Raw genomic sequence first — 450,436 nt, forward strand, 5'->3', positions numbered from 1 at the left:
GGCGAAGATCGCGTCGGGGCGGATCACCGCCTCGACCTTCTGGATCACCTCGGCCTTCACCTGCGGATCCTCGAACACCGCCTCGATCACGAGGTCGCAATCGGCGAGCGCGCCGTAATCGGCCGTGGCCTGGATGCGGCCGAGAAGCGCGTCGCGATCGGCGGTCTTGGCGCGGCCCTTGTTGATCTGGCCGGTGATGAGGGTGTGGGCGTAGGCCTTGCCCTTCTCGGCGGCCTCGACCGACTGGTCGACGAGCACCACATCGAGGCCCGCCTGCGCGGTGACGTAGGCCACGCCCGCGCCCATGAAGCCGGCCCCGATCACGCCGACCCGGCGCAGGTTGGCGGCCGGCACGTCCTTCGGTCGCCGCGCGCCCTTGTTCAGCTCGCCCATGGAGATGAACAGCGTGCGGATCATCGCCGCCGCCTCGGCGGAGCGCAGGATGTGGGCGAAGTATCGGCTCTCGACCCGCAGGGCGAGGTCCATCGGCAGCTGCAGGCCCTCGTAGACGGAGGCCAGGATCGCCTTGGCGGCCGGGTAATTGTCGTGGGTCTCGCGGCGGTAGATGGCGTTGGCCGGCGGCCAGATCATCATGCCGGCGGGGGAGTAGACCTTTCCGGACGGGGCCTTGAACTTCGGCACATCCCAGGGCGCCACCGCCGAGCCGCCCTCAAGGATCCAGGCCTTGGCGCGCTCGACGATCTCGGCCTGGGGCGCAACCGCGTGGATCAGCCCCATGCCCTTGGCCATGGGCGCGCGGATCTGCTCGCCCTTGAACAGCATCTGGAGGGCGTCGCCGGTCTGCATCAGGCGGGCGACGCGCTGCGTGCCGCCGCCGCCCGGGAACAGGCCGACCTTGATCTCGGGCAGGCCGACCCGGGTCTTCCCGTCGTCGGAGGCGATCCGGTGGTGGCAGGACAAAGCCAGCTCGAAGGCGCCGCCCAGGCACAGGCCCTGGATCGCCGCCGCGAAGGGCTTCCCGCAGGTCTCCAGCCGCCGGAACAGCAGCGACAGGCGCCGGGACGCCTCGAAGAAGTGGCGCATCGCCACCTCTTCGCCCTGCTCGGCCTTGAGCTGCTCGTAGGCCCGGCCGAGGCCCTGGAGCATGGTGAGGTCGGCACCGCCGGAAAAATTGTCCTTGCCGGTGGCGATGACGCAGCCCTTCAGGGCCGGATCGGAGGCAACCCGCTCGATGATCTGCTCGAGCTGGTCCATCACCCCCTCGGTGATCACGTTCATCGAGCGGCCGGGCATATCCCAGGTCGCCAGGGCGATGCCGTCGGCATCGGTCTCGAAGCGGAAATCGGTCAGCGTCACGGTGCCGTCCTCCCTGGGTTGCGCCAATGATCCACCGGCGAGCTTGCATTAAGGTTGTGTTGAGCGCCGACGCTCATGGTGGCGGCGTCGGCGAGAAGAACCGAAAGCTGCACATGACGAAGGACTCCGGCTGCCGCGCCTGTCGCGCCGGCACCACGCTCGACTTCGATTTCACGATGGCGTTCCAGCCGATCCTCGATCTCGCAGACGACTCCGTCTGGGCCTACGAGGCGCTGGTGCGCGGCCCGAACGGGGAATCCGCCTATACGATCCTCGACCAGGTGACCGACGAAACGCGATACCAGTTCGATCAGGCCGCCCGCGTCAAGGCGATCGAGCTCGCCGGGGCGCTGTTTCCCCGCGACAGCACCACGCGTCTCTCGATCAACTTCATGCCGAACGCGGTCTATGAGCCGAATGCCTGCATCCGCGCCTCGCTGGAGGCCGCGCGACGCATCGATTTCGCCCATCAACGCATCATGTTCGAGTTCACCGAGCAGGAACGCTTCCGGGACATCGGGCACGTGAAGGACATCGTCGCCGCCTATCGGAAGCAGGGATTTCTGACGGCCCTCGACGATTTCGGCGCCGGCTTCGCGGGGCTGAGCCTGCTCGCCAACTTCCGTCCCGATCTGATCAAGATCGACATGGACGTTCTGCGCGGCCTCGACGGCGACGCCGGACGGTACGCCATCGTGTCGGGTGTGGTCGGCATCGCCCGCGCCCTCGGCGTGACGGTGCTCGCCGAGGGCGTCGAAACCGCTGCCGAACTCTCCGCCCTGCGCAGTATCGGGATCACGCTCGTGCAAGGCTACCACTTCGCCAAGCCCCTTCTGAAAGCGCTCCCCCCGGTCGCGGGCTTCGCGCCCGTGACAGCCGCGCGCGCCGCCTGAGATCGGCCTCACGCGCGCGGCCTCCCATCGGCTATTTCGGAGCCGGAGCCGGAGCGGGCGCCGCGGCCGGCGGCACGGGCGGCACGGGCGGCATCGGCGCCGCGCCGGGCTTGGGTGTGTTGTCGGTCGCCGCGGCCACCGCCAGCATGTTCAGCAGCTTGGTGACGGAGTTCTGCGAGATCGCAGTCACCGAGGAGTTCGGATCGGCGTTCATTGTCTGGAACTTGAGGTATGTCGGATCCGAGTAGATCTCATCGAGATGCTTCAGTTCGGTGAGGCTGAATTTCTCGGCGTAGTCTTTCGACAGCCCCTCGACCATGAGGGCGCGCTGCTTGTCGAACTCGGTCAGGAGTTCCTTGCGCACGGCCTCGGCGCGCGCCTCCGGCATTGCCGCCACGGTCTTCTCGAGGGCGACGTTGAACCCGGTCTGAAGGTTCTTGATCAGGGTCTTGTTGACGAGGGTGGTGGCCGCGGCCACGCGGTCCGCCGCATCATCGGCGCGCGCAGCGACCGGCAGGCTCAGGGTGACGCCCAGACAGAGCGTCGCAAACAGGCGGTTCAAGGGCTTGTCTCCCGTTGTTTTATCGTCCGGCCCAGAGACGGGCCGAGCGTCGACCGCGCCTCTAGCAGCGTTCCCGGACTTTGGGGAGCGGCGGCACGCCGCTCCCGTGCACGCGATGGCTCACACCCGCTCGATGATGGTGGCGGTTCCCATGCCGGCGCCGATGCACAGGGTGATCAGCGCCCGCTCCTTGCCGGTCCGCTCCAGCTCGTCGAGGGCCGTGCCGAGGATCATCGCGCCGGTGGCGCCCAGAGGGTGGCCGAGGGCGATGGCGCCGCCGTTCACGTTGACGGCCTCCGGATCGAGGTCGAAGGCTTGGCAGAAGCGCAGGACCACCGCCGCGAAAGCCTCGTTGACCTCGAACAGGTCGATATCCGACAGGCTCAGGCCAGTCTTCGCCAGGATCTTGCGGGTGACGTCCACCGGCCCGGTGAGCATCAGGGCCGGGTCCGAGCCGATATTGGCGAAGGCCCGGATCCGGCCGCGCGGGCGCAGGCCCGCGGCCTCGCCGGCCGCCCGGGAGCCGATCAGCACGGCGGCCGCACCGTCGACGATGCCGGAGGAATTGCCGGCATGATGGACGTGATCCACGCTCTCCACGTCCGGATGCGCGTCCGTCGCCACGGCGTCGAAGCCGCCCATCTGGCCCATCTGCACGAACGACGCCTTCAGGGCGGCCAGCGACTGCATGTCGGTGCCCGGGCGCATATGTTCGTCGCGGTCGAGCAGGGTGATGCCGTTCACGTCGCGGACCGGAACGACGGACCGGTCGAACAGGCCGTCTTCCCAGGACTTCGCCGCGCGCGCCTGCGAGCGGACCGCGTAGGCGTCGCACGCGTCGCGGGTGAAGCCGTACTTGGTGGCGATCAGGTCGGCCGAGATTCCCTGCGGCATGAAATAGGACTTGATGGCGATCGCCGGATCCACCGGCCAGGCGCCGCCCGAGGCGCCGATGCCGATGCGGCTCATCGATTCCACGCCGCCGCCCACCGCCATCTCGTGCTGACCGCTCATGACCTGTGCGGCGGCGAAGTTCACCGCGTCGAGGCCCGAGGCGCAGAAACGGTTGATCTGCACACCCGGAACATGCGCGCCGTAATCGGCCACCAGGGCCGCGGCCCGGGCGATGTCGCCGCCCGCCTCCCCGACCGGATCGACGCAGCCCAGGATCACGTCGTCGACGAGGGCCGTGTCGAGCCCGTTGCGGACCTTGAGGGCGCGCAGCGCCGTCTCGGCCAGCCGGAGCGCGGTCACTTCGTGGAGGGCGCCGTCCGCCTTGCCGCGACCGCGCGGCGTGCGAACGTGGTCGTAGATGAAGGCGTCCGTCATCAGCACTCCCCGGGGCGTTGATTGTCGCCGGTCGACGACGCGGCCTTACAGGGCCGTCTCCATTCGCGCCAGTCTGCCACGGGGCGCGCGCCCCCGGCCAGTCCTGGAGGGAGGGACCGGCAGAGGGCGCGTGGCATCGGGGTCTGATGGGGCGCTGCTGGTCCGGACGCCTTCCCGATCAGGCCACCGGGGACCGTCCCGCGGCCGATCCGGAGCGAATCTGCTCGGTCGAGAGCAGGTCCGTCCGGGACGTCATGCAGGTTCGACTAGTCCTGAAGCATCCGCTTCAGGAGCTCGACTTCATCGCCGAGCACCGCGTCTTCGCCGATCTGCTTCTCGATCTTGCGCACGGCGTGCAGCACCGTGGTGTGGTCGCGGCCACCGAAGCGGCGGCCGATCTCCGGCAGGGAGCGCAGGGTCAGGACCTTCGACAGATACATGGCGATCTGACGCGGCTTCACCACCGCGGCGGTGCGCCGTTCCGACAGGATGTCGGACCGTGAGACGTTGTAGCGCGAGGCGACCAGCTTCTGGATGTCCTCGATCTTGATGCGCTTCGGCTCGCGATTCTTCACGAGGTCGCGGATCGCGCTCTCGGCGGTCTCCATCGTCACGGCGGTGCCGGTGAGCGTCGCGTGGGCCAGCAGGCGGTTCACCGCACCTTCGAGGTCGCGGCCGTTGGCGGTGATCGCCCGGGCCACGTAGGTTGCCACCTGGGGCGAGACGTCGAAGCCCGGATGTGCGGCCCGGACCGCGGAAAGCCGCGCCGACAGGATCGAGACCCGCAGGGCTTCGTCGAGGGCGGTGATCTCGACGACGAGGCCGCCGCCCAGGCGCGAGCGCACGCGCTCGTCCAGAGCCTCAAGCTCGGTCGGCGGCCGGTCGGACGCGACCACGACCTGGCGGCCGGCATCGATGAGCGCGTTGATCGTGTGGCCGAACTCGGCCTGGATCGACTTGCCCTGGATGAACTGGACGTCGTCGAGGATCAGAAGGTCGATGCCCCGCAGGCGCTCCTTGTAGGCGAGCGCCGACTGGGTCTTCAGGGCATTGACGAAGCCGTACATGAACCGGTCGGCGGTCAGGTAGATCACCCGGCGGCCGGCCTCGCGGGCGGCGTGGCCGATGCCGTGCAGCAGGTGCGTCTTGCCCAGCCCGACGCCGGCATGGAGATAGAGCGGATTGTAGAGGGCGCCCTCCCCCTGGTGGTTGGCGACCCGCTCGGCGGCGGCATGTGCCAGGGCATTGGAGCGCCCGATCACGAAGCTCGCGAAGGTCAGCCGCGCGTCGAGGGGCGTGCCGCTGAGGTCGCCTCCGGCGTCGGCATTGCGCGCCTCGGCTGCGGGCGCAACGGCGGCGATCGGGATCGGCGCGCTCGTGGCGTGAAGGCGGGCGAGCGGACCGCTGGCCGGGCCCGGCTTGGCGACGCCGGCGGCGACAGGACGGGCCGGGGCCCCGGTGCCGCGGACGCCGACCTCGATCCGCGCGATCTCCTCGACCTCGGCCTTGAACGTGTTCAGGACGCGGTCGAGGTAGTGCGATTCGATCCAGCTCTTGAGGAAGCGGGTCGGTACGGTCAGCCGGGCCGTCCCGCCGGCGACGGCCTCCAGCTCGAGGCGGGCGAACCAGCTCGCGAACACGTCCTCGCCGAGTTCGGCCCGCAGCCGACGCTTCACCCGGGCCCAGGCAGACCCGTAATCCACAGTGCCGCCGCCGCTGCGGCCCCCGTCGTCGTCACTCGCCACCGTTCCGTCGACACGCATCACTGGCTCTCCCGACGCGGCCCGCGGAAGTCCGCAGTCCGCGCGTACGCACGATTTACGCCCTCAGCGTCCCGCAAGAACCGGCGGGACAGAGTCCCCTGGACGGAGTCAACCCCACCGCGAGGAACTTTTGCCGATTGGGAGAGCCTATCAACAATTACCTACGGTTCCTTTAACAGTGGGACTTGTGGGGACGGCGCGGATTCCCATTCGGAAGTGTTCCCGGCACGACTGAACACGGGCGCTAGAGTCTTGGCGAATCAGATTGATTCGCTTGAGTCCCGAAATCGTCGTGTTTTGCTTGCCCGGTGTCAGTTTCTGTTAAGCTACACGCCGTTTCCGGACTCTGCAATCGCGTTGATTCTTGGATAGGGTTAACGCTTTCGGCGGCCGCACGGAGCCGGCATAAAGCGATTGCGCCCGGACAGCGCGCACGAAAAAGCCCGGCGCGAAGGCCGGGCTTGAAACCGTCTCGGTGGTGCGTGGGCGTTAGGCGGCCAGCGCCTTCACGCGGGCGGCGAGGCGCGAGACCTTCCGCGAGGCGTTGTTCTTGTGAACGATGCCGTGCTGGGCGGCGCGCATCATCTCGGGCTCGGCAGCGCGGAGGGCGGCGAGCGCGTCCTGCTGGTTGCCGGTGGCGATGGCCTCCTCGACCTTGCGGACGAAGGTCCGCATGCGCGAGCGGCGCGAGCGGTTGATCGCCGTGCGCTTGGCGATCTTGCGGGTCATCTTCTTGGCCGAAGCGGTGTTGGCCATGTAAGTCCTCGTGTTTCTCGTCGGGCGATGCCGACGGGCCGGCTTGGCCGGAAATCGGTCGTCGCGTCAGGTTGTCTGGCGATGGCCGAGACGCAGCGCGCGCGAAAGCGCGGCCTCTCGGCGAAGCGGCTTCTATAGTGAGGGGGGCGCCGCGCGTCAACGCGCCCGGAGCCAAATCCGGTCGCCGGCTTCAGCCACAGCCGAGGACCCGGACAGCATTCGACCGGCCCGACCGAAGACATCGGAACGAAGAAGCCGGCACTGCTGGCGCAACGATGAGTGCTGGCCGCGTTGCGCAAGAGAGCTTCGGCTATTCCGGCCAACGCAGCGCCGCCGCCGCCGCCAGCGTTCCGACCACGGCAGCGATCAACGTCAGTGCTCCGAGCACGGCCAGCGGCACGAGGAACGGCACCGTTCCCCCGCTCGCCGCCTGCGCGGCCGAGACGCCGAAGATCAGCGTCGGGATCATCAGAGGCAGAACCAGCACGGCGAGGATCAGTCCGCCCCGCCGGATCGAGGCCGTGAGCGCGGCGCCCACCGCGCCGATGAAGCTGAGAGCCGGCGTGCCGGCGAGCAGCGTCAGCGCGGAAGCGCCCATGGCGGTACCGTCGAGGGCCACCAGCAGACCGAACAGCGGCGCGGCGAGCGCGAGCGGCAGGCCGGTGGTCAGCCAATGGGCCGTCACCTTGGCGAGCACCACCAGTTCGAGGGGCACCGGCGCGGCGGTCATCAGGTCGAGCGAACCGTCCTCCTCGTCGGCCTGGAACAGGCGGTCGAGGCCGATCAGGGTCGACAGCACCGCGGCCAGCCACAGGATCGCGGGACCGATCCGCGACAGCAGGTTCAGGTCCGGCCCGAGCGCGAAGGGGACCAGGGCGACGATCATCAGGAAGAAGACCAGCGACAGGGCACCGGAGCCGCCGACCCGGCCGGCGAGGCGCAGGTCGCGGGCGATGAGGGCGAGGACCGCGCGGATCATGCCCAATCCTCGGGGACGTCGGCCAAGGGCGCCGCGGCGGAAGCCTCGATGCGCAGTTCCGCCGCGCCGGCGAGGCCGAGGGATTGGTGGGTGGCGGCGATCACGAGGCCACCGCCGGCCCGATGTCCTTCCATCAGTTCGGCGAGCACCGCCTGCGAGGCCGTATCGAGGGCTGCGGTGGGCTCGTCCAGGAGCCAAAGCGGCCGGGCGCAGACGAGGAGCCGCGCTAGGGCCACACGCCGCCGCTGTCCCGCGGAGAGATAGGCGACCGGCAGATCGTGGGCGTGACCGAGGCCGAGCCGCTCCAGCGCGTCGCGCGGATCCAGGCGCGGCGCACCCAGGAGCCGTTGCGCGAACAGGAGGTTCTCGCCCGCCGTGAGGGCACTCTTCAATCCGTCGCGATGGCCGACGGCATGCAGGCATTCGGGCAGGTTCGCTTCCCCGACCTCGGCGACGGCGATCCGCCCGGCATCGGCCCGCAACCGGCCCGACAGGATGGCGAGCAGGCTCGATTTGCCCGCGCCGTTCCGCCCGGTGATCGCCAGGGCATCGCCGGGTCCGAGGGCGAAGGACAGGTTGGAGAAGATGCGGCGGCCGGAGCGGCGGCAGGCCAGATTGTCCACGCTGAGCCGCACCCGATACCCCGCCCTCGTCCCGCTGCCGCGCAGCCGCTCCGCGAACCGCCGACTCCATGCCCGATTGCGCCGCGGAACGGAACCGCACGGCCCAGCTGAGCTTTTGTTCTGCAACGGAGGATTGCCCATGGCCGAGGCGAGAAACCCGAGCGAGTCCGAGGTGGCCGCGACGCCCGATGCGGTGGCCGGCCGCGCCAAGGTCGAGGCGCGCATGGCGCAATGCACCCCCGAGGAGCAGGCGGCGTTCTAGGAGGCGGTCGGCCGATGCTTCGGCGGCGGCAAGCCCCCGGAGATGAAGTCGGCCTCCGGCTGATCAGGCCCCCTTGCGGGTCAGGGCCCGCAGGGCACCGCGAAACGTCCGCACATCCTGCTCGGTCAGGCTCATGCGATGGAGCATGTCGCGCATGTTGCGGGCGATGATCTCCTTCTTTTCCGGCGGATAGAAACCCGCCGCGTCGAGCGCGGCCTCGAGGCTTCCGAACAGAGCGACCAGCGCCTCGCGGGTCGCCGGCGGCGAGAGGAGCTCGCCCGAGAAGGGCAGTTGGGCCCGGCCGCTCGCCTGCCGCCACGTGTAGCCGACAAGCAGCACCGCCTGCGCGAGGTTGAGCGACGGAAAATCCGGTGAGACCGGGAAGGTGATGATCGCGTCGGCGAGCGACACCTCGTCGTTGGTGAGCCCGACCCGCTCGCGGCCGAACATCACCGCGGTGCGCTGCCCTTCCCGCGCCACGAGTTCGCCCATGGCCTCCTCGGGGGCGAAGACCCGCTTCATCTGCCCGCGCTCCCGCGCCGTGGTCGCCAGCACGTACCGGCAATCGGCGATGGCTTCGGCGACGCTGCCGAAGATCGTCGCCCGGTCCAGGACGTGCGTCGCACCGGAGGCCGCCTCGCGCACCCCCTTCTTGGGCCAGCCGTTCTTCGGATTGACGAGGCGCAGCTCCGACAGGCCGAAATTCGCCATGGCGCGCGCCGTCATGCCGATATTCTCGGCGAGCTGCGGCTCCACCAGGATCACGGCCGGGGCGATCCCCGGCGGGAGTTCGGTGACCTTCCTCGGGGCGTCGCCCGGCACGTCTCGGCTCGTCATGCGGGCCGTCTGACACGGGCAGCCCCGCGCCGTCGAGGGTCGGGTGACGAAGCCGGCCGGATGACAGTGCGCGCCTTCCGTCGCCGGGTGGCCCGCGCTATGTCGCGGGGCGATTCCGGCCTGGGGCGCCCCACAGGGCACTCGGGTCGACGACCGCACGGCCCTTGCATGCCGTGCGCGGGGACAACGCGAGAAGGCATCGGTCCATGGCGAAGATCAAGGTAGCGAACCCCGTCGTCGAGCTCGACGGCGACGAGATGACCCGGATCATCTGGGCCGAGATCAAGAACAAGCTGATCCACCCCTATCTCGATGTCGATCTCGAATACTACGACCTCGGCGTCGAGCACCGCGACGCCACCAACGACAAGGTCACGGTCGACGCCGCCGAGGCGATCAAGCGCCACGGCGTCGGCGTGAAATGCGCCACCATCACGCCGGACGAGGCCCGCGTGAAGGAGTTCAACCTCAAGGAGATGTGGCGGTCGCCCAACGGCACGATCCGCAACATCCTGGGCGGCGTGATCTTCCGCGAGCCGATCATCTGCAAGAACGTGCCGCGCCTCGTCCCCGGCTGGACCCAGCCCTTCGTGATCGGCCGCCACGCCTACGGCGACCAGTACCGTGCCACCGACTTCAAGGTGCCCGGCAAGGGCCGCCTGACCATCAAGTTCGAGGGCGATGACGGCACGGTCATCGAGAAGGAGGTGTTCAAGTTCCCCGACGCCGGCGTCGCCATGTCGATGTACAACCTCGACCAGTCGATCATCGACTTCGCCCGCGCTTCGATGAACTACGGCCTGGCGCGCAAGTACCCGGTCTACCTCTCGACCAAGAACACCATTCTCAAGGTCTATGACGGCCGGTTCAAGGACCTGTTCCAGAAGGTCTACGAGGAGGAGTTCGAGGCAAAGTTCAAGGCGCTCGGCCTCACCTACGAGCACCGCCTGATCGACGACATGGTCGCCTCGTGCCTCAAGTGGTCGGGCGGCTACGTCTGGGCCTGCAAGAACTACGACGGCGACGTGCAGTCCGATACGGCCGCGCAGGGCTTCGGCTCCCTCGGCCTGATGACCTCCGTGCTGATGACGCCGGACGGCCAGACCGTGGAGGCCGAGGCTGCCCACGGCACCGTCACCCGCCACTATCGCGAGCACCAGAAGGGCCGCGAGACCTCGACCAACTCGATCGCGTCGATCTTCGCCTGGACCCGCGGCCTGTCGCACCGGGCCAAGCTCGACAGCAACGACGATCTCGCCAAGTTCTCCGCGACCCTGGAGAAGGTCTGCGTCGACACGGTCGAGGCGGGTCACATGACCAAGGACCTCGCGCTCTTGGTCGGCCCCGATCAGAAGTGGCTCTCGACCACCGGCTTCCTCGACAAGGTCGACCAGAACCTGAAGACGGCGATGGGCGCCTGAACTCCGGACGAAGGGCGGCGGGCGTCCTCAGGGACGCCCGCCGTTTCGTATGGGCGGTCCGCCGGCGACCGCTTCACGCCCCGCCTGCGCGCTCCTGCGGGCTGGTCTCGGCCAGGGCCCGGGCGACCTCGAGAAGCAGGAGGTCGATGACGGCCCGCATCAGCGGGTCTCCGACCGTGTCGACGAGTTCGCGCACCCGCAGGCACTGTGCGGCGAGCGCGTCCAGGGCCACATCCTTGCTGTCGAACATCATCCTCAAGCCACCAGGTAAGCGGGTTCGGAGACCAGGACCGAGTTGCTGTCGCCGCGGACCGCGCGCAGCTTGGCGAGGGTTCGGGCATCGAACCGGGCGGTGGCCGCCATGATCTCCTCGCCGGCGATCTGAACCGGCAGGCCAAGGGGCTGCGGGCGGAAATGCAGCTGGATCACATGGATCATGTAGAGGGTCGGCATCTGCAGCAGCAGGCTGTTGACCCCGTGGGCGAGCCCCCATTCGACGATGCCGGTGAGCAGCGCGATCGAGACCGGGTTGACCACACGGCCCTTCGCGCGGTGCGAGCGCGCCACGCCCTGGCGGGTCCATTCCCAGATCTGCGGGCCGACCGGCCGCTCGACCTCGCAGAGCTGAGGCAGGACATCGGACAGAAGATGCGGGCGCGTCGTCGGCAGCAGCCGGCTGTAGCCGATGACGGCGTCGCCCTCCATGGCGAGGAAGTGGACCGCATGCGGCGTGTCGAACTGGTCGATCTCCCGGCCATCCGGGCGGGCGAGTTCGGTCCAGCCTTTCTCTGCCACGAAGATGTCGTGGCGCAGGCGCCAGGCCTGCTCCATCGCATCGGCGTAGCGATGCGCGTTGGCGGGGGTGACGATATGGATCACGAAGTAACCTCACGTTGGATTGACGTGGGTTTTCTTCGTTTCGCGAAGACCTGGGTACTACGAGAAACCGTAGGGTTTGCGTGCGTGAGGGCCCACCGGTCCAGACCTTGCCGGGCCCGAGCGGGTCGCGCTCGCGCGCGCTCCGGAGCCGACCGTGTCGGCCCTACGTGATCAGGCCGGCACGCAGCGCCTGCGCCACGGTGTGGGCGCGGTTGACGGTATCGAGCTTCGCCCGCGCCGAGCGCAGATGGTAGTCAACCCCGGCTGCCGTGATGCCCATGACCATACCGATCTCGACATCGGTCTTGCCCTCGGCCGCCCATTGGAGGGTCTCGCGCTCCCGCGGCGAGAGACGCGCCGGCGCCTGCGCGGAGGGGCGGCTGTTCATCAGCAGGAGCTGGCCGACCGCGTAGGTCGCCACCAGATTGACCGCGACGCGCTCGGCCGGATCGATCTCGATCCGATCCCCGGACACGCTGATCCCGCCCGGCTCGCCATCGAGGGTCACGAACGGGATCGTGATGCCGGCGCGGATACCGAACTCGCCGGCCTCGTTCATGATGCGGCTCGCCATCGGCGTGTCCGGCGGCACGGTGCTCCATTCGAAGGGCGTCGCGCTGGTGCAGAGCCGCCGGACCGTGGGATCATGGAGCGCGTAGCCCCGCGTCACGTACCGGCGTGCCCACCCCTCCGGCATGGTGCTCGTGAGGACGAATCCGGCATGCCGCCGCGCCGGCAGGCCAGGCGTCGGAACGATCCCGGCCATCACGTACGACACCCCGTAGCGGGTGAAGGCGTCGACCAGCAATCGCGCGATCTCGTCGGGCGCCGCAGCCCGCTCCAGATCGCGCAACACGCTGAAGGTCCTGTCCAGGTGCTTCGAATGCGGCATGCCCGATCTCAACGTTGGTGCACGCATTGCGACAAATGATACATCGAGCGCAACCTGAGGATGGCATCGCCGACGCTGAAAGGCTAGGGTGGCGGTGGAAAGCTCTGCCGTTTGAATCGGTCCAGCGGGCAGAACGCGAGTTTCAACGGGATGACAGACGACGTGACCCCGCCGACGACGCGCTGGCTTCTGGAACGGATCGCAGTCACGCTGAACGTCTGCCCGACCTATTTCCTGCAGAACGACCGGCTCGCAGGGATAGAGCAGGATCAGATTGACGAGCAATCCGCCGAGGCCGCCGCCTTGTTCCGGGCGATCAAGTCACCGGCACGCCGCGACGCGGTCCTGAAGCTCCTGCGCGAGATGACACGCGAGACCTGACGGCGCGCGGCGCTCGTCTCCCGGTCTCCGCGCCGGCCTCATGCCGCCACGAGGAGCGCGGCCCCGGCCACCCCCGAGAGGACGAGGCGCATCCGGCCGAGCCAGAGCGGAACGAGGCCGCGGCGGGGCAGATCCTGATCGATCAGCCCCCAGGCGAGAACCAGGGCGCCGAGGATGCGCAGATCCCAGGGTGCAGGCGCTGCCATTGCCGCCCAGGCCACCAGGGACGGCACGATGGCCACGAGATAGTCGCCGTTGCCGGCATTGCGCGCCGCGGCCGCGCCCCAGCGGATCCCGCCCAGGAACGAGGCGATCACCGCACCGTAGGCCGACAGGATGGTGCGCGGCGACAGGCCGATGCTGCTCAGGCCGCCATCGGTGCCGGAAACCGCGAGGGCCGCAAATCCCAGGAAGGGAATGAGGCCGGCAATGCCGAGGACGATGGCGCTCAGCGGGACAGAGTTCCGGTGCGCCATCCATCCTCCGGGCATCGGCAAGGGTTGGCGACCCGCGCGATCCGACCGCGGTCGATGCCGCCCGCCGGAGCGTTCCCGCATCGCGGCACGGCGGTCAAGGTCGGCGCGGCTGCGGCGCCGGCTTCAGGAGAGCCGTCAGCCCCGGCGGGGCGAGGCCGTGGACGGCACCGCGCTGGGCAAAGGCGCCCCGAGCAGAGACATCGGCGGGCTGGCGGGAGCCTTCGACGCCGGCGGCTCGTTCACCGCCGCGTCAATCTTTCGCGGCTTGAAGTTGGCCGCGAGGCTCTTCGCGCTGGCGAGATCGGCGGAACTCAGCTTGTTGGCCACGTCGTCGCGCTTCTTGCCGGCATCGTCGTCGCCCTGGCTCGCCGCAGCCGAGAACCACGCGTAGGATTGAATCAGGTCCTGCGTCAGGCCGAGGCCGCGGGCATAGAGAACGCCGAGATTGTACTGGCTGTCGCGGACGCCGAATTCGGCTCCCTGGCGGAACCACGAGGCCGCGGACGCGAAGTCCGGCTTCCCGTTGGCGACCGGATTCTCCGCATAGAGCACCGCCAGATTGTGCATGGAGCGGGCATGACCCTGCTCGGCGGCACGGCCGTACCAGAGCTTCGCCTTGTCGAGATCGCGGACGACGCCGGACCCCTTCTCGTAATGGCCGGCGAGCTTGTACTGGGCGGGGGCGTAGCCGGCCGAGGCCAGCTTCTCGTAGAGCTTCGCCGCGACCGACAGATCGCGCGGCATGCCGCGGCCGTCGGCCTCCCGGGTGGCGAGGTCCCAGATGGCCGTGCCGTCGCCCTCGAGGGCGGCGAGCTTCACCTTGGCCAGCGCCGGCGGCAGGTTCCCGAGATCGGCCTGCAGAGCGTTCATGCCGGAGACCTGCGGCACCGCCGGCTTGGCGGTGGAGTGCGTCTCCGCGGGAGCGGGATTCGGCAGCGACTGGGTCGTGGTCGGATCGGCCACGGCCGGCTTCGCGTCCGGCGTCTCCTTGGCAGCGTCCGGAGCCTTCTTCTGGACGTCGGCGGCATCCCCGCGCGACGGCGCGATCTGGCTCGCCGGGGCGGGCGTTTGCGGCTCATCCGCGCTGCGCATGGTGATCGCCTGGAGCGCGCCCAGCGCCAGCACGATGGCGGCGAGCCCGAGCAGGAGCGGGCGGCGGCGGCGATCGATCTCGGCGCGCAGCCGCGCGAGCCGCCCCGTCGTCGCGTTGGGCAGCAGCGCGGCCCGCTCGCCCCGGGTCTCCCGGCGCTCCACGGGCGCTTCCGCGACCAGCTCCGCTTGCGCGGCCTGGGCGGCCCGTCGCGCCGCGGCGATGAAGCTGGTCTTGATGTCGGTCTCGGAGGTGGCGTCGGCCGCGATCCGCGCGGCGGCCGCGTCGCCGATCCGCTCCTGCATCGGCCGGCGGGCCGACGGCTCTCTGGGCGAGCGCGGCTCGCGCGGCGGACGGCCGCTGCCGGGCTCGAGCAGGTCGTCGGCGAGGCGGGAAGCCTCGATGCCGTCCCGCCGGGGCTTCGCGCGCGCCTCGACGGGCGCGAGGGTCGCCTCCGCGCTCGTCGACGACATCAGGCGCTCGTCGAGGGACGGGACCCGCGGCGGGACGGACTCGGCCGGGCCGAGCCGGACGAGAAGGCGCTCAAGGGCCGATTGGACGCCATCGAGGGTGGCGCCGAGCCGCTGATCGGACGCGACCTGCCGGGCCTGCATATCGGCCAAGCTGGCGCGGAGGAGGCCGATCTCCCCGGACTCGGCCGTGCCGAGACCGGAACCCTGGAGAGTCTGAGCCACGGCGTTGCGCGCGGCGCGCTCCACCACGGCCTCGGTCGGGGCGGAGTCCCGGAGAGCCGTCACCTGCCGGAGCAGGTCGCCCATGGTGCGCTCGAGGCCGGCCAGCGCCGGATCGACGCTCAGCGGCGCGTCGAGGCGCCCCGCCAGAGACACGACCTGCCGCTCCAGGGCGTCGAGCCCTTCGTGCTCGGCCCGGGCGCCGACCTGATCGACCTTGTCGGCGAGGCTGCGCAGCATGGCGTGGATCGACGCCATCCCGTCCGGACGGGCGGCGGCTTCGCCGGACCGCTCGGACCAATCGTCCCGGGCGCAGAGGAGGTCGACCTTCTCCGCAAGCGCCTGGATCTGCTCCGCCAGCGCGGCCGGCGCGGCGATCTTCACGTCGCTGCGGATCTCCTCCAGGATCGGGCGCAGGTCCGGACCGGCGCTCAGGCTTTGCAACTGCGCAATCTGCGCGCTCAGCGCCTGAAGGCTCTGCGCGAGACCCTGTATCCGCTCCGGACCCGCCAGGGCACCGATCTGCCGGCGAATCTCCTCAAGCTCGGCAAACAGGCCGGCGAGGGTGCGACCATCCGGATCGGCCGCGCCGGTCGCCGCCGCGGAATCGAGGCGCTCGGCCAGGCGGCGGACATCCTCCGCGACGCGGCTGTGGACGTTCTCGGCCACCTCTTCGGCGAGGCGCTCGACCTGCGCCCGGACCTGCTCGATCGGCACCGCGATGGCGGTGAGATCGGTTCCGGCCTGGGCCCGCTCGATGCCGCTGGCCAGGGTGATGACGGCCTGCTCCAGGGCGCCGATATCCCGGCTCGTCGCCAGCTGGTTGATCGCCTCGCGCAGGCGTGTGGTCTCTTCCTGAAGCTCGATCAGGGCGGTCGACGGGGCGACACCTTCCTCGATCCGGGCTTCCAGCCGGCGCGCGAGGTCCATGCGCATGCTGGCGACGACGCCGCCATCGGTCGCGGACATCGCGGCCCCCGGCCCGGCGGTCTCGGCGAGCTCGCGCTGCCGTTGCCGGATGTCCTGGACCGCATTGCGGATGTCCGCGGCGGCGGGGCGCGCGCGACGGCCGGGCTGGCGCGTGGTGGCGACCTGCTCGCCGAGCTGGGACATGCGCCGCTCGATATCGCCGAGCCGTTCGGTCACCTGCTGGACGGGGGCCGCCTTGAGGGCCCGCTCGATGCGGGCTTCGATCTCCGCGAGGCGCCGCGCCTCCGCTTCCTGGGCGGCACGCCGCTCGTGGTCGAGGGCCCGGTCGAGCCCGTCCAGGCGATCCATCAAGGCGGCGATGCCCTGGCCGTAGGCGTCGGCGCGGGGCTCCGGGTTCTCGCCGTCCGGAGCGGCCGGGGCGGATCGATCCGGCGCCGCATCGGGCCGGACGGCACCGGAACCGACCTGCTCGGCGCGGTGGCGACGCCGGTGCCGCCGGTTTCCCGGCGCGGCCGATTGCTGCTGCGGCACCACCGAGGCGATCCAGGTCTCGAGTGGCACGCCCGCCCGCGCCGCCACGTCGCGCGCCGCGTCGAGCACCTCGGGATCGAAACTGTCGAGCTGCGGCATCGCGTTGCGGGTCATCGGTGGCCTGTCGTCGGCAGCGGTCGGCGTCCGTTTCCTCTGCGCAGGGCGGACCGGAATTCGGTATCCACGAACACACGCGTCGGATCGTTCGAGGCGACCATTAACTTTCTTGGTAAACACGAGGTTAAGGTTCACCGGGCCCCGGTAATCGTCGCGAGCGACCGGCGGCGTGGGACGGGTGCGCCGGTCCGGCGGCGACGGGGTCGAGCCGTTGCTCCGGAGGCGGCGGGGCGGTTACATGCGGCCAAGGCAGCGGGCCGTGTCGAGGGGCCTGCACCAGACGGGGGAAGCCAGAGATGCCGCAGTATCGCGCTCCGGTTGAGGACACGCTGTTCCTGCTCACCGATGTGCTCGGCTTTCATGCCCGGGACAACCTAGCTGGCTTCGCCGATGCCTCACCCGATGTGATCGAGGCCGTCCTGCGCGAGGGCGCGAAGCTCGCCGAGGAGGTCCTGGCCCCGATCAACCGGACAGGCGATCTGGAGGGCTGTCGCCGGGACGCCGACGGCACGGTCCGTACGCCGACGGGCTTCAAGGCCGCTTACGACACCTATGCGAGCGGCGGCTGGATGGGACTTTCGGTGCCCGAAGCCTATGGCGGCCAGGGCCTGCCGCACACGCTGAACACCGCGATCCAGGAATTCGCCTCGGGCGCGAACCTCGCCTTCGGCATGTATCCCGGTCTGACGCAGGGCGCGATGGCGGCGCTGCTGGTCCACGGCACGGAGGAGCAGAAGGCGCTGTATCTGCCCAGGATGGTCGAAGGGGCCTGGACCGGCACCATGAACCTGACCGAGACGCATTGCGGCACGGATCTCGGGCTGCTCAAGACCAAGGCCGTGCCGAACGGCGACGGCGCCTACAGCATCACCGGCACCAAGATCTTCATCTCGGCCGGCGAGCACGACCTCGCCGAGAACATCGTCCACCTCGTCCTCGCCCGGATCGAGGGGGCCCCCGCCGGCACCAAGGGCATCTCGCTCTTCGTGGTGCCGAAGGTTCTGGTGAACGCCGACGGCTCCCTCGGCGCGCGCAACGGCGTGTCCTGCGGCTCCCTCGAGCACAAGATGGGCATCCACGGCAACGCCACCTGCGTGATGAACTACGACGGCGCGACCGGCTGGCTCGTGGGCCAGGAGAACCGCGGCCTCAACGCCATGTTCGTGATGATGAACGAGGCGCGGCTCGCCGTGGGCGTCCAGGGGCTCGGGCAGTCCGAGGTCGCCTACCAGAACGCCGCCGCCTACGCGAAGGATCGCCTCCAGGGCCGGGCGCTGACCGGCGCGAAGGCGCCCGACAAAGCCGCCGACCCGATCATCGTCCATCCGGACGTGCGCCGCACGCTGATGCAGATCCGCGCGTTCAATGAAGCGGCCCGCGCCCTCATGCTCTGGACGGCGCTCCAGGCCGACATCCTGCACCGTTCCGAGGATGCCCGGGAGCGGCAGGCGGCCGACGATTATCTCGGCCTCATGACGCCGGTGGTGAAGGGCGTGTTCACCGATCGCGGCTTCGCCAATGCGGTCGAGGCGCAGCAGCTGCTCGGCGGCCACGGCTACATCGAGGAATGGGGCATGTCGCAGTTCGTGCGCGATGCCCGCATCGCCATGATCTACGAGGGCGCCAACGGCATCCAGGCGATGGACCTGATCGGCCGCAAGCTGCCGAAGGATGGCGGCCGGGCGATGATGACCTTCCTGGGCGAGGTCCAGACCTTTCTGAAGGACCACGGCGAGGATCCCGCGATGGCGCCGTTCACCCAGCCGCTTCAGGCCGGGCTGAACGATCTCCAGGGCGCGGTGATGTGGCTGATGCAGAACGCCTTCGCCAAGCCCGACAATGCCGGGGCCGGCGCAACCGACTTCATGCACCTCTTCGGCCTCGTGGCCCTGGGCTACATGTGGGCGCGGATCGCCAAGGCCGCCCAGGCCAAGCATGCCGAGGCGCCCTCCCCGCGCTGGGAGTCGAAGCTGACGAGCGGCCGGTTTTACATGGAGCGGATGCTGCCGGAGACTGCCCTGCGCCTGACCCGCATCAAGGCCGGTGCGGACAGCACGATGGCGCTGGCGGCGGACGCGTTCTGAGCGTCCCACGGGCCGTCGCGCCGGAGCGCGGCGGCCGGCACCGTGGCGTCCCCGCCTTTGCGAGCGTCGCGGAGCAAACCAGCCGTGCGACGCTGACCCAGTGCCCGCTGCCATCGGTCGCCGCGCCGCGCGCGCGACGACGGCGGAGCCGGCTCGTGGCGCGGGACCGTGTCAGCCCTCGAGCGCGGCGTCGAGATCGTCGATCAGGTCCGCCGGATCTTCCAGGCCGATCGACAGGCGCACCACTTCCGGCCCCGCCCCGGCGGCGGTCTTCTGCGCGTCGGTGAGCTGGCGGTGCGTGGTCGAGGCCGGATGGATGATCAGCGACCGGGTGTCGCCGATATTGGCGAGGTGCGAGAACAGCTGGAGGTTCGAGACCAGCTTCACGCCCGCCTCGTAGCCGCCCTTCAGACCGAAGGTGAACACGGCACCGGCGCCCTTCGGCGTGTAGCGCTTGGCCAGCGCATGGTAACGATCGGTCTCCAGCCCCGGGTAGCTCACCCAGGACACGGCCTCGTGCTTGGACAAATGGGTGGCCACCGTTAGCGCGTTGTCGGAATGGCGCTGCATGCGCAGCGGCAGGGTCTCGATGCCGTTGAGGATCAGGAAGGCGTTGAACGGCGAGAGCGCCGGACCGAGGTCGCGCAGGCCCAGCACCCGGCAGGCGATGGCGAAGCCGAAATTGCCGAAGGTCTCGGCCAGCACCATGCCGGAATATTCCGGCCGCGGCTGGCTCATCATCGGGTAGCGCGCGTCGCCCGCCCATTGGAACGAGCCGCCGTCGACGATCAGGCCGCCGATCGAATTGCCGTGGCCGCCGAGGAACTTCGTCGCCGAATGGACGACGATGTCGGCGCCGTGCTCGAAGGGCCGGATCAGGTACGGCGTCGCCATGGTGTTGTCGACGACGAGCGGGATGTTGTGCTTCTTGGCGATCTGCGACAGCGCCGCGATGTCGGTGATGACGCCGCCGGGATTGGCGATGGATTCGCAGAAGATTGCCTTGGTGCGCGGCGTGATCGCCGCCTCGAAGGAGGCGGGATCGTCGTTGTCGGCCCAGGCCACCGACCAGCCGAAGTTCTTGTATGAGTGATTGAACTGGTTGATCGACCCGCCGTAGAGCTTGTTCGAGGCCACGAACTCGTCGCCCGGCTGCATCAGGGCGTGCATGGTCAGGAACTCGGCCGCGTGGCCGGAGGCGACCGCCAGGGCGGCGGTCCCGCCTTCCAGGGCCGCGATGCGCTCCTCCAGCACCGCGTTCGTCGGGTTGGTGATCCGCGTGTAGATGTTGCCGAAGGCCTGGAGCCCGAACAGCGACGCGGCGTGATCGACATCGTCGAACACGAAGCTGGTGGTCTGGTAGATCGGCGTGGCGCGCGCGCCCGTGGCGGCGTCGGGGGCGGCGCCCGCATGGATCGCCAGCGTGTTGAAGCCGGGCAGGCGGTCGGACATCGTCGGGTCTCCTCAGAGCACCCGAGCCTGTACGCCCGCCCGGGAGTTCGGCGCAAGGCTCCGCGAGGGCTGACGCGCCGGAGTCGGTTAGGCCTCCGGCCTGGGGCCGATGTCCATATGGGGCTGGCCCGCATCGACCAGGGCCCGATCCACGGCTTCGATGGCGAGCAGCGTCCGGGTGAGATCCTCCGCCATGGAGATCGGCGCCACGTCGAGACCGCCCAGGCGCCGGGCGATGGCATTCCGCTGACGCGCCAGCGCGGCGCGGGCCCGGTTCAGCTCCTCGATCTCTTCGATGGTCATCCGCGCGTCCTCTCCTCGACTCAGCGACACCGTCATCAACTCCCCGGCGTCCAGTCGATATTCGGTCGCTGGGCCAGCATGCGCTCGAAGTAGTTGGCGACAGCCTGCGCCCCGTCGGTGTGCATCATTGCCACGGGATGCGCGAGATAGGCGCGGGCGAGATCGAGGGGAATGCGTCCGCCCTGGAGCGCGTTCAGCACCTCGTCGATGAAGGCGTCGTTGGCCTCGTTGAAATCGCTGGACAGCTTCTTGCGGTCATTGATGGCCTTGATCGGCATGCAGACTTCCTGTTGCTCGGTGCCGGTGTAGCATCCGGTCGACGGGTTCGGCCCGGATCGCGGCGCGATATGGTCTGACGCGGCAAGACGGCGCAAATCGCGTGCGGGCCCGCGCGGTTCGGTAACCGTCCGCGATCGTCGCATGGAGCGGATTGCTGCGCTGCGGCGTTACTGCTCTATGTCGATCGAAACAATGCACTCCCATACGGTCGAAATCGTCCCGTGCAGGGACGATCCGCGGTGCTTCCGCTGGATCATCCGCAGCCACGGCGGCACGGTCGTCGAAAAGTCGCCCTACGCCTTCGTAACGCGGAACGGAGCCCGCATTTCCGGCGAGTGCTGGATGCGTGAGCATTTCGGCGACGGGCAGGCCGCCTAGCAGCGCGCCCGACATCCGCGATCGACCGCACCGTCCGATTCTGTACTCTCGGTGAGGTGGCCGGCTTTCAAGCTGCGTCCAATACCCGGAATCCCTGAGACACCGAGATCGCGAAGGGTGGCGGCCGCCCGTACCCCGAGCCGATGCACAGGACGCGCGCAACCTGGGCGATAATACTGAGACAAAAAGCATCGGTTAAGCATTACGCTTTTGCGCGAATTCCTTTGTCAGAACTTTAATGACCACCCTGCAGTATCGTGTCGATTCTGTTTCAGAGCAGGGCGCGGATGATGCTGAGCGGCGACGGGACGTTCCGGGACGACGAGTCCGCGTCGCAGATGGGGTCTGTGACTTCCATCGAGGGGTCGAAGGTTCATCTTGAGCTCGGGCTCCGGAACGGGCGACCGAGCGTGAGGGTCACGGTCGGCAATCTGGTCCGGATCCGTGCGGGTGGGGCCATCCTCGTGGGCATCGTCACGACGTTGGCCTCGGCCCACGAGCGCGGGCGAGAACCCGGGGCCTTTGCGAGCCTCGACCTGCTCGGCCAGATCATTGAGACGAATGGGGTGCCTGGATTCTGCCGGGGCGTGACCTGCTACCCGGCGATCGGCGACACGGTCGAGCTGCTGTCCCCCTCCGAACTGCGAATCGTCCACCAAGTGTCTGTGGCCAACACGGCGGCCGTCGGGGCGCTCTACCAAGACCCCGAAACCCCCGCCTGCATCAAACTCGACGACCTTCTCTCCAAGCACTTCGCCGTTCTCGGCGCCACGGGGGTCGGCAAGTCGAGCGGCGTGACCATCATCTTGGACGAGGTGATGCGCGCCAAGCCGGCAGTGCGCATCTTCCTGCTGGACGTACACAATGAATACGCCGCCAGCTTCGGCGACCGCGCGAGCGTGATCAACCCGCGGACGCTCAAGCTGCCGTTCTGGCTGTTCAACCTCGAAGAGATCGCCGACGTGATCTACGGCGGGCGTCCAGCCGTGGACGAGGAGATCGAGATCCTCGCCGAAGTCATCCCGCTCGCGAAGAGCAAGTACGCCCAGTACAAGGAGGCGAGCGACCGGCAGATCGTGAAGCGGACACTCGGCAAGGCCGGCGGCTACACGATCGACACGCCCGTGCCCTACGTGCTCCAGGACCTGATTGCCCTCATTGACGAGCGGATGGGCCGGCTGGAGAATCGCGTCTCCCGGATGCACTATCACCGTCTGATCACGCGGATCGAGGCGATCCGGAACGATCCGCGGCACGGCTTCATGTTCGACAACGCCAATGTCGGCGGCGACATGATGGGCGAGATCCTGGCGCACCTGTTCCGCCTCGATCCGGATGGGCGGCCGATGACGATCATGCAGCTCGCCGGCCTGCCGAGCGAGGTGGTGGACGCCGTCGTCTGCGTCCTGTCCCGCCTGGCGTTCGAGTTCGGCATCTGGAGCGAGGGCGCGATCCCGCTGCTGTTCGTGTGCGAGGAGGCGCATCGCTTCGCCTCGGCCGATCGCTCCGTCGGCTTCACGCCGACCCGCCGCGCCCTGTCGCGGATCGCCCGCGAGGGCCGGAAACATGGCGTCCATCTGGGCTTGGTCACGCAGCGTCCGGCCGAACTCGACGCGACCATCATGTCGCAATGCAGCACCCTGTTCGCCATGCGGATGACGAACGCGCGCGATCAGGCCTTCCTGGCCGCAGCGGTATCGGACGCCAGCAACCTGCTCACCTTCATCCCGTCGCTCGGGACGGGCGAGGTCATTGCCTTCGGTGAAGGCGTTCCGATCCCGGTCCGGATGACGTTCCGGCGCCTCCCGTCGATCCGCCAGCCGCGCAACGACACGAGCGGCGCCGCGGCGGGGGACGGCGCGGCAGTCGCCGGCGCCGGCTTCATCGGTGCCGTCGTGGAGCGGTGGCGGGGCGCGACCATGAACAAGGTCGGCGGCCAAGACCACGATCCGATCGGCGCCGTGCGCCTCGGACGCGAGACGGGTCCGGAGGGGGCTCAGGGCGCAGCGCTTGATCACGTGCATCGTCGGCTGCTCCGCCGTCCCCTCGAGGCCGGCGACACCGTCTCGCAGGCCGGACCACACGCTGCCACGCCGCTCTGGCAGCAGGGCGGAGTATGAGCGCCCCGACTTCCCCGACGCCTCAGACCCTGCTCGAAGCCGTGATCCAGACGCTCCCCGTGGGCGTCGTGGTCTTCGACGAGCAGGGAGGGTGCACCCTGGCCAATGCCGCCGCGCGCGCTCTCGGCGACAGGGCCGTCCACGCGCTCGCCGCCGCGGCGGGCTCGTCTCGGGAGGCCGCGCATGTCGAGGCCATCGGCGATCGTGTCGTCGAGGTGCACACCCACCCGATCGCGGAGGATCACGGCAGCTTCACGCTCACCACGGTCACCGATGTCACGCGTCATCACAGGATTCAGCGGGAGCTGATCACCAAGGCCTTCATCGACGCCCTGACCGGGCTTCCCAACCGGACGATGTTCGAGCAAAGCATCGCCGAGGTCCTGGCCGGATCACGACCCGGGGACCGTTTTGCCCTGGCCTTCATCGATCTCGATAACTTCAAGCACATCAACGACTATTACAGTCACGCCGCGGGCGACGCCCTGCTGCGCAAGATGTCCGACCGGATCCGCGCGACGTTGCGCCCGAGCGACCTGCTGGCCCGCATCGGCGGCGACGAGTTCGTGCTCTTGCTCGATCCCGTCCTCGATCGGGACGACGCGCTGGCAGCCGTGCGCGCCATCTCGGAGCGGCTCAAGCAGCCGTTCTTCATCGACGGGCACGAGATCTTCGCCTCCGCCTCCATCGGCGTGAGCCTGTTCCCGGACCACGGCGACACCTATGAGGTCCTCGCCCGGCAGGCCGACAACGCCATGTACCGGGTGAAGGGCGAGTTGAAGGGCGGCGTCAGCCTGTTCGACGACGCGATGAGCCAGGCGGCGACGGCCCGGATGGCTGTGGAGCAGCGGCTCCGGCTGGCGATCCGCGACCGCTGCTTCTGCTGCGCGTTTCAGCCGAAGGTCGACATGCGCACCCATGCCGTCACCGGCGTCGAGGTGCTTCTGCGCTGGCGGGACGAACTCGGCATGATCCAGGCGCCGGGCGATTTCATCGCCCTCGCCATCGAGCTCGGCCTGATCAACGAGATCACGCTCCAAGTCCTGGCCGAGACCGTTCGGTCGATGCCCGATATCGATGAGGTGTTTGGCCCGGACGTCACCGTGAGCCTCAACATCGCCGCGAAGCAGGCCTGCGATGTGCCCTTCATGACCGCCTTCTGTGCCTCACTCGGCGAGACCGGGCTCGCGGAGCGCTTCGTCCTGGAGCTGACCGAGGAGGCCTTCTTCACGGCGGGCCGCTTTCAGCGCGACGTGCTCCCGCGGATCCGGGCGATCGGAGCGCGGGTCTCGATCGACGATTTCGGCGTCGGCTACTCGTCGCTGTCGGCCTTGGCGGACATCACCGCTGACGAGTTGAAAATCGATCGCTCCTTCATCACCGACATCGACAAGCGACCGCGCAGCCAGATCGTCCTGAAGGCGATCGAGTCGCTCGGTGCGGCGCTCGGCATGTCGGTGGTGGCCGAAGGCGTCGAGACCTACGAGGAGGTCGCCTATCTTCTCGGGGCGACGCAGATCCGCTGCGCGCAGGGCTATTACTTCGCTCGCCCGCTCCTGCTCGATCAGATCGGTCAGGTGGAGCCGCGCCTGTCCGGATCACGCCATCCTTCACCGCGCAGCCGCGCCTCGGAGTTGCGGATGCCCAGCCTGCTGCGGCGGGCGTAAAGGGCCACAGGCCGCGAAAGCCATCCTCTCCCCATGGCCGAACGCTGCCGGGACAGACCGGGATGACCCGATTCCGCCGCGAGATGGATTCCGGCGCATCGCCACCTGGCCCAGCGGCGATTACGATCGCCTGTCCCCGGCTACCCCCACGGGCCGCGTCGCAGGGCCGTCGCTGAAGCAGGCTGAGGCGGCCTGCGCGCTAGGTTCCGGCGCACTGGCCTCGGCGCCGGCCGAGCCAGGGCCTTTTGTCCTCTGGAGGCATACGAACGGCCCACGCTGCCGCATGCGGTCCCCAAGCGGGCGGCCCAGACACCGGGCGCAGATCCGAATGACCGGTGCCGATCGGGGCGGTCCCGGGGGGAACGCCAACGGCTTGACCCGACCGCCGTCATTCCCCGTTTTGGCCACCTTCAGGTGCTCTACCTCTGACCCAAAGACCATCAGGCCGCTTTGCCGTACGAGCAGTCCCGTGATCCGATTCGAGAACGTCACGAAAATCTACCGCGCCAACGGCGCGCCGCGAATCGTCCTGGACCGGGCATCCTTCACCCTCAAGCAAGGTATCTGTTACGGCATCCTCGGCATCAACGGTGCCGGCAAGTCGACGACGATGCGGATCCTGGCGGGCACCGAGGAACCGACCAAGGGCAAGGTCTATAGAGGCCGGCGTGTGTCGTGGCCGCTCGGCTTCGCGGGCGGATTCCATCCCAAGATGACCGGCCGCGACAACGTCATGTTCGTAGCTCGGATCTACGGCGAGGATCCGCGGAAAGTGCTTGATTTCGTGGAGGATTTCTCGGAACTCGGGAGCTATCTGGAGCAGCCGATCTACACCTACTCATCGGGCATGGGCGCACGGCTCGCCTTCGGCATGAGTATGGCAATTCCGTTCGAGACCTACCTGATCGACGAGCTCACCTCGGTCGGCGACGCGCGCTTCTCCAAGCGGTGTGACGAAGTCTTCTCCGCCCGTCGCAAGAATGCCGACATCATCATGATTTCCCACTCGATGGAGCAGCTCCGCGAGTGGTGTACCCAAGGCATCGTGCTGCTGAACGGGCGGGCAATCGTCTACGAAGACATCAACGACGCGATTGAGGTCTACAGACGTCTCAATGCCTGAGTTTCAGCGCAGACTATGATCGGCCGACGCATAGATTTTTGGATTCAACGGGCTCGGTGCTCGAAATCCGTTTCCCGAGATCATTTTGCTGCTGACAAAAAGCAGCAGCACCAAGCCATCCGATCTGGGCAAGCACACAGGGGTCAAAAGGCCGATCATCGCCCGCCTTTCTGCAGCTTGCCGGCGCGACTCGTCTGGACGTGGTTGAAATCTCGACCCTGCGCGGACGCATCGCCCTCTGTCGCCAGATCGACGCGCGCGGTGCCGCCCCCCCGGAACCAGCGCCTCGATCGGAGACGACCGCATTCCAACCGGAAGCGGCCTTTTCGTACGCCCTCGATCCCGGTCTGCGCCTCGATCCGATGACGGTACCGCCCCTCCCCGGGGAATGCGTTGGCCGCCACAACCGAAACCCGCTGGCGGAAGGGGTGTCTGCCGAAGTTCGATCCACCAGCGTCCAGCGCCGTCGATTTTCCCTTGCGATGATAGGGCGTTGGCGGGAATAAATTCCATCGGTGTCCGCCCCGATCCGCCGCAATCGGTGTCGAATGGTGGGGTGGCTGGTGGGGTAGATGGCGCGCGAAATCAACCGCCTTTCGGCTCGCAAGGTCCAGGCGCTGAGCGAGCCCGGCCGGCACGCCGATGGCGGCGGCCTCTACCTCGTGATCGAGCCCAGCGGATCGAAGCGCTGGGTTATGCTCTACCGCATGCCGGGCCGACGCCGCGAGATGGGGCTCGGCTCGGCGAGCGCGATCTCGCTGGCCCGGGCGCGCGAGCTCGCCGCGGCCGCCCGGACGCTGATCGCCGAGGGCATCGACCCGATCGAAGCCAGGATAGCGGCGGCCGCGCCCCCTCCCCCACCGGCGCCCGTGACGTTCGCCGAAGTGGCCGAGACATACATGGCCGATCGGGAAAGGACCTGGCGGAACGCCACGCACCGCACGCAATGGCGCCAGACCCTGGAGGTCCAGGCCGCGAGCCTGTGGAGCATGCCCGTGGCCGACATCGGCACCGACGACGTGCTCACGGTGCTCCGGCCCATGTGGCATGAGAAGGCCGAGACGGCGCGCCGGATCCGCGGCCGCATCGAGCGTGTGCTGGACGCGGCCCGCGTCGGTGGCCACCGGTCCGGCGAGAATCCGGCCCGCTGGCGCGGCCACCTCGACGTGCTGCTGCCCCGATCGCGCAAGCTGACGCGCGGCCATCACAAGGCCATGCCCTACGCCGAGGTGCCGTCCTTCTACGCGGCGGTCTCGGCCGGGCGGACGAGCTTCTCCTCGCTCGCGCTGCGCTTCACGATTCTGACGGCCGCCCGGTCCGGCGAGACCCGCGGACTGATCTGGGGCGAGGTCGACATGGCCGCGGCGCTCTGGACCGTTCCGGCCGAGCGAATGAAGGCCGGCCGGCTGCACCGCGTGCCGCTGTCTGCACCGGCGCTCGCGATCCTGGCGTCTGTCCGGCCCGACGGCGCTGGGCCTTCGGATCTCGTCTTCCCCTCACGGGCGGGTACGCCGCTCTCGGACATGGCCCTGGCCATGTTCCTGCGCGGGGCCGACCCCAACGGGTTCACCGTACACGGATTCCGATCATCGTTCCGGGACTGGGTGACCGAGGAGACCGACTTCCCCGGCGAGCTGGCCGAGGTCGCACTTGCGCACCTGGTCGGCGACGAGACGGAGCGCGCCTACCGCCGCGGCGACGCACTAGAGAAGCGCCGTCACTTGATGGACGCCTGGGCGGCCTTCGTGGCGGCCGACAAGGCCGCGCCGTCGAGAACGCGCGCCAGCTCGGAATGAGGGATCAGGGTCGCGGCCCCGAGCTTCCGGGCCGCGATCTGGCCGTCGGCGATCATTTGGTAAATCGTCGAACGGCTGACGCCGAGTACGGCGGCGGCATCCTTCGGCCTGTATGCCAGGGGCTGGGTGATCTCACCCATGGCGCACGCCTCCAGACCTCAACTCGCGCAGCGCGGCGGCCAAGCTGCGGTATGTGGCGGTGCGTCGGGTCTGCTCGAAGGCGCGCTCGTTCGACGGGTGCCTGACCGCATCCTTCTCGGTCTGTTCGGCCGCGCATTCGAGGATCCGGGCGATTAGCTCAAGGTCGGGGGCGGACTTGATCGTCTCGAACCGGCCGTCACGGAATTCACCTACCTCGCGAGCCCAGAGCCTGCCATCCTCGCCACGGTATACGACGAGCTTGCTGCCCTCCATGACGGGGGCATAGGCGATCTGGAGCTCGGCCACGCCCAGCACCTCGTACTCGGTGCCGTGCTGCCGGTGGCGGACGCGCTCACACATGGCAGACCTCCGGCGTTTCTGCGAACAGATCTCCGCTCGCCCCTTCGGCATCGGCTTCCGCACGGAGCTTGCGCGCGATCGCCTGCATGAGCGCTGTCTGGCGATCGGCGAAGGCTTGCGTCATGCGCGAGGACCCGACGAGGCGCGGATAGACCTGCTGCCTTTGGCGGACCTCGCGCTCGGCGCAATCGGCGAGTTCGAAAATGGCGAAACCTTCGCCAGTATTGGTGCCAATCACGGCCATGATCATGCCGCCTCCGCACAACCGATGGCTAGGAGCCGTAAGACTCGCGCCTCAACCTCGCCGAGGAAGTTGCGCACGGCCGCCTCATCCTGCGCGATCTCCGCCTCGTCCCGGTGCAGCCGCTTGACCCAGAGCCGCAGAGCCGGCGGCACGCTCGGATGCCAGGTAGCGAAGTCGCACCACGTCCGGCCCGTGCAGGCCATCTGCCAGCGCATCTGCGGCAGATGGTCCTCCGGGATCTCGCCGGACAGCAGCGTCTCCAAGTGCGTGCGCAGTGTCGGGCACTTGAACTCGACGAGGCCGTCCGCGCCGACGAGCCGATCCGGGCTGGCCCCGGCCATGGCGATCGTCGGATGGTCCACGAACCCGACCTTCGCGGTGTCGACGCCGTACAGGAATTCGTAGGCGTCGCAGGCCTGCGGCTCCCGTTCCGAGCCCTCGAGCATCGCGGCGGTGAGGTAGTGCTGCGTCGCGAGGCCCGTCAGCCGCTCGCCGACGAGCTCCATCAGGTAGGACTCGCGCTCGGCCCGCGGCTTGCCGTCCTTGCGCAGCGCCAGCACGTCGCCGACGCGCGAGGCGGTGACCTTGCCGCAGCGGGCGTCCAGCCACTCGGGGCTGCCCTGGATCATCTCGGCCATGTCAGTGGCCCTCCCCCCGGGCGCGCCGGGCGACGGCGCGCTCGATGGCGGCCAGGGCCTCGCCGTAGAGCGCCGCCGGCAGGTCCGGCACGCTCTCGACTTTGAAGACGCGCAGGAACTTGGCCGGGGCGATCCCGTGCTCGGTGAGAAGGTTGCGCAGGGTCTCGGCTTGGGCATCCGAGATTACGTCCTCCGACCCGTCCGCCGCGGGCGCCCCATCGGTGTCGTCCGGATCGTTCGTCAGAGCGATGTTGAAGACCTGCAGGACCAGGTAGCGGCGCCCGTATGTGATGGTCGCACCGATGCCCTGGATCGGCGTCTTGTTGGCCCGGCCCTGGGTGCCGGCCGTGTCGGGAGGCAAATCGAGATAATAGTCCCGCTCGTGCCCGGCGGCATGCGCACAGGTGCATCGGATCCTCAGATGCCCGGCGATCAGGGACGGCTGCGTGTCGAAGGACAGCGAGAAGCCGTGCCGGGCGATGATCGGCTGCGTCGCACGGGCGATCGTTTCCAGGCGCGCGTAGGGAGCACCGGAATGCGTGTTCCGGGCGTCGCGCAGGACGCGGGGCAGCTCGGCCTGACAGGCTGCCATGGCGGCGATGAAGGCCACCCGTGCCCGCTCGGCCCGGTCCTCCCGGGCCATGACGAGGAACCGTTCGACCCGATCAGGATCGATGTTCGGGTCGCGTGCCATCCGCTCGATGATCGAGAGGACCGTGGCGCCCTCGGACGGCACGGTCGCCGTCACGGCCTGGGACGACACCTCCAGGGCGGCGATCTGCATCTGCGGCTGGCTCATCGGCTGCCCTCCCCTCGTTCTCTGCTGGCGGTCATCGGCGCCTCGCGGGCGCCACGGTGCCGAGGTCGGCCAGGATGGCGGCGCGCTCAGCGTCGGATTCGGCGAGCCGGTGCGCATGCAGCTCGGTCACGTCGGCCGGCAAGCCGGCGATCAGGGCGCGGGCCGAAGCGACGGTCCCGATTATCGAGACGCCGCGGATCTCGGCGAGACCGGAGGCGTGCCGACACACTTGGATCACGGCGGCGTCGCAGAGCTCGTCGGCGTCGATCTTCCGGATCGGCAGGACCCGCACGACGTAGCGGCGGCCGGACCGGCCGCGCCAAGCGGACAGGGGCAAGACGGGACTCCCGCGCAAGCCCGCGGTGGAGCGGAGGCGCTCCTCGCGTGGCACGCGTTCGGCGGCCGCCCGGTCGGCCGGCGCGATCTGGAGTGCGAAGCGGTGGGCCGCCTGCTGGTTGGCGAGGACGGCCGCCTGCGCGTCCAGTCGAGTACGCCGTTCCTCGAGGGTCAGGTGATCAAAGGCATGGCCGGTCATGGTCAGGCGGCCTCGCGGATCTGGTCGGCTTCACAATCCGCGATTGCCGCCAGCTCGTCGGCCTCCTCGGCCTCACGCTCCTCGATCCAATGGCGTGCGGCCGCGATGCAGTCGAAGCCCTCGGCCTCAAGCCCGCGGGTGCTGCGGACGGCCCAGGCGCCGTCGAGCGCGGTGACCCAGTAGTCGGACGGATGCCGGAGATTGTCGGTGCAGGGGTGTCGGGTGGGGGAGATGGACATCCGCGGCTCCATCGCTGAGGCGACGAGGCAAGATATCCACGTTTCGTGGACATATCAAGCAACTTGTCCACGAAACGTGGATGAGCTTGCCGCGGTTCAGGTCTTTCCACTGCCCAGACGCTACCCTCTGGTGCCATCAGCGCAGACAAACTAAGATCAAAGGCTACATGGGGGTTGCGTCATGTCGAATAAGAAGGGGCAACTTAGCCACGCTGATCACAACATCAAGGCGCTTGGTTTGCAGATAGCCATCCAATTGCCTCGCGATAAGGAAAAGGCGCTCGCAATTATTGAGCACGCGCGTTGGCTGGTGACCAACTATCTTCATTCCGGCGAGGATGAGGCGTGCGCGGAGCCGACGAAGCGCGAACTTAAGATCGTCAGCTGAGGTCAGGCTGCCCGATCGGAGCTGCGCTGGGCCAGTATTCGCTGCGCGAAGCTGTGCGAGGTCCCAGCCAGGTCGCCGTGATAGATCCAGTTGAAGTCTAGCTTGGCATTCGGAAATGCATTGATCACGAGAACGGCCATGGCCGGCTTCATCAGCCGGCGGCCCGCCTCGTAATTTTCGAGCTGCGTCTTGGAGAAGCCCACCGCCTCGTAAAATTCTCGCGGTGATAGGTCCAGCGCCTCGCGCGTCTCGCGCAGGCGGCGGCCGATCGACTCCTGACTTTCCGGCGCATCGCTTCTCTCGGGCATAGCCACACAATGCGTCCGTCCACGTTCCGTGGCTAGAAACGTTTTGTGGACTTGACCAATCCACGTATTGTGGACAAACTGCGGGCATGCACGAGCCGCCCCCCCTCCTCCGAACCACCGATGCGGTGATCGACCTGCTCGGCGGAAATGGCCCGACAGGCGAGATCGTCGGCGCGAAGCCGAAGACAGTCTCGAACTGGCGGGAGGCCGCACGCGGTCGATTTCCAGCCGATACCTTCCTGGCGCTGAACCGCGCTCTGGCGCGGCGAGGACGAGCAGCCTCGCCAAGCCTCTGGGGCATGGTCGATGACTTTGACGGCGGCCCCTCTGGAGTCGCCGCATGAGCACGCGCTTAGCTCCCTCCGAGATCGTTCACGCCGCGCGCCGGTCAGCGCTGATTTTAGATATCGCATCGCCGCCGCAGCGCGCCGTCGACTGGAACACCTGCTCAATCCGTGAGGCGCCGCAAGACGGTGCTCACTCGGCCTGCAGCCGGACAGCTCGCGACGCCGAGACGCGGACGATCGCGTGACCTTGGCCCCGCTCGCGCCGATGGGGAAACGGCTACTCCGCGGCCATCGCCTCGGCTGTCTCGGCCACCTCGAGCAGTGCGGCGGCCAAGGAACGCGCCTGTTTCGTGCGCATGCCGATAGTATGCATCACAGGTTCGGACGATGGGTTGACGTTCTCGGCGCGACTGCCCGTGATCTCCACGACGTAGGGCCCACCGGGTCCCGGCAGCGGGATGATCTGAAAGCCGGCCAGCGGGTGGATATCCGGCTTGCTGATCATGTCGAGGCCTCCGAAAGCAGCCGCTTTGCAACCGATCGACTCACGGATCCGATCGGACGTGTCGGGATCATCTTGATAGGCCGGCGCGAAATCTGCCAGCCGCCGACCTGCGAAGAGGCTCACCCTGCTGGCAATGATTGCGTGAGCGGTGGCGCCCTGCTCGGCCGCGAGATCTCGCTCAAGATTGTTGGGCCGCCGGCGGGCCTTCGGAGGTCGGACACATGAGCCTCCCAAACGCGATCACCGCGCGCCTTGAGGCGATCCGGCCGGAATACCGGGCACCCCCGCACAACGTCGACGCGGAGCAGGCGCTGCTCGGCGCGATCCTAGTCAACAACGACGCCTATCACCGCGTGGCGGACTTCCTGCTGCCGGAGCACTTCATGGAGGAGGCCCACCGCAAGATCTTCGCGGTCGCCGGTGCCCTGATCTGCGCCGGAACCGTCGCCACGCCGATCACCCTGAAGACCTATCTGGGCGATGCCGATTTCGGCGGTCAGACGGTCATTCAGTACCTCGCGCGGCTCGCCTCCGACGCGACCACGGTGATCAATGCGAGCGCCTACGCCCGCACGATCCACGATCTCGCCGTCCGCCGCCGGCTGATCACCATCGGCGAGGAGTTGGTGAACGGCGCCTACGAGGCCCCGGTCGAGCAGGCACCCCGGGACCTGATCGAGATCACCGAATCCCGCCTGCTCGACCTCGTCAACGCCGAGCCCGGCCTGGGCTCGACGGCACAAAGCGCGGCGCAGTCCGCCGCCTGGATGCGCGAGCGGATCGGCGGCCTACGCTCCGGGCTCCTCCGCTCCACCGCGATCTCAACGGGCCTGCCAGACCTCGACCGCGCAACCAACGGCGGGTTCCAGCGCGGCCAACTCTGGATCCTCGCCGGGCGTCCCGGCATGGGCAAGACCGTGGCGATGACGACGCTCAGCCGCCTCGCCGCCCGCGCGGCCGGCGTCCTCGCCTTCCAGTGCGAGGTGACGCGGGACCAGCAGATGGCCCGCTACCTCGCCGACCTGTCCTACCGGCACAACCGCCCGCTGCCGTTCGGCCGGATCATGGCGGCCGTCGACCTCGACGAGGAAGAGATGGCGCGTCTCGACGACGCCATGGGGCGGTTCGCGCGCCTGCACCTCACCTTGACCTGCGAGCCCACCGTCAGCCTCGCGCAGATCGCCGCGGCGGTGAAGCTCGAGAAGCGGCGCCTCGCCCGGCACGGCATCCCGCTGGGCGTCGTGTTCATCGACTATCTGAAGTTCATCAAGGTCTCGGACCGGTATCAGGGCAACCGGGTGCTGGAGATCGGCGAGATCACCGGCGGGTTGAAGCAGCTCGCCAAGGCCGAGGACATCTGCGTGGTGCTGCTGACGCAGCTCAACCGCGCCGTCGAGGCCAAGGACCGGGCGGACCGCCGCCCGAACCTCGCGGACCTGCGCGATTCCGGCGAGATCGAGCAGGACGCCGACGCGGTGCTGATGCTCTACCGCGAGGCCTACTACCTCGAACGCCAGCTGAAGGCCTCCGGCGGCGATCCCGAGATCGGTGCGCGCCTGATCGAGCGGCAGAACGCCCTCGAGCTCATCCTCGCCAAGAACCGCTCCGGCCCCTGCCCCACGCTCGACCTGTGGTGCGACGTGGCCGCCTCCGCCATCGCCCAGACTGCACGAGGCCCGCTATGAGCCAGCATTCCGCCGCGTCCACGCCCTTGCCCGATCCGCTGGTGCCGGCCGACATCGACGTGGACGGGATCCACGGCTTCCTGCTGCACACGGACCGGCTGTTCCACTCGGAGCTGTGGGCGCTCTCGACCGGCGACGAGTTCAAGGCCGCGGTCGCCTTGTGGTGCCACGCCTGGCGTCAGCGCCCAGCGGGCTCGCTGCCCGACGACGACCGGCTGCTCGCCGCCTTCTCCGGGGCGGGCCCGCGCTGGAAGAAGGTGCGGACGATGGCCCTGCGCGGCTTCGTCCTGTGCGCGGACGGCCGCTACTATCACCGGGTCCTGTGCGAGGACGTGCTGCGCGCCGCGGACGCGAAGGACGCGCGGCGCGAGCGGACCGCCGCGGCCACGCGGGCTCGTCAGCGCAAGAGTGATCCGGAGAAGACCCCGCCCGACGGCGAAAAACTCAATCTTCTCAACGAAACGGCCGACCGTAACGATGGTCGTCACGATCAACGTCACGACCCACGCGACGATCGACGTGACGATACCGTCACGGTCGCCACGCGCGGATTGTTACGTTCACCAAGGGAAGGGGAAGAAGAAGGGAAGAAGAAAGATATACCGGCGGCCGCCTGTGATCCTGTACCCCGCGCGGCCGGCGCGCCGCCCTGGAACAACCGGGCGAACTTCGACCGGGTCGAGCACCGGTGCCGGACCGCCCTGCCACCGGGCTGGTGCCTGGACCCCGTCGTGGGCCCGATGGCGCGGTTGGAGGCGGACGGCCTCGACCTCGAGCGGGAGATCGTCCCGGCGATACTCGACCTCGCGGTCAGTCGCCGCGTGCCGATCCGGACATGGGCGCTGCTGGCCAACGCGGTCGCCGAGTGCGTGGCCGCCCAGCGCCGGAGCCGCGCCGCGCAGGGCCTCTCCGCCGTGCCGCCAGCGCCGGTACCGCCCGACGAGATGATCGACCTGCCCGGCGGCCTGCGCTGGCCCGAGGCCGACCTGCGGACCTGGATCGCCCGATTCCGCGAGAACCCGGCGACGTGGTCGGAATCGCTGTTCGGCCCTGTTCGTCGGGCTCGACAGAGACCGTCACGCCGGACGGTGGACCGAGCCGCTGTTCGACAGCCGCCACGTCATCGACGTGCTCGGTCGGCGCGCGCCGCTGGAGATCCCGGGCTCGGTCCTGCAGGCGCTGTCCGATCGGATCGCGGGCGTCGACGAGACGGACCGGGCGAAGCGGCGCCGGGATGCCGCGTTGCTTCAGGTCGGCGAGCTGCGCCGGATCTTGAACGGGCCGTTCATGTCGTTCTTCGCCGAGGTCCAGGATGTTCTCAGCAACGGGCTCGTGCGCGCGGAGGTCAGCCTCTTCGGCCGCGCGACGCCGGTCGAATTCACACCCGACCAACTTGGCGATCCGGTTGCGGCTTGACTTGGAAAGCCGGATCTGAGTCTATTCCGGCCGTGGACGGCCGGATCGTGAGCTGCGCTCGGTGGAGGGTGCGCCTGCCGGAACTACCGGATCACGTGTCAGCGTCGGGACGACTTGCCCACGCGCGACATGCACAGCCCGGATTGTGCGCTCGATCGGCTGACTCAGCTCCGCAGAGCCATAGTGCCCCGAATCTCGCCGCCGCGACCCCGAATAAAATAACCTGGGAAATTCGATGCCCCGTGGACGACCGAAGGGCGCGCGCAACAAGGCCACGGCGGAGATCAAGACGCTCTGCCAGGAGCACGGCCCGAGGATGGTCGCGCGCCTCGTGGCCATCGCCAGCAACGCGAAGACGCCAGAGGGCGCGGCGGTCGCGGCGATCCGGGAGATCCTCGACCGCGGCTACGGCAAGCCGACCCAGGCGCACGAGCACGGCGGCGTCGGCGGCGGTCCGATCGCGGTCGACCTCACGGGCGCAACCGATGAGCAACTGGCCGCGCTCGCCGCTCTCTTCGGTCCGCTTGCCGCCGCCGGCGCAGCTGCTGACGGCGATCCGGGCGGAGCAGGCGCGGCGTAGCGAGAGGGCCGAGCGCGAGCGGGTTCGGACCCGCAGCGCGTCGCTCGCCGGCTTCGTCCAGGAGGCCTGGCACGTCCTGGAGCCCAACCAGCCCTACGTGCATGGCTGGCACATCGAGGCGCTCTGCGCGCATCTCGAGGCGATCACCCACGGGCGCCTCCTTGCCCTCGGCCTGGAGAACCGGCTGCTGATCAACGTCCCGCCGGGTACGATGAAGTCGCTCATTGTCTCGGTGTTCTGGCCAGCCTGGGAATGGGGGCCATGCGGCCTCGCGGGCCTGCGGTATCTCACCACCTCGTACAAGGAGGACTTCGTCAAGCGCGACGCGCGGCGCATGCGCGACCTCGTGTCGAGCGAATGGTACCGGGCGCTCTGGCCCCACGTCGCGCTGTCCCGCGCCGGCGAGATCTCGTTCGCCAACACGGCGACCGGCTCGCGCGAGGGCATGCCGTTCGCCTCGCTGACCGCGGGTCGCGGCGACCGGGTCATCATCGACGACCCGCACTCGACCGAGACGGCCGAGAGCGAGACCGAGCGCGAGCGGACACTGCGCATCTTCCGCGAATCGGTGACGACGCGCCTCAACGATCCGGCGCGCTCGGCAATCGTGGTGATCATGCAGCGCCTGCACGAGCGCGACGTCTCGGGCGAGATCCTGCGGCTCGGCCTGGGCTACGTCCACCTGATGCTGCCGATGGAGTTCGAGCCGGACCGCGCCTGCCGGACGCCGATCTTCGCCGACCCGCGCACGCTCGACGGCGAATTGCTGTTCCCCGAGCGCTTCCCGCGGTCGGTGGTCGAGCGCGACAAGGTCCCGCTCGGCGCCTACGCGGTGGCGGGCCAGTTCCAGCAGCGGCCTGCCCCGCGCGAGGGCGGGCTGTTCGACCGGGCGGGGTTCGGGATCGTCGACGCGCTCCCGCCGATCGAGAAGTGGGTGCGCGCCTGGGACTTCGCCGGCACGAAGAAGCGGCCCGGCGCCGATCCGGACTGGACCGTCGGCGTGAAGATGGGCCGCGGGGCGGACAAGCGGTTCTACATCGCCGACGTTGTCCGCGTGCGCGAGACGCCAGGCAAGGTGCGCCAGAGGCTGATCAACACCGCCGGCCAGGACGGGGCTTCTGTGGGCATCCGCATCCCAAAGGATGCGGGGCAGGCCGGCATCGCGCAGGCTGAGGACTACGTCACGGCGCTCGCGGGCTTCATCGTCAGCGCGGTGGCGCCGACCGGCGCGAAGGAGGTGCGCGCCAAGCCGCTCTCCAGCCAGGTCGAGGTCGGCAACGTGCTACTGCTGCGCGGTGCTTGGAACGAGGCGTTCCTGGAGGAGCTGGGGATGTTCCCGGCCGGCAGCCACGACGACCAGGTGGACGCAGCCGCAGACGCGTTCAACGAGCTGGCGGGTGTGTTGCCCGGCGAGGGCTTGATAGAGTACTACCGCCGACAGCAAATACAGCTGTTGAAGGTTGGTGGTCAGCAGATTGAGCAGTCCACGCCGGCAAGCACCATTGAGCGCGAGGCTTTGCTTATAATACCGCCGGAGAGTGGCACCGTGATTGGATTATCCGGTGCCACCTACCAGCCCGACCGCAATGGACATATACGAGCGTCAGCGAAAGACGCAAAGTACCTCAGAGCAATCGGATTCCGCGACGTAATTTTATAATGCCGTCACCCGACTAATTCTTTGACGCCTTTGAAATGGGTTGTGTGGAACTCGACACAAGGCTTAAGTGATTCAAATCCTGGCGGCAGCTTATAGAAATGTTGCTCTAAATGGTTTTTGTATCTTATTGATTTCCCTTTCAGCAGTTCTGCCAGTGGATGTATGTGTTGATCTATGTCTAGATCCAAATCTCTACTCTTACGTATCGGTGAGAAAATACGCCAAAGCTTGGTGTACTCGTTATGTATGTGGACATATGATCCGGGAACTAAGGGAATGTTGTATTCATTTCTTGCTCTATCAATATCAATTCCAAGCTTGGTCTTATGATCGACACGGTCGATCATTGTTAGCAAGCTAACATTTCCTATGAATCTGTTTTGGTAGGCTCCGCCGATATCAGAATGCACGCCTGGCATCCATATTTGCTCGAAGTGCCTACTATCGTTAGGATCATCTGACGATTTCAGTCCAGTCCAACATATCGGCTTAAAAAAATTTCTTGCTTCATCAATCGCGAGAATTTGTACAGCGTTCTGGACGCTGCTGTTCACCTTCCGCTCGCGAATGCGTAATCTTTGAGCGATTTCAGTGATGCCATGTCCGCCGGAGACGGAGTCAAAAATGCCTACAAACTCGATTTTTGGGCGTGGTTCAGAGCAAAATTCCAAGTAGGAATTTGATTCGCCCGAAGTATCGATTTTCACCTCCGGCGGAGCTCCCGGCAGTATGACTTCGTTATCGCCGGCGTACGCTCTCCAGACAGATTCAAGTCTATTAATGTATTGAGCATCGAGAATGCCTTTTGAAATCATTCCCGATAGAGCTCTAGCCACGATTGCGCCACGAGAGAAGCCAAAAATATATATCTTGTCGCCTTTTTCGTAATTAGAGCACAAATTCAAATACAAATCCGAGACAAGCTCATCGATTCCATATGAGAAGCCGCCTGCCGTGTATCTTCTAAGTCCGTCGACCCCGCCTAAACCTCTCGCATAAAATACAATCTGCGCCTGTCCATCCTTTCCCTTTTCTTCGATTAGATTATTTAAGTGATACACATTTGAATACACATTAAGTGTGCTATCACTTCCTGGCCAGAGCCAAGTTCCATCAATCAAAAATATCAAATGTCTATAGCCGCCCCTTCTCGCCACAAACAACTCCTCTGCTCCAAAAGAGCTCTGTCATAAATCCGTGTTTGCGGCAGCAGTAGGATACGACAAACCTATGGTTGTCCAGCTAGCTTTTTACGCCTATCACAACCTTTTGGAGTAGTCGGCTTGAAAGCTTGAAGGCATCCGCTTTCTGACGAGTCTGCTCCGAGATCGACGTTATAGAAGCCCATTACAATGCATATGCGCACTCAGGTGCGAAGATCATATCAGACTTAGTCTCATAATTTGTGGTTTTTATGATTTTTATAGCAGTAATAAAACCGATCCTGACCTTCATAGGGCGATTTCACCGGCCATGCCGGCATTGGCGGCGCTCAAGTCTTCCTCCCGCCGCTTCAGCAATCTAATTTTGAAAGGGGCAAGCGCACTTGGCCTCACCGTCTCGCGGCGGAGTGGCGGGCGTCTCGCTCGCGCCGCTGGCCTACACCCTCAATTATGGAAGCTCCGGCTCGACGACCGGCAAGGGCTTGGGCTGGTTCGGTCCGTCCGCGCCGATGCGCCCGTCCGCACCAGCAGAGATAGCCGGCCGCCGCTTCGACTACCCGACCGGCTACAACCTCAACACGACCGCGCGGGCCTACGAGCCGGTCTCGTTCGCGCAGCTGCGCCGGCTCGCCGACGGCTACGACCTGCTGCGGCTCGTGATCGAGACACGGAAGGACCAGGCCGCCCGGATGAAGTGGGCGATCAAGTCGCGCGACAGCGGGAAACCGGCCGCCGCGAAGGCCGCGGCAGTCACGGCCTTTCTCGCCAAACCTGACGGCATCCACCCCTGGACCGATTGGCTGCGCATGGGCTTGGAGGACGTGCTCGTCCTCGATGCCTGGACGACTTTCAAGCAGCGCTCCCGCGCGGGCGATCTCCTCGCCCTGGAGCCGATCGACGGTGCCACCATCAAGCCGATCTTGGCCGAGGACGGCCGCGTGCCGATGCCATGGGTGCAGGGCGGCCAGACCGTCTGGCCCGAGGCCTACCAGCAGATCCTGAAGGGCCTGCCGGCGGTGAACTACACCGCCCGCGAGCTGCTCTACCGCCCGCGCAACCTGCGCACCGACCGCGTCTACGGCTTCTCGCCGGTCGAGCAGGTGATGACCACCGTCAACATCGCCCTGCGCCGGCAGGTGATGACGCTGGAGTACTTCACCAGCGGCACCGTACCGGACGCGCTGATCGGCGTCCCCGAGACCTGGGGCCCGGACCAGATCGCGACCTACCAGACCTACTGGGACTCGCTCTTCACCGACAACCTGGCGGCTCGGCGGCGCGCCCGCTTCGTGCCCGGCAAGGTCGCGCTCCACCAGACCAGCGAGCCCCAGCTGAAGGGCGAGTTCGACGAGTGGCTGTCGCGTGTGGTGTGCTTCGCCTTCTCGATCTCGCCCCAGGCGCTGATCCGGCAGATGAACCGCGCCTCGGCCGACACGCAGAAGGAGCTCGCCGAGGAGGAGGGCCTCGCCCCGCTGCTCGACTGGATCAAGGGCGTCCTCGACGAGGTGATCGCCGACGACCTCGCCGCGCCCGAGCTGGAGTTGCTGACCGCGGACACGGCAAAGCGGACCTGGAAATCTAATCCGCGATGGGATCAACCCAGGGCGCGGGCGACGTCCCGGACTTGGCGCGTAGCGCCGTCGACGCGTTCGCTGGCCCGAGCGATGAGATCCATTCCAGTCGCGATCGATGCTACGCCGTTCGACGCGGTGAGCATGCTGCCCGACATCTCTCGAGTGACGGCAGATTGTTCCTCGACAGCCGCCGAGATCGCTGACGACACCTCATCGAGCCGGCGGATCGTGTTTCCGATTGCGCCAATTGCCTCGACCGCTTCACGCGTCGCGCTTTGGTTCGCGGCGATCTGCTTTCCGATCTGCCCGGTCGCGCGTGCGGTCTGCTCGGCCAGTGTCTTGACCTCCGCTGCGACGACCGCGAACCCGCGGCCAGCTGGACCGGCCCGCGCCGCCTCGATGGTCGCGTTGAGCGCAAGCAAGTTGGTCTGTGATGCGATGCCGGCGATCATACCGACGACATCGCCGATCTGTGAAGCTTGCGTGGTCAACCCCTCGATAATGCTGGTCGTGTGCTCTGCTTGAGAGACGGCCTCACCCGTCAGCCGCGCAGCGTTGGTGACCTGCTGGCTGATCTCGCCCACCGAAGCCGCCAGTTCCTCGGCACCGGAGGCAACCAGTTGAATGTCGCCCGAGATCCGCCCGACGGCGTTTGCGGCCCCGCTCGTCTGCCGAGTGACGTCCTCGACTGCTTGGCCAATCGCGTCGAGATCGTTTCCGATCGCACGCTGTGCCTCAGCCCGGCGCTGGCGACGGCGGACCTGTTCGGTGACGTCGACGGCGAACTTCACGACCTTCACGAGGCGTCCATCGGCGTCGGAAATCGGGTTGTAGGTGCCATGGATGAAAGCCTCGACCCCGCCCTTGGCGAGACGACGGTACTCAGCCGCCTGATACTCGCCCCGGCCGAGAGCCGCCCAGAAAGCGCTGTAAGCCTCGCTTGCCACCTCGGCCTCGTCCATGAACATCGAGTGATGACGTCCGAGGACCTCCTCCAGGCGGTAGCCCATGACGGCAAGGAAGTTGCTGTTGGCCTCGAGGATCGTCCCGTCGAGGGCGAACGCGATGATCGCCTGTGAGCGGTCGAGGGCGGCCAGGCGGCCGTCCGCTTCCAAGCTGCGCAATTTCGCGGCGGTGATGTCGATGGCGAACTTGACCACCTTGGCGACGCGCCCAGTGCGATCCAAGATCGGATTGTAGGTTCCTTGGATCCAGACTTGGCGACCGTCCTTGGTCACCCGACGAAATTCGCCGCTTTGAAATTCGCCACGGCGCAGGCCGTTCCAGAAGCTCTGGTAAGCGGGCGTGTCTCGAAAGATCGGCTCCACGAGCAGCGCGTGGCTGCGGCCCTCGATCTCATCGAGCGTGTAGCCAAGTAAATCGAGGAAATTCTGGTTGGCGGATAGGACCGTGCCATCTGGCTTGAACTCAGCAACCGCTTGAGAGCGATTCAACGCCACGAGCTGTGCGCCATCGTTGGTCCGGAAGCTGATCATGAGCACACCCCGCACAGAGAAAGACTAATAAGTTTATTTGATCTGTTGCGCGCGACTATATTGAATCACAAAAGATAAAATATAGTAAACATACAGTACTTATCCGATTATATCAGAAAATATCGGCTGATCTATTTCTGGTTGAGTGAGCGGCCTGCTCTAGATTCAACTGCGAGCCGTTCCGCGATTTGCGGAATTAATCCGACCGGATAGTGCCATATTGTCCGCTTGGCTGACGGCGCCTTCGCCCGCTAGCGACGCGGCGAACGCTTCGACGAGGGCGAGCTCCAACTTGGCGGGCGCCATGCCCCTCAAGATCTCCAGAGCTTTCGCTTGGCTCATTGCCGCACGGTAAGGCCGGTCCTCGGTCAGGGCCGCGTAGATATCGCAGATCGTCAAGAGCCGGACAGGATCGGAGATCGCGGCGCCGCTCAACCCATCCGGGTAGCCCGAACCGTCCAGCATTTCGTGATGATGACGCGTCACAGCCAGTGCGAACTTGTCTGTCATTCCCGAGGCCAGCAGCATCTCGTGTCCGAGAGCAGCATGAGCCCGCATCACTTTCATTTCTTCGGCGGTGAGAGCGCCCGGCTTAAGCAGGATCTCCAACGGAATTTTCGTTTTGCCGACATCGTGCACCAGGGCTGCACGAACGAATGACCTGCGGTCGCCGATCGACAGTCTGAGACCCCGTTTCATAACGCTCTGGCGAGCCGCCTGACGAGGATCATGGCCGCAGCGAGCACGAAGAAGGCGAGCGCGGAGGACGGGGTCGCTTCGTGGTCGCGCGCGAGCCTGCGGCAGCGGCTGATCCAACTGAATGTTCGCTCGATCACCCATCGCCTGGGCTGAACGGCAAAGCCCTTCTGCCCGGCTTCCGCCTCGACGATCTCGACCACGATGGCCGTGGCCCTGCCGACGCGCTCACCTCTGTAGGCGCGGTCAGCAAAGCAGTGCGTCAGGAAAGGGAATAGCCCGCGCGAAGCCCGCAACAGGGCGATGCCGCCGTGGCTGTCGTGCAGGTCAGCGGATGAAACGCCAGCCACGAGTAGGCGGCCGTCTGTGTCGGTCAGCGCGTGGCGTTTGCGCCCGACGACCCGCCGGGCTGGATCGTAACCGCGCTCACCTGCCACCCCCACGCCGCCCGAGCGCGCCGCTTGCGCATCCATGACACAGCCGGTCGGGCTGGCCTCGCGTCCGACCCGCTCCCGGTCGGCCATCGTGAGAGCGTGGGCGAGGCGCTCGAATACGCCTGTCTGCGACAGGCGCAAGAACCAGCGATGCACCGTGCTCCAGGGCGGGAAGTCCAGTGGCAAGTGCCGCCACGCGCAGCCAGTGCGCAGCACGTACAGGATGCCGTCGAGGATCGCGCGCACGGGCCAGCGCCATGGGCGGCCTGTGCTGGACGGTGCAGGTAGTAGCGGCGCGAGCACCGTCCATTCGGCATCGCTCAGGCAGGTTGCATAGGGCAGGCTCTCGCGCGCAAGCTCGGCGCGGGCGGCGGGCGTCCACATCGGGGTTCCTGGGTGAGCGTCAGATACTCTCCCAACGCCTGCGATGCCCGCCGCTCACCCAACCGCTAAGCTGTTCAGCCCGTTATGAAACGGGGTCTGAGGTGGAGCATGAAATGCGCCGCGAGCCCTGCCACCAGCAGGCAGTGGCGAACGGTCATGTCATCGTGGGCCTGAACGAGGTCGAGCCATCGCCAAAGGCCCCCATCCTCCATAGCGTGGAGAATGGGGTCGATCTCATCATCGGCTGCAGCGAGATCGATGCGGCCGCGCCGGCCCGCCCGGAACATATCGGTGAACAGCAACTCGGCCCGGTCGAAGCTGTGCTCGACCAGCAGTTCCGTCATGGTCTTCTCCGGTGCGATCTGACGGAACAAGCCCGTCACGATGGTCCGAGGCAGAGCATGGGGCGGAAAGCATGCGGTTGCGCCGAGCTTCTCGGCTTGCTTGAGCTCGCCGTCACGCATCGTCCGCATGACGTAGGCCATCGGCAAGGGACGGCCGTCCAGCCGCCGTGATAGAACGCCGAGGCAACGCTGAGCTTCGGTCCCCTCCAGAGATAGATCTGCGATCACGCCGCGGACATGATCGAGTCCGATCCAGTCGTCCGTGGGCCCGGCCATTCGGCAATTGGCGACCGGTCGCGCGGCTTCGGCAAGGGCCCGGCCGCGGTCCGGCCGGTCGGTCAGAACGACGATATTGCGAAGGGGCATCGCTCAGGCCGCCTCGAACCCGTGATAGAGTTGATTGGCAATACGCGCACGAACTGCGGCATAGCCGGGCGACACCATGGGATAGTCATCCGGTAGGCCGTACCGACTCCGATACTCGCTCGGTGTCATCCCGTGGGCGGTCAGATGACGCTTCAGCGTCTTGTACGGCTTGCCGTCGATGAAGCTGACGAGCTGATCGTACCTGATCGATGCCGCAATCTCTGATCTGGTCGGAAGGACGCGCGTCGGGCCGGATGCCCCGCCATTCTGCACGGCCAGCAACGCTGCATGGATGCACCTGATTGCCGTCGGCAAGTCTTCCGAAGCGACGGCGTTTCGCGAAACGTAGGCGGCGGCCAGAGCGGCGGTGAGCTCCACCATAGACGCTGGCCGCGATCCCGGTCGCGCGCAGGCTCGGCCCATTTCGAAATCTCCCGAATTCATAACCTGCTTTCACAATACAGTGATGCCGGATCTAGATCTAATTACCATAATCCTCGATCTCCGCGTATCATCTAGCAGGTTATAAAAGTGATAACGCGCTGATTTTCGCAATCATTATAGGTATTTCGCGATAATTATACTTCTGCCGACTTTAGATGTGCCTGCGACAATCTGGGGGCTTGATCGCGGAGAAATATTTACACATGCGACGCATCATCCTCTCGAACCACGGTCTTGGGCCGCTACCGAAGTTTAGCTGTTGGCATGGATTTCGATCAGTTGCGGCGCGACCCCCAAATCTGGCGCCCTCAAGCACAATTTTCGGCTAGCATAAGATCCAAACGCGAACTGGACTCATTTAATGATATAGGTGCGATTGCCGTATATATAGACATAAATCTATCCGATAGTCCGAATATTGCAATATGTGGCAGCCAAAGCGAGACTTTAAGTTTCTGGGAAACCAATTCGTCAAGTGGGTTTCTCACGAAGCCAAAATTCACAGCCGAACTTTTGACCTTTCGATTTGTCAGATGCGGTCAGATCTTATACCGATATCAAAATTATGAGACGATCGCGTCGAAGATGATTGCTGTCTTGGCAGACTTCGAAAGTCTTCGTGAAGTCCAGGCCCTCGGTACGGTCAGCACGTTGAGCGCGACGATAGCGGCCGCAACTCTTGCGTCTGCTCAAAAGGCCCTCTCCGGTGGCGAGCATCTCGGTCTCCCCACGCTGGAACGGGTTGCCGATATGACGATGCCGGGAATGTGGGGGCTTTTCTGTACTGTTCGCCTTATCCACAGCCGGATCGGGGATCCTGACAAACAATCAGATCTGATGTTCCCCTTATTACAGGAGATGATGGGCTACCAAATTCTCTCTGCTTGGCCAAAATGTTCCAGATCGACGCCTACCATCCCGGTAGATTTCGCATCACAACAGCTTCGGCGCGCGATCGATTACATCGAGGGCCATCTATTTCGCCCCATGACCCTGGCCGATGTTGCGGCCGCGGCCAACACTGGCGTTCGGTCGCTCCAAAGCAAATTCAAATCCGAACTTGGTGTGACGCCACTCCAATACATAATCAGCCGGAGATTGGCTCGGGCGCACGAAGACCTATTATCCCGCAAGGAAATATCTCTTTCGATTAACGAGATAGCTCGAAAATGGGGCTTCGTTCATATGAGCGATTTCGGAAAACGTTATCGCAAGCAATATGGTTGTACCCCCTCGGAAACGCGGCGCGCGGTCCATTGATGGCCAAGAAGCATTTGCACCATACTTTAGATTGATTTTTTGGGTGCGACACAAATGTAGACGGCAGCCGTCTACACGGCTGGCACGGGTCGAAAATAGAACGTCCGCTTGCGGATCAAAGGCCAAGGCCCAGTTGCCAACTCGGCGCAGGCGATCGGGCTCGTTATTAAGCATTAGATCTAAACCGTTCAGCCGTCTCTGATTTCCCGTCGAGGAGGGTCGGCGGGCGGTGACGTTCCATTGGGTGGAGCGCGTCGGGGGACTACCATGCACGCTGAGGTCGAAGGGCGCCGGATCCTCGTAAGCGTGGTCCGGAGCTGGATCGGCACGCCGTACCATCCCGGCGCCGACCTGCGCGGCGTCGGGGTCGATTGCGGCATGCTCCTCGTGCGCGTGTTCGTCGATGCCGGCCTCGTGCCGGCGTTCGACCCGCGCCCCTACCCGCAGGACTGGCACCTCCACCGCGACGACGAGCGCTACCTCGGCTTCGTGTTCGATCGTGCCGCCGAAGTCGCCCGACCTGAGCCCGGCGACGTCGTGGTGTTCCGTTACGGCCGCGCCTACGCCCACGGCGGCATCGTCACGGCGATTGAACCGCTGACGCTGGTGCACGCCTTCTCGCCGGCCCAGGCCGTGATCGAGGAGCCGATCGCCCGCAATCCCGTCCTGGCCGAGCCGGGCCGGCACCCGCGCTTCTTCAGCCTCTGGGCCGCACGCGCGACCGCCGAGGCCGACCAAATCTGAGACCGCCATGAGCCTGTTCGGCGGGAAGAAGCGCACCGTCCGGCCGGACTACACCGGCCTGCAGGTCCAGACCGCCTCGAGCGCGCTGCCGATACCGATCGTCTACGGAACCAACCGCATCGCCCCGAACGTCATCTGGTCCGACGGCTTCCAGACCCACGCGCAGCGCGGCAAGAAGGCGGGCGGCAAGGGCGGCGGCCGCCACGGCGTCACCGGATACACCTACTCGACCTGGATCATGTTCGGCCTGGCCGAGGGGCCGGTCCAGGGCATCGGCGAGGTGTTCAGCGGCCAGTCGGTCACGCCGTTCCCGACCAACTTCCTCAGCCTCATCCCCGGCGACACACCGCAGCGGCCCTGGGGTCCGGCGCTGGCCCGCTACCCGGCCGCCGCGCTGCCCTACAACGGCACTGCCTACCTCGCCTCGCCCTACTTCGACCTGGGCTCCAGCGCGACCATCTCGTCGATCGCCTTCGAGGTCGTCGGGCGGCTGGCCGGCACTGCGGGGCCGCTCGGGCAGGACGCGGACCCGGCCGAGCTGATCTCGGACTTCCTGACCAACGCGCAGTACGGCGTCGGCCTGCCGGCCTCGGCCCTCAGCGGCGCGGCCCTGTTCGGCGCCTCGGGGGACGCGTCCTACCAGACCTACTGCGCCGCCCTCGGCCTCGGGCTGAGCCCGGCGCTCACCGACGCCGAGACCGCCAACGCGATCCTGGCGCGCTGGCTGCGGCTGACAAACAGCGCGGCGGTGTGGTCGGGCGCGCGGCTCAGGATCGTCCCCTACGGCGACCAGGTCGTGACCGGGGTGACCCACTCGGGCGCCAGCGTCACCTACGTGCCCGACGTCGCGCCGGTCTACGACCTCACTGACGACGACGTCCTGGCCGCCGAGGGCGACGATCCGGTGCGGGTCGCGCGCAGCGATCCCTACGGCCTGCCCAACGTCCAGCGCGTCGAGTGCTCCGACCGGAGCCACGGCTACACCGCGACGACGGTCGAGGCGCGCGACCAGGGCGCGATCGAGCGCTACGGCCTGAAGGTCGGGGGGACCATCACCGCCCGCGAGATCTGCGCGCTCTCCATCGGGCGGCTCGTGGCGCAGCTCGCCCTGCAGCGGGCCCTGTACATCCGCAATACCTACACGTTCCGCCTGTCCTGGGAGTTCTGCCTCCTCGAGCCGATGGACGTCGTGACCCTGACCGATCCGGGGCTCGGGCTCGCCCGAACGCCGGTGCGCATCACGGCGATCGAGGAGGACGAGGACGGGCTCCTGACCATCACGGCCGAGGAGTTCCCGCGCGGGACCGCGACCGCGGCGCCCTACCCGGCGGTCGGCGCGACTGGATCGGCGGTCGACCGCGACCGGGCGCCCGCGCCGGTCAACGATCCACTGATCTTCGAGCCGCCCGCCGCGCTGACGGCCGGCGTGCCGCAGGTCTGGATCGCGGCCTCGGGCGTCAACGCCGACCCGTACTGGGGCGGGGCCAACGTCTGGGTCTCGCGCGATGGCGCCAGCTTCGTCGAGATCGGCACGATCACGGGCCCGGCGCGCCAGGGCGTGCTCGCCGTGGATCTGGCCGCGCCGGCCGGGCTCAACCCCGACCGCGCCAACACGCTCGTGGTCGATCTTGGCCGATCCGGCGGCACGCTCGCCTCCGCCGATGAGGCCGACGCGCGGGACGGCGTCACCCTCGCCCTGGTCGGCCAGGAACTTATGTCCTTCGCCAACGCGACGCTCACCGCGCCGCACGTCTACGCCCTGACCTATCTCGAGCGCGGGCTCTCCGGCTCGCCGGCCGGCGCGCACCCGGCCGGGGCGCCCTTCACCCGTCTCGATGAGGCGGTGTTCCGCTACAGCGTGCCGGCGGCCTACATCGGCACGCCGCTCACCGTGAAGCTGCAAGCGTTCAACATCTTCGGCGGCGCGGCTCAGGACCTCGCGACCTGCACGCCCTACACGGTGACGCCGATCGGCTCGGGCCGGTTCGGTCCGGTCGCCGAGACCCTGGCGGTCGGCAGCGGCCCGGATCTGGGGTTCGCCTCGCAGGCCGCCACCCGGAGCGACGATTTCGGCTTCGCCTCCGACCCCTACCCGAACTTCCTCGATCTGGGGCTCGCCTCGTCATGAGCGTGCGCACGCAGTGGCTGCGAGACGCGTGGTCGTTCCTCGCGACCTTCGTCGGCAGGCCGGGTGAGTTCGTCGTCGACACCACGAACTGGCGCCTCGTCGTCCACGACGGCGTCACGCCCGGCGGTCACCCAGCCGTCTCCGCGGGCGACCTGAAGGGCGGCGTGCCGGCCCTGGGCGTCAACACCGCCGCCGACACCACCAACCGCCTGGCGGTGAAGTCCGAGGCGGTGCTGCTCTCGTGGGACGAGGTCACCCCGGGGGCCGGCAACATGCGGCTGACCCTCAACAAGAAGGCCGCGACCAACGACGCCGGCCTCGTGCTCCAGACCGGCTACGCGAGCCGGGTCCTGTTCGGCACGCTCGGCAGCGACGACCTGACCGTGAAGACGAGCCCGGACGGCGCGGCCTTCCGGACGGCCATGACGGTCGCGGCCTCGACGGGCTATCTCGGCCTGTCGGGGGTGACCGATCCGGGCGCGCCGGTGCACGTCCAGGGTCTCGGCGCGAAGCCCGCCGTGCAACTCGACGCCTACGGGGGCGATGCCGCCGGTAATCACGGGCCCGTCGCCAACTGCCGCGCCCGGGCCGCGCGGGGCGCGCCGGGCGCGCCGCTGCCGCTCAAGGCGACCGACACACTCCTCGGCCTGTTCGGAGCCGGCTACCACACGGGAGGCGCCTACACGGCCGACGCCGTCGCGCTGCTCGGTGTTGCGGAGGAGGATCTCACGGCGGCGGCGCAGGGCACCTGCCTGGATGTCCAGACCACTGCGCCGGGCACGACCACCCGCCGGTCGGTGATGAAAGTCCGCGGCAGCGGCGCCTTGGAGCTGCAGCCACTCTCTGCGGAACCCGCGGGCGGCGCGCAGGGCCAGATCTACGCGGATAGCACCCTCACGGCGCTCCGATGGCACGACGGCGCCGCCTGGCGTCGGATCACCAACTTCGCCAAGGCCGCCGCGTCCACGAACTTCGACAACTACATCCCCGCGAATGCCTGGACGAAGGTCCAGTTCAACATCACGGAGAGCAACGACCAGGGCGCGTTCGACGCGGCGAAGAACCGCTTCGTCGCCCTCGAGGCCGGCCTGCACGGCTTCGACGTCGCGCTGACCTACAAGCGCAACGGCTCGAGCGCCCCGACGGCGCTGGAGGTGCAACTCTACCGGAACGGTGCGGCGGCCGGCCGCGGGCGAGCCGCAGAGACCGGCGCGCTGGTCGACGGCGTCAGCGCGGTCAACCTCGCGTCGGTCCTGAAACTGGCGGCGAAGGACATCGTCGAGGTCTTCGTCCGGTTCACCGGCGCCGACGGCTACGTGGCGGCGGCCGATTCCTTCTTCGGCGCACGACAGCTGCCGTGATGGCGTCCAGGCGCCAGTAGGGCAGCGGTTCTCATCCGACGCTGAAGCCCGAACCAAGGCGATGAGCGCGGCTACGCCTGGACAGGAGTCTCTCATGGATCTCTCTCCCCTCGGGCGCGCGGCCCTGGCGGCGCGCGAAGGCTGCCGGTTGCGCGCCTACCGCGACAGCGTCGGCGTCTGGACGATCGGTCGGGGTCACACGAGTACCGCGGGCCCGCCCGTCGTGACCGAGGGGATGACCCTCACCCAGGCCGAGGCTGACGCGCTCTTCGCCGCCGATCTCACGCCCTACGTCGCGGCTGTGCGCGCTGCGCTGGCCAAGCCGGTGCCGCAGCCGTTTTTCGACGCCTGCTGCTCGCTGTGCTTCAACATTGGCCAGCCGAACTTCGCGCAGTCCGGCGTCGTGCGCCTGGCCAATGCCGGCGACCTGCAGCAGGCGGCGGACGCCTTCCTGCTGTGGGACCGGCCAGCCGCGATCCGCGCGCGCCGGCAGGGCGAGCGGGACCAGGCGGCGCTGTCCGCCTACGGCCTCGTCTACGCCCGCCGGGGCGATCCAGCACCGGTGCGCGCGACAGGGGGATCGGCGCCCGCCGCGCCGACGCGTCCTGACCCGCTCGCGCCAGTGACTGGCGCGGCGGAAGCGGCGTCGGAATCCTGGTGGTTGCGCCTGCGCGACGCCATCCGCCACAACATGCAGACGGGTGCCTGACCATGGGATTTCTAGCCCGTCTTATTCATCACGACGGTGGATCTGGGGTGGCGAGCGTAGCGTAAGGCATTGATGTAGCTTAGGGATTGGGTGCTGACGCCAAGCCTTCAACGCGCACCGAGCCTGCCACGCCCGCCATGTCCGATCCTACGTGTCTGCCGTTCGCGTTTCCATCCGTGCGAGGCAAGAAGCTCACAGCTGCCTTCGACGGCGGGCGCCTGACCTCGGACGGCGGCGTCCTGTTGCTCGCCCAGGCCGCCCAGCGATTGGGCATTGCCGAGAAGCTCGCGACCGTGATCACGGATCGACGCGATCCGAGCCGGGTCGTGCACCCGCTGCCCGAGATCCTGCTGGCCCGCATCCTGGCGATTGCCTGCGGGTATGAGGATGCCGACGACCTCGACCATCTGCGCGCCGACCCCGCCTTCAAGCTCGCCTGCGGACGCCTGCCCGAGAGCGGCGCGGACCTGATGAGCCAGCCCACCGTCTCGCGGATGGAGAACACCCCCGGCCTGCGCGACCTGATCCGGCTCGGGCGAGTGCTGGTCGACGTGTACTGCGCCAGCTACGTCGTACCGCCCGCCGCGGTCACCCTGGACATCGACGACACCTGCGACGTGGTGCACGGCCAGCAGCAGCTGTCGCTGTTCAACGCCCACCACGACGCGCGCTGCTTTCTGCCGATCCACGTCTACGATACCGCCACCAGCCGTCCCGTCGCGATGATCCTGCGGTCGGGTAAGACACCCTCGGGTCGCGAGGTCCGGGGCCATCTGCGCCGGCTCGTCCGGGCGATCCGCCGTCACTGGCCGACGACCGCGATTACCATCCGCGGCGACGGCCACTACGGGCGGCCCGAAGCGATGGACTGGTGCGAGGACAACAGCGTCAGCTACGTCTTCGGCTTGACCGGCACAAAGGCGCTCGCGGCCAAGGTCGAGCCGACCGCCGACCACATCCGGGTGGTGCGGGCCCTCGGCGACAAGGATGCGGTGCGCGGCTTTGCCGAGACCACCCACGCCGCCAAGTCCTGGCGGCAGCAGCGCCGCGTCGCCGCCCGCATCGAGGCGACCCGCCTCGGCCTCGACATCCGCTTCGTGGTCACGAACATCGCCACCGGTACGCCGGAATGGCTCTACGCCGAACTCTACTGCGCCCGCGGCCAGGCCGAGAACCTGATCAAGCTGCACAAGGGCCAGCTCGCTTCCGACCGCACCTCCTGCCGGCACCCGGCCGCCAACCAGATGCGACTCGTCCTGCACACCGCGGCCTACTGGCTGATGCTCACCGTGCGAGACGCCATCCCGGCGGCCCATCGCCTCGCCAGGGCCGAGTTCGCGACGATCCGCCTCCGGCTGCTCAAGCTCGGCGCTCGGATCCGCGAGACCGCTGCCCGCGTCCGCCTCGCCTTCGCCGCGGCGTGTCCGGAAGCCGACCTGCTACGCCACCTTGCGACCGCGCTCGTCCCAGCCCCCGCTTGAACGGCGGGGCCGAGACGCCCCGACGAACCCGCTCCTATCCCTCAAGCACCGACGCAACGTTCCGAATCCATACGCGTCACAGTGGACGCGCGATCCCGCGCGCCATCAGCCCAAAACACGGCGTCAGCCAAGCCCCGGTGAATAAGACGGGCTAGCCATTCTCCCGGCCTTGCTCGGCGCCGTCGGTCCGATCCTCCAGAAGGTGCTCCCCGACGAGGGGCAGCGCCTCCAGGTCCAGCTGGAGCTGCAGCGGGCGCTGATCGACCAGCAGGACGATCTCGGCCGGGCCATGGCCGAGGTGATGAAGGCGGATGCGGGGTCCGAGAGCCCGCTCGCCCGCAACGCCCGGCCGATCACCGTGCTCTGGGCGCTGGCGATGATCACCTGGGTGGGCGTAGTGGCGCCGATGCTCGGGCTGCAGGTCGAGGTGGTGGCGGCGCTCAAGGGCGTGCCGGCGGAGCTGTGGTCGCTGCTGACCGTCGGGATCGGCGCCTACATGCTGGCCCGCTCGGTCGACAAGATCGTGCCGCAGGTGGTCGGGCCGAAGGGCTGAGCCTCGCGGCCCCGGGCGCGCCCCGATGACGGACGAGACCCCGCCCCGGGCCCGGACGGCGCGGCCGGGCCGCGGCGAGCGAAGGACCGGACCCATGGCCGACCATCTGCCCGAATGGATCGGGCGCCTGATCGAGCGCGTCGAGGCCACCGGCCGGCAGATGGATGCGCTCGGGGGCAAGCTCGACCGCATGGACGAGAAGCTGGAGGGCGTGGCCTACCGGCGGGACATCGAGCACTTCGTGGCGCGCGACGAGATCGAGCGGCGGATCGACAAGGCGGTGGACGGGGCGAAGGCCGAGGCCGCCAAGGGTCTGGCCGAAATCGCCGGGCAGGTGCGGGATCTGCGCAAGATCGGCTGGGGGCTGGCCTCGGCGGCGCTGCTGGCGTTCGGGGGGATCGTGCTGGCGAAGATCGGTCTGGCGGGGCGGTGAGCTGGATCGGGGACCGAAACCGCCCGCCATCCCCGCATAGGCGAGGCCTCGACATTCCCCCAGCGCGATCACCTCAAACCGCCCGGCTCCGATCGCGGTGGTCTTTTCGTGCCCTCAGTCAGGCTTCGATCGCATCGCAGTAGCCCCAAGCCGCGATTTGCTTCTAGATCGGATCAAAATTTAGACGGTAATGAACATCGTCGATGCTGGCCTGTATTAGTTCGAAATTTTTTCCGTATTTGCTCGCCAATTTTATAATTTCAGATTTGTGATCAGCGCTTATATTTTTACCAAAAATGATATCGACTAGATCGTTCGGGTCGAAATCATGCGACCCCGCTCCCAAAGCCGGGTTTATGACGCGCCACTCATCTTCGTATGCCCAGAAATCAGCTTTAAATAAAATAGATTTACGTTGTATTTCCTCAGATGGGTCACTTATAATATTCATTGTAGGACGATCCGCAGAGTACAAAACCTTTCGAGCACTTGTTATCCATGACTCAGGTCGAAGCCTAAATTTCAAGCAGATGCCAGAGTGCGAAGACGCGTAATGCGACCACATGAGCACGTGATCAAATCGTGATGTTAACGAAAGGACGCCAGCAGAATTTACCGCCTCATCGACCGATTTTTCATGGCACTCTGAATGAAATAACTATCGTGTCTTCGATTGGGATCATTCATTATTTCAGAAATCATTACGCGACGTTCGTTCCTACTCATTGCCGGATTGAATTTTTTGAAAAGGCCATTCACGTAGTCTCGAAATTTGTCGTCGGTAGCTGACGTGGAAACAACAGGAACGCAATCGAACGGGTCATTGAAGTTGAGAGGCTTAGAAAGCCACAGCGAATTTTTACGAAGTATGTCCAAGGTATAATATGCAGATGCGTTGTCGAGCGCACGGAATTTATAAAGAAACTCGGGCTTGCCAGACGATACAGAAGACATATCTAAACCCGCGGCTTTCCACTTCGGCAACTAATTTGTCCTAACGCAGCGGAATGTCAGACTTCCCGCCCGCCGTAGCCTCCTGGCGCGACCAGATCGAGCGCTTTGAGCCCGTCGGCAGCGCATGGCATACGAAGCTATGACCTACCGTGTCGAATTTCGCAGAGACGGCGCTGTCATCGGCGAGGCCGATGGCCTTGAAGATCGATCTGCGGCCAAGCGGCTTGCAGAGGCGGAGATCGCCCAGCGTGAGGCCGAGATCGCACTCGTGATCGACGTGGACGGGACTGGAATGGAGGCCGCATCCATAAGGCTGGATGCCATGAAGTGGGACGACGAGTAAGCGCTATGTACAGCCGCTTCTTCGGCTACCGGACGAAGCCCGGGCAGACCTGGGGGGCGCCGGTCTGGGAGTTCGCAGCCAAGCGGCGCTAATCCACGTCATCGTTCGCCACGACCACAAGCTGTTCGCGACGGTTGATCTCCGCGGCTAAGGCGTAGAGCAGCATGCGTGACGCGGTCTGCATTTCTGGTGAGCCGTGGCGTAGGATTTCCTCGTGGATGGAGATGCAGGCCTCCGCCATCGCCTCGAAGTCGTCCCGTGGCACCATCACGTATCCTCAATCAGCCGAAGTATCCTGGTGCTGGCAGCTTCAGTTTCTAAGGAATTTATGCGTGGCATTTTATCGCACTTAGGTTGAATGTCAGACAGAGTACGGAGTGCCTAGCTTGGTCCCCGCGTCGGTCGGCGCGTCCGTGTCGCAGTCTTCGTCGTTGGTGTTCATGAGTGATGCAGGCAGCATGTCTTCGAGCGATGCTCGAAGCAGAGAGCTTCTTCATCGCATCGCATCCGCAGTTGGCGTGCCGCTGGAGGCAATTCAGCACGGTGGGCTCCTGGAGATCGAAGCCCGTGAGACCTGTGAGTTACTGCGTATTTGGCGCGGGCTAGACGTTCCCGCGGACCGTCAGAAACTGCTTGCGTTTGCCCGCACGCTCTCATCCAGCCGCAACACCGTGTGATCTGCGACGATGTCGGGGGCAACCTCGAGATTAGCCGATACAGGTTTTTGCGCCGGCGAAGCCATTAGCGCGTCAAGCCTTTTTGCTGCGCATGATGCGGGCATGTCTGGTCGCATACCGAGCCCAGCGTGCACTTCAAGAAACGATCCACCGGCCTCTACCTCTGGACCTGGGTCCTGCTCGACACTTCGCACATGACGGTGAGGGAATCGGACCAGACCTTCCCGTCCGAGGCCCAGGCATCCGCAGCCGCGCTCGCCTTCTCGAAACTCGTGACCCGAGCCGGGAGACGCTGACCGCGCCGACGTCGGGTGGCCTGCTCTCGTCGTTGCGCCGACTGTCAGCCGCCCTGCAGGCTCTCGGCGAAGTCGTCCGGCACCTCGCCCCACTGGCCGAGGATCGTGACGCCCTCCAGCTCGCCGGTCTCGTCGTCGGCCAACACCTTCAGCGCCGCCGCGCCCGGCATCCGCCTAGCTAGGTTCTCGGCCTTCGCCACCGTACGCCTGCCAGAGCACAGTTCGGACACGCTGACGCTGATCAAGGCCGCGCGGCACGGGGTGGCGAAGACCTGGCGCGAGCCGGGCGAACGGCCGTGGCTGTACACCAAGGCCGGGCTCGTCACGAACGACCTCGTGCCGCTGTCGCACAGCCCGCGGGCGCTGATCGGCGCCCTGGACCGTGAGCGGTCGGGCCCGCTCATGGCGGCGATGGACGCGTGCAACGCGCGCTGGGGCCGCGGCGCCGTCGTGCCGGCGCGAGCCGGGCTGATGAGCCGGCGCGAATGGAACACCAAGTTCGAGATGCGCACGCCGCGCTACACGACGCAGGTGAGCGAGCTGCCGGTCGCCTACGCCTGAATTGTCACAGGATGCTTGGGTGACCGCTGTGGGTGGGAAACGGCCGGTCCGCTTCTGGGCGGCACATGGGCCGAAGCCGACATGCCGTCCTAACCCTTACTCACATCACAGGCTTGCCGAGTGGATCGAAGAACTGCCTAGGCTTGCCTTCATCATGGCCAAACCGGTGTGCCGTCGAGCCCCGTGGTCTCTGCCAGACCACAGACGAGGTTCGCGTTCTGCACCGCCTGACCGGCCGCGCCCTTGCCGAGGTTGTCGACGGCCCCCATCGCGATCACGAGGTCGCGCTCGGGGTCGGCCGCATAGCTGACGAACGCAAGGTTCGAACCCGTAGCCCACTTGGTCTGTGGTGGCCTGTCGGTCACGCGAACGAATGCCCGCCCAGCGTAGAACCGACGTGCCGCGTCCAGGCACGCGTCCGTGGTGGTGCGACCGCGACAGTAGATGGTGGCGAGGACGCCGCGGGTCATCGGCACCAAGTGCGGCGTGAACACGAGACCTGACGCATTGCCGCCACTCAGCCGTTCGATTGCCTCGGACATCTCGGGCATGTGGACGTGCCGGAGTAGACCGTAGGGCAAGAGGTTCTCGTTGCTCTCGGCGTAGCCGAACTTGCTGTCGCCGCCGCGACCGGCTCCAGAGATGCCGGTCTTGGCATCAATCACGATGTTGCCGGGTTCGATCAGCCCCTCGGCCAGCAACGGTGCGAGCGCGGTCAGCGTAGCGGCGGGAAAGCAGCCGGGGTTGGCGATACGGCGCTGATCCCTGATCTGGTCCGGCCAGACGTCGGCGAGGCCGTACACCCACCCATCGACGAAGCGATGATCGCCACCAATATCGACGACCTTCACGTCCTCCGGCACGCGCGCCAGCGCCTCGGCCGAGGCACCCGTGGGAAGCGAGGCGAACAGCACGTCGAGCTTCGGCAGCGTCGCGGGATCCCACCTCGCGATCACGAGATCAGCGAGCTTGCCCGGCACACCGGGAAACCGTTCCACTAGGCGGCTGCCCGCGCTGGCCTCGCCTGCGGCGTAGACGAGTTCGAACGACGGATGGCTCGCGATCAGGCGCATAGCCTCGCCGCCGCCGAAGCCACTGATCCCGACGATGCCGACGCGGATACTCATGATGGTGTCCTCCAAAGGGTTGGGAGCAGGGGTCTGGGCCAAAAGAAAACCCCCGGAGCCGGGGGGCTGCGGGGGTTCGGGATCGTGTGCCGGGACGGTTCCGGCGGGAGAGGCCTACGGAGAGGCCGTCATTCCGCGGAAGGAAACTGGTCAGCACGCAGCCGAGAAGCCGCCGCAAAAGTGCAGCGGCGTCGGCGTCGGTTGCAGAAGGTCCAGTTCCCGATCATGTCCTGACACCCTGTCGCCCACCGCATCCAACGTCAAGCAGAATGCCTGCCAAGCACCTTGTAAACGCCGTTTGACCGCTTTTGATAAATCCTGGCGTCGCTCCCGTCGCCCGGCGTGGGTCGGGAGCGGGCTGTAGACTGGGGCGGTTCAGAACGATGGGTGGGCCGTGGGTTTCCATATCCGCATTGCAGACGCCGATGATCTCGAACGGCTGAGGGTCATCTCAGCGCAGGCGCGAGAACGATACAGGGCACTTCCCGGGCTCGCTCACATCGCAGACGCACCGCCACTATCCCCAAACCGGTTCGAAGCTTGTCGAGTAGCGGCCGCCATTGACGATGCGAGGAAAGAGATCGTGGGCTTTGCCGCCATGCGAACGCTCGATGGCCCGCTCTATCTCGACAACATCTCGGTTGAACCTGGCTCGTCTGGGCGGGGGATTGGGAAGGCGCTGCTCGATGAGGTCCGCTCGCATGCTGCGAGCCTGAACGCACCGGCAGTGACGCTGACGACGTTCAGGGAGCCGGTCTGGAATGGACCGTGGTTCCGGCGCTATGGCTTCCAAACGATGCCGTTGGAGCGCATCGGGCAGGGGCTACGGGGGGTAATAGATCACCAAGCCCGGACCTTTGATCCAGCCACCCGGGAGACACTGTGGCGGCTGCTATAATGCCGCTTCATGCACCAAGCTGAAGCTGTCGGACGGCCGATGGGTGACCGCTTACGGGAAGACGCCGCGGCTATCTGAATGGCTGGGTTGGGTGGGTTCCTGCCTGTCTGCCTTGAGGCGGCGGATGCACCGAAGCGGACATGGCTATGGCGTCCTCACGCGGCCTACGGCAGGATTGTCTCTGTCTCCCTGCCCTTCAGCGCAAACCCTATCGATGATCAGCGCCACCTTCCAATCGGCGGATAGAGCGGATGCAGCCGCCATTGCCTCGCTTCATGCAAAGAGTTGGCAGGACGCCTATCGCTCCATACTAGATCCGAATTTTCTTGCTGGGCCAATCGAAGCTGATCGTCTCACACTTTGGTCCGACAGACTCGCCGATCCAGCACCGTCTTTGATCGTACAGACCGCCCGAGGCTCAGCCCATCAACTGATTGGTTTCATCGCAGCCTTTCGCGATCACGATCCGCGTTGGGGTAGCTGGGTAGATAATCTGCACGTTGCCCCAGAAATGCGAGGCCAAAAGATTGGGGAACGCCTGCTCCGCTCCATGGCGCAAAATCTTGCCTCTCAGGGCACGGATAATGGACTGTACCTATGGGTGTTTGAGGCCAATCAAGCAGGGCTGCGGTTTTACCAAAGGCTTGGCGGTAAAGTGGTAGAGCACGACACCTCGCGGATCCCCGCGGCGAGCGGGAAGACCATCTTGCGAGTTCATTGGCCTACCCTGTCAGCCTTGGCTTGAAATCAGCGACAGGTAGCATCGTAGCCAACCCATTCGAGCGACCACGAACGGCCGCTATTGAGGGCCCCAAATACCGTTCATTTCGACTGGTTTGGGTCGGTATCGGAAGTGCTGCTTAGGGTGGGGAGCGGAAGTCAGCTACTCGCCTAGGGGCGGACGTTCCGCATCCGACCCAAACCAGACGCCGCGACAATCCCAACTAAGTGCCCATAGCGGACCCGCTGCAATGCGGTCGGGTCTGCTGGAGGGAAGGTACAGATCAGTAGCCGTAGGAATGAACCTCTTACGGCGATGGCTCATCCTTGTTCCGCGCTTTTGCGTGGGCACGCAACGCCGCCAGGACGTCCATTTCGCGACACAGGACCTGCTCGGTTTCGTCAGTATCCTGTCCGTGTAGGATCCTATCCATCAGCAGGGCGGTGTGAGCCCCCGCCCGGGCCTCCGCGGCGATGATGGCGACACGAAGACTCAATCGTTGGGTTTTGGAAATCATTACACGCAATGACGGTCTGGAGGCCGGGTCGGGCCGGCACATAGACGACCGACTGCCAACATCCAAGCCTCGCGTAAAGCCACTGTGTTTGGGGTATGGAACAACCCTCCCGTCAGCGCATTGGCAGGCTCGGCCTTGTGGCGCCTGCCGCAACGCGGCATGCGAGATGCACGATCCCGACGGTTCGTTGGGCCCCGTCCTTTTTGACAACCTCGCTGTGAAGGGTCGTATCAGTGCCGCATACTCGGCAGCCGCTGCAATCTGTTCCCGCCGCCAATACACCTCTCGTGAGTCTCAGGCCCGGCGCCGGCCAACTATTCGAGACCGAGCGGCGCCTCAATGCCGTGCTTAACAACGCCTCGGTCTCTATCTTCCTGATGGATGACCGGCAGCACTGCATCTACATGAACCGCGCCGCCGAGCAGCTGACCGGCTGGACGCTTGACGAGGTTCTGGAGCGCGACTGCCCGCTGCACGACATCGTGCACCACACCTACCCGGACGGCCGGCCGTTCCCGCTGGCGGAATGCGCGATCGATCGCGCCTTCCCGGAGAACAACCAGGAGCGTGGCGAGGAGGTTTTCGTCCACAAGGACGGGCATTTTTATCCGGTCGGCTTCACGGCCAGCCCGATCCGGGACGACGCGGCCAACATCATCGGCACGATCATCGAGGTCCGCGACATCAGCGAGGAAAAGGCCGCGGCCGAGCGCCAACGCCTGCTGATCAACGAGCTGAATCACCGGGTGAAAAACACCCTGGCCACGGTCCAATCGATCGCCGCGCAGACGTTCCGCGGCCAGACCGACCAAGCCGCGCGGGCTGTGTTCGACGCCCGCATGGCTGCGCTGTCGACCGCCCATAACGTGCTCGTCGAGGACAACTGGGAGAGTGCCAGCTTGCGCAGCGTGGTTGAGCGCGCGCTTGCACCGCACCTTCTGGCAGAGGTCGACGTTAACCGCTTCGTGCTAAACGGACCGGATGCACGCCTGCACCCCAAGGTCGCTGTAACTCTGGCCATGGCGCTGCACGAGCTGATGACCAACGCCGCCAAATACGGGGCTCTGTCGGTCCCTGAGGGGCGGGTCGCGGTGACGTGGTCCCTGCAGGCCTTGGACGATGGCCGCGAGCAGCTTGATCTCGCATGGGAAGAGCGCGGCGGCCCGCCGGTCACTCCGCCAACACGCAGAGGCTTCGGCTCCCGGCTTATCGAGCGGCAGCTTCCGATGGAGTTCGACGGCAACGCGGCTATCACATACGCGCCGAGCGGTGTCGTCTGCCGGCTGGAGATCCCATTGACCCAGCTCGGCTGGGTCGGCCAGGAGACACTGGAAGGGCACCCTGCCCGATGAGTTTGCTGGAAGGGCGCCGCGTTCTGCTGGTCGAGGACGAGAGCCTCGTGGCCATGCTCGCGGAGGACATGCTGCTCGACCTTGGCTGTGAGGTCGTGGTGGCCATGCGCCTCGACAAGGCCGTGGATCATGTCCGCACCGGGAAGTTCGACTTGGCCGTGCTGGACGTCAACCTGGGCGACGCCCGCAGCTATCCGGTAGCCGACCTGCTGTTAGAGCGCTGCACGCCGTTCCTGTTCGCGACCGGCTACGGCACGCAGGGATTGGAAGAAGCGTATCGGTCAGCCCCGGTGCTTCAGAAGCCTTATCAAGCGGCGCCGCTGGCGCATCTGCTAACACAGCTCCTCACTTGCGAAGCGCCGATGTGGGGCCGCGACGACGAGAAAGCCGCGGCGTGCGCCTGCCACCGGCCGAAAGGGGAACCCTCCGGAGCGGAGCCTTTCCAGGCCGACCCTGTCCGCTGACGACCCATGCCAGCCACTTCGACCGCCATCGGGGAATTCCAAAAGCAGACGTTCGATGAGCGTCTCATAGGTCTGCATCGCATCGCTTGGCAGATCAGCGAGATGAAAGCGGTGCGAAGTTCTTGAATTTCGCACCGATCGGCTGCCGCCGCCCATACCTGGCGCAGAGAAGGCACCAAGCGCTCGCTTCTCAGCCCCGTAGTTGTAGACCTGTCAGTGGCACACGCAGCGTGCAGCTGACGCCCTCAGTCGGGTAGCTGATGACGACATGGCTGCCGCCCATGCCGCGTTCGATGAGGCGAGAGCCAAACCCCTTACGCTTTGGCGGCACAACCGGCGGCCCGGCCCGTTCCTGCCAATCTATCCGAAACTCAGTGGCCTCGCCCTCACCGACAAGACCCCACCGGACATCGACCTCACCCGTGGCGTTAGAGAGCGCCCCATACTTGGTCGCGTTGGTCGCCAGCTCGTGCAGAACCAGCCCAAGCATCAGCGCCGCGCTCGGCCCGATAAACAAAGTCGGCCCAGACACATGGAAGCGCGTCGCGGTATCCTCGTGCAAAGCGAGTGCGCCTATCACGAGGTCCCGCACGTTAGCGCTTTCAGAGTGTCCGAGCAGCAACACGTCATGGGCTTTGCCAAGCACGATCAGGCGGGCCGCAAGGGCTTCTTGTGCTGCCGACAGGCTCGATGCGTTACGCAGCGTCTGCGTGGCGATCGACTGCACCATGGCGAGGGTGTTTTTGAGCCGGTGGCTCAGCTCGCGGTTGAGCAAGTCCTGTGACGCTTCGGCCGCCTTCCGGTCGGTGATGTCACTGACGGCGACCACCGCGCCGATCGTCGCGCCCGCTTCGTCGTCAATCGCCTCGCCGGAAATCATGATCCAGCACCGCGAGCCATCGGGCCTTTGGTATAGCGCTTCCATGGCGGCTCGCTTGCATTCTCCGCCGGTGATCCGCGCAAGTGGGTACTCGTGTCCGTCAACCTGGCGACCATCCTCATGGAAGGCGACAAACGCGCCATAGGCGTCGCTGGAGGAGGCATAGAGCGTGTCGTGGCCGAGAATTTCGGCGAGGCGCTGATTGCCCATCAGAATGCGACCGGAGGGCGCTTCAGCAAACATGATACCGACCGGCACGGTTTCCATGATCGACTTCAGCCTTGCCTCACCCATGGCGCGGGCGGCATCGACTTGCTTGCGGGCGGTGATATCGATGGCGACACCGGGATAGCGCAGCGGTTTTCCATCGGCATCAAGGAAGCACCGGCCCCGTGCGTGGACCCAAATCAGCGTCCCGTCCGGGCGAAGCAGGCGGTAGTCCTCGCTGAACTCACCTCCGGTATCGAGGGCTTGCTGGATGCGATCGCCGACCCATTCCCGATCGTCCGGGTGGATGCCGTTGACGAAGGCGGCGAGCGGCGCACCCTTGGCGGCCTCCACCGGGTCTACGCCGTACATCTTCGCGAATTGCTCCCCGGCGTAAATCCGGTTGGCCGGGATGTCCCAATCCCACCAACCCAGGCTGCCAGATGCGGCGAACGCAAAGCTCAGCCGTTCCTGTGACGTCCGCAGCGCTTCGCGGGTAGCCCGCATCTCCATGTTGAGCTGGCGCTCGCGCAATACCGTCGTGACCTGCCGGGCCAGGCGTCGCAGCCCGTCCGCCTGCCTAGCGGTCAGCCCCCCGGGCCGGGGCTCATGGTCGATCACGCACAGGCTGCCCAGCACTTGGCCGTTCGGGTGGTGTATCGGCGCTCCGGTATAGAAGCGGATGAACGGCTCACCGGTTACCAACGGGTTGTCCTGTGTGCGCGGATCTGCGGTCAGGTCCGGGATGCTCAGCAGGTCCGGGGCGGACAGCGCATAGGCGCAGACGGAAGCGTTGAGCGCCGTCTCGCAAAGGGGGAAGACCCACCGAAACTGGACTCGCTGGCGAGCGGCGCAGTAAGGCGCGCTCCCCTGTGACTGCAAACGACCCTTTGCCGAAGCGGGGAGCGTCCTCTTACCGGCAGATCAATGAGCCCGAAACTACGACCGGAACGGGTGGGGTGCTGCCAATCCGCGTCCAAATGGCAAATGCATCGAAGCGGACATAGCCGGGGACCGGCCACGACCCGTTGCAGACGGTTGGGCCCCCCTTTGCCGGCAGGACGTCCCGCATGACGGAACACACGAGCATCCACGTGCGTCGCGCTGATCATGTTGGCTTCGCGGTCGCCTTTCTCGACGAGGCCCTTCGTTTCTGGGTCGATGGGCTCGGCGCGCAGCTTGTGCGGACGGGCGAGATGGGGGGCGAATTCCTTGGTCAGGTGACGGGAGCGCACGGAGCGAAGGTGCGCATGGCGATCGTTGCGCTAGCGGATCAGACGATCGAGCTTTTGGAGTATCAAGGTCCGGACCGACCAAGTGTGCCAGCCAAGCCTTTCGACCCGGGCTTCGCGCATCTGGCTCTTGTGGTCGATGACATCGACGCGCTTCTGGTGCGGATCGCCGCCTACGGCTGGAAGGCGCAAGGCATTCCGCAGACGATCGCGAGCGGTGCGCGGGCTGGAACGCGGGTGATCTACGCTGTTGGCCCTGACGGCGCGACGATCGAGTTCATGCAGACGCCAGCCTCCGTTCAGGATCTCTGATGCCGCCGGGCGGGGGACCGCTTGCCATCCCGATCCAAAGTCGACAGGGGCCCGGCGAACGACCGCTTCGGAGAAGCCTTGATGGCACTTCGAACGATTGGGTTGGGTCGCGAGCCGAAGGGCTGCTAGGGGTGGATTTCGGTCGGTTAGCTTCCCGGCGATAATATTGAAAAGCAGACATCGCAGCTGCGCGGTTCAAGGCAGGGGCGATCGTCCGCAACGATTGGTGTTATCGGGGACGGCCCCGGCCCCGAAGCCTGGGCCTGACCATACGGACCGATTCTTTCAGCCGGGGCAGCCATAGTGATACTGGCGGGGATCTCTGTTTTCGAGGTCGGCAGGCACACGATCGGGCTGGGCAAAAACGCCGACGACGACACCTTAAAGATCGTCTATCCGGGTGCCCTTCGATGGAGAGGCGGTCAACGTCTAGCCCGGCCCTATCCATGAGGTGACCACAAGGCAATGGAGCAAGCCGCGCGAAGCTGCCTTGCGGACTCCGGCCATACGCTGCGGCGGCTCGACACCTAGTCCGAACGAAAGTCGGAATGCGAAAGCGCCGCGACGTGCAGCCGCGAGACGATTGCGCACAGCTGAGCTATGAGACGGCAACGATAATCACCTGCGCTGATGCCGAAGCCTCCTTTCTCGCCTCTTCTCGAAGAACCGGCTCGGCTTGACGCCCTCGCTGCCAGCAGCCTCGTCGACACGCCGCCGGAGGCCGAGTTTGACGACATCGCCCAACTGGCCTCGTTGGTCTGCGACACGCCCGTAGCGTTGGTCAGCCTCGTTGCGAGCGACCGGCAATGGTTCAAGGCGCGGGTCGGCTTGCCGATTGCCAAGCCAGCGACCTTCAGGTGCGCTTGCGCGCGAGCGGCGTGCACTACCCACTCCGGGCCAGGAAGCCCGGCGCGCTCGGCGGTCGATGCCTCGGACGTATAAGCGGCCGGAACGCGCGGGCTGATTTCCAGGCGCGGGCGGGCGCCTCGAGGTGATGGGGCCGTCAGCATAGGACTGGGCCATCGTGGCGGCCCGATCAGGGATAGCCTCATCTACCGTTGGACGGGGCACGACAAACCTATCGCCGTCCGGCGATCGGTAGATCATGTATCATGACGAGGGCGATTCGGAGCGCTTGCCGGAAGGACTCGTCGGTCAAGGCCGGGGCCGCTTGTCCGTCGGCGATTGACAGCATCGACGAGCCGATCCGCGCGAAGCGAGCCATCACGGCGTTAACCCGTGCCTCGATTGTCAGGTCGGCGTCAACCTCGTGGTCCAGGGCTCCCAGGCGGTTGAGCGCTGCGTTGACCGTCTCCGCGAGCTCAATGAACTCTTGACCGATATCCTCAAGGACCGTCGCTAACTGGAGTGGCAGGTGGGGCGACGCACACAGCTCGTCCACGAGCGCGGCGTAAAGGGGGAGCGTCGCCTCGCGATAGGTCCGGAAGAACAGGACGCTTCGCGCAGCCGCGGATGGCATTGTCATCTCCTCTGGCTGGAAACTCACTGGAGGACCGGCACCGGCACGTCGGTCGCAGCCGCGCACATAGAGCCGCGCGGGACGTGTAGGCGTGCCCCCGGCCAAGCCGCAAAAGCCGCCTGCGCGATCTGGAGCGTCTGGTCGGTCAGGCGCGCGTAAACCGGCACCAAAGAGCTGCCCTCATATTTCACCGGAAGAGCAAGCGGCTCGGCATCCCAACCCGTCTCCGTGAGGCGTTCAATGAGGGCGGGATGCAACTGAACAAGGAGGCCTTCGAGATCGAGCGCCTCAGCTGCGTAGGCCACGGCGCCGGAAACCACGTTCGAAAAGGCTGTCGCCATGGCCGATTCCCGCATCCGGAGTGCGACCGCGTGGCGTGTCCATTCGTAGATCCGCCGTCCCGTCGGTGCCGGGCGGCCCTGCAGGATTTCGGGATAGAGATGCGAGAGCAGGTGCGGCCGGGTGGTCGGCAGGAGGCGAGCGTAAGCCAAAATCTCCGCGCCCTTCTCGCCGAGGACGTGAAAGCTGTACGGCCCGTCGAATCGGTCGCGCTCGCGGCAATCGGCCTGTCGACAGCCCTCCCATCGGAGATGTTCGACGAAGTACGCATGACGAAAGGCATAGATCCGATTCGCCATCTGCGGATCAGTCGTATCGACATCACCAGATAAAAGCGTGAACATTTTTCGCCTCCTTGAAGATGACCACCGAGATCTTCAAGGGCAGCCGCACGGTCTAGCCGTAAAAATGCGGAGTGCCGCAGGTTACAACATCAGTCTATGATTCCGCGGCGCAGAGCCTCCGCTACGCTCTGAACGCGACTAACCGCGCCCAGCTTGCGCGCGGCACTGATGAGATACTGCTCGACGGTCCGCCTGGAGAGCGACAGGATCACCGAGATCTCCCACGCCGTCTTGCCAACCGCGGACCACTTCAGGCACTCAACCTCGCGACTTGTCAGGTGCGCTGCTGCAGGGGGCTCGTCATCTGCGCTGACCGCCCGGCTCAGGATCGCCCGCGCCGCCGAGAGGGCGTAGATGCCGATTAGGTGCAGCGCGGCGCGCTCGTCGTTTGAGGGCGCGAGCCGTTGCCCGCCGAAGCTGAGGCCCGACTCACCGCCCCCGGCATGATGAAGCGGTACGCAGAAGCCTTCGACCAAGCCGAAGGCCCGCGCCTCCTCAAGCACGATCTGACCGTCGCGACCGCCAGGCGTAACGAGCGCCTCGCGCCAGAGGAAAGGATCGACGCTGCGCCGGATGTGCCGGATGACCGGGTCGACCTGAACGAATCGCTCGGCCTGATAGCGTCGCTCCCACTCAGCGGGCCAACCTGAAAGGGTCGCGCAATCGAGAAGATTCTGTGTCGGCGACCTTGGAAGCCGTCCCATAAAGAAGGTGTCGTAGCCGAAAATGCGCCCACTTAATTTCAGCTCTAGAAGGATATCTTCCAGACAATTGGCGCTACGGAGCTTCGCAACGACCTCGAATGCGGATTGCGGAAAGCATTTCATCGAAGACGATACCCGATCGGGAAAGCCTCCGCTCAGACGATGAAGTATCGCTAAGATTTATTTCTCGACCGCAGCGTCAGCTAGACAACTGCAGGACTGCCTTCCGGTACGCATTTAGTCTACACAAAGACCTGGACCGGCCCGCATTGGAGATGCGGCGGATTCGCAAGACATGGAGTGCAGGCACCCTTTGCCCAGCCAAATACGCCAACAATGAGCGGACCGATGAGTATGCCGACTCTCAACGGACTCGATTTATAAAATTCTGAGACATTCTTGGACGCCGGCGCCCAAACTCCAGAGGATCAGGACCCAGAGCATGAGGCTAACGGCGAGGGCTGCCACGCGAAGCACGAGCGGAGGCCGGGCAGGCTGGAAGCGTTGACGCCGACCAAGACCAGTGGCGTGCTCGGCGAGCCAAGCATCGAACTGCTCCTGAGGAGTGGCTTTCGAATCGCACGCCATGACCTCAGCGCTACGCCGGTCAATTCGATCCGTCCATCTGCTTGATGGACCCAAAGCCACCGCTTTCCGCTCCACTGGTGGGGCAAATGGTGGGGCAACTCATACGTGAAGCTGAAAAAGCCTTACGCTTCAACGAACCCTGGCGGAAGGGGTGGGATTCGAACCCACGGTGGAGTTGCCCCCACGGCGGTTTTCAAGACCGCTGCCTTAAACCACTCGGCCACCCTTCCGGACGGGTCTGCGGCGTTACGGTTACGGCCGCGGCGGAGGCTGCGTCAACAGGAGAACAACCGGTTGACCTTCCGAAGCATTCCGCCTATCTCACCGCCCACGCCCGGCGCCGCTCGATACGGAACGGGTTTCGCCCAGCCCCATCCGGTAGGGATGCGCTCGGCTGAAGGCTTTGGGGGATAGTTTAACGGTAGAACGGTGGACTCTGACTCCTCTAGTCCTGGTTCGAATCCAGGTCCCCCAGCCACCTGTCACCGCTCCGTAGTTTCCGCTAATGGTCAGATCGCCGGTCCCGGCCGCGCAAAAGCCTTGCGCTCTGAGGCGCGGAGGCCCGTTAGAACGAGTAGTTCCGACCAAGTTTCGGCGTGACACCGCGATGCCCCTCGGCCGCAGCCCGCACGGCTGCGAGACCTACGCCGACCCGAAGCGATGCCCTGCATCTACCCCGCACCTCTCCTGTCGGCGCAGAGTGACCCCGTTGCGTTGAGCGGCGGCCCCGGCCGGGAAGATGATCGTCGGCGCTTGGCCTCCGCTTTACGGATTCAGTGGGGCCCACCTGCGAGCGACCAACCCGCGTCGGATCGACGGTCCGCCGCGATACCGCGCGTACTCCCTGACCGCGTCTGCCGTCAGGCGGCCGGGGCCGTGAGCTTGGACCGCACGCCGAGGACTTGGTGCAGGATGCGCCCGAGTTGCTCGGCCGAATAGGGTTTGTGCAGCAACGCGAATCCGTGGTCGCTTTCCTGGGCGAGCACGTGGCTGTACCCCGACGTGAGGACCACCGGCAGATCCGGCCACCGCTGCTGCAGCTCACGCGCCAGCGCGACGCCGCCCATGCCCGGCATGACCACGTCGGAGAAGATCAGATCGAACCCGTCACCGTCGCGACCCAGCCGGTCCAACGCTTCCTCGGCATTGCCGGCCCATGCCGTCCGGTAGCCCAGATCCTCCAGGATCTGGGTCGCGAACTGGCCGACTCCGATATTGTCCTCGACGACCAGGATGCGTTGACCCGAGCCCAGCGGGGCCAGCCCCATTTCCTGGATGCGCTCACCGGACGACAGATCGGACGCAGCCACCTCGGGTAGATAGAGCGTGAATGTGGTGCCCCGGCCGACGACGCTCCGGACATCCACGTCGCCGCCCGACTGCTTGGCGAAACCGAAGACTTGGCTCAACCCGAGACCCGTGCCTCGACCAACCTCCTTCGTGGTGAAGAAGGGCTCGAAGATCCGCTCGATCCGGTCCGGCAAAATGCCGGTCCCCGTGTCGGTCAGGGAGACCGCCACGAACGGCTTCTCGCACCCTGCATGGCCGCGAACAGCCGGCAGCGCCGCCCCCCCGGTGACCCGGAGGATGAGCGTGCCTTCACCGTCCATGGCATCGCGGGCGTTGACGGCCATGTTGACCAGGGCCGTTTCGAACTGGCTCACATCCGCCCGTACATGACAGGCGGTGTCCGGCACCTCGATCAGAACCTGCACGCGTGCGCCGGTCAGCGTGTCGAGCATGTCGGCGATCGCACTCACCCGCTGCCCGGCGCTGAACACCTCCGGCTTCAGCGCTTGACGGCGCGCGAAGGCGAGGAGCTGGCCGGTCAGCTTGGCGGCCCGGTCGACCGTCTCGGAGACCGCGTCGAGGTAGCGGCGCTTGCGGACCTCCGGCAGATCGGGCCGACGCAAAAAATCGACGGATGAGCGGATGATGGTCAGAAGGTTGTTGAAGTCGTGCGCCACTCCGCCCGTAAGCTGGCCGACCGCCTCCAGCTTCTGGGATTGGCGCAGGGCTTCCTGGGCCAGGACCAGCTCGGCCTGATCGCGTAACCGCTTTGTCACGTCCATGACGAACTGATAGCAGCCCGTGCGCTCGCCATCCGCACCGCGCAGGGTGCGGAAACTGATCTCATAGGCGGGGCGGACGCGTCCGGGATCGCCGAACTCCTGGACGAGGGTGATCTCCTCGCCGGCCAGCCCGCGTCCCCAACCCGCTTTGACCTGCGCCTGGTGTTCAGGCTGATCGGCCAGAAGGTCGAGCATGTTGTCGCCGACCTTCGGCCGTACGCCATAGATGCGCTCGAACTCGTCCGCATTCGCCTTGTTGATGGCCAGGATGTTGTAGTTGAGATCCGACGCCATCACCATGATGTCGGTTCTTTCGACGATCGTGGCCAATAGATTGCGCTCGGCCGTGCGCTCCGAGACCTGAAGTTCGAGCGTCTCGTTGAGAAGCTGTAGGCGGCGCTCGCTTTCGGCCAGCCGTTGCTCCGCCTCCCGGCGATGGCTGAGATCCGCCGTGACGACCAGCAGGTTCTTGAACCTGCCCTGCCCATCGTCGAGACGTCTGACGCTGCTGCTCGCCCAGATGGACGTGCCGTCGGGACGACAGTAGAGCTTGTCGAGGGCGGAACTCTGCCCGGTCTCGAACGCCTGCGCGATCGTCGCCAAGCTCTGCGGGATATAGGCCGGATCGGTCACATCCGCGACGCCGATCGAGAGAACCTCGTCTGCAGACCGTCCGAGAATGCGGCACATCTCCGTGTTGACCCGACGATAGCGGCCGCTCGCATCCACCTCGGACAGGCCGACGGACGCAGCCGAGAAGATCGCCGCCAAACGCTCCTCGCTCTCGCGCAGCGCCACTTCGGCACGGGCCCGCTCGGTGGCAGCCTTGACGCGCTCGCCGACCTCCCGGATCAGGTTGCCTTCCGCGGGCGTCCAGGCGCGCGGGGTCGCGCTCTGCACCGCGAGCAGGCCGACCCATTCGTCACCCCGAAACAGAACGACATCGACGAAGGCGCCGACCTGGCGTGACCGTAAGCCCGCCCGGGCTTCGACAGTGAACCGGGGATCCGAGGGCACGTCGTCGACCGCGACGACCACGCCGTCGCGGTAGGCTGCCAGCAGGTCCGGGCCGAACGCCGCCAGCGAGTGCTCGCCGATGATCGAGCCGACGCCGTGGACGTACTCGCGTTCGACCGTCATCAGGCTGCCGGCGATCTCGGCGTAGAATACGCGGCTCGCACCGACCCGCTCGCCCAGACGCCGGGCGGCCACTTCGACGATGTCGGTGGGCGTGTTCAGCGGCCGAAGCGCGTCGCTCAGATCCAGCAGGAACGATTGTCGCTCCTCGTTCTCGCGGAGCGTCGCATCCGCCTCCTGCCGCTCCCCCTCGACGAACCGTTGGTCCGCGATCTCAGTGCAGGTGCCGTACAGGCCATCCACGCGCCCGGCCGGATCGCGGATGGGCACGTAGGACAACGAGAACCGGCCCCCGTCGGGCGACCTCACGACGTGTTCGAACGCGGCCGTGTCAACGGAGCGACCGGAGCAGGCCTCGTCCACGAAGGATCCAAGCTCGGCGCCGAGGTCGTGCCAGACCTGGAGATAGTCGCGACCGAGCGCGGACGGATGCGTGGCACCGAGAAGCCCGACAAAGGAATCGTTGTAGAGGAGCCTGCGCTCGGGCCCCCAGATGACGAAGGTCGGCTGCCTCGAACCGAGCATGACGCCTGTCAGCGTCGTCAAGGATGGCGGCCAGGTCGCGGGATCACCGAGCGGTGAGGCGTCCCAGTCGTGCGCGCGCATGAGCGCGCCCATCGCGCCACCGTCCATCAGGCAGGCTGGGATGCACATCGTCACGTTCGAACTTCTGTGCATCACGGCGTGGCGCTGTTTCACGGGGCCTCAGGGATTGACCGAGCGGACTGCTTCCGCGGTTGAGCCTGAACGATCGCGCGTATGCGCCGCCATGACGGCGCGCCGAACGACCCTTCAGTTGCCGCCCTGAGAGAAGGCAGGCCCGTTCACCGTGTTGGCCGTGACACGCGACAGGCTCGTGCATCCAACACCCTAGAGCGGTCTCATGGCGAGCCGAGGTTGTCAAAGCCATGGACGGCTGACCGGCGGCGCAATCGCCAACCTTTGAGAGTCGTCGCGCGCCGGAGATCTGGCGATGCCGTTCGGCGTGGTGCGCCCGCTCCATCTCCCGATCCTGCCGCCCCCGCCAGGTCGCGGGCGCCAGCGAAGATCGTCCTTCCCGATGCGCCAGCGGAACGCCGCCATGCGTGACCGAGCCGCTCCGACCGGCGATTCCACAATCCTGGGGATCGGCCGAGCTTCAGACCTCTGCGCGAGGACGCGGATGCCGGTTCGGCACGAGGTTCCCGGCGGCATCGGGATGACCCTTCTCATCCCTGCAGGCCACGCCCGCCTGGTCAGGGCGGCCTCGGAGGCCTCATCGGCTGGGTCGAACCAGGCCGCGCCGTCTCGCCTCAGCGCGCCCGGCGCCGCGGCTCGGGGTCGTGACAATGCATCTTCGGCGGTGCCGTCGCACAATCGATGGAACAGGTCTGATCGCGCCGGCAGATCCATTGCAAGGCCCCCGTCTTCATACAGGAGCCGGAGCAATGACGGTGCGGGCCATCCATCGGTTCGACGAAGGTGGCCGGCGCGTCCGGCGACCCCGCACTCGGCTGCACGGAGCCGGCAAAGGCGAATGCCGGAAGGATCAGGAGGGCCGACACGCGACGTCTCATCAGACCGCCCTCCCCGATCGGCAGCCACCCTCGGCTGCCGGAGCCCCACGATAGGGCGACACAGGAGGTTACCGGCGTTCGGAGATCGCGAATGCAGGGATCATCAATGACAAGTCATTTCATCCGGCTCCGCGCAGGGGCAGCCACGATGCATCTCCTGGCCGGCAATGCTTGATTCGTGCTCGCGTCGGCCGGCGAGAGCCGGAACGGCGGGACCCTCCGGCGGTACATGCGTCCGATTCAACACAGCGAGGCGTGGCCGGGCTGCTGGAGCACGGATGTCGTCGTTGGGCAGGCTCCGCATAGCCCTGTGCAGGACACGCCGGCCTTCACGAGGGCGACGCTCGCAGGACGCGACGGTCCAGATTGACGGCATCGCGCCCCGCCCGAAGCGTCAGCCCCCGGAGCGGATCGGTCTCCGCGACCGGGGGTCTCGCGGCGGCCTCAGTGGCTGCCGCCGAGATAGGCCGCCCGGACGGCCGGATCGTTGCGCATTTGCTGCGCCGGGCCCTGGAAGCGGATCCGACCGTTCTCGAGCACATAGGCGTGGTCGGCGACGCCGAGCGCCGCCATGGCGAACTGCTCGACGAGCAACATGGTGACCTGCTCGGCCTTGAGCAGGCGGATGATCCGGAACACCTCCTCCACGAGCTTCGGGGCGAGGCCCATCGAGGGCTCGTCCAAGAGGAGGATCTCGGGCCGCAGCATCAGGGCCCGGCCCATCGCGAGCATCTGCTGCTCGCCGCCCGAGAGGGTGCCGGCAAGCTGCGTGCGCCGCTCCTTCAGACGGGGAAACATCTCGAAGGCGCGCTCGCGGTCGGCCGCGACGTCGCCCTTCGGCCGCGCCCCCGTCAACCGGGGAAACGCGCCCAGGGTCAGGTTGTCCTCCACCGAGAGCGTCGGGAAGACGCGGCGCCCCTCCGGCGAGTGCGCGAGGCCGAACCGGGCGACGTCGTGGCTTTCGAGGCCGCCGATCTCGCGCCCGTTGAGGCGGATCGAACCCGCCCGCGGGCGGATCATGCCCGACAGGGCGCGCATCGTGGTGGTCTTGCCGGCGCCGTTCGAGCCGATCAGCGCCACGACCTGCCCCTTCGGGACCGCGAAATCGAGGCCGTGCAGCACCTCGACCTGGCCGTAGCCGGCCGACAGACCCGTGACCTCAAGCATGGGTCAACTCCTCGTCGGCGACCGGGCTGCCGAGATATGCCTCGATCACCTTCGGGTCCGCCTGGACCTCGCGGGCGCTGCCCTCGGCAATCTTGTGGCCGAAATCGAGGACGCTGACGCGGTCGCACAGGCCCATGACCACGTCCATGTGGTGTTCGATGAGGATCACCGTGATGCCGGCGTCTCGGATCTTGCGGATGATCGCCGTCAGCTCGGCGATGTCGGGGGCGGTGAGGCCGGCGGCGGGCTCGTCGAGGAGGAGCAGGACAGGATCGAGGGCGAGCGCGCGACCGATCTCGAGGAGGCGCTGCTTGCCGTAGGGCAGGTTGCGGGCCTCCACCTGCGCCAGGGCGCCCAGGCCGACGAAGTCGAGGATCGCCATGGCGCGGGCGCGCTGCTCGCGCTCTTCCCGACGGCGGCGCGGCGTGCCGAGGATCGCGTCAAACAGGGTGCCGCGGAACCTGTGGTGGAGCCCGACCAGCACGTTCTCCAGCGCCGTCATCTCCCGGAAGAGCTGCACGTTCTGGAAGGTGCGCGCCACGCCGGCCGCCGCGATCTCGGAGGGCGTGCGCCCGTCGAGGCGCTTCGAGCCTTGGCCGCGGGCCAGGGTCACGCTGCCGCCGGTCGGCCGGTAGATACCGGTCAGCACGTTCATCATCGTGCTCTTGCCGGAACCGTTCGGTCCGATCAGGCCGTGGATCGTGCCGGGCCGGACCGTGAGGTCGACGCCGGCGAGGGCCTTGAGGCCGCCGAACTGCATCAGGGCCTGCTCGACGGTGAGCAGCGGGTCGGCACCCCGGCCGCCGCTCTGGACGCTGAGCGCCGCCCCCTCGGCGTGGAGGCTCTTGCCCTCGGCGGTGTGGGCCGGCCGGAGCGCCGGGATCTTCTCTCGGACGAAGCCGACGATCCCGTCCGGCAGGTAGTACACCACGAACAGGATCATCAGACCGAAGACCGTCAGGCGGAAGTCGGTCACGGATTCGAGCGCCAGGGTCGCCGGGAAGAAGGCGAGGCAGAGCCCGACCGGCACCAGCAGGGCGAAGCGGTCCTCCCGGCGCCGGAGGAAAGCGAGGACGCCCACGATCAAGGCGGCAAGGGCGATGAGCCCCGCCATGATCCGCACCAGCTCGATATCGGCCAGCACGTTGGGCATCATCACGACGATCGCGGCCCCGATGATCGGCCCCGCCCGGGATTTGCGCCCGCCCATCGTGACGGCAAGCAGGAACAGCACGGTCAGCTCGAAGCCGTAGGAGTTCGGAGCCACGTAGCGCTCCGACCACGCGAACAGCGCACCGGCGAGACCGGCAAGGGCTGCCGAGATCACGAAGGCATAGACCTTGTAGCGGTAGACGCTGACGCCCATGCAGTCGCAGGCGATCGGCGAGTCCCGCAGCGCCTCGAAGGCGCGGCCGTAGGGAGAGCGCACCACCCGGTTGACGACCAGGATTGTGGCCAGCAGCGCGACGCAGACGAGGTAGTAGAATTCGAGCTTGCGCCCGGCTGCACCCCACGGGGCCTGGAGGCCGAGGAGCGAGAAGTCGAGGACGCGGGCCGGCGGCAGGGTGATGCCGAGGGGGCCGTTGGTCAGGGGCGTCAGCTCGTTGATGAAGATCTGAATGATGGTGCCGAAGGCCAGCGTCACCATGGCGAGGTAGGGACCGGTGACCCGCAGCGCCGGGACGGCGAGCAGCACGCCGAAGGCCGAGGTCACGCCGATCCCGGCCAGGATGCCCCACCACACGCCGAGCTTGAAGTGCAGGAACAGCACCGCGGCCGCGTAGGCGCCGACCCCGAACAGGCCGGCATGCCCGAGACTGACTTGTCCGGTATAGCCGACCACGATGTCGAGCCCGAGAATCAGGATCGCGTAGATGGCGATCACCACCACGAGGTGGATGTAATACGAACTCGTCACCACGTGCGGGAAGGCGGCGAGACAGACCACCAGCAGCACGGCGCCGAGGGCGCCCACGTGGCGGGACAGGCTCGGCGCGGCGGTCGGGACGGGCGCGTCGGCGGGGGCGAGGGTCTGCGCCATGGCTCAGGCTGCCGGGAGAGATGCGCGGGCGGTCACGGTCAGACCTTCTTGATGACCGCCTTGCCGAACAGGCCGACGGGGCGAATGGAGAGGACGACGAGGAGCAGGATCAGGCCCGGCACATCCTTGTAGCCGGTCGAGATGTAGAAGCCGGTCAGCGTCTCCGCGACACCGAGGATCAGGCCGCCGACGATGACGCCGAGGCCGGATTCGAGGCCGCCGATGATCGCCACCGCGAAGGCCTTCAGCGCCAGCACGGAGCCCATCGTGGCCCCGGTCAGCGTCACGGGCGCCACGAGCACGCCCGCGAAGGCCGCCGTCATGGCGCTGATCGAATAGGACAGGGTGATCACCTTCTGGGTGTTGATGCCCATCAGACCGGCGGCGTCGATGTCGTTGGAGGTGGCGACGACCGCCTTCCCCCAGATCGACTTGCGATTGAAGATCTCGACCGCGAGCATCATCAGCAGCGCCCCCGCGACGATCAGCAGTTCCATCGGCAGGATGCGGACGCCGCCCACTTCGAGGGCAGTCTCGGGGAGTGGCGAGGGAAATTTCAGGTCGTCGCGGCCCCAGACATTCTCGGCGACGTTCTTGAAGATGATGCCGAGGGCGATGGTCGCCATGATCCATCCGTATTCGGACTTGATCTTCACGGCCGGGCGCACGCCCAGGCGCTCGACCACGGCCCCGAGGGCGAAGCCGAAGACGAGGACCAGGGGGATCATCAGCCAGTAGCCGACGAAGGGCACCAGGGTCAGGCCGAACAGGGCCCCGAGCGCCAGCGCCTCGCCCTGGCCGAAATTGAGCGTCTTCGAGGTCGCGAAGGTGAGCTGATAGCCGAACGCGATGGCGGCGTAGATCATGCCGACCGCGACGCCTGAGGCGATGAGCTGAAGCAGGATGGCCATGGATGCGTTGTCACCGGAGGGTCGTCCGGCCGCGCGGCGCGCGCCGCGGGACCGATATGCGACGTGCCGGCAGGCTGGAGTGCCGCCGGACTCTGGGGCACCCGCGCCCGGGTGGGCGCGGGCGTCGGGACCTCAGTTCGAGGACTTCTCCTTGACGCGGACGACACCGGCGTTCTTGGCGTCCTCATCCTTGGCGTAGACGATCTTGCCGTCCTGCACCTTCCCGAACACGACCATGTTGCGCGAGATGGCGTTGTGGTCCTTGGCGGTGAAGGGCTTGTCGTAAGTGGTGACGACGCCCTCGACCTTCTCGTTCAGGTTCTCAAGGGCGGTGCGGATCTTCGCGCCGTCGGTGCTGCCCGCCTGCTTGATCGCCGCGGCGAGGAGGTAGATCGAATCGTAGCCCTGGGCGCCGGCCACGGGGGTCGGGATCTTCGTGACGCCGTAGGTCTTGTAGTAGTTCTCAAGGAAAGCCTTGCGCTTCGGCAGCGTCTGGTCCTCGATGAACGTCTGGGGCATGACCACGCCGTTGCCGTTCGCGCCGGCGATGTCGATGAAGCTCTGCATCGAGGACGGCCAGCTGGTGATCATCGGCACCTTCCAGCCGAGCTTGGCCATGCCGTTGGCGATCTGGGCCAGCTCCGGCCCGATCCCGTAGGCGAGGATCACCTCGGCGCCGGCCTGCTGCGCCTTGAGCAGCTGGGCCGTCATATCGACGTCCTTGATGTTGAACTTCTCGACCGCGACCGGCTTCACGCCCTTCGTGCCGAGATACTTCTCGATATCCTCACGGCCGAGCTGGCCGTAATTGGTCGAGTCTGCGAGGATCGCGATCTTCTTATGGCCCTGCGCGAGGGCCTCATCGACCATCAGGCCCGCCTGCAGCACGTCGTAGGCCGAGTTCCGGAAGACGTAGTTCGAGTCGTAATCCGGCTCTTTGAACTGATTGGTGATGATCGTCCCGGTGGCAACGTTGTTGAACACCGGGATTTCGGCTTCTTGGTAAAAGCGTTGGGCCGCGAGCGCGACGCCGGTGTTGATGAACCCGACCGTCGCGACCACCTTCTCCTTATTGATCAGCTCTTGCGCGACTTGCGCACCGACCTCGTTCTTGGCCTCGTCGTCGCGCTCGACGAGTTGGATCGGCCGACCGAGGACACCGCCGGCCTTGTTGATTTCGGCAGCGGCGAGCTTGGCGCCGTCGCGCATTGAGACGCCCATCGAAGACGATCCCCCGGTATAGGGACCGCTCAGCCCGATCTTGATCGGATCCGCAGCCCATGCGGGGGCCGACAACATCGATAAGAACAGCACCGCAGCTGCTGCGCGACTTGCGAAGACCATCGTTCCCTCTCCAAGCTCCCGCTCGCGCGGCATGCCCTTCACCGTGGCACTCTGCCGACGACGTCTCATTGAGTCAGGTCGGGCCGTCAAGCTGATGCTCTGATGAATCCAGAACGAATAATAAAGATTGTACCGATCTCTCCGCAGGATGAGCAACACAGGAGAAGAATCCAGCCCTGCCGACCGGGCGAGCGGATTAAAGGGCGACCGGACTCGTAGTGCGCCGACATCCGGCACGGCGCGCTCTGCGGCGTCCGCAGGGCCTCGAGCCCAGCGCCGTCAGGGCGGATGCGGCGCGGTCTCATCGGGGCGCGCCCCTCCCGGTCGTCGCCGATGCACAGGGCGTCCAGCGCCGTATGGGACCCGCGCATTGACGCGCCGCAGTCCGGCCGCATAGATCGCCCCATGCGCCGGCGGCAGCCTCGAACGGGTAGAGGGCGCGCGATCATTGGCTTGGTCGCGCTCTACGCGCTGCTGCTTCAAGCCTTTCTGGGGCTCGCCACACCGAGCCGCGCCCTGGACGGTCCGGGCGAGGTGCTCTGCGCCGGGCATTCGTCGGGCGAGCCGGCGAGCAAGAGTGTGCATGTCCATGCGTGCTGCACGGTCGTGCAGGCCGGGACGCTGACGCTGCCCCCCATCGATCCGGAGGCGGCGGCCTGGCCCTCCGCGCCGACCTCGCTGTGTGCGTGGCGCCCGGAAGCCGAGATCCCGACGACGGGACCTCCGGCCTATAACGGAACCGCGCGAGGTCCGCCCGCGGCCTGACGATCCCGATCCCGATCGCTCAGGCCCGGACCTCTCCTCATGTCGATTGTTCTGCACGGCAGCGCCCCCGCGTACGGGGCGACTGCTACTGGACGACTGTCCAGCGACGCCTTCTACCGGGCCGTCTGGCGCTGGCACTTCTACGCGGGCCTTCTGTGCCTGCCCTTCCTGATCAGCCTGTCGGCGACCGGCGCGCTCTACCTGTTCAAGGATGAGATCAACGGCAGCCTGTTCGCGTACCGGACCAAGGTCGCCCCCCAGGCGATGGCGCCGCTCGGCCCGGATCGCCTGATCTTCAATGCGCTGCAGACGGTGCCGGACGGCGCGCCCGTCACCTACGTCGATCCCGCCGCCCCGGACGCCGCCGCGCGCGTAACGGTCGCGGTGGGCGATCGCCGCATCCACGTCTACCTGAACCCCTACACCGGCGACGTGCTCGACCGCGTCGGCTCCGATCGCGAGTTCATGGCGGTGGTTCGGGGGCTGCACAGCCTCGCCCTGCTCGGCTCGCTGGCGAATGCCGTGATCGAGATCGTCGCGGGCTTCGCGGTCATCCTGGTGGTGACGGGCACGTATCTCTGGTGGCCCCGCGGGCGGAGCGGCGGCGTCGTCACCGTTCGCGCCACGCCCCGCCGGCGCGTGTGGTGGCGCGATCTCCACGCCGTCACCGGATTCGTGGCCGGCGGCGGTCTGCTCTTCCTCGCGCTCACCGGGTTGCCTTGGTCGATCTGGTGGGGGCAGCAGCTCCGCGCATGGTCGAATGCCGCCGGCCTCGGCCAACCGGCCGCGCTCTGGGCGAACCGGCCGGTCTCCACGATACCCCTGCGCGACAGGCTCGAGGATGCGGGCTGGACCCTGCAGGACGCGCCCATACCGCGCTCTGCACCGCCTGCCGCAGCGGGCGCGGGCATTGGAATCGACGAGGCCGTCGCAAGTCTCGGACGCATGGGGATGCCCCACGGCTTCGAGCTGGCGCTGCCCGTCGGCGCCGACGGGGTCTACGCCGCCGCCATCTACCCGCGCGACGTCACCCGGCAGCGGGTGATCACCCTCGACCAGTATTCCGGGCGGCCGCTGGTCGACGTCCGCTTCGCCGATCTCGGCCCGGTCGGCCGGGCGATCCAATACGGCATCGGGATCCACAAGGGTGAGCATTGGGGCCGCGCGAACCAGTTCGCGATGCTGGCCTTCTGCCTCGCCACCATCCTGCTCGCCGTGACGGCCGGAACGATGTGGTGGAAGCGGCGCCCGGCCGGCAGCCTCGGGGTGCCGCCGTGGCCGCCTAACCGGCGGGTGCGGGTCACCGTGACCCTGATGATCCTCGGGCTCGGGATCCTCTTCCCGCTGACCGGCCTCGCGATCGCCGGGATGCTCGGTCTCGATCTCGGCGTGGATCGGCTCCGAAGGCGCGGGATGAGCTGATCCGGAGCGGACGGGCGCCATGCCCGTGCGGACCCGTTCTCGTCTGACGCGCCGGCGCCCGGGCCTTCTGGGTGCGGGGCTGATCGTGTGCGCGCTCTGGATCCAGGCGCTGGCACCGGCCGTGGCCATCCGGATGGCGCAGGCGCCGTGGGCGCTGCCCGGCCAGATCCTGTGCGGGCATGGGCCGGATCAGGCGACGGAAGTCGCCATCGGTCCGCATGCGCCGGCACTGACGGGCTGCGGCCTCTGCGGGCTGTGTCGGGCCGGCGCCGTCCCGCCGCTTCTTCCGACGGTGGTCGGCCTCGCCCGTCGCCTGCGCTGGCATGCGGTGACGTGGCCGATCCCGCCCCCAAAGCCCATCGTCTCGGTCCACCGCATCCCCGGCCAACCGCGAGGGCCGCCCCGTTTCGCCTGATCGCCTGCCCATGCCCGCGGCCCCGCCGCTTGCCCCACCGATCAGACGAGTCCTCCGATGCCCCCCGACCAGACCGCCTTGCGCGGCCGCGCCCTCGCGCTTCTGCTTGCCGGTACCCCCCTCCCCGCCCTCGGCCAGACCGCGGTGACGCTGGACGAACTCTCCGTGGAGGGCGAAGCGGCGCGGTCTGCGGGCCGGACCACGGCCCCGCCTTTCGGCGTGGCCGCGCCCCCCGGCGCAGCCCCCTCGGTCATCGAGCATCCGGTGGGCGAGATCGTCACTGGCATCGGCCGGGACGGCACCATCGCGAACCGGCCGGCGACCAGCATCGGATCGGTCCTGGTGAACAGCCCGGGCGTCACGGTCCGGCAGGGCAATGGCGGCCGGGACGTGGTGATCTCGATCCGCGGCAACAACGCCCGCTCCACCGGCGTGATCAAGAACACCGTCGTTCTGGAGGACGGCTTCATCCTGACCCAACCGGACGGGGCGTCGCGCTTCGACCTCACGGACCCGCGGGCCTACAGCCGGATCGACGTGTTCCGCGGGCCGCAATCGCCCCTCTTCGGAAATTACGCCACCGGGGGCGCGCTCGCGTTCCGGACGCGGACCGGGCGGGAGATCGACGGCTACGAGATCGGGGTGGATGCCGGCAGCTTCGGCTACCTCAGCAATTACTTTACCGTCGGAGGCGTCAGCGGTCCGTTCGAGATCAGCCTGTTCGCGAGCGACGTCCGCGCCAACGGCTATCAGGACCATGCGAGCTATGACACGCAGACCATCAATCTGCTCGCGAGCTACACCCCAACCCCGGACAACCGCTTCACCCTCAAGGTGATCAACAACACCCTCGACGCCAACCTTCCCGCCCGCTCGTCCCTGGCCCAGTACCGGATCAACCCGTACCAGCGCGGCTGCGCCGCCGCCGCAAGCGCGGCGGCCGGCTGCACCACCTTCAACCTGTTCCGGAACGGAGCCTTCGGCGCGACCGTGCCGGTGACGGCGGATGAAGGCGGCTTCGGGCGCAACGACCGCCGGACCATCGTGGCGGCCCGCTGGGAGCACGACATCGACGCCTTCACCACGTGGCGCACGCAGCTCGGCTTCGACGAGCGCAACTTCGATCAGCCCTTCTACCAGACATCGTCGCGGGGCTCGTATCCGTCCTGGAATTTCCTGACGGACCTGACCCGGCGGGGGGATCTGTTCGGTCTGCCGGCGACCGGCTACGTCGCGCTGGCCTACAACGCGATCGACAACCACATCACGACGTTCAACCGGGCGCCCTATGACGGCCCGCGCCTGGGGGCGCTGATCGGCGATCAGACGGCGGTGCAGTCGAATCTCGGCGGCCGGGCGCGGCTCGAACTCGCCCTGTCGGACCAATGGACCGGCGTTCTCGGCCTCAGCGCCGAGAGCACCTCCATCACCGGCCGCAACCTGGCCTACAGCTACGCGGCGAGCGGCGCGACGCGGACAGTGGCGGACGCGAACCGCTCCTTTCTCAACGTCGCCCCGGAACTGGCGCTGGTCTACCGGCCGGATCCGGCCTGGGCGCTGCGCGGCCGGGTTGCCACCGGCTATACGACGCCGGCCGCGAGCAACCTGTTCATCACCCCAGCCGGACTTCCGGGCAACAACACCCAGCTCCAGACGCAGGAAAATCTGGGCTTCGATCTCGGCGCAGAGTGGAGTCCGGTGACGGATCTTCGCTTCAGCGTCACCGGCTTCTACGAGTTCTTCCGCAACGAGCTGGTCACGCAATCGCCGGGGGCGGGCCTCCTCGCCTACACGTTCAACGCGCCCGCCTCGGAGCATCGGGGGATCGAGGTCGGCGCCGACTGGGCCTTCGCGCCCGGCTGGCGCGGAACCCTGGCCTACACGTTCGACGACCAGATCTACACCCGCTACACCGAGCAGCTCAGCGCGGGCAGCCTGACCCGTCGGTTCGACCGGGCGGGGAACCGGATCCCCGGCGTTCCGGCCCACCAGCTGCTGGCCCGCCTGGGCTACGACGTGCCGAGCGGGCCGCTCGCCGGTCTCGGAGCCTTCGTGGAGACGGTGGTTCAGGGCGACTTCTACCTCGACAATGCCAATTCGCTGAAGGCGCCGGGCTATGCGATCGTCAACGCCAACCTGCACTACGCCACGGACCTGACCGGCGGATACGCCAAGCGGCTCAGCGTCTACCTCGAAGTGCGCAACCTGTTCGATACGACCTACGTGGCCTCCGCGCAGAATCTCGCCAACGGGATCAGCGCCACGACCGGCCTCCAAAACGGGGCGGCGGTGCTGGCGACGACGACCGGCTCGATCTTCGCGGGGGCTCCACGGAACATCGTCGGCGGGATGCGGCTGGCATTTTGAGCGTTGCCGGCGGGCCGGCGCGTGGTGTCAATGCCGAGCTTGCACTATGCTCCGGCGATCGATCGCGGGGGCCGGGCCGATGCGCGCGGTCCGGGCCGCGCGGCGCGGGCCGTGGGCGGAGACTTGGCGCGATGGTCGGATGAGGCGGCGCACCGTAATCGCTGGATTGGCGCTGGCCGGATGGCCACGCATCGCCGGAGCGCAGACGCAGGCCCACGTGGCGGCGCTCTGGCCGTTCACGGAAAGCGATGACGAAGGTCGCGCGCTCGCGGAGGCGTTCAATGCCGCCCTGCGCGACCAGGGGCATCCGGATCAGCCCGTCGATCACCGCTGGGGCGGTGCCGACCCCGAGCGGACGCGGATCCTGGCGACCGAACTCGTCGCCGCAAGGCCGCCGGTCATCTTCGCTTATCTGAATGCGCAACTCTCGGCCGTCGCGACGGCGACCCGAACGATTCCGATCGTGTTCGTCGGCGCCTCCGATCCGGTCGGGTTCGGTTACGTGGAGAGCCTCCAACGCCCGGGGGGCAACATCACGGGCTTCACCCTCTACGAGGCGCCCCTGGGTGGAAAATGGGTGGCGGCCCTTAAGGAAGCCGTGCCGAGCATCCGACGCGTCACGCTCCTGTCGAATCCGAGCACCGAGATCCGGGGCAAGAACCTCTACGCCGAGCCGTTCCGCAGCACCGCGGCCGCGCTGGGAATCGAACCCACGGTCGTAAAGGTCGAGAAGACTGCCGACATCGATCCTGTCGTCGCAGATCTCGCGCGACTGGGGCACGGGGGGCTGATCGTCGCGCCCGGGACATTCAGCGAGGCCAACGGCGATCGCATCGTCGCGCTGACGACGCGCAACACGATCCCGACGGTCTTCGCCATCCGGCGCTTCGCCTATCGCGGCGGCCTGATGTCGTACGGTCCCGATCCGACCGAGGCGGTCCGTCGGGCGGCGGCCTATGTCGGTCGCATTCTCCGCGGCGAGAACCCGGCAACCCTGCCCGTCCAGGCGCCCACGAAGTTCGACTTCATCGTGAACCTCAAATCCGCGCGCGGCATGGGCGTGGACATCTCGTCGGCGCTCCTCGCCCAAGCCGATGAGATCGTCGAGTGACGGCGCTTCCCCCACCGACCGGAGATACGGTCCCGCGGTGGCTCCGCGTGCCGCTGTCGGTCAAGTTCGCGGTGGCCTTCGTGGGCCTCGTCAGCTTGGTCCTGCTCATCAACGGGGCCGTCGACCTGACCCTGAACTATCAGGACGCCAAGCGGACGGCGATCGAGACGCAGCGCACCAAGGCGCGGGCGGCCGCGGAACGCGTCGATGCCTTCCTGTCCGGAATCGAGAGCCAGATCGGCTGGACGACCCGCGCCGAGTGGCGGCGGATCCCCCCCGAGCAGCAGCGTTACGACTTCATCCGCCTGCTGCGCCAGGCGCCGGCGATCACGGAGGTCGCCTATCTCGATCCGGCCGGAAAGGAACAGCTGCGGGTGTCGCGGCTCGAACCCGACGCCGTAGGCAGCGGCAAGGATTTCTCGACCTCTCCGCGGTTCACCCAGGCCCTCGCCCAGAAGACCTGGTTCGGCCCGGTCTATTTCCGGCGCGGTTCCGAGCCTTACATGACGGTCTCGGTCGCCCATGCCGGCCGCGACCCGGGCGTGACCGTCGCGGAAGTCAATCTGAAGCTGATCTGGGATGTGGTCAGCGCGATCAACGTCGGTGAGCACGGCTACGCCTTCGTGACGACCGCGACCGGACGCCTGATCGCGCACCCGGATCTGAGTCTGGTCCTGCGTGACACCGACCTGTCCGGTCTGTCGGAAGTCGCGGCGGCGCTGCCCGGATCCCGGATGGCGGGACAGGATTACGAGATCACCACCGGCCTCGACGGCGGCTGGGTGCTGGCGGCCCATGCCACCATCCCGCGGGTCGACTGGATCGTGTTCGTGCAGGAATCGCTGCGCGACGCGATGGGGCCGGCTCTGGAATCCGTCATCCAGACCACCTCCCTGATGGGCCTCGGCGTGCTGCTGGCGGCCGTGGCGGGGACCTTCCTGGCGCGGCGCATGGTCGTTCCCATCCGACAGCTGGAGGATGGTGCAGAACGCTTCGGATCCGGAGACCTCTCGGAACGCATCGTGATCCGCACCGGCGACGAGATCGAGACCCTTGCGCACCGGTTCAACACGATGGCAGGCCGCGTCCAGGAATCCTACGAGACCCTGGAAGCCAAGGTCGAGGAGCGAACCCGCGACCTCAATCAATCACTCGATGACCTTCAGAGAGCCCAGAGCCGTCTCGTGCAATCGGAGAAGCTCGCGTCCCTGGGCCAACTCACCGCCGGCATCGCCCACGAGATCAAGAATCCGCTGAACTTCGTCAACAACTTCGCATCGCTCTCGAACGAGCTGGTGGAGGAGTTGCGGGACGTGCTCGAACCCGCCTCGCTCGATCCGAGCACGCGGGAGGAGGTCGAGGAGATCACCGGCCTTCTCAAGGGCAATCTCGAAAAGGTCGTCCAGCACGGCAAGCGTGCCGATTCGATCGTCAAGAATATGCTGCTGCACTCGCGCACTGGGTCCGGGGAGCATCGCCCGGTGGACGTCAACGCTCTGGTCGAGGAGAGCCTGAATCTTGCCTATCACGGAGCCCGTGCGGCGAAACCCAGCTTCAACGTGACCCTCGTGCGCGATTACGATCCGGCCGCCGGCACGGCCGACCTCTTTCCCCAGGAGATCACCCGGGTCCTCCTCAACCTGATGTCGAACGGATTCTACGCCACCGAGAAGAAGGCCGACGGCGCGGAGCCGGGCTACGAACCGACGCTGTCGATCGCCACCCGGGATCGGGGCGACAGCATCGAGATCCGCGTGCGCGACAACGGCACCGGTATCCCCGACAGCGTCAAGGCCAAGATGTTCGATCCGTTCTTCACCACGAAGCCGGCCGGCGAGGGAACGGGGCTCGGGCTCTCGTTGAGCCACGACATCCTCGTCAAGCAACACGGCGGGACGGTGGACGTCGCCACGGAGCCGGGCGCCTTCACCGAGTTCACCATCACCCTGCCGCGCCAGAGCGTCACGACGACCGCGCCCGCTGCGCCTCCACAGCCGGCGACCGAGACCGAGAGCCAGCCATGAACGTCCTGATCCTCGTCGTCGATGACGAACCCGACGTGACCGACCTGTTCCGGCAGCAGTTCCGCCGCGAGCTGCGCGCCGGACGGTTCGCGATGGGCTTCGCGCATTCGGCGGCGGAGGCCCTGGACCGGATCAACGGGTCCAACGATCCGAGCCTGATTCTGATGCTCTCCGACATCAACATGCCCGGGATGACCGGCCTCGAATTGCTGCCGCGGGTGCGCGCCGCCCGGCCCGACGTGCCGGTGATCATGATCACGGCCTACGGCGATGCCGAAACGCGCGAGAAGGTCATCGCCGCCGGCGCGGTGGGCCTGATCACCAAGCCGATCGATTTCCCCGTCCTGAAGGCCGAGATCGACCGCCGCCTCTCCGCGCTCTCGGGGGCCGAATGACCCCCGGCATGCCGAGCGCCAAGATCCTCGTCGTCGATGACGAGCCGGATCTCGAGGCGCTGATCACCCAGAAGTTCCGCCGCCAGATCCGCCAGGGCCTCGTCACGTTCCTGTTCGCCCATGACGGACAGGAGGCCCTGGACCGCCTCTCGGACAACCGCGACGTCGATCTGGTCGTGTCCGACATCAACATGCCGCGCATGGACGGGCTGACGCTGCTCGCCAAGCTGCAGGACCTTGCCGAGCGCCCCTCGACCATCATCGTCTCGGCCTATGGCGACATGGCGAACATCCGCACGGCGATGAACCGGGGTGCCTTCGACTTCCTGACGAAGCCGATCGACTTCGTGGATCTCGAGACGACGATCGAGCGGACGCTGAGGCATGTCGAGGCTCTGCGCGAGGGGCGGCGGCGGCAATCGCTGGCCGAGCGGGCGCATGCCTCTCTGGCCCGGTACTTCTCGCCCAACCTCGCCGAGCGGCTCGCCGGCGACGCATCGGGTCTGGAACTCGGCGGCCACCGGCGCGACGTGGCCTCCCTGTTCACCGACATCGCCGGCTTCACCAGCCTGGTGGAGAGCCTCGACCCGGCGCAGCTCGCCGAGATCCTCAACGGCTACTTCGCCGAGATGACCGACGTGGTCTTCGCCCACGAGGGGACGGTGGCCAAGATCGTCGGCGACGCCCTGCACGTGCTGTTCGGGGCGCCGGGGGACCAACCGGACCACGCGGCCCGGGCGGTGGATTGCGCGCTGGCCCTCGACCAGGTGGCCGAGGGGTTCCGCGCGCGCTGGCGGGAGCGGGGGATCGAGATCGGCGTGACGCGGATCGGCGTCCATGCCGGGCCGGCGATCGTGGGCAATTTCGGCGGCGGCCGATACTTCGACTACACGGCCTACGGCGACACCATCAACACGGCGGCACGCCTGGAGAACGCCAACAAGGCGTTCGGAACGCGGATCTGCGTCAGCGAGGCCGTGGTGATCCGGGCCGGGCAGTTCCGCGGCCGGCCCCTCGGCGACCTCCTCCTGCGCGGCAAGCAGACGGCCCTGCGCGCCTACGAACCCCTGACGGAGGCGGTCTACGGCGACGCGCCGCTCGCCCAGTATCAGGACGCCTACGCGAAGCTTGATGCCGGGGAGGCCGGCGCCCTCGCGGCCTTCGCGGCCCTGGTCGGGCTGCGTCCCGACGACGGGGTCGCGGCCTTCCACCTGAAGCGCCTCCTGAACGGCGGCAGCGGCAGCCGGGTCGAGGTCCGCTGAGTTCCGCGCCCCGCCGGGATCCCCATCGGCAACCGCGATAGCCCCGCCTTAAGGCAGCGCCTATTACCATCCCCGGGCGCGCGATCGGACCCCCTCCCGATCGGCGCGGCTCGGAACGGGTGAAGGCGGGAGACCGGCGCATGAGACGGCGCGACGTCATCGCGGGCCTCGGCGGCGCGGCCGCGTGGCCGGCCCTCGCCGCCGGGCCGGCGAAGGGTCAGCGTCGCCTGGGGATCCTGCTGGTCTACGGCGAAGCGCATCCCGACAGTCCCGTCATCGTCGACACGCTCAAGGAGAGCCTCAATCGGGCCGGCTGGATCTGGGGCCAGAACCTCGCCGTCGACCTGCAGTACGGCAACGGCGAAGCCGAGCGGATGCGCGGTCAGGCCGAGGAGATTCTGGCGCGCAAGCCCGACGTGGTGCTCGCGCAGGGCGTCGTCGGCGCGACGGCGCTCCAGCGGGCGACCACGACGGTTCCGGTCGTCTTCATGATGCTGCAGGATCCGGTCGGCGGCGGCTTCGTATCTAACCTGTCGCGGCCCGGCGGCAACCTGACCGGCTTCACCAATTTCGACTTCATTCTCGTCGGCAAGTGGCTGCAACTCCTGAAGGAACTCAGTCCCGGCGTCACGCGGGCCCTCGCCCTGATTAACCCGGATTACCGGGCGCGCCTCGCAGGCTACACGGCCGAGATGGCCCGGATCGGCCCCGAACTCGGGATCGACGCCCGGATCGCCGGCGTGCACGACGCCGCCGAGATCGAGGCGGCGATCACCGGCTTCGCCGCCCAGCCGAAGGGCGGCCTCATCGCGCTGCCGGACGCGGTGACCGGCGTGTACAGCCAGCGGATCGTCGATCTGGCGGCCGCCTACCGTCTCCCGGCCGTCTACGCCTATGCGGCGCCGGTCCGCCTCGGTGGCCTCGCCGCCTACACGACCAGCGTCGAGCAGGATGTGCAGCGGGCGGCGGGCTACCTCGACCGGATCTTGCGCGGCGCGGTGGTCGGCGACCTGCCGGTGCAGGCGAGCGAGCGCTTCATCACCCTGCTCAACCTGAAGACGGCCGCCACCCTGGGTCTGACCATCTCGCCCTCGCTGATGGCGAAGGTGGACGAGTTGGTCGAGTAGCGGCTGCCGGAATCGTCGGCGGAGGTCCTCGCGGCGTCGCCGCGACGACCTCCGCGAAGCGGATCAGCTGAAGGCCGGCAGTCGTCCGTCGGGCGAGTAGCGATCGATGGCCGAGGGCAGGTCGCGCGAGAGGCGCTCCAACAGTTCGCTCTTGCTCAGGCCCGTACGCTGCTCCAGGGCCGCCAACGTGTCCGGCCCGATGGCGCGCTCCAGATCCGCGGCCGGGATGTCGCGGTTCGGGCCGTGATTGATCCAGGACTGCGCCGTCTCGGCATGGCCGCCCTTGGTGAAATGATCGACCAGCTCGGTCAGGCCGCCGGCGATGAGGCCGCCGACGCCCCCCGCGCTGGCGCCGCCGAGGAGGCGATCCAGGTTCGCCGGAATCGTCGACCCCGTCGCGGGCGGGACCTGCGGTGCCGGCGACCGCGCCGGATCCTTGGCGTGGCCGCCGAGCCACTCGGCGATCCGGTCGCGGTTCTGGTAGCCGGCCACCGCCAGCAGCCCCAGCAGGGCGGTCATCGAGGGATATCCCTTACTCATGGCGTCGTCCTTCCTTGGTGCGGGCCGAAGCCCGGGTGGTACGGCGGTGGGCCGCCGCATCGGGTCATGCCGGCGTCTGGGCCGCGTCTGCCGCGACGGCTCTGCCGGCCAGGCCCAAGCCGTCATCCGCGCTCCGGCCAGCCGTGATGGCGCGCTTCACCGTCGAACGGGCCGCGTCGATGGCGATGGTCGCCGCCGACATCGTCCGGGCCTCGGTCGGGCGCTCCAGGGCATGCTTGGCGATGTCGCCCGCGAGATCGTCGATCTCCCGGGCCAGGATCTCGAGACGTCCGGAATCCGGCGTCTCCTGCGCCTCCTGACGGATCTGCAGCAGGCGGTCGGTCGCCTCCTCGACGCGCTCGCGGCGCAGGCGCGACAGGCGCTGGCCGATCCACGCGAGCGCCGAACCGATGCCGCCGCCCAGGAAGGCAAGCAGGTAGATCCAGGTCTCATAGCGCTCGATGAAGCTCTGCTGCTCGCGCTCGTAATAGTCGACGGCGCCGGGATGGATGGGCAGCCTCGCGCTGGTCGCGCCGACGGTGCCGTCATAGGCGGGGGCCTGAACGTAGTCGGCGGCCGGCGTAACGTTCGCCATCGCGCTGCGCAGCTCGAACAGGTGCTGCGTGACGTCGGCCGCCACGGAGCGTGCGAGGCTCGACCGCGCCATCAGCCGGTACGAAGCGCCGACCGTGTGAACGTCGTCGGCCGGCACCTTGGGGCTGCCGCCGAAGGTCTCGGCCGGCATGGTGACCACCTGCAGACGCGGCAGCCGGGCGACGATCGCCTCGGCATTCTCGACATCCACGAAGGAGATCTTGCGGTTGCGGCTGGCCGCCTGGACGAGGCCGACGATCCGCTGGGCCGTCGGCGCGGTCGGCGCGATGACCGAGATCACTGCGTCGACCCGCTTGCGGGCGAAGGCCGCGCCTAGGTCGCTCTCAGCCATCTCGACCAGGGCGACGTGGCGCGGCGGCAGACCGCCTTCCGGCTCGGTGGTGACCAGCGTCAAACCATAGTGATCCAGCATGGCGCGGATGAGCGCCTCGTCGGCGTCCCGATGGGCCAGGATCGCGAGGCGCTTGCGATCGAGATCGGGGAAGCGGTCGATCCCGGCGGCTTCCGGCGAGGCGATAATCATCGCCTGGTCGCGTAGGATCGCCAACGTCAGGCCGTTGTCAGGGAGTTCGACGTCCGGGCGTACGATCGCCAGATCGACCCGCCCGTCACGCAGCGCCTCGGCACTGTCGCGCACGTCGTCGAAGGGTATGATCTTGAGGCGAATCTCCTTGTGGCGCTTGGCCAGGGCATCCGCGTAGGCCTGGATCAGCGCCGGCTCCGTCCCGTCCTTGGGAGCGACCGCGATGGTCAGGACGGTGGCGCGCGACACCCAGTAGGCCACGCCGGCGCCGACGCTCAGCAGGATGGCGAGCACCAGGAAGACGAATTCCTGACGCAGGAAGAGGCTGGCGAAGTGCCGCATCGGCTCTGCTCCCGCGCGTTGAGCGGTTCGGCCCGGCACCGTACCGGACATGGGCCGAGGGGCGGCGCCGGTGGCCCGGCGCCGCGGGATGAGGATCAGTGCTTGCCGGTGATCTTGTCGGCGAGGGTCTTGGCGCCGTCCTTGACGTCGCCGACGGTCTTCTGGGCCTCGCCCTTCAGCTCCTGCGCCTTGCCCTCGGCCACCAGCTTGTCGTTGCCCGTGGCCTTGCCGGCCGCCTGCTTGACGTTGCCGACCGCCTCGTTGGCCAGGCCCTTGATCTTGTCGGTGGTGCTGCTCATCGCGTGTGCTCCGTGCGGTTGGAGGGGGGTCGGGGATCCCGGCCGGGCGCGTTCCGCCCGCCGGGGATGGGCGGCGCCCGCATGGAGGCGCGGGCGCCGAGGGCGGTCAGACGCGCCGGGTCTCGTAGGCGCCGAGCAGGGTCGCGGGCTTCGGCGCGCCCAGGCGGCCGCCGAGGAAGGCCGCCAGGGCCCCCAGGATCAGCGCCAGCGCCGCGTAGAAGGCGCCCTGCGTGGCCGCCGACTTGGCCGTCACGGCCGCGGCCTCGGCCTTCTGCTTGGCGGTGGCCACCGCCTGGTCGTACTGCGTCTCGTAGTCCTGGATCTGCTGGCGGGCCTGATCGACCGGGATGTTCTGCGCCTTGGCCAGGGCGTCGGCCGCGCGGGCCTCGGCCTGCTGCTTCTGCGACGCGTCACCCGTGAACAGCGCCTTGATCGCCGCCACCGCCGCGTCGCGGGCCGCCTGCGGATCCTGGCCGGCGGTCTGCTGGCGGACCTTCTGCTCGATGCCGTCCAGCGGGTTCGAGATCTTCGCCAGCGACGGCGCCGCCGCCTGGGCCGCCGTCTGCACGGTGCCGCCCACGAGGTTGCCGGCGCCGCCCAGCGCGCCCGAGACGGTGCTCAGCGTGCCGCCGACCAGGCCGCTGGCGGCCGAGGTCAGCAGGTAGAGCACGACCAGCGTCGTCACCGCCCAGGAGACGAGACCGTGCAGGGCGGCGGCGCCCGGCAGGGGCTTGCCCGAGAGCCGGCCCGCGATCAGGCCGCCGGCCAGCGAGGCGACGATGCCCGAGGCCACGAACCAGATGCCGGCGCCCATCGAGGCGGTGGAGGCGGAGGGATTGTCGGCCGCCGTCGTGCCCACCGAGGCCAGGCCCACCCCGACGCCGACGAGGTTCACGATCACCTGGGTGACCAGGGCGGTGACGGCGCCGGCGAAGATCGCCCCCCAGGACACTTGGTTGAGCAGGACGGCACGCGTGTCGGCGTGCGCGTCCGGCGCGAGGGGCGTTGCTACGGTCTGGATGGTGGTCACGCTGTCACTCCGGTGGTGGTGGTCGTCGTGGGTCGTCGCGAGGGGGTAGCGCGACGGGGTATCGCCGGGGGGCGTCGCCAGGGGACCTCGCGGTGGGGCGGCGCCGGCGAGGGGGCTCAGTCGCGGGCGCCTCATCCCGCGCGGAAGAGCCCTGGCCGCGCGGAAGATGAGGGCGGACATCGCCCGATCAATGGTCCGTCTATACCGGTACGGCGGTATTCATCCGTCAGGCCTGCTCAGCGGAAAGCCGTTCTCGCGCCCCCACACCACCGCCTCGCTGCGCTTGTGGATGCCGATCTTGCGGTACAAGGCGGCGCCGTGATTGCGCACCGTGTTGCGCGACAGGCCGAGCTTGCGCGCGATCGCGTCGTCGCCGAGCCCCGAGCAGATCAGGTTGAGGATCTGGCGCTCGCGCACCGTCAGGTTCGGCGCCGCCCCCTCGGCGGCCTCCCGGCCGGGGCGGCGCAGGGTCGCGAGCTTCTCGATCAGCCCGCGGCTGAACCACGACGTGTCGGCCATCACGGTCTCGATCGCGTCGAACAGCTCCCGCTCGGTGTGCTTGCGCTCGGTGATGTCCTGCAGGACCAGCAGGGCGAACTCGGCATCGTTGATGGTCACGCGCTCGGCCGAGACCAGGCAGTCGAGATTCGTCCCGCTCTCGTGGCGCAGGCACACCTCGACCCCGAGGACGTAGCCGTGCCGGTCGAGGGCGGCCTCGACCTGCAGGCGCTGCTTGTCGGCGACCCACAGCCCGGCCTCGTCGAGGCTACGCCCGACGATCCGGTCCTCGCCGTGGCCGAAGACCCGGCTGAACGCCTCGTTGATGCCGGTGACCTGGAACGTGTCCGCCCGCACCAGCACGGTCGGCACCGGCGTCATCCGGAACGCCTTGGCGAAGCGCTCCTCGCTCTGGCGCAGGGCCGTCTCGGCCTTCCGGCGCAGTTCGAGGTCGGCGAAGGTGAACAGCATGCACGGCTCGTCGCCCATCGCGATCGGCTGGCCGGCGACGATCACGAACCGGCTGCCGCCGTCGGGCAGGTCGAGGCAGGCCTCCATCTGGGGGATCGTGCCGCCGGACTCGAGGCGCGCGACGGCGAGGTCGCGGTTGCGGGCGCCGGCCAGGACGTCGACCTCGTAGACGCTGCGGCCGATCACGGCGTCGCGGGTGAAGCCGGTCATCTCCAGGAAGCCGGTGTTCACCTTGACGTGGCGCAGGTCGGACAGCCGGGTGATCACCGCCGGGGCCGGGTTGGCGTTGAAGGTCCGCTCGAACCGCTCCTCGGCCTCGAACTGGTCGGAGACGTCCTTGAGGATCAGCGCGAGGCAGCTCGGCTTGCCGTCGCGGTCCGTGGCCACGAGGCTGCGCAGCGAGTGGACGAAATCCATCTCGGGCTTGTCGGCCCGGCGCACCTCGACCACGACATCGTGGAAGCGCTCGCCGGCGACGACGCGCTCGATCGGATACTGGTTGGGCGCGACGTTGTTGCGGTAGCGCAGGCAGAACCGGTCCCGGTACGCGTCCACGGTCGGCCCGAGCTCGTCGAGGCTCTCGGCGCCGTGCATCGCCAGGGCGGCGGCGTTGGCGTACGCGATGGTCTGGTCGGGCTCGACCAGGATCACGCCCTCGCTCAGGCCGGCGATGATCTGCCGGAGTTCATGCCTGTCGACGCCCGCCGTCACCGCTCTCGCACCCTATGCCGCGCGCGCTGCCCCTCCGGCAGCCGGGCACAAACGGGTTGCGCACAAGCAGGTTCCACTGCGCTCGCGTTTTACACTGGTATACCTGCATCATTGACGCTGTCGTTATCGACCAGAGATAAGTCCGCGCCCTTCCGCCGGACGTGTCGTCCGCTGCGACAATGTTTCCATCCTATCGACACGAGAGCTTCCCGTGCAGCCCGCCGACGAAAAGCGGGATCTGGCCGACGCGTCCGATCCCGTCATCTCGTATGTCCATGCGCAGCTCGGTCATCGGCTGCGGCAATACTACTCAGAGGTCGTGACGGTTGATGTCGGCTCGCGGCTCGCCGCCGTGCTGGATCGATTGTCCGCGGCCCTCGATGCAGCCGAAGCCGGCGGGCAGGTTCCCGATGCATTCAAGGACGACCTGATCGCGCTGGTGCCGCGTCTCCGGCGGTACGCCCTGTCGCTGACCTTCGATGGAGCCGAAGCGGATGATCTCGTACAGTTCACGCTGCTCAAGGCCTGGGAGCATCGCGAGCGATACGAGCCCGGCACCCGATTGGTCGCTTGGTTATTCACGATCCTGCGCAACGGCTTCATCAACGGGCGGCGCAAGAGGCGCCTCGAGATCGCGGATCCTGACGGCCTCCACGCTGCCACCGTTTCCGAACCGGCCGCACAGGATCACGCCCTCGGACTGAAGGAGGTTCAGGCCGCCATCGACCGCCTCGAGCCGGCCTATCGCGAAGCGCTCCTCCTCGTCGCCATCGACGGCCTCCCCTACGAGGCCGCCGCCGCGGTGATCGGGTGCCCCGCAGGCACGGTGAAGAGCCGGGTCAGCCGCGCGCGCGACAGACTCCTGCGGGATCTCGGAGAAGCGTGATCGGGGCGCGCTGCCCTTACCCAGCGACGCGTCGGACCTGGCTCATTCTTCCGGAGCCGGAAACTTGGGCCGCGGGAAAGGCCAACGTTCCGGAACAGCCGTGCCGCATGCAATGCCGCATGCAATGACGCCGCTCGACGATCGCGCGGACGCCTGTCCGCGAGGCGTGGCGATCATTCGAGGACTGCAACAAGCGACAGGAGGCCGCCCGACGATCCGCCGACAGGGGACCGACTGGCCCGGGCGGCGCGCTGAGCTAGGGCCGGCGCGGCGGCGTAAGGCTGAGCCTGCGCAGGGAATGCGGGGCCAAACTCCGCCACCGTCGTCCCGGAACGTCCCCGATATTCCCGCCAATCGCAGACGGAAGACCCGGCGGTGATCGCGGATGCGTGCGCCGTGCGCAATCCGACACCGGCCACCGCGGCGTCAATCCATCTTTTGATGAGGACGCGGGGGTTTGGTTTTGCTGGTAAGGCGCCTTTGTCGCTGACCGCATCCACCGGACATTCCGTCTTCCGCGCGAGGAACCTCGATGCATGCGATCGGTACGAGGCCCGAACACGCCATCCCCATGGACCAGATCGCTCCCGTCGCGTCCTCTCGCACCCGCAAGAAGCCTCATCCGGCTCTCGTCGTCGCGTCGATGGCTCTGGCCGTCGGGCTCTGGTTCGTCATCTACGAGGTATCCGGCCGCCTCATCTGGTTCTGGTAGCGGAGCCGGACGTCCATGGTCGCCCGCCCATTCGGAACAGGCAGCGATAACCGGATCGCCTTCTCCAGCGCCGCAAATTCCGTGATGCCCTTTGAAGACGCGGCGCGGCTGGCTCGGATCGGCCAGTCAATCGGATACCTCGAACGACGCCATCCTTGGATGGCGGCCTGGTGAGCCCCTTGCTGGGTCAGCCCGGGTTCCTCGATCCGGATGATCGCGATCATCGCTTTTCCGAGGCGGTTGATCCGTTGCTGATGCGGGCGTCTCTGACTGAGTTCGAGGCCTTCCGACCAAAGCTGGCGCGCGACAGCGGCCGACGGATCGTAGGACGGCTGGCATTGGCCTGATGGGGGGCTCGGAGGGAACTCTTAGCTCCTCACGACGCCCAACAACGGACACGCCGAGTCCAACAAAGCTGCCACCGTCCTCCTGTTACCCGATGAATCGATCCGTCATGCAGGTCTTCGGAGTATCCGAAAGGCTGCTGAAGCCTGTGGCGCCCACACGATCGATATGAGCCTAACGCAAAATTTTGAAAACCGATCTATAATCCCGAATGACCGGGCGACAGAGGTGCGGCCCTGTATTCTCTGAAACAGCGCCGCCATGCATCCGGCACGTCCTGGAGTCCTCCAATACGACCGCCAAGACATTATGGTCGCCACGAAACCCATCACCGCAGGCAATCGATATTCATACGACTACAAAGTCATTGATTTTACGCCTAAAACGGTTTTGCGACCACGGAGATGGGATTAATCGGCTCTATACTGCGGACGCAAATCGCATGACAGTCCGCAATACGTTCTAGCGATGCTTCGAGATAGGTTACGCGGCCTCTCGTCCTCGTCCTTCCTGTCGCCTTCCCCACACCGGACACCTAGGGCGATCATTGCGCGAGGCTTGTATCTGGGTGGTCCGGTCTCGCGACCGGGAAGCGCCTCGTGTGTCTCCGCGAATGCCGTCAGTTCAACGTCCTCATTAGCGAAAACCGGCCGCTCGGCCCCGCGCGAGTCTGCTCACGAGGCGGAAGAGCGTCCGATCAGAGCCTCGGTCTCCTCAGCCGCGTCCTGGACGAGCAGCAGGAGCCGACGGCGTTCTTCGGGATCTCGGATACGCCTGTAGGCGTACAGCAGCGCCTCGCACTGTGGATCGAGGTCGGCGCCATCCGTGGCGCTGTGAGTTCGCGCATTGGCTGCGTCGGGAGCGTAAAGGACGTCCGGTTGAACCTGAAGCGCCCCCGCGATGCGGGTCACGAGACGCCTTGCGTCATCGCCGGCCGAAGCTGAGGGGCGGCTGTCGCTGCGATTATCCCAGGAACCATCCGACCCGGCCTTCGCTTGAAGCGGCATCTTCTGTCCCATCGCTCGCTCCGCGCTGGCGCGAAAAACGCCACTTCGGCTGCTTCTTACCACAATCCATGCCGTATCCGGCACCAATTACACGCTCCGGTTGATATTGTTCTCGATATCACTTGAAGCCGGAGTGAGTGCTTTTATACATTCGCAACTGAAGGTTGGTCCCGCAGCAATCGTGAGCGTTTCGGTGCCGAAGCTCAAGCACGTTGACATCCAGACTCGCCCCACTGCATTGCAGCAGGCGTTGGACGCCGTCGAGGTAGCCGGCACCTGGGACTGGGACATCGTCTCGGACTCGGTGCGTGCCGACACGTTCGTGGCATTGATGTTCAACGTCGATCCGGACGCCGCAGCCACAGGCGTTCCGCTATCGACGTTTATGGACGGCATGCATCCGGATGATCAGGAGCATGTCCACACTTTGATCCGTCGCAGCATCGACGAAGACACCCCTTTCGTTGCCGAGTACAGGGTGCTTTCGGCTGATGGTGTTACGCGATGGGTTCTCGACCGTGGCTATACCGTTCGCGACGCATCGGGGCGTCCAGTTCGGGGACGGGGCATCATCATCGATCTGACGCGGTCGCGCACCGGCACAAGAACCGCGACAGGCGGTGAGTTGCACCCACTCTGCATGCCACCCTTAGAACGAGCAGCCGAACTCCTTCTGGCCGCGCAGCAGTCTCTCGCGCAGTTGCAGGATCCGATTCTGAAAGCTCGCGCGGATGCGCTGCTGTTGGAGGTCGGACGCAAGCTCGCTCAGCAGGAGGTTCAGGCTCGGCGCCGGCACATGAATTAAGTGCGCGTCTGATGGCTTGCTTGGGTCAGGATACTTGAACCCACAAGCGGTGAGCCGACAGCAACGCGGCTCGGGATGGGATCGCAGGGGGTGGTTACGCCGGGGCGCCGGACTCGGACGCACGGGCGTCCCGAACCGGCAGCACACACGCACACCAGCCTCCGCCGGGTGAGCCTTGAAGCGACCAATGGCCGGCTCACGCGTTGTCTGTGACAACTGTCGTTTCCCGGATTGCCCCATGCTCGCCCGATCCGCACTGCTCTTCATCGTCATGACGACGGGCGCGCAAGCCGCCGCCTTCGACGACCTGAAAGGCTACCTGGCATCCTGCCTGCGGTTCGAGATGAGCGGCGCCGGCGCGCACCGCGGCAGTCCCCTTGCGTCGAAGGTGAGGGATGCGTTGGATCGATGCTCCGACGACGTCGCGCGCCTCGAACGAGCGGATGGGCGTCGTCTGCGTGGCGATGGTGGGATCAGCCCGTCGACCAAGGAGGTGATCCGGAGCGTCGTGGGTGGCGGCGGAAACGGTATCCGCGCCGTTCGGTATTGAGGGAACGGGTCTCGGTGAGAAGACTGCCGACGTGTGTGAAAGGCCCGCGCCGGTGAACCGGGCGGGTCTTTCCAGACCCGAAGCTCAGGTGTCGAGAACGCGCGGATCCGCGATCAGAGCTGTAACGCTTTACCGCAAGAGAATGCCCGGCGCGGCCAAACCTGCGGGGCTTAAGTGGCGAAGGGTAACTGGGCCGGGACAATCGCACGCCCCCGATCATCGGTCGGATCGACCAGCGATCTGGTCGCAGGACAAAAGGAAGCGGGATTGGCCGCCGCTGGCGCGACGTTGATCCAGATAGACTCAACACAGCGAGCGTGGCGACCATGAACCAGACGGTCACAGCGATTGCATCGGCAATCCTCGCCGGCGCCCTCTTGGCGGCACCCACCGGTGCCCGGGCACAGGCCGGCGGCAGTTTCGCCAACCAAGGCTTCGGCAGCCACAACTTCGGGGCCGCAGCCGCCGGTGGCGGCGGCTTCAGCAATCAGGGCTTCGGCAATCACAACTTCGGAGCTGCAGCGGGTGGCGGCGGCTTCGCCAATCGGGGCTTTGGGAACCACAATTTCGGAGCTGCGGCGGGCGGCGGAGGCTTCGTCAACCAGGGCTTCGGCAATCACAATTTCGGAGCTGCGGCGGCCGGTGGTGGTGGGTTTGCCAACCGGGGCTTCGGCAACCCTCATATCGGCAGGCCAGGCGTCGGCCACGAGTTCCCCAATCGCGGGCTCGCCCATGACCTCGGCGCCCACCGCGGTTACGGCCTGCATCGGCATTACGGCGTGAACCGAGGCTTCTACGGACGTCCCTACGGATACGGCTACGGCTACGGACGACGCGGATATGGGCTCGGCGGGCTCGGCCTTGGAGTGGCCGTGGGAGGCCTCTACGGCGGATACGGTTATCCGGGATACGGCTACGGCTATGACGTCGGATATGGCGGCGGCTACGCGCCGGTCACCTATGGATACGACGACGTCGATTCGGATCGCACTATCGGTGATGACCGCTACTGCGCGCGTCGTTTCCGGTCCTACGATCCGCAGACCGGGACCTATCTCGGCCGGGACGGACGGCGCCATCGCTGCCGCTGATCAGGGGATCACGCGCGAGGAACGGAACCGTCTGTGCCGTGCAGACAGGGCACGGTTCCGTTTTCGAGCTTTCATTCGGGGATGACGGGTCGGACGAGCACGTCCGGATCAAGCTCAAGCTGCGACCGAGCGAAAGCCCTGCACAGCCATTCACCGCGGGGTCCAAGGTGGTCTGGCACGGGAGTGTTCACCCGGAAGCGTTTGCACCGCCCAGCCGCATACGCAGCGCCGCCTGTGGACCCGAACGCTTACGCTCGCGCTGGGACGAATGGCCGAAGCCGCTGGCTAAAGCGGCCACGCGCTTGCTGATGCCGCAGGCCACCGGCAGGGAGCCAGCGATCGCGCGGCGAGCGGCGGGCCTTCACCCCTCCCGCTTGCGCACGTCCTGCAACATGGAGCGATCGCGCGTCAGGTCTGCGACCAGCCGCCTGACCCGCCGGATCTCCGGCACATCCCTGACGACGAACTGCGTCTTTCAGCGGTGAAAGGTCGGCACGGCCGCTAGGCCTTAAACAGGCGACCGCGGCCCCCCTCGCCGAGCGAGGCCACACGCGCGAGGCGCAGCGAGCACGGCTTGCTGACAGCGCTTGGAAAGGCTTCGCCGAAGGACAGCGCGGCCCGCTGGAGTTGCGGGCTCGGGCACCCACCATGGGGTGAAATGCTGCCAACATTTATGAAAAATGCGCCGGTGGCGCTCCCAAGGGGAATCGAACCCCTGTTTTCGCCGTGAGAGGGCGACGTCCTAGACCGCTAGACGATGGGAGCTTTCCGGCGGCGCGGGGGTGCTATAGCCACGACCCGGCGGCGGAGCAAGAGCCTTCGTCAGGAAATCCGCCTCGGCGGGTCAGATCGGGTGCGGACAAGGATCGTGGTGGACAACGGTGACGTCGAAAAGGCCGGGATCGTGGCCGAGGGAGGCGTGCGGCTCGATCGAGCGCTGGTCACGCTGTTCCCGGATCTGTCCCGGGCCCGATTGCAGGATCTGATCCGCGCAGGCCATGTGAAGCGGGACGGTCTCCCGGCGCGCGATCCGGCCGCCAAAGTTGCCGCCGGCGCGTCCATCATCCTCACCGTGCCGCCTCCGGCACCGGCCGAGCCGGTGGCCGAAGCCGCAGACCTGCCGATCGTCTACGAGGATGACGATCTGATCGTCATCGACAAGCCGGCCGGCCTGGTGGTCCACCCGGCGCCGGGCCACGAGAGCGGGACGCTGGTCAACGCCCTCATCGCCCATTGCGGGGCCAGCCTGTCCGGGATCGGCGGGGTGCGCCGCCCCGGCATCGTCCATCGCCTCGACAAGGACACGAGCGGCCTGATCGTCGTCGCCAAGAACGACGCGGCGCATCAGGGCCTCACCGCGCAATTCGCCGATCACGGCCGGACCGGGCCGCTGGAACGCGCCTACGCCGCATTGGTCTGGGGCCTGCCCCAGCCGCGGGCGGGCACGATCCGGGCCAGTCTCGCCCGGTCCCGGTTCCATCGGGAAAAGATCGCCGTCGTCTCCGACGACAGCGGCCGCCATGCGGTCACGCATTATGCCGTCGCCGAGACCTATCGCGAGGCCACCCTCGTGCGGTGTCGCCTGGAAACGGGTCGCACGCATCAGATCCGCGTGCATCTCGCCCATCGCGGACATCCCCTGCTCGGGGACACGGTCTACGGGGGTGCCTTCCGCACCAAGGCGGCCCGCCTGAGTCTGGAGGCGCGTGCCGCTCTAACGGCCCTGGGACGGCAGGCGCTCCACGCGGAACTGCTCGGCTTCAGTCACCCGCGCACGGGTGAGACGCTGCGCTTCGAGAGTGCGCTGCCGACCGACATGACTGCCCTGATCCAGGCACTCCGGGCCGACGCAGGCGACCCGGCGCGCCTGTAACCGCCCCTTGCGGCGTGCGAAAGAACACCCCGTACCGCGTCACATCGTGACATGGTACGATCAAAATCGCCGGTGGCGCGTTGTTGGCGACGTGGGTGTCATCGACCGTGACCGGCTCCCCGGCGACCTGCATGAGATGGGTGGCCGGCAGGGTCGGCTCAAGAGCGGCCCGAGTAGACGGCACTGTTGTCCGTCGCGTCCGCCCGGCAGGGGGACACAGGTTCAGGAGAAAGCCATGGCCGGTACGCTTCCCGTGCTCGCCAACGAAGGTGGCCTTTCGCGCTACCTCGACGAGATTCGCAAGTTTCCGATGCTGGAGCCGTCGGAGGAATTCACCCTCGCCAAGGCTTGGCGTGATGCCGGTGACCGCGAAGCGGCGCATCGCCTGGTGACGTCGCACCTGCGCCTCGTCGCCAAGATCGCCATGGGCTATCGCGGCTACGGCCTGCCGATCGGCGAGGTCGTGTCGGAAGGCAATGTCGGCCTGATGCAGGCGGTCAAGCGCTTCGATCCCGACAAGGGGTTTCGTCTCGCCACCTATGCCATGTGGTGGATCAAGGCAGCGATCCAGGAATACATCCTGCGGTCGTGGTCTCTGGTGAAGATGGGCACGACGGCCAACCAGAAGAAGCTGTTCTTCAACCTCCGCAAGGCGAAGGGACGGATCTCCGCCCTCGATGAGGGCGATCTGAAACCCGACCAGGTGTCGCAGATCGCCACGCGCCTCGGCGTGCCCGAGCAGGACGTGATCGACATGAACCGGCGTCTGTCCGGTGACACGTCGCTCAACGCGCCCCTGCGCGAGGAGGGCGAAGGTGAGTGGCAGGACTGGCTCGTGGACAACAGCCCGAGCCAGGAGACCGTGCTCGCGCGCGAACAGGAGGGCCAGAACCGCCTTTCCGCGCTGAAGGATGCCCTCGGTGTCCTCAATGCCCGCGAGCGGCGCATCTTCGAGGCGCGACGTCTCGCCGAGGATCCGATCACGCTGGAAGATCTTTCGGGCGAGTTCGGCGTCTCCCGCGAACGCGTTCGTCAGATCGAGGTGCGGGCCTTCGAAAAGGTGCAGGAAGCGGTCAAGCGCAACATTGCCAGTCGCGAGCTGCCGCGGACCGGCATTGAAGCCCGCTGACAGCAGGTCCCCGGCGTAACTGAGCGCCGGGGACGATCCCGTTCATCACTGCCAGGCGTCGAAGGCGCTCTGCATGACCTGGGCGCCGGCGGTCCCTTTCTCGAAGGTCAGCACCGCCCGGCGACCGGAGGTGTAGCGCAGCGCGATGTCGAACCAGTTCCGATGCAGGAGCAGGTCGGTGTTGCGCTCCACGTCGTTCTGCAGCGACGACAGGCCGATCAGGAACAGGTTGTCGCGGACACGGACCGGCAGGCCCGAGACTGGCGAACCGCGGGCGCTCTGCTCATCCTTCGCTTGCAGCAATCCGACATCCTGGACCGTCCGTGCGGTGCCGCTGCTGCCGGTCTGGCTGAACGCGAGGCTCACCGTGTGGGAGGCCGGCAACGTCGTGTCGAGGTTGCGCTGGATGGTCATCACCAGCGTCAGCCCAGCCTCCGGAACGGTCACGGTCGCGACAACCGCGTTCTGAACCGGCTGCCCCTGCTCCCCGTTCACCGTCTCCAGGCGCCACGTCACCCGCCCCTGCGTGACGGTCGGCTGGCTGCTTTCTGCGCCGGCCCCTTCCTCGACGAGTTCAGCCCTCTGGGCGACCGAGACGCCCGCCTCGGCGGATGGCGCGTTGGTCCGAGACGGTACAGCACCGTCCGCGCGCGCAGGCGCCTTCGGCACCGGCGCCGCATCGCCACCGACCCGATCGCCGAACTTGGACTCGGCCTCGGACTGCTGAGAATCCGCAGTCTCCGCACCGCTGGATGGCAGATTCTGTGGGCGGTCGCGCAGCAGGAAGGCCGCGACGGCGATCAAGCCGATCACGACCGCAAGGACGCTTCCGACAAAGACGTTGCGCAGCACGCGGGAGCGCCCGGCTCGGAGCGGCACCACCTCGATGCGCGGGCGCTGGCGGCCCGATCCGACGTCTGCGGCGGCCTCGCCGGCGTCCTGCTCCTCGACCGAGGGGCGAGCCGAAGCCGCCGCCTCAGGGGGTAGCCCTTCGGGCGCAGCAGCGGCGGAGGCGCCCGGGCGCCTCGAGGTGATCGGGATCGGTGCCTCGCGCGGTCCGGACTCCGATGCGGGATCGCTATCCCGACCCGGAACTGCGAACGGCGCCTTGGCGGCAGGAAGCACCGGATCGGGCTTCGACGCGACGCTCGGCTCAGGGGGAGACGGTTCGGGGATCTCCGGCTCCGGCTGCACCGCCGGCGCGACCGCGATGGGCTCGGAGACGACCGGTGCAGGCGCCTGCACCGGAGAGGCCTGAACCGCATCGTTGGCCGGCGCAGGCAGACCGCCATGGTCGACCTCGAGCCGTTCGATCGCGGCGTCGAGGGCGCGCCGCTCGAGATCGATGTCCGCCTCGGAGAGCGGCGGGTCGAGGGAGCGCAACTGGCTGATCAGCGCGTTGCGCGCACGGTCGTAGACCGCCTTGCGCAGAGCGGGCGTTCGATCCGGTAGCGCATCGAGCGCACGCGCCAGAAGCGGATAGTAATCGGCCATAATACCCTGGTCCGCCCCTTCGGCCGCCGTCCGGCAACGCCGGTCGAAGGCCGGGGACCGATGGCCGCTCCCGCCGGACAGGTCCGGTCGCGGCCGTCGGCCGGTTTGTCGTATTCCGCCGCACGGATCGGTGCCCGCACGCCGGTTGCGCCGCATACGGCGGATCATTCGCGAGAATGAAGGCCCGGCCGCCAGCCCGTTCTAGATCAAGCCTGCGCGGACTGGATACAGGCAGCGCTGCCGGAATCACGCGTCGTCAACGGGATAGCGCGCGACGCGTCAGTCCTCGAACGGATTGTGCATGAGGATCGTGTCGTCCCGCTCGGGGGAGGTGGACAGCAGGGCGACCGGCGCCCCGATCAACTCCTCGATCCGGCGAACATACTTGATCGCCTGCGCCGGCAGGTCCGCCCAGGATCGAGCGCCTGCGGTCGTCTCCGACCAGCCCGGGATCACCTCATAGACCGGTTCGACCCGCGCCTGAGCGGCTTGGCTCGCCGGCAGATGGTCGATCGGCTGCCCATCCAGCATGTAGCCCGTGCAGACGCGGATCTCCTCGAAGCCGTCGAGGATGTCGAGCTTGGTCAGCGCGATCCCGTGAATGCCGGAGGTCCGGACCGTCTGGCGCACCAGCACGGCGTCGAACCAGCCGCAGCGGCGCTTGCGCCCGGTGTTGACGCCGAACTCGCGGCCGCGGCTGCCGATGGTCTCGCCGATCTCGTCGAACAGCTCGGTTGGGAACGGCCCCTCGCCGACCCGGGTCGTGTAGGCCTTGGCGATGCCCAGCACGTAGCCGATCGCACCCGGGCCAAGGCCCGAGCCCGTCGCCGCCTGCGCGGCCACGATGTTGGAGGAGGTGACGAACGGATAGGTGCCGTGATCGACGTCGAGCAGCGCGCCCTGCGCGCCCTCGAACAGGATGCGCTTGCCGGCCCGCCGCTCCTCGTCGAGCAGCGCCCAGACGGTGTCGGCGAAAGGCAGGATCTTCGGCGCAATGGCCTTCAGCTCCGACAGCAGCGCCTCGGCATTGACCTCGTCGATCCCGAGGCCGCGCCGCAGGGCGTTGTGATGGGTCAGCACGCGCTCGATCTTGGCCGGCAAGGCGTCGGGATCGGCAAGATCGACGACCCGGATCGCCCGGCGCCCGACCTTGTCCTCGTAGGCCGGCCCGATACCGCGCTTGGTGGTGCCGATCTTCAGGCCGGCATTGGCGGTCTCGCGGAAATGATCCAGCTCCCGGTGGAGCGGCAGGATCAGCGTGGCGTTGTCGGCGATCCGCAGGGACGCGGGGGAGACCTCCACACCCTGGGCCTTGATCCGGTCGATCTCGTCCACGAGATGCCAGGGATCGACCACGACGCCGTTGCCGATGACCGAGAGCTTGCCGCCGCGGACCACGCCCGAGGGCAGCAGCGCCAGCTTGTAGGTGACGCCGTCGATGACGAGCGTATGGCCGGCATTATGCCCACCCTGAAACCGGACGACGATGTCGGCCTGCTCGGAGAGCCAGTCGACGATCTTGCCCTTGCCTTCGTCGCCCCACTGGGCGCCCACAACGACGACGTTGGCCATGCCTGCCTGCTTACCCGCGACGGAAACCGGGACGGCGCCGCCCACGGGTGCAGGCGGCGCACGTCGTGTGCCGTTTCCGCGATCCAGCCAGCGAAATCAAGCAAGACACCGCACGGGCGACCCGTTCTGCGGTTCGGCGATAGGCCCGGCGCGACTACTTGGCCTCGGTTCCGGGCGTCCGGCCCGGGAGTTCGTGCGGCTTGATGACCGGCATGGTCCCGGACTGATCGGGCTTCACTACGGTCCCGGTCGTCCCGGAATCCGGTGGCTTGATGACCCCGTCGTTCTTCTGAAGTTTGTCGCTGAGCGACTGATCCTGCGGCGGCGCATCCGCGTTCGGGCGCACGCGCTCGGGCGGCGTCGGAGACGGGCTGGGTGTCTGAGCATAGGCGGGCACCGCCGCCAGGGTCGCCGCGAAGGCGGCGATCAGGATCTTCTTCGGCATGAGAGCCTCCCCGGTTCGGGATACGAATTCGGGGAGGAACAGTCGGAGACGGAATCCGTTCCTGCGGGCCTGGAAGGCCGGAGGGTCCACCTGTGGACGGTATCCGGGCAACCGATGGGCTTCAGCCCCGACGCGCGGCCTCGATGTACAGGTCCCGCAGGCGCCGGGTCAGCGGCCCCGGACGCCCCTCGCCGATGGCGCGGCCGTCGATCTCGATGACCGGCATGACGAAGGCCGAGGCGCTGGTGTAGAAGGCCTCCTGTGCCGCGTAGGCCTCCTCGACCGGAATCAGCCGCTCCTCGATCCGCAGATCCGCCTCCTGGGCGAGGCGCAGGACCGACGCCCGGGTGATGCCCGGCAGGAGCGCCGTGGAGAGCGGCCGGGTGACGAGCACGCGGTCGCGGCTGACGATGAACGCGGTCGAGGACGACCCTTCGGTCACCGCGCCATCCTCGACCATCCACGCCTCGGCGACGCCGGCCTCGGCCGCCTGCTGCTTGGCGAGCACCTGCGCCAGCAGGGCCACCGATTTGATGTCCCGCCGCTTCCAGCGCAGATCCTCGACGGTGATCACCCGGGCGCCGCTCTCGACAAGCGGGTTGGCGAGCACGGTCTTGGCCTGCGTGAACATCATCACGGTGGGCTCGGTGCCGGCCTTCGGGAAGGCGAAGTCGCGCTCGGCCACACCCCGGGTCACCTGCATGTAGACCAGCCCCTCGGTGACGCCGTTGCGGGCGACGAGTTCGGTCTGCAGGCGCTCCCAGCTTGCCGCATCGTGCGGATTGCGAATGCCGATCTCACCGAGGGAACGGTCGAGGCGGGCGAGATGCGCGGCGTTGTCGACGAGCTTGCCGTCGATGATCGCCGAGACCTCGTAGATGCCGTCCGCGAACAGGAAGCCGCGATCCATGATCGGCACGCGCGCCTCCTCGTAGGGGAGGAACTGGCCGTTGAGGTAGACGATGCGGGGAGCGGTCACGGAGAGCTGTCCTGTGTTCGTCGCGGGCCCAAGCAGGAATCGTGCGGGATGCTCAGCGGTCGCCGAACACCCGCCCGAAAATCGTGTCCACGTGCTTGAAGTGGTAGTCGAGATCGAAGCACGCCTCGATCTGTTCGGGCGCGAGCGCTGCGGCGACCTCCGGGTCCGCCTTGAGCAGGGCCAGGAAATCGCCCTCGCCGCGCCAGACCGGCATCGCGTTGCGCTGGACCAGCCGGTAGGAATCCTCGCGGGACACGCCGGCCTGGGTGAGCGCGAGAAGCACGCGCTGCGAGTGGATCAGGCCGCCGAGCCGGTCGAGGTTCTTCTGCATGTTGGCCGGGTAGACCAGCAGCTTCTCCATGACCCCGGTCATGCGGGCCAGAGCGAAGTCGAGGGTCACGGTGGCGTCGGGGCCGATCATCCGCTCGACGGAGGAGTGCGAGATGTCGCGCTCATGCCAGAGGGCGACGTTCTCCAGCGCCGGGGTAACGTAGCCGCGCACCATCCGGGCGAGGCCGGTGATGTTCTCGGTGAGGACCGGGTTGCGCTTGTGCGGCATGGCCGAGGAGCCCTTCTGCCCCTCGGAGAAGAACTCTTCCGCCTCCAGAACCTCGGTGCGCTGCAGGTGCCGGATCTCGATCGCCAGGCGCTCCAGGGACGAGGCGACGACGCCGAGGGTGGCAAAGAACATCGCGTGCCGGTCGCGCGGGATCACCTGGGTGGAGACCGGCTCGGCGGTCAGGCCCATCTTCTCGGCAACGTACTGCTCCACCCGCGGGTCGATATTGGCGAAGGTGCCGACCGCCCCGGAGATGGCGCAGGTGGCGACCTCCTCGCGGGCCGCGACGAGGCGGCGGCGGTTGCGCTCGAACTCGGCATAGGCCTGGGCGAGCTTCAACCCGAAGGTGACCGGCTCGGCATGGATGCCGTGCGATCGGCCGATGGTGGGGGTCAGCTTGTGCTCGAAGGCCCGGGCCTTGAGGGCGGCGAGGAGCGAATCGACGTCGGCGATCAGGATGTCGGCGGCGCGCACCAACTGGACGTTGAGGCAGGTGTCGAGCACGTCCGACGAGGTCATGCCCTGGTGGACGAAGCGCGCCTCCGGACCGACGATTTCGGCGAGATGGGTGAGGAAGGCGATGACATCGTGCTTCGTCACCGCCTCGATCGCGTCGATGCGGGCGACGTCGAAGACCGCGTCCTTACCCTTGGCCCAGATCGTCTCGGCCGCCTCCTTTGGGACGACGCCGATCTCGGCGAGCGCCGTGGTGGCGTGAGCCTCGATCTCGAACCAGATCCGGAAGCGGCTCTCGGGCGACCAGATCGCCGTCATCGCGGGGCGGCTGTAGCGGGGGATCATGGGGGCCTCGGCACGGTCCGTATTGCGTGCGAGGCCGGTAGCATGCGCCGGCCCGGCCGCTCAATGCGCATCGGCCATGACGGGACGGCAACGGATGTGGACCGTCGGCAACAGCGGGATCAGTCGATCCGCACCCAGCCCTGGCCCATCAGGCGCTCCTGCGGGCGGAAACGGGACTTGTAGTCCATCTTCCGCGACCCCTCGACCCAATAGCCGAGATAGAGATACGGCAGGCCGAGCCGTTGGGCCCGGCGGATATGGTCGAGGATCATGAAGGTCCCGGGGGAGCGCGCGGCTTCGGCGGGATCGTAGAACGAGTACACCATCGACAGCCCGTCGGAGAGGACGTCCGTCAGGCAGAAGGCGAGCGGCGCCCCGGAGCCGCGGCCGGTGACCGCCGTGTCCGGCCCGTGCCGCCGGTACGACACCAGATGCGTGTCGACGTGGCTGTCCTCGACCATCATGGCGTAGTCGAGCACGGTCATGTCGACCATGCCGCCGTCGCCGTGGCGGGCGTCGAGGTAGCGGCGGAACAGGGCGTACTGCTCCGAGGCGGGCCGGTTCGGCTCCGGCGTGCCGATCCAGTCGGCGCTCCGCGCCAGGATGCGTCTCTGGCTGGCGCTCGGCACGAATTCATCGACCACGACACGCACCGAGATGCACGCGCGGCAGGTCTCGCAGGCGGGACGGTAGGCGATCGTCTGCGAGCGACGGAAGCCGCCCTGGGTCAGGATCTCGTTGAGGTCGCGGGCGCGCCGCCCGACCAAGTGGGTGAAGACCTTCCGCTCCTCCTGTCCCGGCAGGTACGGGCACGGCGAGGGGGCCGTGAGGTAGAATTGCGGTGTGTCGCGCGGATGGCTGGTCACGCTTCTCACAGGCCCTGCGCCGGGTTCGTCCTCTCGGCGCCGGCATGTCAATGTACAGGCGACCGGCCAAGGCTCAATGGCCCGACCGGTCGCACCGTCAGATTTTCATCGCCGGGTTCGACGCTCAGCGGGCGTGGACGACGGCCAGGCCGAGCAGCAGGTCGTGACCGAGACGCCGGTCCGACCGCATCAGGCCGAACGCGATGTCGACGCACCAGAGCAGGAAGGTCGAGATCGCCACGTAAAACAACAGCGCGTGGACCGCGGCCGTGATCACGTCGACCCGCGCGCCGCTCTCGGGTGCGATGGTGCGCAGGCCCATCAACCGCTGGCCGATCGTGCTCTGCTTCGACCCGCCCACCGTGATCGCGCTATAGATGATGCCGCTCGCCGGCAGCACCGCGAACAGGGTCCAGCCGAGGCCGAACGTGACCACGCCGATCACGGTGATCAGCAAAGTCAGCAGGGCCGTGAAGCCGAAGATGAACAGGATATCGAGGAGATAGGCGACCGTCCGGCCGCCGAGACTCGCCCGCACGAACGGAACCGGCAGCGACGCCGCATAGCCGGGTGCCGTGTCGAAGCGCTGCGCGTATCCGGGTTGGGGGTTCTGCATGATGTCGCGTCCTGCCAGCGAGGCTGCGGGCGAGAAGGTGGGTGCGCGCCGCTCAGGCCGCAAGAGGATGCGTTTGCCCGGCCTCGGCTTCGCGCTGCTGCAGGACTGCCTTACCGTCCGGCCGGGTCGCCGGCCGCGGCGTCCGGCGTGTCGAGATAGAATCGCCTCAGCATGTAGAGCGCGGGCCCCGACAGGGTCGTCCCCTCAGTGGCGAGGGCCACGAGGGTCGTCCCGGCATCGAACCGGCAGGTCAGCCAGTGCGGCCGGGTCCCGTCGGAATAATCGACCCGGACCGAATTCGCCGTCGGTCCCGGCGCCGCTCGCAAGAGCCGGATCCCAGGTTGCGGCGCCACGGCCGGCAACGCCCGCCGGCAGGTGGCGACGCGATCCCGGCGCAGGGTGTCCTGACAGGCGGCGAGCCCGCCGAGAAAGCCGGCGACGACCGCGGCCCCGAGGAGCCAGCGGTGCCCGCGTGTCACGGATGGCTGCGCAGGCGCTCCGCGACCCGCGGCGCATGATAGGTGAGGACGCCGTCGGCTCCGGCCCGCTTGAAGGCGAGGAGCGCCTCGACCATCGCGCGGTCGCCGTCGAGCCAGCCGTTCCGGGCGGCCGCCTCGATCATCGCGTACTCGCCGGACACCTGGTAGGCGAAGGTCGGGACCTGGAACTCCTCGCGGACCCGGCGGATGATGTCGAGATAGGGCAGGCCCGGCTTGACCATCACCGAATCGGCGCCCTCGTCGAGGTCGAGGCGGACCTCGCGCAGGGCCTCGGACGAGTTGCCCGGATCCATCTGGTAGGTGCGCTTGTCGCCCACGAGGGCGGCCTTGGTGCCGATCGCGTCGCGGAACGGCCCGTAGAACGCACTGGCATACTTGGCCGCGTAGGCCATGATCTGCACGTCGAGGAACCCCGCCCTGTCGAGGCCGGCGCGGATCGCGCCCACGCGCCCGTCCATCATGTCGGAGGGGGCGATGATGTCGGTGCCGGCCTCGGCCTGGATCAGGCTCTGCTCGACGAGGACCGCGACGGTCTCGTCGTTGAGGACCGCGCCGTCCTTCATCAGGCCGTCATGGCCGTGGCTGGTGTAGGGATCGAGCGCCACGTCGGTCATGATCCCGACCTCGGGCACGGCCCGCTTCACGGCCCGCACCGCCCGGCAGACGAGATTGTTGGCGTTGAGCGCCTCCGAGCCGGTCGGGTCGCGCAGCGCCACATCCGTGTAGGGGAAGAACGAGATGGCCGGAATGCCGAGGCGCGCCGCGCGCTCCGCGTCGCGGACGACCTCGTCCACCGAGAGCCGCTCGACCCCGGGCATGGAGGCGATCGGCTCGCGCCGGCCTTCGCCCTCGATCACGAACATCGGCCAGATCAAATCGTCGACCGTCAGGGTATGCTCGCGGACCAGCCGGCGCGACCATTCCGATTTTCGGTTGCGGCGCGGGCGCTGGGTGATCTTGAGACCCTCCACGCGGGCGCCCTCGCGGGCGGCCTCCACGGCGAGAGGGCGCGGCTCTGGCAGGGTGTCTGACATGCGGCTTCGCTACCGTTCGCGCGGACCACGCCGCGGATCGCGCGGCGCCCCTGCGCCGGAGGCGTTCGACTACCACACCGGACCTGTGCGGCGAAACCCGACCGTTGACGCAGGACGGCGGAACGGCTTCAACCCGGCGCGTTGCGTTCCCGAAGACCAGGATCCTGTTCCCTGTCCATGAGCCGGCCCATCATCTCCGCGAGTCACCGATAGTGCCCGGCTATTTTCCGATCCGGCGCAGGACGCCCCGGCCCGGGGGGATCCCCAGCGACCGGATCGAGCGCGTCCAGGGGCCGGCACCCGGCACGTGGGATACGGTGCTGATCTGGTTCATGCGGCTCACGGCCCTCGTCTGGCTGCTCAAGAGCGTCTTCGCCTGGGCGACCATCCTCGACGTCGTGCCGGGTGTCCGCCCCTTCGAGGCCGAGCCCTTCGGCCGCCAATCCGCCATCGTCTACTTCGCGGTGATCGATGCCGCCGCGGCGATCGGCCTGTGGCTGACGAGCGCCTGGGGCGGCGTCATCTGGCTGCTCGCCGTCACGTCGGCGATGACGCTGGCGGTTCTGACACCGCAACTCTTGCCGTTATCGGTGCCGCTGCTCGTATTCGGGGGCTGCGTCGTGACGTTGTACTTCCTGCTGTCCTGGCTGGCGGCGCAGGAAGCACGGTGAACGAACCGTTCTTATCTTCATTCAGTTTGTCTTTACCGCGAAGAGTAAATCGCGAATTCATCCTGTCGCTTAAATCGCCTTTCATTCCCGAGCCCTAGCTTAGCCATCATCAACGGCGCCGCATCGAACGGGTGCCGGATCATCGGATGGCGAGGCAGAGATGAAGACCCAGAACGCCCGAGTCGCGCAGATCGAAGCTTCCGAGGAAGGCTTGGGCGCGAAGGGCTCCTACCTGGAGGCGCTCCACCTCGTGGAACGGCTGCACCGCCGCCTGCTCGACGTGATCAAGGACGAGTTCGAGCGCCGCGGCCGCGAGGACGTCAACAGCGTCCAGGCGCTGCTGCTGTACAACATCGGCGACAAGGAACTGACCGCGAGCGAGCTGCGGACCAAGGGGTACTATCTCGGCTCCAACGTCTCCTACAACGTGAAGAAGCTGGTCGAGGCGGGCTACCTCCACCATGCCCGCTCGAAGACGGACCGGCGCTCCGTGCGGATCAGCCTGACCGACAAGGGCCGTCAGGTCCACGAGATCATCCAGGGGCTGTACGACAAGCATGCCCGGACGATCACGCCGATCGGTGGGATCTCCGAGGACGATTTCGCCCGCCTGAATCAGGCGCTCGGCCGCCTGGAGCGCTTCTGGACCGACCAGATCCGCTACCGCCTCTGAGGCTCAGAGGTTGAGGAGCCCGGCAACCCCGGCGATCACCGCATAGGCGAAGCCGGCATTGATGGCGACGCCGAACACGCCGATGACGAGGCCGCCCAGCACGACGAGACCGTCGCGCTCGACGAGGCCGAGCCCGACCAGGCAGACGGCGAGACCGAGCGGGATCTGCCCGACGATGGGCGCGGCCACGATCAGCGCCAGCGCCAGGGCCAGCAGGACGATCCCCATGCCGCGCATGCCGAGCGCGGTCTCGAAGACGCTGACGCGGGGGCGCGACCAGCGCTCCAGGCGGCGCAGGATCGGCACCGCGCGGGTCACAGCGCGCCGGACATCCGTCAAGGCGATGGAGCGGCCCAGCAGCATCCGCGGCAGCCACGGTGCCGACATGCCGGCGGCGATCTGGATCGCCACGAGCAGCAGGAGCAGGCCGCAAATCAGTGGGATCGGCGGCGGCATCGGCAGGCAATTCGGCAGCCCCAGCAGGACCACGAGCAGCGCGAAGGCGCGATCCCGTAGGACCGCGACGATGTCGCCCACGGTGAGGCGCTCGCCCTCCTGGCTCGCCAGCACGGTGAGGACGTCCGACGTTCGTGCACCGGAGGTCAAGGATCTGCCAACCTTCGCTAACCCGCGGGGGCTCTAGCCGAGAACATCTGGCACGCCAAGCACGGCGGATTCGCGACAGCGCGATGGCGGCCGGCAGGTGGCCGCGCACCGCGCCGCGCCCGGCAGCCCGGCCAAGCATTCCCAAAGTCTCAGCGCACGCCGGCGGACATGCGGCACGCTTTTGCCGGGCTTCCGGATCATGGCGCCAACAAATCCGGGGATGACATCGCGCCAATCGATGCAAAAAGGTTAATTTTATCTTAAACCGATCCTTCGAGTCCGGAGGATTGATCGTGCAAAGCCATCGCACAGCCTCAAAGATCCATGCGCGAAGGCCAACGACTCTGATTCTTCTGGCAGGCATCGTGGGTTTTGCTTCAACGGCGCACGCCAGCGAGATCGACACGCTGCTGTTCGGCAGCCTCGACGCGGGCGGCGACACGTTCCTGACCCTCGGCGCGAAGGTCGGCCTCACCTCTCTCGCGCAGGAGGGTTTCGTCGCGCTGGCGACCGTCGGCGGCGGACGGCGCACGGAAAGCGGCGCGGACGGTCCCCGCGAACGGTACACCGTCGCCGCCGCCGCACTCGCCGGGCATCAGTGGTTTTTCGACTGGGGCGTGGTCGCGGCCTATGCCGGCCTCGAGACCACGAGTGAGATGCTGATCGCAGGGCCGACACGCGACGCCCTGCCGACCCGCTTCGGCCTGCGCCTGCAGGGCGAGGTCTGGGCACGTCCGACCGCTGCGACGCTGCTTCAGGCGACCGCCGTCGCGGGCTCGGCCCGGGACAGCCTCTGGGCGCGCCTCGCCTGGGGCTATCGCCTCTGGGAGACCTATCTCGGCCCAGAGGCGGCGCTCTACACCGACGCGACCGGCTACGCGAAGTGGAGCCTCGGCCTGCACGGGACCGACTTCGCCCTCGGCCGGTACAGCCTCCGCGCGTCGGTGGGCCTTCAGACCGAGTCGCGCCGGGCCCGGGCTTGTCCCTACGTGACGCTGTCGGTCTGGTCGCCCCTCTGATCGGCGCTCGGCCGGGCCTCGAGGGCATCGAGGAAGGCGGCCGCGTCGCGGCGGATCTCGGCGCGGCGCTTGTCGCCGAATCCGCGCAGGGTCCGGTACGGCATCGCCAAGCGCTGATTGCCGGCCAGCCGCTCCTCGTTCTCGATCAGGAAGTTCCAGTAGAGATAGTTGAACGGACAGGCCTCGGGCCCGGACTTGACCTTCACGTCGTAGGCGCAGGACGCGCAGTAATCGGACATCCGGTCGATATAGGCGCCCGAGGCCGCATAGGGCTTGGAGCCCATCACGCCGCCATCGGCCCACAGAACCATGCCGTGAACGTTGGGCAACTCGACCCATTCGTAGGCGTCGGCGAAGACGATCAGGTACCATTCCTCCACCTGCGCCGGGTCGAGGCCGGCGATGAGGGCGAAGTTGCCGGTCACCATCAGGCGCTGGATGTGGTGGGCGTAGGCGTGGGCGCGCGTCTCGGTGACCACCTGCGCGACGCAGTTCAGCGCCGTTTCCCCCGACCAGTAGAACCACGGCAGGTCGCGGCGCGCGCCGAGGGCATTGGTGTCCCGGTAGGCGGGCATCCGCGCCCAGTAGAGGCCGCGCACGTATTCCCGCCAGCCGAGGATCTGCCGGATGAAGCCCTCGACGCAGTGGAGCGGCGCCGCACCGTCGCGGTAGGCGCGCTCGGCCGCCCAGCAGACCTCCTCGGCGGTAAGCAGGCCGGCGTTGAGGGCGGGCGACAGGAGGGCGTGGTACAGGAAGGGCGCGCCGGTCTTCATTGCGTCCTGATAGTCGCCGAAGGTCGGAAGGGCCTCGGCCAGGAAGTGCCGGAGCGCCGCGAGGGCGTCGGCCCGGGTCACCGGCCAGGAGAAGCCGGAGAGATCGCCGAAATGGTCGCCGAATTCCGCCTCGACGAGGGCGATGGCCTCGCGCGTCACGGAATCGGGCTGGAAGCCGATCCGGTCCGGCGGACGATGCCCCTTGGGCAGGCGCTTGCGGTTCTCGGGATCGTAATTCCAGCGGCCGCCGGCGGGCTCGCCGCCATCCATCAGAAGGCCGGTCCGACGCCGCATGCCCCGGTAGAAGGTCTCCATCCGCAGGTGATGCCGGCCGTCTGCCCATTTCGCGAAATCCTCACGCGGACACAGGAAACGGTTGTCGGCGCGGATCTCGAGCGGCATCGGCAGGCTCTCGCGCCAATCCTGCATCATTTCCCAGACGCGCCACTCGCCCGGTTCGGTGACGACGATCCGCTCCGGCCGATGCCGCGCGACGGCGCGCTCCAGTTCGCCGGTGAAACTACCGGTATTGCCCGCCTCGGTGAGGCGCACGTAGTCGACGGTGATCCCCTCCGCCTCCAACTCGGCCGCGAAGTGGCGCATGGCCGCGAACAGGAAGGCGATCTTCTGCTTGTGATGGCGGACATAGGTCGCCTCGTCCCGGACCTCGACCATCAGCACCACGTCGCATTCGGGGTCGAGGTCGACGAGGCTCGAGACCCGGCGCGTCAGCTGATCGCCGAGGACGAAGCGCAGCGTGCCGCGCGGTGCGGCGGCGCCGCGGCGTTTTCCGGCCATCGTCTCAGCCCTTGGTCCGGAGGGCGGAGCGGCCGCCATCCACGCCGATGACTTGGCCGGTGATCCAGGCCGCCTCCTCGGAGACCAGGAAGGCGGCCAGGGCGCCGACATCCTCCGGACGCCCGAGCCGTTGGAGGGCATGCATGGCCGCAATCCCCTGCGCGAGGGTCTCGTTGCCGGTGATCCCCGCAGCGAGCGGCGTGCGCGTCAGCGAGGGCGCCACGACGTTGATGCGGATCTGGGGCGCGAGTTCGGCCGCCAGGGACAGCGCCAAGCCCTCTACGGCGCCTTTCGCCATGGCGACGGAGGCATGCGCGGCAAAACCCTGCGCCACCGCCACCGTCGAGAACAGGACGATCCCGGCCCCCGCCGCGCCGGCACCGGCCTTCAGCGCGCCCGCGGCGGCCTGCACCGCCGAGAAGGCACCGAGCGCATTGATGGCGAAGTCGCCCTCGACATCCGCCCGCGTCAACCGATTCAGCGGCCGCAGATTGATGGTGCCGACTGCGTAGACCAGCCCCGCGAGGTCCGGGCCCGCCGCCTCGGTCACGGCGGACGCGAAGTCCGGATCGGTGACGTCGCCCGCGGTGATGCGCGTCTCCCCCAGATCCTCGGCGACCTTAGACAGGCGATCCGCGTCCCGGGCCGCGAGATGCAGGGCGTAGCCTCGGGCGCGGAGGGCACGCGCCGTGGCAAGACCGATGCCTCCGGTTCCGCCGTAGATGATCACCCGACGCACGCCGAACCCCTTGCTACCCGCATTGGCACGATCAAGGTAAGGCGAGGGACGCTCCCGGGCAGACGGCGGATCCGCGCCCTCCACGTGCACAAGGTCGCAGGCGGCAAGGATGAAGTTCGCGTTCGCCGGCATCGACTTCCTCGGCGGAGTCTTCGAGGGACTGCTGGATGCCGGCTGGACGCCGGTGAAGCTGTTCACCCGCCCCTGTGACGGGATCTACGACCACAACGAAGTCATCGTCGCCCGCGCCCGGGCGCTGCGGCTGCCGATCCAGCTGTCGCGGATCCGCGAACGGGATATCGAGGCGCTCCAGGCCGAGCACGGCCGGGATTGGGCGCTCGTGGTCGCGGGATATCCCTGGCTCATCAAGGGCTGGAAGGGCCGCGCCGCCTACGGCCTCAACATCCACCCCTCCCCGCTTCCGACGGGCCGCGGCCCCTACCCGCTGTTCCGCGCCGTCCTCGACCGCTACGAGAGCTGGGGCGTCACCGCCCATGTCCTCGCCGACGGCTTCGACACCGGCGACATCCTCGCGCAGGATATCTTCGGCTTAAGTTCGCACGAGAGCCACGAGACCCTGCTGGCCAAGTGCCAGATGGCGGCCCGCCGTCTCGCCGCGGGCCCGCTCGGCCGTGAACTGCCCGCACGATGGCGGAGATCCGAGCCGCAGGGCGACGGCTCCTACTGGCCCCGTGCCACCGATTTCGACCGGACGCTCGATTTCCGGCAGGACGTCGCGACGGTCCTGCGCCGGGTGCGGGCCTTTGGCACGGTCGAGACGATCGCGCGGCTGGGAGATGCCCGGGTGTTCGTGGCGGAGGCCCAGGGCTGGCCGGAACGCCACGCGCACACGCCCGGGACGGTGGTGCACCGCCACCGCCGCCACGTCGTGGTCGCGGCCCTCGACGGCTACGTTCAGCTGACCCGCTGGTCGCCGGTGCCCCTCGCGGAAGCCGGGCAGGTCGGCCGCTGACCGACGCCGACCGGGAACCGAAGCGCCAACCCTGATGTTTCCGGCGGCCCAGGACATTACGGAGTCCGACATGTCGACACGCGCCAGCCTCGCCGCAGCCCTCGGGTTTGCCGCGCTGTTCACCGGCTCCGCCTTCGCGCAGGCGGTGATCGTGACCCCCGACGAGTTCGGCCCCGACGACGACGTGGTGGTGCGCGACTACATCGTGCGCCGACCCGTGGGGCCCGGGCCGATCGTCGGATCGATCCCGCTGCGTCCCGGCAGCATCGTGCCGCCCGACGTGCGTCTGGCCCCCTTCACGGAGGCCCCGAATCCGCGCCTGCGGCGTTTCGGCTACTTCGTGGCGCCGGGCGACAAGATCGTGGTCGTCGACCCCGAGACCCGTGCGGTGGTGCGAATCCTCGATCGCTGACGCCCCGCGGCGCGCGGCTCACCAGTCGCTGAGCGCCGCGCGCTTCCAGCGATCGGGCGCGACGCAGCGGTACTCGTAGGCCTCGTCCCAGGCGTGGTCCCCCGTGATGCAGGGTGCGCGGCTGCTCGCGGGCGGCCGCGGCTGTGTCTCGCGGAAAGAGGCGGCCTCGATCTGCCCGGTGTCGCTGACGCGCAGGACCGGTCCGGCTCCCGTGCCATAGACCAGATCGCGCCCGTCGAAGCCGAGGCTGCGGGAGAAGCCGCCGTCGCGGTTGCCGTCGAGCCCGATCGCCTGTCCGGCCGCGAGCAGCATCGGCACGCCGGTAAACCGCGCCGCGGCAGCGTCGATCCCGATGCCGTAGGTCCCCTCCCCCTGGAACGAGATCGCCCGGTCGGTGATGGATCCGGTGAGATTGCCCATGAGGATGCCGTAGCCGGTATGGGCCCCCGGCACGCCGCCGGTGGAGATCTGCAGACCGACCCGCTGGCGGTTCCGATCCGTCGTCGGCGATTGCGCCGAGACGTCGATCTCGGCGCCGATGCACGAGGCCACGGGGTCGGCCTCGTCGGTCATGTCGACGCAATTGAAGTTGCCGGCCCAGGACGGCCCCACCGGCCCCACCCCGTTCGGTTCCTTGAAGATCGTGCCATTGACGGCGACGTTCTGTGCCCCGGTGCTGGCGAGGGCGCGATTGTGCAGTTCGCCCGTGATCGTCCATTCGTAGCCGGCATTGTGCGGGCCGGTGGAGCCGAGCGCCCAGATCGCCTTGTAGGTGTGGGTGGCCTCACCCGACCCTTCGGGCACGTGCCGGTCGACCCGCAGGGTCGAGACCGGATCGAAGGCCTGCGGCCGGTTCCAGAGGAAGACGTGGCCGCCGTCCAGCCCCGGCACGCCGGTTCCCTGGACGCTCCGGGAAAGGGTCGGCAGCCAAGACTGATCGGGGACGGGCGCGGCTGACGGCGGCCGTCCGGGTGCCTCGGCGGCGCCGGAAAGCGGCAGACCGGCCGCGATGCTGGCCAGCAGGACCAAGCCAGGGCGGATGCGCATGATCGTCTCCGATATCCGTACGGCACGGCCGCGCCCGGAACCGGACGGGCGGCCGCCCCTCGGTGCGAGATAGGCTCTGCCAAGCGTCGCGGCGACATCCGCCCCGATTCGCTGGGCGGGTTGCGGATTCGGTGCCGGGCTCCCGATGTGATCTGATGCAGGCCGGATTTCGCCACCGGTTCGGACCCATGAAAGCCCTTCGTTTCCTGCGAATTTGGCTCCTGATATCGATCCCGCTGGGCCTCTTGGTCGGCAGGTTCATCAAGGTCGGCAAGGGACCGCCGTCGCCCGGAAAGGGCCCGCGGTGATTATGCGAACTCCCGCCGATAGACGCGCCACGTCTTGTCCTTCCGCCAGACGATCGGGGACCATCAATCATCTATTAGTAAATACCGCGCATTTTTACTGATATCGCGCCCATCAACGGATCCAGGCAGGAACCTCGGCCGTGTACCGCACCGCACGCCCTTACAGCGCCCTGGCGGAGCGACGGGCGACTGAGCGGAAGCCCACCGCCCTGCTGGCCTTTGCTCAGCAACGGGACGGCGCGCGTTATCCGTGTCAGGTCAGAAACATCTCCGATCGCGGCGCGATGTTGGAGTTCCTCGGCCAGCAGGCGGCGCTGCTCGAGAACGCGTTCGATCTAATGTTGACGAGTTCAGAAACGCGGCACGCGGTTCGCCTGATCTGGCGGACGGAGCAGACGGTCGGCGTGGCGTTCAGTCCGGATTCCGATTGAGGCACGCGCCGTCCCGGCTCAGGTCGCCAAGGTCGCCATGAGCATCAGTCCGAATGCCGGGAGCGTCAGCGCCAGGATGGCCAGGGCGTCGAGCGGTGCCGGCCGGCTCGCGGCGAGCCAGCGATGCTCGGCGAACTTCTCGGCTGCGAAACCGAAGAGAACCAAGCCGCAACCGATGAACGTGACAAGCGCGGACATGACCCGGCCCCTTTGCGGAACGCCGCACGGAAGCGTGCGCCTGCCCGGCAGTACCCGCCGCGGAGGCGTAAAGTTTCACCGCAGGTCCGCCGATCGCGAAAATCACCACCCGGGCGCCTACGGGTCCCTGCACTCCGGACACGACCGCAGGGCGGCACCGCGCCGGCATCTCCACCGTAGACCCGTGCCGAGCGCGTGCCCTCAGGGTCAGGGGGTTGCAATCCCGCGCAGATCCGTCGAGGCGGAAGCAAGCGGCATCGTTGAGGATTGTCGCAGGCAGCGGGGGGACTTCGACCTGTGAAGGCGAGCGGCAGCGGCGTGGCCGTGGGACATGAGGGCTGGTTGTACTGGGTCGGGCGCGCCGGCGAGGTGGAGGCCTTCTACGGCGACACCGCGACCTCGCGACGGATCCTCAGACGCTGGACCCGGCTGATCGGGCACCGGGCACGCCGCCTGGACGCCCTCGGAATCCGCCACGTGCATACCGTCGTCCCCGACAAGCTGGCGATCTATCCCGACCTGCTCGGCCGCCCCTTTCCGGGGCTCGACGACCCGCCGGGCGTCCGCCTCGCCCGATCGGTCGCCGCCGACAGCGGAGCTCCGATGGCGGATCTGCAGACGCCTCTCGTTGCCGCCCGGGGCGGCGAGCCGGTCTACCTGCGGACGGACACGCATTGGACCTATCGCGGCTATCTCATCGCCTATCGCGCCCTCTGCGAAGCCCTGAACGCACCGGTGGCGGACCATGTCTTTGCCGGCACCAGCACCCGCGAGACCTTCACCTTCGATCTCGGCGAGAAGCTCGTCCCTCCGGTCGACGAAGCGTATGTGGCTTACGATTTCCCGCGCCGTGCCGAACGGATCGACGCGAACGCGCTGGTCGAGGTTCGCGAGTCCGGACGCGCCGTGCGACCGCGCGGTCTGTTCGTCGGGTCGCGGGTCGTGCTGCAGAACAAAACGGCCCCTGATCAGCGGCGCGTGATCCTGTTCGGCGATTCCTACATCTACAGCCCGGGGGCGCGTCTCACCGCCATGCTGGCCGAGACCTTCCACGAGGTGCACGCGATCTGGTCGGCGAATATCGACTGGCGCTATGTCGAGGCGGTTCGGCCGGATGTCGTGATCTTCGAGATCGCGGAGCGTTTCCTGCGTCAGGTCCCCAACGACAGGATCCAGATCGATCGCTTCGCAGAGGCCCGAGCGCGCCGTGCCGTCCGCCCGACCCTCCGCGAACAGATCCGGCGCTGGCTGCGGTGAGACGATCACGCGGACGCCGTCGTCGGTTTCGGCCGCCCCTGACGATGGCGCCAAGCCCCGAAACCTTACATCATCGACTCGGCGAAAAAGGCCGGTCCATCGATGCGGCGGTGAAAAACGGCGAGAGCCCCGTCGCGGGGGCAACGGGGCTCTGCGTCAAAATCCGTGGCTGGGCTCAGTAGCCGGATCCGTAGTAACCCGGACCCCGGCTCAGGGCGCCCGCCGCAACGGCTCCGGCGGCCGCACCGGCGATGCCGAGACCGACCGCAGCCCCGGTCGAGATCCCGCGATGACGACGATAGCCGTAATCCCGGCGCGGGCCGTATCCACGATGATATCCGTGGCCGTATCCGTAGCCGTGATGCCGCCCGTAGCCATAGCCCTGCGCGTCCGCGCTGGTGGCACCGAGAGCTCCGATGGAGAGGCTCAGGGCGGAGATGAGTGCGAGCTTTCGCATCGATGAATCCTTCACGGTTACGTTGGGGGCCCAACCCAATACGCCGCAAAGAGGTTCCACCGCAGGTTCTGCGAGCGCCAGCGCAATCGGCAACGCACCGTCAATCTGAAAGGGAATGCCCGTCAACGACCGCGGGCGGTTCGCCGTTGCCGGTCAGCCGCGTCCGATGGGGATCACCAAGGGTGTGGTGAGCGCGCTGGGACTCGAACCCAGGACCTACAGATTAAAAGTCCGTTGCTCTACCAGCTGAGCTACGCGCTCGCGTCCCGGGCCGATCGCGGTGGCCCGTCGGGGACGGCGCGTCCGCAATAGGTGAGCGGGCCCGGGGGGTCAACATAAGGGACGTGGACAATCCTCAATCCGCCCTCAATCCGCGTCGCCGCGGCTCTGCTCCACGATGCCCCGGGCCTCAGCGAAGGCCGCGTCGGCATCGAGCTCCGTGGTGTCGAGCCGGATCGCGTCGTCGGCCATGCGCAGGGGTGCGGCGCTGCGGGATGCATCCCGGGCGTCGCGGGCCTCGATGTCGGCGAGGATCGTCGCGAAGGTCGCCGACTCGCCGCGGCCGACCAGTTCCCGATGGCGGCGGCGGGCGCGCTCCTCCGAGGACGCCGTGATGAACAGCTTCACCGAGGCCCCGGGGCAGACCACCGTGCCGATGTCGCGCCCGTCGAGCACCGCCCCCTGCGGATCGGCGGCAAAGCGGCGCTGCCAGGCGAGCAGGCCGGCCCGGACTTCCGGCACGGACGAGACGCGCGAGGCCGCCTCGCCCATGGCCCGGTCGCGCAGCCGCGGGTCGTCGAGCTTGCCGGCATCGAGGGCCTGGGCCGCCTGCGCCGCGGCCGCGGCATCCTCCAGCGACAGGCCTGCATCGAGCAGGGCCATAGCCACGGCCCTGTAGAGGAGCCCGGTGTCGAGATGCGACAGGCCGTAATGATCGGCCAGACGCTTGGCGAGCGTGCCCTTGCCGGATGCGGCCGGTCCGTCGATCGCGATGACGAGCGGCATGCCGGTCACGCCTCGATCCGGCCGCCGAGGGCCTGCATGGTCGGAAGGAAGCTCGGGAAGCTCGTGGCGATCATCGCGCCGTCATCCACCGTGACCGGGTTCCGTGCGGCGAGCCCCATGACGAGGAACGCCATGGCGATGCGGTGGTCGAGATGCGTCGCGACCGTTCCGCCGCCCGGCGCGGCGGCGCCGTCGCCCTCCACCACGAGGTCGTCGCCCTCCACCGCGTGGCGGACGCCGTTGGCGGCCAGCCCCGCCGCCACGGCGGCGAGGCGGTCCGATTCCTTGACCCGCAGCTCGTGCAGGCCGTTCATCCGGGTCCGGCCCTCGGCGAAGCTCGCCGCCACCGCCAGCACCGGGTACTCGTCGATCATCGCGGGCGCCCGCTCGGCCGGGACGTCGACGCCGGTCAGGCGGCTCGCGCGCACGCGCAGATCGGCCACGGTCTCGCCGCCCTCCTCCCGCTCCGCCACGCGCTCGATCTGCGCGCCCATCTCCAGGAGCGTCGTGATCAGCCCGATGCGCAGCGGGTTCATCATCACGCCTTCGATGACCACGTCGGAGCCGGGGACGATCAGCGCCGCCACCAGGGGGAAGGCCGCCGAAGACGGGTCGGCCGGCACCACGACATCGGTGCCGCGCAGGGTCGGCTGGCCGGTCAGCGCGACCTTGCGGCCGTGGCCGCCGGGACCATGCGGCTCGACGACGACCGTGGCGCCGAACAGGCGCAGCATCCGCTCGGTGTGGTCGCGGGTCGCGGCCGCCTCGATCACGGTGGTGACGCCGGGCGCGTTGAGGCCGGCGAGCAGCACCGCCGACTTGATCTGCGCCGAGGCCGCCGGGGTCTCGTAGGTGATCGGGATCGCCTCCTTGGGGCCCCGCAGGGTCAGGGGCACGCGGCCGCCCTCGGCTTCGGCTAGGACCTGGGTGCCCATCCGGGTGAGCGGGTCGAGGATGCGGCGCATCGGCCGCGAACGCAGGGAGGCGTCGCCGTCGAAGGTCGCGGTCACCGGCTGCCCACCGACCACGCCCATCATGAGGCGGGAGCCGGTGCCGGCATTGCCGAAATCGAGGACGTCGGCGGGATCGCCGAGGCCCCCGATGCCGACGCCCCGGACCCGCCAGCGTCCGGCCCCGAGGCGCTCGACGCCCGCGCCGAGCGCCTTCGCGGCGGCGGCGGTCCGCAGGACGTCATCGCCCTCCAGCAGCCCTTCGACCCGCGTCTCGCCCTGGCTGAGCAAGCCGAGGATCATCGCCCGATGCGAGATCGACTTGTCGCCGGGCGGCCGAAGGCGTCCGCGCAGCGGGGTGCCCGGCGCGGCGGTGAGGGGCTGTGGAGTCGAATCGTGCGACACGGGACGTCCGTTCGGGCTCTGACGAGTGGGCCTGGATCCGGCGCGTCGCGCGGCTCGGCCGCGGCGCTGCAATCGGACGGTGAAATCGCCGGGCGGTTAACACGGGTACCGGCCGGCGTCATCAATCCGATGTCTTCGTCGATCCTCCGGACGATCCTCCTGCCGATCCTCCCGCCGATCCTCCGTAGGACGCGGCCCGGAACGCCCTGCTCGGGCTCGATTGACAGGGACCGCCACCGCGACTAACGGGGCCCCTCCCCCGAGACAGAACTGACGACGAGGTGTCCGCCCGTGGCCCGACCGGAACTTGGCTTGAAGCGCCAGTGCATGAGCTGCGGCGCGAAGTTCTACGACCTCGCCCGAGATCCCGCCGTCTGCCCGAAATGCGGCGCGGTCTATCAGGCGGTGGCCACCTCGAGCCGTGCAGCGCCTCCGGCGCTGTCGCGGAGCGCGGCCAGCAACGACGATGAGGACGAGACGGACGAGAAGGGTCCGGAGCTGGTTTCCCTCGACGAGGTCGAAGCCGCCGAGGACGATGCGGATCCGACGCCCGAGGACGATTCGGTCGAGGACGGGGATACCGCCGACGACGACACCTTCCTGGAGGAAGAGGACGCCGGCGACGACGATGTCTCCGACCTGATCGACGGCGATATCGAGAACGACGAAGAGGGCTGAGGCGGTCGTCGCCTCCCCGATGAAAAACCCCCGGCGGCAGCGAAAAAGGGGGTTGAGTCCGCGGTGCGAGCCGCCTATAGAACCGGCCTCGCCGGACGCGATTTAGACCGGCGAGACCCCGCGGGACCCAACCCGCGGCGGATGCTAAAAGTGGGGCCTTAGCTCAGCTGGGAGAGCGCTTCCATGGCATGGAAGAGGTCATCGGTTCGATCCCGTTAGGCTCCACCATCCCACTCTCGCGTGACGCGGCCCTCCACGGGACGCGAAATGCAGTGAAAATTATGGGGCCTTAGCTCAGCTGGGAGAGCGCTTCCATGGCATGGAAGAGGTCATCGGTTCGATCCCGTTAGGCTCCACCATTCATCTCGCGCGCGACGCGGCCCATCGCGGCCTGCGTACCCGAGAACGAGACTTTCCAGATTTCGCCGTCGCGAGCGGACCCCGCTGCCACTGATGCACCGTGGGCGGCCGCGTCCGGTCAGCGGGTCAGGTGCCCGAGCGGCAGCGCGGTCGCGTACTTGACCTGCCCCAGGGCGAAGCTCGATCGGATGTTGGCCACCCCGGGGATCCGCGTGAGGTGGTCCAGGACGAGCTTCTGGTACTGGCCGAGATCCTCGACCACGACCCGCAGCATGTAGTCGGCCTCGCCGCTCATCAGATAGCACTCCATCACCTCGGGGCGGTTGCGCACCGCCTCGTCGAAGGCCTGGAGCGCGGCCTGGGTCTGTTTCTCGAGCGACACGTGGACGAACACGTTGACCGCGAGCCCGAGGCTCAGCGGGTCGACCACCGCCACGCAGCCGCGGATCACCCCCGCCTCCTTCAGGTCGTTGACGCGGCGCCAGCACGGCGACGTCGACAGGCCCACCCGCTCGGCGAGATCCGCGATGCTGATCTCGCTGTCCTGCTGCAGACATTCGAGAATGCGCAGGCTCGCGGCGTCGAGGGGGGCCGGTCGTGCGGGCATCGGTTCGGTCTCCAATCTGGCCGCCGCGAAGCGCAGCTTCCGACGACGACGGGCGAGGCGCTCCGGCCTCGCGACAGAGGCATATTTTGCCGCCTATCGCCCAAATCGCGGAATATCAATCCGGACATGGCGCGATGGAAGCAAATCTTCGGCATGTCCCGCCGTCCCGATCCCCGTATGATCGGGGGAATAAGGGAGGCCGCGTCGATGAACGCCATACCGCCGAAAGCCACGATCGCGCGGTCCGCCGAGGTCGATCACGACCCGGCCGAGACCCAGGACTGGCTCGCCGCGCTGGAATCCGTCTTCCGCACCGAGGGCGCGGCCCGGGCGCGGTTCATCCTCGACCGCCTGGAGCGGCGCTCGAAGGAGATCGGCATCCTCGACGAGGCCCTGCCCTACTCGCCCTACCGGAACACGGTTTCGCTGGAGAAGCAGCCGCGCTACCCCGGCGATCTCGACATCGAGGAGCGCCTGACCTCGATCATGCGCTGGAACGCGCTCGCCATGGTGGTGCGCGCCAACATGGCCTACGGCGAGCTCGGCGGCCACGTGGCCAGCTACGCCTCGGCGGCGGAGCTGTTCGAGGTCGGCTTCAACCACTTCTTCAAGGGCGGGACGGACGGCGACCTCGTCTATTTCCAGCCGCACTCGGCCCCCGGCGTCTACGCCCGGGCCTTCCTCGAGGGGCGGCTCTCCGAGGAGCAGCTGAAGCACTACCGCCAGGAGATCGCCGGCGACGGTCTGTGCTCCTATCCGCATCCCTGGCTGATGCCGGATTTCTGGCAGGTCCCCACCGGCTCGATGGGCATCGGGCCGATCCACGCGGTCTATCAGGCGCGGTTCATGCGCTACCTCGCCGACCGGGGCCTGGCCGACACGTCCGGCCGCCACGTCTGGGGCGTGTTCGGCGACGGCGAGATGGACGAGCCGGAGTCGATCGGCGGCCTCGCACTGGCGGCGCGCGAGAACCTCGACAACCTGACCTTCGTCATCAACTGCAACCTGCAGCGGCTCGACGGACCGGTGCGCGGCAACGGCCAGATCATCCAGGAGCTGGAGAGCCTGTTCCGGGGCGCGGGCTGGAACGTCATCAAGGTGCTGTGGGGTTCGGAGTGGGACGGGATCTTCGCCCGCGACACCAACCACGCCCTGCTGCGGCGCTTCGCCGACACGGTGGACGGCAAGTACCAGACGCTGGGCGCCAAGGACGGCGCCTACAACCTCGCCCACTTCTTCGGCGAGGATCCGGAGGTGCGCGAGCTCGTCGCCCACATGTCGGACGCCGATGTCGACCGGCTGAAGCGCGGCGGCCACGACTTCCGCAAGCTCTACGCGGCCTTCGCCGCCGCCAAGGCCACCAAGGGCCGGCCGACGGTGATCCTGGCCAAGACCAAGAAGGGCTACGGCATGGGCGGCGCGGGCGAGTCGCGCATGACCGCCCACCAGGCCAAGAAGCTCAACGTGGACGCGCTGCGCGCCTTCCGCGACCGGTTCGCCCTGCCGCTGTCGGATGCCCAGGTGGAGGGTCTGGCCTTCTACAAGCCGGCCGAGGACGGCGCCGAGATGCGCTACCTGCGCGAGCGCCGCGAGACGCTCGGCGGCGTCCTGCCGGCCCGCCGCCGCACGGCGCCGACCGTCTCGGTGCCGGCCCTCTCGACCTACGCGGGCTTCGCGCTCGAAGCGGGCGGCAAGGAGATGTCGACCACCACGGCGGTGGTGCGCCTATTCGGCAACCTCCTGAAGCACAAGGATCTCGGGCCGCGCATCGTCCCGATCGTCGCCGACGAGGCCCGGACCTTCGGCATGGCCAACCTGTTCCGGCAGGTCGGGATCTACGCGCCGCAGGGCCAGCTCTACGAGCCGGAGGATGCCGGCTCGATGCTCTACTACCGCGAGGCCCGGGACGGTCAGCTCCTGGAGGAAGGCATCACCGAGGCCGGGGCGATCTCGTCCTGGACGGCGGCGGCCACGGCCTACAGCGTCCACGGCCTGTCGATGCTGCCGTTCTACATCTACTACTCGATGTTCGGCTTCCAGCGGGTCGGCGACCTGATCTGGGCGGCGGCCGACCAACGGGCCCGCGGCTTCCTGATCGGCGCCACGGCGGGCCGGACCACGCTGGGCGGCGAGGGCCTTCAGCACCAGGACGGGTCGAGCCACATGCAGGCGGCCGCGATCCCGAACTGTCGGGCCTACGATCCGGCCTTCGCGTACGAGATGGCGGTGATCGTCGACCGGGGCGCCCGGGCGATGATGGAGGAGGGCGAGGACGCCTTCTACTACCTCACCGCGATGAACGAGAACTACGCCCAGCCCTCCATGCCGCAGGGGGCGGAGGCCGGGATCCTGAAGGGCATGTACCGGCTGTCGGGGCCCGAGGCCGGGCAAGGGACGGGCGCCGCCGCCGTGCGGCTTCTCGGCTCCGGGGCGATCCTGCCGGAGGTGATCGCGGCGGCGGAGCTGCTCGCGCAGGATTTCGGCGTCGCCGCCGAGGTGTTCAGCGTGACGAGCTTCAGCGAGCTGGCCCGCGACGCCCGCGAGGCCGAGCGGCAGGCGATGCTCAACCCGGAAGCCGAGGCGCCGGTCAGCCACGTGGCGGCGCTGCTGCCGGGCACGGCGCCCATCGTCGCGGCGAGCGACTACGTCCGGGCCTACCCGCAGCTGATCGCCTCCTATGTCGGCGCGCGCTTCGTCGCCCTCGGCACAGACGGGTTCGGGAGGAGCGACACCCGCAACGCGCTCCGCCGGTTCTTCGAGGTCGACCGGCAGCACGTGGTCATCGCGGCGCTGCACGCCCTGGCGGAAGCCGGGACGGTGCCGCGCGCCACGGTGGCGGACGCGATCCGCCGCTACGGCATCGCGGCGGACGCGCCCGCGCCCTGGACGATCTGAGGCCAACCGGCGAACCCACCCGCGACCTCATCCTGAGGTGCGCGCGCAGCGCGCCTCGAAGGAGCTCTCCAGCCGGCCGTGCGATCCCTGGAGCCCTCCTTCGAGGCCTCCGCTGCGCTCCGGCGCCTCAGGATGAGGGCGTGGCTGGGAGATCCGGCGCGTCGACGACATCGCGCCTCTCTTCCCCTGCCCGCACGCGGACAGGCCGTAACAGCCTTCCAGCAACCGGAATTCCACCCGCATGAGCGCCGCGCTGCAGATCGCCCTTCCGGATATCGGCGACTATCGGGACGTGCCGGTCATCGAGCTTCTGGTGAAGCCCGGCGACCGCCTCGCGGTGGACGACCTGATCCTCAGCATCGAGTCCGACAAGGCCACCATGGAGGTTCCCTCCCCGGTCGCCGGCATCGTCCGCGAGTTGCTGGTCTCCGTGGGGTCGAAGGTGTCGGAAGGAACCCCGATCCTGACGGTGGAGCCCGCGGAGGGCAGCGGGGCCGCACCGGTGCCGGACGCCCCCCCCGCTGCCGCGGCCGCGTCGTCCCCCGAGCGGAGCGCGGGTCCCCTTTCCCGTTCGGGAGAGGGACAGAGTGAGGCATCAGGGTTGTCCGGAGACGGCGCCCCCCTCACCCCAACTCTCTCCCGGACGGGAGAGGGAGCCGGTCGCGCCTCGCCGGAGCCGATACAGGCCGATCCGATCCAGGCGAACCGCGGCGCGGTGCATGCCAGCCCGTCCGTCCGCCAACTCGCCCGCGAGCTCGGCGTGGAGCTGGACCGCGTCGCCGCCACCGGGCCCAAAGGGCGGATCCTGCGCGAGGACGTACACGCCTTCGTCAAGGCGGCGCTCGGCGCGCCGGTCCCGGCGCCCGCCGCCGCGTCCGGCATCGGCGCCGGCCTGCCGCCCTGGCCGGACGTGGACTTCGCCAAATACGGCCCGGTCCGGCGCGAACCGCTGTCGCGCATCCAGAGTCTCTCGGGGGCCAATCTCAGCCGCAACTGGCTCACGATCCCGCACGTGACCAATTTCGACCGGGCCGACGTCACCGAGATCGAGTCGTTCCGGGTCGGCCTGAACACGGAGACCCGCACGCCGCCCGCGAAGGTCACCATGGTGGCCTTCCTGATCAAGGCGGCGGCCTCGGCGCTGCGCGCCTACCCGCGCTTCAATTCCTCCCTGGCGGGCGGCGAGCTGGTCCTGAAGGACTACGTCCATGTCGGCTTCGCGGTGGACACGCCGAAGGGCCTGATGGTGCCGGTGGTGCGCGACTGCGACCGCAAGGGCCTGATCGAGATCGCCACCGAGATGGCCGCGATGGCCGAGAAGGCCCGGGTAGGAACCCTCCCGGGCTCGGACATGCAGGGCGGCTGCTTCTCGGTCTCGTCGCTCGGCGGCATCGGCGGCGACGGCTTCACGCCGATCATCAACGCCCCCGAGGTCGCGATCCTGGGCGCGGCGCGCTCGCGCACCGAGGCGGTGTGGGACGGCAAAGCCTTCCAGCCGCGCCTGATCCTCCCCTTGAGCCTCTCCTGGGACCACCGCGTCGTGGACGGCGTCGCCGCCGCCCGCTTCCTCGGCCATGTGGCGTCGGTCCTCTCGGACCTCCGCCGCGCCCTCCTGTAACCGCCGCCGCCATGCCCGAGACCCTCGACATCCGCGTCCCCGATCTCGGGGATTACGCCGACGTGCCCGTCATCGAGATCCCGGTGGCGCCCGGCCAGCCGGTCGCCAAGGACCAGACCCTGCTGGTGGTCGAATCCGACAAGGCGACGCTGGACATCCCCTCCCCGGCGGCGGGCCGCCTCGTGGAGATGCTGGTCGGCCTCGGAGACACGGTCTCGGCCGGCACTCTCGTCGCCCGCCTCGCGGTGGAGGCGCCCGAGGTGCGCACCGAGCCGGCACCTATGCCGGCCCCCGCCGCGCCGCCACCGAAGCGGCAGGCGGAGGCGGGCTGCGACCTCCTGGTGATCGGCGGCGGACCGGGCGGCTACTCGGCCGCCTTCCGGGCCGCCGATCTCGGGCAGCGGGTGATCCTGGTGGAGCGTGACGCGACCCTCGGCGGCGTCTGCCTCAACGTGGGCTGCATTCCCTCGAAGGCGCTGCTCCACGTGGCTGCGGTGACCGAGGAGGCCGTCCGGCTGGCCGCGCACGGGATCAGCTTCGGCGCACCGACGGTCGACCTGGAAAAGCTCCGGAGCTTCAAGGCCGGCACCGTCCGGCGCCTCACCGACGGGCTCGCCCAGATGGCGCGCCAGCGCAAGGTCGAGGTGATCCGCGGGACCGCACGCTTCACGGGCCCGAGCGCGGTCTCGGTGGCGCTGCATGGCGGCGACACGCGCCACGTCACCTTCGCCAGCGCCATCGTGGCCGCGGGCTCGTCGCCGGTGGCGCTGGCGATGCTGCCGGACGATCCCCGCATCGTGGATTCCACGGGGGCGCTGGAGCTGCCCTTTGTGCCGCGCCGGTTGCTGGTGATCGGCGGTGGCATCATCGGCCTGGAGATGGCGACCGTCTACAGCGCACTGGGCGCCCGGGTCGACGTGGTCGAACGCCTGCCGAACCTGCTGGAGGGCGTCGACCGAGATCTCGTGGCGGTCTGGACGAAGCGGAACGCGCATCGGTTCGACCAGTTTCGCACGGGTACGGAGGTGATGGCGGCAGAGGCGACACCGGAGGGCATCGCCGTATCTATCGCTGGCGAGGCCGAGCCGCAGACCTACGACCTCGTACTCCAGGCCGCGGGGCGTCGTCCGAACGGCGCGAACCTGGGCCTCGACGCCGCCGGCGTGGTGCTGGATGGCGGCTTCGTGCCCGTGGACGCGCAGATGCGGACCAGCGTGCCGCATATTCTCGCCATCGGTGATCTCGTCGGGCAGCCAATGCTCGCCCACAAGGCCGTCCACCAGGGGCACGTGGCCGCCGAGGTGGCCGCCGGCCACAAGGCCGGCTTCGATGCCGCCGTGATCCCCTCGGTGGCCTACACCGATCCCGAGATCGCCTGGGTGGGCTTGACGGAAACGGCGGCCAAGGCCTCGGGGCGGGCCGTGGAGGTCGCCCGCTTCCCCTGGGCGGCCTCGGGCCGGGCCATCGCCAACGGCGCCGATTACGGTCTGACGAAGCTGCTGTTCGATGCGCAGACCAAGCGCGTTGTCGGCGGCGCCATCGTCGGCCCGAGCGCGGGCGACATGATCGGCGAGGTCGCGCTGGGAATCGAGATGGGCGCCGATGCCACCGACATCGCCCGGACCATCCATCCCCATCCGACCCTCGGCGAGACGATCGGCCTCGCGGCCGAAGCCGGCCTCGGGCTCTGCACCGACCTGCCGCCGGTCGGGCGCCGGTAGGATCATCTTCGCCAGGGGACGGGTCCGCTAGGCGGCGGGCAGCTCGACGGATGGACGCGTCTTGTATAGATCTTGGCCCGCGTCGCCGACTCGGCCAGGAAACAGCCCGGTCAGCACGTTCTGCCGGGCCTCGACGCTGCGGCGATCGGCGAAGACCTGGTATTTCGACTGGGAGGACATGGCTCGAGATGCTGTGGCACACCGGAAAGTCTTTCCGCCATGCCCTTTGTATTTCGCCATACTTGGCACGGGATCGATCGACGCGCGACGGCCGTCGAACCCGGCAGCCCGCATTCCGCCGGTGGGCGCTGCGCGTGGCTCTGGCGGCGCTTGTCCCGATGACCGGGTCGCCAAGTTCTGCGCGCGATGGGGCGTCCGTGTCCGGTCCTGCCGCCGCGCCGGCGCCGGCTGAAAGCCCGCAGGCGCTCATCGCCTCGCTGCGGAGCCGCATTCTCGCGGCTCACAGCGCGACCTTCGCCCTCGAAAGCTGGTGTGCCGACCACAAGCTTGCGGGGGATCCTCACCTCGTCGCCGAGCGGATACCGGTGGCGGACAAGCCTCTGACGGCGGTGCAGCGGGCGCGGCTGGCGATCGGGCCGGACGAGCCCGTGCGCTATCGCCGGGTCCGCCTCGCCTGCGGCGACCGCGTCCTGTCGGAAGCGGACAATTGGTATGTGCCCGCACGCCTCACGCCGGAGATGAACGCGACGCTGGACAGCACGCGGACGCCCTTCGGCCGGGTCGTGCGTCCCCTCGCCCCGGTTCGCGACACCGTCGCGGTTCGCGCGCCGGACCAGCGCACGGATCCGGGCCCCGACGATCCGCTCTTCGAGATCGATGCCGTGCTCTCGACTGCCGCCGGCGAGCCGTTCTGCGAGGTGGTCGAGACTTATCTGGGCAGTGCGCTGCCCCGAGCATCGCGCTAAGTACCCATCCGCATTCTGGACAGGAGAGGACCAGGGATGGGTTCGAGGCTTCGTCGCTCGATTCTGACACTGCTCGCGATGGGCACGGCGTGCGGTCCGGTTCTGGCGGCCGACCCGGCTGGCTTCTGGCTCACGGAGACCGGCAGTTCCCGCGTCCGCATCACGCCCTGCGGGAGCGGCTTCTGTGGGACGATCGCCAGCGCACCGGGGAAGGGACTCGACGCGAAGAATCCGGATCCGGCCTTGCGCGGTCGCAGCGTCGTGGGCGTTCAGATCCTCGACGCGCGTCAACCCCAAGGCGGCGGCTACTCGGGTTCCCTCTACAATCCGAACGACGGCAAGACCTATTCCGGTTCGCTGAAGCTCACGGGCCCGGATACGCTCGAAGTCTCCGGTTGCGTGATGAGCGTATTCTGCAAGCAGCAGACCTGGACGCGCGTCAAATGATAGACGCCCCCGCAGGCCGGCGCCGGCGCTGCAACGATTCAGGATCGGGTCTGCGCCGTTGAGGTCGCGTGGGTCAGAAACAGAAACGGGGGCTCATGACCCAGCCCCTCCTCGCCCGCCTCATTGGCCTGCCCGCCTTCGCGCCGGACCCAGTCCAGGCACAGTCGCGCCCGCGCCTCGGGCGTTGTGAGCCAGCAGAGCGACACTACCGGTCACGCCGCGACCGGGACCCACTGCCCCACCGGTCGGCCGGACGACAGGATGGCGACCGATCTGGCCGCAGCGGGCAACGCCAATCCCCCGTCGCGGGCGACACCGCGGGGCAGCGACGGTGGCGGAAACACGTAAGCCGCCGAGGGCGGGACCCCGACCACCCCGCCGCTCGCCTCCACGGCCGCACCGGAGACGGCTTAAGTCCTTGCGGGGGCGTCTCAGGCCGCTTCGGTGAGAGCCTGCGCGATGGCGTCAAGGGCGGCCTCGGCTCCGGCTCCGTTCGGCCCGCCGGCCTGCGCCATGTCGCGCCGGCCTCCGCCTCCCTTGCCGCCGAGCGCGCCCGCTCCAGCCCGCACGAGCCCGACGGCATCGTAGCGCCCGGTCAGGTCGTCCGTGACCCCAACGACCAGACCCGCCTTGCCGTCCGGGGCGACGCCGACCACTGCCACGATGCCGGAGCCCAGACGCTTCTTCTCCTCATCGACGATCGGCTTGAGGTCGCGCATGTCGAGCCCTTCCACCACCGAGCGGCGGAAGGCCACGCCGCCGATCTCAGTTTGCTGAGCGCCGGAGCCCGGACCACCCTCGCCGCCCATGGCGAGCTTCCGGCGGGTCTCGGCCAGTTCACGCTCAAGGCGCCGCCGATCCTCCATCAGTGACGTCAGACGATCGGGCGCCTCGGAGACCGGAGCCTTGAGAATGCCGGCCAGCGCCGCCAGGGTCCGGGCCTCCTCGGCCCGATGATGACGCGCCGCGTCGGCCGTAAGAGCCTCGATCCGGCGCACGCCGGCCCCCACCGCGCTCTCGCCCACGATGGTGATCGCTCCGATGTCGCCGGTGCGCCCGGCGTGGGTGCCGCCGCACAGTTCGACCGAGAAGGTCTTTGGCCGGCCCTGCGCGGCCTCCTCGTCGATGGGCAGCCCCATCGAGACCACCCGCACCTCGTCGCCGTACTTCTCGCCGAACAACGCCCTGGCGCCCGACGCGATGGCGTCGTCCACGGCCATCAGCTTGGTCACGACCGGCGCGTTCTGCAGCAGCACGGCGTTGGCGATGTCCTCCACCCGGGCGAGTTCATCCGCCTCGATGGGCTTCGGGTGGCTGATGTCGAAACGCAGACGATCGGGGCTCACGAGCGAGCCCTTCTGCGCGACGTGATCGCCCAGCACCTGCCGCAGAGCCTCATGCAGCAGATGGGTCGCCGAGTGGTTGGCCCGGATCGCCTTGCGGCGGACATGGTCGACCTTGAGCTCTACCGGCTGGTCGAGGCCCAAGCTTCCCTCCTCCACGGTCACGTGGTGGACGAAGAGGTCGCCGAGCTTCTTCTGGGTGTCGGTCACCCGCACCCGCACGCCCGGCGCCAGGATCAGGCCGGTATCGCCGACCTGGCCGCCCGATTCCCCGTAGAACGGCGTCTGGTTGACGAGGACGAGGCCGGTCTGGCCGGCGTCGAGGCTCTGTACCTCGGCGCCGTCGCGCAGCAGCGCCGTGACGATGCCCTCGGCCGTCTCGGTCTCATAGCCCAGGAACTCGGTGGCACCGACGCGCTCGCGCAGGCCGAACCACACCGTCTCGGTGGCCGCCTCGCCCGAGCCCTTCCAGGCCTCGCGGGCCGCCTGCTTCTGACGCTGCATCGCCGCCGAGAAGGCGTCGGTATCGACGCCGATGCCACGGGCCTTCAGGGCGTCCTGCGTCAGGTCGAGGGGGAAGCCGTAGGTATCGTAAAGGGTGAACGCGGTCTCGCCGGAGAGCTTGTCGCCCTGCTTGAGATCGCGGCTCTCGGCGTCGAGGATCGACAGGCCCCGCTCGAGGGTGCGGCGGAAGCGGGTCTCCTCCAGCTTCAGGGTCTCGGCGATCAGGCTCTCGGCCCGCATCAACTCCGGATAGGCTTGGCCCATCTCGCGCACCAGCGTCGGGACGAGGCGGAACATGGTGGGCTCGCGGGCGCCCAGGATCTCGGCGTGGCGCATGGCGCGGCGCATGATCCGGCGCAGCACGTAGCCGCGCCCTTCGTTACCGGGCAGCACGCCGTCGGCCACCAGGAAGGAGGCCGCCCGCAGGTGGTCGGCGATCACCCGGTAGGATGCGAGCGTCGCCGGCTCCGGCGCCCGCGACACGGCGTGGGCCACGGCGTCGATGAGGGCGCGGAACAGGTCGGTGTCGTAGTTCGAGTGGACGCCCTGGAGGATCGCCGCCATGCGCTCCAGGCCCATGCCGGTGTCGATCGACGGCCGCGGCAGCGGGTTGCGGACGCCCGGCTCCAGCTGCTCGTACTGCATGAACACGAGGTTCCAGAACTCCAGGAACCGGTCGCCGTCCTCGTCCGGAGAGCCGGGCGGCCCGCCCTGCAGCGCCGGCCCCTGGTCGATGAAGATCTCCGAGCAGGGACCGCAGGGGCCGGTATCGCCCATCTGCCAGAAGTTGTCGGAGGTCCCGATCCGGATGATCTTCTCGTCCGGGAAGCCGGCGATCTTCTTCCACAGGCCGGCGGCCTCGTCGTCGTCGGCGTAGACGGTGACGAGGAGCCTGTCGGATTTGAGGCCGAATTCCTTCGTGATCAGGGTCCAGGCCAGCTCGATCGCCCGGTCCTTGAAATAGTCGCCAAACGAGAAGTTGCCGAGCATCTCGAAGAAGGTGTGGTGACGTGCCGTGTACCCGACATTGTCGAGGTCGTTGTGCTTGCCGCCGGCCCGCACGCATTTCTGCGCCGTCGTCGCCCGGTCGTAGGCGCGCTTCTCCATCCCCGTGAAGACGTTCTTGAACTGCACCATGCCGGCGTTCGTGAACATGAGCGTCGGATCGTTCTTCGGCACGAGGCTCGAGGAGGGCACGACCTCGTGTCCCGCCTTGGCGAAGTAGTCGAGGAAGGTCGACCGGATCTCGTTGACGCCGCTCATCGGGGCTGACTCTGGCAGGACGGACGGGAAAGGGCGGCCGCGCGTCATCCGCCCGGCGCCCGCATGGCGCCCTCTTAAGGAGGGATGCCGCGCGAGTCACGGGCGGCCTGCCCCGAAATCTCCCCGGGACGCCGCAACTCGGCCACAAGCACGGCCGTGTTGTCGCCACATCTGTCAAGCGATGGTGAGTCCGTAGCGCCACAACGGCGTGTGGAGAGTCGGGATAACGATGCAGGGCCGCACGGTCGGATCGCCGAGGACCATCACCGGCAAGCAGAGCCATTTCGGCTCGAACCGCGCCGACGTGATCGCCGCACAGCCCATGCTGGGCCGTGCCCATGGCAGCCGCCCCGCGCTGTTCCGCTCGCTGCTCACCGTGTCGATGATCGCCGGCGGCCTCAGCGCCGCGCTGATCGGATCGGGCGTGGATCTCGCCAAGGTCGGCCTGTCGCCGGCCGTGTCCACGGCGGAAGCCGCTACCGAACTCCCGATGCCGCGCCCGCGCATCCACACAGTCGCCCTCAATACCGAGCTCGACCAGACGCCGCTCCGCGCCGCCTCCAGTTTCGCCCCCGTGCACGATCTCGACACCGATCTCGGCTCCAACACGGTCGACCGCGTGTCGTACGACTTCCTTCTCTCCGAGAGCGCCGCCGGCGACCCCAACGACATTCTCGAATTCGGCCCGATGAAGATCCGGCGCCACTTGGTGCAGACGATCGTGCGGGCGGCCCAGGCCGTTCAGACCGATCCGGTGCTGCTGATGGCAGTTGCCGACAAGGAGTCGAGCTTCGTCACGGCCGTTCAGGCCAAGACTTCCTCAGCGACGGGCCTCTTCCAGTTCATTGAGCGGACCTGGCTCGGTGTGGTCCGCGACTTCGGGCCCAAATACGGGCTGGAGAAGGAGGCCGCGTCGATCACGTCCGACGCCAACGACCGGCCGGTGATCGCCGATCAGGCGGAACGCGCCCGTGTGCTGGAGCTGCGCCGCGACCCGTACCTGTCGGCCCTGATGGCCGGCGAGATGCTGAAGCGCGACGCGGCCCGCATCGCCCTGCGCATCGGCCGCGAGCTGACCCTCGGCGAGGTCTACCTCGCCCACTTCCTCGGGCCGGACGATGCCGGGGAGTTCCTCGCCAACGTCGTGAATAAGCCGGCCGCCGCCGCGGCGGCCCTGCTCCCGGGCCCGGCCCGGGCCAACCGCTCGATATTCTTCGCCGCCGGGCGCTTCGTCGGGCGCGGACGTCACCGCAAGCCGATGAGCCTGTCGGTGGCACAGGTCCACGAGAAGTTCGAGGCGATGATGAGCACCCGCGGCACGCGCTATCAGAACGTCCGCGAAGTGTCCGGGATCATGGCTTACGCCGACGCCGACCTGGGCCTCGCCACGCCGTAACGGGCGGCGGGTGCGATGCGGGATTCCCAACGTCGCGCGCAACCAGGGGCGGATTGCCGACTTTCCTCCTCAAGCGCCGCCTCCTTGAGCGGCACGACGTTCGACTTCGGGGGAAGTCCTTGAAAAAGCACGGAACGAGCGCGCCCCTGCCGCTCAATGATACGCTGTCGCCAGGTATTCCTCTCGACCAGATCGGTCAGACACTGGCGTCGTTCTACGATGATCTGGTGTCCGAGGGCATGCCGGAGCACCTCGCCGCCCTGGTGCGCCGCGTCCGGCAGACCGAGGACGACAGGGTCGCCGCAGCCGGGCCGGTCGCCGTGGCGGCCGAGACCGATCCGCGGCGCGTCGCCCTCGTCGTCGAGGACGATCCCGCGATTCGGGCCTTGGCCGAGACCCTGCTCGAAGAGACGGAACTCGACGTGGTCGGCTGCGACAGCGCCGAGGCCGCGCTGTCGGTGCTGCAGGCACGCGGCGGCGACGTCGCCCTGGTCTTCGCCGATGTCCGGCTGGCCGGCCATATGGACGGCCTCCAGCTCGCCCGCGCGGTGGCGACCTTGTGGCCGCGGGCCCGGCTGGTGATCACCTCCGGGCATGGCCTGCCGCGGCCGGAGATGCCGCCCGAAGCCGTGTTCATCGCCAAGCCCTGGCGCCCCCTGGACGTGCTGGTCGAAGCCGAGCGCGCCACTTCCGATCCGGCTCCTCCGGTCGTTTGAGAGCTGGCGGCCTCCCCCGAGCGCGTTCATCCTCGCTCTCGAACCATCCGGCAGAGCCCGGACGCGTCACCCGCGCCTGACGGCAGGACCGGGAATCCGGACGGGTCGTGAGCCCGGATCTGTGCGGGCCGTCGGACCCGTATCGTCGCTGCACGATGCGGACCGGGAAGGCCCGGCCCTTGCATGACCGCCGGTCGTGTCGGCACGAGCCGGGAGACTGTGACGTTGCCGATCCTGTCTGTCCGCCACCGCACGACTTACCGGTATCGACGGCCGGTCGCCTTCGGTGAGCACCGGATCATGTTCCGGCCGCGCGACAGCTACGATCAGCGGTTGATCGCGGCGACCCTCGACATCACGCCCGAACCGGCCTCCCAGCGCTGGCTGTTCGACGTGTTCGGAAATTGTGTGGCCGTCACGACCTTCGACATCCGCGCCGAAGTCCTGACCTTCGATTGCGGCATCACCCTCGACCACACGCCGGAACACGCGCCGGTGTTCCCGCTCGCACCGCACGCGACGCACTATCCGTTCGGCTACGGTGCCGAGGACATGCCGGATCTCGCCCGCTCGATCGAGCGGCAATGGCCCGACCCGCGCCACGAGGTCGATGCCTGGGCGCGAAGCTTCCTGCCGCCTCAGGGACGCATCCCAACGCAGGAATTGCTGGCCGCCATGACGCGCAGCGTACGCGCGAACTTCACCTATCTGGCCCGTGCCGAGAAGGGCGTGCAGGATCCGCTGACGACGCTGCGCACGAAGCTCGGATCCTGCCGGGACTTCGCCGTGCTGATGATGGAGGGCGTGCGCGCGCTGGGCATGGCCGCCCGGTTCGTCTCCGGATATCTCTACAATCCCCGGAACGACCGCGCCCGCCACGTGGGCGGCGGCTCCACCCATGCGTGGCTGCAGGTCTACCTGCCCGGCGCGGGCTGGGTCGAGTTCGACCCGACCAACGGCATCGTCGGCAACCGCGACCTGATCCGCGTGGCGGTGGCCCGAGACCCCGCTCAAGCTGTTCCGCTGCACGGCTCCTTCTTCGGCCTCAGCAGCGACGATCTCGGCATGCGCGTCGATGTCAACGTGGTGGAATTGCCCACCGACGGGGCGACGACCCACAGCCTGCAAGGGCTGCCGCCGCCCCTCGCGCGTTGAGCACGGGTGAGGATCCGGATCCGGGACAGGCATGCGCGGCGAGTGCGCGCGGAAGGCGACAGAGCAAGGTGGCCGCGATGAAGATCAGAACGGGTTTCGAGATTGCATTCACGTTGTCGCAGCCAACACCGATGATTTTGATGCTCAGCGTCCATCCTTCACGGATGCCGGACGTGACGACCCCGCATGGAATCGGCTTCGATCCGCCGCTCCAGGCTCGCGAATACCGCGACGCCTTCGACAACATCTGCCACCGGATCGTCGCGCCGCCCGGACAGCTGACGATCTCGACGGACCTCACCGTTCACGATACGGGGCTGCCCGATCCGGTCGTGCCGGAGGCCCGCCAGATCCCGGTCCAAGATCTGCCCGACGATGTCCTGATCTTCCTGCTGGGCTCACGCTACTGCGACACCGACAGGCTCTCGCAGACGGCGTGGTCGCTGTTCGGCACCACGCCGGAGGGCTGGGCGCGCGTCCAGGCCATCGTCGACTACACGCACGAGCGGATCCGCTTCGACTATCAACGCGCCGATGCCACGAGGAGTGCGCATGACACCTTCATGCAGCGCGAGGGTGTCTGCCGGGACTTCGCGCATCTGGCGATCGCCCTGTGCCGGTGCATGAACATCCCGGCGCGCTATGCCACCGGCTATCTGGGCGACATCGGCGTGCCGAAGGATCCGGCGCCGATGGACTTCTCCGCGTGGTTCGAGGTCTACCTCCACGGGCCCGACGGGCCGCGCTGGTACACGTTCGACGCCCGCCACAACCGGCCCCGGATCGGCCGCATCGTCATGGCCCGCGGCCGCGACGCCACCGACTGCGCGATCTCGACCAATTTCGGCTACGCCCACCTCGCACGGTTCGACATCCACACCGACGAGGTGACCTGAGCAAGCCGCGGGCCCTGGCCCGAGCCGCGGCGCACCGCACGGTCGAGCGGCCCTGCGTATTCCGCCCAACAGCAAATTCATGGCGGATGTGTGGAACTGCCTGCCTATGCTCACGCTTGTAAAGGCAAAGGTTATCGCACAGGCAGGCCACTCATGAAGACCTCGGTCACCGCACTCGGCGCGCTCCTCGGCGTGGCTGTTCTTGCCGCAACGCCAGCCCTCGCCGCTTCGTCGTACGATCCCTTCGGTACGGACGGCTCCGACGAGTACTACTCGGATCAGGGACAGTACGGTTACCAGGGCACTTACGCCCCGGGCTATGGTCAGGGCGTGCAGGCGGCGCCGCAGGCGCAGGTCCAGCCGATCCCCCGTGAGGTCGTGGCGTTCAACGCGAACTACGCGCCCGGCACCATCGTGGTCTCCACCGCCGAGCGCCGCCTGTACTTCGTTCTGGGCGATGGTCAGGCGATCCGCTACGGCGTCGGCGTCGGTCGCCCGGGCTTCAGCTGGAGCGGCACCAACAAGATCACCGCCAAGCGCGAGTGGCCGTCGTGGACGCCCCCGAAGGCCATGATCGCCCGCCGTCCCGACCTGCCGCGCTACATGGCCGGCGGCATCGAGAATCCGCTCGGCGCCCGTGCCATGTATATCGGCAGCACCGAGTATCGCATCCACGGCTCCAACGAGCCGGACACGATCGGTCAGGCGGTGTCGTCGGGCTGCATCCGGATGACCAATGACGACGTCACCGACCTCTACGAGCGTGTGAAGGTCGGCGCCAAGGTTGTCGTTCTGAACTGAGTTCGATCCGGCGGGACCATCCTCGCCGGACCCCGATCCACGTTACCAGCCGCGCCACCCATCCGGGTGCGCGGCCCTTTGCGTTACGGGACGACGCGCCCGACAGCGGTCTGCGGCGGGCTGAACGAGGCGATCGGCATGTCGCAGAAGCAGCGCACGCCGAGGGGCCGCGGGCCGGGCAGAGGACACGAGAACGGCTTCGGTCCGGTGATGCCCTGCTGGACCGCATCGCAGTTGTAACCGACGGGGGCGCGCTGCGCCCGGCGGGGGACAGGCCGGTATTCGCCGTCGTAACCCGGATCGTCGTAATATTGGGCCCGCGCCGCGCCGGCCGGCAACGCGGCCGCGAGCGCCAGCGCGGCGATCGCGAGCCGGAACGGACCACGCAGGCCGGATCGGCCCGAAACAGTAAGGCGCATCCCTGATTCCTTCGCTCGGCGCGGACTCAACGCGTCCGCCCGGCGGCTCTCGGCGGCAATACCGGCGAAAACGAGACGACCCGCCCCCGGAGCCCGGGAACGGGTCGCAGCCCCGTTAATCGGTGCAGGCCTCAGTGCGTCGCGCGCTCGGCGGCGTCCTGGGCGTCCTGGGCCGTCTGCTTGGCGGCGTCCTGGCCCTGCTCCATGGCCTTGCGGGCCTCGTCGGCCCCCTGCTGCATCGCCGACTTGGCACGCTCGGCGCCCTGCTGCATCGCGCTCTGCGCGAGACCGCTGAACTCCTTGGCCTGCGCCTGAATGGCGGCGAACTGGCTGCGCACGAACTCAGCCTGGTGCTGCATGGCCTCCTGAACGTCCTTGGCGCGAACCAGCTTCTGGGCGAGATCGAAGGCCGCGTTCACGTTCTGCTCGGCATACTCGAAGCCGCGCGAGGAGACGTCCAGCGCGTTGGATCGGGCCATTTCGGCCGAACCCTGCACGGTATCGGCCGTGCGGCGGGCCGCGCCGATGAAGCTGTCGAAGGCCTTGCGGGCCTGCTCGACGCTCTTCTCGGCAAAGTCACGCATCTCAGCCGGGACTTCGTAATTCGGGGGGGTGCTCATCCTACGTCTCCTCTCTTGATTGCTCTGTGGATGGCGCTTTGTGCGGTGCACAATATCTGATTCGCCGCCTTATGCCACCCACGCCCATGGCGTTAAGGTTGCCATGACGTAAACGTGTGACGGTTGCGCCCAGAGTCCAGCGTCGCGGCGCAAGGGAGTTTACAATAGGGCTACGGTCACGGGCGTTTCTCGGGCAAAGCGAGCCCTTGGAACGTGACGGATCGCGTTTGGGTTCGAGGTCGCGGGCTTTGGAGACGACAGTGACACCGATGGCCGGTGCAGCCCAGCCCGGGCTGGCGACTGCCTTCGCGGCCTGGGCGCGCGTGCCGGCCCTGGCCGCCACGCTCGGCGCTCGGGACACCGTGCATTTCGTGATCGACCCGTCGGCGGGGCAGATCCTCTACGCGTCCGATGCGGCGGTGCCCTTGGCCGAAACCCTGACCGGCTCCGCGCTCATCGGTTTGATCCGTCAGATTGTGGCCGCGACCGCAGGGGACGCCGCGCCCCGCCTCGCGCGCCTGCGCCTGGATGTCCGCCGCATCGCCCCCCCGGCACTGTGCTGGCTGGCGCGTGGAACTCAGGCGGACGGTCGTCCCGCCATCCTCGTGGTACCGACCACGCCCGTGACCGCCGCCCGCGCCCGGCCGGTCCGCCCCGTCGCGCCCCCGGCGAGCGCAAGCGCGCCGCCGGCGCATCCGCAGGCGACGCCATCCGCGATGGGGCGGGACAACCGCTTCTTGTGGCGCATCGATGCCGCGGGTGTCCTGACCACCCTCACCGGGCCGGAGGCCCTCGCGGGCCTCGTGGGGCAGCGGTGGCAGGACATGGCGGCGACAGGCCTCCTGTCCGAAGCCGACTCCGTGCTGGCGGCCCTGCGCGACCGGCGAACCTTCCGCGGCGAATCGGCGGTGCTCGATGCCGGCACCGGGCCGTTCCGGGTCGATCTCTCCGGCGCCCCTCTGGGGCGGGGTGATGCTGCGTTCTCCGGCTTCGGCGGGTTCGGCCTGATCCGGAGCGCGCCGAACGCGATCAAGGTCGTCGCCGAGCCCGCGGCGCCGCCGCCGGAATCGTCGGTTTCGGCGCCCGCGTCGCCTCTCCCCGAGCCCGTCGAAGCCGAAAGCCCGGTCGCGCCTGCGCCGGATCTCATCGCGACACCGCTCTCGACTGATGAGCATGCCGCCTTCCGGGAAATCGCCCGGGCGCTGGGCGCACGCTATGCCGGCGACGAGGTCGATCCTGAATCAGGGGCGCCGAAGGCCGAGAGCGGCGCGGTGATGCCGTTCCCCGCGCCGCAGACCAATCCAGTGGATCTGCCCGTGGCCTCCGAGCAGGCCAGCACGGAAACCGACGGGGCCAATGTCGAGCCGCCCGTCGACGTGGCCGCTCCTCCGCAGGCAGACCTTCTCGCGGGTCTGCCGCTGCCGACGCTGATCCACCACAACGGCACCATCGTCGCCGCCAATCGCGGCTTTCTGGATCTGACAGGCCATCCCGACCTGCCGAGCCTCGCCCGCACCGGGCTCTCCGGACTTCTCCCGGGTCTGCCGCCTTCGGACGCCCTTGGCGATGCGCTTGGCGACGCGCTTGGCGACGCGGCACGCCGGACCACGGTGAAGACGGTCGAGGGCCATACGCGTCCGGTGGAACTGCTGAGCGGCGCCTTCAGCTGGGCAGGCGCCGCTGCGACGTGCCTGATCGCGCGCCCGGTCGATGAGGCCGATGTCGCGGATGCGCTCACCGCCGAGCGCCTCGCCCGCGCCGCCCAGACGGAACGGACGGCCCGTGCCGAGGCGGCCCTGGACGCACTGGAGATTGGGGTCGTCACCGTCGACGGGGCCGGCCGCATCGTCGCGTTGAACCACGCCGCGGCCGGCCTGTTCGGATGCGATCCGCGCGAGGTCGTCGGCGGCAGTTTCGTCAGCCTGTTCGACCGTCAGAGCGTCCTGACGATCGCCGATGCCCTGCGCGGCGCGGCCCCGGAGCGGCGCTCCATTGTCCTCGCCGGCAAGCCGATGTCGCTCGCCGTCGCGGGGCCTCTTGGACGACGGGTGGTCACGCTCGACCATGCCGGTCGCGCGGCGCCCGGAGAGGCGGGCGCAGCCAGTCGCCCGGAAACCGTGCCGGGCGGCGGAGAGGCCTTGAGCCGGCTCGACGGCGCCGTGCGCGGCCCCGTCACCGGGATGATCGATCTGGCAAACGCGATGCTGAAGGAGCCCTTCGGGCCCCTCGGCGACACGCGCTACAGGGAGTGCCTGGCGGAGATCAAAGCGTCGGGCGAGACGATCCTGGAACGGGTCGGCAAGCTTCTGGATCTTGCCGCAGTCGAGGCCGGTTCGCTGCGCCTCGAACCCCGCGCTCTCGACCTCAACGACGTCGTGGCGGGTTGCGTCGCCCGCCTTCAGGGCGAGGCAGCGCGGGGCCGGGTCGTCATGCGGACGAGCTTCTCCACCGATCTCGGCGACTTGGAAGCCGACGAGCGCTCGGTCAGCCGCGCGGCCAGCCTCGTGATCGAGAACGCGATCCGACGCTCCGCCGCCGGAAGCCAGATCATCGTTTCCACCGGGTCGGCGGAACGGGCGGCCGTTGCCCTGCGGGTGCGCGGTACCGGCGCCGGGCCTGCTCCGCGGGTGGAAGACCCGAAGGAATCCGTCGAGGACGGGCTGGCACTGCCGCGTGCCCTGGTGGAGGCCAACGGCGGCCGCCTCCAGCTCTCCGCACGCCCGGAAGACGGCACGCTCGTGGAAATCATCATGCCGACGCGACGGGTGGCGAACGGATAGGTCCCTGGCCGATCGCGCGCCGACGCGTCCCCGAAAGCGCGCCCTGTACCGGCCATCGTCCGGGGGCGGAAACAGAGGACGGCGGGTGATCGTTCGCCAGGCTCCCCGCGCTTGACAGCGCAGCATCGAAGCCTCAATCAGCTCTTACATTGTGCCCAATTTATTTACGGGACTTGATCTGAGCGCGCGCGAAACCGCGATCATATCGTCATCGTAAATTGTAGGCTACATTACTTTGGAAGTCCTGGCTGCGCGGCCGCCACCGCGATACGATCGGGCACCAATCAGGGATGGAACGCCATGCAAGGCAAGGTCATCGAGGTGAAGGACGCGTGGCGTGAGGGCGCTCACGTCGACGATTCCAAGTATCAAGAGATGTATGCGGCGTCCGTCGCCGATCCGAATGCGTTCTGGGCCGAGCACGGCAAGCGCATCGACTGGATGACGCCGTTCTCCACCGTGAAGAACACCAGCTTCGAGCCCGGCAAGGTCTCGATCAAGTGGTTCGAAGACGGCAAGACCAACGTCGCCCATAACTGCATCGACCGTCATCTGGAGACCCGCGGCGACCAGACCGCGATCATCTGGGAAGGCGACAATCCCGACGAGTCGAAGCACATCACTTACCGGGAGCTGCACGCGCAGGTCTGCCGGATGGCCAACGTCCTGCGCAATCGCGGCGTCGGCAAGGGCGATCGGGTCACGCTCTACATGCCGATGATCCCGGAGGCCGCCTACGCGATGCTCGCCTGCGCGCGGCTCGGGGCGATCCACGCCATCGTGTTCGGCGGCTTCTCCCCCGACTCGCTGGCGTCGCGCATCCAGGGCTGCGGCTCCAAGCTGGTGATCACCGCCGACGAGGGCCTGCGCGGCGGCCGCAAGGTGCCGCTGAAGGCCAATGTCGACGAAGCGATCAAGCGGCTCGACGCGGATCTCGTCGACCACGTGATCGTCGTGCGCCGCACAGGCGGCAGCGTCGCCATGGAGGCGGGCCGGGACGTCTATTACGACGAGGCCGCCGAGCAGGTGACCGACGAGTGCCCCGCCGTGGCGGTGGACGCCGAGCATCCGCTCTTCATCCTGTATACCTCGGGCTCGACCGGTCAGCCGAAGGGCGTGGTGCACACCACGGGCGGCTACCTCGTCTACGCGTCGATGACGCATGAGTACGTCTTCGATTACCGCGAGGGCGACGTGTACTGGTGCACCGCCGATGTCGGCTGGGTCACCGGCCACAGCTACATCGTGTACGGACCGCTCGCCAACGGCGCGACGACGCTGATGTTCGAGGGCATCCCGACCTATCCGTCGACGTCCCGCTTCTGGGAAGTGATCGACAAGCACAAGGTCAACATCTTCTACACGGCGCCCACCGCCATCCGCTCGCTGATGGGCGGCGGCGAGGGGCCGGTGAAGAAGACTTCGCGGGCTTCGCTGCGCGTGCTCGGCTCCGTCGGCGAGCCGATCAACCCGGAAGCCTGGGAATGGTACTACAACGTCGTCGGCGACAAGCGCTGTTCGATTGTCGACACGTGGTGGCAGACCGAGACCGGCGGCATCCTGATCACCCCGCTGCCGGGCGCCACCGCACTCAAGCCCGGCTCGGCAACCCGGCCGTTCTTCGGCGTGACGCCCGAGATGGTCGATGCCGAGGGCAAGGTTCTGGAAGGGGCCTGCGAGGGCAATCTCTGCATCGCCGATTCCTGGCCGGGCCAGATGCGCACGGTCTACGGCGACCACGAGCGGTTCGAGCAGACCTACTTCTCGACCTATCCGGGCAAGTACTTCACCGGCGACGGCGCCCGGCGCGATGCGGATGGCTATTACTGGATCACCGGACGCGTTGACGACGTCATCAACGTCTCCGGCCATCGCATGGGCACCGCAGAGGTCGAATCCTCGCTGGTCGCCCATCCGAAGGTCGCCGAGGCGGCGGTCGTGGGCTACCCGCACAACGTGAAGGGCCAGGGCATCTACGCCTACGTGACCCTCAACGACGGCGAGGAGGGCGACGACGCCCTGCGCAAGGAGCTGGTGACCTGGGTCCGCAAGGATATCGGGCCGATCGCCTCTCCAGACCTGATCCAGTTCGCGCCGGGTTTGCCGAAGACCCGCTCGGGCAAGATCATGCGCCGGATCCTGCGCAAGATCGCCGAGGACGATTTCAGCTCGCTCGGTGACACCTCGACGCTGGCCGAGCCGGCCGTGGTCGACGACCTGATCGAGAACCGGCAGAACCGGGCCTGATCGCATCCGCGCCGCGGCCATAGCGGCGCGGGTTCGGACCGGGACGGGTGCCGGGGCGGCGCCCGTCTCCAACAAGAACCACGAACTTCAACGCGATGAACCGGGGGGCCAGAGTGCCCTCGCGGGAGGAAAAGCCATGAGCGGCACGACACTCGGCCTTCGAGGGCGCACGGCGCCCCCGGGAACACGCGCACTCGGAACGGAGGTCGATCCGCAGGTCGAGCGGATTGTCCGGACACCCGAATTCCAGCAACTCGTCCATGAGCGCACCCGCTTCGCCTGGACGCTGACCATCCTGATGCTGGTGGTCTATTTCGGCTTCATCGGGCTCATCGCCTTCGACAAGTCGCTGCTCGCCGTGAAGGTTGGCGGCACCGCCTCCCTCGGGCTGTTCGCGGGCGTCTTCGTGATCCTGTTCGCTTTCGCGCTGACCGGCGTCTACGTGGCCCGGGCCAACACGCGCTTCGACGCTCTGAGCGCCGCCCTCAAGCGGAGCGTCGCCCGATGAACCGGCTCCTCCTCGGCCTGACGCTCGGCACGATCGCCGCCAGCGCGGCCTATGCCGCCGGCCCGGATCTCGGGGCCGTGCAGCAATCGGTCACGAACTGGCCGGCCATCCTGATGTTCCTGTTCTTCGTGCTGCTGACGCTCGGCATCACCTACAAGGCCGCGAAGGGCACGAAGTCCGCCGCCGATTTCTACGCGGCGGGCGGCGGCATCTCGGCGGGGACCAACTCCCTGGCGATTGCCGGCGACTACATGTCGGCCGCCTCGTTCCTCGGCATCTCCGGCCTCGTCTACACCTCGGGCTTCGACGGGCTGATCTATTCCACGGGCTTCCTGGTCGGCTGGCCGATCGTGCTGTTCCTGATCGCGGAGCGCCTGCGCAACCTCGGCAAGTTCACCTTCGCGGACGTGGCGAGCTTCCGCCTCGACCAGACGTCGATCCGCATCATCTCGGCGGTGGGCACCCTCGTGGTGGTGGCGTTCTACCTGATCGCCCAGATGGTCGGCGCCGGGAAGCTGATCCAGCTCCTGTTCGGCCTGCCCTATCTCTACGCGGTGATCATCGTCGGCGTCCTGATGATCGTCTACGTCGCCTTCGGCGGCATGAAGGCGACCACCTGGGTGCAGGTGATCAAGGCCTGCCTGCTCCTCGGCGGCGCGACCTTCATGGCGGGCGCAGTGCTGTTGAAGTACGGCTTCAACCCCGAGATGCTGTTCGCGAACGCCGTGCAGGTTCACCCGAAGGGCGACGCCATCATGGCGCCGGGCGGACTCGTGTCGAACCCGGTGGAAGCGATCTCCCTCGGCGTCGGCCTGATGTTCGGCACCGCCGGCCTGCCGCACATCCTGATGCGGTTCTTCACGGTCTCGGACGCGCAGGCCGCGCGCAAGTCGGTGTTCTACGCCACCGGCCTGATCGGCTACTTCTACATTCTCACCTTCATCATCGGCTTCGGCGGCATCGCCCTGCTGATGTCCGATCCGGTCTACTTCAAGCTCGGCGCGGCCGGGACCTTCGACAAGCTGAAGGACATGATCGGCGGCACCAACATGGTGGCGGTGAACCTCGCCAACGCCGTGGGCGGCCCGTACTTCCTCGGCTTCATCTCCGCCGTGGCCTTCGCGACCATCCTGGCCGTGGTGGCGGGCCTGACGCTCGCCGGCGCCTCGGCGATCAGCCACGACCTCTACGCTCAGGTGATCGCCCGCGGGCGCACCACCGAGAAGCACGAGGTCAACCTGTCGAAGATCTCGGCGGTGGTGATCGGCATCGTGGCGATCTACCTCGGCTACGTGTTCGAGAACCAGAACGTCGCCTTCATGGTGGGCCTGGCCTTCGCGGTGGCGGCGAGCTGCAACTTCCCGGTGCTGGCCATGTCGATCCTGTGGCGCGGCACCACCACCTGGGGTGCGCTGGCCGGCGGCCTCGTCGGCCTGCTCGCCGCGGTGATCATGGTGGTGCTGTCGAAAGCCGTGTGGGTGACGACGCTGGGCAACCCGGCCCCGCTCTTCCCCTACGACAACCCGGCTTTGTTCTCGATGCCGTTGGCCTTCGCGACGATCTGGGTCGTGTCGCTCATGGACAAGTCCCGCCGGGCCCAGCGCGAGCGGGCCGCCTTCGAGGCGCAGTATGTGCGCTCCGAGACGGGCATTGGGGCGTCCGGCGCCCACGCGCACTGACCTCAACCAGACGCGTCGGACAGGCGGAGGGCGCGGCGCGAGCCGCGCCCTTCGTCGTTCCGGTGACAACTCGGTGCGCACCTGTGTTGATGAGGCTCTTTACAATCGCTTTACCGGTTGACCCGCAACGCCCTTGAGATAACGCATAGGTGATCTGCGCTTTGCGCAGGGCCGCCCGGGAGCGGGCCGGGAAAGGGCGATCCCATCGTCGGGCCGCCCATATGCGTTTGGGAGGACGTGTCTTATGGCTGTGGCAACCGCGATCCCGCGGGCCGGAGACGCCGCGAGGCCGATGACTTCGGCCGAGAAGCGGGTGATCTTCGCGTCCTCGCTCGGTACTGTGTTCGAGTGGTACGATTTCTATCTGTACGGCTCTCTGGCGGCGATCATCGGCGCGCAGTTCTTTTCTGCCTATCCGCCCGCCACGCGCGACATCTTCGCGTTGCTCGCCTTCGCGGCCGGCTTCATCGTCCGTCCGTTCGGCGCCCTGGTCTTCGGCCGCATCGGTGATCTCGTCGGACGCAAATACACGTTCCTGATCACGATCCTGATCATGGGCCTGTCGACCTTCATCGTCGGCATCCTGCCCAACGCGGCCACCATCGGCATCGCGGCTCCGATCATCCTGATCGTCCTGCGCCTCGCCCAGGGCCTCGCCCTCGGCGGCGAGTATGGCGGCGCCGCCACCTACGTCGCCGAGCACGCCCCTAACGGCCGGCGCGGGTTCTATACGAGCTGGATCCAGACGACCGCGACCCTGGGCCTGTTCCTGTCGCTCCTCGTGATCCTCGCGACCCGGACCTTCACCGGCGAGGCCGCCTTCGCCGAGTGGGGCTGGCGCATCCCGTTCCTGGTCTCGGTGCTGCTGCTCGGCATCTCGGTCTGGATCCGCCTCCAGCTGTCGGAATCTCCGGCCTTCCAGCGGATGAAGGACGAGGGCAAGACCTCGAAGGCACCGCTCACCGAGGCCTTCGGCCAGTGGCGCAATGCGAAGTTCGCGATCATCGCCCTGTTCGGCCTCGTCGCCGGTCAGGGTGTGGTCTGGTACACGGGCCAGTTCTACGCGCTGTTCTTCCTGCAATCGATTCTCAAGGTCGACGGCTATACCGCCAACCTGCTGATCGCGTGGTCGCTGCTTCTCGGCACCGGCTTCTTCGTGGTCTTCGGCTGGCTGTCCGACAAGATCGGCCGCAAGGTCATCATCCTGGCGGGCTGCGCCATCGCGGCGGCGACGTTCTTCCCGATCTTCAAGGGCATCACCTCCACGGCCAACCCGAAGCTCGAGGCGGCGATCGAGAACGTGAAGGTGACGGTGACGGCCGATCCGGCCGCCTGCGGAAACCTGTTCAACCCGGTCGGAACCCGGGTGTTCACCGCGCCCTGTGACCTCGCCCGCGACTTCCTGTCGAAGTCGTCGGTGCGCTACACCACCGCTGCCGGGGCGGCCGGACAGCCCACGACCATCCGGGTCAACGATACGGAGATCCCCTATCCGCAGGGGGGCAACGTCGAGGCCAACAAGGCCACGACCGCGGCACTCCAGGCCGCCGGCTACCCGAAGGCGGGTGACCCTGAGATCGTCAAGATGTCGAATCCGTTCGACATCTTCCGGCCGCAGGTCGCGCAGGTGATCGGCCTGCTGTTCATCCTCGTGCTCTTCGTCACGATGGTCTACGGCCCGATCGCCGCCATGCTGGTGGAGTTGTTCCCGACCCGGATCCGGTACACCTCGATGTCGCTGCCCTACCATATCGGCAACGGCTGGTTCGGCGGCCTGCTGCCGGCGACCGCCTTCGCCATGGTGGCCCAGACCGGCGACATCTATTTCGGCCTCTGGTACCCGATCGTCATCGCGGTCGCGACCGTGATCATCGGTATCCTCTTCGTGCCGGAGACCAAGGATCGCGACATCTTCGCGGATACCTGAGCGGCGCAAACCGGCCAAACCAACCTCGCGTCGACGACGCCCAGGCAGTTCCCACTGCCTGGGCGTTTCCATTTCCACAGAGATGTCCGCGCCCCTTCGGGCAGAGGGCCGCCGGTCACGGACCCGTGCCGGGTCGTGGCCGCAAGGCGGGCCGGCCCGTCTCGGCTTGTGTCGAACCCGCAACGCGACGGCGGAATCGCAATCCGTGCGGTCTGTCACGGATTGCGTTGCGGCGGATCCTATACAGAGGTCTCAAGTATCGACGGCAGACGGAACCATCACCGTCGAAACGGCGAGCCGACACGGAATGTCCTGATTTCCGACCACCACGTTGCAAGCAGTCAATGACTGCAACTTTCAGTCCGTTTCTCGGCCAATGCCGGTCGTCCAACAACTCCGCCGGCCGCCGGAAACTGTCCGAAATTTAATCTTTCGCCGATCGCCCCGGCGGAACCTTAGCGGCACAAGGCCGTATAAGGTTCCCCTACGATCCAGTGCCCCTGGGAATTCCATCGTGAACGATGTCGTGCCACATTTGCGCCGTCAGCCTCATCGGAAGCTGCATCTTCTACTTCTAATTATCTGGATGGCCGTGGCTCTGGGCTTGTGGGCGCTGATCAACACCCTCGCCGGGCGGCTGGTTTGGTGGTGGTGACGCTGGTTACAGCCCGCGATTGTTCTCGGGATAGTCGGTGAGATAGGCGCCGAGCAGATATCCCGCCTGATGGGCCGTCAGGTATCCCAGCATGATCAGAACGTGCAGCAGGTCGAGGCCGTAAACGGACATGAAAATGGTCATCGCAGTGAACATGACCACCGATGAGGTCATGGCGATGATCATCACCGAATAGGAGCGGCCGATCAGCGCTCCCACGAGAAACAACAGCGCTGCGACCACCATCTCGTCACCCAACCCGGATTCGTTCCAGGAAGTTCTTCTCACGAGCTTCCGGCGCACATCTGGGCAATGATGGCGTGCAGCCGAGAAAATATCAACCCGCTCCGCAGATGCCACCCATATTCGCAAAGGTGGGGGTATTTGTTCGGCAATAATGCTCAAAAAATAGCATTCGGCGTTACGGGACATCCATTGCTGAGCTTCGGCACAGGCCACGCTTGTTCACGGCAATGCTGAGAGACATCGCAGCCCGAACAAAAATCGCCGCGACCGGCTCCAATCCGTGCGGATCGTTAACGGAAGCGCGGCGGCGCCGCGCGACGGACAGGCCTCTCGGCGGTGCTGGGGCACGGAGGCACGGGAGCGTCACGTCGTGACCCTCCCGACCCCGCCAGATCAATGCCGGAAGTGACGGTGGCCGGTGAGGACCATGGCCAGGCCGGCCGCATCGGCGGCCGCGATGACGTCCGCATCGCGCATCGAACCGCCGGGCTGGATCACCGCCGTCGCGCCCGCTTCGGCGGCCGCCATCAGCCCGTCCGCGAACGGGAAGAACGCGTCCGACGCCACCACCGAGCCGACCGCCAGGCTCTGGGACAGCCCGAGGCGCTTCGCGCCCTCGGCGGCCTTCCAGGCGGCGATGCGCGAGGAATCGACCCGGGACATCTGACCCGCGCCGATTCCCACCGTCGCGCCGGCCTTGGCGTACACGATGGCGTTCGACTTCACGTGCTTGGCAACCCGATAGGCAAACCGGAGATCGGCCAGTTCGGCCTCGCTCGGCGCCCGCTTGGTGACGACCTTGAGCGGCATGTCGTCGACGACCACCGCATCCCGGCTCTGGACCAGCAGACCGCCGGCGAGCGTCCGCACGGTCTCGCCGGGGGCCCGCGGGTCAGGCAGTCCGCCGGCCAGAAGCAGGCGCAGGTTCTTCTTGCCCGCGACGATGGCCGCGGCCTCGGGCGTGGCATCCGGGGCGATGATCACCTCGGTGAAAATCTCGACGATCCTGCTGGCCGCCTCGGCGTCGAGCGTCCGGTTGAGGGCGACGATGCCGCCGAAGGCCGAGGTCGGGTCACAGCTCAGAGCCCGCTCGTAGGCTTCGAGCAGGCTGATGCCTTCCGCGACGCCGCACGGATTGGCATGCTTGATGATCGCCACGGCGGCGGTCCGGGCCGGATCGAACTCGGCCACGCACTCGTAGGCGGCGTCCGTGTCGTTGAAGTTGTTGTAGGACAGCTCCTTGCCCTGGAGCTGCCGGGCGGTGGCCACACCCGAGCGGACCTTGCCGGGCGCGCGGTAGAAGGCGGCCGCCTGATGAGGGTTCTCGCCGTAGCGCAGCGCCTGACCGAGGGTGCCGCCGAAGGCGCGGAACTGCGCCGGCGCATCCGTGCCGAAGCGGCCGGCCATCCAGTTGGCGATGGCGGCATCGTAGGCCGCGGTGCGGGCAAAGGCCTTCTGCGCCAGGCTCCGGCGCAGTTCCGCGCCCAGGGCGCCGTCATGCGCCTCCAGTGCGGCCAGCACGCCGGCATAATCCGACACGTCGGTGACCACGGCCACATCCGCGTGGTTCTTGGCCGCTGCGCGGATCATGGCCGGGCCGCCGACATCGATGTTCTCGATGCAGTCGGCATCCGACCGGTCGGCCGCAATGGTGGCCTCGAACGGGTACAGGTTGACCACCAGCAGATCGATGGCGCCGATCCCATGGGCGGCGAGCGCGGCCTGATGCTCCGGGTTGTCGCGGATGGCGAGCAATCCACCGTGAACCGCCGGGTGCAGCGTCTTGACCCGGCCGTCCATCATCTCCGGAAAGCCCGTGAGATCGGCCACCTCGGTGACAGGCAGGCCGGCCTCCTGCAGGGCACGATGCGTGCCCCCGGTGGAGACCAGCGCGATGCCGCGGGCGTGGAGCGCCCGGGCAAAGTCGACGAGGCCGGTCTTGTCCGAGACCGAGAGGAGCGCGCGGGAGACCCGCACCTGATCGTGCGCCATAGCTTCGTGCCGAAAGTTCGAGATTTCCCGGCGCGGTAGCATGGAAACGGTGAGCCCGGCCAGCCGGCTCCCTCAGGGTGCCACACCGCGCAGCGGTGCGGACGCCTGACGCTCGAAGCTCCAGCGGACCTCCACGTCCTCGGAGACGCGCAGGTGCAGCACGATCTGGTCGGTGCGGCGCGGCCCCGTCAGGCCCGAGAAGTAGACGCTCTCCTCGATGGCGATCTCGGCGTTCTCGGCGCGGAACACCCAGACCTCGCCGAGCGCCGAGGCGAGTTCGAGCCCGTCCGGGATGCCGCGCACCGCGATGCCGGGATGGAGATGGAAGCGGATCGCCACATCCTGCGGGCGCAACCGCCGCCCCCGGCTTTGCGCCTTGCCCTGGCGCAGGAAGGCGTCGCGGCCCTCCAGCCGCACCGACGCGTGGAACAGCTGCCAGCGGCGCTCGTGCACGATACCGAAATCGGGCGCGTAGCCGTTGTGCCGGGCCGCGAGGACGACGCTGTCGGCCTCCTCGGCGCGCTCGGCGGCCACCGCCGAGGGCCCGCTCAGCACCACGGGCCCGCGCCGGCGAATCAGCCAATCGGCCAGGAGCCGCTCGCCCCACCACCCGGTACGGGTGAGGAACCGGCACGACGAGCTGTGGGCGACCGAGGCCGTGGAGTGGGCCGGCGTCGAACGGGCGAGGAGGCGCAGATCCGCCCCGCTGGCCGGCAGGCCGCAATTGACCACGATGCGCTGGGGGCCGCTCGACATCTCGAAGGCGAGGCAGCCGGCACCGGCATTCACCGAGTAGGGCAGCGGCGGGCACGCGCCGACATCGGCCACGATGACGACCCGGCCGCCTTCCAGGCGCTCGTAGCCCGAGTTCGGCGCGTGCATCAGCGGCCGGGCGAGCGCGCCGTCGTAGACCAGCAGGGTCGCGAGGTGGTCCGCATCCGTGGCGCCCATGCCGTTGAAGTGGCTCAGCGAGGCGTCCGGGTGGCGCAGGAGTCGCAGCAGCGGCAACATCCGGTCGACGGCCCGCAGCAGCGCCATCGGCGGCTCGACGCTGCGGCTGAGGTAGCTCTGGCGCAGGGGCAGGAGGTCGAGGAGCAGATCCATGGCGAAGCGCGGGTCGCGGGACCGGTGGCCACCATCGGTCAGGATCTGGCGGTCGAGCTCCCGCGTCAGAATCCGGGTCGCTCGACGCAGGATCGGCTGAATGCCGTCGCAGCACAGGCCGGCGTAACAGAGCGCCACGGCGGCGTTCAGGCGCCATTGCGGTGGCACGCCCCGCCGCAGGTCGCGCTCGAGTTGCTGCGCGTTGCGTCCGATCGCCTTGAGGAAGTTCTGGTAGAAGCCGTGATCGGCCCCCTCCAGCACGAGGGGCGACTGGCACAGGAACGAGATCAACCGGCGGGCCGCCACGGGCGTCTGCCGGGCGAGCGCCGCGTCGCCCCGGCCCGCGATGAAATCGGCCACGAAGGCGCGGGCATTGGCCCGGGCGAGGGCGGTGTCGGCGGCGCGCAGGTGGCGCAGCCAGCCGAAGCCGTAGAGTTCGTCAGCCCATTCCGGCGACGGCGCCGCGTAGTCGAAGGGTGAGCCGCCGCTCGCCGCGAGCGACCGGCCCGCGAAGACGAACAGCCCGGCATAGATGTCGTCCGCAAAGGTCGCGTCCGAGGTCCGCAGGTCCTGCGGGGCGATCACCAGTCCGGTCACCCGCATCCGGGCGAGGATGTCGGGCGGTGCTGTGACGCTGGCTCCGGCCGCGCGGCCCGCGCGTGCAGCCTCGCGCGCGACGAGCCGATAGAAGCGCCAGCGGTCAGGCCCCCAAGCCACGCGATCTCCGAGCTGCGCGTTTTCACAAGGCCCCAAGGCCTTGAGCCCTCGCGTACGAGGATCGGCTGGCACCCGTTTCGTAAGGCTAGTGGGGGCCTCTTAACCGGCGGTTTACGCTATGTCATGCCCGACGCCGTGAAGGCGACTGAGGACGGTACCGTCAGTCGTGACGGCTCGTGACCTGGGCCGGATCGGCACAGCCGCGGAGCACGTCGTCAGGATGGAAGCTCGATCCCGTCCTGTCGGAGCCGGCATCCGGCCATGACACGGGCCAGCCCTCGGCGGAGCGGCTGCAGCGCAATCGATCCCGCGCCGGTCGGATCGGGTCACTTCGGCATGAGCGCGGCGTCGAACGCCGCCAGGTTCGACCGCATCAGGTCGAGATAGGTCGCTGCCGGACCGTCCGCCCCGGAGAGCGCGTCGGAATAGACCTTCCCGCCGATGCGGGCGCCGCTCTCGCGGGCGATCTGCTCCATCTGGCGCGGGTCGCTGATGTTCTCCAGAAACACCGCGGGTACGCGCTCGCGGCGAATCTGGCGGATAATCGACGCCACGTCCCGCGGGCTCGCCTCGCTGTCGGTGGAGACGCCCTGCGGCGCGATGAAGCGCAGGCCGTAGGCCGCCGCAAAATAGCCGAAGGCATCGTGGGTCGTGATGATCTGCCGCCGCTCCGGCGGGATTTGGAGGATCGCTGCCCGGACGTCCCGCTCCAGGGCATCGAGCTTGGCGAGGTAGCCGGCCGCGGCCTCCTGATAGGCGGCGGCATGGGCCGGATCGACCTTCACGAGGCCGTCCCGGATGTTCGCCACGTAGATCCGAACGTTGGCGATGCTCTGCCAGGCATGTGGATCGAAGGCGTGCTCACCGTGTCCGTGACCGCCCTCCCCGTGGACATGCTCGTCCTGCGCCGGGATCGGCGACACGCCCGTCGAGACGGTCACCACTGGGGCGCGCGTGCCGGAGGCGCGGATCAGCCGGTCGAGCCAGCCCTCCAGCCCGAGGCCGTTGACGAACACGATATCGGCCTCGGCGAGCTTGCGCGCGTCGGCTGGCGACGGGCTGAAGCCGTGAACGTCGGAATCGGGTCCGACCAGGGTGGTCACCGTCACGGACGCACCGCCGATCTGCCGGACGAGGTCGCCCAGGATCGAGAAGCTCGCAACCGCCCGGATCGGGACGGTCTGCGTGGTGGCCACCGCCGGCACCCCAAGTCCGAGCCAGACGGACAGGACCGCGAGCGCCGCGATCCGGAATGTTGTTGCCACGCCCCGCACCGTTCCACCTTCCCGCGCCTTCGGTCGCACCTGCCACTAATGTAACATTGTTACATACACAAGCGGGATACATGCCCGGTCCCCAATGCGCGGCGTCGGACGCGTCGCGCCCCGTGGGTTCCGACGCTGTCCGGAGCGTCAAGATGGAGGATTCCATGTCCCGCCGTTTGAGAGCGAGCATCCTGGTGACAGGGGCCCTCGGCCTGGGTGTCGCCAGCGCGGCCGTTGCGCACGACCATGGACCCGACGGCTTCCGCGGTCACGGGCGCTGGAGTGCGCTCACGCCCGAGGATCGGGCGGCCTTCACGGATGCCCGCATCGCCGCCCTGCATGCCGGCCTGAAGCTCAACCCCGACCAGGAGAAGCTGTGGCCGCCCGTGGAGGCTGCAATCCGTGACATGGCCAAGATGCGCCAGCAGCGCCGCGAGGCGATGCGCGACCGCCCCAAGTTCAGCGACGATGCCCCAGCGGCCCTTCGGGCAATGGCAGATGCCGCGACGGCACGCGGAGAGGCCCTGCGCAAGCTGGCCGACGCGTCCCAGCCGCTCTACGCCAGCCTCGATCAAGACCAGAAGCGGCGCGCAACGATCCTCGCCCGGCCTATGGGCGGGCATGGTCACGGCGGCTGGCATCGCGGCCGGGAGGGCGGCCGGGAGGGCGGCCGCGGTCCGGACGGCGACGACCGTTGAGCCAAAGGCCTTGATCCGCGGCGATGGCGGCGGCACACCGCTGCCGCCGCGCATCCTGCCCGAGGCCGGCGCTGATCCGACCTGGTAGGTTTCATGGCGCGCCTCCGCGGCGACACGGCTCCCCTTCTCGCGCGCCTCTGGCGCACCTGGCTGTACCCGCACCGGGCCACCCTTGCCGTGGTGCTGGTGCTGATCGCGCTGGTGGGCGCCTCGACCGGCCTCTACCCGGCGCTGATCAAGGCCGCCTTCGACGCCTTCGACCGCAAGGATGCGGCGGCCATCGCCTATGGGCCGCTGGTGGTGATCGTCGTCACCGCCACGCGCGGCTTCGCGCTCTATGGCCAGACCGTTCTGACGAACAGGGTGGTCACCCGGGTCGAGGCCGACATGCAGGCGGCGCTCTACGGGCACCTGATCGAGTCCGATCTCGCCCAGCTCGGCCGCGAGAGCCCGGCGGCGCTGACCCAGCGCTTCACCACCGATTTCGCCTTCATCAAGGAAGCGCTGACCCGCATCTCGACGGTGCTCCTGCGCGACATCGCCATGCTGATCGGCCTCGTGGGGGCGCTGATCTGGATGGATCCGGTGCTGACTCTGGTGGCCGGCGTCACGGTGCCGTTCGTGGCCGGACCGATCGGGCGGATCGGGAAGAAGCTCAGGCGGGTGTCGACCTCGACGCAGGAGCAGATGGGCGCCACCGCCAGCCTCATTTCCGAAAGCCTCCAGGGGGTCCGGGTCGCCAAGACCTACGCCATGGAGGCCTACCTCAAGGGCCGCGCCGCGCAGGCCCTCGACGAGGTGCGCCGCCTCAAGATGAAAGCCGCCAATGCCCGCGGGCGTCTCGACCCGCTGCTGGAGATCGGGGGCGGCATCGCGGTGGCGGGGGTGCTCGTACTGGTCGGGCAACGGGTGCTGGCGGGGGAGAAGACGGTGGGCGACTTCACCGGCTACGTGGCGGCGCTGCTGCTCGCCGCGCAGCCGGCCCGGGCGCTGGGGAACCTCAACGCCATCCTGCAGGAGGCGGCCGCCGCCCTCAGGCGCTACTTCGACGTCATGGACGAGGCGCCCGAGATACGCGAGGCGCCCGACGCGCGGCCGCTCACCGTGTCCGCCGGGACGATCCGCTTCGACGGCGTGCGGTTCCGCTACCGGCCGGATGCGCCGGCCCTGGAGGGGATCGATCTGACGGTCCCGGCGGGCTCGGTCACGGCCCTGGTCGGACGCTCAGGCTCCGGGAAATCCTCGCTGCTCAACCTCGTCCCGCGGCTCTACGACGTGACCGAAGGCCGCGTGACCATCGACGGACAGGACGTCCGCGCGGTGACCCTCGCGTCCCTGCGCGCGGCGGTGGCGGTGGTGTCGCAGGAGGTGGTCCTGTTCGACGACACGATCGCGCGGAATATCGGCTTCGGCCGGCCCGGGGCGTCGCCTGCGGAGATCGAGGCGGCCGCCCGCGCCGCCGCGGCCCACGACTTCGTCGCGGCCCTCCCGGAGGGCTACGACTTCCGTGTCGGGCCCGGCGGCGGCCGACTGTCCGGCGGCGAGCGGCAGCGGGTGGCGCTGGCGCGCGCCTTCCTGAAGGACGCGCCGATCCTGCTCCTCGACGAGGCGACCTCGGCCCTCGATTCCGAATCGGAGCGTCTGGTCCAGGAGGCGCTGACCCGGCTGATGCGGGGCCGCACCACCCTGGTGATCGCCCATCGCCTCTCGACGGTGCGCGACGCCGATCAGATCGCCGTGATGGAATCGGGCCGCGTGATCGAGACCGGACGGCACGACGCCCTGCTCGCGGCCAGCGGCGCCTATGCACGCTTGCACCGGCTCCAGCTGTCGGAGCCCGCGACCGCCGAATAACGCGCGTGTGCGGTGACACCGTCATGCGCCGGCTCCGTAGATTCGCGCGCCGGAGCGCGCCATAAGGGCCTCAGTCGATAAGGACCAGACCGTGAGCGACCTGACGTTCGAGATCCAAAGTCATCCCGCCCCGCGGACCGCCGAGGAGCGGGCCGCGCTTATGGCGAATCCTGGCTTCGGCAAGGTGTTCACCGACCACATGGTGGTGGCGCGCTACACGGCCGGTCGCGGCTGGCACGATGCGCGGATCCAGGCCCGCGAGGCGATTCCCCTCGATCCCGCCTCCGCGGTGCTGCACTACGCGCAGGAGATTTTCGAGGGCCTCAAGGCCTACCGCACTGCCGATGGCGGCGCCGCCCTGTTCCGGCCCGACGCCAATGCGCGTCGCTTCCGGCACTCGGCCGAGCGCCTGGCGATCCCACCGTTTCCGGAGGATGCCTTCGTCGACGCGGTGCGCAAGCTCGTCGAGATCGACCGCGCCTGGATCCCCGACACGCCCGACGGTAGCCTCTATCTCCGGCCATTCATGATCGCCACCGAGGCGTTCCTGGGCGTCCGGCCGGCCTCCGAATACCTGTTCATCACCATCGCGTCGGCGGTGGGCTCGTACTTCAAGGACCCGAACAGCACCGTCACGGTCTGGGTTTCGGAGCATTACACGCGGGCCGCCCCGGGCGGCACCGGCGCGGCCAAGTGCGGGGGCAACTACGCGGCGAGCCTCGCCCCGCAATCCGAGGCCGCGGCCCAGGGCTGCGAGCAGGTCGTCTTCCTCGACGCGGTTGAGCGCCGCTACATCGAGGAACTCGGCGGCATGAACGTGTTCTTCGTCTTCGAGGACGGCACGCTGGTGACGCCGCCGCTCTCGGACAGCATCCTGCACGGCATCACCCGCGACTCGGTCATAACCCTGGCGCGGGAAGCCGGCCTGACCGTGAAGGAGGAGCCCTACACGATCGACGCGTGGCGCACCGACGTGCGGGAGGGCCGCCTGACCGAGGCCTTCGCCTGCGGGACCGCCGCGGTGATCACGCCGATCGGCACCGTGAAGGGCCGCGAGGAGAGCTTCACAATCGGGAACGGCAAGGCCGGGCCCGTGGCCCAGCGGCTGCGGAGCCTTCTGGTGGACATCCAGCGGGGCAACACCAATGACGCCCATGGCTGGTTCCAGAAGATCTTTTAAGGCGTCTCGCCAGTTCGAACTCATGGCACGGGGGTCGAGCAGGCTTGGCTCGCACCCTCGGCGCGGCACCCGCACGTGCAACCCATCCCCGCATCGTGAAATGGCGCAGCGCAACGGAGGCCTCGCAGGAGGCCTCCGGACGGCCGCGCGATCCCTGGACCGCGCCTGCGAGGCTGCTGCCCAGCACCTCAGGATAAGAGGGATCGATCGGACAGGCCGCGTCACGCCACGGCGGTTGCGCCCGTGACCGTCGCGGCGGGGCAGGTTCCCGATGCGGCCATCATCGGCCCGTGGAACCCCGGCGTCCGATCCGATCTGCCGTCCGCCTTCCTGCCGCTGGTGACGGTCTACCGGTCCGAGCACGTCGAGACGCCGCTGCGCGACGCCCTGGATCTGAGCGACCTCTGCGGGCTGCCGGCCCGCCAGCTCAGCCGGTTCCGGGCCCGCCGCCTCGTCGTCCATGAGGTGCTGATCCGCGTGATGTCGGACCTGTCCGTGCCGGTCGGTGCGGTCTATGCCGATCTCGGCGTGAACTTCCGGGCCATCGTGTCCACGATCCTGCGCGAGGGCATCGAGCCCCGCCTCAGTGAGATCGAAGCAGCCCTCGCCCAAATCCGCGCCGAGGCCGACGCGCTACTCGATCGTGAAGTCGCCGCCATCCTCGACGAGACGCCGGCCCCGCAGCCGCCCGAGCCGCGCTGGCTCGATAGGCTCCTCGGACGCCGCCCCCCGGCGGTCGTGGCCCCGCGCGAGGATCTCGCGACCCGGTCCCTGCGTCATCTCGAGACTTGGCAGCGGCGCGCCGCCGAATCCGGCGACGGCCTGGAGATCGCCGCCTGCGAGGCCCTGCGCAGCGTGGTGTCCGGCCTTATCGCGCGGCAGAACACCTTGATCCGCGACGGATCCCTGATGCGGACCATCGCCGGTACGCTGGTCTCGAACGGCTACGGCAGCCGCCGCATCGGCGAGCTGATCGAGCCCTGGATCGCCGCAGTGGTGGAGGCGCATGGCTATCGCCGGCTGGCGCCGCAGGACTTCCCGGTGGTGATGAACGTGAAAGGGGCCTCGGCCTCCGGCAAGAGCACGATCCGTCCCTACCAGCTCGGCCTCGCCAGACGTCTCGGCATGGCGTGGTCGGACTTCGCGGTGATCACACCCGACGTCTGGCGCAAGTACCTCCTCGACTACGACAGCCTGGGCGAGGCCTCCCGCTATGCCGGGACGCTGACGGGCTACGAGGTCGAGATCATCGACATGAAGCTCGACCGCTACGTCACCCGCAAGGCGGCCGAGCGGCGGATCTCGAACCTGCTCATCGACCGGTTTCGGTTCGACAGCTTCCAGGCCGAGGCCGGCTCTGACGGCGGCGGGCAATTGCTCACCCGGTTCGGCGACCGGGTCTACATGCAGTTCATGGTCACGCCCCCGGCCGACACCGTCGAGCGGGCATGGAAGCGGGGTGAGATGTTCGGCCGCTACAAGGCGGTGGAGGACCTGCTGGCGCACAACGTCGAGGCCTATACCGGCATGCCGCGCCTGTTCTTCAACTGGGCGCTCTCGCGCGACAAGCAGGTGGTCTGCGAGTTCCTCGACAACAGCGTGCCGCTGGGCGAGCGGCCGCGCACCATCGCGTTCTGGGCCGACGGGATCCTCAACATCCTCGACGTGAAAGGGCTGATCGACATCGACCGGTTTCGGAAGGTCGACATCTTCGCCCGCAGTCCCGAGGCGGTGTTCAAGGGCGCCGACCTTTCGGCATCCGCCAACACCACCTTCCTGCGCGAATGCCTGCGCCGGATGGCGATCGTCCGCTTCGTTCAGGCCGAGACCGGCCGTGCCATCCTGCGCCTCGATCGCGGACGGATCACCGCGCTGGATCCGGCCACCCTGGCGGCGGTGAAGGCGGGTCCGGACTGGGAGGCGGCCTGCGCGGTCATCGGATTCCCGGCCGATCCGACCGCGATTCCCACGCTCGATGAAACGCTGCACCCGACCGACGCGCCGACGCTCGGTGCCTGGGGCCCGATTTCTCCGTCGGGGCAAACGGAATAATATCGCCGCCCTGACAGTTCATCCCGTCCGTATCAGGCTGGTATATTGCATACCTAGAACGGATGTGCATGATCGTCGGTGCACGAGAGACGCCGCCACAGCAAGGCCGCGCCGCCCAAGAGAGAGGCTCAGGGATGGAACGCCAGGATTCGCCGTCGGCGAAATGGTGGCAGCTCGCCTTCGGCGTGATCTGCATGGCCATGATCGCCAACCTCCAATACGGTTGGACGTTGTTCGTGGACCCGATCGACCAGCGCTACCACTGGGGACGCGCGGCGATCCAGCTCGCCTTCACGCTGTTCGTCGCCACCGAGACCTGGCTGGTCCCGGTCGAGGCGTGGTTCGTCGACCGCTACGGCCCGAAGATCGTGGTCGCGTTCGGCGGCGTGATGATCGCCCTCGCCTGGACGATCAACGCCTACGCCGACAGCCTGGCGATGCTCTATCTCGGCGCCGTCATCGCCGGCATCGGTGCGGGCTCGGTCTACGGCACCTGCGTGGGCAACGCGCTCAAGTGGTTCCCGCATCGCCGCGGCCTCGCCGCCGGTGCCACCGCGGCCGGCTTCGGCGCGGGTGCCGCCATCACGGTGGTGCCGATCGCCCGCATGATCGCGTCGAGCGGTTACCAGGACGCCTTCCTGTATTTCGGCATCGGTCAGGGCGCCGTGGTCCTCGCGCTCGCCTTCCTGCTGCGCAAGCCGTCGACCAACTCGCCGGTCCAGCGCAAGAGCACCCGCCTGCCGCAGACCAAGGTCGACCGCAGCCCCCGCGAGGCGGTGCGCACCCCGGTCTTCTGGGTGATGTACGCCATGTTCGTGATGGTCGCCTCCGGCGGCCTGATGGCGGCGGCGCAGATCGCCCCGATCGCCCACGACTTCCAGGTGGCGGGCGTGCCGGTGAGCCTGTTCGGCCTCCAGATGGCGGCGCTGACGCTTGCGATCTCGCTCGACCGGATCTTCGACGGGTTCGGGCGGCCGTTCTTCGGCTACGTCTCCGACAACATCGGCCGCGAGAACACGATGTTCATCGCCTTCTCGACGGCGGCGCTGGCGGTGATCGTGCTGCTGACCTACGGTCACATCCCGATGGTCTTCGTGCTGGCCACCGCGGTGTATTTCGGGGTGTTCGGCGAGATCTACTCGCTGTTCCCGGCGACCTGCGGCGACACGTTCGGCTCCAAGTACGCCGCCAGCAATGCCGGCCTGCTCTACACCGCCAAGGGCACCGCGGCGTTCCTCGTGCCCTTCGCCAGCCTCCTGTCGGCGGCCTACGGCTGGTCGGCGGTGTTCACGCTGATCATCGTGCTCAACGTGACGGCGGCGGCGATGGCGATGTTCGTCCTGCGCCCGATGCGAGCTCGCTACCTCGCCGCAGAGGAGCATCCCGCGGCGCTCGGCGCCCACCCGATCCGGGCGGCCTGAGCAGCCCCCGCTCCACGACGTCGCCCGAGCGACGCCCAGCCTTCACGGATCTCCCGCCCTCCCCTCCTCCGGGAGCGTGGGGGATCCCCCGCCAGCCGGCGCCCAGAGCCGCCCGTACCGATACCGATCCTCCGGGAGAAACCGTGATGACCGCACTCGCCAAGATCGTCCACACTGCCCCCGAGGTCGAGGCAGAGCCCGAGCTGACCGACGGCTTCCACCTCGTCATCGACGCGCTCAAGCTCAACGGCATCGAGACGATCTACGGTGTCCCGGGCATCCCGATCACCGATCTCGGCCGCATGGCCCAGGCCGAGGGGATGCGGGTGATCTCGTTCCGCCACGAGCAGCACGCCGGCAACGCCGCGGCGATCGCGGGCTTCCTTACCCAGAAGCCGGGCATCTGCCTCACGGTCTCGGCCCCGGGCTTCCTGAACGGCCTGACCGCCCTCGCCAACGCCACCACCAATTGCTTTCCGATGATCCTGATCTCGGGTTCCTCCGAGCGCGAGATCGTCGACCTGCAGCAGGGCGACTACGAGGAGATGGACCAGCTCGCCATCGCCAAGCCCCTGTGCAAGGCGGCCTTCCGGGTTCTGCATGCGGCCGATATCGGCATCGGCGTCGCCCGCGCCATCCGCGCCGCCTGCTCGGGCCGGCCGGGCGGCGTCTACCTGGACCTGCCCGCCAAGCTGTTCTCCCAGGTGATGGACGCCAAGGCCGGCGAGAAGTCGCTGGTCAAGGTGATCGATCCGGCCCCGGCCCAGCACCCCGCCCCCGAGGCAATCGCCCGGGCGCTCGACGTCCTGAAATCCGCCAAGCGGCCGCTGATCGTGCTCGGCAAGGGCGCCGCCTACGCCCAGGCCGACGCGGCGATCCGCAGCCTCGTGGAGACCAGCGGCATCCCCTACGTGCCGATGAGCATGGCCAAGGGCCTCCTGCCCGACACCCACCCGCTCTCGGCCGGCGCGGCGCGCTCGACGGCGCTGAAGGACTCGGACGTGGTGCTGCTGATCGGCGCCCGGCTGAACTGGCTGCTGTCGCACGGCAAGGGCAAGAGCTGGGGCGAGCCCGGTTCGACCAAGTTCATCCAGATCGACATCGAACCCCGCGAGATGGATTCGAACGTCGAGATCGTCGCGCCGGTGGTCGGCGACATCGCGTCCTGCGTGCAGGCGCTGCTCGACGGCATGGGCCAGGGCTGGCAGCAGCCTCCCTCCGACTGGATCGAGACGCTCAAGACCAAGCGCGAGGCCAACGTCGCCAAGATGGCGCCGAAGCTCATGAGCAACGCCTCGCCGATGAACTTCCACGCGGCGCTCGGTGCGCTCCGCACCATCGTCAAGGAGCGGCCGGACGCGATCCTGGTCAACGAGGGCGCCAACACCCTCGACCTCGCCCGGGGCATCATCGACATGTACCAGCCGCGCAAGCGCCTGGATGTCGGCACCTGGGGCATCATGGGCATCGGCATGGGCTTCGCGGTCGCGGCGGCGGTCGAAACCGGCAAGCCGGTCCTGTGCGTCGAAGGCGACAGCGCCTTCGGCTTCTCCGGCATGGAGGTCGAGACCATCTGCCGGTACGGGCTCCCGGTCTGCATCGTCGTGTTCAACAACAACGGCATCTACCGCGGCACCGACACGGATCCGACCGGCCGCGATCCCGCCACGACGGTGTTCGTGCCGGATTCCCGCTACGACAAGATGATGGAAGCCTTCGGTGGCGTCGGCTACCACGTCACCACGCCGGACGAGCTGACCCGCGCGGTCAACGAGGCGATGAACTCGGGCCGCCCGGCTCTGGTCAACGCCGTCATCGACCCGGCGGCCGGAAGCGAGAGCGGCAACATCGGCAGCCTCAACCCGCAGAGCGGCATCAAGAAGAAGAAGTGAGGGCGGCGGGCCCCTGAAGCCCGCAACTGGGATGTCTGCACGCCGGCCGGATCGCTCAGCGGTCCGGCCGTTCATGACTGCGCGGCACGCTTCGAGGCCGAGCCGCGGGCCCCCTCTCCCGTGCGGGAGAGGGACAGGGTGAGCGAACAGGTCCGTCCGGAAAGGGCGCGACCGGGACGCGCCTCAATGACGTGCTCGTCCTGGGAGTTCTCGCCCCTCACCCCAGCCCACTCCCGCACGGGAGAGGGAGTCTGGCGCCGCTGGCAAGCCACACAACGCGAATCCAACACCGATCCGACGAGTTCCTGCGATGATCGATCCCGACCTCGCCGGCCGCCTGCACTTTCGCCACCGACTGCCCGGCCGCGAACCCCTTCCGCCGGGCAGGCACGCCCTCGGCCTCTTCGCCGAGCGCGACGCGGTGCTGGTGGTTCCCGAGGGCCTCGATCCGCGCCGGCCCTGCCCGCTCGTGGTTCTGTTCCACGGCGGCGGCGGCAGTGCCGAGCGCATCCTGCCGATGCTGGAGGCGCATGCCCGCGCAGCGCGCTTCCTGCTCCTCGTGCCGCAATCCCTCTTCCCGACCTGGGACATCGTCATCGCCGGCCATGGGCCTGACCGCGAGAGGGTCGCGGCGGCACTGGCGCACGTGGCGGACCGGTTCCTCCTCGATCCGGGGCGGCTCTGCTTCGCCGGCCATTCCGACGGTGGAAGCTACACCCTCTCGCTGGGGCTCGCGAACGGCGATGTGGCGAGTCACCTGATCGTCTCGTCGGCCGGGTTCCTGTCGGTCCATCTGCAGGTCGGCGCACCGCGCATCTTCCTGTCGCACGGGACGCAGGATGAGCAGATCCCGATCGACCGGAGCGCCCGGATCCACGTGCCGACGCTGCGCGAGGCCGGTTATCCGGTCACCTATGTCGAGTATGACGGGCCGCACGCCCATCAGCCGGCCGTGGTGGCCCAGGCAGTGGACTTCTTCTTGAGCGATCCGCCCGACGGCGTGTGAGCGTCAGGCCAGAGCGGTACGGGCCGAGGCGCGGGCGCGGATCGGCGCCTCGGGCGCGTCGGCTTCGGACAACAGCGCCGGGATGAGGTCCGTCTGCGAGACGATCCCGACCAGACGGCCGTCGGCGTCGACCACCGGCAGGTGGTGCAGCCCCGCCTCCGACATCCGCGGCACCAGCACGGCGATGGGTGTGTCGGGGCCGACGGGCTCGACCGCGCTCATGATGTCGGCGGCGCAGCCATGGGGTGCGCGGCCCCGCTCGGCCGTGAGCCGCAGGCGGCGGCCGAGGCCGAGGCGCGGCCCGGACCGGTCCCAGGCGGCCTTGTCGAGGAGATCCGTCTGCGTGACGATGCCGAGGACGCGTGCCCCCTCGTCGGTCACCGGAAGCGCCTTGATCCGGTGCCTGCGCAGCAGCCGCAACGCCTCGGCCAGCGGCGCGTCCGGCGCCACCGCGATCACGTCGCGCGACATGATCGCCGCGCAGGTGATCGGACTCGAGAGGCGGCCGTAGACCCGCATCTGCACGCGCCGCAGGATCTGCTCCAGGTCGCTGCGGTCGACGTCGAGGAGCTGGTCGAAATCCTCCAGCGCGGCGTCGAGGTCCGAGGCCCGGAAGCCCACCCGGGCGCCGGAGGGCGGATCGGCCGTTCTCGGACCCGCCGGGCGCAGATGCGGGTAGGCGCGCCCCGTCAGGTTGTTGAACAGCAGGGCGGTCGTCAGCAGCAGCAGCGAATTGGCCGCGACCGGCCAGAGCACGAAGCCGTAGCCCAGCTCGCGGATCGCCGGGCCGCCGAGAACGGCCGTTAGCGCTACGGCTCCGCTCGGCGGGTGCAGGCAGCGCAGGGCCATCATCAGGGCGATCGCAACCCCGATGGCGCAGGATGCCGCCACGAACGGATCGGCGATCCACGCCCCCGCCGTGACGCCCACGAGTGCCGCCACGATGTTGCCGCCGAGGATCGACCACGGCTGCGCCAGGGGGCTCGCGGGCACGGCGAAGAGCAGCACCGCCGAGGCGCCCATCGGGGCGATCAGGACAGGCAGCGCCTCGGAGCCCAGGGCGGCGCGGCAGACGAGGCCGGTCGCCAGGATGCCCGCCAGGGCACCGGCGGCGGAGCGCAGGCGCTCACGCTTGCTGATCGGGGTCAGCTCCGGCAGGAAACGGCTCAGGAATGCGCGCATCGGATCCGGGGCTCGCACATGAAAAGGACGGCGCTGGGGGAGCGCCGTCCTGTCTCAGGAACGCTGAGGTCGGGCGCTGTCTATCAGACCGCGCGAGCCTCGTGCATCGCCCGGATCTGCTCCGGCGAGTAACCGAGGTCTGCGAGCACCTCATCGGTGTGCTCGCCGAGCAGCGGCGACGCCTTCACCTCGACCTTCATGTCGGAGAACTTGATCGGGCTACCGACGGTCAGGTACTTGCCGAGCTTCGGGTGCGCCACCTCGACGACGGTGCCGCTCTCGCGCAGGGACTTGTCCTCGGCGATCTCCTTCATCGACAGCACCGGCGCGCAGGGGATGTCGTAGGTGCGCAGGATGTCCACCGCCTCGAACTTGGTCTTGTCGGCGAGCCACTCCTCGATCGTCTTGAAGATGTCGAAGATCTTGTCCTGGCGCGCCCGGGCGGTGTTGTAGCCCGGATCGGTGATCCACTCCTCCTTGCCGAGCGCCTTGCAGATCGGCGCCCAGGCATGACCTTGGATCGTGAAGTAGATGTAGGCGTTCGGGTCGGTCTCCCAGCCCTTGCACTTCAGCACCCAGCCCGGCTGGCCGCCGCCGCCGGCGTTGCCGCCCCGCGGCACCACGTCGGAGAACTCGCCGTGGGGGTACTGCGGGTACTCCTCGAGGTAGCCGAGGGCGTCGAGGCGCTGCTGGTCGCGCAGCTTCACGCGGCAGAGGTTGATCACCGAGTCCTGCATCGACACGGCGACCTTCTGGCCCTTGCCGGTCTTGTTCTTCTGGTGAAGCGCCGTGAGGATGCCGATGGCGAGGTGCATGCCGGTGTTGGAGTCACCCAGTGCGGCTGCGCTGACGGTGGGCGGCCCGTCCCAGAAGCCCGTGGTCGAGGCGGCACCGCCCGCGCACTGGGCGACGTTCTCGTAGACCTTCAGGTCCTCATAGTGGTGGCCGTCCGAGAAGCCCTTCACCGAGGCGAGGATCATGCCCGGGTTCAGCTCCTGGATGCGGGCCCAGGAGAAGCCCATCCGGTCGAGGGCACCGGGGCCGAAATTCTCGACCATGACGTCGGAGTCTTGAATGAGCTTCTCGAGGACTTCCTTGCCGGCCTGGGTCTTGGTGTCGAGGGTGAGCGAGCGCTTGTTGGAGTTCAGCATCGTGAAGTAGAGCGCGTCTGCGTCCTCGACGTGGCGCAGCTGGGTCCGGGTCACGTCGCCGGCGCCGGGACGCTCGACCTTGATCACGTCGGCGCCGAACCAGGCGAGCAGCTGCGTGCAGGCCGGGCCGGCCTGGACGTGCGTGAAGTCGATGATCTTGATGCCTTCCAGCGGCTTGCTCATGGGGCGTTCTCCCTGTGCGGTTTGGTGATCGGGACCTTCGGATCGTCCGGCGGGCTCATGGCGCCCGGCGGGCCGGATCCGAGGAAGCTTCGAGTTCGGCCACGCGTTGGCGCAGGCGCTTCTCTTCGGCCCAGCGCTCGGTCTCGTCGCGGATCACGGCGACGATCCCGGTCACCCGGTCGGAGGCGTCCCGCACCATCCCCACCGTGAAGGCGATGGAGAGCTGGCGGCCGTCCTTGTGGAGCGCCGGCACCCTCAGGGTCTCCGCCCCGTAGCGGGTGACGCCGGTGCGCATGGTCTTGGCATAGCCGTCCCAGTGGCGGCGCCGGTGCCGCTCGGGGGTGATCAGATCGAGACTCCGCCCCAGCGCCTCGGCGGCGCTGAAGCCGAAGATGCGCTCGGCGGCGGCGTTCCAGACAGTGATGGCGCCGTCCGGATCGGACACCACCACGGCGTCTCCGATAGCCCTGACGAAGTCGGCGAGATCGGAACCGTTACGCTCCGCCTGCGCCAAGCCCGTCACCGGCGACATCCGGCCAACGGGCCAGGGATGAGGCGGATTGCAGAAGTCCGAAGCTGCGTCATCCGCGGCCACCCTCCCTGAACGTCGCCCGAAAGAGCGGCGTTAAAATTCCAGTCCGGTCTTGCTAAGGAACCGTGACCAGCCCTTTCGTTGGTATTTGGTATGCCAAATGGGGAATTCCGTCAACGCCTGCGGTGACAGGTGGAACTTTTCTTCAACTCGATGCCGCGAGACGCGGCCCCTGACGGAATGCCGGCGGGCGGTCTCGACACGGGCCGAGCAGCCCGGCATTTCGCCCTGAGCCTTCCGAACGCGATCGCTTTCGACACGCCGATGATCGCCGCTCAGGATTTCGGGCTCCGGGCTCGACGAGCAGATATGTCTACGGGTATCGACAGTATTTCCTGAATGAGTGCGCCGCGTCCCACTCTGGTCGCCTCGGTTACGACTTTAATCTCGGACCGCAACGATTGATGGATCGTCACGCCGAATGATTTCCGTATCGGCTTTTATCGGAAGCTGATCATAAGTGACGGGATCTCCGCCGACGCGTCATAGATCCGGCGCCTTAGCGCAGGTTTTCCGTAGCGAGATCGGCTTGAGCGCGGCTTCGTGTGACTCCGACAGAACGCGGGCACCATTATGGCCACGCATTCCGCGAGGACGACCGGGCGGCTGGATCCGGCAGACTGCCTCCGGCCCAACAGCGATGTGGTCATCGATGGCACGCACGGATTCCATCGGAGCAGGCCGCGCCGCGACGCGCGCGGAGGCGACGCCGAGGCATCCATAACGACATGCTTTTGCCGTCTCCCCGTGCGACAGACGATCGGCGTGCGGATTGCGGCGCGGTCATGATCCCGGTGACGGGTCGACCTTCTAGGCCGGGAGGGCCGGGAAACAGACCATGAATATGGAGATCCGGAAGGCAGAGGGACAGCCGGTTACGTCTGCCGACCGTCAACAGGCGGTCACTGAGTCGCTTCGGCAGATCGCGCGCATGTCGCGCTTCGCCGATCGCAAGAAGGGGATCCGGTCCTATCAGGTCCAGACCAAGAACGACCCCTGGATCCCGGTTCTGTTCGTGCTCTGTTTCATCCTGCCGGCCTTGGCCGGTGCCGTCTATTACGGCTTGATCGCGTCGAATCGCTACGTCACCGAAGCACGCTTCGCGATCCGACCGGCTCTCGGCTCGTCCGACAAGACATCCTCCGAAACCGGCGGAACCGACTCCGGCACGTCGAACCAGATGGTGGCGCAGGATACACAGATCACGCGCGAGTTCATCCTCAGCCGGCCGATGCTGGAAATCCTCGAGGGGCAGTTGCCGCTGCGCCAGTGGTTCAGCAGCGATTCGATCGATTACTTTTCACGGTTCGATCCTGAAAAGCCGATCGAGAAGTTCGTGCGCTATTGGAAGCGGCGCGTCGGCGTCGAGGTCGAAAGCGGCTCCGGGATCATGTCCGTCACGGTCGAGGCCTTCGATCCGGACGAATCGCTGTCCATTGCCAAGGCCGTCATGAAGGAGGCCGAGCGCAAGGTGAACGCGCTCAGCGTCAAGTCGCGCGATGACGCCGTGGCGGAGAGCGCGCGCGAACTCCGGCTTGCCGAAGAGCGTATGACCAAGATCCGCCTCGCCATGCGCGACCTGCGCAACCGCGAAGGTGTGCTGGACGCCCAGAAGACGAATGATATCAATATCAAGATGATCGCGGAGCTGCGGTCATCCCGCATCAACCTCGCGGTCCAGCTCGCGATAGGCCAGCGCGACCTCGGTCCCGATTCGCGCCGTATCATGGATCTCAAGCAGCAGATCAAGGATATTGACGACAACATCGCCCGGATCGAGCGGCAATCCGCCAGCCAGGATCCCGATCAGAAGCGGCTGCTGTCCGACGCGTTGACGCGGTTCGAGATCCTGGAGAACGACCGGAAGAATGCCGAGAAATACTACCAGCAAGTGCTGACCGCCTACGAGCGCGCCCGCATCATCTCGGCCCGGCAGATCGAGTTCTTCAGCCCGATCGTCGAGCCCGTGAAAGCGGAATCGTCGACCGAACCGCGGCGGCTCCTGATGATCGGCCTGATCATGGCGGGCGCCGGAATCCTGTTCGGAGCCTCGATGTTCGCTCGTAAGATGATGACCTGACCCACGCCCGCCCCTCGGAGTTGCCCGGGGCGGATACGTATCCTCGCCTCAGCGGGTGGACCGGGCGGCCGGGCCGATCGTACCGCCGGTCCAGCCCTGTGCCCGCCAATCCTCGGCGCGCTCGTCGATGTCGATCGAACCGGCTTGATCCAGAATGGCGAGGACGCGCTCGCCCCGCGACTCGTCGGCCCGAACGGTGACCAGAGTGCCGCCCCGTCGCACGCCTTCCGCATAGGTCTCGGCTTCGTCGGCGCTCAGACCCGCCGCCGTCAGGCCGCCGATCAGGCCTCCGGCCGCGGCGCCGACCCCGGCGCCCGTGACGGCGGCCACGAGCCAGCCCGCCGCGACCACCGGTCCGAGCCCGGGGATGGCCAGCAGCCCGAGGCCGGCGAGCAGCCCCGCGCCACCGCCCAACACCGTCCCGACCGTCGCCCCGGTGCCCGCCGACTCCGCCGCGTCCGACGGGTGGGGCACGGCGGAACCGGGCGCGTGCGGTTCAGCGGGTGAGTCGGGGCGGTTCGCGACAATGCTGATCTCGGCATGGGGGATGCCGGCAGCTTCCAGCCGGTCCACCGCGTCTGCAGCGGCCTCGTATCGGTCGAACAGGGCGGTCAAGATGCGGACGGCCATCGGATCCTCCCGGACATACCCGGGTCGGAGCCCGGAGACGTGGCGACATCGCGGAAAGCCCGCAAAGGGCTCCGACGGGTCCTCATCAAGCGCTTGCGGCAGCCCCGGTTCCCGGCACCGCCCGCCACATCTTAACGCCGCGCTAACCATCCACCCGGCAGATCTTGCCGAGTGCTCCCCGGCCCGTCCGGGGGGAACGGCGACGGATGGAATCGATGGCAGAAGCGGCGAGCGCGCCGGCACAGGCGAGCGTCACGACGGTCCTCGGCCAGCTCACATTGCCGACGCGCGGCGACCTCCACGCGCTGTCCAAGCGGTCGGACCTGCTGTTCGCCACAGGCGTGCTGGGGATCCTGGCGGTCCTCATCTTCCCGCTGCCGGCGGTCCTGCTCGACCTGCTCCTGGCGGTCTCGATCATCATGTCGGTGCTGATCATGATGACCGGCCTGTCCATCGACAACCCGCTGGAATTTACCGTTTTCCCGACGTTGCTGCTCATCGCCACGATGCTACGGCTCGCCCTGAATCTCGCCTCGACCCGCCTGATCCTCGGGCACGGACACGAGGGCACCGCCGCCGCGGGTCACGTCATCGAGGCGTTCGGCCATTTCGTCATGGGCGGCAACTTCGTGATCGGGATCATCGTGTTCGCGATCCTGATCATCGTGAACTTCGTGGTGATCACGAAGGGCTCGGGCCGCATCGCCGAGGTCGCGGCCCGCTTCACCCTCGACGCGATGCCCGGAAAGCAGATGGCCATCGACGCCGATCTCTCGGCCGGCCTCATCGACGAGAAGGCCGCGAAGGCCCGGCGGGCAGCGCTGGAAGAGGAATCGTCGTTCTTCGGCGCCATGGACGGTGCCTCGAAATTCGTCCGCGGCGACGCCGTGGCGGCCCTGCTGATCACCTTCATCAATGTCGTCGGCGGCATCATCATCGGCGTGGCGCAGCAGGGCATGAGCTTCGGCGACGCCGCCAAGAGCTACACGCTGCTGACCATCGGCGACGGTCTCGCGAGCCAGGTCCCGGCCCTTATCGTCTCGACGGCGGCGGGCCTGCTGGTCTCCAAGGCCGGTGTGCGGGGCGCGGCCGACAAGGCCCTCGGCAAGCAGCTCGCCCATTACCCCAAGGCGCTGGGCATGTCGGCGGCCGTGATGCTGCTGATCGCGCTCCTGCCCGGCATGCCGATGCTGCCCTTCGTGCTGCTCGGCGGCGGCGCCGGCTACGCCGCGTGGCGCATCAACAAGACCGCCAAGCTGGCCCCGCCCCTCGACGCCCAGGGCGTACCGATGGATGCGGCCGCGGTGGCGGCCGCGGCCGCCCCCAAGGAGGAGACGGTCACCGACCTCCTGAAGCTCGACGACCTCAAGCTGGAGATGGGCTACGCGCTCCTGGCGCTCGTCAACGGCGAAGGGCAGGACCGGCTCACCGACCAGATCAAGGCCCTGCGCCGCCAGCTCGCGGCGGAACTGGGCTTCGTGATGCCGTCGGTGCGCATCCTCGACAACGTCCAGCTCGACGCCAACGCCTACGTGGTGCGGGTGAAGGAGATCGAGGCCGGCACCGGCCGGATCTTCCCCGGTCAGTTCATGGCGATGGATCCGATGGGCGGCCAGGTCCAGCTGCCGGGCCAGCACATGCTGGAGCCGACCTTCGGCCTGCCGGCCACCTGGATCGACGCGGCCCTGCGCGACCAAGCCCAGTTGAAGGGCTACACCGTGGTGGATGCCGCAACCGTGGTGTCGACCCATCTCACCGAGGTCATCAAGGCCCACGTCTCCGAGCTCCTCAACCACGTCGAGGTCTCGAAGCTGCTGCGCGAGCTGTCCAAGGAGCACGCCGACCTGCTGAAGGAGATCGTCCCCTCGCAGATCTCGACCACCGGCATCCAGCGCGTGCTGCAGTTCCTGCTCGCCGAACGGGTCTCGATCCGCGATCTCGGCGCGATCGTGGAGGCGATTGCCGAAGTGGCGGGCGGGGTGAAGAACCCCCGGGACGTGGTCGAGCACGTCCGCGCCAGGCTCGGCCGGCAGATCTGCGCGCAGTACCAGGACCAGAACGGGATGCTGCCGATCATCACCCTCTCGCCGGCCTGGGAGCAGGCGTTCATGGAATCGATCGTGGGCGAGCGCGACGAGCGCTACCTCGCGATGCAGCCCTCGAAGCTCAGCGAGTTCGTCAATGCGGTGCGCGACCGCTTCGAGATGGCGGCGCGCCAGGGCGAGATGCCGGTCCTCGTGACCTCGGCGCAGACGCGGCCGTTCGTCCGCTCGATCATCGAGCGCTTCCGCCGGGAGACACCGGTGATGAGCCAGGCCGAGATCCATCCGCGGGCGCGTCTGCGGACGGTGAATTCGATCTGAGCGCAGACGCTCCCTCGCGACCGGACGGATCGCGGCCCCTGGATGTCGGCGTCGGGCTCCGGAACGCCCGGCGGATCATCGCCTCAGGCCGAACGCGGGAGCCCGTTGCACCCCGCGCGGAGACCGGCCTCAGAAGGGTGAGGCCCGCACGACAGGGCTTCGTGCGCCGACTTCCCAGACCGGACGCGAGCCGCGACGGCGCCCCCTGAAGGAATTCCCTAGGGCGAGTCAGATCGCCTTCTGCTTGAGCTCCCGCTCCATCTCATGGGCGTCGAGGCCAGGGGCGGTGACCGGCGGTTCCGGCACGGCGGTCGCCTTCGGTCCGTTCGCTGGGGTGCCGATCGCCGCGGCCAGACGCGAGCGTTCGAATGCGATCACCACGATCACCGAGATCAGCGCCGGAAGCCAGAAATAGAAGACGCGGAACACCAGCAGCGCGGCGACGACGGCGTTCTTACGCGCCTCGTCGGTCTCCGCGATGTTCATGGCGGTGAGGAAGACGATCTCGAAGACGCCGAGGCCACCGGGCGCGTGCGAGGCGAGCGCCACCGAGAAGGAGGCCAGGAAGATCGCCAGGACGGGGATGAAGCCCGGATTGACCGCGTCCGGCAGGGCAAAATAGATGATCCCGGCCGCCCCTAGAAGCTCCAGCGGTGCCGCCGCGAGCTGGCGCAGCATGATCCCCGGGCGCGGGTATTCGAGCTTGAATTTCCGCATGCTGATCGGCGGCAGCCGCAGAAGCGAACCGGCGACGTAGAGGGCGACGAAAGCCAGCATCCCGATGCCGACGGCGACGGCCGTACTCGGATTGGTCAGGATCGCCGGGAGCTTGTCCTGCAGGCGGGCCAGCAGATGCGGATCGTAAACCAGCGTGAAGCCGCCGAGCAGCACCGTCCCGAGGAAGAACGTGAAGGAGCACAGCGCCACCAGAACGGCGACCTGCGCCGCCGACAGGCCCTTGGCCGTGTAGGCGCGATAGCGGACCAGGGCGCCGGAGAAGACCGAGGCGCCGATATTGTGCGAGAGGGCGTAGGTCGTGAAGGAGCAGAGCGAGACGAACAGCCACGAGATGTGGCGCACACCCAGATGCAGGAGCGCGATCCGGTCGTACCAGGCGAGCGCCGCATAGGCGACCAGGGTCGAGAAGGCCGCCAGCAGGATCCGGTGCGGCGGGATCGCGAGCACCGCGGCCCAGATCGCCGAGAGCGAGGTGGTCTTCAATTCCTGATAGAGGAAGTAGCCCGATACCACGACGGCCGCGAGGCCAATCATGGGCCAGATAAACTCGCTGATCTTCTTCATGAACACCGACGCCCTGGGGAGAGCCCCTGATGCGCCGGCACGCGACGCGCTGCAAGCGGCATGTCACCGCCGCGATCCCCCTTGTCAGGTGATCGTGACGGTTTCGTGCCGCGGGAGCCTGCCGATCGGTCCGTCGGCCGGGCTCAGCCCCGGGCGCGGTTCAGGCCGATCCCGTCCATGGCGGCTTGGTCCCGAGCCGATTCGGCCGCGCGCTCGGCGGTCCGCTCGCGGTCGTTCAGGATCTCGACCTTCTTCAGTTCCTCGAAAGCCTCGCCCAGCTCGGCCTTCGCCTCGGCGAGCTGACCCTCGAGAGCCTGGGCGGATTGAATCATGTTGTCCCGGCGCGTCGCCGCCGCGCGGGCATAGGTCGGGTAGGCGAAGTGACCGACATCGGTGATTCCGGCCCGGGCCTCCTCGACGGCGACCTCGCGATCGAGCTCCACCGCCATGCGCTGGAAGTCGGCCATCATCATCTCGATCTGGGTCACGCGCCGGCGCTTCTCATCGACCTGGAAGCGGCGCAGGCGGATCAGCGTGTCACGCGATTTCATTAGGACGCTCACTCCACGCAACGCTTGAGGCCGCGCCCGGGATCACGCCCGGACCGTGCCCATGTGCGAGCCTGCCCACGGCAGCCTCGCCCGGATCCCCCACCTGCACCATGTGGTTCGCCGAAGCGTCGCCGCCCCGAGGCATGGTGCCTAGGCCCCGCCGATGATCTCGGTGAGCCGTGCGTAACCATCGCCGATGGACGTTGCTTCTTCCTTACCCTGCCCCAGAAAAGCCTCAAGATACGGCATGAGCGCCACGGCCTCGTCGACCTCCTGGGAGGAGCCGGCCCGGTAGGCGCCGAGGCGGATCAACTCCTCCATATCGGCATAGGTGGACAGCACCCGCCGCGCCCGCCGGACCACCGGCAGATAGGCCGGATCGCACGAGCGCGGCATGGTCCGCGAGACCGAGCGCAACACGTTGATCGCCGGGTAGCGCCCGCGCTCCGCGATGGCGCGCTCCATGACGATGTGACCGTCGAGGATGCCGCGCACCGCGTCGGCCACGGGCTCGTTGTGGTCGTCGCCCTCGACCAGGACGGTGAACAGGGCGGAGATCGTCCCCTGCCCCACGCCGGGACCGGCCCGCTCGAGCAGGCGCGGCAGCTCCGAGAAGACGGTCGGCGTATAGCCCTTGGCGGTCGGCGGCTCGCCGGCGGCAAGGCCGATGTCGCGCTGGGCCATGGCGAATCGTGTGATCGAGTCGATCATGCACAGGACCTTGGCGCCCCGGTCGCGAAAATACTCGGCCACCGATAGGGTCATGTAGGCCGCGTTCCGGCGCATCAGCGCCGGCTCGTCGGACGTCGCCACCACCACGATCGAGCGGGCGAGGCCGGCGGCTCCGAGGTCGTCCTGAAGAAATTCCTGGACCTCGCGGCCGCGCTCGCCCACGAGGCCGATCACCGCCACGTCGGCGGCGGTGTAGCGGGCCAGCATCGACAGCAGCACCGACTTGCCGACGCCCGACCCGGCGAAGATGCCCATCCGCTGGCCGGCGCACATCGTCAGGAAGGTGTTGATGCACCGGACACCGAGATCCAGCGGCCCGCCCACCCGCGTGCGGGCGTGGGCGGGCGGCGGGTCCGCGCGCAGGGGATAGACGTCGGGCCCGTGCGCCAGGGGGCCGAGCCCGTCGACCGGCCGCCCGAGGGCGTCAATCACCCGGCCGAGCCATGCGTCGGACGGCCGGATCGCGCCGGCCGATTCGTCGCGGACGTAGGCGGGGCAGCCGCGCCGCACGCCCTCGAGCGAGCCGAACGGCATGGCGAGCGCCCGGTCGCCCTGGAAGCCGATGACTTCGCAGGGCACCAGCCCGTGGCCGTTGGCGCCCTCGACATCGACCCGTCCCCCGAGCCGCATCGCCGCCACCGGCCCGGCGACCTCGACCAGCAGGCCGCGGATCGCCACGACACGGCCGAACGTCTCCAGCACCTCGATCCGCTCCAGGGCGGCCTGCGCCGACGCGAGGGAAGCTACGGATCTTGCCGGATCCTGTGTCATCGGCCTGGCTCTCAACGCTTCGTTTACCGGCCTCCTTAACACTGCGGGTCACGGGCTCGTAGCGGCTCGATCCGGGTCGCGGCTTCGGCCGCGCCCGACGAAGTCGTACCGGTGTGTCCCATGGACAACAGCGGGGATCGGATCGTTGCGGAGGAAGTACTTACGCCGAAGGGGGCGAGCGGCCTGGACGCGGGCGGATCGGAATCGGGGTCGGGGCGAGACCGGGGAAACGCTGTTTCTCCTGTCAAGCTCGCGGAACTTCGAACGAGACGCTTGCGGGCAGGAATCAGGTTTTGTTAACGATTAATCCATAGCGTTCCACGTCAAGAGCGACGGAGCGCCCGTCCACAGGCCGGTGGCGGGCGAACGATAGGGACGTGTCTGCGCGCTGATGCGGCCGGCGGGGCTGGGGACCGACGATGCGGGTACTTTTGATCGAGGACGACAGCGCGACCGCGCAGAGCATCGAGCTGATGCTCAAGTCCGAGAATTTCAACACCTACACCACCGACCTCGGGGAAGAAGGTGTCGATCTCGGTAAGCTCTACGACTACGACATCATCCTCCTCGATCTGAACCTGCCCGATATGTCGGGTTACGAGGTGCTGCGCTCGCTGCGCGTGGCGAAGGTGAAGACGCCGATCCTGATCCTCTCCGGCATGGCCGGCATCGAGGACAAGGTGAAGGGTCTGGGCTTCGGCGCCGACGACTACCTCACCAAGCCGTTCCACAAGGACGAGCTGGTGGCGCGCATCCACGCCATCGTGCGCCGCTCGAAGGGCCACGCCCAGTCGGTCATCACCACCGGCGACCTGATCGTGAACCTCGATCAGAAGACCGTCGAGGTCGGCGGCGCCCGGGTGCATCTGACCGGCAAGGAGTACCAGATGCTGGAACTCCTCTCGCTGCGGAAGGGCACGACGCTCACCAAGGAGATGTTCCTCAACCATCTCTACGGCGGCATGGACGAGCCCGAGCTCAAGATCATCGACGTGTTCATCTGCAAGCTGCGCAAAAAGCTCGCCAATGCCAGCCAGGGCAAGAACTACATCGAGACCGTCTGGGGCCGCGGCTACGTGCTGCGCGAGCCGATGGACGGCGAGGAGCGCATGGCGGTCTGATCCGCCCGGCGCATCGTCTTCCGAAAAACCCCGTGCGGCCAGGCCGCGCGGGGTTTTCGCGTTTCGAAGGGGCTCCTCCGCGACGGCATCGCCGACGCCGCGCAGGGACATCGGGCCGCGCGCGACCGTGGCGGGCGTGGCGCAGGCCGGAGCTTCCGGCTCGCGATGGACGCTACGCTCACCGCATCCCGGTCGCGGAGAAGACCTGTGCGGCCGGCGCGATCACCACGTAGCCGCCACAGGGTGCGGCCCGGCTGATCACCGCACTGGCCACGCCCCAGATGTACGTGCCGCGACGATCCTGCGCGACGACCGGGCCACCGGAATCACCGAAGCAGACCCGGGCGCCGTTGGCCCGGGCGATGGTGAGCCCGGTATTGCTGGCCGCGATCGGCGTCAGCGTGGCGGTGCGCAGGCGTCCGACGGTGCGGCCGGACAGGCCGGCGCCCGCGATCCGCAGGCTCTTCGGGACCCGCCCGGGATCCGCCGCCAGCGGCACGGGCCGCCGGTCGCGCACCGGCTCGGTCAGGCGGAGCACCGCGAGATCGAGAGAGAGATCGGACAGACTGACACCCGACGCCTCGTTCGGCAGCATCTCCCCCGGATCGGGACTGTAGCGGGCGGCGACCCGTGCCCCGTAGACCGGCCGCGCCGGCTCGCTGCCGCGGAAGAAGACCACCAGCGCGCCGAGCGGATCGCCGTTCACGCAATGGGCCGCCGTCAGCACGAGATCCGGAGCGATGAGCACACCGCTACAGCGGGTCAGGCGCAGAGCCTCCTCGGGCTGGGTGATCGTGCCGATCGCGACGGTGGCCTGCGCCAGGGCATCCCGCCCCGCGGCCGCCCCGCCGTCGATGGCGAAAGCCGGCCCCGACAGCCCCAATCCGAATGCCAGGGCCGATGCGGCGGCGGCGCAGCGCGCCCCGATGGTCGCGAAGATGGTCACGTGCTGCTCTTCCCCGGCGCGAGCCCCCGGAACACAGATGCTGCGCACGCCGCATCGCGCAAGCGGGCGCGAGGACGCGGCCGCCGTGACATCCGTGTCGTCGGCGGCCGGCTCAGCAATCAGCGCGCCACCGTCCAGGTGGTGGTGCCGTCCTTGTTGTCCTTCACGGCGACGCCCATCGCGGCGAGGGCATCGCGCGCCCGGTCGGAGGCGGCCCAGTCTTTCGCGGCCCGCGCGGCGCGGCGCTCGGCGATCAGCGCCTCGACCGCCGCGACGTCCACGCCGGACGCCGCAACCTGAGCCTGCTCGCGGTCGCTGCGGGTGCTGGCGAGGAAACCGAGGAGGTTCGCACCGGCGCGCAACGCGCCGGGCTGCGTCTCCGCGCCGCTCGCGAGCCGGTGCAGCTCGTTGATCGCCGCCGGCGTGTTGAGGTCGTCGCAGAGGGCCTCGACCACCCCGGCGGGGACGTCGGACGCGGCGGGCGCATCGCCGGCGGCATTGTACCAGCGGTCGAGCACGCGGCTCGATTCCTCCAGGCCGCGCAAGGTCCAGTCGATCGGCTGCCGGTACTGGGTCTTGAGCATGGTGAGGCGCACGACCTCGCCCGGCCAGTCGTTCAGCACGTCGCGGATGGTGATGAAGTTGCCGAGCGACTTCGACATCTTCTCCCCCTCCACCTGGAGGAAGCCGTTGTGCAGCCAGACGTTGGCCATGACCGGCGTGCCGAAGCAGCAGCGCGACTGCGCCACCTCGTTCTCGTGGTGGGGGAAGATCAGGTCGATGCCGCCCGCGTGGATGTCGAAGGTCCGGCCGAGATGCTTGGCCGACATCGCCGAGCACTCGATGTGCCAGCCCGGCCGCCCCGCCGCCGCGATCCCCGCGGGCGACGGCCAGGACGGCTCGCCGGGCTTGGCGGGCTTCCACAGGACGAAATCGAGGGGCGAGCGCTTGTAGGGGGCGACCTCGACCCGGGCGCCCGCCTCCATCTCGTCGAGGGGCCGCTTCGACAGGCCGCCGTAATCCGGCATCGACGGGACGTCGAACAGCACGTGGTCCTCCGCCACGTAGGCGTGGCCGGCCCGGACCAGCGCCTCGATCATCGTCACCATCTCGGCGATGTGATCGGTGGCGCGGGGCTCGACGAAGCGGGGCCGCTCGCCCGGCACGTTGACGTCCTCCGGCATGAGCACGCCGAGGTCGCGCACGTCCCGGTGGAACTGCGCCAGCGTCCCGTCGGTGAGTTCGCGGATGGTGATGCCGCGCTCGGCCGCCCGGGCGTTGATCTTGTCGTCCACGTCGGTGACGTTGCGCGCGTAGGTGACGTGCCCCGGCCCGTAGAGGTGGCGCAGCAGTCGGAACAGCAGGTCGAAGACGATGATCGGCCGGGCATTGCCGATATGGGCGGCGTCGTAGACGGTCGGGCCGCAGGCGTAGAGGCGGACATGCTGCGGATCGATCGGCGCAAAGGCTTCCTTGGCGCCGGTCAGCGTGTTGTAGAGCCGCAACATCGGCGCCATGAAACCCATCCCCATTCCGGCGCCGCGGCCTGATCCCGGCGCCGCGCCGGCGCCGGAAAACCGGCCCTGCCGTCAACGACCTGCGGGCCCCGCGCGGCGAAGAACGGCCGAAACGTGGCGGATCCGGAAGGCCCGCCACGGCACCCTGTTGCATCGCGGCGACGGCGCGGCCCGCGCGATGGGGCTAACCCAAAAGCGTGAGGAATTCGAGATGGCCTGCGCGCCCTGCGCGTAAGGCTTCCTTAACCGCGCCGTCGGACCGTCCGGGGCACGATCCTCACGCCACAGATCCTGTGCCCAAGGACAATTCATGCGACGCTCGGCCGCCGGTTCCCTCGCCCTCGTCACCGTTCTTGCCTGCGCAGGCCTGACGCATGTCGCGCTGGCCGGCACCGACGGCGAGACGCCTGCGAAGGCGCCCGCGCGTGTCGAGAAGACCTTCCTGATCCCGTCGAGCGACGGCTACGGCGTCGGCGAATGCCTGACCACGCCGGGCAGCGCCTGCGGCCAAGTCGTCGCCAACGCGTGGTGCGAGGCGCAGGGCTACGCGGCCGCCAATTCCTACGGCGTGGCCGCCGCCGACGAATATACCGGCGCGATCAGCCAGCCGGTCCCGGCGCCGTCCGAGCGCCCGATCCGGATCACCTGCCAGGACTGAGCCGGCCAGGACTGAGCCGGCCACGGCCGGCCCAGTCGGCAGGGCGCTCCGCTCACTTCATGAAGTCGGCGCATTTCTGCGCCGGTTCGGTGCCCCAGGGCGCCAGCGGCACGGCCGAGGTCGAGTTCTTCGGCGAGCCCTGGATGACCTTGTCCGAATAGACCATGTAGATCAGCGTATTGCGCTTCGCGTCGCAGCCGCGGACGATCTGCATCGACTTGAAGATCAGTGACCGACGCTCGCTGAACACGACTTCACCCTGGCTGAGCTTGCCCTTGAAGGCGATCGGCCCGGTCTGGCGGCAGGCCAGCGAGATGTCCGAGACGTCCTCGGCGAGGCCCAGCGTGCCCTTGATCCCGCCCTTCTCGGGCTGGGTGTACCAGCAGGCTACCCCCGAGACTGCCGGATCGTCCACGCCGTAGACCACGAGCTTGTCGTTGGGGGTCAGCGGCCGCCAGACCGTCGACTTGTCGAAAATGCGATCCGGCTCCTGCGCCGAGGCCGGACCGGCTGCGGCCAAGCCCACGGCCAACAGCCCGACATAGGTGAGACTCCGAAACAACATCACTGGCCAATTCCCCCTCACGCTTGCCGGCCGGATGTAGGAGGGGTGTCGCGGTCTTGCGAGGGGGCGTAGAATGGCTCCGCTTCGGTTCCGAAGCGCGGATGCGCGCGGGCCTGGATTCTCCGGATCGCCGCGCACCCGATCAACGCGATGCAGCCTATGCCTCACCGCCCGATCGTCCGTACGTTCGGCCGCCTCGTCCTGAGCGCGGCCATAGCCCTCGGACTGTCCTATCCCCTCGCCACCGCCGCGCGCGCGCAGGACGCGGCTCCCAGCCCGCCGCCGACCGAGGCACGGCCGGCGCCGCAACTGCCGTCGCCCCAGTGCCGGCGGTACCGGGCGGAGCTGGCCTCGCTCCAGACCGGCGCCAGCACGACGCGCGCCCTGAACGACGAGATCGGGCGGCTCGAGGCCTATTTCCGCGGCCTCAACTGCGAGGGCGGCAAGTTCCTGTTCTTCGACACGCGACCGCCGCAATGCGGGGCGGTGGAGCAGCGGATCCGCGCCCTCAAGGCCACCTATGGCGGCGCCGTGATCGACGACAGCGGCGCCCGGAAGCGTGAACTCCAGGGGCTCGTCGCCTCCACCTGCCCGCCGCGCGAGACCTATGCCGGCTCCGGCGAGGCCTATGCCCGGGGCGGCCCGCAGACGGTCTGCGTGCGCACCTGCGACGGCGGTTTCTTCCCCCTGAAGAACCTGCCCGAGGGACGCGGCGGTGCCGACGAGATGTGCCAGGCCCTGTGCCCGGGGACCGAGGCGCAGGCCTATTCGATGCCGTATGGCGACGATGCCCTGAAGCACGCCGCCACGGTGAAAGGCAGCCGCGCCTATGCGAGCCTCGCCAACGCCTTCAAGTTTCGCAAGGAATTCGTTCCGAACTGCTCGTGCAAGCCGGAGGGCAAGAGCTGGGCCCAGTCCCTGGTGAAGGCCGAAAGCATGCTCGTTCGGCACAAGGGCGACATCTTCGTCACGCCGATGCAGGCCGAGGCGCTGTCCCGGCCGAAGGTGCGCCTCACCCTGGTGGGACGGGCCGACCGGACCGCGGCCGAACTCGCCGCCGATGCGGCCGGTCGCGCCGGGGTCGACACGAAGGCTGGCCTGACACCGGAGGAACCCGGAAAGGCCGAGCCGGCGGCGGCGAAACCCGATCACGTTGCCGTGCGCATCATCGCGCCGGACGTCGTCGCTGTCCCCAAGCGCCTCACGCCCTGAGACCTCCCCCGCCCGCGCGCGGGGGAACCAAATGCCGCGTTCCGGGTTCGGGTCGGCCTGAACCGACATGGGACCGCGATGCGTCTGCTCCGCCTGATCCTCCTCACCGGCACGGTGCTGCCGGCCCTCACGCTCATGCAGCCCGCCGGAGCCGAGCCGGGCCGGTTCCATCTCGCACAAGGTGGACCGGAGGAGCGCGGCCCCCGTGGCGGCGAGCCGCCACACGGCGGACCGCGCCCGGAGCGGCCGCCGCAGGAGCGGCCCGGCCCGCAGCCGGGTCCGCCGGCTGGACGTGAGCGCCCCGAGCCCCGACCGGAGCCCCGGCCGGAGCGCGCCGCGCCGCCGCCGCGCGAGCGGCCGGAACCGCCGGCCCAGCGTGCGCCGCAGGCTGAGCAGCCTCAGCGGGAGCGTGGGCCGGAGCGCCGTCCCGAGCCGCCGGCATCGCGCCCTCCGGCACAGGACCGGCAGCAGGAGCGCCAGGATCGGCAGCAGGAGCGCCAAGAACGGCAGCAGGAGCGCCAAGAGCGGCAGCAGGAGCGCCAAGAGCGGCAGCCGGATCAGCGCCAGCCGGATCAGCGCCAGCAGGAGCGCCGGGAGCAGCAGCCGGATCGTCCGGATCGCGGGCCTCAGGACCGCGCAGCGCCCGGGCGGCCCGGCCCGGAGCGGCAACAGGGGCCGGATCGGGACCAGGGTCCTGCTCCTCAGCCGAAGCCGGAGCGGCCGCCGGCACCGCCGCAGCAGCGTCAGGCACCGGACCGGGATCGCGCGGCCCCGGAGACGCCCCCGAACCGTCCCGCACAGCGCGACGCCACACCCGACCGTGGGCCTCCCGGCCAGCGACCGGCCGGTCAAGGCGGCCCCGATGCGCGCCCGCAGGCGCCCAACGCGACGCCGGACGGGCCCGGCAGGCCGTCCCAGCGTCTGGATGCCCAGCCCGAGAACCGCCCGCAGCCGAATGCCGGCCCCGGCGCAGAGCCCGGCCGGCCGGGCTCGCCCAACACGGCTCCGGGGGTCCCGGGGCGGCCGTTCCAGCCTCAGGGGGGCCAACCCGAAGGGCGCGGGCAGCCCCAGCCGAACGGCGCGCCCGGCGCCGAGCCGGGACGACCGCTGCCGCCCAACATGGCCCCGGGCGTGCCGGGCCGCCCGTTCGTGCCGCCGGGACAGGGCGCGGCGCCAGGACAGGTTCCGCCCCCCGGAGGCGTGCCGCCGGGACAGCCGCCGGTGGGTGGCCCTGGCCGGCCGGCCGATCCCGGCCCCGGTGCCTTCAACCGGCCGGGCCAGCCGGGCTACGTCCCCGGCGGCTTCCGGCAGAACGACACGGTGCGCGACTTCGAGCAGGTCCGCAGCGACCGCCGCGAATTCGTCGAGGATGGCCGGACCTACTACCGGGAGCCGGGCCGCATCATCGTGCGGGATCGCGACAGCTACCTGATCCGCCACGACGAGAACGAGCGCTTCCGCGACCTCGACCCGCGCGGCTACCGGTTCGAGCGTCGGGGCGCCGAATTCTACAGCTACGTCGCGTGGTCCGGCGGCGGCCAGATCGTCACCGTCACGGACGATGACGGCCGGCTGCTGCGCCGCTACAGCCGCTACCCCGACGGCCGGGAGGTCGTCCTGATCGACAACAGCTATTCCGGCCCGCTGCGCCCGATCTACGAGGACGTGGTGGCGCTGCCGCCGCCCGACATCCGAATCCCGCGGGACCGCTACATCGTGGACTACGCCCAGGCCGACGAGGCGGAGGTCTACGAGGCGCTGACGGCACCGCCGGTTGTCCCTGTCGAACGGCGCTACACCCTCGATCAGATCCGCTACAGCCCGGACCTCCGCGCCCGTCTGCGCTCGGTCGACATCAACACGATCACCTTCGATACCGGCTCGTTCACCGTGACGCCGGATCAGGCGGCCAAGCTGTCGGTGATCGCCGCGGCCATGAACCGCGCGATCCAGGCCAATCCGCGGGAGGTCTTCCTGATCGAGGGCTTCACCGACGCGGTCGGCTCCGACATCGACAATCTCTCGCTGTCGGATCGGCGTGCCCAATCGGTGGCGACCGTGCTCACGGAGCAATTCCGGGTGCCGCCGGGCAATCTCACCACCCAGGGCTACGGCGAGCAGTATCTCAAGGTGAACACGCAGGGCCCATCGCGGGAGAACCGCCGGGTCGTGGTCCAGCGGATCACGCCGCTGCTGCAGCAGGGTCCGGATCAGGGACAGGCAGCCCCTCCGCCTCCGCCGGCGCAGCCGCCGCGCTGAATCGGTCGCCGCGCAGATTTGCCCTGCGCGGCGCTCCACGGTCCGGGGCGCTGCCCTGCCTCGGGGCAGGTGGCAGAGGTGGACGGGAGGCGACCCGGTCGGACGGAACGGCGTGGTGCTGATCCTGGGCAGCCTGTACGGTCGCCTCTGATCGTCGCCTTGCGGCTGTGCCACCGCCCGCCGCGCGCGATCCGAACCAGGAGATCCGCCCATGAGCGCGCGCAGCCACGCCCGACATGTCGTCGACCAGTTCGGCGCGCAGGCCTCCGCCTACGTGACCAGCGCCGTCCACGCGGCGGGCGCCGACCTCGACCGGATCGGCGTTCTGCTGCGCGCGCGGCCGGGTGCCCAGGTCCTCGACCTCGGCTGCGGCGGCGGCCATGTCGCCTTCACGGCCGCCGCCGCCGGCGCCGCCGTCACGGCCTACGATCTTTCGGCCGAGATGCTGGCAGCGGTCTCCGCCGAGGCGTCCCGGCGGGGTCTCGACCGGATCCAAACCCGGCAGGGCGGCGCCGAGACCCTGCCCTTCCCGGACGCGATCTTCGACGCGGTGCTGACCCGCTACAGCGCCCACCACTGGCGCGACGTCCCGGCGGCGCTGGCCGAGGCGCGGCGGGTGCTGCGGGCAGACGGCCTGCTCGTCGTCAGCGATATCGTCGCTCCGGAGGATCCGCTGCTCGACACGCACCTGCAGGCCGTGGAGCTGCTGCGCGACCCCTCGCACGTGCGCGACTACCGAGTTTCGGAATGGCGCGCCCTTTTGGAAGCGGCCGGGTTCGAGCCCGGCGCCGTGATGGCGAGCCGGCCGCGCATGGACTTCGCCAGCTGGATCGCCCGGATGCGCACGCCGGAGATCCATGTCGCGGCGATCCGCGCCCTCCAGGCTGCGGCGCCCGCCGAAGTCACCGCCCATTTCGGCATCGAGGCCGATGGCAGCTTCCTGCTCGACGCCGCACTGATCGAGGCGACGCCGAGGCTTGGCCGTTGAACGATCGCGGACACATCCCCATGTTGCAGGACCGCGCCAACAGAGGAAGCCGTCCCCGCCCAGCGGGGTCCCGGCTCAATGATCCGGTCTGATCGAGCTCCTCGTCGTCGTCCTGCTGATCGCGCTCAACGGCGTCTTCTCGCTGTCGGAGCTGGCCCTGGTCTCGGCTCGCAAGAGCCGGCTGCGCGCCTTGGCCGAGGAGCGCCGTGCCGGCGCGAAGGCCGCCCTCGCGCTGGCCGAGGAGCCGGGGCGGTTTCTGTCCACCGTTCAGATCGGCATCACGCTGATCGGCATCCTCTCCGGCGTGGTCTCGGGCGCGGCTCTGGGCGACCGCCTCGCCCTGATTCTGATCGATCTGGGCTTGGGCAAGGGCTGGGCCGACACTTTGGGCTACACCCTGGTGATCGGCGTGATCACCTACCTGTCGGTGATCATCGGCGAACTGGTCCCCAAGCACCTCGCCTTGCGCAACCCCGAACGGATCGCCTGCATGGTGGCGCCCGGCATGCGGGTGGTCTCGCGCGCGGCTCTGCCGGCCGTGTGGCTCCTCGACGCCTCGACGCGGGCGGTGTTCCGGCTGATCGGCCAGGAGACAGAAAGCGCCAGCGCGGTGACCGAGGAGGAGATCCGTAGTCTCGTGGCCGAGGCCGAGACCGCTGGCGTCATCGAGGGCGACGAGCGGGCGATGATCTCCGGGGTCCTGCGCCTCGGCGACCGTCTGGTGCGCGGCGTCATGACTCCGCGCACCGACGTGACCTGGATCGATCTCACCGATGATCCGGAGACCGTCCGGGCACGCATTTTCGCCAGCCCCTATGCCCGTCTGCCCGTCGCCGATGGCGGCCCCGACGCGATGATCGGCGTGCTTCAGCTGCGCGACCTGATCGGCCCCTTGTCGCGAGGGGAGCCCCTCGACCTGCGCGCGCAGGTCCGCGCGGCGCCGGTGCTTCCGGACACTCTCGATGCCCTCGACGCCCTGGATACGCTGCGCCGGGCCTCGGTGCCCATGGCCCTGGTGCACGACGAGTATGGACATTTCGACGGGCTCGTGACCCCGGCCGACATCCTCGATGCCATCGCCGGGGCGTTCCTGTCGGAGGATACGGAGCCGGACGCGGTACCCCGCCCGGACGGGTCCTGGCTGATCGCGGGTTCGATGCCGGTGGATGAACTGACCGACCGGCTGGGCCTGCGTCTCCCGCCCTCGCGCGACTATGCCACGGTCGCCGGCTTGGTCATCGCGGTGCTCCAGCACCTGCCGGAGACGGGCGAGACCTGCGACATCGCCGGCTGGCGGTTCGAGGTCGTGGATCTCGACGGACGGCGCGTTGACAAGTTGCTGGCGAGCCGTCTCGCCGAAACCGAGGCGTCGTAGCTCAAGCGGTCTCGCCGGACAGGCGCCGCGCCGCGCGCGCCCGTCCGATCAGCGGCAGCAGACCCGCGAGGTCCGGGCCGTGCTCCAGCCCGGTCAGCGCAAGGCGGAGCGGCATGAACAGGCCCCTCCCCTTCGCGCCGGTCCGGCTGCGGATCTCCGTCGTCCACGCTTTCCAGGTCTCCGGGCCGTATGGCTCCGGGGGCAGGGTCTCGCGAGCGGCCGAGATCACGGCCGGCTCGGTGAGGACAGGCTCGACCGGGCCGGCGACGACGCGCCACCAATCGGCCGCTTCGGGGACACGGCCGAGATTGGCCCGGACCGCCAGCCAGAAGGCTTCGGCCCGATCCGCCGGAATCCCGAGATCGGCGAGGCGCGCGGCCGCCTCCGCGTACGGCATGGCGTGGATCAGTCGGGCGTTGAGGCCGTCGAGTTCCGCCGGATCGAACCGGGCGGGCGCCCGCGAGATCTCGCCGAGTTCGACGAGGCGCGCGAGGGTGTCGAGATCCGGGACGGCCCGCACGGATTCGGCCGAGCCGGTGAGCACGGCCAGCGAGCGGACCGCCGCGGGCTCGTAGCCGGCCTCGCGCAGGCCCCGCAGCGACAGGTGGCCGAGGCGCTTCGACAGCCCCTCCCCGTCGGCGGTCGTCAGCAGGTTGTGGTGGCCGAAGACCGGGACGGTAGCGCCCAGGGCCTCGAAGATCTGCACCTGCACGCCGGTGTTGGTGACGTGGTCCTCGCCGCGGATGACGTGGGTGACGCCGAGATCGGCGTCGTCCACCACCGACGGCAGCGTGTAGAGATAGCTGCCATCGGCGCGGATCAGGACCGGGTCCGACAGGGACGCGCAGTCGACATGGGCCGGACCGCGGACGAGATCGTCCCAGGTGACGGTCCGCGCCTCCAGAAGGAAGCGCCAATGCGGGCGGCGGCCCTCGGCCTCGAACGCCGCGCGCTCCTCGGCGGTGAGCCGCAAAGCCGCCCGGTCGTAGATCGGCGGCTGGCCGCGTCCGAGCTGGCGTTTGCGGCGGCGCTCCAGCTCCTCCGGCGTCTCGTAGCAGGGATAGAGCCGGCCCGCTGCGCGGAGGCGGTCGGCAGCGGCGTCATGCTGCGCCTTGCGGGCGCTCTGCTTCGCGAACAGATCGGGCACGATGCCGAGCCACGCGAGATCCTCGGCGATCGCCGCGGCGAAGGCTTCCGTGGAGCGCTCCGCGTCGGTGTCGTCGAGCCGCAGCAGGAAGCGCCCCCCGGTCCGGCGGGCGTACAGGGCGTTGAGCAGGGCCGGCCGGGCGTTGCCGATATGGAGGTAGCCGGTCGGTGACGGTGCGAAGCGGACGAGAGTCATGGACCGCTCTGTAGCCGATCTCTGCGGGAATGTGCGCGGGACTTCATGACGGCACCGGACCGATGCACCGCCCTGCGAAGTCCCGCTACCCAGGAGGTGGAAAACCCGTCAGAAGGGCGCGCGTGGTGCGGTGCGGGATATGAGCGGCATGGCGACGGACGTAACGGCCGACATCGTGGTGGTCGGCGGCGGGATGGTCGGCCTCGCCAGCGCCATCGCGCTGAAGGATCGCGGCCTCGACGTGGTCCTGTGCGATCCCGGCGAGGCCCGAGCCCGGACCTCCTACGGCAATGCCGGCGTGGTCAGCCGCGGCTCGATCCTGCCGATGTCGAGCCCCGCCCTTTGGGGCAAGCTCCCGGCCTACCTGCGCAACGCCGATTGCGGCCTGCGCCTGCACTACGCGCATCTCCCGCGGATCATCCCCTACACGGCGCATTTCCTGGCGGCCGCCCGCGCCTCCAGGTGGCGCCGCGCGGCAGCGGCGCTGCTCCCCCTGACGACCGCCGCCTATCCGGCCCATGAGCGGCTGGCCGCCCGGGCGGGGACCGGCGACCGGCTCCAGCGGACCGGCTGGATCAAGGCCTATCGCACGGAAGCGGCCTTCGCGGCCGCGGCCCTGGAGCGGGAGATCCTGGCGAGCCACGGCGTCGCTTTCGAGATCCTCGATACGGCGGCCCTGCGCGCCCTCGAGCCGGCCCTGGTGCGGCCCTACGCGCGGGGGATGCTGCTGACCGAGACCGGCTCGGTGCGCGAGCCCGGCCGTCTCATCGAGGCCTGCGAAGCCCTGTTCGACGCTCTCGGCGGCCGCCGCCTGCGCAGCCACGTCGCCCGCTTGGCGCCCGAGGCGGGCGGGTGGCGCATCGATCACGACAGCGGCACGGTGCAGGCCCGCCAGGTCGTCCTGGCGGCCGGCGCCGCCTCGGGAGCGATCGCCCGGACCCTCGGCTATCGCTTCGCGGTGGCGGCCGAGCGCGGCTACCATCGTCACTACGCCCTGCATCCGGACAGCCCGCCGCTGACCCGGCCAGTCCTCGACACGGGGGCCGGCTCCATCCTGTCGCCAATGGGCGACCACCGGGTGCGGGTCCTGTCCGGCGTGGAACTCAACGCCCGCCGCGCCGCACCCGATCATACCCAGATCGAGGCGGCATCCCGGGAAGCGGCCGGAACGCTCCAGCTCGGCGGGCCGCTGGACAACGCGCCGTGGCTCGGCTCCCGCCCATCGACGCCCGACGGGATGCCGGTCATCGGCCGGGCACCGCGTCACAGCGGCCTGCTCTTCGCCTTCGGCCACGGCCATATCGGGCTGTCCACCGGGCCGATCACCGGCGAGATCGTCGCCGATCTCGCCACCGGCCGCACGCCCGCGGTGCCGGTGGCTGCCTTCGCGCCGGAGCGGCTTCTGCGCTGGCCGCGCCTGCTCTGACGGCGCTCCCGCTCTCAGCGCCAGTCGTAGGGGTTGTAGGGCTCGAGCGCAGCCTGGACCTTCCGCAGGACGTCCGGCTGCCGCTGGAGATCGGCCTCCCGGGCCAAAGCCCGGAGGAACGCTTGCGGGCCATGTTCCAGATCCCGCGCCAAGCCGTTGTAGCGGTCGGCGGGCTCGACATGGGGGGGATTTACCGCGACGCGGTACGCGAGGCCGCAGTTCGGCGGGTCGATCCCGAGCCGATAGCAGATCCGCACCCGGGCGAAGGGCACGTCAGGGCGATAATCGACCCGGTACCCGCCGAACCGGAAGGCACCTCCGGTCACGCGCTCGGCATAGGCCAGCGTCCGCGCCACCGTGGTGAAGCCGGCGGTGCGCCGGTCACGCACGAGGTCGATCGCCGCGCGCTCCGTCGGGACGAAGGGCTGTGCACAGGCGGTACCGGACACCAGCGCGGCCAGGAGAGCGGGAACGACGAATCTCATGGCTTCTTCATGCAGACCGCGACGGGCTCGGCATCCTTGGCCGCCTTGGCGGTCATGTCGAGGCAGCCGACGGTGGATATACCGTCCGTCTGTGTCACGGACGGCAAAACCGCCATGCCCCGGCAATAGGCACCGATCAATTCCTCGTCACGACGACAGGCCACATCCAGGCGCACTTGGCTGTTCATCGACGGCCCCGGCGGACCGGGCGGCCCGGCCGGACCCGTCTCGCCCGTGGGACCGCGTGCCCCGGTCGCTCCGTTCAGGCCCGCAGGCCCCGCTGGCCCCGGAGGCCCCCGGTCACCCGTCGCACCGGGAGGTCCTGCCGGCCCCGGCTTCGGCGCGTCACAGGCGCCGAGCGCGAGCGCCATCGCGCCGAGCAGGAGCGCGATCGGTGGGCCTCTCATGCGGGTCTCCGGTGGGGCTTGCGCAGAGGGAACTTGGTGCGCAACCCAATCGGGTCAACGGCGCCTCGTCGATCGCCCGCATCGATACAACCAAAAGTAGTAGTCCCTGGATAAACCAGCTCTCGCCGATCGAATTAAGAGTTTTGCAAAATCTTGGCCTCACATCGACTTGTATGGCCATGTCTGACTGATCTGCTTGCTCATGAACGCCCGAAGACACTTCAGCGCGCGGAGCAAAGCGACGTCAGGTTGTCTGCTGAAGAGCCTAGGGCGTGACGCCAGCGGCGCGGCCGCGGTGGAATTCGCCCTCGTGGCGCTGCCCTTTCTCGCGCTGTGCGGCGCGGTCATCCAGATCGCCTTCCAGATCTGGGCGACGCAGAACTTCGATCGCGCCCTGCAGAACGCGGTCCGGACGATCTTCACCGGCCAGTTCCAGCTCGACACGGCGGGTCAGACCGATCCGGCGATCCTGCTCGCGGCCCTGAAGACCCGGATGTGCGGTCCGGCCAGCACGCCCGTCGCCACGGTCTTCAATTGCCAGAACGTCAAGATCGACGTCGCGACGGCGAGCAGCTTCGCGAATGCCACCGCCGCCAAGCCGATCGATACCGCGACGGGTACGTGGAACACCAGCTTCGGCAGCAACTACAAATGCGCTTCGCCGGGGACGATCGTGATCGTCACCGCGGCGGTGCCGTTCCCGACCTTCTTCAACCTGATGGGTCTGAACACGCGGCAATTCACCAGCGGCTCCGCAGCGGGATCGAGCCTTCTGACCTCCACCGCGGTGTTCCGGACCGAGCCCTACCAGATCGTCGGAGGGAGCCCATGCCCGTCGTCTCCGTCCTAGCCCGCCAGGCAGCGCGGCTGCGGCGCGACGGGCGTGGCGGCGCGATGGTCGAATTCGCCGTCATCCTGCCGCTCCTGCTCGCGATCTGGGCCGGCATGACCGAGGTGGCGCACGCCATCGACGAGTGGCGCAAGCTCACGCAGCTCGCCCGCACCGTGGCGGACCTGACGGCGCAGGGCGACACGCAGAACCCGATCAGCCCCACCTTGATGAACGACATCATCGCCTCCGCCACGGCGGTGATGCGCCCGTTCGATACGTCGAAGGTCACGATCGTGGTCAGCGCCATGGGCGTCGACCTGAAGAACCCGAGCCCGGTTCCGCTGGTCTGCTCCAGCGTCGCCAACGCCAACGCCACCGCGCGCAGCCCCGGATCCGCGGCCGACCTCACCGTCCCGGACGGCTACCTGACGCCGGGGATGCGCTACGTTCAGGCGGAAGTCACCATCAGCTACGCGCCGATGATCGGCAGCACCCTGGTCAAGCTCGCCAAGGGCGTCAGCGGCACGATCACATTCAAGAGCAGTGCGCCTTGGCCGACCCGCGGCGGAAAGGCCTACGGCGCCAACACGTACACCGAGGTCGTCCTTCCGGACACCAAACACGCGAATTGCGATGGCACAGTGGTCAATCGTGCGTCCTGACAGCGCCCCCAAGCCGCGGCGACCCCGGTTCTTCCACGATCGCGGCGGCAACGTCGCGCTGCTGTTCGCGTTCCTCAGCGTGCCGATGCTGATGCTCGGCGGCGCGGCGATCGACTACGGGTTCGCCACACGGCTGGAGACGAAGCTGCAGGCCGCGACCGATGCCACCGCCCTGCTCCTCTGCCAGACGCCGCTCGCCACGCCGCAGGCCGACCTCAACACCCTCGCCGTCACGACCATGACCGGCGCCATGGGGACCGCGAACCTCGTGGTCGATCCTCTGGCCATCACCAACAACCCCCGCAAGATCACCCTGACCACGCACAAGCTGTCGACAACCTTCTTCGGCGCGCTCACCGGCACCAAGCGGATCAATCCGGGCGCCGTGGCGCAATGCGCCACCCCGCTTCCGAAGACCTTCGAGATCGCGCTGGTGCTGGACAATACCGGTTCGATGGCGGAATCGAGCGGCGGCCAGTCGAAGCTCAAGGCCGTGCAGTCGGCTGCGGCGAACTTCGTGGACTACGTCTACACCAGCGCGGCCTTCTCCAGCGCGACCAAGATCGCGATCGTGCCCTTCGCCGGCGCCGTGGCGGTCGATCCGACGGCCTACCGCTACGCCTCCTGGATCGATCTGAACGGCATATCGAGCTACCACTGGACCAATATTGTCCAGTCGCCCCCCGCGCCGTTCAAGAGCCGCTTCGACGTCTTCGCCAAACTGCAGGCCGTCAACCGCGCCTGGGGCTGGGCCGGGTGCCTCGAAACGCTGTCGTACCCGCTCAACGTGCAGGACGGCGCGCCAACCGCCTCGAACAAGGATTCCTACTACGTGCCCCTCCTGGCACCGGACGAGCCGGGGGATGCCAGTGCGCAGGTCGCTCCCTTCCCCGTCGGCAGCCAGAATCCGACGGCCTACAGCTACAACAGCTACCTCGACGACCGCACCGGCGGCAGCTGCCAGAACAGCAATTCCTACACGACGGCGCTCGGACAGGCGTGCAAGTACGTCAACCCGACGGACGCCGTGTCCGCCTCTCCCCTCGGCATCCCGAACGGCCCGAATTTCGGCTGCACGACTCAACCGCTTCAACGGCTGACCAACAACACATCGACCCTGAAGACCCTCATCAACAACATGGCGCCGCTGGGATCGACTAATATCCATGAAGGGTTCATGTGGGGCTGGCGCACGCTCTCGCCCAACAGCGTCTTCGCCGACGGCCAGCCCTACGCGTCGAGCGCGAACAGCTCGAACGCGTCGACGATCAACAAGGTCATCATCCTGATGACGGACGGCACCAACAGCTGGAGCGCCAATCCGTACGCGCCGACCGGATCGCTCTATTTTGCGGCCGCCTACTTCAAGAACGCCAACGGCACGACACCCAATCCGCGCATGCCGCCGAAATACCAGAACATCGCGGATGCGAACACGGCCCGCTCCGCCCTCGACGCCCTGACGGCGGAGGCGTGCAGCAACGCCAAGGCGGTGAACATCTCGATCTACACGATCGGATTCAGCATTCCGTCCGACCCGATCGACGCGGCGGGTCAGACCCTGCTGAAGAACTGCGCCTCGTCGGCCGACCAATACTTCCTCGCCAACACGTCGGACGACCTGATCAAGGCCTTCCAGACGATCCAGGCGAGCATCGGCGCGCTGCGCCTGACGCAGTAGACCACGCGATCGGAAAAAGCGGCGCCCCGGCGTTGAGCCGGACCGCGCTCAGTCGTCGCGGTAGACCCGCTCGCGGCGCTCGTGACGCTCCTGGGCCTCGAGCGACAGGGTGGCGATCGGCCGCGCGTCGAGCCGGCGCAGGGAGATCGGCTCGCCGGTCTCCTCGCAGAAGCCGTAGGACCCGTCCTCGATCCGGGCGAGAGCCGCGTCGATCTTGCCGGTGAGCTTCCGCTGCCGATCCCGCGCCCGGAGCTCGATCGCCCGGTCCGTCTCGGACGAGGCGCGATCGGCGAGGTCGGGATGGTTCTCGTTCTCGCTCTGGAGCGCCACCAGCGTATCCTGCGCCTCGCGCAGGATGTCGTTCTTCCAGCTCAGCAGCTTGCGCCGAAAGTATTCGCGCTGCCGGTCATTCATGAAGGGCTCGTCGTCGGACGGGACGTAGCCGTCCTCCAGCTGCACCTTCGCCATGCGTCACCCTCGCTGGATGGTAAACCGCCCACCAGGGGATGGCCGGTGTGCGGCGATAACGTGAGGTGCCGTATAGTCGAGGTGCCTCAGCGCTACAACGCACACAGATGCAGGGGTTGTAACCGGCTGTCACTGCATCGCCGCGTGCGGCAAACAGGCCACGGTACAGATCTTTTACGCTGTCATCGGGTCCGCAGCCGTACGATCGCGGCGGCGATTTCAGCGGTGAGGCTTCGGGCGAGCGGCAGCCTGTAATGGGTCTGATCGAAGAACTGGTCCGGATCCGCCGCCGCGGACCGGCCGTCGCGCCAGTCGACCACGGTGCTCAGGGCGTGCTGCGCGAGCACCGCGCGCACTTCGGCCCGGCAGGCGGCCTCGGCCCGCGCCCGAGGGCTGCCGGGCGGCGGCTCGGCCCGCGCGTAGACCGGGGGAAAGACCACCACGACCGGCGTCGCCGCCGGGATACGGGCCAGCTCGGTGCGCAGCCGCGCTGCGATCGGGAACGGGCCGCCATGATGCAGCTCCGGCTCGGGTCCGACCGGCTTTTCCAGGGCCGCCTTCTTGGCCGGATCGATGCCGAAGCCCTGGCTCAGGTAGTTGCGCTCGTAATCCCACCAGCCGTCGGCCGCGGCGGTCTTGTGGCGCGGATTTAGGAGCCAGCCGAGGCGGTTGACCGTCTCCTGCGCGGCCGAGAAGCGGATGAGCCCCCGCAGATAAGTGGGCCAGTCGCCCACGAGCCAGTAGGGGAATCCATGCTCGCTCGGAAAGGCGGGGTCGTCCGCGCACCAGAATGCGTCGGCCGAGAGCACGATCGCGTCGGGCCTCGCATGGTGCTTCAGATACCAGCCGAGCAGGGCGAACTGCTCGGAGGGACCGGTGGCGGGCACCGAGAGCTGCAGAAACGGAATGCCGGTGAGCCGCGTCAGGGCTGCCGGCTCGATCAGCTGGATATGCGAATTGCCGATCACCACGCCTGAATAGGCCGGATCGCGCCCGCGCATGGCCGAGGCGGTGCGGGGTCCCTGCGGCCGCACGGCGCCCCGGGACAGCAGCGTCGAGCGTCCGGTATCGTAGGGATCGACCACGACCGCGAGGGCCAGATAGCCCGCGAACAGGCCGACCATCGACAGGGCCAGGATGCGGACGAAGGCACGCCAGTCCCGATCGGTGGTGGGGGGAGCGGGCGCCATCCTCAGAACTGGAAGTAGATGAACTCGTAGTTCGCATCGTCGCCGATCTTCAGCAGGACGAGCACGAACAGCAGCGCGAAGCCGCAGGCGAGGAGCCGCCGCGGCGGCAGGCGGTGCACCGCAGTCCAGGCGGTGGGCCCGACCGTGGCCACCAGGGCGGCGATGGCGATGGTGCGCCACTTGAAGCCCGAGCCTCTGGGCGCCAGCCCGAACAGGCCCTTGAAGATCACGAGGGCCGCCTCGAAGCTCGTCGCCCGGAACAGCACCCAGGTGAGCACGACGAACAGGCTGGTGAGCGCCCAGCCGAGGGGCGCGGGGATCGCGATCCGGGCGCGGCGCGCCAGCACCCCGGCCCCGAGGCCGATCCCGTGGAGCGCCCCCCAGGCGAGGAAGGTCAGGCCCGCCCCGTGCCAGAGGCCGCCCAGCGTCATGGTGGCGGCGAGCGCCCCGACCTGCCGCGGCAGCCCGCGGCGGTTCCCGCCCATCGGCACGTAGAGGTAGTCGCGCAGGAAGCGCGACAGGGTCATGTGCCACCGCCGCCAGAAGTCGCGCAGGGAGGTGGCGCGGTAGGGCACGTCGAAATTCTGGGGCAGGACGAGGCCGAACAGCAGCGCGATGCCCAGCGCCATGTCGGTGTAGCCGGAGAAGTCGAAATAGATCTGGAAGGTGAAGCCCAGCGTCGCCTGCCACGCCTCCACCACCGTGACGGCCTTGCCGGCGGCGGCGGCCTGAAAGACCGGATTCACGTATTCCGCGAGCGGATCGCCGAGGAACACCTTCTTGGCCAGCCCCACCGTGAGCAGCATCAGCCCGCGGGCGAAGCGCTCGGCGGCGTCGGGCCGCGCGTAGGGCGCCTCGTCGAACTGGTGCATGATCTCGCTCCAGCGCACGAGCGGGCCGGCGAGAACCTGCGGGAAGAAGGCGATGTAGAGGGCGTATTTCACGAGCCCGAAGCTCGGCGCCCGGCCGGCCCGCAGGTCGGCGAGATACATGATGTGGTGGAAGGTGAAGAACGAGATGCCGAGCGGCAGGGCGAGGCCGAGCCGCTGCGCCTCCAGGCCGGGGATCAGGTTGGCGAGATCGGCTGCGAAATCGAGGTACTTGAACACCCCCAGGAGGGCGAGGTTGGCGGCGATGGCGACCGGGATCAGCCATCGGCCGGGCCTGTGCCGATAGAGACGGGCCACGCACCAGTTCGCCAGGATCGAGCCGGCGAGCAGCGGCACGAAGCGGACATCCCACCAGCCGTAGAACACGAAGGACAGGCCGACGAGGAGCGGCAGCCGCCACGCGGGCGCGGCGCGCGCCACCAGCCCGTGCAGGATCAGCGCGGCCGGCAGGAAAGCGAGGAGGAAGACGAAGGAGTTGAACAGCATCGGGCGAGGCGGCGCGGAGGACCCCGGATGGGCCGCCGTTGTCTCCGAGCGGAAGGGACCGCCTTGTCGGGGATCGGGGCCGGCCCGTCAATCGCAGCCGCGCGATCGCGGCCATTCGGCAGCGCGGCGCCGCAGCGACCCCGTCTCAGGTACAAGCGTCCCGGTTGATGCAGCCCTCTAGGTCATCCGGGCGACGCCGAGTGCCCGAGGGCCGGGCGACGTCACCCGGGTGCGGCCTCACGCTCCGCGACGGGCCGCCTCGATGGTCAGGCCCAGCCCCACCGAACCGAACGTGTCCCCCTCCACCACCCGGGCGGCGGGCAGCGCGGCCGTGAGCGCGGCGCGCAGATGCGGCAGGCCGGTGGACCCGCCGGTCAGGAACAGGGCGTCGACCCGGTCGGCCGGCAATTCCGCCTGCGCGAGGCAGCGCGCGATCCGGGCCGCCACGGCCCGCGCGAGGTCACCGGTCTGGGCCGACAGGGTCGCGCGATCCACCGGCACGGAGAGGCCGCGCTCCAGAAGGCCGAGATCGAGCATCGTCGCATCCTGCTCGGAGGCCGCGATCTTGGCGCCTTCCACCGCCCCGGCCAGGGCGTGTCCGCGCTCCCCCTCCACCGCCTCGCGCAGCCGCGCGAGCAGGTCGGGCCGGGCGCCGTCGCGGATCACCTCGTCGATCTCCCGCAGGGTCTTCTGATTGTAGAGACGGTTGATCGCCGACCACGTGGCGAGGTCGTGGTAATAGGCGTTCGGCACCGCGAGGTCGCCCCGGCGCATCGGGCTTCCGAGGCCGAGGAGCGGCATCACCGTGCCGAGGCTGAGCTGACGGTCGAAATCGGTGCCGCCGATCCGCACGCCGTCATTGGCCAGGATGTCGTTGGCCCGGTCCGGCCGGCCCCGGCGCTCCGGCGCGAGGCGCACGATGGAGAAATCCGAGGTGCCGCCGCCGATATCGGCGACCAGCGCGATCTCCTCGGACCGGACCTGCCGCTCGTAGTCGAGGGCGGCCGCGATCGGCTCGTACTGGAACGAGACCTCCCGGAAACCGACGTCGCGGGCGATGTCCCGCAGCGTGTCTTCGGCGCGGCGGTCCGCCTCCGGATCGCCATCGACGAAGTGGACCGGGCGGCCATGGACCACGCTGTCGAGGCTCTGGCCGCAGGCGGCCTCGGCGCGCTCCTTCACGGCCGTGAGATAGCGGGCGATGACGTCGCGCAGGCGCAGCCGCTGGCGGCCGACCGGTGTGGCCTCATCCATGAGCGGGGTGCCGAGGACGGATTTCAGGCCGCGCATCATCCGGCCGGACCGGCCCTCGACATAGGCCGCCGTCGCGGCCCGGCCGATGATGGGCTCCCGGCCGAGTTCGAAGAAGATCGCGCTGGGGATCGTCCGGTGCGCGCCTTCCAGGGGCAGCAGCGTCGGTCCGTCCGGGCCGTTATGCCCGAGGGTGGTGTTCGACGTGCCGAAGTCGAGGCCGCAGGCCGCCATCGTGTCGTAGATCCGGGTTCGTTCTGGGAGGCCGGTGGCCGTACAGGGCCGCGGCGTCCGGGTCCAGGCCGGGCGCGGCACGGCTGGTATGGCGGGAAGCGTGGACAGCGCGACGGCGGCGCACCCGGATCCGTCGGGCCGTGCTATGAGGCCTTATGCGTTCCGACATCGATCTCGGCCTGACCGGCGAGCGCCCCGCGCTCCTCGACCTCACCGAACTGCTCGCCACGCGGCTTCTGGTCCAGGGCAATTCGGGGTCCGGCAAATCGCATTTGCTGCGGCGGCTGCTGGAGCAGAGCGCCGGCCTCGTGCAGCAGGCGATCATCGACCCCGAAGGCGATTTCGCCAGCCTCGCCGACCGCTACGGTCACGTGGTGGTCGAGGCGGACGGCGACGACGTCGCCCTGCAGCGCATCGCTGCCCGGGTGCGGACCCACCGGGTCTCGGTGGTGCTGTCGTTGGAAAATCTCGACGCCGACGGGCAGATGCGGGCCGCTGCGGCCTTCCTGGGCGGCCTGTTCGATGCCGACCGCGACCATTGGTACCCGATGCTGGTGGCCGTCGACGAGGCGCAGCTCTTCGCCCCAGCGGCGGCCGGCGAGGTCTCGGACGAGGCCCGGCGCCTCTCGCTCGGCGCGATGACCAACCTCATGTGCCGCGGCCGCAAGCGCGGCCTCGCCGGCATCATCGCGACGCAGCGCCTCGCCAAGCTCGCCAAGAACGTGGCGGCCGAGGCCTCGAACTTCCTGATGGGCCGGACCTTCCTCGACATCGACATGGCCCGCGCCGCCGACCTGCTCGGCCTGGAGCGCCGGCAGGCCGAGACGTTCCGCGATCTACCACGCGGGCATTTCGTGGCCCTCGGCCCGGCCCTGTCGCGGCGCCCGCTGACCATCGCGGTCGGACCGACCCAGACCGTGAGCCGGAGCTCCTCGCCGGTCCTCGTCCCCCTGCCCGACGCCCTGGAAGACGCCCGCGCGCTGATCCTCACGGCAAGCCCGGAGGAGATCGTGGCGCCGTTGGCCCCGCGCCCGAAGCCGCGCCCCACTCCGGCGCCGGACGTGCTCGTCCAGCTCGCCAATTACCGGCCGCCGGTGCCCGCCGAGGAGCCGGAAGAGGAGCCCATGGACCCGGAGGCTCGCGAGGCGGCCCTCGCCGAGGTTCTGGCCTCCGTGCTGGCAGATGCCGACGCCGCCGCCTGCACGCCCGCGACGCTCTATCAGGACTTCACCGTCCGCTGCCGCATCCGCCGACTGCGGGGCGACACGATGGGCCTGCCCGAGTTCAAGCGGCGACTCGCCGTGGCGCGGGCCGAGGCCGGGGGCGCGGTGGCGGACAATTCCGGCTGGGAGCAGGCCCAGGCGATTGCGGCGAGCCTGCCGGATGATCTCGCCGGCCTGTTCCTGGTGGTCGCCCGGGCCGCCATCGAGGGTGCCCCCTGCCCGACCGACACCATGCTGGCCGAGGCCTACGGCACCAGTTCGGGCGGCCGGGCGCGGCGGATGCTGGCCTATCTCGAGGAGCGCGGCGCCATCGTCACCCGCAAGGACCTGCGCGGTGCGCCGATCATCGCGGTGCCGGATCTCGGCGTCGAGACCGGACCGGGCGAGCCGCAGATGCTGCCGGCGGGACCGAAGCGGCGGGTGGTTTAGCCGGGCCGGGCTCGCGTCCGACGCAAAAGCTATCGCGCACGCCGCGACGGGGCGAAACGGCGCGCGGTGCCGCCGGCCGGCGTGCCGCTGCCCGCGCCGACAGTCGCGGACGCCCGGTCAGACGCCCCGGGCCATCTCCAGCTTGGCGAGTTCCACCGCGGCCCGCAGCTCGATCTCGGCCATCAGGCCGTCCAGCCGCGGATCTCCCGACAGGCCCGCACGCTCGTTCAGCCGGCCGGCGATGGCGCGCAGCTCCTGCGGTGCGACGCGGCCACCGAGAAGCGCCGCCTTCAGTCGGTCGAGACCATCGAGAAGTTCGTGGCCGCGCTGGGCCGAGCGCCGCCGCCGCTCCTGGGGTGTATCGGCCTCGGACTGGAGAAGCAGGACCGCGTCCAGCCCGGCCAGCGTCGCGGCGGCTGCCGGCGCACCGGCCCCCGTCCCGGGAGCCGGGGCCGCACCGAGGCTGAAGCCGGCGCCCCCCTCGGGCTTCCGGGGGGCCGCGACGCCGCCGGCACTCTGGATCGGCTGGCGAGTCTCGACACGCATGATCCGGTTCGCGTTGCTCCAAGCGCCCCCGCGCAGAACCCGAAACTCGGCCGCCAGGGTTAAGCGCGGGTAAACGAGGCGGCAGAAGCTGCCGGGTCGGCAGGTTCGGTCCCGGTGCGCCGGAACGCGCCGCCGGGGACCCGGAGCGAAAAATACCATTCCTTCAAAGCCTTGCCGCACCGCCTCGACTGGCACGGCCCTGGCAGGATGGCGGCAGGTCCGTTCTTGGTCGAAAATCCGGCATGCGCCCGCGTCACGCGTTCTGTCCCCTCCGGTTTCTGCTCGGTGTCGTCGCGGGCGCCCTGCTGCTCGCCGCCCTGCCCGGGCCGGCGCTGGCCCTGTCGCGCGTCAAGGACCTCGCCTCCATCGAGGGCGTCCGCCAGAACCAGCTCGTCGGCTACGGGATCGTGGTCGGCCTCAACGGCACCGGCGACACGCTCAACAACATCCCGTTCACCAAGCAGTCGCTGCAGGCGATGCTGGAGCGCCTCGGCGTCAACACCCGCGGCGCCACGATGCGGACGCAGAACCTCGCCGCCGTGATGGTGACGGCGAGCCTGCCGCCCTTCGCCGCGCAGGGCACGCGGATCGACGTGACGGTCTCGTCTCTGGGCGACGCCAAGTCCCTCCAGGGCGGCACCCTGCTGGTGACGCCGCTCCTCGGCGCCGACGGCGAGGTCTACGCCCTGGCGCAGGGATCGGTGGCGATCGCGGGATTCTCGGCCGAGGGCGATGCCGCCAAGATCACACGGGGCGTGCCGACGAACGGCAGGATCTCCAACGGCGCCAATATCGAGCGCGAGATCGCCTTCAAGCTGAACGACGCACGCGCGCTGCGACTCTCCCTGCGCAATCCCGACTTCACGACCTCGAAGCGGATCGCCGCCGCGATCAACGACTTCATGGGCGCCGACACCGCCGAGCCCACCGATCCGGCAACCGTCACGATCCAGATCCCGACCCGCTACAACGGCAACATGATTCGGCTGATCACCGAGGTGGAGCAGCTGAAGGTCGAGCCGGACCAGACCGCCCGGGTCGTCGTCGACGAGCGCTCCGGCATCATCGTCATGGGCCGGGACGTGCGCGTCTCCACGGTGGCGATCGCGCAGGGCAACCTCACCGTGACCATCACGGAACAGCCGCAGGTGAGCCAGCCGGCGCCGCTGTCCAATGGCCGCACCGTGGTGGTGCCGCGCACCGGCGTGAAGGTCGATACCGGCGACGGCAACAAGCTCGCCCTGGTCAAGGAGGGTGTCAGCCTGCGCGAGCTGGTCGATGGCCTCAACGCGCTGGGTGTCGGCCCGCGGGATCTGATCTCGATCCTGCAGGCGATCAAGGCCGCCGGCGCGCTTCAGGCCGACATCGAGCTGATGTGATCAACCGGACCTGGAGGGTCGAACCATGCTGCAACTCGCCAGTCTCGCGGCCAATGCCGCCGGCATCGGGACCTCGGTCGCCGGGAGCGCCGTCGACGGGGTCATCAAGTCGGCCAGCAAGGCCAAGGCTTGGAAGACCGCCACCGAGTTCGAATCGATGTTCTTGGAGAACAGCCTGGATCGGCTGACCCAATCGGACGGCACCGAGGGACCGTTGGGCGAGAACGGCACCGGCGGCGGTGTCTACCGCTCGATGCTGACCAAGGAATACGCGACCCAGATCGTGAAGAGCGGCGGCGTCGGCATCGCCGATTCGATTTTCCGTGAGATCATGAAGATGCAGGGTGCGGCGAGCGATGGAGCGACCAATGCAAAGGGCTGAACCGCTGCGCGTCGCGGACCGGGTCACCGCCGAGGCCCTGGTGGCCGGCGTGCTCGGCAACATGGCCGCCCTGGAGGCCGTGCTCGCCGAGGAGGCTGCCTTCGTCCGGGAGGGCCGCCTGCAGGAGGGCGTCGCCGCGGCCGAGCCGAAGGCCGCGCTGGCCGCCGCCTACATGCAGGGCCTCGAGGTCGCGAAGGCGAACGCCGTCGCGCTGAAGCGCTTCCATCCCGACGGGGTCGAGGCCCTGCGCACGGCCCATCGCCGTTTCACCGCGGCCGTGGAGGCCAACCAGACGGTGCTCGCCAGCGCCAAGACCGTATCGGAAGGGCTGATCAAGACCCTGGCGGAGGAGATCGGCCGGGCTCAGCTGCCGTCCGGCTACGGCCGGCAGATTCCGGCCCCCTCCCCGTACGGCCGCGGCGTGCGCAGCGGACCGCTGGTCCTCTCGCGCAACCTCTGAGCCGCGCCTCAACGGCGGCCGGTGCCGATCCGAAGGTAGGTCCGCACCTCGCCGAGATCCGTGTCCGCGCGGTTGTCGATCGCGAGGCGGCCGGCGACGGCCGGCGCCGCCGCCACGCCATGCCCCGCGCCCAGATCCGCTCCCGCCGTGACGCGGCCCGAGATGCGGATGCAGCCGCCGCTCCCCGGCAGGCGCACGAAGCCCGGCCCCTTGGAGGGGCACGGCACAGGTCCGGGCGTCTTGGGCAGGTCCCGGAGATCGAGGGCGGCGGCTGTCCCGGCGCCGGACAGGCCCGCCGCGATGAGAGCCGCCATAACCGCCAGCATGCGGAGCCGGCCGCGCATCTCAGGCGGCCTGGCGCGCGAGATTCCGGTGAAGCTGGTCGATGTACTGCTCGACCTCGCCGATGAACGGATCGAGATCCGGCTCGTGGATGCGCAGACGGGCGAGGTCGCGCAACAGGATGTCGAGGGCGATGGCGCGCTCGCCGGGATGGGCATAGCCCGCAAGATACGCGTCGACGGCCTGTTCCACCATCCCGATCGCGCCGATCCGCGGCGCGATCCCGAGGCGAAGGACGAGTTCGATGGGTCCGGGCAGCGACATGCCGACCTCTCCTCGATCGAATCACGGCGCGTGGGCGCGTCCGCACGCCGCGGTTCAATCCCGGAAAACGGCAAGACTATGGTCGCTCGGGCCGATCGCGGATCTTTCGGATACCGGCCGCGCTCGGTCGGGGACCAATCTCCGTGAACGATCAGCTGATGTAGTTCACCAGTGACAGCTTGGAGAGCGTCGAGGTTACCTGATAGCTGGCCTGGAGCCGGTTCTGCACGTCGAGCAGCTTGGTGATCACCTCCTCGGGGGAGGCCTGCTCGATTCCGTCCAGGGTGTTCTGGACGGTGTTCTGGGTGGCCTTGTTGGTCGTACTGGCGTTCGAGAGGCGCGCCGACGCGATGGTCAGTTGCGTGACCGTGTCCTGGACGCTGGGGGTCTGGCTGGCGGAAGCCAGCAGCCCGCCGGCCTTGGTCGCGACGGCCTGATAGGTGTTGTAGGTGCTGGCATCGTTCGTGGTCGGCAGGGCGTAGGCCATGGTCGCCAAGCCCGCCAGCACGTTCTGGATCTCGGGCGTGTTGGCCCGCGCTCCCGTGCCGACGGTGCCGGTCGCGCTGACCTGGACCGACTGGGTATCGATCGCAGAGGTCGGCTCCGGCGGCGTCTTGGACGTGTCGTAGGTGTTCTCGCCCTGGTACCAGAGCACCGTCGTGTTCGGGTCGGGGCTTGCATATCCGACCGGGTTGGTTCCGGAATAGACGACCCGCTGGGGGATCACGCCGTTTCCGCCCGGCCCCCCGTTCACGGACCCGCTGAAGAACTGCGTCGCCGCGTCGGCTGTGGCCTTCACCGCGAGCGTGCTGCTCGCCGCGCCCGTCAGCGCCTTCGTGAGGGTGTCGGAGAGGTTCTTCATCGTTTCGGCGGAGTTGGCGCCGATCGCGAAGGTGGAGTTCGAGCCCGCAACCACGCTGGTCGCTGCGGTCAGCGTGATGGTCGTGGACGTCCCCTCGGGTGTCACCAGCGAGAAGCTGATGCTGTCGCCGGGGGCCGGCTCGGCGCTCGCGCTCGTCAGATTGACGGTCAGGGTCGCCGGGACCGTCCTCGAGACGGAGGCGGTCAGAGCCCCCGTGGCCGTCGCGGTGCTGCCGAGGGTGAAGCCGAAATTGCCGCGCGTCCCGGGGTTCGATTCCTCCGTGACCTGGATCGGGATCGCCGTCGACGCGCTCTGCGTCAGCCGGCCGTTCCCCTGGGTGCCCAGCTGTGCGCTGACCCGCTCGTTGATGACATCCGTGAGGCCGTCGAGCGTTTGGCCGGTCGAGTCGGTCGATCCGTTGAGGATCGTGTTCGCATCGAGCACCGGCTGGGTCTCGGTGTTGGTCCCGCCGAACAGGTAATTGCCCGCCGCCGACTGATTGAGCGTGTCGAGCACCGTCTGGAGGTTGGCCAGCGCCGTCGCGCGACCGGACACGGAGTTCGCCGCCACGCTCTGCAGGCCGTTCTGCAAGGTCGACGCGGTGCTCGTCCCGATACTCGCCACCTGTGTCAGGCTCGTCACCGCCAGGTTGGTCCGGGTCTGGGCCGCGGTGATGCCGCTGGCATAGCCGTTGAGGGCGCTCAAGGTGGCCTGAGCCGCCAGCGCTGTGGAGCGACCGGAGCCGAGCCCGCCATAGGTCTGCGAGACCTGACCGCTGGAGAGCTGGTTCGACAGGTCGTTGAGCTGGTTCTTCAGCGTCAGGAGCTGCGAGGCGTTGCGATTCGTGATGTACGAGCCGGCCGCGAAAGGGGTGATCGTCGTCATGATCAGATCTGCAGCAGCTGGTTGAGCATGTCGCGGGCCGCCGTCAGCACCCGGGCGTTGGCGCCGTAGGCGGTCTGCAAAGCGATCAGATTCGACATCTCCTGGTCGATATTGACGCCCGCCCCGGCGGAGAACCGGCTTTGGGCGGTGGAGAGCGCCGTCTGCTGGGTGTCGTCGATCGCCGACGCGTTCGCGGAGGCCGCCCCCTGGGTCGAGACGATGTCCTGCGCGAAGCCGATCACGGTGGCATTGTAGGGCGCCGAGACACCGCCGATGCCACTGGACGACGAGAAGGTCTGCTGGGTGGAGGTCAGCGCCGAGAACAGCTTCTGGGCGCGTGACCCGGAGGCGCTGGGATCGGTGGCGCTCGTCTGGGTGAGCGCCGCCGTGTTTCCGGACAGGGCGGCATTGACCGTGATGCGCTGGGCGAATCCGGTGAGCTGCGAGCCATTGTCGAGCGAGCCGGTGTAGAGCTTGTTGGGCGTACCGTCGACGAACAGGGCGAGCGACGGGTTGCCCGAGGTCAGGTCACTGACCGACGACATCGGCGTGATGTTGGCCGTCGCCGACGTCACCGTGTCGGAACTCCCGGCCGCCGGCCCGATCACCAGAGCGGCGCCGGTGCCTGAAGCCGCAACTTTGGCGGAGAGACCGAGATTCCCGAGGGCCGTGTTGATCGCGCCGGCGTAGTCCGATCCGCTGCTCGGAATCTTGAACGTCTGGACGAGGGCCGTGGAATCCTTGGTCTGGCTCGCGGGGACTGACGTGGCGTCATCGTTGGACGCGACCAGGATGACGTTGCGCACCGTGCCGTTCACCGTCACCGGGAAGGTCAGGGTGTTGCCCGGCTGGATGCCGGTCAGGTCGATGGACGTCTGCGTGCCGTCGGACGTGCCGGTGACGGTCTTGTCGCTGAGCGCGCTGGCCAGGCCGGCCGCGAGGTCGTCCAGCTGACGTTGCGCCTGCGGCAGGGTCTGGTCGCGCAGTTCGATCCCGGCGGCCAAGCTCCCGGAGCGCAGCACGCCGGGGGCGCCGAGATCGATCTTGCCGCCGCCCGGCAGCGTGGCCGTGATGGTGCCGACCGTGCGCTGCGTCGGATCGGTGGAATAGGCGGAATTGGCGTCGAGGATCCCGCGTCCGTCGAAGCTGAGCGTCGCCGCGTTTCCGTGATCCACCAGTGTGACCCCCGACCGGGTCATCACCGAGACCGTTCCGTCCCTCTGATCGGACGTCTGGACATCCATGTAACTGGACAGGCTGTTGATCGCCTGGTCGCGCTGGTCCTGAAGGGCGGTCAGCGTGGTGCTGTCGGTGTTGTTCTGGATCTTGCCGTTCAGGGTCGCGATATTGGCCAGCAGCGTGCTGGCGGCGCTCGTATCGCTGCCCAGTTGCGATTCGATGCCGGTACGCAGGTTCTGAACCGTGCCGGCGGAACTGTTGATCAGGCTCGCGAGCGAGGAGGCGTTGCCCAGCACCGTCGTGCGGGCGGCCGCCGAGGTCGGATTCGCCGCGAGTTCTTGAAGCGACTGCGTGAAGGTGTTCAGCGTACCGTCGAGGGAGGTCGAACTGCCCGGCGTCCCGTAGAGGGCATCGAGCTGGGTGGCGATGCCGGCCTTGGTGCTGGTGTAGGCAGCCCCCGATGTCTCCAGCCGGAGCTGGTTCAGGGCCGCAGCGTCGAAGCTGCGGGTGATCGTCCCGACGGCGACACCCGAATTGTTGGTGCCGGTGGCGACCGTCGAGACCGTCCGCTTGACGTAGCCCGCAGTCCCCGCATTGGCGACGTTCTGCGAGACGATGTTGATGGCCGCCTGCGTGGCGGCCAGACCCGCGGTCGCGGTCGAAATCGCGTTCAGCGACATATCACGGCCTCCGCGTCGCGAGCCCCGGCCTCAATCAGCGAATCACGTTCAGCAGATCAGACATCATCGTCTGCGCCGTCGACATGACCCGCGTGTTCGCAGAGTACGCCTGCTGGGTTACGATCATCTTAGAAAATTCGCTGGCAATGTCGGTATTGGATTGCTCGATGCTGGCACCATTGATCGTGCTGCCGTTGAGACCGGTGAGCGGCGGCCCGGAATCGGCCGTCTGCAGATAATTCCCCTTCCCGTCGGCCTTCAGCCCGTCGGGATCGGCGAATTGCGAGATGCCCACGGTCGCGACGGGAATCACCGAACCGTTCGAGAATGTGCCGTTGATCTTGCCGTCCTCACCCACGGCGACGCTCATCAGGGTGCCGGCACTGTTGCCGCTCTGGCTCAGCGCCTTGGTGGTCACGGCACCGCTGGCATCCGCGTATTGGGTCAGGCCGCCGCTGATATCCAGGCTGAGCGACGAGAAGGTATAGTCGCCGATCTGCACGCCGGTCAGCGGTACCGGCGTGGTGGAGGCCGGGCTCGTGAGCTTACCGGTTGAGTCGAACGTGAAGGCCGGCCCGGTCTGCGTCCAAGACGGCGTGTCGGTGGTGCTGCTGTTGTAGTACAAGTCCCACGACGAGGGCGAGGTGCCGGCCGTCGTCGTCTGAACCCAGCGCATGCTGATCGTCACCGGTGCCCCGGTCGTGGTGTAGCCCGTGATCGATGGACCGGCGATGCTGTTGGGTGGCTGAGCCGAGGCGCTCACCGTGGGCGTGGCCGGCAGGTTGGCCGAATACGTGATCGTCTTCGTCTCTTGCGCCGGAAGAGTCAGGTTGCCGATGTTGACGGGGCCCGTGCTGGTGACCTGACCGGTCGTGGGATCGAGGTTGGTCCCGGTCAGGTACCCACCCGCGCCGTTGACCAGATAACCGTCCTTGTCCTGCGAGAAGTCGCCGCGACGCGTGTAGACATTCGCGCCGCTGAAGGTTGGCGAATTGTTCGCGTCACCGGTCTTCTGCACCACGGTGAAGAAACCGGTGCCGCTGATCGACATGTTGGTCGGTACGCTGGACGAGACCACGTTGCCGGCAATCGTGTTCGTCAGCTGCGACTGGGCCAGGACGGATCCGGCGACCTCGCGTTTCGGCGTCGTCTCGGCCATCAGATCGACGAAGCTGGTGTCGATGCGCTTGTAGCCGGTCGTCTGCGAGTTCGCGATGTTCCCGGAGATGTTGCTGATGGCATAGGACTGCGCCTGGAGACCGGAGACCGAGGTCTGCAGGGCGGAAAAAAGATCCATGGCGAACGATCCCAATACGCGCCGCTCTGGCCCGCAGGCTCGATGCGCCGCAACCGGCATGCCAGGGCTAAGTCTTTGATATTTCGGAGCCGCGGCGTTCCGAACCCGGCAGGGTTCGCCGGGCGCGGCGGCGGTCCCGGCAGATCCTGCCGGGTGGGGTCCAAGCCCGGTCAGACGCGATCGGGCCGCGTTTACGCGGTGTTATTCCACACGCGCGAAGATACGGCCGGGCCAGGGCCACGCGCGGTGCGTCCTGACCGGAAGCACTGAACGGATACGGATTTCGGATCTCGGGATCATGCGGGCGAAACGGACGAGCCTCGTCCACATCATCTACTTCTCACGCCTGAACCTCTCGTCCGAACCGGCGAAGAGGTCCGAGCAGATCAATGAAATCGGCCGGACCGCCCAGAAGAAGAACGAGTTTGCGGTGATCACAAGCTTCCTGGTCATCGAGGGAAATTTCGCCTGCCAGGTGATCGAAGGCGAGCGCTCGTCGGTGCACGAGACCTTCGACCGGGTGAGCGCGGACAGCCGCCACCGGGATGTCCAGATCAGCGAGTGGCGCGAGATCGCCAAGCGCGAGTTCGTCCACTCGTTCAAGAGCGCGCAGCGTACCGCCGGCAACGACACGCTGTTTGCGAAGGCCAACCTTCTGCCGATGCTCCAGCGCGGCACGCCGAAGGCATCCGCGATCCACGGGCTTTGCCTGTCGCTCCAATCCGACGCGATGTCCCGGCAGGGCATCGACCATCTTTTCATCTGAGCCGCGCCGATGTCCGAGAGCGATACGCCCCCGATCCTCATCGTCGACGATCAGGAGAAGCTTCTCCGGCTGATCGTGATGCTGATGACACGCATCGGCTTCCCGGATGTCGGGGGCGTCACCAGCGCGACGGAGGCCCTGGAGCGGATGCGGCAGCGCCGCTACGCTCTGGTGATCTCCGACCTCGACATGGAGCCGATGGACGGGCTCAGCCTGCTGCGCGAGATCCGGGCCGACGACGCACTGATGAACACGCCCTTCATGCTCACCGAATCGTCCTTCGACTTCGAGGACATCAACCTCGCCCACCAGGCGGGCGCGGACGCCTTCATCCTCAAGCCCTTCGACATGGCGGTGTTGAAGTCGAAGCTGAAGCAGGTGCTCAACCGCAAGCCGCGCAAACGCGAAATGCCGATCGCCTCGGAGTCGAGTCTGAGCGTCGAATTCCCGATGCTCGGCAAGTTCTGACGCGGCCCTGGCGTCGCGGGGGCGGCAAAGCGGTCCGGGCAGCGCCGCCGCGATGAGCGTGGCGCCGCCGGATTGTTACGCCGCGCGCGACGACGCGCGGCGCCCGCTGTCGGAGCGGGGCTCCGGACCGGCTCACACCGCCCGCTTCTGATAGTCCTTCACATCGGTGAAGCGCACCGCCGGGTAGCGCTCCTCTTCGTAGCGGAGCGAGAACGCCGTGGTCGCCATGAAGACTGGGGCCCCGTCGAGGTCCTTGGCCATGGCCGAGCCGTGCGAATCGACGAACTTGTCGAGTTCCGCCTCCGAGTCGGACGACACCCAGCGGCAGACCGAGAACCGCGAGGTCTCGTAATCCACCGGCAGGCCGTACTCGGCCTGGAGCCGCTCCTTGAGCACGTCGAGCTGGAGCGCGCCGACCACGCCGACGATCGCCTGGCTGCCGTCCTGCGGCACGAAGACCTGGACGACGCCTTCCTCGCCCATCTGCTGCAGCGCCTCGCGGAGCTTCTTGGCCTTCATGGCGTCGGTGAGCTTGATCCGGCGCAGGATCTCGGGCGCGAAGCTCGGCACGCCGCGGAACACGAGGTCCTCGCCCTCGGTGAGCGTGTCGCCGATCCGCAGCGTGCCGTGGTTCGGGATGCCGACCACGTCGCCGGCATAGGCCTCGTCGGCGATGGCCCGGTCCTGGGCGAAGAAGAATTGCGGCGCCGAGAGCGAGATCGGCTTGCCGGTGCGCACCAGCCGGGCCTTCATGCCCCGGTTGAGCTTGCCCGAGCAGACCCGCATGAAGGCGATCCGGTCCCGGTGGTTCGGGTCCATGTTCGCCTGGATCTTGAACACGAAGCCGGTCATCCGCGGCTCGGTCGGCTCGACGAGGCGCTTGTCGGCGTCCTGGCCGCGGGGCGGCGGGGCCACCTTGGCGAGACCGTCGATGAGGTCGCGCACGCCGAAATTGCGCAGCGCCGAGCCGAAGAACACCGGCGTCAGGTGTCCCTCGCGGAACGCGTCGAGGTCGAAGGGCTTCAGGCCGCCCTCGGCCAGCTCCACCTCCTCGCGCCACGCGTCCGCCGCGCCGTCCTCGTTGAGCAGCTCGTCGAACAGCGGGTCGTCCGGGCCGGACACCGCCACCATCCCGGCATCCTCGGCGGCGTCGAGCCGGCGCACGCGGTTGCCGCCGAGTTCGTAAGTTCCCGAGAAGTTGCGGCCGGTGCCGATCGGCCACGTCACCGGGGCGACGTCCAGCGCCAGCGTCTTCTCGATCTCGTCGAGCAGCTCGAACGGGTCCCGGGCCTCGCGGTCGAGCTTGTTGATGAAGGTGACGATCGGGATGTCGCGGAGGCGGCAGACCTCGAACAGCTTGCGGGTGCGCGCCTCGATGCCCTTCGCCGCATCGATCACCATGACGGCCGAATCGACCGCCGTGAGCGTCCGGTAGGTGTCCTCCGAGAAGTCCTCGTGGCCGGGCGTATCGAGGAGGTTGAAGACGCAATCGCCGTACTCGAAGGTCATCACCGAGGTGACCACCGAGATGCCGCGCTCCTTCTCGATCCCCATCCAGTCGGACCGGGTCGAGACCCGGTTGCGCTTGGCCTTGACCTCGCCGGCGAGCTGGATCGCGCCCCCGAACAGGAGCAGCTTCTCGGTGAGCGTGGTCTTGCCCGCGTCCGGGTGGGAGATGATCGCGAAGGTGCGCCGCCGCGACACCGGATCGGCCGGCCTCGCCTCGGTCTTGGTCTGCATCAGCATGGAGCGAACGCTCTGGATCGGCGGAACGTGGTGGTGCGCGGCGCGGCATTCGCGCGGTCTCGGGATCGTGTAGCGGCAAGCCCCGATATTGGCAAAGACGCCGGCATGATGGGGCCGCCTTTCAGGCACGGTACAGGGACACGACACCACGCTGCCCCGACCGATCCACGCACCGCGAGGCTGCGATGTCGCGCGCCGCAACACGCTGTTGTCTGGTTGCTGGTCTGTTGGTGGCCTGGGCGGGCCCGGGGCCCCGTGCGGCCGACGCGCCGCCGCAGGCCGCCGCGGCCGATGCCGCCTTCCTCGATGCCCTGACCTGGGGCGCCACCCCGTCTGCCTTCGCGCAGCTCACCGCGGAGGGGCGGGCACGGTGGCTGCAGGCCCAGCTCCATCCGCCGGCCGAATCGCGCCTGCCGCCCGCCGCCCAGGCGCAGGTCGACGCGCTGACCCCGCCGGGCAGCCTGTTCGAACGGGCCCAGGCGCTGGATGCGCAGGCCAAGGCGTTCAAGGACATCCAGGACCCCGACGCCAAGAAGGCAGCCCAGCAGGCCTTCCAGGCCGCGCTGAACATGGCCGCGCGGAACGCCGCCTCCGTCTGGGTCCTGCGGGCGCTCTACAGCCCCGATCAGCTGCGCGAGCGGCTGACGTGGTTCTGGTTCAACCGGTTCAACGTGCATCAGGGCAAGTCCACCCTGCGCGCCGCGGTGGGCGACTACCTCGACACCGCGATCCGCCCGCACGTGCTCGGGCGCTTCCGCGACCTGCTGATGGCGAGCCTGCGCCACCCGGCGATGCTGCGCTACCTCGACAACGACGCCAACGCGGCCGGCCGGCCGAACGAGAACTACGCCCGCGAGATCATGGAGCTGCACACGATGGGTGTCGGCTCCGGCTACACGCAGGGCGATGTCGAGGCGCTGGCCCGGATCCTGAGCGGGGTCGGCATCGACATGAAGCCCGAGACCCCGAAGCTTCGCCCCGAGCATGCCGCCGATTTCCGCCGGGACGGCCTGTTCGCGTTCAACCCCAACCGGCACGATTACGGCGACAAGGTCTTCCTCGGGACCCGCATCCAGGGACGCGGCTGGCCGGAGATCGAGGAGGCGGTGGATCTGATCGCCCGCCATCCCGCCACCGCCACCAACGTCTCCCGGGCGCTCGCCACCTACTTCCTCGGGCAGCCGCCCGACGACGCCCTGGTGGCGCGGCTCGCCGCCGTCTTCACTCGCAGCGACGGCGACATCGCCGCGGTGATGGAGGCGCTGGTGCGCGAGCCGGCCTTCACGGCCGAGCGCGGCGGCGCCTTCAAGGACCCGGTGCGCTACGTCTTCTCCGCCCTGCGCATGGCCTACGACACAAGGGTGATCCGCAACGCCGGCCCGGTGCTCGGCTGGCTGAACCGCCTCGGCGAGGGCCTGTTCAACCGGTCGACGCCGGACGGCTACCCCCTCGACGCCGCCGCCTGGAGCGGCCCCGGGCAGCTCGCGACGCGGTTCGAGATCGCCCGGCAGATCGGGTCGGGCTCGGCCGGCCTGTTCAAGCCGACGCTGCCCGATCAGGCCGAGGAGCCGGCCTTCCCGGTGCTCGCCAACGGGCTCTACTTCTCGACGCTGTCCGGCACCCTGTCGGCGGCGACGCGGGCGGCGCTCGCCCAGGCGGTGTCGCCGCAGGACTGGAACACCCTCTACCTCGCCTCGCCGGAGTTCATGCGATGAACCGTCGCGACCTGATCCGCGCCGCCGCGGCTTTCGGCCTGTCCACGGTGGCCGGCCGCGTCTGGGCGGCCCCCAAGACCGATGCGCGCCTCCTCGTGGTGTTCCTGCGCGGCGCCTACGATGCCGCCAACGTGGTGATCCCCACCGGCAGCGACTTCTACTACCGGTCGCGGCCGAACCTCGCGATCGCCAAGCCGGACGCCGCCGACCCGAAGGCCGCCCTGGCGCTCGACGCCGACTGGAGCCTGCACCCGGCGTTGCGCGAGACGCTCCTGCCGCTCTACGCCAAGGGTCAGGCCGCCTTCGTGCCCTTCGCCGGCACCGACGACATGACCCGGAGCCATTTCGAGACCCAGGACACGATCGAGATGGGCCAGACGGTCGGGTCCGGCCGCGACTACAATTCCGGCTTCATGGCCCGGCTGGCCGCGGAGCTGACCCGGGTCCGGCCGATCGCCTTCACGGATCAGATGCCGCTGATCTTCCGGGGCGGCGAGACGGTGCCCAACATCGCCATCAACGGCGTCGGCAAGCCCGGCATCGACGACCGGCAGGCGCGCCTCATCGCCGCCATGTACAGCGACACCAAGCTGGCCGCCGCCGTGACCGAGGGGCTCCGGGTGCGCGACGCGGTCTACCAGACGATTTCCGACCATGCCGGTCAGGCCGACCGCGGAGCGGTCTCGCCCAAGGGCTTCGAGCTGTCGGCGCGGCGGATCGGCCGCCTGATGCGCGAGAACTTCAATCTCGGCTTCGTGGATGTCGGCGGCTGGGACACGCACGTGAACCAGGGTGCCGGCACCGGCTACCTCGCCGACCGGCTCGGCGAGCTGGGGCGGGGCCTGTCCGGCTTCGTCGAGGAGATCGGGCCCGGCTGGTCCGACACGGTGGTGGTCGTGCTGTCGGAGTTCGGGCGCACCTTCCGGGAGAACGGCAGCCGCGGCACCGACCATGGCCATGGCAGCGTCTACTGGATCCTGGGCGGCGGCGTCCGGGGTGGGCGAATCGCCGGACCGCAGGTGCGCGCCGACGAGGCGCACCTGTTCCAGAACCGGGACTATCCGGTGCTCACCGATTATCGGGGGCTGCTCGGCGGGCTGTTCCAGCGCCTCTACGGGCTCGATCAGGCGAGTCTGCGCCGGATCTTCCCGAGCGCGGAGCCGGCGGATCTCGCGCTGCTGTAGGGGGCAAGCAGAAGACTGAGGCGTCGCACCCGGCCCACTTGAGACTGGGTATTCGGGCCCGCCGTCATCGCGAGCACAGCGAAGCGACCCAGGGCGGCACGACATCGGCAGGCGTCGCGCGAGACGGGGTTGCTTCGCTGCGCTCGCAAGGACGACCGAGCGCTGGCCGCGCCGTCGTCTTGACGCTCCTCAGGAAAACCCGACACCAGCGTGCGAAACACCGTCGGTGGGGCGGCTCCGCACCCCCATGTCCACCCCGTCAGGCCGCCGCGGCCGCCAGCGTGCGCAGGTCCCGGACCAGTTCGTCCACCCGCTCGGGGCGGGCATCCCAGGCGAACATGAAGCGCGCCCCGCCGCCGATGAAGGTGTAGAACCGCCAGCCCCGGGCGCGCAGGCCCTCCATGGTGGCGGCCGGCATCGTCAGGAAGACCGCGTTCGCCTCCACGGGAAACAGCGCCCGCACCCCCGGCAGCCCGGCGACGGAGTCGGCGAAGTGCCGGGCGCAGGCATTGCCGTGGGCCGCATTCCTCAGCCACGCGCCGCTCTCCAGCATGCCGACCCAGGGGGCGGCGAGGAAGCGCATCTTCGACGCGAGCTGGCCGGCCTGCTTACACCGGTAGCCGAAATCCTCGGCGAGCTTGCGGTCGAAGAACACCACCGCCTCGCCGGCATGCATGCCGTTCTTGGTCCCGCCGAAGCACAGGACATCGACACCCGACCGCCACGTCATGTCGGCGGGGCTGCAGCCCAGACTCGCGCAGGCATTGGCGAAGCGAGACCCATCCATGTGCAGGGCGAGCCCCAGCTCGCGGCAGGTCGCCGACAGCGCCCGCAGCTCGGCGAGGCTGTAGACCTGTCCCGTCTCGGTGGGCTGCGTGATCGTCACCACCCGAGGCCGCGGAAAGTGGATGTCGCTGCGGTTCTGGGCGAGCCCGCGGATCGCCTCCGGCGTGAGCTTGCCGCCCTCGGTCCGGACGGTGAGCAGCTTGGAGCCGTTGGAGAAGAATTCCGGCGCGCCGCACTCGTCGGTCTCCACATGGGCCGAATCGGCGCAGATCACGCTGTGGTAGGATTGGCACAGCGCGGCCAGGGCCAAGGCGTTGGCGGCGGTGCCGTTGAAGGCGAAGAACACCTCGCATTCGGTCTCGAACAGGTCCCGGAACGCGTCCGCCGCCTTGGCCGTCCAGGCATCCTCGCCATAGGCCGGGGCGTGGCCGCGATTGGCCGCCTCCATGGCTCCCCAGGCTTCCGGGCAGATGCCGGAATAGTTGTCGCTGGCGAATTGCTGCGAGTCGTCGTGTCTCATCCGCGCAACCTAGCACGACGCAGACGCAGATGGATCGCGCGGGCAGGTTGGAACTGGTGCGCGCTTGGTGTAATAGCCCCGTCAAGGCGTGAGCTCCACGCCGATTCGGAAACCGACGTTCCCGTCCCCCTCGGGTTCATCCCGGGCGAGGGACGTTGCCGGTTTCCAGATCGGCGGCGGGCCGCGTGAACCCAGAACTTCAGGTCCAGAGGATCAAGTCCGTTGCAGGTACTCGTTCGCGACAACAACGTCGATCAAGCGCTCCGCGTCCTCAAGAAGAAGATGCAGCGCGAGGGCATCTTCCGCGAGATGAAGCAGCGCAAGGCTTATGAGAAGCCGTCCGTGCGCAAGGCCCGCGAGAAGGCGGAGGCCGTGCGCCGCGCCCGCAAGCAGGCTCGCAAGACCGCTATCCGCGAGGGCCTGATCGCCGCGCCGAAGCCGAAGCCCCGTTTCCCCGCCGGCAGCCGTCGTCCCGGCTTCCCGTCGCCGTCCGCTGCGCCGGCTCAGGGCGGCAACGCCTCGGGTCAGACCCCGGTCAGCCCGGCTCCCGCCGCCTGAGCGACGTCACATCGGTTGTGAAAAGAGCCCGGCCCGCGCGAGCGGCCGGGCTCTTTCTTTGCGGCGCGCAGCGGCCGGGCGAGACAGCGGGCCAGCGAAAACGTCGGACGGGCACGTTCCGGCGATGCCGCCGTCCTTGCGTGCGCCACGAGAACCGGGGCTGCGCCACGTCAGGAGACGTCACGCAGCCCCGGGTCGCGTCGCTGAACGCGCGAAGACGTGAAGGGATCGCGTCGGCGCGGCGGGCTCAGGCAGCCTTGGCGGCCATGGTCGCGTGCTCGGCCTGGACCAGCACGTCGAGGGCCCGCCACGGCTTCTGCATGTAGACCGCCTGGTCGGGGAGCCGCGCATCCCGGCCCGCGCCGGAGGTCACGACCACGCGCACGTCCGGCCAGCGCCGCTTGACGGCTTGGGCCAGGGTCACCCCGTCCATCGCACCGGGCAACCGCACGTCGGCGAAGAGCAACGCCACCGTCACGTCGGGGCGCTCCAGCACGGACAGGGCCGCCTCCGCGCTTTCGCAGGCGATGACTCCGAGGTCGGTTTCTTCAAGCACCGCGGTGGCGAGATCGCGCACGGCCGCATCGTCCTCCACGACGAGAGCCACGGGGGCGGATCCGTCGGGCACTGCGCAATCCATAAAAGTCTCCTGCTGTTGGTGCCTTGCCCCGCTTCGGGCGACCGCCTCCTGGGCGGCGTTCTGATTCCCCGATTTGGCCATGCTGACCCTTCATGAGACGGCTCACAAGAGTCGCGTCGCCGCGCCGGCGAATGCCTGCCCTGCGATCAAGCGGCACCGATTTCATGCGGAACGCACGAAAATGGCGCAGTTTCCGACCGGTTAAGAAACTGTTCACCGGAGTGGACCGACTGTTAACGTCCTGCGGCGGAACGTCTCCACCCTCCGAGGGGCGTTGCGCGGGATCGTACGTGGACCTGAGCTGAAGGATCATCGTCCGTCATGTGCCGTTTCCTCGCCTATAGCGGTGAGCCGGTTTTCCTCTCCGACCTCGTCTGCGCGCCGACCCACTCGCTGGTGCATCAGTCCCTGCACGCCGACGAGGGGAAGACCGAAACCAACGGCGACGGCTTCGGCATCGGCTGGTACGCCGAGCGGCCCGAGCCGGGGGTCTATCGCGACATTTCCCCGGCCTGGTCGGACGAAAATCTGGTGAACCTGTGTGGGCAGGTGCGGGCACGCACGTTCTTCGCGCATGTGCGTGCGTCGACCGGGACCGCCACGGCCCGGGCGAACTGCCACCCGTTCGTCTACGGCCGGCACCTGTTCATGCATAACGGTCAGATCGGCGGCTACCACCGGATCAAGCGGCGGCTCGAAGCGCTGATCCCGGATACCTATTACGACCACCGTCGGGGCAGCACGGACTCAGAGGCGATTTTCCTGCTGGCACTCGCCAACGGCCTCGAGGAGGATCCCGTCGGCGCGATGGCGCGGACGCTCAAGACCGTGCGCGAGCTGATGGAAGCCGCCAGCGTCAGCGAGCCGCTGCGCTTCACCGCGCTGCTTACGGATGGCGAGACGCTCACCGCCTACCGCTGGGCCTGCGATGGCCGGCCGCCGAGCCTGTATTTCCGCGAGGGGCCGGGGGGCATCGTGGTGGTGTCGGAGCCGATCGATGGCTGCCGCGAGGGATGGCAGGTGGTCCCGAAAGGCGCGACCCTCCGCGCCCGCCACGGGACCGCGACCCTTGTCCAGGCACCGGAGCCCGCCCGCGCCGCCGCCTGAATACAGACGGTTCCAGCTATGCCGCCGCGGGGATTGCCCGGGCGCGCCACATCGGCACAGTCCGCCTGCGGCCGATGGTGCGGCCGAGCGGGAATCGACCGATGTATCCGGATACCGAGCTTCACATCGCCGGGCGCTGGCGCGCGGGTGCCGACCGGGAGACCCTGGGAGTCCTGAACCCGGCTTCGGGCGAGACGATCGGCCGGTGCGCCGTCGCCACCACGGCGGATCTCGACGAGGCCCTGGCAGCCGCGTCCCGCGCTTTTCCGGCCTGGCGCAGCGTCGCGCCCTTCGAGCGCGCCAAGGTGATGCGGAAAGCCGCCGACCTCCTGCGCGCGCGGGTCGACGAGATCGCCCGGACCATGACCCTGGAGCAGGGCAAGCCGCTCGCCGAGTCGCGGGTCGAGACCCTGGCGGCGGCCGACATCATCGATTGGTTCGCCGAGGAGGGTAAGCGCGCCTACGGCCGCGTCATCCCGGCCCGCGCCGACGGCGTGCTGCAGGTGGCGGTGCGCGAGCCGGTCGGACCGGTGGCCTGCTTCACCCCCTGGAACTTCCCGATCAACCAGGCGGTCCGCAAGATCTCGGCGGCGCTCTGCACCGGCTGCACGGTGATCCTGAAGGGTCCCGAGGACACGCCGGCGAGCTGCGCCGCCCTGGTTCGCGCCTTCCTGGATGCCGGCATCCCGGGGGACGCGCTCTCGCTGGTCTACGGCGACCCGGAGACCATTTCGGCCTACCTGATCCCGCATCCCGTGATCCGGAAGATCTCGTTCACCGGCTCGACCGTGGTCGGCAAGAAGCTCGCGGCGCTCGCGGGCGAACACATGAAGCGCGCTACGATGGAACTCGGCGGCCACGCCCCCGCGATCGTGTTCGGCGACGCCGACGTGGAGAAGGCGGTCGCCGTCCTGGCCCCCTCGAAGTTCCGCAATGCCGGCCAGGTGTGCGTCTCGCCGACCCGCTTCCTCGTGCACGATTCGGTCTTCGACCGCTTCGTCGAGGGCTTCACCGCCTTCGCCAAGTCGGTGAAGGTCGGCGACGGGCTCGATCCCGAGACCAAGATGGGACCGCTGGTCCACGGGCGGCGCCTCGACGCCGTCACGGCGCTGGCGGCGGACGCCGAGTCGAGCGGCGCGACGCTGCGCGCCGGCGGCAAGCGCATCGGCAACCAGGGTAACTTCTTCGAGCCGACGGTCTTTACCGAGGTGCCGCTGACCGCCCGGATCATGAACGAGGAGCCCTTCGGGCCCCTGGCGATGATCAACCGGTTCTCCGACGACGGCGAGGCGCTCGCCGAGGCCAACCGTCTGCCCTACGGGCTCGCGGCCTACGCCTATACCCGCTCCGCCGAGCGGGCGGCGCGGGTGTCGAACGCGGTCGAGAGCGGCATGATCTCCATCAACCACCACGGCCTCGCCCTGCCGGAGACGCCGTTCGGCGGCGTCAAGGATTCGGGCTACGGCAGCGAGGGCGGCCCGGAGGCGCTCGACGCCTACCTGGTCACCAAGTTCGTCACGCAGGCGAACTTCTGACGCGCGGGTCGGCGCGTCGTACCCCGGCGCGCCGGCTCCCTCCGTCAGTAATGAGGCGGCGGCGGCTCCAGCCCCCGCGGCGCCGCCCGGGCGGCCGCCTCCTCGACCTGCTCCCGCAGCATGTCCAGCTGCCGCACCAACCGGTCGATGACGCGCCATTGCTCGGTCACGGTGCGGTTCAGGTCCTCGATCGTCGCGTCCTGCTCGGTCAGGCGGATCTCCAGGCGATCGATCCGGGTGTCTTCGTCCATGTCCGACCTCCAGTCAGTGCCGTGCCGACAGTCGCCTCGACCGACTTGGATCGGCCCGTCGACGTTCGCCCCGTCCTAGCGCAGACCGCGAGCCGCGCCATCCGGCTGAGTACCTCAGCGCACGATGGCCCGAAATCCGATCGAATGAGCCATTTGCGGCATTTCTCGATCCGAATACACATGAATAACGACCGAAACAAATAAAATTACCAAATGGTCCGCCATCTTTAAGGCGCCGACAAGCCGATTGACCAATGTGAAACAGATTTGCAATACTCTAAGCTAGGCTTTAACAAAGATGAGACGGCGCGCCTGCGATCAAATGAATCGCTGTGAGATCAATATAGTTCATAAATAAAAACAGACAGGGACGTTTTCAAATGGCGATATTTGGTTCTCGCGACAACGCCCTGCTCGCGGCCATCGATCGGACGATGGCCCGCGTGGAATTCGATCTCGACGGCATGGTCACCGATGCCAACGCGATCTTCCTCGCGCTCGTCGATTACACCCTCGAAGAGGTTCGGGGCCGGCATCACAGCCTGTTCGTGCCGGAATCCGAGCGGTCGGGTTCGGACTATGCCGCCTTCTGGGACGGGCTGCGCGCCGGCCGGCACGAGACCCGCGCCTTCCCCCGCCTGACCAAGTCCGGCCGGATTGTCTGGATCCAGGGGTCTTACAATCCGATCCTCGATCGACGCGGCAAGCCGATCAAGGTGGTCAAGCTCGCCACCGACATCACCGCGGAGCGCGCCCGCAACGCGCTCTACGCCGGCCAGATCGCGGCCCTCGACCGCTCGCAGGCGACGATCAGCTTTGCCCTCGACGGCACGATCGTGGACGCCAACGCGAACTTCCTCGTCACCCTGGGCTACACCCTTGAGGAAATCCGCGGGCGGCATCACCGGATGTTCCTGCCGCCGGCCGAGGCGGCGAGCGCGGATTATGCCGCGTTCTGGACCGCCCTCGGCAACGGCGAGTATCAGGCCGGGGAGTTCCGGCGGATCGGAAAGGGCGGCCGCACGGTCTGGATCTTCGGTGCCTACAACCCGATCCTCGACACCGACGGCAAGCCTTGCGCGGTGGTCAAGTTCGCCACCGACGTGACCCGGCAGGTCGAGGATCGGCAGCGCCGGGCCGAGAGCCAGCGCGCCATCGATGCCGATATCGCGGCGATCCGCGAGTCCATGAGCCGGGTCGTCCGGCAGGCCGACGACACAGCGGAGGCGTCGAGCCAGACCACCCAGAATGTCGAAGCGGTCGCGGCCGGTTCGGAGGAATTCGCCGCTTCCATCGAGGAATTGAGCCGTCACGCGCTGCAGGCGAAATCGTCCGTCGACCTGGTCGTCTCCCGCGCCGAGGAGGCGGCCGCGATCGTCGTGGGCCTCACCGGCGCCGCCGACCGGATCGGAGCGGCGGTGAGCCTGATCCGTTCCATCGCCGACCAGACGAATCTGCTGGCGCTGAATGCCACCATCGAGGCGGCCCGGGCCGGGGCGGCCGGCAGGGGCTTCGCCGTGGTGGCCGCCGAGGTGAAGGCCCTCGCCGGGCAGACCGCAAAGGCGACCGGAGAGATCGGCACCCAGATCGCCGCCGTGCAGGCCGAGACCGCGCGGGCGGTCGCGGCGATCTACGGGATCGGTGGGACGATCGAACAGCTGAGTGCGCTCTCGCTGAGCGTGTCGTCAGCCGTGACCGAACAGGCGACGGTGACCCGCGACATGACCGAGAACATGCAGGCCGCCGCGCAGAGCGTCGCGGCCGTTCACGCCGCCATGGCGGAGATCGCGGCCTCGGCGGCCGTCGTCAACACGTCGGTGCGGAAGGTCTCCGAGGCGGCCCGCGCCCTGGCGTGAGCGACCCGGCCGCGCGTCAGGCGGCGCGGACCGCGACCGATTCCGCCACGGCGACCCGGTCGCGCCCCCCCTCCTTGGCGGCGTAGAGCGCCGCATCGGCCCGCTGCATCAGCGCATCGAACGCGACCCCGGGCCGGGCCTGCGCGATCCCGATGCTGACGCTGACGCTGAGGCCCGGCAATTCGGGGACGTGAAGCTGCGCGAAGGTCCGGCGCAGTTCCTCGGCCCGACCGAGGGCCTCGGCGGGCGAGACGTCCGGCAGCAGGCAGGCGAATTCCTCGCCGCCCAGGCGGCCCAGCAGCGCCTCCTTGGGCAAGAGCGACGTCGCCATGGCGCAGAAGCCCATCAGGACCGCATCGCCGACCCCATGACCGTAACGGTCGTTCACCGCCTTGAACCGGTCGAGGTCGAACAGCAGCAGGGCGACGTCGGGATACTCGGCCATCGCCCGCTCGGCGGCCCTGGTGAAGGACCGGCGGTTACGCACCCCGGTGAGGGCGTCCGTGGACGCGGCGATACGCTGCTCGCGCTCGGCCCGCTCCTTGACCAGCGCCATGAAGGTGAAGGCCGAGGCGATGGAGAACATCAGAGTGACGAAGCACAGGATCGCCACCCAGGGAGAGGCGAGCGGGCTCAGGCCCGGCTGCGGCGGCGCCATGACGGTCGCGGGGATCCGCAGGACGTAGAAGGCGCTGTGCAGGCCGAGAATGGTCGCGGCCGCGATCCGGGAGGCGAGTTGCTCGGCGCGACCGCGCCAGATCTCCGCGGTCGCAGCGCCGCAATAGAGGGCCGCCACGGTCGAGGCGTAGAGGATGCGGGCCTCGATCGCGGCATAGAAGGCCGGGATCAGACACAGGACGCACCATCCGAGGGCACCCGCCATCGCGACGCCCGTCCGTGGCTCGCGATGCTCGAAGGTACGGACTCCGCTCCAGATGAGGCCGTAGGCAGTCAGCACCACCGCGTTGGCCAAGCCCACCGAGATCAGGTCGGGGATCTGATTGCGCAACGCGAGGCCGGCCGACCCGGCCGCCCCGACGAGGTGCGCCGTGCCCCAGAGGGCGAGCGTCCGGGATCCGGGAGCCTGCCGCCATGAGGCCATGAACAACACGCCGACCAGAAAGGTCGTCGCCGCGCTGACGACCAGCAGAGTCGCGGGATCGAGTTGCACGGACGACTGTCGATCCTCGGCTCGAACGATGGCGCCGTCCCATCCCGGCATTGCTGGGGGAACGGCTCGGCATCTCAATCTATACTAATATCGCAGGCTAGACATTACAATAAGTTAGCTTGGCGGCATCACTCGCTCGTAGACGAGCTAGTACACCGCCAAGATCCGTTGGCCGGGGCCACCGTCAGGCGCGGTGGATCACCGGCACCGCGGGCGCCCCCTCCCACTCGGTGTTGGCGGGGATCGACTCGCCCTTCATGACGATGGTGAGCGGACGCAGGCGGGCGAAATCGCCGACCTTCGTATCGTACAGCACGGTCGAGAACGCGCCCACCGAGACGCCCCGGCCGACGACGACGCGGCCGATCTTCATGATCCGATCCTCGTACAGGTGCGTCTGCAGCGCCGAGACCCGGTTGATGGTGGCGTAGTCGCCGATGGTGACGCAGTCGAACTCGGTGATGTCGGTGGTGAGCATGCACACCCCCTTGCCGACCTTCACCCCGAACAGCCGCAGCACCCAGGGCAGGAAGGGCGTGCCCTGGAGATGCTCGAGCAGCACCTTGCCGGCGAGTCCCCAATAGGCCACGGCGATCGCCTCGGTGCGCATCGCCCACCACGACCACATCGGCTGCATGCCGGGCTTGTAGACGCCCATCAGCAGCCATTTCATCGCGATGACGGCGGAAGACTGGATCAGCGCGATGGCGACGCTCGCCGCGACGAAGCTGAAGGCCAACCCCCACCAGTCCTGCTCCAGGATGGCCGGGTAGAAGTACCAGTCGATCACCGTGATCGCGAGGGTGATGTAGAGCATCGGCGAGAACGAGGTCGCGAAGGCCTCGAACACGCCGCGCCGGATCTTCGGCCAAGCGCCGGGCTCGTAGGTCTGGGCGGTCGAGCCGAGATCGACCTTCTGGCGGGCCGGCAGCCGGATCGGCGGGGAGCCGAACCACGTCTCGCCGGGGCTCATGGCGGCATTCTCGGGCGGCTTCGACTTGATGCCGATGAGCACGTCGTCGGGGATGACGGCGCCCGGCGGCACCACGGCATCGTTGCCGACGAAGACCCGCGCCCCGGTGCGGGTCGGCTCCAGGTGCATCCAGCCGCGCCGGATCTCCTCCTCGCCGTACACCACCTCGTCGGCGACGAAGTTCTTCGCGCCGACCTCGGCGAGATCGTAGCGGCCCGCGAGGTTGGTCGAGATCTCGGCGCCGTGGCCCATATTGGCGCCCATCAGCCGGTACCAGGCCCGCATGTAGACGGTCGCGAACAGCGACGAGAGCGTCTCCAGGGTCACCTCGACGGCGAGCGCCAGCGACCATTTCCGCAGGTAGAACAGGGAATGGACCGAGTAGGTGCCCGAGCGCGTCCGCGGCAGCACGATCCAGCGGATGCCGGCGATCAGCAGCACCGTGCCGGCGGTCATCAGCATGGCCGTGGGCCAGGTGAGGATCGGCAGGTACCAGTGGTAGTCGACGTCGGTGATGTCGGAGAACGAATCCGAGATCTGGTCGAAGATGAAGAAGGCCGGGAAGATCGGCAGCAGGCCGACCGCGGGGATCGCGCCGAGCAGGACGACATAGGCCGCCATGAAGGCGCTGCGGCGCGCGAAGGAGGCCTCGGCGGGCGCGGGCAGGTCTGAGGGGTCCGCCATCCCGACCTTGCGGCCGGGTGAACCGTCCCAGCGCTCGGCCGCCCCGACCCGCGAGCCCACGGGGATCGTGGTCAGGTCGGCGATCTCCGCCTGCGGCCCGATCACCGTGTCGTGGCTGATGACGCAGGAGGTTCCCACCGCCGCATCCGCGCCGATCTCGACCCGGCCGATGACAAGCTCGTTGCCGACGATCTCGGCGTTGGCGATGACGAGGCGACCGCCGAGCGACGCGCCGTCACCGATGGACAGGAGGTCGGGCGCGCCGATCTCGATGTCGGAGATCAGGGTGTCACGCCCGATCCGGGCGCCCATCAGCCGCAGGTAGATGGCGATGGCCGGCGAACCCTGGAGCCACTTCACGTGGACCAGCGGGGCCAACCGCTGCGCGAGCCACCAGCGGTAATAATAGGTGCCCCAGAGCGGATAGCGGCCCGGCTTGGTCCTGCCGAGGATCAGCCACTTGCCGGCCACCGCGGCCACTGCGGTCACGCCGTTGATCGCCACGTAGACGAGGAGCAGCACCCCGAGTTCGGCGAAGAAGCTGAGACCGCCGCCGGTGAGCAGCAGGTAGGTCACGAACATGCCGAGCCATTGCGCAGTGGCCAGGGCGATGACGAAGGGCAGCGCGACGAGTTGCGCGAGGCCGCACAGCGCCCGGCGCAGCAGCGGCGGCGGTTCGAAGCTCAGGTCACGGGTCGCGGCCCCGGCGCCCACCCCGCCCGTGCGGGCGATCAGCGCGTCCGCCATGGCCCGCATCGTGCGCAGGGCATAGACGTCCGGCAGGGTGATGCCGGCGAGCGGCGGGTTCTCGCGCACCGCCGAGACGAAGCGGGCGGCGAGCAGGGAATGCCCGCCGAGATCGGCGAAGAAATCGCCCTCGAGGGCGATCGGCTGGTTGCCGAAGACCTGCTTGGCAGCCGCGACGAGGGCCGCCTCGGTCTCGTTGGCGGGGGGCTCCTGCTCGCCGTCGGCGGCCACCACCGTCAGCGGGGCGATCTTCAGCGCCTTGCGGTCGACCTTGCCGGAGGTCAGGCGCGGGAGCGTCTCGGCCACCTCGAAATGGCCGGGCACCATGTAGGGCGGCATCTGCCCGGCAAGCGTCCGGCGCAGGGCCGCGGCGTCGATGGCGCGGCCGCGCTCCGGGATCAGGAAGGCGACGAGGCGGTCGACGCCGTCGTCCTGCCGGAGCACGACGGCGGCCTGGTTGATGTCGGGCACCGCCCGGATCCGGGACTCGATCTCGCCCAGCTCCACGCGGAAGCCGCGGATCTTCACCTGGTCGTCGATCCGGCCGTGGAACACGATCCGGCCCTCGGCATCGAGGGAGACCGCGTCGCCCGAGCGGTAGAGCACCGGATCGGTCCCGTCCGACGCGAAGGGGTTGGCGATGAACTTCTCCGCCGTCAGCTCCGGACGGGCGAGGTAGCCCCGCGCCACGCCGGGGCCGCCGATCAGCAGCTCGCCCTGCTGGTCGCGGCCGAGCAGGGCGAGGTCCTCGCCGGCGACATAGACGGAATAGTTCGGGATCGGGCCGCCGATGGTCACCGGCTCGCCGGGCCGCATCTCGGCGGCGGTCGCCACCACGGTGGCCTCCGTGGGCCCGTAGGTGTTGAACAGCTGGCGCCCGCCCGTCGCCCAGCGGGCGATCAGCGGCTCGGGCAGCGCCTCGCCGCCGAGCAGGACGAGGCGGACCCGCGGCAGGTCGCCGGAGATCATCGCCAGAAGCGTCGGCACGGTGTCGAGCACCGTGATCCCCTCCGCCTCCAGGATGCCCGGCAGCGATTCCAGGTCGCCCATCATGGCCGGGCTCGCCACGAACAGGGTCGCACCCACGAGGTACGGGACCCAGATCTCCTCCATCGAGAGATCGAAGGCCACCGAGGCCCCCTGGAACACCACGTCGTCGGCGCGCATCCCGTAGAGGGCGTTCCCCGACCGGAGGAAGTGGCAGATGTTGGCGTGGCTGATGACGATGCCCTTGGGCACGCCGGTCGAGCCCGAGGTGTAGATCAGGTAGGCGGGATGCTCGGGCGTCAGTCCGGCGGCGCGCGGGTCCGGCTCGGGCGCATCGGCGGGCGTCCCCGCGTCGAGATCGGCGGGCGTCAGGGCGGGCGTCCCGTCGGGCGCCGCGGCCGCCAACGCCGGCGAGACCAGCAGCGCCTTCGCGCTCGCATCGGTAAGGCACACGCCGACCCGATCGGCCGGCGCCTCGGCGTCGAAGGGCAGCCACGCCGCCCCCGACATCGTGATGCCGATCTGCGCCACGAGGAGGTCCGGGCCGCGGGCCATCCACAGGCCGACGACGTCGCCGGGGCCGATGCCGCGATGGGCGAGGCCGGCGGCGATCCGGCCGGCCCGGGCGGCGACCTCCGCGTAGGTCAGGTGCGGGTGGACGCCGCCGGCCGCCACGTGGGCGCCGTCGACGAGGCAGGGATGGTTGGGCCGGGTCTCGGCGGCGTGCAGGAAGATCTCGGCCAGGACCTCGTCGCGGATCAGGTCGGGCCGGTGGTCGCCGCGCAGGATCGCCGCGTCCCCGGGACGGTCGCGCTCCCCGGCCACCGGGCCGGGCCGGGTCTTTTCGGCGACGTCGCTCATCCGCTGCTCCGCTGGCCGGCCGCTCGAGCCGGCGCCTCTCCTGGCCGCCGCCCTATAGCCTGCCGATCATGCCGTTATCGAGGCGGCCTTGCACTGCGCAGGCGCACGGGATCAAGCCCAGCGCCAGCCACCGGGCTCGAGGATCAGGACCTCGCCCTGCCGGATTCCGAGGCGGGGCGCGGCGTAGATGTCGAGATGACCGAGGGCGACGAGGGCCGCCCGGGCGACGCCGCCATGGGCGACGACCACCGTATCCCGCTCCAGGGCCGCGATCATCGGGCCGACGCGCTCGACCAGGGCGGCGTAGCTCTCGGCGCCGAGGCCGGGCGGGCGGTAATGCCAGCGGTCCCGGTCGCGGCCGGCCGCCCCCGCCGGGTCGCGGCGGCGGATCTCCGCCCAGGTGGAGCCCTCCCAGCTGCCGAAACCGATCTCGCGCAGGCGCGGATCGGTGCGGTACGCCGCCGGCGGCAGGCCGAGGGCCGTCCGGAGGATCTCCATGGTGCGCCGGGTGCGCTTGAGCGGGCTCGCGACGAAATCGGCCTCCGCCAGCGTCGCCCCCGCCACCGCGGCGAGGCGTTCCGCGACGGCCGCCGCCTGCGCCTCGCCCTGGGCGTTGAGGTCCGTGTCGCGCCCGCCCTGGAGGCGTCCCTCGGCGTTCCAGGCGGTCTGGCCGTGCCGGATGAAGTAGATCGTACCCAACCGTCTCAACCCCGTCCTGCGCAGGAATCCGGAACGGCCTGGATCGCCGGCCGTTCTCGCCGTCGGTCGGCAATATCCGGATACAGGTCCTGCCCCATGTCCAAGAAGCACGGCAAGCATCATCGCGGCCACAAACGTCCCGATGACATGACAGGTGAGGCAGACCTGCATGGATCGCCCCGGCCGCCCCGCCCATCGACGGCCCGCTGGGCGGGTTCCGCGGACACGATCGCCGGGACCGTCCCGGCCGCCCTGGACGGCCACCGCCAGATCCCCATCCTCGCCGCCCCGGGCATCGTCACGGTGGAGCCGGGCGCGGCCTTCGACCTCTCCGCGGTGGAGGCCGACGCCGATGGCGGCCTGGATAAGGCCTGGGCGAAGGAGGCCCTGGCCGGGGAGCGGGCGCGCATCGTCGCCCTCCAGGAGCGCCTCTATGCCGAACGCGCCCGCAGCCTGCTGCTGGTGTTCCAGGCGATCGATACCGGCGGCAAGGACGGGACGATCCGCTCGGTCCTGCAGGGCGTGAACCCCCAGGGCTGCACCGTGGCCTCGTTCAAGGTGCCTTCGAGCGAGGAACTCGATCACGACTTCTTGTGGCGCTACCACGCCCGCGTGCCGGGACGCGGCATGATCGGGGTGTTCAACCGCAGCCACTACGAGGACGTGCTGGTGGTGCGGGTGAAGGGCCTCGTGCCGGATGCGGTCTGGCAGAGCCGCTACGGCCGCATCAACGACTTCGAGCGCCTGCTCACCGAGTCCGGCACAACCGTGATCAAGTTCTTCCTGCACATCTCCCGGGCCGAGCAGAAGAAGCGCCTCGAGGCCCGGATCGCCGATCCGGAGAAGCGCTGGAAATTCGATCCCGCCGATCTGGTCGAGCGGAAGTCCTGGGACGCCTACCAGCAGGCCTTCGCGGACGCCCTCGGCCGCTGCTCGACGCCCCATGCGCCCTGGCTGGTGGTGCCGGCCAACCACAAGTGGTTCCGCAACTACGTGATTGCCCGGACCGTGGCCGATACACTGGAGGCCATGGATCCGCGATTCCCGGAGGCCTCGAAGGGCATCGCGGATCTCACGGTGCCCGACTGACGGGGGGAGGCCCGAGATGCTGGTGGTTCGGGAAATCGCGGTCTCGGGCTACCGCTCGCTGCGGCGGATCAGCTTCCCGGTCGATCGGCTGTCGGTCTTCGTCGGGGGCAACGGCACGGGCAAGACCAACCTGTACCGCTCGCTCGAGCTCCTGCAGGCGGCGGCCCGGGGTACGCTCACCCGCGATCTCGCCGCGGAGGGCGGGATGGACTCGGCCCTGTGGGCGGGTCGCCGTCGGCAGGGCGAGGCCGCGCGGATCTGCCTGTCGGCCACACTGCGCCACGACGGCACCGGCCAGGACTTCCACTACGCCGTGGAGGTCGGGCTGGTGCAGCAGGCCGGCGACTCGATTTTCGGCGCGGCCTTTCGGAAGGAACCGCAGGTGAAGGCCGAGCGCCTGACGGTCCGCACCCGCGGTCGCACGGCCGTACTCCTCGATCGCGACGGGCGCAGCGGCTTCGTCCGCGACGAGGCGGGCGCCAAACGCTCCCTTGGCGGGGATCTGCTGGCGACCGAGACCGCGCTGGGCAGCCTCCTCGACGCCACAGGGCTTCCCGAGATCGCCCTGGTCCGCCTCGCCTTGGCGGGATGGCGCTTCCACCACGATTTCCGGACGGATGCCGATTCGCCCCTACGCCGGCCCTGCCTCGCGGTGACGACGCCGACGCTGGCCTCGGACGGCTCGGACCTCGCCGCCGTCTTCGCCACCCTGGCGCATATCCGGCAGGACACCGCCGAGATCGACGAGGCCGTCGACGCCGCCTTCCCGGGTGCGGGGCTCGTCATCCCCGAGCCGGGCCGTCACGCCAGCTTCGGCCTGCGCTTGCCCGACTTCCCCGTCCGGATCTTCGATCCGCCGGAACTATCGGACGGCACCCTGCGCTACCTCGCCCTCGCGGGCGCCCTGCTCGGATACCGCTTGCCGCCGTTCATCGCCCTGAACGAGCCCGAGACCAGCCTGCATCCCGATCTCATGGATCCGCTGGCGCGGCTGATCGCGCGGGCCGCAGAACGCACCCAGGTCTGGCTCGTGACCCATTCGGAGCGGCTGGCGGCGGGGATCGCGGAGCACGGGCGCGTCCGGCCGCGCACCGTCATCAAGCGTGACGGCGAGACCTGGATCGACGGGCTCAAGCTCTCGGGGGACTTCGCCGACGCGGATGAGGATTGACCCCGATCCGATCGGATCGTGCGAAAAGCCGTCTGGCCGCGCGCGGCGCGTGCGGTGACGGAGCGCGCCTCAATCCTTGTCGAGGGTGAGGTCCGGGGCCTCGGGATTCTTCATGCCGACGACGTGGTAGCCGGCATCCACGTGGAGGATCTCGCCGGTCATGCCCGCCGCCATGTCGGAGACGAGGTAGGACGCGGTCTCGCCGACCTCCCCGATCGTCACGGTCCGGCGCAGGGGCGCGTTGTACTCGTTCCACTTCAGGATGTAGCGGAAATCGCCGATCCCGGAGGCAGCGAGAGTCTTGATCGGGCCCGCCGAGATCGCGTTGACCCGGATGTTCTTCGGGCCGAGATCGGCCGCGAGGTAGCGCACCGACGCCTCCAGGGCCGCCTTGGCCACGCCCATCACGTTGTAATGCGGCATCCACTTCTCGGCGCCGTAATAGGTCAGCGTCACGAGGGAGCCGCCCGGGCGCATGATCTTCTCGGCACGCTGGGCCACGGCGGTGAACGAGTAGCACGAGACCAGGAGCGACTTGGTGAAGTTGTCCTCGGAGGTCTCGATATAGCGGCCGGTCAGCTCGTCCTTGTCGGAGAAGGCGACGCAGTGGACGACGAAATCGATGCCGTCGGGGAAGACCTTCGCGGCCTCCGCGAAGACCGCGTCGATCGTGGCCGCCTCGGTGACGTCGCAATGCCCGATGACGTGGGCGTCGAGCTCCTTGGCGAGGGGCTCGACCCGCTTGCGCAGGGCATCGCCCTGATAGGTGAAGGCGAGTTCGGCACCGTGGGCGCGGGCGCTGCGGGCGATGCCCCAGGCGATCGAGCGGTTGTTGGCGACCCCGAGGACGATGCCCCGCTTGCCCGCCAGAAGGCCCTGCCCGTGTTCCGCCATGATCGATCCCGAAGCCGCGCGACCCCTTTCGGGGCCGGGGGGCCTCCTTAGCGGAGGCGGCCCGGCGACGGAAGTCCGGGGCGACACCGAGCGCCGTCAAGCCGGCCTCGGTGTCCGGTTCGCGAGGCCGTCAGGCCGCCTTGGCGGCACGCCGGCTGCGGGCGAAGTCCGCCAGGGCCGCATCCTCGCCCTCCGGCAGGACGATCGCCGTGGTGGCGAACAGGTCCCCGGGGGTGCCGTCCTTCTTCGGCAGGCCCTTGCCGCGTAGGCGGAAGGTGCGGCCGGAACTCGTCATCGCCGGGATCTTCATCTCGACGACGCCGGTGAGCGTCGGCACGCGGATCGTCCCGCCGAGCACGGCATCCTCCAGGGGAACATCGACGGTGGTGCGCAGGTCGGCCCCCTCGACGGTGAAGCGCGGATGCGGGCGGATCCGGATCGTCAGCAAGGCGTCGCCCGGCTCACCCCGGAGGCCGCCGCTCTGGCCGAGACCGCGCAGCCGGATGGTCTGGCCGTCGATCACGCCACGGGGGATCATCACGTCGACCTCCCGGCCGGTGGGCAAGGCGAGGCGCAGCTTCTCCTCGCTGGCGACCTGCTCCAGGGTCACCGATAGCTCTGCGGCGACGTCTTCGCCCTTGGCGGGCTGGCGCTGACCGCCCGGTCCGGCCCCGCCGGCGCGGAAGGCCTCGCCGAAGATGTGCGAGAAGATGTCCTCGCCCATCCCGCCGCCGCCCATGCCGCCGCCGCGCTGGGCGCGGGCCATGTGCTCGAAGTCGAAATTGCCCCCGCGGCCGCCGCCGAAGCCGCCGAACCCCTCGAAGCCGGTCGCGCGCGGCTTGCCCTCGGCATCGATCTCGCCGCGGTCGAACTGCTTGCGCTTCTCGGCGTCGCCCAGGATCTCATAGGCCGAGTTCGCCTCGGCGAAACGGTCCTTGGCCTTCACGTCGTTCTTGTTGCGGTCGGGGTGGAAGTCCTTGGCGAGCTTGCGATAGGCCTTCTTGATCTCGGCCTCGCTCGCCCCCTTGGCCACGCCCAGCACGTCGTAGGGATTGCGCATGGATCTCTTGGCTGTGCGGTTGGCTGTGCGATATCGCTTCGCCAGCCGGATGTGGGATGGATGTTGCATCCCTGCAACGGTCCTGTCGGCGAAAGTCTGCGGGTTCGTGCCGAACGTCAAGCGGCCGATCTCGCCGCGGCTGCGGGCCGGCCCTATCGTCGAAGGCAGCGCCGACCGGCGCCTCCGGCGGGATCGGGCCGGAGGCCGCTCGCGCCGGAATCACCCGAGGCCGGAGAGCCGATGCACTACGCCTGCGACCACCTCCACCTGCGCAGCCGCGACGCCGTCGCGGCCGCATCCTTCTACATCGCGACGTTCGGAGCCCGCGAGGTCAAGCGCGTCGGCACGGATCCGGTGCAGCGTGTCGTGCTCGACCTCGGCGGCCTCGCCGTCTTCATCGAGCAGGCCCCGGCCGAGATCGCGCCCGCGGCGACCACGCCCTGCCTCGGGATCGAGCATGTCGGATTGCGCGTCGCCGACATCGAGGCGGCGATGGCCGATCTCACCGCCCGGGGCGTGACGGTGCGGACCGGCATCACCGAGCGCGGGCCCGGCCTGCGGATCGCCTTCGTGGAGGGACCGGACGGCGCGCTGATCGAGATCCTCGAGCGGACATCCGTCTGATGCCATCGAGCCCCGGTCGCCGGGCATCCCTGGCCGCGGCGCTGATCCTGCTGCTGGTGGCATCCGGGGCGGCCGCGGCGCGTCCGTTCACGGATGCGGCCGGCCGCACGGTCGAACTTCCCGAAAGGATCGGGCGGGTGCTCGCCGCGGGGCCGCCGGCCGTCGTGCTGCTCTACACCCTGGCGCCGGACCTGATGGCCGGCTGGGTGACCGCACCGCATCCCGAGGCGCTGCCCTTCCTCGAGCCCCGGACCCGAACGCTGCCGGCCTATGGCCGCCTGACCGGTCGGGGCGGCACGGCCAATGTCGAGGCGGTCCTGGCCGCCAAGCCCGACCTGATCGTCGATTCGGGGAGCCTCGGGCCGACCTACGCGTCCCTCGCCGACCGGATCCAGGCGCAGACCGGGATTCCCTACATCCTGCTCGACGGCAGCTTCGCGAAGAGTCCGGAAGCCTACCGGCAGCTCGGCGCCGCGCTGGGCCGTCAATCCGCGGCGGATGCCCTGGCGGCCGAGGCCAAGGCTCTCGCCGACAGGGTGGACCGCGCCGTGGCGACGCTCCCCGAGGACCGGCGGCCCCGGGTCTATTACGCGCGCGGCACGCGCGGCCTGGAGACGGGCTTCGCCGGATCGATCAACACCGAGCTGGTGGAGGCCGCGGGCGGCCGCAACGTCGCGCAGGACGGCGGCGGTCGCCTCGGCAACGTCTCGCCCGAGCAGGTCCTCGCCTGGAACCCGGACGTGATCGTCACCCTCGACCCGGCCTTCGCGGCCGGGCTGCGCATTGACCCGCTGTGGCGAACCATCAGGGCCGTCCAGACGGGGCGGATCTACGTGGCGCCGCTTCAGCCGTTCCCGTGGTTCGACGCGCCTCCGGGGGTCAACCGCCTGATCGGCCTGCGCTGGCTGGCGGCCCGGCTCCACCCGGACCTGTTCCCGGAACCGATGCCCGACGTGGTGCGCGCCTTCTACCGGGATTTCTACCACGTCGATCTCGACGGCGATCAGGTCGCCGCCCTCCTCGGACCGAGGCCCCCGGGCGCGGAACCGGACGCGCCGAAATGAGCGACATCCCGGCTGCGGCCGAGGCGATCGGGCTTCGCACCCGCAGACGCCTGCGGATTTCCGCGGCGCTTTTCTCCGGATTGGCTCTGCTGGCGCTGGCCGTGCTCGCCTTGGCGGTCGGCCAATATCCGGTCGCGCCCGCGGACCTTGCCGCAATCCTCGGGCACCATCTGCTCGGCCTGCCCTCGCGCGCGCCGGCGGCGGCGGAGACCGTGGTGATGCAGGTGCGGCTGCCCCGGGTGATCGCCGCTCTGGTGGTCGGCGCAGCATTGTCGGCGGCCGGGGCGACCTACCAGGGCCTGTTCCGCAACCCGCTGGTCTCGCCCGACATCCTCGGCGTGTCGGCCGGCGCAGGGCTCGGCGCCGTGCTCGGGATCTATCTCGGCCTGCCCGTGGCGCCAATCCAGCTCCTGGCCTTCCTGGGCGGGCTCGGCGCCGTCGCCGCGGTCTACGGCGTCGGCCTCGCCGTGCGGCGGCACGATCCGGTCCTGACCCTGGTCCTGGCGGGGGTGGCGGTGGGCGCGGTGCTCGGGGCGGGCATCTCGCTCCTGAAGGTGCTGGCCGACCCCTACAGCCAGCTGCCGGCGATCACCTTCTGGCTGCTGGGGAGCCTGTCCTCGGTCACCCTGGGCGACGTCGCCGCCACCCTGCCGATGATGCTGATCGGCCTCGTGCCCCTCGTCCTGCTGCGCTGGCGCATGAACCTGATGAGCCTCGGCGACGCGGAGGCGCGGACCCTCGGCGTGGAGACGCGGGTGCTGCGCCCGGTCCTGATCGCCGGCGCGACCCTGATCACGGCGGCGGCCGTCGCGATGACCGGCGTCATCGGCTGGATCGGGCTGATCGTGCCGCACATCGCCCGGCTGCTGGTCGGGCCGGATTACCGCCGGCTGCTGCCGGCCTCGCTGGCGCTCGGAGCGGGCTACCTCGTGCTGGTCGACCTGATCGCGCGGAATATGGGAACCGTCGAGGTGCCGCTGGGCATCCTGACGGCCCTGGTCGGGGCCCCGTTCTTCCTCTGGCTGCTGGCGTCCGGGCGCCGGGGCTTCGCGTGATGCTGCTCCACGTGCGGGACCTCGCCTTCGGCTACGGCGGCCGCAGCGTCGGAAGCGGCGTGTCGTTCGACCTCGCCGCGGGCGAGGTGCTGTGTCTCATCGGGCCGAACGGCGGCGGCAAGACCACCCTGTTCAAGACGCTGCTCGGGCTGCTGCCCGCCCGGGGCGGTCGCGTCGTCCTCGGCGGCACCGACCTGTCCCGGCTGTCGCGCAGCGCCATCGCCCGCATGGTCGCCGCCGTCCCCCAGGCGCACGCGGCCTTCTTCCCGTTCACCGTGCGGGAGGTCGTCGTGATGGGCCGGGCGAGCCGGATCGGCCCGTTCGCCGCGCCCGGCCCGTCCGACGCGGCGGCGGCCGAAAAGGCCCTCGACGCCCTGGGGATCGGGCACTTGGCCGACACGGTCTACACCGAGATCAGCGGCGGCGAGCGGCAGCTCGCCCTGATCGCCCGGGCGCTGAGCGGGGAGCCGCGGCTGCTGATCATGGACGAGCCGACCGCGAGCCTCGATTTCGGCAATCAGGCCCGCGTCCTCGGGCAGATCCGCCGCCTCGCCCAGGCCGGCATCGCCGTGCTGTTCTCGACGCACGATCCCGGCCACGCCCTGCTCTGCGCCGACCGCCTCGTCGCCCTGCACGGGGGCCGCCTCGTCGCCGACGGGCCGTCCGCCGCCACGGTCACCCCGGCGCTCCTGCGTCTGATCTACGGGATCGACGTGGTGGTGGCGCCGGTCCCGGGCCTCGCAGCGCCGGTCTGCGTGCCCGTCGTCGACTGACCGCGCTCCGGACCCTCAGGCCGTTCGCGACACCGGCCCAGCATCCGCGTCCGGTGCGGCCCGGAGCGGACCATCGGGCCCGTACACCGCGCCGAGCACCGCCTCGCAATGGAGCCGGACGCGGGCGTGGCAGGCGCAGGCGGCGGCCGAGACCGCCCGGCGATCGACGATCGTGATGCGCCCGCGCTCCGCCCGGAGGAGTCCCTGCTCCTGCAGCATCCGCAGGATCCGGGTGAGGTAGGTCCGCTGGACGCCGAGCATCGCGGCCATCAGCTCGTGGGTGACCGGAAGGGTGTCGCCGCCGGTCCGGTCCTGCAACGACAGCAGCCAGCGGAGACAGCGCTGCTCGATCGGGTGCACGGCGTTGCAGGCTCCGATCAGGAGCAGCTGAGCCAGGAAACAATCGGCATAGCGGGCGAACAGATCGCGGAACGTCGCGGAGCGGCGCTCGGCCTCCCGCAGCCGGTCCGCGTCGAGGCGCAGCACCCGCCCGCGCACCTGCACCAGCCCGCTGACGGCGTTCGGCAGCCGGCCCTGGCCGATGATCCCGCCGACCGCCCCGTCGTGACCGACGCTCGCGGTCTCCGCCATCCGGCCGTCGTGGGTGGCGACGACCAGAGCGACAACGGTCTGGTCACAGGGGAAGATCACAGGGCTCGCGCCGGAGTCAGCCGTGAGGATCGTGTCCCCCCTGGCGACGGTCACCGGTTCCAGATCGCGTTCGATCAGCGCGCGGTCCGAACCCGAAAGCGCGTCGAGGAGCAGGTTGCCGGTGGAGGCGGCAGGTTCGATCGGCATGGGGCGGCGAGATGCGGCAGAGAGGGTCCCGTCGGGACCCTCACGGATGTGCGCCCGTCAGCGTGCGGACTCGCCAGCCATACCCCGCAGGCTGCGCCCTCGAACTAACTTAGGTTTCGTTGCACCCGTTCATCTACTTGTCCGTGCATAGACCCTGCTCCGAGAGTCTCCTGTGTTCGCGCGGATCGCAGTCGGTGGCCAGGAACGAGGCCCAGTCGGACGGGGTCCCGTAGAAGGCGTTGCGGTCGACGTCACCCCGCACGCCCGGGACCCGACCCGTGGAGGTGAACTGCCACAGCATCCACTTACGGTTGACGAACCGCTGCTCCGGCTCGGCCGCGGTGGAGCGCAGCCAGTGCGGATAGTCCGGGAGTTCGCCCTCCAGCACGTCCTTGTGGAAGGTGATGTCGGTGTAGATGATCGGGCGCTTGCCGGTGTAGCGCTCCATCTCCTCCAGCATCTCGGTGACCATCGCCAGGGCCTGGGCCTTGGGCAATTTCTTCGGGCAGGTCTGCGAGTGGCCGTTCCACTCGACGTCGAGGACCGGCGGCAGAGCGGTGGGGTCGTTCGGAACGTTCCGCTTGAACCAGTCCATCTGCTCCCTGGCGGAGCGGCACCAGAACACGAAGTGGTACGCGCCCCGCGGCACGCCGGCCCGCGCCGCGCCGTCCCAGTTGGTCCGGAAGCGCTCGTCGACGTGGTCGCCGCCCTCGGTGGCCTTGATGAAGGCGAACTGCGTGCCGGCGGCCCGGACCGAGGCCCAGTCGACGTTGCCCTGCCACTTCGAGATGTCGATGCCCTGGATCGGGTGGAGCTTGGCCTTGGCCACGCCCGGATGGGGCTTGGCGTCACCCTTCGTCGGGTAGAAGTCGTTGTTGGAGGCACAGGCCGCGAGGCCGGCCAGGATGGCGGCGGCGGCGAAGCGCCCGGCGAGGCGCCGGGCCGGCTTCAGACGGTCGGTCAGACTCCGAGCGACTTCCCCGAACGGCGACCGCGAAAGTTTTGAAATCCGCGACATCAGTGTTTAACCCGCCACCGAAGAAGCGCCACAGACAGGCGTATTCGATGGCCCCGGCGCGGTTAACGGAGCTTTGCGATCATTGCGGCGGAATTCCGGGACGCGTTGCCTGCCCGCGACATACGGCGCCCATCCCCGGTTGGTTCACAGGGGGAGATCCGGCTAAGTCGCGGTCCCGCAACGCGAGTCCGGACACGGCGCCGTGAGTAAGCAACTCTTTACCATAGGCTACGAAGGCTTCGATTCGGAGCGCCTCGTCGGGGTCCTGCGCTCGGCGGGGGTCGCAACGCTGGCGGATGTCCGGGCGGTGGCGAACTCACGCAAGCGCGGCTTCTCGAAGGGTGCGCTGGGCACATCCCTGCGCGAGGCCGGCCTGGGCTACGCGCATCTGCGCAGCCTCGGGACACCGAAATCCGGCCGGCAGGCGGCCCGGGCCGGGGACGCGGCGCTGATGCGCCGGATCTACTGCGAGGAGGTGCTGGACACGGCCGCAGGCCTCGCGGCCCTCGACGAGCTCGCCGCGCTGGCCGAGGGGGCCCCGATCTGCCTGCTGTGCTTCGAGCGCGATCCGGCCGGCTGCCATCGGCGCGTGCTGGCCGAGCGCCTCGCACCGCGCGGCTTCGTGGTCAGCGACCTCTTCGGCTGAGCCGGTCTCAGCGGCCCGACAGGGAAGGCGCGCGCATGCCCAGCGCGCCCGCGAGACGCCGGACGGGGCCGAGGGCGGCCGTCAGACCCAGCGGCGCGGCCTTGCGCGGCGCACGCGGCCGGCGACGGTCGGCATCCGCGACCGGCTCGACCGGCAGGTACAGCGCGTCGAAGAAGGACATCTCCAGGAGCGTGGCGCCGTCGTCGTCGGTGATCACCATCGCCGCCTCCATCAGCCGCGGGTCGCCGCCGTGCTGGCGCATCAGCCCCTGCACGATCGTGCGCGCGGTGGACCGGGCGGCCTCGACATCCTCGACCCACTGGGCCGCCGAGGCCGGGAGCGAAGCGTTGCCGAGGCGGATGGTGAAGTGGGCGCGGACCATGAAGCGCTCCTGGGAGGGGACCGGCGGGGACACCGCCGGCAACGGGTGTCAGGCGGCCTGGGCGTCGTCGACGGCTTCGGCGACGGGTTCGGCGACGGGTTCGGACTTCTCAGCCGCGGATTTCGGATCGAAGGCGTCCGCGAGCAGGACGAGGCGCCGCGCCATGTCCCGCACCTCGTTGAGCGCGATCGACTTCTGGCCTTCCTTCACCGCGCGGGTGATGTCGCTGACCTGCGTGGTGGCGATCCGCTTCAGTTCGTCGGCGAGCTGCTGGCTGGTCATCATCGCATCCGGACTCGGCTTGTCAGGCTGAGCCGGGACCGTGAGGGAACGGGGCTTACCAAGGCGTTTCGCCGGGCCGCGCAGCCTGTGGACAAGAGCGGGATGCGCCCTTCGGCTCACCCCTCCAGATGGCGTGCGGCGATGATCGAGGCCGCCGTGCGGTTCTCCACGCCGAGCTTGGCGTAGATGCCCTCAAGGTGCTTGGTCACGGTCCGGTGGCTGAGCCCGAGGATCTCGCCGATGTCGCGGCTCGACTTGCCGCGGGACAGCCAGAGCAGAACCTCCGCCTCGCGGCCGGTGACCGGGAGGCGCGCCCGGAGCCGCTCGACCCCCGCCGAGAGCGCGTCCCGCGACAGGCGGAGCAGGATCTCGTCCGGCGTGCGGCCGATGAAGCTCAGGGCGTAGGCGAGGCCGTCGCGATCGGTCAGCGTCAGGGGCTGCGCGGCGCCGGCGAGGCATCCGCGCAGCCAGTCGCGCGCCTTGGCGGGCAGTTCGACGGCGCCGGAGCGATCGGCGCCGAGCCCGGCCAGCAGCCGGCCGGCCTGAGGCGTCGACCACAGCACATGCCCGTCCTCCGAGACGGCGAACAGGGTCCGCCCGGCCGTGTCGAGGGCAGCCCGGGCGCTCTGCGCGGCGCGGGCGCTGGCGAGGTGCACGCGGATCCGGGCCAGGATCTCGTCCGGCGCGATGGGCTTCGTGACGTAGTCGATGCCGCCGGCGGAGAGGCCCTTCACGATGTGCTCGGTCTCGCTCAAGCCGGTCATGAAGATCACCGGCACGCCGGCGAGATGCGGCTTGGCCTTGAGCCGCCGGCAGGTCTCGAAGCCGTCGAGCCCCGGCATCACCGCGTCGAGCAGGATCACGTCGGGCGTGATCTCATCCACGAGGGCCAGGGCGAGGTCGCCGCCGACCGCGACCAGCACGGTGGCCCCGGAGCGCTCGATCGCCTCGGTGAGGAAGCTCAAGGTGTCGGGCGAATCATCGATCACCAAGACGATGTCCCGGTTCGGCTGGAGCTTCGGCGCCTCAGCCATGACGGGCGAGCTCCTGCAGGACCGAGAGATAGCGGCGCAGGTCGTACCCTTCGACCAGCCCGCGCATCCGGGCGACGAAAGCGGGCGGCACGGTCGCGTCCTCCTCCATCTGGATCAGCTTGGCCTCGATGGCCCGGATATGCCCGATCCGGCCGAGGCGCAGGAGCTCGCCGATATGCTCGGGCCCGGGCCCCGGCCCGTCCGCGAAGGCCGGAACAGGCTCGGGCTGCGTCGGCGCGGGGCTCTCGGTCCATTCGAGGTGCAGGAGCTTGCCGATCCGCTCCATCACGTCGCGCAGGTCGAAGGGCTTGGCGAAGATGGCGTCGTGGGGCGCGTCGTCGCCGCGAACCGGGCTGATCTCGTGGACATTGGCGGACATCATGGCGATGGGGCCGGTATGTCCGGCCTGCCGCAGGGCCGCGGCCGCCGCCCAGCCGGTCATCCCGGGCATCGCGATGTCGAGCAGGATCAGGTCGACCCCGCCCCGTGCGACGATGGCCAGGCACTCCGGCCCCGAGCCGGCCTCCAGGACGGAGATGCCCTGCGGCTCCAGGATCGCCCGCATCAGCGCGCGGTGGGCGCTGTCGTCGTCGGCGACCAGGACGGTGCGTCGCGCGCCCGCATAGACCCGCTCCGGGGCCGCCGCCGGCGCGGGCGGGACAATCGGTGCCGGCTGGGCCACGGAGGCCAGCATCAGCCGCAGACGCGCCTGCGTGCCGCCGCCCGGCGCCGCCGTCACGGTAATCTCGCCGCCCAGCAATTGGGCCAGCAGGTTGGCGATGGTGAGCCCGAGCCCGGTCCCCGGCGTGCTGCGGGCGGCCGGCGTCGAGCCGCGCTCGAACGGCTCGAAGATCCGCGCGAGATCCGCCTCCGGGATGCCGGGACCGGTGTCGCGGATCGTGAAGATCGCGATCTGGCTCCGGTAGCTCAGGTCCAGTGAGACGGTGCCGGTTTCCGTGAACTTGATGGCGTTCGACAAAAGGTTGAGCAGCACTTGGCGCAGCCGCTTCTCGTCGGTGGCGACCACGGCCGGCAGGATCTCCGGCCGCGAAAAGCGGAACTCCAGCCCCGCCTCGCGCGCCTGGAGCCGGACCATGTCGACCAGCTGGTCGAGAAAATCGGCGAGGCGCACCTCGTCGCGGTGAATCTGAAGGCGTCCGGCCTCCATGCGCGAGATATCGAGGAGGCCGTCGATCAGCCCGGACAGGTGCTGGGCGCTGCGGCGGATCACCCGGAGACCGTTGAGGCGGTGCGCCGGGATCGCCGGATCCGATTCCAGGAGCTGCGCGTAGCCGAGCACCGTGGAGAGCGGCGTGCGCAGCTCGTGGCTGATCCCCACCACGTAGCGGCTCTTGGCCTGGTTGGCGGCCTCGGCCCGCTCCTTGGCCTCCTGCAGCTTGGCGTCGGTGATCTTATGGGCGGCGATCTCCGCCTGGTAGAGCGCGGTCTGGCGCATCGTCTCGGCCTGGGCGACGCGCCGGCTCTCCTGGGCGAGCACGAACAGCCACGCCACCACGCCGAGGATCACCACCAGGGTGAAGAACACGCTGGTCAGCGCCGTGCGCAGGAACTCGCGATTCTCCGGGTGGGCAATCGTCGCGCCCGCATGCACGATGCCGAGGATCAGGCCGATCACCGCGCAGAGCGTCAGCATCACCGCGAGGTAGCGGCCGAGCGGCGCGCCGATCCAGGCTGCGGTCCGGCCCGGCAGGATCCGGGCGGCTACGGCTTGCGCCTGCACCTCCAGCCTTCCGTGCGGCTTGCACAGGTCGCCGCAGCGGGCGTCGAGCGAGCAGCAGAGCGAGCAGATCGGCGCGTCGTAGGCCGGGCAATGGGCCATGTCCTCGCCCTCGAAGGGCAACTCGCAGACCCGGCAGGTGACCTCGGCGGTGCCCCAATCCTGCTTGGGCGTCCGGGCGAGATACCAGCGCCCCCCCGTCGCCCAGGCGATCGCCGGCGCGGCGCCGAAGGCGACGGCGAGGGTGAGCAGCGGCGCGAAGGGCTGCAGGATCGAGCCGAGCCAGCCGAGATAGGCCGCGCCGCCGGCCGTCAGCGCCAGCGCCATGGCGCCGGTCCCCACCGGGTTCACGGCGTAGAGATGGGCGCGCTTGAACTCGATACCCGGAGGCGAGAGGCCCAGCGGCTTGTTCACCGCGAGGTCCGCGGCGAGCGCCCCGACCCAGGCCGAGACTACGGCTCCGTAGAGCGGCAGCGTGCTCTCGATGGTCTTGTCGATACCGAGCTCCATCAGGAGCACCGCGATGGCGACGTTGAACACGAGCCAGACCACCCGTCCCGGATGGCTGTGGGTCAGCCGGGAGAAGAAGTTCGACCACGCGATCGAGCCGGCATAGGCGTTGGTGAGGTTGATCTTGAGCTGCGATACGATGACGAACAGCCCGGTGAGCAGCAGTGCTGCCCGGCTGCCCTCCCCCGTCAGATAGCCGAAGGCCACCGCATACATCCGGGTCGGCTCGGCAGCGTGCTCGGGCGGGACGCCGTGCCCCAGGGCCAGGACCGCGAGGGCGGCGCCGAGCAGGATCTTCAGCATGCCGGGCAGGATCCAGCCCGCGCCGCCCGCCAGGACCGCCAGCCACCAGCGGCGGTCGCGCGGACCTGCCGGCTCCGGCACGAAGCGCAGGAAGTCGACCTGCTCGCCGACCTGCGCCAGCAGCGCCAGCAGGACGCCCGTGGCGAGCCCGAATCGGGCGAGATCGAAGCCGGCGCCGCCGCCGTCGAGGCCCGGGAAGACGGTGAGCGCGCGCAGCGGCCCCGCGCCCTGTGCCGCCACGAAGATCAGCGGGAGCAGGCTCAGCCCGATCCAGATCGGCTGCGTCCAGATCTGGAACCGGCTGATCAGACGGATCCCGTAGACGACGAGCGGGATCACCGCCCCGGCGCAGAGCAGGTAGCCGACGCCCAGCGGCAGCCCGAAGCAGAGCTGCAGCGCCAGCGCCATGATCGCCGCCTCGATGGCGAAGAACAGGAACGTGAAGCTCGCGTAGATCAGCGACGTGACGGTCGAGCCGAGATAGCCGAACCCGGCGCCGCGGGTGAGGAGATCCATGTCGACGCCGTGACGGGCGGCGTAGACCGTGATCGGTGCCGCCGTGGCGAAGATGATCAGGCCGACGACCAGGACGGCCGCCACCGTGTTGGGGAGCCCGGCCGTCAGCGCCAGCGTCCCGCCGATCGCCTCGAGCGCCAGGAACGATATCGACCCGAGCGCGGTCTGCGCCACTTCCAGACTGGACCAGCGCCGCGCCTTCTTGGCGGTGAAGCGGAGGGCGTAATCCTCCAGGGTCTCGTCGGCGACGAAGCGGTTGTAGTCCCGGCGGATCGGGATGATGCGCTGCGGCCCGCTCATGGTGCCGGAGACCCGACGACCCGGCCGCCGCCCATGGCCGGCGCGGCGCATGCGACGCCAACGGGCGCGGGCGCGCGCGAAACATCGAGCACCCGAACGGTGCTCACGCTCTTCGCGCTCCCCGTCACCCCAACCTCAAAGTATTCCGCGGCGATGGTGCACCGCATGCAAGAGTACGGCCATACGCAAAATCGCGTATAGGCCGCACCGCAACCCAGGACCTAGCCTGCGCTCGTCGATCCGCGGCCGCCTCTCAAGGCCCCGGACGCGAACAGGGTCAGGCACATGGCAGACGACACCGAGACCGGCGCCGATCACGGCTTGCGCTCCCCGCTGCGGCGCAGGCTGCTCATGGGACTGGCCGGCGCTCCGGCGCTGGCGCTGATGCCGCGGAATGCCTGGGCGGCGCCGCCGACCGCAGCGGTGAACACCACCGGCCTCGCGGTGACCGACACCGAGGTGACGGTCGGCATCCTGCACTCGATCACCGGCACGATGGCGATCTCCGAGACCGGCGCCCAGGAAGCGGAAAAACTCGCGATCCAGCAGATCAACGATGCCGGCGGCGTGCTCGGCCGCAAGATCAAGATCATCCAGGAGGACGGCGCCTCCGACTGGCCGACCTTCGCCGAGAAGGCCAAGAAGCTCCTCGTCAACGACCATTGCGCCGCCGTGATGGGCTGCTGGACCTCGGCCTCGCGCAAGGCGGTGCTGCCGGTCTTCGAGCAGTATAACGGTCTTCTCTACTACCCGACCTTCTACGAGGGCCTGGAGCAGTCGAAGAACGTCTTCTACACCGGCCAGGAGGCCACGCAGCAGATCCTCGCCGGCCTCGACTGGGTGCACAAGGAGAAGGGCGGCGACAGCTTCTACTTCATCGGCTCGGACTACATCTGGCCGCGCACGTCGAACAAGATCGCCCGCAAGCACGTCGAGAACGTGCTCAAGGGCAAGGTCGTCGGCGAGGAATACTTCCCCCTCGGCCACACGCAGTTCAATTCAGTCATCAACAAGATCAAGCTCACCAAGCCGAAGGTGATCTTCGCCGATGTGGTCGGCGGCTCGAACGTGGCGTTCTACAAGCAGCTCAAGGCGGCGGGCATCGACCTGTCGAAGCAGGTGCTGATGACGATCTCGGTCACCGAGGACGAGATCGACGGCATCGGCGGCGAGAACATCGCCGGGGCCTATGCCTGCATGAAGTACTTCCAGTCGATCGACAACGAGAACAACAAGGCGTTCGTCGCCGCCTTCAAGAAGATGTGGGGCGAGAAGACCGTCATCGGCGACGTGACGCAGGCGGCCTATCTCGGACCGTTCCTGTGGAAGATGGCCTGCGAGAAGGCCGGCTCCTTCGACGTCGACAAGGTGGTGGCGGCCTCGCCGGGCATCGAGTTCAAGGGCGCGCCGGAAGGCTACGTCAAGATCGACGAGAACCATCACCTCTGGTCGAAGACGCGGGTCGGCAAGGCCAAGACTGATGGCCAGTTCGAGATCGTCTACACCAGCCCCGAGCTGATCAAGCCGGATCCGTTCCCGAAGGGCTACCAATAGCCCCAGGCCCGCACACAGTCCGCGCCGCCGCTCACCGGATGGAACGCGGGTCCCCTCTCCCGTGCGGGAGAGGGAGTCCGTCTCGGACTTCAGAACCGGCACCGAACAATCCGCTCGGAGGACGCTCGCCCTCCGCCCCGATCTGCAGCGGAAGACCAAGACATGCTCGGCGACTATTCCCTCGGCGACCTCGGCGCGATCTTCGCCATGCAGGGCTTCGCCGGCCTGATCCTGTTCTCCGTCTACCTCCTGATGGCGCTGGGGCTCGCGATCATTTTCGGCCAGATGGGCGTGATCAACATGGCCCACGGGGAGTTCATGATCCTCGGCGCCTACGTCACCTATCTCTGCTCGACCTTCTGCCAGACCTACCTGCCGGCGCTGTTCCCGATCTACTTCTTCATCGCCATGGGCCTGGCGTTCCTCGCCTCCGGGGCTTTGGGCATGCTGGTGGAATGGGGCCTGATCCGGTTCCTCTACAAGCGTCCCCTCGACACGCTCCTCGCCACATGGGGCCTCTCGCTGATCCTCCAGCAGGCCTACCGGTCGATCTTCGGTGCCCGCGAGGTCGGCGTCGAGCTGCCGTCCTGGCTGATCGGCTCGGTGCAGGTCACCGACACGATCGAGATCCCAATCAATGGCCTGTTCGTCATGGCCGTGACCATCCTGATCACCGTCTGCGTCGCGCTGCTGATCTTCCGCTCGCGCTTCGGCCAGCAGGTCCGCGCCGTGATGTCGAACCGCGCCATGGCGGGCGCCGTGGGCATCGATACCGAGAAGGTCGACCGCTACACCTTCGGCCTCGGCTGCGGGATCGCGGGGATCGCCGGCTCGGCCTTCACGATGATCGGCTCCACCGGGCCGACCTCCGGCCAGCTCTACATCGTCGACACCTTCCTGATCGTCGTGTTCGGCGGCGCCGCGAGCCTCTTGGGCACCATCGCGTCGGCCTTCTCGATCTCCCAGACGCAGTCGACCCTGGAGTTCTTCCTCTCCGGCTCGATGGCCAAGGTGATCACCCTGCTCGCGGTGGTCGGCATCCTGATGCTGAGGCCCCAGGGCCTCTTCACCCTCAAGGTCCGGCGCTGAGGATGTTTTCCCGATGACGAACCCGGTCCAGACCCTCACCAAATCCGTCACCGTCAACGACAACCCGTTCATGAAGCCGGTGGAGTGGCTGAGCCTCTTCCTCCTGGCCGGGGTGATCCTGGTCGTCCTGCCGCTGATGCTCGACGGCTTCCGCCTCAACCTCGTCGGCAAGTACCTCACCTACGCGTTCGTGGCCCTCGGGCTGGTGATCTGCTGGGGCTATGCGGGGATCCTGTCCCTCGGCCAGGGCGTGTTCTTCGGCCTCGGCGGCTACGGCATGGCGATGTACTTGAAGCTGGAGGCTTCGAGCATCGAGAACACCAAGATCCAGTCCACGCCCGGCATTCCGGACTTCATGGACTGGAACCAGATCACGGCGCTCCCCTGGTTCTGGCAGCCGTTCAAGAGCCTGCCGCTCACCATCGTGCTGGCGGTCGCCGTGCCGGTCCTGTTCGCGATGCTGATCTCCTTCGCGATGTTCAAGCGCCGGGTCGGCGGCACCTATTTCGCCATCATCACCCAGGCCATCGCGGCGATCCTGACGATCCTGATCGTCGGCCAGCAGGGCTATACCGGCGGCATCAACGGCATCACCGATCTGCGCACCCTCCACGGCTGGGACATCCGCACCGACTCGGCGAAATTCATCCTGTACTTCGTCAATGGCGGCCTGCTGATCGCCTGCATCCTGGCGGCGCAATACGTGAAGAAGTCGAAGCTCGGCCGCATCCTCGTCGCCATGCGCGACAAGGAGGACCGGGTCCGCTTCTCCGGCTACTCGGTGGCGGGATTCAAGGTCTTCGCCTTCTGCTTCGCCGCCGGGCTGGCGGCGATCGGCGGCGCGATGTTCACCCTGCAGGTCGGGTTCATGTCGCCCTCCTTCGTGGGCATCGTCCCCTCCATCGAGATGGTGATCTACGCCGCGGTCGGCGGGCGCCTGTCCCTGTTCGGCGCCGTCTGGGGCACGCTGCTGGTCAACTGGGCCAAGACCAGCTTCTCCGAGAGCTTCCCGGACCTCTGGCTGTTCGGCCTGGGCGCCCTGTTCATCGCGGTGGTGCTGGCCTTCCCGAACGGCCTCGCGGGGATCTGGCGCGAGCATATCGAGCCGCGCCTCACCCGCCGCGCCAAGAGCCTGCAGGCGCCCGAACCCGCCATCGTCCCGCCCCACGGCGCCCCGGCCGAGTGAGCACGCCATGAACGCCGCGATCCTCCCCTCCCCCGTGGTCGGCGCCGAGGCGGCCCCGCCCGACTACCTCCTCGCCGTCGAGGCGCTCACCGTCTCGTTCGACGGGTTCAAGGCGGTGAACGACGTGTCGTTCTACGTCGATCCCGACGAGATCCGGGTGATCATCGGCCCGAACGGGGCCGGCAAGACCACGGTGCTCGACCTGATCTGCGGGCGCACCAAGGCCAGCGCCGGCTCGATCAAGTACAAGGGCCAGGAACTCACCAAGCTCTCCGAGAGCGCCATCGTGCAGGCCGGCGTCGGCCGCAAGTTCCAGACGCCGTCGATCTACGACGACCTGACGGTGTTCGAGAACCTCGAGATCTCGTTCCCCCGCGGCCGCTCGGTGTTCGGCGCCCTGACCTTCAAGCGCGACGCCGAGGTCCGCGACCGCATCCACGCCATCGCCGAGACGATCTTCCTGAAGGACCAGCTCAAGGAGCGGGCCGAGTTCCTGAGCCACGGCCAGAAGCAGTGGCTGGAGATCGGCATGCTGCTGATCCAGGACCCGGAGCTGCTGATGCTCGACGAGCCGGTGGCCGGGATGAGCGTCGGCGAGCGGATCAAGACCGCGGAGCTGCTCAACCAGATCATCAAGGGCCGCTCGGTGCTGGTGATCGAGCACGACATGAAGTTCGTCGAGGACATCGCCCACCGGGTGACCGTCCTGCACCAGGGCAAGGTGCTTTCCGAAGGGTCGATGGACCGGGTCAAGAACGACCCGAAGGTCATCGAAGTGTATTTGGGACATTGACGATGGCGTCGCTCCAGACCGCGCACTCGGCCCCCGTCCAGGCGCCCCCGCTCGCCACGATCCCATCCGCCACGCCGGCGCTCGCCGTCGAGGACCTGCACGCCGCCTACGGCCAGAGCGAGGTCCTGCACGGGCTCACCTTCTCGGTAGCCCCCGGCGAGATCGTCGCCGTGATGGGCCGCAACGGCATGGGCAAGACCACCCTGATGAAGACCCTGATGGGGCTCGTTCCCGTCAAGGCCGGGTCGATCCGGGTCGAGGGGGCGGATGTCGGTGCCCTCAAGAGCCATGCCCGGGTCGCCAAGGGCCTTGCCTACGTGCCGCAGGGCCGGATGATCTTCTCGACCATGACGGTCCAGGAGAACATCGAGACCGGGCTCACGGTCACCGGCACCCGCAAGGTGCCGCAGGACCTCTACGACATGTTCCCGGTGCTCATGGAGATGAAGGGAAGGCGCGGCGGCAACCTGTCGGGCGGGCAGCAGCAGCAGCTCGCCATCGCCCGGGCGCTGGCGAGCCGCCCGAAGGTCCTGCTTCTGGACGAGCCCACCGAGGGCATCCAGCCCTCGATCATCCGGGAGATGGGCCGGACCCTGAAGAAGATCCGCGACGCGCGCGGCCTGTCCATCGTCGTGTCCGAGCAGGTCCTGAGCTTCGCCCTGGACGTGGCCGACCGGGTGATCGTGCTGGAGAACGGCGCCATCGTCCACGAGGCCCCGCGCGACGGCATCGACGAGGCCGCCGTCGCCCGGTTCCTGTCGGTCTGAGGAGCGCGGAATGGCCGATTACGAGATCTTTGAACTCGGCGACTTCGTCCTTCAGTGCGGCAAGACGCTGCGCGCGGCCAAGCTCGCCTACAAGACCTTCGGGACCCTGAGCCCCGCCAAGGACAACGCCATCGTCTACCCGACCTGGTACTCGGGCCAGCACACCGAGAACGAATGGCTGATCGGCCCCGGCAAGGCGCTCGACCCGGACAAGTACTTCATCATCATCCCGAACATGTTCGGCAACGGCCTCTCGTCCTCGCCGAGCAACACGCCCGCGCCCTGGAACGGGCCGCGCTTCCCCAACGTCACCGCCTACGACAACGTCCGCGCCCAGCACCGCCTCGTCACCGAGCATTTCGGCATCGAGAAGTTGGTTCTGGTCACCGGCTGGTCGATGGGGGCGCTCCAGACCTACCACTGGGCGTCGATGTACCCCGACATGGTGCCGAAGATCCTGCCGTTTCAGGGCTCGGCCAAGTGCTCGCGGCACAACTACGTCTTCCTGGAGGGCGCCAAGGCGGCGCTTCAGGCCGACGCCGCCTGGGCGGAGGGCTGGTACACGAGCCCGCCGACGCGGGGGCTGCGCGCCTTCGGCCGGGTCTATGCCGGCTGGGGCCTGTCGCAGACCTTCTACCGGCTCGAGGCCGACATCACCCACATGGGCTACGCCTCGCTGGAGGACTTCCTGATCGGGTTCTGGGAAGGCCTGTTCTACGAACGCGACGCCAACAACCTGCTCGCCATGCTGTGGACGTGGCAGCACGGCGACATCAGCGCCAACGACACCTTCAAGGGCGACTTCAAGGCCGCGCTCGGCGCCATCCGCGCCAAGGCGATCCTGATGCCCGCCTCCACGGATCTGTATTTCCCGCCCGAGGACAACGCCATCGAGGCGGCTGCCATGCCGAACGCGGAGCTGCGCGTGATCGACACGTGGTGGGGCCATTTCGCGGGCGGGCCCGGCACCAGCCCGGACGACATCAAGGTCCTCGACGACGCGCTGAACGAGCTGCTCGCGAGCGGGTGAGATTCGCGCACCGGCGCGCGGATGGGGTCCGCCCCAAGGTTCTAGGGAGCTGGAGACAGAACATGCCCGAGACGCTGATCAAGGTCGATCTCACGCAATCGGCCTACGACAACGACATGGTGCACAACCGCTGGCACCCGGACATCCCGATGGTCGCCTATGTGAAGCCGGGCGCCGACTTCATCGTCGAGACCTACGACTGGACCGGCGGCTTCATCAAGAACAACGATTCCGCCGACGACGTGCGCGACATCGACCTGTCGATCGTCCACTTCCTCTCGGGTCCGATCGGCGTCGAGGGCGCCGAGCCCGGCGACCTCCTGGTGGTCGATCTCCTCGACATCGGCGCAAAGCCCGAGAGCCAGTGGGGCTTCAACGGCTTCTTCTCAAAAAAGAACGGCGGCGGCTTCCTCACCGAGCACTTCCCGCAGGCCCAGAAGTCGATCTGGGACTTCGAGGGCATGTTCACCAAGTCCCGCCACGTGCCGGGCGTGCGCTTCCCGGGCCTGATCCATCCCGGCCTGATCGGCTGCCTGCCCGATCCGAAGATGCTGGAGACCTGGAACACCCGCGAGAAGGCGCTCTACGACACCGATCCGGAGCGCGTGCCGGCGCTGGCTACCCTCCCCTTCGGGCCGACCGCCCATATGGGCCGCCTGAAGGGCGACGCGAAAGACGCCGCGGCGGCCACCGGCGCCCGCACCGTCCCGCCCCGCGAGCACGGCGGCAATTGCGACATCAAGGACCTGTCGCGCGGCTCGAAGATCTACTTCCCGGTCTACGTTCCCGGCGCCGGCCTCTCGATGGGCGACCTCCACTTCAGCCAGGGCGACGGCGAGATCACCTTCTGCGGCGCCATCGAGATGGCCGGCTGGGTCCATCTCAAGGTCGAGCTGATCAAGGACGGCATGGCGAAGTACGGGATCAAGAACCCGATCTTCAAGCCGTCGCCGATCACGCCGAAATACGACGATCACCTGATCTTCGAGGGCATCTCGGTCGACGAGAGCGGCGGCCAGCATTACCTCGACGTCCACATCGCCTACCGGCAGGCCTGCCTGAACGCGATCGAGTACCTCAAGAAGTTCGGCTATTCGGGCGCGCAGGCCTACTCGATCCTCGGCACGGCGCCGGTCCAGGGGCACATCTCGGGCGTGGTCGACATCCCGAACGCGTGCGCGACGCTCTGGATACCGACCAAGATCTTCGAGTTCGACATCAACCCGGGCGCCGACGGACCGACCCAGTTCCTCGACGGCTCGATCCAGATGCCGCTCTCGCCGGATCTGTGATCAGGCCGTCTGCTGCGTGTCGCGCCCGCTTTCATCGGACGCGACCTGCCCCCTCTCCCGTGCGGGAGAGGGTTGGGGTGAGGGACCCGGTCTTTCCGGAGAGGTCGCATCCCTCAACCCTGTCCCTCTCCCGCACGGGAGAGGGAACCCGCGTTTCGCCCGACAGCGGTCTGATCCGGCAGCCTTTCTGAAAGCGTCGCCATGCCCGTCTATGATTACGCTTGCGAGGCCTGCGGGCCCTTCACGGTGATGCGGCCGATGGCCGAGTTCCGCGATCCGCATGCCTGCCCGGACTGCGGCAGCTCGAGCCAGCGCGCCTTCCTCACCGCGCCGCGCATCGCCGGCATGGATGCGGGGCTGCGGGCCGCCCACGCCACCAACGAGCGCAGCCGCCACGCGCCCCGTCGCTCGGGGAGCCACGGGGCCGGCTGCGGCTGCTGCACCCCCAAGAAGGCGACCGCGGCCCCGGCCGCCGCCAAGAGCTTCCCGAAGGCGCGGCCCTGGATGATCAGCCACTAAGTCGGACGCGCATGGCCCTCCCCCCTCTGCGGGGAAGGGTGGCCCTCGCGTCAGCGAGGGTCGGGAGAGGGGAGCGCCGCATCCGGATTTGTCGCGACGGACGCGCGATCCTGCCGCGTCGCGCTGCCCCTCTCCCCCCCTGCTGCGCAGGGTACCCTCCCCCGCAGAGGGGGGAGGGTCACGGCGCGCCTCGGCGCAACAATCCTCAGGAGGACATCACGCCATGATGCACGGAGACATCTCGTCCAGCCAGGACAGCGTCGGCGTCGCCGTCGTGAACTACAAGATGCCGCGCCTGCACACCCGCGCGGAGGTGCTGGAGAACGCCAAGGCGATCGGCAAGATGATCGTCGGCATGAAGAGCGGCCTGCCCGGCCTCGACCTCGTGATCTTTCCCGAATACTCGACCCACGGCATCATGTACGACGCCGCCGAGATGTATGAGACCGCCTCCACGGTTCCAGGCGCCGAGACCGAGGTGTTCGCCGCCGCCTGCCGGGAGGCCAAGGTCTGGGGCGTGTTCTCGCTCACCGGCGAGCGCCACGAGGAGCACCCCAACAAGGCGCCCTACAACACCCTGATCCTGATGAACGACCAGGGAGAGATCGTCCAGAAGTACCGCAAGATCATGCCCTGGACGCCGATCGAGGGCTGGTATCCGGGCGACCGCACCTACGTGTCGGACGGGCCGAAGGGACTGAAGATCAGCCTGATCATCTGCGACGACGGCAACTACCCGGAGATCTGGCGCGACTGCGCCATGCGGGGCGCCGAGCTGATCATCCGCTGCCAGGGCTACATGTACCCGGCGAAAGAGCAGCAGATCGTCATCTCGAAGGCGATGGCCTTCGCCAACAACACCTACGTGGCGGTGGCCAATGCCGCCGGGTTCGACGGCGTCTACACCTATTTCGGACACTCGGCGATCATCGGCTTCGACGGCCGAACCCTCGGCGAGTGCGGCGAGGAGGAGATGGGCATCCAGTACGCGGCCCTGTCGAAGTTCCTGATCCGGGATTTCCGCGCCCACGGCCAGTCGGAGAACCACCTCTTCAAGCTCCTGCACCGCGGCTACACGGGCATGATCAACTCGAAGGAGAACCGGCACGGGATGTCGGAATGCCCCTACGACTTCTACCGGCGCTGGATCGAGGATCCCGACGGAACCCGCGACGCGGTGCGGGCCATTACCCGTCAGAGCGTCGGCACGGAGGAATGCCCGATCGCGGGTATCCCCTTCGTGGGCAAGGGCGAGGGTCCCCCCGACCCGGCACGCTGAACGCCGGTCATTCGATCAGGAGAACCATGGACACGACGCCCCTCGGCCCCACCGCGTTCCGGGCCCCCGCCGTCCTGCTGTCGGGCGCGGTGGACTACGACATGTACCGCGACTTCCGCCGCCAGCTCGGGGCGGCGGCCGACCGCGAGATCGTCGTCGTCGAGCTCACGACGCTCGGCGGCGATCCGGAGGTGGCCCGGATGATGGGCGAGGACATCCGCTTCAACAGCGCCATGGACTCAGATCGGCGGTTCGTCTTCCTCGGCAAGGCGGCGATCTACTCGGCCGGCACCACCTTCATGAGCTTCTTCGCCCGGCCGAACCGATACCTGACCTGCGGCACGCGGCTGATGATCCACGAGCGCAAGATGAACAAGCAGCTCCAGATCGAGGGGCCGCTCACCACCTGCATCGCCTCCGTGACGGCGACGCTCAATGAGATCCAGTGCTCGATCGCGATCCAGAACGAGGGGTTTTCGAACCTGATCCAGGGCTCGGACGTGACCCTCGACGAAGTGCTCGAGAAGGCACCGTCGAACTGGTACCTCGAGGCCGAGGAGGCCAAGCGGCGGGGCCTGATCGAGGCGGTCATCTGAACCGCGCGGGAGGCGCTGCGCCCGGCCATGCGGCGGGGCGGCGAGGGCTCCCCGATGCAGTGACCCGGACCACCGGTGGCACCGCCCGGATCAGGGCGTCGCGGCCGGCTCGGTCAGACGATCGACCGACAGCAGATAGGCGATCAGCGCCCGCTGATCCTCGGGCGAGACGCCCGAACCGGCATCCGCCCAGAAGGCATGCCCCTTGCCGGTGACGCGGGCGATCCGCGCCGTATCCGAGGCCGCGTTGGCGGCGATCACCTTGGCCCGGAGATCCCGGTCCACCAGGGCGCGCAGGCTGTTGGCCGGATCGGGGGCGACGCCCCTGTAGAGCGTGCCCGGGACGCCGAGCTGGCCCTCGGCATCGGGCCCGACCGCCACGCCGGAATCGTGCAGATACGGCGCCGTCCAGGCGAGGCCCACGAGGTTCGGCACCTTGTAGCCCCCCTCCGTGCCCCCCTGCCCCCAGGCGAGCTGCACCTGCGCCAGCGCGTCGCCCGCGAGCGGCACCGGGACGATCACCGGATCGACCGGGACCGGGAACGGCGTGTCGGTGGCGAACATCGTCGGCGGCGACAGGCGCGCCTCCATCTTGGCGCCCGCCCGGGCCCGGGTCGGCTCGGTGCCGATCTCGGCCTCCGGGACGATCCGGTGGTTGGTGAGCGCCGGCCCGGCATGGCAGGTCCCGCAGCCGGCCTTCTCGAACACCGCGCGCCCGGCGCGCACCGTTTCGGGATCCCGTCCGGCGGCGGGCGGGTGCAGCAGGTTCTGGAACGCCGACATGGCGTTGTTGGCGTGGTTGACCGGCTCCCCGGGCACCGAGGTGAACAGGCCGTTGTCGGTGACGTAATTGGTCGCCGGATAGGTCGGCAGGACCGCGTAGCTGTTCAGGCCCGGCGAGGCCGGGGTCGGATCGACGCTGTGCAGCACCTCGGACGGGCTCCGGCCACCCTCCGGCTTGAAGCGGAACGCCTCCGTGGCCGCGCCGCGCAGCACGATGCCGAGATACGTCTCGGGATCCATGCCGAACAGCCAGGGCGCGGCGGCGGCGAGCTGGGTCGTGTCAGAATTGGCCGCGTGGACGTTGTTGTTCAGCGAGGACAGGCCCGCGAAGGGCCCGATCGCCTCGCGGCCGCTCCAGCTGTAGGGCTCGCCGTGGGCGGAGAAGCTCGACGGGATCGAGGTCGGGTTGGTGACCCGGTCGGCGGAGGAGTCGAAGCTGCCCGGCGGCCAACTCGCCACCTGCACCTTCGTGGCCGCCTCGACGGAAGCGGCGTCCGGCAGCGCCGACCCCGTCCCGGTCGCGCCGGTATGCTGCGGGTCGGCGGAAGGCCGGGCATCGGCCTCCGGCACGCTGGCGTGCATGAAGTAGGCCGACGAGTTCTTCGCGAGCGCCATCAGCAGCCCGGCATTGAGGTCGGTATTGGGCGCGCCCTCCACGACCTTGCCGGTGCCGGGATCGACCGCCGCGTGGCACAGGGCGCAGGTGATGCCCATGCGCAGGTGGCCGCGGTCGGAGAAGGTCTTGATCCCGATGATGAAGGCCCCGCCCCTCGGCACGTCGAGCCCGGTCGGGACCAGCTCGCCGGCCCGGTAGACGCGGTCGCCGATGCGCACGTCCTTGGCCATGGCGACCTGGAGGTTTGTGGTTCCCTGACCGCCGAGCTTCGCCACCGCCAGGGCGACCGCGGTTGGTGTGAGCCCGCCGTCGAGCATGCCCATGACGTCGGTGAGGAAGACCTCGTTGCCGAACGTCTCCTGGTAGAAGGCCTGCCGCCCGCGCTCGACCATGGCAGGATCGATGGCGACCGCGCCGTTCCCCGGCGCGAGGTCCTTCCGTCCGGCCTCGGTCCCGTTGAGCCGGTCCGCCTCCGCGCGCGAGATGCGCCGTCCGAGTACGTCGAAGGCGGTCTGGATCGGGTAGCGGTCCGGGTTGAGCAGGTCCGCCCGGTCGGGCATCGGCGCGTAGCTGAAGCGGCCCACGCTCAGCGTGACACCCGCCGCGACGGTCACGAGTCCGGCGGTGATCAAGATGCGGCGCGGCCAACCCATGAAATCCGAGCGTCCTTCCAGACCCCCGCCCGCGGAGATGCGGACTCGGACGGCCGGGCCATCAACCCCCGGATAAAGCCAGGGTTCATCCTCACTGCCGGGACGGGGTGTCGCGTCCCGGCCGGCGCCGGATCCTCAGATCTGGACCTGCCCGCCATCGGCGAACAGCTCGACACCGTTGACGAAGCTCGCCGCGTCGGAGGCGAGGAACAGCACCGCCTGGGCGATCTCCTCGGGCCGGCCGACGCGCCCGGCCGGGATCTGGCCGGCGAGGTAATCCTTGGTGGCCGCCGCCTGATCGCCGCCGCCGAACAGCGCATCGAGGCCCGCAGTCTCGGTGACGCCGGGGCTGATCGTATTCACCCGGATGCGCCGGTCCTTCAGGTCGAGGATCCAGTTCCGGGCGAAGTTGCGCACCGCCGCCTTGGTGGCCGAGTAGACGCTGAAGGCCGGCGTGCCCGCGCTGCCCGTTGTCGATCCGGTGAGCACGATCGCCGCCCCGTCCCGCAGCAGCGGCAGCGCCTTCTGGACGGTGAAGAGCACGCCCTTCACGTTGGTGTCGAAGATGCTCTGGTAGTGCTCCTCGGTGATCGCCCCCAGCGGCGCGAAGGTGCCGCCGCCGGCATTGGCGAAGACCACGTCGATCTGTGCGTGCTTCTGCTGAACGGCATCATAGAGGCGGTCGATGTCGGCGAGGTTCGCCATGTCCCCGCGTACGCCGGTGATCCGGCCGCCGATCTGCTTCACCGCGGCGTCGAGGGCCTCCTGGCGGCGGCCGGTGATGAACACCGCGGCCCCCTCGTCCACGAAGGCCTGGGCGGCGGCGAGCCCGATGCCGCTGGTCCCGCCCGTTACAACCACAACTTTGTCCTGAAACCTGCCGGCCATCGTCGTTCTCCATCGTTCGGCTTCGTGTGCGCCGCTGGTTGAAGAGATGCCGACGGAACGATGATGCCGGTAGTCGGCAGATATGGCACTCAGCGTTCTGCTGGAGGAACGATGAGCCGCGCCGACCTGAACGACTACGTCTACTTCGCCGAGGTGGTGGCGCATGGCGGCTTCGCCGCGGCGGGCCGGGCGCTGCACCAGCCCAAATCGAAGCTCAGCCGCCGGGTCGCGGCCCTGGAGACGCGCCTGGGCGTCCGCCTGATCGAGCGCTCGAGCCGGCGCTTCCGCGTGACCGAGGTCGGCCAGGGCTTCTACGAGCGCTGCAGGGCGATGATGCTGGAGGCCGAACGGGCCGAGGCGCTGGTCGCGGAGGCGCAGACCGAGCCGCACGGGCGGATCCGCATGAGCTGCCCGACGGGCCTCATCGATATCGTCGGCGCGATCGTGCGCGTGTTCCTCTCCCGGCATCCGAAGGTCAGGCTGCAGCTGGTGGCGACCGACCGGCCCGTCGACCTGATCGAGGAGCGGATCGATGTGGCCCTGCGGGTCCGGCGGGATCTGACCAGCGACGCGTCGCTGACCATGCGCTCGCTCGGGCTCTCGCGCTGGATCCTGGTGGCCGCACCGGAAGTCGCGCGCGGCCTGGGCCCCGATATCGCCAGCCTCGGCGCGGCTCCGACCCTCGGGACCCGCGACGATCCGGGCGAGGCGGATTGGCGGCTGGAGCGGGCGGATGGCCGGGTTTTCACCCTGCGTCACGAGCCGCGCCTGACCTGCGGCGACTTCGCCGCGCTCTGCGACGCGGCGGCCGCCGGCCTCGGGGTCGCGTTCCTGCCCGACCATGCCTGCACCGACGCCATCGCGGCGGGCCGGCTTGTTCCCGTCTTTCCGGAGTGGCAGGGGCAGCCTGGGATCGTGCACCTCGTCTTCACGACCCGGCGCGGGCTGCCGCCGGCCGTGCGGGTGCTGATCGACCACCTCGCGGCGACATTCCCGACGCTGTGAGGCCACGCGTCGTCCCCGCGCATCCGAAGGGCAAAGGTCACGCGGCGCGCCCGTCCACCTGCGCCGTCATTCCGGGCGCCGCAGGCGGGCTCGGACCGGGAGAGGCACGCCGGAGGCGGGCGATCCGGAGCCGCCGCCGGAGCAGGATCCTGGCGCCTCGGCGTGTCAGGATCCCGGGCACCGCTGCGCGGTCCCGGGACGACGGGGCGAAGCGGCCGCGACGCGCGACCTAATAACCCCGAGCCGCGTCGACCCCGTCCGGCACCTGACCGGTCCGGCGATAGGTCCGCAGGTTCTCCGCCACCGTGGCGGCGGCCGAGTCCATGTCGGTGGGCCCCGAAATGTGCGGCAGCACCGTCACCCCGGGATGTGACCACAGCGGGGAGTCCGCCGGCAGGGGTTCGACCCCGAAGACGTCGAGCACCGCATGCGCGAGGTGGCCGGAATCCAGGGCGGCGATCAGATCCTCGGTGACGACGATCGGCCCGCGGGCGAAATTGATCAGCGCGGCGCCCGGCTTCAGGGCCGCGAGGCGTCGAGCATCCACCAGGCCCCGCGTCTCGGGCGTCAGCGGCACGAGGCAGACGAGGATGTCGCACCGGCCGAGCATCGCCGGGAGGCTGTCGGTGCCGTGAAACGTCTCGAGGCCCGGCACGGCCTTCGGGCCGCGGCTCCAGCCGACGACACGGAAGCCCGCGCCGGTGAGCCGCTCCGCCGCCGCGGTGCCGAGCGCCCCGAGGCCGAGCAGTCCCACCGTGGTGTCGGACGGCTTGCGGTAGGCGTGCGGGCGCCAGACCCGATCCCGCTGCTGGCGGGCGTAGGCCGGCATGTCGCGCTGGAGATAATAGGTCCAGGCCAGCACGGCCTCGGCCATGGTGCGGGCCATTTCCCGGTCGACCAGGCGGACGATCGGCAGCGGCCGGTCGAAGGCGCCGACGAGCTTCTCGACCCCGGCCCAGAGGCTCTGCACCCAGACGAGTCCCGGCAGCGCCGCCACCTCGGCCGGATCGGGATTGGCCACGACGGCGACCCGCGCCGCCGCCCGAGCCGCATCATCCATCGTCCGGAACGGGATCAGCCGCTCCTCCGGCATGGCCGCCGACAGGATCCGCAGATACTCCGCCTCCTGGCCCGGCCCCTTGCACCCGACCAGGGCGATTGCCTCCGCCATCCGCGCCTCCGCACCGTCCCGACGAACCCGTCCACATGCGGACGAAGCAGGCGCTGTGCCTGACGGGATCCGGATCGTCGAGATGGAGTGGGCGAGAGATCGATTGCAGGCGCGGTCAGCGCGCCTCGACCAGCGCCGGGTAGACGAGGCGGACGTTCCGGCGATCTTCGGGGATCGCGGTCTCGGGCCGCCTGCGGACGCTGCCGGTCACCGTCACCACGGGCTCCGTCGGCCGCAGCCGCCAGCGCTCGGCCGCCTGCAGGGCGACGCGCGGCTTGGGCCGTTCGAGATGCCGGTCCGCCCCCTCGGTGGGGACGGTGGCGAGCCCCGCGAGGGTCAGGACGGTCAGCAAGACGAGCCGAGCCCGGGGGCGGCGGGAAAGGGCAGGACGGGAGGACATGGGAAGGGCACCGCGTGGACCTCCCTGTTCTGCGCCGCGCATGTGAAGACGAAATCGAACCGAATCGATTTCCAACCCGTTCCCAACACCTGCCTACAGTCGCGGTAAATGCGCACTGTCCAGGCACAGTAAACGCTTGAGACGGGAGGACACGCGGACATGGCGAGCAAGGTCGAGGGGGGATCCGGGACGCCGGAGCGCGCGGAGATCGGCCGCGTGATCGATACCGACATCTCGGCGCGTCTGGACCGGCTGCCCTGGGGCCGCTTCCACGTGCTCGTCATCGTGGCCCTGGGCATCACCTGGGTGCTGGACGGGCTCGAGGTCACCCTCGCCGGCTCCCTGGTGGGCGCCCTGCGCCAGCCGCCGATGTCCTTCTCCGAGTTCGACGTCGGGCTGGCCGCCTCCTGCTACCTCGTGGGCGCCGTGACCGGTGCCATCGGCTTCGGCTGGCTCACGGACCGGATCGGCCGCAAGAAGCTGTTCTTCATCACGCTGGCCCTCTACCTCGTCGCCACGGCGGCCACCGGCCTGTCGTGGAACATCTGGAGCTTCTGCTTCTTCCGCTTCCTCACGGGGGCCGGGATCGGCGGCGAGTACACGGCGATCAACTCGACCATCCAGGAGCTTGTCCCGGCCCGGGTCCGCGGCTGGACCAACCTCGTCATCAACGGCTCGTTCTGGATCGGCGCGGCGCTGGGCTCGTTCATGTCGATCGTGCTCCTGAAGCCCGAGGTGATCGACCCGGCCTGGGGCTGGCGCGTCGCCTTCTTCACCGGCGGCGCCATCGGCCTCGTGATCCTGCTCCTGCGCACCTGGATCCCCGAGAGCCCGCGCTGGCTCGCGACCCACGGCTACGCGGCGGAAGCCGACCGGGTGGTCACCGGCATCGAGAAGCGCTTCACCGACGAGGGCGTGACCCTGCCGCCGGTGGACGAAAGCAAGCGCATGAAGGTCCGCACCCGCGACCACACCCCCCTTTCGGAGGTGTTCAAGGCTTTGTTCGTGACGAGCCGCAAGGAGACCATGGTCGGCCTCGCGCTGATGATCGCCCAGGCCTTCTTCTACAACGCCCTGTTCTTCACCTACGCGCTGGTGCTGGAACGCTTCTATCAGGTGCCCGGCAACCATGTCGGCTGGTACCTGCTGCCCTTCGCGCTCGGCTCCTTCCTGGGCCCGCTGCTGCTCGGGCGGCTGTTCGACACGATCGGACGGCGCAAGATGATCGCCTTCACCTACGGCATCTCGGCGCTGCTGCTGGCCGGCGTCGGCCTGCTGTTCCGCCTCGACGTGCTCGGGCCGGTCGGCCAGACCGGGGCCTGGATGGTGGTGTTCTTCTTCGCCTCGGCGGCGGCGAGCTCGGCCTATCTCACGGTCTCCGAGACCTTCCCGCTGGAGATCCGGGCGCTCGCCATCGCGGCCTTCTACGCGGTCGGCACCGGCATCGGCGGCGTGTCGGGGCCGCTCCTGTTCGGCAGCCTGGTGGAGACCGGCTCGCGGGACTGGGTCCTGTTCGGCTACGGCCTCGGCGCGGTGCTGATGCTCATCGCGGCAATCGTCGGCGGGATCTGGGGCACGGCCGCGGAGGGCAAGTCCCTGGAGGAGGTCTCGAAGCCGCTGGCGGCGGCCTGAGCGCCGGCCTTCACGGGCCGTCGCCGCCGCGACCGGGGCGCTGCCGTCCGGGCGGCGCCCCGTCCATTGACGGGGCGCCGTCGCCGGTCGCCTCGCCCCGTTGGCGGCGACGGCGCCTGTCCGTCACGCCTCCTTGCGCCAGACCTGCCCGTGGTAGACGAACTTGGCGCCCTCGTTCGCCAGCGCCGCCAGGCCCCGGAAGGCCGGATCGTGGACGGTGATCACGCTGGTCGGGATCTGGCGCATCATGGCGGCGAAGGGCGCCTTCTTCTCGAAGGCGGCGCGGAAGCCGCTTTCCGCGAGCACCTTGAGGATCCGGGGCGCGATGCCGCCGCCGATATAGACGCCGCTGGTCGCCAGGAAGGTCAGCGCGAGATCCCCGCAGACTCGGCCGAGCACCCGGCCGAAAAGCTCGAGCGTCTCGGCGGCATGCGGATCGGTGGCGTTGAGCCCCGCCTCGGTGACGGCGGCCGGCTCGATCTTCCCGTGCGGCTGCCCGGTCCGGACATGGGCGACCGCCGCGTGCAGCCGTGACAGCCCCGGACCCGACAGCACCGTCTCCACGGTGATGCGGTCCTCGACCCGCTCCAAGACGCGCCAGACCTTCTCCTCGAACGCGTCGACCGGGCCGAGATCGGTGTGGCCGGCCTCGGTGGACACGATGGCGAGATGCGCCGCGTAGGGCACCAGCGCCGCCGCGCCGAAGCCCGTTCCGGGGCCCAGCACAACCCGCGCGCCGCCGGGCACGGGCGGACAGGGCCCCACGGGCGTGAGGTCGTGGGGCTCGATATCGGCGGCACCGGCCGCCACCGGGACATAGTCGTTGACCACCACCGCGGCGGAGAGATCGAAATCCGCCGCGATGCGCTGGCCGGCGATCTTCCAATGCGCGTTCGTCAGCTGGATCTCCGGCCCGTCGACCCGGCCGGCGATCGCCAGGATGGCCGAGCGCGGCGAAGGCCCGCCCCCCTTCGCCAGCGACGCCCTGATGGCGCTCGACGGATCGGGATGGTCGGCGGTGGCCTCGTGGGAAAGCAGGCGGGGCTGTTGGCCGGCCGTCTCGATCAGGCCGAACCGCGCGTTCGTGCCGCCGATGTCGCCGACCAGAACCGGAAACTCGAACATCGCAACAAGCCCCTGCTACCTGTCCCGCCGCCGACGGGATCCGCACCCGACGCGGCTTCGGCGCTACATCGGCCCCGCGCCCCGGCGCGGGCAAGTCCCATTCGGCATCGGCCGCCTCTCAATGCGGCGCGATCGTGGTGTCACGCGGCCGGCCGATGACGCCAAGATGCGTATCGCCAAATCCGCTCGCGTATTTGAGACTATAGCCCAGCGCACGATCGAGGCCGATATGGGCGAGCCAGATCAGGGCCAATCCCACGAGATCGGGGTGGCCGAGGCCAGCCGCCAGACACAGGCCGACCAGCGGCAGGGCCAGGAAGTGAGCAAGGTTGTAGAGCACGGCACCGGCCACCGGGCCGGCCGCGTAGCCCAGCATGCTCACGTCGGGGACGAACAGCAGCGCGGCGAAGATCCACCACGATTGCCCGAGCCAGCCATAGACCGACACGGTGCCGGCCAGGATGCAGGCGCCCTCGAGCCGCAGCAGCATCCGCGGCCAGCCGTCGACGGAACGGTTCGACATCGCGGCTCCCCATGATCGGCGCGCAGGACGACGGCCCGGGCCGCGGGCCGACTGGCGAGACGGCTCAAGCCCGCGGAAGCGCGTCGGGATCGATCGCCCCCCCGGCGGCCCAGTCGCGCAGCAGCGCGCGGACGGCGGCGGGGTCGGGCAGGCGGCGGCGGGCGACGGTCTCGCCCTCGCCCACGCGTACCGCGATGCCGCCATCCTCGTTGATCGACGCGAAGGCAATCTCGTCGGTGCGGTCGTCCCCGAAGAAGACAGGTGTCCGGCCGGCATAGGGCGCCTCCGCCATGAAGGCGCGGATCGCGTGCGCCTTCGTCGCCTGCGCCGGGACGATCTCGCCGACCGCCTTGCCGAGTTGCAGGCGGTACGCGAGGCCGAGCGCGTCCGCCGCGTCCTTCACGAGCGTTTCGGCCCGAGCGGCATCGTCGGGATCCGCGAGGCGCCAATGCACCGCCACCGACGCGCCCTTGTCTTCGATCAGGACCCGCGCCAGCGCCGCGGTCTCGGCCTGGAGACGCGCGACCTGCCGGCGCAGATCCGGGTGATCCTCCATCTGGCCCCCCGTGATCGCACCGCCGACCCGGCGCTCGACGCCGTGAAGGCCGGCCGCGTCCAGGCGGGACGGCGTCAGAAAGCCGTCGATCACCGTCACCGGCCGGCCGGTCACGATCGCCAGCGCCCCGTCGAGGCGCGCCCGGAGCCGCTCCAGATCCTCCACCAGCCCCGGCTCGACCTGCACGGCGTCCGGCCGCGGCGCGATCTCGGTGAGCGTGCCGTCGAAGTCGAGGAAGAGGGCGATGTCCATCGCGGGCGATCCCGGGCTCGAGTGTCGGCGACGGGCTAGCACGGGCGAGGCCGACGACAAACGCCGGCCGCGCCGCCCTATCTGTATCCCCACAGGCACGTCACGAGGTTTCCCATGAGAGGATCGCCCTTCCGGCCCGTTCCGGATCCGGTCAGGCCCGGCGAGGAGAGCGTCTGGGACTATCCGCGGCCGCCGCGGCTGGAGCCCGTCCGGGAGCGACTGCGCGTGGTGCTGGGCGGCGATACGATCGCCGAGACCGTCTCCGGCTTCCGGGTGCTCGAGACCTCGCACCCGCCGACCTACTACCTGCCGCCCGCCGACATCGCGGAGGGAACGCTCGTGAATCCGCGGCGCGGCGGGATCTGCGAGTGGAAGGGCCAGGCGGTACTGTTCGACGTGCGGGGCGGCGACCGTCTCGTCCCCGGGGCCGCCTGGGCCTACCCTGACCCGACCCCGGATTTCCGCGCGATCGCCGGCTATGTCGCGTTCTACGCCGGCCCGATGGATGCCTGCTTCGTCGGCGCGGCCCAGGCGACGTCGCAGCCCGGAACCTTCTACGGCGGGTGGATCACGCCCGGCATCGTCGGACCGTTCAAGGGCGGTCCCGGAACGATGGGCTGGTGATTTTCCAGCCCTCCCCCTCTACCTTCCGGACCGCCACGACGAGGAGACCGCATGAGCGCGCTGACCGAGACCGATCCGACCGGCGCCGGGTTCAGCCCGGAAGGTCTCGCCCGGATCGCGCCATGGATGGACCGCCTCGTCGACGAGGGCCGGCTCGCCGGCCTGTCGGTCACCGTGGCGCGGCGCGGCCGTGTCGCCTTCGCGCGCGCCTGCGGGCAGGCCGACCTCGCCCGGGCGACGCCCTTCACCCTCGATACGGTGACGCGGATCTACTCGATGACCAAGCCGCTCACCTCGGTGGCGGTGATGCAGCTCTACGAGCAGGGCTTGTTCCAGCTCGACGATCCGATCTCCCGGGTCCTGCCCGAATTCGCCGAGATGCGGGTCGCCGTGGGCGGCAACCGGGTGAAGCTGGAGACCGAGCCGGCCCGCCGGGCGATCACCGTGCGGGACCTGCTGACTCACACGGCCGGGCTGACCTACGGCTTCATGGAGGCGACCCTCGTCGATGCGCAGTATCGCGAGCACGGCGTCGACTACCTGGCGCGCGAGGGCACGCTCGCCGAGATGACAGCCCGGGTGGCGAAGCTGCCGCTCCTCGCCCAGCCGGGCAGCGCCTGGAACTACAGCGTCGCCACCGACGTGCTCGGCCAGTTCGTGGCCGCCCTGAGCGGTCGTCCGTTCGCCGACTATCTCCGTGAGGCGGTGATCGGGCCGCTGGGCATGATCGATACCGACTTCTTCGTCCGGCCGGAGCTGATGCCGCGCTTCTGCGCCACCTACGCGTATGACCGCGCAAGGCAGCTGCGCCTGTTCGACGATTCCGTAGAGACGGCCTTCGCGAAGCCGCCCGCCATCGCGTCGGGCGGCGGCGGCCTCGTCTCCACGGCCGCCGATTACCAGCGCTTCTGCCGGATGATCCTCAACCGCGGCACCCTCGACGGCACCCGCCTCCTGGGCCGCAAGACCGTGGAGTTGATGCTGTCGAACCACCTGCCGGGCGATCTGGCCGCGATGGGCACGCCGCGCTTCGCCGAGACTTCATACACCGGCATCGGCTTCGGTCTGGGCTTCTCGGTGATGCTCGATCCGGCCCGCGCCCAGATCCTCGGCACGCCCGGCGAGGTCGCCTGGGGCGGCCTCGCCTCGACGGCGTTCTGGATCGATCCCGCCGAGGATCTGTCGGTGGTGCTCATGACGCAGCTCGTGCCGTCTTCGGCTCTGCCGATCCGGCGCGAACTGCGCGTCCTGACCTACGCGGCCCTGGCCGATTGAAGGCCGGTGCCCCTCACTCCGCGGGGGGCGCCTCGGTGGCGGCGGGCTTCTGGGCCGGTTTGGCACCGGCCTTGGCGGTCGGCTTGGGGGCGGCGCTGGCGTACTCCGGATCGGTGCGCGGACCGTTCGGACCATTGGTCGGGCCCGGGAGCTGACCGGGCGCGAGATCGGTGACCTTGGTCCAGGTCTGCGACTTGCACAGGAACGCGATCAGGCAGCCGCGCACCGTCAGCTCGCCGGGCGTGTCGGTCCAGATGGTGACGTCGTAGGATTTGCCGTCCTCGGAATTGTAGATCTTGCCCTCGAAATGGGCGTCCGCGTTCGGCTTCAGGCCCAGGATCAGCTGGTGACCGAGCGACGGCCGCGCCTGCTTCTTGGGATCGGGGTTCTTGAAGTCGATCCGCGGCTCGCCCTTGTCGTTGAGCGGAACCTTCAGCCAAACCACGTAGCCACAGAGCCGGTCGCCCGCGGTCCCGCACTTCTCGAGACGCACGCGCGCCCGGCCGTCCTCGGTCAGGTAGGTGCCGCTGGGATCAGTGGGCGTCTTGGCCTGGGCCGTGCTCGCCAATGCCGAGAGCGCCAGGATTGCGAGCGGCGCAACCCGGCGACCGATCGATGTAAACCGCATACCTGAACTCCCATCCCTCGCGAGTCGTGATGGAGCCTTGACCGCCCGCCCTCGCGTAAACCGCTTTCGCGCGCGGAAAGACCGCTCTCCCCGCGCCATCGCGCCCGCGCCGAGCCGAGAACCGGACGACGTGCGCATCATGCCCGCCCTGTCCCGCGCGAAGTTGTCCGCATCATGACAACCCAACCGCAGTGTTGGGGCGTAATCGGCCCTGCGAAACGGGGGCTCGCGGTCCGATCCGCGTCGGCGGCAGGCTTCGGTCGGGTCAGAGCGCGCCCTGCATGAGCATCACGGCGCGCCAGCGCCCGGGCTTGCGGCCGCCACGCCCGCAAGGATGCGACAGGCGTGAAGCCGAGGCTTTCATGCAATGCAGTCGAGGCGGGAGAGCCGCTGTCGGCGATGATGGCGACCAGAGTTCGGCGGTCGATCTGCTCGCTACCCGCGACCGGGGTCGCAAGCGGGCGGCGCCCGCCGCGGCCCGACCGGGCGCCGTGGATCAAATCCTCGCGGGTCGAGCGGCAGGCGGCGCGCTGGCGCTAGGGACCGGCATCGGCATAGCCCGCAACCGTGTCGGCTCAATCGGCCACGACACGGGATAGCCGCCTCCGCGCAGGACTTCGTAGCCGCGCCTCATTTCCGAGAGCGTCGGCGGCTCCCTCTCGACGCTGGCCGTGCTCGCAGTGACGGCGTCACCGTAGATCGCCGCGATGGCAGAACGATCGGCCCCGGTGGTCGAACGTATCACGTCTGTCACGGCGGCCCGTTAAGCGAAGTCGCCAACCACCGGCAATGGCACGGAGCTATCTCGGGCGGGCACGGCCACCGCAGGCGGGCAACCGTGACGCTGCGGCGGGATGGTCGCTTGGCGACTGATCCCGCAGGCTCGGAGAGCCGGTGGATTACTCGGCGGCGGACATCTCGGCAGTGAAGTGGCCGCACCAGTCTTTGGAGGCGACGACCGGCCAGAGGCCCTTCGACTCCGGGGCGGGCTGGCTGACCGGCGGATTGAAGCGGCAGAGGCCTTCGTCACCCTTTGCCTGGGCGCCGTTGAGCTTGTGATCGTCGAAGAAGCGGCAGCTCTCGCAAGCGGCGTTCGCGGTACCGGCCATCGGGTCTCTCCATCGGCTGACTGGGGGGTGGTGGAACCGTTTCGGGATCGTTCCCCCGACAGTTCTTAATTAGAATAGCTCGAAAGAACGGTCAACGGGCAGGCTTGCGCGGAGCTTGCGTCGGGCCACGCAAGCTGGTGGTGGCCGAAGGCGAACGGGGCAGACGCTGCGACGACGGCTGAGCGGCGGTGTTTCGAGATTCCGGCTGTACCCGCGGAGGTTGCAGCCAGGATTTGGGCTGGCCCCGAGGACGCCCGCGCAACCGGCATCGACTCAGTGCGACCGGGTGAGGTTCGAGAATGCAAAGAGGCCGGATTCTCAGGGAGAATCCGGCCTCGGCAATAGACACTTGTCGAACTAGCGTCGTCGCTACGCGATCCCGTCGCCTACGACGGCATCGCGTGCAGACAGGCTAGCCCTGCTTGGCCTTCTTGTTGGCGTTGTGGTGACCGATGGCGCAGCCAGCGGCAGCGCCCATCTTGCCGTGGCCCGCCATATGTCCGGCAACGCCGCCGACCACGGCACCCTTGAGGCAGCCCTTTGCCTCGGCCGGCGCGCCGGTGAGCAGGGCCGCGATGGCCAGGGCAGAAGCGAAGGCGATCCGGTTCGTCATCGACATGTCTCCTTGCAGTCGACCGGAAACGGCTGCGCGGTCCGACCCGTTCCATTGGGGGCCGGGACCGGGACGCACCTGTTCCGGTTCACCGCGATGGGCGCGGTCAGCGCGCGAGACTCGCCACCAGTCGCACGAGGTCGGACTGGCGTGTCGCGCCGGTCTTGGCGAAAATCGCCTTCAGCTGCGAGCGGGCGGTTGCCGCAGTGATCGCAAACCGCGCTGCGCTCTCCGCGAGCGAGGTGCCAGTCGACAAGGCCAGGGCGAGACGTGCCTCCGCGGGAGTCAGCCGATAGACCGCCTGGAGAATGGTGGAGGTCGGCACCGTCATGGTCCCGGGAACGCTGCAGAGGAGGAGCGTGCTCGCTCCCCCGAACAGGCCGCGGGTCGGTCCGACCAACGGCACGACGTGGATCACGATGGGCGGCGCGTCCTGTCGCGGCACCACCACGGAGGAGATGGGCGGGCGGCCGAAGGGCCGCGCCAGGGCTTCCAGCTGCCGGGTTGCCTCCGGATTGTCCGCAGTGAGGCGACCGCCCGTGAGCTTCAGGTCGCGACCGAGGAGCGCGCCGAAGGCGTCGTTCCAGCGGAGCGCGCGCCCCTCGAAATCGAGGATCAGGGCGGGCCGGTCGATCAGCTCGAAGGCCTGCGTCAGCCCCGCCAGGCGGGCCTGCTCCACCATCGACGTCAGCAGAGCCGCGCGCTGCAGAAGCGGCGACAGGGTGGCGAGGCGCCGTTGCTCGTGTGCCTCGTACGGCCCCTGCTCCACCGTCCGCTGCAGGGACAGGCACCAGAGACGACCCTTCACTGCGAAGCCGATGCCGGCGAACCAGCGCAGGCCGCGGGAGGCGAGCAGATCCTGGTAGAAGGGCAGGCGTGCGACTTCCTCAGGGGTGGTGAAGTCCTGATCGACCGCGATCCCGCGCGTCCGCATGAACGGGATTCCGCGCAGGCGGTGGTCGTCGCGGTGCCAGCCTTCGTCGAAGTAGCGGCGCGATGCGTCGGCGAGCGACGCGGTGCAGAGCGATTCAAGGCTTCTTCGATCGGACCGGAGGAGCAGGGCTCCCTCGCTGCCGGACGCCCGCACGGTGCGCTCGGCCAGATCAGGCCAGCGCGCAGGATCGACGACCGCCTCCTCGAGATCTTCCCGGAACCCTGTCTCAAGGTCGTCGCGCAGGCGAGCGAAGAGATCCGGCCTCACGCCCGCCATGCGGCACGCCCTCCTCGCAACGAACAATGCCGTCCGGCACCGCGCCGCAGAGTTTCGACCCGCAGCTCGGACCGGCTTTCACCAGCGAACTATAAATCACGTCGTTAAATCCGAGCAAGCGTCCGGATGTATACAGCTTTCGATCGAGAGTACCGAAGTCTGAGGTGTCGGGATCTCGACGGGACCGCCTCGTCCAGCGGCTCGAACGTCAGGCCTTTTCATTTCGCGCTATCTCGAAGGTCGCGCCCGCAGGCGAGCCCGACGTCCCACACGGGCGGGAGTCCGCCTCCGCAGTTTGCCACGGCTTGCGATTTACAACCTCTGATAGAATTGGGAAAAGCCGGGTTCAAGCCTCGTTAACCAAGCTTTGCGATTGTATCGCGGTGCGCGGCTCGATCATGGGTTGTCTTCGAGCGAGCGCAGTCGAGCAGGATGCGGCTGAGGTCGATGGCGTTTTCCCTGTCTGGATTCCGCGGCGCGCCGTCCCGGCACGCCCGTCGCCCGGCCGGCGTCCTGGGGGTCGCCGTTGCGCTGCTCGGCTGCGCCCCGCTGCTCGCGGGCTGCATGTCGAGCCGTCCGCAGAGCGCGACGCGCGCGGGAACCGACGTCACCCAAACCGGCACCATCTCGGAGGGCCTGCCGCCCGCGTTGGTCGCCGCGGCGCAGGAGGAGGTCGGACGCACCATGCGCCTCGGGCTGGCGAACTACCGGCTCAATGTCGGCGACAATGTCGAAGTCTCGTTCCTGATCGATTCCAGCGTCGTCCAGCCGACCTACCGGCTGAATCCGAACGATGAGTTCGACGTCGATTTCCGCACCCATCCGGAGTACAACCGGACCGTGATCGTCCGGCCGGATGGCCGGATCTCGCTGCCCGGCAAGAACGGCATCAAGGTCGCGGGGCTGTCGCCGGAAGCCGCGGCCGCGCTGATCAAAAGCACCTACGACGACGTGCTGATCGACCCCGTCGTCACGGTGATGCTGCGCCGGTTCCGCACCGTGACGGACGATTTCCGCGACCTCACCCAGCGGGCCGATATGGGCCGCGTGAAGGTCCTGGCGATCGAGCCGGACGGCAAGATCAACCTGCCGATGGTGCCAGCCGTCCAGGCGGCGGGCCGGACCGTGCACGAGGTCGCCGGCAGCCTGAACGCCGCCTACAAGCACCAGCTCGCCTCGGTCACGACCAGCGTGCGGCTCGCGAGCCTCGTCCCGGCCAACACCATGGTGTTCGGCGAGGTGCGCGCCCCGGGCCCGGTGAGCCTTCAGGGGCCGCGGACCCTGGCTCAGGTCCTGGGCTCGGCCGGCGGCGTCCTGCCGACGGCCGCCGGCGAGGCCGTGCGCATCATCCGCTTCGACGCGGAGGCGGCCGGCAGCGTCCGCATCGTCGATATCAGCCAGCCGGGGCTCGCGGACTCGATCGTCGTACCGCCCAACGCCACCGTCTACGTGCCGCCGTCGCTGCTCGCGAAGACCGCCCGCGCGGTGGATCTCGTGGTGCGCCAGATCCTGCTCTTCAACGGGACCGGCTTCGGCGTGAACTACATCACCGGGCCGTCCGCCAGCACCTCCAACACCGCCACCGTGAGGTCCGGCACGTGAGCCAGACCGACCTGACCGCCGCCGACGCGGGCGAAGGCCCGGCCTTCGACCTTCGCGACGCCCTCGCGGCCCTGTTCCGGCACATCCGGCCGGCCCTGCTGATCCTGGTCGCGGCCATCGTCGGCGCCGGGATCTACCTTCTGCTGACCCCGGCCGAATACACGGCGGACGCCAAGCTGATCATCCGTCTCGGACGCGAGAAGGCGGGCGCCCCGCTCCAGGGCGGCGCCAACCAGAACTACATGTTCTCCGAGCGCGCGCAGAACGTGAACAACGAGATCGAGATCCTGCGCGACCCCAGCATCGTGCGCGACGAGTTCGCGGCGCTGAAGCAGATGACGCCCACCGGCGAGCCCGGCCCGCCCCCCGCGGACTGGATCGACTGGTTCATCTACCAGGGGCGCCAGGTCCTGCGCAGCGCCAAGGCGGTCAAGACCTGGATCGTCGAGACGGTACAGGTGCCCTTCGAGGCGGTGGGCCTGCTGCGACACCTCACGCCGGACGAGAAGCTCTACGAGGCCTATCTCGCGGCCTTCAAGGTGGCGTTCGTCAAGGAGACGGACGTGATCGTGACCGGCTTCACCTGGACGGATCCGCACTTCGCCGCGCAGGCGCTCAACCGGCTGCTCGACGCCTACAAGCGCCGGCACGTGGAGGTCTACGCCGACGAGACGCCGGCCTCGTTCTACCAGAGCAAGCTGGAACGCGCCCGGGCCGACCTCGCCGCCATCGACGCGCAGCTCGCGACCTACCTCAAGGGCAACAACACCGCGAGCTTCGAGATCGAGCAGCAGAACGACCTCGGCACGCTGGCCGATCTCGCCAAGCAGAAATCGGCGGCGCAGATCGAGCGCGAGGTGGTCGAGACCCGTCTCAAGCGCACCCGCGAGGCCGGACCCGACCGCTGGCAGCCGACGCCCTCCGACGCCGACCCGACGGTCACCGCTTTCGACCAGCGCTGGGCGGACCTGAAGACGAAGCGTGCCGAACTCGCGGTCCGGTTCCGGCCGACCGCGCCCGAATACGTGAGCCTCGACCGCGATCTCGCCGCCCTGGCGCGGCAGAAGTATCAGTCGCTCCTCGCCGCCGACACGGCGAAGCTCGCCGTGCTGGCCGAGAAGATCCAGAGCATCACGGCGATTGAGCAGACGCGCCGCAAGGCCGCCATCGGCCAGAGCGACGCGGCGCTGGCCTATGGCCGGCTGACCCAGCAAAAGGGCCTGCTCACCGACGAGATCACCGAGACGCAGAAGCGGATCGACGCGCTGAAGACCGGCACCGGCCTCGACGCGCAGGCCGTCACGTCCTCGGCCCTGGTGGCGCGCGCCGTGCCGCCGCGGCTGCCCTCCGGCCCGAACCGGCCGCTGATCCTCGGCCTCGCGGCCGGTCTCGGTCTGCTCGCCGCGCTGGCCTACGTCGCTCTCGCGGAGATCCTGGCCCAGACCTACCGCAGCGCGTCGGAGGTCGCCCGCTCGCTGCGGGTGCCCGTGCTGGCCGCGGTGCCGCTGCAGACAGGAACCGCCGGATGATCGCCGCAGCAGCCGCCCCCCGCATCGATCCGGCGATCCTCGAACCGGCGCTCGTCCAGCTCACCCGGAACGAGGCGCGCGTGCGCCGGGTCGGCATCACCGCGGTCCAGACCGGCGAGGGCGTGAGCACGCTCGCCCGCGAACTCGCCGGCGCCTACGCCCGGCGCGGCCGCAGCGCCGTGCTGATCGAAGCCAACTGGTCCCGCCCGTCCCTCGCCGAGGCCTACGGACTGATCGGACGGCCGGGCTTCGCCGACATCGTCGCCGGGGCGGTAGCGCCGAGCCGCGGCGTCCACGCGGTCGCCGACGGCCTCAGCGTCGTACCCGCGGGAACCCCGGCGGCGATCCGGAAGGCGACCTTGGACGACGGGCGCGTCGAGGATTTCCTGGCGCTGGTCGACGAGCGCTTCGATCTCGCCCTCGTGGATTGCGAGCCGATCACCGAGATCGGCGACGCCGCGGCGCTTTCACCGTTTGTGGACGGCTTCATCGTGGTGATCGGCGCCGAGCGCACCCGCCGAGCCGTGGCGCAGCAGGCCCTGGCCGACCTGAGGGCCGCCGGGGGTGCCCCGCTGGGCGTGGTTCTCAATCGCACCCGCAGACCGATCCCGAAATGGCTCTACGGGTGGCTCGGGTGAGCGGGGCGCACACTCGCACGCTGCGGGCCCTGCCCATCGCGGGAATCGGGTTCGCGGCGGCGGCTGGCGCGGTCGCACTGAGCGCGGCGCCCCTGAAGTTCGCCGTCGTCGGGTTGGCGGCGGCATTCGGCGGCGTCGGCGCCCTGATCGTCGGGCGGCTCTATCGCCTGACGCCGGTCCTCCTCGTGGCCCTCGCGGTCGGGCTGACGGTCAAGCTCGACGTGAGCTTCTTCCAGCATTTCGAGGCGGTCGGGCAGTACCTGCCGAGCATCGGCGGCGGGGCCGGCCTGACGGTGAGCGTCGCCCTTCTCGTGGCCGTGGCGCTGATCACCGCCAAGCTCACGGGCCTCTGGGAGAATGCGCCCGGCCTGCGGCTCGACCGCCCCCTCGTCCTGACGCAGGTCGGCTTCCTGATCGCTGGCCTGCTGTCGCTCACCAACGCCACCGACCCGGCCTATCTCTGGTTCGACACGTGGCGCTTCGTCGGCCTGCTCCTGGTCTCGGTCGCGGTCTCGAACCTGTCGGAATCCGACATCCGGACCCTGGCGCTGGCGATCTGCGCCCTCTGCCTCGTCCAGACCGCGGTGGCGGGGCTGCAATACGTCTCGGGCTCGGAACTCGGCCTCTCGGTGCTGGGCGAGGAACAGATCGTCGAGGAGAACATCAACTTCTCGGCGCAACGCCGCGCCGGTGGCCTGAAGGTCCACCCGAACATCCTGGGCTATTATTACGAGTTCGTCTGGCCCCTCGCCCTGGCGCTGGCCCTCTCCCGCGGCCCGCTGATCCTCCGCCTCGTCGGGGCAGCGGGCGCCGCGTCGGCACTGGTCGGGGTGGTCCTGACCCTGTCGCGCGCATCCTGGCTCACCTTCCCGGTCTCCGCCGCGCTCCTGATCCTGCTGGTTTATCGGGACCGTCTGTTCTCCCGGGCGAGTCTGATCGTCTTCGGTCTTCTGGCAATCGTCGGCAGCGTCGCGGCCCTCTATGCCGGTCCGCTGATCTGGGAGCGGCTCACCGCCGACGACGGCGGCTCGGCCGCCCAGCGCGGCCCGTTGAACGCGGCGGCCCTCGCCCTCTTCGAGCAGTTTCCGGTCTTCGGCGTCGGCCTGAACAACTTCGGCAATCAGTTCGCGGTCCTCGACAAGACCGGCCTGTCCCGGCTCGCCGGGCTCTTCGACCGGTCGAACCACGTGGTGCACAACCTGCACATCCTGATCCTCACCGAGGTCGGGATCGTCGGCTACGCGGCCTTCGCGCTGGTCTTCGGGATCGGGATCTTCCGTGGGTTCCGCGCGGCCCGCCGCGCGCCGGTGGGCGATCCCCTCGCGGCGATCGCGGCGGCCTGCGCGGTGGGCCTGATCGCGCATCTGCTGCACGGCCTGGTCGATCCGGGCTTCCGCCTGAATCTCGGCATCGCCGAGCTGCTCTACACCGGCCTCGGACTGATCGCCGGGGTGCGTGCCGCCCAGCGGCAAAGGGCCGTTCAGGCGCGCCGGCCGGTCGGGCCGCCAGAATCGACAGGCGCGACACGCGCCCTCCCCGTCCAACGGAGAGGAACCGCGTCCCCCCTCGCCAGCGCCCCGGGAGCGCCCGCGTCCAGGACCGGCCATACCCCCTTCACACGTGGAGACCGATCATGAGCGCCGTCAGCCTCAGCGTCCTGATCGTCACCTACAACGCCGGTCGGGACATCGCGACCTGCCTGGAACTGCTGGCCTCGAGCCGGATCGACCGCCCCTACGAGGTGATCCTCGTCGACAACGCCTCGACCGACGGCACGCCGGAGCGCGTCGCGAAGGCTTTCCCCTGGGTGCGGGTGATCGCCGAGCGGACCAACCACGGCTTCGCGGGCGGCAACGCCGTCGCCCTGGAGCACGCGCACGGCGAGGCGATCCTGCTCCTCAACCCCGACGCGTTCCTGCGCGACCCGGAGGCCCTGACCGGTCTTCTGGCCCATCTCGACGCGCATCCGGACGTCGGCGCCGTCGGCCCGCGGCTGACCTTTCCGGACGGGACGCATCAGGTCGGCGATGCCGGCTACGAGCCGCGCCCGCTCTCGATCCTGGTGCACGCCGCCGGCCTGTCGGGCCGCCTCGGCCGGCGTGGCCTCTATCTCGCCAGCCGGCAGGCCCGCGGCACCGGAGCCCTCGACGTGGACTGGATCTGCGGCGCCTGCCTGCTCCTGCGCCGGTCGGCGATCGCCGCCATCGGCGGTCTGCACAGCCCGATGTTCCTCTACGGCGAGGACGTGGATTGGGGATGCCGCCTGCGCGATGCCGGCTGGCGCGTCGCCTACCTTCCGGGGATTGCCGTTCTCCATCTCCAAGGGGGCTCGGGAGGTACCCGCTCGCCCCGCTGGCTCGACGGGCTGGCGACCATCTACAGCCTGCGCAACGCCGGCCGGCGCCTCTCGTCTCCGGCCTTCTTCTCGGCCCCGCTGCGGCTCGGCTTCACCCTGCGCGCCCTGGCCTACGGATTCGCGGCCCGGCTGCGCGGGCAGCCGGACCTCGCCCGGAAAGCCGAGGACATGCGCAGATTTGCCAGCCATCTGCGCAGTCTTCGCCTCTGACCGGACCGTCTCTCACGGTCGTTTACGAATGAACACCATGTGGTAGCCCTTGAACGGGCCCGGCGTGAGCCGGAACAGCAGCTCCCAGAACTTGCCCAGGACGATGTTCTCGCCATGATAGAACGGCTGCCCGTCGAAACTGTAGGTGAAGTGCTCGAACCGATCAGTTGGGAAAAGCCGCTTCCGCGCCGCCTCCGTGTTCATCGTGTAGAGCGGCACGAACGAGTCGATCTCGACCCGCCGGGGCTCGACGAGGCGCAGCACCCGGGCGTGCAGCCGCTTCGGGATGAGCCGTGCCCCGATCCCGACATAGCCCCAGCGGTTGGGCGTCCAGGCGCAGAGCCAGCCGTCCGGGGCGAGAACCCGGCCGAGTTCGGCCGCGGTGGGCTCGGGATGCTCGATGTGTTCGAGGACCGAGAAGGCCGAGATCAGGTCGAAGCTCCCGTCCGGGAATGGCAGCATCCCGTCGTGACCGATCAGCCGGACCTCGTCGGCCGACTTGTTGCCGAGAACCGCCTCGTCGACGTCGCAGGCGACCACGTGGGCGCAGCGCCCGCGGAAGTCGCCGAGGTGTCGGCGCAATGGGACCGGATCATCGCTCCACTTGCCGCGTCCCGCGCCGAACTCCATCACCCGCATGTCCGGGCGGAGCAGCGCGTTGACCCGCACGATGTACTCCATCCGGTGGTCGTGCCGGGAGTAGCCTCCGGCTCCCATCTCCCGGAACAGACGCTGTTCGACCGTGACCATGCCTCAGACTCCTCTGAACGTGTCGCGCCCACGGCGCATGTGAAGGCGGGGGAGCCGGGCGGGCGCCCGGCGGTGGCGATCCTCGGCACACGCGGGGTGCCGGCGGCGCATGGGGGGTTCGAGACCCTGGCGGAGCGGCTCGCGCTCGAACTCGTGGCCCGGGGCTGGCGGGTCGAGGTCTACTGCCAGGTGCGCGAGCCGGCCCCGCCGACGGTGTGGCGTGGGATCCTGCTGATCCCGGTCGCGGTCCGGGGCGACGGTGCCGTCTCGACGATCGTGTTCGACCTGAAATGCACCCTGCGGGCGGCCTTCCGGCCCGCCCTGCCCCTCGTGCTCGGCTACAACACCGCGGCGTTCTCGCTGCTCTACCGGCTGACGGCCAAGCGCAGCGTCATGAACATGGACGGCATCGAGTGGAAGCGCGACCGCTGGTCGAAGCCCGCCAAGGCCTGGTTCTGGCTGAACGAGCGCCTCGGCAGCCTGTTCTCGACGCACCTCGTGGCGGACCACCCGGAGATCGCCAAGCACCTCGCCCGCGGGACCTCGGCCGCCCGGATCACCACCATCGCGTATGGCGCCGACCCGGTTCTGGAAGCCTCGACCGAGCCGCTGGCGAAGTTCGGCCTGCGCCCCCGCGATTACGGACTGCTGATCGCCCGGGTGGTGCCGGAGAACCTCGTGCTCCAGGTCGTCCGGGCCTGGAGCGAGGTGCGCCCGGGCCTGCCGCTGCTCGTGCTGGGCAAGCTCGCGGAGTCCGACCCGTATCACCGCGCCGTCCGGGCGGCGGGCGGACCGGACGTGATCTTCGCCGGCGCGATCTACGAGGCCGAGCGCGTGGCCGCGCTCCGCTTTCACGCCCGCTTCCACATCCACGGCCACACGGTGGGCGGGACGAACCCCTCGCTGGTCGAGGCCCTGGGGGCGGGCTCGCCGATCCTCGCCCACGACAACCCGTTCAACCGGTGGGTGGCGGGGCCGCAGGCGCTTTATTTCGGCGACGAGACCGAGTTGCGGCGGGGCATCCTGAGACTGGTGCGGGCCGGGCCGGGCCGCCTCGACGTCATGGGCGCCGCCTCCCGTCGCCGGCACGCCGAGGCCTTCACGTGGCGCGTCATCTTCGACGCCTACGAGCGCGTCCTGCGCCGCCAGATCGCGCCCGCACGAGCCGGCCGCGGCGCGCTGCGGGCGGTCCGCGGGGAGCACGGGCGCGCGTGACAGGCGCCACATCCCTGTGCGGCCGGGTCTAGCGCCCATGAATCGTCCCCTGGGGGCGCCGCGGACTGCGAACCTGCCGCTGGGCGATCATCGTCACGGTGCCCGCCGGCACATCCCGAAGACTGCAGACCGCGATGCCGACCGTCGCGCCCGCGCCGATGGCGACCGATCCCTGGATGGCGGCGTGCGCGCCGACGATCGCGCCGTCCCCGAGATCAGGACCGTCGGCGGGAAACGGCTGGTCCGGAAGGACCCAGTCCCGCGGTCCGACCAATGTCCCGGGCAGCAGCGTCAGGTCGGCCCCGGCCGTCGCGCAGAAGGCGACCCGCGCCGGATGCGGCACGAACAGGCCCGGCCCCACGCGCGAGCCCGGATGCAGGCTGGCCCCCGTGAGACGCAGCGACAGGTCCGCCACGAGGGCGGCCGAGCGGCGCCAGCCCCGGCCGTGCAGCAGATGCGCGGTTCGATGCAGGATCGCCACCTGCATGGCCGGAAGCAGGAGGTGCATCAGGCGTCGGAGCCGGGCGGTCGGCTTCCCCCCCGTGGTCTGGTGCAGGATGCGGGCGAAGTCGGCCGCCAGGAGGCGCCGCATCCCCGACAGGGTGCCATGGTCCGACATCGCGTTCCTCATGGCGCGACGTTCCGGCCGGGGAGCGGGCGCCAGGGTTGCGGCATGACCTCCTCGTCGGCCTCGACGGACTTCAGGGTGATGGTCCGCGGCCCGATCCGGGCGCGGTCCCCGACATGCACGGTGCCGAGGACGATGGCGCCCGCCTCCAGCATCACGTCGTCGCCCAGCACCGGAAGGCCCGGGCCGCCGCCGATATCCTGGTCCGGCTCCTTCAGCAGGCCGCCGATGGAGGCCTGGATGCCGAAGGCGGCATCGCGGCCCACGGCGCCGGCGATCACGGTCCCATAGGGCTGCGGCAGGAACAGGCCGCCGGCGATCCGGCTGGAGGGCGGGATGTCGGCGCCGGTCCACCAGCCGTTCACCAGCCACAGCAGCCACGCCGCCATCCGCCAGCCGCGCTCATGGGCATAGCGGGACAGGCGGTAGAGCCAGATCGCGTGGTAGCCCCGGCGGAAGGCCGCCGGCCCGCAACCGCGGCGGCGCCAATGATCCCGATCGGCGGCCAGGGCGGCCCGCACCTCCACCCATCGGAGGCGCCGTCCCGGCTCCGCTTCTGATCGGCGCGAGAGACACAGGTCCGACCCAGCGGCTGTCTCGGACATACGCAGTCCTCCGGTTTTGCCAACGCGATAACTCTGCAACCATAAATTGAGACACCGGTTGCAAGCCATACGCAGCCTGCCACGATGCAATCGTAGGTCGCAGTTTTCAGTCAGACGTCACCGAGAGATGATCCGCTTGGTAAACCGATTGTCGGGGCGCGGACGGGCCGGCGGGCTCCGTTATGGTGCGAATCTGCTCGGGCAGGCTGCCGGTCGCGGCGTCTACCTTGCGGCAGGCCTCGCGGCCTTCGTGATGGTCGGGCACATGGCCGGGCCGGCGGCCCTCGGTCGCTACGGCCTCGCCCTGGCGATCCTCGCGGTGGCGCTGATCGCGGCGGATTTCGGCACGACCCTGACCTTCGGGGCGCGCCTCGGTGCGATCGAACCCGAGATGCGGGCGGCCGAGTTCGGCCGAATGCTGTCGGCGCGGCTCGTCCTCGGTCTCGGGACCGGCGCGGCGCTGCTCTGCATTCTGCCGATGCTGCCGGACGCGATCCAGCCCGCGCTGGCGCTGGCCGCCCTGCTGATGCCCCTCGCGGCCGCCCGCTTCCTCGACGCCCTGTTCCAGGTCTGCGGGCGGCCCGGCTGGTCCGTCTGGCCGGCGCTCGCCAACGCCGTCATCCTGATCGGCGGGACCGCTCTCGCGCTCCGGTTGCAGCTTCCGGAGGCGGCCCTGAGCCTTGCGGCGGTCGGCGCCGGCATCGCCTACGGCGCCGTGGGACTGGCGCTCGCGCTGCGCCTCGTGCCCGCCCGCCTCGCTCCCCTGCCGCAGGCCCTGGCGACCATCCGGGCCGCGGCGGGCGTGGGCGTCGCGAATGCCCTCGGTTCGCTCAACGGCCGGATCAGCCTCATGATGCTGGCCGCCTTCGCGGGCGCGGCCGAGCTCGGCCAGTTCACGGCCGGCTTCCGGTTCTTCGAGCTCGGGGCCGCGGTGGCGATCACCCTGTGTGCGCCGCTCGTGCCGGTCTTCGGACGGGCCGTCGGCCCCCTGGTGGACGGACGGCCGCGGACCGGGACGGCAGCGCTGCGGACCCGGGTTCGCACGGCGCTGGTCCCGATCCTGGCCGCCTCCTGCGCGGGAGCGGTGGCGGCCTGCGCCCTCGCGGAGCCGCTCGTGCGCCTCGCCTTCGGGCCGGACTTCCCCGGCGCCGTCCCGGTGCTGCGCATCGCCACCGGGATGAGCGTCCTGCTGATCGCGGCCACGATCCTGTTCGCGGGCCTCGTGCCGCTGGAGCGGACCGGCTTCGCCGTACGCGGGAGCGCGGCGGCCTGCGCCACCAACCTCATCGCCTGCACGCTGCTGATCCCCTGGAACTCCCTGCTCGGCGCGGCGCTCGCGGCGCTGCTCGCGGAGGCCGCGATGCTCCTCGTGCTGGCCCATGCCTTCTGGCGGCAGGCCGGACCGCCCCTGGCGCTGGCGGACATCCCGATCCTGGCTGCGCCGGGCCTCATCACCGCCCTCGCCTGGGCGGCCGGCCCCGCCGCGCTGGCGCCCGGGACGGTCCCCGCCGTCGCGGCCGTCTCGGCCGCCCTGGTCGGGTGGCTGTGCCTGCGCCGCCCCCCGACCGATCCCCTCCCCCTCCCGCTTCCGGAAGCCTCGTCATGAGCGATGATCCCGTGCTCTCGGTCATCATCCCGACCTACAACCGCGCCGACACGCTGCGCCTGTGCCTCTGGGCCTTCGATCGGCAAGAGACGGACGCGCCCTTTGAGATCGTGGTCTGCGACGACGGCTCGACGGACGGCACCGGAGCGGTCATCGACCGCGCCGTCGCCGCGGCCCGGATCCCGGTGGTCCATCTGCGCCAGGAGAATGCCGGCGCCAACGCCGCCCGCAACCGCGCCATTGCGGCGGCCCGGGGCGAGCGCCTCCTGATCGTCAACGACGACACCATCCCGGTGCCGGGCCTCGTCGAGGCGCACCGGCGCGCCCATGCGCGGCGGGGGGGACGGAGGACCGCGATCCTCGGGCGCATGACCATCGACCCGGCCCTGCCGTTCTCGCCGTTCTCGGCGCTTCACCACGACGCCTCCTACGATGCGCTCGCGGGCCGCGACGAGGTCGGCTGGGACGCGTTCCTGACCTGCAACGTCAGCGTCGACCGGGGCTTCCTGGAGGAGGCCGGGGGCTTCGACCCGAAGCTGTTCTGGCACGAGGATATCGAGCTCGGCGAGCGGCTGGCCCGGCGCGGCATGCGCCTGTTCTACGCCCCCGAGGCGCTCGGCTATCACCATCACCTCCTGGACGAGGCGGCCTATCTGCGCATCGCAGAGCGCGAGGGCGCAGCCCTGGTGCTGTGGTACCGCAAGCGCCCGGACCTCGTCGCGGATCTCGGCCGGCTCGGCCTGGTCGGGCCGCCGCCGCTCGGCGCGGCGGCACGCCACCGGGTTGCCGACCTCGCGATGCCGCAGGCCCTGCTGCCCGGCTGGCAGATGGCGGCCCGCGCGCTGACGCGGATCAGCCCGGAGGCCGGCCGCAGCGTGTGGCGCCGGCTGTTTCAGCGGCGCAAGCGGCTCGCCATCGCCCGGGCGCTCGCGGCATGAGACAGCCCCGCACGATCCTCGGCAGCGCCCTCGCGGCGCTGGTCCTGCCGGTCCTGGCCGCCTGCGGCCCGGCCGGTGCGCAGGTGCAGCAGAACATCCTGGTCGATCCCGCCGGCGGCACGAAGCCCGGCTACACCACGGTGGCGCGCCTCGCCGACGTGTCCTTCGCCACCCTCGGCCCCGGCTCGACCGTGCTGGTCCGCGGCGGCAGCTATGGCGACGTCGTCTTCATCGGATCCCGCGGGACCGAGGCCGCGCCGGTCACGGTGGCGGCCGAAACCGGCACGCAACCGCGCCTGTCCAACTCGGTGGTGTTCGAGAACGCCGCCTACGTGACGGTCACCGGCCTGACCGTGCAGGGCGCGGTGAATTCCGGCTTCATCATCCGCCGGGGGTCGAGCCACGTGACGGTCGCGGGCTCGACCGTGTCCCGGTCCGGCCTCGGCATCTGGATCGGCGACGGCGCGGGCGCCGGGCACCGGATCACCGGCAACACCCTCTCCGGCAACCAGACCCACGGCGTCGCCGTCGACGTCATCAACGCGCCCCCCGAGGACCCGAGCTACATCCTCGACAACACCGTGACCGGCAACGGCATCCACGGGATGGAGATCAACGGCTCCGGCTACGTGGTGGAGGGCAACCGGGTCTCGGGCAACGGCGTCGGGATGTCGGGCACCTCCGGCATCCACGTCTACGCCAAGGACGCCGCCCAGGACGCGGGCGACCGCAACACCATCCGGTACAACATCGTCACCGGCCAGAAGGAGACCACCGGCCAGGACGGCAACGGCATCCAGATCGACCAGTGGTGTGACGACAACATCGTCGCGTTCAACGTCGCGGCCGACAATGACGGCGCCGGGATCAACCTGTTCGACGCCGGCTCCAACACGGTGGTGAACAATACGACCACCGGCAACATGCGCGATTCCGGCGGCAAGCACGTCTATCGCGGCGAGATCGTGCTCGCCTCCGACTACACCAAGCAGGTCGACCGCACGTCGAACAACCGGGTGCTCAACAACATCGCCTACGCGACCCGGCCGAACGTGGCCGCGATCGTGGTCGAGGCGACCACCACCGACAACAACAACGCGATCGGCCCGAACTTCCTCGGCAGCGCCGTCGGCGCCCCGCTCTACCGCTGGGGCAATCAGGCCACCGGCGACGGGACGAGCCTGCCGCTCAACGGCCAGGGGCCCGACCTCACCGGCACGCCCGCCTTCCGCGATCCTGCAAGCCCGATGACCGGCGGCCTCGCCCTGACCGCCGCCCCCGCCCGCGTCGGCATCCCGCTCGGCGCCACCCGCGACATCGCCGGCCGGGCCTACGCCCCCGGGGAGGCCCCGACCTTCGGCGCCTACAGGAGCCCTTGATATGCTTCGCATCGGCGTCGACGCGCACGTGCTCACCGGCAAGCCGCAGGGCAGCCGGACCTGGCTCGTGAACATCATCGGCCGGGCCGCCGCCCAGCACCCCGACGCCACCTACGTGGTCTATTCGGGCGATCCGGAGGCCTGCGCCCGCATCGTCTCGGGGGACAACATCGAGCACCGGCGGCTGCCGCGGGTCCCCGCGACCGTGCGGCTGACCCTGGTCTGGCCGTGGCTGTTCCTGCGGGATCGCCTGGACACGCTGCTCACCACCTACATCGCCCCGCCGCTGGTGCCGGGCGACCGGCAGGTGGTGGTGGTCCACGACATCCTGTTCGAGACCCATCCCGAATTCTTTCCCTGGTCGATGCGCTGGCGGAACAAGATCCTGACTCGGCTCTCGGCCCGGCGCGCCAAGCTGGTTCTGACCATCTCCGACTACAGCCGCGACTCCATCGCCAAGGTCTACGGCATCGAACGCCACCGCATCGCCGAGGTGCGCTGCGGCTCGACCCCGCCGCAGGCGGTCTCGGAGCGGACCCCGCTTGCGGACGGGCGGCCGTACCTGCTCATGGTCGGCCGGCTGGAGCCGAGGAAGAATCTCGGTCTCGTCCTCGATGCCTTCGCGCGGCTGCCGGAGGGCGCGGCGCGGCTCATCGTGGTGGGCAAGGGTGACGGCGAGCGGCCCGAGACCCTGGACCGCCTCGCCCGGACGCCGGACGCGGTGCACATCGCCGGCATCGACGACCGGGGGCTCTCCGACCTCTACGCCCGGGCCGCCGCCCTGGTCTTCCCGAGCCGCGGCGAGGGCTGGGGCATCCCGGTCCTCGACAGCCTCGCCCGGGGGACGCCGGTCATCGCCTCGAGCCTGACGGCCATCCCGGAGGCCGGCGGCAGCGCGGCGAGCTACTTCGACCCCGACGCCCCCGACCGGGTGGATCGGCTCGCCGAGCTGATGGGCGCGGCGATCGAGGGGCGGCTGCCCTTCGACGCGACCGCCGCCCGGGCCCATGCCGCGCGCCACGACTGGGACGGACCGGCCGCCACCTTCGTGGACCTGATGCGCGGCAGCTTCACGGCCCGCACGCATCTCCGGGACCTGATCCTGGCTGCGCCGAACCTGCGGGGGTGACGCCAGCGGAGACCGTCCGCCGGCTTATTGCGCGGCCCTGAATTGACCGACCACCGGACCCTCCGGCGCCTCGTCGGCGATGGGATCCCGGATCAGCGTCCAGTAGCCGAGCGCCGCCACCAGGGCGATCACCGCCCCGGTGATGAAGGCCATCGAGAAATGGCCCGTGCCGCCGACGATGAAGCCCGTCACGGTCGGCGCCAGGGCGCCGCCGATATAGCCGCCGAAATTCTGCATCGCGCCGAGCGACGCCGTGCAGCTGGCCGGCGCCGCCACGGAGGCCATCGCCCAGGCCGACGACGAGCTCACGTAGACGAGGAAGAGCGAGGCCGAGATGCAGGCGATGGCGAGGGTGTCGCTCGGCGTCAGCGCCGCCACGACCGTGCAGGCGGCGGTCGCCACCAGGGATCCGACCATCGGGATCTTGCGGCTGCGGATCGGGTCGACGCCCCGGCGGACCAGCATGTCGACCACGCGGCCGCCCAGGATCCCACCCAGCACGCCGAAGGCGAAGGGGATCGAGCCGACGAGACCGGTCTTCTGCAGGGTGAAGTGCCGCTCGATCTCAAGGTAGCTCGGCAGCCACGCGGTGTAGAGCCACGTCATGTAGATGCAGCCGAAATAGCCGACGATCATCCCCCAGCTGGTGCGGAACCCGAAGAGCCGGCGCCACGCGCTCCAGGTGACCGGGCGGCTGGCATTCGGGGCATCGCCCTCTTCCAGGAAGGCGCGCTCCCCCGGCGTCAGGTCGGTCTCGCGCGGGTTGCGGAAGACCCCGTAGACGATCGCGGCGAGCACGAGGCCGGCCGCCCCCATGATCACGAACATCGCCCGCCAGCCGAAGCTCACCATGAGGAAGGTCAGCAGCGGCAGGGCCAGGAAGGTCCCGAGCGAGGAGGCGCAGTTCCAGATCCCCGTGGCGGTGCCGCGCTGGCGGATGTTGAACCAGTCGCGGGAGACCCGGGCGCAGGTCGGGAAATGCGGGGCCTCGCCGATCCCGAGCACGATCCGCGCGCTCACGAACTGCCAGAACGACGTCACCGCGCCGCCGAGCATCTGGCCGAACGACCAGCAGGTCAGGCCGAGCGTCAGCGTCAGGCGCGGTCCGAACCGGTCGGCGAGCACACCGGCCGGCAGCTGTGCGAAGGCGTAGGCCCAGAGGAAGGCCGAGAGCAGCAAGCCCATCTCGGGGATCGAGAGGCCGAGATCCTCCCGGATCAGCGGGTTGGCCACCGCCAGGGTGGCGCGGTCGACGTAGTTGACCACGCCCGCCGTCACGAGAAGGGCAAGCGAGATCGTCTGGATGCGGCGCACGCGCGGCGTTGCGGCCAAGGCCATCGTATCCTCCCGGAATGGCGGGCCCGTTGAGGGTCTCCGTGGCCGGCCGGTCCTGTGCGACTCGTGGCGGCCCGGCACCATTCTGCACCGAACGCCGCCGGACGGAAGGTCCGCCACCCCTCGCCTCGCGGCGCCGGGCGTCGTAGACCGGCCGCTCCGTCATCCTTCGAGTCCGGACCGTTGCGCCTGATCCAGATCACCCACCACGACCTCGACGGCTACGGCGCCTCCACGGTCGCCGCCGCCTGCGCCACGGTCGAGCGCGTCGTCCACGTGCCCCGCTACAGCGATGTCGGCCCGGTCTTCGAGGACGAGATCAAGCGTCTCGGCCGCGCGGCGGAGCGCGAGATCCTGCTGATGACGGATCTCGGCCTGGAGGAGCAGACCATCGCGGGCCTGAGGAAGTTCGCCGCGATGAACCGGCGCCGGGAGGACGGGCAGAAGCACCGCCTCGTGGTCCTCGACCACCACGCCTCGTCCCTCGACCAGATGCGCCGGCTGGGGCTGGAGGCGACCGCCGATGCAGCGCGCCCGGCGCTCCACCGGATCGATCTGGGCGATCCCGAGATCGCCGTGCTGATCGAGGACGACATCTGCGCCACGCGGATGACCTTCGAACACCGGGCCCTGTTCGCAACGCACGAACCCGCGACCGACCTGTCGAGCCTGCTCTCCGCGGTCGATGCCGTCGACCTCTGGCGCAAGGAGAGCCCGGCCTTCCGCGGCGGGCTCGCCCTGGACGAGTTGTTCTGGGAAGTCGTGTCGAGCTACGTGCCGGTCGGCCATCCCTGGCACGACCGGTTCGTGTCCGACATCCTGCTCGCGGCCGCCGCCTCCCTGCGGGACGGCGCCAACCCGGCCGAACTCGAGCGGCGCGCCTCGGAGATCCGCACCGGCGTGGTCGACGCCCTGCTGCGCGAGGCGCCCGACGACGATCCGACGCTGACCACGCGCATGCGCCTCGCCCGGGCCCTCGCCCGCTCGGACGCCCTGTTCCGCCCGCTGAAGGACGGCACGCTCCTGTCCTTCGCCCTCGATTCGGGCACCTTCCAGCGGGTCTCCGACCTGATCATGGATGCGGGCCGCGCCAAGCGCGTCGTCAACGTCCAGCGGATGGGCACGCTGTCGTTCCGCTCCAATGACGGCACGGCGCTCGACGGCGCCCGCCTGTTCCGTGGCGGCGGCCACCGCGACGCGGCGGGCGGCCGGCTCCAGAGCGGCTCGGCCTTCTCGATGGCGGACGCGATCGCGCAGGTGGAGCCGGTGCTGAACCCGGAGAAGCCCGCGGGTTCCGACAGCCCGTTCGCGGCGCTCAAGAACTGGAAGGGGTGAGGCGCGGCCGCCTCCGCCCCGTCTTCGCTCCCCTCGTAGGGGCGAAGTCCGGCCTAAAGCCTGAAATCCTCGCCGAGATACAGGCGTCGCGCATCCGGGTTCGCCACGATCTCCTCCGGCGTGCCCTCGGTGAGGATGCGGCCGGAATGGGCGATGTAGGCCCGGTCGATCAGGCCCAGCGTCTCGCGGACGTTGTGGTCGGTGATCAGCACGCCGATGCCGCGCTGCTTCAGGTGCTTCACCAGATCCTGGATGTCGCCCACCGCGATCGGGTCGATGCCCGCGAAGGGCTCGTCCAGCAGCATGAAGGTCGGCGAGGAGGCGAGCGCCCGGGCGATCTCGCAACGCCGCCGCTCGCCGCCCGAGAGCGCGATCGAGGGCGACTTGCGCAGGCGCGCGATGTCGAACTCCTCCAGCAGGGAATCGAGCTTGCGGGCGCGCGCCTTGCGGTCGGGCTCGGCCACCTCCAGCACCGCGCGGATGTTGTCCTCGACGGTGAGCCCGCGGAAGATCGAGGCCTCCTGCGGCAGATAGCCGATCCCGAGCCGCGCCCGCTGGTACATGGGCAGGTGCGTGATCGGCAGGCCGTCCAGGGTGATGTGGCCGCGATCGGCCGCCACCAGCCCGGTGATCATGTAGAAGATCGTGGTCTTGCCGGCGCCGTTCGGGCCCAGCAGTCCCACGGCCTCGCCGGTGCGGACGGTGAGCCCGGCCTCGTGGACCACCGTGCGGGCGCCGTAGCTCTTACGCAGGCCGCTCACGCTGAGGATGCCGAGGCCGCCCGCCTCGGCCGCGGACCAGCCCTCGGCCTCGGCCGCGTCCGGCTGCCGCGCGCGCCGGCCGAACAGGCGGCCGAGCCAGCTCGTTCGGCCCGCCGGGTCCTGCGGGCCAGCCTGGAACGCCACGGCGCCGCTCAATCGACCTGCGCCTTCGGCCTGGGCGGCGGCTGCGTGCAGCCCTTCGCCTTGCCGTCCTTGGCGTCGGACTTCTCGCCGGGCACGAACAGGGCCGAGACGCGGCCGCCCGCCACCGGGTCCATGTTCGCGCGCCCGGTGTTCATGTCGTAGACGAGCCGCTGGCCGCGGGTGACGTTCTGGCACTGGCTCAGGACGACATTGCCGGTCAGCACGATCCGCTTGGCGTCCTGATCGAACACCGCATGGTCGCCGGTGGCGACCTGATCCTTCTGCACCACCGTCACCGGACCGGCGCAATCGACCTTCTGGATCCCGTTCTCGGCGGGATTCCGGGGCGCCGCTTCGGCCCCCTCCTCCTTCGCCTCGCCCTTGGCAGCCTTGCCGGGCGCGTCCTTGCCGCGCTTGTAGGTGACCGTCATGGTCGAGCACCGGATGGTGCTGTCGCCCTGCACGGCCACGACGTTGCCGGCGAAGATCGCCTTGTTCTCCCGGTCGAACACGTCGAGCCGGTCGGCGTCGATCTTGATCGGGTCCTTGCCTCCGCCCCCGATATTCCCGAAGGGCGAATCTTTCCGCGCGGACTTCTCGGCGAAAGCCGGGCCGGCGAGAACCAGCCCCGCCGCCAGGGCGGCCCAGACGAGGCGGGCGGCGCTCATCGCGCACCGTCCGCGGCTTGGGCGTCCGACGTCAGGATGCGGGCCTGCGGCTTCTCGGCCTGATCCTCGTTGAGGATCACCACCTGGACCTTGCCCACGAAGGAGATCCGCTTACCGTTCTCGACGACGTCGAGGGTGTCGGCCTTCACGGTGGCCCGCGGGCTCGAAACGGTGACAGGCTCCTGCGAGCTGATGGCGCCGGTCTTGAACGCCACGGCGGCCGAGCGCAGGCGCACCTCCTCGCCCTTGTCGGTCCAGATCCGGATGTCGTCCTTCAGGTCGAGCGCCTCGCGGGCCGTGTCGAACAGGCCCGACACCGCCGAGAGCCGGGCGATGCCGCCCTGATCGTCGGTGGCGATGTGGCCGCGCATCTGCTGCAGCTCGATCTGGCTCGGCTTGCGGACGTCCTGCAGGGCGGCGTCCGCCGTCACCTCGTAGCCGCGCGTTCCCTGGCGGAAGCCCGAGAGCCGCGGATTCTCCATGCGGACCTTCGAGCCCGCCAGCGTCACCGGACCGACCGAGACGCCCGGCAGCTGGGCCGCGAAAGGATTGAACAGGTACCCCAGCAGCAGCGCCACCGAGCCCCCGGCGACCACCGGAATCATGCGGCGCATGGTGCGCACGCGTCCGCTGTGGCGATACGCCCGGGCATGGGCCCGGGTCCGCGCCGCCGCGACCGCCTGTCCGTTGCCGGCTTCAGCCTCGACCGGGTTCATGCAGCGTCCGTGAGGCGCGCCTGACGCGCGCGAGAGGGTTCGGCTCAGACGCCTGCGGCCCCCACCGCGCCCGCGCCATCGGCCGGGCAATGATCCCGACCGGTGGCGAAGTTATGGCTCGACCGTTTCCGAATGATCAACCGAACCGACAATCGTCCGGCGCGGATGTGTGTGGAGACACACGCCGCGCGCGGCTTTCCGCCTGCGCCCGGCGCGTGTCTCCGTAGTCCTACGCGCTGCGCGCCGCCGCCAGGGCCGCCGCCACGGTCCGGGCGAAGGCCGCCGGGTCGCGGGGGCTGTCGCCATCCTGGATGCGGGCGAGGTCGAGGAGCGTGCCGGCCGCCTGCGGCACCTCCGATTCGGGGGCCGCGGCCAGCACCCGAATCAGCGGATGGCGCGGGTTGATCTCCAGGACCGGCTGCCCGGCCCCGGCCCGCCCTGCCCGCCGCATGAGCCGCTGCATCTGCAGGTCTGGGCCTCCGGTCCCGGCGGACAGGACCACCGCCGAGTCGACCAGCCGGTCGGTGGTGCGCACGTCCGAGACCTCGCTGCCCAGCGCGGTCTTCACGGCGGCCACGAACGCATCGATGCCCTCGGGCGCCTCCGGCTGCTCGCCCTCGAGGGCGAACTTCGACAGGTCGAGCCCACCCTTGGTGATCGAGCGGAGCGGCTTCTCCTCGAAGCTGCCGAGCTGGTCGGGCCAGAAGGCGTCGACGTGATCGGAAAGCAGCAGCACCTCGAGACCGCGCGCCTTGAAGCCCTCGAGCTGGGGCGACGACTTCAGCGCCTCCGCATCGTCGGCGACGAGGTAGTAGATCGCCTCCTGGCCATCCTTCATGCGGGATACGTAATCCGGCAGGGAGGTCCAGCCCTCCACCGCCGAGGAGCGGAAGCGCAGGAGCGGGGCGATCTCACCCCGGCGCTCGAAATCCTCGTAGATGCCCTCCTTGAGGACGGGGCCGAAATTCTCCCAGAAGGCTTGGTAGCCCTCGGCGTCCTTGGCGCGGGTTGCGAGTTCGGACACGACGCGGCCGGTCACGGCGCGGCGGATCCGCGCCAGGGCCGGGGTCGATTGCAGCATCTCGCGGGACACGTTGAGGGGCAGGTCTTCGGTATCGACCACGCCCTGGACGAAGCGCAGCCAGGGCGGCAGCAGTTCGGCTTCGTCGGTGATGAACATCCGCCGCACGTGGAGGCGGACCTTGCTCTGCCGCTCGTTCTCGAGCGCCTGGAAGGGCTTCGAACCGGGGATGAACAGCAGCGCGGCGAATTCGAGTTGCCCCTCGGCGCGCCAGTGGAGCGTCGCCCAGGGCTTGTCGAAGTTCATGCCGATGGAGTGGTAGAACGCCTCGTACTGCTCCTCGGTGACCTCGGACTTCGCCTTGCGCCAGAGCGCGGTGCCCTGATTGGCCGATTCGTCCTTGCCGTCGCGCACGACCGCGATCGGCACAGTGATGAAGTCGGCCCATTTCCGCACGAGATGGTCGAGCCGGTAAGGCTCCAGGTACTCGTCGGCGTCGCCCTTGAGATGGAGCACGATGTCGGTGCCGGGTTCCGCCCGGGTGGCAGGCTCCAGGGTGTAGTTGCCCTGGCCTTCGGAGGCCCAGGTCCAGGCCTCGTCGCTGCCGGCGCGGCGCGACGTGACCGTCACCCGGTCGGCGACCATGAAGGCCGAGTAGAAGCCGACGCCGAACTGGCCGATCAGGCTCGGCCGGTCCTCGGCCTTGGCGGATTCCAGCGTCTGCGAGAACGCCCGCGTGCCGGAGCGCGCGATGGTGCCGAGGTTGGTGGCGAGATCCTCCTTGGTCATGCCGATGCCGGCATCCGACACGGTCAGGGTCCGCGCCTCCTTGTCGGGGGCGATGCGGACCTTGGCGTCCGCCGGCAGGGCGCTCGCCGCCGAGGTCAGGGCCTCGAACCGCCGCCGGTCCATGGCGTCGGCGGCGTTGGCCACGAGTTCGCGCAGGAAGATCTCGCGGTCGGAATAGAGCGCGTGCACGACGAGGTCGAGGAGCCGGCCTACCTCCGCCCCGAACTCGTGCCGCTCAATCGTCTCGCTCACGGGTCATGCCTCCGCTGTGGGAAAATCGCGGTGGCGATATGCTGGCGAACGCGGCCGTTTTCAATGCGCCGCGCGGGCTCGGCATCGCCGTCATGGCGGTCCGTCGCCTGTGGAGGCCCTGCCCTTCGGGCGTGCCGCGGCGCGGCCCTGTTCAGGGCCCCGGTTCAAATCTCGATCTCGGTTCCCACCTCGACGATCTGCCGGGTCGGCAGGCCGAAATGGGCGCCGGTGCGCTCGGCATTGCGCTTCATGAAGCTGAACATCGCCTCCCGCCAGGGCGCCATGCCGGGATGGGTCGGCGACGGGATGACCACCTCGTGGCCCACGAAGTAGGTGATGTCCTCGAGGTATTCCGGAGGCAGGAGGCCGCTCGCCACGGCGCATCGCAGCCCCTCGGGGATCGAGGCGGTTTGCATGAAGCCGTACCGCAGGACGACGCGTTCCATGCCGGGCGTGAACTTCGAGATCGCCTTGCGGATGCCCTGCGCAACCAGCGTCACCTGCGCCCGCTCGGCGGCGCAAATGACCGGCTCCTCCTCGTAGACGACGGTGATCAGGAGGATCCGCTCGTGGAGGCACCGGCTGCGCTCCAGCAGACGGCCGAGGGCCATCGGGATGCCATCGGTGGCGGCGGTCAGGAAGGCCGCGGTGCCCGGGAGCGTCACCGGCGGGTGCGAGGTCAGGCGGGCGAGGAAGGTCGCCTCGGACATCCGCATGGTCTGGCGGACGGATTCGAGAACGCGGTTGCCCGTCATCCATGTCAGCATCAGGAAGGCGACCGCGGCGGCCAGCAGCAGCGGAAACCAGCCGCCCTCGAACAGCTTCACGCTGTTGGCGGCGAAGAACACGGCGTCGAGGGTGAGGAAGGCGCCGTTGACCGCGAAGACCAGGATCGGATTGTAGCCCCAGCGCAGCGCGATGAGCGCGGCGAGCAGGGTGGTGATGCCCATCAGGGCCGAGACCGCGATGCCGTAGGCGCCGGCGAGGGCGTCGGAGGAGCCGAACACCACCACCGCCGTGAGGGTCGCTGCGGCCAGGAGCCAGTTCACCGCCGGCACATAGATCTGACCGCGCTCGTCCCGGTCTGTGTGGACGACCCGCATCATCGGCATGAAGCCGAGCTGGATCGATTGCTGGGTCAACGAATAGACGCCCGAGATCACCGCCTGCGAGGCGATGACGGTCGCCATCGTGGCCAGGGCGACCAGCGGATAATGGGCCCAGTCGGGGGCGAGCCGATAGAACGGATTCTCGATCGCACCGGGATCGGCGATGATCAGGGCGCCCTGCCCGCAATAGTGGATCAACAGCGCCGGCAGCACGAGACCGAACCACGCGAAGCGGATCGCGGGGGCGCCGAAATGGCCGAGATCGGCATACATCGCCTCGCCGCCGGTCACCGCCAGGAAGGCCGCGCCCAGCATCAGGAAGCTGACATGCCAGCCGGCATGGACGAGGAAGTCCACCGCCCGCAACGGGTTGGCCGCCGCCAGGATTTCCGGCGTGCGCAGGATGCTGGGGATCGCGAGCAGGACGAGGACGACGAACCAGACGAGCATCACGGGCCCGAACACGCGGCCGATGGCGGCCACGCCCTTGTGCTGGACCAGGAACAGCCCGACGAGGATGACGAGCGTGATCGGCACCACGTACGGGCCGAGCGCCGGCGCATCGACCTTCACGCCCTCGATCGCCGACAGGACCGAGATCGCCGGGGTGATCGCGCCGTCGCCGTAGAGCAGCGCCGCCCCCACCAGACCGACCACCAGAAGCAGCGCCTTCCCCGTGCCCGGCCGGGCCTGCCGGGCGCCGAGCAGCGCCAGCATGGCGACAATGCCGCCCTCGCCGCGGTTGTCGGCGCGCAGGATCAGCACCGCGTATTTCAGCGACACGATCAGGATCAGCGACCACAGGATCAGCGACACCGCCCCCGTGGCCGCCGCCGGCACCGCGGCCCCGCCGGCGGTCGCCGCCTTCACAGCCTCCTTGAACGCGTAGAGCGGGCTCGTGCCGATGTCGCCGTACACGACGCCCAGCGCGCCCAGCATCAGCGCGGCGCCGGGCCCATGTCGGACGGCACCGGGTTTGCGCGCCACCGGCGCCGCCGGAAGATCGACCGCCGGGGCAGCCGCGGAGGGCAGGGCTTGGCTCACGGTCACGTCCGGTCGATGGCGTCGCGGTTGGGCGAAACCTTAGCGAGTCGGTCGCGCGGCGATAGACTTCGGGTGTCTCAGCCGCGCTGATGACGAAGACTTGTCACCCGAACGTGATGATCTTCGAGCCCTGCCCGACGGCGGATCTCCGTTGCGCCCCGGAGGTCGCCCATTCAGGCCGCGTCGAGACCCAGGTCGATGATCGCCGCCGAGTGGGTGATCCAGCCGCAGGAGATCAGGTCGACGCCCGAGGCCGCGACCGCCCCCACCGTCTCGCGGGTGATCCGGCCCGACGCCTCGGAGAGCGCGCGTCCGTCGATCATCGCCACCGCGCGGGTGAGCTGATCGGGCCCCATATTGTCGAGGAGCACCGCGTCGACCCCGACCGAAAGGGCCTCCTCCAGTTGCTCCAGGCTGTCGACCTCGCACTCGATCTTCACGAGATGGCCGGCCCGGGCGCGGGCGCGCTTGATGGCCGGCACGATGCCGCCCGCCACCGCCACGTGGTTGTCCTTGATCAGCACGGCATCGTCGAGGCCGAAGCGGTGGTTCGACCCCCCACCCGCGCGCACGGCGTGCTTCTCCAGGGCGCGCAGGCCCGGCGTGGTCTTGCGGGTGCAGACGATCGAGGCCTTGCCGTGCGGGCGGGCCGCCTCGACGAGGCCGTGGGTGGCCGTGGCGACGCCCGACATCCGGCAGAGCAGGTTCAGGGCGACGCGCTCGGCGGTGAGGATGGCGCGGGCCGGCCCCTCGAGGTGCAGCACCACGTCGCCCGGTGCGACGCGGGCCCCGTCGCCGCGCTCGACCGTGACGGTGACGGCCGGATCGACCAGCGCGAACGCGATGGCGGCGGCATCGGTGCCGGAGATCACGCCGTCCTGGCGGGAGGCGATCACGCCGCGCATCCGCTCGCCGGGGGGCACGATGGCGTCGGTCGTGATGTCGCCGGCCCGGCCGAGATCCTCCAGCAGGGCGGCGCGCACTACCGGCTCCACCAGGAGCCGCGGCAGGGGCAGGATCGCGTCGGAGAAGACCGATCGGGTCATGGCGTCAGGGCCTCCTCGGCGACCGTCCGGCCGCTCTGCGCCGCCCGGAGATCGGCCAGCGTGGTCTCGGTATGGGTCGCGGCTGCGAGATGCGGATGATCGCTGCGCCAATGGGCGCCGCGGCTCTCCTGGCGGTCCAGCGCGCCGCGGGCGATCAGCAGCGCCACCAGCGCGGCGTCGCAGGATTCCGCCTGAGGCGTCAGGGCGGCGACCGCCCCCCCGAGGCCGGCGGCGTCGCGCACGACCCCGACCTGGCGCTCCATCAGGCCACGGATCGCCGTCAGGTCACCGGAGGTGCGGGCGGTCACGGCCTGGGGCACGATGGCCGCCGGCGGCGGCGCATCGAGCCCGTCGGCGATGAAGCGGGCATAGGCGAGCCCTTCCAGCAGGGAATTGCTGGCGAGGCGGTTGGCGCCGTGCAGGCCCGTGGAGGAGACCTCGCCGCAGGCATAGAGGCCCGGCACCGACGTGGCGCCGTGCGCGTCCACCTTCACGCCGCCCATATGGTAGTGCGCCGCCGGGCGGACCGGGATCGGCTGCACGGCCGGGTCGATGCCGGCGGCGGCGCAAAGTCCCGCCACCGTCGGGAAGCGCGTCGGCATCGCGGCGCCGAGCGCACCGCGGGCGTCGAGATAGACCGTGCGGCCGCGCTGCAGCGCCTGGAAGATGCCGCGGGCGACGACGTCGCGGGGGGCGAGATCGCCGCCGGCGATACCGGCCATGACGGGTGCGCCGGTCTCGTCGATGAGTCGGGCGCCCTCCCCGCGCAGGGCCTCGGTGGCGAGCGGCATCGGGTCGGCGCCGGCCGCGATGGCGGTCGGGTGGAACTGCACGAACTCCATATCGCGCATGACGGCACCGGCCCGGGCGGCGAGCGCCAGACCGCGGCCGACGGCGCCGGGCGGGTTCGTGGTCGCCGCGTAGAGGGCGCCGACGCCGCCGGTGGCCAGCACCACGGCGCGGGCCGGGATGCGGAACAGGGCACCGTCGCGCTCGGCGACGATGCCGGCCACGGACCCGCGCGCGTCCCGGAGCAGGTCGCAGGCCCGCGCCGTGACGATCTCGACGGACGGCGCAGCGAGAACGGCCCGCACCAGCCCTTCGAGCACGCGCGCCCCGGTCGCGTCGCCGCCGGAGCGGACGATGCGGCGGCGGCCATGCGCGGCCTCAAGCCCGAGCGCGAGCGCGGCATCGTCGGTCCGGTCGAACGGGACGCCGATCCGCACCAGCCAATCGATCAGGCCCGGCCCTTCCTGAGCCACGCGGAGCGCGACGTCGGACTCGGTCAGCCCGGCGCCGGCCGCTTCCGTATCGGCGGCGTGCAGTTCCGCCGCGTCATCGGCGCCGACCGCGGCGGCGATGCCGCCCTGCGCCCAGCCGGTGGCGGTGCCGAGGCCCAGGGCCGACGCGGTGACCAGCGTCACCGGCCGGGGCGCGAGACGCAGCGCGACGCTGAGCCCCGCGACGCCGCCGCCGACCACGACGACGCGGTCGGCGGTGCTGGGCGAGACGGCGTTCATCGCGTGCGCACCTGGAGCATGCGCTCCACGGCCGCCCGGGCCCGGTCGGCCAAAGCCGGATCGACCGTGACCTCGTGGGTCATCGTCTCCAGCGCGCGGCGGATGTTCGCCAAGCTCATCCGCTTCATGTGCGGGCACATGTTGCAGGGCTTGATGAACTCGATATCCGGGTTCTGCGCCGCGATGTTGTCGGCCATCGAGCACTCGGTGACGAGCACCACCTGCTTCGGCCGCTTATCCACGACGAAGTCCATCATCATCGCGGTGGAGCCGGAGAAGTCGGACTCGGCCACCACGTCGGGCGGGCATTCCGGATGCGCGATCACCGTCACGCCGGGATAGCTGTCGCGGACCTCGCGGATGTCGGCCGGGGTGAAGCGCTCGTGCACCTCGCAGTGGCCGGCCCAGGTCAGGATCTCGACCTCGGGAATCTCGGCCTGGACGTTCTGCGCCAGGAACTCGTCCGGGATCATCAGCACGCGGGGCGCATTCAGCGACTTCACCACCGCGACGGCGTTGCCGGAGGTGCAGCACAAATCCGACTCGGCCTTCACGGCCGCCGAGGTGTTCACGTAGGTCACGATCGGCACGCCCGGATACTTCGCCCGCAGGCCGCGCACGTCCGCGGCCGTGATCGAATCGGCCAGCGAGCAGCCCGCGCCCATGTCGGGGATCAGCACGGTCTTGGCCGGGTTCAGGAGCTTGGCGGTCTCGGCCATGAAGTGGACGCCCGCCAGCACGATCACGTCCGCGTCGACATTCACCGCCTCGCGGGCGAGCGCGAGGCTGTCGCCGACGATGTCGGCCACCGTGTGGAAGATCTCGGGCGCCTGGTAATTGTGCGCCAGGATCACGGCGTTGCGCTCCCGCTTCAGGCGCAGGATCGCCTCGATGTCGGGGGCGAGCGCCGGCCACTCGATCGCGGGAACGTGCCGGCTGACGCGGGCGTAGAGATCCGGAAGCGGCAGGCCCGGGATGGGCGTGCGGGAGACGGGTGCAACGGTCGCCGCCATGGCGTCCTCCATTATGCTCAGTTTGAGCATTGTGCCGTCTAACTTATGGGCGCCGGACGCGCCTGTCCAGATATGCTAGCTGTGAGCATAAATCTTTTGCGGCGCGATGTTACGCTGCGCCGCCGAAGGGATGCCGGTCAGCAGAAGGACGCCGGGTCGGGGCCGATGCGGCCGTCGGGGCGATCGAGGGCCGCGATCTCCTCCATCTCGCCGGCACCGAGTTCGAAATCGAACAGCGCGATGTTCTCGAGGATGCGCTCGGGCCGGGCGGTCTTCGGGATCGCCACGCAGCCGATCTGCACCTGCCAGCGCAGCACCACCTGGGCGGGCGTCTTCCCATGGGCCTTCGCAATCGCGAGGATGACCGGGTCGTTCAGCTCCCTGCCTTGGCCGAGGGGGCTCCAGGACTCGGTCACGATGCTGTGACGCGCGTCGTCCGCGCGCGGCGCCTTGCGCTGGAAATGCGGGTGCAGCTCGATCTGGTTCACGGCAGGCGCCACGCCGGTCTCGCCGATCAACGTGGCGATGTGCTCGGCTGTGAAGTTCGAGACGCCGATCGACTTGGCCCGCCCCTCCTCGCGGAGCTGGATCAGCGTTTTCCAGGTCTCGACGAACAGGCGCCGCTGCGGACACGGCCAATGGATCAGGTAGAGATCAACATACGGGAGGTCGAGCCGCTGCAGGCTCTCGTCGAAGGCACGCCGCGCCTCGTCGCGTCCCTGGCGGTCGTTCCAGAGCTTGGTGGTGAGGAAGACCTCCGCGCGCGGCACCTGCGCATCGCGGATGCCACGTCCGACGCCCGCCTCATTGCCGTAGGCGGCGGCGGTGTCGATCAGGCGGTAGCCGGCCCGAAGCGCCCGGCCGACGAGGTCCGGCGCCTGAGCGTCGGAGAGTTGCCAGCAGCCGTAGCCGATCTGCGGGATGCAACGCCCGTCGTTCAGGGCCAAAGTCGGGACGGCCATGGGGTGAGCCTCCGGAAACGCTTTCCGATCTACCCAAACGCCGGCGGTGCGACGCGTTCCGATGATCGCGTCCTTTGCAAGCGGAGCGCGGCGGCCCGGAGGCGCCACGCCCGGCCCTGCCGCGCGGCCGTGGGCCGATTCTCTACCCCCACGTCGCGGATCGGATAGGGCGGCCCATGGACCAGCGGACCACCTCGGCCCGCGGTGAACGGGCGCAGTCTGGACTGGATCTAATCGGCACGACCGCACGTTGGCGCACCGGATTCCAGGTTGCGCCGCGCCGTCGAGCGCGGCGCACGGACGGGATGGCAGCATGACAGACGCGACTCCGAAGAAGCCGTTCGCCCTGACGCGGCGCGCCGTGGTGGAAGGCTGCGCGGCGGCCGGGGCGCTCGGCGCCCTCGGCTTCCGACCGGCCCCCGCAGCGGCGGCGCCGGGAGATCCCGCCCCGCAGACGATGCCGGTACGGCTCACCATCAATGGGCAGCCGCACGATCTCGTCCTCGACACGCGCACCACGCTCCTCGATGCGCTGCGCGAGCATCTGGCTCTCACCGGCACCAAGAAGGGCTGCGACCACGGCCAGTGCGGCGCCTGTACGGTGCTGGTGGACGGGCGTCGGATCAATGCGTGCCTGACGCTCGCGGCGATGCACGAGGGCGATCAGGTCACCACGATCGAGGGCCTCGCGGACGGCGAGAAGCTTCACCCGATGCAGGCCGCCTTCCTGGAACATGACGGCTTCCAATGCGGCTACTGCACGCCGGGCCAGATCTGCTCCTCGGTCGGCATGCTGAACGAGGCCAAGGCCGGTTGGCCGAGCCACGTCACCGAGGATCTCGCCTCGACCCCGACGCTCAGTGACGCCGAGATTCGCGAGCGGATGAGCGGCAACATCTGCCGCTGCAGCGCCTACCCGAACATCGTCGCGGCGATCCGCGACACCGCCGCCAGCAACCTCTGAGGGGGCGGACATGAAGGCTTTCACCTACGAGCGTCCCGCCACGGTTCAGGACGCGGCCAAGCTCGCGGCCGAGCGGCCGAACGCCAAGTTCATCGCGGGCGGCACCAACCTGCTCGACCTCATGAAGCTGCAGATCGAGACGCCGGCCACGCTGATCGACGTGAACCGGCTGCCCCTCGACAAGGTTGAGGCCACGCAGGAGGGCGGCCTGCGTATCGGTGCGCTGGTGCGCAACTCCGACCTTGCCGCGGAGCCGCGGGTCCGGAAGGACTACGCCGTCCTGGCGAAGGCTCTGCTGGCCGGCGCCTCGGGGCAGCTGCGCAACAAGGCGACCACCGCCGGCAACCTGCTTCAGCGGACCCGCTGCTACTATTTCTACGACACGGCCATGCCCTGCAATAAGCGCGAGCCGGGTTCGGGCTGCGCGGCGATCGGCGGGTTCAACCGGATCATGGCGGTGGTGGGCGCCAGCGAATCCTGCATCGCCACCAACCCGTCCGACATGGCTGTCGCCATGCGGGCCCTCGACGCCACCGTCGAGACGATGGATCCGGCGGGTCAGACCCGACGGATCCCGATCGCCGACTTCCACAAGCTCCCCGGCGACACCCCGCAGATCGAGACCGACCTGCGCAAGGGCGAGATCATCACGGCCGTGACCCTGCCGAAGCCGGTGGCCGGCATGCATATCTACCGCAAGGTCCGCGACCGGGCGTCCTACGCTTTCGCGACCGTCTCGGTGGCGGCGGTGATCGCGGGCGCCGAGGGCGGCAAGCCGAGCGCGGCGCGGCTTGCCTTCGGCGGCCTGGCGCACAAGCCCTGGCGGGTGGCCGAGGCCGAAGAAGCCCTGGTTCGGACCGGCTCAGCGGATGAGGCCGCCGACGCGGTGCTGAAGGGTGCCCGCGGCTATGGCAGCAACGACTTCAAGATTCCGCTGACCCGGCGGACCCTGCGCGCCGTGGTGGCGCAGGCGACCCGCGCTTAAGCCCCCCGATCAAGGACCGTCCCCATGGAGATGAACCAGCCGATCGGCCGGACGCCCCTCGACGACCGCGCCGACGGGCTCGTCGGGAAGCCGCTCGACCGCGTCGAAGGGAAGCTCAAGGTCACGGGCCACGCCCCTTACGCGTGCGAGACCCGGGCGCTGAAGAACCCCGCCTACGGCTTCATCGTGCCGGCGACGATTGCGGCCGGCACCATCACGTCGATCGACGCCGAGACCGCCCGCCGGGCGCCCGGCACGATCCTGGTCATGACCCACGAGAACGTCCCCGAGCAGGGCGAGAAGAAGGAGCAGGTCTGGCCGCAACTCCAGGGGACGAAGGTCACGTTCTATGGGCAGCCCGTCGCCTTCGTGGTGGCGGAGACCTTCGAGCAGGCCCGCGCCGCCGCGATGCTGGTGAAGGTCCGCTACGACGCGGCCAAGCCCAAGGGGCTGCTCAAGGACAACCTGGCGGCGGCCTACGAGCCGAAGCCCGTCAATTCGCCGCCGGATTCAAAGCTCGGCGACTTCGACGCCGCCTTCGCGGCCGCGCCGGTGAAGCTCGACGTGGAATACGTCACGCCCAACCAGATCCACGCGCAGATGGAGCCGCACGCCACGATCGCGTCGTGGGAGGGCGACGGCGTGGTGCTCTACACCGCCAACCAGATGCTGAACCGCGGTCAGAAGGCGCTCGGCTCGGTGCTCAAGCTGCCGCCCGAAAAGGTGCGGATCGTGAGCCCCTATATCGGCGGCGGCTTCGGCTCGAAGCTCCAGGCTCAGCCGGAGGCGACGCTCGCCGTGCTGGCCTCGAAGCTGATCCAGCGCCCGGTGAAGGTCGCGCTCACGCGGCAGCAGGAGTTCCACGTCGGGACCCACCGGACCGACACGATCCAGCGGATCAGGCTCGGTGCCGACCAGGACGGGCGGCTCTCGGCGATCAGCCATGAATCCTGGTCCGACACGGCCGAGGGCGACGGGTTCTTCGAGACATCGGCCAACGTCACCCGGTCGCTCTACGCGGCACAGAACCGGATCACGCGCCATCGGCTCGTGAACCTCAACATGCCCATCGCCTCGTCGATGCGCGCCCCTGGCGAGGCCGTGGGCCAGCTCGCCTTCGAGTGCGCCATGGATGAGCTGGCCGAGCATCTGAAGGTCGATCCGATCGAGCTGCGGGTGCGCAACGAGCCGGCCGAGGATCCCGAGAAGAAAGTCCCGTTCTCCACCCGCCAGCTCGTGCCCTGCATGCGCGAGGGGGCGCGCCTGTTCGGCTGGGACAAGCGGCAGGCGGCGGGCAGCCGCCGCGACGGCAACTGGCTCGTCGGCATGGGCATGTCGGCCGCCGCCCGCCTCAACCCGCTGATGCCCTCCGCCGCCAAGGTCCGTCTCGGGCCGGACGGCGTGCTGGTGGTGCGCATGGCCATGACCGATCCCGGCACCGGCACCTATACGATCCTCACCCAGATCGCCGGCGAGATGCTGGGCCTGCCGCCCGAGCGGGTCCGCGTCGAGATGGGCGACACCGACTTTCCCTTCGCCTCGGGTTCCGGCGGCTCGTTCGGCGCTGCGTCGGCGGGCTCTGCCCTCTACGTCGCCTGCGACAACCTCCGGCAGGCCCTGCTCAAGGCCGGCGACCTTAATCCGGACGGGGCGGTGTTCCGCGACGGCGCGGTGACCTCGGGCAACCGGACGGAGTCGCTGACCGATCTCGCCCGGTCGGGCATGGAGGCCGCCGGTGAGATCAAGCCCGGCGAGATGAAGCAGAAGTTCTCGCAATACTCCTACGGTGCGCACTTCGCCGAGGTCGGGGTCGATGTCGATACCGGTGAGATCCGGCTGCGGCGGATGCTCGGCGTCTTCACCGGGGGGCGCATCCTCAACGCCAAGACGGCGCGCAGTCAGGCGATCGGCGGCATGACCTTCGGGGTCGGGGCGGCTCTGATGGAAGATGCGGTGGTCGATCCGCGCTACAGCTACTTCGTCAACCACGACATGGCCGAGTACCATGTGCCGGTCCACGCCGACCTCCCGGCGATCGACGCGGTGTTCCTGCCCGAACTCGACGACAAGGCGAACCCGCTGAAGAGCAAGGGACTCGGCGAGCTCGGCATCTGCGGCGCCGGCGCCTCGCTCGCCAACGCGATCTACAACGCCACCGGGATCCGCGTGCGGGACTATCCGCTCACCCTCGACAAGATGCTCAAGGGCTTCGAAGAGCAGGAGGGCCAGGCGCAGCGGCGGACCTGACCGGAGGCAAAGGCCTGGGCGGCCGCGGTTGACGGCCGCCCGCGCAGGCGGGACACCCGGCCGAAAGCCCGAATACGGGGAGCGCCCGGTGCCCAACAGCCTTGCCAACGACCGTCATCCGCCCGCGCGGTTCAACGCCGCGCGGTACTGCCTGGCCGAGAATGCGCGCCTGCGCCCCGACAAGACGGCGCTCGTGATGGTCGGGGACGGCACCGCGGAGCGGCTGAGTTTCGGCGACGTCGAGCGGGCGGTGCGCGGCATCGCGGCGGGCCTGCTGGATCTCGGCCTGGAACCCGGCGACCGGGTGATGATCCGCATGGGCAACGAGGCCGACTACGTCCTCGTCTATTTCGGGGCCCTGGCGGCGGGCCTCGTCGCCCTGCCCTCCTCGCCGCAGCTCACCGCGGGCGAGGCGGCGTTCCTCATGGACAATTCCGGCGCCGCCGCGGTGGTGATCGGAGGTGGCTGCACGGTCGCGCCCGAGGCCCTGGGCGGACGCCTCCTGCTCGACGCCGCCGCCATCGCGCGGATGAAGGCGGGGCTGCCCCTGCCGGCCTACGCCGACACCGCCGCGGACGACCCGGCGATGCTGATCTACACCTCCGGCACGACGAGCCGGCCGAAGGGCGTGCTCCACGCCCACCGCGCCACCTACGGCCGCCGGCCGATGCGCGACCACTGGCTCGGCCTCACCGAATCCGACGTGATGCTGCATGCCGGCACCATGAACTGGACCTACACGCTGGGCGTCGGCTTGAGCGATCCCTGGTCGGTGGGCGCGACGGCGGTGCTCTACAACGGTCCACGCGATCCCGCCGTCTGGCCGCGCCTGATCGCCCGGTACGGCGCGACCCTGTTCGCCGCCGTCCCGACGCTCTACCGCCAGATCCTCAAATACGGCGACCTCGGCGCCCAGGACCTGTCGAGCCTGCGCCACGGCTGCACGGCGGGCGAGCCCCTCTCGGTGGAGCTGCTCGATGCCTGGCGGCAGGCCACCGGCAAGCCCCTCTACGAGGCGCTCGGGATGAGCGAGATCTCGACCTACATCTCCAGCGGACCGACGATTCCCGTCCGTCCCGGCTCGCCGGGCAAGCCGCAGCCCGGTCGGCGGGTGGCGATCCTGCCCGTCGAGGGCGAGCCGGTCCCGCTGCCGGCCGGCGAGAGCGGCCTCCTCGCCGTCCATCGGACCGAGCCGGCGCTGATGCTCGGCTACTGGAACCGCCCCGAGGAAGAGGCCGAGGTGATGCGGGGCGACTGGTTCGTCGGCGGCGATCTCGCCCGGCTCGATGCGGATGGCTACCTCTGGTTCGAAGGCCGCAACAACGACCTGATGAAGGCGATGGGCTACCGGGTCTCGCCCAACGAGGTCGAGGCGGTGCTGTCCGACCACCCGTCCGTGGCGGAGGTCGGCGTGGCCGAACTGCCGGTGCGGGCAGACGTCTCGGTCATCTGCGGTTTCGTGGTGCTCCAGCCGGACGCCGAGCCCGACGCGGAGGGCCTGCTGGCCTGGTGCGCCGAGCGGCTCGCCGCCTACAAGCGGCCGCGGGAAATCCGCTTCCTCGACGCCCTGCCGCGCACGCCCAACGGCAAGGTCCAGCGCAAGCGGCTCGCCGCGGCTGCGGCCGGTTGACCGGCGCCGCCGCCCGCTGGTTCGCCCCGGCGTTTCGAGGGTGCCGCAAGAGGCCCCCTCTCCCGTCCGGGAGAGGGTCGGGGGGAGGGATCGAGTCTTGCCGAGGCTTGCCGGACCGGACGCCCCCTACAGCAGCGTCCCGCGCAGGATCAGCAGGGCCACCGAGAAATAGATGACAAGCCCGGTGACATCGACCAGCGTCGCCACGAACGGCGCCGAGGCGGTGGCCGGATCGAAGCCGATCCGCTGCAGCAGGAAGGGCAGCATCGAGCCGGCGAGCGATCCGAAGGTCACGATCCCGACGAGCGCCGCGCCCACCGTTGCGGCCACCAGCGGCCAGTGCTCGCCGTAATCGTAGAGGCCGAACTTCTGCCACGCGACGATGCGGATGACCGCGATCACCCCGAGGATCGCCCCGAGCACGATCCCGGTGGGCAGCTCCCGCAGGGCCACCCGCCACCAGTCCCGCAGCCGGATCTGGTGCAGGGCCAGCGCCCGGATCAGCAGCGAGGTCGCCTGAGATCCGGAATTGCCCCCCGAACTCATGATCAGCGGGATGAACAGCGTCAGGACGATCGCCTTCTCCAGTTCCCCCTCGAAGCCCTGCATGGCCGAGGCGGTGAGCATCTCCGACAGGAACAGCGCGCACAGCCAGCCGGCGCGCTTCCGGATCATCGTGAAGAAGCCGATATCCATGTAGGGCTCGGGCAGCGCCTCCATGCCGCCGAAGCGCTGCACGTCCTGCGTCTGCTTCTCGATCATCGCGTCGATCATGTCGTCGACCGTGACGATGCCGATCACGTGCCCGACCGCGTCGACCACCGGCAGCGCGAGAAGATCGTATTTCGAGATCAGTCGGGCCGCCTCCTCGCGGCTGGCCGTCGGCGAGACGGCGAGGGGCCGGCGTCCCGGCGCGACGCTGAGGACATTGTCGCTCGGATCGCCCGAGATCAGCCGCCGCAGGGGCACCGCCTTGGTCAACGCGCGAGTGCGCGGGTCGAGCACGAAGATCGCGTAGATCGTCTCGCGGGTCTTCTCCACGTGGCGGATGTGCTCCAGGGTCTGGCCCACCGTCCAGGTGCCCGGCACGGTGACGAACTCCGTGGTCATCAGAGAGCCCACGGTCTCCTCGCCGTAGGCCGAGAGCCGGTCCACGGCGCCGCGTGTCTCGGCGTCGAGGCGCGCGCGCAGGTCGGAGCGGCCGGGCTCCTCGATCTCGCGGAACACGTCCGTGACCCGGTCGGCCGACATGCCCGACAGGTAGCCGGCCACCCGGTCCCGGGGCAGCATCTCGATGATGTCGGCGGCGCAGTCGAGTTCCGGCTGGTCCAGCACCTCGATCGCCCGCTCCGTCGGCAGACCGAGCAGGATGGCGGCGGCAACCTCCGGAGCCTCGTCGTTCAGCGCTTCGACGATGTCGGGCGCCCGTTCGTCCGAAAGACGTGCGGCCAAGACGGAGGGATCGACTCGCGTGTCGAAGGGCGCGATCTCGTTCATGGCCTCGCCTCGTGGGTTACGAGGCGACGCGTCGCCGGTCATCCTAGGTCAGGGCCGTGGCCGGCCGCCGCGTCGATCGCCCCGCGGCCAGGCCTCTCAGCGGCTCAGGCGGGATGACGGCACGGGGCCGGGCACGGCAGGCACGATCGGTCGGGCACGTCGCTTCGCTGGTCGCTGCTGGAAAGGGAACGCGGCACCGTCGAAGACGCCGTCGCGCGGGTGCGTCGTGCGCCCGAGCAAGAGGCCCGTCAAGCCGAAACAGCGCCCATCCGCAGCCGATGCCGAACGACGCTCCGTCGGGTGGCCGCGCGGCCACGGACGGGTGGGCCCGCCGGCCAGCAACCCACCCTATGAGAAATATAAGTGTTGTGCTCACTTGTATTGCGTCCAAGATATTGCCTATATGGATCTCACCAACAGCGAGGAGAAACGCCATGGCCTGGTCCGCCCCGATCGTGTCCGAGATCTGCGTCGGCATGGAAGTCACCAGCTACGAGTCGGCTGAGATCGATACGTTCAACTAAGTCGCTCACGGTTCGGAGCGCCCGACGCTCCGGCCTTCGCGGCTTCTTAATCCATCGCGTCAATTCACTTGGAGGAAATCATGGCTTGGTCCGCCCCCGTCGTGTCTGAGATCTGCGTCGGCATGGAAGTCACCAGCTACGAGTCGGCTGAGATCGACACGTTCAACTGAGACGTCGACATCACGTTCTGGGGCGCCGCTTCATCCGAAGCGGCGCTTTTCTTTTGTGCGCGCATGACATGCTGCGCCTCGGCTTGACCTGCCACACCAAACTGTGCCGCTGAACCGCCACCGGGCCATGTGAGCCTGCAGAGCGAGCGAGGACGGGTTTGGCGGACACTGCGTATTCGGCCGATCAAGCGATCCCACCCTGCCCGATCACCGGTGCCCCCGCCCTGCGCTGCGTCGAGCGCCTGGACGCCGCCTTCCTGACGCTGCTCTGGCACTATTCCGGCCGCGTCGATGTCGGGCCGCTGCTGCGCCCCGCCGGGACGTTCCGGCTCTGGGAATCACCGACCGGGCTGATCTTCTTCGATCCGCCGGTGGCTGGCGATGCGGCCTTCTACCGGGCGTTCTACGGCCGGATCGCCGCGCACGATAAGCTCGCCGGGCCGGAGACGGAGCGCCTGGAGTTCCGCCAGGCCGCCACGCATGTGCCGTCGGGTGCCCGGGTGCTCGACGTGGGCTGCGGCCACGGCGGTTTCCGCGCCTACGTGCCGGAGGCCACCTATACCGGCCTCGACCCGAATTTTTCCGCCGAGGACCCGACCGGGACGATCCTCGCCGAGACCGTGGAGGCGCACGCGGCGCGCCTCGGTCCGGTCTACGACGTGGCCTGCGCCTTCCAGGTCATCGAGCATGTGGCGGACCCGCTGGGATTCGCCCGGGCGCTGGCGGCCTGCGTCAAGCCGGGCGGCCTGATTCTGATCGGGACGCCGCTCTGGCCCTCGCCCAACACCACGATCCCGAACTTCGTCATCAACGCGCCGCCCCACCATCTGACGTGGTGGACGCCCGCCGCTCTCGAGGCACTGGCCGGAACCTTGGGCTGCACCGCCGAGGCGGTCCATGCCATCGGCATGGACCGGCACGATTCGCTGATTCACTGGATGGCCAAGGTCAGCCCCGTCCGCTGCCGCGACCGCTTCTTCCGGCGGACGTGGTCCTGGGCGCTGGCGCTCGCCTTCGCCTACGGCGTCGGGTCGGTCCTCGACCGCTGCCTGCCGGTGCCGAAACGGACGCGCCCGAACGCGCTGCTGCTCGTGGCGCGGACGGGCACCTGATCCCTCACGCCACGAACAGCCCCGCGATCGCCGCGCTCGTGAGATTCGACAGCGTCCCCGCCAGGATCGCCCGCAGGCCGTACCGGGCGACCTCGGCGCGGCGCTCCGGGACGAGGCTGGAGAAGCTCGCGAGCTGGATCGCGATCGAGGCGAAGTTGGCGAAGCCGCACAGGGCGAAGCAGACGATCGCCTGCGCGCGCGGGTCGAGGGTGCCGGCCTTCAGGACCGGCGACAGGTTGGCGTAGGCCAGGAACTCGTTGAAGGCGAGCTTCTGGCCGATCGCCCCGCCGACCAGGGTCGCCTGCTCCCAGGGCACGCCGAGGAGCCAGGCCAGCGGGGCGAGGGCCCAGCCGAGCACGCCCTCGAACGAGGCGGCGGGATACCCGACCCATCCGCCCAGCATGCCGAAGAGGCCGTCCGCCAGGGCGATCAGCCCGACGAAGGCGATCAGCATGGCCCCTACCGAGACCGCCACCGCGAGCCCCTTCTGGGTCCCGTCGGCCGCCGCCTCGATGATGTTGGCCGCCCGCGTCTCGCCGAACTCGACCCGGGTGGTGGTGATCCGGGTCGGCTCCGTCGATGGCATCAGGATCTTGGCGTAGACGAGGCCCCCCGGGATCGCCATCACCGAGGCGGCGAGCAGGTAGGTCATGGGCACGCCGAGGGCCGCGTAGCCCGCCAGGATCGATCCTGCCGTGGACGCGGCGCCGCTCGACATGACGGCGAACAACTCGGCCCCGGTGAGCAGGGCGAGGAACGGGCGCAGCGCGACGGCAATCTCGCTCTGGCCGATGGCGATGGTGATCACCGCCGAGAACGACTCGATGGGGGACGTGCCCAGAATGCGCCGGAGCGCCGCGCCGAGCAGGCGAGCCAGCGCCTGCATCACGCCGAGATGGTAGAGCACGCCGATGAGCGCGGAGACATAGAGGATCTGCGGCAGGACCCGCAGCGCCAGGATGAAGCCCGAGCCGCCGAACAGCTCGAACATCCTCGGCTCGACGAGACCGCCGAACAGGAAGGCGGTGCCGCGATCGCCGTAGGACAGCACGGTCACGACCGCGTCGGCGACAGCCCGCAGCGCGGCCTGCCCGGCGGGAAGAAACAGGACCAGAGCACCGAGCCCCACCTGCAGGGCCAGCCCGGCGAGCACCACGCGGAGACGGATCGCCCGCCGATTGGTCGAGAACAGGATGGCGACGGCGAGCAGCACCAAAAGGCTGAGGCCGGCATGGATCAGGCGGTCGAGCATCGTGTCCTTCGGCTCCGAGCTTGGCCGGAGCGTATGGAAGGTTCAGGCCAGACGCCGTCAATCCGGGCTGTCCGGTGCGAGATAGGGGGCGAACAGGTCGCGGAGCTGCGCGAAGCCCCAGTCCAGATCGGCCTCCGTCAGGGTGGTGCCCCCCTGGAGGCGATGGTTCATCCAGTGGCTGGACACGATCCAGGCATTGTCGATGAGCCGCCCGAGGGCCTCCGGCGCGATCCGCAGCCGTCCCGCCCGCACGGCCGCCTCGAAGACACCGCGGGCCAGCGCCTGGGTCTCGGCCCGCAGGGCATGGATCCGCGGGCGCAGTGCCGGGGCGATGTCCACCATGGCGATCCCGTCGCGGTAGATGCAGCGGTAGCGCCAGATCAGGTCGAACCACGCCCGCTGGTAGCCGAGCAGCGCTTCCGGAGCGGCGGGGTCGGCGGGCATGCGGCCGGCCACCGCCAGGGCCTCCGCCTCGAAGGCGGCGAACACGGCTTCGACCAAACCGCTCTTGCGCGGAAAGTGATACTGCAGATTGCCCTCGCGGATCCCCGCCGCGGCCGCGATCTCCGCCGTCGTGACACGGCCGAGCCCGCGGGCGTTGAACAGCGCGAGGCTGACTGCCAGAATTCGCGTGCGCGTATCCGGGATCGGCACGGCAGGACCGGCCTCTGGGCTGGCCTCCACATCGAAGTCGAACCTGCGGCCCTCGCCCCGCGGCATGATCCCATCCTCGTCTAGGGTGTTCACCCTAGACAATCAGGCCGGCCGAGCCTATCCCCCTGAAGACGGATCCAGGTCGACGATACGGGGAGGCGCGGTTTGGCACAGCGGTTCCAACTCGCGGGCGCGGTGGCCCTGATTACCGGCGCGGCGAGCGGTATCGGTGCGGCCCTGGCCGAAGGCCTCGCCGCGAAGGGCTGCAATCTTCTCCTCGTGGACCGGGACGCGACCGGGCTGGCGGCCACCGCCGGCAAGATCCGCGGCGTCTCGGTCGAGACCCGCGTCCTCGATCTCACGGATGCCGAAGGGATCCGCGCGCTGCCGGACTGGGTCGCAGAACGGTCCGGGCATCTCGACATTCTGATCAACAATGCCGGCGTCGCCCTCGGCGGCCGGTTCGACGAGACGCATCTCGACGATTTCGAGTGGCTGCTCGACATCAACCTGCGCGCCGTCGTGCGGATGTGCCACGCCTTCCTGCCGATGCTGCGTGCCCGGCCGGCGGCGCAGATCGTCAACCTGTCGAGCCTGTTCGGGCTGATCGCGCCGCCGGGTCAGGTCGCCTACAGCACCAGCAAGTTCGGGGTGCGCGGCTTCTCGGAGGCCCTGCGGCACGAATATGCCGGCACCGGACTCGGGGTGACGGTGGTCCATCCGGGCGGTGTCGCCACCGCCATCTCGCGCAACGCCCGCGGCCGGCGGCCGCCGACCGATCCGGAGGCGGCGAAGCGCGCGTCCGTGGAGGACGAGAAGGCGCGAGAGGCGTTCGGCAAGCTTCTGACCCTGGCGCCCGCCGACGCGGCCGCCGCGATCATCCGCGGCATCGAGGCCCGGGCGCCCCGGATCGTCGTCGGCAAGGACGCCAAGAATGCCGCGCTGATCCAGCGGCTGATGCCTGTGGGCTACTGGAAGACGATCGTGCGTCTGTCCGGAGGGGCGCTCTGAGATGGCGAGCCTGCGTGCGTATCTCGGGGCCTACATGGTCCGAAGCCGGGTCCGGGGGCCGCTGGCACGGGCGCGGGACGTGGCCGCGTTCCGCCGCATCTTCGAGGCGCCGGCCTTCCCCGACCCCAAGGGCGTGACCTACGAGCCGGGCATCGTCGGCGGCGTCAAAGGCGAGTGGATCCGGCCGAAGGCGGGTCCCGGCCGGCGGATGCTCTACATCCATGGCGGCGGCTTCATCGCCTGCTCGCCCCGGACGCACCGTCCCGTCACCGGCGCCCTGGCGAACCGGGGCTTCACGATCTTCGCCCCCGATTACCGCCTCGCCCCCGAGCATCCGTTCCCCGCGGCGGTCGACGACGTGACGGCGGTCTGGGCGGCGTTCAGCGCCGAGGGCGCCGCCTGCGTGGCGGGGGAATCGGCCGGCGGAAACCTCGCCCTCGTGCTGATGGGCGAAGCCCGCGCTAGGGGGCTGCCGATGCCCTGGGCGGCGGCCCTCTTCTCCCCCGCCACGGATTTCGTCTCCGAGGACGGGTCACGGGTTTCCAATGCATGGCGCGATGCCATGTTCGACCCGCAGGCCCTCGCGGCGATCCGGCCGATGTATCTGGGCGGCGCCGATCCGGCCGATCCGCGAATCTCGCCGATCTACGGCGACCCGACCGGCTTCCCGCCGCTGCTGTTCCATGTCGGCGCGCGCGAGGTCCTGCGCGACGATTCCGTCCGCATGGCCGAGCGGGCCCGCGCGGCCGGCGTCGAGACCGAACTCAAGCTCTTCCCGGTCGTGTCCCACGCCTGGCAATTCGCCGCCGGCATGCTGCCGGAGGCGCGGGCCTCCCTCGACGAGGCCGCGGCCTTCCTGAAGGCGCACGCGCCCCACGCCCCCTCCGGGAGCCCTCTGCCATGACCGAGACCGCGTCCGAGACCGCGTCCGAGACCCTGGCCGTCCTGATCGTCGGCGCGGGCTTCTCGGGGCTCGCGATGGCGATCCGGTGCCGGCAGGCCGGCATCGGCCCGCTGCGGGTGATCGAGAAGGCCGACGGCATCGGCGGCACGTGGCACGACAACACCTATCCGGGGGCGGCCTGCGATATCCCCTCGCACCTCTACTCCCTGTCCTTCGCCCCGAAGGCCGACTGGAGCCGGATGTATGCGCCGCAGCCGGAGATCCTGGCCTACCTGACGGACACCGCCGAGCGGAACGGGCTGATGCCCCTGATCCAGCTGGGCACGACCTTCACCGGGGCCACGTGGGATGCGGCGCGCGCCCTGTGGCACGTGGAGACCGACCGGGGGCCGATCACGGCGCGCGCGATCGTCTCCGGGATGGGCGGGCTGCATCATCCCGCCTATCCCGACATCCCGGGTCGCGAGGCGTTCGCCGGGCCCGCCTTCCACACGGCGGCCTGGGACCATGCCGTGGCGCTCGAGGGCAAGCGCGTCGGGGTGATCGGCACGGGGGCCAGCGCGATCCAGGTGGTACCGGAGCTCGCCGCCATCGCGTCCCACCTCACCCTGTTCCAGCGCACGCCGCCCTGGATCATGCCGAAGAACGACCACGCGATCGCGGAGGGCACCAAGAGCCGCTACCGGCGCGTGCCGTTCAGCCGGCGGCTCGAACGGGCGCGGCTGTTCTGGCTGCACGAGGTGCGTGCGCTCCTCGGCTTCACCAAGGTCTCGAAGCTCACCGGTCAGGCCGAGGCTCTGGCCCGGCGCCATCTCGCCAAGGCGGTCCCCGACAAGACCCTGAGGGCGAAGCTGACGCCGAGCTACCGGCTCGGCTGCAAGCGGGTGCTGATTTCCGACGACTACTACCCCGCGCTCCAGCGCCCGAACGTCACCCTGGAGACGGACGGCATCGCCCGGATCACCGAGACCGGCGTGACCACCGAGGCCGGACGGCACCACGACCTCGACGTGATCGTCTACGCCACGGGCTTCGACGTGACCGCGACCTTTGCGCGGATGAAGCTCGTCGGCCGCGGCGGCCGGTCTCTGACCGAGGCCTGGGCCGACGGCATGGGCGCCTACCAGGGCATCACGGTCGCGGGGTTTCCCAACTACTTTATGCTGCTCGGGCCCAACACCGGGCTCGGCCACAACTCGGTCGTCTCGATGATCGAGATCCAGGTGCAGCACGTCCTCGACTGTCTCAAAGCCCTGCGTCGCGGGACGAAGACCGTCGAGGTCCGGCCGGAGGCCCAGGCCCGGTTCGTCGACCGGATCCACAGCCGCATGGCCGACAGCATCTGGCAGGCCGGGGGCTGCCGCAGCTGGTACCTCGACGCGAGCGGGCGCAACAACACCCTCTGGCCCGACTCGGTCATGGCGTATCGCCGGAGCGCCCGCCGGGCCCGGCTGGGGGATTACAGGCTCGGCTGATCGCGGCCTGCGCGCCCCGTCACGGATCCGCCCGCTCCGCCCGCGACGACGGAGGCGGGGGTGATCCGGCGCGCGGTGTCAGAATGCGAAACCGGCTTCCGCCGCGAAGGCCTCGAGACCGGGCAGCGACGCGTCGAACAGCGGACGGGCCCCGAACGCGTCGCCGGCACGCACGAAGAGCGTGACCTTGGCGTTGCGGTGCGGGCCGAACACGCAGACCAGGCGGCCGTCATCCTTGAGCTGGTTCAGCAGCGCCTGCGGCCGGACCTCGACGCGGCCGTTGATCAGGATGACGTCGAAGGGCCCCTGCTTGGGCGCGCCGGCGGCAATCGGGCCTTCGATAACCTGTGCGGAGGCGCCGAGCCGGGTGCGCGCCGCCTCGGCGAGGTCGGGCACCGATTCCAGCGCCGTGACCTGCGCGCCGAGCTGCGCCATGACCGCCGCCGCGTAGCCGGTGCCGGTGGCGACGTCGAGGGCGGCGACGCCCGGCCGGATCCGCAGGGCCTGGATCATCCGGGCCACGACCATCGGGGCCGGCATGCAGCGGGTCTCGCCGCCGGCCTCACCGAGGCTCAGGGTCTGGTCGATATACGCGAAGGGCTCGCGGCCCTTCGGCACGAAGTCCTCACGCGGCACGGTGTCGAACGCGTCGAGCACCGTGTTGTCGTTCACGTCGAAGGTCCGCAACTGGCAGTCGACCATCATCCGCCGCGCCTGCGCGTAATCGATCATCGATACGTGTCCTCGAACCGGATCGGAACGCCGCGTCGGCCGGGCTCCGGCGGACGGCCGGCAGCCCCGGCCAAGCCTAAGCTTCCCGGACGGGGGCGTTTTCGGAGATCATTGCCCAAAACGCAAGGTGAGCCGACACGGCAGCCGACGTCGGTCGCGGAGGACACGGCAGCGCGCGTAATCCCGGGCCGCGTTACGGCGGCCGCCGAGTGTCGCCTCGGCGCCCCCAATCCCGGTCGCGCTCTCCAGCCGACCGTTGAATAAAGAGTGCAGAGCGAGCGGGCGGTCCGTGAGACCGTCCCCACCGGGAGACACCATGACGCCGATCCGCCAGCCGATCCTGATCCGCAGCCTCACCGCGGCCCTCGCCGGCCTGACTTTCGGCCTGATGGACCACGGCCGCGCCGCGGCACAGGAGACGGCCGCCACCGCGGCCCCGCCGCCCAGCGTCCAGGTCGACCGCGGTTCGGCGCTGTACGGCCGCCCCGAGGGCGGCGCCGCAGCCAAGCTCGCGCCGGTGGCGGGGCCGCCGTTGGCGGCCGCGGCCGCCAAGCTGCCGCTCGACAAGCTGAAGGTGCCGGAGGGCTTCAAGATCGAGGTCTATGCCAGCGGTCTCGCCAATGCCCGTGAGATGACCCAGGCGCCGGACGGCACGCTGTACGTGGGCACCCGGACAGTGGGGAAGGTCTACGCGGTGCTTCCGAAGGCGGATGGGGACGGCAAGCGCGAGGTGAAGACCATCGCGTCGGGCCTGCATCGGCCGAACGGCGTCGCCTACCACGACGGCGCTTTGTACGTCGCCGAGCTCTCGAAGATTTGGCGCTACGACGACATCGCGAACCACCTCGACGGCGCGGCGAAGCCGACCCTGGTCTATGACGACCTGCCGAAGGACGAGGCCCATGGCTGGAAGTTCATCGCCATCGGCCCGGACAACAAGCTCTACGTGCCGGTCGGTGCCCCGGGCAACATCGTGATGCCGCCGGACACCCACGCGCAGATCCGGCGCATGGACCTCGACGGCAAGAACGCCGAGGTGATCGCCCGCGGCGTGCGCAACACCGTCGGATTCGACTGGAACCCGAAGACCAAGCAGCTCTGGTTCACCGATAACGGCCGCGACTGGGTCTCGGAGGACATCCCGAACGACGAGCTGAACGTGCTCACGGAGCCGGGCAAGCAGCATTTCGGCTATCCGTACTGCCACCAGGGCACGTTCACGGATCCGGAATACGGCTGGGGTCATTCCTGCTCGGAATTCACCGCGCCGGCGGCGCTCCTCGGCCCGCACACGGCTTCCCTCGGCCTGCGGTTCTACACCGGCACGCAGTTCCCGGAGGCCTACCGGGACGCGATGTTCGTCGCCCGGCACGGCTCGTGGAACCGCACCGCCAAGCTCGGTGGCGACGTGGTCGTGGCCAAGCCCGGACCGGACGGCAAGACCGCAGCAACGGAGCCGTTCCTGACCGGCTTCCTCCAGGACAACAAGTATGTCGGCCGCCCGGTGGACGTGCTGGTCGCCAAGGACGGATCGCTGCTCGTGTCCGACGACTACAACGGCGCGATCTACCGCGTCAGCTACGGCCGGTGATGCGCCGCCACCTCCGGTCGATCCGCGGGCTGGCCCCTGCCCTCGGCGGGCTGCTCTTGACGGGTGCGGCGCTCGCCGCCCCGGACGCGGCGCTGCAGGAGCGCCTCGCCCCCTGTATCGGCTGCCACGGTGCGGGCATGTCCGCGACGGAGGGCGTGCCCTCGCTCGGGGGGCAGCTTTCGGACTATGTGGTGACGCAGCTCTTCCAGTTCCGGGAGAAGCAGCGGGAGGCGCCGCCGATGAACGAGGTGGCTGCCGGATTCTCCGACGACGACCTGCGCAGCTACGCCGACGCGGTGGCGACGCTGCCGCCGCCCGCCTGGTCCGGTCCGCCGGCCGATGCGGCTCTGACGGCACGGGCCCAGGCGCTGGTCGCCAAGCACCAGTGCAATTCCTGCCATGGACCGGATCTCGCGGGTCGGGACGCGATCCCGCGGATCCGGGCACAGCGCGAGGACTACCTCGCCAAGGCGCTCGCCGGCTACAAGTCGAACGCCCGGCCCGGCTACGATCCCGCCATGAACGAAGTGGCGCAGGGCCTGAGCGAGGCCGACATCAAGGATCTGGCGGCCTACGTGTCGCGGCTCTGAGGGCGGGCTCGGGCGCTTCCCCGCCCCCTCTCATCCTGAGGTTAGCGCGAAGCGGGCCTCGAAGGCGTAATCCTGGGATCGCGCGGCCGGCTGAAGCCCCAATCCGAGGCGTGCGCCGCGCTCCGGCCCCTCAGGATGACGGGGGCTTATGGGAGCGCTCTTCCGGTCCCGTCACCGCACGACCCGCAGTGCGTCGCCCTTCGCCAGCGCCCCGCCGGCGATCACCTCCGCGTAGACGCCGAGGTCGCGGTGGCCGAGGCGGGCGTCGAGCGTCCAGGGGATGTCGCAGTCGCGGATGCCGCTGGTCGGCTCGACGTTTGTCGCCGCGCACCGCACCGTCCGCTTGGTGATCTTGAGCCGCAGCCCGCTCGGCGCCTCGACCACCTGGCCGACCATCTCCAGTTCGGCGAAGGGGTCGAGCCCCTCGACGAGCAGGTTGCCGCGGAAGCGCAGCGGGTCCACGGGCACGCCGAGATAATCCTCCACCGCCGCCACGCTCGCACGGTTGATGAGCGACACGTAGCCGGTCGGGGAATCCGTGAACCGGTATTGCGGCGGGGCGGCGAGCACCTTCGGTTCGCCCCGCAGGCTTGCGGGAATGAACCGCCGCATCAGATCCGCAAGCCCCTCTCGGCCGGCCTCGGTGTCGAGGTTGAAGGCCTGCGGCTCGCCATGGCCCTCGACGGTGAGAGTCGCCGTAGCATCCTCGTAGCGGGTGCGCAGGCGGGCGAGCGCCTCGTCACGCATGAGCATCAGGTACTTCGTCTTCGGCTGATGGCGGGGCGCCACCGCGTTGAAGCCCGAAGGCCCGTTCTCGATGGCGTAGAGCCGGTCGCCCGGGAAGAAGCCGCTGGTCTCGAGGTCCGCCCGCTCGACGGGTTCGGGACTCAAGCCCTTCACCGGATAGCGGTAGAGAGCGCTGACATGAATCAATGCGGTCATGCGCGAAGCGTGGCCCTGAAATGATCCGTCACGCAAGAGCTTCATCGCCCCTTGTGGTGCCCAATTGCAACACCACATCGGGATCACCGGCGGCCGCCAATGGCGCCGGGGCCCTCGCGCGGCGGATAGCCGGAGGGCGACGTTTCGGTGGCGCCGCGCCTCTCATCGGGCGGCGGATGCCGGTACGGGAGGGTTGTGCATGAACTTCGAAAAGTACACCGAGCGCGCCCGCGGCTTCGTGCAGGCGGCTCAGAACCTCGCGATGCGCGAGGGACATCCCCAGCTTCAGCCGGGTCACCTGCTCAAGGTGCTGCTCGACGATCCGGAAGGCCTCTGCGCCGGCCTGATCGACCGCGCGGGCGGGCAGTCGCGGGTGGCGCTGGCTCAGACCGAGCAGTGGCTCGCCAAGCAGCCGAAGGTCTCCGGCAACGCGGCCGCCCCGCAGGCGACGCGCGAGCTGATGCGCCTGTTCGACACCGCCGAGAAGGCCGCCGAGAAGGCGGGCGATTCCTACGTCACGGTGGAGCGGCTGCTCCTCGCCCTGGCGGTAGAGAAGGACTCCGAGGCCGGCCGCGCGCTCCAGGCGGCGGGTGTGACCCCCGCCTCGCTGAACGCGGCGATCAACGCGCTCCGCAAGGGCCGCACCGCCGACAACGCCTCGGCCGAGAACGCCTACGACGCCCTGAAGAAGTACGCCCGCGACCTCACCGAGGCCGCCCGGGACGGCAAGCTCGATCCGGTGATCGGCCGCGACGAGGAGATCCGGCGGACCATCCAGGTCCTGTCCCGGCGCACCAAGAACAATCCGGTGCTGATCGGTGAGCCCGGCGTCGGCAAGACCGCCATCGTCGAGGGTCTGGCCCTGCGCATCGTCGACGGCGACGTGCCGGAGAGTCTCCGGGACAAGAGCCTGCTCGCCCTCGACATGGGCGCGCTGATCGCGGGCGCGAAGTATCGGGGCGAGTTCGAGGAGCGGCTGAAGGGCGTGCTCTCCGAGGTCACCGCGGCAGAGGGCAGCATCATCCTGTTCATCGACGAGATGCACACGCTGGTCGGCGCCGGGAAGGCGGACGGGGCGATGGACGCCTCGAACCTGCTGAAGCCGGCGCTCGCCCGCGGCGAGCTGCACTGCGTCGGCGCGACCACGCTCGACGAGTACCGCAAGCACGTCGAGAAAGACGCGGCGCTCGCCCGGCGATTCCAGCCGGTCTTCGTGTCGGAGCCGACCGTGGAGGACACAGTCTCGATCCTGCGCGGCCTGAAGGAGAAGTACGAGCAGCACCACGGCGTGCGCATCCAGGATTCGGCCCTGGTGGCGGCGGCGACGCTCTCGAACCGCTACATCACCGACCGGTTCCTGCCCGACAAGGCCATCGACCTCATGGACGAGGCCGGCTCGCGCCTGCGCATGCAGGTCGATTCGAAGCCCGAGGAGCTCGACAACATCGACCGGGAGATCGTCCGGCTGAAGATCGAGGCCGAGGCGCTCAAGAAGGAGACCGATTCCGCCTCCCGCGACCGGCTGGTCCGGCTGGAGAAGGAACTCGGCGACCTGGAGGAGCGCTCGGCGGCGATCACCGCCCGCTGGAAGGCCGAGAAGGACAAGCTCGGCACCGCGGCCAGCCTCAAGAAGAAGCTCGACGAGGCGCGCAACGAGCTCGCCGCGGCGCAGCGCCAGGGTCAGTATCAGCGCGCGGGCGAGCTCGCCTACGGGGTCATCCCGGGCCTGGAGAAGCAGCTCGCCGAGATCGAGGCCAAGGCCGATGCCAAGTCGGAGAACGGCCGCGACGCGATGATGGAGGAGGCCGTCACCCCCGCCCACATCGCCGGGGTCGTCTCCCGCTGGACCGGCGTGCCGGTGGACAAGATGCTGGAGGGCGAGCGCGAGAAGCTACTGGCCATGGAGGAGGCGCTCGCCAAGCGCGTCGTCGGTCAGCGCGAGGCGGTGGAGGCGGTCTCGACCGCGGTCCGGCGCGCCCGCGCCGGGCTTCAGGATCCGAACCGGCCGATCGGCTCGTTCATGTTCCTCGGCCCCACGGGCGTCGGCAAGACCGAGCTGACCAAGGCGCTCGCCGGCTTCCTGTTCGACGACGACACGGCGCTCGTGCGCATCGACATGTCGGAGTACATGGAGAAGCACGCGGTCGCCCGGCTGATCGGGGCGCCTCCCGGTTATGTCGGCTACGAGGAGGGCGGTGCGCTGACCGAGGCCGTGCGGCGCCGGCCCTATCAGGTCGTGCTGTTCGACGAGGTCGAGAAGGCGCATCCGGACGTGTTCAACGTCCTGCTGCAGGTTCTCGACGACGGGCGGCTCACCGACGGCCAGGGGCGGACGGTCGACTTCCGCAACACGCTGCTGATCATGACCTCGAATCTCGGGTCCGAGTATCTGGTGAACCAGCCTGCGGGCGAGGACACCGACGCGGTCCGCGACGAGGTGATGGGCGTGGTGCGGGGCCACTTCCGGCCGGAATTCCTGAACCGGGTCGACGAGATCATCCTGTTCCACCGCCTGGCGCGGTCGGAGATGGGGGCGATCGTCGAGATCCAGCTCGGGCGGCTGCAGAAGTTGCTGGACGAGCGCAAGATCACCCTGGAGGTCGACGAGGAAGCCAAGACCTGGCTCGCCGACAAGGGCTACGACCCGGCCTACGGGGCGCGGCCGCTCAAGCGGGTGATCCAAAAGAATGTCCAGGATCCGCTGGCCGAGCTGGTGCTCTCGGGCAAGATCCATGACGGCGAGAAAGTGCCGGTCCGCCTGGGCGCGCTGGGCCTGATGATCGGCGACGTCACGGTCGGAGCCGAGCGGCGGCCGGTCAACGCGACGCTGAACTGATCCTGAGACAGACGATCGGGCGGCGCGCCCACACAGGGTGCGCCGCCTTTTCCGTCTCGGCTTCGTTCCACCGGCCCTCGCGACGCGATCGCGATCCCGAGTGACGACGCGTGCCGTATCGGCCGCCAGCGTCACGATGAGCTAGTTGCCTGGACAGCGCGGACGGGCCTGGGGATCCTGGCGGCATGCGTCGCGCCCACGCCGCCCTGATTCTCGCCGAACCCCGCTTCGCTGCGGCGGACCATCACCCGCCGCCCGTCGCGGCTGCCCTCGCCAGGGCCAAGGCCTCCTGCGGATCCGAGGCGGCAACGCACGAACCTGATGTCATCACGCGGCGGGCCGTCAACGGCAGCGCTATGGCCGACGTCGTCCTGCGTTTGAGTGCCGTTCCGTGCGGTGATGACGCCGCGTCCGACGGCGGCACCGCAGGCTGCGAGATGCGGGTCTCCGCATCGAAGAAGGACGAGGTCGTCGAGGCCGTCGATCCGATCGCCTTCTGGAACGGGAGCACAGACAGCCGGATACGCTAGCGTGCAGCCGCGCGCCGCAGCATGTCGACGAGGCACTGCGCATTCGTTCAGCGGCATCCGTGCCGCATGGGAGCGTGCTCCGGTCCGGACAGCAGGCGAGCTCGGACCGCGATCGGTTTGCGGCCGCGGGCGTCACGCAGCCTTTGCCGGACGGCGCACGGTCGGCCAGAGTGGCCTCGTGCTCGGTGGCGTGCCCCCTGACGGGAGACAGGCGAATTGATCCCATCGCATCTGATCTTAGCCGGAGCCCTGTTGTCCATGATCGCAGCCGCGCCGCCCCTGATGGCAGCCCCCGACGGCATCCGCGCCGTCACCCTTTCGAGCGGCGGCCTTGCCGAAGTGACCCTGGTTCATGCGGTCGACGGCGATACGACGATCGGGCTCAACGTCAGGCCAGAGCAGATCGACGACATCCTCAAGAGCCTCGTCGTGCGTGATCCGCTGGGCACCGTCGGTGCCCTGCGTCTGGACGGGGTGGATCAGGTCGACGAGACGCTGCGGACGATGCCGTTCACCGCGGACGATCTGTCCGCGCCGGCGCGCCTCGTGGGGAAGCTGCAGGGCATTCCAGTCAAGATCCAGAGCGCCGGGCGCACGCTCGAAGGTCGGGTGCTCGGCGTATCCGAGCGTAATGCCGGAACCGAGGCGGGCGAGGTCGCGATCCTGACCGTGCTGACCGGGTCGGGCACGCTCGAATCCGTGCCGATCGAGGACGGCGCGACCGTGACGATCCAGGATCCGGTCATGGCGGCCAGGATCGCCGCGGCCGTCGACGCGGCCGGCAAGGCCAAGGTCGGCGATGCCCACCGGGTCGAGATCGATGTCGCGGGACGCGGCCGGCGCGAGGTCCGGTTGACCTACGTCGTCGCCGCGCCCGTCTGGAAGACGAGCTATCGCATCGTCGACGGCGGCGAAGGCCGGGCGAATCTGCAGGCCTGGGCGGTCCTCGAGAATGCCCTCGGCGCGGACTGGAAGGGCGTCGACGTCACCCTGTCGTCCGGATCGCCGGTGGCGCTGCTCCAGCGCCTGCACCGGCGTTACTGGCGCACGAGACCGGAGGCGCCGGTGATGGTCGACGATGTCGGCATGCCCGATCTCGACCAGGGCACGGTCGCCCCGAAGACGCTGTCCCGTCTGCGTGCCCCCGCGGCGCCCGCTGCCGCTGTGCCCCTTCCGGCTCCGATGGCGCGCCTCGACGCGCGCCTGGACGCTGCGGAATCCGGCTACGAGGCGGCGGCCGCGACGGCGAGTGCCGGGGCCAGCGAGGGAGATGTGTCGGCCAACTTCACGCTGCCGCATCCGGTCGATCTCCGCGCCGGCGGCACGCTGTCCGTGCCGTTCATCGATACCGAGATCGAGGCCGAGCGGATCGCCCTCTGGAAACCGGGTCAGGGAATCCATCCGATCGCGGCCCTCAGGATCCGCAACGGCACCGCCGCGATGCTGCCCGCCGGTCTCATCACCCTCTACGACCGCAAGGCCGGCTACCTCGGGGATGCGCGCCTGCCCGCGACCCCCGTCGGCGAGCAGCGGCTGGCCAGCTTCGCCGTCGACCGGAAGGTCGCCGTCCAGGCGGAGACGAAGCCGAGCGAGGCCTTGACCAAGATCACGGTGGTCGACGGCGTGGCACGCGCGACGATGATTGCCCGTGAGGTCACCACCTACACGATCAAGGGTGCGCCGGACGCCGCCCGGGCCGTGATCATCGATCATCCCCGACGCGATGGCTGGACCTTCACGTCCTCCGCCCGCGACAGCGAAACCCCAACGGCCTATCGCCTCAAGGTCGCGGTTCCCGCCGGCGGGTCGGCAGAGACCCAGGCCGTGTTCGAACGCGTTCAGATCGATGCCTACGATCTCGTCGATGCCGATGAGGCGCTGCTGGTCCGGTGGGCCTCCCTCGCCGCCGAACCGGACCTCGGCGGCAAGCTCAGGACCCTGTCGCAGGTCCGCGCGGAGGTTGCCGCGGCGACGCGCACCGTCGAGGAGATCGGCGAGCGCGCGGCGAAGGTGCAGGCCGAGCAGGAGCGCATCCGCAGCAATCTCGGCGCCGTCCCCAAGGACAGCGAACTGGCGCGGCGCTATCTCGCCCGTATGGGCGCTCAGGAAGACGAACTGGCGAAGCTGGCCGCCGACCGGGCCGGGGCCGAGAGCGAGCTGAAGGCCGCACAGGCGCGGATCCGGACGCTGATCGCGGCGCTCTGACCGTCCGTCCCGGACCCGTTCGCGGTCCGGGCCCGAAGTCCCGTCCGCGAAGGGCGTCCCGCGATCCGGGCGCCCGCCTCCGGGATGATGTCCTAGGCCCGGCGGATCGCCGCGGCCAGATCGGCCGCCTGATCGCGATCCCGACACACCAGCCAGAGATCGTCGTGAGCGGACAGCTCAGCGTCGAACAGGTCGACGAAGGCGGCCGGCGGATCCCCGAGGTCCGGCCAGTGGAACAGGCGGAAGCCCAGCGCCTCGAACAGGGGCAGGATCGGGCCCAGGTCCCACAAGCGGTTGTTGCTCAGGGTCGCGTCGAGGCGTCCCGTGGCCAGGAGCGCGGCATCCGAGATCGCGCCGCCCTCGCTCCAGGGGAACCAGCCGCAGCCGTAATCCAGGGTGTAGCGCTGCGCCGTGACCGACAGCCAGCCGACATGGCCGGTCCGGCGCTCCGGCCGGTGGAGCGGGCGCAACGCCGCAATCATGCGGCCGCCGCGGGTCGGCGCCCAGAAGGCCCGGCCCTCACTGGCCGCGAGCAGGATGCCCTCCGTCGCCTCCGCCGGGATGCTCCGGGCCGGCGCTGAGCGGTCTTCGTTCCAGGCCGGCAGGCTCATCACGCAGCTTCGGGGCCAGCCCGTGCGGCAGGCCGCAACCATCACGCCCCAGCCCGACAGGCCGCCCGCGAAGGGTCGGGTGCCGTCGATCGGATCGCCCACGAAGGTCCAGGCATCCCGGGCGAGCAGCGCCCGGGCCGCGGCTTGTCCCAGATCCTCGGCGGTCTCCTCCTCGATCAAATCGGGGCCGAACCGCGCGTGCATCAGCTGGCTGACGGCGAGGTCGGCCTCGGTCAGGGCCTGGCCGAGATCCGGGCCCTTGTTGGTCATGTCCAGGCCCGTCGCCCGCATGGTCAAGGCCAGGGGTGCAGCCTCCTCGGCGAAGGCCAGCATCTGCGCGAGGACATCGGATTCGGACGTGTCGGACGAGGTCATGCGGCGAACAAGTCGGGGCTTCGGAGCATCAGGGCCTGGACCAGGACCAGCGTCTTGAGATCGGGCAGGCGACCGGCGCGGACCTGATCGCCCAGCGTGGCGAGGGGCACTTCGAGGGTGACGACCTGCTCGCCCTCTTCGTGGAGGCCGCCGCCGGATCCGACCCGGTCGGAGGCGCTGTAGGGCGCAAGGTAGAGCCAGAGCCGCTCCGAAGAGATGCTCGGCATGCTGTAGGCATGCGCCACCGGCTCGAGATCCCGAAGGCGGACGCCCGCCTCCTCCATCGCCTCGCGGATCGCGGTCTCCTCCGGCGCGGCGCCGTCGAGGCCGCCCGCGGGCGCCTCGTCGAGATCGGCCGGCTCTCCCCAGAAGGCCGGGCCGACCCGCGCCTGCCGCACGAGCAGCGCCACGCGCCGAACGGGATCGTAAGGCAGCACGCAGGCCGCCTCGCCGTGATCCTCCAGCGCCCGCCGGACGGTGCTCCCGTCCGGCAGCGTCAGCGTGGCGATGCCGAAGGTGTTCCAGCCGCGGTGGATCACCTCCAGCGGCAGGGCAGGCGCGGCCTCGGTCATGCCCTGGTCAGCGCTTCGTGCTGGAAGCGGTCTGGCCGAACATCACCTTCTTGGCGTCCTCGCTCATGGTCTTGCCGTAGTCGGGATTGACCTCCGGGGCGCGGGCATAGGCCGCCTTCGTGGCCGGCCGCTCGGCGATCGCCGTGAACCAGCGCTTCAGGTTCGGGTGGTCATCGAGGTTCTGACCCTGCTTCTCGTAGGGCACGATCCAGGGGTAGCAGGCCATGTCGGCGATGGAATAATCAGGGCCGGCGACGAAGGCGCGATCGGCCAGGCGCCGGTCGAGGACGCCGTAGAGCCGGTTGGTCTCGTTGACGTAGCGCTTGATCGCGTAGTCGATCTTCTCCGGCGCATATTGCGAGAAGTGGTGGTTCTGGCCGAGCATCGGGCCGAGGCCACCCATCTGCCAGAACAGCCATTGCAGCACCTCTGCCCGGCCGCGCAGATCCCCCGGAATGAAGCGCCCGGTCTTCTCGGCGAGGTAGAGCAGGATTGCTCCCGATTCGAACAGCGAGACCGGCGCGCCGCCGCCGGCCGGCTCGTCGTCGACGATCGCCGGCATCCGGTTGTTGGGCGCGATCTTGAGAAAATCCGGATTAAACTGCTCGCCCTTACCAATATTTACCGGGTGAATGCGGTAGGCAAGCCCCGCCTCTTCGAGAAACATCGTGATCTTATGGCCGTTCGGCGTCGGCCAGTAGTGGAGTTCGATCATCGGCTGGTGTCCCGTTATGCCCCGGCGGACGGGAAGTGGGTCGGCGCGGCGCTCCGGTCAAGCACGCGACCGGCGGCGCGGGCGAGCCGCGGTATCCCGGCGTGGCCTCATCCGCCGGCGCAGCCCTGGACCTCGACGTAGAGGGCATAGAGCGACTGGCTCGCCGCCATGAACAGGCGGTTGCGGTGCCGGCCGCCGAAACAGAGGTTGGCACAGCGCTCCGGCAGGCGGATGCGCCCGATCGGCCGGCCGTCGGGATTGAACACCATGACGCCGTCCAGGGCGTCGTCACCCATGCCCCAGCCGCACCAGAGATTTCCGTCGACGTCGCAGCGCAGCCCGTCCGGCGTGCCCGGCCCGGCATCGATCAGCACGCGCCGGCCCGAAAGGGCACGGCCGCCGGCCACGTCGTAGGCGACGATCCGCCGGGTCGGCCGCCCGCGCGACTCCACGAGGTAGAGCACGCGGCCATCGGGGGAGAAGCACAGGCCGTTGGGGCCGGCGAGGTCGGTGGCCACCGTCTCCAGCACGCCGGTAACCGGGTCGAGCCGATAGACGTTCTGCGGCAGTTCGGCCCCGGCGCGGGCGCCCTCGTAGAACCCCGCGATGCCGAAGGGCGGATCGGTGAACCAGACCGCACCGTCGGCGGCCGTTACGACGTCGTTGGGCGAGTTCAGCCGCCGGCCCTCGAACGCGTCCGCGAGCACGGTGATCGCGCCGTCATGCTCGGTCCGGGTGACCCGACGGTTCCCGTGCTCGCAGGTGACGAGCCGCCCTTGACGGTCGCGGGTGTTGCCGTTGGCGAAGCCGGACGGCTTCCGGTAGAGGCCGACCGCGCCGCTCTCCTCATCCCAGCGCAGGATGCGGTCGTTGGGGATGTCGCTCCACAGCAGGTAGCGACCGTCGCCGAACCAGACCGGGCCCTCGCACCAGCGGAAGCCGGTGGCGAGGCGCTCCACCGCCGTGTTGAACACCCGGTAACGGGCGAAGGCGTCGTCGAGGATCTCGACCGCCGGATCGGGATAGCGCGGGCTCGGTGTCCACACGGGAAGGTCCATGTCGCTCGCGGCAATCGTCGCGGTTTCGGCGCCCGCCGGCAAGGGTCATCAAGGGCCAACAACCGCCCCCGCATGGCCGAAGGCCCGACGGTGGCGACGAGGGCCGGTGTTCCCGGCGCGGCGATCCGTAACGCCCCATCCTCCACCCCCCAGTGATGGTGAACGCTGGTTCGTCAGCAGGGAGGCCCGGCCCTCGTCCCGAATCGGACGCTATCGCCCCGTGAATTGTCTGACAAGTCGGCCGGGCGCTGCAGGCGCGCCGGAAGCACGCAGGCGGGGGAATGGGCCACCGGCGCACCGCGCCTTGCGGGGGACCGGCGGAACCGCTACGGCATTGAGGCCGTGTGGCAGTCGGGGTGTAGCGCAGTCTGGTAGCGCACCTGGTTTGGGACCAGGGGGTCGTAGGTTCGAATCCTATCGCCCCGACCATTCGATCAGGAGCTTGTCGAGTCCGATGCCGAGCGCCCGCATCTTCCGTCCGTCTCGGGATGCCACGCAGTCGGGCCTCGCCCGGACCAAGCAGTGGGTTCTGGAATTCGACCAGACCAGCCCGCGCGAGATCGATCCGCTGATGGGGTGGAACGGCTCCTCCGACATGCTTCAGCAGGTCCGCCTGGAATTCGACACCGAGGCGGAGGCCGTCGCCTACGCGAAGCGCGAGGGCATCGCCTTCCGCGTCGAGCAGCCGGCCAAAGTGGTCCAGCGCAAGGGCCTGTCCTATTCCGACAATTTCAAATTCAACCGCACGGCGCCGTGGACGCATTGAGTCCGGCGAGTTCGGATCAGGCTGTCCGGCGCGCCTTCCAGGCCGGGTAAGGCGAATCGCCCGGCGGACGGATCTGGCTGATCCGCATCGGCTGCGCATCGAGGGGCTGGCAGAGTTCGGCGTAGATCGTCGCGCTGCCGGCACCGTAGGTCTCGGCCTCCTCGGCCGAGAAGGCGAAATAGCCTTCCTTGAAGCCGGCAAGCCGCATCGCCGCGTGACACATGGGGCACGGGCGACCGCTCGCGTACATCACGCAGTCGCCGAGATCGCGCCGGCCGAGCAGGCGGCTGGCTTCACGCAGCGCAACCATCTCGGCGTGGGCGCTCGGATCGTTGGTGGCGTGCACGGTGTTGGCCGCGCGGACCAGCACGGTGCCGTCCTGCACGATCACCGCGCCGTAAGGGGCGCCGCCGGCCTCGACATTGGCCTCGGCGAGGGCGACCGCCTCGCGGATATGATCTTCGTGCATCCCCATGGACGATCCCCTCTGCGCTGGCGCGGCAACGCCGGGCGCGGCGGGAAGTTCAGCGACCGGGGCCTCAGAACGCGTAGCGCACGGTGCAGTAGGGCATGGCCTCGGCCAGCAGGGCCTTGAACCGGACGAGCCACCGGCCCTTCCAGCCGGCCCGGTAGCGCAGGTTCGTGCCCCCGCCCTCGGAAACCTTCGCCTCCTGAATGTCCGGCCGCCAGAGCAGGTCCTCGGCCTTCGGGTGCCAGCCGAGATTGACCGCATGCAGATCCGCATTGTGGGTCAGCATGATGATCTCGCACTTGAGCTGCGCCTTGGCGGCGTCGGACAGGGTCGCGTCGATCTCGGCAAACAGGGCCCGCCAGTCCGCCTCCCAGTCCTCGTACAGGATCACGGGCGAGAAATTGACGTGGACTTCGTAGCCGGCGGCCACGAAGTCGTCGATGGCGGCGATCCGCTCCGGGATCGGGGCGGTGCGCACGTCCACGATCCGGGCGATCCGCGCCGGCATGAGCGAGAAGCGGATCCGCGTCTTGCCTTGCGGATCGTAGGCCAGGAGATCGCGGTTCACGGCCTTGGTGGCGAAGGAGGCCTTGGCGTTGGGCAGGGTGCGGAACAGCGCGATCAGGGCGCGTACGCCGCCACTGACCGCCGCATCCACCGAGAGGTCGCCGTTCTCGCCGATGTCGTAGACCCAGTATTCCGGATCGATCGGATCCGGCGCCGACAGGCGTCCCTGACGGCCGGCGTGCCGGGCGATCGCCGCGCAGGCCTGCTCGACGTTCACGAACAGCGAGATCGGGTTGGAGAAGCCCTTGCGGCGCGGCACGTAGCAATAGGCGCAGGCCATGGCGCAGCCGTTGGAGGTCGAGGGCGCGATGAAATGGGCGCTCCGGCCGTTGGGACGCATCGCGAGACCCTTCTTCACGCCGAGGACCAGGGTCGAGCGCTTGATCCGCACCCAATCCTCCACCGATCCCGCATTGCCGTGGAGTTCCGGGATGTTCCAGTGCGACGGCACGACGATGCGCTCGGCGTCCGGGAAACGGGCCAGGATCTCCCCGCCGAGCGGAAAGTCGCGGACGGCAGGCTCGTGGTAGATCGTCCGGATATCGAGCAGGTCGCGGGTGAGGGCCATGGACGATCCGGGGCCCGGGAGCGGCCCGGGTGTCGATATGGTGCTTTCGGGCGCGGCCGGAATGCCCCGCGCGCCGGCGCTTCTGCGCATCCGCAGCGCGAAAAGATCGAGATCGCTTGCGGTGGTCGATGATCGTTCAACGATATCTAACGATTCGCTGTCATGAGTCGCTCAGCTTTGAGTGGACATATGATGATCGCTTGGGACCAGGAGAGATCCGGGCCAGGCTCACCCGGCTCCGGTGAATCTCTCGACCCTGCGGATCCGAGGTGGGACGCGCTGGTCCGGCGGGACCAGCTCGAGGCCATGCGCGGGACCGTGCTGGCGGCCATCCCCGTCAACATGCTGCTCGGGCTGGCGAGCATCCTGGTCGCCTATCGGAGCGGGCACGGCGCCCTGGGGGCCGCCTGGTTTGCGGCATCGACCTGCGTCAATCTCCTGCGGATCGTGCTGTGTCGGATCCCCTGCCTCGGCCTCGCGCTGACCGCCGACATGACGCCGAGCCTGGCCGCGACCGCCGCGCGCTCCGTCGACCGGCACCTGCGCGTCTGCACGCTCGCGGCGTTTCTCTCCGGCCTGGTCTGGGCTTGCCAGCCGCTCCTGTCCGCCGGCTACACCTCGCCCGAGACCCTGTTCTATCTCACGATCACCTGCGGCGTGACCGCCGGGGCGGTGACGCACGGGATTGCCTATGCGCGCATTCCGATCGCCTTCATCGCTCTGCCGCTGCTGTCGGTCTCCGTCTGCCTGACCTATGCGGGTGACTTCGACCGCAACTGCCTTGCGGCCTGCGTCGCCCTCTACCTCGTGGCGCTGACGCACACCGCGTTCCGGAGCCAGGCCGTGTTCCGCGAGGCGAGCCGGCTCAAGAACGAGGCCCATGCCCTCGCCCGGTCGCGGGCCGAAGCGCATGCCAGCGCCAGCGCCCTCGTCGACGAGATGCGGTGGCGCGCCACGCACGACGACCTCACCGGCCTGCTGAACCGCGCGGGATTCCTCCAGGCGGCGGAGAGCCGGCTCCACAGCGGGACGCTCAGCCTGCTGCTGCTCGACCTCGACGGCTTCAAGTTCGTCAACGACGTCTACGGACACAAGGCGGGCGACCGGGTGCTCGTCGAAGTGGCGCGCCGGCTGAGGGATGCGCTGCCGGAGAACGGCCTTGCGGCCCGGCTCGGCGGCGATGAATTCGCCGTGCTTTACGATCCCGCCACCTCCGGTCTGGCCCACGACGTCATGGCGGCCAACTTCATCACGGCCGTGGCACACCCGTTCGACGGTTTCGACGCGGGCCGGCTCGGGGTCAGCATCGGCGTCCATGCCGGTCCGGAGCCCAGTCTGACCGAGATGCTGAGCTGCGCCGACGAGGCCCTCTACGCCGCGAAGGCGGGAGGCCGGAATCGCTTCCGGGTGTTCGATGCGGGCCTGCGCGAGGGCCTGCAGATGCGGCGCGACCTGGAGCGCGACCTGTCGCAGGCCCTGGTCGAGAACGCGCCCAGGGTCTGGTTTCAGCCGATCTACGCCGCGGATGGCCACACGCTGGTCGGGCTGGAGGCGCTGATCCGCTGGGAGCATCCGCGGCTCGGCTGGATCGCCCCGCCGGACCTGATCGCCGCCGCCGCGATGGCGGGCCTGACCGAATCGCTGCTCCGCTACATCCTTGAGCAGGTCTGCGCGATGCTGGAAATCCTGCGCAGCCGTGGCCTCGATGGGGTCCGCGTGGCGATGAACGTCTCGCCCCGGGAGATGGCGCAGGTTCCGGTGGACGAGATCATCATCGAGCGCCTGGGCCTGCTCGACCTGCCGCCCACCATGCTCGAGATCGAGATCACCGAGGAGACCGCCCTCGACATCGGCGCGGTTCAGGGGAAGCTGCAGGCCCTGTCGCGCGCCGGCATCCGGATCACCCTGGACGATTTCGGCATCGGCTACTCGTCGCTCTCCTCCCTGCGGCAGCTCAAGGCGGATCGGATCAAGATCGACCGGAGTTTCGTGACCGGGCTCGGCACATGCGACGACAAGCGCGGGCTCGTCCTCGCCGTCCTGGGCCTCGGGCGCCTGCTCGGTCTCGACGTCGTGGCGGAGGGCGTGGAATCGGTCGACGACCTGCACATCCTCCAGGCGATGGGTTGCCCGTTCCTGCAGGGCTATTATCTCGGCCGTCCGATGCCGGTGGAGGCCCTGGAAGACACGCTGCTCGTCACGCGCATCGCGGCGGCCTGAAACCCGCAGTCGCCGCGGAGCTTCCGAACCGGATCAGAAGCGCTTCGCGCCCGCCGGCCGGCGGCGCAGGAACCGGCGCGTCGCCGCGCGCCACAGGCGGTCGGGAACTCCGTAGAGCCAGACCAGCCCGGCGACCACGGCGACCGCCAGCAGGAACAGCCACGCCAGACATTCGAGGACGGGACCCGGTGCCGGCCCGGACTCCGCCCGGTCATACCAGAGGGGATCGGTGTCCCAGGGCGGATCGTTCTCGTCCACGATGAAACCCTCCACCACGGCGCCGCCCCGCTGACCCGGATGTTCGCACGGTGATGGCCGACGGATCGCCGGCCGCTCAGGCTTACAGGGCCTTTGGATCCGTTCCGCGCACCGACCCGAACGACCGGCACCGAACCGGCCCGGTGAGTGGACGCTACTGCCGGGGTCCGATTCCATCGAATACTCAATTCGGACGACACCCCGCGCCGGAACATCCTGTTCCGACCGGATCAACCCGTACGCTGTCGTCCCGCCCGCGTGACACGTCCCCTCGGTGGCCGGAATGGTCGCGGATCCTGCGAGATGCGACGACCGTGCGGCGGTCGATGGCGGCGGTCGATGGCGGCCGTGGATGGCGGCTCTGTCGGCCGCCTGCCTTGCGCGCCCGCGAGCCGGTCCCGAACCGGGCCGTGAACGCGACGCCCGACATCCGCCTCCCGCCACAAATCGGGGCCCGAAACCCGGCTCCCCTCCCGGGCGGCAAGGCTGGCCCCGTCTCGGGCAGCGCGCGGACGTTGCTGATCCACAGCCATTTATATTTGCACCGATACCGTATTCGGGACGGCACTTACCGTAACAGCCCAGCACGCGGGGTAACGGAGACCGGATGTGTCACCTTAATGCCCCAACGCCGGACTTTCCGCCGCCATCCCTAAGCCGGGGCGAGCCAAAGCGCCCGGTTTGCGCTAAGCGTGACGGTGGGGCGGGCTTGATCGGAGACGAGCGAAACGCCGTACCTTGGCCGTTTTCGTCTCGGACATCCGAACCGAAAGAGACCGCAAGGGCTTGTTCATCGTGACACGACGTCCACAAGCGAGTTGCTCGACATTCCGTTTGGTCGGGATGGTCTCCGGGCTCGCGATTCTGGCAGCGATGCCGGCGTCTGCCGAGACACTCGAAAGCGCGCTCGCGAAAGCCTATCAGGGCAATCCAAGCCTCAACGCCAGCCGCGCCGGCGTGCGCGCGACCGACGAGAGCGTCGCGATCGCGCAGTCGGGCTATCGCCCCCAGGTCAATCTCGGGGCGCAGATCGGCGTCCAGTACCTTCAGACCCGCAGCTCCAGCACCGCCGCGGCCGCGGCAGGCTCGGCCAGCACCGGCACGTCGGCGACCGGCACAGCCGGTCTCGGGGGCACCACGGGCGGCGTTACGGGCGGCACCGGGATCGGCGTCGGAACGAGCACGACGGGTGTCGGCACGACCGACATCGGAGCGGGCTCGTCCGGCGTGGCCGGCACGTCGGCGACCAGCGGAGCCGGGGCGACATCGAGCACGGCTGAGATCGCCTCGGCCCAGACCATCACCTCCAAGCGGACTGTCCGGACCACCTACCTGCCGAGCACCGCGAGCCTGACCGTCTCGCAGACGCTGTTCAACGGCTTCCAGACGGACAACCTGACCCGCCGCGCCGAGTCGACCGTGTACAGCCAGCGCGAGACGCTGCGCTACACGGAGCTGACCGTGCTCTACAACGCCGTTCAGTCGTACATGAACGTGCTCAGCAACACGGCGACGCTGGAACTCAACCGGAACAACGTCGAGGTCTTGGAGGAGCAGCTGCGCCAGACGCGCGACCGCTTCAACGTCGGCGAGGTGACGCGGACCGATGTCGCCCAGGCCGAGGCCCGTCTCGCGGGTGCCCGCTCGCAGGTGAGCGCGGCGGAATCGGCCCTGCGGACGAGCATCGGCATCTACCGGCAGAATATCGGTGTCGAGCCGCGCCAGCTTGCGCCCGGCCGGCCGCTGGACCGGTTCGTTCCGCACAGCCTGGACGCCGCCATCGCCATCGGCCTCCGCGAGCATCCGCAGATCGTGTCGGCGATCCACGCGGTCGACGCGGCCGAATCGCAGGTGAAGGTGCTGGAAGGTCAGCTGGCGCCGCAGGTCAGCCTGCAGGGCTCCCTCAGTCAGGTCTACGACCAGACCGGCCCGAACCAGAGCTTCTTCGTCGGATTCGTGGGCGGCCGGCTGAACATCCCGATCTACGAGGGCGGCCAGACCTACGCGCAGATCCGGCAGGCGAAGGAGACAGTCGGCCAGACGCGCATCCAGGTGGATCAGGTCCGCGATCAGGTCCGCGCCCAGATCGTCGATTTCTGGGGTCGCCTGGAAGCCGCCAAGGCCCAGGTCATCGCCGCCCAGGCCCAGGTCCAGGCCAACGAGGTGGCGCTGAACGGCGTGCGCGAGGAGGCCCGCGTCGGCCAGCGCACCACCCTCGACGTGCTGAATGCGCAGCAGGAATTGCTGAACTCCCGCGTGAACCTCATCGTCGCCCAACGCGACCGCGTGATCTTCTCCTACGGCGTGGTCCAGGCGATCGGGCAACTCACCGCGCGGTTCACGGCACTGCCGGTCGAATATTACAGCGCCAAGGTCCACTTCGATCAGGTCAAGGATCTGTGGTTCGGTCTGCGCACGCCGGACGGTCGCTGAGGGCTTTTCCACGGGGAGTGTGTTGCGGGCACGCTTGCCGCCACGAAACGGCATGGAATACTGATTGAACAACGATCCGATCGGGTCGCGTTCCAGTCTCCCATGCCCGAGTGCGCCTGCCGATGAGTGCAGCAAGCCCAAAGATCCCGGACACGAAATTCCAGGACAAGGCTGCCGATAAGGCGCACGAGCCTTCGATGGAAGAGATCCTCGCGTCGATCCGCAGGATCATCGCCGACGATCAGGCCGCCAAGCCCGCCGAGACGACGGTCGCGCCGGAGCCCGATGACGTGCTCGACCTCGCTGAGGTCGCCGAGCCGGTGACGCGCCCGCGCGTGGTCGAGCCGGAGCCGGAGCCGGAACCTGCTCCGGACCTGCTCGATTTCGACGCGATCGACTTCGAGGACCCGGTCGCCGCGGCACCGGAGCCCGATCCGATCCCGGAACCGCCGGCACCACCGCGGCCGCAGCCCGTGCTCCAGGCCGTGCGCGCGCCGGAACCGGAGCCGGAGCGGGAGGCCCTGGTCTCCCCGGCGACCGACGCCAGCGTCAGCGGCGCGTTCAACCTGCTGGCCCATACGGTGCTGACGCAGAACGCCCGGACCCTGGAGGATCTCGTCAAGGAGATGCTCCGGCCGATGCTGAAATCCTGGCTCGACGACAACCTGCCGGCCGTGGTCGAGCGCCTCGTGCGCGCCGAGATCGAGCGGGTCTCGCGCGGCCGCTGAGCCGGCGGCCTGGGTACGGTGGCCGCGAGCCGCCGTCCGCGTGTTGACGGGAGCGGCGTGACGGTCGAAAGCGGGGCCAACCCCGTTTGGACAAGCGCCGGCCCGTACCCGCGATGATGGACAAGACCTTCGAGCCCACCTCCGTCGAGGCGCGGATTTCCGCCGCCTGGGCCGAGGCGGACGCCTTCCGCGCCGGCCGGCCCGAGCGCGCCGGGGCTCCGCCGTACTGCATCGTGATCCCGCCGCCGAACGTGACGGGCTCGCTGCATATGGGCCACGCCCTCAACAACACCCTGCAGGACATCCTCTGCCGCTTCGAGCGCATGCGCGGCAAGGACGTGCTCTGGCAGCCGGGGACGGACCATGCCGGCATCGCCACCCAGATGGTGGTCGAGCGGCGGATGATGGAGCATCAGGAGCCCGGTCGCCGCGAGATCGGCCGCGCGGCCTTCGTCGAGAAGGTCTGGGCCTGGAAGGCGGAATCCGGCGGCGCGATCGTCAACCAGCTGAAGCGGCTGGGCGCCTCCTGCGACTGGTCCCGCGAGCGCTTCACCATGGACGAGGGCCTGAGCCGGGCCGTCCTCAAGACCTTCGTCGACCTGCACCGGCAGGGCTTGATCTACCGCGACAAGCGGCTGGTGAACTGGGACCCGAAGTTCCAGACCGCGATCTCGGACCTGGAGGTCCAGCAGATCGAGACGAAGGGCCATCTCTGGCACTTCGACTATCCGGTCGTCGACGAGACCGGAACCGAGACCGGGGCGGTCATCACGGTGGCGACCACCCGTCCTGAGACGATGCTGGGCGATACCGGCGTCGCGGTCCATCCCGAGGACGAGCGGTATACGGCGCTGGTCGGCAAGCGCGTGCGCCTGCCGCTGGTCGGGCGGCTGATCCCGATCGTCGCCGACACCTACTCGGACCCGGAAAAGGGGACGGGCGCGGTCAAGATCACCCCCGCCCACGACTTCAACGATTTCGATGTCGGCCGCCGCCAGGGGCTCGGCGTGATCAACGTCCTCGATCCCGAGGGGCGGATGCTGCTCGAGGGCAATGCGGCCTTCCTCGACGGGACCTCGCCCGAACCGGAGGCCCTGGCGCTCCACGGCCTCGACCGGGCCCAAGCCCGCAAGGCGGTGGTCGCGCTGATGGAGGCGCGCGGGCTCCTGCGCGCGACCGAGGCGAACACCCACGCGGTCCCGCACGGCGACCGGTCCGGCGTGGTCATCGAGCCCTACCTGACCGACCAGTGGTACGTGAACGTCAAGCCGCTCGCGGAGCGCGCCCTCCAGGCGGTGCGCGACGGGCAGACCAAGTTCGTGCCCGAGAACTACGAGAAGATCTTCTTCCAGTGGCTCACCAACATCGAGCCCTGGTGCATCTCGCGCCAGCTCTGGTGGGGCCACCAGATTCCGGTCTGGTACGACGCGGAGGGCGGCATCTTCGTCGCCGAGAGCGAGGCGGAAGCGCTGGAAGCGGCCGAGGCGAAGCACGGCCGCTCCGTCGCGCTGACCCGCGACGAGGATGTCCTCGACACGTGGTTCTCCTCGGCCCTCTGGCCGTTCTCGACCCTCGGCTGGCCGGATTCGACCCCGGAACTCGGCCGCTTCTACCCGACCAACACCCTGGTGACCGGCAAGGACATCCTGTTCTTCTGGGTCGCCCGGATGATGATGATGGGCCTGCACCTCACCGACCGGGCCCCGTTCGACACGGTCTACCTGCACACCCTGGTGCGGGACGCGTCGGGGGCGAAGATGTCGAAGTCGAAGGGCAACGTCGTCGATCCGCTGGAGCTGATCGATCAGGTCGGCGCCGACGCCCTGCGCTTCACCCTCTGCGCGCTGGCCGTCCAGGGCCGCGACATCAAGCTGTCCACCGACCGGGTCCAGGGCTACCGCAACTTCGCGACCAAGCTCTGGAACGCTGCCCGCTTCGCCGAGCTGAACGGCTGCCGCCTGGATCCGGCCTTCGATCCGCGCTCCGCCACCGGCGCGATCAACCGCTGGGCGCTCACCGAGGCCGCGCGCGCGGTCGACGAGGTCACGGGTGCCCTCGAGGCCTTCCGCTTCAACGACGCCGCGGCGGCCGCCTATCGCTTCGTCTGGAACATCTTCTGCGACTGGTATCTCGAACTCGCCAAGCCCGTGCTCCAGGGCGAGGGCGTCGACCCCGCGATCCGGGCCGAGACACAGGCGAGCGTGGCGTTCCTGATCGATCAGGTCGCCAAGCTGCTGCACCCGTTCATGCCCTTCCTCACGGAGGAGCTGTGGGCGATCAAGGGGGCCGAGCTGCCGGAGCGGGGCCTTCTGACCCTGGCCTCTTGGCCGGACCTCGGCGGCCTCGCCGATGCGGCCGCGGAGGCCGAGGTCGGGTTCGTGGTCGATCTCGTCAGCCAGATCCGCTCGGCGCGGTCCGAGACCAATGTCCCGGCCGCCGCGCAGATCCCGCTGGTGATGGTCGGCGCGGCCCCGGAGGTCCGGGCGCGGGTGGAGGCATGGCGGGACACGCTGCTGCGCCTCGCGCGCCTGTCGGACATCACCTTCGCGGAGGCGCCGCCGAAGAACTCGGTTCAGCTGCTGGTGCGCGGGAGCGTCGCCGCACTGCCCCTGGAAGGCGTCGTCGATCTCGCCGCCGAGGTCGCCCGCCTGAAGAAGGAGCAGGGCAAGGCGCAGGGCGAGATCAAGAAGATCGACGCCAAGCTCGGCAATGCCGACTTCGTGGCCCGGGCGCCCGAGGAGATCATCGAGGAGAACCGGGAGCGTCGCGACAGCGAGGCGGCGCGGCTGGTGAAGATCGAGGAGGCTCTGGTCCGGCTCAGCGGGGACTGAGCGCCCGTCCCGGGCCGCTGAGGCCCGGGCTCGGCGCCCTGCGCCGGCGGGACCGGCAGCGCGCCGTCACCCGGACGGCCAAGCGTCAGCGGCGGGTGCCGAGGGTGCCGGTGAAGGCCCGCGGCCCGGCCCAGTTGGCGGCCGACGCGTCGTTCGGGCTCCAGAACCCGTCCTGCGACGCGGCCCGCGGATGCGTGGAATAGTCCGGCGGAACATAGCCGCCGGCCTGGTTCCAGTAGCCGGGCCGCAGGTGGGGCGCCGACTTGGCGGTGCGATCGTCGCCGGGGCGGCGCGTATCGACCCCGTATGTCCTCTTGGACCCGCCGCGCGGCGCGTGATCTGCCACGGCGGGCTTCGCGTCAAAGTAGTCGCGGTAATCCGCGTACGAGTCGGCCGCCAGCGCGCCGACAGTCGGCCCGAAGAACATGGCGGCGGCCAACAGCGTCTTCATTGCAATCCCCTCTGCCTGAACACTGGGATCGAGCAACGCCGAAACTTATGCCGGCCTGCCGAACTCAGCGGGATTTAAGGCCGACCCTCGGAAATCGCGGTGTCGGACAGCACAGGCCTGGGCCTGTCCCGTGCCGCATCGAGGCGTCGCACTCTTCCGATCGCAGGCCACCGCCGGGATCGCGATGGGGCTCCGCGACCGCTTGGCCACCTGTCCAAACGGTAATCTGACCGCCACGCCCGGGTCAGGCGGCGCTCTCTAGACAGATCCCATCGACGGCCGCGACCGCAGGCGTCGTCCCGATCAGTTTCGAGAGGTTGAGCCCCCATGACCGAGACCCGTCCCACTGGCCGCACCTCGCGCCGCGCCCTCGCCTCCGTGGCGGCGGCGGCGCTGATCGCCGGCGGTGCCATTGGCAGCGGCTATCTGCCGAGTGCGACTCCGGCCTACGCGCAGGCCCTTCCGAAATCCCCGATCGAGGCCCCCGAGCATCCGCCGGGCTCGTTTGCCGGCATCGTCAACAAGGTGAAGCCGGGCGTCGTCTCGGTGAAGGTCAAGCTCGACGACTCCGCGAGCAGCGACGACGATGACGGCCCGAGCCAGGGCCGCAACCTTCAGAATGTGCCGCCGCAGCTGCGCGAGTTCTTCAAGCGCTTCGGCCAGAACGGCCCCGGCGGGATGCAGCCCCAGCGCCAGGGTCCGCGCGGCGCGGTCGGCTCCGGCTTCATCATCTCGGCCGACGGCTACGTGGTCACCAACAACCACGTCGTCGATCACGCCAAGACCGTGCAGGTGACCCTGGACGACGGCCGCACCCTCGACGCGAAGGTCATCGGCAAGGATCCCAAGACCGACGTCGCTCTGCTGAAGATCACCGAGGGCTCGAACTTCCCCTACGTGCAGTTCGGCAAATCCGCGCCTCAGGTCGGCGACTGGGTTGTGGCGATCGGTAACCCCTTCGGCCTCGGCGGCACCGTGACCGCCGGCATCGTCTCGGCCCGCGGCCGCGACATCGGCGCCGGTCCGTACGACGACTTCCTGCAGATCGACGCGCCCATCAACAAGGGCAACTCAGGCGGCCCGACCTTCAACGTCAACGGCGAGGTCGTCGGCGTCAACACCGCCATCGCGTCCCCGTCGGGCGGCAGCGTCGGCCTCGCCTTCGCGATCCCGGCCGAGACCGTTCAGGCGGTGGTCGATCAGCTCCGGACCGACGGCAAGGTCGCCCGCGGCTACCTGGGCGTCCAGATCCAGCCCGTGACGCAGGACATCGCCGAGGGCCTGGGCCTCGACAAGGCCAAGGGGGCGCTCGTCGACCATGCCGAGAACGGCACCCCCGCGGCCAAGGCCGGGCTGAAGGCCGGTGACGTGATCGAGAAGGTCAACGGCGACACGGTGGACAGCGCCCGCGAGCTGTCGCGCAGGATCGCCGGCATGAAGCCCGGCGCCAAGGTCGAGCTGAGCTACCTGCGTGGTGGCAAGTCCGACACCGCCACGGTGACGCTGGGCACGATGCCGACCGACGGCACGAAGATGGCGAGCCGTGACGAGGATTCGAGCAACGGCCAGCCGCGGCTCGGCCTGCAGCTCGCTCCGGCCGGCGATGTCGGTCTGTCGGATCAGGGTGTTGCGGTGGTGCAGGTCGATCCCGACGGGCCGGCTGCCGCCAAGGGTATCGAGGCGGGTGACGTGATCCTCGATGTCGGCGGCCAGAGCGTGTCCCGTCCGTCGGATGTGGCGACGCAGATCCGGGCGGCCGAGTCGAGCGGACGCAAGGCCGTGCTGATGCGGGTGAAGAGCGGCAAGGGCCAGACCCGGTTCGTGGCGGTCTCGCTCAACAAGAAGGACGGCTGAGGCCGGCTCCTCCCGGCGCGGGGCCCCTCCCCCGCGCCGCCGCGTGGTGACCTCCGACTGGCGCCGGCCGAACAGGCCGGCGCCTTTTGTCGTCCCTCACGATGGTCCTGGCGCGCACTGGGAAGCGAGAAACCGGCCTGCTTCGCGTCCGCTGGCAGAAACGGGCTCTGACGTCTCAGCGCTCCGCAGCCGGTATTCCCAGCCCCGGTCCGAGCCGGGCGCGACAGCGTCCAAGCGACGCGAAGGCCGCATTGGAGTCACGGGCCAACCGCATCAGGTCCCCCAGCCGTGCCCGGCCGCGGGCGAAGGCGAAGAACACCGCCGCAATGTCGGGTTCACCGTCCGCCGTGAGCGCCTGTGCGGCGAAGGCGGGCAGCGCCTGACCGGCCGGATCGCAGATCACGCGCAGCGCCGCGAAGGGCACGCCGTGCCGGCCCGCGAAGGACGCAGCCACGTGCGATTCCATGTCGACGGCGGCCGCGCCGGAGGTCGCCCGCAGATCGGTCTTGCCCTCGACGGAGAGCACGGCCGTATCGACACCGGCCAGATCGGCGGCGATCACCCGCGCGCCGGAACCGGACAGGAGATTGAGGAGCGCCGCCGAGAGGTCGAGATCGGCGGCACGCCGCCCGTCTTCGCTCACCACGCCGGTACCGACGACGACGTCACCCGGCTTGAGAGAGGGATCGAGCCCCCCCGCGATGCCGAAGCTCACAACCGCCCGGCAGCCGGAGGAGACGCGCGCGTCGAGGAGGTGACGCAGGCGATGCGGGTTGCCGCCGGCCCCCACCGCCTCGACCCCCTCCCCCGCCGCCATGCGGCGCTCGCGGGCGAGGCCGGTGACGGCCAGGACGGGTGCGGTGGGATCGATCATGGCCCGCTGGTGGACCAGTCCGGCCAGGTCCGCAAGCCGGCGCGGACGTCGCGGCGGCGTCTGGGCCGGCTCCGGCGCGGAACGCGGTTCGCCCGGTCCCGCGGGGTCGCTGTCTGAGGAGGCCACGTCTGGAATACCGGGCTCGCAGATCGGTCGTCGGAACGGTCGAACGCGCTGCGATCCGGCGAGGCGCGACCGGCCCTGCGGGCCGGCCGCAGGCCGTCACATGCCGAACTGGACGCGCCGGCTGTTGCCGCGCTTGAGGTTGCGGAAGCGCGCCATCGCCCAGAGCGGGAAGAACTTCGGATAACCATGATACCGCAGGTAGAACACCCGCGGGAAGCCCGTGGCGGTGTAGCGCTCTTCCTTCCAGAACCCGTCCGCGCCCTGCGTGCGGGTCAGGAAGTTGATGCCCCGGGTGACGGCCGGATCGTCGACCGCGCCGGCCGCCATCAGGGCGAGCAGCGCCCAGGCGGTCTGCGAGGCGGTGGACGAACCGGGCTCGAAGGCCGGGTCGATCTTGTACGAGGAAGCGTCCTCACCCCAGCCGCCATCCGGATTCTGGATCCGGATCAGCCAGTTCACCGCCCGCTGGATGCGGGGATCGGCGGGATCGACACCCGCGGCGTTGAGGGCGCAGAGCACCGACCACGTGCCGTAGATGAAGTTCATGCCCCAGCGGCCGTACCAGGATCCGTCCTCTTCCTGGTCGTTCAGGAGGTAGTTCACGCCGCGGTCCAGGGCGCGGGAGGTCTCCCGGGTCTCGCCGAGCTGGGCGAGCATGCCGACCACGCGGGCGGTCACATCCGCGGTCGGTGGATCGAGCAGCGCGCCGTGATCCGAGAACGGGATGTGGTTGAGGTACATGTGGTTGTTGTCGGCGTCGAACGCCGCCCAGCCGCCGTCCTCCGACTGCAGCCCCTCGACCCATTCGCGGGCGCGGGCGATGGAGACCTTGTAGTCCGGCATGCCGGCGACCAGACCGTGCTGGCGCATGGCCCGGTCCATCGCCATCACCACCACGGCGGTGTCGTCGAGGTCGGGATAATGGGCGTTGGCGTACTGGAATGCCCAGCCGCCCGGCCGGACCTTCGGCTTGCGGGCCGCCCAATCCCCGACGATGTCGAGCACCTGCCGGGGCTTCAGCCAGTCGAGCCCGGCGCGGGCCTGGGCCTCGGCCTCGGGGCCGCCGGCTTCCAGGAGCGCGTGACTCGCCAGCGCCGTATCCCAGACCGGCGAGACGCAGGGCTGGACATAGGCCTCGTCGGCCTTCTCGACGACGAGCTTCTCGATGGCGTCGCAGGCGACGCGGACCTGCGGGTGATCGGGCCGGTAGCCCATCACCTCGTACATCAGCACCGAATTCACCATGGCGGGGAAGATGGCGCCCAGGCCGTCCTCGCCGTTCAGGCGCTCGCTCACCCAGGCACGGGCCATTTCCATGGCCCGCTGGCGGCTCTTGCGTGGCAGGTGGTTCTCGACCCGCTGGAGCACCCGGTCGATGAAGCCGAAGATCGGGGTCCAGGGCCAGGTGGCATGGGGCGAACCCGGCCACGAGCGGACGCTCTCCGGCGGCGTGATGAACAGCTCCTGCACGCTGATGCCCCGCGGGTTGCGGGCCCGGGGCTTGGTCGCCTGGAGCACGAACAGCGGCACCACGGTGGTGCGAGCCCAGTAGCTGATCTTGTCGAGGTGGAAGGGGAACCACTTCGGCAGGAACATCACCTCGACCGGCATCACCGGCACGGCGCGCCACGGCACCTCGCCGTAGAGCGCCAGCATGAAGCGGGTGAAGACATTGGCGTTGGCCGCGCCGCCGCGGGACAGGATGCCCTCGCGTGCCCGGCGCATGTGCGGCGCCTCGATGTCGTCGCCGATCATCTTCAGGGCGAAATACGCCTTGACCGTGCAGCTCATATCGAACGGCCCCTCGTGGACGAGGGCCCAGCCGCCGTGACGGCCCTGGGTGCGACGCAGGTAGGTGCCGATCTTGGCCTCGAGGTCGCCGGGGACCTGCGTGCCGCGGAAGTGGTGGAACAGGATGTACTCGGACGGGATGGTGGCATCCGCCTCGAGCTCGAAGCAGATATGCCCGTCGTCATGCGCCAAGTCGGTCAGCGCGCGCGTCGCCTGTGCCACGCCGCGCTCGACGTCCTCGAGCGCGATCCCCTGCGTCTTGGAGCGCTGCAGCGCCTCGACTTTGCTTACGGCCTCTCTCATAGTCCTCGCCTCGAACGACCGCCTCGCGGCGGACGCCATGCCTCAAGCTGCGCCGCGCGCTGGGGTTCCAGAGCGCACGACCGATGCCGCGCGCAAGGAACGCGCGGCCGTCTGGCCCGAACGGATCGCTCCCTCGATCGTCGATGGCAGGCCGGTCGCAGTCCAATCGCCTGCCAGGACGAGATTCTCGTAGGCGGTTTCGGCCCCCGAGCGCCGCGCGGCTTCTGCCGGCGTCGCCGCGAAGGTCGCACGCTTCTCCTTTACGATCTGCCAGCTGGGCAGATCCGGTGCAAGGTTGCACAACTGTGCGATCTCGGCCCAAATCTGCCGCGCGAGGTCTTCGCGGGGCACATCGAGAAGCCGGTCGGCACCGCTGATCGTGACCGAATACCGGTCCGGATAGGCGAAAAGCCACTCCGTGAGACTGTTGACGACGCCGAGGACGAGGGGGCTGCCGGGCTTCGGAGCGAGCGCGAAATGCGCGTTCACGATGGAGCGGAATTCCGTCGGGGCGAGGAGACCGGGCAACACTTCCCGGGCCACCCACGGGGGCAGCGCCAGCACGACGCCGTCCTCCGGGCCGAGGCTCTCGGCGCCATCCGCGAACACGAGCTGCCCGACGCGACCGTCCACGGTCTCGAGCCCGCGCAGGCGCCGGCCCAGGCGGATCTCGGAGCCGCGCGCGGTGAGATAGCGAATCGCCGGGTCGACGAAGGCGTAGGACAGGCCTTCCACGGCGACGAGGGGTCGGCAGGCCTTCCCGCCGGCGCCCAGGGTCTCGCGGAGGATCCGGGCCGCCAGCCCGACATCGCTGTCGCGGGGCTCGGTGTTGAGGGCGGCGAGCAGCACCGGATGCCAGAGGCGCCGGTAGAGCGGGCCCTCGCAGGCCATGTGCGCGCCGATGGTCCCGCCCGCGCCCTCCGCCTTGCCGGAGGCCGCCCGCAGGATGCCGAGGGGCGCCAGATAGTCCCGCGCCCGGGTGCCGGGAACGCGGCGCGCCGGGCTCATCACCCACCAGGGCAGCCGCCCGGCGTTGGGCCGCAGGCGCCAGCGCTCGCCCGTCTTCAGATCGGCGAAATCGAACTCCGCCGTGTCCGGACCCGTCAGCGCATCGGCCGGGGCACCGATGGTCCTGAGGAAGCCCAGGGCATCGGCATTGCCGGACAGCAGCAGGTGGTTGCCGTTGTCGATGGTCAGGCCGAGTGCCGGATCGTAGTACGAGCGGCAGCGGCCACCCGCCTGCTTGGCGGCCTCATGCAGGACCACCCGGACACCGGATTCCGCGAGGGCGACGGCGGCGGAGAGGCCGGCCAGGCCGGCGCCGACGACGTGGACGGTGCCCATCAGATCAGGCCGTGCCGGAGGACGACGCCCAGCAGCGCGAGCTTGCCGGGCTTCACCCGCGCCCGGGGCATCGCCCAGCCGCGGTCGACGACCGCCTTGAGATAGAGATGATAGGCCGCCGCCATCAGCCGGGCGGCCTTGGTGGCCTTGCGGGGGCTGCGGCGGATGATCTCCCAGGTCGCCTCGTAATGCTCCTCAGCCTCGCGGGCGAGGGAGATGCAGACCTCGCCGATGCGCGGGTGGCTGATCGCCTGGACCGGCGTCGGATCTGTGAGGCCGATCGCCTGGAGCTTCTCGCGCGGCAGGTAGAGCCGGCCGCGCTCCGCATCCTCGTCGATGTCGCGGAGGATGTTGGTGAGCTGGAGCGCCCGGCCCTGGTGCCACGCCAGCCGGATGCCGTCCGCCTCCGGCATGCCGAAGATCCGCACCGACAGCCGGCCGACCGCGCTTGCGACCCGGTCGCAGTAGAGGTCGAGGGTTTCGGCGTCGGGGGCGACGATGTCCTCGACGGCGTCCATGGCCATGCCGTCGATGACCGCCTGGAAATCCTCGCGCTTCAGGCTGAAGCGGCGCACGGGCTCCACGAGGTCGCGCACGCGCGGCGCGGGCCGGCCGGCGTAGAGCGCGTCGATATCGGCCCGCCAGCGGTCGAGCTCGGCCTGCCGCACGGCGCGGCTGCCGCCGTCATCGGCGACGTCGTCGACGGCGCGGCAGAAGGCGTAGACGGCATACATCGCCTCCCGCCGCTCCTTCGGCAGCAGGCGCATCGCCGTATAGAAGGAGGAGCCGGCGGCGGGCAGCGCCGGGGCGGCGCTCTCTGGGTTCTGGGCGGGCGTGGCGGTGGCGGTCACGAGCGGATTCCTTGAGCCGCGGCCCGGATCGTGCGCCCGCGGAAGGGCCGGCGTGCCAGGGTGGCGGCGACGCCACCCAGGGCCGTCAGGGCGAAGGCGGCCTTGCCGTGATGGACCTTCTCCGAGAGCGGGTCGCGCTCCAGCAGGCCCCGGCTCAGCACCACGGCGAGGCGGTGGATGGCGGCGATCTCCAGCGACAGGCGCAGGTCGTCGATCAGATCCGGCAGGACCGCGCCCTCGTCGAGGAGGTCGAGGCATCTCTGCGCCAGGTCGCGGATCACCGCCCGGAGTTGCGGCGGCGCCTTGGCCTCGCCGAGCATCGCCACCGTGGCGCCGTGCCGATCCAGGCAATCCTGCGGGAGGTAGACCCGGTCCAGGGCGGCGTAGTCCTTGCCGCAATCCTGAAGGTGGTTGATCACCTGAAGGGCCGCGCAGATGGCGTCGGAGGCCCCGTAGACCCGGGCCGGATCCTCGCCGTGCACGTCGAGGACGAAGCGCCCCACCGGCATGGCCGAATAGCGGCAGTAGTGGATCAGCTCATCCCAATCCGCGTATCGGCTCTTGCGGGCATCCATGCGGAACGCGTCGAGGAGTTCCAGGGCGTGGCGGGGCGGCAGGCCGCGGGCGGCGAGCTCGCGCTTGAGCGGCTCGGCCTCCGGATCGGACGGGCCGGCGCCGGTCAGCGAATCGGCCAGGCTGTCGAGGAGCGCGATCTTGCGCTCCGGCGACAGCTCCGCGTGATCGGCCACGTCGTCGCCGGCGCGGACGAAATTGTAGAAGGCCAGGATCGCGCCGCGATGGCGGGGGTGGATCAGGTGCGAGGCGACGGGGAAGTTCTCGTCGCGGTGCCCCTTGCCGGAACGGGTCGCGGTGGCGGATTCGAGGGTGCTCATGCGAGGTACCCCGCCTCACGGAACCACGTGATCGCGTCCGACAGGCCCTCGCGGTAGGGCCGGGCCGTGTAGCCGAGTTCGGCGCGCGCCTTCCGATCCGAGAAGAACATCCGGTACCGCGACATGCGGATGCCGTCGATCGTCGCGAAGGGCTGGTTTCCGGTGACCCGGGCGGCGAGCTGGGCGAAGAACGCGACGGGATAGACCACGGCCCGCGGCAGGTTCACGGTCGGCGGCTTGCGCCCGACCATGCCGGCGATGTCGGCGAGCATCTGCGACAGGAACACGTCCTCGCCGCCGAGGATGTAGCGCTCGCCCACCCGCCCCTTGCGGAGCGCCAGGAGATGGCCGTGGGCCACGTCGTCCACGTGAGCGAGGTTGAGCCCGGTATCCACGAAGGCCGGCATCTTGCCCAGCGCCGCCTCCTGGATGATCCGCCCGGTGGGCGTCGGCTTGACGTCGCGGGGGCCGATCGGCGTCGACGGGTTGACGATCACCGCCGGCAGGCCGTCCCGGGCGACCATCTCCTCGACCACCCGCTCGGCCACGACCTTGCTGCGCTTGTAGGCGCCGATGGCGGTCTCGGGCGTCAGCGGCATGGTTTCGTCGGAGGGCGTGACGCCGTCGGCCGGCGGCCGGATCGTCGCGACGCTCGATGTGTACACGACCCGCTCAACCCCGGCCTCCAGCGCCGCGCGCATCATCAGGCGCGTGCCGTCGCGGTTGGTGCGGACGATCTCTTCCATGTCCGGCGCCCACAGCCGGTAATCGGCGGCGGCGTGGATCAGGTAGCGCTGGCCGCGCATCGCCGCCGCCACGGCCGCCGGGTCGCGCATGTCGCCCTCGGCGATCTCCACGTCGGTCCAGGTGAGGTTGCGGCGCGGGCTCGACGCGCGCACGAGGATGCGCACCGGGAAGCCGGCCCGGCGAAAGACGTCGACCAGGGCTGAGCCGAGGAAGCCGCTCGCGCCGGTGATCAGCACGGGACCGACCTCGGAGGGGCCGGAAGATGGGGCCTCTGCCATCACGGATCTGGAGAATTACCGAACAACCAGCGCGGCCGGGGATCCCCAGCTGCGCCGCGCTTGTGTCATCGAACCGCCCGAGCGGCAAGCCGCGGTGCCCGTCGACGGATCCGGAGACCGATCGTGGCCGCCCCGCCGTACGCTCGCAGAATCAGGCCGGGGCGGCGCTGCCCCCGCGCGGTCTCCGGCGCGAGCCCGGCCACGAGCCCGGCAGCGTGGCGCGCCAGATCCGATGCCTACTCCGGCGCCGCACCGGGATGCCTGAAGCGCGCGGCGAACTTGCCAGCGCGGCAAAAACCGACTATGCGCCGCCCCTCGCGTTCGCTCCGGCCGGGGGCTGAACGGACAATGCTGCTCGCGGCATAGGGATCTTGTCGGATCCCGTCGTCCGGTGTCTCCGCCTTCGATCAACCGCTCGGGCCTGAAAATCGGCTCGAAGGGCTTGGCGCCGAGCGTCTCGCGAGATGAACCGGCCCGACTCAGCCGCCCTCCGGCGGCCGGGCTCCTTTTGACGATGAAAGGCCCGATATGCCTCTCTACGAGCATGTGCTCTTGGCCCGCCAGGACGTGACGTCCCAGCAGGTCGAGACGATGATCGACACCTACAAGGGTGTGATCGAGCAGAACGGTGGCCGTCTCGAGAAGATCGAGATGTGGGGCGTGAAGTCCCTCGCCTACCGGATCAAGAAGAACCGCAAGGCGCATTTCGCGCTCCTCAACATCGATGCCCCGCCGGCCGCCATCGCCGAGATGGAGCGCCAGATGCAGATCTCCGAGGACGTGCTGCGCTTCATGACCATCCGGGTCGAGGAGCTCGATTCCGAGCCGTCCGCCATGATGCAGAAGCGCGACCGCGACGACCGCAAGGATCGCGAGCGCGGCCGTCGTCGGGATGACGAGGGCTTCGGTGGTGGCGGCTTCGGCGGCGACCGGGGTGACCGCGGCGATCGCGGTGACCGCGGCGAGCGTAGCTTCGGCGGGGAGGGCTAACCCATGGCTTTCGGTGCTGGTGCAGGCGGCGGACGCCGTCCCTTCTTCCGTCGTCGCAAGACCTGCCCGTTCTCCGGCGCGAACGCGCCGAAGATCGACTACAAGGACGTCAAGCTCCTCTCCCGCTACGTGTCGGAGCGCGGCAAGATCGTCCCGTCGCGGATCACCGCGGTCTCGGCCAAGAAGCAGCGCGAGCTCGCCCAGGCGATCAAGCGTGCCCGCTTCCTCGGCCTGCTGCCCTACGTGATCAAGTAGGTCACCGAACCGACCGGCCCGGCTCTCGCCCGGGCCGGTCCTCACAGAGGGCGGCGCGCGCCGCCCGATCGTTGGGGCGTATCCGTGCCTCTAACCCTGCCGCACCGGCAGCGGGACAGCGGAATTCATGGCACAGCATATCGGCATCGGTATCGGCGCGGGCCTCGTCTCGGCACTGCTGTTCGGGGTGCTTCTGAAGGCGACCCCCCTCGCGATCCTGCTCTACCTCGTGGCACCGCTGCCGATCCTGATCGTCGGCCTCGGCTGGAGCCATAAGGCCGCCTTCGTGGCGGCGGCCACCGGCAGCCTCGTGCTGATCCTCGTGATTGCCCCGTTCATGGGGCTCGCCTTCGCGGCCTACATCGCCCTTCCCGCCTGGTGGCTCGCCTACCTCACGCTCCTCGGGCGCGAGACGCAAGCCGGCCTTGAATGGTACCCGACCGGCCGCCTGCTCGGCTGGATCGCCGCCACGGCCGCCCTCGCCTTCATCGCCATCGCGGTCCTGTCCTCGCCGAATCACGCGGCCTTCGATGCACAGCTGCGCGGGCTCGCCCAGACGCTGGTGCAGACACGCATGCCTGCAACCCGCAGCCCTGCCGAAACCCGACGCGCCGGTGCGCCGGCGACCGGCTCCGACGCCGCCGGCCAGGACGCCGCCGGCCAAGACAAGGCTGGACAGGACGCGGGCGGTCAGGACGCGGCGGCCGCGCCCGAGCCGGCGCCGCAGACCGGTGACGATCAGGCAGACGTGACGCGGACCGAGGTCGCGGATGCCCTCGCCCGGGTGGTACCGGCCTTGGCGGCGAACGGTCTCGCGCTGCTGCTGGCCTTCTATCTCTGGGCCTCGGCCCGGATCGTGAAGATCTCGGGCCGCCTGCCGCGGCCCTGGCCGGACATCCCCTCCACCACGATGCCGCGCTCGACGCTCGCGGCGCTCGCGGCCGCCGTCGCGATGTGCTTCGCCCCCGGCTATGTCGGCGTCTTCGGCGTCGCGCTGGTCGGAGCCTTCAGCGCAGCCTTCGCCCTTCAGGGACTCGCCGCCTTCCACGACCGTTCCCGCGGCCGGCCCGGACGCGGGCTGATGCTGTTCGGCATGTATCTGATCCTGTTCGTGACCCAGGGTATCGCCCTGGTCGCCCTCACCCTGTTCGGCCTCGCCGATACAGCCCTCGACCGCCGGCGTCCCAAGGACAGCCCGGCGCCGTGAGACCCCGGCCTCAGCGGCCGACCACCTGAAGGAGAAAGACCATGGAAGTGATCCTGCTCGAGCGCGTGGCCAAGCTTGGCCAGATGGGCGAGACCGTGAATGTCCGCCCGGGCTTCGCCCGCAACTTCCTGCTCGCCCGCGGCAAGGCCCTGCGCGCGACGGAAGCCAACAAGAAGCATTTCGAGGCCCAGCGCGCCCAGCTCGAGGCCCGCAACCTCGACCGCAAGAAGGACGCCGAGGCCGTCGCCGAGAAGCTGAACGGCCAGAGCTTCGTCCTGATCCGCCAGTCGGGCGAGACCGGCGTGCTCTACGGCTCCGTCTCGACCCGCGACCTCGCCGAGGTCGTCTCGAAGGAGGGCTTCACGGTCGACCGCGGCCAGTTCACCCTGAACCAGCCGATCAAGACCCTGGGCCTCCACAAGGTCCCGGTGGTGCTGCACCCCGAGGTCGAGGTCGAGATCACCGTCAACGTCGCCCGCAGCCCCGAGGAGGCCGAGCGTCAGGCCCGCGGCGAGTCGGTCACCGAGCGCGAGGCGTTCAACCTCGACGACCTGGGTCTCGAGGTCGGCATGGCGCTGGCCGATGCCGGCGAGGGTGCCGACGACCGCGGCTGATTTCTTCCGCGGATAATCCGACCGGCTTCGGGGCCGGTCGGGCGTGCGGGACATGGCGGGCCGGGTACCGGACCGGGCCACGCCCTAGGCCGGGCGCCGGACGCGCCGCGTTCGGGCTCGGCTGGGAACCGTCCCCAGCCCTGTATACCGGTGAACACTGGGGACGATTGCCCCCGAGACTTGACACGTTCCAGTTTTGTTCCAGCATGGACGCCCGCCGCTCGCGAGAGTCGGCGGGCGTCCGCTTTTCCGCGCCCCGGCCCGGGAGAACCGGCCGTCGGCTAAGCTTCGGTAACCATACCGAGGCCAAGGTCGTGCGGTGTGATCCTGGCGCGCCCGCCGCGGCGCCTGATACGGAGTCGTCCGCCGATGGCCCTGCCCAATGCGCTCACGGCCAAGCTCGAAACGGTCCAGGCCGAGTACCGCGTCGCCCCGCACAACATCGACGCGGAGCAGGCGCTGCTGGGCGCGATCCTGGTGAACAACGACGCCTATTACCGGGTGTCGGACTTCCTGCTGGCCGAGCACTTCATGGAGGATGCCCACCAGCAGATCTTCACGGTGGCGGCGTCCCTGATCAAGGCGGGCAAGCTCGCCACGCCCATCACCATGAAGACCTATCTGGGCGACGCCGATTTCGGCGGCCAGACGGTGATGCAGTACCTCGCCCGGCTCGCCGCCGACGCCACCACGGTGATCAATGCCGGCGAGTACGGCCGCACGATCTACGACCTCGCCATCCGCCGCCGGCTGATCACCATCGGCGAGGATCTGGTGAACGGCGCCTACGAGGCGCCCGTGGAGCAGGCGCCGCGCGACCAAATCGAGGAAACCGAGCGGCGGCTCTACGAACTGGCCGAGGCCGGACGCTACGACGGCGGCTTCCAGAAGTTCTCCGACGCGCTGACCGCCGCGGTCGACATGGCCGCCAAGGCCTATCAGCGCGAGGGCAAGCTCTCCGGCATCGCCACGGGCCTCAGCGATCTCGACGCCAAGATGGGCGGCCTCCAGCCCTCCGACCTGATCATTCTCGCGGGCCGCCCGGCCATGGGCAAGACCTCGCTGGTGACCAACATCGCCTTCAACATCGCCAAGGCCTATCGCGGCGAGAAGCAGGCGGACGGCACGACCAAGACCGTGAATGGCGGGATCGTCGGGTTCTTCTCCCTCGAAATGTCGGCCGAGCAGCTCGCCACCCGTATCATCGCCGAGCAGTCGGGCGTCCCCTCCTACAAGATCCGCCGCGGCGACATCCGGCCGGAAGATTTCTACAAGATCACCGATGCCGCCCGCGACATGCAGACGATCCCGTTCTACATCGACCAGAGCGGCGGCATCTCGATCGCCCAGCTCGCCGCCCGGGCCCGGCGCCTCAAGCGCCAGAAGGGGCTGGATCTGCTGATCGTCGATTATCTCCAGCTGTTGTCGGGCTCCGGCAAGCGCAGCGACAACCGCGTGCAGGAGATGACCGAGATCACCACGGGCATGAAGGCGCTCGCCAAGGAACTGGCGGTGCCGATCATCGGCCTGTCGCAGCTCTCGCGTCAGGTGGAGAACCGCGACGACAAGCGCCCGCAGCTCGCCGACCTTCGCGAATCGGGCTCGATCGAGCAGGACGCCGACGTGGTGATGTTCGTGTTCCGTGAGGAATACTACGTCGGCAACAAGAAGCCCCGCGAAGGGACCGAAGAGTTCTTCGCCTGGGAGGCCGAGATGCAGCGCGTCCACGGCAAGGCCGAGGTCATCCTCGGCAAGCAGCGTCACGGCCCGACCGGCACGGTGGAGCTGCAATTCGACGCCAACATCACCCGGTTCTCGAACCTCGCGCAGACGGATCGGATCCCCGAGCAGATGTGACGGCGCGGGCCGCTGGCGGGTCCGGCCTCGGGACGGCACGTCGGCCGTCCCGATCGCCGACATCCGCGCGCGAACCATCGCCAAGCCCGGCCGTTGTGGGACAACAAGTGTCCCGCCGCGGCAGGAGCGACGATGAGCGAGCAGACCCCTCCGAAGATGCCGTACTGGCACGTCTACACCGATGCGGAGGGGGTGAGCCGCCAGGAGCTGTTCCATCTCGAGCGGTTCAAGTTCGAGGGGATCAACCCCGAGACCGCGCCGCAGTGGAACGACAAGATGGATCCGGCCCCGTCGGTCGTGACCTTCACGGTCCTGCCGGTCGGGTGGGTGGGCGAGTGGCACGAGAATCCGCGGCCGCAATGGATCGCCATCCTCTCGGGGCGCTGGTTCGTCGAGACCATGGACGGCCACCGGGTCGAGATGGGCCCGGGCGAGCTGATGATGGGCGAGGACCAGAACACGAAGGCGCGGGACGGCAAGAAGGGCCACCTGTCCGGCACGGTGGGCGACGAGCCCTGCACCATGATCGTGACCGGCCTGCAGGTCGAGCCGACCGTCAATCAGCCCGGCCGCTTCAAGTAGGCCCGGTCTAATGGAGGGCTTCGACCTCACGCAGCCGCGCTTCAAGGCCTACATCCTGCCGAACGCACCGCTGGAGAAGCTCGCCGAGGGGTTCCGCTGGACGGAGGGTCCGGTCTGGTTCGGCGACCGCGACGAGCTGCTGTTCTCGGATCTCCCGAACAACCGGGTGATGCGCTGGTCCGACTCTGCCGGCCTGAGCGTCTACCGGGCGGCGAGCGACTTCGAGAACGGCCACGCCCGCGACCGCCAGGGACGGATGCTGTCCTGCTCGCATCGCGGCCGGCGCATCCACCGCACCGAACTCGACGGAAGCATCACCAGCCTCGTGGAGCGCTACCGGGGGCGGCGGCTGAACTCGCCCAACGACATCGTCTGCAAGTCGGACGGGACGATCTGGTTCTCGGATCCGCCCTACGGCATCCAGACCGACTATGAAGGCGGCAAGCAGGATTCCGAGCTGCCCGCCGCGGTCTACCGGTTCGACCCGCGCGACGGCTCGCTGCGGGTGGTGGCCGACGATTTCCAGGGGCCGAACGGGCTGTGCTTCTCGCCCGACGAGCGCAGGCTCTACATCGTCGAGACCGGCCTGCAGTTCGACACCGACCCGCTCCAGCACGTCCGCGTGTTCGACGTCGGCGAAGACGGCGGCCTGTCCGGGGGCGCCGTCTTCTGCATGATCGCGCCGGGCAATGCCGACGGGATCCGCTGCGACGAGCATGGCAATCTCTGGTCGAGCGCCGGGGACGGGGTCCACTGCATCGACCCGGGCGGCGAGCTGGTCGGCAAGATCCGCGTGCCCGCGACGGTCGCCAACCTGACCTTCGGCGGCCGCAACAACAGCCGCCTCTTCCTCTGCGCCTCGCAGGCGCTCTACGCGATCTACGTGAACGTGCGGGGGGCTCCTCTCCTGTGAGCGGGGTGCGGGCGCTCATCGGGTTCGGCCGCACCGTCGCGGACCTTGCCGTCACGGAAGTTTTCTACCGGGACGGGCTCGGCTTCGCGCGGATCGCGCCGCCGGAACCCCTGCCCCCCGCGCAGGCGGAAGCGATGGGACTCGGGGACAGGCGCGCGACGCAGCTGCGCATGCGGCTCGGCGCGCAGACCGTCACCTTCCTCACGGTGGATCCGCCCGGTGCGCCCTACCCGGCCGATCCGGCGGCGACCGACCCGTTCTTCCAGCATCTCGCGATCCCGGTCCGCGACATGGCGGCCGCGATGGCGCAGCTCGCGCCGCTATCCCCGATTCCCATCAGCCGCGGCGGTCCCCAGCGCCTGCCGGAATCCACGGGGGGCGTGACCGCCTACAAGTTCCGTGACCCCGACGGGCACCCGCTGGAGCTGATCGTCTTTCCCGGCGGCCCCCCGGCCGACCGCTGGCGCGAGGCGCCGGGGCTGTTTCTGGGGATCGATCACTCGGCGATCACCGTCACCGATCTTGAGGCGACCCTGGCCTTCCTGACCGGCCCCCTCGGTCTCACGCTGGCGGAACGCGGCCTGAATCAGGGCCCGGAACAGGCACGCCTCGATGGCCTGGACGATCCGCAGGTCGATGTGCTGGCGCTGGAACCGCCGGAGCCGGCGCCGCACGTGGAACTGCTGCATTATCGCGTGCCCGCCACCGAACGGCGGCTCGTCTTCGGGCCCGCCGACCGGGCCGCGACCCGCTACGTCTTCGCCACGGCCGATCCGCAGGCCTTGTCGCGACGCTTGCGCGCGGCCGGACGGGTTCCGCAGGCCTCCGCCGACGGCGCAGCGGTCTATTGCGCGGGGCCGGACGGACACGGCGTCTTGTTCGTGCGCGCCTGAGGCCTCCACTCCGGCAGGGTGCCCTCGGGCTTGACGCGTCGCCCCTCCGGCGTCCAATCCGGCCGCCCCGGAGGTGAGACTGATGCCGTTCCTCGCCCTGCCCTTTCCGGCCATCGATCCTGTGGCGCTCGCGATCGGGCCGATCACGATCAAATGGTACGCCCTCGCCTACATCGCCGGCCTGATCGGCGGGTGGTACTACGCGCGCCGCCTCGTCATGGCCGACAGCCTCTGGGGCGTGGTGAAGCGCCCGCAGGTCGTCGACATCGACGACCTCGTCGTCTGGGTGGCGCTCGGCGTCGTGCTCGGCGGCCGGATCGGCTACGTGCTGTTCTACAATCTCCCGATGTACATCGCCGATCCGATGGAGATCCTGGCGATCCGCAACGGCGGCATGTCGTTCCACGGCGGCTTCATCGGGGCGATCCTGGCCTTCCTGCTGTTCGCGCGCGGCAAGGGCCTTAACGGCTACACGCTCCTCGACATCGGCGCGGTGGTCGTGCCGATCGGCCTGTTCTTCGGCCGGATCGCCAATTTCGTGAACGGCGAACTCTGGGGCCGCGTGGCGCCGGACTTCCCCTACGCCATCGTGTTCCCGAGCGGCGGGCCCGTGCCCCGCCATCCGAGCCAGCTCTACGAGGCCGCCACAGAAGGTCTGCTGCTGTTCATCGTGATGGCGGTGAGCGTCCGCCGGTTCGGCTTCCGCAAGCCCGGCCTCCTCGGCGGCATCTTCGTCCTCGGCTACGCCCTGGCGCGGACCTTCTGCGAGTTCTTCCGCGAGCCGGACCGCCAGCTCGGCTTCCTGTTCGGCGACCATTTCGGTCCGATGGGCGGCGGCGTGACCATGGGCATGCTGCTGTGCGTGCCGATGATGGTCGTCGGCCTCACCTACATCGTGCTGGCCGGGACCGGCCGGACGCGTCCGCGCCATCCGGTGGCGACACCCGCCGCCGAGGCGGACCGCAAGGCGGCCGTCGAGGCGTGAGCCCCCTCGGAGCCGAGATCGCGGCGCTGATCCGCCAGAACGGGCCGATCGGCGTCGATCGCTACATGGCCCTGTGCCTCGGCCATCCGGTCCACGGCTACTACCGCACCCGCGACCCTCTGGGCGCTCGGGGCGACTTCACCACCGCGCCCGAGATCAGCCAGATGTTCGGCGAGTTGATCGGTGCCTGGAGCGCCTATGTCCACGAGTTGATGGGACGACCCGATCCCCTGGTTCTGGTGGAGCTGGGGCCCGGCCGCGGCACGCTGATGGCGGACGCGCTGCGGGCGTTGCGGGCGGCGCGCCCGGGAATGCGCGTGGCACCGCATCTGGTGGAGACCAGCCCGGTCCTGCGGGCCGCGCAGGAACGCCTCCTCGCCGGGACCGGCGCGGCGTGGCACGCCGACATCGAGTCGCTGCCTCCGGGTCCCGCGATCATCCTGGCGAACGAGTTCTTCGACTGCCTGCCGGTGCGCCAGTTCGAGCGCCGGCCGACGGGCTGGCACGAGCGGCAGGTCGGCCTCGATCCGCAGGGCGGCCTCGCCTTCGGGCTGTCGCCGGAGCCGACCCCCGGCCTCGACGCGGACGGCCCGGACGGGGCGCTCATGAGCGTGCCGACGGCCGGGCTCGCGCTGATGCGCAGCTTGGCGCGGCGTCTGTGCACCCAGGGGGGCAGCCTGCTGGCCATCGATTACGGCCATGTCCGACCAGGCTTCGGCGACACCCTCCAGGCCCTGTCGGGGCATCGCTTCGCCGATCCACTGGCCGCGCCCGGCGAGGCGGATCTGACGCATCATGTCGATTTCGCCGCCCACGCGAAGGCGGCACAGGCCGAGGGCGCGGCGATCCATGGGCCGGTGGACCAGGGCGACTTCCTGGCAGCCCTCGGACTCGGCGCCCGTGCCGAACGTCTGAAGGCCCGGGCCAATGCGGCGCAATCCGCCGCGATCGACGCGGCAATCACCCGCCTCACGGATCCGAGCCGGGGCGGGATGGGCAGCCTGTTCAAGGTGATGGCGGTGAGCGGCCCGGCCCTCGGACCGCTCCCGGGGTTTCCGGCGGCCTGAGCCGCCGGGCCGATCCTCGGCCCCGCAGGGGGCCGGATTCGGTCAGCCGAAGGAGCCGAAGCCGGAATCCGTCTGGGTGGACGGCCGCGGTGTCGGCGGTGCAGGCGGGTTGAGGTCGGTCGGGTCGAAGGCGGCGGGCTCTCCCGTGACGGGGTGGGCGGGCGCGCTCGGGATCCGGGGCTCTTCAGCCTCGGGCGTCTCGGGCAGGACGTCGGTCTCGATCCCTCGTGACATTGCGATCCTTCTCAAGGCGGAGCCGGATCGGCTCCATACTGCAATGCAGCAAGAATCTGACGGTTGAACGACATCGTCAAGGGTCCGCCCTTGCGCTATCGGGGCGCGATACGAGCAACCGCGAGGCCGACCGTGACCGCAGGCATGATCATCGAGGCGCCGGAACTCTCCGCGCATGCGGGCGTGCGCCACGCCTTCTTCACCCGCGTCGGCGGGGTTTCGGACGGCCTCTACGCGTCGCTTAACGGTGGGCTCGGCTCCCAGGATGTGCCGGAGCGCGTCGCCGAGAACCGGGCGCGGATGTGCGCCGGGCTCGGCCTGCCGCCGGATCGGCTCGTCAGCCTGTACCAGGTCCACTCGGCCGATGTCGTCACCGTCGAAGCGCCCTTCGCGGCGTCGGAGCGGCCCAAGGCCGACGCCATGGTGACGCGGGTGCCGGGCCTGGCGCTCGGTATCGCCACGGCGGATTGCGGGCCGATCCTGTTCGCGGATCCCGAGAACGGGGTCGTCGGCGCCGCCCATGCCGGCTGGAAGGGCGCCCTCACCGGCGTGATCGGCGCGACGGTGGCGGCGATGGAGGCGCTCGGCGCGCGGCGGCAGCGGATCGTCGCCGTGCTGGGCCCGACGATCGGCCAGGCTTCCTACGAGGTCGGCCCGGACTTCATCACCCGGTTCCGGTCCGACGCCCCCGGCATGGAGCGCTTCCTCGCGGCCGGCACGCGGCCCGGACACGTGCAGTTCGACCTGCCGGGCTTCATCCTGGCCCGGCTCGCCGAGGCCGAGGTCGGGGAAGCCAGCGCGCTCAACCTCTGCACCTACGCGGATCCGGAGCGGTTCTACAGCTATCGGCGGACCACGCATCGCGGCGAGGCCGATTACGGCCGCCTCATCTCCGCCGTGACGCTCGTCCCCTGACGGCGCGGTCCGCCACCGGACACGGGGGTGCGACACTTTGTCGATGCACGGGTGAGAAAAAAGCGTAGCCGTGAATGAACCTTGGCCATTCGCCCGCGTTGGGGGGTCAAGGTGCCGGGGATAAACGGCGGGTTGCCATAAGGGGCCGCGAATGCGGTCGGCGACACCGCGGAGCGCAAAGCAGCCCTGGAACCGCTGGAACGCAGCCAGATCCGGTTACGCCCCCGTCCGGCCACGGTCGGGGCGGACCACCAGTGAGGACCAGATCATGAAATCCCTGCTCCGTGTGACCACGGCCCTCGCGGGCGTCGCCTTCGCCGGCTCGGCCTTCGCCGCCGACCTGCCGCGCCGCGCCGCCCCGCCGCCGATCTTCACCCCCGTCCCGGTCTTCACCTGGACCGGCGCCTATTTCGGTATCAACGCCGGCTACGCTTTCGACGCCAGCGACCGCAACACCGGTTCCAGCTTCGGCGTGCCCTTCCCCTACGCCGCTCCCGGCACCGTCGCGACCTTCCGCAACCGCAGCCAGGACGGCTTCTCCGGCGGTGGCCAGGTCGGCTACAACTACCAGTTCACGCCCGGCTCCGGCATCGTCATCGGCGTCGAGGCCGACGCCCAGTACCTCGACTTCGGCCGCAGCCGGAACAACGCCTTCATCTCCGGCGCGCTGGCCCCCGGCTACTACGTCACCGACCCGCGCGGCCTCTCCAGCCTCGACTTCTTCGGCACCGTCCGCGGTCGCCTCGGCTACGCCTTCGACCGCACCCTGATCTACGGCACCGGCGGCTTCGCCTACGGCTCGGGCAGCGCCGACCGCTCCTTCGGCGGCTATGCCGGCAACGACAGCTTCCGCACCGGCTGGGCCGCCGGCGGCGGCATCGAGTATGCCCTGCCCACCGACTCCTTCCTGAACTTCTTCCGCTCGTCGGCCGTGACGCTCAAGGTCGAAGGCCTGTACGTCAATCTCGACCGCGGCACCCGCAACCAGGGCGCGCTCGTCGTCAACGCCGCCAACAACTTCCCCGTCGTCTACAGCGGCGTCGGCCGCCGCTCCGACGAGTTCGCCGTCGTCCGCGCCGGCCTGAACTACAAGTTCGGCACGTTCTAGGATTGCGCGACGGCGCGGCTACGGCCGCGTTCGGGATCCGTCTTTAGGAAGCCCGGCCGAAAGGTCGGGCTTCTCGTTTTTCGCGGCCGGCGGATGAAGTTTTCGCAATCCCCCTGACAAAGCGTCGCCGCGCACCCATGTCGTGTCTGCCATGCGGCGCGTTCGGGCCCGCGGGTGAGATTCGAGGAGGACGACTCCATGAACAGCGAAGAACGCGACGTCATTTCGGGCATCTTCCAGCGGCTGGAGCAGGCGCAGACCCAGCCCCGCGACGCGGAGGCGGAGCGCTTCATCGCCGACAAGATCCGCGCCCAGCCCTACGCGCCCTACGCGATGGCGCAGCTGATCTACGTCCAGGAGGAGGCGATCAAGAGCCTGAACCAGCAGCTGGAGCAGGCGCGCAGCCAGGCGGCCTCTGCGCAGCCCTCGGGCGGCGGCGGCTTCCTGTCGAGCATCTTCGGCGGCGGCAGCCAGCGCCAGGAGCCGCAGCCCGGCTACGCACAGCAGCGTCCCGCCGGACAACCCTGGGGCAATCAGGGCGGCGCGCCCCCGCAGGGCTATCCCCAGCAAGGCTACCCGCAGCAGGGGGGCTATCCCCAGCAGGGCGGCTATCCCCAGCAGGGCGGCCCGTGGGGCGGTCAGCCGCAGGCGCCGGCACGCGGCGGCGGCTTCATGGCGACGGCGCTCCCCATGGCGGCGGGCGCGGCCGGCGGCATGCTCCTGGGCAGCGCCCTGTCGAACGCCTTCGCGGGCGGCCATTCGAGCCTCGGCAGCGCTGCGGCCGCCGGCCTGGGCGGCGGTGCCGGCGAGACCGTGGTCAACAACTACTACGGCGACGGTGGCAACCAGGATCTCGGAGCCGCCCTGGACAACAGCGGCGGCGACCTGGGTAGCTTCCAGGACGCGAACTACAGCGATCCGGGCGGCGATTTCGGCGGCGACCTGAGCGGCGGCGACGACAGCGACTGGACCTGATCGTCCAGCCCCGGCGTCAGCCCCCCAAAGAAAGAGGCCCGGTCGCGTCAGGCGCGGCCGGGCCTTTCCGTATCCGAAGGGTCAGCCTGCGTGATGCCGACGACGTCAGGCGCTCACAGGACTTCGACGCGCGTTCCCACCGGCACGCGGTCGTAGAGGTCGACGACGTCGTCGTTCATCATCCGGATGCAGCCCGACGAGACCGACTGACCGATCGTGTTGGGCTCATTGGTGCCGTGGATCCGGTAGAGCGATGAGCCGAGATACAGGGCCCGCGCCCCGAGGGGATTCTCCGGCCCGCCGGCCATGTGGCGCGGCAGGTCGGGCCGGCGGGCGAGCATCTCCGCCGGCGGTGTCCAGTCCGGCCACTCCGCCTTGCGGCTGACGGTCTTCAGACCGCTCCAGGCGAAGCCGGGACGGCCGACGCCGATCCCGTAGCGGAGGGCGCGCTGGCCGGCCTGCACGAGGTAGAGATGCTTGCCGGCGGTATCGATGACGATCGTCCCGGGCTTCTGCGGCCCCGCGAACGGAACCTCCTGGCGCTGGAATTCCGGCGCGACCGCACGAGCGATCCGGGCGGGATCCGCCTGGGATGCTCCGTAGGCGGCCGCGGGCGGCGCGCCGTAGGGCTGAGCCGCACCGTAAGCCTGTCCGTAGGATTGTCCGTATGCCTGAGCGGCCTCCGGTTCGGCCGGCACCAGTTCCCCGGAATAGGCCGCGACCCGCTGGGACGTCGCCGCCCGCTGCGGGGCCGCGGAGCGCTGCGGCCAGCCGCGGCCGCCGCCCCCGGCGCTTCCGGTGACGAGGTACTCGATCAGGCCGCCGCCGTAGCCGCCCTCGGCGTAGCGCGCCTGTTGCGCGCGCGCAGGCCCGCACAGCACGAAAGCGGCCGCGGCCGCCGCCATTCCCAATCGGACCGAACCCCGCATCGTCGCATGCTCCCGAGCCGGCGCCCAAGCGCCCGGCCCGCGAACGATCCCGCGGCATTTTACCGAATCAGGTGAAGGAACGTGGTGAATCGCGCCGAGGCCGCGGTCTCTCCCCGGCCCGTCGGCGGCAGCGTGAATCGCCGGTTAACCGTTCATCGCAGCCCGCCGCGCCTTCGGGAGGCGGCCCGGAACGCTCGGAAAAAGCTTGGCAGTCACAGTCCGCTAACCGATGTGGTAGAGAGTTGCGTCGACGGACCCCGAACGCCCACGCCCGGACGATGACCCAGAAGCGCTATCGCATCGAAGACAGCCTCGGGATTCCCGCGGCCCCCCAGCCTGGTCCGGGCTCGATCGCCTCGAACGAGCGACTCGAAGAAATCTTCAGCGCCATCCAGGACTTGCGCCGCGTCACGCAGATGAGCGCCAGCGAGACGATCGAGTCGTGCCGGCGCGAGCTGCACGAAGCGCTCGCGATGCGCACGGAACTCGACGTGATGAAGGAGGCGATCACCCGCACCAAGTCGGAGCTGGCGACGCTGCATCGGACGGAGAATACCGGCAAGGGCATGCGCCGGGCGGCCGACGAACTCGACGCCGTGGTCGATTCGACGGAGCGCGCCACGACGCAGCTCCTCGGGGCGATCGAGGAGATCGAGAGCCACGCCGGCATGCTCAACGCCGCGACGCTGCCGCCCGGGCTGAAGCAGCACGTCGACGTGATCCTCGAGCGCGTGATCACCGCCTACGAGGCCTGCAACTTCCAGGACCTGACCGGCCAGCGGATCACCAAGATCGTCGGCGTGATGAAGTTCATCGAGGAGCATCTCGACCGGCTGATCGCCACGTGGTCGGAGCTCGACAGCTTCAAGGAGCTCATCACCGTCATGCCGGTGCCGACCTCCCTGGACGACGAGAGCTCGCTCCTGAACGGTCCGAAGCTCGACCACGATCCCGGCCACGTCGACCAGAGCGACATCGACTCGCTGTTCGACTGATCCCCGGTCCGGGCGCGCGATTTTTGTCGCCGCCCCGGTCCCGCTGGCGCTCAGGAACGCTTAGATCTGCGGTATGAGCCGCAGAGCCCTCTCAGACCTGCCCCCGGACACTTTCGACGACGGCCGCGACGCCGAGCGGGACGAAACCGCCGACGCGCCGGAAGCCGGCCTCCCCGACACGGAGGCGCCGGAAATCGATTTCGACTTCGAGCCGGGTGCCGTCCAGGCCGGCACCGAGGTGATCCGCCGGTTCTGGTCGACCCTGCCGTCCTCGCCCGGCGTCTACCGGATGTTCGATCATCGCGGCGACGTCCTCTATGTCGGCAAGGCCAAGAACCTGAAGGCGCGGGTCGGCTCCTATGCGCGGGGTCAGGCGCATTCGAACCGCATCGCCCGGATGATCTCGCAGACGGCGGCGATGGAGTTCGTCACCACCGCCACCGAGACCGAGGCGCTGCTCCTCGAAGCCAACCTGATCAAGCAGCTGAAGCCCCGATTCAACGTGCTGATGCGGGACGACAAGTCGTTCCCCTACATTCTGGTCACCGACGACGGCCCCGCCCCGCAGATCGTCAAGCACCGGGGCGCCCGGCGCCGGAAGGGCAATTATTACGGGCCCTTCGCCAGCGTCTGGGCGGTGAACCGGACGGTGAACGCCCTGCAGCGCGCCTTTCTCCTGCGCACCTGCACGGACAGCTACTACGAGAACCGCACCCGTCCCTGCCTGCTCTTCCAGATCAAGCGCTGCTCCGGTCCCTGCACCGGCGAGATCGCCACGGAGGATTACGCCGCCATGGCGGATTCCGCCCGGGCATTCCTGGCGGGCAAGTCGAACGCCGTGAAGGACCGGATGCGCACCGAGATGCAGGAAGCCTCGGAAGCGATGGAGTTCGAACGCGCCGCCCGCTTCCGGGACCGGATCGCCGCGCTGTCGGCGATCCAGGGCGTGCAGGGGGTCAACACCCAGGGCGTGGAGGAAGCGGACGTGTTCGCCCTCGACGAGCAGGCCGGCCAGTTCTGCATCGAGGTGTTCTTCTTCCGGAACTTCCAGAACTGGGGCAACCGCGCCTATTTCCCCAAGGCCGACCGGTCGATGACCCCCGACGAGGTGCTCGGGTCGTTCATCGGCCAGTTCTACGACGACAAGCCGGCGCCCCGGACGGTGCTGACGAGCCATGCGGTCGAGGATGCCGAGCTGGTGGCGGCGGCCCTGTCGAGCCGGGTGGAGTACCGCGTCGAGATCCACAAGCCGAGCCGCGGCGAGCGGAAGAACCTCGTCGACTACGCCCAGCGCAACGCCAAGGAAGCCTTGGCGCGGCGCCTCGCCGACACGGCCTCCCAGGGCAAGCTGCTTGCGGCGCTCGGCCAGGCCTTCGGGCTCGACGGCGCGCCCCGCCGGATCGAGGTCTACGACAACTCGCACATCATGGGGACGAACGCGGTCGGCGGCATGATCGTCGCCGGCCCGACGGGCTTCATGAAGACGCATTACCGCACGTTCAACATCAAGTCCGAGGAGCTCACTCCGGGCGACGATTACGGCATGATGCGCGAAGTCCTGCAGCGACGCTTCAAGCGGCTGGTGAAGGAGTCACCGCGCACCGAACGCGAAGCCGCGGCCGCCGCCGTCGAGGGCGGCGTCCAGGAGCCGGTGCCGGCCGAGGAGAGCGAGGCGTTCCCGGCCTGGCCGGACCTCGTGCTGATCGACGGCGGCAAGGGCCAGCTCGACGCCGCGCGGACGGCCCTGGAGGAGGTCGGCGTCTCGGGCGTGCCGCTGATCGGCGTCGCCAAGGGCCGCGACCGGGATGCCGGGCGCGAGACGTTTTTCGTGCCCGGCCGGCCGCCCTTCAAGCTTCCGCCGCGCGACCCGACGCTCTACTTCGTGCAACGGCTCCGGGACGAGGCGCACCGCTTCGCCATCGGCAGCCACCGGGCCAAGCGGAAGCGCGAGATGGTGAAGAACCCCCTGGACGAGATCGCCGGCATCGGGCCCAGCCGCAAGCGCGCGCTGCTCCATCACTTCGGGACCGTGAAGGCCATCGAGCGTGCGGCCTTCGAGGATCTGGCCAAGACACCGGGCGTGAACGCCGCCACCGCGCGGGCGGTCTACGACTTCTTCCATGCCGGCGCCTGAGAACCCGACCGCGATGGCCGAGACCGAAACCAGGACGTTGACGCCCGGGCCCCGCTCTGATTTCACCCCTGCGATGAACGCCGTCCTTCCCCGACGACGGTCGCCGGCCTGGACGCTTGCGAATTGCCTGACCTACGGGCGCCTCGTTGCCGTGCCGGTGATGGTCGCTCTGCTGTTCTGGCCCGAATCCCACACCGCCCGGTGGACGGCGCTGGGCGTTTTCGTCGCGGCCGCGATCACCGACTACTTGGACGGGTACGTCGCACGCACCTACCATCAGAGCTCGGCGCTCGGCCGGATGCTCGATCCGATCGCCGACAAGCTTCTCGTCTCGGCGTGCCTGCTGATGCTGACGGCGGACCACACGATCGTCGGCTCGAATATCTGGGCGGCCATCGTGATCCTGTGCCGCGAGGTGCTGGTCTCCGGCCTGCGCGAGTACCTGGCCGAGCTGAAGGTCGGGGTGCCCGTCAGCAAGATCGCCAAATGGAAGACCACCGTGCAGCTCGTGGCTCTCGGCTTCCTGGTGGCCGGCCCAGCAGGCGAGACGCTGCTGCCGGGGACCGAGCCGATCGGCCTGACGCTGCTGTGGCTGGCCGCCGCCCTCACGCTCTGGACCGGCTGGGACTACATGCGGGCCGGGATCAAGCACGTCATCGACGATCCGCGCTGACGGATCGGCCTGCGGGACGTGCGGTCCCTGCCCTGTCTTCGCTACGGTGATGCGATGAAGCTCGTCTATTTCGCCTGGGTCCGCGAGCGGATCGGCCGCCCCGAGGAGGAGCTGGCACCGCCGGCGGAGGTCGCCACCGTCGCCGACCTCGTCGGGTGGCTCCGGGGCCGGGGCGAGGAATATGCCTACGCCTTCGAGGATCCGGGCGTCGTCCGGGCCGCGATCGATCGGGTCCACGCCAAGCCGGACGCGCCGATCGCGGGCGCCCGCGAGATCGCCTTCTTCCCGCCGATGACGGGCGGCTGAGGCCCGGCCACGCCGCGCACGTAGTCCACCGGGGTTGTCTTGGTCCCGGTTCCGCAGTCATTGGCGCCGTCGCTCCGGCTCTGCTTCGAACCGAACGGCGCGCGGGCCGAGCCAAGTTTTTTTACGGGTTCGGTCCGCCTTCGAGACCGACGGCTCTGCGGAACGCTCAAGCTGTGACCGCCGTTACCCGGTACCGAAACCGGTATTGGAGTTTCAGCATGCGCAAGACCTTGCTCGCGACCGCCGCCCTGTTGAGCCTCGGCGCCGCCGCACAGGCCCAGACCACCGTCATCGAGCGCGACCGGCCGGCCGTCGTCGTCGACCGCCCGGCGACCGAGTCGAAATCCGTGACCGTCCACGACCATGGCGACGGCTGCGTCACCAAAACGGTGCGCAAGGAGAACGACATGGGCGACTCCAAGACCGTCAAGAAGGAGACGTGCGACTGAGGCACGGAAGCGGGCCGGGCCGGAGCGCGGACCCGCGCCCCCTGTCCGGCCGGTCTCATGTCCGGCCGGTTTTCTGCCCGGCTCCCGGTCAGCGCCACCCCGCGTCGATGACGTAGGGGTGGCCTGTGCACATCCGGGCATCGTCCGAGGCGAGGAACAGGACCAGCGCGGCGACGTCGGCCGGCTGGATCCGGCCGTCGAGGCATTGCGCGGCGACGATGTCCGCCTCGCCCTCCGGCGTGTACCATCTCTCCTGCCGCGGCGTCTGGACGTTGCCGGGGATGATCGACACCACCCGGATCCCATCGCGGCCGAGGTCGCGGGCCAGGGCGCGGGTCATCCCCTCGATGGCCGCCTTGGCGGTCTGGTAGAGCGGCATCTCCTTCAGCCCGAGATGCCAGCTGATCGATCCGAAATTGAGGATCACGCCGCCGCCCGCACGCCGCATCGCCGGCACCGCCGCCTGGGCGGCGAAGAACAGGTGGCGCAGGTTCACCGCCATCCGGTCGTCCCAATAGGCGGGCGTCACCTCGGCGAGGCTGTGGCGGTCGTCGTTGCCGGCATTGTTGATCAGGACATCCAAGCCGCCCAGAACCGTATCCGCCTCGGCGACCAGCGCGCGAACCGCATCGACATCCGTCAGGTCGCAGCGCCGGTAGAGCGGGGCGTGCGCGGCGCCGGGCGTCAGACGCGCCACCACTGCGTTCGCCGCATCATCCGCGATGTCGCAGAACAGGACGCGGGCCCCCTGGCCGACGAAGGCCTCGACCAGACCCTCGCCGATTCCCGAGGCGCCGCCCGTGACCAGGACGCGCTTGCCACCGAGGCTCGGATACCGTGCGCGCCGATCCGTCTGCGCCGTCATCGGCCCTCTCCGACACGCTTCACCCGGTCGTCATTTGTGGGAGTTTATCACGGCGCCCGCGTGGTGCAACGGCCGCGCTCGGGGCGGGAATTCTCGAAACGTTAACGGTTCGCGAATGAGATCGCCGGGTCTTCTAGAAAGGAACGCCCGATGCCCCTGCGTCTGGAACTCAAGCCCTTCGAACGGCTGATCATCAACGGTGCCCTGCTGCGCAACGGCGACCGGCGCTCGACCTTCCTGATCGAGACGCAGTGCAAGTTCCTGCGCGAGAGCGAGATCATCACGGAGACCGAGGCCGACACGGCCTGCAAGCGCCTCCACCTGACCCTGACGGTCATCTACCTCGCCGACGATCCGACACAGGGGATCGACCTGTTCTTCCGGCAGGCGACGGATCTGCTGGGGCTCGCGCCGGCGGCGGCCCCTCACATCGCGGGGATCGCCCAGGCCGTCGAGACCGGCGCGTATTATCGGGCGCTCAAGCTGAGCCGCAAACTCGTCGAGTGGGAAGCCGCCGGCGCGGTGTCCCAGCCGGACCTGCCGGAAACGTCGGCGGCTTCCTGACGGCCCTCGGGCCTCAGCCGGGATTGCCCTGCAGGCCGGCGGCGATGTGGTTGTTGATCGACACGAGCGTCGCGATCTTCTCGGGCGTCGGCGCGATCATCGTGTCGATGCAGCTCTGGAGCACGAACACGCCCAGGCGGCCGACGCCCTGCTTGACGTCCGAAGGGAGCGGGTTCAGGTCCGACGTGGCCTCGGAGGTCAGCAGCGTCCAGACGCGCTGGTTGAACGACAGGGCGTCGTTGAGGCGCCCGGCATCGCCCTCGGAGAGCCCCTGGCTCGCACCGATCAGCTTCTGCGCCGCTTTCAGCAGAACCGCGGATTCGGCTTCGCGCGGCGAGAGGGCGCTGTGGGATGTCTTGGCGTAGGCGTTGGCGGCGTAATTCATCGGCGGTCCAGCCCCGTCGTCAGGCCTGCCTTGGCGGCAAGCTGGCGCGTAGCTGTCGCAGACCAGGAGTTAAAAGCGCGTGAGCGCCAGATCCGCCATGATGCCGCCGGGTTGCTTATCGACGACGCTGTGTGGCCCAAAGGAATCGGGCCCCGGATCCCAGGCCCGATGTTGAATTTCGTTCTCGGAACTGTTGCCGGCGGCCTGATCGCCTGCGTGCTGACCATCGCGGCGGCGCGGCAGCCCGAGGTTCAGACGCGCCTGGGCCTGATACCCGTGCCGGCCCACACGACGCTCGCGGCCGTCACGAAGCCGGCCGAACCCGATTGCGGGCGGCGGACGGAGCCGGCACCGAAGGTCGGCTCCCAGGACATGTTGTTCAACCGTCAGCGATTCTGGTCGGTCGCGCCCTGATCAGAACGCACCGATCAGCATGAGCAGCATCGTCGTCGCGACGGTGGTGCTGACGAAGCCGCACAGGGCGGCCGCGAAGGACGGGCCGGTGCGGACGACGGCGGGTTCGATGTCGTTCGAAAGCGTGGCGGGGGTCATGGGCGCAGAACCTTTTCGGCGACCGGCGTCGCGCGTGACGGGGTGATGCTGCAGGAACGGGACGTCCGAGGTGCGGATGCGCACCCGATCAATCGCAGCGGTTAATTTTCTTGGCGATCCGCAGGCCCCGCAGTTCGCTGCGGAGATCGATCGCCACGACGCCCTCGCCGCATCGCTCGAAGGCGTCGCGGGCATCGTCGTAGCGGTCGCCCACTTCATCGAGCGTGTCGCAGACGCGGTCATGATCGCCCAGACGGGCCTCCTGACGCGCCTGGAAGCGCAGGGCATTCGCCTCGTCGACCTTGCGCTGGGCTTCGATGCAGGCCGGCACAGCCGACGCCGCGGAAGTCATCACGAGGCCTGCCACGAGGCTAGCGAGGCAACGGGTCAGAGTGACCGACATGGCACTCACTTCAACACTCACACACGGTTTGGGATGGCCACTCCGAAGGCGGACCGGCCGGGTTTCTCGGAGCGGAACGAGTCCACTCCCTTCCTGTCCGCTGAAACGGTGAAGCTGACGTGAAAGTTCCGCCCCGACTCACCGCCCCCGACGCCGGCGGGACGCGAGGATTGCGGAGAGCGGCACGGGTGCCGGCCCCATCGGGTCGACACCCACGTCGTACTGCTTCGGCATTGGCTTGAGCTTGCCGTGGCTGTGCCCGTGGAGATTGAGGGCCCCGCGGCTCATGCCGTTCCACGTGCGGAACGCGTAGTGGCAGAGCACGACCATGCGGCCTTCGACCTCGATTTCCGCGTAGTGCCGAACCGACGTCCAGCTGGGCGCACCAAGAGTATCGGGCCCGTCGTTGTTGCCGACGATCAGGTGCTTCTCGCCGCTCAGCCCGGCGAGGATCTCGCGAATCCGGTCTCCGCTCGGCCCGAGGGCGAAGTCGCCGAGGTGCCAGACTGTGTCGCCGGGCGAGACCGCGGCGTTCCAGGCCGCGACCAGCCCGGCATCGTGGGCCTCAAGATCCGGATAGGGCCGGTGGTCGAAGCGCAGTGCCCGCGGGTCGCCGAAATGCGTGTCGCCCGTGAAGAAGATGGTCACCGGTCTGCTCCGCCTCGCCCGGGAACGCCACCGGACTGCCGCCGAAATCGGCTGGCCGCCGCCTGGTTCCCGCGCGCCCGCGGCCGCCTGGCGCGTTGACCGCCCACGCGGCACGGAGGAGACCTCCGCAGGGCGAGCGGGATCGGGAGCGCGAGGGCATGCTGGGAACGGTCGGATTCGCCTTCCTGGCCGGGCTTCTGTCGGTGCTCTCGCCCTGCGTGTTGCCGCTGATCCCGATCGTGCTCGGCACCGCGGCCGCGGAGCATCGCCTCGGCCCGGTGGCGCTGGCCGGCGGGCTGGCGATCGCCTTCACGGCGATCGGTCTGTTCGTCGCGACGATCGGCTTCACCATCGGCCTGGACGGCGACGCGTTCCGGCGCGCCGGCGCGGTTCTCCTCCTTCTGCTGGGCGTGGTGCTGATGCTGCCGCGGCTCCAGGCCCGGGTCGCGACGGCGGCCGGCCCGGTCGGCGCCTGGGCGGAGGAACGCTTCGGCGGCTTCGGCTCCGGCGGATTGTCCGGCCAGTTCGCCGTGGGCCTGCTGCTCGGCGCCGCCTGGAGCCCCTGCGTGGGACCGACCCTGGGCGCGGCCTCGCTGATGGCGGCGCGGGGCGAGCATCTCGGGAGCGTCGCCCTGACGATGCTGGCTTTCGGGATCGGGGCCGCGGCCCCGCTGATGCTCCTCGGCTTCGTCTCCCGCGAGGCGCTGCTGCGTTGGCGCGGCGGCCTCGCCGCGGCCGGCCGGGCCGCGAAGGCCGCGCTGGGCGCCGTGATGGTGGTCCTCGGCCTGCTGGTGCTGACGGGACTCGACAAGCAGGTCGAAGCTGCGGCCGTCGCGGCTTCGCCGGACTGGCTCAATGCGCTGACGACGCGCTACTGAGTCGCCATGGTCCCAGGACGTCCGGAACGGAGATCAGCGATGACCGATGCCCCCCGCCTGACCAGTCTTGCCCATGGCGGCGGCTGCGGCTGCAAGCTCGACCCCGCCACCCTGCGCCAGCTCCTCGCCCAGCAGCCGGCGGCCGGGCCGTTCAAGCGGCTCCTCGTCGGCAACGAGACGGCGGACGATGCGGCCGTATGGGAGCTGGAGGACGGCACCTGCATCATCGCCACCACGGACTTCTTCACACCGATGGTGGACGACCCCGTCGATTTCGGCCGGATCGCCGCGACGAACGCCATCTCGGACGTCTACGCCATGGGCGGCCGGCCGCTCTTCGCGCTCGCGATCCTCGGGATGCCCCTGGGCAAGATCGACCCGGAGGTGGTCGCGCGGATCCTGCGCGGCGGCGCAGAGCAATGCGCCGAGGCCGGCATCCCGGTGGCGGGCGGCCACTCGATCGACGCCCCCGAGCCGATCTACGGCCTCGCGGTGATCGGCACCTGCCGCCGGGAGGCGGTGCGACGCAACGCCGACGCGATGGCGGGAGATGCCGTCCTGCTCACCAAGGCCCTCGGGGTCGGGGTCTACTCCGCGGCGATCAAGCGGGAGACCCTGGACGACGCCGGCTACCGCGACTTCATCGCCACCACCACGCTGCTTAACCGGATCGGACCCGACCTGGCCGCCGAGCCCGCCGTCCATGCCCTCACCGACGTGACCGGCTTCGGCATCCTGGGCCACGGGCTGGAGATCGCCCGCGGCGCCGGTCTCACGCTCACCCTCGAGGCCGACGCCCTCCCCCTGCTGCCGCAGGCGGAGGCGCTGGCGCGCGCCGGCGCCGTCACCGGTGCCTCGCACCGGAACTGGTCGGCGTTCGGCGAGGCGGTCGACCTGCCGGAGGGTTTTCCGGACTGGCGGCGCCACATCCTCACCGATCCGCAGACCTCGGGCGGGTTGCTGGTGACCTGCTCGGCCGACCGGGCCGACGCGCTCCTCGCGCGCATCCGATCGGCGGGCTACCCGGCGGCCGCCCGCATCGGCCGGATCGAGGCCGGTCCGGCGCGGATCCGGGTGATGGGCTGAGACGCCGCCGGCCCCGAGAGGCAATCTTCAACCTTCCCGTCCACTCTGTCGCCCCGCACGAGACCCGAGCCGCCGCCAGAGCCGCCGTGACCGAGGCCGCAGACATGTCACCGCCTCCCCACGGCGTCGCCGGCTGGCCGTACGGGCGCAGCCCCCCCGGACCCGCCCGTCCGCGGTCGCTGCCCGACGGGCGCCCCTGGCCGCGGATCCGGATCATCACGGTGGCCCACGCGGATGCCGCCCTGGCCGGGACCGTCGCGTCGGTCCTGCGCCAGGACTATCCGGAGTTTCGACACGACGTGCTGGCGCCCACGACCGGCCGCGCGGCCGTGGAGCGGATCCTGACCGATCCCGGTCCGGATCATCTGCTCTGGCTCGCTGCCGGCGACCTGCTCGCCCCGGGTGCGCTGATCGCTCTGGCGCTGGAGGCCTCGCTCGCCGAGGTCGACGCGGTCGCGGGGTTGCGCGTCCTGTTCGACCACGCCGTCCGGGGCCTCGACGGGCCCGATCGCGCGGCGGAAGCCGGTGGCCGCAGGTCTGCGGGGGGCGGGATCCTCTGGCGGCGCGACGCGCTGGCGGACCATGCGGTCCTCGACGCCGACGGCATGCTGAACGAGGGGGTCGCCTGGTCGACGACATCCGAGAACCGGCGCAGCCTGATCGGTCGTCCCGCCCTGCTCCACAGGCTGCTTTCGGACCTTCCTCCGCCCGCCAGCGGTCTGTCGATCGTTTCGCTCACCGGGACGGGCACCCAGGGCGGGGCCGGCGTGGCCCAGCGCCGGCTCGCCGAGGCACTGACTCTCGCCGGTCACCGGATCGCGGAGGTGACCCTGAGCGGCCGTCCCGAGGCCGCCGAGTGGCGCGACATCTTCCCCCCGGCCGAGGCCGCGATCGCGGCGACCGCACCGGATCTCGTCCTGGCCGGCAACCTGCACGGCGCCACCCGCAGCCTCGACGTCGTCGGCCGTCTGGCCCGGCGGGGACGGGTCGGCCTCGTGCTGCACGACCTCTTCCCCCTCACGGGCCGGTGCGCCCATCCGCGCGCGTGCGGCCGCGCCGCGATCGGCTGCGATGCGGCCTGCCCCACCCCCGACGAGTATCCGCAACTGGCCCCCGGCCGGATCGCCGGCATGCACGACCGCAAACGCGCGGTGCTCGCCGGCGCCCCGGTCGGGCCCGAAGTGCGATCCCCGGCCCGATCTCCGGCCCGATCTCCGGCTCCCTGGCTTCTCGCCAATTCCGACTGGACGCTGGCGCGGGCTCGCGAACTCGCGCCGCCCGGCACCGTGGTCGAGCCGATCCGCCTCGCCTTCCCGACCGCCGTCTTCCGGCCCGGCGATCGCGCCGGCCTGCGCGGCCGGCTCGGCCTGCCCCCCGATGACGTGCTGATCCTCGTATCCTCGGTCATCGTCGACGGGCCCGACAAGGGCTTTGCCGATCTCCGGGCGGCGCTTCAGGCCGTGGCAAAACCGGGCGTCGGCGTCGTGGCGATCGGTCGCCTCGACGATCCGGCCCGGCTCGGGATCGCGAACCTGTTCGCGCCCGGCCTCATCGCGGACGAGGCGATGCTGGCGGCGTGGTACGGCGCCTGCGACCTCCACGTCACCGCGAGCCGCCACGAGACTCTCGGACAGACGCCCATCGAGGCCGGCCTTTGCGGGGTCCCGACCCTGGCCTACCGCTCCGCCGGGCTGACCTCGGCGGTGATCGACGGCGTCTCGGGCCGCCTCGTGCCGATGCGGCCCGGCGCCCTCGCCGACGCCCTGGCCGCCCTAGTCGATGACCGGGCGACCCGCACCCGCCTCGGCGCCTTCGCGCGGATCGCCCTGGAGAGCCGCTACAGCCCGGCCGCGGCGGCGCTGTCGCTGGAGGCGGTCTTCCGGCGGCAGGGCCTGGGGGGCGGCGCGGCCCATCCGCGCTTCGCCCCCGCGATGCTCGGGCATTTCCCCTTCGCGGCCGATCTGCGGACGGGCGCGACCGGCACGGTCCCGGCGGTCTCGCCTCCGCTCGTGCGCCGGCTGCGGTGGGCCAAGCAGATGGTGTTCGGCCGCCGGATGCCGCTCTTCGTGCGGCGGTGCCTGTACTTGGCCGGCACGCTGCGGCGCAGGGTGCCATGACGGACCACAAGGCGAAATCCGGCATGGCGCAGCGGCGGATCTACCTGGACCAGACCCATCTGCGGGCCCATGTCACGGGGATCGAGCGGGTCACCCTGGACCTGTTCGCCCCGGAGAAGCTCGCCCCGCACACTGTGCGGCCGGTGACCGCCGGCTCCCTGCCCGGCATGATCGCCGCCCAGCAGATCGGCCTCCCCGCGCGGGCGCTCACGGACAGGGACGCCCTGTTCCTGTTCCCGGGTTTCCCGCCCGGGCCGCTCTGCGCCATCGCGGCGGCACGGTGCCTGCTCTACGTCCACGACACCTTCCTGCTAACGCGGAAGGCGGATCTGAGCCTGCGCAGCCGGATCTACATGAGCCCGAGCTTCGCCCTCGCCCTGCGCTGGTGCCCGAACCTGTTCGTCAACAGCCGCACCACCGGCGCGGCCGTGCGCGCCCTCTGCGCGGAGCGCGCCCGCGTCGCCCTGCTGCGACCCGCCGTCCGCGACGCCTTCGGCCTGGCCGACCTGCCGGGGCCGGCGGCCTACGAGCCCGGCGCGACGCTGCGGCTCCTCGCCATCGGGACCATCGAACCGCGCAAGAACTATCCGGCGACCCTCGCCCTGACGGCGGCATTGATCCGCGCCGGCATCCCGGCGGAACTCCATCTCGTTGGCCGGGTCGGATGGGGGCGGCACGCCTTCCTGGAGGCACCACCGCCGTTCCTGCACCGGCACGGATACCTCGCCGACGCGGAGCTGCGGGCCCTCGCGGGGTCGTGCCACCTGCTGGTCTCGACCTCCAAGGCGGAGGGGCTGGGGTTGCCGCTTCTGGAAGTCCAGCATGGCGGCCTGCCGGTCGTGGCGCCGGACGACCCGGTGTTCCGTGAGGTGCTGGGGACGTCCGGCCTGCTGATCCGGCCGGAGGATCCGGACGGCGCCGCTCGGACCATCGCCGCCTGGCTCCGGGATGGCGGTCCGACCCGCGCGGCGGCGGCAAGCCGGGCTAACGTGGCGTGCTGGAACGCCACAGCGGCCGAGGACGGGCTGCGCTTCCAACGCTTCCTGTCGGGCGACCCGACAGCCTACGCACCGTTGGAGTCAATTGTCGCATGCGACCGCAGCGCCTGAGGCGGCCTGCGTAGTCCCCAACAAATCGGAGACTTTTCACGTTCGATTGTCGTGACAGTTAGGATTACGTCTGTATGCGATATCTGCGGGCTTCCTGAAGCAGGAACCGCAGCGGGGCGATACTACTGGTCCGGTATGCTGATTGCTGGACTCCCGACGAAGACGGCGCCTCGGGCGAGCACCTGTTCCAGACCGGCACGAAGCTGGTCAGAAAGGGAACAGGCGACGAGGTTGGCGGCGGGCGGTTGTCTCCGTCCCGACAGGTCAGGGAGCGAGGCGTATGTTCGACTTCTCGACACGGATGAGCGGTGAGCAGCCCGTCCGAATGGTGCTGCCGCAGGTGACCCCGCAGACGGACGGTCGCGTGATCCTCCGGCGCCTGTGGCGCGGCAGCGGCTTCATCGTGCTGGGCGGCCTGTTCATGGTCGCCGTGGCGGTGGCGCTGCTCGGCCTGATCCCGCCGCGCTACACGTCCAGCATCCAGGTTCTCGTGGATCCGAGCGATCTGCGTGTCGTCGAGAACGACGTGAACGCGCGCCAGCCCCAGGCCGACAGCGGCGTCTCGATCGCCGAGAGCCAGGTGCGGGTGATCCAGTCCGACAGCGTCCTGCGCCGGGTGATCGCCAAGCTCCACCTCGATCAGGACGACGAGTTCGTCCTGCCGGACGGCAACAACCCGACCCTCACCTGGGTGAAGGGCGCTCTGGGCATGCTTCCGCCGGCGGCGAGTCGCGATCCGGTCATCACCGCTCTCGACACGCTTCAGAACCGGCTCACTGTCCGGCGGGCCGAGCGGACCTTCGTGATCGATGTCGCGGTGCAGTCCCGCGATCCCGAGAAGGCCGCGCGCATCGCCAACGCCGTCGGGGACGCCTACTTCGCCGAAGAAGCGGCGGCCCGCACCGAGACCGCGCGCCGCGCGTCCAGCGCCCTGGCCGGACGGCTCGCCAGCCTGAAGCGGGATGTCGAGCAGGCGGAGGGCGCGGTGGTGCGCTACCGTGAGGATCACAAGCTCGTGGCGGCCAGCGGCCGCCTGCTCACCGACCAGCAGCTCGGCGACCTCAATCAGCAGCTCGTCACCGCCTCGATCAAGACCGCCGAGGCGAAGTCGCGCCTCGACCAGGCGCGCCGGATGCGCTCGTCGGATCCCAGCACCGCTTTGCCGGAGATGCTGCAATCCCTGGAGATGCAGGCTCTGCGGCAGCAATACGCCACGCTGTCCCGCAACACCGCGGAGCTCGCCACCCGCCTCGGCGAACGCCACCCGGCCATGGCCGAGCAATACGCCCAGCAGCGCGACCTGCAGCGCCTGATCCAGCGCGAGAAGGAGCGGATCATCGAGACGACCCAGAAGGATTACGACCGCGCCGCCGCGAGCGAGGCGGCGATCCGGACGAATCTCGACCGGGTGAAGACCGAGACGGCGAGCAGCGACCGGGCCTATGTCGGCCTGCGCGAACTGGAGCGGACTCTCGAGGCCCGCCGCGGCATCTACGAGGCCTACCTGAAGCGCGCCCGCGAGGCGAGCGAGCAGGAGCGGCTCAACACCACCAACGTCCGCATCATCTCGGCCGCGACACCCGCGCGCCAGCGGACCTTCCCGCCGTCGCCCAAGATCGTCCTGCCGGTGGCCCTGATCCTCGGCCTGCTGCTCGGCGGCGGCATCGCCCTGCTCCTCGGCGCCGACAGCGACCGTCGCCGCACCCTGCGCGCCGCCACTCGGCCGGCGGCCAGCTTCCGGGCCGCCGATGCGTGACATCGGAGAGATGAGCCTCTACCTCGGCGCCATGGATCCGGTCCGCGGGGAAGCACACACGGTGAGCGGCCCCGCCTGCGCGGCGTCCGGGTCGCCGCAGGCGGAGGCGACCGTCGAACTCTTCGGATACCAGTTTCACACCGGACCCGTCGCGGCCCTCGTGGCCGCCGTCGCGGCCCGGCGAGACGGCCGGCCCCGGATGATCGTCACGGCGAATGTCGATCATGTCGTCCAGCTCAGCGAGAATGCCCCCTTTCGCGAGGCCTACGCGCGTGCTGCGGCCAGGACCCTCGACGGGATGCCGCTGGTCTGGCTGGCCCGGAGGGCCTGTCGCCGGCCCGTGCATCGGATCACCGGGCACGATCTCCTGGGCTGCGTCCTCGCCGATCCGCCGGCCTTCGCGCAGCGGGTCTTCTTCGTCTCCGCCCGCAAGGATGCGGCGGACGCCCTGGCCCTTCGCCTGCAGACGGCGGGCCTTCCGGCCGGCGCCGTAGCCAGCGCAGTCCCGCCCTTCGGCTTCGAGCACGATGCGGCCTACAGCCGCGCGCTGGCGGAGCGGATCCGCGCCCACGGTACGACACTGCTGGTGATGGGTGTGGGCGCGCCCAAATCCGAGATCTGGGTGGATCGGCACGGCCAGACGCTCGGTGAACCGGTGGTGTTCTGCGTCGGCGACGCCCTGAACGTCGCGGCCGGGTTCCTGCCGCGTGCGCCGCAGCTGATGCAGCGCCTCGGCCTCGAATGGATCTACCGGTTCCTGCAGGCGCCGCGGCGGCTGTTCCGCCGCTACTTCATCAAGTCCTGGCGCTTCATCGGCCTCGCGATGCGGGAGCAGATGGGGCGGCGCGCCGGCTGATCTCAGCGCGTCGCCTCGAAGAGGTCCGGCCGCCGCAATTGGAGCGCGAACAGCAGCGTCAGCGATTTCATGTCGGTGATCGTGCCGCGGCGGCCCATGGCGGCCAGCTCCGGCAGCGGGATCTCATGCACCGCCACGGCCTCGCCCTCCGCGGCGAGGCCGCCGCCGCTTCCGGTCCGGTCGGCCTCGCCGTAGGCGGCAAGGAACAGGTCCATCCGCTCCGTGGAGATGCCCGGCATCGACCACGCGCTGGCGACGAAGTCGAGCGACCCCAGGCGCAACCCCGTCTCCTCCAGGGCCTCGCGCCGCGCCTCGTCCTCCGAGGCGCCCTCGTCGAGGAGGCCGGCCGGCACCTCGATATGGCTCGGCGGCCCCCCCGAGTAGAGGACCGGCGCCCGGAACTGCGAGACCAGCGTGGCGACCCGCCGCTCCGGATCGTAAGGCAGCACCGCGACCGCCCGGCCGTGATCCTCCATCTCCCGCGTGAGGCGGGTTCCGTCCTCCTGCATCACCTCGGCCACGAGGTAGCGCGCCCAACCGTCGTGCACGAGGCGCACGCCCCCGATCCGCGGTGCCATACCGATCCTGCCTTGCCCCTGGAAGGCTCACGGATCGTTCAGGAATGCGGCGGCCTTGCGGACACGGTGATGCGGAAGCGCAGGCGTTCCGCGCGCCGCTCGACAGCGTCGAGGCGCGCGCCCTCCTCCCGCACGAGATTCGGGATGTCGAGGGCAGCGAGCGGATCCGTGCACGTCACCACCAGCGTGCGGCCGGCAGGAAGGCTTCGCAGGGCCTTGCGCGTGCGCAGGACCGGGAGGGGGCATTTCAGCCCGCTGAGGTCGAGATCGACGCAATCCGGATCTTCGTCCCGCAAGCCGCAAGCTCCCGAACCGGCGCAGCGACCGGCATAGCGACCGGCATAGCGACCGGCACCCGGCGCGTCATAGGCATCGCCGGCCCGCGAAGCCAGCGGATCCGCTCACCATTCGTAATAACCGAAGGCAGGCCCATAATAGCTGTCTGGTGCAGACCAGAGATAGCGCGGACCGGAATAGCCGTAGTCGAAGCCGTGGCTCGGCACCGGCGCGTAGGCATAGCCGTAACCGAAGGGTGCGGGATAACCGTACTCGCCATAGTAGCTGTATTGCGGACGCCCGCGGGCCGCCACGGTTCCGGCGATGCGTCCGCCCGCCCCGTAATGCCAGCGGCCGGGGCCCGGCGCCGGGCCTGGAGCCTCGAACCGTGCCAGATCGGCCGCCTGACCTGGGCCCCCGCTCGCCGGCAAGGAAGCCATCGCCAGAAGGATGACGGCGGTGACACGGGTCATGGTACGATCCTCCAGCGGCAAAACGCCCTGCTGGAACGTTCCAATAGCACGCTCTGGACGTGATTCGCGCCCGGTGCGTCGGTCGATCAGGGAGGCGTCAGAAGACGCATTCGGCGAAGGCCGGCCGCACGCAGGCGCCCCAGCGGCCCTCGTAATCGGCGAGCAGATCCTCCGCCCGCGTCCGGCCGGCCGCGACGATGGCCTCGAGAGGCTGCAGGTAGACGGTCTCGTCCCGCCCCTCGGCGTCGCGGCGGCCCCGTGCCCGCAGACCCGACCGGGCGATCGCCAGGGCCTCGGCGGCGACCGCGCCGAGGGTGGTGTTGGCCACCGGAGTCGCGAGCCCGAGGCGCGGTGCGGTGGCCCGCGCAGCCTCGCGATTGGCCGGGCTCCACCCCTTCACGAGGTCGAGGGCCGCGTCGAGGGCCGCCTCGTCGTAGAGGAGGCCCGCCCAGAAAGCGGCCTGGGCGGCGATCATGCCGGAATCGCCGACATCGGCGCCGCGCATCTCCAGGAAACGCTTCAGCCGGACCTCGGGGAAGGCGGTGGAGGCGTGATTGGCCCAGTCCGAGACCGTCGCGAACTCGCCGGGCAGCTGCGGCAGCTTGCCGGCCATCAGGTCACGGAACGAGGCGCCCGACACGTCGTGGTAGGTGTCGCCCCGCTTGACGAAGTACATCGGCATGTCGAGCAGCCAGTCGACATAGGCCTCGTAACCGAACCCGGCATCGAAGGCGAAGGGCAGCATCCCCGTCCGATCGGCATCCGTGTCGCGCCAGATCTCGGACCGGCGCGACAGGAAGCCGTTCGGCCGACCGTCGGTGAAGGGAGAGTTGGCGAAGAGCGCGGTGGCCACCGGCTGCAGCGCCAGGGATGCGCGCATCTTGCGCACCATGTCGCCCTCGGAGGCGAAATCCAGGTTCACCTGCACCGTGGCGGTGCGCAGCATCATGTCGAGGCCGAGCGATCCGACCTTCGGCATGTAACCGGCCATGATCCGGTATCGGCTCTTGGGCATGACCGGGGTCTCGTCCCGGCGCCATTTCGGACTCATGCCCAGCGTCAGGAAACCGATTCCCAGAGGATCGGCCACCCGCTTCGTGGCGGCGAGATGCGTGGCGAGTTCCGCGGCGGTGGCGTGCACATCGGGCAGCGCGGCGCCGGACAGCTCGAACTGGCCACCGGGCTCGATCGAGATCGCACCGCCCGCCTCCGCCGACAGGCCGATGATGTTGCCGAGATCGACAATCGGCTCCCAGCCCGTCTCGCCGGCAAGGCCCTCCAGAAGGGCCCGGATGCCGCGATCCCCGTCATAGGGGACCGGCGCCCGGCTCTCCCGGTAGAACGGGATCTTCTCGTGCTCGGTGCCGATCGCGAAGCGGGCGCGCGGCTTCTCGCCCGCCGCGAACCATTCGATCAGTTCGGCGCGCGTGGTGAGCGGCGTGGTGTCGTTGCTGTCGCGCGCCATGCGCTGCCTGCCCGTGCGTCTGACTTATGCGTTGGAACGGGCGCGCCGAACTGCTTCGGCGGATCCACCCGGTATCGACCCGCTCTCGCGAGCGGGCTCCGGGCGGACACCCGCCCCCGACCCCGATGAGCCCGCGGCGCAGGCGGCGTCCGTTCCGGGACATAATCGAGCCGCCGGGAACCCACAACGCGGCGGCCTCGGCCGGCGCGCCGCTTCACGTCCGATCCGGGGAAACAATCGTCCGGGCTGACGCCTTCATGTGCGCGGGCACACATGGATCGGGCCAGACCGCCTTCAGCGCGCGTCGCCGAGGACCGCCTGCACCAGGGCCAGCACGGCGACCGCTGCCGTGTCCGCCCGCAGGATGCGCGGTCCCAGGGAGAGCGCGACGGTGTTCGGCCGCGCCCGGATCAGCGCTCGCTCCTCCTCCGAGAAGCCGCCCTCCGGACCGACCAGCACGGCGAGCGGTGGGGGATCCTGCGGATCGCCGGCCGCCCGCAGCGCCTGCACGGGATCGCGCACCGGCGCGTCCTCGTCGCAGAACACCAGGAGCCGCTCGGCGGCGAGCCCCGCCAGGGCCGGGGCGAGACGCTCGGGGTCGGGACAATCGGGAATCGTCAGGATCCCGCATTGCTCGGCCGCCTCGACGGCATTGGCCCGCAGCCGGTCCATGTTGATTCGGTCGCCCTGCGTGTACCGGGTGATGACCGGGCGGATCGTCCCGGCGCCCATCTCGACCGCCTTCTGCGCGAGGTAGTCCAGGCGCGCGCTCTTCAGCGGGGCGAAGAGATAATGCAGGTCGGCCGGCTTCGTCTGGGGGCGCATCCGCGCGGCGACGTGGAGGTCGGCGCCCTTGCGCCCGGTCTGGACCAGATGCGCGCGCCACTCGCCGTCGCGTCCATTGAAGACCAGGACCGGATCGTCCGGCCCCCGGCGCAGCACGTTGAGCAGGTAGTTGGCCTGGGCGCGATCGAGGGGGAGAATCACGCCCGCGGCGAGATCGGCCGCGACGTGAAGGCGCGGGGCGGTGAAGTCATAGGCCGGCATGGCGGCGTGGTCGCGCGGGGCGGCGAGCCTGTCAACGCAGGGCGGGCCGCCGAAAGTGTTGCCGAATGGTTACGAGCCCCGGTTTTCGGCAGCCAGTCCACCGGTGCATGGCGCAGCCGGTTTGCCGCTCGATTGACGCCACAATCCTATGGCGAACCCAGGGGAACGGAAGAAAGCCGGCCGCTCGCGGATTCGGCAGGGGCGTCGAGGGAGTCTCGGAATGGCGAAGGGGAGTCTGAAGCTGGGGGCGGCGGTGCTGGTCGGCACCGTCGTGTTCGGTACCGCCGCGTTCGCGCAGAGCGCGGCACCGGAATGCGGCGCCATCCAGAAGACCCTGGCCGAGCGCAAGGCACTGGTCGGCCGCGCCAATGCGGCGTCGCAGTCCAAGAAGAAGATGACCCCGCAGGAGGCCTGCGCCCTGTTCGGGAAGCTCCAGGCCAACGGCACCGAGGGCATCAAGTGGATCGCCGCCAACAAGGAATGGTGCTCGATCCCAGATTCCTTCGCGGAAGGCTTCAAGGCCGACCACGTGAAGGTCAGCGGCATCCGCACCAAGATCTGCAGCGTCGCCGCTCAGGCGACCAAGATGGAGGCGCAGGCCCGCGCCCAGGCCCAGGCCCAGGCCGGCGGCGGTGGCGGCGGCCTGCTCGGCGGACCGGGCTTGACCGGCAGCTTCAAGCTGCCGCAGGGCGCTCTGTAAGATCGTCTGAGAGGATCACGGATCCGGCGCGGGTCCCCCCTCTGCAGCGATGGGGGACGCACGTGTGGCACGACCGGAGATCCGACCGATGAACGGGACGGCGCTTGACGACGGGCGGCCAGCCGATGCCGTCTCCGGTCATTGGGTCGACCGGCTGGCGCCCCGTTCCTGGCGTCCATACCTGCGCCTCGCCCGGATCGATCGGCCGATCGGCTGGTGGCTCCTCCTCCTGCCCTGCTGGTGGTCGGCCGCCCTGGCGGCGATCGCCGCGGATCAGGCCTTTCCCGATCCCTGGCACTGCCTCCTGTTCCTGATCGGCGCGGTGGCGATGCGCGGGGCGGGCTCGACCTACAACGACATCGCCGACCGAGACCTCGACGCGCAGGTCGAGCGCACGCGCCTGCGCCCCCTGCCCTCCGGTCAGGTCCGTCCGCGCCATGCTGCCCTTTTTCTGGTGATCCAGGCTCTGATCGGGCTGGCCGTCCTGCTGCAGTTCAACGCCGAGGCGGTGATCATCGGCCTCTGCTCGCTGCTGCCGGTGGCGATCTACCCGTTTATGAAACGGGTCATGCCGATGCCGCAGGCGGTTCTGGGCCTGGCCTTCGCCTGGGGAGCGCTGATGGGCTGGGCCGCCGTGTTCGCCCGCCTCGATCCGCCGGCGCTGCTGCTTTACGCGGGCGCCCTGTGCTGGATCATCGGATACGACACGATCTACGCGGTGCAGGATATCGAGGACGACGAGATCGCGGGGATCCGCTCGTCGGCGCGCCTATTCGGCCGGCATGTGCGTCTCGCCGTCGGGCTCTGCTACGCGCTGGCGGCTGCCTTCGTGATGCTGGCGGCGCGCGGGGCCGGTGCGGGATTCGTCGGGTATCTGGGCGTCGCGGCCTTCGGCGGGCACCTCGCCTGGCAGGTCCTGTCGCTGCGGGAACGCGATGGGCGCGGGGCTCTGGCGCTGTTCCGGTCGAACCGGGATGCCGGGCTGCTTCTGTTCGTCGGCCTCACCGCCGACCTCGTGCTGCGCAATCTCGTCTAAGAGCGGTCGGCGCCCTCAGGTGCGGGCGATGATCTCGTTCTCGCCGCGGAAGATCTGCGGACGCGCCGGCAGCCGGCCGGTCTTGCGGCGGGCCAGGAACCGCGGGCGGCGGCGGCCGAGGCCTGCATGACGGCGGCGGATCCGGACCTGGCCGAGAATCAGCCGGCCGATCTGCTGCGAGACCGGGACCAGGAGGCCGTCCTCGCGGACGATCATCCGCGTCAGTCCGGCCCGCGCCGCGATGTCGCGCCACACGGCGACGACGTCGTCCTCCTCGAAGCTGCCGAGGCGCTGGAGCACGTCGCCTTCGGCATCCACCAGGATCAGGCTGAACCGGTCGGCCCCGGTGATCTCCGCATCCTCGGTGGCATAGGCGAGCGCGATCCCGACGGCGCGGCGCGCACCCGCGGCGCGACCGATCACCGGAAGCGGCGAAGCGACGAAACGGGGCGCGGCGTCGGCACCGTGCATCGGGTGTCCTGCGTGGCTTTTGTCCGTGGCCGGGGAAGTGTTCATCAGTCCGAGTCCCTGGAGCAAGTGGCGGTCCCTGTCGGGCCGTCCGTTATGCCAAGCAAAATCGCACCCGAACTCCTCCGCACCGCTTAAGAGCCGTCGTTAAGCGAATCTGGACAGCGCTGTCATTTGCGGAATGCTCAATGCTTCCTTGAATGCTCAACATTTCCTTGCCCAGACCGGTCGTTATCGAACGATCAACCAGCATCCTTGTGGCGCTGCGGGAGGCGCCGTACAACGGAGCGACCGGGCGCGCGATCCTCCGTGCCGGGTCTTCTCAGCCCGAGCGGGTGAGCCCAGGCGGGCCCGGACGTCCGCGTCACCGGACGGACGGGACAGCAAGGCCCTCGCGGGCCGCACGGATTCCACGCGGAGCGCGATGCCCGAGTCTCTCACCGACGATGCCGTATCCGCCCTCATGCCGGAGCTGCGCGCCGTGATGCGCGAGGCGGCCGACATCGCGCGGCCGTTCTTCAGGCTCGGCGGTCAGACTTCGGCCCGCATCTGGTCCAAGGCCGGCGGCTCGCCGGTGACCGAGGCGGACGTCGCGGTGGATGCCTTCCTGAAGGTGCGCCTGAGCGCCCTCGTGCCGCGCGCCGCGTGGCTGTCGGAGGAGACGGCCGACGACCCGGCCCGCCTCGGCCACGACCTCGTCTGGATCGTCGATCCGATCGACGGGACGCGGGCCTTCCTGTCGGGCCATCCGGATTGGTCGATCGCGGTTGCGCTCCTGTCGGGCGGCGAACCGCTGATCGGGTTCGTGCACGCGCCGGTGGGCAACGCCGATTACGAGGCGGTGCGCGGTCGCGGCGCGACGCGGAACGGCGAACCGATCCGCGTCGATGCACGGCAGCACCTGACGGGCGCCCGCATCACCGGCCCGAAGCCGATGCTCGACCGTCTGACCCGCGGCGCCGGTACGGAACCGGATTTCGAGGTGATCGCGCGGATCCCGTCTCTCGCCCTGCGGCTCGCCCGCGTGGCGGACGGAACGGTCGATATCGGGATGATTTCCGGCAATGCCCGCGATTGGGACCTTGCCGCCGCCGACCTCGTCCTGCGTGAGGCAGGGGGCGTGGTCTGCGATTTCGGGGGGGCGGCGACGCTCTACAACCGCCCCGACCCGGTGCACGGCGAGCTGCTCGCCGCACCGGTCGGCCTGCGCGACCCCGTCCTGTCCGCCTGGGACGTCTGAGGACGAGGCCCTGCGCAGACCGGCGGTCCGGCCTCTCAGGCCGCCGCCGCCTCGCGAAGCTTCACCGCGCCGGGCGCGAGCCCGAGGCGCTCGGCGAGATGCCAATGCAGCTCGCGCGGGGAATGGTAATTGTAGGATCGATCGATCAGGTCGCTGACATCGACCCCGGTCTGCTCCGCGGTCTTGGCCCGGGCCAGCTTGCCCACCCGGAAGGTCGGCGCATCGGTCACGGGGGAACGGACGCCGCGGCGCCGTGTAAACTCGAACAACATCTGTGTCTTTTCTTCTCTGGACCGAACGTTGGCTCCGTCCGGCGTCGTTTCTGGGATATTGCCTCCGACGCGACCCGGACCGGGCGATCTTGCCCGGAATGGCAGCGTCGGAAGGGGGAACCGCTTCGGGCGGCCGCTTCGCGCGTCATGCGCGCCTTTCACCTGTACCGGCTGGCGCAAGGAAAGCCGCGTGAGGCGCCTTCAAATCCTGCGACGGTCAGGCCGCCTGCAGGTTGCCGGCGGCGTCCTTGCCGCTGCGCTTGTCCGTGAGGATCTCGTAAGTGATCCGCTGGCCTTCGATCAGGTTGCGCATCCCGGCGCGCTCGACTGCCGAGATGTGGACGAACACGTCCTTGCCGCCATCGTCGGGCTGGATGAAACCGTAGCCCTTGGTCTCATTGAACCACTTTACAGTGCCGGTATTCACGTAGTGTACCTCGTTCGTCCATAGGCCATCCGCGCGGCACGAGGGCCGCGTGATGCACCACGGTCTTTCTGGATTTGGCCAGTGCGGCGGGGCGCGAGTCGCTGAACCTTGAGCAGCGTCAGCCTCGGTGGAAAAGCCCCCCGAGGACGTATTTAAGCGCAGGCTGCGGCCGCAACAAGGCATGAGCGGCGTATCATCTGCGTCGCAGGCCGGGATCGGGAGGCGGCCGAGAGGCCCCGCCCCCTGTGATTCCGGGCGTTCACGATGCATATACGGAATGCGCTCAAGCAGTTAAGGCGCGTGGCTCTGGACGATACATGGCAGGCATCTCGGTCTCGCTGGACGGTGCGAACATCCAGCTGTCCTTCCAGAAGGACGATCAGGCGACGGCAGTGGTGATGGATGCCCGCGCCGCTCGGGCGCTGGTGCGCGCCGTCGGGCAACTTCTGACGGCGATCGACGACACGGACGAGCCCGACATGGCCGACGAGATGGGCGACGAAGAGGTCGCCATGCTCGACGTGACGTCGTCCGCGATCGAGATCGGCACCGATGACGAAGGCCAGGCCGTGGTCGCCCTCCAGGCCGGCGCGCTACCGCCCTTCCAGCTTCGGCTCACGGACGAAGAGGCCCGCCACGTGGTGACGAGCCTCTCCGAAATCCTCAGCGCGCCGCGCGACGTGCGAACCTCGCACGGCGGTCACTGACAGCATTTCACATGCGGGTGCCGGGATCGGTCGGCGTGCCCGGGAAGACGTCGGGTTCGGAGCCCGGGCCGCCGGGCTCTCCGATCCCCGGATCGTTCACCGGATAAGGCGTGCGCGGACCGGTCGGACCGATATCGGGCTCCTCATCGGGCGCCGGCGGGGGCGGCGGCAGGTCGCCGGGCGTGGGCTCGGGAAGACCGGGATTGGCCATGACGCGACTCCTGGCGGTTGGGATGGTGACCAACGGGTCGCCCTCGCGGGAGTTCCGTTGACCGCACCGACATCCGGTTTCGGACGCGGCCGGGCGGCCGAGGGCCGCAGGAACAGGGCGAACGACCCTTTGTTAGCCGGGCAGATCCCCAAAGAGGACACCCGCCATGCCCGACATCCGCCAAGCCAAGATCCTGATCCTCGCCACCGACGGCTTCGAGGAGAGCGAATTGACCGTCCCGCAGGCCAAGCTGGCCCAGGCCGGCGCCACCGTGACCGTCGCCGCCCCGCAATCGCGCCAGAGCAAGGGTACGATCCGCGGCTGGGACAAGACCGACTGGGGCAAGGAGGTCGCGGTCGATACCGATCTGGAGCAGGTCGATCCCGCATCCTATGACGCCCTGGTCCTGCCGGGTGGTCAGATCAACCCGGACAAGCTCCGGTTGGAGCCCCGGGCGCTCGACGTGATCAGGAGCTTCCTCACATCCGGCAAGGTCGTGGCCGCGATCTGCCACGCCCCGTGGCTGCTGATCGAGACCGGCGCGGCCAAGGGCCGCGATCTGACCTCGTTCAGCTCGATCCGGACCGACGTGATCAATGCCGGCGGCCGCTGGCACGACAAGGAAGTCGTGACCGATCACGGCATCGTCACCAGCCGCAACCCGGGCGACCTCGACGCCTTCTGCGCGAAGGTCATCGAGGAGATCCAGGAGGGTGGCCACGGCGCCCGCCAGCTGGCAGCGTGACCCGCACGGGCGCCGCCGAGCACGCGGCGCCCGGATTCAGCCGCGGCTGCGCTCGCCGGTGATTTCCAGCACCGTGCAGCCGCGGATCGGGCGGCCGTACTCGTCCGTCCCCTCCACGATTACCCGGTGGGCCCCCGGGGCGAGATCGTCCGGAAGCCGCGCCGTCCAGATGTGGGTCGAGGGCGTCGCCTTCACCCAGCTTTTCTTGGTCTCCGGGTAGCGCTCGTAGAGCTCGGTGACGAACGGGTCGAGGCGGCGGGTGCGCGCCATCGGTCGGGCCGGCGCCTCGCCGATCCGGAACGCGAGGTGCGTACGCGGGCCGCCGTCGAACACGTTCACCACCAGGGTCGTGTCGGGGAGCGCGTCCTGCGGCACCGGCGGCCGGAGGCCCTGCACGGGCCGGGTCCAGCGCACCACCTCCGGCGCGCCGGCCCGCAACTCGCTTTCGAACAGGATCCGCATGGTCTCGTCCGGCTGACCCTGCGCGGCGACGTAGCGCGACGTGTAGTCGGCGCCGCGGATCGACAGGACGTGGAACCCGTTGGGCGTGCCGTCGCGGCTGTCGGCGGAGGGGATGCCGGTGCGGGCGTCGGGACCGCTCCACCACGAACCCGAGACGGCGGTCAGCACGTGATGGTGGTGCCCGTCGGCGAGGTAATGGTGCTCGGTCGTGTGGGTATGGCCGGCGAGGCTCAGAACCTTGCGGCCGGCGAGCAGCTCGAGGAGCGCGGCGCGGTCGGTGGTGGTGTTGCGCGGATCGTCCGGCGCGGTGTCGGTGTGCAGCGGAATGTGCATGGCCAGCACGATCAGGTCGTCCCGGGGGATCTCGGCCAGGAGGTTGCGCAGGAAGGTGAGGCTGCGTTCGCCGATCCGGCCTCGATAGGTGTTGGCGCCCACCGGCACGGGCGGCCCGAGCCACTCGACGTTGTCGAGCATCACGAACCACGCCCGGCCGTGCCGGAACGCGTAGGTCGGCGCGCCGAACACCCGCTTCCACGTCTCGCGGCTGTAGCGCGCGTCCGGCGCCTGCATGTTGAGGTCGTGATTGCCCGGCAGATTGTACCAGGGCAGACCGATCCGCCCGACGATGCGGTTGGACCGCCCGTAGAGCGACAGGTCGTCGAACAGCACGTCGCCGGTGGTCAGGCCGAAGGCCGCCGGGATCGCCATGGCGCGGGCGACCGCCGTGTCCCGCACATGGTCGAGTTCGAACCGGCTCTCGGGCTGGGGATCGGTGAACAGCACGACGTCGAAGTCCGTCGTCTCGTCCACGCGGGTCAGGGTGAAGTCGATCGAGGCCGGGAGCGGCCCGGTGGGCGCGAGCCCGCGATAGCGCAGGCCCAGCTCGGCGGGCGTGCCCCCGGGCTGGTGGATGTAGGAATGGCGCGGCACGTTGTCGGCGTCGCGCGGCAGGGCGTAGCCCGGCGGCTTGATCACGAAGACCGCCCCGTCGCCCGACATCGGCAGGCGGTAGCGGCCCTGATCGTCCGTGCGCACGACCTCGCGACCGTTGGACACCAGCACACCCGGCAACGGAGCCGGGTCCCCGCCGGCCGCATCGCGCGCGGAGACGATCCCGGTGGCCTCGGCGGTCTCCTGCGCGCCGGCCCGGCCCGCGACGAGGCCCAGGGCGGCGGCGCCCGCCATGGTGCTCCGGCGGGTCAGGCCTCCGGGTTGAGTATCGCGCGACATGGATGGCTCCTGCACGGCTTCGCGGCGCGTCGTCTCGCGGGAGGCCGGCAACCGGCATCCTGGACGTAGCGACCCGCGGCCAAGCAGACGCGTTTGACTTCCGGATGACAGAAGCGGCCCCGAACGCACGAAGCCCGCGCCTCGGCGGAGGTGCGGGCCTCGGATCGGGTTCGATGGGCGGGCGCCGCCGGAGGCGGCCGGCGCCCGCGGAACGACTACTCTTCGTCGCCGGGCTCGAAGGTCTGCGGCATCGGCTCGGCGCTGGCGACCGGGGTCGGTGCGCCGATGGTCGAGGGGACGTTCACGCCGTCGCGCTTGTAGATGTCGTCGCGGAACTGGACGATGCCGTCCGGGGTCGACCAGGCGGTGATGTAGGTCCAGTAGACCGGCACCGGCTGGGCGATGTTGGCGTCGACGCGCTTGCCGCTCTCGATCGCTTCCTCGACCTTCTGGCGGTCCCAGCCGGGCGTGTCCTTCAGCAGCCACGTGATGTACTCGCGCACGTTCTGCACGCGCACGCAGCCCGACGAGATGAAGCGGAAGTCGTCGCCGAACACGCCCTTGGTGTTCGTGTCGTGCATGAACACGCCGTAGGGGTTCGGGATGTTGATGCGGACGATGCCCATCGAGTTGAAGTCGGCGCCCGAATCCTGCCGGTAGGTGTAGCGGGTGCCCTCATCCGAGAACCAGTTCACCGACTTCGGCGAGATCTCGGAGCCGTTCGACAGGATCCGGATCTTGTTGTCCGTGAGGTAGTTCGGATCCTTCTGCATCTTCGGGATCAGGTCCTTCTTCACGATGGAAGCCGGGACCGTCCAGGTCGGGTTGAAATTGATCTGCGTCGCCTTGGTGTTCATGATCGGCGACTGGCGGTCGATCTTGCCGACGCCTGCGGCGTGGAGCGTCACGACCTGACCGTTCTCGACCGTCTCGACGAGCGCGGCCGGGATGTTGGTGATCACGAAGCGCCGGCCGAGATCGCCCGAGTAGGAGCGCAGGCGCACGACGTTGATCTCGAGCTGGCGGAGGCGCACCTCGGCCGGGACGTTCATGGCCTGCTGGGTGGCCATCGTCATCGCGCCGGTCTGGCTGAGGCCGTGACGGGCCTGGAACCGCTTCACGCCCGCGGCGACGTACGAATCGTACACGCCCGAGCCACCGGCGGCCGGATCGAGGTCGCCGGTGACGATCAGGCGCTGGCGGATGGCCGCCACGGCCGGGCCGCGCGAGCCGACCCGCAGATGGTCGGCGCCGGAAACCTGACGCCAGCCGCCGCGGGCGACGATGTCCTTGTAGCGCTCCACCATCTGCTCGGTGGACGTCACGGTCTGCGGCGAGAGGATCGGAACCGTCTCGCGCTGCACCTGCATGCCGGCGGGTGAAGCGTAGTCCTGCGCCCACTCGGCCTGGGCATAGTTGCCCTGATCGCGGGCTTGGGCGGCGCCGAAGCCCAGCGCGCCGAAAGCGGCGACGCTCAGGATTGCGGTGAACCGGTTTTGTGCCTTCTTGCGCATCGGTCGCTGGCTCTGGTCCGGGGTTCGTCAGATCGTGACGGGAGCGGATTGTCTCGTGCGCCACGGTGTCGGGATGGCGTTAAGACTCCCTATCGAAGGGGCCGGAATGTGGCATCGCCGTGCGCCAGCGCACGCAGCGTCCCGGTGCGGCACCCTGGCAACAGCCTAAGGCCGCCCGGTGTGGCAGGGATGCCATAGCGGTCCGGTTCGGACGGTGCGCGGGAGCAGCATGGATTCGGGCGAGGCCCTTTCGGATCGACGTGTCGGGCCGGCCCTGCGGGCCGTGATCGCCGTGCTGGCGCTCTACGCCCTGCTGCTCCAGGCCTTCCTCGGCGGCCTGATGCCGTGGCCGGCGACGACCGACGGCCTCTGCGCGCAGCATTCCGACCCGGCGGCCATACCGGAAGCGCCCGTTCCTCACAGCCATGCCGATTGCTGCACGGCGGCCCAGGCCACCGGGCCGGCGCTTCCGCCGCGACCGGCCGTGACCGCACTCCGGTGGGCCGCGGCCGCGGATCTTCATCCGGCCTGGCCCCTCACCGGCAGCGTCGGTGCCCGCGCCCCGCCCGGGACAATTGCCTCCCCCCGGGGGCCGCCGACCGCCTGAGCGATCACCACCTCTCGGATCCCTCAGGACGGATAAACTCCCATGAAGACCCTTGTCTCGGCCGCCCTCGGCCTCGGGCTGCTCGCTTCCGCGGCGCAGGCTCACGCAGTGCTGGAACGCAAGCAGGCCGCCCCCGGCGCCGCGTATCGCGGCGTCGTCCAGATCATGCACGGCTGCAACGGCAAGCCGACCACCCGCGTGAGCGTCAGCATCCCAGAAGGCCTCGTCGGCGCCAAGCCGATGCCGAAGCCCGGCTGGACCCTCGCCACAACGCGCGGCCCCTACGCCAAGACCTACGCGACCCATCACGGCACGGCCTCTGAGGGCGTGACGGCGATCACCTGGAGCGGCGGCTCCCTGCCGGACGACCAAGTCGACGAGTTCACGTTCCTGGCGCAGGTGGCCGACACCTTCGAGCCCGGCGCGACCGTCTACGTCCCGGTCCAGCAGGATTGCTCGGAGGGCGGCTATTCCTGGTCGGAGATCCCCAAGGCCGGCCAGGACGCCCATGACCTGAAGGCGGCGGCACCGTCCTTCCGGATCGTCCAGGTGGCTCAGGCCGGCGGCGCACCGGCCGCGGCGACGCCCGCCGCCGGCTCGACCGTGAAGGCCGGGGACCTGACGATCGAGACGCCGTGGCTGCGCGCCACGCCGAACGGCGCCAAGGTCGCGGGCGGGTATGTGCGCATCACCAATACCGGGAGCACGCCCGACACGCTCACGGGCGCGACGGTGCCCTTTGCCAAGAGCAGCGACATCCACTCCATGTCGATGGAGGGCGGCGTCATGAAGATGGCACCGGTCTCGGACGGCCTGACGATCAAGCCCGGCGAGACCGTGGAGCTCAAGCCCGGCGGCTACCACCTGATGTTCGAAGGTCTCACCGGCGCGCCGAAGGCCGGCGAGACCATCGCGGGGACGCTCACCTTCCAGCGGGCGGGCGCCGTGCCGGTGACCTTCACGGTGGCCCCGATCGGCGCGGGCGCGCCGAGCGGCCAGCATCAGCACCAGCACTAGCCGCCCGACAGGGAGCATCGGCCGCCGGGCGACCGACGTGAGAAGGGAGAACCCACGAGGCCGGGCCGCCACGGCGCCCGGCCTGCGCGGCCGCGCGGATCGTCGGGACGTTCCCGCACGGTCGGTCCGTGCATGCGCTCGGGTCGTGGCGTTCCTCGCCCTCTACGCCCTGGCGCTGCAGGGCATCCTCGGCGGGATCGCCTCGGCCAATGCGGGACCGGACCATATCCTGTGCCTCGACGATGGCGGCCAAACAGATCGGGCACCGGCCGGCAAGCAGTTGCCGGCTCATCACCACGGGGATTGCTGCGTCGCCTGTCACGCGGCGGGGCCAGCCACCCTCCCCTCGCCCTCGACCGTGACGGCCGTCCCCCTCGCCCGTCCGGTCGCGGCCGCCGGCCCGCGGCCGCAGCGCGTCGCTTTCCCGCGGGCGCCGCCACGTCCCGGTCTCGGAGCCCGCGCCCCACCCGTCGTCTGACCGATCGCCGCCCGCCCCCGATCATCAGACACGGATTCTGCCCCATGCCCCGCCTGTTCCGGGCCGGCCGACGCGCCGCGCTCCTGCTCTCCGCCTGCGCGACGTCGGCCGCAGCGCAACCTCAGTCATCGGCCGCCTCGGTCACCCTGTCCGAACTCAGCGTCGTCGGCGCCGCCGCGACGGACGCTCCGTCGGGCGAGACCCGCGGCTCGCTCTCGGTGCCGAGCGTCGACCGCCAGCGGGCCGCCCTCGCGGGAACCGTCGGGTCCGTGGCCTTCGTCGACGCCGCGACGCTCCAGGACCGCTATGCCAACACGCTCCGCGACGTGCTCAAGGACGTGCCGGGCGTCTACGTGCAGGAGCGCTACGGGCAGGAGCTGCGCCTGTCGGTCCGCGGCTCCGGCATCGCCCGCGCCTTTCACCTGCGCGGCATCGAGCTGCTGCAGGACGGGATCCCGCTCAACCTCGCGGACGGGAGCGGCGACTTCTATCAGGTCGATCCGCTCGCCCTGCGCTCGGTGGAGGTCTACAAGGGTGGCAACGCCCTCACCTTCGGGGCAACGACCCTGGGCGGCGCCGTCAACGTCGTGACGCCCACGGCCTACACGGCGCTGGCGCCCAACATCCTGCGGGTCGATGGCGGCAGCTTCGGCACGATCCGCGAGCAGGCCCAGATGTCCCGCATCGACGGGCCGCTCGACGTGCTGGTCAACGCGACGCTGACCAATTCCGACGGGTTCCGTGCCCACGAGGCGCAGGCCACGAAGAACTTCAACGTCAATATCGGCTACCGGATCGCCCCCGACATCGAGACCCGCTTCTATCTCGGCACCTATCTCACCGACCAGAAGCTCCCGGGCACCCTGACCCTCGGCCAGAGCCTCACGACGCCGACGCTGGCCAATCCCGCCGCCATCTCGGGCAACCAGTCCCGCAAGGTCGAGACGGAGCGCATCGCGAACCGCACCTCGTTCCTCCTCGACGTGGGCAAGCTCGACGTCGACACCTGGGCGATCCACAAGAGCCTGTACCATCCGATCTTCCAGGCGATCGACCAGGATGGCTGGACCTACGGGATCAGCCCGCACTGGGCCGGGACCTTCGATCTCGGCGGCTTCCGCGACGACGTCGTCCTCGGGCTGCGCGCCTTCGCGGGCCAGAACTCCGCGCTGCAATTCGTCAATGTCCGCGGACAGCGGGGGGCGCAGACGCTGAATTCCCTCCAAAGCGCGTCGAGCGTCGAGGCCTATGGCGAGAACCGCTTCTGGTTCCTGCCGGACGTGGCGCTGATGACCGGCGCGAAGGCGTTCTCGTCGAACCGGACCTTCAGCGACAAGGGCGGGCTGCCGGGCAACCCGAGGCCGCGCTTCGCCGATGTGACCTACGAGGGGCTCAACCCGAAGGTCGGCCTGCTGTGGCAGCCGCGGCCCGACATCCAGGTCTTCGGCGACGTCGTCCGGTCCCGGGACGTGCCGGATTTCTCCGATCTCGTTCAGCAGAACCTCCTGAGCACCACCTTCGTACCCCTGCGGGCGCAGCGCGCCTGGACCTACGAGGCCGGCGCCCGCGGGCGCTTCGGCCGCCTCGCCTTCGACGTGACGCTCTATCGGTCGGACCTGCGCGACGAGCTGATCAACTTCGCGACCAATCCCGGCCTCAACATTCCGGCCGCCACCTTCAACACGCCCCGCTCCGTCCACCAGGGCGTCGAGGCGGCCGTCACCCTGGACCTCGTCCGCGATCTCGCCGGGACCGGCGACGGGGTCAGCCTGACCCAGATCTGGACCCACAACGACTTCCGGTTCGTCGGCGACCCGGTCTTCGGCAACAACCGCATCGCCGGGATCCCGGCGGACGTGCTGCGGACGGTCCTGAGCTACCGGCACCCGAGCGGCTTCCACGTCGCGCCGTCGCTCGACTGGGTCCCGCAGGGCGCCTTCGCGGATCACGCCAACACCCTGCGGGTGCCGGGCTACGCCCTGCTCGGCGTCGAGGCCGGCATCGATTTCGCCGACGGCGTCGCCCTGTTCGTGGATGCCCGCAATCTCACGAATGCCCGCTACGTCTCGGACATCGCCGTGCTCGCAAACGCCGCCGCGACGGCCGGCGGAGCGGGCGCGCTGGCGGCGTTCTATCCCGGCAGCGGCCGCAGCGTCTTCGGAGGGATCCGGGCCGCGTTCTGAGGCGTTCTCCGCCGCCGGACCCGAAACCCTTCTCCCAACCCTTCTCCAGGCATCGGACGGCGGGTTAAGGTTAAAAAAACATGAACCCTGCTGTTCGGGCCAATCGGCGCTAGGATTGCGGTGTCGTCCGAAAGCCAAGGACGGAGCGTCCCGGATCGGAACGAGCCGGGCCGTCGGACGGCACAGGAGAGGCAGATGAACGGCTTCGATGTCACGTTTCGGGACGATCAGGACTGGATCGATTTCGGCAGGTCCTACGTCAACTCGGACGCCTTCAAGGCGCTGTTCCGCGACGGGATGACCCTGGTCGAGGAGACCGCCGCCTATCTCGACGGCGAAGGCCGCGACGAGTCGCGTCTGGTCTCCCGCGACGCGACCCTCAGCTACGCGGCCGAGAGCATGCGCCTGACCACGCTGCTGATGCAGATCGCCTCGTGGCTCTTGGTGCAGCGCGCGGTCGCTGAAGGCGAGATGACCCCGGCGGAAGCCCTTCAGGAGAAGCACCGGGTCAAGCTCGGCACGGCGGAGCCGCCGAAGCAGCAGGATTTCAACCTGCTGCCGATGCGTCTCCAGCAGCTGATCGTGCGCGCCCGGCGCCTGCACAGCCGCATCCTGCACCTCGACGCGCTGATCGCCGAGGACCGGCCGACCCCGGTCCCCGTCGAGAGCCCGGTGGCCCAGCAGCAGGGCCTGCTGCGGATGGCGTTCCGGATGGCCGAGGGCTGATCGCCTGAGGCCTCAGCCCGCGAATCGGAAGGTGTTCCGGCCCTGCGCCTTCGCACGGTACAGGGCGCGGTCCGCGCTGTTGTAGAGGCTCAGCGGATCGTGGCCGTCGGCGGGCGCCAGGGCGATCCCGACACTGAGGCTCACCGAGAGGGTATGCCCCTCGAGCTCGATCGGCTGCTCCACGGTGCCGATCAGGCGCTCGGCGAGGGCGGAAGCGCTCTCGGGCTGCTCGGCCTCGGTCTGGATGATCACGAACTCGTCGCCCCCGATCCGCGCCAGCATGTCTTCCGTGCGGATGACGGCCTGAAGTCGGGCTGCGACGATCCGGAGCAGCGCGTCGCCGACCGAGTGGCCGTGGGTGTCGTTCACGGCCTTGAAGCGGTCGATGTCCAGGCAGAACAGCGCGAAGGTGGCGCCGTGCCGGCGGACACGGGCAATCTCCGCGTCCAGACGGTCGTGGAACAGCGTTCGATTGGCGAGCCCGGTCAGGGGATCGTGGCACGCCATGTGGGCGATCTTCGCCTCGGCCTCCTTACGGGCGGTGATGTCCAGGCTGAGACCGACGACCGCGGTGACGGCACCGGCCGCGTCGGTCTCCACCTGCCCGAGGCCGGTGATCCAGCGCACCCGGCCATCCGGCAGGAGAACGCGGAAATCCGTGACGACTTTCGTTCGCCCGGCAATGGCCGCCCCGAGATCCCGCAAGGTCCGCTCGGCATCGTCGGGATGGATACGCGGTCGCCAGTCGCGCTCGACGTCGATCTCGATGGGCTGGTCGCCGAAGCCGTGGTGACGCGCCATCTGCTCCGAGAGCTGGGCGCGCCCCGTCCGGACACAGTAGCGCCAGGTTCCGGCATCGGCGGCCTGCAGGGCGAGATCGAGAAGCAGCGTCTTCTCGGCGAGCTGCTCGTTGGCCATGCGCAGGCTGGTCTCACGCTGGAGCTCGACCATGAGCCGCCGCGTGGATTGCGCCAACGCCGCGTTGGCGTCCGAGGCCCGCCGCATCCTCTCGATGAGGATCAGGTTGATGCCCACGACGATCCCGAACAGGATCAGGGCGATGGCGGCCGACGATGCGCCCGTGGCTGGAAGGTTCGACGGCAGCACGGCGTACCACACGGCCACGCCCGATAGGATCGTGCAGACGAGTGCCGGACCGAGACCGCAGAAATAGGCGGTGAGGATGACCGCGGGATAGAAGGTGATGAACGGAAGGCCGGGCGGAAGCGCCGCACGCGCAGCCAGCGCGCAGAGCACCGCGGCAATCGCGATGGCGTAGCCGTAACGTGCCGCCCGCGGCTCGCGGCGCTCGATCGAGAGAGTCCGGTCGACGTTTGCGCGGTCGACATGCTCTATCGACGGAGCCCCACTCATCGTTGCAACCGTTCCCTGACGCAGAAACCCCGCCCGCGACGGCAGCCGCGCTGCCTCTGGTCAGATCGCGCTCGATCTCCCTATGTTTTTCTCCGCAAAAAATCAATAATTCTTAAGTCTAAGTCCAAAAACAACTTGCGCGAGAAGTCTCTACTCCGAACTGAAGACCATCCGCCGGACAGGACCATGCGCCCCGCTGTGCGAGGACGTGCGCTGGGCAGCGCGCACGAAAACGGGCGGCCCCGAAACGAGACCGCCCGCCTGATTGCGCGATTCGCGTGAGCGAGGTGTTCGGGACTCAGCGCTTGCCGAGATTGCCGAAGCGCGAGTTGAAGCGCGACACCCGGCCGCCGCGATCGAGCATCTTCTGCTCACCGCCGGTCCAGGCCGGATGGGTCAGCGGATCGATGTCGAGATTGAGGGTGTCGCCCTCCTTCCCGTAGGTCGAACGGGTCTGGTACTCGGTACCGTCCGTCATCACGACCTTGATGAAGTGGTAATCGGGGTGCTCGGTCCCCTTGGCCTTTGCGGCCGCGTCCTTCGCCATGACCTTGGTCCCTGTCTGGCACGCCGGCGGGAAGCGCAGGAGGCGCCGCCCGGCCCGGAATGCGGAAGATATCACCGGTTGCACCGAACCATGGGTTCGTGGCAACGGCACGTCCAAGCCGACCGTGGTGGCGGCCCGCGGCCATTGAACACACGCAATCGGATGAGCGGCGGCCTATACCGCAGCCGCTCCCCGGTCACAAGCGCCGCGGACCGGGACAAAGAAAACACGTGAGGCGTGATGGCCCGTAAGACCAAGGCGGCCGCGGATGGCCGACCCAAAGCCCCGCTGAGCGCCCTCCGGCCGCTCATCCCCTTCGCCCTGCGCTACCGCGTGCGGATCGCCGCGGGCCTGATCGCCCTCGTCTGCGCCTCCGCCTCGACGCTGGTCGTGCCGATCGCCATGCGTCGGGTCATCGACCACGGGTTCACCGCCGACGGTTCGGGGGTGATCGACGCCTATTTCCTGGCTCTGCTCGGCGTCGTCGCGGCCTTCGCGCTGTCGAGCGCGGCCCGCGTCTACACGGTGGTGTCCCTGGGCGAGCGAGTGGTCGCGGATCTCCGCAGCGCGGTCTTCGCCCGGCTGACCCTGCTCGACCCCGCCTTCTTCGACCGGTCGCAATCCGGCGAGATCGTCTCCCGGCTCACCGCGGACGCGACGCAGATCAAGTCGGCCTTCGGGGTCTCGGTCTCGATCCTGCTGCGCAACCTGTTCCTGTTCGTGGGCGCCACGGCCATGATGGTCGTGACGAGCCCGCGCCTGTCCGTGATGGTGCTGGCCGCAATCCCCATCATCGTCTTCCCGCTGATCGTCTCGGGCCGCGGCGTGCGGCGGCGATCCCGTGCGGCCCAGGACCGCCTCGCCGATGCCTCCGCGTACGCGGCCGAGGCCGTCGGGGCGGTGCGCACCATGCAGGCCTTCGGCCGCTCGGCCGCGACGGCGGCCCGGTTCGCCGCAGCCTCCGAGGAGGCCTACCTGGCCGCCCGCGCCTCGATCCGCGCCCGGGCCCTGCTCACGGGGGTCGCGATCTTCCTGATCTCGGCCTCGGTTGTCGGGGTGATGTGGTACGGCGCCCAGGGCGTCCTCAATCACACGATGACGGGCGGCGAACTCTCGCAATTCGTGCTCTACGCCGTGTTCGGCGCGGGCGCCCTCGGCCAGCTCTCCGAGGTCTACGGCGACCTCGCCATGTCGGCCGGGGCGGCCGAGCGGCTCACCGAGATCCTCGCTGCCGAACCCGCAATTCGCGCGCCGTCGCCCGTCATGCCGCTTCCCGAGCCCGCGCGGGGCGCGGTGTCGTTCGAGGAAGTGCGCTTCGCCTATCCGACCCGACCGGAACATGCCGCCCTGGGCGGGTTGAGCTTCACGGCCGCACCCGGCGAGCGCATCGCCATCGTGGGCCCGTCCGGCGCCGGCAAATCGACGGTGTTCCAGCTGCTGCTGCGCTTCTACGATCCGCAGAGCGGCCGGATCCTGGTGGATGGCACGGACATCGCCCGGGTCGACCCCGAGCGCCTGCGTTCCCGCATCGCCCTGGTCCCGCAGGACCCGGTGGTGTTCTCCGGGACCGTCACCGAGAATATCCGTTACGGCCGACCGGAGGCCGGCGAGGCGGAGGTCCGGCGCGCGGCCGAACTCGCCAACGCGCACGGTTTCGTCACGGCGCTGCCGCAGGGCTACGCCACCCAGGTCGGCGAGCGCGGCGTGACCCTCTCCGGCGGTCAGAGGCAGCGCATCGCCATCGCGCGGGCAATCCTCAAGGACGCGCCGATCCTCCTCCTCGACGAGGCGACATCGGCGCTGGATGCCGAGTCCGAACGCGCGGTCCAGGCCGCCCTCGCGACGCTGATGCAGGGCCGCACCACGCTGGTGATCGCCCACCGTCTCGCGACGATCCGCGCCGCGGACCGCATCCTGGTCCTCGACGACGGCCGAATCGTCGAGACCGGAACCCATGAGAGCCTTCTGGCGCAGGGTGCGCTCTACGCCCAGCTCGCGAACCTGCAATTCACCGATGCGCTGGACGAAACGGCACGGGGCAAGGAGCCCCGCAGCCGCGGCGAGCGCCTGCCGGTCGCGGACTAGCCGGAGCGGGTTCGGACATCGCCGCGACGGCCGGCGCCGCTCACTGGGCGGAGGCCTGCGCGACGCGGCGATGACGATGCGCAGCCCCGCCCTGCGCCCGCTCCGCCGCGGCCTGGATCAGGCCGACCTGCGCGACGATCGTATCCGTCGCCCGTGCCATCTGACCGGCCAGATCTTTGACGTCCGCGGCGGCGACCGCGAAGCCCTTCCCCTCCCCGCCGTCACGGACCGCCTCGATTGCGGCCCGGAGTGCCATGAGGCTCGTCTGACCGGCGATGCTTGCGAGGAGGCCGGTCGCCTGGTCGGCCACAGCCTCACCCGCGTCCGACGCGTTGGCAACCCTCGCGCTCGCCTGCATTTGCATCAGCCCGTCCTCGAAGACCCGCACGGCCGCCGCGATCGCGCCGGCCTCGTCATGCGGCTCCTGGTCACCCAGACACTCCATCGTATCGCGGCCCACCGGAGGGCGTCGAGCGGCGTGCCCGTCCGTGGCCGGACCGGGCAGATGGCTGACGTCGCGCCGAGCGGCGTTCGGGAACAGGTTGAGCTTCGACATCAATGACACTCCCCGGATCGCCGGCACCCTGGAGCATCAAAGATAACGAGAGGTTAAATCGATGGTCCGTCAAGACGGCCGCGAATGAACCGCAAATACAGGAGGCAAAACACGCTTCGATGATAGCATGTAAAAATCATACAGATTGAATTGGACACAAATTTTGCGTCTTTATAGCCCTCTTCGACCGGGAAGACTGGGCGATCCCGACCTCGCCGGGGGAGCCGGCTCAGATCCTGAGGCCGGATGCGCCTGAGGCCACCGGGTGGGCCGCGCAGCCCTACCGCTCGGTGAGCTTCATCTCGATCCGGCGATTGCGGGCGTAGGCCTCCTCGGTCGCCCCGGCCTCGAGAGGCTGGAATTCGCCGAAGGCACCCGCCAGGAGATGCTGCGGCGGGATCCCCTTGCCGGCGAGGTACTGGACCACCGCGATGGCGCGCGCCGCCGAGAGCGACCAGTTCGACGGGAATTGCGACGTGCTGATCGGGCGCGCATCGGTGTGCCCATCCACCCGCAGCACCCAGGGCAGATCCGCCGGGATCTGCTTGGCGAGATCCGAGATGGCCCCGGCGATGCGGTCGAGTTCCGGCCCGGCCTCAGGCTTGAGGGTCGCGGAGCCGCCCGGAAACAACACCTCGGATTGCAGCACGAACCGGTCGCCGACCACGCGGATGTCGGGCCGGTTGCCGAGGATCTGGCGCAGGCGGCCGAAGAAGTCGGACCGGTAGCGGGCCAGTTCCTGAACTTTCTGTGCGAGGGCGACGTTCAGCCGGCTGCCGAGTTCGGCGATCCGCGCCTGGGATTCCCGGTCGCGGCTCTCGGAGGCCGAGAGGGCGTCCTCCAGGGCGGCGAGCTGCCGGCGCATGGCGCTGATCTGCTCGTTCAGCAGGTCGATCTGAGACAGCGCCCGCTTCGTCGCCCCGCGTTCGGCCTCCAGCTGCTTGTCGAGCGTACCCGCGGCGCCCTGACTGACGGTCGCGGCCTCGGCCTGCACCTTGGCCCGGTCGCGCTCGGCCTCGACGCCGGCGAGGGTCGTGCGGAGGTTCCGCGCCTCCTCCTCCTGATTCCGGCGGTTCGTCCGCTCCAAGGCGAGCAGATCGGTGAGGTCGGAGATCTGGCGGTTGAGCTTGGCGAGCGTCTCGTCCCGGCCGGTCAGCTCCTGCGACAGGAAGAACTGCCCCACCACGAACACCGTGAGCAGGAAGACCACCGAGAGGAGCAGCGTCGCCAGCGCGTCGACGTAGCCGGGCCAGACATTGAGCGTGCGTCGGGTCCGGGTCGCCGTGGAGGCCACTAGACGCGCTCCCGGCCCAGCCGGTCGAGCACCTGCTTCAGCTCGCGCTCACGGCTGGCCTGCGCCTCCACCCAGTCGCGGATCATCTGCTGCTCGGCGCGCATGTGCTGGACGAGACCTTGGATGCCCTCGGCGAGATTGGTCATCGCCTGCGTCGCCGCGCGGCTCCCGCCGCCCTCGGCCACCAGAGCCGTCAGGCGGTCGACGGCGTCCTTCAATTCCTGCGTGCCCGCGGCAGGCCGGACCGCCGCGACGGTCGCCACGGCCTCGGGCGCGGTCGCGCCGGACATCAGCCAGTCCTGCAATTCGTTGTGGAACCGGGCATGGGCCTGCCCCGCCTGCAGTTCCAGGAAGCCGGTGATCAAAGACGAGGCCAAGCCGAACAGCGAGGCCGAGAAGGCCAGGCCGATGCCTGAGAGCGGCACCGCAAGACCGGATTTCAGTTCGTCGAACATCACGCCGGCATCGCCGCCACCGCGCATACCCTTGATGACGCCGCCCACCGCCGACAGCGTATCGATGAGGCCCCAGAAGGTCCCGAGCAGGCCGAGCAGGATCAGGATGCCGGCAATGTAGCGCAGGATGTCGCGGCCCTCGTCGAGGCGCACCGCGATCGTATCCAGATAGCCGGTGGTGCCCGGCAGGGTGGCGCCTCCAGCCCGCGCGGCGATCATCGGCGCCATCGGCGCCAGCAGGGCCGGCGGCCGTTTCACCGGCCCGCCGTTGGCGACGGCGTTGACGTAGGCGGTCTCGCGGAACAGCCGCACAACCTGACCAAAGGCGATCAGGACCGCGATCAGCAACACCCCGAGGATGAGACCGTTGAGTCCGGGATTGGCCAGGAAGGCCGGGGTGATCTGCCTGAACAGGATGAAGGCCAGGAAGCCCACCAGGATCAAGAAGATGACCATGCGCCCGAGATAGATCCCGGGTTGTGCCAGCGGCCCCTTGTTAACGTCGCCGGTTTCTCGGGCGGCCATCCGTCGCTCTAACCTGATCTCATTACGCGGCAGCCGGATGCCGGCGCCGATCGTGGGCACTGTGGGGGTAGGCCCGCACGCGATCAAGTCTCGCGAAGGTCAGCGGGAAGCTATGCCCACCCCCTTCGGGATCGGCGACGCACAAAAGGCTTAAGACCGCCGCTTCGTCCTTAGCCGAACCGGCATCCGCGGCACCGGACGGGACGCTAATCCCAGAATTGCGGCCAGCTCTCCTCCAGATTCGGCCCGAGGCGGAGGGCTGCGACCCGCGTAGCGAGGCCGCGCGCATCCGTCTCCACCGCGATGCCGCTCAGGGTGCCCTCACCGACCGCGACCTCCCATCGGGAGCCCGGCGTCTTCTGGATCATGCGCCGGATCGGCTCGTCCTTCTGCATGCCGATCACCGAATCGTAATCGCCGCACATGCCGGCATCCGACATGTAGGCCGTGCCACCCGGCAGGATCCGGTGGTCCGCGGTGGGCGTGTGCGTGTGCGTCCCGACGACGAGGCTCGCCCGCCCGTCGAGGTAATGACCGAAGGCCTGCTTCTCGCTCGTCGCCTCGGCGTGGACGTCGACGATCACGGCGTCGGCCGCCGCGCCGAGGGGGCAGGCGGTGAGTTCCCGCTCCACGGCCGTGAACGGATCGTCCATCGGGTCGAGGAAGACGCGGCCCATCACATTGACGACGAGGACGCGGGCGCCTCCCTGCGTCTCCACGACGGTCGCACCGCGGCCCGGCGTACCCGGGGGATAGTTCGCCGGCCGCACCAGGCGTGGCTGGCGGGCGATGAAGACCATCGCCTCGCGCTGGTCGAAACTGTGATTGCCCAGCGTCACCGCATCGGCACCGGCCTGGATCAGTTCGTCGCAGATGGCCTCGGAGATGCCGAAGCCGCCGGCCGCGTTCTCGCCGTTCACCACCACGCAGTCGAGGCGCCACCGCTCACGCAGGCGCGGCAGGCGCTCGCACACGACGGTGCGGCCCGAGCGCCCGACGACGTCGCCGAGAAAGAGCAGGCGCATGGGTCAGGCGGTCCTGTCGCAGCGGATCACGCCGGACTCGGTGATCACGAACTGGAGGGGTCGGTCGTGCGGCTCGGCCGGCACCCGCTCCACCTCCTGGGCGGCGAAGCCGATGCCGACGGTCAGGACCGGACGGGTCCGGGAGAGGCGCGCGATCGCGCCGTCGTAGTAGCCGCGGCCGTATCCGATGCGCTGACCGGTCCGGTCGAAGGCGGCGAGCGGGACGATCAGCGCGTCGGGCTCCACCGGCGGAAGCGACGGATCGGGCTCGCTGAGACCGAATCGGCCGGCGATCAGGTCGTCGCCGACGCGCCATTCGCGAAACACCAGGCCGTCCGGCGTGACGTGCGGCAGGGCCACGGCCTGGGCACGGGCGCGCAGGCTCTCGACGGCGGGGCGGGGATCGACTTCGCTGCGGATCGGCCAGAAGGCCCCCACCAGACGGGCCTGGGCAAGCTCGGGCAGCGCGAGGAGCGCGCGTCCGATCGCCGCCGAGGCGGCCTGCCGAGCCGCGGGATCGAGGGCGTCGCGGGCTGCGAGGGCAGCGCGGCGGAGTTCCGCCTTTCGGGCGACGTCCGGAGCTTCGGCGCTGGCCTGGGGAGGGGTCGGGTGCGGAGCCACGTGAGCCGTTGGAGGATCGATCCCGGGAAACCTACAGCGTAGGTGGGCGCCGTGTTGGCCAAGTCCAGGGACGAGGCCAGGGACAGCTCCCGAGGGAGTCGATAAGGCCCCGGGGATAGTGCTCCTGACGAACTCTGCAGCCCCGCTGTCATCATGTAGCGGTCCTGACCCGATCCCGCCAGGGCCGGGCGTACCAAAAACCGCAGGTCGTCGCTTCAGGTCGTCGCTTCAGGCCGGCGCCGCTCCGCCGTCTTTCGCGCCGGCCGCTCGGGCCCGGGCCACCGCGAGAATCTCGAAGCGGCCCTCCTCGTCGGCGACCGACTGCCACAGGCGGATCAGCTCGATGAGATCGGCCAGCGGGCGCGATGCCGGAGTCCCGAAGAAGGCCGCGACCGGCACCCCGGTCACGTCCGCGATCCGACGCAGATGGGCACTGACATCGCGCCGCCCACCGGCCCGGTCCTCGAAGCTGGCTGTCTGCATAAGAGCGCACCCAAAATTGGATCGCAGGCCGCGAAGTTAGACAATGCTACGTCGCCACGTGATCAATACAATTTATCCGATGGGATAATAGAGTATGCCGCAGCGGTTATCCACGCCGATGGCGCTCCATATCGGTGAAAGCCGCATCACGGGGGCCGCCGTCTTTGCGTGGCTGGCGAGCCGGCTAGGTCGGCCTGCCGACAGACCTCCGCGATGCGGCGACGTGTGCGAGCCGCGCGCCACCGACATGCTGTAGCAACAATCGGAACGACGCAGTCATCCGGGACCGCGCCGCGTGCCGATTGTTTACCATGCCCCCAGTCATCCGCGCGATTGAGGCGCTGATCGGGGTCCCGATACATTGTCCGCAGACTGCGCGACTCTTGCAGTAGAGAAGGCGCCCGCGAGGGACCGACCAAGATTGAGACGACGGTGACCGATCGTGGCACAGATCGACCATAACATCGCTGTCGCGACGTGGCTCGCCCCCGTGCAGCCGGCTCATCCCGAGCGTCCGGGCCCGAACCGTCCGGACACGACGGCCGAGCTGGGCGACCTGTGGCGGATCCTGTGGCGGCGCAAGCGGCTGGTCTTCGGAACGGCGCTGCTGCTCGGACTCACCGTGCTGGCCTATGCCCTGATCACGCCGTCGCTCTACACGGCCACGGGACAGATCCTGATCGATCCCCGAGACCGTCAGGTCGTCACCAACGACGTCAATCCCGCCGCATTGTCGCCGGATGGTGGCATCGCGCAGGTCGAGAGCCAGGTGAAGGTGATCGAGTCGGACGCCGTCCTGGGGCGGGCGGTCGATCAGGCCGGCCTCGAGCGGGTGCCAGGCTTCGGCGTTCCGCAGGAGAGCGGCATCGCCCGTGCGTTGGCGTCCCTTCGCGAGATGCTGACCGGACCGAGACCGGAACGGCGCGTCGATGCGCGCGGCCGCGCCCTCGACCAGCTGCGACGCCGGCTCGCGGTCAAGCGCGCCGACAAGGTGTTCGTGATCGACTTGGTCGTCACCACGACCGACCCCGATCTCTCGGCGCGGATCGTCAATGCCATCGCAGGCGCCTACCTGACGGACCAGACCGAGGCCCGCTCGGACGCCGCCAAGCGCGCCGCGGGCGATCTGCGCGGGCGCCTCGACGAGCTGCGGAACGCCGTCAACACCGCCGACAAGAAACTGGAGGATTACAAGGCGCGCAACGGCCTCATCGCCTCCAGCGGCCGGCTGGTGAACGAGCAGCAACTCACCGACCTGAATGCACGGCTTGTCGCGGCACGGGCTCGGACCGCCGAGGCCAAGGCGCGCCTTCAGGGGATCCGCGACGCGCGCGGGCAGGCGATCGGGTCCGGAGCGATGCCGGAAGCCGTCCAGTCCTCAGTGATCGACCGGCTCCGCGGCCAGTACGCGGAACTCGCGGCCAAGGAGGCGGACCTGCGCACCAATCTCGGCGAGCGCCACCCGTTCATCGCCGCCGTGCGCACGCAGATGCAGGACGTCCGCCGGCTGATCGACGCCGAGCTGAACCGGATCGCGGGCGCCGCCGAGACCGAGTCCCAGCGGGCCCAGGCCAACGAACGGACCCTCGCGGCGGAGCTGGAACGCCTGCAGCGGCAATCGGCGGTCAACGCCCAGTCGTCGGTGCAGCAGCGCGAGCTGGAGCGGGAGGTCGACGCGGCGCGCTCGGTCTACAACGCCTTCCTGGTCCGCGCCCGGGAGATCAAGGAGCAGACCAGCATCGACAGCTCGAACGCGCGGATCATCACCGCGGCGCGGCCGCCGCAGGATCCGAGCTGGCCACCGCGCCTGATCCTGGTCGCCGCCGCCCTCGCCGGCGGCCTCGGCCTCGGCGCCGGTCTCGCGCTGACGCGGGAATACCTCGCGCCGACCGTGCTCTCGTCCCGGCAGTTGGAGCGCCTGTCGAACGCCCCGGTCGTCGCGGTGCTGCCCGGCCTGCGGCCGGGCGGCGCGAGCGCGAGCGCGGCGAGCATGACGCTCGACCACCTCGCCGCGACCTCAAGCAGCCGCGGCCGCTCCCTGGCGCTGCTCGTGACCTCGGGCGAATCCGACGATGCGGAGCGCCGGGCCGTGATCGCGCTGCTCGCCGCCGTGGCGGTCGGGCGCGGCGACCGGGTTTTGCGGATCGATGCCGATCTGCGATCCGACGGCTCCGGCACCGGCGGCCTGCTCGACGTGCTGCGCGGCGAGCAGAGCCTCAACGCCGTGACGCAGACCGACCCGGCCTCCGGTGCCCGCCGGATCGGACTCGGCGATACGGTGAAGCCCCTGCGCGACGCCCTGACACCCGCCAACATCGAGCGCTTCATTGCAGGCGTGAAAGGACGCTTCGACCTCGTGATCGTGGATGGCGGCGTGCTGACCGAGAATCTGCGGCTCGGCCCTCTGGCGGCCGCCGCGGACCGGCTGCTGCTGGTCGCCTGCAACGGTGCGACGCGCCAGCGCGATCTGATCGACCTCGTCGATACGTCGGAGGCCCTCGGCCGACCGGTCTCCGGCTCCCTGCTCCTCACCCGGCGCACCGCGTGAGGACCCTCCGGCAGACCGCCGTCGCGCGCCGCCGCGCCGCGGTGGCGCGCCCGGGTCCGGTTCTGCGGGTCCTTCTGCGGGTGGAAGCGGCGGCGCTGTCGCTCTGGGCCCTCCTCCTCGTCGGGGTCTCCGGCGGCCTTCTGTGGGTGCTGGGGCTCAACTACGAGGGGATCACCGGCTCGGCCGCCTCCAAGATCCACCCGGCCACCTATCTGGCGGTGATCCTGATCGGCTGGACGCTGGTGCGGGCGGGCAATCCCGTGATCCCGGTGGCAGGCGCGCTGAACCGACGGCCGGCCAGCGTGCTCCTGGCCGCCTGCGGCGTGGCGCTCCTCGCGCTGATCGCGGCCCGGGGCGGCGCGGGCCTCGCCGGCTCGATCGATACCTTCGTGCTCGCCGGCCTCATCCCGATCCTGCTGATGGACCGCGACGCCGCCACGCTCGGCCGGCTGGAGACCGTCTTCCACGGGGTCATGCTCGCCAACGCCCTGCTCGGCCTGTTCGAACTGGCGAGCGGCCAGCGATTCTTTCCCTATCGGTTCGACGGCGTCGCGTTCGAATCCGACACCCGCTCGGCGGCGTTGCAGGGGCATCCGCTGGCCAACGCGACCTTGACGGCCTGCTACATCCTGGCGCTCGCCAAGGGTGGTGGCCGGCTGGCGCCGATGGCCCGCGCCGCGATGATCGGCCTCCAGCTGGTCGCCCTCGTCACGTTCGGCGGTCGCTCGGCCACCGTCACGACACTGGTTCTCGGGAGCGGCGTGGGCCTCGTGGCCCTGAACCGCACCCTGCGCACCGGCCGCGTTCCGCTGGCGGCGGCGGCCGGTGCCTGCTTCGCCCTCACCCTGCTGCCGGTTCTGGTCGCTATCCTGGCCGCTGCCGGCTTCTTCGACACCCTCCTGGACCGGTTCGTCTCGGACGGCGGCAGCGCCAAGGCCCGGGTCGACATGCTCTCGGTCTTCGACGCGATCCCGTTCCGGCAGCTTCTGCTCGGCCCCGACTTCCTGCAGGTGAACACCCTGCGCCGGATCTACGGGCTGGAATGGGGCATCGAGAATTCGATCATCTCGGCCGTGCTCTATCACGGCATCCTGGTGACGGCGGTGCTGGTGATCGCGGTGGGGCTCTACCTGGCGGAGATCGCGCGGGATTGTCGGCGCGGGGTCTGGCTGCCGATCCTGGCCTTCGTGATCCTGGTGAACACCTTCGAGGGCTTGGCCGGCAAGACCACCCTGCTCGCCAAGTTCGCCCTGATGCTCATCGTGCTGTTCCCGCCCCTCCCCGCCCGGGGGCGCGTCTGATTGGGAGCGAAGATCGGCCGGATCGGCGGGCGTTTCAGGACCGGCTCCGGAGCCCGAGCGCTGCGACGAGGGCGGGATCGGCGACGTGCGCGTCGTCCATGAAGCCGAGGCCGTCGAAGAGATTCCAGAACGACCAGGCGAACCCATTCGTCTCGGCCGCCATCCGGACGTCGCGGATATAGGCGGCCCGGTCCGGAGCCCGGGACGCCGTGAACCGGGCATCGGTGCGCAGGGCCCCGAACTCGCCCATCAGAACGTGTCCCGGGGCGATGCCGTAGAGGTCCGCCCAAGTCGACACCGGCGCCATCGCGTCGGCGATGTAGGCGGGGCCGGGCGCGGCCTCGAAATAGTCGCGCAGCTTCGCTTCAATCACCGCCCGATCGCGCGCCTTCTCGGCCTGCGTCACCGTGCGGTCCGCGTCCATGCGCGCCTCGACCACCGCCAGCGTCTCCCGCAGCGTGCCGCGCGTCCCGGGCCAGGGAACCGCCGTGAGCCAGCGATAGAACGGCTCCTCGGTAAGCCACGTCGCCCCCTGATGGGAGAACAGGTACGGCTCGTAGAAGTGGAACGTGTAGAGCAGCGGCGAAAACCGCGCGAGGGTGCCCGGATCGAGCGCGGTCAGGCCGGCGACGAGACTGCCGCAGGATCCCGTCGCCACCAGGGTCAGCGCCGGTGCCGCCGCCCGGGCCGCCTCGAGGAGCCTGTCCTGGACCCGATTCCAGGCGAGCGCGCCGCAGGCCTGCGGCGGCTCGTTCACCGGTTCCAGGGCCACTTGGCCGGCATCCTTCCGGGCACACAGGCGCGCGAGGGCGCCGACGAGGTCGCGATAGGCGGAGAACAGCGGCGCCCGGTCTGAACCGTAGAACGCGTCGGGCGTGTAATGGTGAGTCGCGGCATTGGCCTGGACATTGACCACGACGCGCAGCCCGGCCGCCAGGATCGCATCGATGGCGGCAGAGAGCGCATCGAACAGTTCGGTGCGCCGGGTGCCCGTGAAGGCCACGAAGGGTCCGGGATCGAGGGGCAGTCGCACGAAGTCGAAGCCGAGATCGGCGAGCTGCCCCAGGTCGCGGGGCGTGGGTATCGGCCGGCCGGCCTGGAAGGGCGGCCAGGCATAGTCGGTCCGCGGAGGCGGGTATTCGGTGGTCAGCGAGAACCACGGCCACAGGGCGATGCCCCGACGCAACGCGATCGGCGCAGGCGTCGCTCGGACGGGTCGCGCCCCCGCCGCTGCGAGGGCACCGACGAGCAGCGAGCGCCGGCTTGGGCCTACCATTCCGGACCGGCTGCGGCGCCGACGAGAACGGCGCCGGGTTCGGCGGCCGAGACGTCCGGCGCCGGCGGGTAGCCGCCGACCCGGCGCAGCGTGTCCTCATAGGAGGCCAGCACGTCGTCCCAGCGGAACCGCTCGGCGCGCCGCCGTGCGGCCTTGCGGGCCGCCGCGACCGCGGCCTCGTCGGCGAGGACATGCGCGATCGCTGCGGCGCAGCTGTCCCGATCCGAGAAGTAGAACTGATCGTCGCCGGCCGTGCCCCGGTTGAACGGATTGTCGTGGGCGATCACGGCGTTGCCTGCCCACAGCGCCTCGACCAGCGACGGGTTGGTGCCGCCCACGGTGTGACCGTGGAGATAGGCCCGCGCATGAACCCGAAGGGCCTGAACCTGCTCGGGCTCATAGATGGCGCCGGGGAACAGCACCTCGGGCGAGGCGGCATCCTCCACGGCGCGATGGTACGGGTTGCCGACATTCAGCGTGCCGAGGACGACCAGCCGCATGCCCCGGGCGCGGCGTGAGAACGCCTCGACGAGCGTCAGGATGTTGTTGTCCGGCTCGATGCGAGCGATCGAAACGAGGTAGCGATCGGGCTCGAGCCCGAGGGGCGGCGGTCCGGTTTCGGCCGGAGGGTCGCCGCCATACGGAATGGTCGTGATGGCCGCGCGCGGCCGGCGTCGGGCGAGATGGTCGGCGATCCCGGGATGGTCGGCCACCAACCGCTGCGAGGACCACGCGGCGATCCACTCGCTGACATAGAAGAAGGCGCGGACGGGCAGCGACCATTTCGGACGGCGCCACTCGATGCCGTCCATGTTCGTCACGATCCGTCCGCCGCGCGCCCGCAGGTAGGGCAGGAACACCGCACCGTTGTACCCGAGCACCAGGCACACGCCGCCGCGTGTCGCCGCATCGTGCGTGCAGATGGCGTCGAAGGCGAGAGTCGCGGCAGGGCCGCTCAGGCCGGTCTCCACGGTGATCAGTTCGACGCCGTTCCAGAGGCGAGTCGAAATGCGCTCCCGCACCGTGTCGACGTCTCGCTGACAGTACACCCCGACCTGCCATCCGCGACCGGCCAAGAACAGCGCCAGACGTTCGGCAAAAGTCTCGAAGCCGCCATGCGCAGCCGGAATTCCGCGCGTGCCAAGAATAAGTAGTTTCGGTGCGCGGTCAGCCATGGACCTTCCTTCCCAATTAAGGGCCCCTATTGTAAAGCCCGAGGATACAGTCACGGCGCCCTGCTATTACAACCGCTAGTTGCTGTAAAAATTCAGAAATAGACTTATGGTTGATAGCCCAGGATTCAAGTCGTGTCGCGTCAGCGACGACGATCGCGCCCTCGCAGCCGCCATGCGCGCGGAGGGCGACGCCACGTCGCGTCTGCGGATCACCTGCGTCCATCAGGGCTTCGAGTTGTACGGCTCGGATCGCTGCTTCATCGAGACCGTCCGGACCATCCGGGCCGCCCATCCCACCGCGCGGATCGACGTGGTGCTCCCGCGGCACGGTCCGATCGTCGCCGGGCTGGAGCCGTTCGCCAACGACATCGTCATCGCACCGCTCTGGATCCTGCGGCGCAAGAATCTGGCGCGACTCGCAACTCTGGGTCTGTTGACGCTGCCCATCGCCATAATCCGTGCGTTGCGTCGCATCCGCGCGAGCGACCTCGTCTACATCAACACCACCGTGGTGGCCGACTATCTGTTGGCCGCCCGGCTCGCGCCCGGCCGGAGCATCGTGCACGTCCACGAGATCCCCGAAGGCGTTGTGCTGAAGGTCCTGCGTGGTCTGATCCGCTGGAGCGGCGCCAACGTGGTGTTCAACTCGCGGGCCACCGAGCGAACCTACGCCCTGCCCCACGGGACCACAGCCCGCGTCGTCTATAACGGCATCGCCGGTCCGGCGGAGCCGAACCGGCCTGCGTATGACGGGTCTCGGCCGCTTCGGGTGCTGATGCTCGGGCGGATCAGCCGGATCAAGGGACAGGACGTCCTCGTGGAGGCCCTCGCCTCGCTGCCCGAACCCGTGCGCCAGCGGATCCAGGTGCGCATCGTCGGCAGCGCCTTCGAGGATGACGCCCGCGAGCAGGCCCTGGTGAAGCGGATCGCCGAGGCGGGTCTCGCCGATCAGGTCACCCTCGCGCCGTTCGTCGCCGATCCCGCGGCGCTCTACCGCTGGGCCGACGTGGTCACGATGCCGTCGCAGCGACCGGAATCCCTCGGCCGCGTGGCGATCGAGGCGATGTCCTACGGCGTTCCGCCGCTCGTCACCGCCATCGGCGGCCTTCCGGAGGTGGTGGAGGCCGGGAAGACCGGTTGGATCGTTCCGTCGGGCGGCCCGGAGCCGATCGCCGCCGTGCTGGCGGATCTGGTCGCTGACCCGGCGCGCTGGCGCGATTTCGGCCGTGCGGCGCGGGCACGCTACGAGAGCCTGTTCTCCGAAGCCTCGGCGGCCGAGGGTATCGAGGCGATCGTCCGGACGACGCTGCGCCGCCCGCGGGCGACGGATGCCGCGCGCGCCGCGGACGTTCCGGCCCGCCCGGCAGCTTAGAGCCGGCGTCCTCGCATTCGCCTCGGTTCCGATCCGGCGACGGAGCCGGTCGTGGGACCGGGCTCGCCCTCAGCGATCGGGGCCGAGCGCCGCAGCCGCGCGGGGCGGGGCGAGGCGGACCATACGGCAACTGACGGTCGTCCACCGCTTCGCGGATTCGCCCCGAGGCCTCGAAGGCCCGCTGGACACGACGGGGATTCGGCGCGCAGTGCGGCAGTCACCCTGTGGACGATCGGCGGCGCAAGGATGCAATGCGACCGCGCCTGATCGATGAGCGTGCAGCGCGGACAACCCTGCCTGGGCAGGACGAGGAGCGACATGGCAGCCAAGCTCGCAGTTCAGGAGACTGCGGATGCCCTGGACTGGGACAGACGGATTTGGGCTTGCCCGGGCGCCAACATCTATTGCGGCAGTCCCTGGGGCGCCTACAAGGCGCGGCGCGGATTGGCGGTGCGGCGCGCGGTGGTGACCGGCGACGGCGCGGATCTCGCCTTCATCCAGTGGCAGACCCGTCGCAAGGGGCCGGCGCGGTTCATCCACGTCCAAGGCGGCCCCTTGCTGACCCAGGCGGGGACACACCGCGCGGAGGCGGTGTTCGCGGCGTTCATCGATCACCTCGCCCTCGGTCGGCTCGACATCCTCGCCATCGACTACGAGCAGTTCGAGACACGGGATGCGACGCTGGCTCTCCTGATGCACGGCTTCACCCCGGTGATCGGCGCGCACGATCACACTCTCGAACTCGACCTGACGCAGGATCTCGACGCCATCCAGGCCGGTATGGAGCAGCGCTGGCGCAAGGCCCTGCGCAAGGCGGAGCGCAACACCGAGGTCACGACGCATTTCCTGACAGACCGAGCCGAGCGCCTGTCGGCCTTCGACGATTTCACCGCGATGTTCGCGGCCCTGCGGGAGCGCAAGGGTTTCGCCACGACGCTGCAGCCGAAGGCCTACCGGGACATCGCGGCTGAGGACGAGCACCTGCTCTTCCTCGACGTCCGCGAGAAGGGAGAGCGCATCCTCGTGCGCATCGCGCATCTGTCGGACACGCGCTGCACGGATTTCTACACGGCCTCGAACGCGCGGGCCCGGGCGACGGGCGCCGCCACCCTCGCCGTCTGGCGCTTCGTGGAACGAGCGAAGGCGGAAGGCTGCCGCGTCTTCGATTTCGGCGGCATCGATCCGGCTGTGAACCGTCCCGTCTTCGACTTCAAGCGCGGCCTGTGCACCCACGTCGTCCAGCACAACCCGCTCTGGATCTACAGCAAGACGCCCGCGCTGCGGAAACTGGCGCCCGTCCTGCTCTCCCTCCGCTGAGCGCCGCCGCCGCGCCCTTCACAGGACGCCGACGGGCCGCGCCGGCCTCGGATGCCGGGCCAGCGTCCGAAAGGCCGAGACCGACCAGACCAGCGTGGCCACCTCGGAGGACAGCAGGCCGACGAGCGCCGTGGCGGGAGGCATCAGCAACAGCAGGATCGGCACCATCACGGCCATGCCGAGGGCGGCGCTCGCCACCGCACCCGCCGTGATGGTCCGGAACGCCGCGGAGGCCTCCAGATAGGCCCGCGGGATCGCGTAGAGCAGCGACACGGTCACCACCGCCCAGACGCCGAGCCCGATCCAGCCCATCGGCTGATCGGCGAACCGCCCCTTGAATAGGATGTCCTCGATCAGCGGCAGGGCGGCCGCCATCAGCGCTCCATAGGCGAGACAGGCGCTGCCGAGCAGGATCCCGTTGCGGATGACGAGCCGGCGTGCGGCGTCGACCTGCCCGGCCGCGAGCAGCCGGCTGATCTCCGGCAGGATCATGTTCAGCAGCGCGCTCGCCGGGATGCGCAGCGGCGCATAGAGCACGATCGTGGCGGCGATCGGCGCATAGGCGGCAGGCCCGGCCAGGAGCGCCAGCAGCAGGGTCAGCCCCTGCCCCTGCACGGTTAGGCTGGTGACGCCGGCCAGAGACCAAGCGAGGGTCCGCCAGATCGCCCGGTAGCGCGCCCGTGCCCGCGCGTGGAGGGAGAAGCGGATCCGCTCGCGGAGTGCCCCGTACGCCACGGCGATCGCGATCGCGTGGGCGAGTGCGATCGCCGCGAAGGCCCGATCCAGGAGCGCCGTGCCCTCGCCGTTCAGCCACCGCGCGACCAGGAGACCGCCGCAGACCGCGTAGACCAGATCGCTCAGGCCGGCGATCCTGGGACGGCCGCGGGCGAGAAGCACGATCCGCAGATAGCTCCGGAAGGCGTAGAGGCCCACGAAGGCTCCCGCCGCGAGCGCGCCGAGGCCGATCACCGGGATCAGCACCAAGCCGACGCCTGTCGCCATGACGCCCGAGACGAGCACCGCCCCCGAGCCGAACATCACGTCGTAGCCGAGCGCCGCGGGCCGCCCCAGGCTCCGGGCGACGTGGATCGTCGCCGGGACCGCGACCAGGGCCCGGATATAGGTGATGCCGACCGCACCGACCGCGAAGACGATGGCGAACAAGCCGTAATCGTGCGCGCCGAGTTCGCGCACCAGCAGGATGTTCAGGAGGAAGTGGAACAGGCTCTGGATCAGTTCGCCTGACAGGATCACGGCGAACCGCCCGGAGAGGACGGCGCGCATCGGTCCGGGCAGGCGGCGACGGCCGGGACCCGGGATCCGGAGCCAATCACCGGGACGCGGCATCGAATCGGGCATGTGGGTGTGGACAGTCTCCGTATGGGCGCGCCGACGGTGTTCCGGCACCGTCATCGAGAGCCGGCCGGTGGCGCAGCATCCGCATTCCTCCGGCTCTATGCCTGCGTCGAAGGATCCGCGCCCGATCGGTCTCAGATGACGCCCTGGCACGCGGCGCGCAGTGCGGCAATGCAGCGCGTGAGATCGTCGTCGTTCGCCCAGACATGCGGGCTGATGCGCAGGGCGCCGGAGCGCTCGCTGACGAAGACCTTGTCCTGGTGCAGGCGCCCGACGAGATCGGTCGGCATCCCCGCAGGCGGCCGCAATCCCAGGATGTGCGGTGCCCGCAAGGCCGCCGGCATCGGCGTCAGGCCGAACGCGGCGACCCCGTCCGCCAAGCGGTCTGTCAGCCCGCGCAGGCGGGCGGCGATGGCCGGCACGCGCCATTCGGCGATCAGCTCCAACCCGGCTACGGCCATGGACAACGCCACCGGATCGTAGAGTTCGCCCCGGTCGTAGCGGCGTGCGCCGACGGCCGGCGGCCGGTTCCCGACATTCTCCTCGATGGCCGCCCCGTCCTGCCGGTGCGGCGCCGCGTACAGGAAGGCGAGGCCATAGGGACCGAGGGTCCATTTGTAGGTGGGGAAGGCCAGGAAATCGGGGCGCCACCGGGCGACGCTCACAGGAACGGCGCCCACGGCCTGCGTCGCGTCGATCACCAGGGCCGCGCCCGCCGCATGGACCAGGGGGGCGAGACGGTCGAGGTCGATCAGGCTGCCATCGGTCCAGTGCAGCGGGGTCAGGGTGGCGAGGGCGAGCGGCGCGGCGCCCGGCCGCGTGATCGCGGCCGCGACGGCTTCGGTCCAGTCCCCGTCCGAAGGGCGCGGGATCTCCTCAACCACGAGGCCCTGTCGCTCGGCCAGGCGGTCGAAGGCGAATCGCAGGGACGGAAACTCGTCGGCCACGCGCAGCAGGCGCCCGCCCGGTCTCAAAGTCAGGTTGTGCGCGGCCACCGCCATGGCATGGCTGACCGCGCCGACGATCGCGATATCGTCCGCGCCGGCCCCGATCAGCCGGGCGGCCGCTGCGCGCGCCCGCTCGGCCCAAGCCGGGACCACCGCGCGGGGATGGTCCCAGGGTCGGCTCTTGACCAGAATTCCCGCTTCGCCCGCCTCGCGCACGCCCCGCGGAAGCGGCGACCACGCCGCCGCGTCGAGATAGCAGATGTCGGCAGGCATCTCGAACAGGTGGCGCTGGCAGGGAAGCGCGAGAGAGACGGATTCGGGAAACGCCATGATGCGCGGGAGCCTAGAGGATCTGACCTGTCGGGACCAAGGCCCGGGCTTGATCGCGCGGCGCCGATGCCGCAAGGCGACTCGTCCCAGCCCGCGAGGCCGCCTGTGCCGACCCGCCCGCCCCCGTCTGAGCCCGCAGCGCCATGGGCCGCCTGAGCCCCGACTGCTTCGACGCCGCACCCGCGCCGATGCGGGTCGCCGACGCGGTGGCGCTGATCCGGGCGCGGCTTCCGGTCCTGTCCGGAATCGAGACGGTTCCGCTCGCGGGTGCGGATGGCCGGGTCCTCGCGGAGGACCTGATCGCGCCGCTCGATCTGCCCCCCTTCGACAACGCCGCGGTGGACGGCTACGCCCTGCGGGCCGGCGATCTCGCGGTCGAGGGCGAAACGCGCCTGCCCATCGGCGGACGCGTGCCGGCCGGCCATCCGGCCGCCGATCCGGATCCGGGCGCGGTGGTTCGGATCTTCACCGGGGCGCCGATGCCTCCGGGGACCGACACCGTCGCCATGCAGGAGGACGTGCGGATCGAGGGCGGCACCGTTGTCCTGCCCGAGGGCCTGCTGCCGGGCTCCAACCGGCGGCGGGCCGGCGAGGACGTCGCCCGCGGCAGCATCGTGATCCGCGCCGGGACCCGCCTCGGGCCGCAGCACGTCGCGCTCGCCGCCGCCTGCGGCCTGCCCGCGCTGCCCCTGCGGAAGCCTCTGACGGTCGCGTTGTTCTCCACCGGTGACGAGCTGACGCCGCCCGGCCAGCCGCTGTCGCCGGCCGGCATTTTCGACGCCAACCGGCCGATGCTCGCCGCGCTCCTGAAACGGCTCGGCGCCAACCCGGTCGATCTCGGCATCCTGCGCGACGAGCCGGGGCCTCTGCGGGCGCGCATCGCGGGCGCCGCCGCGTCCCACGACCTGATCCTGACATCGGGGGGCGTCTCCGTCGGCGAGGAGGATCACGTCCGCGCCGCGGTCGAGGCTTCGGGCGCGCTGACCTTCTGGCGGCTGGCGATCAAGCCCGGTCGCCCGGTGGCACTCGGAACCGTGGCCGGCACGCCCTTCATCGGCCTGCCGGGCAATCCGGCCGCTGCCTACGTGACCGCCCTTGCGGTGCTGCGTCCCCTGGTCCTGCATCTCTCCGGGGCACACGACACGGCGCCCGAGATGGCGGTCCGCAGCGGCTTCGCCCGCGAGAAGCGTCCCGGGCGGCGCGAATATCTGCGCGTCTGCCTGCGCGCCGGCCCGGACGGTCTGCCTGAGGCCGTGCCGGCGCCCGGCGGAGCTCTGTCGGGCCTTGCGGGAAGCGACGGGCTGGTCGAACTCGCCGAGGATCTGACCGCGATCCGCGTGGGCGACGCCCTGCCCTATCGGCCGCACGGGGCGTTCGGCGGAGACACCCGCTGAGCTGTTGTTCTGGTCCGCGAGGCTGTAGAGCCTCGGGACAAACCGCTACGACCCGACCGAGACCCCGTGACCCTTCTCGCCGATCGCGCCCCCGCCAAGGTCAACCTGACGCTCCACGTCCTCGGCCGCCGCGTCGGCGACGGCTACCACGTGCTTGAGAGCCTCGTCGCCTTCGCGGGGACTGCCGACCGCCTGACGCTGGATCCCGCTGCCCCGCTGGGCCTGACCGTCAGCGGGCCCACCGCCGGCCCGGCCGGTCCCACGGACGACAACCTCGTCCTCCGGGCCGCCCGGGGCCTCGCCGCGCGGGTCCCGGGGCTGCGCGTGGGCGCTTTCCATCTGGTGAAGCGCCTGCCGGTCGCGGCGGGGATCGGCGGCGGCTCCTCCGACGCCGCCGCGGCCCTGCGGCTGCTGGCGCGCCTCAACGGGCTGTCCCTCGACCACGAGGCCGTCGGCGCGGTGGCGCGCGAGACCGGCGCCGACGTGCCGGTCTGCCTCGTCCCGCGGGCCCGGATGATGCGCGGTGCCGGGGAGGAGATCGGCCCGGCCCTCGGCCTCGCGCCGCTGCCGGCGGTGCTGATCAATCCCGGCGTCCCGGTGCCCACCGCACCGGTCTTCAAGGCGCTGGGCCTCGCCGCCGGCCAGGATCTCCCGGGCGCGCCGCATCCGACGATCCCGCAAGACATGGCGACCGGCGCGCTGCTGGAAGCCCTGGCCGGGGCCCGCAACGATCTGGAGGCGCCGGCTCTGACCGTGGCGCCGGTGATCGGCGACGCGCTCAAGGCCCTCCGCGGCCAGGGCTGCCGCCTCGCGCGGATGTCGGGCTCGGGTGCGACCGTGTTCGCGCTGTTCGCCGACCGTCGCGCGGCCGTGCGGGCCGCCGCAGCCCTGCGCACCGCCCACCCTGCATGGTGGGTCGCACCGACCTTCCTGCGCTGAGCCAACCCGCGGCAGGGGTTCAGGCCGGCTCCGCCGCGTAGACCGTCACGACCCCGTTCCCCTCCGGCACCATCACGCGCCAGCGGCTTGCCCGCGGCAGGTCGCCGGGATCCATCGCGCTGACCCGGCCGCTCCCGACATCGAAGGCGGCCAGCCGGCCGTCCCTGTCGCAGCCGCACAGATACGCGCGGCCGTCACCGAGATGGAGCGCAGCCGGAGCGAGGGCGGCGTGGCCGAATGCGATGTTCGCGAGGGCACCGCTGGGCGCCAGGAAAGCGCCCCGCAGCGCCAACACGTCGGTGTCGGGGGCGATCTCAGAGACGATCCGCAGGTGGCCGTCGGCCTCGTGACGCCGGTTCAGCAGCAGGGCCTCCCGCCGTCCGTCACGCAGGACGACGAGGGCGAGATCAGGCCCGTCCGGGCCGGCGATCAGGTAGCAGCTGCCCGGCCCGAGCTGGTCGAGGCGGGTGGTCCGGCCGGGAAGGCGCGGCTCCATGGTCATGCCTCCATCCGTGCGCGCCGCTCACCCCGCCCCTTCCGGTAGAACGCGCGGCGCTCGGCTTCGGCCCGCACCACGGTGGCGCGCACCTGAAGCAGATCCTTGCGGGTCAGGAGCCCGACGAGGCTGCCGGTCTGCGGATCGGTGACCGGCAGGCGGCCCTGCCCGGCCGACAGCATCACGTCGAGGGCGTGCGAGACCACGTCGCCCGGATGGACGACGGCCAGATCGGCATCCGAGACGCGCTCGCCGAGGGTGCCCGCCTCCGTCTCACCCTCGCGCTCTTCGAGGGTCCAGCGCAGGGCGTCGTTGCGGGAGACGAGGCCCACCGGCCGGCCCGCGCCGTCGACCACCGGGTAGGCGTGGTGGAGGCCGGTCTCGATGGCGGCGAGGGCTTCGGCCAGGGGCAGGTCCGCGTCCAGGGTCTCGACGGTGCGGGTCATCACCGCCTCGACCCGGGCCAGATCGTAGGGATCGATCCCGTATTCCCGGGTGACGTGCTGCCCGCGCCGGGCGATCTTCTCGGTCAGGATCGAGCGCTTGAGGAGGAGCACGGTCACCGCGTAGGCCGCCATGGTGGCGGCGAGCAGGGGCGCCAGGGCGGCGACGTCGCCGGTCACCTCGACGGCGAAGACGACGCCCGTGAGCGGCGCCGGCAGCGTGCCGCCGAGCATCGCCGCCATGCCGAGCAGCGCCCAGAAGCCGTGGGCGCCGGGCAGGAGCAGGCCGATCAGCCAGCCGACGGCGCCGCCAAGGATCAGCAGCGGCGCGAGCACGCCTCCGGACGTGCCCGACGACAGGGCGGCGAGCCAGATCACCGCCTTCACCCCCAGGATCAGCACCACGGCGCTCGCCAGCATGTGGCCGGAGAGCAGGTCGTGGATCACGTCGTAGCCGACGCCGAGCGCCCGGGGCTCCGCGAGGCCGCCCAGGCCGACCACGACGGCGCCGAGGGCGGGCCACCACATCCAGTGGAGGGGAAGCCGCCCGAACCCGTCCTCCAGCGCGTAGAGCGCCCGGGTCAGCGCGCCGGAGATCAGGCCGCAGGCGACGCCGAGCAGCGCGCAGGCGGGAAGCCCCCACCAGGGCAGGGCCGGATTGTCGGCGAAGGGAAACAGCGGGCCGGCGCCGAACAGGGCCGGCCGCCAGCAGGCCGCCGTGACCGCCCCGACGGTCACCGGGACGAGGCTCCGCGGCCGCCACTCGAACAGCAGGACTTCGACGGCGAGCAGCACGGCCGCCACGGGCGTCCCGAAGATGGCGGTCATGCCCGCCGCCGCGCCCGCCACCAGCAGGGTCTTCCGCTCGGCGGCGCTGAGATGGAAGAACTGGGCGAAGAGCGAGCCGACCGCGCCGCCCGTCACGATGATCGGCCCCTCGGCGCCGAACGGGCCGCCGGTGCCGATCGCCACCGCCGAGGAGAGCGGCTTGAGCACGGCCACCTTGGGCGACATCCGGCTCCCGCCGATCAGGATCGCCTCCATCGCCTCCGGGATCCCGTGGCCGCGAATCTTCTCCGAGCCGTAGCGCGCCATGGCGCCGACGATCAGCGCCCCGATCACCGGGATCGCCACCATCCAGGGCCCCGGCGTCGCGCCGGCCAGGGAGGTCAGAGCGGTATCGAAGCGGCCATACCACGCGAGATTGGTCACAAGGCCGATGAGCGTGAGCAGGATCCAGGCGGTGCCGCTCGCGGCCGTGCCGGTGACGACAGCCATGCCGGCCAGCGTCAGGACCCGCCGATCAGCACTGAAATCCCGCAGCGCACGGCGCAACGGCCTGGCACCCCCGCGCTCCCCTTCCGTCCCGCCGATCATCCAGGCCTCCTTTCCTCACGACCGCATTTATGTCGTGATCCGATATAATCCACAACGGCACGGTCGTGGCGAGGCTGCACAAGCCTGTCGATCCGGGGCATCGTCGGCGGATCACAGGCCCCATCACGGAGGCGATCATGGACACCGACGCGTCCGGGACGGAGGCGCTGTCGCGGGAGCAATATGCGGCGCTCGCGGATTTCCGGTTCCGGCTCCGCCGCTTCCTGGCGTTCAGCGAGGCCGCGGCGGCCCGGGCGGGGCTGCCGCCGCAGCAGCATCAGGCCCTGCTGACCCTGGCAGGCCATGTCGGACGCGCGCCCGCCACGGTCGGCCTTCTGGCCGAGCAGCTGCTGATCGCCCCGCACAGCGCGGCCGAACTGGTGTCCCGCATGGTGGAGGCCGGTCTGCTGACCAAGACACGCGCCGTGGAGGACCGGCGGCGGAGCGCGTTGTCGCTCACCCCCCGTGCCGAGGGCCTCCTGCAAAGCTTGACGGCCGCGCATCTGGACGAGCTGCGCAACCTCGCCCCCGCCCTCACCGACGCCCTCGGACCCGCGACGCGCTGACGCGACCGGCGGCCGATGGGTCGTTCAATCGCAGGGGACCGGCATCACCGACCCGCCTGCGGGGACGGAGCGCGAGGGATACCTTCGCGGCGGGCCGCGGTCCGATCAGCCCGGGGCGACGCGCTGCCGATCCGATGGTGGGGCGGTCTGGCTGTCGATGCGGGAGCCGTGAGGCCCCGCCTCAGCGCGCCCGCGCCACACAGAACTCGACGGCCCCGAGGAGCGCCGCCTTGACGGGCCCGTCGGGGAAGATGTCGAGGGCGGCCCGGGCCTCTGCGCCGTAATGGTGGGCGCGGGCGACGGTCTCCTCCAGGGCGCCGTGGCGCTGCAGGAGGTCGAGGGCCGTTTCCAGATCGTCGGCGCCGATCTCGCCCTGCTGCAGGGTGCGGCGCCAGAAGCCGCGCTCGCCCTCGCTGGCGCGGCGGTAGGCGAGCACGATCGGCAGGGTGATCTTGCCCTCGCGGAAATCGTCGCCGACGTTCTTGCCGAGCTCCGCCGAGGTGCCCCCGTAATCGAGCACGTCGTCGATCAGCTGGAAGGCGATGCCGAGATTCATCCCGTAGGACCGGGCGGCCGCCTGCTCGGCCTCGGGCCGTCCGGCGAGCACCGGGCCGACCTCGCAGGCGGCGGCGAACAGCTCGGCGGTCTTGCCGCGGATCACCGCGAGGTAGGCGGCCTCGTCGGTCTCCAGGTTCTTGGCGTTGGTGAGCTGCATCACCTCGCCCTCGGCGATCACCGTGGCGGCGGCCGAGAGGATGTCGAGCGACCGCAGGGAGCCGACCTCCACCATCATCCGGAAGGCCTGGCCGAGCAGGAAGTCGCCGACCAGCACGGAGGCCTCGTTGCCCCACTTGATCCGGGCGGCGACGCGGCCGCGGCGCATGTCGCTCTCGTCGACCACGTCGTCGTGGAGGAGCGTCGCGGTGTGCATGAACTCGACGCTGGCGGCGAGCTTCACGTCGCCGTCGGTCGCGCCCGCGTAGCCGCAGAGCTGGGCGCAGGCGAGCGTCAGGATCGGGCGCAGGCGCTTGCCGCCGGAGGCGATCAGGTGGTTGGCGACCTCGGGGATCATCGCCACGTCCGATCCCGTCCGCGACAGGATCGTGGTGTTGACCCGCGCCATGCCGTCGGCCACCAGCGCGACGAGGTCGTTGAGCCCCGCCTCCGCCTCGGGCTTCGGATTCTCGATGGAGAGGGCCATACCCAAGATCCGTGACCTCCAGACCGGTCGCCCCTCAGGGGGCGGGCGATCCCTTCGCACGCGCCCCGCGGCGCCGCAACATCGTCGCCGTCCGGATATGGGGTGCCGCCAGCGCGGGGCTCACGCGACGAAACCGCCGATCCGAGCCCGCTTCGGAGCGAACACGCGATGATCGAGCTGATCCGGGCCAACGATGTCGTGCTGATCGGGTTCGCCCGATCGGTCCTCGAGGCGGCCGAGATCCCGGTCCTCGTCGCCGACAGCCACATGAGCCTGATGGAGGGATCGATCGGGGTCTTCGGCCAGCGCCTTCTCGTCCCGCGCGACCACGAGGCCCAGGCCCGCCGCCTGCTCACGGATGCCGGCATCGCCCACGAGCTGCGCCAGCCGTGACAGAAGAGGCCGACACCGGCGCCGATTCCTTCCTCGGCGGCCTCCTGCGCCTGCACCAGCCGCCGCGGGGGGCGCATCGCGCCGGGACCGACGCGGTGCTGCTCGCCCGGCTGCTCGCGCCGCAGGCCGGGGAGCGGATCTGCGATGTCGGCGCCGGGACCGGTGCCGTCGGTCTCGCCTGCGCGGCCCTGGCGCCGGGCCTCCGGCCGACGCTGGTCGAGCGCGACCCGGTGCTCGCCGGGCAGGCCCGCGCCAACGCGGCCCTCAACGGCATCGACGCGCAGGTTCTGATGGCCGACGTCCTGGCACCCGCGGCGGAACGCCGCGCCGCCGGCCTGGTGCCGGACAGTTTCGACGTCGTGCTCACCAACCCGCCGTTCTTCGCACCCGGCAGCCACCGCGCCTCGCCGCATCCGGGCCGCGCCGCCGCCCACACCTTCGCGGGCGGGGATCTCGAGACCTGGATCCGGACCTGCACGGCGATCCTGCGGCCCGGCGGCCGCCTCGGCCTGATCCACCGGGCGGACGCCCTTCCGGCCTGCCTCGACGCCCTCAAGGGCCGCTACGGCGGGCTGGCGATCCGCCCGGTCCATCCCCGCGGCGACGCGCCCGCGATCCGTGTGCTGATCGCCGCGGTCCGCGGCAGCCGCGCCGCCGCGAGCCTGCGCCCGCCCCTCGTGCTGCACGGTTCCGACGGCACCTTCACGGCCGAGGCCGAGGCGCTCCATCGCGGCGCGCCCTGGCCATCGCTCTGAGCCGTCAGCTTACGCCGCCAGCGCGGCGGGCTCGGCATCACGGATGCCGAGGAACCGCTCGACCTCCGGAAGATCCGGGAAGGCGAGGAATTCCGGACGCAGCGGCTCGGGCAGGCCCTCGAAGTTGAGGCCCGGGAACGTGTCGGGATGCGGGTAGAGCTGCCAGGCCGCGCCGGGCTCGACCGGGGGGAAGAGGATCGCGACCTTCTCGGCGCCGAGGCGCACGATCCGCGTCGGGCTGTAGGACAGCGTCTCGATGCTCCAGCCGTGGTGGGAATCCCGGCGGGCCTTCATGGTGCGGCGGCTCGTCGCGCGATGCATGGCGGTCTCCTTCGGTGGGGTGGAAGCGGGATCAGGCGGCGCTGCGGCGTCCGGCGCGCTGCGGCCAGCCGAGCGCCACGAGGCGGGCCTTGGCGTAGTCGCGCACCTCGTCGCGGGTGCCGGGCGGCATCGTCGCCAAGACGGCCTGGGTGGCGCCGTCCAGCATCAGGTCGGTGACCGCGTTGATCGTCGCGGCCTCGTCGATGCGGCGCTTGAGGTCGCCCTCGGCCTCGGTGACCTCGTCGAAGGCGGGCGCCTCCTCGAAATCCTCGTCGACGGCGCGGACCGGGATCTGGTGGGCGCGGAACTCGTCGGCCTCCTCCTCCGAGTAGACGAGACCGTGCAGCTCGATGAGCTTGAGGATGACGCGGTCCTTCCCGCGCTTCTCGGCCATGGCGTAGACGTAGGCCGCCTGCTTGCCGGAGACGCGGTAGTTCACGTTGACCAGCGCCTCGCCCATCGACCACTCGACCCGCTCGGTCCCGGGCTTCGCGCCGGGCAGGCGGCCGGTCACCAGGATCACGGCCTCGTCGCGTTCGGCCCGGATGACGGTCGGCGGCTCGAACACGATGCCGGCCTGGGCGGCGATGCGCTCCAGGGTCTTGTGGTAGATGACGGCGGTCCCCTGAACGCGCCAGACATTGCCCCCGAAGGGCTCGCCGTAGCGGACGAGGATGTCGGCGATCTGCTTGTCGGCGGTTCGCATGAGGCGCTCGTTCCGTCAGGAGGGAGGCGGGTCGTCCACAGCTTTTCTCGGGGACGCTCTTTCGTTCTCTTTTTGTTCACGTCTATATGCGCAATCTGCCCGCGATGCGCAAGGCTCGGACGCCAAAACCTGCGGTTGCGGACCTGCGTCATCGTCCCCGCGCGCCGGTGGCGCCCGGGGCATGGCCCGGGACGCCTCGAACAGGCGCGGTCACAGGAAGCTCGAGATAGCGATACTTTCCAGACCGGCGAACGCTGGGAGGCTTAGACGCGTGTGGGCGTAGCGCGGATCCCCTCTCCCGCACGGGAGAGGGGGCGCGTCGCGGATGTCCCAAGAAGACGGTTGGGTGTCGACGCGATCGTCCAGGAGCGCGTCGGCTCCGACGCCCCGTCAGCGTTGGCACCGTCTGCGACCACATTCCGGCGACCCCGCCGCCTGCGCCGCCGTCCCGCATTGTTGCTGCACCGCACCCTAGGCTAGACCGCTTCCACGATGTCCGAGACAGCTGCCGCGATGACGCCTTCCCTCTGGACCCGCCTGTCGAATCCCAGCCATTTCATGCGCTGGTCGGGCGCGCTGGTGCCGTGGCTCACGGCCCTGTCGCTCGCCGTCCTGGCCCTGGGGCTGTACCAGACCTTCTTCGTGGTGCCGCCCGACTACCAGCAGGGCGAGACCGTGCGGATCATGTACATCCACGTCCCGGCGGCGTGGCTCGGCGTGTTCTTCTACGGGGCCATGAGCGTGTCGGCGATCGGCACCCTGGTCTGGCGCCACCCGCTGGCCGACGTCGCCCAGCGGGCGGCGGCGCCGATCGGGGCGGCCTTCACGCTGATCTGCCTCGTGACCGGCTCCCTGTGGGGCAAGCCCATGTGGGGCACCTACTGGGTCTGGGATGCCCGCCTGACCTCCATGCTCATTCTGCTGCTGATCTATTGCGGCATCATCGCCCTGTGGCGCACGCTGGAGGATCCGAACCGTGCCGCGCGCGCGGTGGCGATCCTGACCCTGGTCGGGGCCGTGAACCTGCCGATCATCAAGTTCTCTGTGAACTGGTGGTCGACCCTCCACCAGCCGGCCTCGATCCTGCGCATGGGCGGCTCGACCATCGATCCCTCGATGCTCTACCCGCTGCTGGTCATGATCGGCGCCGCGACCCTGGGGGGGACCACCCTGCATCTCTACACGATGCGCACCGAGATCATGCGTCGCCGGGTGCGGACGTTGACGATCCGCGAGGCCGAGCGCCTCGACCGCGCCCAGCCGCACATCACTCCGACACCGGCCGCGATGCCGGTCGGCCAACCGGTCTAGGGGGCCGCAATGGATCTCGGGTCTCACGGCGGCTTCATCCTGCTCGCCTACGCCTTCACCGCCTTCGTGATGGTCGCCCTGGTCGGCAACGCCCTGCGCGATCGCCGGACGCAGCTGCGTGCCCTGAAGGGCTTCGGCGAGGATCGGCGATGACCGCGCCCCTCGACGAGGCGACCGGGCGGCCGCCGCCGGTCCGCCGCTCGCTGCTGCTGATCGTGCCGGCCCTCGCCTTCGCGGCACTCGCCGCCGTGCTGTTCCTGCGCCTGCGCTCCGGCGCCGATCCGGCGGCCCTGCCCTCCGCGATGATCGGCAAGCCGGTGCCGCAGTTCGATCTGCCCGCTGTGCCGGGGCTGACCGCCGGGGGCGCGCCCGTGCCCGGCCTGTCGAGCGCGGATCTGAAGGGCCAGATCACGGTGCTCAACGTCTTCGCCTCCTGGTGCGCGCCCTGCCAGGTGGAGCACCCGATGCTGATGCGCCTGGCGAAGGAGCCCGGCATCCGGCTCGTGGGCATCGACTACAAGGAGCCGAGCCCCGAGGCTGGCCAGCGCTTCCTGGCCCGGCACGGGGTCCCGTTCAGCGCGGTGGGGGCCGATGCCGGCGGGCGGGCGGCGATCGATTTCGGCGTCTACGGCGTGCCCGAAACCTTCATCATCGGGCCGGACGGCATCATCCGCGACAAGCTCGTCGGCATCCTCACGCCTGAGAATTTCGCGAGCGTGCTCACGCGAATCCGCGCCGCCGGCAAGGTCGCGGCGGCGCAGTAGACCCTAGATTTCGGGCTGCGGGGTCTTGCGCTCGTAGCGGGTCAGCAGCGGCGTCTGCGCCAGGGCGAACAGCACGGTGATCGGCATGATGCCGAACACCTTGAAGTTCACCCAGAAATCCTCCGTCTGCGTCCGCCACACCAGCTCGTTGAGCGCCGCCAGCACGAAGAAGAACACGCCCCAGCGGAAGGTGAGCTTGCGCCAGCCCTCCTCGGTGAGGCTGAACATCGAATCGAGCACCACCGAGAGCAGCGAGCGCCCGAACAGGAGGCCGCCGAGCAGAACGGTGCCGAACAGGGCGTTCACGATGGTCGGCTTGACCATGATGAAGGTCTTGTCCTGCAGCGCCAGGGTCAGGCCGCCGAACACCACCACCACCACGCCGGACACGAGCGGCATGATCGGCAGGCGGCGCACCATGACGTAGTGGATCGCCAGCGCCACCACGGTCGCCGCGATGAACACGCCCGTGGCCACGAACAGCTTCTGGTCCGGGGCGACGCCGAACTTCTCGGAATACGCGTTGCCAAGGAAGAACAGCACCAGCGGGCCGAGTTCCAGCGCCAGCTTCACGAGCGGCGGCAGGTGGCGGTGCGGGGGGACGGATTCGATCTGCATACGCTCGGTCGGCTCGGCTGCGCCGCTCACGGTGGGCCGGGAGCGTCGAACGGGATTTGCGGGGTGTGTGGTACGCCGAGCGCGCGATGTCCATGACATCGCGCACCAAAGATCGGCGGGCGCCCGCGTCCTAATCCTTCTCCAGCCCGGCGATCGCCCGGGCGAAGTCGCGGGCCGCGAAGGGCTCCAGGTCCTCGACGCCCTCGCCGACGCCGATGAAGTGGACCGGCAGGCCGAACTTCGCCGCCAGCGCCACCAGGATGCCGCCCCGGGCGGTGCCGTCGAGCTTGGTCATCACCAGGCCCGAGACTGGCGCGGCCTGCGAGAACAGCTCCACCTGGCTGAGGGCGTTCTGGCCCACCGTGGCGTCGAGGACGAGGATCGTGGCGTGGGGCGCCTCCGGATCCTGCTTGCGCAGCACGCGGACGATCTTCTCAAGCTCCGCCATCAGGCCGGTCTTGTTCTGGAGCCGGCCGGCGGTGTCGATCAGCAGCACGTCGGTCCCGGCGGCCGAGGCCTGCTTGAGGGCGTCGAAGGCGAGGCCCGCGGCATCTGCCCCCTGCGCGCCGCTCACCACCGGCGTGCCGGTGCGCGCGCCCCAGACCTTGAGCTGGTCGATCGCCGCCGCCCGGAACGTGTCGCCCGCCGCCAGCATCACGGTGCGCCCCTCCGCCCGCAGCTTCGATGCGAGCTTGCCGAGGGTCGTGGTCTTGCCGGCGCCGTTCACGCCGACGGTGAGGATCACGAAGGGCTTCCGGCTCGCGTCGATGGCGAGCGGCACCGCCACGGGCTCCAGCGCCCGCTCGACCTCCGCGGCGAGGATCGCCCGCACCTCGTCCGGCGAGATGCCCTTCTCGTAGCGGCCCTTGCCGACGGCCTCCGAGACCCGCATCGCGGTCTCGAGGCCGAAATCGGCCTGGATCAGCGCGTCCTCCAGGTCCTCCAGGGTGGTGGCGTCGAGCTTGCGCTTGGTGAACAGGCCGGTCACGCGCTCAGAGAGCGCCGACGAGGTCCGCTTCATCCCCGAGGTGAGCCGGCTCCACCAGCCCTTAGCCTCCGGCTCGCGGTCCGGCCCGGCACCCGCGTCGTGGGCCAGGGCAGCGGCGCTGTCGACCGGCTGGATGTCGGGCATCGGCGCGACCACCGGCTCCCGGTTCACGTCACCGGTATCGACCGGGTCGGCCCCGTGCGCGGGGTCGTCGCCGGCGGTGCCGGCCGGCGGACGCTCGGGCTCGCCCGCGACGGGCAGCAGATCGGCGCCCTCGACCACGTCCGGGACCGGCTCCCCGGTCTCCTCGGGCGGCAGCGGAACATGCGCGACGTCCTCCGCGGCGGTGGCGAAGTCCGGCTCACCCTCGGAGGGCGAGGCCGCCTCCGCGGGCAGCTCGGCCTCGGGCTTGTCTTCCGGCTTGTCCTCGGGCTTGTCCTCGGGCGCGGGCTGGCCTTTGCGCCCGAACAGGCGTCCGAACCAGCCGGGCTTCTCCTCGCTCGCCATGAAATCGCGTCCTCGCCCCACCTTGCCCCGCCGACACCGACCCTCTAGCCGATCCGGATGTCCAACGCCTTCGACATAGGCGCGCGCCTCCTCTACCGCGATGCCCTGCTGCTCGTCATCGACAAGCCGGCGGGTTTACCGGTCCATCCGGGTCCCCGCGGCGGCGAGACGCTCACCGATCACCTCGACGCCCTGCGGTTCGGCCTGCCACGCCGCCCGGAGGCCGCGCACCGGCTCGACCGCGACACCTCCGGCTGCCTCGCGCTCGGCCGCCACGCCAAGGCGCTGGCGCGGCTCGGCAAGCTGTTCTCCGGCAGCGGCGTCGACAAGACCTACTGGGCGATCGTGGAGGGCGGCCCCGCCGAGGAGGCCGGCCGCATCGACCTGCCGCTGGCCCGCCGCTCGGACGATCCGCGCTCCTGGTGGATGAAGGCCGACCCGGCGGGCGACCCGTCGCTGACGCACTGGCGGGTGCTCGGCCGCGCCGGGGGGCGGACATGGCTGGAGCTGAAGCCGGTGACCGGCCGCACCCACCAGCTCCGGGTCCATTGCGCCGCCTCCGGCTGGCCGATCCTGGGCGACGCGATCTACGGCGGGGCGCCCCGCGGCAGCGCGCTGCACCTGCACGCGCGGACCCTGTCGATCCCGCTCTATCCGAAGCGCGACGCCATCACGGTGACGGCCCCGCCGCCGACGCACATCGCCGAGGCCGTGGCGCCGCTCGCGGCTCAGGCCGCGATCAGCCGCGCCCCGTCGTGAGACGCGATCGCGACGCTGTGGAACGTGCCGGGGGCAGGCGCGTCTGACAGGCGCACGGCGGTGAAATCCGCGCTCCGCCCGGTGCCGCCGCGCTCCGCCAGCACGGTCAGCCGCCGCCCGACCTGTACGTCGAGGTGCCGCCACAAGGCGTCGGCACCGGCTGCGCGCAGCCGCGCCGCCCGCGCGCGGATCGCGTCCGCCTCCACCGGCGGCATCCGCGCGGCGGGTGTCCCGGGGCGCGGGGAATACGGGAAGACGTGCAGGTGCGTCAGGCCGCATTCCGCCACGAGGTCGAGGGAGCGGGCGAACTGCGCCTCCGTCTCGGTCGGAAACCCCGCGATCAGGTCGGCGCCGAACACCATGTCGGGCCGCAGCCGCCGCACGGTCTCGCAGAAGCGGATCGCGTCGGCGCGCAGGTGCCGGCGCTTCATGCGCTTGAGGATCAGGTCGTCGCCGGCCTGCAGCGACAGGTGCAGGTGCGGCATCAGCCGCTCCTCCTCGGCGATCGCCGCGAGCAGGGCGTCGTCGGCCTCCACGGAATCGATGGAAGAGAGGCGCAGGCGCGGGAGATCGGGCACCGCCCGGAGGATCGACCGCACCAGACCGCCGAGGGACGGCCCGGAGAGATCCCGTCCATAGGCGGTGAGATCCACGCCGGTCAGCACCACTTCCCGCCCGCCCCGGGCCACGAGGGTCTCGACCTGCGCGACCACATCGGGCACCGGCACCGAGCGGGAGACGCCGCGTCCGAACGGGATCACGCAGAAGGTGCAGCGGTGGTCGCAGCCGTTCTGCACGGGCACGAAGGCGCGGGTATGCCCGGCCATGGCCTCGATCCGCGTCGGCTCGGCCATCCGCGCCGCCATGACGGCCCCCGGTCCGGTCGCGGCCGCCGACCAGCCCTCCGGCCGCAGCTTCTCGGCGTTGCCGACGAGGCGCGCGACCTCCGGCATGGCCGCGTAGGCCTCCGTCTCCACCTCGGCGCCGCAGCCTGTGACGACGATCTCGGCGCCGGGCCGTTCGCGGGCGATGCGCCGGATCGCCTTGCGGGCCTGCCGCCCGGCCTCGGCGGTGACCGCGCAGGTGTTGACCACCACCCGGTCGCGGCCGTCCGCGGCCGCATGGGCCCGCAGAGCCTCGGACTCGACGGTGTTGAGGCGGCAGCCGAAGGTGAGGGTCTCGACCGCCATCAGGCCGCGCTGTCGAACAGCTCCGGCGCCAGGGTCCCCTCGGCGACGAGCGCGACCGGACCGGTCATCAGGACATGGTCGTCGGCGCGCCACTCGATGAACAACTCGCCGCCGGGCAGCGCGACCTGGGCCTGCCGGCCGATCATCTTGAGGCGCGAGGCGGCCACCACGGTGGCGCAGGCGGCGGTGCCGCAGGCGAGCGTCAGCCCGGCGCCGCGCTCCCAGACGCGGAGCTTGATCGTCTCGCGGCCCGTCACCTGAGCCACGGAGATGTTGGCGCGCTCCGGGAACAGCGGGTGGTTCTCCAGCATCGGACCGATCCGCGCGAGGTCGAAGGAATCCGGATCCTGCTCCACGAAGAACACCGCGTGCGGGTTGCCCATGTTCACCGCGCCCGGCGAGTGCAGGATCGGATCGTCGATCGGGCCGATCTGCAACTCGATCCGGCGCGTGTCCGGGAAGGGCTCCGACAGGGGAATCTCGTCCCAGGCGAGACGCGGCCGGCCCATATCGACCGTGAAGGCCCGCTCCGAGACGCGGCGCACGCCGAGCACGCCCGCTTCGGTCTCCAGGGTGAGCCGCCCGCCCTCGGCCGGCCGGGCCATGGCCGGATCGTCGAGCATCGCGTAGGCGACGCAGCGCGTGCCGTTTCCGCAGGCGCCCGATTCCGAACCGTCGGTGTTGTAGATCCGCAGGAACGCGTCCGTGCCCGGGCTCACGGGATCGTGTAGCACCATCAGCTGATCGAAGGCCGAGCCGGGATCCTGCGCGATCGCCCGCGCCTCCTCGGGCCGCACCGTCGCGGTGGAGCCGCGCAGGTCCAGCACCACGATCGCGTTGCCGGCGCCGTGCATCTTCAGGAAGCGTCTGTGGGCGAGTGCGCTCATGCGGTCCCGCAGGTCGAGGAGGGGCCGGCTATATCGCAAAAGCGACCGCCCGGCGCGAGGGGTGCAGCAGCGTGGCAGATGCGCCGCACCCGCGGCTCTCGTCCGCGGTGCCCTCGCGGGCCGTCACGTTCGCCACTAGGTTACGCGGCGGGAGCCTGCGCGATCATCCGCGGGCCTCGACCGGAGCGCCCCACGTGATCCGCCTTCGTCCGCTCGTCGCCCTCTCGGCCGCCCTCGTGCTCGCGTCCGGCGGCCCGATCGCCGCGCAGCAGCAGCCTGCGCCGCCGCCCTCCACGGCACCCGCGCCGGCCCAGACGAACCCGCTGCCGACGACGACGGCGCCGAACCCGGTGGCCGATCCGGACAAGAGCGCGGCCCCGGCCCCCCAGCAATCGGTGGCGCCCCCGCCCGCGGGCCAGTCCGCGGTGGGAACGCCTGCGCGTCCGACGCTCATCGAGAAGGCCGGCGAGCCCGGCGACGTCGACGAGGTCACCCTGCCGTCGAAGCCCGCCGCGATCCTGTCGGGTAAGACCAAATGGGAGGAGGCCGTGCCGAACCTGAAGCAGGCCTTCGCGCGGATCGAGGCCGACCTCGCCAAGCTGGGCGTCGCGCCGGCCGGCCGGCCGCTGGCGGTCTTCACCCGAACCGACGATGACGGCTTCGAGTTCGAGGCGATGATCCCGGTGGCGGCCGCGCCGAACCCGGCGCCGGCGGAGACCGACGGGCTGCGCTTCGGCACGACGCCCTCCGGCAAGGCGTTGCGCTTCGCCCACAAGGGTTCCTACGAGTCGATCGACAGCACCTACGAGACCCTGACCGCCTATCTCGATGCCAAGGACATCGTGGTGCAGGACCGGTTCGTCGAGGAATACGCCACCGACCTCAAGGACGGTACCGACGACAACCTCGACGTGAACATCTACGCGCTGGTGAAGTAGGGCCCGGCAGATCGTCCGGCGTCGCGGACCGATCCTGCGCCGGAGAACCGGCCGCAACCGCCGCCTCTCGCCCCTCTGCGGGGAAGGGAGGAGTGTGCGGCACCCGATCGCCCGATCCTGACGCGCATGCGCGGAGATCGGACAGATCGCCGCTGCCCCGCCCCGGCAGGAACAGGGGCGTCGGCTCGCGGATTCGCCCGACATGCCCGCCACCGCCCTCAGAACCGGGACCGTCCCGCCTCCGCGCCGCAAGGCGGCCCCCAACGCCATGGATCCCGCCCTCGCCGAGAAGGCGCTGGCGATCCACGCGCGCCTCTGCCCGGTCTACGGCTGCCCGATCCCGTACTTCCACAGCCTGGATCCGGTCAGCGAACTCGTCTCCTCGCTCCTGTCGCACCGGACGCGCAACGCCGAATCCGGCCGGGCCTTCAAGGCCCTGCGGGCACGCTTCCCGGACTGGGAGGCGGTGATCGACGCGGACGTGCCGGAGATCGAGGCCGCCATCGCGGGGGTGACATGGCCGGAGCTGAAAGCGCCGCGCATCCGCGACGTGATCCGGGCCCTGCGCGACCGGTGCGGAACCCTCGACCTCGCCTTCCTGGCCGACATGGAGGTCGAGGCGGCGCGGGCGTGGCTGCAGGCCATCCCCGGGATCGGGCCGAAGACCAGTGCGGCGGTCCTGTCGTTCTCCACCCTGCGGATGCCGGCGCTGCCGGTGGACAGCCACCATCACCGGGTCGCCCAGCGCCTCGGGCTGATCGGCCCGCGGGTCGATGTCGGCCCGGCGCACGCGATCCTGCGGGGGCAATTGCCCGCGGCGTGGAGCGCGCAGGATCTCTACGACAATCACGAGATCCTGATGCTGCACGGCCAGCAGGTCTGCCACCATCACCGGCCCGCCTGCGGGCGCTGCGTCCTGACCGACCTCTGCCCCAGCGCGAAGCGCCCCGTGCGGGAGCCGTGAGCGCGTCCTTGACCATTCCGGCCTACGGGTGCGAGTAACCCCGCGCCCGGACGGCGCGGAGCCCCGGTCTATCTTTGCTCAGGATCGGCGCCGATGGCCGCGTTCACCGAATTGGTCTTCTCGGGCGTCCAGCCCACCGGCAACCTGCATCTCGGCAACTATCTCGGAGCGGTGAAGCGCTTCGTGGAGATGCAGGACCGCGACGCGCAGTGCCTGTACTGCGTGGTCGACCTGCACGCGATCACCGTCTGGCAGGATCCGGAGGCCTTGCGCGGCCAGATCCGCGAGGTCACGGCCGCCTTCCTCGCCGCCGGCATCGATCCGAAGCGCTCGATCGTGTTCAACCAGAGCCAGGTGCCCCAGCACGCCGAGCTCGCCTGGGTGTTCAACTGCGTCGCCCGCCTCGGCTGGCTGAACCGCATGACCCAGTTCAAGGAGAAGGCCGGCAAGGACCGGGAGAACGCCTCGATCGGCCTGTACGACTACCCGGTGCTGATGGCCGCCGACATCCTGGCCTACCGGGCGACCCACGTGCCCGTGGGCGAGGACCAGAAGCAGCATCTGGAGCTGACACGCGACATCGCGCAGAAGTTCAACACCGACTTCGCAGGCTCGATCGCGGCGCACGGCCACGGCGACGCGTTCTTCCCGATCACGGAACCGCTGATCGGCGGTCCGGCCGCCCGGGTCATGTCGTTGCGCGACGGCACCAAGAAGATGTCGAAGTCGGACCCGTCCGACAACGCCCGGATCAATCTCACGGACGATGCGGACGCCATCGCCCAGAAGATCCGCCGGGCGAAGACCGATCCGGAGCCCCTCCCCTCCGAGGTGGCGGGCCTGAAGGAGCGGCCCGAGGCCGACAACCTCGTGGGGATCTACGCGGCGCTGGCCGGCATCAGCCGCGAGGACGTGCTGCGCGACTTCGGCGGGGCGCAGTTCTCGACCTTCAAGCCGGCGCTCGCCGACCTCGCCGTGACGAGCCTCGCGCCGATCGCCGGGGAGATGCGGCGGCTCACCGCCGATCCCGGCCATATCGACGCCGTGCTGGCCGACGGCTCCGCCCGGGCGGAGACGATCGCGGCGCAGACCCTCGACGCGGTCAAGGACATCGTCGGCTTCGTGCGGCGGGGCCCCAGCCTCCAGGCGGTGCGGTGACAATCCGGGCGCTGGTCTTCGACGTCTTCGGGACGCTCGTCGACTGGCGCTCCGGCGTCGCCCGCGAGGCGGCGCGGCTGCTGGCGCCCGTCGCGCCGAGCCTCGATGCCGGCGCCTTCGCGGATGCATGGCGGGCCCGCTACGACCCGTCGATGGAGACGGTGCGCTCCGGCGCCCGGCCCTATGTCGACCTCGACACGCTCCAGGCCGAGTCCCTGCCCGACGTGCTGGCGCAGTTCGGCATCGCGGGCGTGCCCGAGACCGTGCAGCGGGAGCTGGTCCAGGCGTGGCACCGGCTCGACGCCTGGCCCGAGGTGCCGGACGCGCTGCGGCGGCTGCGGGAGAAGCACCTCCTGGCACCGAACTCCAACGGGCCTGTCCGGTTGTTGGCCGACCTCGCCCGCCGCAACGGGCTGATCTTCGACGCGGTGCTCGGCGCCGGCTATTCCCGCGACTACAAGCCGAAGCCGGCGCTCTACCGCGACGCGGTGGCGGCGTTCGGGTTCGCGCCGGCGGAAACGATGATGGTCGCGGCGCACTCGAACGACCTCGCGGCGGCGGCGCGCCACGGTCTGTCCACCGCCCACATCGCCCGCCCGCACGAGCACGGCCCGGCCGGCGGCGAGACCGCGCCGACGGTGCCGGTCACCCACGCGGCGCGGGACCTGGCGGACCTCGCCGACCAGCTCGGCTGCTGAGGCGTCGCACGGAAGGTTGAGATGGCCGATTGGAACCCCGCCCTCTACACCCGCTTCGAGGACGAGCGGACGCGGCCGGCGGCCGAGCTCCTCGCCCGCGTGCCCCTCGACGCGCCACGGCTCGCCTGCGATCTCGGCTGCGGGCCCGGCAATTCCACCGCGCTGATCGCGGCGCGATTTCCCGATGCTGAGGTGCTCGGCCTCGACAGTTCCCCGGCGATGCTGGAGAGCGCCCGTGCCCGCCTGCCCGACCTCACCTTCGCGCAGGCCGATGCCGCGACCTGGGTCCCGGAGCGCGCCCCGGACCTGATCTTCGCCAACGCCGTCCTGCAATGGCTGCCGGACCACGCGACCCTGCTGCCGCGGCTGTTCGGTCTCCTCGCCCCGGGCGGGGTGCTCGCCGTGCAGATGCCCGACAACCTCGCCGAGCCCACCCACCGGCTGATGCGCGAAGTCGCGGCGGCCGCCCCCTGGGCGGCAACGATCGGCGACCCGGCCGTGGCCGGCCGCCTCGGCCGCATGCTCGAACCCGCAGCCTACTACGACCTGCTGGCGCCCCTGGCCGCCGAGGTCGATGTCTGGCGCACCGCCTATCACCACCGGATGGCGGATGCCGCCGCCATCGTGGACTGGGTGAGCGCCACGGGGCTCCGGCCCTTCCTCGACCCGCTGGAGCCCGGGGAGAAGGCCGGCTTCCTGGCGGCCTATACCGGCGCGATCGACGCCGCCTACACGCCGCGCAGCGACGGGCAGCGCCTGCTGGCCTTCCCGCGGGTGTTCATCGTCGCCCGAAAAGCCCCGTAGCGCGCAGGCCGGCCCGGTGGTCCTCAGGCCGCGCGCACCGTTCCGAGGAAGCGGCTGACCTCCGTCCGGAGGTGCTCGGATTGCTGCGACAGGTTCGCGGACGAGTCCAGCACCTGGCCCGCGGCCGAGCCGGTCATGTCGGCCGCTTCGGCCACGCGGGCGATGTTCGTCGTCACCTCGCCCGTGCCGGCGGCGGCCTGGGTCACGTTGCGGACGATCTCCTGGGTCGCCGTACCCTGCTGCTCGACCGCGGCCGCGATCGTCGTGGCCACGCCGCTGATCTCGTCGACGCGCGTCGTGATGCTGCCGATCGCCGAGGCCGCCTGCGCGGTCGAGGCCTGCACGCGGGCGATCTGGCCTGCGATCTCCTCGGTGGCCCGCGCGGTCTGTTCGGCCAGCGCCTTCACCTCGGCGGCCACGACCGCGAAGCCCCGTCCGGCCTCGCCGGCACGGGCCGCCTCGATGGTGGCGTTGAGGGCCAGCAGGTTGGTCTGGCCCGCGATGCCGCTGATCAGCGCCACCACGTCCCCGATCTTCATCACGGCCGCACTCAGGTCCTCGACCAGACGCACCGTCCGCCCGGCCTCGTCGGCCGCGGCCCGCGCGAGCTGCGCGGAGCCCTGGACCTGACGCCCGATCTCCTGCACGGAGCTGCCGAGCTCCTCGGCCGCCGAGGCCGCGGCCCGGACGTTGGCGGCCGCCTCCTCGGCCCCGGCCGCGACGGTGGTCGACTGGCCGACGGTCTCCGACGCCGTGGCGGCCAGCGCCCGGGCCGTGGCCTGCAGCTCGGTGGCCGCGTTCGTGACCGTCTCGACGATGCCGCCGACCGCCTGCTCGAAGGTGTTCGCCAGATCCGCCGTCACCCGCTTGCGGTCCCGGTCGGCGGCGGCCTGGGCAGAAGCCCGCGCCTGCGTGTCGGCCTCCGCCTGCGCCCGGAGGCCGTCGCGCAGCTTCAGGACGGCCCGCCCGACCAGCCCGACCTCGTCGCGGCGCCGAGCCTCGGGCACGTCCGCCCCGTAATCGCCCGCGGCCATGTCGCCGATGGTCCTGCCGAGGGCGCGGACCGGCTTTCCGACGAGGCGGTGCAGCGCGCCGAAGACGACCGCGCAGCCGATCAGCACGCAGAGGACCGAGATGCCGATGAGCCTGGCGCGCGCCTGATCGGCGGCAGCCGTGAGCGTCGCCACCGGCACCGCGACCACGATGGCCCAGCGGTCGGGCGTCTCGCCCGCCTGGATATGCTGCGCCATGTACCGCCACGGCGCCCCATCCGGGCCCGGCGCATCGGTCACCACCACGGCGCCTGCCGCGATCGCCTGCCTGGCCGCGTCGGCTGCCGACGCGTCGAAGCCGTGCATCGGCTTCCCGGCCGCCGCGCCGGTCGGATGCGCGACGGTCGTTCCGCTCGCCGAGACCACGGCCAGGTAGCCGGTCCCGAACGGCTTCACCGCGCCGAAGGCGGCATTCAGGGATCCGAGGTCGATGTCGACCCCGGCGGTGCCGCGATACGTGCCGTCCACGCTGATCGGCGCGCCGAACGACATCATGACGACGTCCTTCCCGGCCACCTTGTAGATGTAGGGTTCGATGGCCACCAAGCGGTTCAGCTTCTTCGGCTGAAGATAATAGGCGCCGTCCGGCTCGGCCTCGTAGCCGGTGAGAACCTCCCGCTTGATCGTGCCGCTGCCGCGATTCCAGTAGGGCATGAAGCGGCCGCTCGCGTCCGAGGAGGCCGTGCCGGCGAACGTGCGGTCGCGCCCGTCCAGGGCATCCGGCTCCCAGCCCGTCCAGGTCGCGATCAGGCTGGGGTTGGCGCGCAGAAGCTCGCGCAGCATCGCATCGTAGACCTCACGGTCCTGAATGCCGCGGGCGCGCAGGGCCGAGGCGGAGACCGCGATGCTCTCGGCGGTCTTGGCCGCGACCGCGAGGCGAAACCGGACCTCGCGCGCCTCGTTCGACAGAGTCTCCGACTGCATCTTGGCCGCCTGCTCCTCGAAGGAAGCGTTGATTCGACGGGCAAGAAAAGTCATCCCTCCTGCGAAAACCGCAGCGATCAGGACGCTACAGATAACGGCGACACGCAGGGGCAGCGAAAGCATGTTCTCTACGATCCGCGCAAGGATGTGACCGACCAGATTTGCAGGAAATCTAGCGGCCACCCCCGCACATCGTCAAGAAATTTTGAACTCGGCCGCGATCAGTCGCAATTATATTGCTACATCAATATGAAGCGCCGCGGATATCTACTTGGTATCAACTTGTGCGCCGAAGATTGAATTCCCGGCATATCGAGCGCCCGCCGGCCGCCCCATTTCGCGGGGCGGCCGGCAAAGGGTCGTCAGGCCTCGCCGCGGGCGACCAGCGCCTCGTACTCCGAGACCTCCAGCTTGCCCTCCCGGGCGACCCGCGCCTTGTCTTCGTCGCTGATCACGTCGCCCGCGAGGTCCAGACGCTTCCAGGCGGCGAGCGGCGTCTCGCGGCCGGGCCGCGGCACGTACTTGTTCTGCTCGAGCTTCTGGTACTTGTGGATGTAGCGCGGGCAGTTGATCCAGATCTTCGTCACCGCGACCTTCACCAGGTATTTGGCCTCGGTGTACTCGGCCATCAGGGCGTCGTCGCGCAGCAGCGTGGCGTGGCCCTGCACGCGGATGCGGTGGGGCGTCTCGAAATCGATGAACAGCAAGCCAACCTTGGCCTGCCCCGCGATGTTGCCCATCGAGTAGAACATGCCGTTGCCGTCGAAGCCCGGGAACACCAGCGTGTTGGCGTCGAGCACCTTCACGAAGCCCGTGGGGCCGCCCTTGTAGGAGACGGTCGGCATGCCGTCCGGGTCGACGGTCGAGAGGAAGAACATGTCGCGGGAGCCGATGAAGGCGGCCTCGTCCGGCTGGATGCTCTCGTGGACCCAGTCCTCGTCGAGGCGCACCGCGAGCTTGGTGGTGCCGAACTCCTCCTGCAGCGCCCGGTGCGCGTCGGAATAGAGCGATGCCATGCGTGTCCTCTCCGCTAGCCGGTCCTCATACGCGCGGGACCGCTGCGGGGCTTATGGCCGGGATATCCCGGGTCGGGCAACCCGGAACGCGAAGGGCCGGCCACGCCTTCGCGCGACCGGCCCCCGGCGTGACGACCGGGCGAAGCCCGGCCGCGTGATGCGAACAGATCAGTTGCGGGTCTTGTCGACCAGCGCCTTCTCGGAGATCCACGGCATCATGCCGCGGAGCTTGGCGCCGACCTCCTCGATCGGATGGGCGGCGAGCTTGGCGCGGGTCGCCTTGAAGGAGGTCTGGTTGACCTTGTTCTCCAGCATCCAGTTGCGAGTGAAGGTGCCCGACTGGATGTCGTTCAGCACGCGCTTCATCTCGGCCTTGGTCTCGGGCGTGACGATGCGCGGGCCGGTGACGTACTCGCCGTACTCGGCCGTGTTGGAGATCGAGTAGTTCATGTTGGCGATGCCGCCCTCGTAGATGAGGTCGACGATCAGCTTCACCTCGTGGAGGCACTCGAAATAGGCCATCTCGGGGGCGTAGCCCGCCTCGACCAGGGTCTCGAAGCCGGCCTTGATCAGCTCGACAAGGCCGCCGCAGAGCACGGCCTGCTCGCCGAACAGGTCGGTCTCGCACTCCTCCTTGAAGGTCGTCTCGATGATGCCAGCGCGGCCGCCGCCGTTCGCCGAGGCGTAGGACAGGCCGAGGTCGTGGGCGTTTCCGCTCGCGTCCTGCGCGATGGCGATCAGGGTCGGCACGCCGCCGCCGCGAAGGTACTCGGAGCGCACGGTGTGGCCCGGGCCCTTCGGGGCGACCATCAGGACGTCGAGATCCTTGCGCGGCTCGATCAGGTTGAAGTGGACGTTGAGGCCGTGGGCGAACAGGAGCGCGGCGCCCTGCTTCATGTTGCCCTCGAGGGACTCGCGGTAGATGTCGCCCTGCAGCTCGTCGGGGGTGAGCATCATCACCACGTCGGCCCACTTGGCGGCCTCGGCAACCGACAGGACCTTGAAGCCCTCGTGCTCGGCCTTCTTGGCGGTGGCGGAGCCCTCGCGCAGGGCGATGACGATGTCCTTCACGCCGGAATCGCGCAGGTTGAGCGCGTGGGCGTGGCCCTGGCTGCCGTAGCCGACGATGGCGACCTTTTTGCCCTTGATCAGGTTCAGGTCGGCGTCGCGATCGTAATACACCCGCATGTCTGTCTCCTCTTAAACGTGGCGGTTCGGGTCGGGTTTGGCCTGGCCGTAGAGGGCCAGAAACTGCTCGACGGCGCGGCCCGCATCGCGCCGGATCTCGGCCCCGTCGAAATCGAGGGTCTCGCCGAGCAGAAGTCGAATCTGGATATCCCGGCCGACGAGGCCGAAGAAGGTGCGGAAGGTGGCCTCGCTGTCGGCGAAGGCGAGTAGCCCGGCGGCGCGCCCGGCCTCCAGCACGGGCTTCACCCGCTCGCCGATGGCGAAGCGGCCGTTGGCCAGCACGATGCCGCCGAGATTGCTCTTGCGCGAGCCGGCATGCGCGATGGCGATGCGGTTCAACGCGACCGAGGTGGGGCCGGTGATGACCTCCAGCCACGTCACGGCGAAATCCTGCAGGCGCTCCCGCAGGGTCGCCCCGTCGAGGATCTGCGCGGCGTCGTGCCCGGCATGGACCCGGGAGGCCTGCCAGCGCACCGTCGCGGTCAGCAACCCGTCCCGGTCGCCGAACCACTTGTAGAGCGTCTCCTTCGAGCAGCTCGCCCGGCGCGCGACGGCGTCCATGGTGAGCTGCTCGCCGTCCTCGACCATAAGGCCGAGCACGACGTCCAGCACCGCCTGCTGGCGTGCCGACGGCGCTTCCCGCTCTGCTGTGGCGCTGGCCTGCATCATCTCGAATGGCGTACCGTACCGTACGGTACGCGCTCTAGGCCGATTCGATGGCCGCGGCAAGGGGGGGGGCCGCGACCGAATGGGATTAGCGCGGGAGCGGCAACCCCTCGCGGGCAAAGACGGCCTGCACGGCCGGGCGCTCGGCGACGCGGCGGGCGTGGGCGGTCCAGGCCGGGAAGCGACCGGCCATGTCGAACCGGAGCACCGGGCCGTTCGCCCAGAACCAGAAGACCATCAGGTAGGCGTCGACGACGCTGAAGCGGTCGCCCACCGCCCAGCCGCCGTGCGAGAGGCGCACCTCGGTCATGGCGGCGAGATCCGCGTAGGTGTTGGCCGCCTTGCTCTTGATGCCGTCGAACGCGCTCTCATCCTCGGTGTAGCGTTCCGGACGGCGGACATGCGCGTAGGTCACGTGGTGGTTGCAGGCGAGCCAGCCGAGCCACTCGTCCGCGGCGGCCTGCTCCCGCAGGTCGGCGGGCCACAGAGCCGTCTCCGGCACCTGACGGGCCACGTGGCGCATGATGGCCGCACATTCGGTGAGCACCCAGCCGTCCTCGGTCAGCGCCGGCACGCGGCCGCGATCGTTGATCGCGAGGTATTCCGGCCGGCGCTGGTCGCCGGCGGCGAGGTCGAGCTTGATGCCCTCGTAGGGCAGCCCGGATTCCTCCAGGACGATGTGGGCGGCGAGCGAGCAGGCGCCGGGGGCGTAGTAGAGGGTGCGGGCGGTCATGACACTGCTATACGCCGTCCTGCTTCAAAGCCCGAGCAGTTTCGCGATCTGATGCCGGACTTCGGCGAGAACAGCGCCCGGCGCGACGCCGAGGCGCCTCAGAATACGCGGCCGCTGATCGATGGACCGGATCTGATCCGTCAACACCGCGCCTTCGACAGTCATTCCGACCGGAAGCATCACCTTCGTCGGCCATGGTTCGATGTTGCTCGTAATCGGGCAGACGATGACGCGGCGCGTCGCCGTGTTCATCAGCACTTCCGACACAACCAACGCCGGTCGACGACCATCTTGTTCCGTCCCGCGGACAGGACCAAATTCGACGAGGATCAAATCGCCGGCCTGAAGCGATGGCTCAGCGGGAGTCGTCGTCATCGATGATCTCAGAGCCGACATCCGGACCCCAGTCCACGGTCGGCGGCTCGAAATCCGGGCCCAGACGGCGCATCTCGGCGACCATGTCCTCGAGCGTATAGACCGGCAGCCCGTTGACGTACCGGCGCCCAGCCCATTGCTGCGGCTCCGGCGGGACCGGGCGCTTCGAGACGATCTCGACCGTCTCGCCTTCGCGGATGCCGAGTTCTTCGGCCTCCGCGCTGCTCAGACGGACGGCGAGGTCGTCACCCCAGCGGATGACCTTGGCTTCCATCACTCCGCCTCCTGCGGGGACGGGGCATCCTAGCAGAGGTCAGCCGCCGGAGCCTACAGCGGCTCAGCCCCGCGCCCCATCGCGGAGATGCCGGTCCGGCAGATCTCCACCAGCCCGATCACGCTCATCAGGCGCACGAACCGGTCGATCTCCTCGGTGGCCCCGGTCAATTCGAACACGAAGGAGTTGAGCGTGGCGTCCAGCGTCTTGGCGCCGAAGGCGGCAGCGAGCCGCAGGGCCTCGCTGCGGTGCTCGCCCTCTCCCTTCACCTTCACGAGGCAGATCTCGCGCTCGAGGGCGTTGCCCTGGAGCGTCAGGTCCACCACCCGGTGGACCGGCACCAGCCGGTCGAGCTGCGCCTTGATCTGCTCGATCACGGCGTTGGTGCCCGTCGTGACGATGGTGATGCGGGAGATGTGGCGCGCCTCCTCGGTCTCGGAGACGGTCAGGCTCTCGATGTTGTAGCCGCGGCCGGAGAACAGGCCCGAAATGCGCGCGAGCACGCCGGGCTCGTTGTCGACGATCACCGCCAGCGTGTGCCGGTTCACCGGCTCGACACGGACGGCATCGGGGTAGTGGGTGTTCATCGCATTCATCGCCGGCCTCGTCCTCGTCGTCCCGTCCGTGCTCACCAGCGGCGACCCCGGAGGGCCGCCGCCAAACCCATCACACCAGCATCTTGCCTTCCTCGGAGATCACGTCGCCGAGTTCGACGCCGGTCTCACCGAGGTAGTCGGACAGGAGCATCTCGTTGTGCGCCTTGCCCGACGGGATCATCGGGAAGCAGTTCTCGGTCTTGTCGACGATGCAATCGAAGATCACCGGGCCGTCATAGGCGAGCATCTCCGCGATGGCGCCGTCGAGGTCGCCCGGCTTCTCGCAGCGCATGCCCTTGGCGCCGTAGGCCTCCGCGAGCTTCACGAAGTCCGGCAGGCTCTCCGAGTAGCTCTGCGAGTAGCGCGAGCCGTGCAGCAGTTCCTGCCACTGCCGGACCATGCCCATGTACTCGTTGTTCAGGATGAACACCTTGATCGGCAGGCGGTACTGCACCGCCGTCGACATCTCCTGCATGTTCATCAGGATCGAGGCCTCGCCGGCGATGTCGATCACCAGCCCATTCGGATGCGCGAGCTGCGTGCCGATCGCCGCCGGCAGGCCGTAGCCCATCGTGCCGAGGCCGCCGGAGGTCATCCAGCGGTTCGGCTCGTCGTACTTGAAGTACTGGGCCGCCCACATCTGGTGCTGGCCGACCTCGGTGGTGATGTAGGTCTCGCGGTCCTTGCAGGCCTCGTAGAGGCGCTGGACAGCGTATTGCGGCTTGATGATCGTGCCCGACGGCCAGTAGGCGAGGCAGTCCCGCGCCTTCCAGGCACCGATCTTCTGGAACCACGGATCGAGGTTGGACTTGTCGGGCCGCGACGGCAGGGCGCGCCACGCCTCCAGCATGTCGCCGAGCACCGAGGCGCAGTCGCCGACGATCCCGACATCGACCTTGACGACCTTGTTGATCGAGGAGGCGTCGACGTCGATGTGGATCTTCTTGGAGAAGGGCGAGAACGCGTCGAGACGGCCGGTGATCCGGTCGTCGAACCGGGCGCCGACGCAGATCATCACGTCGCACTCGTGCATCGCGAGGTTGGCCTCGTAGGTCCCGTGCATGCCGAGCATGCCCAGGAACTTCTCGTCCGTGCCCGGATAGGCGCCGAGGCCCATCAGGGTCGAGGTGATCGGGAATCCGGTCTCGCGGACGAGCTCGCGCAGCAGGCGCGACGCCTCCGGGCCGGAATTGATCACGCCGCCGCCGGTGTAGAAGACCGGCCGGCGCGCGGTCGCCATCAGCTCGACGGCCGCGCGGATCCGGTCGGCATCGCCCTTCACGGCCGGGCGGTAGGTCTTGTGGCTCGCGATCTCCGGACGCTCGTAGAGACCGGAGGCGAACTGGATGTCCTTGGGCAGGTCGACGACGACCGGGCCGGGACGGCCGTTCGCCGCCACGTAGAACGCCTCATGCAGGATGCGCGGCAGATCGTCGATCGATTTGACGAGGTAATTGTGCTTCGTGCAGTGGCGCGTGATGCCGACCGTGTCACACTCTTGGAACGCGTCGGTGCCGATCAGGTGCGTCGGGACCTGGCCGGTGATGCAGACCAGCGGGATCGAATCCAGCATCGCGTCGGTCAGCCCGGTGACAATGTTGGTCGCACCGGGGCCCGAGGTGACCAGCACGCAGCCGACCTTGCCGGAGGAGCGGGCATAGCCCTCGGCGGCGTGGACGGCGCCCTGCTCGTGGCGGACGAGGATGTGCTTGACGGCGTTCTGGTGGAAGAGCGCGTCGTAGATCGGAAGTACGGCGCCGCCCGGATACCCGAACAGCGTGTCGACACCCTGATCCTGGAAGGCCCGGATGACCATCTCGGCCCCGGTCATGACCTCGCCGCCCATGCTCGTCTCCTCGCGCTCTCCGGAGCCACCGCGATCCCGTGATCGCCGCCCTGCCCCGTCCTCTCTCCCGGCACCCTCGTCATGCGGGGCGGTCTCCGCCTCGCCCGAAGGTGCCTATCGCCTCGGATCTCCGTCCGTCCCAGTCCTGTCCCGCCCGGACGCGGGCAACAAAAAAGGGCCCCGAGGGACCCTGCATGCGCCACCGCCCGGATCGCGGCCCTAGCTCAGGGCCGCCCCGTCGGTGACGCTACCGCTACAATAAGGACCGTGGTCATCGGAAATCCGAACCTGCCCCGCGGCGCCCGCATGATCCGGAACTGGCTCATGGTCGGCGCGCGAAGTGTCGGGCCTCATAGCGGAGCGCGCGCGGCGGGTCAACGCGTCCGCGCGTGCAAGTGAGCCGGTTCGGAGGCGGAGCCGCTCCCTCACTGCAGGGGCGGCGGGAAGCGGCGGACCCAGTTGCTCGCCGCGTCGTAGGCGGCCCCGAGTTGCAGGCAGGCGAGTTCGCCGTGGTTCGGTCCGACGATCTGGATGCCGGTGGGCAGTCCGGCGGCTCCGAACCCGGCCGGCACGTCGAGGGCCGGCAGGCCCGACATCGTCGCCGGGATCGTGATCTGCATCCAGCGGTGATAGGTGTCCATCGCCTGTCCGCCCACCGTCTCGGGCCAGCGCAAAGCCTTGTCGAACGGGAAGACCTGCGCGCTCGGCATCACGAGGTAATCGTAGCCCTCCATGAAGCGGCGCAGGGTCTCGTACCAGCGGGTGCGCCCCTCCAGGGCCGCGATGATCCGGTCGGCGCCGAGCGCCAGCCCCCGCTCGACCTCCCAGACCGCCTCCGGCTTGAGCAGGGCCCGGTGGCGGGGCTCGTCGTAGAACGGGCGGAGATTTGCCGCGACGGTGAAGGCGCGCAGCACCAGCCAATCCTCCCAGAGCCGCTCCATATCGTAGCGCGGCATCGCCTCCTCGACGATGCAGCCGATCTCCGCGAACGTCGCCAGGGCGGCGCGTCCGACGTCGAGCACGCCGGGATCGAAGGGGATCTGGCCGCCGCAATCGCCGAGCCACGCGATCCGCGTCCCGCGGAAGTCGCGGGCGAGCGGGCTCGCGAAGGCGGAGGGGTCCTGCCGGATGGCGTTCGGGCAGCGGGGGTCGTAGCCCGCCAGAACCGAGAGCATCAGTCCGATATCGCCGGGCGTTCGCCCGATCGCCCCGAGCACGCCGAGCCCGGGGCTGAACACGTCCTTGGCCTCGGCGGGGATCCGTCCCCAGGCCGGGCGCAGGCCGTAGCAATTGTTGAAGGCCGGCGGGTTGCGGAGCGAACCGGCATGGTCGCTGCCGTCGGCCACCGGCTGCATCCGCAGCGCCACCGCCACGGCCGCGCCGCCGCTCGACCCGCCCCCGGTCTTCGCCGGATCGTAGGCGTTGCCGGTGGCGCCGTAGACCGGGTTGAAGCTGTGCGAGCCGAGGCCGAATTCGGGGATGTTGGTCTTGCCGATGAAGATCGCCCCGGCGGCGCGCAGGCGCGTCACCATGATCGAGTCCGTCTCGGCGATCCGGTCGGCGAAGATCGGCGACCCTTGGGTGAACGGCAGGCCGCGGACCGGGTCGAGATCCTTCACGGCCAGCGGGAAGCCGTGCAGCGGCCCGACGGGCTCGCCCCGCGCCAGGACGGCGTCCGCACCTTCGGCCTCGCGCAAGAGCGCCGCGTCGTCCTGCAGGCCCACGATTGCGTTGACCTGCGGGTTGAGCCGGTGGATCCGCTCCAGATAGGCGCGCATCACCTCCGCGCAGGAGACCACCCGGCCGCGGATGGCGGCGGCGAGGTCCACGGCGCCCATCGCCGTGATGCCGTCCTGTCGCGCGTCCTGCATCGTACACCGCCTCCGGATCAACCGAAGATCGGTAACCGGAGGTTGGATCCAGGCAAAGATGGCTTTGGCTGATTGGATGGAGTGCCGATGTCCGTCTCCGCGAGCGCAGCGAAGCAATCCAGTGTCGCGCGACGATCGCCGATGTCGCGCTGCCCTGGGTCGCTTCGCGCCGCTCGCGATGACGGTGCGCTGTCCTCAGCCTAGGCGGTCACACCACCGACCAGGGCAGCGTCTCGTCACCCCGGAACACCACCACCGCGGTGTCGTCCACGGTCACGGCCTCGGCGACGCGGCCGGGCCGGCGCTCCAGGGTGACGGTCCCGGCATTCGGCTCCAGACCGTGGAAGCGGGCGCCGTTGAGGGAGGCGAAGGCCTCGAACTTATCGAGCGCCCCCTCCTCGTCGAAGACCTGCACGTAGGTCTGGAGCGCGCTCGGCCCGCAGAACACGCCTGCGCAGCCGCAGGCCGCCTCCTTGGCGCCGCGGACGTGGGGGGCGGTGTCGGTGCCGAGATAGAAGCAGGCCTCGCCGGAGGTCGCGGCCCTGCGCAGGGCCAGCCGGTGCCGCTCGCGCTTGGCCACCGGCAGGCAGTACAGGTGCGGGCGCAGCCCGCCCTGGAAGATGTGCGTCCGGTTGATCACGAGGTGGTGCGGCGTGATCGTGGCCGCGCACCGGCTCCGGTGCTCCCGGACCACGTCGAGGATCTCCGCCGTGGTGGCGTGCTCCACGGTGACCTTCAGCCCCTGGTGCCGGCCGAGCAGCGGGATCAGGCTGCCCTCCATGAACGCCGCCTCGCGGTCGAAGATGTCGATCTCCGGGTCAGTGGCCTCGCCGTGGATCAGGAGCGGCATACCGATCCGCTCCATCCGCTCCAGCACAGGCGCGATCCCCAGGAGGTCGGTGACGCCCGCATGGGAGTTCGTGGTCGCGCCCGCCGGATAGAGCTTGGCGGCGACCCAGACCTTCTCCCGGAAGCCGCGCTCGATCTCGTCCGGATCGGTGTCGTCCCGCAGGTAGCAGGTCATGAGCGGGGTGAAGTCCATGCCGGCGGGAAGGGCCGCCAGGATCCGCGCGCGATAGGCCTCCGCGGCGGCGACTGTGGTCACGGGCGGCACGAGGTTCGGCATGATGATGCCCCGGGCGAACTGCGCCGCCGTGTAGGGCAGCACCGCCTTCAGCATCGCGCCGTCGCGCAGGTGGATGTGCCAGTCGTCCGGCCGGCGGATCGTGATCCGGTCGACCGGCTTCGCGTCCTGGCGCTCGGCGGGGAACAGGTCTGCGACGCCCATCGCGAAAACCCCTCAGGCCTGGCCGAAGGCGGAGATGCCGCCATGGGCGGCCGACCACTCGGCCGGCGCGTTGAGGAAGCGCTCGACCTCGTCGAGCGTCTTCGGATCGAAGGTGCCCATCTCCTTGGCCACCGCCAGAACGTCCCACCACGTGGTGAGGTAGTGGAGCTTGATGCCGATCTCCTCCATCAGCGCGGCGCTGCCGGGGAAGATGTCGTAGTAGAACAGCACGAAGCAGTGATCGACCTGGGCGCCGGACTCGCGCAGGGCCTTGCAGAAGTTGACCTTGCTGCGTCCGTCGGTGGCCAGATCCTCGACCAGCAGCGTCCGGGCGCCGTCGACGATCTCGCCCTCGATCTGCGCGTTGCGGCCGAAGCCCTTGGGCTTCTTGCGGATATACTGCATGGGCAGCATCATCCGGTCGGCGATCCAGGCCGCGAAGGGGATGCCGGCGGTCTCGCCGCCCGCGATGTGGGTCAGCTTCTCGTAGCCGATCTCGCGCACGATCGTGGCGGTGGCGAAGTCCATCAGCGTCGAGCGCAGGCGCGGGAACGAGATGATCTTCCGGCTGTCGGTGTAAACCGGGCTCGCCCAACCGGAGGTGAACTTGAACGGCTCGTCCTTGTAGAAGAGGACGGCACCGATCTCGAGGAACATCTTGGCCGCCTCGCGGGCGATGACGGTCCGGTCGAGGGGCAGGAAGGGGCTGGTCATGCGGCGTGCGCGCTCCGCTTGAGGCGCTCTCCGGGGCCATGACGACCGGTCCGGCCGGGGAGCGCGCGTGAAACTAGGGCCTGACCGCCCTCCTCCGCCCTGTCTCCGCCAGCGTCAACCCTGATCGCGGCGCTATCCGCGCCTCATGCAGGCTTGCCGGCCCGCAGATGCGCGAGGTGGCGGATGGCGAGCGCGTAGCCGTGCGTCCCGAACCCCGCCAGCACCGCCGTGGCGGCGAGCGAGATGTAGGAGTGGTGGCGGAAGGCCTCGCGCCGGTGGACGTTCGAGATGTGGCACTCGATCACCGGCACCTCGCAGGTGTTGAGCGCGTCGAGGAGCGCCACCGAGGTATGGGTGTAGGCGCCCGCGTTGATCACGATGCCGGCCGAGCCGACCCGGAAATCGTGGATGGCGTCGATCAGCACGTGCTCGGCGTTGCTCTGGCGGAAATCGACCGTGAGCCCGAAGCCGGCGGCGGTCTCGCGGCACAGGGCCTCGACGTCGGCCAGGGTCTCGCGGCCGTAGATCTCGGGCTGGCGCTTGCCGAGCAGGTTCAGGTTCGGCCCGTTCAGGACCAGGATCGTGTCGTTCATCGTGTGCCTCGCGGCCGGAAGAGGTGCGGCAAGCGCCGGCGAGACACAAGTCCGTCGGGACACGGGTCCGGGCTGTCATCCGGCCCGAGATGTCCCGCAGACGGATCTGCCGCCCGCGCCGGGCGGTTCAGATCCGGCTTGCGCGGCGCTATTCGGGTTTCCGAAATCCAAGAGGCAGGGAGGACAGGCGGATGGCAGGATCCCGGAGCGAGGTGCCCGTTGTGATCGCGGTGGCGATCACCGGCTCCGTGCCGCGCAAGACCGACAACCCGGCCGTTCCGGTCACCGTCTCCGAGCAGGTCGAGTCGACGCATCAGGCCTTCGAGGCGGGCGCCACGCTCTGCCATATCCACGTGCGCAACGACGACGAGTCGCCCTCCTCCGACCCGGACAAGTTCGCCGCCGTGCAGGCGGGGCTGCGCGAGCACTGCCCGGGGATGATCGTGCAGTTCTCCACGGGGGGGCGCGGGCGCGACCCGGCCGCCCGCGGCCTCTCGCTCAAGCACCGGCCCGACATGGCGTCCCTGTCCACCGGCTCGGTGAACTTCCCGACGATCGTCTACGAGAATTCCGCGAGCCTCGTGACCGACCTCGCCGGCCAGATGAAGCAGTATGGCGTCCGACCCGAGATCGAGATCTTCGACCTCTCGCACCTGCACGGCGCCAAGCGCCTCGTGGAGGCAGGCCTGATCGACGCGCGCCCGCACGTGCAGTTCGTCCTGGGCGTCCAGAACGCGATGCCGGCCGAGGAGCACCTCCTCGACATCCTGCTCGCCGAGACGCGGCGGATCCTGCCGGAGGCGACGTGGACGGCGGCCGGGATCGGCCGCAACCAGGCGATCGTGATGGACTGGGCGCTCGCCCGCGGCGCCGACGCGGTCCGCACCGGCCTGGAGGACAACATCCGGGTGACGAAGGACCGTCTGGCGGCCAGCAACGCCGAACTGGTCGGCCTCGCCGCCGAGGCGGTGGCCCGGCACGGCCGGCGGGTCGCGACGCCCGCCGAGGCCCGCGCCGCGCTGAGGCTCGGCTGATCGGGCGACGCCTCGGTCCCGCGACGAGTGCCCCCGGCTGGAGCGACGCGACCGTCGCAAGCCCCTCGTTTCGAGGGGATGTCGGGCTTCCGAGCGGCGCGGCGCCGGAGGATCGTCCCTTCGCGGCGGCCGTTCATCGCCGGCCGCGCCCCACCTTCTCACGGGCATCGCAGCGTGCTAACGATCCGCCCGCGCGGGTGTAGCTCAATGGTAGAGCAGCAGCCTTCCAAGCTGAATACGAGGGTTCGATTCCCTTCACCCGCTCCATTCCAAAATCCGAAATCGCATCACGCGCTTAAGCGTAACCGGCCGGCCCTCCCCGGGCGTCGCGCGGCCGCCCCCTGCACCGTGCAAGCGGCGTTCCCGGCCCCGCCGCGCCGCGGGCAGCCGGATGCGGGGCGGAGGCGTCGGCGGCTCGAGGCCAGGATCGCGGGCCGCCAGGAGCCCCGCCGGCCAGGCCCTCCCGGAGGACCGACGACCGCGGTGCGCGCCGGCTGTTTCTTGATGGACCCGGCGTTGTAAGACGGGCGCCGACGATCCGGACGGATGACGATGCCGTCCCCCCGTACGGCCGACATGACGACGTCTGACCCTCCCAACGATCCGGGTTCCCGCGGCGACGACCCCTTCGACGCGGAGGGACTTCGGCTGACGCTCGACGAAGCGGGCATCTGCGGCTGGGCCCTCGACGTCCGGACCGGGCGCGTCACGATCTTGCCGTCCTGCATCCGTCTGTTCGGGGTGCCGCCGGACCGTCTGACCACCTTCGACGCGATGCAGGCCTTCGTGCATCCGGACGACCGCGCAGCCAGGGCGGACGCCATCGGGCGCGCGCTGGCGGAGGGCGGACGCTACGAGGTCGATTATCGGGCGGTGCATCCCGATGGACGCGTCCACTGGCTGCGTTCGCGCGGCCGCGTGCAGATCGGCGCCGACGGTCGGCCGTGCCGCCACCGCGGCGTGGTCTTCAGCATTCACGAACAGAAGCAGGCCGACGAAGACCTGCGGGCGCGCGAGGCGCATCTGCGCTCGATCCTCGACACGGTCCCCGACGCCATGATCGTCATCGACGAGCAGGCGCAGATCAAATCGTTCAGCGCGGCGGCCGTGCGGCAGTTCGGCTACGGGCCGGACGAGATGGTCGGCCGGAACGTCAGCCTGCTGATGCCGGAACCCTATCGGAGCCAGCACGACGCCTACATGGCGCGCTACCGTTCGACCGGAGAACGCCGCATCATCGGCATCGGCCGCGTCGTGGTCGGCCAGCGCAAGGACGGCTCGACCTTCCCGATAGAATTGGCGGTCGGCGAGATGCGTTCGGGCGGCGTGCGCTACTTCACCGGCTTCATCCGCGACCTCACCGAACGGAACCAGACGGAGATGCGTCTGCAGGAGTTGCAGTCCGAGCTGGTGCACATGTCGCGCTTCACCGCCCTGGGCGAGATGGCATCGACGCTGGCGCACGAGATCAACCAGCCGCTCACGGCGATCGCGAGCTACCTCAAGGGCTGCCGCCGCCTCCTCGGGCGCATGGAAGGCCCGGAGGCGGCCCGGCTCTCCGACGCGGTGAACCAAGCGGCCGATCAGGCCCTGAGAGCCGGACAGGTGATCCGGCACCTGCGGGACTTCGTATCGCGCGGCGAGAACGAGCGGCATATCGAAAGCCTGCCCAAGCTGGTCGAGGAGGCGAGCGCCCTCGCCCTCGTCGGCGCCAAGGAGAAGGGTGTGCGCGTCCGCTTCGATCTCGATCCGGATGCGCCGCTCGTGCTGGCCGACCGGATCCAAGTGCAGCAGGTCCTGCTCAACCTCATCCGCAACGCGATCGAGGCCATGCAGGACGTGACCCGGCGCGAACTCGTCGTCGGGACGCGGGCGCGTCCGGCCGAAGGCCTGGTCGAGATACGGGTGTCGGATACCGGGACCGGCATCGCGCCCGAGATCGCCGAGCAGCTGTTCCAGCCCTTCGTGACGACGAAGGCGAACGGCATGGGCGTCGGCCTGTCGATCTGTCGAACCATCGTCGAGGCCCATGGCGGCAAGATCCAGGCCTGCCCGGGTCCGGACGGCGGAACGACCTTCCGCTTCACCCTGCGCACGCTCGACCGCGAGGAGATGGCTCATGTCGACTGACGCGCCCGTGCACATCGTGGACGACGATCTCGCGGTGCGCCAATCCCTCGCCTTCCTGCTGGCGACCGACGGACTGGCGGTCCAGGTGCACGACTCGGCGACCGCCTTCCTCGCCGCGGGGACCGACCGTGTCGGATGCATCGTCACGGACGTGCGCATGCCCGACATCGACGGCGTCGAACTGCTGCACCGCCTCCGGCAGAGAGGCCGGATGCCGCCCGTGATCGTCATG

Annotated in this window: 422 protein-coding genes, 8 tRNA genes, 1 other RNA gene and 4 pseudogenes (2 of these 435 only partly in view); 221 read left to right on the forward strand and 214 right to left on the reverse strand. The window is 69.4% G+C overall.

What is annotated here, in order from left to right:
• A protein-coding gene (locus tag PQI07_RS04185; protein ID WP_274926099.1) for a 3-hydroxyacyl-CoA dehydrogenase NAD-binding domain-containing protein crosses the window boundary here: on the reverse strand, positions 1-1,317 show its 5' portion. It extends 885 nt beyond the left edge of the window; the window shows 1,317 of its 2,202 coding nt (coding positions 1-1,317); its start codon is at positions 1,315-1,317; its stop codon lies beyond the left edge, outside the window.
• Positions 1,318-1,430: 113 nt separating this feature from the next.
• Between PQI07_RS04185 and PQI07_RS04190 the strand changes: the two genes are divergently transcribed.
• Positions 1,431-2,210, forward strand: coding sequence for an EAL domain-containing protein (locus PQI07_RS04190; RefSeq protein ID WP_043346107.1), 780 nt, complete (start codon positions 1,431-1,433; stop codon positions 2,208-2,210).
• A gap of 31 nt (positions 2,211-2,241) precedes the next feature.
• Here the strand turns inward: PQI07_RS04190 and PQI07_RS04195 are convergent, their stop codons facing one another.
• From PQI07_RS04195 to ccmA, 6 genes are all read right to left on the reverse strand, one after another.
• Complete coding sequence (locus PQI07_RS04195) at positions 2,242-2,772, reverse strand: hypothetical protein (protein ID WP_274926100.1); 531 nt, start codon at positions 2,770-2,772, stop codon at positions 2,242-2,244.
• A gap of 120 nt (positions 2,773-2,892) precedes the next feature.
• The gene (locus PQI07_RS04200) at positions 2,893-4,101 is read right to left on the reverse strand and encodes an acetyl-CoA C-acetyltransferase (protein ID WP_043346109.1); all 1,209 of its coding nucleotides are present in this window, start codon (positions 4,099-4,101) and stop codon (positions 2,893-2,895) included.
• Positions 4,102-4,367: 266 nt separating this feature from the next.
• Positions 4,368-5,864 (reverse strand): chromosomal replication initiator protein DnaA, encoded by a 1,497-nt coding sequence (gene dnaA, locus PQI07_RS04205; RefSeq protein WP_043346098.1) that lies wholly within the window; start codon positions 5,862-5,864, stop codon positions 4,368-4,370.
• 489 nt (positions 5,865-6,353) lie between these two features.
• Complete coding sequence (gene rpsT, locus PQI07_RS04210; protein ID WP_007561677.1) at positions 6,354-6,620, reverse strand: 30S ribosomal protein S20; 267 nt, start codon at positions 6,618-6,620, stop codon at positions 6,354-6,356.
• A gap of 310 nt (positions 6,621-6,930) precedes the next feature.
• The gene (gene ccmB, locus PQI07_RS04215) at positions 6,931-7,599 is read right to left on the reverse strand and encodes a heme exporter protein CcmB (protein WP_043380469.1); all 669 of its coding nucleotides are present in this window, start codon (positions 7,597-7,599) and stop codon (positions 6,931-6,933) included.
• The gene (gene ccmA / locus PQI07_RS04220) at positions 7,596-8,234 is read right to left on the reverse strand and encodes a heme ABC exporter ATP-binding protein CcmA (RefSeq protein WP_274926101.1); all 639 of its coding nucleotides are present in this window, start codon (positions 8,232-8,234) and stop codon (positions 7,596-7,598) included. Before ccmA ends, ccmB begins: the two co-directional genes overlap by 4 nt.
• A gap of 127 nt (positions 8,235-8,361) precedes the next feature.
• Between ccmA and PQI07_RS04225 the strand changes: the two genes are divergently transcribed.
• The gene (locus tag PQI07_RS04225; RefSeq protein WP_274926102.1) at positions 8,362-8,484 is read left to right on the forward strand and encodes a hypothetical protein; all 123 of its coding nucleotides are present in this window, start codon (positions 8,362-8,364) and stop codon (positions 8,482-8,484) included.
• Positions 8,485-8,547: 63 nt separating this feature from the next.
• On the opposite strand, the gene PQI07_RS04230 is transcribed toward PQI07_RS04225, so the two are convergent.
• Positions 8,548-9,321: an RNA methyltransferase gene (locus PQI07_RS04230; RefSeq protein WP_053608754.1), complete on the reverse strand. Its 774-nt coding sequence runs from the start codon at positions 9,319-9,321 to the stop codon at positions 8,548-8,550.
• A gap of 206 nt (positions 9,322-9,527) precedes the next feature.
• On the opposite strand from PQI07_RS04230, the gene PQI07_RS04235 reads away from it, so the two are divergent.
• Entirely contained in the window at positions 9,528-10,742 is a 1,215-nt protein-coding gene (locus PQI07_RS04235; RefSeq protein WP_274926103.1) for an NADP-dependent isocitrate dehydrogenase, read from the forward strand.
• A 73-nt stretch (positions 10,743-10,815) separates the two neighbouring features.
• On the opposite strand, the gene PQI07_RS04240 is transcribed toward PQI07_RS04235, so the two are convergent.
• From PQI07_RS04240 to PQI07_RS04250, 3 genes are all read right to left on the reverse strand, one after another.
• Positions 10,816-10,995, reverse strand: a complete 180-nt coding sequence (locus PQI07_RS04240; protein ID WP_043380476.1) for a hypothetical protein — start codon at positions 10,993-10,995, stop codon at positions 10,816-10,818.
• Positions 10,996-10,997: 2 nt separating this feature from the next.
• The gene (locus PQI07_RS04245; RefSeq protein ID WP_043346116.1) at positions 10,998-11,621 is read right to left on the reverse strand and encodes an acyl-homoserine-lactone synthase; all 624 of its coding nucleotides are present in this window, start codon (positions 11,619-11,621) and stop codon (positions 10,998-11,000) included.
• Positions 11,622-11,784: 163 nt separating this feature from the next.
• Positions 11,785-12,513, reverse strand: a complete 729-nt coding sequence (locus tag PQI07_RS04250) for an autoinducer binding domain-containing protein (RefSeq protein WP_043380478.1) — start codon at positions 12,511-12,513, stop codon at positions 11,785-11,787.
• A 150-nt stretch (positions 12,514-12,663) separates the two neighbouring features.
• On the opposite strand from PQI07_RS04250, the gene PQI07_RS04255 reads away from it, so the two are divergent.
• Positions 12,664-12,894: a hypothetical protein gene (locus PQI07_RS04255; RefSeq protein ID WP_274926104.1), complete on the forward strand. Its 231-nt coding sequence runs from the start codon at positions 12,664-12,666 to the stop codon at positions 12,892-12,894.
• Between the two features lie 38 nt (positions 12,895-12,932).
• Here PQI07_RS04255 and PQI07_RS04260 read toward each other — a convergent pair whose 3' ends face one another.
• A complete protein-coding gene (locus PQI07_RS04260) occupies positions 12,933-13,370 on the reverse strand; it encodes a DUF3429 domain-containing protein (RefSeq protein ID WP_043346119.1) in 438 nt (145 codons plus the stop codon).
• A gap of 135 nt (positions 13,371-13,505) precedes the next feature.
• On the reverse strand, positions 13,506-16,727 hold the full coding sequence (locus PQI07_RS04265; protein WP_274926105.1) for an SEL1-like repeat protein: 3,222 nt from the start codon (positions 16,725-16,727) through the stop codon (positions 13,506-13,508).
• Positions 16,728-17,026: 299 nt separating this feature from the next.
• Between PQI07_RS04265 and PQI07_RS04270 the strand changes: the two genes are divergently transcribed.
• Positions 17,027-18,814, forward strand: coding sequence for an acyl-CoA dehydrogenase C-terminal domain-containing protein (locus PQI07_RS04270; protein ID WP_274926106.1), 1,788 nt, complete (start codon positions 17,027-17,029; stop codon positions 18,812-18,814).
• 171 nt (positions 18,815-18,985) lie between these two features.
• Here the strand turns inward: PQI07_RS04270 and PQI07_RS04275 are convergent, their stop codons facing one another.
• The 3 genes from PQI07_RS04275 to PQI07_RS04285 all read right to left on the reverse strand — a co-directional run bounded on the left by PQI07_RS04275 (position 18,986) and on the right by PQI07_RS04285 (position 20,847).
• Positions 18,986-20,266, reverse strand: a complete 1,281-nt coding sequence (locus tag PQI07_RS04275; RefSeq protein WP_053608749.1) for an O-acetylhomoserine aminocarboxypropyltransferase — start codon at positions 20,264-20,266, stop codon at positions 18,986-18,988.
• Positions 20,267-20,353: 87 nt separating this feature from the next.
• Positions 20,354-20,569 carry a hypothetical protein gene (locus tag PQI07_RS04280; RefSeq protein WP_043380487.1) on the reverse strand — a complete coding sequence of 72 codons (216 nt, stop codon included), beginning with the start codon at positions 20,567-20,569 and terminating at the stop codon, positions 20,354-20,356.
• 35 nt (positions 20,570-20,604) lie between these two features.
• Entirely contained in the window at positions 20,605-20,847 is a 243-nt protein-coding gene (locus tag PQI07_RS04285) for a hypothetical protein (RefSeq protein ID WP_043346132.1), read from the reverse strand.
• Positions 20,848-20,989: 142 nt separating this feature from the next.
• On the opposite strand from PQI07_RS04285, the gene PQI07_RS04290 reads away from it, so the two are divergent.
• From PQI07_RS04290 to PQI07_RS04310, 5 genes are all read left to right on the forward strand, one after another.
• Entirely contained in the window at positions 20,990-21,226 is a 237-nt protein-coding gene (locus tag PQI07_RS04290) for a hypothetical protein (protein WP_085987611.1), read from the forward strand.
• Between the two features lie 290 nt (positions 21,227-21,516).
• Positions 21,517-23,346 carry an ATP-binding protein gene (locus tag PQI07_RS04295; RefSeq protein ID WP_043346187.1) on the forward strand — a complete coding sequence of 610 codons (1,830 nt, stop codon included), beginning with the start codon at positions 21,517-21,519 and terminating at the stop codon, positions 23,344-23,346.
• Positions 23,343-25,013, forward strand: a complete 1,671-nt coding sequence (locus PQI07_RS04300; RefSeq protein WP_274926107.1) for a putative bifunctional diguanylate cyclase/phosphodiesterase — start codon at positions 23,343-23,345, stop codon at positions 25,011-25,013. The genes PQI07_RS04295 and PQI07_RS04300 overlap by 4 nt, the downstream gene beginning before the upstream one ends.
• 469 nt (positions 25,014-25,482) lie before the next feature.
• Positions 25,483-26,136 (forward strand): ABC transporter ATP-binding protein, encoded by a 654-nt coding sequence (locus PQI07_RS04305; protein ID WP_043346135.1) that lies wholly within the window; start codon positions 25,483-25,485, stop codon positions 26,134-26,136.
• A gap of 572 nt (positions 26,137-26,708) precedes the next feature.
• Positions 26,709-27,932: a tyrosine-type recombinase/integrase gene (locus tag PQI07_RS04310; protein ID WP_274926108.1), complete on the forward strand. Its 1,224-nt coding sequence runs from the start codon at positions 26,709-26,711 to the stop codon at positions 27,930-27,932.
• Here PQI07_RS04310 and PQI07_RS37700 read toward each other — a convergent pair.
• Genes PQI07_RS37700 through PQI07_RS04340 form a run of 7 tightly spaced genes read right to left on the reverse strand, consistent with a single transcriptional unit; the run spans position 27,854 to position 30,888 of the window.
• Positions 27,854-28,072, reverse strand: a complete 219-nt coding sequence (locus tag PQI07_RS37700; protein WP_342462143.1) for a helix-turn-helix domain-containing protein — start codon at positions 28,070-28,072, stop codon at positions 27,854-27,856. The genes PQI07_RS04310 and PQI07_RS37700 overlap by 79 nt on opposite strands.
• Positions 28,065-28,433, reverse strand: a complete 369-nt coding sequence (locus PQI07_RS04315) for a hypothetical protein (RefSeq protein WP_274926109.1) — start codon at positions 28,431-28,433, stop codon at positions 28,065-28,067. Before PQI07_RS04315 ends, PQI07_RS37700 begins: the two co-directional genes overlap by 8 nt.
• A complete protein-coding gene (locus tag PQI07_RS04320; protein ID WP_274926110.1) occupies positions 28,426-28,683 on the reverse strand; it encodes a hypothetical protein in 258 nt (85 codons plus the stop codon). The genes PQI07_RS04315 and PQI07_RS04320 overlap by 8 nt, the downstream gene beginning before the upstream one ends.
• Entirely contained in the window at positions 28,680-29,315 is a 636-nt protein-coding gene (locus PQI07_RS04325) for a lambda exonuclease family protein (RefSeq protein ID WP_274926111.1), read from the reverse strand. The genes PQI07_RS04320 and PQI07_RS04325 overlap by 4 nt, the downstream gene beginning before the upstream one ends.
• Position 29,316: 1 nt before the next feature.
• A complete protein-coding gene (locus PQI07_RS04330) occupies positions 29,317-30,114 on the reverse strand; it encodes an ERF family protein (RefSeq protein WP_274926112.1) in 798 nt (265 codons plus the stop codon).
• A 31-nt stretch (positions 30,115-30,145) separates the two neighbouring features.
• Complete coding sequence (locus tag PQI07_RS04335) at positions 30,146-30,649, reverse strand: hypothetical protein (RefSeq protein ID WP_274926113.1); 504 nt, start codon at positions 30,647-30,649, stop codon at positions 30,146-30,148.
• Positions 30,650-30,651: 2 nt separating this feature from the next.
• Positions 30,652-30,888: a hypothetical protein gene (locus PQI07_RS04340; protein WP_274926114.1), complete on the reverse strand. Its 237-nt coding sequence runs from the start codon at positions 30,886-30,888 to the stop codon at positions 30,652-30,654.
• Between the two features lie 181 nt (positions 30,889-31,069).
• Between PQI07_RS04340 and PQI07_RS04345 the strand changes: the two genes are divergently transcribed.
• Positions 31,070-31,276: a hypothetical protein gene (locus PQI07_RS04345; RefSeq protein WP_274926115.1), complete on the forward strand. Its 207-nt coding sequence runs from the start codon at positions 31,070-31,072 to the stop codon at positions 31,274-31,276.
• Between the two features lie 2 nt (positions 31,277-31,278).
• Here the strand turns inward: PQI07_RS04345 and PQI07_RS04350 are convergent, their stop codons facing one another.
• The gene (locus tag PQI07_RS04350) at positions 31,279-31,584 is read right to left on the reverse strand and encodes a helix-turn-helix domain-containing protein (protein ID WP_274927683.1); all 306 of its coding nucleotides are present in this window, start codon (positions 31,582-31,584) and stop codon (positions 31,279-31,281) included.
• A gap of 125 nt (positions 31,585-31,709) precedes the next feature.
• On the opposite strand from PQI07_RS04350, the gene PQI07_RS04355 reads away from it, so the two are divergent.
• A complete protein-coding gene (locus PQI07_RS04355; RefSeq protein WP_274926116.1) occupies positions 31,710-31,928 on the forward strand; it encodes a hypothetical protein in 219 nt (72 codons plus the stop codon).
• Between the two features lie 220 nt (positions 31,929-32,148).
• Here PQI07_RS04355 and PQI07_RS04360 read toward each other — a convergent pair whose 3' ends face one another.
• The gene (locus PQI07_RS04360) at positions 32,149-32,376 is read right to left on the reverse strand and encodes a hypothetical protein (RefSeq protein WP_274926117.1); all 228 of its coding nucleotides are present in this window, start codon (positions 32,374-32,376) and stop codon (positions 32,149-32,151) included.
• Between the two features lie 221 nt (positions 32,377-32,597).
• Here PQI07_RS04360 and PQI07_RS04365 point away from each other — a divergent pair, with 221 nt between their 5' ends.
• The 5 genes and pseudogenes from PQI07_RS04365 to terL all read left to right on the forward strand — a co-directional run bounded on the left by PQI07_RS04365 (position 32,598) and on the right by terL (position 37,717).
• Positions 32,598-34,061 (forward strand): DnaB-like helicase C-terminal domain-containing protein, encoded by a 1,464-nt coding sequence (locus tag PQI07_RS04365; RefSeq protein WP_274926118.1) that lies wholly within the window; start codon positions 32,598-32,600, stop codon positions 34,059-34,061.
• Positions 34,058-34,378 (forward strand): annotated as a pseudogene (locus tag PQI07_RS37845) (DUF1376 domain-containing protein); the annotation flags it as partial. The gene PQI07_RS04365 and the pseudogene PQI07_RS37845, both read left to right, overlap by 4 nt.
• 811 nt (positions 34,379-35,189) lie before the next feature.
• Positions 35,190-35,477, forward strand: coding sequence for a KOW domain-containing RNA-binding protein (locus PQI07_RS04370; RefSeq protein ID WP_274926119.1), 288 nt, complete (start codon positions 35,190-35,192; stop codon positions 35,475-35,477).
• 235 nt (positions 35,478-35,712) lie between these two features.
• Positions 35,713-36,057, forward strand: a complete 345-nt coding sequence (locus tag PQI07_RS04375) for a hypothetical protein (protein ID WP_274926120.1) — start codon at positions 35,713-35,715, stop codon at positions 36,055-36,057.
• The gene (gene terL / locus PQI07_RS04380) at positions 35,963-37,717 is read left to right on the forward strand and encodes a phage terminase large subunit (protein ID WP_274926121.1); all 1,755 of its coding nucleotides are present in this window, start codon (positions 35,963-35,965) and stop codon (positions 37,715-37,717) included. Before PQI07_RS04375 ends, terL begins: the two co-directional genes overlap by 95 nt.
• A 5-nt stretch (positions 37,718-37,722) precedes the next feature.
• Here terL and PQI07_RS04385 read toward each other — a convergent pair whose 3' ends face one another.
• Positions 37,723-38,874, reverse strand: coding sequence for a T6SS phospholipase effector Tle1-like catalytic domain-containing protein (locus PQI07_RS04385; RefSeq protein ID WP_274926122.1), 1,152 nt, complete (start codon positions 38,872-38,874; stop codon positions 37,723-37,725).
• 515 nt (positions 38,875-39,389) lie between these two features.
• Here PQI07_RS04385 and PQI07_RS37705 point away from each other — a divergent pair.
• Positions 39,390-40,373, forward strand: a pseudogene (locus tag PQI07_RS37705) (phage portal protein); the annotation flags it as partial.
• A gap of 101 nt (positions 40,374-40,474) precedes the next feature.
• Here the strand turns inward: PQI07_RS37705 and PQI07_RS04395 are convergent.
• From PQI07_RS04395 to PQI07_RS04415, 5 genes are all read right to left on the reverse strand, one after another.
• A complete protein-coding gene (locus PQI07_RS04395) occupies positions 40,475-41,950 on the reverse strand; it encodes a methyl-accepting chemotaxis protein (RefSeq protein ID WP_274926124.1) in 1,476 nt (491 codons plus the stop codon).
• 165 nt (positions 41,951-42,115) lie between these two features.
• The gene (locus PQI07_RS04400; protein WP_274926125.1) at positions 42,116-42,649 is read right to left on the reverse strand and encodes an HD-GYP domain-containing protein; all 534 of its coding nucleotides are present in this window, start codon (positions 42,647-42,649) and stop codon (positions 42,116-42,118) included.
• Positions 42,646-43,464, reverse strand: coding sequence for an IS5 family transposase (locus PQI07_RS04405; RefSeq protein ID WP_053622656.1), 819 nt, complete (start codon positions 43,462-43,464; stop codon positions 42,646-42,648). Before PQI07_RS04405 ends, PQI07_RS04400 begins: the two co-directional genes overlap by 4 nt.
• 74 nt (positions 43,465-43,538) lie before the next feature.
• Entirely contained in the window at positions 43,539-44,084 is a 546-nt protein-coding gene (locus PQI07_RS04410) for a hypothetical protein (protein WP_274926126.1), read from the reverse strand.
• A gap of 93 nt (positions 44,085-44,177) precedes the next feature.
• Entirely contained in the window at positions 44,178-44,555 is a 378-nt protein-coding gene (locus PQI07_RS04415) for a Ros/MucR family transcriptional regulator (RefSeq protein WP_274926127.1), read from the reverse strand.
• 648 nt (positions 44,556-45,203) lie between these two features.
• Between PQI07_RS04415 and PQI07_RS04420 the strand changes: the two genes are divergently transcribed.
• The 8 genes from PQI07_RS04420 to PQI07_RS04455 all read left to right on the forward strand — a co-directional run bounded on the left by PQI07_RS04420 (position 45,204) and on the right by PQI07_RS04455 (position 53,287).
• Complete coding sequence (locus tag PQI07_RS04420) at positions 45,204-45,878, forward strand: AraC family transcriptional regulator (RefSeq protein WP_274926128.1); 675 nt, start codon at positions 45,204-45,206, stop codon at positions 45,876-45,878.
• A gap of 267 nt (positions 45,879-46,145) precedes the next feature.
• Positions 46,146-46,622: a C40 family peptidase gene (locus tag PQI07_RS04425; protein WP_274926129.1), complete on the forward strand. Its 477-nt coding sequence runs from the start codon at positions 46,146-46,148 to the stop codon at positions 46,620-46,622.
• Between the two features lie 7 nt (positions 46,623-46,629).
• On the forward strand, positions 46,630-48,750 hold the full coding sequence (locus PQI07_RS04430; RefSeq protein WP_274926130.1) for a phage tail protein: 2,121 nt from the start codon (positions 46,630-46,632) through the stop codon (positions 48,748-48,750).
• Positions 48,747-50,111, forward strand: coding sequence for a hyaluronate lyase N-terminal domain-containing protein (locus PQI07_RS04435; protein ID WP_274926131.1), 1,365 nt, complete (start codon positions 48,747-48,749; stop codon positions 50,109-50,111). Before PQI07_RS04430 ends, PQI07_RS04435 begins: the two co-directional genes overlap by 4 nt.
• A 94-nt stretch (positions 50,112-50,205) precedes the next feature.
• Positions 50,206-50,820, forward strand: a complete 615-nt coding sequence (locus tag PQI07_RS04440; protein ID WP_274926132.1) for a lysozyme — start codon at positions 50,206-50,208, stop codon at positions 50,818-50,820.
• Positions 50,821-50,957: 137 nt separating this feature from the next.
• Positions 50,958-52,301 (forward strand): IS1380 family transposase, encoded by a 1,344-nt coding sequence (locus PQI07_RS04445; RefSeq protein WP_274926133.1) that lies wholly within the window; start codon positions 50,958-50,960, stop codon positions 52,299-52,301.
• 169 nt (positions 52,302-52,470) lie between these two features.
• On the forward strand, positions 52,471-52,854 hold the full coding sequence (locus PQI07_RS04450) for a 3TM-type holin (protein WP_274926134.1): 384 nt from the start codon (positions 52,471-52,473) through the stop codon (positions 52,852-52,854).
• 94 nt (positions 52,855-52,948) lie between these two features.
• Complete coding sequence (locus PQI07_RS04455) at positions 52,949-53,287, forward strand: hypothetical protein (RefSeq protein WP_274926135.1); 339 nt, start codon at positions 52,949-52,951, stop codon at positions 53,285-53,287.
• Between the two features lie 163 nt (positions 53,288-53,450).
• On the opposite strand, the gene PQI07_RS04460 is transcribed toward PQI07_RS04455, so the two are convergent.
• Complete coding sequence (locus PQI07_RS04460; protein ID WP_274926136.1) at positions 53,451-53,852, reverse strand: DUF2971 domain-containing protein; 402 nt, start codon at positions 53,850-53,852, stop codon at positions 53,451-53,453.
• 528 nt (positions 53,853-54,380) lie between these two features.
• Between PQI07_RS04460 and PQI07_RS04465 the strand changes: the two genes are divergently transcribed.
• Positions 54,381-54,584, forward strand: coding sequence for a hypothetical protein (locus tag PQI07_RS04465; RefSeq protein ID WP_274926137.1), 204 nt, complete (start codon positions 54,381-54,383; stop codon positions 54,582-54,584).
• An 88-nt stretch (positions 54,585-54,672) separates the two neighbouring features.
• Here the strand turns inward: PQI07_RS04465 and PQI07_RS04470 are convergent, their stop codons facing one another.
• Positions 54,673-54,852: a hypothetical protein gene (locus tag PQI07_RS04470; protein WP_274926138.1), complete on the reverse strand. Its 180-nt coding sequence runs from the start codon at positions 54,850-54,852 to the stop codon at positions 54,673-54,675.
• Positions 54,853-55,389: 537 nt separating this feature from the next.
• Between PQI07_RS04470 and PQI07_RS04475 the strand changes: the two genes are divergently transcribed.
• Positions 55,390-55,557 carry a hypothetical protein gene (locus tag PQI07_RS04475; protein WP_274927768.1) on the forward strand — a complete coding sequence of 56 codons (168 nt, stop codon included), beginning with the start codon at positions 55,390-55,392 and terminating at the stop codon, positions 55,555-55,557.
• 44 nt (positions 55,558-55,601) lie between these two features.
• Here the strand turns inward: PQI07_RS04475 and PQI07_RS04480 are convergent, their stop codons facing one another.
• Positions 55,602-55,757 (reverse strand): hypothetical protein, encoded by a 156-nt coding sequence (locus tag PQI07_RS04480; RefSeq protein ID WP_274927769.1) that lies wholly within the window; start codon positions 55,755-55,757, stop codon positions 55,602-55,604.
• On the opposite strand from PQI07_RS04480, the pseudogene PQI07_RS04485 reads away from it, so the two are divergent.
• Positions 55,744-56,118 (forward strand): annotated as a pseudogene (locus PQI07_RS04485) (DUF4113 domain-containing protein); the annotation flags it as partial. The gene PQI07_RS04480 and the pseudogene PQI07_RS04485 sit on opposite strands and share 14 nt — an antisense overlap.
• 152 nt (positions 56,119-56,270) lie before the next feature.
• On the opposite strand, the gene argC reads toward PQI07_RS04485, so the two are convergent.
• Positions 56,271-57,245 (reverse strand): N-acetyl-gamma-glutamyl-phosphate reductase, encoded by a 975-nt coding sequence (gene argC, locus PQI07_RS04490; RefSeq protein ID WP_274926139.1) that lies wholly within the window; start codon positions 57,243-57,245, stop codon positions 56,271-56,273.
• Between the two features lie 394 nt (positions 57,246-57,639).
• Between argC and PQI07_RS04495 the strand changes: the two genes are divergently transcribed.
• From PQI07_RS04495 to PQI07_RS04510, 4 genes are all read left to right on the forward strand, one after another.
• Complete coding sequence (locus PQI07_RS04495) at positions 57,640-58,143, forward strand: GNAT family N-acetyltransferase (protein WP_274926140.1); 504 nt, start codon at positions 57,640-57,642, stop codon at positions 58,141-58,143.
• A 214-nt stretch (positions 58,144-58,357) separates the two neighbouring features.
• Entirely contained in the window at positions 58,358-58,888 is a 531-nt protein-coding gene (locus PQI07_RS04500) for a GNAT family N-acetyltransferase (protein ID WP_075382276.1), read from the forward strand.
• A gap of 726 nt (positions 58,889-59,614) precedes the next feature.
• Positions 59,615-60,733 (forward strand): sensor histidine kinase, encoded by a 1,119-nt coding sequence (locus PQI07_RS04505; protein ID WP_274926141.1) that lies wholly within the window; start codon positions 59,615-59,617, stop codon positions 60,731-60,733.
• Positions 60,730-61,197 (forward strand): response regulator, encoded by a 468-nt coding sequence (locus tag PQI07_RS04510; protein WP_274926142.1) that lies wholly within the window; start codon positions 60,730-60,732, stop codon positions 61,195-61,197. The genes PQI07_RS04505 and PQI07_RS04510 overlap by 4 nt, the downstream gene beginning before the upstream one ends.
• A 190-nt stretch (positions 61,198-61,387) precedes the next feature.
• Here PQI07_RS04510 and PQI07_RS04515 read toward each other — a convergent pair whose 3' ends face one another.
• Positions 61,388-63,166, reverse strand: coding sequence for a PAS domain S-box protein (locus PQI07_RS04515; protein ID WP_274926143.1), 1,779 nt, complete (start codon positions 63,164-63,166; stop codon positions 61,388-61,390).
• 188 nt (positions 63,167-63,354) lie between these two features.
• On the opposite strand from PQI07_RS04515, the gene PQI07_RS04520 reads away from it, so the two are divergent.
• Positions 63,355-63,828: a VOC family protein gene (locus tag PQI07_RS04520; RefSeq protein WP_274926144.1), complete on the forward strand. Its 474-nt coding sequence runs from the start codon at positions 63,355-63,357 to the stop codon at positions 63,826-63,828.
• 1,078 nt (positions 63,829-64,906) lie between these two features.
• Here the strand turns inward: PQI07_RS04520 and PQI07_RS04525 are convergent.
• From PQI07_RS04525 to PQI07_RS04540, 4 genes are all read right to left on the reverse strand, one after another.
• Positions 64,907-65,308 carry a hypothetical protein gene (locus tag PQI07_RS04525; protein ID WP_274926145.1) on the reverse strand — a complete coding sequence of 134 codons (402 nt, stop codon included), beginning with the start codon at positions 65,306-65,308 and terminating at the stop codon, positions 64,907-64,909.
• 23 nt (positions 65,309-65,331) lie between these two features.
• On the reverse strand, positions 65,332-65,991 hold the full coding sequence (locus PQI07_RS04530) for an acyl-homoserine-lactone synthase (protein WP_274926146.1): 660 nt from the start codon (positions 65,989-65,991) through the stop codon (positions 65,332-65,334).
• Between the two features lie 89 nt (positions 65,992-66,080).
• Positions 66,081-66,818, reverse strand: a complete 738-nt coding sequence (locus tag PQI07_RS04535) for a LuxR family transcriptional regulator (RefSeq protein ID WP_274926147.1) — start codon at positions 66,816-66,818, stop codon at positions 66,081-66,083.
• A gap of 605 nt (positions 66,819-67,423) precedes the next feature.
• Positions 67,424-67,513, reverse strand: a tRNA-Ser gene (locus PQI07_RS04540).
• A 174-nt stretch (positions 67,514-67,687) separates the two neighbouring features.
• Between PQI07_RS04540 and PQI07_RS04545 the strand changes: the two genes are divergently transcribed.
• Positions 67,688-67,761: transfer RNA gene (locus PQI07_RS04545), tRNA-Gln, on the forward strand.
• Between the two features lie 382 nt (positions 67,762-68,143).
• Here the strand turns inward: PQI07_RS04545 and PQI07_RS04550 are convergent.
• The 6 genes from PQI07_RS04550 to PQI07_RS04575 all read right to left on the reverse strand — a co-directional run bounded on the left by PQI07_RS04550 (position 68,144) and on the right by PQI07_RS04575 (position 77,511).
• Complete coding sequence (locus PQI07_RS04550) at positions 68,144-71,017, reverse strand: PAS domain-containing protein (protein WP_274926148.1); 2,874 nt, start codon at positions 71,015-71,017, stop codon at positions 68,144-68,146.
• A 767-nt stretch (positions 71,018-71,784) separates the two neighbouring features.
• Positions 71,785-72,036 (reverse strand): hypothetical protein, encoded by a 252-nt coding sequence (locus PQI07_RS04555; RefSeq protein ID WP_051044591.1) that lies wholly within the window; start codon positions 72,034-72,036, stop codon positions 71,785-71,787.
• 456 nt (positions 72,037-72,492) lie between these two features.
• Complete coding sequence (locus tag PQI07_RS04560) at positions 72,493-73,215, reverse strand: ABC transporter ATP-binding protein (RefSeq protein ID WP_043380492.1); 723 nt, start codon at positions 73,213-73,215, stop codon at positions 72,493-72,495.
• On the reverse strand, positions 73,208-75,256 hold the full coding sequence (locus PQI07_RS04565; protein WP_051044590.1) for a branched-chain amino acid ABC transporter ATP-binding protein/permease: 2,049 nt from the start codon (positions 75,254-75,256) through the stop codon (positions 73,208-73,210). Before PQI07_RS04565 ends, PQI07_RS04560 begins: the two co-directional genes overlap by 8 nt.
• A 38-nt stretch (positions 75,257-75,294) precedes the next feature.
• Positions 75,295-76,167 (reverse strand): branched-chain amino acid ABC transporter permease, encoded by an 873-nt coding sequence (locus PQI07_RS04570; protein ID WP_043345455.1) that lies wholly within the window; start codon positions 76,165-76,167, stop codon positions 75,295-75,297.
• Positions 76,168-76,299: 132 nt separating this feature from the next.
• Complete coding sequence (locus PQI07_RS04575) at positions 76,300-77,511, reverse strand: ABC transporter substrate-binding protein (RefSeq protein WP_274927684.1); 1,212 nt, start codon at positions 77,509-77,511, stop codon at positions 76,300-76,302.
• Positions 77,512-77,964: 453 nt separating this feature from the next.
• Here PQI07_RS04575 and PQI07_RS04580 point away from each other — a divergent pair, with 453 nt between their 5' ends.
• From PQI07_RS04580 to PQI07_RS04620, 9 genes are all read left to right on the forward strand, one after another.
• Positions 77,965-78,276, forward strand: a complete 312-nt coding sequence (locus PQI07_RS04580; RefSeq protein ID WP_236952805.1) for a hypothetical protein — start codon at positions 77,965-77,967, stop codon at positions 78,274-78,276.
• 39 nt (positions 78,277-78,315) lie between these two features.
• Positions 78,316-79,698 carry a PepSY-associated TM helix domain-containing protein gene (locus tag PQI07_RS04585; protein ID WP_274926149.1) on the forward strand — a complete coding sequence of 461 codons (1,383 nt, stop codon included), beginning with the start codon at positions 78,316-78,318 and terminating at the stop codon, positions 79,696-79,698.
• A 19-nt stretch (positions 79,699-79,717) separates the two neighbouring features.
• Positions 79,718-80,113 carry a DUF2946 domain-containing protein gene (locus PQI07_RS04590; RefSeq protein WP_274926150.1) on the forward strand — a complete coding sequence of 132 codons (396 nt, stop codon included), beginning with the start codon at positions 79,718-79,720 and terminating at the stop codon, positions 80,111-80,113.
• Between the two features lie 57 nt (positions 80,114-80,170).
• A complete protein-coding gene (locus PQI07_RS04595) occupies positions 80,171-82,480 on the forward strand; it encodes a TonB-dependent receptor family protein (protein WP_274926151.1) in 2,310 nt (769 codons plus the stop codon).
• Between the two features lie 139 nt (positions 82,481-82,619).
• Positions 82,620-83,591: an ABC transporter substrate-binding protein gene (locus PQI07_RS04600; RefSeq protein ID WP_274926152.1), complete on the forward strand. Its 972-nt coding sequence runs from the start codon at positions 82,620-82,622 to the stop codon at positions 83,589-83,591.
• A gap of 47 nt (positions 83,592-83,638) precedes the next feature.
• Positions 83,639-85,615 carry a sensor histidine kinase gene (locus tag PQI07_RS04605; RefSeq protein WP_274926153.1) on the forward strand — a complete coding sequence of 659 codons (1,977 nt, stop codon included), beginning with the start codon at positions 83,639-83,641 and terminating at the stop codon, positions 85,613-85,615.
• A complete protein-coding gene (locus tag PQI07_RS04610) occupies positions 85,612-86,010 on the forward strand; it encodes a response regulator (protein WP_043760537.1) in 399 nt (132 codons plus the stop codon). The genes PQI07_RS04605 and PQI07_RS04610 overlap by 4 nt, the downstream gene beginning before the upstream one ends.
• Positions 86,007-87,272 (forward strand): adenylate/guanylate cyclase domain-containing protein, encoded by a 1,266-nt coding sequence (locus tag PQI07_RS04615; protein WP_043760534.1) that lies wholly within the window; start codon positions 86,007-86,009, stop codon positions 87,270-87,272. The genes PQI07_RS04610 and PQI07_RS04615 overlap by 4 nt, the downstream gene beginning before the upstream one ends.
• A gap of 140 nt (positions 87,273-87,412) precedes the next feature.
• On the forward strand, positions 87,413-88,399 hold the full coding sequence (locus PQI07_RS04620; RefSeq protein WP_043345432.1) for an ABC transporter substrate-binding protein: 987 nt from the start codon (positions 87,413-87,415) through the stop codon (positions 88,397-88,399).
• A 63-nt stretch (positions 88,400-88,462) separates the two neighbouring features.
• Here PQI07_RS04620 and PQI07_RS04625 read toward each other — a convergent pair whose 3' ends face one another.
• From PQI07_RS04625 to PQI07_RS04645, 5 genes are all read right to left on the reverse strand, one after another.
• Positions 88,463-88,939 carry a YidB family protein gene (locus tag PQI07_RS04625; RefSeq protein ID WP_075381458.1) on the reverse strand — a complete coding sequence of 159 codons (477 nt, stop codon included), beginning with the start codon at positions 88,937-88,939 and terminating at the stop codon, positions 88,463-88,465.
• Positions 88,940-89,003: 64 nt separating this feature from the next.
• The gene (locus tag PQI07_RS04630) at positions 89,004-90,419 is read right to left on the reverse strand and encodes a TAXI family TRAP transporter solute-binding subunit (protein ID WP_043345428.1); all 1,416 of its coding nucleotides are present in this window, start codon (positions 90,417-90,419) and stop codon (positions 89,004-89,006) included.
• A 95-nt stretch (positions 90,420-90,514) separates the two neighbouring features.
• On the reverse strand, positions 90,515-90,718 hold the full coding sequence (locus PQI07_RS04635) for a CsbD family protein (protein ID WP_043350217.1): 204 nt from the start codon (positions 90,716-90,718) through the stop codon (positions 90,515-90,517).
• Between the two features lie 106 nt (positions 90,719-90,824).
• A complete protein-coding gene (locus PQI07_RS04640; protein WP_043350219.1) occupies positions 90,825-91,748 on the reverse strand; it encodes a hypothetical protein in 924 nt (307 codons plus the stop codon).
• Between the two features lie 219 nt (positions 91,749-91,967).
• Positions 91,968-93,428, reverse strand: coding sequence for a helix-turn-helix transcriptional regulator (locus PQI07_RS04645; RefSeq protein ID WP_043759706.1), 1,461 nt, complete (start codon positions 93,426-93,428; stop codon positions 91,968-91,970).
• Positions 93,429-93,639: 211 nt separating this feature from the next.
• Between PQI07_RS04645 and PQI07_RS04650 the strand changes: the two genes are divergently transcribed.
• The 3 genes from PQI07_RS04650 to PQI07_RS04660 all read left to right on the forward strand — a co-directional run bounded on the left by PQI07_RS04650 (position 93,640) and on the right by PQI07_RS04660 (position 95,373).
• Positions 93,640-94,314 carry a sigma-70 family RNA polymerase sigma factor gene (locus PQI07_RS04650; protein WP_043350230.1) on the forward strand — a complete coding sequence of 225 codons (675 nt, stop codon included), beginning with the start codon at positions 93,640-93,642 and terminating at the stop codon, positions 94,312-94,314.
• Between the two features lie 532 nt (positions 94,315-94,846).
• A complete protein-coding gene (locus PQI07_RS04655; protein ID WP_187294338.1) occupies positions 94,847-95,026 on the forward strand; it encodes a hypothetical protein in 180 nt (59 codons plus the stop codon).
• A 170-nt stretch (positions 95,027-95,196) separates the two neighbouring features.
• On the forward strand, positions 95,197-95,373 hold the full coding sequence (locus PQI07_RS04660) for a hypothetical protein (RefSeq protein ID WP_274926154.1): 177 nt from the start codon (positions 95,197-95,199) through the stop codon (positions 95,371-95,373).
• A 672-nt stretch (positions 95,374-96,045) separates the two neighbouring features.
• Here the strand turns inward: PQI07_RS04660 and PQI07_RS04665 are convergent.
• A complete protein-coding gene (locus tag PQI07_RS04665; RefSeq protein WP_274926155.1) occupies positions 96,046-96,462 on the reverse strand; it encodes a hypothetical protein in 417 nt (138 codons plus the stop codon).
• A 109-nt stretch (positions 96,463-96,571) separates the two neighbouring features.
• On the opposite strand from PQI07_RS04665, the gene PQI07_RS04670 reads away from it, so the two are divergent.
• The 3 genes from PQI07_RS04670 to PQI07_RS04680 all read left to right on the forward strand — a co-directional run bounded on the left by PQI07_RS04670 (position 96,572) and on the right by PQI07_RS04680 (position 98,824).
• On the forward strand, positions 96,572-97,183 hold the full coding sequence (locus tag PQI07_RS04670; protein ID WP_274926156.1) for a PAS domain-containing protein: 612 nt from the start codon (positions 96,572-96,574) through the stop codon (positions 97,181-97,183).
• Between the two features lie 238 nt (positions 97,184-97,421).
• Positions 97,422-97,733 (forward strand): hypothetical protein, encoded by a 312-nt coding sequence (locus PQI07_RS04675; protein WP_274926157.1) that lies wholly within the window; start codon positions 97,422-97,424, stop codon positions 97,731-97,733.
• A 326-nt stretch (positions 97,734-98,059) separates the two neighbouring features.
• Positions 98,060-98,824 carry a BA14K family protein gene (locus tag PQI07_RS04680; protein ID WP_274926158.1) on the forward strand — a complete coding sequence of 255 codons (765 nt, stop codon included), beginning with the start codon at positions 98,060-98,062 and terminating at the stop codon, positions 98,822-98,824.
• A 211-nt stretch (positions 98,825-99,035) separates the two neighbouring features.
• Here the strand turns inward: PQI07_RS04680 and PQI07_RS04685 are convergent.
• Both PQI07_RS04685 and PQI07_RS04690 read right to left on the reverse strand, forming a co-directional pair.
• Positions 99,036-99,317 (reverse strand): annotated as a pseudogene (locus PQI07_RS04685) (IS3 family transposase); the annotation flags it as partial.
• Positions 99,318-99,513: 196 nt separating this feature from the next.
• Positions 99,514-99,589, reverse strand: a tRNA-Glu gene (locus tag PQI07_RS04690).
• A 103-nt stretch (positions 99,590-99,692) separates the two neighbouring features.
• Here PQI07_RS04690 and PQI07_RS04695 point away from each other — a divergent pair.
• Together PQI07_RS04695 and rpoH are read left to right on the forward strand one after the other, a co-directional pair.
• The gene (locus tag PQI07_RS04695; RefSeq protein WP_274926159.1) at positions 99,693-100,697 is read left to right on the forward strand and encodes an RluA family pseudouridine synthase; all 1,005 of its coding nucleotides are present in this window, start codon (positions 99,693-99,695) and stop codon (positions 100,695-100,697) included.
• A gap of 235 nt (positions 100,698-100,932) precedes the next feature.
• Positions 100,933-101,826 carry an RNA polymerase sigma factor RpoH gene (gene rpoH, locus PQI07_RS04700; RefSeq protein ID WP_043350239.1) on the forward strand — a complete coding sequence of 298 codons (894 nt, stop codon included), beginning with the start codon at positions 100,933-100,935 and terminating at the stop codon, positions 101,824-101,826.
• 45 nt (positions 101,827-101,871) lie between these two features.
• On the opposite strand, the gene PQI07_RS04705 is transcribed toward rpoH, so the two are convergent.
• From PQI07_RS04705 to hemB, 9 genes are all read right to left on the reverse strand, one after another.
• Positions 101,872-103,320, reverse strand: coding sequence for a histidine kinase (locus PQI07_RS04705; protein WP_274926160.1), 1,449 nt, complete (start codon positions 103,318-103,320; stop codon positions 101,872-101,874).
• A gap of 279 nt (positions 103,321-103,599) precedes the next feature.
• Positions 103,600-104,892: an adenylosuccinate synthase gene (locus PQI07_RS04710; RefSeq protein ID WP_043350287.1), complete on the reverse strand. Its 1,293-nt coding sequence runs from the start codon at positions 104,890-104,892 to the stop codon at positions 103,600-103,602.
• A 154-nt stretch (positions 104,893-105,046) separates the two neighbouring features.
• Positions 105,047-105,337, reverse strand: coding sequence for a hypothetical protein (locus tag PQI07_RS04715; protein ID WP_043350288.1), 291 nt, complete (start codon positions 105,335-105,337; stop codon positions 105,047-105,049).
• Positions 105,338-105,458: 121 nt separating this feature from the next.
• Positions 105,459-106,316 (reverse strand): D-amino-acid transaminase, encoded by an 858-nt coding sequence (locus PQI07_RS04720; RefSeq protein WP_043381611.1) that lies wholly within the window; start codon positions 106,314-106,316, stop codon positions 105,459-105,461.
• 52 nt (positions 106,317-106,368) lie between these two features.
• Positions 106,369-107,676, reverse strand: a complete 1,308-nt coding sequence (gene purB / locus PQI07_RS04725) for an adenylosuccinate lyase (protein WP_043760520.1) — start codon at positions 107,674-107,676, stop codon at positions 106,369-106,371.
• 119 nt (positions 107,677-107,795) lie between these two features.
• On the reverse strand, positions 107,796-108,542 hold the full coding sequence (locus PQI07_RS04730) for an arginyltransferase (RefSeq protein WP_274926161.1): 747 nt from the start codon (positions 108,540-108,542) through the stop codon (positions 107,796-107,798).
• Positions 108,543-108,666: 124 nt separating this feature from the next.
• Positions 108,667-109,158: an RDD family protein gene (locus tag PQI07_RS04735; protein WP_043350249.1), complete on the reverse strand. Its 492-nt coding sequence runs from the start codon at positions 109,156-109,158 to the stop codon at positions 108,667-108,669.
• Between the two features lie 110 nt (positions 109,159-109,268).
• Positions 109,269-109,637, reverse strand: coding sequence for a hypothetical protein (locus tag PQI07_RS04740; RefSeq protein ID WP_075381448.1), 369 nt, complete (start codon positions 109,635-109,637; stop codon positions 109,269-109,271).
• Positions 109,634-110,692, reverse strand: a complete 1,059-nt coding sequence (gene hemB, locus PQI07_RS04745; RefSeq protein ID WP_274926162.1) for a porphobilinogen synthase — start codon at positions 110,690-110,692, stop codon at positions 109,634-109,636. The genes PQI07_RS04740 and hemB overlap by 4 nt, the downstream gene beginning before the upstream one ends.
• Before the next feature lie 212 nt (positions 110,693-110,904).
• Between hemB and PQI07_RS04750 the strand changes: the two genes are divergently transcribed.
• Complete coding sequence (locus PQI07_RS04750; RefSeq protein ID WP_043381621.1) at positions 110,905-111,363, forward strand: DUF6163 family protein; 459 nt, start codon at positions 110,905-110,907, stop codon at positions 111,361-111,363.
• A gap of 160 nt (positions 111,364-111,523) precedes the next feature.
• The gene (gene ldtR, locus PQI07_RS04755; protein WP_274926163.1) at positions 111,524-112,036 is read left to right on the forward strand and encodes a transcriptional regulator LdtR; all 513 of its coding nucleotides are present in this window, start codon (positions 111,524-111,526) and stop codon (positions 112,034-112,036) included.
• Positions 112,037-112,039: 3 nt separating this feature from the next.
• Here the strand turns inward: ldtR and PQI07_RS04760 are convergent, their stop codons facing one another.
• Positions 112,040-112,642 (reverse strand): exopolysaccharide biosynthesis protein, encoded by a 603-nt coding sequence (locus PQI07_RS04760; RefSeq protein WP_210274666.1) that lies wholly within the window; start codon positions 112,640-112,642, stop codon positions 112,040-112,042.
• A 365-nt stretch (positions 112,643-113,007) separates the two neighbouring features.
• On the opposite strand from PQI07_RS04760, the gene bcsS reads away from it, so the two are divergent.
• Positions 113,008-113,661, forward strand: a complete 654-nt coding sequence (gene bcsS / locus PQI07_RS04765; RefSeq protein ID WP_274926164.1) for a cellulose biosynthesis protein BcsS — start codon at positions 113,008-113,010, stop codon at positions 113,659-113,661.
• On the opposite strand, the gene PQI07_RS04770 is transcribed toward bcsS, so the two are convergent.
• Together PQI07_RS04770 and PQI07_RS04775 are read right to left on the reverse strand one after the other, a co-directional pair.
• A complete protein-coding gene (locus PQI07_RS04770) occupies positions 113,628-115,232 on the reverse strand; it encodes a cryptochrome/photolyase family protein (protein ID WP_075381445.1) in 1,605 nt (534 codons plus the stop codon). The two genes, bcsS and PQI07_RS04770, sit on opposite strands and share 34 nt — an antisense overlap.
• Positions 115,233-115,236: 4 nt before the next feature.
• Positions 115,237-115,971 carry an SDR family NAD(P)-dependent oxidoreductase gene (locus PQI07_RS04775; RefSeq protein ID WP_075381444.1) on the reverse strand — a complete coding sequence of 245 codons (735 nt, stop codon included), beginning with the start codon at positions 115,969-115,971 and terminating at the stop codon, positions 115,237-115,239.
• 109 nt (positions 115,972-116,080) lie between these two features.
• Here PQI07_RS04775 and PQI07_RS04780 point away from each other — a divergent pair, with 109 nt between their 5' ends.
• Positions 116,081-116,944, forward strand: a complete 864-nt coding sequence (locus PQI07_RS04780) for a formyltransferase family protein (RefSeq protein ID WP_043381630.1) — start codon at positions 116,081-116,083, stop codon at positions 116,942-116,944.
• A 70-nt stretch (positions 116,945-117,014) separates the two neighbouring features.
• A complete protein-coding gene (locus PQI07_RS04785; protein ID WP_043350294.1) occupies positions 117,015-117,356 on the forward strand; it encodes a hypothetical protein in 342 nt (113 codons plus the stop codon).
• Between the two features lie 18 nt (positions 117,357-117,374).
• On the opposite strand, the gene PQI07_RS04790 is transcribed toward PQI07_RS04785, so the two are convergent.
• Entirely contained in the window at positions 117,375-118,403 is a 1,029-nt protein-coding gene (locus tag PQI07_RS04790; protein ID WP_274926165.1) for a hypothetical protein, read from the reverse strand.
• A 448-nt stretch (positions 118,404-118,851) separates the two neighbouring features.
• Here PQI07_RS04790 and PQI07_RS04795 point away from each other — a divergent pair, with 448 nt between their 5' ends.
• Positions 118,852-119,142 carry a PilZ domain-containing protein gene (locus PQI07_RS04795; RefSeq protein WP_274926166.1) on the forward strand — a complete coding sequence of 97 codons (291 nt, stop codon included), beginning with the start codon at positions 118,852-118,854 and terminating at the stop codon, positions 119,140-119,142.
• Between the two features lie 18 nt (positions 119,143-119,160).
• Here PQI07_RS04795 and PQI07_RS04800 read toward each other — a convergent pair whose 3' ends face one another.
• Entirely contained in the window at positions 119,161-119,340 is a 180-nt protein-coding gene (locus PQI07_RS04800; protein ID WP_043350277.1) for a hypothetical protein, read from the reverse strand.
• Between the two features lie 318 nt (positions 119,341-119,658).
• Between PQI07_RS04800 and PQI07_RS04805 the strand changes: the two genes are divergently transcribed.
• The gene (locus PQI07_RS04805) at positions 119,659-120,597 is read left to right on the forward strand and encodes an alginate O-acetyltransferase AlgX-related protein (protein ID WP_244538871.1); all 939 of its coding nucleotides are present in this window, start codon (positions 119,659-119,661) and stop codon (positions 120,595-120,597) included.
• Between the two features lie 175 nt (positions 120,598-120,772).
• Here PQI07_RS04805 and PQI07_RS04810 read toward each other — a convergent pair whose 3' ends face one another.
• The 4 genes from PQI07_RS04810 to aroA all read right to left on the reverse strand — a co-directional run bounded on the left by PQI07_RS04810 (position 120,773) and on the right by aroA (position 123,414).
• Complete coding sequence (locus PQI07_RS04810) at positions 120,773-121,054, reverse strand: hypothetical protein (protein ID WP_043350305.1); 282 nt, start codon at positions 121,052-121,054, stop codon at positions 120,773-120,775.
• 185 nt (positions 121,055-121,239) lie between these two features.
• Positions 121,240-121,315: transfer RNA gene (locus PQI07_RS04815), tRNA-Lys, on the reverse strand.
• 105 nt (positions 121,316-121,420) lie between these two features.
• Positions 121,421-122,059 (reverse strand): (d)CMP kinase, encoded by a 639-nt coding sequence (gene cmk / locus PQI07_RS04820; RefSeq protein WP_274927685.1) that lies wholly within the window; start codon positions 122,057-122,059, stop codon positions 121,421-121,423.
• Positions 122,060-122,064: 5 nt separating this feature from the next.
• The gene (gene aroA, locus PQI07_RS04825; protein ID WP_043381639.1) at positions 122,065-123,414 is read right to left on the reverse strand and encodes a 3-phosphoshikimate 1-carboxyvinyltransferase; all 1,350 of its coding nucleotides are present in this window, start codon (positions 123,412-123,414) and stop codon (positions 122,065-122,067) included.
• Between the two features lie 291 nt (positions 123,415-123,705).
• On the opposite strand from aroA, the gene PQI07_RS04830 reads away from it, so the two are divergent.
• The 3 genes from PQI07_RS04830 (at position 123,706) to PQI07_RS04840 (ending at position 124,451) form a co-directional block, all read left to right on the forward strand.
• Complete coding sequence (locus PQI07_RS04830) at positions 123,706-124,092, forward strand: TIGR02300 family protein (protein WP_075381438.1); 387 nt, start codon at positions 123,706-123,708, stop codon at positions 124,090-124,092.
• A gap of 152 nt (positions 124,093-124,244) precedes the next feature.
• Positions 124,245-124,320: transfer RNA gene (locus tag PQI07_RS04835), tRNA-Ala, on the forward strand.
• Between the two features lie 55 nt (positions 124,321-124,375).
• Positions 124,376-124,451: transfer RNA gene (locus PQI07_RS04840), tRNA-Ala, on the forward strand.
• A 119-nt stretch (positions 124,452-124,570) separates the two neighbouring features.
• Here the strand turns inward: PQI07_RS04840 and PQI07_RS04845 are convergent.
• Positions 124,571-125,059, reverse strand: a complete 489-nt coding sequence (locus tag PQI07_RS04845; RefSeq protein ID WP_043354596.1) for an Lrp/AsnC family transcriptional regulator — start codon at positions 125,057-125,059, stop codon at positions 124,571-124,573.
• Positions 125,060-125,266: 207 nt separating this feature from the next.
• Here PQI07_RS04845 and mdeB point away from each other — a divergent pair, with 207 nt between their 5' ends.
• From mdeB to PQI07_RS04870, 5 genes are all read left to right on the forward strand, one after another.
• Entirely contained in the window at positions 125,267-127,954 is a 2,688-nt protein-coding gene (gene mdeB, locus PQI07_RS04850; protein ID WP_274926167.1) for an alpha-ketoglutarate dehydrogenase, read from the forward strand.
• A 241-nt stretch (positions 127,955-128,195) separates the two neighbouring features.
• Positions 128,196-129,572 (forward strand): 2-oxo acid dehydrogenase subunit E2, encoded by a 1,377-nt coding sequence (locus tag PQI07_RS04855; protein WP_274926168.1) that lies wholly within the window; start codon positions 128,196-128,198, stop codon positions 129,570-129,572.
• 11 nt (positions 129,573-129,583) lie between these two features.
• A complete protein-coding gene (lpdA, locus tag PQI07_RS04860) occupies positions 129,584-131,293 on the forward strand; it encodes a dihydrolipoyl dehydrogenase (RefSeq protein WP_274926169.1) in 1,710 nt (569 codons plus the stop codon).
• Positions 131,294-131,631: 338 nt separating this feature from the next.
• Positions 131,632-132,219 (forward strand): hypothetical protein, encoded by a 588-nt coding sequence (locus PQI07_RS04865; RefSeq protein WP_043381805.1) that lies wholly within the window; start codon positions 131,632-131,634, stop codon positions 132,217-132,219.
• Between the two features lie 36 nt (positions 132,220-132,255).
• Positions 132,256-132,666 carry a DUF2147 domain-containing protein gene (locus PQI07_RS04870; protein ID WP_274926170.1) on the forward strand — a complete coding sequence of 137 codons (411 nt, stop codon included), beginning with the start codon at positions 132,256-132,258 and terminating at the stop codon, positions 132,664-132,666.
• A 431-nt stretch (positions 132,667-133,097) separates the two neighbouring features.
• Here the strand turns inward: PQI07_RS04870 and alaS are convergent, their stop codons facing one another.
• A complete protein-coding gene (alaS, locus tag PQI07_RS04875) occupies positions 133,098-135,776 on the reverse strand; it encodes an alanine--tRNA ligase (RefSeq protein WP_274926171.1) in 2,679 nt (892 codons plus the stop codon).
• 229 nt (positions 135,777-136,005) lie between these two features.
• Between alaS and PQI07_RS04880 the strand changes: the two genes are divergently transcribed.
• The 5 genes from PQI07_RS04880 (at position 136,006) to PQI07_RS04900 (ending at position 140,740) form a co-directional block, all read left to right on the forward strand.
• Entirely contained in the window at positions 136,006-137,172 is a 1,167-nt protein-coding gene (locus PQI07_RS04880; protein WP_043760503.1) for a transglycosylase SLT domain-containing protein, read from the forward strand.
• Between the two features lie 119 nt (positions 137,173-137,291).
• Entirely contained in the window at positions 137,292-137,888 is a 597-nt protein-coding gene (locus PQI07_RS04885; protein ID WP_078947027.1) for a response regulator, read from the forward strand.
• A gap of 225 nt (positions 137,889-138,113) precedes the next feature.
• Positions 138,114-139,043 carry a transglutaminase family protein gene (locus PQI07_RS04890; RefSeq protein ID WP_179698939.1) on the forward strand — a complete coding sequence of 310 codons (930 nt, stop codon included), beginning with the start codon at positions 138,114-138,116 and terminating at the stop codon, positions 139,041-139,043.
• Positions 139,044-139,120: 77 nt separating this feature from the next.
• The gene (locus PQI07_RS04895) at positions 139,121-139,939 is read left to right on the forward strand and encodes a transglutaminase-like domain-containing protein (RefSeq protein ID WP_274926172.1); all 819 of its coding nucleotides are present in this window, start codon (positions 139,121-139,123) and stop codon (positions 139,937-139,939) included.
• 153 nt (positions 139,940-140,092) lie between these two features.
• A complete protein-coding gene (locus PQI07_RS04900) occupies positions 140,093-140,740 on the forward strand; it encodes a L,D-transpeptidase (RefSeq protein ID WP_043760497.1) in 648 nt (215 codons plus the stop codon).
• 83 nt (positions 140,741-140,823) lie between these two features.
• Here PQI07_RS04900 and PQI07_RS04905 read toward each other — a convergent pair whose 3' ends face one another.
• On the reverse strand, positions 140,824-141,159 hold the full coding sequence (locus PQI07_RS04905) for a hypothetical protein (RefSeq protein ID WP_051044905.1): 336 nt from the start codon (positions 141,157-141,159) through the stop codon (positions 140,824-140,826).
• A 131-nt stretch (positions 141,160-141,290) separates the two neighbouring features.
• The gene (locus PQI07_RS04910; RefSeq protein ID WP_274926173.1) at positions 141,291-141,779 is read right to left on the reverse strand and encodes a phasin; all 489 of its coding nucleotides are present in this window, start codon (positions 141,777-141,779) and stop codon (positions 141,291-141,293) included.
• A gap of 269 nt (positions 141,780-142,048) precedes the next feature.
• On the opposite strand from PQI07_RS04910, the gene PQI07_RS04915 reads away from it, so the two are divergent.
• The 5 genes from PQI07_RS04915 (at position 142,049) to PQI07_RS04935 (ending at position 150,920) form a co-directional block, all read left to right on the forward strand.
• Positions 142,049-144,559 carry a sensor histidine kinase gene (locus tag PQI07_RS04915; protein ID WP_274926174.1) on the forward strand — a complete coding sequence of 837 codons (2,511 nt, stop codon included), beginning with the start codon at positions 142,049-142,051 and terminating at the stop codon, positions 144,557-144,559.
• 300 nt (positions 144,560-144,859) lie between these two features.
• The gene (gene acs, locus PQI07_RS04920; RefSeq protein WP_274926175.1) at positions 144,860-146,806 is read left to right on the forward strand and encodes an acetate--CoA ligase; all 1,947 of its coding nucleotides are present in this window, start codon (positions 144,860-144,862) and stop codon (positions 146,804-146,806) included.
• Between the two features lie 136 nt (positions 146,807-146,942).
• Entirely contained in the window at positions 146,943-147,314 is a 372-nt protein-coding gene (locus PQI07_RS04925) for a DUF485 domain-containing protein (protein WP_043353744.1), read from the forward strand.
• Entirely contained in the window at positions 147,311-148,993 is a 1,683-nt protein-coding gene (locus PQI07_RS04930; protein ID WP_043353743.1) for a cation acetate symporter, read from the forward strand. The genes PQI07_RS04925 and PQI07_RS04930 overlap by 4 nt, the downstream gene beginning before the upstream one ends.
• A gap of 292 nt (positions 148,994-149,285) precedes the next feature.
• Positions 149,286-150,920 carry an MFS transporter gene (locus PQI07_RS04935; protein WP_052083781.1) on the forward strand — a complete coding sequence of 545 codons (1,635 nt, stop codon included), beginning with the start codon at positions 149,286-149,288 and terminating at the stop codon, positions 150,918-150,920.
• Positions 150,921-151,581: 661 nt separating this feature from the next.
• On the opposite strand, the gene PQI07_RS04940 is transcribed toward PQI07_RS04935, so the two are convergent.
• From PQI07_RS04940 to PQI07_RS04955, 4 genes are all read right to left on the reverse strand, one after another.
• Positions 151,582-152,007 carry a hypothetical protein gene (locus tag PQI07_RS04940; RefSeq protein ID WP_251982374.1) on the reverse strand — a complete coding sequence of 142 codons (426 nt, stop codon included), beginning with the start codon at positions 152,005-152,007 and terminating at the stop codon, positions 151,582-151,584.
• 207 nt (positions 152,008-152,214) lie between these two features.
• Complete coding sequence (purH, locus tag PQI07_RS04945) at positions 152,215-153,813, reverse strand: bifunctional phosphoribosylaminoimidazolecarboxamide formyltransferase/IMP cyclohydrolase (protein ID WP_274926176.1); 1,599 nt, start codon at positions 153,811-153,813, stop codon at positions 152,215-152,217.
• A 72-nt stretch (positions 153,814-153,885) separates the two neighbouring features.
• Positions 153,886-155,634: a heparinase II/III family protein gene (locus PQI07_RS04950; RefSeq protein ID WP_043353729.1), complete on the reverse strand. Its 1,749-nt coding sequence runs from the start codon at positions 155,632-155,634 to the stop codon at positions 153,886-153,888.
• A gap of 326 nt (positions 155,635-155,960) precedes the next feature.
• A complete protein-coding gene (locus PQI07_RS04955) occupies positions 155,961-156,899 on the reverse strand; it encodes a metal ABC transporter solute-binding protein, Zn/Mn family (RefSeq protein ID WP_083683691.1) in 939 nt (312 codons plus the stop codon).
• A 164-nt stretch (positions 156,900-157,063) separates the two neighbouring features.
• On the opposite strand from PQI07_RS04955, the gene PQI07_RS04960 reads away from it, so the two are divergent.
• From PQI07_RS04960 to PQI07_RS04990, 7 genes are all read left to right on the forward strand, one after another.
• Positions 157,064-157,597, forward strand: a complete 534-nt coding sequence (locus PQI07_RS04960; protein ID WP_043353732.1) for a Spy/CpxP family protein refolding chaperone — start codon at positions 157,064-157,066, stop codon at positions 157,595-157,597.
• 93 nt (positions 157,598-157,690) lie between these two features.
• On the forward strand, positions 157,691-159,451 hold the full coding sequence (locus PQI07_RS04965) for an ABC transporter ATP-binding protein (protein ID WP_043381667.1): 1,761 nt from the start codon (positions 157,691-157,693) through the stop codon (positions 159,449-159,451).
• 91 nt (positions 159,452-159,542) lie between these two features.
• Positions 159,543-160,631 carry a branched-chain amino acid aminotransferase gene (locus tag PQI07_RS04970; protein WP_043353724.1) on the forward strand — a complete coding sequence of 363 codons (1,089 nt, stop codon included), beginning with the start codon at positions 159,543-159,545 and terminating at the stop codon, positions 160,629-160,631.
• A gap of 243 nt (positions 160,632-160,874) precedes the next feature.
• The gene (locus PQI07_RS04975; RefSeq protein ID WP_274926177.1) at positions 160,875-162,683 is read left to right on the forward strand and encodes a DEAD/DEAH box helicase family protein; all 1,809 of its coding nucleotides are present in this window, start codon (positions 160,875-160,877) and stop codon (positions 162,681-162,683) included.
• 134 nt (positions 162,684-162,817) lie between these two features.
• Positions 162,818-164,104 (forward strand): oxalate/formate MFS antiporter, encoded by a 1,287-nt coding sequence (gene oxlT / locus PQI07_RS04980; protein WP_043353715.1) that lies wholly within the window; start codon positions 162,818-162,820, stop codon positions 164,102-164,104.
• A 146-nt stretch (positions 164,105-164,250) separates the two neighbouring features.
• A complete protein-coding gene (gene oxc, locus PQI07_RS04985; RefSeq protein WP_274926178.1) occupies positions 164,251-165,996 on the forward strand; it encodes an oxalyl-CoA decarboxylase in 1,746 nt (581 codons plus the stop codon).
• A gap of 310 nt (positions 165,997-166,306) precedes the next feature.
• The gene (locus tag PQI07_RS04990) at positions 166,307-167,002 is read left to right on the forward strand and encodes an alpha/beta hydrolase (protein WP_274926179.1); all 696 of its coding nucleotides are present in this window, start codon (positions 166,307-166,309) and stop codon (positions 167,000-167,002) included.
• A gap of 3 nt (positions 167,003-167,005) precedes the next feature.
• Here the strand turns inward: PQI07_RS04990 and PQI07_RS04995 are convergent, their stop codons facing one another.
• The 3 genes from PQI07_RS04995 to PQI07_RS05005 form a co-directional block, all read right to left on the reverse strand.
• Positions 167,006-168,184 (reverse strand): HPP family protein, encoded by a 1,179-nt coding sequence (locus PQI07_RS04995; RefSeq protein WP_043381675.1) that lies wholly within the window; start codon positions 168,182-168,184, stop codon positions 167,006-167,008.
• 83 nt (positions 168,185-168,267) lie between these two features.
• Complete coding sequence (frc, locus tag PQI07_RS05000) at positions 168,268-169,518, reverse strand: formyl-CoA transferase (RefSeq protein WP_043353710.1); 1,251 nt, start codon at positions 169,516-169,518, stop codon at positions 168,268-168,270.
• Between the two features lie 55 nt (positions 169,519-169,573).
• Positions 169,574-170,041, reverse strand: a complete 468-nt coding sequence (locus PQI07_RS05005) for a PAS domain-containing protein (RefSeq protein ID WP_403090579.1) — start codon at positions 170,039-170,041, stop codon at positions 169,574-169,576.
• 907 nt (positions 170,042-170,948) lie between these two features.
• On the opposite strand from PQI07_RS05005, the gene PQI07_RS05010 reads away from it, so the two are divergent.
• A complete protein-coding gene (locus PQI07_RS05010; RefSeq protein ID WP_274926180.1) occupies positions 170,949-172,190 on the forward strand; it encodes a KpsE/RkpR family capsule polysaccharide export protein in 1,242 nt (413 codons plus the stop codon).
• Between the two features lie 48 nt (positions 172,191-172,238).
• Here PQI07_RS05010 and PQI07_RS05015 read toward each other — a convergent pair whose 3' ends face one another.
• The gene (locus PQI07_RS05015) at positions 172,239-172,820 is read right to left on the reverse strand and encodes a hypothetical protein (protein ID WP_043381681.1); all 582 of its coding nucleotides are present in this window, start codon (positions 172,818-172,820) and stop codon (positions 172,239-172,241) included.
• Positions 172,821-173,035: 215 nt separating this feature from the next.
• Here PQI07_RS05015 and flhA point away from each other — a divergent pair, with 215 nt between their 5' ends.
• On the forward strand, positions 173,036-175,183 hold the full coding sequence (gene flhA, locus PQI07_RS05020) for a flagellar biosynthesis protein FlhA (protein WP_274926181.1): 2,148 nt from the start codon (positions 173,036-173,038) through the stop codon (positions 175,181-175,183).
• Positions 175,184-175,411: 228 nt separating this feature from the next.
• On the opposite strand, the gene PQI07_RS05025 is transcribed toward flhA, so the two are convergent.
• The 3 genes from PQI07_RS05025 to fliI form a co-directional block, all read right to left on the reverse strand.
• The gene (locus PQI07_RS05025; protein WP_274926182.1) at positions 175,412-176,485 is read right to left on the reverse strand and encodes a lysylphosphatidylglycerol synthase domain-containing protein; all 1,074 of its coding nucleotides are present in this window, start codon (positions 176,483-176,485) and stop codon (positions 175,412-175,414) included.
• 143 nt (positions 176,486-176,628) lie between these two features.
• A complete protein-coding gene (gene fliJ / locus PQI07_RS05030; protein WP_012322462.1) occupies positions 176,629-177,036 on the reverse strand; it encodes a flagellar export protein FliJ in 408 nt (135 codons plus the stop codon).
• Positions 177,037-177,186: 150 nt separating this feature from the next.
• Positions 177,187-178,539 carry a flagellar protein export ATPase FliI gene (gene fliI / locus PQI07_RS05035; protein ID WP_043381683.1) on the reverse strand — a complete coding sequence of 451 codons (1,353 nt, stop codon included), beginning with the start codon at positions 178,537-178,539 and terminating at the stop codon, positions 177,187-177,189.
• Between the two features lie 419 nt (positions 178,540-178,958).
• Between fliI and ctrA the strand changes: the two genes are divergently transcribed.
• Positions 178,959-179,660, forward strand: coding sequence for a response regulator transcription factor CtrA (gene ctrA / locus PQI07_RS05040; RefSeq protein ID WP_010683835.1), 702 nt, complete (start codon positions 178,959-178,961; stop codon positions 179,658-179,660).
• Positions 179,661-179,838: 178 nt separating this feature from the next.
• On the opposite strand, the gene PQI07_RS05045 is transcribed toward ctrA, so the two are convergent.
• Together PQI07_RS05045 and cysS are read right to left on the reverse strand one after the other, a co-directional pair.
• Positions 179,839-180,606 (reverse strand): trypsin-like serine protease, encoded by a 768-nt coding sequence (locus PQI07_RS05045; RefSeq protein ID WP_051044778.1) that lies wholly within the window; start codon positions 180,604-180,606, stop codon positions 179,839-179,841.
• A gap of 119 nt (positions 180,607-180,725) precedes the next feature.
• On the reverse strand, positions 180,726-182,123 hold the full coding sequence (gene cysS, locus PQI07_RS05050) for a cysteine--tRNA ligase (protein ID WP_274926183.1): 1,398 nt from the start codon (positions 182,121-182,123) through the stop codon (positions 180,726-180,728).
• A 310-nt stretch (positions 182,124-182,433) separates the two neighbouring features.
• Between cysS and PQI07_RS05055 the strand changes: the two genes are divergently transcribed.
• On the forward strand, positions 182,434-182,781 hold the full coding sequence (locus tag PQI07_RS05055; RefSeq protein WP_043760477.1) for a hypothetical protein: 348 nt from the start codon (positions 182,434-182,436) through the stop codon (positions 182,779-182,781).
• Between the two features lie 52 nt (positions 182,782-182,833).
• Here PQI07_RS05055 and PQI07_RS05060 read toward each other — a convergent pair whose 3' ends face one another.
• Entirely contained in the window at positions 182,834-183,346 is a 513-nt protein-coding gene (locus tag PQI07_RS05060; protein WP_043350523.1) for a CreA family protein, read from the reverse strand.
• 159 nt (positions 183,347-183,505) lie between these two features.
• Between PQI07_RS05060 and PQI07_RS05065 the strand changes: the two genes are divergently transcribed.
• The 4 genes from PQI07_RS05065 (at position 183,506) to PQI07_RS05080 (ending at position 189,180) form a co-directional block, all read left to right on the forward strand.
• Complete coding sequence (locus PQI07_RS05065) at positions 183,506-184,558, forward strand: DUF2865 domain-containing protein (RefSeq protein WP_182591138.1); 1,053 nt, start codon at positions 183,506-183,508, stop codon at positions 184,556-184,558.
• A gap of 78 nt (positions 184,559-184,636) precedes the next feature.
• Positions 184,637-186,817, forward strand: coding sequence for an OmpA family protein (locus PQI07_RS05070; RefSeq protein ID WP_274926184.1), 2,181 nt, complete (start codon positions 184,637-184,639; stop codon positions 186,815-186,817).
• Between the two features lie 211 nt (positions 186,818-187,028).
• Positions 187,029-187,805, forward strand: coding sequence for a class I SAM-dependent methyltransferase (locus tag PQI07_RS05075; protein WP_274926185.1), 777 nt, complete (start codon positions 187,029-187,031; stop codon positions 187,803-187,805).
• An 88-nt stretch (positions 187,806-187,893) separates the two neighbouring features.
• Positions 187,894-189,180 (forward strand): hemolysin family protein, encoded by a 1,287-nt coding sequence (locus tag PQI07_RS05080; RefSeq protein WP_053608866.1) that lies wholly within the window; start codon positions 187,894-187,896, stop codon positions 189,178-189,180.
• Position 189,181: 1 nt separating this feature from the next.
• Here the strand turns inward: PQI07_RS05080 and PQI07_RS05085 are convergent, their stop codons facing one another.
• Positions 189,182-190,522 (reverse strand): glutamate--tRNA ligase, encoded by a 1,341-nt coding sequence (locus tag PQI07_RS05085; RefSeq protein WP_274926186.1) that lies wholly within the window; start codon positions 190,520-190,522, stop codon positions 189,182-189,184.
• Between the two features lie 148 nt (positions 190,523-190,670).
• On the opposite strand from PQI07_RS05085, the gene PQI07_RS05090 reads away from it, so the two are divergent.
• Positions 190,671-191,948 (forward strand): NAD(P)/FAD-dependent oxidoreductase, encoded by a 1,278-nt coding sequence (locus PQI07_RS05090; RefSeq protein ID WP_274926187.1) that lies wholly within the window; start codon positions 190,671-190,673, stop codon positions 191,946-191,948.
• 14 nt (positions 191,949-191,962) lie between these two features.
• Here PQI07_RS05090 and PQI07_RS05095 read toward each other — a convergent pair whose 3' ends face one another.
• Positions 191,963-192,433 (reverse strand): hypothetical protein, encoded by a 471-nt coding sequence (locus tag PQI07_RS05095; RefSeq protein ID WP_043346216.1) that lies wholly within the window; start codon positions 192,431-192,433, stop codon positions 191,963-191,965.
• The gene (locus tag PQI07_RS05100) at positions 192,430-192,840 is read right to left on the reverse strand and encodes a hypothetical protein (protein ID WP_043346217.1); all 411 of its coding nucleotides are present in this window, start codon (positions 192,838-192,840) and stop codon (positions 192,430-192,432) included. Before PQI07_RS05100 ends, PQI07_RS05095 begins: the two co-directional genes overlap by 4 nt.
• A gap of 295 nt (positions 192,841-193,135) precedes the next feature.
• Between PQI07_RS05100 and PQI07_RS05105 the strand changes: the two genes are divergently transcribed.
• The 3 genes from PQI07_RS05105 to PQI07_RS05115 are packed head-to-tail and all read left to right on the forward strand — an operon-like array spanning position 193,136 to position 196,015.
• Complete coding sequence (locus PQI07_RS05105; protein ID WP_051044627.1) at positions 193,136-193,690, forward strand: TadE/TadG family type IV pilus assembly protein; 555 nt, start codon at positions 193,136-193,138, stop codon at positions 193,688-193,690.
• A complete protein-coding gene (locus tag PQI07_RS05110; RefSeq protein ID WP_043760461.1) occupies positions 193,669-194,334 on the forward strand; it encodes a TadE/TadG family type IV pilus assembly protein in 666 nt (221 codons plus the stop codon). Before PQI07_RS05105 ends, PQI07_RS05110 begins: the two co-directional genes overlap by 22 nt.
• Positions 194,306-196,015 carry a TadE/TadG family type IV pilus assembly protein gene (locus tag PQI07_RS05115; protein ID WP_043760459.1) on the forward strand — a complete coding sequence of 570 codons (1,710 nt, stop codon included), beginning with the start codon at positions 194,306-194,308 and terminating at the stop codon, positions 196,013-196,015. The genes PQI07_RS05110 and PQI07_RS05115 overlap by 29 nt, the downstream gene beginning before the upstream one ends.
• A gap of 48 nt (positions 196,016-196,063) precedes the next feature.
• Here the strand turns inward: PQI07_RS05115 and dksA are convergent, their stop codons facing one another.
• The 4 genes from dksA to PQI07_RS05135 form a co-directional block, all read right to left on the reverse strand.
• On the reverse strand, positions 196,064-196,483 hold the full coding sequence (gene dksA, locus PQI07_RS05120; RefSeq protein ID WP_012322444.1) for an RNA polymerase-binding protein DksA: 420 nt from the start codon (positions 196,481-196,483) through the stop codon (positions 196,064-196,066).
• Between the two features lie 182 nt (positions 196,484-196,665).
• Complete coding sequence (locus PQI07_RS05125; RefSeq protein WP_274926188.1) at positions 196,666-197,673, reverse strand: hypothetical protein; 1,008 nt, start codon at positions 197,671-197,673, stop codon at positions 196,666-196,668.
• Positions 197,674-197,675: 2 nt separating this feature from the next.
• The gene (locus PQI07_RS05130) at positions 197,676-199,049 is read right to left on the reverse strand and encodes an MBOAT family O-acyltransferase (RefSeq protein ID WP_053608863.1); all 1,374 of its coding nucleotides are present in this window, start codon (positions 199,047-199,049) and stop codon (positions 197,676-197,678) included.
• A gap of 237 nt (positions 199,050-199,286) precedes the next feature.
• The gene (locus PQI07_RS05135; protein WP_274926189.1) at positions 199,287-200,534 is read right to left on the reverse strand and encodes an Hsp70 family protein; all 1,248 of its coding nucleotides are present in this window, start codon (positions 200,532-200,534) and stop codon (positions 199,287-199,289) included.
• Positions 200,535-200,689: 155 nt separating this feature from the next.
• Here PQI07_RS05135 and PQI07_RS05140 point away from each other — a divergent pair, with 155 nt between their 5' ends.
• Entirely contained in the window at positions 200,690-202,186 is a 1,497-nt protein-coding gene (locus PQI07_RS05140; protein WP_043381719.1) for a helicase HerA domain-containing protein, read from the forward strand.
• A gap of 117 nt (positions 202,187-202,303) precedes the next feature.
• Here PQI07_RS05140 and PQI07_RS05145 read toward each other — a convergent pair whose 3' ends face one another.
• Positions 202,304-202,732: a flagellar assembly protein FliX gene (locus PQI07_RS05145; RefSeq protein ID WP_274926190.1), complete on the reverse strand. Its 429-nt coding sequence runs from the start codon at positions 202,730-202,732 to the stop codon at positions 202,304-202,306.
• A gap of 242 nt (positions 202,733-202,974) precedes the next feature.
• Between PQI07_RS05145 and PQI07_RS05150 the strand changes: the two genes are divergently transcribed.
• From PQI07_RS05150 to PQI07_RS05160, 3 genes are read left to right on the forward strand one after another with little or no spacing between them, the layout of a single operon-like run.
• Entirely contained in the window at positions 202,975-204,111 is a 1,137-nt protein-coding gene (locus tag PQI07_RS05150) for a flagellar basal body P-ring protein FlgI (protein ID WP_043352227.1), read from the forward strand.
• A gap of 25 nt (positions 204,112-204,136) precedes the next feature.
• Positions 204,137-204,493, forward strand: a complete 357-nt coding sequence (locus tag PQI07_RS05155; protein WP_043381723.1) for a rod-binding protein — start codon at positions 204,137-204,139, stop codon at positions 204,491-204,493.
• Positions 204,480-204,953: a hypothetical protein gene (locus tag PQI07_RS05160; RefSeq protein ID WP_043352231.1), complete on the forward strand. Its 474-nt coding sequence runs from the start codon at positions 204,480-204,482 to the stop codon at positions 204,951-204,953. The genes PQI07_RS05155 and PQI07_RS05160 overlap by 14 nt, the downstream gene beginning before the upstream one ends.
• A gap of 8 nt (positions 204,954-204,961) precedes the next feature.
• On the opposite strand, the gene PQI07_RS05165 is transcribed toward PQI07_RS05160, so the two are convergent.
• The 5 genes from PQI07_RS05165 to PQI07_RS05185 form a co-directional block, all read right to left on the reverse strand.
• The gene (locus tag PQI07_RS05165; protein ID WP_043381726.1) at positions 204,962-205,297 is read right to left on the reverse strand and encodes a porin family protein; all 336 of its coding nucleotides are present in this window, start codon (positions 205,295-205,297) and stop codon (positions 204,962-204,964) included.
• Position 205,298: 1 nt separating this feature from the next.
• Positions 205,299-205,559, reverse strand: a complete 261-nt coding sequence (locus PQI07_RS05170; protein ID WP_043352235.1) for a hypothetical protein — start codon at positions 205,557-205,559, stop codon at positions 205,299-205,301.
• Between the two features lie 151 nt (positions 205,560-205,710).
• Positions 205,711-207,306 carry a flagellin gene (locus PQI07_RS05175; protein ID WP_274926191.1) on the reverse strand — a complete coding sequence of 532 codons (1,596 nt, stop codon included), beginning with the start codon at positions 207,304-207,306 and terminating at the stop codon, positions 205,711-205,713.
• Positions 207,307-207,308: 2 nt separating this feature from the next.
• Complete coding sequence (gene flgK, locus PQI07_RS05180) at positions 207,309-209,165, reverse strand: flagellar hook-associated protein FlgK (protein ID WP_274926192.1); 1,857 nt, start codon at positions 209,163-209,165, stop codon at positions 207,309-207,311.
• 34 nt (positions 209,166-209,199) lie between these two features.
• Positions 209,200-210,462, reverse strand: a complete 1,263-nt coding sequence (locus PQI07_RS05185) for a flagellar hook protein FlgE (protein ID WP_043352240.1) — start codon at positions 210,460-210,462, stop codon at positions 209,200-209,202.
• A gap of 298 nt (positions 210,463-210,760) precedes the next feature.
• Between PQI07_RS05185 and PQI07_RS05190 the strand changes: the two genes are divergently transcribed.
• Positions 210,761-211,228, forward strand: a complete 468-nt coding sequence (locus PQI07_RS05190; protein ID WP_043352241.1) for a BLUF domain-containing protein — start codon at positions 210,761-210,763, stop codon at positions 211,226-211,228.
• A 9-nt stretch (positions 211,229-211,237) separates the two neighbouring features.
• Positions 211,238-211,696, forward strand: coding sequence for a response regulator (locus PQI07_RS05195; RefSeq protein WP_274926193.1), 459 nt, complete (start codon positions 211,238-211,240; stop codon positions 211,694-211,696).
• Positions 211,697-211,828: 132 nt separating this feature from the next.
• Here the strand turns inward: PQI07_RS05195 and PQI07_RS05200 are convergent, their stop codons facing one another.
• Positions 211,829-213,442, reverse strand: a complete 1,614-nt coding sequence (locus PQI07_RS05200) for a peptide chain release factor 3 (RefSeq protein WP_274926194.1) — start codon at positions 213,440-213,442, stop codon at positions 211,829-211,831.
• Positions 213,443-213,627: 185 nt separating this feature from the next.
• Here PQI07_RS05200 and PQI07_RS05205 point away from each other — a divergent pair, with 185 nt between their 5' ends.
• Together PQI07_RS05205 and PQI07_RS05210 are read left to right on the forward strand one after the other, a co-directional pair.
• Positions 213,628-215,157, forward strand: a complete 1,530-nt coding sequence (locus tag PQI07_RS05205) for a DUF1800 domain-containing protein (protein WP_274926195.1) — start codon at positions 213,628-213,630, stop codon at positions 215,155-215,157.
• Positions 215,154-216,341 carry a DUF1501 domain-containing protein gene (locus PQI07_RS05210; protein WP_274926196.1) on the forward strand — a complete coding sequence of 396 codons (1,188 nt, stop codon included), beginning with the start codon at positions 215,154-215,156 and terminating at the stop codon, positions 216,339-216,341. The genes PQI07_RS05205 and PQI07_RS05210 overlap by 4 nt, the downstream gene beginning before the upstream one ends.
• A 259-nt stretch (positions 216,342-216,600) precedes the next feature.
• Here PQI07_RS05210 and PQI07_RS05215 read toward each other — a convergent pair whose 3' ends face one another.
• Positions 216,601-217,647 (reverse strand): threonine aldolase family protein, encoded by a 1,047-nt coding sequence (locus tag PQI07_RS05215; RefSeq protein ID WP_043347325.1) that lies wholly within the window; start codon positions 217,645-217,647, stop codon positions 216,601-216,603.
• 222 nt (positions 217,648-217,869) lie between these two features.
• On the opposite strand from PQI07_RS05215, the gene rpsU reads away from it, so the two are divergent.
• The gene (gene rpsU, locus PQI07_RS05220; RefSeq protein WP_043381746.1) at positions 217,870-218,205 is read left to right on the forward strand and encodes a 30S ribosomal protein S21; all 336 of its coding nucleotides are present in this window, start codon (positions 217,870-217,872) and stop codon (positions 218,203-218,205) included.
• 247 nt (positions 218,206-218,452) lie between these two features.
• Here the strand turns inward: rpsU and PQI07_RS05225 are convergent, their stop codons facing one another.
• Entirely contained in the window at positions 218,453-218,845 is a 393-nt protein-coding gene (locus tag PQI07_RS05225; protein WP_075381409.1) for a response regulator, read from the reverse strand.
• A 321-nt stretch (positions 218,846-219,166) separates the two neighbouring features.
• Here PQI07_RS05225 and PQI07_RS05230 point away from each other — a divergent pair, with 321 nt between their 5' ends.
• Both PQI07_RS05230 and PQI07_RS05235 read left to right on the forward strand, forming a co-directional pair.
• Positions 219,167-219,952, forward strand: coding sequence for a class II glutamine amidotransferase (locus PQI07_RS05230; RefSeq protein WP_043353480.1), 786 nt, complete (start codon positions 219,167-219,169; stop codon positions 219,950-219,952).
• Positions 219,953-220,053: 101 nt separating this feature from the next.
• The gene (locus PQI07_RS05235) at positions 220,054-221,487 is read left to right on the forward strand and encodes an NAD-dependent succinate-semialdehyde dehydrogenase (protein WP_274926197.1); all 1,434 of its coding nucleotides are present in this window, start codon (positions 220,054-220,056) and stop codon (positions 221,485-221,487) included.
• A gap of 44 nt (positions 221,488-221,531) precedes the next feature.
• On the opposite strand, the gene PQI07_RS05240 is transcribed toward PQI07_RS05235, so the two are convergent.
• Entirely contained in the window at positions 221,532-221,738 is a 207-nt protein-coding gene (locus tag PQI07_RS05240; RefSeq protein ID WP_043353476.1) for a SlyX family protein, read from the reverse strand.
• A gap of 380 nt (positions 221,739-222,118) precedes the next feature.
• Between PQI07_RS05240 and PQI07_RS05245 the strand changes: the two genes are divergently transcribed.
• On the forward strand, positions 222,119-223,594 hold the full coding sequence (locus tag PQI07_RS05245; protein WP_274926198.1) for a methyl-accepting chemotaxis protein: 1,476 nt from the start codon (positions 222,119-222,121) through the stop codon (positions 223,592-223,594).
• A gap of 16 nt (positions 223,595-223,610) precedes the next feature.
• Here PQI07_RS05245 and PQI07_RS05250 read toward each other — a convergent pair whose 3' ends face one another.
• From PQI07_RS05250 to PQI07_RS05260, 3 genes are all read right to left on the reverse strand, one after another.
• Entirely contained in the window at positions 223,611-224,765 is a 1,155-nt protein-coding gene (locus PQI07_RS05250; RefSeq protein WP_179697766.1) for a GGDEF domain-containing protein, read from the reverse strand.
• A 184-nt stretch (positions 224,766-224,949) separates the two neighbouring features.
• The gene (locus tag PQI07_RS05255; protein ID WP_274926199.1) at positions 224,950-229,017 is read right to left on the reverse strand and encodes a Pls/PosA family non-ribosomal peptide synthetase; all 4,068 of its coding nucleotides are present in this window, start codon (positions 229,015-229,017) and stop codon (positions 224,950-224,952) included.
• Positions 229,018-229,128: 111 nt separating this feature from the next.
• Positions 229,129-229,716 (reverse strand): histidine phosphatase family protein, encoded by a 588-nt coding sequence (locus PQI07_RS05260; RefSeq protein WP_274926200.1) that lies wholly within the window; start codon positions 229,714-229,716, stop codon positions 229,129-229,131.
• Positions 229,717-229,812: 96 nt separating this feature from the next.
• Here PQI07_RS05260 and PQI07_RS05265 point away from each other — a divergent pair, with 96 nt between their 5' ends.
• Complete coding sequence (locus tag PQI07_RS05265; protein WP_075381404.1) at positions 229,813-230,805, forward strand: polyphosphate kinase 2 family protein; 993 nt, start codon at positions 229,813-229,815, stop codon at positions 230,803-230,805.
• A gap of 16 nt (positions 230,806-230,821) precedes the next feature.
• Positions 230,822-231,976: an AAA family ATPase gene (locus PQI07_RS05270; RefSeq protein WP_043381764.1), complete on the forward strand. Its 1,155-nt coding sequence runs from the start codon at positions 230,822-230,824 to the stop codon at positions 231,974-231,976.
• 69 nt (positions 231,977-232,045) lie between these two features.
• Here PQI07_RS05270 and fabI read toward each other — a convergent pair whose 3' ends face one another.
• Together fabI and PQI07_RS05280 are read right to left on the reverse strand one after the other, a co-directional pair.
• On the reverse strand, positions 232,046-232,870 hold the full coding sequence (fabI, locus tag PQI07_RS05275; protein ID WP_043381765.1) for an enoyl-ACP reductase FabI: 825 nt from the start codon (positions 232,868-232,870) through the stop codon (positions 232,046-232,048).
• Between the two features lie 130 nt (positions 232,871-233,000).
• Positions 233,001-233,930: a DnaJ C-terminal domain-containing protein gene (locus PQI07_RS05280; RefSeq protein WP_043381768.1), complete on the reverse strand. Its 930-nt coding sequence runs from the start codon at positions 233,928-233,930 to the stop codon at positions 233,001-233,003.
• 240 nt (positions 233,931-234,170) lie between these two features.
• On the opposite strand from PQI07_RS05280, the gene PQI07_RS05285 reads away from it, so the two are divergent.
• From PQI07_RS05285 to PQI07_RS05300, 4 genes are read left to right on the forward strand one after another with little or no spacing between them, the layout of a single operon-like run.
• Positions 234,171-234,554 (forward strand): VOC family protein, encoded by a 384-nt coding sequence (locus tag PQI07_RS05285; protein WP_043354164.1) that lies wholly within the window; start codon positions 234,171-234,173, stop codon positions 234,552-234,554.
• The gene (locus tag PQI07_RS05290; protein WP_274926201.1) at positions 234,554-235,618 is read left to right on the forward strand and encodes an ABC transporter substrate-binding protein; all 1,065 of its coding nucleotides are present in this window, start codon (positions 234,554-234,556) and stop codon (positions 235,616-235,618) included. Before PQI07_RS05285 ends, PQI07_RS05290 begins: the two co-directional genes overlap by 1 nt.
• Complete coding sequence (locus PQI07_RS05295) at positions 235,615-236,673, forward strand: FecCD family ABC transporter permease (protein ID WP_274926202.1); 1,059 nt, start codon at positions 235,615-235,617, stop codon at positions 236,671-236,673. The genes PQI07_RS05290 and PQI07_RS05295 overlap by 4 nt, the downstream gene beginning before the upstream one ends.
• A complete protein-coding gene (locus PQI07_RS05300) occupies positions 236,673-237,446 on the forward strand; it encodes an ABC transporter ATP-binding protein (RefSeq protein ID WP_043354159.1) in 774 nt (257 codons plus the stop codon). Before PQI07_RS05295 ends, PQI07_RS05300 begins: the two co-directional genes overlap by 1 nt.
• 15 nt (positions 237,447-237,461) lie before the next feature.
• Here the strand turns inward: PQI07_RS05300 and PQI07_RS05305 are convergent, their stop codons facing one another.
• Positions 237,462-238,244, reverse strand: coding sequence for a Crp/Fnr family transcriptional regulator (locus PQI07_RS05305; RefSeq protein WP_274926203.1), 783 nt, complete (start codon positions 238,242-238,244; stop codon positions 237,462-237,464).
• Between the two features lie 133 nt (positions 238,245-238,377).
• A complete protein-coding gene (locus PQI07_RS05310) occupies positions 238,378-239,262 on the reverse strand; it encodes a glycoside hydrolase family 25 protein (RefSeq protein WP_051044925.1) in 885 nt (294 codons plus the stop codon).
• A 202-nt stretch (positions 239,263-239,464) separates the two neighbouring features.
• On the opposite strand from PQI07_RS05310, the gene PQI07_RS05315 reads away from it, so the two are divergent.
• On the forward strand, positions 239,465-239,908 hold the full coding sequence (locus PQI07_RS05315; protein ID WP_274926204.1) for a DUF488 domain-containing protein: 444 nt from the start codon (positions 239,465-239,467) through the stop codon (positions 239,906-239,908).
• Positions 239,909-239,915: 7 nt separating this feature from the next.
• Here PQI07_RS05315 and PQI07_RS05320 read toward each other — a convergent pair whose 3' ends face one another.
• The 4 genes from PQI07_RS05320 to PQI07_RS05335 all read right to left on the reverse strand — a co-directional run bounded on the left by PQI07_RS05320 (position 239,916) and on the right by PQI07_RS05335 (position 244,973).
• Entirely contained in the window at positions 239,916-240,290 is a 375-nt protein-coding gene (locus PQI07_RS05320; protein ID WP_043381776.1) for a DUF6894 family protein, read from the reverse strand.
• 48 nt (positions 240,291-240,338) lie between these two features.
• Positions 240,339-240,572, reverse strand: coding sequence for a hypothetical protein (locus tag PQI07_RS05325; RefSeq protein WP_274926205.1), 234 nt, complete (start codon positions 240,570-240,572; stop codon positions 240,339-240,341).
• A gap of 116 nt (positions 240,573-240,688) precedes the next feature.
• Positions 240,689-241,606 (reverse strand): response regulator transcription factor, encoded by a 918-nt coding sequence (locus tag PQI07_RS05330; protein ID WP_043381778.1) that lies wholly within the window; start codon positions 241,604-241,606, stop codon positions 240,689-240,691.
• On the reverse strand, positions 241,599-244,973 hold the full coding sequence (locus tag PQI07_RS05335; protein ID WP_043761747.1) for a hybrid sensor histidine kinase/response regulator: 3,375 nt from the start codon (positions 244,971-244,973) through the stop codon (positions 241,599-241,601). The genes PQI07_RS05330 and PQI07_RS05335 overlap by 8 nt, the downstream gene beginning before the upstream one ends.
• A 285-nt stretch (positions 244,974-245,258) precedes the next feature.
• Here PQI07_RS05335 and urtA point away from each other — a divergent pair, with 285 nt between their 5' ends.
• The 10 genes from urtA (at position 245,259) to PQI07_RS05385 (ending at position 255,078) form a co-directional block, all read left to right on the forward strand.
• A complete protein-coding gene (gene urtA / locus PQI07_RS05340; protein ID WP_043381780.1) occupies positions 245,259-246,527 on the forward strand; it encodes an urea ABC transporter substrate-binding protein in 1,269 nt (422 codons plus the stop codon).
• Between the two features lie 162 nt (positions 246,528-246,689).
• Positions 246,690-247,616, forward strand: coding sequence for an urea ABC transporter permease subunit UrtB (gene urtB / locus PQI07_RS05345; protein WP_043353442.1), 927 nt, complete (start codon positions 246,690-246,692; stop codon positions 247,614-247,616).
• Between the two features lie 13 nt (positions 247,617-247,629).
• On the forward strand, positions 247,630-248,802 hold the full coding sequence (urtC, locus tag PQI07_RS05350) for an urea ABC transporter permease subunit UrtC (RefSeq protein WP_043353440.1): 1,173 nt from the start codon (positions 247,630-247,632) through the stop codon (positions 248,800-248,802).
• A gap of 7 nt (positions 248,803-248,809) precedes the next feature.
• Complete coding sequence (urtD, locus tag PQI07_RS05355; protein WP_043353438.1) at positions 248,810-249,595, forward strand: urea ABC transporter ATP-binding protein UrtD; 786 nt, start codon at positions 248,810-248,812, stop codon at positions 249,593-249,595.
• Between the two features lie 2 nt (positions 249,596-249,597).
• Positions 249,598-250,362, forward strand: coding sequence for an urea ABC transporter ATP-binding subunit UrtE (gene urtE / locus PQI07_RS05360; RefSeq protein WP_274926206.1), 765 nt, complete (start codon positions 249,598-249,600; stop codon positions 250,360-250,362).
• 10 nt (positions 250,363-250,372) lie between these two features.
• Positions 250,373-251,392: an alpha/beta fold hydrolase gene (locus tag PQI07_RS05365; protein ID WP_043381787.1), complete on the forward strand. Its 1,020-nt coding sequence runs from the start codon at positions 250,373-250,375 to the stop codon at positions 251,390-251,392.
• A 62-nt stretch (positions 251,393-251,454) separates the two neighbouring features.
• Positions 251,455-252,684: a formamidase gene (gene fmdA / locus PQI07_RS05370; RefSeq protein WP_043760420.1), complete on the forward strand. Its 1,230-nt coding sequence runs from the start codon at positions 251,455-251,457 to the stop codon at positions 252,682-252,684.
• A 201-nt stretch (positions 252,685-252,885) separates the two neighbouring features.
• A complete protein-coding gene (locus PQI07_RS05375; protein ID WP_043353431.1) occupies positions 252,886-253,203 on the forward strand; it encodes an FmdB family zinc ribbon protein in 318 nt (105 codons plus the stop codon).
• 223 nt (positions 253,204-253,426) lie between these two features.
• A complete protein-coding gene (locus PQI07_RS05380; protein WP_043387004.1) occupies positions 253,427-254,482 on the forward strand; it encodes an aliphatic amidase in 1,056 nt (351 codons plus the stop codon).
• A gap of 26 nt (positions 254,483-254,508) precedes the next feature.
• The gene (locus PQI07_RS05385; protein WP_274926207.1) at positions 254,509-255,078 is read left to right on the forward strand and encodes a ClpP family protease; all 570 of its coding nucleotides are present in this window, start codon (positions 254,509-254,511) and stop codon (positions 255,076-255,078) included.
• Positions 255,079-255,168: 90 nt separating this feature from the next.
• Here the strand turns inward: PQI07_RS05385 and PQI07_RS05390 are convergent, their stop codons facing one another.
• Positions 255,169-257,130, reverse strand: coding sequence for a cytochrome C oxidase Cbb3 (locus tag PQI07_RS05390; RefSeq protein ID WP_274926208.1), 1,962 nt, complete (start codon positions 257,128-257,130; stop codon positions 255,169-255,171).
• Between the two features lie 135 nt (positions 257,131-257,265).
• Positions 257,266-258,018, reverse strand: a complete 753-nt coding sequence (locus PQI07_RS05395; protein WP_043349326.1) for an SDR family NAD(P)-dependent oxidoreductase — start codon at positions 258,016-258,018, stop codon at positions 257,266-257,268.
• Between the two features lie 111 nt (positions 258,019-258,129).
• Here PQI07_RS05395 and PQI07_RS05400 point away from each other — a divergent pair, with 111 nt between their 5' ends.
• Positions 258,130-259,023, forward strand: coding sequence for a LysR substrate-binding domain-containing protein (locus tag PQI07_RS05400; protein ID WP_274926209.1), 894 nt, complete (start codon positions 258,130-258,132; stop codon positions 259,021-259,023).
• Between the two features lie 229 nt (positions 259,024-259,252).
• On the opposite strand, the gene PQI07_RS05405 is transcribed toward PQI07_RS05400, so the two are convergent.
• A complete protein-coding gene (locus PQI07_RS05405; protein WP_274926210.1) occupies positions 259,253-260,194 on the reverse strand; it encodes a 2-hydroxyacid dehydrogenase in 942 nt (313 codons plus the stop codon).
• A 115-nt stretch (positions 260,195-260,309) separates the two neighbouring features.
• Positions 260,310-260,594, reverse strand: coding sequence for a hypothetical protein (locus PQI07_RS05410; protein WP_236961717.1), 285 nt, complete (start codon positions 260,592-260,594; stop codon positions 260,310-260,312).
• 159 nt (positions 260,595-260,753) lie between these two features.
• On the opposite strand from PQI07_RS05410, the gene PQI07_RS05415 reads away from it, so the two are divergent.
• A complete protein-coding gene (locus PQI07_RS05415) occupies positions 260,754-262,226 on the forward strand; it encodes an MFS transporter (protein ID WP_043349334.1) in 1,473 nt (490 codons plus the stop codon).
• Between the two features lie 123 nt (positions 262,227-262,349).
• Here PQI07_RS05415 and PQI07_RS05420 read toward each other — a convergent pair whose 3' ends face one another.
• The 3 genes from PQI07_RS05420 to otsB all read right to left on the reverse strand — a co-directional run bounded on the left by PQI07_RS05420 (position 262,350) and on the right by otsB (position 264,682).
• Complete coding sequence (locus tag PQI07_RS05420) at positions 262,350-263,351, reverse strand: glucokinase (protein ID WP_053610495.1); 1,002 nt, start codon at positions 263,349-263,351, stop codon at positions 262,350-262,352.
• Positions 263,352-263,469: 118 nt separating this feature from the next.
• A complete protein-coding gene (locus tag PQI07_RS05425) occupies positions 263,470-263,874 on the reverse strand; it encodes a DUF4260 domain-containing protein (RefSeq protein WP_274926211.1) in 405 nt (134 codons plus the stop codon).
• A 64-nt stretch (positions 263,875-263,938) separates the two neighbouring features.
• Positions 263,939-264,682 (reverse strand): trehalose-phosphatase, encoded by a 744-nt coding sequence (gene otsB / locus PQI07_RS05430; RefSeq protein ID WP_043349341.1) that lies wholly within the window; start codon positions 264,680-264,682, stop codon positions 263,939-263,941.
• 114 nt (positions 264,683-264,796) lie between these two features.
• On the opposite strand from otsB, the gene PQI07_RS05435 reads away from it, so the two are divergent.
• Both PQI07_RS05435 and PQI07_RS05440 read left to right on the forward strand, forming a co-directional pair.
• A complete protein-coding gene (locus tag PQI07_RS05435; protein WP_182591164.1) occupies positions 264,797-265,306 on the forward strand; it encodes a DUF427 domain-containing protein in 510 nt (169 codons plus the stop codon).
• A 51-nt stretch (positions 265,307-265,357) separates the two neighbouring features.
• Positions 265,358-266,581: a serine hydrolase domain-containing protein gene (locus PQI07_RS05440; RefSeq protein WP_274926212.1), complete on the forward strand. Its 1,224-nt coding sequence runs from the start codon at positions 265,358-265,360 to the stop codon at positions 266,579-266,581.
• 13 nt (positions 266,582-266,594) lie between these two features.
• Here the strand turns inward: PQI07_RS05440 and PQI07_RS05445 are convergent, their stop codons facing one another.
• From PQI07_RS05445 to PQI07_RS05460, 4 genes are all read right to left on the reverse strand, one after another.
• Positions 266,595-267,209, reverse strand: a complete 615-nt coding sequence (locus PQI07_RS05445) for a DUF2147 domain-containing protein (RefSeq protein WP_043349347.1) — start codon at positions 267,207-267,209, stop codon at positions 266,595-266,597.
• A gap of 899 nt (positions 267,210-268,108) precedes the next feature.
• Entirely contained in the window at positions 268,109-268,318 is a 210-nt protein-coding gene (locus PQI07_RS05450; protein WP_043386991.1) for a hypothetical protein, read from the reverse strand.
• 412 nt (positions 268,319-268,730) lie between these two features.
• On the reverse strand, positions 268,731-268,931 hold the full coding sequence (locus PQI07_RS05455; RefSeq protein ID WP_043349362.1) for a glycine zipper 2TM domain containing protein: 201 nt from the start codon (positions 268,929-268,931) through the stop codon (positions 268,731-268,733).
• Positions 268,932-269,037: 106 nt separating this feature from the next.
• Positions 269,038-270,141 (reverse strand): helix-turn-helix transcriptional regulator, encoded by a 1,104-nt coding sequence (locus PQI07_RS05460; RefSeq protein ID WP_043349349.1) that lies wholly within the window; start codon positions 270,139-270,141, stop codon positions 269,038-269,040.
• Positions 270,142-270,588: 447 nt separating this feature from the next.
• On the opposite strand from PQI07_RS05460, the gene PQI07_RS05465 reads away from it, so the two are divergent.
• The 5 genes from PQI07_RS05465 to PQI07_RS05485 are packed head-to-tail and all read left to right on the forward strand — an operon-like array spanning position 270,589 to position 276,476.
• Positions 270,589-271,743 carry a polysaccharide biosynthesis/export family protein gene (locus tag PQI07_RS05465; protein WP_043349351.1) on the forward strand — a complete coding sequence of 385 codons (1,155 nt, stop codon included), beginning with the start codon at positions 270,589-270,591 and terminating at the stop codon, positions 271,741-271,743.
• Positions 271,740-273,272, forward strand: coding sequence for a GumC family protein (locus PQI07_RS05470; protein WP_274926213.1), 1,533 nt, complete (start codon positions 271,740-271,742; stop codon positions 273,270-273,272). The genes PQI07_RS05465 and PQI07_RS05470 overlap by 4 nt, the downstream gene beginning before the upstream one ends.
• Positions 273,269-273,910 carry a CpsD/CapB family tyrosine-protein kinase gene (locus PQI07_RS05475; RefSeq protein WP_274926214.1) on the forward strand — a complete coding sequence of 214 codons (642 nt, stop codon included), beginning with the start codon at positions 273,269-273,271 and terminating at the stop codon, positions 273,908-273,910. Before PQI07_RS05470 ends, PQI07_RS05475 begins: the two co-directional genes overlap by 4 nt.
• Positions 273,907-275,547 carry an O-antigen ligase family protein gene (locus tag PQI07_RS05480; RefSeq protein ID WP_274926215.1) on the forward strand — a complete coding sequence of 547 codons (1,641 nt, stop codon included), beginning with the start codon at positions 273,907-273,909 and terminating at the stop codon, positions 275,545-275,547. Before PQI07_RS05475 ends, PQI07_RS05480 begins: the two co-directional genes overlap by 4 nt.
• A complete protein-coding gene (locus tag PQI07_RS05485; RefSeq protein WP_274926216.1) occupies positions 275,544-276,476 on the forward strand; it encodes a glycosyltransferase family 2 protein in 933 nt (310 codons plus the stop codon). The genes PQI07_RS05480 and PQI07_RS05485 overlap by 4 nt, the downstream gene beginning before the upstream one ends.
• Positions 276,477-276,488: 12 nt before the next feature.
• Here PQI07_RS05485 and PQI07_RS05490 read toward each other — a convergent pair whose 3' ends face one another.
• A complete protein-coding gene (locus PQI07_RS05490) occupies positions 276,489-277,226 on the reverse strand; it encodes a class I SAM-dependent methyltransferase (protein ID WP_274926217.1) in 738 nt (245 codons plus the stop codon).
• Between the two features lie 72 nt (positions 277,227-277,298).
• Between PQI07_RS05490 and PQI07_RS05495 the strand changes: the two genes are divergently transcribed.
• Positions 277,299-278,441, forward strand: a complete 1,143-nt coding sequence (locus PQI07_RS05495; protein WP_274926218.1) for a DUF1972 domain-containing protein — start codon at positions 277,299-277,301, stop codon at positions 278,439-278,441.
• 28 nt (positions 278,442-278,469) lie between these two features.
• Here PQI07_RS05495 and PQI07_RS05500 read toward each other — a convergent pair whose 3' ends face one another.
• Positions 278,470-279,072: a serine acetyltransferase gene (locus PQI07_RS05500; protein WP_043386983.1), complete on the reverse strand. Its 603-nt coding sequence runs from the start codon at positions 279,070-279,072 to the stop codon at positions 278,470-278,472.
• Positions 279,069-279,674 carry a serine acetyltransferase gene (locus PQI07_RS05505; RefSeq protein WP_274926219.1) on the reverse strand — a complete coding sequence of 202 codons (606 nt, stop codon included), beginning with the start codon at positions 279,672-279,674 and terminating at the stop codon, positions 279,069-279,071. Before PQI07_RS05505 ends, PQI07_RS05500 begins: the two co-directional genes overlap by 4 nt.
• A gap of 127 nt (positions 279,675-279,801) precedes the next feature.
• Here PQI07_RS05505 and PQI07_RS05510 point away from each other — a divergent pair, with 127 nt between their 5' ends.
• The 4 genes from PQI07_RS05510 to PQI07_RS05525 are packed head-to-tail and all read left to right on the forward strand — an operon-like array spanning position 279,802 to position 284,726.
• Positions 279,802-281,280 carry a lipopolysaccharide biosynthesis protein gene (locus PQI07_RS05510; RefSeq protein ID WP_274926220.1) on the forward strand — a complete coding sequence of 493 codons (1,479 nt, stop codon included), beginning with the start codon at positions 279,802-279,804 and terminating at the stop codon, positions 281,278-281,280.
• The gene (locus tag PQI07_RS05515) at positions 281,277-282,218 is read left to right on the forward strand and encodes a glycosyltransferase family 2 protein (RefSeq protein WP_043350964.1); all 942 of its coding nucleotides are present in this window, start codon (positions 281,277-281,279) and stop codon (positions 282,216-282,218) included. The genes PQI07_RS05510 and PQI07_RS05515 overlap by 4 nt, the downstream gene beginning before the upstream one ends.
• On the forward strand, positions 282,215-283,597 hold the full coding sequence (locus PQI07_RS05520; protein WP_274926221.1) for a right-handed parallel beta-helix repeat-containing protein: 1,383 nt from the start codon (positions 282,215-282,217) through the stop codon (positions 283,595-283,597). Before PQI07_RS05515 ends, PQI07_RS05520 begins: the two co-directional genes overlap by 4 nt.
• 1 nt (position 283,598) lies before the next feature.
• Positions 283,599-284,726, forward strand: coding sequence for a glycosyltransferase family 4 protein (locus tag PQI07_RS05525; RefSeq protein WP_043760383.1), 1,128 nt, complete (start codon positions 283,599-283,601; stop codon positions 284,724-284,726).
• Between the two features lie 24 nt (positions 284,727-284,750).
• Here the strand turns inward: PQI07_RS05525 and PQI07_RS05530 are convergent, their stop codons facing one another.
• Positions 284,751-286,064, reverse strand: coding sequence for an MFS transporter (locus PQI07_RS05530; protein WP_274926222.1), 1,314 nt, complete (start codon positions 286,062-286,064; stop codon positions 284,751-284,753).
• A gap of 180 nt (positions 286,065-286,244) precedes the next feature.
• Here PQI07_RS05530 and PQI07_RS05535 point away from each other — a divergent pair, with 180 nt between their 5' ends.
• Positions 286,245-287,396 (forward strand): dimethylmenaquinone methyltransferase, encoded by a 1,152-nt coding sequence (locus PQI07_RS05535; RefSeq protein ID WP_043386967.1) that lies wholly within the window; start codon positions 286,245-286,247, stop codon positions 287,394-287,396.
• Between the two features lie 53 nt (positions 287,397-287,449).
• Here the strand turns inward: PQI07_RS05535 and lptB are convergent, their stop codons facing one another.
• The 9 genes from lptB to PQI07_RS05580 form a co-directional block, all read right to left on the reverse strand.
• Positions 287,450-288,301, reverse strand: coding sequence for an LPS export ABC transporter ATP-binding protein (gene lptB, locus PQI07_RS05540; RefSeq protein ID WP_374701317.1), 852 nt, complete (start codon positions 288,299-288,301; stop codon positions 287,450-287,452).
• Positions 288,302-288,309: 8 nt separating this feature from the next.
• The gene (locus PQI07_RS05545; RefSeq protein ID WP_075381379.1) at positions 288,310-288,969 is read right to left on the reverse strand and encodes an LptA/OstA family protein; all 660 of its coding nucleotides are present in this window, start codon (positions 288,967-288,969) and stop codon (positions 288,310-288,312) included.
• Positions 288,966-289,685, reverse strand: coding sequence for an LPS export ABC transporter periplasmic protein LptC (lptC, locus tag PQI07_RS05550; protein WP_043350977.1), 720 nt, complete (start codon positions 289,683-289,685; stop codon positions 288,966-288,968). The genes PQI07_RS05545 and lptC overlap by 4 nt, the downstream gene beginning before the upstream one ends.
• 229 nt (positions 289,686-289,914) lie before the next feature.
• Positions 289,915-291,747 carry a molecular chaperone HtpG gene (gene htpG, locus PQI07_RS05555; RefSeq protein WP_274926223.1) on the reverse strand — a complete coding sequence of 611 codons (1,833 nt, stop codon included), beginning with the start codon at positions 291,745-291,747 and terminating at the stop codon, positions 289,915-289,917.
• A gap of 164 nt (positions 291,748-291,911) precedes the next feature.
• Positions 291,912-293,900, reverse strand: a complete 1,989-nt coding sequence (locus tag PQI07_RS05560) for a potassium transporter Kup (protein ID WP_446720941.1) — start codon at positions 293,898-293,900, stop codon at positions 291,912-291,914.
• Between the two features lie 173 nt (positions 293,901-294,073).
• Entirely contained in the window at positions 294,074-294,946 is an 873-nt protein-coding gene (gene nadC, locus PQI07_RS05565) for a carboxylating nicotinate-nucleotide diphosphorylase (RefSeq protein ID WP_274926224.1), read from the reverse strand.
• A complete protein-coding gene (locus PQI07_RS05570; protein WP_274926225.1) occupies positions 294,943-296,466 on the reverse strand; it encodes an L-aspartate oxidase in 1,524 nt (507 codons plus the stop codon). The genes nadC and PQI07_RS05570 overlap by 4 nt, the downstream gene beginning before the upstream one ends.
• Positions 296,463-297,479, reverse strand: a complete 1,017-nt coding sequence (nadA, locus tag PQI07_RS05575) for a quinolinate synthase NadA (protein WP_274926226.1) — start codon at positions 297,477-297,479, stop codon at positions 296,463-296,465. The genes PQI07_RS05570 and nadA overlap by 4 nt, the downstream gene beginning before the upstream one ends.
• Before the next feature lie 137 nt (positions 297,480-297,616).
• Positions 297,617-298,441: an aldo/keto reductase gene (locus PQI07_RS05580; RefSeq protein WP_274926227.1), complete on the reverse strand. Its 825-nt coding sequence runs from the start codon at positions 298,439-298,441 to the stop codon at positions 297,617-297,619.
• A gap of 313 nt (positions 298,442-298,754) precedes the next feature.
• On the opposite strand from PQI07_RS05580, the gene paoA reads away from it, so the two are divergent.
• From paoA to PQI07_RS05600, 4 genes are all read left to right on the forward strand, one after another.
• On the forward strand, positions 298,755-299,405 hold the full coding sequence (paoA, locus tag PQI07_RS05585; RefSeq protein ID WP_274926228.1) for an aldehyde dehydrogenase iron-sulfur subunit PaoA: 651 nt from the start codon (positions 298,755-298,757) through the stop codon (positions 299,403-299,405).
• 10 nt (positions 299,406-299,415) lie between these two features.
• On the forward strand, positions 299,416-300,390 hold the full coding sequence (locus tag PQI07_RS05590) for an FAD binding domain-containing protein (RefSeq protein ID WP_043353832.1): 975 nt from the start codon (positions 299,416-299,418) through the stop codon (positions 300,388-300,390).
• 24 nt (positions 300,391-300,414) lie between these two features.
• Positions 300,415-302,637 (forward strand): xanthine dehydrogenase family protein molybdopterin-binding subunit, encoded by a 2,223-nt coding sequence (locus tag PQI07_RS05595; protein WP_274926229.1) that lies wholly within the window; start codon positions 300,415-300,417, stop codon positions 302,635-302,637.
• A gap of 88 nt (positions 302,638-302,725) precedes the next feature.
• A complete protein-coding gene (locus tag PQI07_RS05600) occupies positions 302,726-304,267 on the forward strand; it encodes an acetate--CoA ligase (RefSeq protein ID WP_274926230.1) in 1,542 nt (513 codons plus the stop codon).
• Between the two features lie 126 nt (positions 304,268-304,393).
• Here the strand turns inward: PQI07_RS05600 and mgtE are convergent, their stop codons facing one another.
• Positions 304,394-305,764: a magnesium transporter gene (gene mgtE, locus PQI07_RS05605; protein WP_043387512.1), complete on the reverse strand. Its 1,371-nt coding sequence runs from the start codon at positions 305,762-305,764 to the stop codon at positions 304,394-304,396.
• A 434-nt stretch (positions 305,765-306,198) separates the two neighbouring features.
• On the opposite strand from mgtE, the gene pqqA (PQI07_RS05610) reads away from it, so the two are divergent.
• From pqqA (PQI07_RS05610) to PQI07_RS05620, 3 genes are all read left to right on the forward strand, one after another.
• Positions 306,199-306,288, forward strand: a complete 90-nt coding sequence (pqqA, locus tag PQI07_RS05610; RefSeq protein ID WP_007559223.1) for a pyrroloquinoline quinone precursor peptide PqqA — start codon at positions 306,199-306,201, stop codon at positions 306,286-306,288.
• An 80-nt stretch (positions 306,289-306,368) separates the two neighbouring features.
• The gene (gene pqqA / locus PQI07_RS05615) at positions 306,369-306,458 is read left to right on the forward strand and encodes a pyrroloquinoline quinone precursor peptide PqqA (RefSeq protein ID WP_007559225.1); all 90 of its coding nucleotides are present in this window, start codon (positions 306,369-306,371) and stop codon (positions 306,456-306,458) included.
• 158 nt (positions 306,459-306,616) lie between these two features.
• Positions 306,617-307,570, forward strand: coding sequence for a class I SAM-dependent methyltransferase (locus tag PQI07_RS05620; RefSeq protein WP_182591179.1), 954 nt, complete (start codon positions 306,617-306,619; stop codon positions 307,568-307,570).
• A 4-nt stretch (positions 307,571-307,574) separates the two neighbouring features.
• Here PQI07_RS05620 and PQI07_RS05625 read toward each other — a convergent pair whose 3' ends face one another.
• Complete coding sequence (locus PQI07_RS05625; RefSeq protein WP_182591180.1) at positions 307,575-308,822, reverse strand: NupC/NupG family nucleoside CNT transporter; 1,248 nt, start codon at positions 308,820-308,822, stop codon at positions 307,575-307,577.
• Between the two features lie 57 nt (positions 308,823-308,879).
• The gene (locus PQI07_RS05630) at positions 308,880-309,542 is read right to left on the reverse strand and encodes a TetR/AcrR family transcriptional regulator (RefSeq protein ID WP_051044742.1); all 663 of its coding nucleotides are present in this window, start codon (positions 309,540-309,542) and stop codon (positions 308,880-308,882) included.
• A gap of 99 nt (positions 309,543-309,641) precedes the next feature.
• Here PQI07_RS05630 and PQI07_RS05635 point away from each other — a divergent pair, with 99 nt between their 5' ends.
• The 3 genes from PQI07_RS05635 to PQI07_RS05645 are packed head-to-tail and all read left to right on the forward strand — an operon-like array spanning position 309,642 to position 312,866.
• Entirely contained in the window at positions 309,642-310,487 is an 846-nt protein-coding gene (locus tag PQI07_RS05635) for an SDR family NAD(P)-dependent oxidoreductase (RefSeq protein ID WP_053611149.1), read from the forward strand.
• A gap of 1 nt (position 310,488) precedes the next feature.
• Positions 310,489-311,391, forward strand: a complete 903-nt coding sequence (locus PQI07_RS05640; protein WP_043387506.1) for an alpha/beta hydrolase — start codon at positions 310,489-310,491, stop codon at positions 311,389-311,391.
• On the forward strand, positions 311,388-312,866 hold the full coding sequence (locus PQI07_RS05645; RefSeq protein WP_274926231.1) for a flavin-containing monooxygenase: 1,479 nt from the start codon (positions 311,388-311,390) through the stop codon (positions 312,864-312,866). Before PQI07_RS05640 ends, PQI07_RS05645 begins: the two co-directional genes overlap by 4 nt.
• A 78-nt stretch (positions 312,867-312,944) precedes the next feature.
• Here PQI07_RS05645 and PQI07_RS05650 read toward each other — a convergent pair whose 3' ends face one another.
• Complete coding sequence (locus PQI07_RS05650) at positions 312,945-313,598, reverse strand: protein-L-isoaspartate O-methyltransferase family protein (RefSeq protein ID WP_043349657.1); 654 nt, start codon at positions 313,596-313,598, stop codon at positions 312,945-312,947.
• Between the two features lie 316 nt (positions 313,599-313,914).
• Between PQI07_RS05650 and PQI07_RS05655 the strand changes: the two genes are divergently transcribed.
• Positions 313,915-315,189, forward strand: a complete 1,275-nt coding sequence (locus PQI07_RS05655; protein ID WP_274926232.1) for a PQQ-dependent sugar dehydrogenase — start codon at positions 313,915-313,917, stop codon at positions 315,187-315,189.
• Positions 315,189-315,779, forward strand: a complete 591-nt coding sequence (locus PQI07_RS05660) for a c-type cytochrome (protein ID WP_043387502.1) — start codon at positions 315,189-315,191, stop codon at positions 315,777-315,779. Before PQI07_RS05655 ends, PQI07_RS05660 begins: the two co-directional genes overlap by 1 nt.
• Before the next feature lie 171 nt (positions 315,780-315,950).
• On the opposite strand, the gene PQI07_RS05665 is transcribed toward PQI07_RS05660, so the two are convergent.
• Positions 315,951-316,721 carry an MOSC domain-containing protein gene (locus tag PQI07_RS05665; RefSeq protein WP_043387500.1) on the reverse strand — a complete coding sequence of 257 codons (771 nt, stop codon included), beginning with the start codon at positions 316,719-316,721 and terminating at the stop codon, positions 315,951-315,953.
• Positions 316,722-316,920: 199 nt separating this feature from the next.
• Here PQI07_RS05665 and clpB point away from each other — a divergent pair, with 199 nt between their 5' ends.
• The 3 genes from clpB (at position 316,921) to PQI07_RS05680 (ending at position 322,292) form a co-directional block, all read left to right on the forward strand.
• Positions 316,921-319,557, forward strand: a complete 2,637-nt coding sequence (gene clpB, locus PQI07_RS05670) for an ATP-dependent chaperone ClpB (RefSeq protein WP_043355766.1) — start codon at positions 316,921-316,923, stop codon at positions 319,555-319,557.
• A 185-nt stretch (positions 319,558-319,742) separates the two neighbouring features.
• Entirely contained in the window at positions 319,743-320,087 is a 345-nt protein-coding gene (locus PQI07_RS05675) for a hypothetical protein (protein ID WP_274926233.1), read from the forward strand.
• A gap of 258 nt (positions 320,088-320,345) precedes the next feature.
• Complete coding sequence (locus PQI07_RS05680) at positions 320,346-322,292, forward strand: DUF4139 domain-containing protein (protein ID WP_274926234.1); 1,947 nt, start codon at positions 320,346-320,348, stop codon at positions 322,290-322,292.
• A gap of 92 nt (positions 322,293-322,384) precedes the next feature.
• Here PQI07_RS05680 and PQI07_RS05685 read toward each other — a convergent pair whose 3' ends face one another.
• The 4 genes from PQI07_RS05685 to PQI07_RS05700 form a co-directional block, all read right to left on the reverse strand.
• On the reverse strand, positions 322,385-323,278 hold the full coding sequence (locus PQI07_RS05685; RefSeq protein WP_043387020.1) for an inositol monophosphatase family protein: 894 nt from the start codon (positions 323,276-323,278) through the stop codon (positions 322,385-322,387).
• Complete coding sequence (locus tag PQI07_RS05690) at positions 323,275-323,850, reverse strand: NUDIX domain-containing protein (protein ID WP_081948749.1); 576 nt, start codon at positions 323,848-323,850, stop codon at positions 323,275-323,277. The genes PQI07_RS05685 and PQI07_RS05690 overlap by 4 nt, the downstream gene beginning before the upstream one ends.
• A 7-nt stretch (positions 323,851-323,857) precedes the next feature.
• Entirely contained in the window at positions 323,858-324,565 is a 708-nt protein-coding gene (locus tag PQI07_RS05695; RefSeq protein ID WP_043387021.1) for a glutathione binding-like protein, read from the reverse strand.
• A gap of 107 nt (positions 324,566-324,672) precedes the next feature.
• Positions 324,673-325,623, reverse strand: a complete 951-nt coding sequence (locus PQI07_RS05700) for an SMP-30/gluconolactonase/LRE family protein (RefSeq protein WP_182591187.1) — start codon at positions 325,621-325,623, stop codon at positions 324,673-324,675.
• Between the two features lie 352 nt (positions 325,624-325,975).
• On the opposite strand from PQI07_RS05700, the gene PQI07_RS05705 reads away from it, so the two are divergent.
• Positions 325,976-326,052 (forward strand) — tRNA-Pro (locus PQI07_RS05705).
• Between the two features lie 25 nt (positions 326,053-326,077).
• Positions 326,078-326,389, forward strand: coding sequence for an ETC complex I subunit (locus PQI07_RS05710; protein WP_043355257.1), 312 nt, complete (start codon positions 326,078-326,080; stop codon positions 326,387-326,389).
• A gap of 16 nt (positions 326,390-326,405) precedes the next feature.
• Here the strand turns inward: PQI07_RS05710 and PQI07_RS05715 are convergent, their stop codons facing one another.
• Positions 326,406-326,864, reverse strand: coding sequence for a nucleoside deaminase (locus PQI07_RS05715; RefSeq protein WP_043355254.1), 459 nt, complete (start codon positions 326,862-326,864; stop codon positions 326,406-326,408).
• A 64-nt stretch (positions 326,865-326,928) separates the two neighbouring features.
• Complete coding sequence (locus PQI07_RS05720) at positions 326,929-327,996, reverse strand: spore photoproduct lyase family protein (protein ID WP_043387022.1); 1,068 nt, start codon at positions 327,994-327,996, stop codon at positions 326,929-326,931.
• Positions 327,997-328,302: 306 nt separating this feature from the next.
• Between PQI07_RS05720 and PQI07_RS05725 the strand changes: the two genes are divergently transcribed.
• Complete coding sequence (locus PQI07_RS05725; RefSeq protein WP_274926235.1) at positions 328,303-330,216, forward strand: putative bifunctional diguanylate cyclase/phosphodiesterase; 1,914 nt, start codon at positions 328,303-328,305, stop codon at positions 330,214-330,216.
• Between the two features lie 33 nt (positions 330,217-330,249).
• Here the strand turns inward: PQI07_RS05725 and PQI07_RS05730 are convergent, their stop codons facing one another.
• On the reverse strand, positions 330,250-330,474 hold the full coding sequence (locus tag PQI07_RS05730; RefSeq protein ID WP_043355250.1) for a hypothetical protein: 225 nt from the start codon (positions 330,472-330,474) through the stop codon (positions 330,250-330,252).
• Positions 330,475-331,317: 843 nt separating this feature from the next.
• On the opposite strand from PQI07_RS05730, the gene PQI07_RS05735 reads away from it, so the two are divergent.
• From PQI07_RS05735 to PQI07_RS05745, 3 genes are all read left to right on the forward strand, one after another.
• Positions 331,318-332,907: a TolC family outer membrane protein gene (locus PQI07_RS05735; protein ID WP_051045025.1), complete on the forward strand. Its 1,590-nt coding sequence runs from the start codon at positions 331,318-331,320 to the stop codon at positions 332,905-332,907.
• A gap of 197 nt (positions 332,908-333,104) precedes the next feature.
• A complete protein-coding gene (locus PQI07_RS05740; protein ID WP_043355243.1) occupies positions 333,105-333,635 on the forward strand; it encodes a PopZ family protein in 531 nt (176 codons plus the stop codon).
• 113 nt (positions 333,636-333,748) lie between these two features.
• Positions 333,749-336,466: a valine--tRNA ligase gene (locus PQI07_RS05745; protein WP_274926236.1), complete on the forward strand. Its 2,718-nt coding sequence runs from the start codon at positions 333,749-333,751 to the stop codon at positions 336,464-336,466.
• 85 nt (positions 336,467-336,551) lie between these two features.
• On the opposite strand, the gene PQI07_RS05750 is transcribed toward PQI07_RS05745, so the two are convergent.
• Positions 336,552-336,917, reverse strand: a complete 366-nt coding sequence (locus tag PQI07_RS05750; protein ID WP_182591190.1) for a hypothetical protein — start codon at positions 336,915-336,917, stop codon at positions 336,552-336,554.
• 327 nt (positions 336,918-337,244) lie between these two features.
• Between PQI07_RS05750 and PQI07_RS05755 the strand changes: the two genes are divergently transcribed.
• Positions 337,245-338,771, forward strand: a complete 1,527-nt coding sequence (locus PQI07_RS05755) for a Do family serine endopeptidase (RefSeq protein ID WP_043355239.1) — start codon at positions 337,245-337,247, stop codon at positions 338,769-338,771.
• Between the two features lie 175 nt (positions 338,772-338,946).
• Here PQI07_RS05755 and PQI07_RS05760 read toward each other — a convergent pair whose 3' ends face one another.
• From PQI07_RS05760 to hpnA, 6 genes are all read right to left on the reverse strand, one after another.
• A complete protein-coding gene (locus tag PQI07_RS05760) occupies positions 338,947-339,645 on the reverse strand; it encodes a phosphorylase (protein ID WP_043387061.1) in 699 nt (232 codons plus the stop codon).
• A gap of 222 nt (positions 339,646-339,867) precedes the next feature.
• Entirely contained in the window at positions 339,868-341,865 is a 1,998-nt protein-coding gene (gene shc / locus PQI07_RS05765) for a squalene--hopene cyclase (protein WP_043387030.1), read from the reverse strand.
• Between the two features lie 42 nt (positions 341,866-341,907).
• Positions 341,908-343,209, reverse strand: a complete 1,302-nt coding sequence (gene hpnE, locus PQI07_RS05770; RefSeq protein WP_111473208.1) for a hydroxysqualene dehydroxylase HpnE — start codon at positions 343,207-343,209, stop codon at positions 341,908-341,910.
• A complete protein-coding gene (hpnD, locus tag PQI07_RS05775) occupies positions 343,209-344,060 on the reverse strand; it encodes a presqualene diphosphate synthase HpnD (protein WP_043355230.1) in 852 nt (283 codons plus the stop codon). Before hpnD ends, hpnE begins: the two co-directional genes overlap by 1 nt.
• The gene (hpnC, locus tag PQI07_RS05780; protein WP_075381358.1) at positions 344,057-344,953 is read right to left on the reverse strand and encodes a squalene synthase HpnC; all 897 of its coding nucleotides are present in this window, start codon (positions 344,951-344,953) and stop codon (positions 344,057-344,059) included. The genes hpnD and hpnC overlap by 4 nt, the downstream gene beginning before the upstream one ends.
• A complete protein-coding gene (gene hpnA / locus PQI07_RS05785) occupies positions 344,950-345,978 on the reverse strand; it encodes a hopanoid-associated sugar epimerase (protein WP_043346872.1) in 1,029 nt (342 codons plus the stop codon). The genes hpnC and hpnA overlap by 4 nt, the downstream gene beginning before the upstream one ends.
• A gap of 528 nt (positions 345,979-346,506) precedes the next feature.
• Here hpnA and rpsF point away from each other — a divergent pair.
• The 10 genes from rpsF (at position 346,507) to PQI07_RS05835 (ending at position 355,341) form a co-directional block, all read left to right on the forward strand.
• Positions 346,507-346,968, forward strand: coding sequence for a 30S ribosomal protein S6 (gene rpsF / locus PQI07_RS05790; protein WP_020090632.1), 462 nt, complete (start codon positions 346,507-346,509; stop codon positions 346,966-346,968).
• Positions 346,969-346,971: 3 nt separating this feature from the next.
• Positions 346,972-347,223 (forward strand): 30S ribosomal protein S18, encoded by a 252-nt coding sequence (rpsR, locus tag PQI07_RS05795; RefSeq protein WP_007561044.1) that lies wholly within the window; start codon positions 346,972-346,974, stop codon positions 347,221-347,223.
• A 127-nt stretch (positions 347,224-347,350) separates the two neighbouring features.
• Positions 347,351-348,430, forward strand: coding sequence for a DUF2232 domain-containing protein (locus tag PQI07_RS05800; RefSeq protein ID WP_274926237.1), 1,080 nt, complete (start codon positions 347,351-347,353; stop codon positions 348,428-348,430).
• A 41-nt stretch (positions 348,431-348,471) separates the two neighbouring features.
• On the forward strand, positions 348,472-349,044 hold the full coding sequence (gene rplI, locus PQI07_RS05805) for a 50S ribosomal protein L9 (RefSeq protein ID WP_043346875.1): 573 nt from the start codon (positions 348,472-348,474) through the stop codon (positions 349,042-349,044).
• A 369-nt stretch (positions 349,045-349,413) separates the two neighbouring features.
• Positions 349,414-350,901, forward strand: a complete 1,488-nt coding sequence (locus PQI07_RS05810) for a replicative DNA helicase (RefSeq protein ID WP_043346877.1) — start codon at positions 349,414-349,416, stop codon at positions 350,899-350,901.
• A gap of 132 nt (positions 350,902-351,033) precedes the next feature.
• Positions 351,034-351,483, forward strand: coding sequence for a cupin domain-containing protein (locus tag PQI07_RS05815; RefSeq protein ID WP_043346879.1), 450 nt, complete (start codon positions 351,034-351,036; stop codon positions 351,481-351,483).
• Positions 351,484-351,493: 10 nt separating this feature from the next.
• On the forward strand, positions 351,494-352,396 hold the full coding sequence (locus tag PQI07_RS05820; RefSeq protein ID WP_274926238.1) for an SMP-30/gluconolactonase/LRE family protein: 903 nt from the start codon (positions 351,494-351,496) through the stop codon (positions 352,394-352,396).
• A gap of 5 nt (positions 352,397-352,401) precedes the next feature.
• Entirely contained in the window at positions 352,402-353,289 is an 888-nt protein-coding gene (locus PQI07_RS05825; protein WP_274926239.1) for a VOC family protein, read from the forward strand.
• An 82-nt stretch (positions 353,290-353,371) separates the two neighbouring features.
• Entirely contained in the window at positions 353,372-354,274 is a 903-nt protein-coding gene (lgt, locus tag PQI07_RS05830) for a prolipoprotein diacylglyceryl transferase (RefSeq protein ID WP_374701296.1), read from the forward strand.
• Complete coding sequence (locus PQI07_RS05835; protein WP_274926240.1) at positions 354,271-355,341, forward strand: class I SAM-dependent methyltransferase; 1,071 nt, start codon at positions 354,271-354,273, stop codon at positions 355,339-355,341. Before lgt ends, PQI07_RS05835 begins: the two co-directional genes overlap by 4 nt.
• Before the next feature lie 42 nt (positions 355,342-355,383).
• Here the strand turns inward: PQI07_RS05835 and PQI07_RS05840 are convergent, their stop codons facing one another.
• Positions 355,384-355,575: a hypothetical protein gene (locus PQI07_RS05840; RefSeq protein ID WP_043346894.1), complete on the reverse strand. Its 192-nt coding sequence runs from the start codon at positions 355,573-355,575 to the stop codon at positions 355,384-355,386.
• A gap of 144 nt (positions 355,576-355,719) precedes the next feature.
• Here PQI07_RS05840 and pgeF point away from each other — a divergent pair, with 144 nt between their 5' ends.
• The 3 genes from pgeF to PQI07_RS05855 all read left to right on the forward strand — a co-directional run bounded on the left by pgeF (position 355,720) and on the right by PQI07_RS05855 (position 358,573).
• Positions 355,720-356,490, forward strand: a complete 771-nt coding sequence (pgeF, locus tag PQI07_RS05845) for a peptidoglycan editing factor PgeF (RefSeq protein WP_274927687.1) — start codon at positions 355,720-355,722, stop codon at positions 356,488-356,490.
• 268 nt (positions 356,491-356,758) lie between these two features.
• Positions 356,759-357,598 (forward strand): outer membrane protein, encoded by an 840-nt coding sequence (locus tag PQI07_RS05850; protein WP_043346898.1) that lies wholly within the window; start codon positions 356,759-356,761, stop codon positions 357,596-357,598.
• 198 nt (positions 357,599-357,796) lie between these two features.
• Entirely contained in the window at positions 357,797-358,573 is a 777-nt protein-coding gene (locus tag PQI07_RS05855) for a DUF2076 domain-containing protein (protein ID WP_274926241.1), read from the forward strand.
• Positions 358,574-358,686: 113 nt separating this feature from the next.
• On the opposite strand, the gene PQI07_RS05860 is transcribed toward PQI07_RS05855, so the two are convergent.
• On the reverse strand, positions 358,687-359,502 hold the full coding sequence (locus PQI07_RS05860) for a L,D-transpeptidase (protein WP_043382726.1): 816 nt from the start codon (positions 359,500-359,502) through the stop codon (positions 358,687-358,689).
• Positions 359,503-359,780: 278 nt separating this feature from the next.
• Here PQI07_RS05860 and PQI07_RS05865 point away from each other — a divergent pair, with 278 nt between their 5' ends.
• The 5 genes from PQI07_RS05865 to PQI07_RS05885 all read left to right on the forward strand — a co-directional run bounded on the left by PQI07_RS05865 (position 359,781) and on the right by PQI07_RS05885 (position 364,059).
• Positions 359,781-360,497 carry a protein phosphatase CheZ gene (locus PQI07_RS05865; RefSeq protein ID WP_043382723.1) on the forward strand — a complete coding sequence of 239 codons (717 nt, stop codon included), beginning with the start codon at positions 359,781-359,783 and terminating at the stop codon, positions 360,495-360,497.
• A gap of 73 nt (positions 360,498-360,570) precedes the next feature.
• Positions 360,571-362,631, forward strand: coding sequence for an excinuclease ABC subunit UvrC (gene uvrC, locus PQI07_RS05870; protein ID WP_043382720.1), 2,061 nt, complete (start codon positions 360,571-360,573; stop codon positions 362,629-362,631).
• Positions 362,632-362,704: 73 nt separating this feature from the next.
• Positions 362,705-363,304: a CDP-diacylglycerol--glycerol-3-phosphate 3-phosphatidyltransferase gene (pgsA, locus tag PQI07_RS05875; protein ID WP_043355549.1), complete on the forward strand. Its 600-nt coding sequence runs from the start codon at positions 362,705-362,707 to the stop codon at positions 363,302-363,304.
• Between the two features lie 54 nt (positions 363,305-363,358).
• Complete coding sequence (gene moaD, locus PQI07_RS05880) at positions 363,359-363,610, forward strand: molybdopterin converting factor subunit 1 (RefSeq protein ID WP_043355564.1); 252 nt, start codon at positions 363,359-363,361, stop codon at positions 363,608-363,610.
• A 218-nt stretch (positions 363,611-363,828) separates the two neighbouring features.
• Entirely contained in the window at positions 363,829-364,059 is a 231-nt protein-coding gene (locus PQI07_RS05885) for a hypothetical protein (protein ID WP_043355551.1), read from the forward strand.
• An 88-nt stretch (positions 364,060-364,147) separates the two neighbouring features.
• Here PQI07_RS05885 and xylB read toward each other — a convergent pair whose 3' ends face one another.
• Positions 364,148-364,924: a D-xylose 1-dehydrogenase gene (xylB, locus tag PQI07_RS05890; RefSeq protein ID WP_274926242.1), complete on the reverse strand. Its 777-nt coding sequence runs from the start codon at positions 364,922-364,924 to the stop codon at positions 364,148-364,150.
• A 150-nt stretch (positions 364,925-365,074) separates the two neighbouring features.
• Between xylB and PQI07_RS05895 the strand changes: the two genes are divergently transcribed.
• Complete coding sequence (locus PQI07_RS05895) at positions 365,075-365,488, forward strand: flagellar biosynthesis repressor FlbT (protein ID WP_043355555.1); 414 nt, start codon at positions 365,075-365,077, stop codon at positions 365,486-365,488.
• Between the two features lie 13 nt (positions 365,489-365,501).
• Here the strand turns inward: PQI07_RS05895 and flaF are convergent, their stop codons facing one another.
• The gene (gene flaF, locus PQI07_RS05900) at positions 365,502-365,873 is read right to left on the reverse strand and encodes a flagellar biosynthesis regulator FlaF (protein WP_043355557.1); all 372 of its coding nucleotides are present in this window, start codon (positions 365,871-365,873) and stop codon (positions 365,502-365,504) included.
• Positions 365,874-366,041: 168 nt separating this feature from the next.
• On the opposite strand from flaF, the gene PQI07_RS05905 reads away from it, so the two are divergent.
• Positions 366,042-366,287, forward strand: coding sequence for a hypothetical protein (locus PQI07_RS05905; protein ID WP_043355558.1), 246 nt, complete (start codon positions 366,042-366,044; stop codon positions 366,285-366,287).
• Here PQI07_RS05905 and PQI07_RS05910 read toward each other — a convergent pair whose 3' ends face one another.
• From PQI07_RS05910 to PQI07_RS05920, 3 genes are all read right to left on the reverse strand, one after another.
• Positions 366,288-366,509: a hypothetical protein gene (locus PQI07_RS05910; protein WP_139231596.1), complete on the reverse strand. Its 222-nt coding sequence runs from the start codon at positions 366,507-366,509 to the stop codon at positions 366,288-366,290. It lies immediately after the preceding gene.
• A gap of 4 nt (positions 366,510-366,513) precedes the next feature.
• A complete protein-coding gene (locus tag PQI07_RS05915; RefSeq protein ID WP_043355560.1) occupies positions 366,514-366,828 on the reverse strand; it encodes a hypothetical protein in 315 nt (104 codons plus the stop codon).
• Positions 366,829-366,966: 138 nt separating this feature from the next.
• Positions 366,967-367,476 carry a metallophosphoesterase family protein gene (locus PQI07_RS05920; protein ID WP_043382714.1) on the reverse strand — a complete coding sequence of 170 codons (510 nt, stop codon included), beginning with the start codon at positions 367,474-367,476 and terminating at the stop codon, positions 366,967-366,969.
• Positions 367,477-367,634: 158 nt separating this feature from the next.
• Here PQI07_RS05920 and PQI07_RS05925 point away from each other — a divergent pair, with 158 nt between their 5' ends.
• The 6 genes from PQI07_RS05925 (at position 367,635) to PQI07_RS05950 (ending at position 375,278) form a co-directional block, all read left to right on the forward strand.
• On the forward strand, positions 367,635-368,354 hold the full coding sequence (locus tag PQI07_RS05925) for a cytochrome c biogenesis CcdA family protein (RefSeq protein WP_043760334.1): 720 nt from the start codon (positions 367,635-367,637) through the stop codon (positions 368,352-368,354).
• Between the two features lie 39 nt (positions 368,355-368,393).
• Positions 368,394-369,440, forward strand: coding sequence for a selenide, water dikinase SelD (gene selD, locus PQI07_RS05930; protein ID WP_274926243.1), 1,047 nt, complete (start codon positions 368,394-368,396; stop codon positions 369,438-369,440).
• 104 nt (positions 369,441-369,544) lie between these two features.
• A complete protein-coding gene (locus tag PQI07_RS05935) occupies positions 369,545-371,557 on the forward strand; it encodes a glycosyltransferase (RefSeq protein WP_274926244.1) in 2,013 nt (670 codons plus the stop codon).
• Positions 371,554-372,666: a glycosyltransferase gene (locus tag PQI07_RS05940; RefSeq protein ID WP_274926245.1), complete on the forward strand. Its 1,113-nt coding sequence runs from the start codon at positions 371,554-371,556 to the stop codon at positions 372,664-372,666. Before PQI07_RS05935 ends, PQI07_RS05940 begins: the two co-directional genes overlap by 4 nt.
• 280 nt (positions 372,667-372,946) lie before the next feature.
• The gene (locus tag PQI07_RS05945) at positions 372,947-374,422 is read left to right on the forward strand and encodes a GumC family protein (RefSeq protein ID WP_043760326.1); all 1,476 of its coding nucleotides are present in this window, start codon (positions 372,947-372,949) and stop codon (positions 374,420-374,422) included.
• Entirely contained in the window at positions 374,415-375,278 is an 864-nt protein-coding gene (locus tag PQI07_RS05950) for a WecB/TagA/CpsF family glycosyltransferase (protein ID WP_043353115.1), read from the forward strand. The genes PQI07_RS05945 and PQI07_RS05950 overlap by 8 nt, the downstream gene beginning before the upstream one ends.
• Positions 375,279-375,280: 2 nt before the next feature.
• Here the strand turns inward: PQI07_RS05950 and PQI07_RS05955 are convergent, their stop codons facing one another.
• The 5 genes from PQI07_RS05955 to PQI07_RS05975 all read right to left on the reverse strand — a co-directional run bounded on the left by PQI07_RS05955 (position 375,281) and on the right by PQI07_RS05975 (position 379,117).
• On the reverse strand, positions 375,281-375,856 hold the full coding sequence (locus tag PQI07_RS05955; protein WP_043353113.1) for an NUDIX domain-containing protein: 576 nt from the start codon (positions 375,854-375,856) through the stop codon (positions 375,281-375,283).
• A 38-nt stretch (positions 375,857-375,894) separates the two neighbouring features.
• A complete protein-coding gene (locus PQI07_RS05960; protein ID WP_043353112.1) occupies positions 375,895-376,152 on the reverse strand; it encodes a sulfurtransferase TusA family protein in 258 nt (85 codons plus the stop codon).
• A 105-nt stretch (positions 376,153-376,257) separates the two neighbouring features.
• Positions 376,258-376,605 carry a hypothetical protein gene (locus tag PQI07_RS05965; protein ID WP_274926246.1) on the reverse strand — a complete coding sequence of 116 codons (348 nt, stop codon included), beginning with the start codon at positions 376,603-376,605 and terminating at the stop codon, positions 376,258-376,260.
• Between the two features lie 97 nt (positions 376,606-376,702).
• Positions 376,703-378,070, reverse strand: coding sequence for a glutamate--cysteine ligase (locus PQI07_RS05970; protein WP_274926247.1), 1,368 nt, complete (start codon positions 378,068-378,070; stop codon positions 376,703-376,705).
• A 294-nt stretch (positions 378,071-378,364) separates the two neighbouring features.
• A complete protein-coding gene (locus tag PQI07_RS05975; RefSeq protein WP_274926248.1) occupies positions 378,365-379,117 on the reverse strand; it encodes a 16S rRNA (uracil(1498)-N(3))-methyltransferase in 753 nt (250 codons plus the stop codon).
• Between the two features lie 220 nt (positions 379,118-379,337).
• On the opposite strand from PQI07_RS05975, the gene PQI07_RS05980 reads away from it, so the two are divergent.
• Both PQI07_RS05980 and ubiA read left to right on the forward strand, forming a co-directional pair.
• Positions 379,338-379,817: a hypothetical protein gene (locus PQI07_RS05980; protein ID WP_043353104.1), complete on the forward strand. Its 480-nt coding sequence runs from the start codon at positions 379,338-379,340 to the stop codon at positions 379,815-379,817.
• A gap of 88 nt (positions 379,818-379,905) precedes the next feature.
• Positions 379,906-380,853, forward strand: a complete 948-nt coding sequence (gene ubiA / locus PQI07_RS05985; RefSeq protein ID WP_274926249.1) for a 4-hydroxybenzoate octaprenyltransferase — start codon at positions 379,906-379,908, stop codon at positions 380,851-380,853.
• A gap of 15 nt (positions 380,854-380,868) precedes the next feature.
• Here the strand turns inward: ubiA and PQI07_RS05990 are convergent, their stop codons facing one another.
• Complete coding sequence (locus PQI07_RS05990) at positions 380,869-381,324, reverse strand: DUF6101 family protein (protein ID WP_053611121.1); 456 nt, start codon at positions 381,322-381,324, stop codon at positions 380,869-380,871.
• A 421-nt stretch (positions 381,325-381,745) separates the two neighbouring features.
• Here PQI07_RS05990 and PQI07_RS05995 point away from each other — a divergent pair, with 421 nt between their 5' ends.
• Positions 381,746-382,561, forward strand: coding sequence for an inositol monophosphatase family protein (locus tag PQI07_RS05995; RefSeq protein WP_111473212.1), 816 nt, complete (start codon positions 381,746-381,748; stop codon positions 382,559-382,561).
• A gap of 35 nt (positions 382,562-382,596) precedes the next feature.
• Here the strand turns inward: PQI07_RS05995 and PQI07_RS06000 are convergent, their stop codons facing one another.
• The gene (locus PQI07_RS06000) at positions 382,597-382,833 is read right to left on the reverse strand and encodes a hypothetical protein (RefSeq protein ID WP_043353097.1); all 237 of its coding nucleotides are present in this window, start codon (positions 382,831-382,833) and stop codon (positions 382,597-382,599) included.
• 217 nt (positions 382,834-383,050) lie between these two features.
• Positions 383,051-383,260, reverse strand: coding sequence for a cold-shock protein (locus PQI07_RS06005; RefSeq protein WP_010682786.1), 210 nt, complete (start codon positions 383,258-383,260; stop codon positions 383,051-383,053).
• A 317-nt stretch (positions 383,261-383,577) separates the two neighbouring features.
• Here PQI07_RS06005 and PQI07_RS06010 point away from each other — a divergent pair, with 317 nt between their 5' ends.
• Complete coding sequence (locus PQI07_RS06010; protein WP_043353095.1) at positions 383,578-383,967, forward strand: hypothetical protein; 390 nt, start codon at positions 383,578-383,580, stop codon at positions 383,965-383,967.
• A 7-nt stretch (positions 383,968-383,974) separates the two neighbouring features.
• On the opposite strand, the gene PQI07_RS06015 is transcribed toward PQI07_RS06010, so the two are convergent.
• Complete coding sequence (locus tag PQI07_RS06015) at positions 383,975-384,178, reverse strand: hypothetical protein (protein ID WP_043353093.1); 204 nt, start codon at positions 384,176-384,178, stop codon at positions 383,975-383,977.
• Positions 384,179-384,344: 166 nt separating this feature from the next.
• Here PQI07_RS06015 and PQI07_RS06020 point away from each other — a divergent pair, with 166 nt between their 5' ends.
• Positions 384,345-384,923 carry a type 1 glutamine amidotransferase domain-containing protein gene (locus PQI07_RS06020; RefSeq protein WP_043382680.1) on the forward strand — a complete coding sequence of 193 codons (579 nt, stop codon included), beginning with the start codon at positions 384,345-384,347 and terminating at the stop codon, positions 384,921-384,923.
• A 36-nt stretch (positions 384,924-384,959) separates the two neighbouring features.
• Here the strand turns inward: PQI07_RS06020 and PQI07_RS06025 are convergent, their stop codons facing one another.
• On the reverse strand, positions 384,960-386,615 hold the full coding sequence (locus PQI07_RS06025) for a calcineurin-like phosphoesterase family protein (protein ID WP_274926250.1): 1,656 nt from the start codon (positions 386,613-386,615) through the stop codon (positions 384,960-384,962).
• Between the two features lie 215 nt (positions 386,616-386,830).
• Positions 386,831-388,129: a L,D-transpeptidase family protein gene (locus PQI07_RS06030; RefSeq protein WP_043760317.1), complete on the reverse strand. Its 1,299-nt coding sequence runs from the start codon at positions 388,127-388,129 to the stop codon at positions 386,831-386,833.
• Between the two features lie 229 nt (positions 388,130-388,358).
• Here PQI07_RS06030 and PQI07_RS06035 point away from each other — a divergent pair, with 229 nt between their 5' ends.
• The 5 genes from PQI07_RS06035 to rcdA all read left to right on the forward strand — a co-directional run bounded on the left by PQI07_RS06035 (position 388,359) and on the right by rcdA (position 393,140).
• Entirely contained in the window at positions 388,359-388,736 is a 378-nt protein-coding gene (locus PQI07_RS06035; protein WP_111473215.1) for a hypothetical protein, read from the forward strand.
• Positions 388,737-388,778: 42 nt separating this feature from the next.
• Positions 388,779-389,753 carry a copper chaperone PCu(A)C domain-containing protein gene (locus PQI07_RS06040; RefSeq protein ID WP_182591205.1) on the forward strand — a complete coding sequence of 325 codons (975 nt, stop codon included), beginning with the start codon at positions 388,779-388,781 and terminating at the stop codon, positions 389,751-389,753.
• Between the two features lie 145 nt (positions 389,754-389,898).
• A complete protein-coding gene (locus tag PQI07_RS06045) occupies positions 389,899-390,231 on the forward strand; it encodes a DUF2946 family protein (RefSeq protein WP_274926251.1) in 333 nt (110 codons plus the stop codon).
• Positions 390,232-390,275: 44 nt separating this feature from the next.
• Positions 390,276-392,414, forward strand: coding sequence for a TonB-dependent receptor family protein (locus PQI07_RS06050; RefSeq protein WP_274926252.1), 2,139 nt, complete (start codon positions 390,276-390,278; stop codon positions 392,412-392,414).
• Positions 392,415-392,609: 195 nt separating this feature from the next.
• The gene (gene rcdA / locus PQI07_RS06055; protein ID WP_043353077.1) at positions 392,610-393,140 is read left to right on the forward strand and encodes a protease adaptor protein RcdA; all 531 of its coding nucleotides are present in this window, start codon (positions 392,610-392,612) and stop codon (positions 393,138-393,140) included.
• A gap of 12 nt (positions 393,141-393,152) precedes the next feature.
• Here the strand turns inward: rcdA and PQI07_RS06060 are convergent, their stop codons facing one another.
• Both PQI07_RS06060 and rpmE read right to left on the reverse strand, forming a co-directional pair.
• The gene (locus PQI07_RS06060; RefSeq protein WP_274926253.1) at positions 393,153-394,514 is read right to left on the reverse strand and encodes a diguanylate cyclase domain-containing protein; all 1,362 of its coding nucleotides are present in this window, start codon (positions 394,512-394,514) and stop codon (positions 393,153-393,155) included.
• Between the two features lie 298 nt (positions 394,515-394,812).
• Positions 394,813-395,061: a 50S ribosomal protein L31 gene (gene rpmE / locus PQI07_RS06065; RefSeq protein ID WP_012322259.1), complete on the reverse strand. Its 249-nt coding sequence runs from the start codon at positions 395,059-395,061 to the stop codon at positions 394,813-394,815.
• Positions 395,062-395,301: 240 nt separating this feature from the next.
• On the opposite strand from rpmE, the gene PQI07_RS06070 reads away from it, so the two are divergent.
• Positions 395,302-397,146 carry an ABC transporter transmembrane domain-containing protein gene (locus tag PQI07_RS06070; protein WP_274926254.1) on the forward strand — a complete coding sequence of 615 codons (1,845 nt, stop codon included), beginning with the start codon at positions 395,302-395,304 and terminating at the stop codon, positions 397,144-397,146.
• Between the two features lie 40 nt (positions 397,147-397,186).
• Here the strand turns inward: PQI07_RS06070 and PQI07_RS06075 are convergent, their stop codons facing one another.
• From PQI07_RS06075 to PQI07_RS06105, 7 genes are all read right to left on the reverse strand, one after another.
• Positions 397,187-397,702 (reverse strand): methyl-accepting chemotaxis protein, encoded by a 516-nt coding sequence (locus PQI07_RS06075; RefSeq protein WP_274926255.1) that lies wholly within the window; start codon positions 397,700-397,702, stop codon positions 397,187-397,189.
• 280 nt (positions 397,703-397,982) lie between these two features.
• Complete coding sequence (locus tag PQI07_RS06080; protein WP_043352140.1) at positions 397,983-398,996, reverse strand: peptidoglycan -binding protein; 1,014 nt, start codon at positions 398,994-398,996, stop codon at positions 397,983-397,985.
• Entirely contained in the window at positions 398,996-399,976 is a 981-nt protein-coding gene (locus tag PQI07_RS06085; protein ID WP_043382654.1) for a MotA/TolQ/ExbB proton channel family protein, read from the reverse strand. Before PQI07_RS06085 ends, PQI07_RS06080 begins: the two co-directional genes overlap by 1 nt.
• A 206-nt stretch (positions 399,977-400,182) precedes the next feature.
• Entirely contained in the window at positions 400,183-401,001 is an 819-nt protein-coding gene (locus tag PQI07_RS06090; protein WP_043382652.1) for a TIGR00282 family metallophosphoesterase, read from the reverse strand.
• A 3-nt stretch (positions 401,002-401,004) separates the two neighbouring features.
• Complete coding sequence (locus PQI07_RS06095) at positions 401,005-401,622, reverse strand: 5-formyltetrahydrofolate cyclo-ligase (RefSeq protein WP_274926256.1); 618 nt, start codon at positions 401,620-401,622, stop codon at positions 401,005-401,007.
• A non-coding RNA gene (ssrS, locus tag PQI07_RS06100) (6S RNA) lies at positions 401,612-401,768 on the reverse strand. Before ssrS ends, PQI07_RS06095 begins: the two co-directional genes overlap by 11 nt.
• Before the next feature lie 82 nt (positions 401,769-401,850).
• The gene (locus tag PQI07_RS06105; RefSeq protein WP_274926257.1) at positions 401,851-402,105 is read right to left on the reverse strand and encodes a hypothetical protein; all 255 of its coding nucleotides are present in this window, start codon (positions 402,103-402,105) and stop codon (positions 401,851-401,853) included.
• Between the two features lie 442 nt (positions 402,106-402,547).
• Here PQI07_RS06105 and PQI07_RS06110 point away from each other — a divergent pair, with 442 nt between their 5' ends.
• Positions 402,548-404,653, forward strand: coding sequence for a GumC family protein (locus PQI07_RS06110; RefSeq protein ID WP_274926258.1), 2,106 nt, complete (start codon positions 402,548-402,550; stop codon positions 404,651-404,653).
• Positions 404,650-405,954 carry a VpsF family polysaccharide biosynthesis protein gene (locus PQI07_RS06115; protein ID WP_274926259.1) on the forward strand — a complete coding sequence of 435 codons (1,305 nt, stop codon included), beginning with the start codon at positions 404,650-404,652 and terminating at the stop codon, positions 405,952-405,954. Before PQI07_RS06110 ends, PQI07_RS06115 begins: the two co-directional genes overlap by 4 nt.
• Positions 405,955-405,988: 34 nt before the next feature.
• Here the strand turns inward: PQI07_RS06115 and PQI07_RS06120 are convergent, their stop codons facing one another.
• Complete coding sequence (locus PQI07_RS06120) at positions 405,989-407,230, reverse strand: glycoside hydrolase family 5 protein (RefSeq protein WP_274926260.1); 1,242 nt, start codon at positions 407,228-407,230, stop codon at positions 405,989-405,991.
• On the reverse strand, positions 407,224-408,405 hold the full coding sequence (locus PQI07_RS06125; RefSeq protein ID WP_075381331.1) for a DUF1972 domain-containing protein: 1,182 nt from the start codon (positions 408,403-408,405) through the stop codon (positions 407,224-407,226). Before PQI07_RS06125 ends, PQI07_RS06120 begins: the two co-directional genes overlap by 7 nt.
• Positions 408,406-408,511: 106 nt before the next feature.
• On the opposite strand from PQI07_RS06125, the gene PQI07_RS06130 reads away from it, so the two are divergent.
• Together PQI07_RS06130 and PQI07_RS06135 are read left to right on the forward strand one after the other, a co-directional pair.
• Positions 408,512-409,777 (forward strand): glycosyltransferase family 4 protein, encoded by a 1,266-nt coding sequence (locus PQI07_RS06130; protein ID WP_083936064.1) that lies wholly within the window; start codon positions 408,512-408,514, stop codon positions 409,775-409,777.
• Positions 409,778-410,095: 318 nt separating this feature from the next.
• A complete protein-coding gene (locus PQI07_RS06135) occupies positions 410,096-411,094 on the forward strand; it encodes a lipid II:glycine glycyltransferase FemX (protein WP_043382631.1) in 999 nt (332 codons plus the stop codon).
• Positions 411,095-411,112: 18 nt separating this feature from the next.
• Here PQI07_RS06135 and PQI07_RS06140 read toward each other — a convergent pair whose 3' ends face one another.
• On the reverse strand, positions 411,113-412,378 hold the full coding sequence (locus PQI07_RS06140) for an MATE family efflux transporter (RefSeq protein WP_274926261.1): 1,266 nt from the start codon (positions 412,376-412,378) through the stop codon (positions 411,113-411,115).
• A 206-nt stretch (positions 412,379-412,584) separates the two neighbouring features.
• A complete protein-coding gene (locus tag PQI07_RS06145; RefSeq protein WP_274926262.1) occupies positions 412,585-413,727 on the reverse strand; it encodes an aminotransferase class V-fold PLP-dependent enzyme in 1,143 nt (380 codons plus the stop codon).
• Positions 413,728-413,870: 143 nt separating this feature from the next.
• Here PQI07_RS06145 and PQI07_RS06150 point away from each other — a divergent pair, with 143 nt between their 5' ends.
• Both PQI07_RS06150 and PQI07_RS06155 read left to right on the forward strand, forming a co-directional pair.
• A complete protein-coding gene (locus PQI07_RS06150) occupies positions 413,871-415,121 on the forward strand; it encodes a molybdopterin molybdotransferase MoeA (protein ID WP_043760294.1) in 1,251 nt (416 codons plus the stop codon).
• Between the two features lie 66 nt (positions 415,122-415,187).
• Complete coding sequence (locus PQI07_RS06155; protein WP_274926263.1) at positions 415,188-416,060, forward strand: 4-(cytidine 5'-diphospho)-2-C-methyl-D-erythritol kinase; 873 nt, start codon at positions 415,188-415,190, stop codon at positions 416,058-416,060.
• Positions 416,061-416,079: 19 nt separating this feature from the next.
• Here PQI07_RS06155 and PQI07_RS06160 read toward each other — a convergent pair whose 3' ends face one another.
• The gene (locus PQI07_RS06160) at positions 416,080-416,562 is read right to left on the reverse strand and encodes a hypothetical protein (protein WP_274926264.1); all 483 of its coding nucleotides are present in this window, start codon (positions 416,560-416,562) and stop codon (positions 416,080-416,082) included.
• Positions 416,559-418,376 (reverse strand): chloride channel protein, encoded by a 1,818-nt coding sequence (locus PQI07_RS06165; RefSeq protein ID WP_274926265.1) that lies wholly within the window; start codon positions 418,374-418,376, stop codon positions 416,559-416,561. The genes PQI07_RS06160 and PQI07_RS06165 overlap by 4 nt, the downstream gene beginning before the upstream one ends.
• A 137-nt stretch (positions 418,377-418,513) precedes the next feature.
• On the opposite strand from PQI07_RS06165, the gene PQI07_RS06170 reads away from it, so the two are divergent.
• Positions 418,514-418,942, forward strand: a complete 429-nt coding sequence (locus PQI07_RS06170; protein WP_043347176.1) for a MarR family winged helix-turn-helix transcriptional regulator — start codon at positions 418,514-418,516, stop codon at positions 418,940-418,942.
• A gap of 181 nt (positions 418,943-419,123) precedes the next feature.
• Here the strand turns inward: PQI07_RS06170 and PQI07_RS06175 are convergent, their stop codons facing one another.
• Positions 419,124-420,143 (reverse strand): polyprenyl synthetase family protein, encoded by a 1,020-nt coding sequence (locus tag PQI07_RS06175; protein ID WP_274926266.1) that lies wholly within the window; start codon positions 420,141-420,143, stop codon positions 419,124-419,126.
• Between the two features lie 168 nt (positions 420,144-420,311).
• Here PQI07_RS06175 and PQI07_RS06180 point away from each other — a divergent pair, with 168 nt between their 5' ends.
• Both PQI07_RS06180 and PQI07_RS06185 read left to right on the forward strand, forming a co-directional pair.
• Positions 420,312-420,536 carry a putative signal transducing protein gene (locus PQI07_RS06180; RefSeq protein ID WP_026604550.1) on the forward strand — a complete coding sequence of 75 codons (225 nt, stop codon included), beginning with the start codon at positions 420,312-420,314 and terminating at the stop codon, positions 420,534-420,536.
• Entirely contained in the window at positions 420,533-421,291 is a 759-nt protein-coding gene (locus PQI07_RS06185) for a tRNA1(Val) (adenine(37)-N6)-methyltransferase (RefSeq protein ID WP_274926267.1), read from the forward strand. The genes PQI07_RS06180 and PQI07_RS06185 overlap by 4 nt, the downstream gene beginning before the upstream one ends.
• 9 nt (positions 421,292-421,300) lie before the next feature.
• On the opposite strand, the gene PQI07_RS06190 is transcribed toward PQI07_RS06185, so the two are convergent.
• Positions 421,301-421,612 carry a hypothetical protein gene (locus tag PQI07_RS06190; RefSeq protein ID WP_020090705.1) on the reverse strand — a complete coding sequence of 104 codons (312 nt, stop codon included), beginning with the start codon at positions 421,610-421,612 and terminating at the stop codon, positions 421,301-421,303.
• A 31-nt stretch (positions 421,613-421,643) separates the two neighbouring features.
• Positions 421,644-422,318 (reverse strand): trna delta -isopentenylpyrophosphate transferase, encoded by a 675-nt coding sequence (locus tag PQI07_RS06195; RefSeq protein WP_274926268.1) that lies wholly within the window; start codon positions 422,316-422,318, stop codon positions 421,644-421,646.
• Between the two features lie 513 nt (positions 422,319-422,831).
• Here PQI07_RS06195 and PQI07_RS06200 point away from each other — a divergent pair.
• Genes PQI07_RS06200 through PQI07_RS06210 form a run of 3 tightly spaced genes read left to right on the forward strand, consistent with a single transcriptional unit; the run spans position 422,832 to position 424,393 of the window.
• Positions 422,832-423,629: a heme ABC transporter permease gene (locus PQI07_RS06200; RefSeq protein ID WP_043382608.1), complete on the forward strand. Its 798-nt coding sequence runs from the start codon at positions 422,832-422,834 to the stop codon at positions 423,627-423,629.
• Between the two features lie 9 nt (positions 423,630-423,638).
• Positions 423,639-423,782, forward strand: coding sequence for a heme exporter protein CcmD (ccmD, locus tag PQI07_RS06205; protein ID WP_043347163.1), 144 nt, complete (start codon positions 423,639-423,641; stop codon positions 423,780-423,782).
• The gene (locus tag PQI07_RS06210) at positions 423,779-424,393 is read left to right on the forward strand and encodes a DsbE family thiol:disulfide interchange protein (protein ID WP_053611104.1); all 615 of its coding nucleotides are present in this window, start codon (positions 423,779-423,781) and stop codon (positions 424,391-424,393) included. The genes ccmD and PQI07_RS06210 overlap by 4 nt, the downstream gene beginning before the upstream one ends.
• A gap of 3 nt (positions 424,394-424,396) precedes the next feature.
• Here PQI07_RS06210 and PQI07_RS06215 read toward each other — a convergent pair whose 3' ends face one another.
• Positions 424,397-425,011 (reverse strand): septation protein A, encoded by a 615-nt coding sequence (locus PQI07_RS06215; protein WP_179697696.1) that lies wholly within the window; start codon positions 425,009-425,011, stop codon positions 424,397-424,399.
• 130 nt (positions 425,012-425,141) lie between these two features.
• Positions 425,142-426,506, reverse strand: a complete 1,365-nt coding sequence (ftsY, locus tag PQI07_RS06220) for a signal recognition particle-docking protein FtsY (RefSeq protein ID WP_043760283.1) — start codon at positions 426,504-426,506, stop codon at positions 425,142-425,144.
• Between the two features lie 57 nt (positions 426,507-426,563).
• On the opposite strand from ftsY, the gene PQI07_RS06225 reads away from it, so the two are divergent.
• Positions 426,564-427,265 carry an RluA family pseudouridine synthase gene (locus PQI07_RS06225; RefSeq protein WP_179697694.1) on the forward strand — a complete coding sequence of 234 codons (702 nt, stop codon included), beginning with the start codon at positions 426,564-426,566 and terminating at the stop codon, positions 427,263-427,265.
• On the opposite strand, the gene mtaB is transcribed toward PQI07_RS06225, so the two are convergent.
• Together mtaB and dapF are read right to left on the reverse strand one after the other, a co-directional pair.
• Positions 427,235-428,455, reverse strand: a complete 1,221-nt coding sequence (mtaB, locus tag PQI07_RS06230; protein ID WP_274926269.1) for a tRNA (N(6)-L-threonylcarbamoyladenosine(37)-C(2))-methylthiotransferase MtaB — start codon at positions 428,453-428,455, stop codon at positions 427,235-427,237. The genes PQI07_RS06225 and mtaB overlap by 31 nt on opposite strands.
• Positions 428,455-429,342, reverse strand: a complete 888-nt coding sequence (gene dapF / locus PQI07_RS06235) for a diaminopimelate epimerase (protein WP_043347151.1) — start codon at positions 429,340-429,342, stop codon at positions 428,455-428,457. The genes mtaB and dapF overlap by 1 nt, the downstream gene beginning before the upstream one ends.
• Positions 429,343-429,536: 194 nt before the next feature.
• Between dapF and PQI07_RS06240 the strand changes: the two genes are divergently transcribed.
• The 5 genes from PQI07_RS06240 (at position 429,537) to tam (ending at position 433,904) form a co-directional block, all read left to right on the forward strand.
• Complete coding sequence (locus PQI07_RS06240; RefSeq protein ID WP_043382595.1) at positions 429,537-430,280, forward strand: GyrI-like domain-containing protein; 744 nt, start codon at positions 429,537-429,539, stop codon at positions 430,278-430,280.
• Positions 430,281-430,482: 202 nt separating this feature from the next.
• The gene (locus PQI07_RS06245; protein WP_078947349.1) at positions 430,483-431,244 is read left to right on the forward strand and encodes an endonuclease III domain-containing protein; all 762 of its coding nucleotides are present in this window, start codon (positions 430,483-430,485) and stop codon (positions 431,242-431,244) included.
• 93 nt (positions 431,245-431,337) lie between these two features.
• Positions 431,338-432,402, forward strand: coding sequence for a tryptophan--tRNA ligase (trpS, locus tag PQI07_RS06250; protein WP_043760278.1), 1,065 nt, complete (start codon positions 431,338-431,340; stop codon positions 432,400-432,402).
• Positions 432,399-433,100, forward strand: coding sequence for a haloacid dehalogenase type II (locus PQI07_RS06255; RefSeq protein ID WP_274926270.1), 702 nt, complete (start codon positions 432,399-432,401; stop codon positions 433,098-433,100). Before trpS ends, PQI07_RS06255 begins: the two co-directional genes overlap by 4 nt.
• A 21-nt stretch (positions 433,101-433,121) precedes the next feature.
• Positions 433,122-433,904, forward strand: a complete 783-nt coding sequence (gene tam / locus PQI07_RS06260; protein WP_053611100.1) for a trans-aconitate 2-methyltransferase — start codon at positions 433,122-433,124, stop codon at positions 433,902-433,904.
• 23 nt (positions 433,905-433,927) lie between these two features.
• On the opposite strand, the gene PQI07_RS06265 is transcribed toward tam, so the two are convergent.
• The 13 genes from PQI07_RS06265 to aroQ all read right to left on the reverse strand — a co-directional run bounded on the left by PQI07_RS06265 (position 433,928) and on the right by aroQ (position 447,040).
• A complete protein-coding gene (locus tag PQI07_RS06265) occupies positions 433,928-436,003 on the reverse strand; it encodes a methyl-accepting chemotaxis protein (protein WP_274926271.1) in 2,076 nt (691 codons plus the stop codon).
• Positions 436,004-436,242: 239 nt separating this feature from the next.
• Entirely contained in the window at positions 436,243-436,896 is a 654-nt protein-coding gene (locus tag PQI07_RS06270; protein ID WP_043347120.1) for a pyridoxamine 5'-phosphate oxidase family protein, read from the reverse strand.
• A gap of 168 nt (positions 436,897-437,064) precedes the next feature.
• Positions 437,065-438,084, reverse strand: coding sequence for a ketol-acid reductoisomerase (gene ilvC, locus PQI07_RS06275; RefSeq protein ID WP_012322218.1), 1,020 nt, complete (start codon positions 438,082-438,084; stop codon positions 437,065-437,067).
• Between the two features lie 12 nt (positions 438,085-438,096).
• Positions 438,097-438,753, reverse strand: coding sequence for a TetR/AcrR family transcriptional regulator C-terminal domain-containing protein (locus PQI07_RS06280; protein WP_043347122.1), 657 nt, complete (start codon positions 438,751-438,753; stop codon positions 438,097-438,099).
• Between the two features lie 85 nt (positions 438,754-438,838).
• Positions 438,839-439,483 (reverse strand): glutathione S-transferase family protein, encoded by a 645-nt coding sequence (locus PQI07_RS06285; protein WP_274926272.1) that lies wholly within the window; start codon positions 439,481-439,483, stop codon positions 438,839-438,841.
• 24 nt (positions 439,484-439,507) lie between these two features.
• A complete protein-coding gene (locus PQI07_RS06290; protein ID WP_274926273.1) occupies positions 439,508-439,858 on the reverse strand; it encodes a type II toxin-antitoxin system PemK/MazF family toxin in 351 nt (116 codons plus the stop codon).
• The gene (locus tag PQI07_RS06295; protein WP_043382578.1) at positions 439,839-440,132 is read right to left on the reverse strand and encodes an AbrB/MazE/SpoVT family DNA-binding domain-containing protein; all 294 of its coding nucleotides are present in this window, start codon (positions 440,130-440,132) and stop codon (positions 439,839-439,841) included. Before PQI07_RS06295 ends, PQI07_RS06290 begins: the two co-directional genes overlap by 20 nt.
• A 53-nt stretch (positions 440,133-440,185) precedes the next feature.
• The gene (gene ilvN, locus PQI07_RS06300; protein WP_043347129.1) at positions 440,186-440,728 is read right to left on the reverse strand and encodes an acetolactate synthase small subunit; all 543 of its coding nucleotides are present in this window, start codon (positions 440,726-440,728) and stop codon (positions 440,186-440,188) included.
• Positions 440,729-440,798: 70 nt separating this feature from the next.
• On the reverse strand, positions 440,799-442,574 hold the full coding sequence (locus PQI07_RS06305) for an acetolactate synthase 3 large subunit (RefSeq protein ID WP_274926274.1): 1,776 nt from the start codon (positions 442,572-442,574) through the stop codon (positions 440,799-440,801).
• Between the two features lie 425 nt (positions 442,575-442,999).
• Positions 443,000-444,445 carry an amidase gene (locus PQI07_RS06310; protein WP_043382573.1) on the reverse strand — a complete coding sequence of 482 codons (1,446 nt, stop codon included), beginning with the start codon at positions 444,443-444,445 and terminating at the stop codon, positions 443,000-443,002.
• Between the two features lie 208 nt (positions 444,446-444,653).
• Positions 444,654-445,733, reverse strand: a complete 1,080-nt coding sequence (pyrC, locus tag PQI07_RS06315) for a dihydroorotase (RefSeq protein WP_274926275.1) — start codon at positions 445,731-445,733, stop codon at positions 444,654-444,656.
• Between the two features lie 12 nt (positions 445,734-445,745).
• On the reverse strand, positions 445,746-446,447 hold the full coding sequence (locus PQI07_RS06320; protein ID WP_043382568.1) for an orotate phosphoribosyltransferase: 702 nt from the start codon (positions 446,445-446,447) through the stop codon (positions 445,746-445,748).
• 143 nt (positions 446,448-446,590) lie between these two features.
• Positions 446,591-447,040, reverse strand: a complete 450-nt coding sequence (gene aroQ / locus PQI07_RS06325; protein ID WP_179697684.1) for a type II 3-dehydroquinate dehydratase — start codon at positions 447,038-447,040, stop codon at positions 446,591-446,593.
• 191 nt (positions 447,041-447,231) lie between these two features.
• Between aroQ and PQI07_RS06330 the strand changes: the two genes are divergently transcribed.
• The 4 genes from PQI07_RS06330 to fixJ all read left to right on the forward strand — a co-directional run.
• Positions 447,232-448,074, forward strand: a complete 843-nt coding sequence (locus PQI07_RS06330; protein ID WP_274926276.1) for a 3-oxoadipate:acetyl-CoA acetyltransferase — start codon at positions 447,232-447,234, stop codon at positions 448,072-448,074.
• A 193-nt stretch (positions 448,075-448,267) separates the two neighbouring features.
• Positions 448,268-448,341, forward strand: a tRNA-Gly gene (locus tag PQI07_RS06335).
• A gap of 309 nt (positions 448,342-448,650) precedes the next feature.
• Positions 448,651-450,204, forward strand: coding sequence for a PAS domain S-box protein (locus PQI07_RS06340; protein ID WP_274926277.1), 1,554 nt, complete (start codon positions 448,651-448,653; stop codon positions 450,202-450,204).
• Positions 450,194-450,436, forward strand: partial view of a response regulator FixJ gene (gene fixJ, locus PQI07_RS06345; protein WP_274926278.1) — the beginning only. 375 nt of this gene lie beyond the right edge of the window; the window shows 243 of its 618 coding nt (coding positions 1-243); the start codon lies at positions 450,194-450,196; its stop codon lies off the right edge, out of view. The genes PQI07_RS06340 and fixJ overlap by 11 nt, the downstream gene beginning before the upstream one ends.

This window comes from Methylobacterium sp. 092160098-2 (assembly GCF_028920805.1).
Taxonomy (GTDB): Bacteria; Pseudomonadota; Alphaproteobacteria; order Rhizobiales; family Beijerinckiaceae; genus Methylobacterium; species Methylobacterium fujisawaense.

Bases quoted from the DNA above. Each gene is read 5' to 3' on its own strand.
- flgK (WP_274926192.1), bottom strand. From the start codon at position 209,165: ATGTCGCTGAACGCGATTTCGACCGCGACCGCGGGTCTGGCCGCCACG.
- rpsT (WP_007561677.1), bottom strand. From the start codon at position 6,620: ATGGCCAACACCGCTTCGGCCAAGAAGATGACCCGCAAGATCGCCAAG.
- PQI07_RS04600 (WP_274926152.1), top strand. From the start codon at position 82,620: ATGAGGCGGCGCACCGTAATCGCTGGATTGGCGCTGGCCGGATGGCCA.
- PQI07_RS04225 (WP_274926102.1), top strand. From the start codon at position 8,362: ATGGCCGAGGCGAGAAACCCGAGCGAGTCCGAGGTGGCCGCGACGCCC.
- PQI07_RS04785 (WP_043350294.1), top strand. From the start codon at position 117,015: ATGTCGACACGCGCCAGCCTCGCCGCAGCCCTCGGGTTTGCCGCGCTG.
- PQI07_RS05070 (WP_274926184.1), top strand. From the start codon at position 184,637: ATGCGTCTGCTCCGCCTGATCCTCCTCACCGGCACGGTGCTGCCGGCC.
- PQI07_RS05165 (WP_043381726.1), bottom strand. From the start codon at position 205,297: ATGCGCGGCCGGCTCCGCATGCTGGCGGTTATGGCGGCTCTCATCGCG.
- PQI07_RS05750 (WP_182591190.1), bottom strand. From the start codon at position 336,917: ATGAAGACGCTGTTGGCCGCCGCCATGTTCTTCGGGCCGACTGTCGGC.
- PQI07_RS05945 (WP_043760326.1), top strand. From the start codon at position 372,947: ATGTTCGACTTCTCGACACGGATGAGCGGTGAGCAGCCCGTCCGAATG.
- PQI07_RS04340 (WP_274926114.1), bottom strand. From the start codon at position 30,888: ATGTCCATCTCCCCCACCCGACACCCCTGCACCGACAATCTCCGGCAT.
- PQI07_RS05840 (WP_043346894.1), bottom strand. From the start codon at position 355,575: ATGTCACGAGGGATCGAGACCGACGTCCTGCCCGAGACGCCCGAGGCT.
- PQI07_RS04635 (WP_043350217.1), bottom strand. From the start codon at position 90,718: ATGAGCAGCACCACCGACAAGATCAAGGGCCTGGCCAACGAGGCGGTC.
- PQI07_RS04530 (WP_274926146.1), bottom strand. From the start codon at position 65,991: ATGTTCACGCTTTTATCTGGTGATGTCGATACGACTGATCCGCAGATG.
- PQI07_RS04280 (WP_043380487.1), bottom strand. From the start codon at position 20,569: ATGACCATCGAAGAGATCGAGGAGCTGAACCGGGCCCGCGCCGCGCTG.
- PQI07_RS06170 (WP_043347176.1), top strand. From the start codon at position 418,514: ATGGACACCGACGCGTCCGGGACGGAGGCGCTGTCGCGGGAGCAATAT.
- PQI07_RS37700 (WP_342462143.1), bottom strand. From the start codon at position 28,072: ATGGGTGAGATCACCCAGCCCCTGGCATACAGGCCGAAGGATGCCGCC.
- PQI07_RS05060 (WP_043350523.1), bottom strand. From the start codon at position 183,346: ATGTTGTTTCGGAGTCTCACCTATGTCGGGCTGTTGGCCGTGGGCTTG.
- PQI07_RS05145 (WP_274926190.1), bottom strand. From the start codon at position 202,732: ATGCGTGTCGAGACTCGCCAGCCGATCCAGAGTGCCGGCGGCGTCGCG.
- frc (WP_043353710.1), bottom strand. From the start codon at position 169,518: ATGAGCAAGCCGCTGGAAGGCATCAAGATCATCGACTTCACGCACGTC.
- PQI07_RS06105 (WP_274926257.1), bottom strand. From the start codon at position 402,105: ATGCAGACAGCCAGCTTCGAGGACCGGGCCGGTGGGCGGCGCGATGTC.
- PQI07_RS04560 (WP_043380492.1), bottom strand. From the start codon at position 73,215: ATGCTTGAGGTCACGGGTCTGTCGGCCGGCTACGGCCAGGTCGAGGTG.
- oxc (WP_274926178.1), top strand. From the start codon at position 164,251: ATGACCGCACTCGCCAAGATCGTCCACACTGCCCCCGAGGTCGAGGCA.
- PQI07_RS05100 (WP_043346217.1), bottom strand. From the start codon at position 192,840: ATGAGAGGCCCACCGATCGCGCTCCTGCTCGGCGCGATGGCGCTCGCG.
- ctrA (WP_010683835.1), top strand. From the start codon at position 178,959: ATGCGGGTACTTTTGATCGAGGACGACAGCGCGACCGCGCAGAGCATC.
- PQI07_RS05485 (WP_274926216.1), top strand. From the start codon at position 275,544: ATGAGCGCCGTCAGCCTCAGCGTCCTGATCGTCACCTACAACGCCGGT.
- PQI07_RS06060 (WP_274926253.1), bottom strand. From the start codon at position 394,514: ATGAGTGGGGCTCCGTCGATAGAGCATGTCGACCGCGCAAACGTCGAC.
- PQI07_RS05860 (WP_043382726.1), bottom strand. From the start codon at position 359,502: ATGCGGGGTTCGGTCCGATTGGGAATGGCGGCGGCCGCGGCCGCTTTC.
- PQI07_RS05760 (WP_043387061.1), bottom strand. From the start codon at position 339,645: ATGATCGATCCCACCGCACCCGTCCTGGCCGTCACCGGCCTCGCCCGC.
- urtB (WP_043353442.1), top strand. From the start codon at position 246,690: ATGCTCGGCGACTATTCCCTCGGCGACCTCGGCGCGATCTTCGCCATG.
- PQI07_RS05320 (WP_043381776.1), bottom strand. From the start codon at position 240,290: ATGGTCCGCGCCCACTTCACCATCCGCCTCGGCAACGCTTCGCTCCCG.
- PQI07_RS05735 (WP_051045025.1), top strand. From the start codon at position 331,318: ATGGTCTCCGGGCTCGCGATTCTGGCAGCGATGCCGGCGTCTGCCGAG.
- PQI07_RS05380 (WP_043387004.1), top strand. From the start codon at position 253,427: ATGATGCACGGAGACATCTCGTCCAGCCAGGACAGCGTCGGCGTCGCC.
- PQI07_RS05400 (WP_274926209.1), top strand. From the start codon at position 258,130: ATGAGCCGCGCCGACCTGAACGACTACGTCTACTTCGCCGAGGTGGTG.
- PQI07_RS05700 (WP_182591187.1), bottom strand. From the start codon at position 325,623: ATGGACCTTCCCGTGTGGACACCGAGCCCGCGCTATCCCGATCCGGCG.
- PQI07_RS06340 (WP_274926277.1), top strand. From the start codon at position 448,651: ATGACGACGTCTGACCCTCCCAACGATCCGGGTTCCCGCGGCGACGAC.
- PQI07_RS05365 (WP_043381787.1), top strand. From the start codon at position 250,373: ATGGCCGATTACGAGATCTTTGAACTCGGCGACTTCGTCCTTCAGTGC.
- PQI07_RS05390 (WP_274926208.1), bottom strand. From the start codon at position 257,130: ATGGGTTGGCCGCGCCGCATCTTGATCACCGCCGGACTCGTGACCGTC.
- PQI07_RS04240 (WP_043380476.1), bottom strand. From the start codon at position 10,995: ATGATGTTCGACAGCAAGGATGTGGCCCTGGACGCGCTCGCCGCACAG.
- PQI07_RS05055 (WP_043760477.1), top strand. From the start codon at position 182,434: ATGCGACGCTCGGCCGCCGGTTCCCTCGCCCTCGTCACCGTTCTTGCC.
- lpdA (WP_274926169.1), top strand. From the start codon at position 129,584: ATGCCCGAGACCCTCGACATCCGCGTCCCCGATCTCGGGGATTACGCC.
- fmdA (WP_043760420.1), top strand. From the start codon at position 251,455: ATGCCCGAGACGCTGATCAAGGTCGATCTCACGCAATCGGCCTACGAC.
- PQI07_RS05710 (WP_043355257.1), top strand. From the start codon at position 326,078: ATGCCGAGCGCCCGCATCTTCCGTCCGTCTCGGGATGCCACGCAGTCG.
- PQI07_RS04290 (WP_085987611.1), top strand. From the start codon at position 20,990: ATGGAGCGGATTGCTGCGCTGCGGCGTTACTGCTCTATGTCGATCGAA.
- ldtR (WP_274926163.1), top strand. From the start codon at position 111,524: ATGAAGACCCAGAACGCCCGAGTCGCGCAGATCGAAGCTTCCGAGGAA.
- ubiA (WP_274926249.1), top strand. From the start codon at position 379,906: ATGAACGGGACGGCGCTTGACGACGGGCGGCCAGCCGATGCCGTCTCC.
- urtC (WP_043353440.1), top strand. From the start codon at position 247,630: ATGACGAACCCGGTCCAGACCCTCACCAAATCCGTCACCGTCAACGAC.
- rpsF (WP_020090632.1), top strand. From the start codon at position 346,507: ATGCCTCTCTACGAGCATGTGCTCTTGGCCCGCCAGGACGTGACGTCC.
- PQI07_RS05200 (WP_274926194.1), bottom strand. From the start codon at position 213,442: ATGCTGATGCAGACCAAGACCGAGGCGAGGCCGGCCGATCCGGTGTCG.
- selD (WP_274926243.1), top strand. From the start codon at position 368,394: ATGACCGATGCCCCCCGCCTGACCAGTCTTGCCCATGGCGGCGGCTGC.
- PQI07_RS05995 (WP_111473212.1), top strand. From the start codon at position 381,746: ATGCCCGAGTCTCTCACCGACGATGCCGTATCCGCCCTCATGCCGGAG.
- moaD (WP_043355564.1), top strand. From the start codon at position 363,359: ATGAAGCTCGTCTATTTCGCCTGGGTCCGCGAGCGGATCGGCCGCCCC.
- alaS (WP_274926171.1), bottom strand. From the start codon at position 135,776: ATGAGCGGCGTCAACGAGATCCGGTCGACCTTCCTCGACTACTTCGCC.
- PQI07_RS05240 (WP_043353476.1), bottom strand. From the start codon at position 221,738: ATGGACGAAGACACCCGGATCGATCGCCTGGAGATCCGCCTGACCGAG.
- PQI07_RS04610 (WP_043760537.1), top strand. From the start codon at position 85,612: ATGAACGTCCTGATCCTCGTCGTCGATGACGAACCCGACGTGACCGAC.
- PQI07_RS04705 (WP_274926160.1), bottom strand. From the start codon at position 103,320: ATGGCCGATTACTATCCGCTTCTGGCGCGTGCGCTCGATGCGCTACCG.
- dksA (WP_012322444.1), bottom strand. From the start codon at position 196,483: ATGGCGAAGGTGCAGCTGGAGGACGGCTACGTCCCGTCCGACGACGAG.
- PQI07_RS05025 (WP_274926182.1), bottom strand. From the start codon at position 176,485: ATGAAGAAGATCAGCGAGTTTATCTGGCCCATGATTGGCCTCGCGGCC.
- PQI07_RS05865 (WP_043382723.1), top strand. From the start codon at position 359,781: ATGACCCAGAAGCGCTATCGCATCGAAGACAGCCTCGGGATTCCCGCG.
- dapF (WP_043347151.1), bottom strand. From the start codon at position 429,342: ATGAGCGCACTCGCCCACAGACGCTTCCTGAAGATGCACGGCGCCGGC.
- PQI07_RS05235 (WP_274926197.1), top strand. From the start codon at position 220,054: ATGTATCCGGATACCGAGCTTCACATCGCCGGGCGCTGGCGCGCGGGT.
- hpnE (WP_111473208.1), bottom strand. From the start codon at position 343,209: ATGGGCACCGTCCACGTCGTCGGCGCCGGCCTGGCCGGCCTCTCCGCC.
- PQI07_RS05280 (WP_043381768.1), bottom strand. From the start codon at position 233,930: ATGCGCAATCCCTACGACGTGCTGGGCGTGGCCAAGGGGGCGAGCGAG.
- PQI07_RS06070 (WP_274926254.1), top strand. From the start codon at position 395,302: ATGGCCCGTAAGACCAAGGCGGCCGCGGATGGCCGACCCAAAGCCCCG.
- PQI07_RS05185 (WP_043352240.1), bottom strand. From the start codon at position 210,462: ATGGATCTTTTTTCCGCCCTGCAGACCTCGGTCTCCGGTCTCCAGGCG.
- lgt (WP_374701296.1), top strand. From the start codon at position 353,372: ATGCCGTTCCTCGCCCTGCCCTTTCCGGCCATCGATCCTGTGGCGCTC.
- PQI07_RS04270 (WP_274926106.1), top strand. From the start codon at position 17,027: ATGCCGCAGTATCGCGCTCCGGTTGAGGACACGCTGTTCCTGCTCACC.
- PQI07_RS06160 (WP_274926264.1), bottom strand. From the start codon at position 416,562: ATGACCATGGAGCCGCGCCTTCCCGGCCGGACCACCCGCCTCGACCAG.
- PQI07_RS06020 (WP_043382680.1), top strand. From the start codon at position 384,345: ATGCCCGACATCCGCCAAGCCAAGATCCTGATCCTCGCCACCGACGGC.
- PQI07_RS06225 (WP_179697694.1), top strand. From the start codon at position 426,564: ATGTCCAACGCCTTCGACATAGGCGCGCGCCTCCTCTACCGCGATGCC.
- PQI07_RS06090 (WP_043382652.1), bottom strand. From the start codon at position 401,001: ATGCGCCTGCTCTTTCTCGGCGACGTCGTCGGGCGCTCGGGCCGCACC.
- PQI07_RS05660 (WP_043387502.1), top strand. From the start codon at position 315,189: ATGCGCCGCCACCTCCGGTCGATCCGCGGGCTGGCCCCTGCCCTCGGC.
- PQI07_RS05755 (WP_043355239.1), top strand. From the start codon at position 337,245: ATGACCGAGACCCGTCCCACTGGCCGCACCTCGCGCCGCGCCCTCGCC.
- PQI07_RS05505 (WP_274926219.1), bottom strand. From the start codon at position 279,674: ATGTCCGAGACAGCCGCTGGGTCGGACCTGTGTCTCTCGCGCCGATCA.
- PQI07_RS04535 (WP_274926147.1), bottom strand. From the start codon at position 66,818: ATGAAATGCTTTCCGCAATCCGCATTCGAGGTCGTTGCGAAGCTCCGT.
- rpsR (WP_007561044.1), top strand. From the start codon at position 346,972: ATGGCTTTCGGTGCTGGTGCAGGCGGCGGACGCCGTCCCTTCTTCCGT.
- tam (WP_053611100.1), top strand. From the start codon at position 433,122: ATGGCCGATTGGAACCCCGCCCTCTACACCCGCTTCGAGGACGAGCGG.
- purB (WP_043760520.1), bottom strand. From the start codon at position 107,676: ATGATCCCCCGCTACAGCCGCCCCGCGATGACGGCGATCTGGTCGCCC.
- PQI07_RS04255 (WP_274926104.1), top strand. From the start codon at position 12,664: ATGACAGACGACGTGACCCCGCCGACGACGCGCTGGCTTCTGGAACGG.
- PQI07_RS06025 (WP_274926250.1), bottom strand. From the start codon at position 386,615: ATGTCGCGCGATACTCAACCCGGAGGCCTGACCCGCCGGAGCACCATG.
- PQI07_RS04585 (WP_274926149.1), top strand. From the start codon at position 78,316: ATGTCGATTGTTCTGCACGGCAGCGCCCCCGCGTACGGGGCGACTGCT.
- PQI07_RS05855 (WP_274926241.1), top strand. From the start codon at position 357,797: ATGAACAGCGAAGAACGCGACGTCATTTCGGGCATCTTCCAGCGGCTG.
- PQI07_RS05215 (WP_043347325.1), bottom strand. From the start codon at position 217,647: ATGAGACACGACGACTCGCAGCAATTCGCCAGCGACAACTATTCCGGC.
- PQI07_RS05435 (WP_182591164.1), top strand. From the start codon at position 264,797: ATGAGAGGATCGCCCTTCCGGCCCGTTCCGGATCCGGTCAGGCCCGGC.
- PQI07_RS05330 (WP_043381778.1), bottom strand. From the start codon at position 241,606: ATGGCTGAGGCGCCGAAGCTCCAGCCGAACCGGGACATCGTCTTGGTG.
- PQI07_RS05450 (WP_043386991.1), bottom strand. From the start codon at position 268,318: ATGGCCGGTACCGCGAACGCCGCTTGCGAGAGCTGCCGCTTCTTCGAC.
- PQI07_RS04325 (WP_274926111.1), bottom strand. From the start codon at position 29,315: ATGGCCGAGATGATCCAGGGCAGCCCCGAGTGGCTGGACGCCCGCTGC.
- PQI07_RS05205 (WP_274926195.1), top strand. From the start codon at position 213,628: ATGTCGCGCGCCGCAACACGCTGTTGTCTGGTTGCTGGTCTGTTGGTG.
- PQI07_RS05115 (WP_043760459.1), top strand. From the start codon at position 194,306: ATGGCACAGTGGTCAATCGTGCGTCCTGACAGCGCCCCCAAGCCGCGG.
- PQI07_RS04800 (WP_043350277.1), bottom strand. From the start codon at position 119,340: ATGTCCGCGCTTGTCACGTTCATCGGTTGCGGCTTGGTTCTCTTCGGT.
- PQI07_RS05895 (WP_043355555.1), top strand. From the start codon at position 365,075: ATGCCCCTGCGTCTGGAACTCAAGCCCTTCGAACGGCTGATCATCAAC.
- PQI07_RS04465 (WP_274926137.1), top strand. From the start codon at position 54,381: ATGACCTACCGTGTCGAATTTCGCAGAGACGGCGCTGTCATCGGCGAG.
- PQI07_RS05445 (WP_043349347.1), bottom strand. From the start codon at position 267,209: ATGCGGTTTACATCGATCGGTCGCCGGGTTGCGCCGCTCGCAATCCTG.
- oxlT (WP_043353715.1), top strand. From the start codon at position 162,818: ATGGAACGCCAGGATTCGCCGTCGGCGAAATGGTGGCAGCTCGCCTTC.
- PQI07_RS04500 (WP_075382276.1), top strand. From the start codon at position 58,358: ATGATCAGCGCCACCTTCCAATCGGCGGATAGAGCGGATGCAGCCGCC.
- PQI07_RS06075 (WP_274926255.1), bottom strand. From the start codon at position 397,702: ATGTCGAAGCTCAACCTGTTCCCGAACGCCGCTCGGCGCGACGTCAGC.
- PQI07_RS05065 (WP_182591138.1), top strand. From the start codon at position 183,506: ATGCCTCACCGCCCGATCGTCCGTACGTTCGGCCGCCTCGTCCTGAGC.
- PQI07_RS04935 (WP_052083781.1), top strand. From the start codon at position 149,286: ATGACTTCGGCCGAGAAGCGGGTGATCTTCGCGTCCTCGCTCGGTACT.
- PQI07_RS05170 (WP_043352235.1), bottom strand. From the start codon at position 205,559: ATGTCGCTGCCCGGACCCATCGAACTCGTCCTTCGCCTCGGGATCGCG.
- rpoH (WP_043350239.1), top strand. From the start codon at position 100,933: ATGGCCGGTACGCTTCCCGTGCTCGCCAACGAAGGTGGCCTTTCGCGC.
- hemB (WP_274926162.1), bottom strand. From the start codon at position 110,692: ATGTCAGACACCCTGCCAGAGCCGCGCCCTCTCGCCGTGGAGGCCGCC.
- PQI07_RS05715 (WP_043355254.1), bottom strand. From the start codon at position 326,864: ATGGGGATGCACGAAGATCATATCCGCGAGGCGGTCGCCCTCGCCGAG.
- PQI07_RS04420 (WP_274926128.1), top strand. From the start codon at position 45,204: ATGATTGCTGTCTTGGCAGACTTCGAAAGTCTTCGTGAAGTCCAGGCC.
- PQI07_RS05015 (WP_043381681.1), bottom strand. From the start codon at position 172,820: ATGGCCGTCCGCATCTTGACCGCCCTGTTCGACCGATACGAGGCCGCT.
- PQI07_RS04880 (WP_043760503.1), top strand. From the start codon at position 136,006: ATGCAGGGCCGCACGGTCGGATCGCCGAGGACCATCACCGGCAAGCAG.
- PQI07_RS05675 (WP_274926233.1), top strand. From the start codon at position 319,743: ATGCGTCGCGCCCACGCCGCCCTGATTCTCGCCGAACCCCGCTTCGCT.
- PQI07_RS05230 (WP_043353480.1), top strand. From the start codon at position 219,167: ATGTGCCGTTTCCTCGCCTATAGCGGTGAGCCGGTTTTCCTCTCCGAC.
- PQI07_RS05270 (WP_043381764.1), top strand. From the start codon at position 230,822: ATGCTGGTGGTTCGGGAAATCGCGGTCTCGGGCTACCGCTCGCTGCGG.
- PQI07_RS05255 (WP_274926199.1), bottom strand. From the start codon at position 229,017: ATGAGCGACGTCGCCGAAAAGACCCGGCCCGGCCCGGTGGCCGGGGAG.
- PQI07_RS04425 (WP_274926129.1), top strand. From the start codon at position 46,146: ATGCACGCTGAGGTCGAAGGGCGCCGGATCCTCGTAAGCGTGGTCCGG.
- PQI07_RS05125 (WP_274926188.1), bottom strand. From the start codon at position 197,673: ATGGCGCCCGCTCCCCCCACCACCGATCGGGACTGGCGTGCCTTCGTC.
- fabI (WP_043381765.1), bottom strand. From the start codon at position 232,870: ATGGCGGAACACGGGCAGGGCCTTCTGGCGGGCAAGCGGGGCATCGTC.
- PQI07_RS05010 (WP_274926180.1), top strand. From the start codon at position 170,949: ATGAATATGGAGATCCGGAAGGCAGAGGGACAGCCGGTTACGTCTGCC.
- nadC (WP_274926224.1), bottom strand. From the start codon at position 294,946: ATGACCCGATCGGTCTTCTCCGACGCGATCCTGCCCCTGCCGCGGCTC.
- PQI07_RS04525 (WP_274926145.1), bottom strand. From the start codon at position 65,308: ATGCCATCCGCGGCTGCGCGAAGCGTCCTGTTCTTCCGGACCTATCGC.
- PQI07_RS04415 (WP_274926127.1), bottom strand. From the start codon at position 44,555: ATGGTGGAGCTCACCGCCGCTCTGGCCGCCGCCTACGTTTCGCGAAAC.
- PQI07_RS05515 (WP_043350964.1), top strand. From the start codon at position 281,277: ATGAGCGATGATCCCGTGCTCTCGGTCATCATCCCGACCTACAACCGC.
- PQI07_RS05915 (WP_043355560.1), bottom strand. From the start codon at position 366,828: ATGTCGGTCACTCTGACCCGTTGCCTCGCTAGCCTCGTGGCAGGCCTC.
- PQI07_RS05110 (WP_043760461.1), top strand. From the start codon at position 193,669: ATGCCCGTCGTCTCCGTCCTAGCCCGCCAGGCAGCGCGGCTGCGGCGC.
- PQI07_RS04520 (WP_274926144.1), top strand. From the start codon at position 63,355: ATGACGGAACACACGAGCATCCACGTGCGTCGCGCTGATCATGTTGGC.
- fliJ (WP_012322462.1), bottom strand. From the start codon at position 177,036: ATGAAATCGCGTGACACGCTGATCCGCCTGCGCCGCTTCCAGGTCGAT.
- PQI07_RS06035 (WP_111473215.1), top strand. From the start codon at position 388,359: ATGGATTCGGGCGAGGCCCTTTCGGATCGACGTGTCGGGCCGGCCCTG.
- PQI07_RS04455 (WP_274926135.1), top strand. From the start codon at position 52,949: ATGGCCGACCATCTGCCCGAATGGATCGGGCGCCTGATCGAGCGCGTC.
- PQI07_RS05950 (WP_043353115.1), top strand. From the start codon at position 374,415: ATGCGTGACATCGGAGAGATGAGCCTCTACCTCGGCGCCATGGATCCG.
- PQI07_RS04365 (WP_274926118.1), top strand. From the start codon at position 32,598: ATGAGCCTCCCAAACGCGATCACCGCGCGCCTTGAGGCGATCCGGCCG.
- PQI07_RS06280 (WP_043347122.1), bottom strand. From the start codon at position 438,753: ATGATGCAGGCCAGCGCCACAGCAGAGCGGGAAGCGCCGTCGGCACGC.
- PQI07_RS04655 (WP_187294338.1), top strand. From the start codon at position 94,847: ATGCATGCGATCGGTACGAGGCCCGAACACGCCATCCCCATGGACCAG.
- PQI07_RS04345 (WP_274926115.1), top strand. From the start codon at position 31,070: ATGTCGAATAAGAAGGGGCAACTTAGCCACGCTGATCACAACATCAAG.
- pgeF (WP_274927687.1), top strand. From the start codon at position 355,720: ATGATCATCGAGGCGCCGGAACTCTCCGCGCATGCGGGCGTGCGCCAC.
- PQI07_RS05625 (WP_182591180.1), bottom strand. From the start codon at position 308,822: ATGCTCGACCGCCTGATCCATGCCGGCCTCAGCCTTTTGGTGCTGCTC.
- PQI07_RS04200 (WP_043346109.1), bottom strand. From the start codon at position 4,101: ATGACGGACGCCTTCATCTACGACCACGTTCGCACGCCGCGCGGTCGC.
- aroQ (WP_179697684.1), bottom strand. From the start codon at position 447,040: ATGAACGACACGATCCTGGTCCTGAACGGGCCGAACCTGAACCTGCTC.
- PQI07_RS06245 (WP_078947349.1), top strand. From the start codon at position 430,483: ATGCCCGCCACCGCCCTCAGAACCGGGACCGTCCCGCCTCCGCGCCGC.
- PQI07_RS05425 (WP_274926211.1), bottom strand. From the start codon at position 263,874: ATGTCGAACCGTTCCGTCGACGGCTGGCCGCGGATGCTGCTGCGGCTC.
- PQI07_RS04285 (WP_043346132.1), bottom strand. From the start codon at position 20,847: ATGCCGATCAAGGCCATCAATGACCGCAAGAAGCTGTCCAGCGATTTC.
- PQI07_RS05695 (WP_043387021.1), bottom strand. From the start codon at position 324,565: ATGATCGAACTCCACTACTGGCCGACGCCGAACGGCCATAAGATCACG.
- PQI07_RS04790 (WP_274926165.1), bottom strand. From the start codon at position 118,403: ATGCGCATCCGCCCTGGCTTGGTCCTGCTGGCCAGCATCGCGGCCGGT.
- PQI07_RS05525 (WP_043760383.1), top strand. From the start codon at position 283,599: ATGCTTCGCATCGGCGTCGACGCGCACGTGCTCACCGGCAAGCCGCAG.
- PQI07_RS06200 (WP_043382608.1), top strand. From the start codon at position 422,832: ATGACGCCTTCCCTCTGGACCCGCCTGTCGAATCCCAGCCATTTCATG.
- PQI07_RS05590 (WP_043353832.1), top strand. From the start codon at position 299,416: ATGAAGGCTTTCACCTACGAGCGTCCCGCCACGGTTCAGGACGCGGCC.
- PQI07_RS04910 (WP_274926173.1), bottom strand. From the start codon at position 141,779: ATGAGCACCCCCCCGAATTACGAAGTCCCGGCTGAGATGCGTGACTTT.
- PQI07_RS04620 (WP_043345432.1), top strand. From the start codon at position 87,413: ATGAGACGGCGCGACGTCATCGCGGGCCTCGGCGGCGCGGCCGCGTGG.
- PQI07_RS04265 (WP_274926105.1), bottom strand. From the start codon at position 16,727: ATGACCCGCAACGCGATGCCGCAGCTCGACAGTTTCGATCCCGAGGTG.
- PQI07_RS06145 (WP_274926262.1), bottom strand. From the start codon at position 413,727: ATGGCGTTTCCCGAATCCGTCTCTCTCGCGCTTCCCTGCCAGCGCCAC.
- PQI07_RS05650 (WP_043349657.1), bottom strand. From the start codon at position 313,598: ATGATCGATTACGCGCAGGCGCGGCGGATGATGGTCGACTGCCAGTTG.
- PQI07_RS05990 (WP_053611121.1), bottom strand. From the start codon at position 381,324: ATGCACGGTGCCGACGCCGCGCCCCGTTTCGTCGCTTCGCCGCTTCCG.
- PQI07_RS05440 (WP_274926212.1), top strand. From the start codon at position 265,358: ATGAGCGCGCTGACCGAGACCGATCCGACCGGCGCCGGGTTCAGCCCG.
- trpS (WP_043760278.1), top strand. From the start codon at position 431,338: ATGGCCGCGTTCACCGAATTGGTCTTCTCGGGCGTCCAGCCCACCGGC.
- PQI07_RS06125 (WP_075381331.1), bottom strand. From the start codon at position 408,405: ATGGCTGACCGCGCACCGAAACTACTTATTCTTGGCACGCGCGGAATT.
- PQI07_RS05955 (WP_043353113.1), bottom strand. From the start codon at position 375,856: ATGGCACCGCGGATCGGGGGCGTGCGCCTCGTGCACGACGGTTGGGCG.
- PQI07_RS04510 (WP_274926142.1), top strand. From the start codon at position 60,730: ATGAGTTTGCTGGAAGGGCGCCGCGTTCTGCTGGTCGAGGACGAGAGC.
- PQI07_RS05935 (WP_274926244.1), top strand. From the start codon at position 369,545: ATGTCACCGCCTCCCCACGGCGTCGCCGGCTGGCCGTACGGGCGCAGC.
- PQI07_RS05690 (WP_081948749.1), bottom strand. From the start codon at position 323,850: ATGACCGAGGCCGCGCCTGCCCTGCCGCTGGAGGTGATCCACCGCGGC.
- PQI07_RS06190 (WP_020090705.1), bottom strand. From the start codon at position 421,612: ATGCATCGCGCGACGAGCCGCCGCACCATGAAGGCCCGCCGGGATTCC.
- PQI07_RS06195 (WP_274926268.1), bottom strand. From the start codon at position 422,318: ATGCGAACCGCCGACAAGCAGATCGCCGACATCCTCGTCCGCTACGGC.
- PQI07_RS06310 (WP_043382573.1), bottom strand. From the start codon at position 444,445: ATGCAGGACGCGCGACAGGACGGCATCACGGCGATGGGCGCCGTGGAC.
- PQI07_RS06265 (WP_274926271.1), bottom strand. From the start codon at position 436,003: ATGCTTTCGCTGCCCCTGCGTGTCGCCGTTATCTGTAGCGTCCTGATC.
- PQI07_RS05155 (WP_043381723.1), top strand. From the start codon at position 204,137: ATGCTGCAACTCGCCAGTCTCGCGGCCAATGCCGCCGGCATCGGGACC.
- PQI07_RS04915 (WP_274926174.1), top strand. From the start codon at position 142,049: ATGGCCGGTGCAGCCCAGCCCGGGCTGGCGACTGCCTTCGCGGCCTGG.
- xylB (WP_274926242.1), bottom strand. From the start codon at position 364,924: ATGACGGCGCAGACGGATCGGCGCGCACGGTATCCGAGCCTCGGTGGC.
- PQI07_RS04360 (WP_274926117.1), bottom strand. From the start codon at position 32,376: ATGATCAGCAAGCCGGATATCCACCCGCTGGCCGGCTTTCAGATCATC.
- PQI07_RS04260 (WP_043346119.1), bottom strand. From the start codon at position 13,370: ATGGCGCACCGGAACTCTGTCCCGCTGAGCGCCATCGTCCTCGGCATT.
- cmk (WP_274927685.1), bottom strand. From the start codon at position 122,059: ATGCCGCTCGTCATCGCGATCGACGGACCGGCCGCATCCGGCAAGGGC.
- PQI07_RS05410 (WP_236961717.1), bottom strand. From the start codon at position 260,594: ATGTCCTCCCGTCCTGCCCTTTCCCGCCGCCCCCGGGCTCGGCTCGTC.
- PQI07_RS05570 (WP_274926225.1), bottom strand. From the start codon at position 296,466: ATGAACGCCGTCTCGCCCAGCACCGCCGACCGCGTCGTCGTGGTCGGC.
- PQI07_RS05095 (WP_043346216.1), bottom strand. From the start codon at position 192,433: ATGAGATTCGTCGTTCCCGCTCTCCTGGCCGCGCTGGTGTCCGGTACC.
- ilvN (WP_043347129.1), bottom strand. From the start codon at position 440,728: ATGAATGCGATGAACACCCACTACCCCGATGCCGTCCGTGTCGAGCCG.
- PQI07_RS04435 (WP_274926131.1), top strand. From the start codon at position 48,747: ATGAGCGTGCGCACGCAGTGGCTGCGAGACGCGTGGTCGTTCCTCGCG.
- PQI07_RS05975 (WP_274926248.1), bottom strand. From the start codon at position 379,117: ATGCCGGCCTATGACTTCACCGCCCCGCGCCTTCACGTCGCGGCCGAT.
- PQI07_RS04675 (WP_274926157.1), top strand. From the start codon at position 97,422: ATGCTCGCCCGATCCGCACTGCTCTTCATCGTCATGACGACGGGCGCG.
- PQI07_RS05210 (WP_274926196.1), top strand. From the start codon at position 215,154: ATGAACCGTCGCGACCTGATCCGCGCCGCCGCGGCTTTCGGCCTGTCC.
- PQI07_RS05850 (WP_043346898.1), top strand. From the start codon at position 356,759: ATGAAATCCCTGCTCCGTGTGACCACGGCCCTCGCGGGCGTCGCCTTC.
- PQI07_RS06210 (WP_053611104.1), top strand. From the start codon at position 423,779: ATGACCGCGCCCCTCGACGAGGCGACCGGGCGGCCGCCGCCGGTCCGC.
- PQI07_RS05190 (WP_043352241.1), top strand. From the start codon at position 210,761: ATGCGGGCGAAACGGACGAGCCTCGTCCACATCATCTACTTCTCACGC.
- PQI07_RS05810 (WP_043346877.1), top strand. From the start codon at position 349,414: ATGGCCCTGCCCAATGCGCTCACGGCCAAGCTCGAAACGGTCCAGGCC.
- PQI07_RS05510 (WP_274926220.1), top strand. From the start codon at position 279,802: ATGATCCGCTTGGTAAACCGATTGTCGGGGCGCGGACGGGCCGGCGGG.
- PQI07_RS05925 (WP_043760334.1), top strand. From the start codon at position 367,635: ATGCTGGGAACGGTCGGATTCGCCTTCCTGGCCGGGCTTCTGTCGGTG.
- PQI07_RS05630 (WP_051044742.1), bottom strand. From the start codon at position 309,542: ATGCCGCGGGGCGAGGGCCGCAGGTTCGACTTCGATGTGGAGGCCAGC.
- PQI07_RS04770 (WP_075381445.1), bottom strand. From the start codon at position 115,232: ATGGCCGGAAAACGCCGCGGCGCCGCCGCACCGCGCGGCACGCTGCGC.
- ilvC (WP_012322218.1), bottom strand. From the start codon at position 438,084: ATGCGGGTGTATTACGATCGCGACGCCGACCTGAACCTGATCAAGGGC.
- PQI07_RS04625 (WP_075381458.1), bottom strand. From the start codon at position 88,939: ATGAGTAAGGGATATCCCTCGATGACCGCCCTGCTGGGGCTGCTGGCG.
- hpnC (WP_075381358.1), bottom strand. From the start codon at position 344,953: ATGAGCACCCTCGAATCCGCCACCGCGACCCGTTCCGGCAAGGGGCAC.
- paoA (WP_274926228.1), top strand. From the start codon at position 298,755: ATGACAGACGCGACTCCGAAGAAGCCGTTCGCCCTGACGCGGCGCGCC.
- PQI07_RS05405 (WP_274926210.1), bottom strand. From the start codon at position 260,194: ATGGCGGAGGCAATCGCCCTGGTCGGGTGCAAGGGGCCGGGCCAGGAG.
- PQI07_RS05580 (WP_274926227.1), bottom strand. From the start codon at position 298,441: ATGGCCGTCCCGACTTTGGCCCTGAACGACGGGCGTTGCATCCCGCAG.
- PQI07_RS04595 (WP_274926151.1), top strand. From the start codon at position 80,171: ATGCCCCCCGACCAGACCGCCTTGCGCGGCCGCGCCCTCGCGCTTCTG.
- cysS (WP_274926183.1), bottom strand. From the start codon at position 182,123: ATGGCGCCGATGTTGCGGCTCTACAACACGCTGACCGGCGCCAAGGAA.
- PQI07_RS04630 (WP_043345428.1), bottom strand. From the start codon at position 90,419: ATGCGGCACTTCGCCAGCCTCTTCCTGCGTCAGGAATTCGTCTTCCTG.
- PQI07_RS05455 (WP_043349362.1), bottom strand. From the start codon at position 268,931: ATGACGAACCGGATCGCCTTCGCTTCTGCCCTGGCCATCGCGGCCCTG.
- PQI07_RS05310 (WP_051044925.1), bottom strand. From the start codon at position 239,262: ATGTCGCGGATTTCAAAACTTTCGCGGTCGCCGTTCGGGGAAGTCGCT.
- PQI07_RS04470 (WP_274926138.1), bottom strand. From the start codon at position 54,852: ATGGTGCCACGGGACGACTTCGAGGCGATGGCGGAGGCCTGCATCTCC.
- PQI07_RS04310 (WP_274926108.1), top strand. From the start codon at position 26,709: ATGGCGCGCGAAATCAACCGCCTTTCGGCTCGCAAGGTCCAGGCGCTG.
- shc (WP_043387030.1), bottom strand. From the start codon at position 341,865: ATGAGAGAGGCCGTAAGCAAAGTCGAGGCGCTGCAGCGCTCCAAGACG.
- PQI07_RS04575 (WP_274927684.1), bottom strand. From the start codon at position 77,511: ATGGTCTTCGCAAGTCGCGCAGCAGCTGCGGTGCTGTTCTTATCGATG.
- PQI07_RS04940 (WP_251982374.1), bottom strand. From the start codon at position 152,007: ATGTCCCGTAACGCCGAATGCTATTTTTTGAGCATTATTGCCGAACAA.
- PQI07_RS06330 (WP_274926276.1), top strand. From the start codon at position 447,232: ATGGCAGGATCCCGGAGCGAGGTGCCCGTTGTGATCGCGGTGGCGATC.
- mgtE (WP_043387512.1), bottom strand. From the start codon at position 305,764: ATGAACGAGATCGCGCCCTTCGACACGCGAGTCGATCCCTCCGTCTTG.
- PQI07_RS05085 (WP_274926186.1), bottom strand. From the start codon at position 190,522: ATGACTCTCGTCCGCTTCGCACCGTCACCGACCGGCTACCTCCATATC.
- PQI07_RS06150 (WP_043760294.1), top strand. From the start codon at position 413,871: ATGGGCCGCCTGAGCCCCGACTGCTTCGACGCCGCACCCGCGCCGATG.
- PQI07_RS04855 (WP_274926168.1), top strand. From the start codon at position 128,196: ATGAGCGCCGCGCTGCAGATCGCCCTTCCGGATATCGGCGACTATCGG.
- PQI07_RS05680 (WP_274926234.1), top strand. From the start codon at position 320,346: ATGATCGCAGCCGCGCCGCCCCTGATGGCAGCCCCCGACGGCATCCGC.
- PQI07_RS05140 (WP_043381719.1), top strand. From the start codon at position 200,690: ATGCGTTCCGACATCGATCTCGGCCTGACCGGCGAGCGCCCCGCGCTC.
- PQI07_RS04315 (WP_274926109.1), bottom strand. From the start codon at position 28,433: ATGTGTGAGCGCGTCCGCCACCGGCAGCACGGCACCGAGTACGAGGTG.
- mtaB (WP_274926269.1), bottom strand. From the start codon at position 428,455: ATGGCGGTCGAGACCCTCACCTTCGGCTGCCGCCTCAACACCGTCGAG.
- PQI07_RS05905 (WP_043355558.1), top strand. From the start codon at position 366,042: ATGTTGAATTTCGTTCTCGGAACTGTTGCCGGCGGCCTGATCGCCTGC.
- PQI07_RS05075 (WP_274926185.1), top strand. From the start codon at position 187,029: ATGAGCGCGCGCAGCCACGCCCGACATGTCGTCGACCAGTTCGGCGCG.
- PQI07_RS04895 (WP_274926172.1), top strand. From the start codon at position 139,121: ATGAAGATCAGAACGGGTTTCGAGATTGCATTCACGTTGTCGCAGCCA.
- terL (WP_274926121.1), top strand. From the start codon at position 35,963: ATGAGCAACTGGCCGCGCTCGCCGCTCTCTTCGGTCCGCTTGCCGCCG.
- PQI07_RS06030 (WP_043760317.1), bottom strand. From the start codon at position 388,129: ATGCGCAAGAAGGCACAAAACCGGTTCACCGCAATCCTGAGCGTCGCC.
- PQI07_RS05150 (WP_043352227.1), top strand. From the start codon at position 202,975: ATGCGCCCGCGTCACGCGTTCTGTCCCCTCCGGTTTCTGCTCGGTGTC.
- PQI07_RS05720 (WP_043387022.1), bottom strand. From the start codon at position 327,996: ATGGCCCTCACCCGCGACCTGCTCGATATCCGGACGATCTACCACGAG.
- urtD (WP_043353438.1), top strand. From the start codon at position 248,810: ATGAACGCCGCGATCCTCCCCTCCCCCGTGGTCGGCGCCGAGGCGGCC.
- PQI07_RS05285 (WP_043354164.1), top strand. From the start codon at position 234,171: ATGCACTACGCCTGCGACCACCTCCACCTGCGCAGCCGCGACGCCGTC.
- pqqA (WP_007559225.1), top strand. From the start codon at position 306,369: ATGGCTTGGTCCGCCCCCGTCGTGTCTGAGATCTGCGTCGGCATGGAA.
- PQI07_RS06135 (WP_043382631.1), top strand. From the start codon at position 410,096: ATGGCAGCCAAGCTCGCAGTTCAGGAGACTGCGGATGCCCTGGACTGG.
- PQI07_RS06290 (WP_274926273.1), bottom strand. From the start codon at position 439,858: ATGACGACGACTCCCGCTGAGCCATCGCTTCAGGCCGGCGATTTGATC.
- PQI07_RS04715 (WP_043350288.1), bottom strand. From the start codon at position 105,337: ATGCCGAAGAAGATCCTGATCGCCGCCTTCGCGGCGACCCTGGCGGCG.
- pqqA (WP_007559223.1), top strand. From the start codon at position 306,199: ATGGCCTGGTCCGCCCCGATCGTGTCCGAGATCTGCGTCGGCATGGAA.
- PQI07_RS05740 (WP_043355243.1), top strand. From the start codon at position 333,105: ATGGAAGAGATCCTCGCGTCGATCCGCAGGATCATCGCCGACGATCAG.
- clpB (WP_043355766.1), top strand. From the start codon at position 316,921: ATGAACTTCGAAAAGTACACCGAGCGCGCCCGCGGCTTCGTGCAGGCG.
- PQI07_RS04845 (WP_043354596.1), bottom strand. From the start codon at position 125,059: ATGCCCGCACGACCGGCCCCCCTCGACGCCGCGAGCCTGCGCATTCTC.
- PQI07_RS05245 (WP_274926198.1), top strand. From the start codon at position 222,119: ATGGCGATATTTGGTTCTCGCGACAACGCCCTGCTCGCGGCCATCGAT.
- PQI07_RS04735 (WP_043350249.1), bottom strand. From the start codon at position 109,158: ATGCAGAACCCCCAACCCGGATACGCGCAGCGCTTCGACACGGCACCC.
- PQI07_RS04235 (WP_274926103.1), top strand. From the start codon at position 9,528: ATGGCGAAGATCAAGGTAGCGAACCCCGTCGTCGAGCTCGACGGCGAC.
- PQI07_RS04320 (WP_274926110.1), bottom strand. From the start codon at position 28,683: ATGATCATGGCCGTGATTGGCACCAATACTGGCGAAGGTTTCGCCATT.
- PQI07_RS04990 (WP_274926179.1), top strand. From the start codon at position 166,307: ATGATCGATCCCGACCTCGCCGGCCGCCTGCACTTTCGCCACCGACTG.
- PQI07_RS05530 (WP_274926222.1), bottom strand. From the start codon at position 286,064: ATGGCCTTGGCCGCAACGCCGCGCGTGCGCCGCATCCAGACGATCTCG.
- PQI07_RS04780 (WP_043381630.1), top strand. From the start codon at position 116,081: ATGAAGTTCGCGTTCGCCGGCATCGACTTCCTCGGCGGAGTCTTCGAG.
- PQI07_RS05645 (WP_274926231.1), top strand. From the start codon at position 311,388: ATGACCGAGACCGCGTCCGAGACCGCGTCCGAGACCCTGGCCGTCCTG.
- PQI07_RS05745 (WP_274926236.1), top strand. From the start codon at position 333,749: ATGATGGACAAGACCTTCGAGCCCACCTCCGTCGAGGCGCGGATTTCC.
- PQI07_RS04410 (WP_274926126.1), bottom strand. From the start codon at position 44,084: ATGGCCGGGCCCACGGACGACTGGATCGGACTCGATCATGTCCGCGGC.
- PQI07_RS04190 (WP_043346107.1), top strand. From the start codon at position 1,431: ATGACGAAGGACTCCGGCTGCCGCGCCTGTCGCGCCGGCACCACGCTC.
- PQI07_RS04550 (WP_274926148.1), bottom strand. From the start codon at position 71,017: ATGCTCGGTTCGAGGCAGCCGACCTTCGTCATCTGGGGGCCCGAGCGC.
- PQI07_RS06270 (WP_043347120.1), bottom strand. From the start codon at position 436,896: ATGGCATCGCTCTATTCCGACGCGCACCGGGCGCTGCAGGAGGAGTTC.
- PQI07_RS06130 (WP_083936064.1), top strand. From the start codon at position 408,512: ATGGTTGATAGCCCAGGATTCAAGTCGTGTCGCGTCAGCGACGACGAT.
- PQI07_RS04430 (WP_274926130.1), top strand. From the start codon at position 46,630: ATGAGCCTGTTCGGCGGGAAGAAGCGCACCGTCCGGCCGGACTACACC.
- PQI07_RS04870 (WP_274926170.1), top strand. From the start codon at position 132,256: ATGGGTTCGAGGCTTCGTCGCTCGATTCTGACACTGCTCGCGATGGGC.
- PQI07_RS05725 (WP_274926235.1), top strand. From the start codon at position 328,303: ATGCGCGGGACCGTGCTGGCGGCCATCCCCGTCAACATGCTGCTCGGG.
- urtA (WP_043381780.1), top strand. From the start codon at position 245,259: ATGGCAGACGACACCGAGACCGGCGCCGATCACGGCTTGCGCTCCCCG.
- PQI07_RS06010 (WP_043353095.1), top strand. From the start codon at position 383,578: ATGGCAGGCATCTCGGTCTCGCTGGACGGTGCGAACATCCAGCTGTCC.
- PQI07_RS04900 (WP_043760497.1), top strand. From the start codon at position 140,093: ATGAAGACCTCGGTCACCGCACTCGGCGCGCTCCTCGGCGTGGCTGTT.
- PQI07_RS04865 (WP_043381805.1), top strand. From the start codon at position 131,632: ATGACCGGGTCGCCAAGTTCTGCGCGCGATGGGGCGTCCGTGTCCGGT.
- PQI07_RS04710 (WP_043350287.1), bottom strand. From the start codon at position 104,892: ATGGCCAACGTCGTCGTTGTGGGCGCCCAGTGGGGCGACGAAGGCAAG.
- lptC (WP_043350977.1), bottom strand. From the start codon at position 289,685: ATGAACCCGGTCGAGGCTGAAGCCGGCAACGGACAGGCGGTCGCGGCG.
- PQI07_RS05595 (WP_274926229.1), top strand. From the start codon at position 300,415: ATGGAGATGAACCAGCCGATCGGCCGGACGCCCCTCGACGACCGCGCC.
- PQI07_RS05545 (WP_075381379.1), bottom strand. From the start codon at position 288,969: ATGAGCGCCGCCCGCCTCGTCTGGGCCGCCCTGGCGGCGGGGCTGGTT.
- PQI07_RS05465 (WP_043349351.1), top strand. From the start codon at position 270,589: ATGGCGTTTTCCCTGTCTGGATTCCGCGGCGCGCCGTCCCGGCACGCC.
- ccmB (WP_043380469.1), bottom strand. From the start codon at position 7,599: ATGATCCGCGCGGTCCTCGCCCTCATCGCCCGCGACCTGCGCCTCGCC.
- PQI07_RS05300 (WP_043354159.1), top strand. From the start codon at position 236,673: ATGCTGCTCCACGTGCGGGACCTCGCCTTCGGCTACGGCGGCCGCAGC.
- PQI07_RS04330 (WP_274926112.1), bottom strand. From the start codon at position 30,114: ATGAGCCAGCCGCAGATGCAGATCGCCGCCCTGGAGGTGTCGTCCCAG.
- ccmD (WP_043347163.1), top strand. From the start codon at position 423,639: ATGGATCTCGGGTCTCACGGCGGCTTCATCCTGCTCGCCTACGCCTTC.
- PQI07_RS05090 (WP_274926187.1), top strand. From the start codon at position 190,671: ATGGCGACGGACGTAACGGCCGACATCGTGGTGGTCGGCGGCGGGATG.
- PQI07_RS06040 (WP_182591205.1), top strand. From the start codon at position 388,779: ATGAAGACCCTTGTCTCGGCCGCCCTCGGCCTCGGGCTGCTCGCTTCC.
- PQI07_RS04615 (WP_043760534.1), top strand. From the start codon at position 86,007: ATGACCCCCGGCATGCCGAGCGCCAAGATCCTCGTCGTCGATGACGAG.
- PQI07_RS06180 (WP_026604550.1), top strand. From the start codon at position 420,312: ATGATCGAGCTGATCCGGGCCAACGATGTCGTGCTGATCGGGTTCGCC.
- fliI (WP_043381683.1), bottom strand. From the start codon at position 178,539: ATGACACAGGATCCGGCAAGATCCGTAGCTTCCCTCGCGTCGGCGCAG.
- PQI07_RS05420 (WP_053610495.1), bottom strand. From the start codon at position 263,351: ATGTTCGAGTTTCCGGTTCTGGTCGGCGACATCGGCGGCACGAACGCG.
- PQI07_RS04960 (WP_043353732.1), top strand. From the start codon at position 157,064: ATGTCCCGCCGTTTGAGAGCGAGCATCCTGGTGACAGGGGCCCTCGGC.
- PQI07_RS06295 (WP_043382578.1), bottom strand. From the start codon at position 440,132: ATGGAAGCCAAGGTCATCCGCTGGGGTGACGACCTCGCCGTCCGTCTG.
- PQI07_RS05325 (WP_274926205.1), bottom strand. From the start codon at position 240,572: ATGACCAGCCAGCAGCTCGCCGACGAACTGAAGCGGATCGCCACCACG.
- PQI07_RS05800 (WP_274926237.1), top strand. From the start codon at position 347,351: ATGGCACAGCATATCGGCATCGGTATCGGCGCGGGCCTCGTCTCGGCA.
- PQI07_RS05175 (WP_274926191.1), bottom strand. From the start codon at position 207,306: ATGACGACGATCACCCCTTTCGCGGCCGGCTCGTACATCACGAATCGC.
- PQI07_RS06085 (WP_043382654.1), bottom strand. From the start codon at position 399,976: ATGGCCGCCCGAGAAACCGGCGACGTTAACAAGGGGCCGCTGGCACAA.
- PQI07_RS05475 (WP_274926214.1), top strand. From the start codon at position 273,269: ATGATCGCCGCAGCAGCCGCCCCCCGCATCGATCCGGCGATCCTCGAA.
- PQI07_RS04460 (WP_274926136.1), bottom strand. From the start codon at position 53,852: ATGTGGTCGCATTACGCGTCTTCGCACTCTGGCATCTGCTTGAAATTT.
- PQI07_RS05885 (WP_043355551.1), top strand. From the start codon at position 363,829: ATGCGCAAGACCTTGCTCGCGACCGCCGCCCTGTTGAGCCTCGGCGCC.
- hpnA (WP_043346872.1), bottom strand. From the start codon at position 345,978: ATGGCAGAGGCCCCATCTTCCGGCCCCTCCGAGGTCGGTCCCGTGCTG.
- PQI07_RS05655 (WP_274926232.1), top strand. From the start codon at position 313,915: ATGACGCCGATCCGCCAGCCGATCCTGATCCGCAGCCTCACCGCGGCC.
- rcdA (WP_043353077.1), top strand. From the start codon at position 392,610: ATGAACGGCTTCGATGTCACGTTTCGGGACGATCAGGACTGGATCGAT.
- PQI07_RS04565 (WP_051044590.1), bottom strand. From the start codon at position 75,256: ATGGCGCAGACCCTCGCCCCCGCCGACGCGCCCGTCCCGACCGCCGCG.
- PQI07_RS04810 (WP_043350305.1), bottom strand. From the start codon at position 121,054: ATGCGAAAGCTCGCACTCATCTCCGCCCTGAGCCTCTCCATCGGAGCT.
- PQI07_RS05395 (WP_043349326.1), bottom strand. From the start codon at position 258,018: ATGGCCGGCAGGTTTCAGGACAAAGTTGTGGTTGTAACGGGCGGGACC.
- PQI07_RS04400 (WP_274926125.1), bottom strand. From the start codon at position 42,649: ATGAAACGGGGTCTCAGACTGTCGATCGGCGACCGCAGGTCATTCGTT.
- PQI07_RS04905 (WP_051044905.1), bottom strand. From the start codon at position 141,159: ATGCGCCTTACTGTTTCGGGCCGATCCGGCCTGCGTGGTCCGTTCCGG.
- PQI07_RS05940 (WP_274926245.1), top strand. From the start codon at position 371,554: ATGACGGACCACAAGGCGAAATCCGGCATGGCGCAGCGGCGGATCTAC.
- PQI07_RS06320 (WP_043382568.1), bottom strand. From the start codon at position 446,447: ATGACCAGCCCCTTCCTGCCCCTCGACCGGACCGTCATCGCCCGCGAG.
- PQI07_RS04570 (WP_043345455.1), bottom strand. From the start codon at position 76,167: ATGGCCATCCTGCTTCAGCTCATCGCCTCAGGCGTCGCGGTCGGCATG.
- PQI07_RS06175 (WP_274926266.1), bottom strand. From the start codon at position 420,143: ATGGCCCTCTCCATCGAGAATCCGAAGCCCGAGGCGGAGGCGGGGCTC.
- PQI07_RS04405 (WP_053622656.1), bottom strand. From the start codon at position 43,464: ATGTGGACGCCCGCCGCCCGCGCCGAGCTTGCGCGCGAGAGCCTGCCC.
- dnaA (WP_043346098.1), bottom strand. From the start codon at position 5,864: ATGCGTGTCGACGGAACGGTGGCGAGTGACGACGACGGGGGCCGCAGC.
- PQI07_RS06015 (WP_043353093.1), bottom strand. From the start codon at position 384,178: ATGGCCAATCCCGGTCTTCCCGAGCCCACGCCCGGCGACCTGCCGCCG.
- PQI07_RS05640 (WP_043387506.1), top strand. From the start codon at position 310,489: ATGGCGAGCCTGCGTGCGTATCTCGGGGCCTACATGGTCCGAAGCCGG.
- flaF (WP_043355557.1), bottom strand. From the start codon at position 365,873: ATGAATTACGCCGCCAACGCCTACGCCAAGACATCCCACAGCGCCCTC.
- PQI07_RS05305 (WP_274926203.1), bottom strand. From the start codon at position 238,244: ATGCCGATCGAACCTGCCGCCTCCACCGGCAACCTGCTCCTCGACGCG.
- PQI07_RS04295 (WP_043346187.1), top strand. From the start codon at position 21,517: ATGCTGAGCGGCGACGGGACGTTCCGGGACGACGAGTCCGCGTCGCAG.
- rplI (WP_043346875.1), top strand. From the start codon at position 348,472: ATGGAAGTGATCCTGCTCGAGCGCGTGGCCAAGCTTGGCCAGATGGGC.
- urtE (WP_274926206.1), top strand. From the start codon at position 249,598: ATGGCGTCGCTCCAGACCGCGCACTCGGCCCCCGTCCAGGCGCCCCCG.
- PQI07_RS06305 (WP_274926274.1), bottom strand. From the start codon at position 442,574: ATGGGCGGCGAGGTCATGACCGGGGCCGAGATGGTCATCCGGGCCTTC.
- PQI07_RS05820 (WP_274926238.1), top strand. From the start codon at position 351,494: ATGGAGGGCTTCGACCTCACGCAGCCGCGCTTCAAGGCCTACATCCTG.
- mdeB (WP_274926167.1), top strand. From the start codon at position 125,267: ATGAACGCCATACCGCCGAAAGCCACGATCGCGCGGTCCGCCGAGGTC.
- otsB (WP_043349341.1), bottom strand. From the start codon at position 264,682: ATGGACATCGCCCTCTTCCTCGACTTCGACGGCACGCTCACCGAGATC.
- PQI07_RS06140 (WP_274926261.1), bottom strand. From the start codon at position 412,378: ATGCGCGCCGTCCTCTCCGGGCGGTTCGCCGTGATCCTGTCAGGCGAA.
- PQI07_RS04965 (WP_043381667.1), top strand. From the start codon at position 157,691: ATGGCGCGCCTCCGCGGCGACACGGCTCCCCTTCTCGCGCGCCTCTGG.
- PQI07_RS06285 (WP_274926272.1), bottom strand. From the start codon at position 439,483: ATGACCGCCCGCACCCTCTACTACGCCCCCGGCGCCTGCTCGCTCGCC.
- PQI07_RS05500 (WP_043386983.1), bottom strand. From the start codon at position 279,072: ATGAGGAACGCGATGTCGGACCATGGCACCCTGTCGGGGATGCGGCGC.
- PQI07_RS06000 (WP_043353097.1), bottom strand. From the start codon at position 382,833: ATGTTGTTCGAGTTTACACGGCGCCGCGGCGTCCGTTCCCCCGTGACC.
- PQI07_RS04930 (WP_043353743.1), top strand. From the start codon at position 147,311: ATGAACCGGCTCCTCCTCGGCCTGACGCTCGGCACGATCGCCGCCAGC.
- PQI07_RS05815 (WP_043346879.1), top strand. From the start codon at position 351,034: ATGAGCGAGCAGACCCCTCCGAAGATGCCGTACTGGCACGTCTACACC.
- PQI07_RS05290 (WP_274926201.1), top strand. From the start codon at position 234,554: ATGCCATCGAGCCCCGGTCGCCGGGCATCCCTGGCCGCGGCGCTGATC.
- PQI07_RS05375 (WP_043353431.1), top strand. From the start codon at position 252,886: ATGCCCGTCTATGATTACGCTTGCGAGGCCTGCGGGCCCTTCACGGTG.
- PQI07_RS05265 (WP_075381404.1), top strand. From the start codon at position 229,813: ATGTCCAAGAAGCACGGCAAGCATCATCGCGGCCACAAACGTCCCGAT.
- flhA (WP_274926181.1), top strand. From the start codon at position 173,036: ATGGCAGAAGCGGCGAGCGCGCCGGCACAGGCGAGCGTCACGACGGTC.
- pgsA (WP_043355549.1), top strand. From the start codon at position 362,705: ATGAACGCCGTCCTTCCCCGACGACGGTCGCCGGCCTGGACGCTTGCG.
- PQI07_RS06215 (WP_179697696.1), bottom strand. From the start codon at position 425,011: ATGCAGATCGAATCCGTCCCCCCGCACCGCCACCTGCCGCCGCTCGTG.
- PQI07_RS04275 (WP_053608749.1), bottom strand. From the start codon at position 20,266: ATGTCCGACCGCCTGCCCGGCTTCAACACGCTGGCGATCCATGCGGGC.
- PQI07_RS04395 (WP_274926124.1), bottom strand. From the start codon at position 41,950: ATGATCAGCTTCCGGACCAACGATGGCGCACAGCTCGTGGCGTTGAAT.
- uvrC (WP_043382720.1), top strand. From the start codon at position 360,571: ATGAGCCGCAGAGCCCTCTCAGACCTGCCCCCGGACACTTTCGACGAC.
- nadA (WP_274926226.1), bottom strand. From the start codon at position 297,479: ATGGCGGCGACCGTTGCACCCGTCTCCCGCACGCCCATCCCGGGCCTG.
- PQI07_RS06120 (WP_274926260.1), bottom strand. From the start codon at position 407,230: ATGGTAGGCCCAAGCCGGCGCTCGCTGCTCGTCGGTGCCCTCGCAGCG.
- PQI07_RS05685 (WP_043387020.1), bottom strand. From the start codon at position 323,278: ATGACCTCGTCCGACACGTCCGAATCCGATGTCCTCGCGCAGATGCTG.
- ftsY (WP_043760283.1), bottom strand. From the start codon at position 426,506: ATGGCGAGCGAGGAGAAGCCCGGCTGGTTCGGACGCCTGTTCGGGCGC.
- PQI07_RS05160 (WP_043352231.1), top strand. From the start codon at position 204,480: ATGCAAAGGGCTGAACCGCTGCGCGTCGCGGACCGGGTCACCGCCGAG.
- PQI07_RS05665 (WP_043387500.1), bottom strand. From the start codon at position 316,721: ATGACCGCATTGATTCATGTCAGCGCTCTCTACCGCTATCCGGTGAAG.
- acs (WP_274926175.1), top strand. From the start codon at position 144,860: ATGCAAGGCAAGGTCATCGAGGTGAAGGACGCGTGGCGTGAGGGCGCT.
- PQI07_RS05385 (WP_274926207.1), top strand. From the start codon at position 254,509: ATGGACACGACGCCCCTCGGCCCCACCGCGTTCCGGGCCCCCGCCGTC.
- PQI07_RS05295 (WP_274926202.1), top strand. From the start codon at position 235,615: ATGAGCGACATCCCGGCTGCGGCCGAGGCGATCGGGCTTCGCACCCGC.
- PQI07_RS05130 (WP_053608863.1), bottom strand. From the start codon at position 199,049: ATGCTGTTCAACTCCTTCGTCTTCCTCCTCGCTTTCCTGCCGGCCGCG.
- PQI07_RS05335 (WP_043761747.1), bottom strand. From the start codon at position 244,973: ATGAGCGGGCCGCAGCGCATCATCCCGATCCGCCGGGACTACAACCGC.
- PQI07_RS04680 (WP_274926158.1), top strand. From the start codon at position 98,060: ATGAACCAGACGGTCACAGCGATTGCATCGGCAATCCTCGCCGGCGCC.
- PQI07_RS05460 (WP_043349349.1), bottom strand. From the start codon at position 270,141: ATGGCGGGCGTGAGGCCGGATCTCTTCGCTCGCCTGCGCGACGACCTT.
- PQI07_RS04250 (WP_043380478.1), bottom strand. From the start codon at position 12,513: ATGCCGCATTCGAAGCACCTGGACAGGACCTTCAGCGTGTTGCGCGAT.
- PQI07_RS05970 (WP_274926247.1), bottom strand. From the start codon at position 378,070: ATGGCGCGCGACAGCAACGACACCACGCCGCTCACCACGCGCGCCGAA.
- PQI07_RS05965 (WP_274926246.1), bottom strand. From the start codon at position 376,605: ATGACCCGTGTCACCGCCGTCATCCTTCTGGCGATGGCTTCCTTGCCG.
- PQI07_RS06165 (WP_274926265.1), bottom strand. From the start codon at position 418,376: ATGATCGGCGGGACGGAAGGGGAGCGCGGGGGTGCCAGGCCGTTGCGC.
- rpmE (WP_012322259.1), bottom strand. From the start codon at position 395,061: ATGGCGAAGGACGCGGCCGCAAAGGCCAAGGGGACCGAGCACCCCGAT.
- PQI07_RS04335 (WP_274926113.1), bottom strand. From the start codon at position 30,649: ATGACCGGCCATGCCTTTGATCACCTGACCCTCGAGGAACGGCGTACT.
- PQI07_RS04375 (WP_274926120.1), top strand. From the start codon at position 35,713: ATGCCCCGTGGACGACCGAAGGGCGCGCGCAACAAGGCCACGGCGGAG.
- PQI07_RS05195 (WP_274926193.1), top strand. From the start codon at position 211,238: ATGTCCGAGAGCGATACGCCCCCGATCCTCATCGTCGACGATCAGGAG.
- PQI07_RS04995 (WP_043381675.1), bottom strand. From the start codon at position 168,184: ATGCGCGCATTCCTGAGCCGTTTCCTGCCGGAGCTGACCCCGATCAGC.
- PQI07_RS05520 (WP_274926221.1), top strand. From the start codon at position 282,215: ATGAGACAGCCCCGCACGATCCTCGGCAGCGCCCTCGCGGCGCTGGTC.
- PQI07_RS05225 (WP_075381409.1), bottom strand. From the start codon at position 218,845: ATGGATTGCGCAGTGCCCGACGGATCCGCCCCCGTGGCTCTCGTCGTG.
- PQI07_RS05135 (WP_274926189.1), bottom strand. From the start codon at position 200,534: ATGGCGGCCTGCGGCCTCGACTTCGGCACGTCGAACACCACCCTCGGG.
- pyrC (WP_274926275.1), bottom strand. From the start codon at position 445,733: ATGGGCGTCGCAGACCTGTTCCCCGCCGAGCGCCAGGACGCGAAGCCG.
- PQI07_RS06050 (WP_274926252.1), top strand. From the start codon at position 390,276: ATGCCCCGCCTGTTCCGGGCCGGCCGACGCGCCGCGCTCCTGCTCTCC.
- PQI07_RS05980 (WP_043353104.1), top strand. From the start codon at position 379,338: ATGGCGAAGGGGAGTCTGAAGCTGGGGGCGGCGGTGCTGGTCGGCACC.
- PQI07_RS04445 (WP_274926133.1), top strand. From the start codon at position 50,958: ATGTCCGATCCTACGTGTCTGCCGTTCGCGTTTCCATCCGTGCGAGGC.
- argC (WP_274926139.1), bottom strand. From the start codon at position 57,245: ATGAGTATCCGCGTCGGCATCGTCGGGATCAGTGGCTTCGGCGGCGGC.
- PQI07_RS04440 (WP_274926132.1), top strand. From the start codon at position 50,206: ATGGATCTCTCTCCCCTCGGGCGCGCGGCCCTGGCGGCGCGCGAAGGC.
- PQI07_RS04300 (WP_274926107.1), top strand. From the start codon at position 23,343: ATGAGCGCCCCGACTTCCCCGACGCCTCAGACCCTGCTCGAAGCCGTG.
- PQI07_RS04925 (WP_043353744.1), top strand. From the start codon at position 146,943: ATGAGCGGCACGACACTCGGCCTTCGAGGGCGCACGGCGCCCCCGGGA.
- PQI07_RS04590 (WP_274926150.1), top strand. From the start codon at position 79,718: ATGCCCGTGCGGACCCGTTCTCGTCTGACGCGCCGGCGCCCGGGCCTT.
- purH (WP_274926176.1), bottom strand. From the start codon at position 153,813: ATGGCGCACGATCAGGTGCGGGTCTCCCGCGCGCTCCTCTCGGTCTCG.
- PQI07_RS04230 (WP_053608754.1), bottom strand. From the start codon at position 9,321: ATGACGAGCCGAGACGTGCCGGGCGACGCCCCGAGGAAGGTCACCGAA.
- PQI07_RS05415 (WP_043349334.1), top strand. From the start codon at position 260,754: ATGGCGAGCAAGGTCGAGGGGGGATCCGGGACGCCGGAGCGCGCGGAG.
- PQI07_RS04350 (WP_274927683.1), bottom strand. From the start codon at position 31,584: ATGCCCGAGAGAAGCGATGCGCCGGAAAGTCAGGAGTCGATCGGCCGC.
- PQI07_RS05490 (WP_274926217.1), bottom strand. From the start codon at position 277,226: ATGGTCACGGTCGAACAGCGTCTGTTCCGGGAGATGGGAGCCGGAGGC.